Annotated in this window: 315 protein-coding genes, 4 tRNA genes and 1 pseudogene (1 of these 320 cut by a window edge); 174 read left to right on the top strand and 146 right to left on the bottom strand. The window is 67.9% G+C overall.

The window, feature by feature from the left end:
• Both LC039_RS04065 and der read left to right on the top strand, forming a co-directional pair.
• Positions 1-234: pseudogene (locus LC039_RS04065) on the top strand (aldehyde dehydrogenase (NADP(+))); the annotation flags it as partial.
• A 245-nt stretch (positions 235-479) separates the two neighbouring features.
• Complete coding sequence (gene der / locus LC039_RS04060) at positions 480-1,961, top strand: ribosome biogenesis GTPase Der (RefSeq protein ID WP_226621767.1); 1,482 nt, start codon at positions 480-482, stop codon at positions 1,959-1,961.
• Between the two features lie 78 nt (positions 1,962-2,039).
• Here der and LC039_RS04055 read toward each other — a convergent pair whose 3' ends face one another.
• A complete protein-coding gene (locus LC039_RS04055) occupies positions 2,040-2,462 on the bottom strand; it encodes a DoxX family protein (protein ID WP_226621766.1) in 423 nt (140 codons plus the stop codon).
• A 372-nt stretch (positions 2,463-2,834) separates the two neighbouring features.
• Between LC039_RS04055 and LC039_RS04050 the strand changes: the two genes are divergently transcribed.
• Complete coding sequence (locus tag LC039_RS04050; RefSeq protein WP_226621765.1) at positions 2,835-3,119, top strand: hypothetical protein; 285 nt, start codon at positions 2,835-2,837, stop codon at positions 3,117-3,119.
• Positions 3,120-3,321: 202 nt separating this feature from the next.
• On the opposite strand, the gene LC039_RS04045 is transcribed toward LC039_RS04050, so the two are convergent.
• Genes LC039_RS04045 through LC039_RS04035 form a run of 3 tightly spaced genes read right to left on the bottom strand, consistent with a single transcriptional unit; the run spans position 3,322 to position 6,119 of the window.
• Positions 3,322-4,023 carry a hypothetical protein gene (locus LC039_RS04045; protein ID WP_226621764.1) on the bottom strand — a complete coding sequence of 234 codons (702 nt, stop codon included), beginning with the start codon at positions 4,021-4,023 and terminating at the stop codon, positions 3,322-3,324.
• Between the two features lies 1 nt (position 4,024).
• Positions 4,025-5,317, bottom strand: coding sequence for a serine--tRNA ligase (gene serS, locus LC039_RS04040; RefSeq protein WP_226621763.1), 1,293 nt, complete (start codon positions 5,315-5,317; stop codon positions 4,025-4,027).
• 49 nt (positions 5,318-5,366) lie between these two features.
• Positions 5,367-6,119, bottom strand: a complete 753-nt coding sequence (locus LC039_RS04035) for a trypsin-like serine peptidase (protein ID WP_226621762.1) — start codon at positions 6,117-6,119, stop codon at positions 5,367-5,369.
• A gap of 212 nt (positions 6,120-6,331) precedes the next feature.
• Between LC039_RS04035 and yajC the strand changes: the two genes are divergently transcribed.
• The 11 genes from yajC (at position 6,332) to LC039_RS03980 (ending at position 14,266) form a co-directional block, all read left to right on the top strand.
• On the top strand, positions 6,332-6,619 hold the full coding sequence (yajC, locus tag LC039_RS04030; protein WP_226621761.1) for a preprotein translocase subunit YajC: 288 nt from the start codon (positions 6,332-6,334) through the stop codon (positions 6,617-6,619).
• A gap of 25 nt (positions 6,620-6,644) precedes the next feature.
• Positions 6,645-8,306 (top strand): protein translocase subunit SecD, encoded by a 1,662-nt coding sequence (gene secD / locus LC039_RS04025; RefSeq protein WP_226621760.1) that lies wholly within the window; start codon positions 6,645-6,647, stop codon positions 8,304-8,306.
• A 3-nt stretch (positions 8,307-8,309) separates the two neighbouring features.
• Positions 8,310-9,278 carry a protein translocase subunit SecF gene (gene secF, locus LC039_RS04020; RefSeq protein WP_226621759.1) on the top strand — a complete coding sequence of 323 codons (969 nt, stop codon included), beginning with the start codon at positions 8,310-8,312 and terminating at the stop codon, positions 9,276-9,278.
• A gap of 363 nt (positions 9,279-9,641) precedes the next feature.
• Positions 9,642-9,995 (top strand): Mth938-like domain-containing protein, encoded by a 354-nt coding sequence (locus tag LC039_RS04015; protein ID WP_226621758.1) that lies wholly within the window; start codon positions 9,642-9,644, stop codon positions 9,993-9,995.
• A 137-nt stretch (positions 9,996-10,132) separates the two neighbouring features.
• Positions 10,133-10,747, top strand: coding sequence for a heme ABC exporter ATP-binding protein CcmA (ccmA, locus tag LC039_RS04010; protein ID WP_226621757.1), 615 nt, complete (start codon positions 10,133-10,135; stop codon positions 10,745-10,747).
• Positions 10,744-11,400, top strand: coding sequence for a heme exporter protein CcmB (gene ccmB / locus LC039_RS04005; RefSeq protein WP_226621756.1), 657 nt, complete (start codon positions 10,744-10,746; stop codon positions 11,398-11,400). The genes ccmA and ccmB overlap by 4 nt, the downstream gene beginning before the upstream one ends.
• A 79-nt stretch (positions 11,401-11,479) precedes the next feature.
• Positions 11,480-12,208: a heme ABC transporter permease gene (locus LC039_RS04000; RefSeq protein ID WP_226621755.1), complete on the top strand. Its 729-nt coding sequence runs from the start codon at positions 11,480-11,482 to the stop codon at positions 12,206-12,208.
• Positions 12,205-12,363, top strand: coding sequence for a heme exporter protein CcmD (gene ccmD, locus LC039_RS03995; RefSeq protein ID WP_226621754.1), 159 nt, complete (start codon positions 12,205-12,207; stop codon positions 12,361-12,363). Before LC039_RS04000 ends, ccmD begins: the two co-directional genes overlap by 4 nt.
• Positions 12,356-12,907 carry a DsbE family thiol:disulfide interchange protein gene (locus tag LC039_RS03990; protein ID WP_226621753.1) on the top strand — a complete coding sequence of 184 codons (552 nt, stop codon included), beginning with the start codon at positions 12,356-12,358 and terminating at the stop codon, positions 12,905-12,907. The genes ccmD and LC039_RS03990 overlap by 8 nt, the downstream gene beginning before the upstream one ends.
• Before the next feature lie 82 nt (positions 12,908-12,989).
• The gene (locus tag LC039_RS03985; protein ID WP_226621752.1) at positions 12,990-13,529 is read left to right on the top strand and encodes an NUDIX hydrolase; all 540 of its coding nucleotides are present in this window, start codon (positions 12,990-12,992) and stop codon (positions 13,527-13,529) included.
• Between the two features lie 5 nt (positions 13,530-13,534).
• Positions 13,535-14,266: a heme-dependent oxidative N-demethylase family protein gene (locus tag LC039_RS03980; protein WP_226621787.1), complete on the top strand. Its 732-nt coding sequence runs from the start codon at positions 13,535-13,537 to the stop codon at positions 14,264-14,266.
• On the opposite strand, the gene LC039_RS03975 is transcribed toward LC039_RS03980, so the two are convergent.
• From LC039_RS03975 to LC039_RS03955, 5 genes are all read right to left on the bottom strand, one after another.
• On the bottom strand, positions 14,263-15,018 hold the full coding sequence (locus LC039_RS03975) for a hypothetical protein (protein WP_226621751.1): 756 nt from the start codon (positions 15,016-15,018) through the stop codon (positions 14,263-14,265). The two genes, LC039_RS03980 and LC039_RS03975, sit on opposite strands and share 4 nt — an antisense overlap.
• A gap of 130 nt (positions 15,019-15,148) precedes the next feature.
• On the bottom strand, positions 15,149-15,955 hold the full coding sequence (locus LC039_RS03970; RefSeq protein WP_226621750.1) for a lytic transglycosylase domain-containing protein: 807 nt from the start codon (positions 15,953-15,955) through the stop codon (positions 15,149-15,151).
• A 143-nt stretch (positions 15,956-16,098) separates the two neighbouring features.
• Positions 16,099-16,323: a hypothetical protein gene (locus LC039_RS03965; protein ID WP_226621749.1), complete on the bottom strand. Its 225-nt coding sequence runs from the start codon at positions 16,321-16,323 to the stop codon at positions 16,099-16,101.
• Between the two features lie 142 nt (positions 16,324-16,465).
• Positions 16,466-17,872 (bottom strand): type I glutamate--ammonia ligase, encoded by a 1,407-nt coding sequence (gene glnA / locus LC039_RS03960; RefSeq protein ID WP_226621748.1) that lies wholly within the window; start codon positions 17,870-17,872, stop codon positions 16,466-16,468.
• A gap of 100 nt (positions 17,873-17,972) precedes the next feature.
• Entirely contained in the window at positions 17,973-18,311 is a 339-nt protein-coding gene (locus tag LC039_RS03955; RefSeq protein WP_092431348.1) for a P-II family nitrogen regulator, read from the bottom strand.
• A gap of 171 nt (positions 18,312-18,482) precedes the next feature.
• Here LC039_RS03955 and LC039_RS03950 point away from each other — a divergent pair, with 171 nt between their 5' ends.
• The gene (locus tag LC039_RS03950; protein WP_226621747.1) at positions 18,483-20,027 is read left to right on the top strand and encodes an NAD(P)H-hydrate dehydratase; all 1,545 of its coding nucleotides are present in this window, start codon (positions 18,483-18,485) and stop codon (positions 20,025-20,027) included.
• Between the two features lie 173 nt (positions 20,028-20,200).
• A tRNA-Leu gene (locus LC039_RS03945) sits at positions 20,201-20,284 on the top strand.
• Positions 20,285-20,712: 428 nt separating this feature from the next.
• Here the strand turns inward: LC039_RS03945 and LC039_RS03940 are convergent.
• Positions 20,713-21,600, bottom strand: coding sequence for a serine hydrolase domain-containing protein (locus LC039_RS03940; RefSeq protein ID WP_226621746.1), 888 nt, complete (start codon positions 21,598-21,600; stop codon positions 20,713-20,715).
• Positions 21,601-21,730: 130 nt separating this feature from the next.
• Here LC039_RS03940 and fabG point away from each other — a divergent pair, with 130 nt between their 5' ends.
• Complete coding sequence (gene fabG, locus LC039_RS03935) at positions 21,731-22,468, top strand: 3-oxoacyl-[acyl-carrier-protein] reductase (protein WP_226621745.1); 738 nt, start codon at positions 21,731-21,733, stop codon at positions 22,466-22,468.
• A 220-nt stretch (positions 22,469-22,688) separates the two neighbouring features.
• Complete coding sequence (locus tag LC039_RS03930) at positions 22,689-22,922, top strand: acyl carrier protein (protein WP_007800270.1); 234 nt, start codon at positions 22,689-22,691, stop codon at positions 22,920-22,922.
• Positions 22,923-23,270: 348 nt separating this feature from the next.
• On the opposite strand, the gene LC039_RS03925 is transcribed toward LC039_RS03930, so the two are convergent.
• The 10 genes from LC039_RS03925 to LC039_RS03880 all read right to left on the bottom strand — a co-directional run bounded on the left by LC039_RS03925 (position 23,271) and on the right by LC039_RS03880 (position 33,970).
• Positions 23,271-24,974 (bottom strand): thiamine pyrophosphate-requiring protein, encoded by a 1,704-nt coding sequence (locus LC039_RS03925; protein WP_226621744.1) that lies wholly within the window; start codon positions 24,972-24,974, stop codon positions 23,271-23,273.
• 2 nt (positions 24,975-24,976) lie between these two features.
• Positions 24,977-26,335: a TRAP transporter large permease gene (locus LC039_RS03920; RefSeq protein WP_226621743.1), complete on the bottom strand. Its 1,359-nt coding sequence runs from the start codon at positions 26,333-26,335 to the stop codon at positions 24,977-24,979.
• Positions 26,332-26,838, bottom strand: coding sequence for a TRAP transporter small permease (locus LC039_RS03915; protein WP_226621742.1), 507 nt, complete (start codon positions 26,836-26,838; stop codon positions 26,332-26,334). The genes LC039_RS03920 and LC039_RS03915 overlap by 4 nt, the downstream gene beginning before the upstream one ends.
• Entirely contained in the window at positions 26,838-27,887 is a 1,050-nt protein-coding gene (locus LC039_RS03910; RefSeq protein WP_226621741.1) for a TRAP transporter substrate-binding protein, read from the bottom strand. Before LC039_RS03910 ends, LC039_RS03915 begins: the two co-directional genes overlap by 1 nt.
• Before the next feature lie 43 nt (positions 27,888-27,930).
• On the bottom strand, positions 27,931-29,379 hold the full coding sequence (locus tag LC039_RS03905; RefSeq protein WP_226621740.1) for an aldehyde dehydrogenase: 1,449 nt from the start codon (positions 29,377-29,379) through the stop codon (positions 27,931-27,933).
• A gap of 19 nt (positions 29,380-29,398) precedes the next feature.
• Complete coding sequence (locus LC039_RS03900; RefSeq protein WP_226621739.1) at positions 29,399-30,133, bottom strand: ABC transporter ATP-binding protein; 735 nt, start codon at positions 30,131-30,133, stop codon at positions 29,399-29,401.
• A complete protein-coding gene (locus LC039_RS03895; protein WP_226621738.1) occupies positions 30,126-30,854 on the bottom strand; it encodes an ABC transporter ATP-binding protein in 729 nt (242 codons plus the stop codon). The genes LC039_RS03900 and LC039_RS03895 overlap by 8 nt, the downstream gene beginning before the upstream one ends.
• Complete coding sequence (locus LC039_RS03890) at positions 30,851-31,798, bottom strand: branched-chain amino acid ABC transporter permease (protein ID WP_226621737.1); 948 nt, start codon at positions 31,796-31,798, stop codon at positions 30,851-30,853. Before LC039_RS03890 ends, LC039_RS03895 begins: the two co-directional genes overlap by 4 nt.
• 4 nt (positions 31,799-31,802) lie before the next feature.
• Entirely contained in the window at positions 31,803-32,675 is an 873-nt protein-coding gene (locus LC039_RS03885) for a branched-chain amino acid ABC transporter permease (protein WP_226621736.1), read from the bottom strand.
• Between the two features lie 80 nt (positions 32,676-32,755).
• Positions 32,756-33,970, bottom strand: coding sequence for an amino acid ABC transporter substrate-binding protein (locus LC039_RS03880; RefSeq protein ID WP_226621735.1), 1,215 nt, complete (start codon positions 33,968-33,970; stop codon positions 32,756-32,758).
• Positions 33,971-34,146: 176 nt separating this feature from the next.
• On the opposite strand from LC039_RS03880, the gene LC039_RS03875 reads away from it, so the two are divergent.
• Complete coding sequence (locus tag LC039_RS03875; protein ID WP_226621734.1) at positions 34,147-35,013, top strand: helix-turn-helix transcriptional regulator; 867 nt, start codon at positions 34,147-34,149, stop codon at positions 35,011-35,013.
• 194 nt (positions 35,014-35,207) lie between these two features.
• Here LC039_RS03875 and LC039_RS03870 read toward each other — a convergent pair whose 3' ends face one another.
• The 5 genes from LC039_RS03870 to LC039_RS03850 all read right to left on the bottom strand — a co-directional run bounded on the left by LC039_RS03870 (position 35,208) and on the right by LC039_RS03850 (position 39,251).
• Positions 35,208-36,257 carry a dihydropteroate synthase gene (locus LC039_RS03870; RefSeq protein WP_226621733.1) on the bottom strand — a complete coding sequence of 350 codons (1,050 nt, stop codon included), beginning with the start codon at positions 36,255-36,257 and terminating at the stop codon, positions 35,208-35,210.
• Between the two features lie 37 nt (positions 36,258-36,294).
• The gene (locus tag LC039_RS03865; protein ID WP_226621732.1) at positions 36,295-36,945 is read right to left on the bottom strand and encodes an HAD family hydrolase; all 651 of its coding nucleotides are present in this window, start codon (positions 36,943-36,945) and stop codon (positions 36,295-36,297) included.
• A 39-nt stretch (positions 36,946-36,984) separates the two neighbouring features.
• A complete protein-coding gene (locus tag LC039_RS03860; RefSeq protein WP_226621731.1) occupies positions 36,985-37,905 on the bottom strand; it encodes a methylenetetrahydrofolate reductase in 921 nt (306 codons plus the stop codon).
• Complete coding sequence (locus LC039_RS03855) at positions 37,902-38,243, bottom strand: virulence factor (RefSeq protein ID WP_226621730.1); 342 nt, start codon at positions 38,241-38,243, stop codon at positions 37,902-37,904. The genes LC039_RS03860 and LC039_RS03855 overlap by 4 nt, the downstream gene beginning before the upstream one ends.
• 117 nt (positions 38,244-38,360) lie before the next feature.
• The gene (locus tag LC039_RS03850) at positions 38,361-39,251 is read right to left on the bottom strand and encodes a hypothetical protein (RefSeq protein WP_226621729.1); all 891 of its coding nucleotides are present in this window, start codon (positions 39,249-39,251) and stop codon (positions 38,361-38,363) included.
• Between the two features lie 184 nt (positions 39,252-39,435).
• On the opposite strand from LC039_RS03850, the gene LC039_RS03845 reads away from it, so the two are divergent.
• The 6 genes from LC039_RS03845 to LC039_RS03820 all read left to right on the top strand — a co-directional run bounded on the left by LC039_RS03845 (position 39,436) and on the right by LC039_RS03820 (position 46,454).
• Positions 39,436-40,548 carry a Ppx/GppA phosphatase family protein gene (locus tag LC039_RS03845; protein ID WP_226621728.1) on the top strand — a complete coding sequence of 371 codons (1,113 nt, stop codon included), beginning with the start codon at positions 39,436-39,438 and terminating at the stop codon, positions 40,546-40,548.
• 92 nt (positions 40,549-40,640) lie between these two features.
• Positions 40,641-41,357, top strand: a complete 717-nt coding sequence (locus LC039_RS03840) for an RlmE family RNA methyltransferase (RefSeq protein WP_226621727.1) — start codon at positions 40,641-40,643, stop codon at positions 41,355-41,357.
• 83 nt (positions 41,358-41,440) lie between these two features.
• Complete coding sequence (locus tag LC039_RS03835) at positions 41,441-41,914, top strand: lipocalin (protein WP_226621726.1); 474 nt, start codon at positions 41,441-41,443, stop codon at positions 41,912-41,914.
• Between the two features lie 120 nt (positions 41,915-42,034).
• A complete protein-coding gene (locus LC039_RS03830) occupies positions 42,035-43,741 on the top strand; it encodes a hypothetical protein (protein ID WP_226621725.1) in 1,707 nt (568 codons plus the stop codon).
• On the top strand, positions 43,738-45,006 hold the full coding sequence (locus LC039_RS03825; protein ID WP_226621724.1) for a glycerate kinase: 1,269 nt from the start codon (positions 43,738-43,740) through the stop codon (positions 45,004-45,006). The genes LC039_RS03830 and LC039_RS03825 overlap by 4 nt, the downstream gene beginning before the upstream one ends.
• Before the next feature lie 470 nt (positions 45,007-45,476).
• Complete coding sequence (locus LC039_RS03820; RefSeq protein ID WP_226621723.1) at positions 45,477-46,454, top strand: isopenicillin N synthase family dioxygenase; 978 nt, start codon at positions 45,477-45,479, stop codon at positions 46,452-46,454.
• Between the two features lie 27 nt (positions 46,455-46,481).
• Here the strand turns inward: LC039_RS03820 and LC039_RS03815 are convergent, their stop codons facing one another.
• Positions 46,482-48,017 (bottom strand): MDR family MFS transporter, encoded by a 1,536-nt coding sequence (locus LC039_RS03815; RefSeq protein WP_226621722.1) that lies wholly within the window; start codon positions 48,015-48,017, stop codon positions 46,482-46,484.
• Between the two features lie 171 nt (positions 48,018-48,188).
• Here LC039_RS03815 and LC039_RS03810 point away from each other — a divergent pair, with 171 nt between their 5' ends.
• Together LC039_RS03810 and LC039_RS03805 are read left to right on the top strand one after the other, a co-directional pair.
• Positions 48,189-48,809, top strand: a complete 621-nt coding sequence (locus LC039_RS03810) for a MarR family winged helix-turn-helix transcriptional regulator (RefSeq protein WP_226621721.1) — start codon at positions 48,189-48,191, stop codon at positions 48,807-48,809.
• 255 nt (positions 48,810-49,064) lie between these two features.
• Complete coding sequence (locus LC039_RS03805; protein WP_226621720.1) at positions 49,065-49,676, top strand: 2-hydroxychromene-2-carboxylate isomerase; 612 nt, start codon at positions 49,065-49,067, stop codon at positions 49,674-49,676.
• A 21-nt stretch (positions 49,677-49,697) separates the two neighbouring features.
• Here the strand turns inward: LC039_RS03805 and LC039_RS03800 are convergent, their stop codons facing one another.
• Together LC039_RS03800 and LC039_RS03795 are read right to left on the bottom strand one after the other, a co-directional pair.
• Complete coding sequence (locus tag LC039_RS03800; protein ID WP_226621719.1) at positions 49,698-52,310, bottom strand: AAA family ATPase; 2,613 nt, start codon at positions 52,308-52,310, stop codon at positions 49,698-49,700.
• Positions 52,307-53,443, bottom strand: coding sequence for a metallophosphoesterase family protein (locus tag LC039_RS03795; protein ID WP_226621718.1), 1,137 nt, complete (start codon positions 53,441-53,443; stop codon positions 52,307-52,309). The genes LC039_RS03800 and LC039_RS03795 overlap by 4 nt, the downstream gene beginning before the upstream one ends.
• Positions 53,444-53,833: 390 nt before the next feature.
• Between LC039_RS03795 and hemP the strand changes: the two genes are divergently transcribed.
• From hemP to LC039_RS03760, 7 genes are read left to right on the top strand one after another with little or no spacing between them, the layout of a single operon-like run.
• Entirely contained in the window at positions 53,834-53,992 is a 159-nt protein-coding gene (gene hemP / locus LC039_RS03790; RefSeq protein WP_413463808.1) for a hemin uptake protein HemP, read from the top strand.
• 54 nt (positions 53,993-54,046) lie between these two features.
• Positions 54,047-55,309, top strand: coding sequence for an imelysin family protein (locus LC039_RS03785; RefSeq protein ID WP_226621716.1), 1,263 nt, complete (start codon positions 54,047-54,049; stop codon positions 55,307-55,309).
• 14 nt (positions 55,310-55,323) lie between these two features.
• On the top strand, positions 55,324-55,602 hold the full coding sequence (locus LC039_RS03780) for a bacterioferritin-associated ferredoxin (RefSeq protein ID WP_226621715.1): 279 nt from the start codon (positions 55,324-55,326) through the stop codon (positions 55,600-55,602).
• The gene (bfr, locus tag LC039_RS03775) at positions 55,568-56,053 is read left to right on the top strand and encodes a bacterioferritin (RefSeq protein WP_226621714.1); all 486 of its coding nucleotides are present in this window, start codon (positions 55,568-55,570) and stop codon (positions 56,051-56,053) included. The genes LC039_RS03780 and bfr overlap by 35 nt, the downstream gene beginning before the upstream one ends.
• On the top strand, positions 56,040-57,587 hold the full coding sequence (locus LC039_RS03770; RefSeq protein WP_226621713.1) for a di-heme oxidoredictase family protein: 1,548 nt from the start codon (positions 56,040-56,042) through the stop codon (positions 57,585-57,587). The genes bfr and LC039_RS03770 overlap by 14 nt, the downstream gene beginning before the upstream one ends.
• On the top strand, positions 57,588-58,595 hold the full coding sequence (locus LC039_RS03765; protein WP_226621712.1) for an imelysin family protein: 1,008 nt from the start codon (positions 57,588-57,590) through the stop codon (positions 58,593-58,595).
• 14 nt (positions 58,596-58,609) lie between these two features.
• Positions 58,610-59,686 carry a DUF1513 domain-containing protein gene (locus LC039_RS03760; RefSeq protein ID WP_226621711.1) on the top strand — a complete coding sequence of 359 codons (1,077 nt, stop codon included), beginning with the start codon at positions 58,610-58,612 and terminating at the stop codon, positions 59,684-59,686.
• A gap of 122 nt (positions 59,687-59,808) precedes the next feature.
• Here the strand turns inward: LC039_RS03760 and LC039_RS03755 are convergent, their stop codons facing one another.
• A complete protein-coding gene (locus LC039_RS03755) occupies positions 59,809-60,357 on the bottom strand; it encodes a peroxiredoxin (RefSeq protein ID WP_226621710.1) in 549 nt (182 codons plus the stop codon).
• A gap of 291 nt (positions 60,358-60,648) precedes the next feature.
• Here LC039_RS03755 and lipA point away from each other — a divergent pair, with 291 nt between their 5' ends.
• The 6 genes from lipA to mltG all read left to right on the top strand — a co-directional run bounded on the left by lipA (position 60,649) and on the right by mltG (position 67,322).
• The gene (lipA, locus tag LC039_RS03750) at positions 60,649-61,599 is read left to right on the top strand and encodes a lipoyl synthase (protein ID WP_226621709.1); all 951 of its coding nucleotides are present in this window, start codon (positions 60,649-60,651) and stop codon (positions 61,597-61,599) included.
• A 158-nt stretch (positions 61,600-61,757) separates the two neighbouring features.
• Complete coding sequence (locus tag LC039_RS03745) at positions 61,758-62,450, top strand: YoaK family protein (RefSeq protein WP_226621708.1); 693 nt, start codon at positions 61,758-61,760, stop codon at positions 62,448-62,450.
• Positions 62,451-62,625: 175 nt separating this feature from the next.
• On the top strand, positions 62,626-63,909 hold the full coding sequence (locus tag LC039_RS03740; protein WP_226621707.1) for a DUF3422 family protein: 1,284 nt from the start codon (positions 62,626-62,628) through the stop codon (positions 63,907-63,909).
• A gap of 83 nt (positions 63,910-63,992) precedes the next feature.
• On the top strand, positions 63,993-64,787 hold the full coding sequence (locus LC039_RS03735; RefSeq protein ID WP_226621706.1) for a glycosyl transferase: 795 nt from the start codon (positions 63,993-63,995) through the stop codon (positions 64,785-64,787).
• 113 nt (positions 64,788-64,900) lie between these two features.
• Positions 64,901-66,160 (top strand): beta-ketoacyl-ACP synthase II, encoded by a 1,260-nt coding sequence (gene fabF, locus LC039_RS03730; RefSeq protein WP_226621705.1) that lies wholly within the window; start codon positions 64,901-64,903, stop codon positions 66,158-66,160.
• Between the two features lies 1 nt (position 66,161).
• Positions 66,162-67,322 (top strand): endolytic transglycosylase MltG, encoded by a 1,161-nt coding sequence (gene mltG, locus LC039_RS03725; protein WP_226621704.1) that lies wholly within the window; start codon positions 66,162-66,164, stop codon positions 67,320-67,322.
• Between the two features lie 284 nt (positions 67,323-67,606).
• Here the strand turns inward: mltG and rsmA are convergent, their stop codons facing one another.
• The 6 genes from rsmA to lptF form a co-directional block, all read right to left on the bottom strand.
• Positions 67,607-68,446 carry a 16S rRNA (adenine(1518)-N(6)/adenine(1519)-N(6))-dimethyltransferase RsmA gene (gene rsmA / locus LC039_RS03720; protein WP_226621703.1) on the bottom strand — a complete coding sequence of 280 codons (840 nt, stop codon included), beginning with the start codon at positions 68,444-68,446 and terminating at the stop codon, positions 67,607-67,609.
• 106 nt (positions 68,447-68,552) lie between these two features.
• Positions 68,553-69,530 carry a 4-hydroxythreonine-4-phosphate dehydrogenase PdxA gene (gene pdxA / locus LC039_RS03715; RefSeq protein WP_226621702.1) on the bottom strand — a complete coding sequence of 326 codons (978 nt, stop codon included), beginning with the start codon at positions 69,528-69,530 and terminating at the stop codon, positions 68,553-68,555.
• Entirely contained in the window at positions 69,527-70,753 is a 1,227-nt protein-coding gene (locus LC039_RS03710; protein ID WP_226621701.1) for a peptidylprolyl isomerase, read from the bottom strand. Before LC039_RS03710 ends, pdxA begins: the two co-directional genes overlap by 4 nt.
• Complete coding sequence (locus tag LC039_RS03705) at positions 70,744-72,909, bottom strand: LPS-assembly protein LptD (protein WP_226621700.1); 2,166 nt, start codon at positions 72,907-72,909, stop codon at positions 70,744-70,746. Before LC039_RS03705 ends, LC039_RS03710 begins: the two co-directional genes overlap by 10 nt.
• Entirely contained in the window at positions 72,906-74,000 is a 1,095-nt protein-coding gene (gene lptG, locus LC039_RS03700; RefSeq protein ID WP_226621699.1) for an LPS export ABC transporter permease LptG, read from the bottom strand. The genes LC039_RS03705 and lptG overlap by 4 nt, the downstream gene beginning before the upstream one ends.
• Positions 73,997-75,121 carry an LPS export ABC transporter permease LptF gene (lptF, locus tag LC039_RS03695; RefSeq protein WP_226621698.1) on the bottom strand — a complete coding sequence of 375 codons (1,125 nt, stop codon included), beginning with the start codon at positions 75,119-75,121 and terminating at the stop codon, positions 73,997-73,999. The genes lptG and lptF overlap by 4 nt, the downstream gene beginning before the upstream one ends.
• Positions 75,122-75,284: 163 nt before the next feature.
• Here lptF and LC039_RS03690 point away from each other — a divergent pair, with 163 nt between their 5' ends.
• The 3 genes from LC039_RS03690 (at position 75,285) to LC039_RS03680 (ending at position 78,679) form a co-directional block, all read left to right on the top strand.
• Positions 75,285-76,757 (top strand): leucyl aminopeptidase, encoded by a 1,473-nt coding sequence (locus tag LC039_RS03690; RefSeq protein WP_226621697.1) that lies wholly within the window; start codon positions 75,285-75,287, stop codon positions 76,755-76,757.
• A 182-nt stretch (positions 76,758-76,939) separates the two neighbouring features.
• On the top strand, positions 76,940-77,398 hold the full coding sequence (locus tag LC039_RS03685; protein WP_226621696.1) for a DNA polymerase III subunit chi: 459 nt from the start codon (positions 76,940-76,942) through the stop codon (positions 77,396-77,398).
• A 621-nt stretch (positions 77,399-78,019) separates the two neighbouring features.
• A complete protein-coding gene (locus LC039_RS03680; RefSeq protein WP_226621695.1) occupies positions 78,020-78,679 on the top strand; it encodes a Crp/Fnr family transcriptional regulator in 660 nt (219 codons plus the stop codon).
• A gap of 3 nt (positions 78,680-78,682) precedes the next feature.
• Here LC039_RS03680 and LC039_RS03675 read toward each other — a convergent pair whose 3' ends face one another.
• The 3 genes from LC039_RS03675 to LC039_RS03665 form a co-directional block, all read right to left on the bottom strand.
• Entirely contained in the window at positions 78,683-79,267 is a 585-nt protein-coding gene (locus LC039_RS03675) for a TIGR02281 family clan AA aspartic protease (protein WP_226621694.1), read from the bottom strand.
• A gap of 98 nt (positions 79,268-79,365) precedes the next feature.
• Complete coding sequence (locus LC039_RS03670) at positions 79,366-79,992, bottom strand: MarC family protein (protein WP_226621693.1); 627 nt, start codon at positions 79,990-79,992, stop codon at positions 79,366-79,368.
• A 50-nt stretch (positions 79,993-80,042) separates the two neighbouring features.
• Complete coding sequence (locus tag LC039_RS03665; RefSeq protein ID WP_226621692.1) at positions 80,043-81,911, bottom strand: ABC-F family ATP-binding cassette domain-containing protein; 1,869 nt, start codon at positions 81,909-81,911, stop codon at positions 80,043-80,045.
• Between the two features lie 326 nt (positions 81,912-82,237).
• Between LC039_RS03665 and ndk the strand changes: the two genes are divergently transcribed.
• Entirely contained in the window at positions 82,238-82,660 is a 423-nt protein-coding gene (gene ndk / locus LC039_RS03660) for a nucleoside-diphosphate kinase (protein WP_066106256.1), read from the top strand.
• A gap of 72 nt (positions 82,661-82,732) precedes the next feature.
• On the opposite strand, the gene LC039_RS03655 is transcribed toward ndk, so the two are convergent.
• The 4 genes from LC039_RS03655 to LC039_RS03640 form a co-directional block, all read right to left on the bottom strand.
• Positions 82,733-83,143 carry a DUF4112 domain-containing protein gene (locus tag LC039_RS03655; RefSeq protein WP_226621786.1) on the bottom strand — a complete coding sequence of 137 codons (411 nt, stop codon included), beginning with the start codon at positions 83,141-83,143 and terminating at the stop codon, positions 82,733-82,735.
• A gap of 5 nt (positions 83,144-83,148) precedes the next feature.
• Positions 83,149-83,328, bottom strand: coding sequence for a YqaE/Pmp3 family membrane protein (locus LC039_RS03650; protein WP_226621691.1), 180 nt, complete (start codon positions 83,326-83,328; stop codon positions 83,149-83,151).
• Between the two features lie 120 nt (positions 83,329-83,448).
• A complete protein-coding gene (locus LC039_RS03645; RefSeq protein WP_226621690.1) occupies positions 83,449-83,799 on the bottom strand; it encodes a TfoX/Sxy family DNA transformation protein in 351 nt (116 codons plus the stop codon).
• A gap of 4 nt (positions 83,800-83,803) precedes the next feature.
• Positions 83,804-84,991, bottom strand: a complete 1,188-nt coding sequence (locus LC039_RS03640; RefSeq protein WP_226621689.1) for a pyridoxal phosphate-dependent aminotransferase — start codon at positions 84,989-84,991, stop codon at positions 83,804-83,806.
• A gap of 407 nt (positions 84,992-85,398) precedes the next feature.
• On the opposite strand from LC039_RS03640, the gene LC039_RS03635 reads away from it, so the two are divergent.
• The 18 genes from LC039_RS03635 (at position 85,399) to cysE (ending at position 100,346) form a co-directional block, all read left to right on the top strand.
• A complete protein-coding gene (locus tag LC039_RS03635) occupies positions 85,399-85,740 on the top strand; it encodes a hypothetical protein (protein WP_226621688.1) in 342 nt (113 codons plus the stop codon).
• Positions 85,718-87,022 (top strand): DNA-packaging protein, encoded by a 1,305-nt coding sequence (locus tag LC039_RS03630; protein WP_226621687.1) that lies wholly within the window; start codon positions 85,718-85,720, stop codon positions 87,020-87,022. The genes LC039_RS03635 and LC039_RS03630 overlap by 23 nt, the downstream gene beginning before the upstream one ends.
• A gap of 280 nt (positions 87,023-87,302) precedes the next feature.
• Entirely contained in the window at positions 87,303-88,496 is a 1,194-nt protein-coding gene (locus tag LC039_RS03625) for a phage portal protein (RefSeq protein WP_226621785.1), read from the top strand.
• Complete coding sequence (locus tag LC039_RS03620) at positions 88,489-88,716, top strand: GTA head formation protein, RCAP_rcc01685 family (RefSeq protein ID WP_226621686.1); 228 nt, start codon at positions 88,489-88,491, stop codon at positions 88,714-88,716. The genes LC039_RS03625 and LC039_RS03620 overlap by 8 nt, the downstream gene beginning before the upstream one ends.
• Positions 88,717-88,743: 27 nt before the next feature.
• Positions 88,744-89,298, top strand: a complete 555-nt coding sequence (locus tag LC039_RS03615; RefSeq protein WP_226621685.1) for an HK97 family phage prohead protease — start codon at positions 88,744-88,746, stop codon at positions 89,296-89,298.
• A gap of 27 nt (positions 89,299-89,325) precedes the next feature.
• Positions 89,326-90,510 (top strand): phage major capsid protein, encoded by a 1,185-nt coding sequence (locus tag LC039_RS03610; protein ID WP_226621684.1) that lies wholly within the window; start codon positions 89,326-89,328, stop codon positions 90,508-90,510.
• A 78-nt stretch (positions 90,511-90,588) separates the two neighbouring features.
• On the top strand, positions 90,589-91,182 hold the full coding sequence (locus LC039_RS03605) for a head-tail connector protein (RefSeq protein WP_226621683.1): 594 nt from the start codon (positions 90,589-90,591) through the stop codon (positions 91,180-91,182).
• The gene (locus LC039_RS03600; protein ID WP_226621682.1) at positions 91,179-91,517 is read left to right on the top strand and encodes a head-tail adaptor protein; all 339 of its coding nucleotides are present in this window, start codon (positions 91,179-91,181) and stop codon (positions 91,515-91,517) included. The genes LC039_RS03605 and LC039_RS03600 overlap by 4 nt, the downstream gene beginning before the upstream one ends.
• The gene (locus LC039_RS03595) at positions 91,514-91,921 is read left to right on the top strand and encodes a DUF3168 domain-containing protein (protein ID WP_226621681.1); all 408 of its coding nucleotides are present in this window, start codon (positions 91,514-91,516) and stop codon (positions 91,919-91,921) included. The genes LC039_RS03600 and LC039_RS03595 overlap by 4 nt, the downstream gene beginning before the upstream one ends.
• Positions 91,922-91,946: 25 nt before the next feature.
• Positions 91,947-92,369, top strand: coding sequence for a phage major tail protein, TP901-1 family (locus LC039_RS03590; protein WP_226621680.1), 423 nt, complete (start codon positions 91,947-91,949; stop codon positions 92,367-92,369).
• Complete coding sequence (locus LC039_RS03585; RefSeq protein WP_226621679.1) at positions 92,370-92,693, top strand: gene transfer agent family protein; 324 nt, start codon at positions 92,370-92,372, stop codon at positions 92,691-92,693.
• Positions 92,690-92,890, top strand: coding sequence for a rcc01693 family protein (locus LC039_RS03580; protein ID WP_226621678.1), 201 nt, complete (start codon positions 92,690-92,692; stop codon positions 92,888-92,890). The genes LC039_RS03585 and LC039_RS03580 overlap by 4 nt, the downstream gene beginning before the upstream one ends.
• Positions 92,887-93,549 (top strand): phage tail tape measure protein, encoded by a 663-nt coding sequence (locus LC039_RS03575; RefSeq protein ID WP_226621677.1) that lies wholly within the window; start codon positions 92,887-92,889, stop codon positions 93,547-93,549. Before LC039_RS03580 ends, LC039_RS03575 begins: the two co-directional genes overlap by 4 nt.
• Positions 93,550-93,558: 9 nt before the next feature.
• Complete coding sequence (locus LC039_RS03570; RefSeq protein WP_226621676.1) at positions 93,559-94,191, top strand: DUF2460 domain-containing protein; 633 nt, start codon at positions 93,559-93,561, stop codon at positions 94,189-94,191.
• Complete coding sequence (locus LC039_RS03565) at positions 94,191-95,072, top strand: DUF2163 domain-containing protein (RefSeq protein WP_226621675.1); 882 nt, start codon at positions 94,191-94,193, stop codon at positions 95,070-95,072. The genes LC039_RS03570 and LC039_RS03565 overlap by 1 nt, the downstream gene beginning before the upstream one ends.
• Positions 95,069-95,509, top strand: a complete 441-nt coding sequence (locus LC039_RS03560; protein WP_226621674.1) for an NlpC/P60 family protein — start codon at positions 95,069-95,071, stop codon at positions 95,507-95,509. The genes LC039_RS03565 and LC039_RS03560 overlap by 4 nt, the downstream gene beginning before the upstream one ends.
• Entirely contained in the window at positions 95,509-99,414 is a 3,906-nt protein-coding gene (locus LC039_RS03555; RefSeq protein WP_226621673.1) for a glycoside hydrolase/phage tail family protein, read from the top strand. The genes LC039_RS03560 and LC039_RS03555 overlap by 1 nt, the downstream gene beginning before the upstream one ends.
• A 113-nt stretch (positions 99,415-99,527) precedes the next feature.
• Positions 99,528-100,346 carry a serine O-acetyltransferase gene (gene cysE, locus LC039_RS03550; protein ID WP_226621672.1) on the top strand — a complete coding sequence of 273 codons (819 nt, stop codon included), beginning with the start codon at positions 99,528-99,530 and terminating at the stop codon, positions 100,344-100,346.
• Between the two features lie 293 nt (positions 100,347-100,639).
• Here cysE and LC039_RS03545 read toward each other — a convergent pair whose 3' ends face one another.
• The gene (locus LC039_RS03545; protein ID WP_226621671.1) at positions 100,640-101,839 is read right to left on the bottom strand and encodes an MFS transporter; all 1,200 of its coding nucleotides are present in this window, start codon (positions 101,837-101,839) and stop codon (positions 100,640-100,642) included.
• Positions 101,840-102,187: 348 nt separating this feature from the next.
• On the opposite strand from LC039_RS03545, the gene LC039_RS03540 reads away from it, so the two are divergent.
• Entirely contained in the window at positions 102,188-103,774 is a 1,587-nt protein-coding gene (locus tag LC039_RS03540) for an arylsulfatase (protein ID WP_226621670.1), read from the top strand.
• Between the two features lie 159 nt (positions 103,775-103,933).
• Here the strand turns inward: LC039_RS03540 and LC039_RS03535 are convergent, their stop codons facing one another.
• The 5 genes from LC039_RS03535 to LC039_RS03515 all read right to left on the bottom strand — a co-directional run bounded on the left by LC039_RS03535 (position 103,934) and on the right by LC039_RS03515 (position 109,900).
• A complete protein-coding gene (locus LC039_RS03535) occupies positions 103,934-105,277 on the bottom strand; it encodes a pyruvate dehydrogenase complex dihydrolipoamide acetyltransferase (RefSeq protein WP_226621669.1) in 1,344 nt (447 codons plus the stop codon).
• Between the two features lie 10 nt (positions 105,278-105,287).
• The gene (locus LC039_RS03530) at positions 105,288-106,670 is read right to left on the bottom strand and encodes a pyruvate dehydrogenase complex E1 component subunit beta (protein ID WP_226621668.1); all 1,383 of its coding nucleotides are present in this window, start codon (positions 106,668-106,670) and stop codon (positions 105,288-105,290) included.
• A 20-nt stretch (positions 106,671-106,690) separates the two neighbouring features.
• A complete protein-coding gene (gene pdhA, locus LC039_RS03525) occupies positions 106,691-107,713 on the bottom strand; it encodes a pyruvate dehydrogenase (acetyl-transferring) E1 component subunit alpha (RefSeq protein ID WP_226621667.1) in 1,023 nt (340 codons plus the stop codon).
• A gap of 481 nt (positions 107,714-108,194) precedes the next feature.
• Entirely contained in the window at positions 108,195-108,494 is a 300-nt protein-coding gene (locus LC039_RS03520) for an FtsB family cell division protein (protein ID WP_226621666.1), read from the bottom strand.
• A gap of 227 nt (positions 108,495-108,721) precedes the next feature.
• The gene (locus LC039_RS03515) at positions 108,722-109,900 is read right to left on the bottom strand and encodes a phosphoglycerate kinase (protein WP_226621665.1); all 1,179 of its coding nucleotides are present in this window, start codon (positions 109,898-109,900) and stop codon (positions 108,722-108,724) included.
• Positions 109,901-110,071: 171 nt separating this feature from the next.
• Between LC039_RS03515 and LC039_RS03510 the strand changes: the two genes are divergently transcribed.
• Entirely contained in the window at positions 110,072-110,578 is a 507-nt protein-coding gene (locus LC039_RS03510) for a peptidylprolyl isomerase (RefSeq protein ID WP_226621664.1), read from the top strand.
• Positions 110,571-111,119, top strand: a complete 549-nt coding sequence (locus LC039_RS03505) for a peptidylprolyl isomerase (protein WP_226621663.1) — start codon at positions 110,571-110,573, stop codon at positions 111,117-111,119. Before LC039_RS03510 ends, LC039_RS03505 begins: the two co-directional genes overlap by 8 nt.
• A gap of 98 nt (positions 111,120-111,217) precedes the next feature.
• On the opposite strand, the gene LC039_RS03500 is transcribed toward LC039_RS03505, so the two are convergent.
• Entirely contained in the window at positions 111,218-112,123 is a 906-nt protein-coding gene (locus tag LC039_RS03500; RefSeq protein ID WP_226621662.1) for a GNAT family N-acetyltransferase, read from the bottom strand.
• 451 nt (positions 112,124-112,574) lie between these two features.
• Between LC039_RS03500 and guaB the strand changes: the two genes are divergently transcribed.
• The 4 genes from guaB (at position 112,575) to LC039_RS03480 (ending at position 118,442) form a co-directional block, all read left to right on the top strand.
• Positions 112,575-114,023, top strand: a complete 1,449-nt coding sequence (guaB, locus tag LC039_RS03495) for an IMP dehydrogenase (protein ID WP_226621661.1) — start codon at positions 112,575-112,577, stop codon at positions 114,021-114,023.
• A complete protein-coding gene (locus LC039_RS03490; protein WP_226621660.1) occupies positions 114,020-114,823 on the top strand; it encodes an MBL fold metallo-hydrolase in 804 nt (267 codons plus the stop codon). Before guaB ends, LC039_RS03490 begins: the two co-directional genes overlap by 4 nt.
• Positions 114,820-115,986 carry an RsmB/NOP family class I SAM-dependent RNA methyltransferase gene (locus tag LC039_RS03485; protein WP_226621659.1) on the top strand — a complete coding sequence of 389 codons (1,167 nt, stop codon included), beginning with the start codon at positions 114,820-114,822 and terminating at the stop codon, positions 115,984-115,986. The genes LC039_RS03490 and LC039_RS03485 overlap by 4 nt, the downstream gene beginning before the upstream one ends.
• A gap of 125 nt (positions 115,987-116,111) precedes the next feature.
• The gene (locus tag LC039_RS03480; RefSeq protein WP_226621658.1) at positions 116,112-118,442 is read left to right on the top strand and encodes an ATP-binding protein; all 2,331 of its coding nucleotides are present in this window, start codon (positions 116,112-116,114) and stop codon (positions 118,440-118,442) included.
• Between the two features lie 42 nt (positions 118,443-118,484).
• Here the strand turns inward: LC039_RS03480 and LC039_RS03475 are convergent, their stop codons facing one another.
• The gene (locus LC039_RS03475; protein ID WP_226621657.1) at positions 118,485-119,078 is read right to left on the bottom strand and encodes a gamma-glutamyl kinase; all 594 of its coding nucleotides are present in this window, start codon (positions 119,076-119,078) and stop codon (positions 118,485-118,487) included.
• A 183-nt stretch (positions 119,079-119,261) separates the two neighbouring features.
• Here LC039_RS03475 and recA point away from each other — a divergent pair, with 183 nt between their 5' ends.
• Positions 119,262-120,329: a recombinase RecA gene (gene recA, locus LC039_RS03470; RefSeq protein WP_226621656.1), complete on the top strand. Its 1,068-nt coding sequence runs from the start codon at positions 119,262-119,264 to the stop codon at positions 120,327-120,329.
• Positions 120,330-120,633: 304 nt separating this feature from the next.
• Here the strand turns inward: recA and LC039_RS03465 are convergent, their stop codons facing one another.
• Positions 120,634-120,957: a HesB/IscA family protein gene (locus LC039_RS03465; RefSeq protein ID WP_226621655.1), complete on the bottom strand. Its 324-nt coding sequence runs from the start codon at positions 120,955-120,957 to the stop codon at positions 120,634-120,636.
• Between the two features lie 122 nt (positions 120,958-121,079).
• On the opposite strand from LC039_RS03465, the gene LC039_RS03460 reads away from it, so the two are divergent.
• The 7 genes from LC039_RS03460 (at position 121,080) to scpB (ending at position 129,587) form a co-directional block, all read left to right on the top strand.
• Complete coding sequence (locus LC039_RS03460; protein ID WP_226621654.1) at positions 121,080-122,246, top strand: deoxyguanosinetriphosphate triphosphohydrolase; 1,167 nt, start codon at positions 121,080-121,082, stop codon at positions 122,244-122,246.
• Between the two features lie 100 nt (positions 122,247-122,346).
• Positions 122,347-124,212 (top strand): cation:proton antiporter, encoded by a 1,866-nt coding sequence (locus LC039_RS03455; RefSeq protein ID WP_226621653.1) that lies wholly within the window; start codon positions 122,347-122,349, stop codon positions 124,210-124,212.
• Positions 124,213-124,341: 129 nt separating this feature from the next.
• Entirely contained in the window at positions 124,342-126,084 is a 1,743-nt protein-coding gene (gene argS / locus LC039_RS03450) for an arginine--tRNA ligase (protein ID WP_226621652.1), read from the top strand.
• An 86-nt stretch (positions 126,085-126,170) separates the two neighbouring features.
• A complete protein-coding gene (locus LC039_RS03445) occupies positions 126,171-127,106 on the top strand; it encodes an SPOR domain-containing protein (RefSeq protein WP_226621651.1) in 936 nt (311 codons plus the stop codon).
• A complete protein-coding gene (gene nagZ, locus LC039_RS03440) occupies positions 127,103-128,104 on the top strand; it encodes a beta-N-acetylhexosaminidase (RefSeq protein WP_226621650.1) in 1,002 nt (333 codons plus the stop codon). Before LC039_RS03445 ends, nagZ begins: the two co-directional genes overlap by 4 nt.
• A 6-nt stretch (positions 128,105-128,110) precedes the next feature.
• Positions 128,111-128,908, top strand: coding sequence for a segregation and condensation protein A (locus LC039_RS03435; protein WP_226621649.1), 798 nt, complete (start codon positions 128,111-128,113; stop codon positions 128,906-128,908).
• Between the two features lie 73 nt (positions 128,909-128,981).
• Positions 128,982-129,587 carry an SMC-Scp complex subunit ScpB gene (gene scpB, locus LC039_RS03430; protein ID WP_226621784.1) on the top strand — a complete coding sequence of 202 codons (606 nt, stop codon included), beginning with the start codon at positions 128,982-128,984 and terminating at the stop codon, positions 129,585-129,587.
• Positions 129,588-129,648: 61 nt separating this feature from the next.
• On the opposite strand, the gene LC039_RS03425 is transcribed toward scpB, so the two are convergent.
• Positions 129,649-130,314 (bottom strand): DUF1236 domain-containing protein, encoded by a 666-nt coding sequence (locus LC039_RS03425; protein ID WP_226621648.1) that lies wholly within the window; start codon positions 130,312-130,314, stop codon positions 129,649-129,651.
• 390 nt (positions 130,315-130,704) lie between these two features.
• Here LC039_RS03425 and LC039_RS03420 point away from each other — a divergent pair, with 390 nt between their 5' ends.
• Complete coding sequence (locus tag LC039_RS03420; protein ID WP_226621647.1) at positions 130,705-132,036, top strand: diguanylate cyclase domain-containing protein; 1,332 nt, start codon at positions 130,705-130,707, stop codon at positions 132,034-132,036.
• A gap of 17 nt (positions 132,037-132,053) precedes the next feature.
• Here LC039_RS03420 and LC039_RS03415 read toward each other — a convergent pair whose 3' ends face one another.
• From LC039_RS03415 to LC039_RS03380, 8 genes are all read right to left on the bottom strand, one after another.
• Positions 132,054-133,130, bottom strand: a complete 1,077-nt coding sequence (locus LC039_RS03415) for a 2'-deoxycytidine 5'-triphosphate deaminase (protein WP_226621783.1) — start codon at positions 133,128-133,130, stop codon at positions 132,054-132,056.
• Positions 133,131-133,393: 263 nt separating this feature from the next.
• A tRNA-Pro gene (locus LC039_RS03410) sits at positions 133,394-133,470 on the bottom strand.
• A gap of 68 nt (positions 133,471-133,538) precedes the next feature.
• Complete coding sequence (locus LC039_RS03405; protein ID WP_226621646.1) at positions 133,539-134,429, bottom strand: MerR family transcriptional regulator; 891 nt, start codon at positions 134,427-134,429, stop codon at positions 133,539-133,541.
• A 121-nt stretch (positions 134,430-134,550) separates the two neighbouring features.
• Positions 134,551-134,853 carry an integration host factor subunit alpha gene (gene ihfA, locus LC039_RS03400; RefSeq protein WP_066106404.1) on the bottom strand — a complete coding sequence of 101 codons (303 nt, stop codon included), beginning with the start codon at positions 134,851-134,853 and terminating at the stop codon, positions 134,551-134,553.
• Positions 134,854-134,964: 111 nt separating this feature from the next.
• Positions 134,965-135,936 carry a beta-ketoacyl-ACP synthase III gene (locus LC039_RS03395; RefSeq protein WP_226621645.1) on the bottom strand — a complete coding sequence of 324 codons (972 nt, stop codon included), beginning with the start codon at positions 135,934-135,936 and terminating at the stop codon, positions 134,965-134,967.
• Entirely contained in the window at positions 135,933-137,057 is a 1,125-nt protein-coding gene (plsX, locus tag LC039_RS03390) for a phosphate acyltransferase PlsX (protein WP_226621644.1), read from the bottom strand. Before plsX ends, LC039_RS03395 begins: the two co-directional genes overlap by 4 nt.
• A 24-nt stretch (positions 137,058-137,081) precedes the next feature.
• Entirely contained in the window at positions 137,082-137,288 is a 207-nt protein-coding gene (gene rpmF, locus LC039_RS03385; protein WP_066106415.1) for a 50S ribosomal protein L32, read from the bottom strand.
• 171 nt (positions 137,289-137,459) lie between these two features.
• Positions 137,460-138,023 carry a YceD family protein gene (locus LC039_RS03380; RefSeq protein ID WP_226621643.1) on the bottom strand — a complete coding sequence of 188 codons (564 nt, stop codon included), beginning with the start codon at positions 138,021-138,023 and terminating at the stop codon, positions 137,460-137,462.
• Between the two features lie 94 nt (positions 138,024-138,117).
• On the opposite strand from LC039_RS03380, the gene LC039_RS03375 reads away from it, so the two are divergent.
• From LC039_RS03375 to LC039_RS03365, 3 genes are all read left to right on the top strand, one after another.
• Positions 138,118-138,570 carry an outer membrane protein assembly factor BamE gene (locus tag LC039_RS03375; RefSeq protein WP_226621642.1) on the top strand — a complete coding sequence of 151 codons (453 nt, stop codon included), beginning with the start codon at positions 138,118-138,120 and terminating at the stop codon, positions 138,568-138,570.
• Positions 138,571-138,580: 10 nt separating this feature from the next.
• Positions 138,581-139,342 carry a GNAT family N-acetyltransferase gene (locus LC039_RS03370; RefSeq protein WP_226621641.1) on the top strand — a complete coding sequence of 254 codons (762 nt, stop codon included), beginning with the start codon at positions 138,581-138,583 and terminating at the stop codon, positions 139,340-139,342.
• A gap of 95 nt (positions 139,343-139,437) precedes the next feature.
• Entirely contained in the window at positions 139,438-140,547 is a 1,110-nt protein-coding gene (locus LC039_RS03365; protein WP_226621640.1) for an acetoin utilization protein AcuC, read from the top strand.
• A 56-nt stretch (positions 140,548-140,603) separates the two neighbouring features.
• Here the strand turns inward: LC039_RS03365 and LC039_RS03360 are convergent.
• A tRNA-Gly gene (locus LC039_RS03360) sits at positions 140,604-140,677 on the bottom strand.
• A 127-nt stretch (positions 140,678-140,804) separates the two neighbouring features.
• On the opposite strand from LC039_RS03360, the gene LC039_RS03355 reads away from it, so the two are divergent.
• Positions 140,805-141,803 (top strand): serine hydrolase domain-containing protein, encoded by a 999-nt coding sequence (locus tag LC039_RS03355; protein ID WP_226621782.1) that lies wholly within the window; start codon positions 140,805-140,807, stop codon positions 141,801-141,803.
• On the opposite strand, the gene LC039_RS03350 is transcribed toward LC039_RS03355, so the two are convergent.
• Entirely contained in the window at positions 141,800-143,827 is a 2,028-nt protein-coding gene (locus LC039_RS03350; RefSeq protein WP_226621639.1) for an ASKHA domain-containing protein, read from the bottom strand. The two genes, LC039_RS03355 and LC039_RS03350, sit on opposite strands and share 4 nt — an antisense overlap.
• 336 nt (positions 143,828-144,163) lie before the next feature.
• Positions 144,164-145,414 (bottom strand): tyrosine--tRNA ligase, encoded by a 1,251-nt coding sequence (gene tyrS, locus LC039_RS03345; protein ID WP_226621638.1) that lies wholly within the window; start codon positions 145,412-145,414, stop codon positions 144,164-144,166.
• Positions 145,415-145,511: 97 nt separating this feature from the next.
• On the opposite strand from tyrS, the gene LC039_RS03340 reads away from it, so the two are divergent.
• The gene (locus tag LC039_RS03340; RefSeq protein ID WP_264179423.1) at positions 145,512-146,594 is read left to right on the top strand and encodes an anhydro-N-acetylmuramic acid kinase; all 1,083 of its coding nucleotides are present in this window, start codon (positions 145,512-145,514) and stop codon (positions 146,592-146,594) included.
• 220 nt (positions 146,595-146,814) lie between these two features.
• Here the strand turns inward: LC039_RS03340 and LC039_RS03335 are convergent, their stop codons facing one another.
• The 5 genes from LC039_RS03335 to LC039_RS03315 all read right to left on the bottom strand — a co-directional run bounded on the left by LC039_RS03335 (position 146,815) and on the right by LC039_RS03315 (position 153,070).
• On the bottom strand, positions 146,815-147,792 hold the full coding sequence (locus tag LC039_RS03335; RefSeq protein ID WP_226621636.1) for a phosphoadenosine phosphosulfate reductase: 978 nt from the start codon (positions 147,790-147,792) through the stop codon (positions 146,815-146,817).
• A gap of 195 nt (positions 147,793-147,987) precedes the next feature.
• Positions 147,988-149,076 (bottom strand): glycosyltransferase family 2 protein, encoded by a 1,089-nt coding sequence (locus LC039_RS03330; RefSeq protein ID WP_226621635.1) that lies wholly within the window; start codon positions 149,074-149,076, stop codon positions 147,988-147,990.
• Between the two features lie 3 nt (positions 149,077-149,079).
• Entirely contained in the window at positions 149,080-151,407 is a 2,328-nt protein-coding gene (locus LC039_RS03325; RefSeq protein ID WP_226621634.1) for a glycosyltransferase family 2 protein, read from the bottom strand.
• Positions 151,404-152,036: a sulfotransferase family protein gene (locus LC039_RS03320; protein WP_226621633.1), complete on the bottom strand. Its 633-nt coding sequence runs from the start codon at positions 152,034-152,036 to the stop codon at positions 151,404-151,406. Before LC039_RS03320 ends, LC039_RS03325 begins: the two co-directional genes overlap by 4 nt.
• The gene (locus tag LC039_RS03315; protein WP_226621781.1) at positions 152,033-153,070 is read right to left on the bottom strand and encodes a glycosyltransferase family 2 protein; all 1,038 of its coding nucleotides are present in this window, start codon (positions 153,068-153,070) and stop codon (positions 152,033-152,035) included. Before LC039_RS03315 ends, LC039_RS03320 begins: the two co-directional genes overlap by 4 nt.
• A 181-nt stretch (positions 153,071-153,251) precedes the next feature.
• Here LC039_RS03315 and LC039_RS03310 point away from each other — a divergent pair, with 181 nt between their 5' ends.
• The 3 genes from LC039_RS03310 (at position 153,252) to LC039_RS03300 (ending at position 157,905) form a co-directional block, all read left to right on the top strand.
• A complete protein-coding gene (locus tag LC039_RS03310; RefSeq protein ID WP_226621632.1) occupies positions 153,252-154,160 on the top strand; it encodes an AAA family ATPase in 909 nt (302 codons plus the stop codon).
• A gap of 172 nt (positions 154,161-154,332) precedes the next feature.
• Complete coding sequence (locus LC039_RS03305) at positions 154,333-155,592, top strand: vWA domain-containing protein (RefSeq protein WP_226621631.1); 1,260 nt, start codon at positions 154,333-154,335, stop codon at positions 155,590-155,592.
• Between the two features lie 114 nt (positions 155,593-155,706).
• The gene (locus LC039_RS03300; protein ID WP_226621630.1) at positions 155,707-157,905 is read left to right on the top strand and encodes an OmpA family protein; all 2,199 of its coding nucleotides are present in this window, start codon (positions 155,707-155,709) and stop codon (positions 157,903-157,905) included.
• Between the two features lie 165 nt (positions 157,906-158,070).
• On the opposite strand, the gene moaA is transcribed toward LC039_RS03300, so the two are convergent.
• Positions 158,071-159,087 carry a GTP 3',8-cyclase MoaA gene (gene moaA, locus LC039_RS03295; RefSeq protein ID WP_226621629.1) on the bottom strand — a complete coding sequence of 339 codons (1,017 nt, stop codon included), beginning with the start codon at positions 159,085-159,087 and terminating at the stop codon, positions 158,071-158,073.
• Between the two features lie 83 nt (positions 159,088-159,170).
• Between moaA and LC039_RS03290 the strand changes: the two genes are divergently transcribed.
• The 3 genes from LC039_RS03290 to LC039_RS03280 all read left to right on the top strand — a co-directional run bounded on the left by LC039_RS03290 (position 159,171) and on the right by LC039_RS03280 (position 161,895).
• Positions 159,171-159,647: a hypothetical protein gene (locus LC039_RS03290; RefSeq protein WP_226621628.1), complete on the top strand. Its 477-nt coding sequence runs from the start codon at positions 159,171-159,173 to the stop codon at positions 159,645-159,647.
• Between the two features lie 173 nt (positions 159,648-159,820).
• Positions 159,821-160,942 carry a peptide chain release factor 2 gene (prfB, locus tag LC039_RS03285; RefSeq protein ID WP_226621627.1) on the top strand — a complete coding sequence of 374 codons (1,122 nt, stop codon included), beginning with the start codon at positions 159,821-159,823 and terminating at the stop codon, positions 160,940-160,942.
• A 158-nt stretch (positions 160,943-161,100) separates the two neighbouring features.
• The gene (locus tag LC039_RS03280) at positions 161,101-161,895 is read left to right on the top strand and encodes a DUF2189 domain-containing protein (RefSeq protein ID WP_226621626.1); all 795 of its coding nucleotides are present in this window, start codon (positions 161,101-161,103) and stop codon (positions 161,893-161,895) included.
• A gap of 40 nt (positions 161,896-161,935) precedes the next feature.
• On the opposite strand, the gene LC039_RS03275 is transcribed toward LC039_RS03280, so the two are convergent.
• Complete coding sequence (locus tag LC039_RS03275; protein WP_226621625.1) at positions 161,936-162,754, bottom strand: helix-turn-helix domain-containing protein; 819 nt, start codon at positions 162,752-162,754, stop codon at positions 161,936-161,938.
• Positions 162,755-162,979: 225 nt separating this feature from the next.
• Between LC039_RS03275 and LC039_RS03270 the strand changes: the two genes are divergently transcribed.
• Positions 162,980-163,342, top strand: coding sequence for a hypothetical protein (locus LC039_RS03270; RefSeq protein ID WP_226621624.1), 363 nt, complete (start codon positions 162,980-162,982; stop codon positions 163,340-163,342).
• An 85-nt stretch (positions 163,343-163,427) separates the two neighbouring features.
• Here LC039_RS03270 and ilvN read toward each other — a convergent pair whose 3' ends face one another.
• Both ilvN and LC039_RS03260 read right to left on the bottom strand, forming a co-directional pair.
• Positions 163,428-163,991, bottom strand: coding sequence for an acetolactate synthase small subunit (gene ilvN, locus LC039_RS03265; RefSeq protein WP_226621623.1), 564 nt, complete (start codon positions 163,989-163,991; stop codon positions 163,428-163,430).
• Between the two features lie 76 nt (positions 163,992-164,067).
• Positions 164,068-165,822 (bottom strand): acetolactate synthase 3 large subunit, encoded by a 1,755-nt coding sequence (locus LC039_RS03260; protein ID WP_226621622.1) that lies wholly within the window; start codon positions 165,820-165,822, stop codon positions 164,068-164,070.
• 431 nt (positions 165,823-166,253) lie between these two features.
• Between LC039_RS03260 and LC039_RS03255 the strand changes: the two genes are divergently transcribed.
• A complete protein-coding gene (locus LC039_RS03255) occupies positions 166,254-166,475 on the top strand; it encodes a hypothetical protein (RefSeq protein ID WP_226621621.1) in 222 nt (73 codons plus the stop codon).
• A 189-nt stretch (positions 166,476-166,664) separates the two neighbouring features.
• Here LC039_RS03255 and LC039_RS03250 read toward each other — a convergent pair whose 3' ends face one another.
• Both LC039_RS03250 and LC039_RS03245 read right to left on the bottom strand, forming a co-directional pair.
• Positions 166,665-167,309: a response regulator transcription factor gene (locus LC039_RS03250; RefSeq protein ID WP_226621620.1), complete on the bottom strand. Its 645-nt coding sequence runs from the start codon at positions 167,307-167,309 to the stop codon at positions 166,665-166,667.
• Complete coding sequence (locus LC039_RS03245) at positions 167,306-168,742, bottom strand: cache domain-containing protein (protein WP_226621619.1); 1,437 nt, start codon at positions 168,740-168,742, stop codon at positions 167,306-167,308. The genes LC039_RS03250 and LC039_RS03245 overlap by 4 nt, the downstream gene beginning before the upstream one ends.
• A gap of 247 nt (positions 168,743-168,989) precedes the next feature.
• Between LC039_RS03245 and LC039_RS03240 the strand changes: the two genes are divergently transcribed.
• The 4 genes from LC039_RS03240 (at position 168,990) to metH (ending at position 177,519) form a co-directional block, all read left to right on the top strand.
• Entirely contained in the window at positions 168,990-170,075 is a 1,086-nt protein-coding gene (locus tag LC039_RS03240; protein WP_226621618.1) for a TRAP transporter substrate-binding protein, read from the top strand.
• A 152-nt stretch (positions 170,076-170,227) separates the two neighbouring features.
• Positions 170,228-171,157, top strand: a complete 930-nt coding sequence (locus LC039_RS03235; protein WP_226621617.1) for a TRAP transporter small permease subunit — start codon at positions 170,228-170,230, stop codon at positions 171,155-171,157.
• Positions 171,158-171,172: 15 nt separating this feature from the next.
• Complete coding sequence (locus LC039_RS03230) at positions 171,173-173,527, top strand: TRAP transporter large permease (protein ID WP_226621616.1); 2,355 nt, start codon at positions 171,173-171,175, stop codon at positions 173,525-173,527.
• A 221-nt stretch (positions 173,528-173,748) separates the two neighbouring features.
• Entirely contained in the window at positions 173,749-177,519 is a 3,771-nt protein-coding gene (gene metH / locus LC039_RS03225; protein WP_226621615.1) for a methionine synthase, read from the top strand.
• Between the two features lie 345 nt (positions 177,520-177,864).
• Here metH and LC039_RS03220 read toward each other — a convergent pair whose 3' ends face one another.
• The 3 genes from LC039_RS03220 to LC039_RS03210 form a co-directional block, all read right to left on the bottom strand.
• On the bottom strand, positions 177,865-178,944 hold the full coding sequence (locus LC039_RS03220) for a hybrid-cluster NAD(P)-dependent oxidoreductase (RefSeq protein WP_226621614.1): 1,080 nt from the start codon (positions 178,942-178,944) through the stop codon (positions 177,865-177,867).
• On the bottom strand, positions 178,944-180,179 hold the full coding sequence (locus LC039_RS03215) for an aromatic ring-hydroxylating oxygenase subunit alpha (protein WP_226621613.1): 1,236 nt from the start codon (positions 180,177-180,179) through the stop codon (positions 178,944-178,946). The genes LC039_RS03220 and LC039_RS03215 overlap by 1 nt, the downstream gene beginning before the upstream one ends.
• A gap of 511 nt (positions 180,180-180,690) precedes the next feature.
• A complete protein-coding gene (locus LC039_RS03210) occupies positions 180,691-182,322 on the bottom strand; it encodes a thiamine pyrophosphate-binding protein (protein WP_226621612.1) in 1,632 nt (543 codons plus the stop codon).
• Between the two features lie 150 nt (positions 182,323-182,472).
• Here LC039_RS03210 and LC039_RS03205 point away from each other — a divergent pair, with 150 nt between their 5' ends.
• Positions 182,473-182,961, top strand: coding sequence for an Lrp/AsnC family transcriptional regulator (locus tag LC039_RS03205; protein WP_226621611.1), 489 nt, complete (start codon positions 182,473-182,475; stop codon positions 182,959-182,961).
• Between the two features lie 130 nt (positions 182,962-183,091).
• Positions 183,092-184,099 carry a tRNA dihydrouridine(20/20a) synthase DusA gene (dusA, locus tag LC039_RS03200; RefSeq protein ID WP_226621610.1) on the top strand — a complete coding sequence of 336 codons (1,008 nt, stop codon included), beginning with the start codon at positions 183,092-183,094 and terminating at the stop codon, positions 184,097-184,099.
• A gap of 6 nt (positions 184,100-184,105) precedes the next feature.
• Here dusA and LC039_RS03195 read toward each other — a convergent pair whose 3' ends face one another.
• The 3 genes from LC039_RS03195 to ccmI form a co-directional block, all read right to left on the bottom strand.
• Entirely contained in the window at positions 184,106-184,348 is a 243-nt protein-coding gene (locus LC039_RS03195) for a DUF1289 domain-containing protein (protein WP_226621609.1), read from the bottom strand.
• On the bottom strand, positions 184,348-184,821 hold the full coding sequence (gene ruvX, locus LC039_RS03190; RefSeq protein ID WP_226621608.1) for a Holliday junction resolvase RuvX: 474 nt from the start codon (positions 184,819-184,821) through the stop codon (positions 184,348-184,350). The genes LC039_RS03195 and ruvX overlap by 1 nt, the downstream gene beginning before the upstream one ends.
• 176 nt (positions 184,822-184,997) lie before the next feature.
• Positions 184,998-186,263 carry a c-type cytochrome biogenesis protein CcmI gene (ccmI, locus tag LC039_RS03185; protein WP_226621607.1) on the bottom strand — a complete coding sequence of 422 codons (1,266 nt, stop codon included), beginning with the start codon at positions 186,261-186,263 and terminating at the stop codon, positions 184,998-185,000.
• A 273-nt stretch (positions 186,264-186,536) separates the two neighbouring features.
• Here ccmI and LC039_RS03180 point away from each other — a divergent pair, with 273 nt between their 5' ends.
• Entirely contained in the window at positions 186,537-187,781 is a 1,245-nt protein-coding gene (locus tag LC039_RS03180; protein ID WP_226621606.1) for a sarcosine oxidase subunit beta family protein, read from the top strand.
• A 44-nt stretch (positions 187,782-187,825) separates the two neighbouring features.
• On the opposite strand, the gene LC039_RS03175 is transcribed toward LC039_RS03180, so the two are convergent.
• On the bottom strand, positions 187,826-188,248 hold the full coding sequence (locus LC039_RS03175; RefSeq protein ID WP_226621605.1) for a hypothetical protein: 423 nt from the start codon (positions 188,246-188,248) through the stop codon (positions 187,826-187,828).
• Between the two features lie 281 nt (positions 188,249-188,529).
• Between LC039_RS03175 and LC039_RS03170 the strand changes: the two genes are divergently transcribed.
• The 9 genes from LC039_RS03170 (at position 188,530) to LC039_RS03130 (ending at position 197,203) form a co-directional block, all read left to right on the top strand.
• A complete protein-coding gene (locus LC039_RS03170; RefSeq protein ID WP_226621604.1) occupies positions 188,530-188,907 on the top strand; it encodes a hypothetical protein in 378 nt (125 codons plus the stop codon).
• A gap of 117 nt (positions 188,908-189,024) precedes the next feature.
• Positions 189,025-189,348 (top strand): sarcosine oxidase subunit delta, encoded by a 324-nt coding sequence (locus LC039_RS03165; RefSeq protein ID WP_226621603.1) that lies wholly within the window; start codon positions 189,025-189,027, stop codon positions 189,346-189,348.
• 82 nt (positions 189,349-189,430) lie between these two features.
• Positions 189,431-192,469 carry a sarcosine oxidase subunit alpha family protein gene (locus tag LC039_RS03160; protein WP_226621602.1) on the top strand — a complete coding sequence of 1,013 codons (3,039 nt, stop codon included), beginning with the start codon at positions 189,431-189,433 and terminating at the stop codon, positions 192,467-192,469.
• A complete protein-coding gene (locus tag LC039_RS03155; RefSeq protein WP_226621601.1) occupies positions 192,462-193,046 on the top strand; it encodes a sarcosine oxidase subunit gamma in 585 nt (194 codons plus the stop codon). The genes LC039_RS03160 and LC039_RS03155 overlap by 8 nt, the downstream gene beginning before the upstream one ends.
• Before the next feature lie 74 nt (positions 193,047-193,120).
• A complete protein-coding gene (locus LC039_RS03150) occupies positions 193,121-193,597 on the top strand; it encodes a hypothetical protein (RefSeq protein WP_226621600.1) in 477 nt (158 codons plus the stop codon).
• An 89-nt stretch (positions 193,598-193,686) separates the two neighbouring features.
• The gene (locus tag LC039_RS03145) at positions 193,687-194,286 is read left to right on the top strand and encodes a superoxide dismutase (protein WP_226621599.1); all 600 of its coding nucleotides are present in this window, start codon (positions 193,687-193,689) and stop codon (positions 194,284-194,286) included.
• Between the two features lie 169 nt (positions 194,287-194,455).
• Positions 194,456-195,208, top strand: coding sequence for a uroporphyrinogen-III C-methyltransferase (gene cobA, locus LC039_RS03140; protein ID WP_226621598.1), 753 nt, complete (start codon positions 194,456-194,458; stop codon positions 195,206-195,208).
• Between the two features lie 96 nt (positions 195,209-195,304).
• The gene (locus LC039_RS03135) at positions 195,305-196,072 is read left to right on the top strand and encodes an SDR family NAD(P)-dependent oxidoreductase (RefSeq protein ID WP_226621597.1); all 768 of its coding nucleotides are present in this window, start codon (positions 195,305-195,307) and stop codon (positions 196,070-196,072) included.
• 111 nt (positions 196,073-196,183) lie between these two features.
• Positions 196,184-197,203, top strand: coding sequence for an LLM class flavin-dependent oxidoreductase (locus tag LC039_RS03130; RefSeq protein WP_226621596.1), 1,020 nt, complete (start codon positions 196,184-196,186; stop codon positions 197,201-197,203).
• A gap of 26 nt (positions 197,204-197,229) precedes the next feature.
• Here the strand turns inward: LC039_RS03130 and LC039_RS03125 are convergent, their stop codons facing one another.
• On the bottom strand, positions 197,230-198,285 hold the full coding sequence (locus LC039_RS03125) for a sensor histidine kinase (RefSeq protein WP_226621595.1): 1,056 nt from the start codon (positions 198,283-198,285) through the stop codon (positions 197,230-197,232).
• Between the two features lie 472 nt (positions 198,286-198,757).
• A tRNA-Ile gene (locus LC039_RS03120) sits at positions 198,758-198,834 on the bottom strand.
• 521 nt (positions 198,835-199,355) lie between these two features.
• Here LC039_RS03120 and LC039_RS03115 point away from each other — a divergent pair.
• Both LC039_RS03115 and LC039_RS03110 read left to right on the top strand, forming a co-directional pair.
• Positions 199,356-199,769, top strand: a complete 414-nt coding sequence (locus LC039_RS03115; RefSeq protein WP_226621594.1) for a universal stress protein — start codon at positions 199,356-199,358, stop codon at positions 199,767-199,769.
• A 62-nt stretch (positions 199,770-199,831) separates the two neighbouring features.
• Entirely contained in the window at positions 199,832-201,502 is a 1,671-nt protein-coding gene (locus LC039_RS03110) for a BCCT family transporter (RefSeq protein ID WP_226621593.1), read from the top strand.
• Between the two features lie 63 nt (positions 201,503-201,565).
• Here LC039_RS03110 and LC039_RS03105 read toward each other — a convergent pair whose 3' ends face one another.
• The gene (locus tag LC039_RS03105; RefSeq protein WP_226621592.1) at positions 201,566-202,105 is read right to left on the bottom strand and encodes a GNAT family N-acetyltransferase; all 540 of its coding nucleotides are present in this window, start codon (positions 202,103-202,105) and stop codon (positions 201,566-201,568) included.
• A 222-nt stretch (positions 202,106-202,327) separates the two neighbouring features.
• Here LC039_RS03105 and LC039_RS03100 point away from each other — a divergent pair, with 222 nt between their 5' ends.
• The 6 genes from LC039_RS03100 (at position 202,328) to LC039_RS03075 (ending at position 209,716) form a co-directional block, all read left to right on the top strand.
• Positions 202,328-203,749 carry a cryptochrome/photolyase family protein gene (locus tag LC039_RS03100; RefSeq protein ID WP_226621591.1) on the top strand — a complete coding sequence of 474 codons (1,422 nt, stop codon included), beginning with the start codon at positions 202,328-202,330 and terminating at the stop codon, positions 203,747-203,749.
• 163 nt (positions 203,750-203,912) lie between these two features.
• Complete coding sequence (locus tag LC039_RS03095; RefSeq protein ID WP_226621590.1) at positions 203,913-204,356, top strand: TrgA family protein; 444 nt, start codon at positions 203,913-203,915, stop codon at positions 204,354-204,356.
• Positions 204,357-204,360: 4 nt separating this feature from the next.
• Positions 204,361-205,467, top strand: a complete 1,107-nt coding sequence (locus LC039_RS03090) for an NUDIX domain-containing protein (protein WP_226621589.1) — start codon at positions 204,361-204,363, stop codon at positions 205,465-205,467.
• Between the two features lie 59 nt (positions 205,468-205,526).
• The gene (locus LC039_RS03085) at positions 205,527-206,561 is read left to right on the top strand and encodes a cysteine synthase A (RefSeq protein WP_226621588.1); all 1,035 of its coding nucleotides are present in this window, start codon (positions 205,527-205,529) and stop codon (positions 206,559-206,561) included.
• Positions 206,558-208,990 carry a DUF3772 domain-containing protein gene (locus tag LC039_RS03080; RefSeq protein ID WP_226621587.1) on the top strand — a complete coding sequence of 811 codons (2,433 nt, stop codon included), beginning with the start codon at positions 206,558-206,560 and terminating at the stop codon, positions 208,988-208,990. The genes LC039_RS03085 and LC039_RS03080 overlap by 4 nt, the downstream gene beginning before the upstream one ends.
• 9 nt (positions 208,991-208,999) lie before the next feature.
• Positions 209,000-209,716: an alanyl-tRNA editing protein gene (locus LC039_RS03075; protein ID WP_226621586.1), complete on the top strand. Its 717-nt coding sequence runs from the start codon at positions 209,000-209,002 to the stop codon at positions 209,714-209,716.
• Positions 209,717-209,764: 48 nt separating this feature from the next.
• On the opposite strand, the gene LC039_RS03070 is transcribed toward LC039_RS03075, so the two are convergent.
• From LC039_RS03070 to LC039_RS03055, 4 genes are all read right to left on the bottom strand, one after another.
• A complete protein-coding gene (locus LC039_RS03070; RefSeq protein ID WP_226621585.1) occupies positions 209,765-210,712 on the bottom strand; it encodes a DMT family transporter in 948 nt (315 codons plus the stop codon).
• Between the two features lie 40 nt (positions 210,713-210,752).
• Positions 210,753-211,475: a DUF533 domain-containing protein gene (locus LC039_RS03065; RefSeq protein ID WP_226621584.1), complete on the bottom strand. Its 723-nt coding sequence runs from the start codon at positions 211,473-211,475 to the stop codon at positions 210,753-210,755.
• A 148-nt stretch (positions 211,476-211,623) separates the two neighbouring features.
• Positions 211,624-213,042, bottom strand: coding sequence for a protein adenylyltransferase SelO (locus tag LC039_RS03060; protein ID WP_226621583.1), 1,419 nt, complete (start codon positions 213,040-213,042; stop codon positions 211,624-211,626).
• 27 nt (positions 213,043-213,069) lie between these two features.
• A complete protein-coding gene (locus tag LC039_RS03055) occupies positions 213,070-213,552 on the bottom strand; it encodes a GNAT family N-acetyltransferase (protein ID WP_226621582.1) in 483 nt (160 codons plus the stop codon).
• Between the two features lie 146 nt (positions 213,553-213,698).
• Here LC039_RS03055 and LC039_RS03050 point away from each other — a divergent pair, with 146 nt between their 5' ends.
• Positions 213,699-214,637, top strand: a complete 939-nt coding sequence (locus LC039_RS03050; protein ID WP_226621581.1) for a pirin family protein — start codon at positions 213,699-213,701, stop codon at positions 214,635-214,637.
• 270 nt (positions 214,638-214,907) lie between these two features.
• Here the strand turns inward: LC039_RS03050 and LC039_RS03045 are convergent, their stop codons facing one another.
• Both LC039_RS03045 and LC039_RS03040 read right to left on the bottom strand, forming a co-directional pair.
• Positions 214,908-215,351 carry a GNAT family N-acetyltransferase gene (locus LC039_RS03045; RefSeq protein ID WP_226621580.1) on the bottom strand — a complete coding sequence of 148 codons (444 nt, stop codon included), beginning with the start codon at positions 215,349-215,351 and terminating at the stop codon, positions 214,908-214,910.
• Positions 215,348-216,283 carry a nucleoside hydrolase gene (locus LC039_RS03040; RefSeq protein ID WP_226621579.1) on the bottom strand — a complete coding sequence of 312 codons (936 nt, stop codon included), beginning with the start codon at positions 216,281-216,283 and terminating at the stop codon, positions 215,348-215,350. Before LC039_RS03040 ends, LC039_RS03045 begins: the two co-directional genes overlap by 4 nt.
• 273 nt (positions 216,284-216,556) lie before the next feature.
• Here LC039_RS03040 and zwf point away from each other — a divergent pair, with 273 nt between their 5' ends.
• From zwf to LC039_RS03020, 4 genes are all read left to right on the top strand, one after another.
• Positions 216,557-218,014 (top strand): glucose-6-phosphate dehydrogenase, encoded by a 1,458-nt coding sequence (gene zwf, locus LC039_RS03035; RefSeq protein WP_226621578.1) that lies wholly within the window; start codon positions 216,557-216,559, stop codon positions 218,012-218,014.
• Positions 218,011-218,688 (top strand): 6-phosphogluconolactonase, encoded by a 678-nt coding sequence (gene pgl, locus LC039_RS03030; RefSeq protein WP_226621577.1) that lies wholly within the window; start codon positions 218,011-218,013, stop codon positions 218,686-218,688. The genes zwf and pgl overlap by 4 nt, the downstream gene beginning before the upstream one ends.
• Before the next feature lie 18 nt (positions 218,689-218,706).
• Positions 218,707-220,308, top strand: a complete 1,602-nt coding sequence (gene pgi / locus LC039_RS03025) for a glucose-6-phosphate isomerase (RefSeq protein ID WP_319003704.1) — start codon at positions 218,707-218,709, stop codon at positions 220,306-220,308.
• A 110-nt stretch (positions 220,309-220,418) separates the two neighbouring features.
• Positions 220,419-221,114, top strand: a complete 696-nt coding sequence (locus tag LC039_RS03020) for a PRC-barrel domain-containing protein (protein ID WP_226621575.1) — start codon at positions 220,419-220,421, stop codon at positions 221,112-221,114.
• Positions 221,115-221,195: 81 nt separating this feature from the next.
• Here LC039_RS03020 and LC039_RS03015 read toward each other — a convergent pair whose 3' ends face one another.
• The gene (locus LC039_RS03015) at positions 221,196-221,618 is read right to left on the bottom strand and encodes a cupin domain-containing protein (RefSeq protein ID WP_226621574.1); all 423 of its coding nucleotides are present in this window, start codon (positions 221,616-221,618) and stop codon (positions 221,196-221,198) included.
• Between the two features lie 98 nt (positions 221,619-221,716).
• Here LC039_RS03015 and LC039_RS03010 point away from each other — a divergent pair, with 98 nt between their 5' ends.
• Positions 221,717-222,337: a holin-associated N-acetylmuramidase gene (locus tag LC039_RS03010; RefSeq protein ID WP_226621573.1), complete on the top strand. Its 621-nt coding sequence runs from the start codon at positions 221,717-221,719 to the stop codon at positions 222,335-222,337.
• Positions 222,328-222,840, top strand: coding sequence for a holin family protein (locus LC039_RS03005; RefSeq protein ID WP_226621572.1), 513 nt, complete (start codon positions 222,328-222,330; stop codon positions 222,838-222,840). The genes LC039_RS03010 and LC039_RS03005 overlap by 10 nt, the downstream gene beginning before the upstream one ends.
• Positions 222,841-223,020: 180 nt before the next feature.
• Here the strand turns inward: LC039_RS03005 and LC039_RS03000 are convergent, their stop codons facing one another.
• The gene (locus LC039_RS03000; RefSeq protein WP_226621571.1) at positions 223,021-223,590 is read right to left on the bottom strand and encodes a YcbK family protein; all 570 of its coding nucleotides are present in this window, start codon (positions 223,588-223,590) and stop codon (positions 223,021-223,023) included.
• A 345-nt stretch (positions 223,591-223,935) separates the two neighbouring features.
• Here LC039_RS03000 and LC039_RS02995 point away from each other — a divergent pair, with 345 nt between their 5' ends.
• Genes LC039_RS02995 through LC039_RS02980 form a run of 4 tightly spaced genes read left to right on the top strand, consistent with a single transcriptional unit; the run spans position 223,936 to position 228,208 of the window.
• The gene (locus LC039_RS02995; RefSeq protein ID WP_226621570.1) at positions 223,936-225,552 is read left to right on the top strand and encodes a L,D-transpeptidase family protein; all 1,617 of its coding nucleotides are present in this window, start codon (positions 223,936-223,938) and stop codon (positions 225,550-225,552) included.
• A gap of 30 nt (positions 225,553-225,582) precedes the next feature.
• Positions 225,583-226,695, top strand: a complete 1,113-nt coding sequence (gene lpxD / locus LC039_RS02990; RefSeq protein ID WP_226621569.1) for a UDP-3-O-(3-hydroxymyristoyl)glucosamine N-acyltransferase — start codon at positions 225,583-225,585, stop codon at positions 226,693-226,695.
• A gap of 47 nt (positions 226,696-226,742) precedes the next feature.
• Positions 226,743-227,003, top strand: a complete 261-nt coding sequence (locus tag LC039_RS02985) for an acyl carrier protein (protein WP_226621568.1) — start codon at positions 226,743-226,745, stop codon at positions 227,001-227,003.
• Positions 227,000-228,208 (top strand): beta-ketoacyl-[acyl-carrier-protein] synthase family protein, encoded by a 1,209-nt coding sequence (locus tag LC039_RS02980; RefSeq protein WP_226621567.1) that lies wholly within the window; start codon positions 227,000-227,002, stop codon positions 228,206-228,208. The genes LC039_RS02985 and LC039_RS02980 overlap by 4 nt, the downstream gene beginning before the upstream one ends.
• Positions 228,209-228,334: 126 nt before the next feature.
• Here the strand turns inward: LC039_RS02980 and gap are convergent, their stop codons facing one another.
• Positions 228,335-229,336 (bottom strand): type I glyceraldehyde-3-phosphate dehydrogenase, encoded by a 1,002-nt coding sequence (gap, locus tag LC039_RS02975; protein WP_226621566.1) that lies wholly within the window; start codon positions 229,334-229,336, stop codon positions 228,335-228,337.
• Positions 229,337-229,580: 244 nt separating this feature from the next.
• Between gap and LC039_RS02970 the strand changes: the two genes are divergently transcribed.
• Entirely contained in the window at positions 229,581-230,549 is a 969-nt protein-coding gene (locus LC039_RS02970; protein ID WP_226621565.1) for a DUF808 domain-containing protein, read from the top strand.
• Positions 230,550-230,681: 132 nt separating this feature from the next.
• Here the strand turns inward: LC039_RS02970 and tkt are convergent, their stop codons facing one another.
• A complete protein-coding gene (tkt, locus tag LC039_RS02965) occupies positions 230,682-232,700 on the bottom strand; it encodes a transketolase (protein ID WP_226621564.1) in 2,019 nt (672 codons plus the stop codon).
• Positions 232,701-233,044: 344 nt separating this feature from the next.
• On the opposite strand from tkt, the gene LC039_RS02960 reads away from it, so the two are divergent.
• Together LC039_RS02960 and LC039_RS02955 are read left to right on the top strand one after the other, a co-directional pair.
• Positions 233,045-233,551, top strand: a complete 507-nt coding sequence (locus tag LC039_RS02960; RefSeq protein WP_226621563.1) for a hypothetical protein — start codon at positions 233,045-233,047, stop codon at positions 233,549-233,551.
• Positions 233,551-233,973, top strand: coding sequence for a cell division protein ZapA (locus tag LC039_RS02955; protein WP_226621562.1), 423 nt, complete (start codon positions 233,551-233,553; stop codon positions 233,971-233,973). Before LC039_RS02960 ends, LC039_RS02955 begins: the two co-directional genes overlap by 1 nt.
• 230 nt (positions 233,974-234,203) lie before the next feature.
• On the opposite strand, the gene eno is transcribed toward LC039_RS02955, so the two are convergent.
• Complete coding sequence (gene eno, locus LC039_RS02950) at positions 234,204-235,481, bottom strand: phosphopyruvate hydratase (RefSeq protein ID WP_226621561.1); 1,278 nt, start codon at positions 235,479-235,481, stop codon at positions 234,204-234,206.
• A gap of 249 nt (positions 235,482-235,730) precedes the next feature.
• Here eno and LC039_RS02945 point away from each other — a divergent pair, with 249 nt between their 5' ends.
• Entirely contained in the window at positions 235,731-236,918 is a 1,188-nt protein-coding gene (locus tag LC039_RS02945; RefSeq protein WP_226621560.1) for a mechanosensitive ion channel family protein, read from the top strand.
• Between the two features lie 19 nt (positions 236,919-236,937).
• On the opposite strand, the gene LC039_RS02940 is transcribed toward LC039_RS02945, so the two are convergent.
• From LC039_RS02940 to LC039_RS02890, 11 genes are all read right to left on the bottom strand, one after another.
• On the bottom strand, positions 236,938-237,828 hold the full coding sequence (locus LC039_RS02940; protein WP_226621559.1) for a DMT family transporter: 891 nt from the start codon (positions 237,826-237,828) through the stop codon (positions 236,938-236,940).
• 15 nt (positions 237,829-237,843) lie between these two features.
• A complete protein-coding gene (locus LC039_RS02935; RefSeq protein WP_226621558.1) occupies positions 237,844-239,478 on the bottom strand; it encodes an alpha-D-glucose phosphate-specific phosphoglucomutase in 1,635 nt (544 codons plus the stop codon).
• Complete coding sequence (malQ, locus tag LC039_RS02930; protein WP_226621557.1) at positions 239,475-241,343, bottom strand: 4-alpha-glucanotransferase; 1,869 nt, start codon at positions 241,341-241,343, stop codon at positions 239,475-239,477. The genes LC039_RS02935 and malQ overlap by 4 nt, the downstream gene beginning before the upstream one ends.
• A complete protein-coding gene (gene glgX, locus LC039_RS02925) occupies positions 241,343-243,397 on the bottom strand; it encodes a glycogen debranching protein GlgX (protein ID WP_226621556.1) in 2,055 nt (684 codons plus the stop codon). The genes malQ and glgX overlap by 1 nt, the downstream gene beginning before the upstream one ends.
• Before the next feature lie 7 nt (positions 243,398-243,404).
• A complete protein-coding gene (gene glgA, locus LC039_RS02920; protein WP_226621555.1) occupies positions 243,405-244,847 on the bottom strand; it encodes a glycogen synthase GlgA in 1,443 nt (480 codons plus the stop codon).
• Positions 244,844-246,106: a glucose-1-phosphate adenylyltransferase gene (glgC, locus tag LC039_RS02915; RefSeq protein ID WP_226621554.1), complete on the bottom strand. Its 1,263-nt coding sequence runs from the start codon at positions 246,104-246,106 to the stop codon at positions 244,844-244,846. The genes glgA and glgC overlap by 4 nt, the downstream gene beginning before the upstream one ends.
• Positions 246,107-246,168: 62 nt before the next feature.
• Positions 246,169-248,367, bottom strand: coding sequence for a 1,4-alpha-glucan branching protein GlgB (gene glgB, locus LC039_RS02910; protein WP_226621553.1), 2,199 nt, complete (start codon positions 248,365-248,367; stop codon positions 246,169-246,171).
• 72 nt (positions 248,368-248,439) lie between these two features.
• Positions 248,440-250,815: a glycogen/starch/alpha-glucan phosphorylase gene (locus tag LC039_RS02905; protein ID WP_226621552.1), complete on the bottom strand. Its 2,376-nt coding sequence runs from the start codon at positions 250,813-250,815 to the stop codon at positions 248,440-248,442.
• Between the two features lie 120 nt (positions 250,816-250,935).
• On the bottom strand, positions 250,936-251,895 hold the full coding sequence (locus tag LC039_RS02900) for an ROK family protein (protein ID WP_226621551.1): 960 nt from the start codon (positions 251,893-251,895) through the stop codon (positions 250,936-250,938).
• Between the two features lie 6 nt (positions 251,896-251,901).
• Positions 251,902-253,224, bottom strand: a complete 1,323-nt coding sequence (locus LC039_RS02895; protein ID WP_226621550.1) for a GH1 family beta-glucosidase — start codon at positions 253,222-253,224, stop codon at positions 251,902-251,904.
• A 52-nt stretch (positions 253,225-253,276) separates the two neighbouring features.
• Positions 253,277-254,311, bottom strand: coding sequence for a LacI family DNA-binding transcriptional regulator (locus LC039_RS02890; protein WP_226621549.1), 1,035 nt, complete (start codon positions 254,309-254,311; stop codon positions 253,277-253,279).
• A 270-nt stretch (positions 254,312-254,581) separates the two neighbouring features.
• Between LC039_RS02890 and LC039_RS02885 the strand changes: the two genes are divergently transcribed.
• The 6 genes from LC039_RS02885 (at position 254,582) to uvrA (ending at position 264,098) form a co-directional block, all read left to right on the top strand.
• A complete protein-coding gene (locus tag LC039_RS02885) occupies positions 254,582-255,976 on the top strand; it encodes an ABC transporter substrate-binding protein (protein WP_226621548.1) in 1,395 nt (464 codons plus the stop codon).
• A gap of 114 nt (positions 255,977-256,090) precedes the next feature.
• Positions 256,091-257,089: a carbohydrate ABC transporter permease gene (locus LC039_RS02880; RefSeq protein ID WP_226621547.1), complete on the top strand. Its 999-nt coding sequence runs from the start codon at positions 256,091-256,093 to the stop codon at positions 257,087-257,089.
• 13 nt (positions 257,090-257,102) lie between these two features.
• Complete coding sequence (locus tag LC039_RS02875; RefSeq protein ID WP_226621546.1) at positions 257,103-258,242, top strand: carbohydrate ABC transporter permease; 1,140 nt, start codon at positions 257,103-257,105, stop codon at positions 258,240-258,242.
• Positions 258,243-258,258: 16 nt separating this feature from the next.
• Positions 258,259-259,902 carry an alpha-amylase family glycosyl hydrolase gene (locus LC039_RS02870; protein WP_226621545.1) on the top strand — a complete coding sequence of 548 codons (1,644 nt, stop codon included), beginning with the start codon at positions 258,259-258,261 and terminating at the stop codon, positions 259,900-259,902.
• Positions 259,903-259,937: 35 nt separating this feature from the next.
• Complete coding sequence (locus tag LC039_RS02865) at positions 259,938-261,029, top strand: ABC transporter ATP-binding protein (protein ID WP_226621544.1); 1,092 nt, start codon at positions 259,938-259,940, stop codon at positions 261,027-261,029.
• A gap of 186 nt (positions 261,030-261,215) precedes the next feature.
• Entirely contained in the window at positions 261,216-264,098 is a 2,883-nt protein-coding gene (uvrA, locus tag LC039_RS02860; protein WP_226621543.1) for an excinuclease ABC subunit UvrA, read from the top strand.
• Positions 264,099-264,241: 143 nt separating this feature from the next.
• On the opposite strand, the gene LC039_RS02855 is transcribed toward uvrA, so the two are convergent.
• Together LC039_RS02855 and LC039_RS02850 are read right to left on the bottom strand one after the other, a co-directional pair.
• Complete coding sequence (locus tag LC039_RS02855) at positions 264,242-264,619, bottom strand: excinuclease ABC subunit A (protein ID WP_226621542.1); 378 nt, start codon at positions 264,617-264,619, stop codon at positions 264,242-264,244.
• A 103-nt stretch (positions 264,620-264,722) separates the two neighbouring features.
• Positions 264,723-265,523, bottom strand: a complete 801-nt coding sequence (locus tag LC039_RS02850; RefSeq protein WP_264179421.1) for an enoyl-CoA hydratase — start codon at positions 265,521-265,523, stop codon at positions 264,723-264,725.
• 54 nt (positions 265,524-265,577) lie between these two features.
• Between LC039_RS02850 and LC039_RS02845 the strand changes: the two genes are divergently transcribed.
• A complete protein-coding gene (locus tag LC039_RS02845) occupies positions 265,578-266,000 on the top strand; it encodes a PaaI family thioesterase (RefSeq protein WP_226621540.1) in 423 nt (140 codons plus the stop codon).
• A 7-nt stretch (positions 266,001-266,007) separates the two neighbouring features.
• Here LC039_RS02845 and LC039_RS02840 read toward each other — a convergent pair whose 3' ends face one another.
• Positions 266,008-267,060, bottom strand: a complete 1,053-nt coding sequence (locus tag LC039_RS02840) for an Ldh family oxidoreductase (RefSeq protein ID WP_226621539.1) — start codon at positions 267,058-267,060, stop codon at positions 266,008-266,010.
• Between the two features lie 255 nt (positions 267,061-267,315).
• Between LC039_RS02840 and LC039_RS02835 the strand changes: the two genes are divergently transcribed.
• The 4 genes from LC039_RS02835 (at position 267,316) to LC039_RS02820 (ending at position 271,834) form a co-directional block, all read left to right on the top strand.
• Positions 267,316-267,846, top strand: a complete 531-nt coding sequence (locus LC039_RS02835; protein WP_226621538.1) for a CoxG family protein — start codon at positions 267,316-267,318, stop codon at positions 267,844-267,846.
• A 58-nt stretch (positions 267,847-267,904) separates the two neighbouring features.
• Positions 267,905-268,390, top strand: a complete 486-nt coding sequence (locus tag LC039_RS02830) for a (2Fe-2S)-binding protein (RefSeq protein WP_226621537.1) — start codon at positions 267,905-267,907, stop codon at positions 268,388-268,390.
• A 181-nt stretch (positions 268,391-268,571) separates the two neighbouring features.
• A complete protein-coding gene (locus LC039_RS02825; RefSeq protein ID WP_226621536.1) occupies positions 268,572-270,932 on the top strand; it encodes a xanthine dehydrogenase family protein molybdopterin-binding subunit in 2,361 nt (786 codons plus the stop codon).
• A gap of 116 nt (positions 270,933-271,048) precedes the next feature.
• Entirely contained in the window at positions 271,049-271,834 is a 786-nt protein-coding gene (locus LC039_RS02820; protein ID WP_226621535.1) for an FAD binding domain-containing protein, read from the top strand.
• Positions 271,835-271,952: 118 nt separating this feature from the next.
• On the opposite strand, the gene LC039_RS02815 is transcribed toward LC039_RS02820, so the two are convergent.
• From LC039_RS02815 to LC039_RS02805, 3 genes are all read right to left on the bottom strand, one after another.
• A complete protein-coding gene (locus LC039_RS02815) occupies positions 271,953-273,398 on the bottom strand; it encodes a cobyric acid synthase (protein WP_226621534.1) in 1,446 nt (481 codons plus the stop codon).
• Between the two features lie 111 nt (positions 273,399-273,509).
• Positions 273,510-274,127 (bottom strand): YitT family protein, encoded by a 618-nt coding sequence (locus LC039_RS02810; RefSeq protein ID WP_226621533.1) that lies wholly within the window; start codon positions 274,125-274,127, stop codon positions 273,510-273,512.
• A gap of 150 nt (positions 274,128-274,277) precedes the next feature.
• Positions 274,278-275,495 carry an NADP-dependent isocitrate dehydrogenase gene (locus tag LC039_RS02805; protein WP_226621532.1) on the bottom strand — a complete coding sequence of 406 codons (1,218 nt, stop codon included), beginning with the start codon at positions 275,493-275,495 and terminating at the stop codon, positions 274,278-274,280.
• Positions 275,496-275,657: 162 nt separating this feature from the next.
• Here LC039_RS02805 and LC039_RS02800 point away from each other — a divergent pair, with 162 nt between their 5' ends.
• Together LC039_RS02800 and LC039_RS02795 are read left to right on the top strand one after the other, a co-directional pair.
• Complete coding sequence (locus LC039_RS02800; protein WP_226621531.1) at positions 275,658-275,942, top strand: hypothetical protein; 285 nt, start codon at positions 275,658-275,660, stop codon at positions 275,940-275,942.
• Between the two features lie 47 nt (positions 275,943-275,989).
• Positions 275,990-277,567, top strand: coding sequence for a methyl-accepting chemotaxis protein (locus LC039_RS02795; RefSeq protein WP_226621530.1), 1,578 nt, complete (start codon positions 275,990-275,992; stop codon positions 277,565-277,567).
• A gap of 197 nt (positions 277,568-277,764) precedes the next feature.
• Here the strand turns inward: LC039_RS02795 and LC039_RS02790 are convergent, their stop codons facing one another.
• From LC039_RS02790 to LC039_RS02750, 9 genes are all read right to left on the bottom strand, one after another.
• The gene (locus LC039_RS02790; protein ID WP_226621529.1) at positions 277,765-279,006 is read right to left on the bottom strand and encodes a multidrug effflux MFS transporter; all 1,242 of its coding nucleotides are present in this window, start codon (positions 279,004-279,006) and stop codon (positions 277,765-277,767) included.
• A 195-nt stretch (positions 279,007-279,201) separates the two neighbouring features.
• Positions 279,202-279,834 (bottom strand): DsbA family protein, encoded by a 633-nt coding sequence (locus LC039_RS02785; protein ID WP_226621528.1) that lies wholly within the window; start codon positions 279,832-279,834, stop codon positions 279,202-279,204.
• A gap of 237 nt (positions 279,835-280,071) precedes the next feature.
• The gene (locus LC039_RS02780) at positions 280,072-280,953 is read right to left on the bottom strand and encodes an LnmK family bifunctional acyltransferase/decarboxylase (protein WP_226621527.1); all 882 of its coding nucleotides are present in this window, start codon (positions 280,951-280,953) and stop codon (positions 280,072-280,074) included.
• Positions 280,954-281,122: 169 nt separating this feature from the next.
• Positions 281,123-282,784, bottom strand: a complete 1,662-nt coding sequence (locus LC039_RS02775; RefSeq protein WP_226621526.1) for a BCCT family transporter — start codon at positions 282,782-282,784, stop codon at positions 281,123-281,125.
• Positions 282,785-283,004: 220 nt separating this feature from the next.
• The gene (locus LC039_RS02770) at positions 283,005-284,129 is read right to left on the bottom strand and encodes a helix-turn-helix transcriptional regulator (protein ID WP_226621525.1); all 1,125 of its coding nucleotides are present in this window, start codon (positions 284,127-284,129) and stop codon (positions 283,005-283,007) included.
• Positions 284,130-284,393: 264 nt separating this feature from the next.
• The gene (locus LC039_RS02765) at positions 284,394-285,554 is read right to left on the bottom strand and encodes a glycosyltransferase (RefSeq protein WP_226621524.1); all 1,161 of its coding nucleotides are present in this window, start codon (positions 285,552-285,554) and stop codon (positions 284,394-284,396) included.
• A gap of 89 nt (positions 285,555-285,643) precedes the next feature.
• The gene (locus tag LC039_RS02760; RefSeq protein ID WP_226621523.1) at positions 285,644-287,086 is read right to left on the bottom strand and encodes a TRAP transporter large permease; all 1,443 of its coding nucleotides are present in this window, start codon (positions 287,084-287,086) and stop codon (positions 285,644-285,646) included.
• Between the two features lies 1 nt (position 287,087).
• A complete protein-coding gene (locus tag LC039_RS02755) occupies positions 287,088-287,876 on the bottom strand; it encodes a TRAP transporter small permease subunit (protein WP_226621522.1) in 789 nt (262 codons plus the stop codon).
• Between the two features lie 164 nt (positions 287,877-288,040).
• Positions 288,041-289,090 carry a TRAP transporter substrate-binding protein gene (locus LC039_RS02750; protein WP_226621521.1) on the bottom strand — a complete coding sequence of 350 codons (1,050 nt, stop codon included), beginning with the start codon at positions 289,088-289,090 and terminating at the stop codon, positions 288,041-288,043.
• 312 nt (positions 289,091-289,402) lie between these two features.
• On the opposite strand from LC039_RS02750, the gene purM reads away from it, so the two are divergent.
• Entirely contained in the window at positions 289,403-290,449 is a 1,047-nt protein-coding gene (gene purM, locus LC039_RS02745; RefSeq protein WP_226621520.1) for a phosphoribosylformylglycinamidine cyclo-ligase, read from the top strand.
• Positions 290,446-291,036 (top strand): phosphoribosylglycinamide formyltransferase, encoded by a 591-nt coding sequence (purN, locus tag LC039_RS02740; RefSeq protein WP_226621519.1) that lies wholly within the window; start codon positions 290,446-290,448, stop codon positions 291,034-291,036. The genes purM and purN overlap by 4 nt, the downstream gene beginning before the upstream one ends.
• On the opposite strand, the gene LC039_RS02735 is transcribed toward purN, so the two are convergent.
• Positions 291,033-291,218, bottom strand: coding sequence for a hypothetical protein (locus LC039_RS02735; RefSeq protein ID WP_226621518.1), 186 nt, complete (start codon positions 291,216-291,218; stop codon positions 291,033-291,035). The genes purN and LC039_RS02735 overlap by 4 nt on opposite strands.
• 271 nt (positions 291,219-291,489) lie before the next feature.
• Between LC039_RS02735 and rnd the strand changes: the two genes are divergently transcribed.
• A complete protein-coding gene (rnd, locus tag LC039_RS02730) occupies positions 291,490-292,647 on the top strand; it encodes a ribonuclease D (RefSeq protein ID WP_226621517.1) in 1,158 nt (385 codons plus the stop codon).
• Positions 292,648-292,755: 108 nt separating this feature from the next.
• Here rnd and LC039_RS02725 read toward each other — a convergent pair whose 3' ends face one another.
• Positions 292,756-293,229: a hypothetical protein gene (locus LC039_RS02725; protein WP_226621516.1), complete on the bottom strand. Its 474-nt coding sequence runs from the start codon at positions 293,227-293,229 to the stop codon at positions 292,756-292,758.
• 175 nt (positions 293,230-293,404) lie between these two features.
• Here LC039_RS02725 and LC039_RS02720 point away from each other — a divergent pair, with 175 nt between their 5' ends.
• The 13 genes from LC039_RS02720 (at position 293,405) to lpxB (ending at position 305,271) form a co-directional block, all read left to right on the top strand.
• Entirely contained in the window at positions 293,405-293,815 is a 411-nt protein-coding gene (locus LC039_RS02720) for a SufE family protein (protein ID WP_226621515.1), read from the top strand.
• 101 nt (positions 293,816-293,916) lie between these two features.
• Complete coding sequence (gene frr, locus LC039_RS02715; RefSeq protein ID WP_226621514.1) at positions 293,917-294,480, top strand: ribosome recycling factor; 564 nt, start codon at positions 293,917-293,919, stop codon at positions 294,478-294,480.
• A 28-nt stretch (positions 294,481-294,508) separates the two neighbouring features.
• The gene (locus LC039_RS02710) at positions 294,509-295,234 is read left to right on the top strand and encodes an isoprenyl transferase (protein ID WP_226621513.1); all 726 of its coding nucleotides are present in this window, start codon (positions 294,509-294,511) and stop codon (positions 295,232-295,234) included.
• A complete protein-coding gene (locus LC039_RS02705) occupies positions 295,231-296,022 on the top strand; it encodes a phosphatidate cytidylyltransferase (protein WP_226621512.1) in 792 nt (263 codons plus the stop codon). Before LC039_RS02710 ends, LC039_RS02705 begins: the two co-directional genes overlap by 4 nt.
• A gap of 9 nt (positions 296,023-296,031) precedes the next feature.
• The gene (dxr, locus tag LC039_RS02700; protein WP_226621511.1) at positions 296,032-297,201 is read left to right on the top strand and encodes a 1-deoxy-D-xylulose-5-phosphate reductoisomerase; all 1,170 of its coding nucleotides are present in this window, start codon (positions 296,032-296,034) and stop codon (positions 297,199-297,201) included.
• A 71-nt stretch (positions 297,202-297,272) separates the two neighbouring features.
• Positions 297,273-298,619: an RIP metalloprotease RseP gene (gene rseP, locus LC039_RS02695; RefSeq protein WP_226621510.1), complete on the top strand. Its 1,347-nt coding sequence runs from the start codon at positions 297,273-297,275 to the stop codon at positions 298,617-298,619.
• Positions 298,620-298,743: 124 nt separating this feature from the next.
• Positions 298,744-298,869: a hypothetical protein gene (locus LC039_RS26810; RefSeq protein WP_264179420.1), complete on the top strand. Its 126-nt coding sequence runs from the start codon at positions 298,744-298,746 to the stop codon at positions 298,867-298,869.
• 85 nt (positions 298,870-298,954) lie between these two features.
• On the top strand, positions 298,955-301,321 hold the full coding sequence (gene bamA, locus LC039_RS02690) for an outer membrane protein assembly factor BamA (protein WP_226621509.1): 2,367 nt from the start codon (positions 298,955-298,957) through the stop codon (positions 301,319-301,321).
• A 4-nt stretch (positions 301,322-301,325) separates the two neighbouring features.
• Positions 301,326-301,964 (top strand): OmpH family outer membrane protein, encoded by a 639-nt coding sequence (locus LC039_RS02685; protein ID WP_226621508.1) that lies wholly within the window; start codon positions 301,326-301,328, stop codon positions 301,962-301,964.
• A 116-nt stretch (positions 301,965-302,080) separates the two neighbouring features.
• On the top strand, positions 302,081-302,542 hold the full coding sequence (gene fabZ / locus LC039_RS02680) for a 3-hydroxyacyl-ACP dehydratase FabZ (RefSeq protein ID WP_066099889.1): 462 nt from the start codon (positions 302,081-302,083) through the stop codon (positions 302,540-302,542).
• Positions 302,539-303,327: an acyl-ACP--UDP-N-acetylglucosamine O-acyltransferase gene (gene lpxA / locus LC039_RS02675; RefSeq protein WP_226621507.1), complete on the top strand. Its 789-nt coding sequence runs from the start codon at positions 302,539-302,541 to the stop codon at positions 303,325-303,327. The genes fabZ and lpxA overlap by 4 nt, the downstream gene beginning before the upstream one ends.
• Before the next feature lie 4 nt (positions 303,328-303,331).
• Entirely contained in the window at positions 303,332-304,117 is a 786-nt protein-coding gene (locus LC039_RS02670; protein ID WP_226621506.1) for an LpxI family protein, read from the top strand.
• The gene (lpxB, locus tag LC039_RS02665) at positions 304,114-305,271 is read left to right on the top strand and encodes a lipid-A-disaccharide synthase (RefSeq protein WP_226621505.1); all 1,158 of its coding nucleotides are present in this window, start codon (positions 304,114-304,116) and stop codon (positions 305,269-305,271) included. Before LC039_RS02670 ends, lpxB begins: the two co-directional genes overlap by 4 nt.
• Positions 305,272-305,386: 115 nt before the next feature.
• On the opposite strand, the gene LC039_RS02660 is transcribed toward lpxB, so the two are convergent.
• A complete protein-coding gene (locus LC039_RS02660) occupies positions 305,387-306,040 on the bottom strand; it encodes an invasion associated locus B family protein (protein ID WP_226621504.1) in 654 nt (217 codons plus the stop codon).
• A 407-nt stretch (positions 306,041-306,447) separates the two neighbouring features.
• Between LC039_RS02660 and LC039_RS02655 the strand changes: the two genes are divergently transcribed.
• Together LC039_RS02655 and LC039_RS02650 are read left to right on the top strand one after the other, a co-directional pair.
• A complete protein-coding gene (locus LC039_RS02655; protein WP_226621503.1) occupies positions 306,448-308,022 on the top strand; it encodes a helicase HerA-like domain-containing protein in 1,575 nt (524 codons plus the stop codon).
• Positions 308,023-308,036: 14 nt separating this feature from the next.
• Positions 308,037-308,468 carry a potassium channel family protein gene (locus LC039_RS02650; RefSeq protein ID WP_226621502.1) on the top strand — a complete coding sequence of 144 codons (432 nt, stop codon included), beginning with the start codon at positions 308,037-308,039 and terminating at the stop codon, positions 308,466-308,468.
• Positions 308,469-308,590: 122 nt separating this feature from the next.
• Here the strand turns inward: LC039_RS02650 and LC039_RS02645 are convergent, their stop codons facing one another.
• The gene (locus LC039_RS02645) at positions 308,591-308,707 is read right to left on the bottom strand and encodes an entericidin EcnA/B family protein (RefSeq protein ID WP_095882411.1); all 117 of its coding nucleotides are present in this window, start codon (positions 308,705-308,707) and stop codon (positions 308,591-308,593) included.
• A 56-nt stretch (positions 308,708-308,763) separates the two neighbouring features.
• Entirely contained in the window at positions 308,764-310,587 is a 1,824-nt protein-coding gene (locus tag LC039_RS02640) for an extracellular solute-binding protein (RefSeq protein WP_413463807.1), read from the bottom strand.
• Between the two features lie 560 nt (positions 310,588-311,147).
• Here LC039_RS02640 and LC039_RS02635 point away from each other — a divergent pair.
• A complete protein-coding gene (locus LC039_RS02635; protein WP_226621501.1) occupies positions 311,148-311,921 on the top strand; it encodes a 3-hydroxybutyrate dehydrogenase in 774 nt (257 codons plus the stop codon).
• A 67-nt stretch (positions 311,922-311,988) separates the two neighbouring features.
• On the opposite strand, the gene LC039_RS02630 is transcribed toward LC039_RS02635, so the two are convergent.
• The 3 genes from LC039_RS02630 to LC039_RS02620 all read right to left on the bottom strand — a co-directional run bounded on the left by LC039_RS02630 (position 311,989) and on the right by LC039_RS02620 (position 314,584).
• Complete coding sequence (locus LC039_RS02630) at positions 311,989-312,684, bottom strand: DUF502 domain-containing protein (RefSeq protein WP_226621500.1); 696 nt, start codon at positions 312,682-312,684, stop codon at positions 311,989-311,991.
• 92 nt (positions 312,685-312,776) lie between these two features.
• Positions 312,777-313,694, bottom strand: a complete 918-nt coding sequence (locus tag LC039_RS02625; RefSeq protein WP_226621499.1) for a pseudouridine-5'-phosphate glycosidase — start codon at positions 313,692-313,694, stop codon at positions 312,777-312,779.
• Positions 313,691-314,584, bottom strand: a complete 894-nt coding sequence (locus LC039_RS02620) for a PfkB family carbohydrate kinase (RefSeq protein ID WP_226621498.1) — start codon at positions 314,582-314,584, stop codon at positions 313,691-313,693. Before LC039_RS02620 ends, LC039_RS02625 begins: the two co-directional genes overlap by 4 nt.
• 399 nt (positions 314,585-314,983) lie before the next feature.
• Between LC039_RS02620 and LC039_RS02615 the strand changes: the two genes are divergently transcribed.
• From LC039_RS02615 to LC039_RS02600, 4 genes are all read left to right on the top strand, one after another.
• The gene (locus LC039_RS02615; protein WP_226621497.1) at positions 314,984-315,310 is read left to right on the top strand and encodes a hypothetical protein; all 327 of its coding nucleotides are present in this window, start codon (positions 314,984-314,986) and stop codon (positions 315,308-315,310) included.
• Positions 315,307-315,909, top strand: coding sequence for a DedA family protein (locus LC039_RS02610; RefSeq protein WP_226621496.1), 603 nt, complete (start codon positions 315,307-315,309; stop codon positions 315,907-315,909). The genes LC039_RS02615 and LC039_RS02610 overlap by 4 nt, the downstream gene beginning before the upstream one ends.
• A gap of 65 nt (positions 315,910-315,974) precedes the next feature.
• Complete coding sequence (gene aroQ / locus LC039_RS02605) at positions 315,975-316,412, top strand: type II 3-dehydroquinate dehydratase (RefSeq protein WP_226621495.1); 438 nt, start codon at positions 315,975-315,977, stop codon at positions 316,410-316,412.
• A gap of 3 nt (positions 316,413-316,415) precedes the next feature.
• Positions 316,416-317,177 carry a helix-turn-helix transcriptional regulator gene (locus tag LC039_RS02600; protein ID WP_226621494.1) on the top strand — a complete coding sequence of 254 codons (762 nt, stop codon included), beginning with the start codon at positions 316,416-316,418 and terminating at the stop codon, positions 317,175-317,177.
• 676 nt (positions 317,178-317,853) lie between these two features.
• Here the strand turns inward: LC039_RS02600 and tsf are convergent.
• Positions 317,854-318,729 carry a translation elongation factor Ts gene (gene tsf, locus LC039_RS02595; protein ID WP_226621493.1) on the bottom strand — a complete coding sequence of 292 codons (876 nt, stop codon included), beginning with the start codon at positions 318,727-318,729 and terminating at the stop codon, positions 317,854-317,856.
• Positions 318,730-318,904: 175 nt separating this feature from the next.
• The gene (gene rpsB / locus LC039_RS02590; protein ID WP_226621492.1) at positions 318,905-319,675 is read right to left on the bottom strand and encodes a 30S ribosomal protein S2; all 771 of its coding nucleotides are present in this window, start codon (positions 319,673-319,675) and stop codon (positions 318,905-318,907) included.
• A 443-nt stretch (positions 319,676-320,118) separates the two neighbouring features.
• Here rpsB and LC039_RS02585 point away from each other — a divergent pair, with 443 nt between their 5' ends.
• Positions 320,119-320,556, top strand: coding sequence for a MarR family winged helix-turn-helix transcriptional regulator (locus tag LC039_RS02585; RefSeq protein WP_226621491.1), 438 nt, complete (start codon positions 320,119-320,121; stop codon positions 320,554-320,556).
• Positions 320,553-322,220, top strand: a complete 1,668-nt coding sequence (locus tag LC039_RS02580) for an MFS transporter (RefSeq protein WP_226621490.1) — start codon at positions 320,553-320,555, stop codon at positions 322,218-322,220. The genes LC039_RS02585 and LC039_RS02580 overlap by 4 nt, the downstream gene beginning before the upstream one ends.
• Before the next feature lie 186 nt (positions 322,221-322,406).
• Here LC039_RS02580 and LC039_RS02575 read toward each other — a convergent pair whose 3' ends face one another.
• Positions 322,407-323,330, bottom strand: a complete 924-nt coding sequence (locus LC039_RS02575; protein ID WP_226621489.1) for an NAD-dependent epimerase/dehydratase family protein — start codon at positions 323,328-323,330, stop codon at positions 322,407-322,409.
• A 186-nt stretch (positions 323,331-323,516) separates the two neighbouring features.
• Positions 323,517-324,542: an IS1595 family transposase gene (locus LC039_RS02570; RefSeq protein WP_226621488.1), complete on the bottom strand. Its 1,026-nt coding sequence runs from the start codon at positions 324,540-324,542 to the stop codon at positions 323,517-323,519.
• Positions 324,543-324,757: 215 nt separating this feature from the next.
• Here LC039_RS02570 and LC039_RS02565 point away from each other — a divergent pair, with 215 nt between their 5' ends.
• The gene (locus LC039_RS02565) at positions 324,758-325,738 is read left to right on the top strand and encodes an HlyD family secretion protein (RefSeq protein ID WP_226621487.1); all 981 of its coding nucleotides are present in this window, start codon (positions 324,758-324,760) and stop codon (positions 325,736-325,738) included.
• 143 nt (positions 325,739-325,881) lie between these two features.
• Here the strand turns inward: LC039_RS02565 and phoB are convergent, their stop codons facing one another.
• The 8 genes from phoB to LC039_RS02525 all read right to left on the bottom strand — a co-directional run bounded on the left by phoB (position 325,882) and on the right by LC039_RS02525 (position 334,701).
• Positions 325,882-326,571 (bottom strand): phosphate regulon transcriptional regulator PhoB, encoded by a 690-nt coding sequence (phoB, locus tag LC039_RS02560; protein ID WP_226621486.1) that lies wholly within the window; start codon positions 326,569-326,571, stop codon positions 325,882-325,884.
• Positions 326,572-326,574: 3 nt separating this feature from the next.
• A complete protein-coding gene (gene phoU / locus LC039_RS02555) occupies positions 326,575-327,312 on the bottom strand; it encodes a phosphate signaling complex protein PhoU (protein ID WP_226621485.1) in 738 nt (245 codons plus the stop codon).
• A gap of 3 nt (positions 327,313-327,315) precedes the next feature.
• Entirely contained in the window at positions 327,316-328,113 is a 798-nt protein-coding gene (gene pstB, locus LC039_RS02550; RefSeq protein ID WP_226621484.1) for a phosphate ABC transporter ATP-binding protein PstB, read from the bottom strand.
• Between the two features lie 18 nt (positions 328,114-328,131).
• Positions 328,132-329,484, bottom strand: coding sequence for a phosphate ABC transporter permease PstA (gene pstA, locus LC039_RS02545; protein WP_226621483.1), 1,353 nt, complete (start codon positions 329,482-329,484; stop codon positions 328,132-328,134).
• Positions 329,484-330,947 (bottom strand): phosphate ABC transporter permease subunit PstC, encoded by a 1,464-nt coding sequence (gene pstC / locus LC039_RS02540; RefSeq protein WP_226621482.1) that lies wholly within the window; start codon positions 330,945-330,947, stop codon positions 329,484-329,486. The genes pstA and pstC overlap by 1 nt, the downstream gene beginning before the upstream one ends.
• Positions 330,948-331,038: 91 nt before the next feature.
• Positions 331,039-332,079, bottom strand: a complete 1,041-nt coding sequence (locus tag LC039_RS02535) for a substrate-binding domain-containing protein (RefSeq protein ID WP_226621481.1) — start codon at positions 332,077-332,079, stop codon at positions 331,039-331,041.
• A gap of 376 nt (positions 332,080-332,455) precedes the next feature.
• On the bottom strand, positions 332,456-333,520 hold the full coding sequence (locus tag LC039_RS02530; RefSeq protein WP_226621480.1) for an ATP-binding protein: 1,065 nt from the start codon (positions 333,518-333,520) through the stop codon (positions 332,456-332,458).
• Complete coding sequence (locus tag LC039_RS02525; RefSeq protein ID WP_226621479.1) at positions 333,520-334,701, bottom strand: trans-sulfuration enzyme family protein; 1,182 nt, start codon at positions 334,699-334,701, stop codon at positions 333,520-333,522. Before LC039_RS02525 ends, LC039_RS02530 begins: the two co-directional genes overlap by 1 nt.
• 313 nt (positions 334,702-335,014) lie before the next feature.
• On the opposite strand from LC039_RS02525, the gene LC039_RS02520 reads away from it, so the two are divergent.
• The gene (locus LC039_RS02520; protein ID WP_226621478.1) at positions 335,015-335,524 is read left to right on the top strand and encodes a hypothetical protein; all 510 of its coding nucleotides are present in this window, start codon (positions 335,015-335,017) and stop codon (positions 335,522-335,524) included.
• A gap of 18 nt (positions 335,525-335,542) precedes the next feature.
• Here LC039_RS02520 and LC039_RS02515 read toward each other — a convergent pair whose 3' ends face one another.
• From LC039_RS02515 to LC039_RS02505, 3 genes are read right to left on the bottom strand one after another with little or no spacing between them, the layout of a single operon-like run.
• On the bottom strand, positions 335,543-336,064 hold the full coding sequence (locus LC039_RS02515) for a gamma carbonic anhydrase family protein (RefSeq protein WP_226621477.1): 522 nt from the start codon (positions 336,062-336,064) through the stop codon (positions 335,543-335,545).
• Complete coding sequence (gene gmk / locus LC039_RS02510; protein ID WP_226621476.1) at positions 336,061-336,705, bottom strand: guanylate kinase; 645 nt, start codon at positions 336,703-336,705, stop codon at positions 336,061-336,063. Before gmk ends, LC039_RS02515 begins: the two co-directional genes overlap by 4 nt.
• Before the next feature lie 7 nt (positions 336,706-336,712).
• The gene (locus LC039_RS02505; RefSeq protein ID WP_226621475.1) at positions 336,713-337,603 is read right to left on the bottom strand and encodes a YicC/YloC family endoribonuclease; all 891 of its coding nucleotides are present in this window, start codon (positions 337,601-337,603) and stop codon (positions 336,713-336,715) included.
• 229 nt (positions 337,604-337,832) lie between these two features.
• Between LC039_RS02505 and LC039_RS02500 the strand changes: the two genes are divergently transcribed.
• Positions 337,833-338,549, top strand: a complete 717-nt coding sequence (locus LC039_RS02500; protein WP_226621474.1) for a PAS domain-containing protein — start codon at positions 337,833-337,835, stop codon at positions 338,547-338,549.
• A gap of 132 nt (positions 338,550-338,681) precedes the next feature.
• Here the strand turns inward: LC039_RS02500 and LC039_RS02495 are convergent, their stop codons facing one another.
• Positions 338,682-339,596, bottom strand: coding sequence for a UTP--glucose-1-phosphate uridylyltransferase (locus LC039_RS02495; RefSeq protein ID WP_226621473.1), 915 nt, complete (start codon positions 339,594-339,596; stop codon positions 338,682-338,684).
• Positions 339,597-340,050: 454 nt separating this feature from the next.
• Between LC039_RS02495 and LC039_RS02490 the strand changes: the two genes are divergently transcribed.
• From LC039_RS02490 to ggpS, 3 genes are read left to right on the top strand one after another with little or no spacing between them, the layout of a single operon-like run.
• Positions 340,051-341,172, top strand: coding sequence for an NAD(P)H-dependent glycerol-3-phosphate dehydrogenase (locus LC039_RS02490; protein ID WP_226621472.1), 1,122 nt, complete (start codon positions 340,051-340,053; stop codon positions 341,170-341,172).
• Positions 341,169-341,945: an HAD family hydrolase gene (locus LC039_RS02485; protein WP_226621471.1), complete on the top strand. Its 777-nt coding sequence runs from the start codon at positions 341,169-341,171 to the stop codon at positions 341,943-341,945. Before LC039_RS02490 ends, LC039_RS02485 begins: the two co-directional genes overlap by 4 nt.
• Before the next feature lie 3 nt (positions 341,946-341,948).
• A complete protein-coding gene (gene ggpS / locus LC039_RS02480) occupies positions 341,949-343,466 on the top strand; it encodes a glucosylglycerol-phosphate synthase (RefSeq protein ID WP_226621470.1) in 1,518 nt (505 codons plus the stop codon).
• A gap of 81 nt (positions 343,467-343,547) precedes the next feature.
• On the opposite strand, the gene LC039_RS02475 is transcribed toward ggpS, so the two are convergent.
• Positions 343,548-343,679 carry the end of a DUF4174 domain-containing protein gene (locus tag LC039_RS02475; RefSeq protein ID WP_226621469.1) on the bottom strand. Its footprint extends 309 nt past the window's final position, so 132 of the gene's 441 nt are visible here — the last part of the coding sequence; its start codon lies beyond the right edge, outside the window; its stop codon occupies positions 343,548-343,550.

The following is a 343,679-nucleotide window of genomic DNA, read 5'->3' as shown; positions in this document are numbered from 1 at the left end:
ACGCCCCTCGCGCAGCGGCTGATGCCGGTGCTCGAGCGCAAGGCGGGCCGGGTGCTGGTCAACGGCTTCCCGACCGGCGTCGAGGTCTGCGACGCGATGGTGCACGGCGGACCTTACCCGGCTTCGACCAACTTCGGCGCCACCTCGGTCGGCACGCTCTCGATCCGCCGCTTCCTGCGCCCGGTCAGCTACCAGAACCTGCCCGATGCGCTGCTGCCCGGCGATCTGAAATAAGCCGGCGCCATTCCGATCCGCGCCCGCGCTCTCCGACAAGAGCGCGGGCGTTTTCTTTGGACGGTGCCTATTTGGAAAGAGAAGAAAGGTCGGGCAGGCTCTAGGCTTCTTCTAGGGCAAAATATCCCGGGGGGCCCGAAGGGCGGGGGCAGCGCCCCCATCTTCGGCGGTGCTGTCCGAGATCCCTTTCTCCCGCCGACGCTTTGCGGTAAAGGCGGGGTTTGAATCCGCAAGAGGTGCGTGCCATGACATTCTCCCTCGCCATCGTCGGCCGCCCCAACGTTGGCAAGTCCACCCTGTTCAACCGCCTGGTCGGCAAGCGGCTGGCGCTGGTCGATGACCAGCCCGGCGTCACGCGCGACCTGCGCGAGGGCGAGGGCAAGCTCGGCGACCTGCGATTCACCGTCATCGACACGGCGGGCCTGGAAGAGGCCACCGACGAGTCGCTGCAGGGCCGCATGCGCAAGCTCACCGAGCGCGCCGTCGACATGGCCGACGTCTGCCTGTTCATGATCGACGCCCGTGTCGGCGTGACTCCGACCGACGAGATCTTCGCGGAGATCCTGCGCAAGCGCTCGGCGCATGTGATCCTTGCCGCCAACAAGGGTGAAGGCTCTGCCGCCGATGCCGGTGTGATCGAGGCCTACAGCCTCGGCCTCGGCGAGCCGATCCGGCTTTCGGCGGAGCACGGCGAGGGTCTGCCCGAACTCTACAGCGCGCTCATGCCGCTGGCCGATGCCTTTGCCGAGCGCGCCGCCGAGGAGGCGCCCGAGACCGAGCTGGAGCTGGATGAGGACGAGTTGGGGGATGACGAGGACGGCGAGGCCAAGCTGGTCATGCCGACCGCGAACAAGCCGCTGCAGATCGCCGTGGTGGGTCGCCCCAACGCCGGCAAGTCGACGCTGATCAACAAGATCCTCGGCGAGGACCGGCTGCTGACCGGCCCCGAGGCCGGGATCACCCGCGACGCGATCTCGGTCCGCATGGACTGGGACGGCGTGCCGATGCGCATCTTCGACACCGCCGGCATGCGCAAGCGTGCCAAGGTGCAGGAAAAGCTCGAGAAACTCTCGGTTTCCGACGGTCTGCGCGCGGTCAAGTTCGCCGAGGTCGTGGTGGTGCTGCTCGATGCCGCCATCCCCTTCGAGCAGCAGGATCTGCGCATCGCCGACCTCGCCGAGCGCGAGGGCCGGGCGGTGGTCGTGGCGGTGAACAAGTGGGACGTCGAGGAGCACAAGCAGGAGAAGCTGCGCGACCTCAAGGAGGCTTTCGATCGGCTGCTGCCGCAGCTGCGCGGCGCGCCGCTGGTCACCGTCTCGGCCAAGACCGGGCGCGGGCTCGACCGGCTCAATGCGGCGATCATGAAGGCCTGGACCACCTGGAACCGCCGCGTCTCGACCGGCCAGCTCAACCGCTGGCTCGAGGGCATGGTGTCGAGCCACCCGCCGCCCGCGCCGCAGGGCCGCCGCATCAAGCTGCGCTACATGACCCAGGCCAAGACCCGGCCGCCGGGATTCGTCGTGATGTGTTCGCGGCCGCAGGACATGCCCGACAGCTACACGCGCTACCTGGTGAACGGTCTGCGCGAGGCCTTCGACATGCCCGGCACGCCGATCCGCCTGACGTTGCGCGGGCAGGGCGACAAGAACCCCTGGAAGGGCAAGCGCGAGAAGAACGCCGGTGCCCTGAAGAAGCACCTCGGCAAGCTGCCCAAGCAGAAGGGCTGAGGGGGCAGCGCCAGGGCGGGACCAAGGACACGAAAAGCGCCGGAGCCAAAGCTCCGGCGCTTTTTGTTGGAAAGGAGCTCAGCCCTTGGTGATGGCCAGCAGCCCGCCACCGAGCAGCGATTGCACCAGCAGGGCCAGCGCCCAGAAGGCGGGGTATTCCCAGCCGCCGCCCTCGTTGGTGAACCAGAAGCCGTTCGGACCGTGGGCGAGGATGGCTGCGCCGAGCAGCACCGGGATCAGCAGCAGCGACACGAGGCTGGTCTGGACCCCGAGGATCAGCGCCAGACCGCCGAGCACTTCGGCGGCGATGGTGAGGTAGGCCATGAAGCCCGGCACGCCGAGCGAGCTGAAGTATTGTGCCGCGCCGGCGGGGGTGAAGACGTAGACCTTCAGCCAGGCGTGGGCGAGGAACAGGGCGCCGAGGCTCACGCGCAGCAGGAGGGCGGCAAGGGCGATCGAGGTGGCGGAGCCGAAGCCCACCGATTGCAGGATATTGGTCATTGTATCTCTCCGGTTTCGGGCGCCGCGCCGTGCGGCGTCTTGTCTGATGCGGCAGAGATAGCGGATGTGGACTGTCGCGATAATGTGGGAAGTTATTGGAATATTGCCCACGCGATGTTCGTAATACTGTCGCGCTGCCGCAGGCGGCACGCGGGGTGGGGGCCACATGTGACAGGTGCGCTTGCGGGCGTTAGGCGTCGCTCCGCCGAGGCTGCGCGTCGCAGAAAAAGCGTGTTCGGGTGTCGGGGATCGCCGCATGCGGGATTGTGCACTCGCAGAATAGGTGAGTGCGAAACATGCATGCGCAACAAATGGTTGCATGGGTGGGTGGCGCTGAGTAATGTTTGGGCACTTTGATCTGGAGCATTTGAAATGAAGTTGACTCATCTTTCCGCCATTGCCGCCGTGCTCGCCCTGTCGTCGAGCGCCGCCTTTGCCAACGTCAAGCAAGTGAAGTGTGACGGGTTCATCATCGCTGTGGCCGATGAAATCGCCATGGCTGCCGAAGAGCAGGCCGGATCCGCCACCGAGGCAGAGGCCAATATCTGCGAAGCGGCCACCCAAATCAGCATCTCGGGGGATGATCCCGAAGTGCATGACATCGTCATCCTGCCCTATGAGATCAGGACGACGGTGGTGATGATCCCGATCGACTGACGGGGCGCCTGCCCAAGGGGCGGCCGGGTCTGTCCGGGGGAGGAAATTTTGCTCCTAGTCCGGCTGGTCTCACGACACCGCGTGAGTTCCCCCTGACGCCACCTCTGCAAGAAACGAAGAACCTCCGCGGGGCGCCCCGCGGAGGTTCTCTTCTGAAGTTGTCGAATTTGTAGTTGTCGAATTTGTAGTTGTCGAAAACCGTCTACTCGGTGTCCGTGCCGCGCAGCGCGAGGATGGCGAAGATGCCCGCTGCGGCGAGCCCGGCGACCGCGAAGTTCAGGGGGCTGGCGTTGGCGACGATCACTCCGACCAGTGCCCAGATCACCGTGATGCCGTAGAGCGGTGCGCGGTGCAGCCGGTACTGCGCGACAACCGAGATGACCAGCGCCAGGGCCAGGGCGACCAGCGCCGCGGGTGTCTCGGGCAGCAGCCCGTAGCCGCCGAGCAGAAGGCCGATCGAGACGCAGGCGGCTGCCGTCAGCCAGCCGGTATAGACCGCGATCGGGGCGATCTGCCACCAGCGGTCCATGTCGCCGGCCCGGAACAGCGCGACGAGCGCCGTCGCCAGCATCACCCAGATCATCGCCGTCGCGGCTATGGGCGAGACCTGCGCCACTGGCAGCCAGAAGATGCCCACCGCGAGGCTGATCAGCAGCGGGTCGCGGTGGTCCATCCAGTCATAGTCGTCGGCGCGGCGCAGCAGGCCGAAGCCGGTGCCGGCGATGAGCCAGAGGTAGATCAGCCCCCAGATCGCGAAGGCATAGCCCGCCGGTTGTACCGGCGGATCGGCCTGCGGGACCGGAAAGGCGTCCGGCGCGAACCCGTTGAACCCAGGAAACACCAGCGGCGAGGCCGCGAAGGCGACCGCCGCGAGAAACAGCAGGAGCGGCCGAACCCAGATCATATCAGACCAGCGCGCCGTCGGCGGCGATCTTGGTCTTGCCGCGCAGCCAGGGGTGCAGCGCCTCGGGCAGTTCGACCGAACCGTCCTCCTGCTGGCCGTTCTCCAGCACCGCGATCAGGCAGCGCCCGACCGCGAGGCCCGAGCCGTTGAGGGTGTGCAGGAACTCCGGCTTGCCACCCTCGGCGGGCTTGAAGCGGGCGTTCATCCGGCGCGCCTGGAAGTCGCCGCAGACGGAGACCGAGCTGATCTCGCGGTACTGGTTCTGACCGGGCAGCCAGACCTCGATGTCATGCGTGCGGCGTGCGCCGAAGCCCATGTCGCCGGTGCAGAGCGCCACGGTGCGATAGGGCAGGCCGAGCTTCTCGAGGATACCCTCGGCGCAACGTGTCATCCGGTCCAGTTCCTCGCGGCTCTTCTCCGGATGCGTCACAGAGACCATCTCGACCTTCTCGAACTGGTGCTGGCGCAGCATGCCCGCGGTGTCGCGGCCGGCCGAGCCCGCCTCGGAGCGGAAGCACTGGGTGTGCGCGACGTAGCGGCGCGGCAGGTAGTTTTCGTCGACGGTCAGCCCATTGACGATATTGGTCAGCGTCACTTCGGCGGTGGGCACCAGCCACCAGCCCTCGCGGGTCTGGTAGCTGTCCTCGCCGAACTTCGGCAACTGGCCGGTGCCATACATCATCTCTTCGCGCACCAGCACCGGGGTCCAGGTCTCGGTGAGGCCGTTCTCCTCGGTGTGGGTGTCGAGCATGAACTGCGCCAGCGCGCGGTGGACGCGGGCGATGGCGCCCGAGAGCACCACGAAGCGCGCGCCTGAGAGCTTGGCCGCGGTCTCGAAGTCCATGCCGGGGATGACCGAGGGCAGTTCGTAGTGCTCCTTGGCCGCGAAGCCGAGCGCCTTGGGTTCGCCCCAGCGGCGGATCTCGACGTTGTCGTCCTCGTCCTCGCCATCGGGCGTGTCCTCGAACGGCAGGTTGGGGATGCCCATCAGCATGTCGGCGAGCTGCGCGTCGAGTTCCTTGGCCTTGGCCTGCATCTCGGCGACCTCGGCCTTCTTCTCGGCGACCAGCGCGCGCAGGCGCTCGAATTCCGCCTCGTCGCCGCTGGCCTTGGCCTTGCCGACGTCCTTGGAGGCGGCCTTCTGCGCGGCCTGCGCGGTCTCGGCGGCGTGGATCGCGGCGCGGCGCTCCTCGTCCAGCGCCAGCACGGGGGCCGAGGCATTCTCCACACCCCGGCGCGAGAGCGCCGCGTCGAAGGCGGCGGGGTTTTCGCGAATGGCGCGGATGTCGTGCATCGGTCTGTCCTCTTTGTGTGCGACTCGCGCGGGTTATGCCCTGAATCGCTCAGGGAGTGTAGGGGGCGCCGCGCGTAAGACGCTCCCGAAGCCACTCATCCACCGGCACCGCGAGGCTGCTGCGCGCATTGGTGGCGCTGACGACGCCGATGACGCGCCATGTGGTGACCGGATCGGCGGTCGCAGCGTCATCCGGGGCGGCGTCGGCCCTGCCGCCTTCCCGCACCAGCACCGGCCCGCCGGAATTGCCGGGCCGCACCGGGCACGACAGGCGCAACAGCGCATGGTCCCGCAGGCCGTCACAGTCGAAGCGCGCCGAGAGCCGGTTCGGTCGCAGGTCGTGATAGCCGACAAGCGCGAAGGGCGGGGCGGGTGCGCTGCCCAGCGTCAGGGGGGGCAGCTCGAGCGGGCGGACGAGGGTGAGCAGCGCGAGGTCATGCTCGATGTCGAGTTGGTGTGCGGCGTAGGCTTCGGGGTGGACCTCGTAGGAGGCGACCTGCGCGTGGTCGGCATAGTCCCCGCCGAACCAGCCGGCGACGAAATGCAGCCGTTCGGGGCGCACGGGATCCCCCTCCGGCCCGGCCACGCAATGCGCGGCGGTGAGCACCAGATCGGGCGCGACGAGCGTGCCGGAACACATGCCGCGCCGGTTGTAGCCGCGGGTGTTGACCCGGCCGATCGCCTGCCACGCGGCATGGTCCTCGGGAGGCAGCGGCGGCAGGTCCGCGGCAGAGGCGGGCAGGGCCGGAAGCCACGTCAGCAGGGCGACGCCGAGCGCGCGGTACACTCGCGATATCTGCATTCCGGCCAAGCTCCCGTGTGCTGTCCCAATGCAATCTAGGCAGGCGGCGCGGGGGCGTCCATCACGCACACGTGTGCGCCCGCCCTCTGCATCGCCCGTGCATCGCCTGTGACCGCTGCCATCGCGCCTTGCATCGGCGGAGGATCGCACATAGGTTCCGGCCAAATTTTGCGGGGGGCGTGCCCCCACAGTCACTCAAGAGGAGCCCGCCCATGGATGGCAACGCCATTGCCCAGTTCGTCCCGCTGATCCTGATCTTCGGCATCATGTACTTCCTGCTGATCCGTCCCCAGCAGAAGAAGGTGAAAGAGCACCAGAAGATGGTCAGCGCCCTGCGCCGCGGCGACCAGATCGTCACCCAGGGCGGCCTGATCGGCAAGGTCGTGAAGGTCAAGGAAGGCGGCGAGGTCGAGGTCGAGATCGCCGAGGGCGTTAAGGTCCGCGTGATCCAGAGCACCGTTGCCCAGGTCCTGTCGAAGACCGAGCCCGCCGAGTCCTGATCCCAACGCGAAAGCGCCCACGAATATGCTTCAGATCGATCTTTGGAAACGCCTGACTATCTGGGCGCTCGTGATCGTAGGGCTGGCCTTGGCCAGCCCTAACCTGTTCTACAACAGGGTAGAATCCCACAATGACGCGGTTGCGGCCATCGAGAAGTCGGGCGCCACGCCCGAGCGCGAGGCGGCCGCCGCGAGCTGGCCGAACTGGCTGCCCTCGGGGCTGGTCAATCTCGGCCTCGACCTGCGCGGCGGTGCGCATCTGCTCGCAGAGGTTAAGGTCGCCGACGTCTACGCCTCGCGGCTCGAGGCGCTCTGGCCCGACGTCCGTGACATCCTGCGTCCCGAGCGCGACACGGTCGGCACCATCCGCCTGCAGCCCTCGCCCGCCGGCGAGCTGCGCGTGCGCATCTCCAAGCCCGACGGCATGACCCGCGCGCTGGAGCTGGTGCGCGGCCTCGCGCGTCCGGTCACCACGCTCACCGGCGCCGGCGCCAACGACCTCGAGGTCAGCGGCCAGGGCGACGAGGTCGTCGTGACCCTCTCGGATGCCGAGAAACAGGCCACCGACGAGCGCACCATGCAGCAGTCGCTGGAGATCATCCGCCGCCGCATTGACGAGGTCGGCACCCGCGAGCCTACGATCCAGCGCCAGGGCAACGACCGCATCCTGATCCAGGTGCCCGGCATCGGCTCGGCGGCCGAGCTCAAGGACATCATCGGCACCACCGCCCAGCTGACCTTCCAGCCGGTGGTCAGCCGCACCACCAACCCCGACACCACCCCCGGCGTCGGCAACGAGCTGCTGCCCGCCATGGACGAGGAGGGGGTCTACTACGTGCTCGAACAGGCGCCCGTGGTGACCGGCGAGGAGCTGACCGACAGCCAGCCGAGCTTCGACCAGAACGGCCGCCCGGCGGTGACCTTCCGCTTCAACCCCAGCGGCGCGCGCAAGTTCGGCGATTACACCGCGGCCAACATCGGCTCGCCCTTCGCCATCGTGCTCGATGACGAGGTGATCTCGGCGCCGGTGATCCAGAGCCACATCCCCGGCGGCTCGGGCATCATCACCGGCCAGTTCTCGGTCGAGGAATCCACCAACCTCGCCGTTCTGCTGCGCGCCGGCGCGCTGCCCGCCGGGCTCGACTTCCTCGAAGAACGGACCATCGGTCCGGAACTGGGGCAGGACAGCATCGACGCGGGCAAGCTGGCGACCGGCGTGGCCTTCGTCGCGGTGCTCGGCTTCATGTGGGCGAGCTACGGGCTCTTCGGCCTCTTCGCCAATGTCGCGCTGATCGTGAACATCGGGCTGATCTTCGGCCTGCTGTCGATGATCGGCGCCACGCTGACGCTGCCCGGCATCGCCGGCATCGTGCTGACCGTCGGCATGGCGGTGGACGCCAACGTGCTGATCTTCGAGCGTATCCGCGAGGAACTGAAGACCGCGCGCGGCCCGGCCCGTGCCATCGAGCTCGGCTACGAAAAGGCGCTCTCGGCCATCGTCGACGCCAACATCACCACCATTATCACGGCGATCATCCTCTATGTCATGGGCTCGGGTCCGGTGCGCGGCTTCGCCATCACCCTCGGCCTCGGCATCGTCACCTCGGTCTTCACCGCGATCTACGTCACCCGGCTGCTGATCGCGATGTGGTTCGAACGCCGCCGTCCCAAAACCATCGAGGTCTGAGCCATGCGTCTTCGCGTCATTCCCGACAATACGAGCTTCGACTTCTTCAAGCACTGGAAGCTGTGGTTCGGCATCTCTGCCCTGATGATCGTGCTGGCGCTGGTCAGCTTCGGCGCCCGCGGCCTGAACTACGGCATCGACTTCCGCGGCGGCACCACCATCCGGACGCAGAGCGCCGAGGCGGTGGACGTCGGCGCCTACCGCGACGCGCTCGGCGCGCTGGGGCTGGGCGACGTGGTCATCTCCGAGGTGTTCGACCCGTCCTTCGGGCCGGATCAGAACGTTGCCATGGTGCGCATCCAGGCGCAGGACGAGGTGGAATCGGTCACCCCCGAAACCATCGCGCAGGTCGAGGTGGCGCTGCAGGGAGTCTCTCCCGACATCCAGTTCGTCTCGGTGGAATCCGTCGGTCCCAAGGTCTCTGGGGAACTGATCTGGACCGCGGTCGAGGCGGTGGTGCTCGCCATCGGCGCGGTGCTGATCTACATCTGGCTGCGGTTCGAATGGCAGTTCGCGCTCGGTGCCGTTCTGGCGCTGGTGCACGACGTGGTGCTGACCATCGGGGTTTTCTCTGAGCTGCAGATCAAGTTCGACCTGACTACCATCGCGGCGCTGCTGACCATCGTCGGCTACTCGCTCAACGACACCGTGGTTGTCTTCGACCGGGTGCGCGAGAACCTGATCAAGTACAAGAAGACCGACATCAAGGAGGTGCTGAACCTCTCGATCAACGAGACGCTCAGCCGGACCTTCATGACCTCCTTCACCACGCTGCTGGCGCTCTTCGCGCTCTTCGCGCTGGGGGGAGACGTGATCCGCGGTTTCGTCTTCGCGATGATCTGGGGCGTCTTCGTCGGCACCTACTCCTCGGTCTTTGTCGCCTCGGCGCTGCTGCTCTGGCTCGGCGTCAAGCGCGACTGGTCGAAGCCCGAAGCCGAGGGCGAGGCCAAGAAATCCGGCACCAGCGTCTGACGCTGGCGGCAGGGCCGGGCGACCGGCCCGCGCCACGGCGCTCGGCTATCGCCGGGCCATCTGCCGAAGTTTTAAGCCCCTGTTACGTCAAGGCCCTAGACTTTTGTCTAGGGCTTTGTCGCTTTGGTATATCGGCGCTAAGGTGGCGCTCCTATCATGATGGCCGTCACCCGCTTCGGGTGGCGGGCAATTGGTCGTGGCGGGTAAATTGTTTTGATTTTTTCTGTTTCCCCCCTATGCTGCCGCGCAGCGTGGCATGGGCCCTGCGTACATCTTTTGGGAGGGGGTGTCCGGAGGTCTTGCGGCGCATTCCAGGGAGCGCGGTCCGTTCCGGGCCGGCTGTATGGGACTAGGGGAAGAACCATGCGGATGAATGAAATCAACTTCAGCGACGCGATGCCCGTGGAAGGCTACGGCCCGGGCTTCTTTCGCATCGGCGGTCGTCCCGTCGACGGCGGCGTCTGCATCTCTCCCGAGGGCATGCAGCCCTGGGCGGGACTGTCCGACGAGGACACGCTGATCTCGCTCGCGGGCAAGATCGACGTGCTGTTCGTCGGCACCGGCGGCGACATCGCATTGCTGCCCAAGAGCCTCTCGGCCCGGCTCGAGCAAGCCGGTGTCGGTGTCGAGGTGATGAACTCTCCGTCGGCCTGCCGCACCTACAACGTGCTGCTGGGCGAGGGACGCCGGGTTGCCCTGGCGGCCATGCCGGTCTGATCCGGCGGTCGAGGCAGCCCCCAGCCAGTCCGGCCCGCCCGAGCGGCCCGTGCCGGACCAGCCATAAACCTGCAACAGCTTGTCGCGGCGCGGCTTTCGCGCTTCCCCGGGCCTTCCGGCTGGGGTAAGCCCAAGGCATGACTATGTCTGTTCGCGATCTGGCCGTGGCCCGGGGCGGCGTGCCCGTGCTGGAGGGGCTGAGCTTCACGCTCGCCGCCGGCCGCGCGCTCGTGTTGCGCGGGCCGAACGGCTCGGGCAAGACCACGCTGCTGCGCACCATCGCCGGGCTGCAACCGGCCTTCGAGGGCGAGATCGAGGGGGCGGGCGAGCGCATCGCTTATGCCGCCCATTCCGACGGGCTGAAATCTATGCTCTCGGTCACCGAGAACCTGCGCTTCTGGGCGCAGGTCTTTGCGCAGTCCGACATCGAGCCAGCGCTCGACGGCTTCGACCTGCGCGGGCTCGAAGACCGCATGGCGGGCACGCTCTCGGCCGGGCAGAAGCGCCGTCTGGGCCTCGCGCGGCTGATGGTCACCGGGCGCCCGGTCTGGGTGCTGGACGAGCCGACGGTCTCGCTCGACAAGGCTTCGGTGGCGCGCTTCGCCGAAGCGGTGCGCGGCCATCTCGCGGGCGGTGGCTCGGCGCTGCTGGCCACACATATCGACCTCGGGCTGGACGAGGCGGAGGTGCTCGACGTGACCCCGTTCAAGGCCGCGCCGCGGGTCTCTGCACTGGACGAGGCGTTCCTGTGATTGCGCTTCTTGTCAGGGACTTGCGGCTTGCTGTTCGCGCGGGCGGGGGCTTCGGCCTTGGCCTGGCCTTCTTCCTGATCGTCACCGTGCTGATCCCCTTCGGCGTCGGGCCGGAGACCGGGCTGCTGAGCCGCATCGCGCCCGGCGTGCTGTGGATTGGCGCGCTGCTCGCCTGCCTGCTGTCGCTCGACCGGATCTTCGCGCTCGACTGGGAGGACGGCTCGCTCGATCTGCTGGCCACGGCGCCGCTGCCGATGGAGGGCATCGTCACCATCAAGGCGCTGGCCCATTGGATCACCACCGGGCTGCCGTTGGTTCTGGCGGCTCCGGCGCTCGGCGTGCTGCTGAGCCTGCCGCCCTCGGGTTACCTGTGGGTGCTGGTCTCGCTGGCGCTCGGCACGCCGGCGCTTTCGGTGATCGGCACCTTCGGCGCGGCGCTGACCGTGGGGCTGAAACGCGGCGGGCTGCTGCTGTCGATCCTGGTGCTGCCGCTCTACGTGCCGACGCTGATCTTCGGCGCCGAGGTGGCGCGCCGCGGCGCCGAGGGGCTGGCGGTGCAGACGCCGCTGCTGATGCTGGCCGGGATCAGCTTCGGCACGCTGGCGCTGCTGCCGTTTGCCAGCGCGGCGGTGCTGAGGATCAACCTGCGCTGAGGCGCAAGCGGGGCCGCACGTATTGGCTCTGCCGAATATTTGAAGTGTACTACGGCGCGAGCTGGGCTAGGGGAGCCGCATGTCGATCTGGGAATACGCCAATCCGGTGAAATTCATTCGCACCACCGATCGCCTCTTGCCGGGCGTGTCGATGGCGGCGGTCCTGTGCCTCGTGACCGGGCTGGTCTGGGGTTATTTCTTCACCCCCGACGACTACCGTCAGGGTGCGACGGTGAAGATCATCTACCTGCACGTGCCCGCGGCGCTGATGGCGATCAATGCCTGGATCATGATGCTGGTCACCTCGCTGATCTGGATCATCCGGCGGCACCACGTCTCGGCGCTGGCCGCCCGCGCCGCCGCGCCGGTGGGCGCGACCTTCACGGTGATCGCGCTGGCCACCGGCGCGCTCTGGGGGCAGCCGATGTGGGGCACCTGGTGGGCCTGGGATCCGCGGCTGACCTCCTTCCTGATCCTGTTCCTCTTCTACCTCGGGTACATGGCGCTCTGGTCGGCGATCGAGAATGACGACACGGCCGCGGATCTGACCTCGATCCTCTGCCTCGTCGGCTCGGTCTTCGCGCTGCTGTCGCGCTACGCGGTGCTGTTCTGGAATCAGGGGCTGCACCAGGGAGCCTCGCTGTCGATGGACAAGGAAGAGAACGTCGCCGACGTCTTCTGGTATCCGCTGCTGGTCTGCATCGCCGGCTTCGTGCTGCTCTTCGTGGCGCTGGTCTTCCTGCGCACGCAGACCGAAATCCGCGCCCGCCGGTCGCGCGCGCTTCTGGCACGGGAGGGCCGGACATGATGCCCGATCTGGGAAAATACGCCTTTGCCGTGCTCGCCTCCTACGGGGTGAGCCTCGCGCTGATCGTCGTGCTGGTGGCGCTGAGCATCCGCCGCGCCCGCCGCGTCCGCGCCGAGCTGGAGAAGATCGAGGAAAGGGTGAAACGCCATGGCTAAGATCTCGCCGCTGATGGTGATCCCGCCGCTGATCTTCGCCGGGTTCGCGGTGATGGCCTATTTCGGCATGCAGCGCGGCGATCCCAACACGCTGCCCTCCACCTTCCTCGGTAAGGAGGCTCCGGCGCTGCCCGCCGCGACGCTCGCGGGCTTTCCTTCGGTGGCGGATGCGGACCTGCGCACCGGCGAGGTGACGGTGGTGAACTTCTGGGCCAGCTGGTGCCCGCCGTGCCGCGCCGAGCACCCGGTGCTGCTGCACTTGCAGGAGCAGGGCGTGCGCATCGTCGGGGTGAACTACAAGGACAAGGTGGGCGCGGCCTCGGGCTATCTGACCGAGGACGGCTCGCCCTTCATCGGCGTGTCCTACGATCCGCAGGGGCGCGCGGCGATCGAATGGGGCGTGACCGGCCCGCCCGAGACCTTCATCCTGAGCGGCGACGGCACGGTGCTGCACAAGCACGTCGGCCCGCTGGCCGGGACGCTTTACACCGAGGATTTCCTGCCCGCGCTGGAAGAGGCGATGGGGCGGGACCTCGAGCCGTGACGCCCCTGATCTGGCGGGCATTGGGTGGAGCGATGACAGGGCCGGGGGCAGAGCTTCCGGCCTTGTCGTGAGAGGAGAGAGCATGGCCGATCTGCCCTGGACGATGGCGCTGCACGATGCGCGGGACCGTGAGAACTGGGAGGCGCTCGGCGCGCTGCTTGCCCGCGTTGCCGATCCCTACGGGCGTGACCCGCGCGAGGACCATGTGACCGGCTCGGGCTTCGTGGTCTCGCCCTGCCGCGGCTTCACGCTGTTGATGCACCACGCCAAGCTCGACCGCTGGTTGCAGCCGGGCGGCCATTGCGACGGCAATCCCGACGTGGCGGGCGTTGCGGCGCGGGAGGTCTTCGAGGAGACCGGCCTGCGGGCGCGGCTGCTCTCGCCCGAGCTTTTCGACATCGACATCCACGCGATTCCCGCCCGCGCGGAGGCGCCTGCACATTTTCACTACGATCTGCGCTTTCTCTTCGAGGCTGACCCGGCGAACGCCTTGCTTGGAAACGAGGAATCACATGACCTTCGCTGGGTGGCGCTGGCGGACCTGCCGCGCTACGCGCCGCACCGCTCCGTCTGCGTGCTGCGCGAGAAGCTGCCCCGCTGGAGGGCTTTGACCGGAGTGTGACGACGATGATCCTGCAGGCGCGGATTCCCTACGATCTGACCGAGATGAAACCGCTGCCGGGGATCGCGCCGCTCGATCCGGCGACCTGGCTCAAGGTCGACGATGCCTATGCCGCGCAGATGGCCGAGCGCGCGCGCCTGCTCGGCAGCCAGCGCGAGGCGGTGCTGGCAATCGAGCCCGAAGCCATGCCCGCGGCGCAGGAGCTGCTCGAGATGGTGCTGGCGAGCCTGCCCGATGGCTTCACCCGCGACGGCGAGGTGGTGACCCGGCCTGACGGGGTGGCAGTGACGCTCGACCGCAGCGACCCGATGGGCACGCTCGGCGTTCTGGTGCAGGAAGACCTGTGCCTGTTGCAGAAACGCGGCGAGGAGCACGTGCTGACCGGCGCCGTTCTCTGCTTCCCGGCGGGCTGGCGGCTCGCCGACAAGGTCTCGCGCCCGCTCAGCATCATCCACGTGCCGATCCCCGAGTACGACGACAACATCGGCCGCCGGGTGCAGCGGCTTTTCGACGGGGTACGGCCGGGCAAGCCGCTGGTGCGGGTCAACCGGCTGTTCCACGACGATCCGACGCTGTTCCAGCCGGCGCCCCGGCGCAGCAACAACGACCGCGCCGATCCGCTGACCGCGGCCTACCTGCGCTCGGAGCGGCAATGCCTGGTGCGGTTGCCCGAGACGCAGGCCGTGGTGTTCTCCATCCACACCTACGTCATCGAACGCGGGCCGGACACGCCCTAGATCGGAAGGTCGAGCAGCCCGGCGTTGTTCAGCGAGACGGCGAGCGTGGTGAAACTGAGGAATTGCGTGGCGAGGCGGAAATCCATGCCGCGCTTCAGCCCGATCGCGGCGAGCAGCAGCGCGACGGGAAAGTTGAGCATCGCCAGAAGCCCGGTCATGGCCCAGCCGGCCAGCGACAGCCGCGTGGTCGCGGCGTCTGGCCTCGCGGGGAGGACCATCGGAAGCCCGGGCCGCTTGCGGGGCTCCGGCGTGGCGAAGCCGTTTTCGGCCGGATCGGTGAGGCTCGCCGCCATGGCGTCTCGGATACCCTCGACCAGCAGCTTCTCGGCCGTGGGATCGATCGGCGCCAGCCGCTTGCGGGGTGGGCGGGTGAGCTGGTCGGGCAGGGTCTCCGGCGCCAGCCGGGTACGCGGCGAGAGCCATTCGATCTCGGTCGCCGCGCAGAGCGGCGACAGGCGGCGGACCGCTTCGAGCAGCAGCGCGATGGCCTTGGGCCCGCTGGCAAGACCGCCCTCGCGGCTCAGTACCCGCAGGACGATTCGCGGCGTGCCGCGTGCGCCGTCGAAATGGGTAAGGCAGATCCCCATGCAATCGCCCATGAGGGCAAGCCGGCGGCGCGAGATCAACAGCGGACGGCCAGAGGTATTGTCGTGCGCGATCAAAGTCTTGCCGGCTGTCTTCAGCAGCTCCACAAGATCGGGTGTCGCCGCATCGGGCAGATAAAGGGCCGCATAGGGGGCTTTGCCCGTCATCCACGTGTTCCTTCTGAAACGTCCTTGACCCGTGTTGTGCGCGCCAAATGAGGAGGAACTTTGTCTCAAACGGGTTCCGGGGAGGGCGATTTCCAAAAAATCGGACCACCCCGGGTTGCAGAAATGTAAATTAGCCGACTCTCTGCGCGACCAGCGAAATCGCCTGCTGGTAGACCGTCGCCGCGTTCCATTCGTTCAGCACGCGGAAGTTCGCGGTGCCCTCGCCGAAGGGCTGGCCGGGCTGCCAGCCCTTCTGGCGCAGGAAGTTCGCGGTCGAGGCCAGCGCGTCGAACTGGTTGTAGAAATCGACCCGGCCGTCGCCATTGCCGTCGACGCCGTAGCGCAGCGCATTGCCCGGCAGGAACTGGGTGTGACCGAGCTCGCCGTGGGCCGCGCCCTTCTGCCCGGGCGACAGCATGCCCCGGTCGACCATCTGCAGCGCGGCGATGGCATGCGGTGTGAAGAAGGAGGAGCGGCGGCAGTCATAGGCGACGGTGGTGATCGAGGAGACCACCGGCACGTTGCCCATTGTACGGCCGAAACCGGTCTCCATGCCATGGATCGCCAGCAGGATGCCCGCGGGCACGCCGTAGCGCTGTTCGAGCGCGCGGTAGAACTGCGGGTTCTGGTCGCGGCGCTTGCGCACCTGCGCGGCGAAGCCGTCGAGCGAGCCAAGGCGGATGCGGATGAACTCGTCGAGCGGGTACTTCACGCCTTTCTGGCTGCGGTCGACCTTGATCGTGTAGCTCGAGTAGGGGGCGCTCATCAGCGCCTGGATGCCGCGCTGGCCGACGCCCGCGCGCTGCGCCTCCGCGGCGAATTCGCGCTTCCACGCATCGAAGCCCGAGGCCGTGTTGCCGCAGGTCGCCGCGATAGCGGTTCCGGCGGAAAAAGACAGCGTGGCTGCCGCAAGGATTTTCAGAAGGGTGCGACGCATTTTGGGGACTCCGAACAAACGCATGTGCCGCAGCAACCTAGTGCGCGACCCGCGGTGCGGAAAGGGCCCGGCTGCCGACGTCGGGTCACGAGGCGGGAGTTTGCCGGGGCCGCGGCGCGAGCCCGGGACTGCCGACCGTCGTCTCAGAGCGATGCAATCTCCATGGCACGGGTGATGATCATGCCCGCCAGCGCGAAGACCGCGACGATGCTGATCCCCAACAGCACAAGCTTCTGCGTCCCGCGCCGGTCGGCGCGGTCCCCGTCGCCGGGATGGCTCGCAAGCGCGTCTTGGGGTTCGTCGGTGGCATCCGCGTAGGGGGCCACCCGCGAAGCTCCGTCGAGCCGGCCGGCCAAATTCTTTTGCATGCTGAAATTCCCTCTGTCTCGTGCGAGGTCATAATTCCCTCCGGCTCACGTTCATCGGCCAATCTGGAAATTGCAGGGCGGAATTCCGGCATGAAAAAGGCGCCCCGTAGGGCGCCTTTCATTTTCATCCGCAGGGGCGGGATCAGCAGCTGTAGTACAGCGCGAATTCCACGGGATGCGGGGTCATTTCGTAGGCTTCCAGCTCTTCCATCTTCAGAGCGATGTAGCCTTCGATCTGCGACTTGGTGAACACGTCGCCGGCCAGCAGGAAGTCCATGTCGGCTTCCAGCTCGGTGAGCGCTTCACGCAGCGAGCCGCACACGGTCGGGATCTCTGCGAGCTCTTCCGGCGGAAGGTCGTAGAGGTTCTTGTCCATGGCTTCGCCCGGATCGATCTTGTTCTTGATGCCGTCGAGGCCGGCCATCAGGAGCGCCGAGAAGCACAGGTAGGGGTTTGCCGCGGGATCGGGGAAGCGCGCTTCCACGCGCTTTGCCTTCGGCGATTCGGTCCACGGAATACGCACGCAGCCCGAGCGGTTGCGGGCCGAGTAGGCGCGCAGAACGGGGGCTTCGAAGCCCGGAACCAGACGCTTGTAGGAGTTGGTCGCCGGGTTGGTGAAGGCGTTGAGGGCCTTCGCGTGCTTCAGGATGCCGCCGATGAAGTACAGCGCTTCCTGCGACAGGTCCGCGTATTTGTCGCCTGCGAAGAGCGGCTTGCCGTCCTTCCAGATCGACATGTTCACGTGCATGCCCGAACCGTTGTCACCCTTGATCGGCTTCGGCATGAAGGTTGCCGAACGGCCGTAGGCCTGTGCCACGTTGTGGATGATGTACTTGTACTTCTGCAGCTCGTCGGCCTGCTTGGTCAGCGTGCCGAAGATCAGGCCCAGCTCGTGCTGCGAGGTCGCAACTTCGTGGTGGTGCTTGTCGACCTTCATGCCGAGGCGCTTCATGGTCGACAGCATCTCGGAGCGGATGTCCTGGCCGTCGTCCATCGGGTTCACCGGGAAGTAGCCGCCCTTGTAGGTCGGACGGTGGCCCAGGTTGCCCATTTCGAAGTCGGCGTCGGTGTTCCACGCGGCGTGGTCCGCGTCGACTTCAGCCGAAATCTTGTTCGGCGCGACCGAGTATTTCACGTCGTCGAACAGGAAGAATTCAGCTTCCGGGCCGAAGAAGGCCGAGTCGCCGATGCCCGAGGAGATCAGGTAGGCTTCTGCTTTGGCCGCGGTGCCGCGCGGGTCGCGGTCGTAGGCTTCGCCGGTGTCGGGTTCGACGACCGAGCAGTGCAGGCAGAGGGTCTTCTCGGCGTAGAACGGGTCGATGTAGCCGCTCTCGAGGTCGGGCATGAGCTTCATGTCGGAAGCTTCGATCGATTTCCAGCCGGCGATGGACGAGCCGTCGAACATGAAGCCTTCTTCGAGGAAGTCCTCGTCGACCTGATCGGCCATGACGGTCACGTGCTGGAGCTTGCCGCGCGGGTCGGTGAATCGGATGTCGACGTATGCGACGTCCTCATCCTTCATCAGCTTGAGAACTGCGTCCTTGCTCATTCCCTTCTTCCCTTTCTGTACTTGGGTCCGGTGTGTTCTGGTGTGTGTTCTTCCGCCGCGTCCCGGCGGCGGGCGGAAGACAGCGCAGGGCGGCCGCGGCTCAGAGCGCGTCGGAGCCGGATTCGCCGGTGCGGATACGGATGGCCTGCTCGATGGGGCTCACGAAGATCTTGCCGTCGCCGATCTTGTCGGTCTTGGCAGCAGAGATGATGGCCTCGACCGCGGCGTCGACCTGATCGTCGTCAAGAACGACCTCGATCTTCACCTTCGGAAGAAAATCAACCACGTACTCCGCGCCCCGGTAGAGCTCGGTGTGGCCTTTCTGGCGACCGAAGCCTTTCACCTCGAGCACAGAGAGGCCCTGGATGCCCGCATCCTGCAGAGCTTCTTTCACCTCGTCGAGCTTGAACGGCTTGATGATCGCCTCGACTTTCTTCATGGCCCTGACTCCTCGTGTTCCGTGTCGGACCCTGCCAGACCACTTCTCATGGGCGGCGACAATCGGATAGGCTGCCGCGGCAGGGAAATATGAGGCGATTTTTGGCATGTGGTTATTCTTTGCGCAAGTAGCTCATCAACTAGGCGGAATTGAATCGCGCATGAGGGCCGCATGAACCGGGTGCTGACCGCCGCGCAGATGCGCCATGCCGAGCAGATCGGAATGGAGACCGGCGCGGGCAGCGGCGCCGATCTGATGGAGCGGGCGGGGCAGGGTGTCGTTGCGGCACTTCTGCGGCGCTGGAGCGATCTTCTCGCCGCGCCGTCGCGGGCCATCGTGCTCTGCGGGCCCGGCAACAACGGCGGCGACGGATTCGTCATCGCGCGGCTGCTGGCCGCGCGGGGGTGGCAGGTCGAGGTCTTCCTGTTCGGCGATCCCGCGCGCCTGCCGCCTGACGCGCGGCTCAACCACGATCGCTGGGCCGCGCTGGGACCGGTTGGCCGGCTGCCCTTCGCTGCGCCGCTTGAGGCTCCGGGCGACAGCGGCGTGCTGGTCGATGCGCTCTTCGGCACCGGGCTGACCCGCGGCCTCGGTCCGGAGATCGCCGGGGGACTCGCCGCGTTCGACGCGCCGGGATTCGCGGGCTGGCACCGGGTGGCGGTGGATCTGCCCTCCGGGCTCTGCTCGGATTCGGGGCGCCTCATCGGTGGCGGGGAGGGGGCCCCTGCGGTGTTCAGCGCCGATCTCACGGTCAGCTTTCACGCCGCAAAGCAGGGGCACTACCTTGCCGAGGGTCCGGATCTGTGCGGCGCGCTCGAGGTGGTGGACATCGGCCTGCCGGAGGGGCTGGTTCCAGAAGCGGTGGCGCTGGTGGAGGCTCCGGCGGTCCCGCTCGCCAAGCGCGGCGGCCACAAGTTCGGCCACGGGCACGCGCTGGTTATCAGCGGCGGCTTCGGGCGCACCGGCGCGGCGCGGCTCGCCGCCCGCGCCGCGCTGCGGATCGGGGCCGGGCTGGTGACGCTCGGCGTGCCCGGCGCGGCGCAGATGGAAGTCGCGGCGCAGATCACCGGGCTCATGATGCGCCGCGCCGACACCGGAGACGACCTGGCCGGACTGCTCGAGGATACCCGGCTGAACGCGCTCTGCCTCGGCCCGGGGCTCGGGCTCGAGCGCGCGCGCGCGCTGGTGCCCGTGGCGCTGGCGTCGGCGCGCGCGGTGGTGCTCGATGCCGACGCGCTGAGTGCCTTTGCCGATGCGCCCGCCGAACTCTTCGCGGCGCTGCACCCGGAGTGCGTGCTCACCCCGCATGGCGGCGAGTTCGCCCGTCTGTTCCCGGACCTCGCCGATCGCCTCGCGGCCCCGGCGGAGCGCGGTCCGGCGTTTTCGCGGCTCGACGCCGTGCGCGCGGCGGCAGAACGGTCGGGCTGCCCGGTGCTGCTCAAGGGCCCTGACACGGTGATCGCCGCGCCGGATGGCACGGCCGCAATTCACGCAGCGGTCTACGGACGTGCCGCGCCCTGGCTGGCCACGGCGGGGGCGGGCGACGTGCTGGCGGGGCTGATCTGCGGGCTCATGGCGCGCGGCGCGGGGCCGATGCAGGCGGCGCAGACGGCGGCCTTCCTGCATTTCGAGGCGGCGCGGCACGTGGGCGCGGGGCTGATCGCCGAGGACCTGCCCGAGGCGCTCCCGGCGGTTATGCGCGATCTGGGCGCGTAGCGGCAGCGCCGATGCCGCCCCGTGGCGGGGAAGACCAGTGGCGCGGTTCGGGACTGCGCCGGCGCCTGCGCGACGGCAATCGCCGTCGCGAGCGGTTGGAGTGATTTTTCCTCTCGCCTCGCACGTGGCACTTTGCTAGAGATTCGCCCGATCCGGGTGCCGCGCACCCGTGTGCGGGTGTGGCGGAATTGGTAGACGCACCAGATTTAGGTTCTGGCGCCTTTGGCGTGGGGGTTCGAGTCCCTTCACCCGCACCACTTTGATCGATCGCCATCGGAAAGCAGCGACAGGTTTGATTGGCCCGGCACCGGACCGGGCATGGCCTGCGCGGATCATCACTCATTTGGAAGTGTTCAGGGGGCCTGTCAGGAGAGGCGCGCTTCGCCGCAGGGGGCGGGACGTACCTCATCCGGCTCCGGGACGCTGGCTGCATGTGCGTGGCTGCCGGGCGATACTGGATTACGATCCAGAAGCTGGGGCGCTGCGTCATATGGCTGGCGGGAGGTGGATAGCTGGCTGGCGTCAGGGCTGGCTCGCTGTCTTGGAAATTAGATACGCGTGCCGGCGGCTGCGCGCAAGGGGTATGGGCAAAAAATCATGCAAACTCAAATGGTTGAGTAAATTTGTCGGGTAGTTATTGCCGACTGTTTCCATCAGGTTGAGGTGCGAAAGCGGCCCGCCACCGTCAGAGGGCGGCGCGCACGGCGGCGTGCTCGGCGATGCCCTCGGACGGTCCCGGCGCGAAGCTCGCCACGGTCACCGGCGGGGCGGCGTCGGGAAAATGGTAGACCGCGTTGACGCAGAAGGGGCCGCCGCCCGAATGGCCGATGGCGCGTCCCGCGGCGCCGGTCCGGCCGTTCATCAGCCCTAGCGAATAGCCGCAGTCGGTCCAGGGGCGGCCCTCGAGCGCGCCGCCCAGCAGGCGGCGCTGCAGCATCTGCGCCTGCGAGGCCGGGGCCAGCAGGGCGCCCGAGAAAACCGCCTGCAGCAAGCGCGCGGCATCCGGGGCGCTGCCAGTGAGGCAACCGTGGTAGACCCAGCCCGGGTGGTAGCCGCGCGCCGCGGGCCAATGCACCCGCGCGAAATCGGCGCGGGTGGTGGCAAGGGCGATGCTGCGCAGCCCGAGCGGGCCGGTGATCGCCTGAACGACATGCGCGCCAAACGGCTGTCCGGCGGCCTCCTCGATGCGGTCACGCACCAGCATGTAGCCGAGGTTGGAATAGGCCCAGCCGGCGCCGGGGGTGAAGCGCGGTCCCTGCGCCATGGTCTCGGCGTAGAGGCGGTCGCGCGGCCAGGGCGCCTCATTCGCCGCCACCGCGTCACGATACGTCTGCAGGGGGAAATAGTCCGGCAGGCCCGCCGTGTGGTCCAGCAACTGGCGCAGGGTGAAACTCTCGCCGGGGCGGGGCACATCGAGCTGCAGCCTGCCGGCCTCGGCCAGCTTCAGCGCGCAGATGGCCAGCACGGTCTTGGTGAAGCTCCAGTAGGGCAGGATCTCGGTGCCGGTGCCGCCGAGCATCTCGGCGGTGTCGCCACGCAGGCGGCAGGTGATGATGGGCAGGGGCGGCGCCATGCGCCCGGCATAGCACGGGCGCGGGCCAGCGCCCAGCGGCGGCGCGGCGGGCCCCGGGCCTTGCCCGATGGCGGCAGGGATGTCATATCGCGCGGAACGACTTACGGAAAAGCAGAGGGGCACGGGCCTTATGTTCGATCTGACGGGAAAAAACGCGCTGATCACCGGCGCTTCGGGCGGCATCGGCGGCGCCATCGCCAAGGCGCTGCACGGCGCGGGCGCGACGGTGGGGCTCTCGGGCACCCGCGAGGCGCCGCTGCAGGAGCTGGCGGCGGAGCTGGGCGAGCGCGCCTTCGTGCTGCCCTGCAACCTCTCCGACCCCGAGGCCGTGGCGGCGCTGCCGAAGCAGGCGGCGGACGCGATGGGCTCGGTCGACATCCTGGTGAACAACGCCGGCATCACCCGCGACAATCTCTTCATGCGCATGTCGGATGACGAGTGGCAGTCGGTGATCGACGTCAACCTCACCGCCAACTTCAAGCTCTGCAAGGGCGTGCTGCGCGGCATGATGAAGGCGCGCTGGGGCCGCATCGTCAACGTCTCGTCGATCGTCGGCGCCACCGGCAACCCGGGCCAGGGCAACTACGCTGCGGCCAAGGCGGGCCTCGTCGGCATGACCAAGTCGCTGGCCTACGAGGTCGCCTCGCGCGGGGTCACCGCCAACGCCGTGGCGCCGGGCTTCATCGAGACCGCGATGACCGACAAGCTGAACGACGAGCAGAAGTCCGGCATCATGGGGCAGATTCCCGCGGGCCGCATGGGCACGGCGGATGAAATTGCCGCAGCGGTGCTCTATCTTTCCAGCCCGGAAGCTGCTTATGTCACCGGCGCGACGCTGCATGTGAACGGCGGTATGGCGATGCTCTGACCGCGTGCCCGAACGGCACGGCGGAAAGCGTTTGCCATCCTGCGTGCTTATGCTATAGGCGCGCAGGAACTTTGATCGGTCTGGTGCATTCGCGCCGGTCTGGTCTTTCCCGGGTCTTCCGGGGTTACGTTGCCCGGTTCCGGGCGGATTGAGCAGCCACCCCGCTGGGGCAAGGGCAAAGACGGGCCGGTCGGCCCAGACACATTGTGAGGACAGAAGAATGAGCGATATCCCTGATCGCGTGCGCAAGATCGTGGTTGAGCACCTGGGCGTTGAAGAAGACAAGGTGACCGAGAGCGCCTCCTTCATCGACGATCTGGGCGCAGACAGCCTCGACACCGTGGAACTGGTCATGGCCTTCGAAGAAGAGTTCGGCATCGAGATTCCCGATGACGCAGCCGAGACCATCCAGACCTTCGGCGACGCGGTGAAGTTCATCAAGGAAGCCTCCTGAGCTTTTCCGACTCCCCGAGCGGAGTTGCGAACGGCGCCCCTCGCGGGCGCCGTTTTGCGTTTCCGGACCGCCACAACGGGACTGTCACAACGCTTGTGGTGGGGCGGAACGGGGGCGCTGTCCGACCGATGCATGCTGCGCCGACCGCGACCATCGCGGTCGCTCGGCAACCTTCGGGGGCAAATATCGAGGTGGCAGGGGGCGCTGCCCCCTCGCCGCTGCGCGGCTCACCCCCGGCGTATTTTGAAAGAGAAGAAGGGCCCGAGGTGCGACCCGGGCCCTTCTTCTCTTGTCAAATACGCACTCCCGGCGGCGGGGCCGGGCGCGCCGCCGGCCAGGGGCGCGGGCTCAGCCGGCGATGCGCACGTTGAGCAGGGCGCAGCGCCGCTCCTCGCGGATCACCTCGAGCGCGGCGTCGAGAGCCGGGCGGAGCTGCTCGGGGATTTCCACGGCGCGGGCCCAGGCGTTGCTGGCCTCGGCCACCTTGCAGAAGTCGGGGCTGGGCGCGAGGCCGGTGAGCGGCATGACGTTGGCCTTGCCGGCCGCGCCGTCGGGATAGAGCCCGGTGACCGAGTGGCGCACGGCGCCCCATTCGGCGTTGTTCAGGATCACGATGAGGATCGGCAGCGCCAGCGCCTCGGCGATCTGGTGGCAGGCCACGGGATTGGCGAACATGTAGCTGCCGTCGCCCAGCGTGGCGACGCAGATCCGCTCGGGGGCGGCGAGCTGCGCGCCGAGCGCGGCCGGGAAGGACCAGCCGAGCCCGCCGGAATGCGGCTCCTGGAACCATGCGCGATGCGTGCGGCGCGGCAGCGGGCCGAGCATCGTGCCAAGCTCGGAAAAGACCGAGGCGGGGGCCTCCTGCGCGTCGAGCGCCTCGCCGAGGATACGGCTGACGGCGGGCTTGGTCAGCAGGTCTCCCTGCGGCTGTGCGGCCGCCTCCTGCGCGTGGCGTGCGCGCGCCGTGGCCTCGGCGAGGCGGACGCGGCGGGGGGCGACGTGATCGCCCTTGGGCAGTTCGGCCATGGCGGAGATCAGCGCCGGGATGGTCCGGGCGTTCTCCCCGGTGATGCTCAGATCCGAGCGGAAGTTGCGCACCGGAAAGCGCGAGAAGATCGGGTCGGGTCCCATGTTGGCCACCTTCGACCCGGGGCGCGGCGCATGGGCGTCGGGCATCCAGGGGGCGAGGCAATCGAGGATCAGCACCACGTCGGCCTCGGCCAGCCAGGGGCCGGGATCGGCGCCGACGTGGCAGGGGTGGTCAGTGGGAATCGCGAGATGCGTGGCCCACCACGAGCAGACCGCGATGCCCCAGTCCTCGGCCCATTGCGCGAAGGCCGCGAAGCTGTCGGCGTCGCCCGAGCCGCGCTGCGCGATGATCAGCGGGCTGTCCGCCCCGGCCAGCCAGCCGGCCAGCGTGGCGATGGCCTCGGGGTTCGGTGCGGCCTCGGAGGCGGCAATGGAGGGGGCGGCGTCCAGCCCCTCGGTCGGCACAGGCTCGCAGAGCACCTCGCGCGGGATCGACAGGTAGACCGGCCCCTTGGGGGTGGAGTTGGCGATGGCATGGGCGCGGTCCAGCAGGCCGGGGACCTGCTCGGGGAACTTCAGCTCGTACTCCCACTTGGCGGCCTCGCGCACCAGCGCCGCCTGGTCGCGCATCTCCTGGCCCCAGCCGATCGGCACGGTGCGGGCGCCGAAGCGGCCTGCCTCGGTGACCGGGGTGCGGCCCGACATCAGGATCATCGGCACGTGCTCGCAGGCGGCGTTGATCGCGCCGATGGCGCCATTGGCCAGCCCGACATTGGTGTGCAGCATCACCGCCTGCGCCTTGCCGGTCATCAGGTAGTAGCCATGCGCCATGCCCATCGCCGCGTGCTCGTGCGGCATGGTCAGCGCCTGCGGCAGCTCGATGCCCTCGGCGGCGGCCTGCGCCAGCCCCTCGATGATCGGCGGGAAGTCGGTGCCGGAGTTGGCGAAGACATAGTCCACGCCGAGCGCCTTAAGCCGGGGGAAGATCGCCCCCCCGGCGGTGACGGTGGATTGGTCTTTCATGGTCAGCCTCCCAGCAGGGTTGGCAGCCAGAGCGTGAGCACGGGGAAGGCCAGGACCAGAGCGACCCGCACCAGCTCGGCGCAGAAGAAGGGGACGACGCCCTTGAAGGTCTCGATCATCGGCGTGTCCCTGGCAAGCGCCGAGATGATGAAGACGTTCATGCCGACGGGCGGGGTGATCAGCCCCAGCTCGGCGACGATGAGGGCAAGGATGCCGAACCAGACCTTGAGGTCCTCGGTGCCCATGCCGAAACCTGCGGTGTCGGCGGTGGCGTAGAGCCCGCCGTTCAGCTCCACCAGCATCGGCCAGAAGAAGGGGATCACCAGCAGGATCATCGACATGCTGTCCATCAGGCAGCCGAGCAGGATCAGCGCGATCAGGATCAGTACCATGACCATCATCGGCGCCATGCCGCTCTCGGCAATCCACAGCGCCGCCTGCTGCGGCAGGCCGATGCGGGACATGAAGATCTTCATCAGCTCCGCACCCAGCAGGATGACGTAGATCATCCCCGAGGTGCGGGCGGTGGACTTCAGCGCGGTGACCATCTCGGCGATGCCGACGCGGCGCTTGGCGAGGCCGTAGACCCAGACGAGAAAGACGCCGACGGCGGCGGCGGGCGTGGGGTTGAAGAAGCCGCCGTAGATGCCGCCCAGAACCAGCCCGAAGATCACCATGACCGGCAGCAGGCCGAGCGTTGCCGAGACGAACTCGGTGCGCCCCGCCGCGCCGCCCGCGGGGCCCGCCGCGGGGCGGACGCGCACGTAGATGGCGATGGTCAGGATGAAGAACAGCACCGCGAGGATGCCCGGCAGCATGGCCGCGGCGAACATGGTGACGATATTGGCCTCGACGATCACCGCGTAGACGATGAGCACCACCGAGGGCGGAATGAGGATGCCCAGCACGCCGCCCGCGGCGAGCGAGCCGGTCGCCAGCGCGCCGGAGTAGTTGTAGCGCTTGAGCTCGGGCAGGGCGACCTTGCCCATGGTCGAGGCGGTGGCCAGAGACGAGCCGCAGACCGCGCCGAAGCCGGCGCAGCCGGCGATGGCGGCCATGGCGGTGCCGCCGCGCATCCAGCCGAGCCAGGCGTTGGCACCGCGGAACAGCGCGTGGCTCAGCCCCGCGACCGTGGCCAGCTCGCCCATCAGCACGAACATCGGCACGACCGAGAGGTCGTAGATCGAGAACTGCCCGTAGGCGAGGGTCTTCAGCTGGCTCAGCAGCAGCATCGGCCCGTTGATCAGCATGATGCCGACGCCGCCGACCAGGATCATCGCGTAGGCGATGGGAATGCGGATGGCGATGAGGATGATGAGGACGACAAGCGCGATGATGCCGAGGGTGATGGGATCGCTCATGTCCGGACCTCCGACAGGCTTTCGCGGAAGGTGACGGCGGCGGCGGCGATCAGCAGCACCAGCGAGACGAGGATTGGCACGAAGGCCCACCAGATGGGCACCTGCAGGATCGTCGTCGTGTAATTGTAGGCCTTTTGGTCGAGCATGCCGAGATACATCCGCCACACGAGGATGCCGGCAAAGCCGAAGGCGATCAGCGAGGCGAGCGCGCGCAGTACCGCCAGCACGGGGCGGGGGGCGTTCGCGGTGAAGATGTCGGCGGTGACATTTGCATCGGTGAACTGGCAGAACGGCAGGAAGGCGAAGACCGCCACCGCGACGCCCATCTCGGTCAGTTCGAAGTCGCCGGGCAGGGGTTTGGCCACCACGGCCCCGACGACCGAGGCGACATTGACCAGGACGATGCCCAGAAGAAGCACCCCGCCGAGCAGCGCCCAGAGGGTGACAAGACGTGCGACCGCAGCGGAAAATCCGCTGCGGCCCTCAACTTCTGCGGCGAACATCAGTTGCTCATGCTCGCGTCGGCATTGGCCTCGATCAGCTCGCTGGCCTTGGCGACCATGGCGGCGCCGTCGATGCCCTTGGACGAGACGTCCTCGACCCAGCGGTCCACCACCGGCTCGAGCGCGGCCTGGAAGGCGGCGGTCTCTTCCTCGGTGAGGGTGATGTGGGTGTTGCCGGCATCGGTCGCGACCTTGATGCCGCGCTCGTCGATGTTGCGCCAGATGCGGCCGACCTCGGCCACCCAGTCACGATCCGACGCATCGCGGAACGCCTTCTGGATGTCCTCGGGCAGGCTGTCCCAGCGCGCCTTGTTCATCGAGACCTGGAAGGTCGTGGTGCCGAAGCGCGCCTTGTCGTAGCCCTCGATCTGGTACTTGGTCTGGTCCTGCAGCTTCAGCGCCGGGATGATCTCCCAGGGGATGAAGGCGCCGTCGACGACCTTCTTCGACAGGGCCTGCGGCAGGTCCGGCACCGGCATCGAGACCGGCGAGGCGCCGAGCGCCTCGATCACCCAGGCGCCGGTGCGGGTCGGCACGCGCAGCTTCAGCCCCTCGAGATCGGAGGGGGTGTGCACCTCGCGGTCGACGGTCTGCATGCCCTGTCCGGCGTGCACGTGCAGGAACATCGGCTCCATGCCCTTGTAGTCGTCCTTGAGGTACTCGTCGTACATGTCATAGAGCGCCAGGTTCGCCGCCACCGGGTCGTTGACGAAGACGAAGGGCAGCTCCATCACCTCGGTGCGCGGGAACAGGCCCGGCGTGTAGCCGTTGACCGTCCAGATCAGGTCGACAACGCCGTCGCGCACCTGGTTCACCAGCTCGGGCGGACGCCCGCCGAGGGTCATCGAGGGGTAGATCTCGATCTTCACCTTGCCGCCGGAGTTCTCCTCGACCGCCTTGGCCCAGGGCTCGATCATGTCCGTCTGCGCCGGCGACTTGGCGCCGAGCAGGTGGTGCAGCTTGAAGACGTGTCCCTGGGCCCAGGCGCCGCCGGCGGCGACGCTCAGGGCCAGGGCCGCAACCGCGGTCTTCGCGAGTCTCAGTTTCATGTAGTTTCCTCCCGTTTTTCAACCGATCAGACCGCTCCTCCGGTCAGATCGGGTAGTGCAGATCCCCGTCCTGCGTGGTCATCCAGCGCAGTTCGGTGAACTCGGCGACTCCCCACGTGCCGCCAAAGCGACCGTAGCCTGAATCCTTCACGCCGCCGAAGGGCATTTGCGCCTCGTCATGCACGGTTGGTCCGTTGACGTGGCAAATACCACTCTCGATGCGCCGGGCGACCGCCATGGCGCGGGCCTGGTCGCGGCCGAAGACCGCGGCGGACAGGCCAAACTCGCTCTCGTTGGCCACACGCACCGCCTCGTCGACGCTGCCGACGCGGATGATCGAGGCCACCGGGCCGAAGCTCTCCTCGGCGTAGAGGCGCATCTGCGGGGTCACGCCATCCAGCGCCGCGGCGTTGAGGATGGTGCCCGAGCCGCCGCCGCCGATCAGCCGCGCGCCCTTCTGCACGGCGTCCTCGATGAGGTCGCGGATGCGGTCGGCGGCGCCCATGTTCACGAGGCTGCCGAGCGGCGCCTTGCCCTCGCGCGGATCGCCCGCGGTGAGGCTTTCGACCTTCTCGGCAAAGGCCGCGACGAAGGCGTCGGCGATCTCGTCCATGACGATGATGCGCTCCGTCGACATGCAGATCTGGCCCTGGTTCATGTAGGCGCCAAAGCCCGCGGCCGCGACGGCGGCGGGGATATCGGCGTCATCCAGCACGATGAACGGTGCCTTGCCGCCCAGCTCCAGCAGCGAGGGCTTGAGGTGGCGGGCCGAGAGCTCGGCGACTATGCGGCCGACGCGGGTCGAACCGGTGAAGTTTACCCGGCGCACGGCGGGGTGGGCGATCAGCGTCTCGACCAGCTCGGGCGCATCCTCGGGCGCGTTGGAGATGGCATTGACCACGCCCTTCGGCAGGCCCGCCTCCGAGACCGCTTCGAGGATCAGCGCATGGGTGCGCGGGCACAGCTCCGAGGTCTTCATCACCACGGTGTTGCCGCAGGCCAGCGGCGTGGCGATCGAGCGCACGCCGAGGATCACCGGCGCGTTCCACGGCGCCATGGCCAGCACCACGCCCGCCGGCTGGCGCACGGCATAGGCCGTGGAGCCGGGGCGGTTCGAGGGCACGATCTCGCCCTTGATCTGCGTCGTCAGGCTGGCGGCTTCCAGCAGCATGTCGGCGGCGAGCATGACGTTGAACCGGGCCCAGGCCTCGGTTGCGCCGATTTCGGCCTTCATGGCGGCGACGATGTCGTCCCCGCGTGCGGCGAGCGCCTCGGAGGCCTTGATCAGCAGCTTGCGGCGCTGGCCGGGGGCCACCGCGGCCCACTCGGGGAAGGCCGCGGCGGCGGCATCCACCGCGCGGATCGCATCGGCCTTGCTGGCGGCGGCGGCGCGGGTGGCGAGCTCGCCGCTCACCGGGTTGGCGCGTTCGAATTCGCGGCTGTCCTCGGCGGGGACGTGTTCGCCGTCGATAAAGAGGTTGAGGCTGTCCATGCCTGTCCGTCTCCTTGGGTCAGTTCAATTCGTTTTCAAGCGGCTCGGTCGTGCCGCCCAGGAAGGCGCGTTGCACCGCCGTGTCGGTCTGCAGCTCCGCGGCGCTGCCGCCGCCCACCACGCGCCCGGCTTCCAGCAGGTAGCCGCGGGTGGCGAGCGCGAGGCTGGCGCGCACGTTCTGTTCCACGATGAGCAGGGTGAGCCCGGTCTCGCGGATGCGACCAAGCGCGGCAAACACCTCCTTGGTCACGATCGGCGCAAGGCCGAGGCTCGGCTCGTCGAGCAGCAGCAGGTCTGGGTTCGACATCAGCGCGCGGGCGATGGCGACCATCTGCTGCTCGCCGCCCGACATGGTGCCCACGAGCTGCTTCTGCCGCTCGGCGAGGCGCGGGAAGAGCTCCAGAACCTCGCGGCGGCGCGCGTCGGCCCCGCCGCGGGCGCGGGCGGGGTGGCAGCCGAGCGCGAGGTTGTCGGCCACGCTCATGCGGGCAAAGATGCCGCGCCCTTCGGGGACCAGCGCGATGCCGCGCTCGACGATCTCATGCGCGGGCACCTGCGCCAGATCCTGGCCCTCGTGGCTGATCACGCCGGAGGCCGGGCGAACCACGCCGCCCACCGCCTTCAGCAGCGAGGATTTCCCCGCGCCGTTGGCGCCGAGGATCACCACGCATTCGCCCTTGTCCACCGCCATGCTCACCCCGCCAAGCGCCGTGTGCTTGCCGTAGGTGATGCGCAGGTTGTCGATCTCAAGCATCCTCTTCTCCCAGGTAGGCGGCGACCACATGCGGGTCCGACAGGACCTCGTTCGTGGCGCCGTCGGCGATCAGCGTGCCGGAGTTCATCACAGCGCAGCGCGGGCAGAGCGCGCGCACCGCGTCCATGATGTGCTCGACCATGATGATGGTGATGCCGGTCTGCTCCAGCTCTCGGATGAGCCTTATGCCCTCGTGCAGCTCGGTCGGGTTGAGCCCGGCCAGCCACTCGTCGAGCAGCAGCAGCTTCGGGGCCGAGGCCAGCGCGCGCGCCAGCTCGAGCCGCTTCTGGTCGATGTAGGTCAGCTCCGAGGCCTGCTGCCCGGCGCGGGCGTGGAGCCCCACCATGTCGAGGCACTCGGCCACCTGCGTCTTCAGCGCGCGGCCCCAGAGTCGGTCCGGGCCGAAGGCGGCCGGGACCATGACGTTCTCTTCCAGCGTCAGCGACGGCAGGATCTTCACCAGCTGGAAGGTCCGCGCCACGCCCGACTTCGCGATGCGATGGGGCGGGGCGCCGGTCATGTCCTTGCCGGCTATGAGCAGCGCGCCCTCCGAGGATTTCAGCGCCCCGGAGATCAGATTCATCAGGGTGGTCTTGCCCGAGCCGTTCGGGCCGAGCAGCCCCAGGACCTCGCCGCGCTTGACGGTGAGCGAGACGCCGTTCACCGCCGTCAGCCCGCCGAACCGCTTGGTCAGCCCTTGGGTTTCCAGAAGCACGCTCATGCGTTCGCCTCCTTTGCCGGTTTGGGGGCCGAGGTGCCGTTGCCTTCCTTGCCGCGGTGGCGGAAGCGCTCCAGCGCGGCCAGCACACCGTCGGGCAGGGCGTAGACCACCGCCATGAACATCAGCCCCAGCAGGATCGAGAAGTGATCCGGGAAGCGCGCCGAAAGCCATTCGAAGAGCAGGAACAGCGGCACCGCGCCACAGAGCGGACCCCAGAGCCGCGTGGCCCCGCCAAGCAGCGCCATGATCACCGTCAGGAAACTGACCGTCGGGTTGAAGACGATCGAGGGTTCCACATAGACCCAGCGCGGGGCCTGGATCGCGCCGACCAGCGTGATGATCGTCGAGGAGGCGACGAAGAGCACCAGCTTGGTGCGGGCAAGGTTGATCCCCGAGTGTGCCGCCACGGTCTCGTCGTCGCCGATCACCCGCAGCGCGAGGCCGAGGCGCGAGCGCCGGATCCAGGCCGAGAGCGCCAGCGTCGCCGCGCCGAGCGCGAGCAGCTGCCAGTAGATGTGCTTGGCTTCCAGGTCGAGGAAGATGTAGCGGCCCAGCGTGCCGGTCACGTTGACCTCGAACCAGGTGATGAGCTGGCGCACCAGCTCGGCGAGGCCGAAGGTGAAGATCACGAAGTAGATGCCCGCGAGGCGCAGCGTCGAGAGGCCGACCAGCAGCGCCATCGTGGCGCCGATCCCGGCGGCGGCAAGCAGCACCAGCGGGTAGGGCAGCACCTCGTTCAGCACCGCGACCGTGTAGGCGCCGACGCCGAAGAAGGCGACCGTGGCCAGCGAGATGTAGCGCGTCGGTCCCGAGAACATCGCCCAGGAGGTGGCCAGCGTCACGTAGCCCGCGAGGCCCACCAGCATGCCGGTGCCATAGTCGCCGAAGACCATCGGCAGGACCGCGAGCGCCGCGAGACCGAGGGCGGAAAGGATGTACATCATGGTCTCAGCCTCCCGCCTTGCCGAAGAGCCCGGTCGGCCGCCAGAGCAGCACGGCAAGGAACATCGTGTAGGTCGCGGCCATGGTCAGCCCGGGGTCGATGAAGGCGGCGACGAATGTCTCGGCAAGCCCGAGCAGCAGGCCCGCGATCAGCGCGCCGAGGATATTGCCGACGCCGCCCATGATCACGACGATCAGCGCCTTCATGGTGAAGACCACGCCGTCGGTCGCCGAGAAGGTCTGGAACATCGAGACCAGCGCCCCCCCGGCGGCGGCCAGCGCCCCGCCGAGCGCAAAGCCCTGGCGGCCCAGCTTGTTGACGTCGATGCCCACCAGGTAGGCCGAGCCCGGTGCCAGCGCCACGGCGCGCAGCGCGCGGCCCCAGCGGGTGCGGATCAGCACGGCGTAGAGCCCGAAGCCGAGCGCCAGCGACACCACGAAGGCGATCAGCCGGTTGGCGGCGATGGTGGTGCCGAGGATGCCGATGCCGCGGTCGAGATAGCTGTAGGAGGTGAAATCGCTGCCGAAGGTGACCAGCATCAGCCCCTGCACGACGAAGAGCAGGCCGAAGGTGGCGAGGATCGTGTCGACCTCGAGCCGGCCTCCGCCGCCCGAGCGCTTGATCAGCGGGCGCATCATGACGGAGTGGATGATCCAGCCGAGCGCGTAGCCCAGCGGCACGACGACCAGCAGCCCCCAGAGCGGGCCGAGGCCCCAGCTGGTGAACATCATGGTCACCGCGAAACAGGCGAGCAGCATGAACTCGCCATAGGCGAGGTTCATGATCCGGGCGATGCCGTACTGGAGCGACAGACCCAGCGCGAGAAGCGCGTAGGTGCCGCCGAGCACGAGCCCGAGAAAGAGAGTTGAAAGAAACATCTAGCGTCCCAGTTCGGATACCGTTGCGGGTATCTGGGCGGGGCGGGCGCAAGGCCCGCCACCGCGATTTACCAAGTGGTTTACCATTCGGGCTTCGGGATGACCGGGGCGGCCGCGCCGTCGCGGTCCGCCGGGCTGACGGCAACGAAGTGCTCGCCTTGCCACTGGCCGACCCACCACAGCTTGCGCAGCTGGTTGTCCTCGAGCGTCACCTCGCCGATCACCGTGTCGAAGGTGCCGGTGGAGATTTCCGCTGCCAGCGCCTCGTGGTCGAGGCCGACGCGTTTCACCGCCTCCTCCAGCATTTCCAGCGAGGCGTAGGTGATGGCGCTCGCCCAGCTGTCCGGCGGGTTGCCGATGACCTCGGTGTGCTTGGCGAAATACTCCTCGACCGCCGGGCTCATCGCGTCGACGCCGCCGATCGACATGACGCCTTCCTGCTTGCCTTCGGTGATCTTGCCGTAGATCGGGAAGGCGCCGCCGACGCCGATGTAGAAGACCTTGGGGTTGTAGCCCGTGGTCATAGTCTGCTTGGTCACGCCGAAGCTGCCCGGCGGGTAGGAGAAGGCGACAAAGCTGTCGGCGCCCGAGCCCTGCACCTCGTTGAGGATGGCGGCGAAGTCCGACGTGCCGAGCGGGTAGCTCTCGTCGTAGACCAACTCGAAGCCGGCCTCCTCGAAGGCCGGGCGGGCGGCCTTGACCAGGTCGATGCCGAAGCCGTCGGCGACCGAGATCATCGCGACCTTGTCGTTGATCGTGCCGGCCTCCTTGGCGGCGGCCAGCGTCTCGACCAGCGCGGTGGCGTAGTCGTGCCCGCCGCCGAGCATCCAGAACGAGCGGTCCCAGCGCTTGGCGAACTCGGGGGCCATGTCGGTCACCGAGGTCACCGCGAGCTGCGGGTAGCCGAAGCGGTCCATCAGCGGCGCGATGGCGAGGTTGCCGCCGGTGCCCCAGGGCGGCAGGATCAGGTCGACCTTGTCCTGCGTGGCGAGCCGCTCGATGGCCCGCACGAGGTCTTCTGCGCTGGAGCGGTCGTCGTATTCCACCACCTCGATCGGGCGGCGGGTTCCATCGGGCATCTCGAGGCCGCCGGCCTCGTTCACCTCTTTCACCCAGAGCTCGTAGTTGGGGATGGTGGTGATGCCCGCGCCGGTGGCGTTGGGGCCGGATTTGGAGACGGCGTAGCCGATGGTGACCGGCTCTTCCTGCGCGGCGAGCGGCGTGCTCAGCGCCAGCGCCGAGACCATAGCAAGCGGCAGGGCGCGCAGCACGGCGCGCCTCGTGTTCTGTGACATGTTGTCCTCCCGTTTGATGCGTTTGCAGCATCGCGTTGCGCCACACGCGTCCCTCTCCCCGAGGCGTCCTGTGGCGGGTGACGAAAAAGGTATCTGAAAAACTCGTTGATAAAATGCACGTATGCGGGGATGAATTGTACTTATAAGCCACAAAGCGCGCACAATTCATGAGCACGATGAAAACTTTCCCCCTGCGGCCCGCGGCCCACCACGGCATCACCGCCCATGAGATCCGCAGCCCGCTGGCGGAGACCAGCTATAGCCTGCGTGCCGAAAGCGCCTGCCTGCTGGTGCTGCAGTCGGGTCGCGGCCGGGTGCCCGGCGACGACCGCGACCTGTCCATCGAGGCGCCGCGATTCGTCTGGCTGGCGCCGGGGCGGAACGGGATCCTGCGGCTCTCGCCGGGGTGCCGCGGCGAGCTGGTGCAGCTCACCAAGGGCGCGCTGTCGCGGGTGCTGCCGGGCTCGGCCTTCGGCGACGAGCTGAGCCAGGTGCTGAGTGCCGATCTCTCGGTGCCCCTGGGAGACGAGCGCGAGCGGGTGGTGCGGCGGCTGGCCGAACTGCGCGAGGAACTGGCCGAGAGCGCGCCGGGGGTGGAGATCATGGCCGGGCACATGCTGTCGATGCTGCTGGTGCAGCTCTGGCGCGGCGTGAAGGAAGGCCGGGCGCGGCCCGACGTGGCGACGGGCGGGCTGGTGCAGGGCTTCGTGCAGCTCGCGGGCCTGCACCTGCGCGAGCATTGGGAGGTGGGGGACTATGCCCGCGCGCTCGGCGTGTCGCGGGACCGGCTCTCGGGCGCGGTGCGCCGGGCCACCGGACGCTCGCCGCAGGCCTGGCTGCATGAGGCGCTGCACCGCGAGGCGGCGGAGCTGCTGACCAACTCGGGTCTGCAGGTGGCGCAGGTTGGGTTCCGGCTGGGATTCTCGGACCCGGCCTATTTCAACAGGTTTTTCAAACGGATGGAGGGCGTTCCTCCAAGCCGGTTCCGGCGCCGCATGGCCAAGCGCAGCGCGCCGGCGACGTCTTATGCGGCCTGGCCCTAGGGCGCCGCGTTTGTTCCGGCAGGGCGCGGGGCGACCAGCCGCGGGTCGCGCCAGACCCTCTCCTGGGAGGGCGCATCTGCGAGCTCTGTCTCAGCGCGCCCCTTGTCCGGGCTTGAGGGATGAAGCGCCTCAAACATGCGGTGCAACGCGCCCACCCGGGGTCGGGCGCGCCGCGCATCTCTGAGGCGAAGAGGTCAAGCCCGCCGCCGCCGACCGCCGCGGCGCCCGCCACGGGCCTCGCTGCCAGCGTCCTCGCCCTTGTTCATCGCGATCCAGGCGGTGCCGTGCGGATCCTGGTTCACCAGGAAGTTCGCGGCGCGGATCGCCATCATCTCGGCGCCGGGACCGGCGGTCATCGACCCGAGTCCGAAAAGCCGCACGAAGTCGGCATCCTCCAGCGGCGGCAGCATCACCCCGGCGGCCTCCAACTCGGCCTTCTTCGCGGCGATCTTGCTCTGCGTCACCGGCATGGCCACGGGATTCATGATCGCCGAGGTCATCCCCGCGCCGATCGCCATGGGCAGGAAGGCGGTGTTGATCCCGTGCCGGTTGGGCAGGCCGAAGGAGATGTTCGACGCGCCGCAGGTGGTGTTCACCCCCAGCTCCTCGCGCAGCCGCCGCACCAGCGCAAAGACCTGCTGGCCGGCGCTGGCCATGGCTCCGACCGGCATTACCAGCGGATCGACCACGATGTCATGCGCGGGGATGCCGAAATCCGCCGCGCGCTCAACGATCTTGCGGGCCACGGCGAAGCGCACGTCGGGATCCTCGGAAATGCCGGTGTCGTCGTTGGAGATCGCCACCACCGGGACGTTGTACTTCTTCACCAGCGGCAGCACCCGTTCCAGACGCTCCTCCTCGCCGGTGACCGAGTTCAGCAGGGGGCGACCCTCGGCGGCTTCGAGCCCGGCCTCGAGCGCGCCGGGCACCGAGCTGTCGATGCAGAGCGGCACGTCCACGTTGGCCTGCACCAGCTCGATCATCTGCCGCATCAGCGGCGGCTCGGTGACGTTCGGATCGGGGTTTGAGTTGTAGACCACGCCCGCGTTCACATCGAGCACCGCCGCCCCCGCCGCCACCTGCGCCAGCGCATCCGTGACCACGGTGGAGAAATCGCCCGCCTCCAGCTCGGCCGCCAGCTTCTTGCGGCCGGTGGGGTTGATCCGCTCGCCGATGACGCAGAAGGGCGCGTCGAAGCCCATGATCACGGTGCGGGTCTTCGACTCGAGAACGGTGCGGGTCATGGGCTCTCCTCCCTTGGGTGTGGTCGTATGGGGCTGTCTATTCCAGTCTGCTCAGCAGCTCTGCGAGCGCGGGGTCGGTGTAATCGGTGATCACGGTCTGCGCCCCGGCGGCGCGCAGCTGGTCGGCGCTCAGGCCGGACGACAGGATGCCGACCGCATGGGCGCCGGAGCCGGCGGCGGCGCGCATCCCCGAGGGGCTGTCCTCGAAGGCGATGCATTCCTGCGGCGCGACATCGAAGGCGCGCATGGCGGCGAGATAGGGTTCGGGGTCGGGCTTGGCGCGGGCGCATTCGTCGCCGATCACCAGCAGCTCGAAGCTGTCACGCAGGCCGATGGCGCCCAGCATCGCCTCGGCATTGACGCGCGGCGCGTTGGTCACCACCGCGATGCGCCAGCCCTTGGACCGCGCCGCGGCGATGAGCGCGAGCGCGCCCGGCATCGGCGCGTGGCCGTCCTCGAGCTTGTCGCGGAAACGCGCTTCCTTGAGGTCGGACAGGCTCTGGGCGTCCTCGCCCGGAAACAGCTCGGGGAAGGCGTCGAGATTGTGCCGCCCGTGGATGTCCGAGAGGTACCCTGCCTCGGTCAGCTCGCGGCCGCGCTCGGCGTAGAGCCCTTGGAAGACCTCGAAATGCAGCGGGTCCGAGTGGAGAAGTGTGCCGTCGAGATCGAAGAGGAGTGCCTTGATCATGCCTGTCCCTTGCGCGTTGCTGGTCGGCGGCGCGGCCCCTCAGACGGCGCGGGCGGCCGGCTGCGCGGCATCGCCGCCGTGGCGGGCGGCCCATGCCGCGGCGGCAGGGATGCCCCCCAGCGGGAAGAGATGCAACTGCGCAATGGGCAGATCGGGCTCGGCGGCGCAGGCGCGGGCGATCTCGGCGACGAACTCGGTGGGCTCGTAGGGCAGCATCAGCTTGCTGACGTCGCGGGCCCGCTTCTGCAGCACCTTGAGCGAAGGGCCGACACCGCAGGTGACGGCAAAGCGGATCAGCGTCTGCAACTTGGCCGGGCCGGCGATCCCGAGGTGGACGGGCAGGGCGATGCCCTCGGCGCGCAGGCGGCGGGCCCAGGCCAGCACCGGCGCGGCATCAAAGGCAAACTGCGTGACCAGCGCCATCTGCGCATCGCTGCGGTCGGAGAAATCCTGCTTCCAGCGCAGCGCCTGCAGCACCGCGCGGTCCGAGCCGTCGGGGTCGATGTCGCGGTTGCCCTCGGGATGGCCGGCGACGTGCAGCCGGGTGAAGCCGGCGCGGTCGAACAGCCCGGTCTCGAGCAGCTGCATCGAGCTGTGGAAGTCGCCGCGCGGCCGGGGAATGCCACCGGCGAGGATCAGCCCCTGGGTCACCCCGGCCTCGCCCTGGTAGCGAGCGATCCAGTCGGCGAGCGCGGCGGCAGAGGGGATCGAGCGGGCGGGGAAATGCGGCATGACGCAAAAGCCCTCGTCCGACAGGCGCGCGGCGGTGGCCACCATGTCCTCGATCGGCGTGCCGTCGATATGGGCGATGTAGACGCGGGTGCCGGCGGGCAGCAGGGCGCGGAAGTCGGCGACCTGCGCCGCGGTGCGCGGCGTCACCTCGATCGAGTAGCCCTCGAGCGCGGTCGGCGGCAGGTGCGGTGCGGCGGGGCGCGGGCGTCGGAAGTTGAGCAGCGTCATCTGGGTCCTTTCCCCTCGGCGGGGCGCTCGGCCCAGCCGTCCTGATTCACCAGCGCCGCAAGGCGCTCGGGTCCGTACTCCTCGTCGAGCCGCGCGGCCAGCGCCTCGGCGATCTGCTGCGCGGCGCCCTGTGCAGCCTCGCCCTGCCGATCCGGGGCGGGGGCCCGGCGCCAGGCGGCGAGATAGGCGTCGCTCTCGCGGGCGCCGCTGCGCATGGCGGCGCGGTCGATGGCGGCCTCGAACCGTGCGGGGAGCACCGCCTTGGCCGCGCGCCGCCCGGAGCCGGCGATCACCTGCGCGGGGATGTCGCGCCAGTAGAGGATGGTGATCTGAGACATGCTGCCGGGGTCCGCAAGGCCTGTTTCTTACAGTCTAGTCGCCACGCGGCGTCCGGCGGGGTCGGTTTTCGACGGCATGGCGCCCGTGAGCGACGCCGGCACGAGGCAGGGGCGGGCTCAGCGCAGGGTGACGCCCTGCATGGCGCGCAGCCGCTCCAGGTCGGCACGGTAGCGGGCGCGCTGCGCTTCGAGCGTTTCCTCGGGCAGGTCAATGAGCGGGCGCGGCGGAATGGCCCGCGCGTGGTGACGGATGATCGCCGCAACTTCGTCGCGGCTCAGCTTCTGCCCGTCGCGATGCGCCGCGAGCAGGGCGAAGCAGGCGGCATCCCCGGCGCTGAAGTTGACCGGCGCGTCCGGCTCGCGCCATCCGGTCTCGGGCATCTCGGGACAGAGCGCGCGCAGCAGGGCGGTTCGGCTGGGGCGGTCCTCGTGGCGCAGCAGGAGGATTTCCTCGGGCTCCAGCGCCGCGCGGATGTCGGCGACCAGCTCGGGCCAGCCGCGAGGCGCGGGCCAGATGTCGCGGGCATAGTCCTCGAAGGGCTGCAACGCGCGGAACTCCAGCCGCTTGCGGTAGACCGAGATCGCCTGCGCCTCGTAGCTGCGCAGCACCAGCACCACCCGCCGCACCGGCGCGTCGAGATGCGCGCGCAGGAAGGCGAGCCGCGGCCCGGCGGCGGGATAGGGACGCTTCGAGATCACCGCGTTGAGCCCGCCGATCAGGTTCTCTTCGGAGATCAGCACGGCGGGGTGGCGGTTCAGTCCCGCACGGCGCAGCCTGCGCGCCAGCTGGCGGCCATGGCGCCGCATCTCTTCGGTGCCGAAGTGCCGCGGCGGCGGCAGGCGCAGGCGCAGGGTCTCGCCGCCGGCGCCGTCGCGGTTGGAAAAGGCGGCGTGCAGGCCGCAGTCCCCGAGGCGCGGCAGATTCGCCGCGAGGAACTGCTGGAACGCCCCGGTGCCGGTGCGATGCAGGCCGAGGTGCAGGTAGATGCCGGGGGGCAGATCACACATCACGCGGGAACTCGGCAGGGGCAAAAAGACGGGCAGGCGCGGGCAGTCCGGGCGCCGCTCCGACCCTACTCACGGGTCGCTCAAATTATCAAGCGAAGCGCCCGCCACGGGCGGGAGAGTCCTTGCCTCCGGATGATGCGCCGCGTATCGTGAGCGCAACTAGATATACGGAAAGGCGCAGAACATGGCGCCAAGGCGTCCCAGAGGTGCGGGCGCTTTCCCGAAACCGGTCGAGAGCCCCGCGCCGAACAAACCCGATCCAAATGCGCTCTACGCGGCGCTGGATCTGGGGACCAACAGTTGTCGCATGCTGATTGCCCAGCCCAAGGGCAGCCAGTTCCATGTGGTCGACTCGTTTTCCAAGTCCGTCCAGCTCGGCCACGGGCTCGAGCGAAGCGGGCGGCTTTCGCGTGCCTCGATGGCACGTACCGTCGCCGCGCTGCGCGTCTGTCAGCAGAAGATCCGCCGCCACGAGGTGACCCGGATGCGGCTGGTGGCGACCGAGGCCTGCCGCAGGGCGAAGAATTCCCGCGACTTCATCCGCCAGATCAAGCGCGAGACCGGCCTCGAGATGGAGATCATCCAGCCCGAGGAGGAGGCCCGCCTGGCGGTGATCTCCTGTGCGCCGCTGGTTTCGACGCGCACCGAGCAACTGCTGGTGGTAGATATCGGCGGCGGCTCGACCGAGCTGGTGTGGATCGACCTCTCGTCGGTGCCGCACCGCGACCGGCCGCGGGCGATCATGCGGCTGCATTCGGGCTTCCACCCGCCCGAGAGCCCGTTTCCGGCGGCCAAGGTGGTCGACTGGATCTCGGTGCCTCTGGGCGTGGCAACGCTGCGCGACCAGTTCAACGACGTGCAGGACGATGCCGCGCGCTACGCGCTGATGAGCTGGTTCTTCGAGGAGAACCTGTCGGAATTCGCGCCCTACAAGGACGCGCAGAGCCGCGAGGGCTTCCAGATCATCGGCACCTCGGGCACGGTGACCACCGTGGCGGCCTCGCACCTGGGGCTGCGGCGCTACGACCGCACGAAGGTCGACGGGCTGCGCATGTCCTCGGACCAGATCGAGGCGGTGATCGGCAAGTACCTGGAAATGGGCCCGGCCGGGCGCCGCCGCGATCCGCGCATCGGCCAGGACAGGCAGGCGCTGATCATGTCCGGCGCGGCGATCCTGCAGGCGCTGCTGCGGGTCTGGCCGACCGACCGGCTGTCGGTGGCCGACCGCGGCCTGCGCGAGGGGCTGCTCTACGCGCAGATGTCGGTGGATGGCGTTCTCGAAGACGGGCCGTTATAGGGGCGGCGAAACCCAAGGAAGCGGGGGCGCTGCCCCCGTCCGCCGCTGGCGGACTCCCCCGGGATATTTGCATCTAGACGAAGAGCGGGACGATGGCGAAGAAACCTGACGGCAAGAACACATCGGGACGTGGCCAGCGCGACCTCAAGGTCAAGGTGAAGTCGGCGCGCGGGCGCAAGCTCAGCTCGACCCGCTGGCTGCAGCGGCAGCTCAACGATCCCTACGTGAAGCGCGCGCAGGCCGAGGGCTACCGCGGCCGCGCCGCCTTCAAGATCCTCGAGCTGGACGAGAAGTACCGGTTCCTCGTGCCCGGCGCGCGGGTGGTCGACCTCGGCTGCGCCCCCGGCGGCTGGTGCCAGGTGGCGGTGCCGCGGGTCAATGCACTCGGCGAGAAGAAGGGGAAGGCGATCGGCACCGTGCTCGGGGTCGACCTGCAGGAGGTGACGCCGATCGCCGGCGCCGAGATCCACCAGCTCGACTTCATGGAGGACGGCGCCGACGACAAGGTCAAGGAATGGCTCGGCGGCAAGGCTGACGTGGTCATGTCCGACATGGCGGCGGCCTCCTCGGGGCACAAGCAGACCGACCACCTGCGGATCATCGCGCTCTGCGAGGCGGCGGCCTATCTCGCCTTCGACGTGCTCGAGGAGGGCGGCACCTTCGTCGCCAAGGTCCTCGCGGGCGGCGCCGAGGGCTCGCTGCAGCAGATCCTCAAGCAGCGCTTCGACAAGGTGGCGAACGTGAAGCCGCCGGCAAGCCGCTCGGATTCGTCGGAAAAATTCGTCGTCGCGACGGGTTTCCGGGGCTGATCTCCGCCGGTCCCGGCGTGTCCCGCTTGCGCCGGGCGCAGGGGTCCGACAGGCTCTGCCGCAGGTTTCGGGAGAGTCTTTCTATGCCCCTGTGGTCGTTTCGTGTGTCCTTTGCCGCGCGGCTCGCGCCGCTGCTTCTGGCCGCCTGTGCCGCCAAGGCGCCGCCCGCGCCGGTGGATATCCCGCTGCGCAACCCGACCGCCCCGGTCGGCTCCCAGGCCGATGCGCATCTGGCGCGGCTGCAGGGCAATTGGACGGTGACCGAAGGCGCGGGCATGCCGCCCGGTGCACGCATCGAGATCGGGCCTTCGGACTTGCGCGTGAACGGGGTGGCGCTGCCGCTGCGGGAAGAGGCGCAGGGACGGCTGCGGGTCGGAGACGAGCTGCTCTGGGTGCATTGGATCGACGCCGACGACCGCACCGCAGCCATCGGCGAGCCGGGCGGCGGCCGGGTCTGGATCATGGACCGGAATGGCACCCCCGGCGAACGGCGCACCGCGGCGCGGGAGATCCTCTCGTGGTACGGCTACGATCTGTCGCGCATGAGCGGCGGCTGACGCGACCGCAGCGGCTTTTCTTGCGGCAAACGCCGGGCTTGCAGGGGTAAAAGCCGATTTTTGCTAGTAATTTGCGGGCGCTTGCGGTCTGCTTTCGCTGCAGAATTCGGTGTTTGTCCCATGTCCCAGGCGCTTTCGCGCAGCCTCGCCCCGCGCTCCATCGCGTTGATCGGTCCCGTCGTCGAGATCTCGGCAACGATCGAGGCCCTGCGCGCCCTGGGCTACGCCTGGCAGATCTGGCCAGTGGCCGAGGGCGGCGCTGCGGTGGCCGGGGTCGCCTCGGTCTGCAGCATCGCCGAATTGCCGGGCGCTCCGGACCTCGCCCATGTCGCGCTGCGCGGGGAGCCGCTGCAGGCGGCGCTGAGCGCGCTGGCCGAGCGCGGCGCAGGTGGGGCGGTCTGCCCCTATCTGGACGCCGATGCGCTTGCCGCGATGGACGCTCCCCTGCCGGTCTTCGCCGGCGGGCTCTTGTCCCCGGTGGCGCGGCTGCCGTTCTGGCCGGGGGGCGCGGCGGTGGCCCCCGCTCGGCGCGGCCCGGCGTTGCTGCTGACGGACCCCGAACGGCTCGGGCGGCTGTTGGACCTGCGCCGGGGGGTGCCGCTGTCCTATGCCGTGCCTCTGGGCCGGGACGCGACGGCGGCCACCGGACTGCTGCCGCTGTCTGCCGAGCTGCTGTCGGACGAGCGGGTGACGGCGCTGGCGGTGCAGGCCGACACTTTGGCCGCACCCGCCGACATCCTGGACCTGGGCCGCGTCGCGCAGAAGCACGGCAAGCCGGTGGTCTTCCTGAGCGGACAACTCGGCGCCGGGTCTGCCGCCCTGCTGCGCCGGGCAGGGATATCTTACGTGACGCGCTCCGCGGCGCTGATCGAGGCGCTGTGGATCCTGCACCTCGTCGGCCCGCTCCCCGCCAACGCCCTGGCGGCCATCGTTAGCGGGCCGGGGCTTGCGGAGCGCGCCGAAACGCTTGCGACCGCGCAGGGCCTGCGGCTCGCGCCGCTTGGGAAGCTGCAGCAGGAGGCCTTGGCGCGCGAGCTGCCCTCGGCGCGCTCGCCGGACAACCCGCTCGACGTCTCGGGGCTGGCCGAGGCCAGCGCGGGCTGGCTGGCGCGCATTTTCGCCGAGATGATGATCGGCGAGGCGGTGCTGACGCTGGCGGTGATCCGCAATGCCGGGGAAGCCGGCTGGGCGCGCGCCGCCGAGGCCGCGGCGCGGGCGCGGGAACGGGTCGGCATGCCGCTGGCGCTGCTCGCGCCGAACCGCGCCGAGATGACCGAGGCGCGCTCGCTGGCACTGCTGGAGGCCGGAGTGATTCCGCTCGCCGGGCTGAAACCGGCGCTCGAGGCGCTGCGCGCCGCCATGGACATCGGTGCGCTGGTGCCCGGCGGCGGGCCGCTGCTGATGCCGCGGCCGGGGCAGGGCGACATGGCCCTGACGCGAGGCGCGGCGGCGGCGGCCTTGCTCGGGCTCGCGGTGGGCGGCGAGGGATCGCAGGCGCCTCTGCAACTCCGCCTGTCCGCCGATCCGGCCTTTGGATATCTCGTGGAGCTGTCGTCCGCCGCGGGTGGCCTCGGCTCGGGGCTCCTGCCGCTGTCGCCGCGCGCCTGCCGCGAGTTGGCCATGCATCTCGGCCTCGGTGCGGAGCAGGCGGGAGCGCTGGCCGGGGTGCTGCGCGCGGTGCAGGATCATGTCGCCGCCGCGGGCGGGGCGGTCGCGGGGCTGGAGATCGCGCTCGACTTGGGCGACAACGGGGCGGCATGCGCCCGGAGCATTGAGCTGCGGGCCTGGACCGATGCCGCGCAGACACGCAGGAGGAGCCCCGAATGAGCGACGAAAAGACCTTCCTGACCGGGCTCTTCGAGGCCGCCGTGGCCGCCGCCGATCCCGAGCTGGCGCTGCGCGCGGCGCTGCCGGAAAAGCCCGAGGGGCGCACCGTGGTGATCGGCCTCGGCAAGGGGGCGGCGCAGCTCGCCCGCGCCTTCGAGACGCTCTGGGATGGCCCGCTCGAGGGCGTTGTGGTCACTCGCTACGGCTATGCCGCGCCCTGCGCGCAGCTCAGGGTGATGGAGGCCGCCCACCCGGTGCCCGACGCTGCGGGGCTCGAGGCGAGCGCGGCGCTCTTCGAGGCGGTCTCGGGGCTGACCGAGAAGGACCTCGTGGTCGCGCTGGTCTGCGGCGGCGGTTCTGCGCTGCTGCCCGCACCGCCCGAGGGGCTGACGCTGGAGGACGAGCAGGCGCTGAACGAGGCGCTCTTGGCCTCGGGCGCGCCGATCGGGGTGATGAACGCCATCCGCAAGCACGCCAGCCGGATCAAGGGCGGGCGGCTGGCGGCGGCCTGCGCCCCGGCGAAGGTGGTGAGCCTCATTGTCTCGGACGTGCCGGGGGACGACCCGGCGCAGGTGGCCTCCGGCCCGACGGTGCCCGACTCGGTGGACGCGAAAGCCGCGCTGGCGATGATCGAGGCCTGGAACATCGCGCTGCCCGAGCCTGTCCTCGCGCATATCCGCAGCGATGCCTCCGCCGCGCCGCAGCCGGATGATCCCGTCTTCGCGCGCAACGAGGTGCATGTGGTGGCCTCGGCGCGGCTGTCGCTCGAAGCGGCGGCGTCGAAGGCCGAGGCGGCGGGTGTGCCGGCGGTGATCCTGTCGGACGCGATGGAGGGCGAGGCCCGTGACGTCGGCCGGGTGCATGCCGCCATGGCGCGCGAGGTGGGGACGCGGAACCGGCCGTTCACCGCGCCCGTAGTGATGCTCTCGGGCGGCGAGACCACGGTGACCCTGCGCGGCAAGGGCGGGCGCGGCGGGCGCAACACCGAGTTCCTGCTCGCCTTCGCCCATGCCATCGACGGTGCGGAGGGCATCCATGCGCTGGCCGCCGACACCGACGGCATCGACGGCACCGAGGGCAACGCCGGGGCCTTTGCCGACGGCACCAGCGCCGGGCGGCTGCGGGCGGCGGGGGGCGATGCCATGGCGGCGCTCTCGCGCAACGACGCCTGGGGCGCCTTCGATCTGATCGGCGATCTGTTTGCGCCGGGGCCGACCGGGACCAACGTCAACGACTTCCGCGCGGTGCTCATCAAGGGGCGCTGACAAGGTCCTTCGAAGGACCTTGCAAAAGCCTTCGAAGGCTTTTGTTCCAGCGGCTTGCAGCGTCATCGCAATGTCACGGCGGCGTCACGAATCCGTGACCCGCGCGGGCCATCCTGCGGGGGCCGGAGCCGCCCAGGCCCCGGTGTGCTGCAACCCGGGGACATCTGCCATGATGGTCATCGATCCGTTCCGTTTCGTGCTCTCCTGCTGCTTCCTGCCCGCGCCGAACGGCGTGCTGGCGCAATTGGTCCGCCGCGGTCGCCGCTGAGGCGCTCCGAGCGTCCTGCCCTGCGGGGGAGAGCCCCGTGGCCGCCTGTGCGGGGCCGATAGCGACGAATTGGCACAAATCCGCGCACTCCCGAAAACCAAACCGCTTGCGAAGCCCTTCGGAAGGTGGAGAATTGCCGGAACCCGTCCGAACCGTGCCCTGAGGCCGCCCGGGCGGCCCGGTCCACGGAAGGAGAGCGGCGATGATTCCCGTGCTCGATTTCGAAGATCTCGGCGACGACCCCGAAGGGTTCGCCTTTGCGCTCGGGCAGGCCTGCCGCGAGGATGGCTTCTTCCTGCTGGCCAATCCGCCGGTGCCGGAGGAGCTGCTGGCGCGGGTGTTTGCCGCCTCCGCCGCCTTCTTCGTCCAGCCCGAAGCGGTCAAGCTGCCGCTCTCGATCGAGGGCAACCCGCGCAACCGGGGCTGGGCGCGGCTCGGCTCCGAGCAGCAGGACGGGGCGGATCACCCCGACCGGAAAGAGGCGTTCAACATCGGGCTCGAGCTTGTCGCCAACGATCCGCGCGTGGTGGCGGGCGAGCCGTTCCGGGGGGCGAACCTCTGGCCCGACGTGCCCGACTTCCGCGACTCGATGCTGGCCTATTATGCCGCGATGTGGGCGCTGGGGGTGAAGCTGCACGAGGCCGTGGCGATGGACCTCGGGGTGCCGCCGGATTTCTTCGCCCGGCATTTCACCGAGCCGATGGCGACGCTGCGCCTGCTGCGCTACCCGCCGGGCACCGGGGTGGCGGACGAGCGGGGCGCGTCGGCGCACACCGATTACGGCGCGTTGACCCTGCTGGCGACCGACGGCGAGCCGGGTCTGCAGGTGCGCCCGCGCGGCGGGCACTGGATGGACGTGCCGCAGCTTCCGGGGGCGCTGATCGTCAATATCGGCGATTGCCTGATGCGCTGGACCAACGACATCTACGTCTCGACCACCCACCGCGTGCTGCCGCCGGCGCGCACCCGGCATTCGGTGGCCTTCTTCCTCGATCCCAACCCAGAGAGCCTGATCGCCGCGCTGCCGGGCACCGGCACACCGGTCTACCCGCCGGTGCGGGCGGTGGACTACCTGCGCTCGCGGCTCGAAAGCACCGCGCCCGGGGAGGCACCGGCACAGGACAGCCCGTCAGAGGAAGGTCAGGCGCCGGAAGGCCAGGCCGCGGGCATCGCCTCCTGAGCGCATCGCCTCGGGACGCCGCGCGCTTCAGCCCTCGAGCGGGCGTTCGTGCAGCAGGAAGCCGATGCCGCAGGCCAGCGCCGCGCCGAGCGACGCGATCAGGAACACCGGGTGCAGCGCGGCGCTGAACCCCTCGATGATCGCCTGCTGTTGCTCGAGCGGCAGCGCGTGCACCATCTCGGCGCTCATGCAGCGGATGCCGCCGCCCATGCCCTCGGGCAGGTGCCCCTCGAGGTTGCGTGCCAGGCCGAGCCCGAAGATCGCGCCGAAGCCCGCGGTGCCGACCGAGCCGCCGATCAGCCGGAACATGTTGGCGCTGGCGGTGCCGACGCCGATCATGCTGCGCGGCACCGAGTTTTGGATCGCCGTCACGCCGACGCTGAACACCGGCCCGAGGCCGAGCCCCACGCCCACCATGTTGAGCGCCAGCAGCCACAGCGGCGTGTCGCCGGACAGCCGGCTCAGCGCCAGCATCGACGCGCAGAGCAGCGCGGTCGAGAGGATCGGCATCACCTTGTAGGTGCCGCGCTTCGACATAATCCGGCCGGCGCCGATGGAGCCGCCCAGCAGCCCGCCCATCATCGGCACCAGGAACAGGCCCGACTGCGTCGGAGAGACGCCCTTGGCGACCTGCAGGAACAGCGGCAGGAAGGTGATCGTGCCGAACATCGCCATGCCGATCAGGAAGCCCATGGAGTTGACCGTCAGGAAGGCGTTGTTGCGGAACAGCGAGAGCGGCAGGATCGGTTCGGGCGCCCGGCGCTCGACCAGCACGAAGCCGAAGAGCGCGGCCAGCCCGAGCGCCGCCAGGGCGAGCACGCCGGGGTGGCTCCAGGGCAGCACCGAGCCGCCCATGTTGGAGATCAGCACCGCCGAGGCGAGGAGCGTCGCCAGCAGCACTGCGCCGGCGTAGTCCACGCTCTTGCGGCTGCGGTCGGTGCGCGAGGGCAGGGCCATGCCCAGCACCACGAAAGCCAGCGCGCCGACGGGGAAGTTGACGAAGAAGATCCAGTGCCACGACCAGTGCTGCACGATGAAGCCGCCGAGCAGCGGCCCGACCACGGTGGACACGCCGAAGGCCGCGCCCATCAGCCCCTGCGCCTGGCCGCGCTGGCGGGCGGGCAGCAGATCGCCGACGACGGCCATCGAGGTGACGATGAGCGCCCCGGCCCCGGCACCCTGGATCAGGCGCCCGGCAATGATCATGCCCATGGTCCAGGCAAAGCCGCAGAGCACGGCCCCGGCGAGAAAGACGCCGATGGCGCTCTGCAGCACCGCCTTGCGGCCGTAGAGGTCCGAGAGCTTGCCGGCGATCGGCGCGCCGATGGTCGAGGCCATCAGGTAGGCGGTAATCACCCAGGTGATATGCTCCATGCCGCCCAGGTCGGCGACCATGATCGGCATGGCGGTCGACACGATGGTCTGCCCCAGCGAGGCGAAGAGCAGCGTTGCCGAGACCGCGACCAGCGCGAGGCGCACCACCGCCGGGTCATGCTCGCCCGGTGCCGCCGCTGCGGCGGGGACGGGCTCGGACAGATCGACGGGATCGGCGCGGTCACTCATGCGCGGGGCTCCTTGAATGCTGGCTGGCGCGGGAATGCCGCGGCGCAGGCGCGGCGCGCACGCCGTTCAGGAGGGCGAGTCGCGGGGCACCTTGCGGAAATGAATTGCTAGGGGCATATATGTGCTGAGCGCATATACATGTCAACGGCACGTAATTTGGAGCGCGGCACAATGCCGGACAAGGACGCGAGAATCCGGGACCACCTGCGGCAGGCGGGGATCGACGACGCCTCGGCGCAGGCGGCGATCGAGATCGACGCGGCGCTGCAGAAGTGGCGGCGGCGGGTGATGAAACGCGAACTGGGCCAGCGGGCGCTGGCCGATCTCGGGCTCTCCATCGATCTTGCGCATCTCGACGTGCTGCTGGCCGTGCGCGCGCCGGAGGGCGAATTCGACGAGGCCGGGGCCTGCGGCGCGGACGCCGAGACCATGGTCTCCACCGTCGCCGCGCGGCTGCGGATCGACCCCTCGCGCGCCAGCCGCATCGCCTCGGAGCTGATCCGAATGGGGCTGATCCGCCGCGCCGTGAGCCAGCAGGACGCCCGCCGCACCGTGCTTGAGCTGACGCCCTCGGGGTCTGAGATCGTCTCGGCGGTGCGCGCCTACAAGTTTCTCGTGCTGGGCAGCTTCCTCAAGGACTGGAACGCCGAGGAGATCGCGCTCTTCCTGCCGCTGCTCGACCGCTTCAGCGCCTGGTCGGACCGCGCCGGGCAGCACAGCCCGGCAGTGGCCGAGCGCATCGCTCAGCTGCGCGGCGCGCTGGCGGATTTGCCGACCGGCGAGGACGACTAGCGCCGCCGGTACGATCTCGAAGCATTTCAAAACTGCGGAGAATGCGGGCTTTTACGGCGGCCTGCGGCAGGATCTTGCCGTTCCGCCACGCTGGCAGCGCTGTCATGAGGGCGTCAACTTCCGGGCATGTGGCGTGATTGTTGACCCTTCGGGCGGCGTTTGGCCTCATGATAGCAGAGCGTCCGGCCCCGCGCGGCTCTCCCAAGTCGCCGATCCCTGCCGGGTGCAGTGCCTGCCCGCAGCCCGGAGACCCGAATGCGCCTGCCTCCCGTGATCGACTACTATTTTGCGCCGATGTCGGGCTATGCCTACCTCGGTCACCAGGAACTGATGGTCCTGGCGCGGCGCGCGGGGGCGAAGGTGCGGTTCCTGCCGATGGAGGTGGCGCGGGTCTACGAGGCCGCCGGGGTCACGCCGCCCTACGATCATACCGATGCACGCCAGAGCTACCGGATCGAGGACCAGGCCCGCTGGGCGGCGCTGCGCGGGCTGCGGATGGCCGCCATGCCGCCGAGCTGGCCGACCGACCCGCGGCTGGCCTGCCGCTGCATCCTTGCCGCCGGGCAGCTGGGGCTGGATCAGGACACGGTGAGTTTCGCCTGCTTGCGCGGGGTCTGGGCCGAGCATCGCAACCTCGCCGATCCGGGCGATCTGCAGGAGGCCTTCGAATCCGTCGAGCTGCCGGCGGCGCGCATCCTCGCGGTGGCGCAGCGCGAGGAGGTGCGGGACGAGGCCGACGCGGTCACCGAGGAGGCGATCTCGCGGCAGATCTTCGGCTCGCCCACCTACGTGCTGCACGGCAAGCGCTACTACGGGCAGGACCAGTTCGATTTCCTGCGCGAGGCGCTGCAGCGCGCGGCGGCCTGACCTCGCGGGGCGGGCCCCGGCCTAGCGCGCCTCTTCCGGAATGTCCCCGCTCTCGTAGCTCAGCATCTGTCCGCCAAGGTCGCGGAAGGCGCGTTGGCGGCAGGTGAGCACGAGGATCTGCAGATCCCCCGCCTGCCGGTGCAGCGCGTCGAACATGCGCTCGATGCGCGCGTCGTCGGTATAGACCAGCGCGTCGTCGAGGATCACCGGCGCGTGCCGCCCGCCGCGCGCTAGCAGCCGGGCAAAGGCCAGCCGGACCAGCAGCGCGATCTGCTCGCGGGTGCCGCCCGAGAGCACCTCCATCGTCTCCTCCTGGCCGCCGCGCGACAGGGCGCGCGGCAGGGCGCTGTCCTCGTCGAAGACCAGCTCGGCCTCGGGCCAGAGCAGCCGCAGCAGCGGCGCCAACTCGCGGGTGACCGGCTCGAAGTAATGCTCGCGGGCCTCGGAGCGGGCGGCGTCCAGCGTGTCCTTCAGCAGCACCAAAGTGTCGCGCTCGAAGCCATAGCGGTCGGCGCGTTCGCGGGCCTTTGTCAGGGCTTCATCGGTGGCGGCGAGCTCCTCCTCCACGCCTTCCCCGGCGCGCAGGCTGATCTCCGTGTCGAGCGCGGCCTTGCGTTCCGACAGCTCGCGCTGGCGCTTCGCGGCCTGATCCAGAACGGCCTGCGCGCGGGTCAGCGTGGCCTCGGCGCTGGTCAGATCGGGGGCCTCGCCCTGCAGCTCCGCCAATGCATCGCGGGCGGCGGCGAGCGCTATCTCGGCCTCGCTCCGCGCCTCGGCGAGCGTGGTGGCGGCGGCGTCAGGGTCGTCCGGCAGGCTATCGCGCAATTCGTCGAGGCGGGTCTGGGCGGACTCGCGGGCGGTGAGGGCGCGAACCTCGGCGAGCCGCGCCTGCTCGTCGCGGCTGCGGTCGGCCTCAAAGGTGGCCTCGGCGGCAGCGAGCGTCTCTTCGGCCTTGCGCAGCGCGTCGGTGGCGGTGGCAGGATCGGGGGCCTCGGCGATTTCGCGCGGGGCGGGCAGGGCAGCGAGGGCGTTTTCGAGCGCGCGCAGCCCCTTCGGCGCCACGCCGCGCAGGGCAGCGCGGGCTTCCTGCAGCGCGGCGAGGGCCTTGCGGCGGGCGCGGGTGGCCTCGCGGGCGGCCTCGGGGGTCTCGCAGCCGGTGGCAGTGAGCGCCGCGGAGAAGGCCGCGCGGGCGGCGTCCAGCGCGCCGGTCTGCGCGGCGGCGCCGGGATCGAGGCTCAGGCGGCCGATGCCGGGCAGGTCCAGCGTCGCCGGGCCATTGAGCGGGCGCTCGCTGGCATCGGGCAGGGGCGTGCCGTCGAGCAGCACCTCGGCGGCGCCGGGTGCGTAGTCGAGCCGCAGCTTGGGGGCGGTGCGGGCGTGCAGTTCCTCCTGCACGCGCAGCTCGCCGGCGGCGCGGTCGAGGGCCTCCATCGTGGCCTCGTCCGGGCCGCGCTGCGCGGCGGTATTGGCCGCCAGCTCGGCCTTGGCCAACGCTTGCGCCTCGGTCAGCCGCTTTTCCAGCGCGGCGCGGTCGGCCTTCACCCGTGCCTGCTGCGCCGCCTCCTGCGCGGCGGCCTGATCCTTCTGCGCGGCGCGCTGCGCCGCGCGGGCGGCATCGCGGGAGGTGCTGGCCTCGGCCAGTTTCGTCTTCGCGTCGGCAGCGGTTTCGCTGGCCTGCGCCTCGGCGTCCACCAAACCCGCAAGCCGGGCCTCGGCCTCTGTCACGGCTGCCCGGGCGCGGCGCAGCGCCTCGGCCTTCTCGGCGGCGGCATCGCGGCGCGCCTCCAGCGCCGCGACCTGCTCGGCGGCGCGGCGCTGCCGCTCGGCGAAGGCGCGGGCGGTCTCGGCGGCGGCGCGGGCCTCGGTCAGCCGCGCCTCGCGGGCGGCCTGCGCCTCGGGGTCCTGCAGCTCGGAAAGCTCGCTGCGCAGCCGGCGGCGGTCGGCAATCGCCTGCTCCAGCGTCTGCGCGGTGGCGCTCAGCGTCTCGCGGCGAGCGCTCAGTTCGGCGACCTCGTCCTCGGCGGCCTTCAGCGGCCCGCCCGCCTTGGGCTTGCCGGAGGCGGTGACCAGCTCGGCCAGCGCCGCCTCGGTCTGCGCCAGCGCGCGGTCCATGCGGCGGCCGCCGGTCAGCGCCTCGACCTCACCGGCAACCGAGGACAGCAGGTCGCGGCGGGCGCGGTGGGCGTGGTCCTGCTCACGCTTCTCGCCCTGATCGAGCGCCACGAGGCCCTGCCGTACCCAGAGCAGCCCGGCCGGGCCGCCTTCCTCGGGCGACTGGGTGAGGGCGGCGATCCACTCTTCCGCGGCCTCGCCCTTGGCGACAAGCCGGGTGCCCTCGTGCACCTCGGCCATGGGCCGCGAGAGCCAGCGCTTGGTGAGCCGGTAGCGGCGGCCCTCGTCCTCGATCTCGGCGGAGACCATGGGGGCGCCGCCCGCGTGGGGGCGCAGCGCGGTGATTTCCTTCGCCCGACTGCGGTGGGGCAGGAAGAAGAGGGCCTGCAAGGCGTCGAAGAGCGTCGACTTGCCGTCCTCGTTGGGCGCGGCGAGCACGTTGAGGCCCGGGCCGAAGCCCTGCACCGTCACCGGGCGGGCGAAGCGGCGGACGTCGGAGAGGGTGACCGAGAGCAGCTTCATGCCTCGCCCTCCTGCAGCAGCCCGTAGAGGCGGTTGAGCGCGGCGGAGGCCACGGCGCGTTCGCGCGCGGCGGCGTCGGTATCGTCTGCCGCCTCGGCCAGCCGTTCGGCGGCGATGCGCAGCGCCCCGGCGCGGTCGATGGCGTCGAGGTCCGACAGCTCGTGCTCGGTGCCGAGCGCCGAGGTGTCGAGCTCGAAATAGCCGAAATCGGGGGCGACCTCGCGGGCCGCTTCGTCCAGCGCAGCGCGTCCGGCCAGCGTGGTGCGGCCCTCGGCGCGCAGGCGCAGCAGGTGGTCGCGGCGCGCGGCGCGGCCCTCGGGCAGAGCGTCGTGGAGCGCCTGCGCCGCGTCCTGACCGGGCAGCAGCGGCAGGGCGGCGTCCTGCCAGTGGTAGAGGCCGGTCTCGAGGGGCTCGATGCGAGGCGCCTCGCCTGGGCCGCTCAGCGTCACCGCGAGGCAGGCGCCGCGGCCGGCGTGGCGGAAGCCGTCGCGCTCGGGCGTGCCGGAGTAGCGGGTGCGGGGCCCGAGCGCCATCTGCCCGTGCCAGTCACCGAGCGCGAGGTAGTCGAGTCGGGCGCTCTCGGCGCGGTCGGGCGGAATCACCTCGGAGGCGCGCGCGTCCTCCTCTTCGAAACTGCGCACGGCGCCATGCGCGAGGCCGATGCGCAGCGCGCCCTCGGGGGTCTCGGCGCCGGGCATCCAGGCGGTCAGGTCGTAGCCGGGGAACTTGCGCGGCAGCGGTGCGGGCAGCAGCCAGGCGCCGGGGGCCATCTCGACTGGCGCGGCCCTGTCCAGCAGGCGCAGGTTGCCGGGCGCACGGGAGGCGACCTCGGCCCAGAGCGCCTCGGCCCCGAGGCTGTCGTGGTTGCCGGGCAGCACCCACCAGGTCAGGTCCTCCTCGGCACCGAAGGCATGCATCGCCTGCACCAGCACGCGCGGGCTGGGGGTGGGCGTGTCGAAGAGATCCCCGGCGATCAGCACATGCGCCGCGCCGGCCTGGCGGGCGGCACCGGCGAGTCGGGTGATCGCGCCGTGGCGTGCCTCGGCAAGATGCGGGCGGATCTCCTCGGGCATGGCGGCGAAGCGCCGGCCCAGGTGAAGGTCGGAGGCGTGGATGAAGCGGAAGTCTGCCATGATGTCCCCTTTGCGCAAGTGATTGCGCATCTGCGGGGCGACCGCAACGAGAAGAGGGCGGATTTTCGCGGTTCCTACGGGAGTTGTGAAGTCTGACGGAATTTGTCGGATTGACAAATCCGATTCATTTGCTCAGTTTTGATGGCAAGAGAGCCACCTCGTGCCAGGCGGGGGAGCCGACAGACGAGGGCGCTTGAAGCGAGGGGCCGTTGTGAAGCACGAAATCGGGTATTCCACCGCGGCATCTGCGCGCGGGGCGCGGACAGAGCTTCTGGCCATGGTCCTCGGAGCCTTCTGGCCGGCGGAGGGCGCGCTCGAGGCGCTGCTCGACCGCGTAGAAATGTCGCGCGATGTGCCACAGGCGCGTTCCGCACGAGGAGTAAGATAATGATGATCGACCGGTTCAAATCCGACGCAGCGCAACCTGCCATCCCGCGCCATGACGCGCGCCTGCTCACCCAGAGCGGCAACCTTGCCGAGATCGAGCTCGACGGGCAGGTCTACACGCTGCGCATCACCAAGGCAGGCAAGCTGATCCTGACCAAGTAAGCCGTCTTCACCAGCCGAAACACCAAGAATAACGCCACGAGGGGACAGACCTAGATGAAATTCCTGACTACATCCGCGCTCGCGCTGACCATTGCCGCTCCGGCGCTGGCCGACACCGACAAGGCCGCGGTGATCGAGACCTACGCAGATATCGCGCAGGCCGGTTACGAGGACAGCCTGAGCACCGCCAAGGCGCTGCAGGATGCGGTCGCGGCCCTGGTCGCGGCGCCCTCCGAGGACACGCTGGTCGCCGCGCGCGAAGCCTGGCTGGCGGCGCGCAACCCCTACCAGCAAACCGAGGTCTTCCGCTTCGGCAACCCGATCGTCGATGACTGGGAAGGCAAGGTGAACGCCTGGCCGCTGGACGAGGGTCTGATCGACTACGTGGACGACAGCTACGGCGGCGCCACCGACGAGAACCCCTTCGCCGCCTCCAACGTGATCGCCAACCCGACGCTGGAGCTGGCCGGGCAGGAGGTCGACGCCTCGCTGATCACCCCGGAACTGATCGCCGACACGCTGAACGAGGCCGACGGCATCGAGACCAACGTGGCCCGCGGCTACCATGCCATCGAGTTCCTGCTGTGGGGTCAGGACCTCAACGGCACCGAGCCGGGCGCGGGCGACCGCCCCTATACCGACTATGTCGTGGGCGCGGACTGCACCGGCGGCAATTGCGACCGCCGCGCGGCCTATCTGACCTCGGCGACGCAGCTGCTGGTCTCGGACCTCGAGGAAATGGCCGCGAACTGGGCCGAGGGCGGCGCGGCGCGAGAAGAGGTCAGCGCCAATGCCGACGCCGGCATCGTGGCGATGCTGACCGGCATGGGCTCGCTGTCCTACGGCGAGCAGGCCGGCGAGCGCATGCGCCTCGGCCTGATGCTGAACGACCCCGAGGAAGAGCACGACTGCTTCTCCGACAACACCCACAACTCGCACTTCTACGACGGCAAGGGCATCCAGAACGTCTACCTCGGCAGCTACACCCGCGTCGACGGCAGCACCGTCGAGGGTCCGTCGCTGAGCGATCTGGTGGCCGAGACCTCGCCGGAGCTGGACGAGGAGATGAAGGGCAAGCTCGACGCCACGATGGCGGCGCTCGGCGCGATCAAGACCGCCGCCGAGGAAGAGGGTTTCGCCTACGACCAGATGCTCGAGGCCGGCAACGAGAAGGGCGAGGCGCTGATCATGGGCGGCGTCGACGGTCTCATCGACCAGACCCGCACCATCGAGCGCATCGTCACCGCGCTGTCGCTCGAGGATATGGAATTCGAAGGCTCCGACAGCCTCGACAACCCGAACGCCGTCTTCCAGTAAGGGGAACCGGACCGATGATCGTCTGCCACTGCATGGGTATCTCGGATCGCGACATCCACGCCGCGATCGACTGGATGCGTCATTCCGACCCGCAGACGATCATCACGCCCGGAAAAATATACCACGCGCTCGGTAAAGCCGCCGATTGCGGGGGTTGCATGCCGCTCTTCTTGCAAACCATGCGACGTAACGACAATCTGGAAGTTCCCATGCACCTCCGCGACCTGCGTGGTCGCGGAAAAACACAGGAAGGCGGATATGAAGGGCGACGAGAAAGTCATCGAGTACCTTAACAAGGCGCTCCGTTCCGAACTCACCGCGGTCAGCCAGTACTGGCTGCACTATCGTCTGCAGGAAGACTGGGGCCTCGGCCACATGGCCAAGAAGAGCCGCGAGGAGAGCATCGAAGAGATGCACCACGCGGACAAGCTGATCACCCGGATCATCTTTCTCGGCGGCCACCCGAACCTACAGAAGCTCGACCCGCTGCGCATCGGCGAGGGCCCGAAGGAAACGCTCGAGGCCGACCTTGCCGCGGAGCACGAGGCCCGCGCGCTCTACAAAGAGGCCCGCGAGCATTGCGAATCCGTGGGCGACTATGTGAGCAAGAACCTGTTCGAGGAACTGATGGCGGACGAAGAGGGCCACATCGACTTCCTCGAGACGCAACTGGAACTCTACGACCGGGTCGGTGCCGAACGCTATGCGGTCATCAATGCCATGCCGATGGATGAGGCCGAGTAGCCTCGCGCTTTGCGCCGCCCTGCTGGGCGGCGCTTCGCTTGCCGCCGAGGGCACCCCTTCCGAGGAAGCCGTGCCCGGGCTGCAGGACCTGCATCTCAACATCATCCCCCGCACCGAGGACGAGGCCGCGCGCATTGCCGCGGTGACCGCGCTGACCGAGGATTTCTCGGCGCCCGAGCAGTTCGAGGAGCTGACCGCCGGCGCGGCCACCGTGCGCCCGCGCCGCAATGCCGACGCCTTCTCGCAGCCGTCGGGCAACATGGAGTTTGACCGCGAGCTCGACTTCAAGGTGGGCAACGGGCTGTTCCGCAAGCTCTGGGTCTCCTCGCCGTCCTCGACCCGCGCCTCGGACGGGCTGGGGCCGCTCTACAACGCCCGCGGCTGCCAGAACTGCCATCTCAAGGACGGGCGCGGCCATCCGCCCGAAGGGCCGAACGACGGCGCCGTGTCGATTTTCCTGCGGGTCTCCGTGCCCGCCGATCCCGGCGCCGAGATGCCGCGGATCGCCGAGTGGATCGCCACCCAGCCGCACCCGGTCTACGGCCAGCAGATCCAGGATTTCGCCACCGTCGGGCAGGGCGCGGAGGCGCGCTTCGAGGTGCGCTACGACGAGATCGACGTGCCGCTCTCGGGCGGCGAGCGGGCTTCGCTGCGCGTGCCGAGCTATGCCGCCGCCGACCTCGCCTATGGCCCGCTCGGCGAGGCGGCCATGCTTAGTCCGCGCGTCGCGCCGCAGATGATCGGGCTCGGCCTGCTCGAGGCGATCCCGGCGCGGGACATCCTCGCGCTGGCCGACCCCGAGGATGCGGACGGTGACGGCATCTCGGGCCGCGCCGCGGTGGTCTGGTCGCTGGAGCATGACGCGCCGATGCTGGGCCGCTTCGGCCACAAGGCCGGCATGGCGACGGTGCGCGAGCAATCCTCGGCGGCCTTCGCCAGCGACATCGGCATCTCGACCCCGCTGCATCCGGACGTCTGGGGCGACTGCACCCCGGCGCAGACCGCCTGCCGCGAAGCGCCCGGCGGCGACGATCCCGAGCGCGGCGGCTTCGAGGCGGACAGGGCGGCGCTCGAACTGGTGACCTTCTATAGCCGCAACCTCGGTGTGCCCGCGCGGCGCGACGTGGATGACCCGCAGGTGCTGCACGGCAAGCGCGTCTTCTACGAGACCGGCTGCCCCGCCTGCCACACCCCGAAATTCGTCACCCACCGGCTGGACGCCCAGCCGGAGCAGAGCTTCCAGCTCATCTGGCCCTATTCGGACATGCTGCTGCATGACATGGGCGAGGGGCTGGCGGACCACCGCCCCGAGGGCCGCGCCACCGGGCGCGAATGGCGCACCGCGCCGCTCTGGGGCATCGGCCTCACCCAGCGGGTGAGCGGCCACACCACCTTCCTGCACGACGGACGGGCCCGCAATCTGTTGGAGGCGATCCTCTGGCACGGCGGCGAGGCCGAAACGCAGCGCGACAAGGTGGTTTCCATGGTGCCGGCGGACCGCGCGGCGCTGATCCGGTATCTGGAGAGTTTGTAAATGACATATCGCCTGACCCTTTGCGCCGCGTTGCTCGCCGCGCCGCTCGTTGCGCCTTTGGCCGCGCCCGCGCAGGCCGGGGTGCCCGAGGCCCTGAGCGCGCATATCCTCCCCGGCTTCGCGGGCTTCGCCCAGGCCACCGAGACGCTGGCCGGTGCGGCACAGGCCGATTGCACCGCCGCCTCGCTGCGCGAGCCCTGGATGCACGCCTTCGACCGCTGGAACGCCGTGGCCGACATCCACATCGGCCCTTCCGAGACCGGCGCGCTGCCGGTGGCCTTCTGGCCCGACAGCCGCGGCTTCACCCCCAAGACGCTGACCCGGCTGATCACGGGCGAGGAGGAGGTCGGCCGCGACCCGGTGGCCTATGCCGATGTCTCGATCGCCGCGCGCGGGCTCTACCCGCTGGAGTTCATGCTCTACGATCCGGATTTCTGGGACTACGAGCCTGGCAGCTACGCCTGCACGCTGGTGCAGACCATGACCCGCGATCTCGCGCGGCAGGCCGCGGCGCTGGATGCCGGCTGGGAGGAGCAGTTCGCCGACGTGCTGCGCACCGCCGGGCAGGAGGGCAATGCCACCTACATGGGCGAGGACGAGGCGGTGCGGGCGCTCTACACGCAGATCCTCACGGGGCTCGAGTTCACCGCCGACACCCGCCTCGGCCGCCCCCTCGGCACCTTCGAGCGGCCGCGCCCGACCCGCGCCGAGGCCTGGCGCTCGGGCCGCAGCCTGCGCAACGTGCTGCAGGACTCCAAGGGCGCCTACGATATGGCCGCGGCGCTCGCCGACTGGGACCTGCCGCAGAGCAAGGCCGCGCTGGACCGGCTCTACGAGCTGGCCGAGCGGGTCGAGGAGCCGAGCTTCCAGGCCGTCGACGATCCGTCCGAGCGGCTGCACGTCGAGATCCTGCAACAGCAGGTGCGCGCCCTGAGCGATGCGCTGGAACTGGAAATCGGCTTACGCCTCGGCATCCAGCCGGGCTTCAACTCCGGCGACGGCGACTGAGAGGGAATGAGACCATGACCACGAGACGCACTTTCCTGGCCAGCCTTCTGGCTGCGTCCGCCGCCCCCGCGACCGGCTGGGCGGCGGTGGGCGATCCCACCTATCTGGCCGCGGCCAAGCAGGGCGACGGCAGCTTCGTTCTGGTCGGCCTGCGGGAGGGCGGCGAAGAGGCCTTCCGCGTGCCGCTCCCGGCGCGCGGCCACGCCGCCTGCGCCCATCCGACCCGCGCCGAGGCCGTGGGCTTTGCCCGCCGTCCCGGCACCTATGCGCTGGTCATCGACTGCATCTCCGGCGAGGTGCTGCACGAGCTGAGCGCGCCGCAGGGCCACAGCTTCAACGGCCACGGTGCCTTTTCCGCCGACGGCACGGTACTCTTCACCTCCGAGCAGGTCGCCGAGGGCAGCGCGGGGCGCGTGGGCATCTGGGACGTAGAGGCCGGCTACACGCGCGTTTCGGATTTCCCGACGCATGGTCTCGGCCCGCACGAGCTGCGGCTGATGCCGGACGGTCAGAGCCTGGTGATCGCCAACGGCGGCATCCAGACCGACGCCTTTGATCGCACAAAGCTCAACACCGACACCATGCAGCCGAACCTCTCCTACGTCGGCTTCGATGGCACGCTGCTGGAGAAAGTCGAGCTGGAGCCGGAGCTGCACGAGAACTCGATCCGCCACCTCGCGCTGCGGCCCGACGGGCTGGTGGGCTTCTGCATGCAGTGGCAGGGCGAGGAGGGCGCGGCGACGCCTCTGCTCGGTCTGCACCGCCGCGGCGAGGCGCCGGTGCTCTGCGAGGCGCCGCTCGGCGACGAGCTGGTGATGCAGGGCTACGCGGGCAGCGTCGCCTTTGCCGGGGAGGGGCGCGAGATCGCCATCACCTCGCCGCGCGGCGGGCGGATGCACCGCTTCTCGGAGACGGGGGCGTTTCTCGGGGCGGTGTCGCGCACGGATGTCTGCGGGCTGGCGACGCACGAGGGCGGCTACATGGCCAGCGACGGGCTGGGCGGGCTGATCCTGGTGAAGGGCGAGACGCCGACGCCGCTGCGCCGCGCCGATGTGGCCTGGGACAACCACCTGGTGCGCATCGCGGGGTGAGAGCTGCGCCCGGCGGCGCCGGCTTGTTTCGGGGCGCTTGTTTTCCGGCGATGGTGCGCACGGGACATGAAAAAAAAGCGGGCCACATGGGCCCGCTTTCCGCATCAGATTCAGCGAAGGGCTCAGGCCGCCGCTTCGGCCTTTGCGTTCGCCAGGTACTCCAGCAGGTTCTCCGGGCTCGACACGCCGTAGGGATCCTCGCCGTGGTTGTCGCACAGGCCGGGCTCCTCGAACCACGCCTCGACCACGCCGTCGTTGATGATCGCCGCATAGCGCCAGGAGCGCATGCCGAAGCCGAGGTTGTCCTTGTTCACCAGCATGCCGATGCGGCGGGTGAACTCGCCCGAGCCGTCGGGGATGACCGAGACATTCTCGAGGTTCTGCGACTTGGCCCACTGGTTCATCACGAAGCTGTCGTTGACCGACATGCAGTAGATCGCGTCGATGCCGTGTGCGCGGAAGGTCTCGGCGTTCTTCTCGAAGCCCGGCAGCTGGTAGGTCGAGCAGGTCGGGGTGAAGGCGCCGGGCAGCGAGAAGAGGATCACGCGCTTGCCCTTGAAGTAATCCGCCGTGGTCATGTCCTGCCAGCGGAAGGGGTTCGGGCCCTCGATCGACTCGTCGCGGACGCGGGTACGGAAGGTGACATTGGGAAGCGCGACGCCGGTTCTCATTCTGGTGTCCTTTCGGGAACTTGCAAATTCGGGTCTCCTCCCTGACGTGGGGATAGGAGCGCGGCGCGGCGGGCGCAAGCAGAAGAGCGCCGTCGCGGAAGGCGCGCGGACAAAAGCGGCGCGGGATGCTCGGGAATTGCGCTTCGGGCGCGATGGGCGTAGGGGAGAGTCCGACATGTTCAGTCCCGGTGTCGGTCCCGGTGGGGGACCGATCCGGAGCCTGGGGTGGAACCTCGTCCCGAAGAGGTCTATCTTCCGGGGCAACCTGACCCACATCGCGGGGGAAACGCTTTGCGAGACCTGAAGATCCCGGCGCAGCGCCATCCGGAGAAGGCGCATCGGCCCGACAATGCCCAGCCCAAGAAACCGGACTGGATTCGCGTCAAGGCGCCCGGCGGCGCGGGCTACAACGAGACCCGCCGCATCATGCGCGAGCACGGCCTGGTGACCGTCTGCGAAGAGGCCGGCTGCCCCAATGTGGGCGAGTGCTGGAGCCAGGGTCACGCCACCATGATGATCATGGGCGACATCTGTACCCGCGGCTGTACCTTCTGCAACATCGCCACCGGCCGCCCCGACACGCTCGACGTCTTCGAGCCCGGGCGCGTGGCCGACTCGGTGCAGAAGCTGGGGCTGAAGCACGTGGTGGTGACCTCGGTGGACCGCGACGACCTCGACGATGGCGGCGCCGAGCATTTCGCCCAGACCATCCGTGCGATCCGTCACCGCTCGCCCGAGACCACCATCGAGATCCTGACGCCGGACTTCCTGAAGTCCAAGCCCGGCGCGCTCGAGACCGTGGTCGAGGCGCGCCCCGACGTGTTCAACCACAACCTCGAGACGGTGCCCGGCCTCTACCCCGAAGTGCGCCCCGGTGCGCGTTACTTCCACTCGCTGCGCCTGCTGCAGCGGGTCAAGGAAATGGACCCGCATATCTTCACCAAGTCCGGCATCATGGTCGGCCTCGGCGAGGAGCGTCAGCAGGTCGTGCAGGTGATGGACGACATGCGCGCCGCCGACATCGACTTCCTGACCATCGGCCAGTACCTGCAGCCGACGCCGAAGCACCACCGCGTCGCCCGTTTCGTCACGCCCGACGAGTTCGCCTCCTACGAGAAGGCCGCGTTCGGCAAGGGCTTCCTGATGGTCTCGGCGACGCCGCTGACCCGCTCGAGCTACCACGCCGGTGACGATTTCGCCCGCCTGCGTGACGCGCGCGAAGCCAAGCTGGCAAACGGCTGAGTTGACGACGGCGCAAAGCCGGGCAACTTGGCAAGGATGAATTGGGGGCGGGGCCGCGCGGCTGCGCCCCTTTTTCTTTGGCGCGCGCGAAACGGGGCTTTGCCGCGCCGCGCGAAGCGTCCTAAGCTCCTTGTCGTGCAAGGTAAAAAGGGTGCGCCATGCTGATCCGGGTGGGCGACGATCGAACCGGGGCCATCGATCTGTCGCTGGCCGGGCTGCTGTCTTCGATCTCGGGGGCGCTGAACGCCGTGGGCTTCCTCATCGCCGGCTCGTTCACCGCCAATATGACCGGCAATATCTCGGCCCTTGCCGACCATCTGGCGAACGGCGCGCTGCGGCTGGCGCTGTCCTTTGCCGGGCTGGTCGTCGCCTTCATCTGCGGCGCCGCCCTGGCGGCGCTGGTCATCCGCATCGGCGAGGCGCGGCGGGTCCGGGCAATCTACGCGCTGGCCATCGCGGCGGAGGGGGTCTTCGTGCTGCTCCTGGGGATTGCGCTGGCGCTCTGGCCGGGGATGGAGCAGGCGTTTCTGGTTATCGTGCTGAGCTTCGTGATGGGGTTGCAGAACGCGGTGACCACGATGATCTCGCGCGCCCGGGTGCGCACCACCCATGTCTCTGGCATGGCCACGGATATCGGCATCGGGCTGTCGGCGCTGGCCGCGGACGCCGAGACGCGGCGCGCGGCGCTTCCGAAGCTGCGGCTCCACGCGCTGACGCTGGCCAGTTTCACCGCCGGTGGTGTGCTCGGTGCGGTGCTCTTCGGCGCGGCGGGCTATTGGCTTTTCCCGCTCTGTGCCGGCGCGTTGCTGGCGATCTCGCTGCCCGAGGTGATCCGGGCCGGGCGCGGCTGACATTGCGGGGCGGCCGGCGCACACTGCGCGTCGCAGCAATGCGCGATAGCGGTAACCTGTGGCACTTCACCCAGTATACGAATGTATTCCGTTAATTAATTGATAAGACACAATCATTTCCTTTACATCGAAGGGCGGGGCGCTAGTGTCGCGACAACCTTCCGGAGCCTGAGCCATGCCGCCCATCAAAGATCACCCGCTGCGCTACGAGCTCGCCAACGAGTTGCACGCCCGTCCGTTTCCCACGCTCGAAGTGCCCTGCCGCGGGGTCTTCCTCGCGGTCAAGCGCGCGGCGGATGCCGCCTCCCGCGATCGCGGCGAGGACCTGGCGCATCTGGTCGACTTGCTCGACCGCCATGGCGCACCGCATCCGCAGCCCGAGGCACGGCACTACGCCGGGCGCATCGGCAAGGCCGAGATCAAGTGGGAACTGCACACCGAGTTCGTCACCTATACCGCCTTCCTGCCGGGGCTGGGCGATGGCGCCTTCGATCCGCGCGATTTCGGGATCTTTCCGGCCGACTGGCTCGAGGCGACGCCCGGCGTTCGGATGACCTCGGCGATGATCCGCGTTCTGGACCGCCCGTCGGACCCGGCGACGATCAATGCCGCCTGCGCGGACTGGTTCGTCAACGACAGCATCGCGGTGAGCAGCATGCTTGACGATGCTCTGGTCGCGGCCTCCGACTTCCGCATCGACCCGGCGGGGCACCAACGCTTCGCGGTCTTCGTCGACGCGGGCACGGGTGCGCAGCGCGTGGGCCGCGTGGTGCAGCGCCTGTGCGAGATCGAGGTCTACAAGACCATGGCCATGCTCGGCTTCACCCGAGTCAGCGCGATCCGCGCCGACCTCACGCGGATCGACGAGAACCTGACGCGGCTGTCGACCGAGATGACCGGCGGCGACAGCCCCGAGGAGGACGTGCTGAAGGCGCTGCTCGGGGTCTCGGCTGAGCTCGAGACGGTGCAGGCCCAGAGCGCCTTCCGGCTCTCGGCCACCGCCGCCTACGAGGCTTTGGTGAACCAGCGCATCTCGGTGCTGCGCGAGGAGCGCTTCGAGGGGCGGCAGACCTTCCGCGAATTCATGGCGCGGCGCTTCGAGCCGGCCATGCGCACCGTGAAGAGCAGCGAGAAGCGGCTGGCCGAGATGTCGGCCCGGGCGATGCGGGCGGGCGAGCTGCTGCGCACCAGCGTCGAGGTGAAGCGCTCGGCGCAGAACCAGGAGATCCTCGCCAGCCTCGACAAGCGCGCCGACCAGCAACTGCAACTGCAGACCACGGTCGAGGGGCTCTCGGTGGTGGCGATCTCCTACTATGCCGTCTCGCTGGTGGGCTACCTGCTCTACCCGGTGGCCGCGGCGGTGGGCGTCTCGAAGGGCACGCTGACCGCGCTGGCGGTGATCCCGGTGGCGCTGCTGGTCTGGTTCGGCATCCGCCGCATCCGCCATGCGGTGCATTGACGCGTTTGCGGGCGCGCGCCGAGAGGTTGGCACTTGCCGGCGCTTTGGGCTAAAGCGCAGGCAAGAACCACCCGGAGAGCATCATGCGCGCCAATACCTTCTGCATCAAATGGGGCACCGCCTTCGGCCCGGAATACGTCAACCGGCTGTATTCAGGCGTGCGCCGGCACATGGACCGCCCGGTGCGCTTCTTCTGCATGACCGAGCACGCCGAGGGGCTGCACCCGGACATCGAGATCATCGACCTGCCGGTGGAACCCTTCGCCGAGCCCATGGCCGCGGCGCTCGCCGTCGCCAACCGCCAGGGCGCCATGCGCAAGGTCTCGCTGTTCCGCCCCGGTCTGGTGCCCGACCTCGAGGGGCCGGTGCTGGGCTTCGATCTCGACGTCGTGATCACCGGCCCGCTGGGCGAGATCCACGACCTTGCACCCGGCACCATCGCCATGCGCCACGACTGGACCGAGAAGCGCAAGGGCCGGCCCACGGGGCACGGCTCGGTGTTTCGCTTCGATCCCGCGCAGCATGGTTTCCTCTACGAGGATCTGTCCAAGGACGCCTATGCAGAGGTCGAAAAGGCCCGCGGGTCGGAGCAACGCTACACCTCTCACAAGGCAATGGATCGCGGCGTTTTTAAATATATTCCGGACCCTTGGGTCGTGTCTTTCAAGTATGACTGCAACCCGTTCCCGGGCAACTGGCTGCACGCGCCGCGGCTGCCCGAGGAGGCCCGCGTGGTCTGCTTCCACGGCCATCCCAAGATGTCCGAGGCGCTGGAGGGCTACAACGGCAGCTTCGTCCGCCACTCCAAGCCCTGCGACTGGTTGCGCGAGCATTGGATCGACCGGGCGCAGGCGGATCTCGGCTCAGACTGGGCCTGAGCGCCTGTTCGGCGCCTGAAGGGACACACAAATTAACCGTTATGCTTGCCGAGCAGACCGCCCGCGCGGTATGAGCGGCGTCAACATTGGGAACTTGAAAGAGAGGCAGAGCAATGCGTCGCGTTGTGGTTACCGGGCTGGGGCTTGTCACGCCGCTGGCGGATGGGGTCGAGAAAAGCTGGGAACGTATTCTGGACGGGCAATCGGGCGCCGGGCCGATCAAGGGCTTCGACACCGAGGGTCTGACCACCACCTACGCCTGCGAAGTGCCGCTCGGCGACGGGTCTGACGGCACCTTCAATGCCGACGCCTACATGGAGCCGAAAGAGCAGCGCAAGGTCGACACCTTCATCCTCTTCGGCATGGCCGCAGCGCAGCAGGCCGTCGAGGACTCCGGCTGGACCCCGACCGAGAAGGAAGATCTCGAGCGCACCGGCGTTCTGATCGGCTCCGGCATCGGCGGTCTCAACTCGATCGCCAACACCGCCGTGATGATGGAAGCCAAAGGCCCGCGCCGCGTGTCGCCGTTCTTCGTGCCCGGCGCGCTGATCAACCTGATCTCCGGCCAGGTCTCGATCAAATACGGCTTCCGCGGCCCGAACCACTCGGTGGTCACCGCCTGCTCGACGGGCGCCCATGCCATCGGCGACGCGATGCGCCTGATCAAGTACGGCGACGCCGACGTGATGGTCGCGGGGGGCGCCGAGGCGGCCATCTGCAAGATCGGCATCGCCGGCTTCAACGCCTGCAAGGCGCTGTCGACCAAGCGCGCCGACGATCCGACCAAGGCCAGCCGCCCCTATGACGCCGACCGTGACGGCTTCGTCATGGGCGAGGGCGCGGGCATCGTGGTGCTGGAAGAGTACGAGCACGCCAAGGCGCGCGGCGCGAAGATCTACGCCGAGGTCATCGGCTACGGCCTGTCGGGCGACGCCTACCACATCACCGCCCCGTCGGAAGACGGCGACGGCGCCCTGCGCTCGATGGGCGCGGCGCTGAAGTCGGCGGGTCTCGAGGCGAGCCAGATCGACTACATCAACGCCCACGGCACCTCGACCATGGCCGACACCATCGAGCTTGGCGCGGTGGAGAAGCTGCTCGGCGAACACGCGGGCAATGTCACCATGTCCTCGACCAAGTCGGCGACCGGCCACCTGCTCGGCGCGGCCGGCGCGATCGAGGCGATCTTCTCGATCCTCGCGATCCGCGACCAGGTCGCGCCGCCGACGATCAACCTCGACAACCCGGCGGTGGAAACGCCGATCGACCTCGCGCCCAATGCCAAGCGCGACCGCAAGATCGACTACGCGCTCTCCAACAGCTTCGGCTTCGGCGGCACCAACGCGAGCGTGATCTTCGGGAAGGTCAGCTGATATGTGGCGCAACATCGCCTCCAACGCGATGACCTTCCTGGTCGTGCTCGTCTTCCTCGCCGGGGGCTTCCTGCTCTGGGCTCAGAACGAGTACAGCGCGGAAGGGCCTCTGGCGCAGCCCATCTGCCTGCAGGTGCAGCGCGGCTCGAACTTCGGCCGCGTCTCGCGTGACCTCGCCGAGCAGGGGGCGGTCAGCTCGGACATGCTGTTCCGCCTCGGCGCGGATTACACCGACAAGACCACCGAGCTGAAGGCGGGCTCCTACCTCGTGCCGGAGCATGCCTCGATGTCGGACATCACCGAGATCGTCACCAAGGGCGGCGCCTCGACCTGCGGGACCGAGGTGGTCTACCGCATCGGCGTCAACAGCGCCGAGGTGCAGGTACGCGAGCTCGATCCCGAAACCGGGCGCTACGTCGAGCGCATCGAGTTCGATCCGGCCAGCGACGAGCCGCGCCCCGAGGGCTACGAGGCGATCAAGTCCGAGGTCGGCACGCGTTTCCGCGTGGCGCTGGCCGAGGGGGTGACGAGCTGGAAGGTGATCGAGGAACTGGGCCAGATCGACGTGCTCGAGGGCGAGGTCGCCGAGCGGCCCGCCGAGGGCTCGCTGGCGCCCGACAGCTACGAGATCAGCCCCGGCGACAGCCGCGAGGATCTGGTCGCGCGGATGACCGAGGCGCAGGAGGCGATCCTCGCGCAGGCCTGGTCCAACCGCGCCGAGGGCGTGCCCTATGACAGCCCCGAGGAGGCGCTGATCATGGCCTCCATCGTCGAGAAGGAAACCGGTGTCTCGGACGAGCGCCCGATGGTGGCCTCGGTCTTCGTCAACCGTCTCGAGCGCGGCATGCGCCTGCAGACGGACCCGACGGTGATCTACGGGCTGACCAACGGCGAGGGTGTGCTGGGCCGCGGTCTGCGCCAGTCCGAGCTGCGCCGCGAGACGCCGTACAACACCTACGTCATCGACGGGCTGCCGCCGACCCCGATCGCCAACCCGGGCCGCGCCAGCATCGAGGCGGCGCTGAACCCGGCGCAGTCGGAGTATCTCTACTTCGTGGCGGACGGCTCGGGCGGTCACGCCTTCGCGGAAACGCTGAACGAGCACAACCGCAACGTCGCCGAATGGCGCAAGATCGAGGCGGAGCGGGCGCAGGGCAACTGAGCCTTTCTGCCAGAAACAGGAAAGGCTGGGCGTGAAGCCCGGCCTTTTTCGTTTTGGGTCATTGCGACGGCAAGCCGGGCGCGCGCCAGCCCGTGGAATGGCGCTGCGAAAGTTGAGGTTTGCACTTTATGCGGGCCAAATCAGGGTGCCCTGCGAGCTTTGCGCTACAATGACAAAGCGTCAGCCCGCGAGGATGGCTTCGTCCATCGGGCCTGGCCCGATGGCGCCACGCTGGACGACCGATTGCCCGGCGGCTTCGCCTTGATGCCGGGCGGCTTGATGCCTCAGCCCTTCAGCACCCGTGCCAGGGCGCAGAATTGCTCGAGCGAGACCTGCTCGGCGCGTTCGGTGGGCGCGATGCCCGCCGCCAGAAGCTTGTCCTCGATGTCCGGCGCCAGCCCCTTGAGCGCGGCGCGCAGCATCTTGCGGCGCTGGTTGAAGGCCATGGCGACCACCCGCTCCAGCGTCTTCGCGTCTGCCGGGTAGCGCGGCTCGGGAAGGGCTTTCAGATGCACCACCGCCGAGGAGACTTTCGGCGGCGGGGTGAAGGCGGAGGGCGGCAGGCTGATCACGATGCGCGCCTCGCAGCGCCATTGCGCCAGCAGGGCGAGCCGCCCGTAGGCCTTGGACCCCGGCTGCGCGACGATGCGCTCGGCGACCTCGCGCTGGAACATCAGCGTCAGCGTCGACCAGAAGGGCGGCCAGTCGGTCGGCGTCAGCCAGCGCACCAGCAGCTCGGTGCCGACGTTGTAGGGCAGGTTGGCGCAGATCGCGATCGGCGGGGTCAGCTTCTCGAGCGGGTCGACCTGCAGCGCGTCGCCGTTGATCACCTCGAGCCGGCCCTCGTAATGCCGCGCGATCTCGTCGAGCGCGGGCAGGCAGCGTTCGTCCTTCTCCACCGCCAGCACCTTCCGCGCGCCCTCGGCGAGCAGCCCGCGGGTCAGGCCGCCGGGGCCGGGGCCGACCTCGAGCACGTCCATGTTCGACAGGTCTCCGGCCGCCCGCGCGATCTTGGCGGTCAGGTTGAGATCCAGCAGGAAGTTCTGGCCCAGCGACTTCTTGGCGCTGAGCTGATGCGTCGCGATCACCTCGCGCAGCGGAGGAAGGCCGTCGATCCCGCTCATTTCTTCATGGTTCTCCAGTTTCGCCGCGGTATTGGGGCAATGGGGCGTTGGGGTGTTGCAGTGCGCCCGCAGGGCACGGGCGCGGGGCAGAGCCCCCTCTATACCCTTACGCCGTCGCCGCGCCAGCCGAAAGCTCGGCGGCCATGCGCAGCGCCGCCAGCGTCGAGGAGGGATTCGCCAGCCCCTTGCCCGCGATGTCGAAGGCGGTGCCGTGATCGGGCGAGCTGCGCACGAAGGGCAGGCCGAGGGTGACGTTGACGCCCTCGTCGAAGCCCAGCGTCTTCACCGGGATCAGCGCCTGGTCGTGATACATGCAGACCGCGACGTCGTAGCGGGCGCGGGCGGCGGCGTGGAACATCGTGTCGGCGGGCAGCGGGCCGAGCAGATCCATGCCCTCGCCGCGCAGCCGTTCGAGCAGGGGCGAGATCATCTCGATCTCCTGCCGCCCCATGCGACCGCCTTCGCCGGCGTGCGGGTTGAGGCCCGCGACCGCGATGCGCGGCCGGGGGATGCCGAAGCCCGCCATGGCGTCATGGGTGATGCGCAGCCGGGCCTCGAGCAGCTCGGCGGTCAGCGTCTGCGGCACGTCTTCGAGGGCGATGTGGATGGTGGCGGGCACCACCTTCAGCTCGGGGCAGGCGAGCATCATCACGACCTCGGGCACGCCGCCGAGATGGGCGAGGAACTCGGTGTGACCGGGGAAGGCGAAACCGCAGCCCTCGGCCAGCGCCTTCTTGGAGATCGGCAGGGTGCAGAGCGCTGCCGCCTCGCCGGACTGGCAAAGCTGCACGCCGCGCTCGATCGAGGCCACCACGCCCGCCGCCTGTGCCGGTTGCGGCACGCCCGGCACGCGCGGGCCGGGGATTTCCAGCGGCAGCACCGGCAGGCCGCGGGTGGCGGCTGCGGCGGCCTCGGCGGGGCGTTCGATCAGCACGTGCGGCACGGTGCCGGGCAGGTGCTGCGGCGCGCCGATCCAGAAGAACGGCAGCGCCGCGCCAAGCACGGTCCAGCAGGCCTCGGCCAGCTCCGGGCCGATGCCCGAGGGCTCGCCGCAGGAGAGCGCGACGGGCAGCGCCGGGCTCATTTCTCGACGATGTAGGCGTTGGCGCGGAGCTGCGACAGGTAGGCCTCGGCCATCTGGTTGAGCCGCTGGTTGCGCAGCCCGATGGACACCTGCTGGCGGTCGGCGTCGGCGGTGACTTCCGGGGTGCGGCTGCACAGCATGAGGAACATCAGGGTCTGGCCGTTCGAGCGGGTGAGCGCGGTCGAGACCTCGCCCGGGTCGAGCTTCGACAGCTCGTAGGCCACGTCGGTCGGAAGGTCTGCGGGCGGCATCGACTGGCGCTGCAGCACCTCGGCGGGCTGACCCTTGGCAAAGGCGTAGAGATCGTCGCAGCGGTCGACCTTGCTGGCCAGCACGCGGGCCTTGGCGAGGGTCTCGGCGCTGCGGCCCCCGGCCATGTAGTAGGTGGCGTAGTCGACCGAGGCGATCTCGGGAGCGGAATAGCCCGACTCCTCGACCTGGCGCATCTGGAACAGCGCCACGGCGCCCTGGATCGGGATCGGCGCGGTGACCTCGCCCGGCGAGAGGCCGATCACCAGCGGGCGCAGCACCGGTGGCAGGTCGGAGATATCCTGCCAGGGAAGGCGGCCGCCCTCGCCACGGGTGGCGGTGGCGGAATACTCGCGCGCGGCAGAGGAGAACTCGGCGGTGGAGCGGTATTTCGAGATGCGCTCGGCGAGGCTCTGCACCTGCGCCTCGGTGCCGGGACGGATCGGGATGATGATCTCCGACAGCAGCACCCGCACGTTCGAGCCGGTGCCGGTGCCCGAGAGGGCGCGGTCGACCTCTTCGTCGCTGACGTTGATCCGGGACTGGAAGCGCGCCTGCACCAGTTGCCGCCAGGCGAAACCGGCGCGGACGAAGTCGCGGAAGGTCTGCTCCTCGACGCCGTTCTGCGCCAGCACGCCGAGGAACTGCTCGAGGCTGAGGTTGCCGCGCTGCGCGAACTCGGCCATGCCGTCGCGGATTTCCTCCTCGGTGGGCTCGATGCCGGCGTCCTGCGCCGCCTGCAGCCGCAGCCGGTCGTCGACCAGCTGCTCGCGGGCGAGGTTGGCGGGGTCGCCGCCGGAATTCAGCACCTCGATCATCCGCGCACGCTGCTGGATCTCGTAGTTGGTGATCACCATCTCGTCGACGAGGATCGCGGGCGAGAACAGCCCCTGCGCGGAGAGCGCGAGGGGGGCGAACGCCAGGCCGGCCGCGCAGATGACGGAGCGGAGGAAACGGGCGGGGATCACTTGCATTGGCGTCGGTACTCCTTGGCGCTTTCCGCGGTGCCGAAGCCAGTCAGCGCCACGGAGAGGCCGAAATCGGTGGACGGTTCCAGGTTGGTCGAGGACGCGTATTTGCGCGTCACCGAGAAGTCGACCTGGACGCATTCATTGCGGTATTGCAGGCCCATGCCCGCGCGGTCAAGGCGTTGATCGGCAAGGTCGTAGCGCCATTCCGCCGAGGTGGTCCAATTGGTGGCGAAACGGTAGCTGCCCTCGAGCGACCACTCGGACTGGGTTTCGTCGCGCTCCTCGACCGCGTCCTGCACCAGCAGCAGGTAGGAGGCGCCGAGATCGATGCGGTCGTTGGACCAGTCGACGCGCGCCTCGGCCTTGCTGAGGTCGCTGATGCCGTCCATCAGCCCGCGCGCCGAGATGGTCAGCCCGGTGTCGTTGCTGAAGCCGGCGGCGACCAGCCAGTCCGACATCGTGCTGTCGAGGCCGGAGGACTTGCTGAAGTCCTCGTCGACCTCGTCCTGCCAGACCCGGCCCAGGGTCATGCCCGCGCGCCAGCCGTCGGGCGCCTCGTGCAGCCAGCGCACGCCGGTGGCGAAGGTCTGGCCGTGCTCGCGGCGGTCGGCGGCGGGGAAGCGCGAGAGCGACAGCAGGTTGGCCTCGTCGAACTCGACGCGGGTGCTCTCGTCGGCGACGATATTGACCCGCGTGCCGCCGACGATGCCGTACTGCATGACCGGCTCGAGCAGCGTGTGCCCGCCGTCGGCGGCGTGCCGGACCAGCGGCCAGCGCAGCTCGAGCGCGGTGCCGCCCATGGCGCGTGACACATCGCTTTCCGAGGTGCTGTCCTGGCGGTAGGCGTAGCGGTCGAACCAGAGCTGCGTGGTCAGCCCGAAGCGCAGCCCGCCGTCCAGCGTCCAGCGCCGGCGCCAGCTCGCCTCGGCGGTGAGCCGGGCGACGTCGCGGCCCTCGATGTCATCCGAGGAGGTGCGGTAGTGCCCGTGCAGCTCGGTGCCGAGCCGCAGCTCGCCGCCGACGCGGGTCGGGAAGAAGCGCTTCTCGTAGGAGGCATCGACGATCCAGGACGGCAGCAGCGCGTCCTTTTCCGACGCGCGCAGCGACTGGTAGTGCGCCAGGCCGAGCCGCAGCAGGTCGTCCGCGCGCGCCCGCGACAGCTCGATCGTGCTGTCGAGACGGTCGAGGTCGTCGTAGTCGTAATCGTTGAGATAGGCCTCGTCGCTGACCATCTTGAGGTCGAAGTCGAGCTGGAACTCGTTGCGCAACCCGAAGTTGCCCTCGGCGAAGAGGTAGCCGCGGGTCTCGTCGCTGGTCAGCGTGTCGCGGGTCAGCGCGCCGTTGACCTCGACGTCGCCATTGGCGAAGGCGCGGCGATAGCGCGCCTCGAGCGTCTTGGTCACCGGCGAGGAGTAGGGCGTGAGCGTGACGTCCTGGTGGTCGCCGATGGGAATGAAATAGGGCAGCTTGATCCCGAAGCCGAGCAGCGTCGAGCTGCGGAAGGTCGGGATCAGGAAACCGCGGGTGCGCTCCAGCGTGGGGTCCGGCAGGCGCAGGCTCGGCACCCAGAGGATCGGCACGTCGAGCACGCGAAACTGCGCGCCCTCGAAATAGATCTGCTGCGCCTCCTGGTCGTGCACCACGCGGTCGGCGCGGATCGACCAGAGCGGAACCTCGTCGGGGCCGCAGACCTGGCAGGAGCTGACCGCGACGCGGCTGAGCTGGGTAAAGCGCCCCTCGGCCCGGCGTGCCTCGACGGCGGCGAGCTGCAGCTGCTCTTCCATGACGATGCGCGCGCCCGACAGGATGCCGTCGCGCAGCCCCTCCTGCAGCTCGGCGCTGTCGGCGAGCAGCAGGGTGCCCGAGGGATCGGTGATCCGCACCGGTCCCTCGATCTGCAGGGTGCCGGCTTGCTGGTCGTAGACGATCCGGCTGGCAGCGAGCCGTGTGCCATCCTGCAGAGCCTCGACATTGCCTTGTGCGATCAGGCGGTTGCCGTCTTCGACATAGACCTCGTCGGCGACGAGAATGGCCGGGGCATCTTCCTCTTCGGGGGTGGTGCGCGGGCTCGTCTGGGCGTGCAGCGGCTGCGGCAGCCCGGCGGCGAGCGGCAGGCTCAGGGCCAGCGCCGCCGCGAGCAGGCGGGTCTTGGGAGTCATCCTTCCTCCATCTGGAGCACCAGCCCGAGGGCCAGCAGCAGCGCGGCGAGCGGCGGAACCCATGCGGCGAGCATCGGGTTGAGTTGCCCGTTTTCGCCGAGGATCTGCGCGAAGTTCCGCACGTAGTAAAGTCCGAAGCCGAGCATCACCGCCGCCAGCACCGAAAGCCCGGTGTTGGCCAGCCGTGCCGGGCGCATGGTGAAGCCCGCCGCGACCAGGACCATCGCCACCAGGAAGATCGGCTGCGCCAGTTCGGACTGCAGCCAGACGATGTGGCGCCGGGCCGAGAAGCCGGCCTCTTCCAGCCCGCGGATGAAGGCGGGCAGCTCCCAGATGGCGATCGCCGAGGGCTCGCCGAAGCGGTCGCGGATGCCGTCCTGCGTGAGGTTCGAAGGCAGGCGCATCTCTTCGAAGCTCTCCGCCGCCTGTTCGGGGTTGGGCGTGTCGTCGAGCGGCCAGACCTTGGCGTTGCTCAGCACCCAGTCGCCGGCCTCGAGCTCGGCGCGTTCGGCGACGATGCGGCGCTCGGGGCCGCCGCCGGCGGCGTAGGCGACGAAGCTGACGTCGTAGAGCACGCTGGCGTCGGGGTTGGTGCGGCTGGCGCGGATCACCGTCTGTGCGCCGTCGGTGCCCTGCCGCAGCCACAGGCCCTCGGCGCCGATCGACAGCACCGACCCGCCGTCGCTGTCCCATTCCTGTTCGAGGTCCGCCGCCCGCTTCGAGGTGGCGGCGACGATCGGGTTCAGCATGCCCACGGCCAGCCCGGCGATGATCACCGCCACGCCCACCGGCCCCATCAGCGCCGCCAGCCCCGAGCGGCCCGCGGCGCGGCTGACCACCAGCTCGGAGCTGCGCGCCAGCGAGACGCACATGGAGATGGCCGCGAGGATCGTCACCAGCGGCAGGATCGAATAGGTGCCGCCGGGCAGGTTCAGCAGCGTCATGTGCAGCACCTGCCCGAAGCTGACGTCCTCACCGAACTTGCGCAGCTGTTCGACGAGATCCACCAGGAAGAAGAACAGCGCGAAGATCGTGGCGATGGCGAAGAAGAACTTCAGGAAGCGCCGGGCGAAGTAGAAATGCAGGATCATGCCGCGGCTCCGGAAGCGGGGGATTTGCGGGCGGCGCGGCCCGGGCGGCGCATCCGCGACGCCTGCCATAGCATGACGCCGGTGATCGCGAAGCCGGTGAGGCTGGGCAGGTAGATCAGCGGCCAGAGCGCGCCATTGCTCCGCACCGGCGTCGAGACCGAGCTTTCGATGATCTTGATCAGCACCAGCAGGAAGATCGCCCCGATGATCTGCCGGGTCACCCCGAAGCGCGAGAAACTGCCGGTCATCAGCGCCGCGTAGCCGATCAGCGCGGCGACGACGCAGAGCAGCGGTTGCTCGAAGCGCATGTGCGCCTCTTCCAGAACCTCGCCGACCGAGTCGTTGACCTCCTCGGCGACGGCCTCGGTGTCGGTCAGCAGCTCGAAGGTGCCGATCTGCCGGGCGCGGCGGCCGGGGCGCCGGTCGGGGGTGATCAGGCTCGAGATGTCGTAGGTCAGGTCTTCGAAGGTGGTGGTCGAGAGCGCGCGGTCCGAGCGGCGCAGGGTCTGGGCGGTGCCCTCGACCATGGTCAGCATCGTCGCGCCGGACTCGCCGCGCACGATATAGGCGGTGCGGGCGGTGTAGATCACCTCGCGGTCATTGAGCCGCCGGTCCGACAGGAAGACGTCGCGCAGCTCGCCCTGCGGCGAGATCTCGCGGATGTAGAAGGTCACGCCGCGGGCCGGGTGCAGGAAGGTGCCCTCGTGCAGCAGCCGGGCCGAGACCGAGCCGGAGATCTCCGCCTCCCGCTCGCGCAGCTGGCCGTGCGAGAGCGGCACCAGCACATGCGCCAGCACCGCCATCATCGCGCCGATGATCAGCCCGAAGACCAGCACCGGGCGGGCCAGCCGCCAGGGCGAGTAGCCCGTGGCCTGCACCACGGTCAGCTCCGAATCGTTGCTCGAACGGTTGATCACGTAGACCGAGGCGGCAAAGGCGGCGATGGGCAGCACGATGGCGATCACCGCCGGCAGGCTGAGCAGGGTGAACTCGATGAAGATGCCGCCCGAATGGCCGTCGGCGATCAGTTCGCCGAACAGGTTCACCGCGCGGTTCACCCAGTAGACCATCACCAGTACCAGCGAGAAGAACCCGAACAGGACCATGAGCTGCGACAGCATGTATCTGTCGAATCTCTGCACTTCACTTCCCCCGGCTTTCCGTTGGCGACGACCCTAGACGATCGCTCATCGCGGGAAAAGGTGCCTCTGGTCAAGCCGATTGCGGGGAACTAGGACTCGTGGACCGAACACAAGAACGACAGACAACAGGGAAGGCTGGCGGATGACCAAGCTGCGCACATTCGAATTTTTGGCGGTGGACCTCGACGGGCTGGCGGAGCGGCCGGGCAGGATCGCCCTGCTGGTCAACGCCGAGGGCCGGATGAGCCCCGCGGCGCGGCGCCTGAACCGCTTGACCAAGGGCGCGGTGGCCCGCCTGCTCGAGGCGGAGCGCTGGGAAAAGGCCAAGCAGGGCGAGGTGATCTCGCTGGCCTATCCCGCCGGGCTCGCCGCCGAGGCGCTGGACGTGGTGAAGCTCGAGCGCCGTCCGGCCGTGGCGGAGGCGCGCAAGGCGGGCGCGGCGCTGGCCTCGGCGGTTGGCGGCAAGGCGCTGACCCTGATCGGCGAGGGCACCGCGCGGCTGCCGCAGATGGCGCTGGCGCTGGCGCTGCGCGGCTATGCGGTGGTCAATCACAAGTCGGAGAGCGCCGAGGCGCCCGAGGCGGCCTTGGTCATGTGCGCCAAGCCCGAGGAGACCGGCAAGGCCGCGGCCTCGCTGCTGGCGGTGGCCGAGGGCGTCGCCTTCACCCGCGACCTGGTGAGCGAGCCGGCCAACGTGCTGACCACCGAGGAGTTCGCCGCGCGTCTGCAGGCGCTGACCGAGCTGGGTGTCGAGGTCGAGGTGCTCGAAGAGGACCGCATGGCCGAGCTTGGCATGAACGCGCTGCTGGCCGTGGGGCAGGGATCCGCTGCGCCGTCGAAAATGGTGGTCATGCGCTGGAAGGGCGCCGAGGGCGATCCGCTGGCGCTGGTCGGCAAGGGCGTGGTCTTCGACACCGGTGGCATCTCGCTGAAGCCGGGGCCGGGCATGGAAGACATGACCATGGACATGGGCGGCGCGGGCACCGTCGCCGGCGTGATGAAGGCGCTGGCGCTGCGCAAGGCGCCGGCGCATGTGGTCGGGCTGGTGGGCCTCGTCGAGAACATGCCCTCGGGCACCGCGATGCGCCCCGGCGACATCGTAAAATCGATGAAGGGCGACACGATCGAGATCCTCAACACCGACGCCGAGGGGCGGCTCGTGCTGTGCGACGTGCTGTGGTACGCGCAGGAGCACGTGAAGCCCGCCGCGATGGTCGATCTGGCCACGCTCACCGGCGCCTGCATCGTCGCGCTCGGCCACGAGAACGCGGCGGTCTACGCCAACGAGGAGGGCTTTGCCGAGGACTTCCTCAAGGCCGCGAAGACCGAGGGCGAGGGCGCCTGGCGCATGCCGCTGGCGCAGGCCTACGACGACATGCTGAAATCGCCGCTGGCGGACATGAAGAACATCGGCGGGCGGCCTGCGGGGTCGATCACCGCGGCGCAGTTCCTCAAGCGCTTCGTGCGCGATGATGTGCCGTGGATCCACCTCGACATCGCGGGTGTCGCCAAGGTGAAGTCCGCGACCGCACTGGCGCCCGCCGGGGCCACGGGTTGGGGCGTGCTGTCGCTCGACCGGATGATCCGCGACCGCTTCGAGACCAAGGACGACTGAGCCGTGATCGCTGCCGCCCTGCGCCATCGTGACCCCGAGGGGATGCCCGCCGTTCTGACCGGTCTTGCCGGTTTCGAGGTGCATTTGCCCGGCCGCGATGCGCGGGCCCCGGTGGCCCGCGGCCCGCGGGGCGCACGGGGCAGCGGCGCTTCTTTGCAAGAGCAGACCGGAGGCTGACGCGCATGGGTGTCGCGATGTTCTATCATCTCACGCAGCGGCCGGTCGAAGAGACCCTGTCGATGCTGCTGGAGAAATCGCTGGCCGCGGGCTGGCGCGTCGCGGTGCGCGGCGGTGATCCCCGGCGGCTGGACTGGCTCGACGAGCGGCTCTGGCTCGGCCGGGACGACGGTTTCCTGCCGCATGGCCGTGCCGGCGGGCCGCATGACGCGCAGCAGCCGGTGCTGCTGACCGAGCATGCAGAGGCGCCCAACGGCGCCTCCTGCCTGATGTCGGTCGACGGCGCGCAGGTCGCGCCCGAGGAGGTCGGCGCGATGGAGCGGGTCTGCATCCTTTTCGACGGCATGGACCCGCAGGCGTTGGAGGTGGCGCGCGGGCAGTGGCGGGCGCTGACCGGCGCCGGGGTGACCGCGCAATACTGGTCCGAAGAAAGCGGTCGCTGGGAGAAGAAGGCGGAGTCCTGAGGCTGCCTGCGCCCGGATGTGTCGCGATTTCGTCACTCTACGCGCGCACCAAGCACATCGTAACTCGCGTTATGGGTGATCGCGTTTGACAGCTGCGCGGATTTCCGCCCATTCTGCTTCTGGCGAGGCAGGTTTTTGATCCTCATGAATCTGACAAAAAGAACCAGAAAAAATATTAAAAATAATGAAATCAGTGTCGTTTGACTTACACACATCGGCGGAAAATCTCCTACACGGTACCTGCACGTCTGACCGACTCGACGTTTTTCACGAGATTTGGCCGTGTCTCGCGCGGGACCTCCCGCGAGAGGGTGAGGGTATACGAGTAACGGCCATTTCGGCGCCGTCCGGCACCCGCGCTGCGAAACGGAGTTCGCTCCGAATCTGGCGCGGCAGGACGTGCGCGGGAATGGTCATTTCTCGCTCCGGCGCATCGCCCGGCGCATCGAGCAGACGCTCCGGCCTGACACCGCGAAAACGCTCCGGGCCGGCACCGCGCAAACGCTACCCTTCAGCACCGTGGGGGATCCCCGCCTGCGGGGTCGATTCCCCTTGTACTGTCAAAGGGTTTACAGCTAATTCCCCTGCGTCACCCGACGAAGCGTTTAGCGGACTATTTTCATGACCACTCCCATCGAATACGGGCCATTGCTCGATTGCCCGCTGCTCAACGGCCTCAGCCTCGAGCAGAAGCAAGATTTCCTCGCAGATTGCACCCTGCAGCGCATCGAGGCGCCCACCGACATCCTGCGGCAGGGCGAAACGACGGCGGTCATGTACTTGATTCTCAGGGGCCGGGTGGAGGTGATCTACCTCGACAAGCAAGGCAATGCCGCGGTGCTTCACGTCGCCGGACCGGGCGAGGTCCTCGGGGAGGTCGAGGGGCTGTCTGGCACCACGTGCTCCTCGAGTTGCCGGACGCTGCCCGACGCGGTGGTTCTGGCGGCCTCGTCCGAGCTGCTGCTCAAGCATATTCCGCCGGCATTGCTGCTGCGCAACTCCGCGGCGATCATGCAGACCCGGCTGACCCGCGACAACGAGCTGCGGGCCATCGCACAGTTCTTCTCGGTCGAAGAGCGCCTGCGGATGTATCTCTACCAGTTCACCACCGAGAAGCATCGCGAGGCACGGCTGAGCCAGTCCTACCTCGCCTCGATGGTGGGCTGTTCGCGGCAGACCATCAACAAGCTGCTGGGCGATCTGCGCCGTGACGGGGTGATCGAGCTGCGGCGCGGGGTCATCGCGGTGGTCGACCGCGAGCGGCTGAAGATCGAGGTCTGAGGCTCAGCCTCGTTCCAGCACCATCCGGCCGCCCGAGATCTCGAGCCGGTCGAACCGCTGCAGGTAGGTCATGCCGAGCAGCGACTTGTCCATCTCGCCGCCGTTCACGTATGCGGGGAGGTTGCGGTCTTCGAAGCGTCCCAGTGTGACGGTGTCGAGCCGCACCGGCGCCGTTTGCACCGCGCCATTGGCGGTGCGGGCGCTGGAGTGGAACGCCAGTTCGGCGGGATCGATGCCGATGCGCCGGGCGTCCTCGCGGGTCAGCACCATGCCGCTGGCGCCGGTGTCGACAACGAAATCCACCGGCGTGCCGTTGATCTGCAGGGTCAGGTAGTAATGCCCGTCCGGCGCGCGCGGCAGCTCGACGCGGCCTTGATCGGCAAAGACCGACTGCTGCGGCGTGACGGTGTGGCGGATGTCGTCCCAGAGCCCGATGGCGGCAAGCACCGCGAGGAAGATCAGCCCCCAGGCCGCAAGCTGCTGCAGCTTCTGCACCAGCCGTCCGCGGTGCTGCACGAACATCCACAGCACCAGCGCCGTCAGCAGCAGGCCCAGGTAGCCCAACCGGCCGATCTCGATTTCAGACAAATGCGCGCTCCCCTTGCTTCAAATGCAATGTAGGGGCTCGGGCGCGATCCCGCCACTGTCTGGCGCGGTATCCGAACTGCCGCGGTATCCCGGAACGTTCAGCCGAAGACGCCGGACCACTCGATGCCGCGGATGCCGTCGATGACGAATTGCACCGCCAGCGCTGCCAGCAGCATGCCGAAGAGCCGGGTGACCACGACGATCCCGACGTGCCCCAGAGCGTGCTCGATGGGGCCGGCGACGAAGAAACAGGCAAGGGTCATCAGCAGCACGACCACCAGCACGCCGAGGATCATCGCGGTTTCCAGCGCGCCGCCGGAGTGGCCGACCAGCAGGATGATCGTGGCGATCGCGCCGGGGCCGGCGATCAGCGGAATGGCGATGGGGAAGATCGACGGGTCCGGCATGACCTCGTCCTCGACCTTGTCCTCGCGCCGCTTGGTGCGGCGCTCGAAGAGCATGTCGAGCGCGGTGATGAACAGCAGCAGCCCGCCGGAGATACGGAAGGCCGACATGGAAATCCCGATGAAGCCCAGCACCGCCTCGCCGAAGAAGGCGAAGAGCATGAGGATGGCCAGCGCGGTGAGGCAGGCGCGGATTCCCACCGCCCGCCGGTGCGCCGCATCGGCGCCCTGGGTCAGCGCGATGAACACCGGGGTCAGCCCGATCGGGTCGATCACCACGAAAAGCGTGGCGAAGGCGCTGATGAGAAGGGCCATGTCCATGCGGTATGGCTAGGCGCTCCGGCGGATTCTGTCCAGAAAAGCCTTGCGGCTCAGCCGGCTTCCGCTGTCTCCAGCTTCTCCATCGCCGCTTCCCACAGCGCCTCGGCGCGGTGCAGCCCGTCCATGACCTCGGCGTATTTGCGGTTCCAGGTCTCCAGCTCGCCGGCGCGTCCGTCCTCGTAGAGCTCGGGGTTGGCCAGCTTGGTGGCGAGCTTGTCGCGCATCTCCTCGATCTTGGCGACGCGGGCCTCGCACTTGCGGGCCTCGGATCGCAGCGCGAGGATCTCGTCGCGGCTGGCGCGCTTGGGCTTCGGCGCGGCATTCTCGGCCTTTTCCGCCTTGCCGGGCTTTTCCGGCTTGTCCTGCGTCAGCAGCATCTTGCGGTAGGCCTCGAGGTCTTCCTCGTAGGGGGTCACCGTGCCGTCCTTGACCAGCCACAGCCGGTCGGCGACCAGCCCGAGCAGGTGCATGTCGTGCGACACGAGGATCACCGCGCCGGAATAGGCGGTCAGCGCCTCGACCAGCGCCTCGCGGCTCTCGATGTCGAGGTGGTTGGTCGGCTCGTCGAGGATCAGCATGTGCGGCGCATCCAGCGTCGCCAGCAGCAGCGACAGCCGCGCCTTCTGTCCGCCGGACAGGCGGCCGACCTCGGTCTCTGCCTGGTTGGCGCCGAGCCCGAAGCCCGCAAGCTGCGCGCGCAGCTTCGAGGGCGCGCTGTCCGGGCGCTCGCGCTGCAGGTGCTGCAGCGGCGTCTCGTCGAGGTGCAGCTCGTCGACCTGGTGCTGGGCGAAATAGCCGATGCGCAGTTTCGAGCTGGAGGTCATCTTGCCGTCCATCAGCGCCAGCCGCCCGGCGAAGAGCTTCGACAGCGTCGACTTGCCCTGGCCGTTGCGGCCAAGCAGCGCGATGCGGTCGTCCTGGTCGATGCGCAGCGAGAGCTTGCGCAGCACCACCTTGTCGCCGTAGCCGGTCGAGGCGTTCTCCAGCGCGAGGATCGGCGGCGACAGCTCGTCGGGCTGCGGGAAGCTGAAGACCCTCTTGGCGGCCTCTTCGGGCGCGGTGATCCGCTCCATCTTCTCCAGCATCTTGACGCGGGCCTGTGCCTGACGGGCCTTGGAGGCCTTGGCGCGGAAGCGGTCGACGAAGCTCTGCAGGTGGGCGCGGCGCTCGTCCTGCTTCTTCGCCGCCGCCGCGAGCACGGCACGGCGCTCGGCGCGGGTGCGGGCGAAGGTGTCGTAATTGCCCTGGTAGAGCACCAGCTTGCGCTCTTCGAGGTGCAGGATCGCCCCGACCGCGCGGTTCAGCAGGCCGCGGTCGTGGGAGATCACGATCACCGTGTGCGGGTAGCTCTGCAGGTAGCTCTCCAGCCAGAGCGCGCCCTCGAGATCGAGGTAGTTGGTCGGCTCGTCGAGCAGCAGCAGGTCGGGCTCGGCAAAGAGTACCCCCGCCAGCGCGACGCGCATCCGCCAGCCGCCGGAGAAGTCCGAGCAGGGGCGCTGCTGCGCCGCCTCGTCGAAGCCGAGGCCCTTGAGGATCGTCGCGGCGCGCGCCTCGGCGGACCAGGCGTCGATATCGGCGAGCCTTGTCTGGATGTCGGCGATGCGGTGCGCGTCGGTGGCGGTCTCGGCCTCGGCCATCAGCGAGGCGCGTTCGAGGTCGCAGGCCAGCACGGTCTCGATCAGCGAGACATCCGAGGCCGGGGCTTCCTGCGCCACGCCGCCGATCTTGGCGCGGGCGGGCAGTTCGATCTCGCCGCCGTCGAGCGTCAGCTCGCCGCGGATGAGCCGGAAGAGCGTGGTCTTGCCGGCGCCGTTGGGACCGACGAGGCCAACCTTGTGGCCGGCGGGAATCACGGCGGAGGCCTCCTCGAGCAGAGGGCGGCCTTCGACGGAATAGGAGATGTCTCGAATACTCAGCATGAGGCTGCCCATAGCAGAGGCCGCGGGCGGGCAACATCCCCCTTTGCACGCATAGCGCCTTTGCCCGAACGAGTCTCGCGGCGGCCGTGTCGCGCCGGGCGTATTTGTCAAAGAGAAGAAGACCGAAGGGCGTCCGCTTCTTCTCTTTGACAAATACGCCGGGGTGAATTGGCCGCAGGCCAAGAGGGGCAGCGCCCCTTTTTTGCCTAGGGATGAGGCAGCGAGGGGCCGCAGGGTCTTCCCAATTCTTCAACCCCATGGTAACGCCCCTGCCAGAGAATACTGGCCGGGCCGTCGCCCGGTCTTGCGATATTGGAGAGACCAAAATGGCCGTCGAACGCACCCTGTCGATCATCAAGCCCGACGCAACCCGCCGCAACCTGACCGGCAAGATCAACGCTAAGTTCGAAGAAGCTGGCCTGCGCATCGTCGCGCAGAAGCGCATCCAGCTGACCCCGGCGCAGGCCGGCGAGTTCTACAAGGTGCACGCAGAGCGTCCGTTCTACGGCGAACTGTGCGAATTCATGGCGTCCGAGCCGGTCGTCGTGCAGGTGCTCGAAGGGGAAGGCGCGATCGCCAAGAACCGCGAAGTGATGGGCGCCACCAACCCGGCAGACGCCGCAGAGGGCACCATCCGCGCAGAGTTCGCCGAGTCGGTCGGCGAGAACTCGGTGCACGGTTCCGACGCGCCGGAAACCGCCGCGGAAGAGATCGCCTACTTCTTCTCGGGCCTCGAGCTCGTCGGCTGAGCTCAGCGCTCACCCGGACAGTATAAAGGGCGCCCCGAGGGGCGCCTTTTTTCTTTGCTGAGGTGTGATGTCCTACGCCGCCATGCCGTAGGGCCTCGCAGGGCCAACGCCCGGGGCGGCGTGGCGGCTTTCGACCCAGCGCCGCAGCAGCCCGGCGTTGCGGGTGTTGGCGCGGTAGCCGATGTCGAAGATGTCGCCGACCAGCGGGATCAGGCCCACCACCCAGTCGGTCGCGAGGTTGGCGCCCATCTGGCCGAGCAGGGTTTTCGGAGCGCCCATGTCATGGGCCTCCTTCATGATCCAGAGCGCCGGTGCCAGAGCCAGCGTGTCGCCGATGCCGGGGACCAGGCCGAACACCGCGTCCCAGCCAAAGCGGATCGGCGTCAGGGGGATGCGGTAGGCGCGGTCCATGCGGCGCGCCCAGCGGTCGATCCTGTCGAGCCGCTGGAAATCCGGATGAGCGTGTCGCTGCTGCGCGGCCATGGCGATCACACGTGCTGCTGCTTGGGGCCGGTGCGGGCGATGATCCAGACCGCGTGCACGATGCCCGGGATGTAGCCGAGGATGGTCAGCAGGATGTTGAGCCAGAAATGCTTGCCGAGGCCCACCTGCAGGAACACGCCGAGCGGCGGCAGGAGGATGGCGAAGATGATGCGGATCAGGTCCATGTCGGTCTCCCTTCGAGGGTGAATGATGTGTTGGCTGACCAACACGGAGACCGCGCTTAGGGTTCCGATGGTGCCGCAGGCGCGCGGCCCAGGGTCCTGTTTCAGCGGAGAAGTTTTGCGTTACCGGGACTGGCGCCGGGCCGGGTCGATCACGCCGATCTCGTCGAGGATCTTCTCGATGCCGTCGAGCGGCGCCGCGCTCTTCCGCTCGGCCACCAGCGCATCGAAGCGGGCGCGGAGCGCGTCCTTTTCCTTGCCGCGCACGTCGTTCCACGGGCGTCCCTGCAACGCCATGTGCAACACGTAGAAGCCGATGAAATGCGGCTTCGTGCCATGGGCGAGCAGGCGGCGGTAAGTCTCGTCGGCACCGAGCGCGCGCAGGGTCTCGGCATCGGCGATGCCCGCGCGGCTGCAGGCGCTCTCGAAGGCGGGCCCGAGGTTGCGGAGGCTGGAAACCCGGGTGCCGGCCATCGCCTCAGGCGGCCTTGGAGAGCGTCGCGGCGAAGCCGGTGAGCGTGGCCAGCGCCTCGGCGAACCGGGCGTCGGGGATGGTCAGCGCGACGCGCAGGAAGCCCGCGGCGGAGGGGCCGAAGCTCTCGCCCGGCATCACGGCGATGCGGTGGGTGTCGAGCAGCGCGTCGGCGAATTCGATGCCCGAGAGGCCGGTCGCGCGGATGTCGAGGAAGAGGTACATGGCGCCGCCCGACGGGACGAGGCCGACAATGCTCTGCCGGGCAAGGATCTCCTGCGCCAGTGCGCGGCGGCGGCGGAAGGGTTCGGCGACGCGCGGCTCGAGCGTGGCGTCGGCGGTGAGCGCGTGCAGCGCCGCGTCCTGGATGTAGCCCGGCACCCCGTAGGTGGTGTTGGTCGCAAGGTCGATCAGCGCGGCGATGGCGGGCTCGGGCGCGATCAGCCAGCCGATGCGGCTGCCGGTCATCGCATGGCTCTTCGACAGCGAGCCGATGACCATGGTGCGCTCGGCCATGCCCGGCAGCTCCCGTGGGCTGATGTGGTCACCCTCCCAGATCTGCGTGTCGTAGACCTCGTCGGAGATCACCCAGAAGTCCTCGTCGCGGGCAACCTCGGCGAGCCCTTCCAGCACGGCGCGAGGGTAGACCGCGCCGGTGGGGTTGTTGGGTGAATTGATCAGCAGCGCCGCGGCGCCGGTCTCGCGCGCCTTGCGACGGACCTCGGCGGCATCGGGGAAGAAGCTGTGCTCCGGGCGGGTCTCGATGCTGTGCGCGATCGCCCCGGCGGCGCGGATGGTGCCGGGGTAGGTGACGTAATGCGGCTCGACCATGAGCGCGGCATCGCCGGGGTTGCAGGCGGCCATATGCGCGGCGAAGAGCGCCGACTGCCCGCCGGGGGTGACCAGCACGTTGTCGCGCGTGGTGGCCACGCCGGTACGCGCGCTGACCCGGGCGGCGATGGCGTCGCGCAGCGCGGGGATGCCGGGCACGATGGCATAGCCGGTGTGGCCCGCCGTGGCGGCGCGGTGCATCTCGTCGAGGATTGCGGGATCGGTGAGCTCGTCGGGCTCGCCGATGGTCAGCTCGGTCACTGGCACGCCCGCGGCGCGCAGGGCGCGGGCCTTGTAGAAGATCTCCCAGCCGTCGCCGCCACCGGCGTTGAGGGACGTGATGCGACGGGACAGGGACGGCATGGCGGGCTCCGCGAAAGACTTGGACGCAGGAGTTGTGCCAGAGCGCCGGCGGGGCGGCAAGAGAGGCTCTGCGCGGCGCGGGGCGGACGGTGCGTCAATCTTGGATTATTGCTTATAAACAAACGTTTAGAATTGAGCGCGCGGTGCGGTAATCTTGACTTTGCGGACGCTCTTCGCTAGGGTTCTGGCATGCTGGACGAGATGGGCAGGCGGCCCCGGGGATACCCCCGGCGGCCGCTTTTTCGTTTGGCGGCTCGTCGATGGGCCGCCTTTCTCGTGCAGCGGCAGGGCGCGACGACCCCGGCGGAGACCGGCGCGGGCCCCTGCGAGGCACTCCCTACAGGCAAGAGTCCCACAGGCAAGGAGTCCAGAGGCAAGGATTCCACAGGCAAGAAAGGTATCGAGCGATGATCCTCATTCATCTCGAAGAAGAGCTGTCCCGTCTCGAAGAGGAACGGGAGCAGCTGGCCGACATGCTGCGGCATCTCGGCAATGACATGCGGCGCCTGCGCGACCGCTTCGACGAAGACGGCACCTTGGACAAACCGGAGACCAGCAAGGCCGCGGCGGATCTGCGCTACTGGCTGAAGGTCGCCCATGAAACGGAGGCACAGATCAGGAATGTCAGACGCAAGCAGAAGGGAATTGCCGGAGACTGGGCGCTCGATCTCGAGCGCGCAAGGGTTGAGGTCGGCTGCCGCATGGCTCGCCTCCGCCGGTGCTGCGGTGCAGGAGAGTTTCCTGAATGAGCTGTCGGAGGGGGAGCGCCTGGCGCTTCCCTTTCTCTTCGAGTTCTGGGCGCTGGAGCACCAGCTGCCACCCGCGGGCGCCTGGCGCTCCTGGGTGATCCTCGGCGGGCGCGGCGCGGGCAAGACCCGGGCCGGGGCGGAATGGGTGCGTGCCTCGGTGGAGGGCGCGCTGCCGCTCTCGCCGGGGCGCTGCAAGCGGGTGGCGCTGGTCGGCGAGACGCTGGACCAGGCGCGGGAGGTGATGGTGTTCGGGGACTCAGGGCTGCTCGCCTGCTCTCCGCCCGATCGGCGGCCGGACTGGAGCGCGACGCGGCGGTGTCTGACGTGGCCCAATGGGGCCGAAGCGATGGTCTTCTCCGCGCATGACCCAGAGGCGCTGCGCGGGCCGCAGTTCGATGGCGCCTGGGCGGACGAGCTGGGCAAATGGCGCAAGGCGCGGGACACCTGGGACATGTTGCAGTTCGCGCTGCGGTTGGGGGCGCATCCTCAGGTCTGCGTGACCACCACGCCGCGCAATATCGGCGTTCTGAAAGACTTGCTGGAGATGGAGAGCACCGTGGTGAGCCGGGCGCCGACCGAGGCGAACCGGGCCAACCTCGCGGCCAGTTTCCTCGACGAGGTGCGGGCGCGCTACGGGGCGACGCGGCTGGCCCGGCAGGAGCTTGACGGCGAGATGGTCTGCGACGTCGACGGCACGCTCTGGACGCAACAAGTGCTGGAGCGCGCGCGGCTGCGGGCGGCGCCGGAGCGGATGGATCGCATCGTCGTCGCGGTGGACCCGCCCGCCGGGGATGGCGCCGGGTCCGACGCCTGTGGCATCGTCGTCTGCGGCGTGAGCTGCGAGGGGCCGCCGCAGGGCTGGCAGGCGGTGGTGCTCGAGGATGCCTCGGTGCAGGGGCTCGGGCCGACCGGCTGGGCCCGCGCCGCCGTGGCGGCCTTTGAGCGCTGGCAGGCGGATCGCATCGTCGCCGAGGTCAACCAGGGCGGCGCCATGGTCGAGGCGGTGCTGCGGCAGGTGGCGCCCGCGGTGCCGCTGCGCAAGGTCAGCGCCACGCGCGGCAAGGCGCTGCGCGCCGAGCCCGTGGCGGCGCTCTACGAGCAGGGGCGTATCGCCCATGCGCGGCGGTTCGAGCTGCTGGAGGAGCAGATGGGGCTGATGACCGCATCGGGGTTCCGGGGACAGGGCTCGCCCGACCGGGTGGATGCGCTGGTCTGGGCGCTGACCGAGTTGGTCACCGGACCGGCAGAGGGCTGGCGGCGACCCCGGGTGCGCGGGCTGTGAACAGGGAAAGGGGGGCGCTGCCCCCCTCGGCCTGCGGCCTCACGCCCCGGCGTATTTCGCAAGATAAGAAGGGGCGCAGCCTTCCCCGCTTCTGCTCTTTCGAAATACGCATGGTGCTTGACCAGGGACAGCGCGGCGGCGGGTCGGTGTTCCCGGTGGGGCCGTTGCCCGGGCAGCGCGCGGCGCGGGAGGGCTTGGTTAACGGATGCTGCGTAGCTTGGTCTTCAACGCGAACCGGGGCCATGCGGGCCTTGGGGTGGAGACCAGCAAGGAGCGCGAGATGGGGTTCGACTTTCTGCGGCGGCGACGCGGGGCGGAAGCGCAGCCGGAGACCAAGGCCTCGGCGGCGGGGCGGTTGATCGCGGTGCAGGCCTCGGGGCGCGTGGCCTGGTCGCCGCGCGACACCGGCTCGCTCACCCGGCAGGGGTTCACCGGCAACCCGGTGGGCTTCCGCGCGGTGAAGCTGATCGCCGAGGCCGCGGCTGCCCTGCCACTGGTGCTGCAGGATGCCGAGATGCGCTACAGCGCGCATCCGATCCTGCGCCGCATCGCCGCGCCGAACCCGGTGCAGGGCAAGGCGGAGCTGCTGGAGGCGCTCTATGGTCAGCTGCTGCTCTCGGGGGATGGCTATCTCGAGGCGGTGGGGCGCGGCGCAGGTCTGCCCGCCGAGCTCCATGTGCTGCGCTCGGAGCGCATGCGGCCGGTGCCGGGGCCGGATGGCTGGCCCATCGCCTATGAGTATCAGGTGGACGGGCGGGCGTATCGTTTCGATCTGCGCGAGGGGCCGGCGTCGATCTGCCATATCAAAAGCTTCCATCCGCAGGACGACCACTACGGGCTCTCGCCGCTGCAGCCCGCCGCGCAGGCGGTGGATGTGCACAACAGCGCGTCGCGCTGGTCCAAGGGGCTCTTGGACAATGCCGCGCGGCCCTCGGGGGCGATTGTCTGGACGGGCGGCGACGGTCAGGGGTCCATGGCGCAGGACCAGTACGAGCGGCTGGTCTCGGAGATTGAGAGCCAGCACCAGGGGGCGCGCAACGCCGGGCGACCGATGCTGCTGGAAGGCGGGCTCGACTGGAAGCCCATGGGGTTCTCGCCCTCGGACATGGAATTTCGGCAGACCAAGGAGGCCGCGGCGCGCGAGATCGCCGTCGCCTTCGGGGTGCCGCCGATGCTGCTGGGGATCCCCGGGGATGCCACTTACGCCAACTACCAGGAGGCCAACCGCGCCTTCTACCGGCTGACCGTGCTGCCGCTGGCGCAGCGGGTGAGCGCGGCGCTGGGCAGATGGCTGGCCGGCTTCACCGGCGAGGAGGTGGAGCTGAAGCCCGACCTCGACCAGGTGCCGGCGCTGTCTGCCGAGCGCGAGACGCACTGGCGGCGAGTCTCCGAGGCGGCCTTTCTCACCGTGCCGGAAAAGCGGCGCATGCTGGGGCTGCCGCCGCTGGCCGAGGAGGAGGACGGGGGTGAATGAGCGTGGCCTCCCCTACGAGCCCTTCGCCTGCGCCCCGGCGCTGCGGCTGGAGGCGCACGAGCGGCTGAGCGCCCTGCAGATCGCCGCGCTCGAGGACCGGCTGGCGCGGCTGGAGGCGGTGCTGGAGCGGCTGGAGAAACGTCTCTGGCTGGCGGTCTACGGGGTTGCCGCGGGTCTGCTGGCGCAGGCGCTGCAGGGTCTGATCACCATGACGCCCTGAGAGGGGCTCTACGCAAGGGAGCTTGCCATGGAACTGGAACACAAGTTCTGCCAGCCCGGCGCAGAGAGCGCCATGGGGCTCACCCTCACGGAGGGGATGCGGATCGAGGGCTATGCCTCGGTCTTCGGAAGGGCCGATCAGGGCGGCGATGTCGTGGCGCCCGGCGCCTATGCTGCCTCGTTGCAGCGGCTCGCCGCCGAGGGACGGGCGGTGCGCTTGCTCTGGCAGCACGACCCGGCCCGGCCCATCGGCTTCTGGGAGGAGGTGCGCGAGGACGGGCGCGGGCTCTACGTGAAGGGCCGTCTTCTGGAGGCCGTCGAGAAAGGCCGGGAGGCGGCGGCGCTGATTGCTGCCGGGGCCATCGATGGTCTGTCGATCGGATATCGCACCGTCACGGCGGTGAAGGATCGCGAGGGGCGCAGGCTCCTCCGGGAACTGGAGCTCTGGGAGGTGTCGCTTGTCACCTTCCCGATGCTGCCCAGTGCGCGGGTGGCGGCCAAGGGCGAGAGCCCCGACGGCGACACGCTGCGCGAGCTGGCGCTGGCCCTTGATGCCGCGCGCCGTGACCTGGCGGGCGACTGACGCGCGCCACAACAGGGGACCGAGCTGATGAACAGACCCGAGAGGACGTCTCGGACCGGGGAGGATCTGTCCCCGGCCGGCCAGGTGGGCGCCGCCATGGCGGGGCTGACCGCGGACATCAAGGCCATGCGGGCCGACCTTCACGCGAAACTCGACAACCACGAAGAGCGACTGACCATGCTGGACACAAAGACTTCGCTTGCCGCGGCGCGCCCGGCGCTGGGCACCACGGCGGACGCCGGGCCGCCGCACCGCAAGGCCTTTGGGGCCTACCTGCGCAGCGGCGATGACGACGGGCTGCGCGGGCTGGTGCTGGAGGGCAAGGCGCTCTCCACCGCCGTGGCCGCCGATGGTGGCTACCTCGTCGATCCGGTAACCTCGGAGACGGTGAAATCCGTGCTCGAGAGCGCCGCCTCGATCCGCGCCATTGCCGCCGTGGTGACGGTGGAGGCCTCGTCCTTCGACGTGCTGGTGGACCAGGGCGACACCGGCGCGGGCTGGTCCGACGAGGTCAACGATCCCGGCGAGAGCGAGACGCCGACAATCGACCGCATCCAGATCAAGCTGCACGAGCTCTCGGCCATGCCCAAGGCCTCGCAGCGGCTGCTGGACGATGTGGCCTTCGATCTCGAGGCCTGGCTGGCGGGACGTATCGCTGACCGCTTCGCCCGCGCCGAGGCGGCGGCCTTCCTCACCGGCGACGGGATCGACAAGCCGATGGGCATTCTGTCCCACGACATGGTCGACAACGAGATCTGGGAGTGGGGCAACATCGGATACGTCCCGTCGGGCATTGCGGGGGCCGTCGGTGACGGCGATGCGATCATCGACCTCGTGTACGCGCTGGGCGCCGAGTACCGGGCCAAGGGCGCCTTCGTGATGAACTCCAAGACCGCCGGGGCGCTGCGCAAGCTCAAGGACGCCGACGGGCGGCACCTGTGGTCGGACGGGCTGGCGGCGGGCCAGCCGGCGCGACTGATGGGCTACCCGGTGCTGATCGCCGAGGACATGCCCGACATCGCCGCCGACAGCACGCCCATCGCCTTCGGCGACTTCGGCGCCGGCTACACCATCGCCGAACGCCCCGACCTGCGGGTGCTGCGCGATCCCTACAGCGCCAAGCCGCACGTGCTGTTCTACGCCACCAAGCGCGTCGGCGGCGACGTCAGCGATTTCGCGGCGATCAAGCTGCTGCGCTGCGCCATGAGCTGAACGGGGTGCGGGCGGCGGCGGGCCTGTCGCCCTCATTCCCCCGGCGGCAGCTACAGCAGGGACAAGCGGAGAGACCTGATGATGGTGATCGAAGAAACCCAGGTGCCGGATGCGGCACTGCCTGTCGCGGCGCTGAAACGGCAGCTGCGGATGGGCAGCGGCTTCGAGGAGGACGGGCTGCAGGACGATGTTCTTCATTCGTTCTTGCGTGCGGCGCTGGCGGCCATCGAGGCGCGCACCGGCAAGGCGCTGCTGGTCAGGAGCTTCCTATGGACGCATCACGGCTGGCGCGACGCCGAGGGTGCGGTGTTTCCGCTGGCGCCCGTGGTGGCGGTCTCGCAGTTGACGCTGGTCGACCGCTATGGCGTGGCGCAGGACGTGTCGCCCGAGCGCTACCGGCTGGAGGTCGACGCCTTCGCCCCGGTGCTGCGCCCGCAGCGCGGCGCCTTGCCCGACGTGCCGACCGGGGGCTCTGCCGAGGTGCGCTTCACCGCCGGCTACGGCGCGGGGTTCGACGACCTGCCGCCCGATCTTGGGCAGGCGGTGCTGCTGCTCGCCGCGCATTACTACGAGTACCGCGACGAGACCGCGCTGAGCCAGGGCTGCATGCCCTTCGGCGTGACCGCGCTGATCGCGCGCTACCGCCCGCTGCGGTTGGGGTTCTCGGCATGAGGGGCGTGCGGCTGACGCAGAACCTCGTGCTCGAGGCGCCGCTGCAGGTGCCCGACGGCACCGGCGGTTTCACCGCGGGCTGGCAGGTGCTGGGCACGCTCTGGGCCGAGCTGACCCCGCGCTCGGGGCGCGAGGTGATGGGCGAGGCGGGGCCGGTGGCCCGCGGGCGCTACCGCATCACCGTGCGCGGCGCACCGGAGGGGGCCACCAGCCGCCCGCTGCCGGGGCAGCGCTTCCGGCTCGGCGGGCGGGTGTTCGACATACTCTCGGTCAGCGAGCGCGATCCCGCGGCACGCTATCTCGCCTGCGAGGCGCAGGAAGAGGTGGCATCATGAGCTATGCGGTCTCCGGCGCGCTTCAGGCGGCCATCTACGGCGCGCTGCGGGGCGATGCCACGCTCACCGGGCTGGTGGGCAGCGCGATCTACGACGCGCCGCCCTCGGGCACGCTGCCGGGGCTCTACGTGACGCTCGGGGCCGAGCGGGTGCGTGATGCCTCAGACGGCTCGGTCGCGGGCGCCTGGCACGATCTGACCGTTGCCGTGGTGACCGAGGCGGCGGGGTTCTCGGCGGCAAAGGCGGTGGCGGGCGCGGTCTCGGACCTACTGCATGAGGGTGACCTTTCTCTGGACCGCGGAAGGCTGGTGAGCCTGCGCTTTCGCCGCGCCGAGGCCAAGCGCGAGCGCGGCGGGCTGCGCCGCATCGACATGACATTCCGCGCCCGCGTCGAAGACGTGTGACGCCCGAAAACAAGGAGGTGCAGACATGGCTGCGCAGAACGGCAAGGATCTTCTGATCAAGCTCGACCTCACCGGCGACGGGCAGTTCGAGACCATGGCGGGGCTGCGCGCGACGCGGGTCAGCTTCAACGCCGAGAGCGTCGATGTCACCTCGCTGGAAAGCGCCGGTGGCTGGCGCGAGCTGCTGGCGGGGGCCGGGGTGAAATCGGCGAACCTCTCGGGCTCGGGCGTGTTCCGCGATGCGGGCACGGATGAGCGGGCGCGGCAGATCTTCTTCGACGGCGAGACGCCGGATTTCCAGGTGATCATCCCCGATTTCGGCACGGTCGAGGGGCCGTTTCAGCTGACCTCGATCGACTACGCGGGCAGCCACGATGGCGAGGCGACCTACGAGATCGCGCTGGCCTCGGCCGGGGCGCTGAGCTTCGTGCCGGCGGCGGGGGCGTAAATGGCCAACCCGTGGCGCGGCGAGGTGGACCTGGTGCTGGACGGCGAGCGGCGGGTGATGCGGCTGACGCTGGGGGCCCTGGCCGAGCTTGAGGCGGCGCTGGACGAGGGGTCGCTGGTCGACCTGGTGCGCCGCTTCGAGGGCGGCGCCTGCTCGAGCCGCGACGTGCTGGCGCTGATCGTGGCGGGGCTGCGCGACGGCGGCTGGCAGGGCTCGGCGGCGGACCTCGTGAGCGCCGAGATCGGCGGTGGCCCGATGGCGGCGGCACGGGCGGCGGCGGAATTGCTGGCGCGGGCCTTCGAGCTGCCGGGGGATGCCGGGTGAGCGGGTTCGACTGGCCGGCCTTGCTGCACGCGGGGCTGCGCGGGCTCGGGCTGCGCCCGGCGGAGTTCTGGGCGCTCACCCCTGCCGAGCTGCGGGTGATGCTGGGTGAGGCGCGCGGCGCGCGCCCGATGGGGCGGGCGCGGCTCGAGGAGCTGATCGCGGCCTTTCCGGACGGGGAACAGGGGGATGGGACATGACGGATTTCGACAGGGTCGAAGAGCTCGATCGCGCCATGGGCGCACTTGAAACGGGGCTGGGCGGCGCCGCGACCATGGCGGCGGGCTTCGAGGCCGAGCTGAAGCGCATCAACCAGACATTTGCCACCACCGGCAAGGGCGCGGCGAAGCTCGAAGGCGCGCTGAGCCGCGGGCTGGCAAGGGCCTTTGACGGGCTGGTGAGCGGCGAGATGCGCGCCTCGGAGGCGCTGCAGCGTGTGGCGCAGGGCGTGGCGGACAGCGCCTATCGCGCCGCGGTGCGCCCGGTAAGCGATCAGCTCGGCGGCACGCTGGCGGCGGGAATGTCGGAGCTCTTCGGGGCGTTTTCGCCCTTTGCGCAGGGTGGGGCCTTCACCCAGGGGCGGGTCATGCCCTTTGCCAGCGGCGGCGTGGTCAGCGGGCCGGTGCGCTTTCCCATGCGCGGCGGCACCGGGCTGATGGGCGAGGCGGGGCCAGAGGCGATCCTGCCGCTCTCGCGCGGGGCGGATGGCCGGCTCGGCGTGCGCGCCGAGGGGCGCAGCGCGCCGGTTTCCGTGGTGATGAACATCCAGACGCCCGACGTGCAGGGCTTCCAGCGCAGCCGTTCGCAGATCGCCGCGCAGATGAGCCGGGCGCTGAGCCAGGGCGCGCGCAACCGCTGAGGAGGCACCATGAGCTTTCACGAGACACGCTTTCCCGCCGACCTGAGCTTCGGCGCCATGGGCGGGCCGGAGCGGCGCACCGACGTGGTCGAGCTGCGCTCGGGCCATGAGGAGCGCAACACCCCCTGGGCGCAGTCGCGGCGGCGCTTCGACGCCGGGCTCGGGCTGCGCTCTCTGGACGATATCGCGGAGTTGCTGGCCTTCTTCGAGGCGCGGCGCGGACAGCTCTACGGATTTCGCTGGAAGGACTGGTCGGACTACAAGTCCTGCCTGCCTTCGGGCACCGTCTCGGCTGGCGACCAGGTGATCGCCCATGGCGACGGGGTGACGCGCGCCTTCCAGCTGACCAAGACCTACCGCTCGGGCGGCGCCAGCACTGCGCGGCCCATTGCCAAGCCGGTGGCGGGCACGGTGCTCGCGGCGGTGCAGGACGTGGAGATGCGCGAAGGGGTGCATTTCGAGGTCGCGCTTGCGACCGGGCTCATCACCTTTGCCGAGCCGCCGCTCGCCGGGGTCGAGGTCAGCGCGGGCTTCGAGTTCGACGTGCCGGTGCGCTTCGACACCGAGCGGATCAACGTCTCGGTGGCCAGTTTCCAGGCCGGGCAGGTGCCCGATGTGCCGGTGGTCGAGGTGCGGGTCTGATGGGCGCGGCGGAGCTTCATGACCACCTTGCGGGCGGGCTGACCACCGTGGCGCGCTGCTGGGCGCTGACCCGGGCGGATGGCACGCGCTACGGCTTCACCGACCACGATCGGGATCTGTCCTTCGACGGGCTGGTGTTCCGCGCGGGCTCGGGGCTGAGCGCGCTGGCGCTGCAGCAGGGCACGGGGCTGTCGGTCGACAACAGCGAGGCGATGGGCGCGCTCTCGGATGCGGCGCTGTCGGAGGCGGAGCTCGACGCCGGGCGTTTCGACGGGGCCGACCTTGTGGCCTGGCTGGTGAACTGGTCCGATGTCGCGCAGCGCCGGGTGACGTTCCGTGGCACGCTCGGCGAGATCCGCCGCGGCGACGGGGCGTTCCACGCCGAGCTGCGCGGGCTTACCGAGGCGCTGAACGTGCCGCTGGGGCGGGTCTACCAGGCGCCGTGTTCCGCGGTGCTGGGGGATGCGGCGTGCCGGTTTGATCTCGCCAGACCGGGGTTTGTCTTCGAGGGGCCGGTGCTGGCGGCCTTCGACGGTCGGCGCGTCCAGCTTGGCCCGCTGGCGGAGCTCGCGCCGGGCTGGTTCGCGCGCGGAAGGCTGGAGATGCTGGACGGTGCGGGCAAGGGGCTCGGCGCGGCGGTCAAGCGCGACCGGATGGACGGCGGACAGCGGGTGATCGAGCTTTGGGAGCCCCTGCGGGCGGCGCTGGCGCCGGGTGATCTCTGCCGGGTCACCGCGGGCTGCGACAAGCGCATGGAGAGCTGCCGGCTGAAGTTCGGCAATCTGCTCAACTTCCAGGGTTTCCCGGACATCCCCGAGGATGACTGGATGCTGGTGCACGCCAGCCGAGCGGCGGGCGCGGGCGGGGGCTCGCGGCGATGAGCAGGACCCGGATCGTCGACGCGGCGCGCGGCTGGATCGGCACGCCCTACCTGCACCAGGCCTCGGTGAAGGGGGCGGGCTGCGATTGCCTGGGGCTCCTACGCGGGGTCTGGCGCGAGGTGATCGGTGCGGAGCCCGAGCCGGTGCCGCCCTACAGCCGCGATTGGTCCGAGCCGCAGGGCGACGAAGCCCTGCTGCGCGCGGCGCTGCGGCATCTGCGTGCAAAGCCGATGCAGGACGAGGCCCCCGGTGACGTGCTGCTGTTCCGCATGCGCGAGGGCGCGGTGGCCAAGCACCTCGGGCTGCAGGCACGAGCCGGCGCGGGCGCGCGGTTCATCCATGCCTACAGCGGTCACGGGGTGATCGAGAGCGCGCTCAGCGCGCCGTGGTGCCGCCGTCTGGCGGCGCGCTTTGCCTTTCCGACGGAGAGAACCTGATGGCGACGATCCTCCTTTCCGCCGCCGGGGCGGCGTTTGGCAGCAGCATGGGCGGCTCGGCGCTCGGCCTGTCGATGACCGCCGTGGGCCGCTTTCTCGGCGCGGGGCTTGGCCGGGCGGTCGACCAGCGCCTTATGGGCGCGGGGTCCGAGACCGTCGAGACCGGGCGGATCGAACGCTTTCGGCTGGCGGGCGCGGGCGAGGGCGCGGCGGTCCCGCAGGTCTGGGGCCGCATGCGCGTCGGCGGCCAGGTGATCTGGGCCTCGGAATTCACCGAACATGTGCGCAAGGAGCGCGTCGGCGGCGGCAAGGGCAGCCCGCGCAGCGAGACCACGGTGAAGCAACACAGCTATTCGGTGAGCCTCGCGCTGGCGCTCTGCGAGGGCGAGATCACCGGCGTGGGCCGGGTCTGGGCCGACGGGGCCGAGATCGCGCCGCGCGATCTCAACATGCGGGTCTACACCGGCAGCCGCGACCAACTGCCCGATCCGAAGATGGAGGCGGTGGAGGGTGCGGGGCTGGTCCCGGCCTATCGCGGCACCGCCTACGTGGTGATCGAGGACCTGATGCTCGAGCGTTTCGGCAACCGCGTGCCGCAGTTCAGCTTCGAGGTGACGCGGCCCGAGCTAGGCGATGCGCAGGACGTGCCGCTGGCGATCCGCGGCGTGGCGATGATCCCCGGCACCGGGGAATATGCGCTGGCGACGCGGCCGGTATACCTCGATCGCGGCAATGGCGCGCAGGCGGCGGTGAACCTGAACACGCCCGCCGAACTGCCGGATTTCATCGTCTCGCTGGACCAGCTGCGCGACGAGCTGCCCGAGTGCCGCGCCGCCTCGCTGGTGGTGAGCTGGTTCGGCGACGATCTGCGCTGCGGGGCCTGCTCCATTCGTCCGAAGGTCGAGCAGGGGGAATGGGACTCGGAGCAGATGCCGTGGCGGGTCGCCGGGCTGGAGCGCGGCGCGGCGCAGCTTGTGCCGCAGCTCGAGGGGCGCCCGGTGTATGGCGGCACGCCCGCCGATGCCGCGGTGATCGAGGCGCTGCAGGAAATGGCGACGCGGGGGCTGGAGGTGGTCTATTACCCCTTCGTGCTGATGGACCAGTTGGCGGGCAATGCGCTGCCCGACCCGTGGACCGGGACCGGGGGCCAGCCTGCGCTCCCGTGGCGGGGGCGGATCACCTCGAGCCTCGCGCCCGGGATGAGCGGATCGCCGGACGGCACGGCGGCGGCGGAGACCGAGGTGGCGGCCTTCTTCGGCAGCGCCGCGGCGGCGGATTTTGCCGTGTCGGACGGCGCGGTCAGCTACTCCGGCCCGGAGGAATGGTCCTTCCGCCGTTTCATCCTGCATCAGGCGGCGCTCTGCACCGCGGCGGGCGGAGTCTCGGCCTTCTGCATCGGCTCGGAGATGCGCGGGCTGACGCAGATCCGCGGCGCCTCCGGTTTCCCGGCGGTGCAGGCGCTGCGGGCGCTGGCGGCGGAGTGCCGGGTGCTGCTGGGGCCGGAGGTGAAGATCGGTTACGCCGCCGACTGGAGCGAGTATTTCGGCTACCACCCGCAGGACGGCTCGGGCGATGTCTACTTCCACCTCGACCCGCTGTGGAGCGACCCGCAGATCGATTTCATCGGCATCGACAACTACATGCCGCTGGCCGACTGGCGCGACGGCGAGGATCACGCGGATGCGGGGTGGGGCGCGGTCTACAGCCCTGCGTACCTCATGGCCAATGTCGCGGGCGGCGAGGGCTACGACTGGTACTATCCCACCGCCGAGGCCCGCGACGCGCAGCGCCGGGTGCCGATCACCGATGGCGCGCATGGCGAGCCCTGGGTCTACCGCTACAAGGACCTGCGCGGCTGGTGGTCGAACCTGCACCACGAGCGGATCGGCGGGGTGCGGCAGGCGCAGCCCACCGGCTGGGTGCCGCAGAGCAAGCCGATCTGGTTCACCGAGCTTGGCTGCGCCGCCGTCGACAAGGGCGCGAACCAGCCCAACAAGTACCTTGATCCGAAAAGCTCTGAGAGCCTTCTTCCGCATTACTCCAATGGGTTGCGTGATGAACTTATGCAGCGGCAGTATCTGCGCGCGGTGCATGCCCATTGGGACGATCCCGCCAACAACCCGGACTCGGAGGTCTACGACGCGCCGATGCTCGACATGTCGCGGGCGCTGGTCTGGGCCTGGGACGCGCGGCCCTACCCGTGGTTTCCGGGGCTCTCGGAGCAGTGGAGCGACGGTGGCAACTACCGGCGCGGGCACTGGCTGAACGGGCGTGCCTCGGGGCGGACGCTGGCCTCGGTGGTGGCGGAGGTCTGCGCGCGCTCGGGGGGGGCGGAGGTCGACGTGAGCCGGCTCTGGGGCTGGGTGCGGGGGTATCAGCTCGGCCGGGTGAGCGACGCGCGGGGCGCGCTGCAGCCGCTCCTGCTGGCGCATGGGGTGGATGCGATCGAGCGCGACGGCGCGCTGGTCTTCCTGCCACGGCGCGGGCGCGCGCCTGTGACGCTCGATCCGGCGGCGCTGGTGCATGATCCGTCGGAGGAGGGCGACCTTCTGCGCATCCGCGCCGCCGAGGCCGAGATGGCCGGACGGCTGCGGCTGCGCTTCGTCGAGGCGGATGGCGACCACGTGGTCTCGGGCGAGGAGGTGGTGCTGCCGGATGCGCAGACGCACGGGGTGGCCGAGACCGAATGGCCGATGGCGCTGACCCGGGCCGAGGGCCGGATGGTGCTGGAGCGCTGGCTGGCCGAGGCTCGCATCGCCCGCGAGACGCTGCGCTTCGCGCTGCCGCCCTCGCTGATGCCGCTGGGCGCCGGGGATATCATCGAGCTGCCTGCCGCCTCGGGGTCTGTGCGCGCGCGCATCGACCGTGTGGAGAGCGGCGCGCATCAGAGGATCGAAGCGGTGCGCATCGAGCCGGAGACCTACCTGCCCGCCGATCTGGGCGAGAGCGACCCGGTGCTGCGGCCTTTTGCGGCGCCGGTGCCGGTGCTGCCGCTCTTCCTCGACCTGCCGCTGCTGAGCGGCGAGGAGGTGCCGCATGCGCCGCATCTGGCGGTGACGGCGACGCCCTGGCCGGGCAGCGTGGCGGTCTATGACAGCGCTTCGGACGCGGACTACGGGCTGAGCGAGATCCTCGCGGCGCGGGCGACGGTCGGGCTCACCGAGACGCCGCTGGCCGCCGCGCCCGCCGGGCGGATCGACCGCGGCGTGGGGGTGCAGATCGCGCTGCGCTCGGGGGCGCTGGAGACGGTCTCCGGCGCCGCGCTGCTGGGCGGGGCGAATGCCATGGCGATCGGCGACGGCACGCCGGGGGGCTGGGAGGTGTTCCAGTTCCGCGATGCCGAACTTCTGGAGAACGGGCGCTGGCTGCTCTCGCACCGGTTGCGCGGGCAGGCGGGCAGCGACGGTGTGATGCCCGGGGTCTGGCCCGCGGGGTCCTGGGTGGTGCTGCTCGACGGGGCGCCGCAGCAGATTGCGCTGAGCCCGGCGCAGCGGCGGCAAACGCGGCACTACCGGATCGGCCCGGCCAAGCGTGGCTACGACGATCCGAGCTACGTGCACCGGGAGCTGGCCTTCGACGGCAACGGGCTGCGGCCCTACCGCCCGGTGCATCTGCGCGCCGCATCGGCGGGGGGCACGGCACGGGCGCTGAGCTGGATCCGGCGCACCCGCCTCGAAGGCGACGACTGGGCGCTTCCCGAGGTGCCGCTCGGGGAGGAGAGCGAGCGTTACCTCCTGCGCGTAACGCAGGGAGAGACTGTGATCCGAGAGGCGTTTAGCGCCGAGCCGTCATGGCTCTACGACCCGGCGCAGGACGGGCTGACGGGGCTCTACGAAGTGCAGGTGGCGCAGGTCTCGGCGCGCTATGGGGCGGGGCCTTTCGCGCGGCTGTCGCTCTCGGCCTGACGGGTGTCGCCCTGGGGCTTTCATCTCGGCCCGCGATCCCCTAGATCACGGTTTTGCATTTCGACCCTCAAAGCCTATCTGCTAGACTGGGCGGCAACTGACGGAGGAATCCCATGGCCAAGACACGTGCCAAGATCGCCGAACTGGACCCTGTCTGGGCCCGCATCGTCCACGAGGCCGAAGAGGTTGTCGCCGCCGAGCCGCTGCTGGGCGGGTCGGTGCACTACTCGATCCTGCACCATCCGACGATCGAACGGGCGCTGGCCTACCGGATTTCCCTGAAGCTGGCGAATGGCGAGATGTCCGAGCAGATCCTGCGCGAGATCTGCGACGAGGCCTACGGCTCCGACCCCTCGCTGGCGCTGAAGGCGCGGGCCGACATCCAGGCCACCTACGAGCGTGACCCGGCCTGCCACCGCTATCTGCAGCCGCTGCTCTACTTCAAGGGGTTCCAGGCGGTGCAGAGCCAGCGCGTGGCGAACTGGCTGTGGCGCCAGGGCCGGCGCGACCTGTCCTACTTCTTCCAGATGCGCTCGTCGGAGGTCTTCGGCGTCGACATTCACCCGGCGGCGAAGATCGGCAAGGGAATCATGATCGACCACGCCCACTCGATCGTCATCGGCGAGACGGCGGTGGTCGGCGACGACGTATCGATCCTGCACTCAGTGACGCTCGGCGGCACCGGCAAGGAGGACGAGGACCGTCACCCGAAGATCGGCAACGGCGTTCTCATCGGCGCCGGGGCCAAGGTGCTGGGCAATATCAAGGTGGGCGACCGCTCGCGCATCGCGGCGGGCTCGGTGGTGCTGGCCGAAGTGCCGCCCTGCAAGACCGTCGCCGGGGTGCCGGCGAAGATCGTCGGCGAGGCGGGCTGCGACCAGCCCTCGCGCTCGATGGATCAGAAGCTCACCGGCTGCAACTGCAGCGACTGAGGCGGGGCCTTGGGAAAATGAAGAAGGCGCGGTCCGGCGGGACCGCGCCTTTTGCTTTGTATGGGGTGCCGAGTACGGGGGGCTGATCCGCCAAAGACGCGTTCACCCGGAGCGATACGGAGGCCAGGGGCCGACCGCGGGCTGCCGCTTGAGACGAGGGTGGCCCGGCAGTTTATCGGGCCGCTCCGCCGAACGGTCGATCGTGCGGTGCCCTGACCAAAGCGGCCGCCCGGGGGGCGGTCGGCCGCTGCCCGGCGGCGCTGCGCGCCTCGTTCCGACCGGGCCTGACCTCCTCAGGCCCCCGCCGCCACCGCGGGCATCACCCGGCGTGCGCGGCTGCGGCTTTCCATCCACGCGAGGCCGAGCATGACGATCCCGCCCGCGGCCAGCGCCGCGCCGACCTGGCCGGTGGCGGCCCAGCCCTGGCCCGCGGCCAGCGCGCGCCCGGCGAGGAACGGCCCCAGGGCGTTGGCGGCGTTGAAGGCGGCGTGGTTGAGCGCCGCGGCGAGGGTCTGCGCCTCGCCCGCCACGTCCATCAGCCGCATCTGCAGCGGGATGGCGAGGCTGGCGGTGGTGCCGAGCAGGAAGAGCGCCAGGCCCATCATCATCCAGTCGCCGATCACCGCGGCGTAGAGCAGCGACATCAGCACCATGCCCGCGAGCAGCAGCAGCGCGCCGCCGAGCCGCGACCAGTCCGAGAGCCGTCCGGCGATCAGGTTGCCGAGGATGCCGCCGACGCCGAAGGCCGAGAGCGCCACGGGAACCGCCCAGGAGGGGGCATCGGTGGCGTCGAGCATGGCGGCCGAAAAGTAGGCGTAGACGGCGAAGACGCCGCCGAAGCCGATCGCGCCCACCAGCAGCGTCATCCACACCGCGCGGTTGGCCAGCGCCGAGAGCTCGCGCAGGGGGCTGGGCATCGGGCCGGTCTGCACGTTGGGGGCCAGCCGGGCGATCATCAGCGCCGAGAGCGCGGCGATGCCGGTGGTGACCACGAAACACAGCCGCCAGCCGAAGACCTGGCCCGCGGCACCTGCCAGCGGCACGCCGATCACATTGGCCAGTGTCAGCCCCATCAGCACCTGCGCCACGCCGCGCGCCTTGCGGCCCTCGGGGGAGAACTCGGCGGCAAACAGCATCGAGATGCCGAGGAAGGCGCCGTGCGGCAGCCCGGCGAGGAAGCGCCCGGCGATCAGCATGGTCAGGTTCGGCGCCATGGCCGAGAGCAGGTTGCCGAGCCCGAAGAAGCAGATCAGCAGGATCAGCAGCAGCTTGCGCGGGATCATCGAGCCCAGCACTGCCAGCACCGGCGCGCCGACGACCACGCCGAGCGCATAGGCGCTCACCGCGTGGCCGGCATCGGGCTCGCTCACGCCGAGATCGGCGGCGTAATAGGGCAGCAGCCCCATGGCGGCGAACTCGGAGACGCCGATTGCAAAGGCGCCGAGCGCCAGAGAGAGGATCGTCAGAAAACCCTGACGGTCTTGGATAGCCATGTCGCAGCTCCGCGGATCGGATGTTGCATCGTGTGTCGAATGTCGGGAGTGCCGGACTGCGGGGACGGGACTCGCCCGCCGCAATGCAGCACGGAGCAATGGTATGCCCTGGGTGCATCTTCGCAAGCGACGGTTGCGCAATCTCGCCATGCAGGCAGCGCATGACGCACGGGCAGCTGTCTGCGCGCCGCGCGCCCGCGTCGCGCGAAACCGCGCTGACACGCGATTGTGACGTTACGTCATAAAGGGCTCCGGGGCGCGGTATTTTCATGCGTGTACCCGCGAAGCGTGTGTAAGCTTCCCTAGGGAAAGATTTTTCCCAAGCGTATGGAAATTTGGAGAAAAGTAATGTCGAGGACACATATTCTGGCGGTTCCGCTTGCCGTCCTTGCGCTCGCGGGTCCCGCCGCGGCGCAGGAGCAGGCCGAGAAACCGAACATCCTTGTGATCTGGGGCGACGACATCGGCTGGTCCAATCTTTCATCCTACGGGATGGGCACCATGGGCTACACCACGCCCAACATCGACCGCATCGCCATGGAAGGCATCCGCTTCACCGACCACTACGCGCAGCCGAGCTGTACTGCGGGCCGCGCCGCCTTCATCACCGGCCAGTACCCGATCCGCTCGGGCATGACGACGGTGGGCCAGCCGGGCTCGGCGCTCGGCCTGCAGGCCGCCTCGCCGACGCTGGCCGAAGAGCTGAAGCAGATCGGCTACCGCACCGGCCATTTCGGCAAGAACCACCTTGGTGACCGCAACGAGCACCTGCCGACGGTGCACGGGTTCGATGAGTTCTTTGGCAACCTCTACCACCTCAACACCCAGGAAGAGGCCGAACAGCGCGACTACCAGCGCTTCGGCGAAGCCTTCTCGGGCTCGCTCGAGGCCTATGAGGAGCAGTTCGGCACGCGCGGGGTGATCCACTCCTTCGCCTCCGAGACCGACGACCCCACCGAGCAGCCGCGCTTCGGCAAGATCGGCATGCAGACCATCGAGGACACCGGCCCGCTGACGCAGGAGCGGATGAAGGACTTCGACATGGCCGAGGTGATCCCGCTGGCGCAGGACTTCATGCTGGCGGCCAAGGAGGCGGGCGATCCCTTCTTCGTCTGGCTCAACACCAGCCGCATGCACCTCTACACCCGTCTCAACGACGAATGGCGCTACGCCGCCGAGGAGTACACTTCGGAGGCCGACTTCTACGGCTCCGGCATGCTGCAGCACGACCATGACATCGGCGTGGTGCTCGACTGGCTCGAAGAGCAGGGCCTCGCCGACAATACCATCGTCTGGTACTCGACCGACAACGGCCCCGAGCACAACTCCTGGCCGCATGGCGGCACCTCGCCGTTCCGCGGCGAGAAGATGACCACCTACGAGGGCGGCGTGCGCGTGCCGTCGATGATCCGCTGGCCGGGACATCTGCCCGAGGGCGAGATCCTCAACGGCATCCAGGGCCACCAGGACATGTTCACCTCGCTGGCCGCCGCCGCCGGGATCGAGGACGTGGCCGCCGAGGTCATGGAAGAGAAGCAGCAGTACATCGACGGGGTGAACAACCTGCCGTACTGGATGGGCGAGCAGGACAACTCGGCCCGCAACAACATCTTCTACTACTACGAAAGCAAGCTGACCGCCGTGCGCATGGGGCCGTGGAAGTTCCACTTCTCCACCAAGGAGGATTACTACGACAGCCTCGAGGCGCGCACCGCGCCGCTGGTGTTCAACATCCGCATGGACCCCTTCGAGAGCTACAGCAGCACCGACGCCTACGGGCACCTGATGCAGAAGGTCTCGTGGCTGATGCAGCCGATGAGCGTGCTCATGGGCCAGCACCTGCAGACGCTGGCGGAATACCCGCCGGTGCAGGGCGGGGCGTCCTTCGACATGTCGAACGTCGTGGCGGATTTCCTCGACAGCGCGATGCAGTAGACGCGTCGAGCTGACTGAAAAGGGGCGCGGGCCGGCGGGTCCGCGCCTCTGACGTTTTCGGTCTGCACGTATGGGGCCTCTCGAGGCCATGGGGCCGGGCAAAGAAAAACGGCCCCACTTTGCAGTGGGGCCGTTTCTTATTCCTGCGATGCGCCCGGATCAGGCGAGCATCACCATCGGGTTCTCGAGGTTGTCGGCGATCGCCTGCAGCAGCTCGGCCCCCAGCGCGCCGTCGATGACCCGGTGGTCGACCGAGAGCGTCACCGACATCACCGTCGCCACGGCCAGCTCGCCGTCCGCGCCGACGATGGGCTTCTTGACGCCCGCGCCCACGGCGAGGATCGCGCCATGCGGCGGGTTGATCACCGCGTCGAAGTTGTCGATGCCATACATGCCGAGGTTGGAGATCGCGAAGCTGCCGCCGATGTATTCATGCGGTGCCAGCTTCTTGTTCCGGGCCCGGCCCGCGAGGTCCTTCATCTCGGCAGAGAGAGCCGAGAGCGACTTCATCTCGGCATCCTTCAGCACCGGGGTGAAGAGACCGCCTTCGATCGCCACGGCCACCGCCACGTCCGACGGCTTGAGCTTGAAGATGCGGTCACCTGCCCAGACGGCGTTTGCGTCGGGCACGGACTGCAGCGCCAGGGCACAGGCCTTGATGATGAAATCGTTGACCGAGAGCTTCACGCCGCGCGCTTCGAGCTGCTTGTTGAGCTGGCTGCGGAACTTGAGCAGCGCGTCGAGCTTGATGTCCTTGCGCAGGTAGAAGTGCGGGATGGTCTGCTTGGCCTCGGTGAGGCGGCTGGCCACCGTCTTGCGCATGCCGTCGAGCTTGACCTCTTCGAACTCGCGCCCGTCGTACATCTTGCGCACCGCGTCCGACGAAGGTCCGGCGGGCATGACGGTCGCATCGGCGGCCTTCTTCTCGGCCGGGGCTGCGGCCTCGGACTTGGCGGCTGCTGCGCCGGGCTTGGCGGCCTCGACGTCGGCCTTCACGATCCGGCCATGCGGGCCGGTGCCCTTGACCTGCGCCAGGTCGAGCCCCTTGTCCGCCGCGATGCGGCGGGCCAGCGGCGAGGCGAAGATGCGCTTGCCGTCCTCGCCCTTGGGCGCGGCGGGGGCAGGGGTTGCGGAGCCGGCAGCCGGGGTGGCCGCCGCGGCCTTGGCGCCCTCGTCCTTCGGCGCGGGCGCCTCGGACTTGGCCTCGGCGGGCGTCTCCTCGGCCTTGGAGGCCGAGGTGTCGATGTCGTCGGCGCTTTCACCCTCTTCGAGCAGCACGGCGATGGGGGTGTTCACCTTCACCCCTTCGCTGCCTTCCTCGATGAGGATCTTGCCGATGGTGCCTTCGTCGACGGCTTCGAATTCCATCGTCGCCTTGTCGGTCTCGATCTCGGCGATGATGTCGCCCGAGGACACGGTGTCGCCCTCTTTCACCAGCCACTTGGCCAGCGTGCCTTCCTCCATGGTGGGGGACAGCGCGGGCATCAGGATTTCCGTGGGCATGACGCTCTCCTTACCGGTAGGTGACTTGCTTCACGGCGTCGATCACCTCTGCGGTGGTGATCAGCGCGTGCTTCTCGAGGTTCGCCGCGTAGGGCATGGGCACGTCCTTGCCGGTGCAGTTGATCACCGGGGCGTCCAGCCAGTCGAAGGCGTTCTGCATGATGTAGGCCGAGAGGTGGTTGCCGATGGAGCCCACCGGCCAGCCCTCTTCCACGGTCACGCAGCGGTTCGTCTTCTTCACCGACTCGATGACGGTGCCGTAGTCGATCGGGCGCAGGGTGCGCAGGTCGATGACCTCGGCCGAGATGCCCTCTTCCGCCAACTTGTCCGCCGCCTCGAGGGCGTAGGTCATGCCGATGCCGAACGACACGAGGGTCACGTCGGTGCCTTCGCGCCAGATGCGGGCCTTGCCGAAGGGCACGGTGAAGTCATCCATCACCGGCACGTCGAAGGAGCGGCCGTAGAGGATCTCGTTCTCGAGGAAGATCACCGGGTTCGGGTCGCGGATGGCGCTCTTCAGCAGGCCCTTGGCGTCGGAGGCCGAGTAGGGCATCGCCACCTTGAGGCCGGGCACCATGGCGTACCATGCGGCGTAGTCCTGGCTGTGCTGCGCGCCGACGCGGGCCGCCGCGCCGTTCGGGCCGCGGAACACCATGGGCGCACCCATCTGGCCGCCGGACATGTAAAGCGTTTTGGCCGCCGAGTTGATGATCTGGTCGATCGCCTGCATGGCGAAGTTGAAGGTCATGAACTCGACGATGGGCTTGAGCCCGCCGAAGGCCGCGCCGACGCCGATGCCGGCAAAGCCGTGCTCGGTGATCGGCGTGTCGATCACGCGCTTCGAGCCGAACTCGTCGAGCAGGCCCTGGGTGACCTTGTAGGCGCCCTGGTACTCGGCCACTTCCTCGCCCATGACGAAGACATTGGCGTCCGAGCGCATTTCCTCGGCCATGGCATCGCGCAGCGCCTCGCGCACGGTCTGCTGCTTGAGCTCGGTGCCCTCGGGCCAGTCGGGTTCGACCGCCTTGGCCTTGGGGGTGGCCGGAGCGGAGGCGGGGGCCGCTTCGACCGGCGCCTCGAGCGCTTCCTCGGCCTGCGCGGGCTCGGCGTCGCCGCCACCCGAGGAGACCTCGATGTCATCGGCGCTTTCGCCTTCCTCGATCAGCACGGCGATCGGGGTGTTGACCTTCACACCCTCGGTGCCTTCCTCGATGAGGATCTTGCCGACGATGCCTTCATCGACGGCTTCGAATTCCATCGTGGCCTTGTCGGTCTCGATCTCGGCGAGGATGTCGCCCGAGCTCACGGTGTCGCCCTCTTTGACCAGCCATTTGGCCAGCGTGCCCTCTTCCATGGTCGGCGAGAGCGCGGGCATGAGAATTTCGGTTGCCATATCCGTCTAGTCCTTCTGCCTCAGGCCTCTACCGCGTCGCCTTGCGGCACTTCGTCGGCGTAGATGTCGGTCCAGAGTTCCTCGAGCGCCGGCTCCGGGCTCTCCTTCGAGAACTCCGCCGAGGCGTTCACGATGTCCTTGATGTTCTTGTCGATCGCCTTGAGGTCGTCCTCGGTGGCGTGCTTGCCCTGCAGCAGCAGGTCGCGCACGCTCTGGATCGGGTCACGCTCGTCGCGCATCTTCTGCACTTCCTCGCGGGTCCGGTATTTCGCCGGGTCCGACATGGAGTGGCCGCGGTAGCGGTAGGTCTTCACCTCGAGGATGTAGGGGCCGTTGCCGGCGCGGCAGTGCGCCACGGCCTTCTCGCCGGCTTCCTTGACCTTCAGCACGTCCATGCCGTCGACCAGCTCGCCGGGGATCCCGAAGGGCGCGCCGCGGGTGTAGATTTCCTCGGTCGAGGTCGAGCGCTTCTGCGAGGTGCCCATGGCGTACTGGTTGTTCTCGATGACGAAGACAACCGGCAGCTTCCAGATCGAGGCCATGTTGAAGGTCTCGTAGACCTGGCCCTGGTTGGCCGCGCCGTCGCCGAAGTAGGCGAAGGTCACGCGGTCGTTTTCCAGGTAGCGGTCGGCGAAGGCGAGGCCGGCGCCGAGCGGCACCTGCGCGCCGACGATGCCGTGGCCGCCGTAGAAGTGCTTCTCGCGGCTGAACATGTGCATCGAGCCGCCCTTGCCCTTGGAGTAGCCGCCCTCACGCCCGGTGAGTTCGGCCATCACGCCGTTGGGGTCCATGCCGCAGGCAAGCATGTGGCCGTGGTCGCGGTAGGAGGTGACGCGCTTGTCGCCCTCGCTGGCCGCGGCCTCGAGGCCGACGACAACGGCTTCCTGGCCGATGTAGAGGTGGCAGAACCCGCCGATGAGCCCCATGCCATACAGCTGACCCGCCTTCTCTTCGAAGCGGCGGATGAGCAGCATGTCATGATAGTATTGCTTGAGCTCCTCGGGCGAGACGTTCGGCTTGGCGGATGGTTTCCGGGCGGCCATGGGGACTCCTCCCAACTAGTTTAGTGTTAAACTTTCTCCCACAGTAAATCGCCGGCGCCAGAGTGTCAAAGGGCGCAGCGGACTGTTTCTACAAAAAGTGGGGCTGACGGACCTTGCGGCAAGCAGGTGGCAAAACCCCGCCGTCCGCTGCGTCCCGCCGAAGGCGCGCCTGCAGGCTGCCGCGCCATGCGTATTTGGAAAGAGAAGACGCACCGAAGCGTCCCTGCCTTCTTCTCTTTGAAAATACGCGGGGGAGCGCGGCGCGTAGCGGCGTGCGGGGGCGGAGCCCCGAAAGCGCCCGGCACGGGCGCTCCATCGCCGAGGCGTTGATGTCTGGCGAGGGTGGCGCCCGCCGGCGGCCGGGGCGACGGCCTGTGGTCGATGGAAGGTAGGTTTGGCTGCGCTTGGCGCGGGCTTTGCCTGCGTGCGCTCAGCGCCGGCTAGCATGCGTGCGCTTAGCGCCAACTTAGTACGCGTGCGCTCAGCGCACGACGATCTCGTCCGAGCGGATCATTCCCAGCACGTCGCGGGCCTGCTGGTCGAGAAGGTCGAGGTCGAGATAGTCGTCCGACAGGCGCAGGGTGACGTTTTCCATATGCGCGACCTCGGAGTTGATCGCGTCGAGCTCGGCACTGAGCCGGTCGGCCTCGACCTCGATCTCGGCACGGCGGAAGAGCCCGTAGTCGCCCTGCACGGCGGCAAAGGTGAAATAGCCCGACAGGCTCAGGGTGATCACCGCGAAGACAAGGCCGCCGAAGGCCGGTTTGCGTCTGCCCGTCATATGCCTGGGATCCTGTTGCCTGTGGTCATCTGCTGCTCTGCCGCGGCCTCTCGTTCTCCGGAGGCCCGTCCGACGTCGGGGAAACCATGCCACAGGCGTGGGGGCATGGAAATCCCCCAAGGGCCAGGGGCTTGGAAAATCGGCGCGATTGCGCGCCGATTGTGTCCGTTGCGCCCCGGTGTGCCACTGGTGTGCTCCCGGTGCGCTCAGGTGCGCGGGCCGCGCTGTCAGCCGAGCGCGGCGACGCCGGGCAGGGTCTTGCCTTCCATCCATTCGAGGAAGGCGCCGCCGGCGGTGGAGATATAGGTGAAATCCTCGGAGGCGCCGGCCTTGTTGAGCGCCGCCACCGTGTCGCCGCCGCCGGCGACCGAGACCAGATCGCCCTGCGCGGTGCGCTTGGCGGCGTACTTCGCCGCGGCATTGGTGGCGGCATCGAAGGGGGCGATCTCGAAGGCGCCGAGCGGGCCGTTCCAGATCAGCGTCTCGGCACGGCCGATGGCCTGCTCCACATGCGCCACGCTGTCCGGGCCGGCGTCGAGGATCATCGCGTCGGCGGGGCAGGCCTCGGCGGGCACGACCTCCGACGGCGCGTTCTCGCGGAACTCGCGGGCCACGACCACGTCGCGCGGCAGCAGGATCCCGCAGCCCGCCGCGGCGGCCTTCTCGGCGATCTCGCGGGCGGTGCCGGTCATCTCGTGCTCACAGAGCGACTTGCCCACGTCGACGCCCTGCGCCGCAAGGAAGGTGTTGGCCATGCCGCCACCGATCACCAGCATGTCGACCTTTTCGACGAGGTTGCCGAGCAGGTCGAGCTTGGTCGAGACCTTCGCGCCGCCGACCACCGCCAGCACCGGGCGTTTCGGCGCGCCGAGCGCGGCCTCGAGCGCTTCCAGCTCGGCCTGCATCAGCCGGCCGGCGCAGGCCGGCAGCAGATGCGCCAGCGCCGCGGTCGAGGCATGGGCGCGGTGCGCCGCCGAGAAGGCGTCGTTGCAGTAGACGTCGCCGAGCGCGGCATAGCGCTTGGCGAGCTCGGCGTCGTTCTTCTCCTCGCCGGGCTCGAAGCGGGTGTTCTCGAGCAGCACGACCTGGCCCTCGGCGCAGGCGCCAATCACCGCGGCGGCCTCGTCCAGCGTGGCGAAGTTGACCGTTGTGCCGAAGGCGGCCTCGAGCGCGGGCACCAGCATCTTCAGCGACATCTCGGGCACGACCTTGCCCTTGGGGCGACCGAAGTGGGCCAGCAGGATCGGCGTGCCGCCGCGCGACAGGATGTCCTGCACCGTGGGGGCCACGCGTTCGATCCGGGTCGCGTCGGTGACCACGCCGCCGTCCACCGGCACGTTGATGTCCACGCGGGTCAGCACGCGCTTGCCGGTGAGCTCCATGTCGTCGAGGGTCTTCCAGGCCATGTCGGTCCTCCTGATCTCTTGGTTGGTCAAAGGTCTGCCCCGAGCCGGGCGCAAGGTCAATGCGCCAGCACCCGGCGACGGGCAGAGCGTGCGCCCGAGGGGACGCGCATCTTGGCATTCGCGTCCGGGCGGACTAAATCTCGCGCAACGAACGCCATAGGGAGTATCGACATGGCCGAGATCAAGGACCCCGAAAACACCATCCTCATCGAGCTGAAGGGCGGCACCGTCACCATCGAGCTGCTGCCCGACGTGGCGCCGAAACACGCCGAGCGCATGAAGGAACTGGCGCGCGCGGGCGAATATGACAACGTCTGCTTCCACCGCGTGATCGACGGTTTCATGGCGCAGACCGGCGACGTCGAGCATGGCGACATGGAAGACGGCTTCAACCTGCGCCGCGCCGGCACCGGCGGCTCGCAGCTGCCCGACCTGCCCGCGGAATTCTCGCGCCTGCCGCACGACCGCGGCACCCTCGGCGCGGCGCGTTCGATGAACCCGAACTCGGCGAATTCGCAGTTCTTCATCAACTTCAAGGACAACCATTTCCTCAACGGCCAGTACACCGTCTACGGCCGGGTCATCGAGGGCATGGATCATGTCGATGCGATCACCCGCGGCGAGCCGCCTGCGGAGCCCGACCGGATGATCTCGGTGAAGGTGGCGGCAGATGCGTAAGCTCGCGCTGCTGCTCTCCGTCGTGGCCTCGCCCGCGTTGGCGGCGGGGCTCGACGTCGAGGTCGCGGGCGAGGGCGCCAACGGCACCTTCCACATCGAGCTCTACGACGATGTCGCACCGCAGCACGCCGCGCGGCTGACCGAGCTGGCCAGCTCCGGCGAGTACGACGGGGTGGTCTTCCACCGCGTGATCGACGGCTTCATGGCGCAGACCGGCGACGTGCAGTTCGGCCGCGAGGGCAATGACATGCGCATGGCGGGCACCGGCGGGTCGGACCTGCCGGACCTGCAGGCGGAGTTCTCCGACAAGGCCTTCGAACGTGGCGTGGTCGGTATGGCGCGCTCGCAGAACCCGAACTCGGCGAACTCGCAGTTCTTCATCATGTTCGCCCCGGCGCCGCATCTGAACGGCGCCTACACGGCGGTGGGCGAGGTGACCTCGGGCATGGAGGTCGTCGATGCGATCAAGCGCGGCGACGGACCGAACGGCGCGGTGATCGGCGCGCCCGACAAGATGGTCAAGGTCACCCCGACCGAGTGACCGCCGTGCGGGTGGGGCGTGGCATCAGGGGCGCTGCCCCTCGGCGCTGCGCGCCTCACCCCGGGATATTTCGACCTAGAAGAATGGGCTGGGCACCGTCAGGTGACCAGCCCTTTTGGCAGGCGGCGGGCGAGCGGCGCGAGCGCGCGGCTGCGCAGCCAGGTGCCGCCGAGCCGGTGCGGGCGCGCGCCGGTGCCGAGCTTGAAACGGGTGACCCCCGGCGCGTCGTCGCTGTTCAGGATGCCGAGATCGAGCAGGTCGTGGCCCCGGGCCGCGAGGCAGCGCATCGCCGCCCAGAGCAGCAGGGTCATCGCGTTGGCGGCGCGGCCTTGCGGCGTCGAGACGCCGGTGGTCCAGCTTGCCATGCGCCCGTGCCGCAGCACCGCGATGGCGGCGATCGGACGGCCGTCCTGCCGCGCCTCCCAGATTAACGCCTCGCCGGGATTGGCCCGGGCGTAGGCCGCGAGGAAGGCCGGCGGCAGGTTGCGGTAGCGCCGGGCGCGGGCTTGATCCGCCTCGGCGGCGAGCAGCCAGTGCGCACCGTGGAGAGGCAGCCGGCGCAGGGAGAGCCCGGAGTCCTCGGCGCGGACCAGCCGGTTGCGCCACTTCTGCCGCAGCGCCGCGCGCATCTGCGTCTCGCCGCCCAGGGGCAGCAGGGCGAGCGTTGCCGGGGTCAGCAGCGGCCAGAACCCGGCGCTGCGCAGCGCCGCATCCAAGAGGCCATCGGCATTCAGCAGCAGCGGCCCCGCTGCGCGGCGGCCCTGCAGCCAAGCCTCGGCGTCTGCGGCGTCCGGCGTCACCGGCCCGCGCGAGAGCAGCGCCACCTCTCCCAGCAGTGGAAGGCGCCGGCTCTGGAGTTGCCAGCGCAGCGGCGCGCCGTTTGATGATCGCTCGTCGCCCGCCACGCAGGCGACTCCCAGTGCGGCGCAGGCGCGGGCGTATTGCGGCGACTGCGGCAGCGGCAGGGGAATGGGCAGGGGACTCGCGGCTGTCATCTCCGCCATTAACCCGCCGGCAAGTGAGGGTATGGTTAATCGCAGGCATGACACCGCCGCGCCGCCCCCCGTTCGTGCCTCTTTTCGCCCGCCTTTCGCGCCGCGCTCCGGGGCAGGCCGCGAGAAAGGCCCCGCAGCGCCTTTCAGACCGACTTTCAAACCGCCCTCCGAGCGTGGCCCCTCGGCCCCGCCCGACCCGCGCCGCGGCGCTGCTACTTGCGCTTGTCCTCTCCGCGCCCCTCGCGCTTGTCGCCCTCGTACAGGCCTGCCTGCAGGCGCTGCGCTAGGCCCTTTCACCTAGGGGAAAATATCCCGGGGTGCCCGCAGGGCGGGGGCGGAGCCCCCGGTGCTGCGCTGCCCGCACCGCAGCCCGGCGGCGAATTTCCGTGGGGTCTTTCCCCCGCCGAACATCCGTGCAATAGGGACGTGCCAACCGATACCCTCCCAAGGAGCCGCCCCCATGGAGATTCGCGAGGCCTTCACCTTCGACGATGTTCTGCTGCTTCCCGCAGCATCCAGCGTTCTGCCGTCCACGGCCGACACGCGCACCAAGGTCACCAAGAGCATCGCGCTCAACATCCCGCTGCTCTCTTCCGCCATGGACACGGTGACCGAGGCGCGCATGGCGATCACCATGGCGCAGGCCGGCGGCATCGGGGTGATCCACAAGAACCTCGACGTCGAGCGCCAGGCGCAGGAAGTGCGCCGGGTCAAGCGCTTCGAGAGCGGCATCGTCTACAACCCGGTGACGCTGACGCCGGACCAGACGCTGGCCGACGCGCAGGCGCTGACCGAGCGCTACGGCTTCACCGGTTTCCCGGTGGTCGATGAGCAGCACCGCGTCGTGGGCATCGTCACCAACCGCGACATGCGCTTCGCGCAGAAGCCGGACACGCCGGTGCGGGTGATGATGACCTCCGAAAACCTCGCCATCCTGCGCGAGCCCGCCGACCGCGACGAGGCGATCAGCCTGATGAAGGGCCGCCGGATCGAAAAGCTGCTGGTCACCGACGCACAGGGCAAGCTCACCGGGCTGCTGACGCTGAAGGACACCGAGAAGGCCGTGCTCAACCCCACCGCCTGCAAGGACGAGCTGGGGCGGCTGCGCGTCGCCGCCGCCACCGGTGTCGGCGAGAGCGGCTTCGAGCGCACCGAGGCGCTGATCGACGCCGGCGTCGACATCGTGGTGATCGACACTGCCCATGGCCACAGCGCCGGGGTGATCGACGCCGTGGCCCGGGCCAAGGCGCTGTCGAACCAGGTGCAGGTGATTGCCGGCAACGTCGCGACGGCGGATGCCACGAAGGCGCTGATCGACGCGGGCGCCGATGCGGTCAAGGTCGGTATCGGCCCGGGCTCGATCTGCACCACCCGCATGGTCGCCGGCGTCGGTGTGCCGCAGCTCACCGCCATCATGGACTGCTCGCGGGCCGCCGGTGACGTGCCGGTGATCGCCGACGGCGGCATCAAGTTCTCGGGCGATTTCGCCAAGGCGATCGCCGCCGGCGCCTCCTGCGCCATGGTCGGCAGCATGATCGCCGGCACCGACGAGAGCCCGGGCGAGGTGATCCTCTACCAGGGCCGCTCGTTCAAAGCCTACCGCGGCATGGGCAGCCTCGGCGCCATGGCGCGCGGCTCGGCGGACCGCTACTTCCAGAAGGACGCGGCGAGCGACAAGCTGGTGCCCGAGGGCATCGAGGGGCAGGTCCCCTACAAGGGCTCGGCCGGCGCGGTGATCCACCAGCTCGTCGGGGGGCTGCGCGCCGCCATGGGCTACACCGGCAACGCCACGGTCGCGGAGATGCGCAAGAACTGCAATTTCGTGCGCATCACCAACGCCGGCCTGTCGGAGAGCCATGTGCACGACGTGCAGATCACCCGCGAGTCGCCGAACTACCGGATCGGATGACCCAGGGCCCGGAACAGACCCCGCGCTGGCAGGGGGGCGGTACCACGCTCCTATGCCTGCGCGACGGAACGCTGGGCCTCGGGGCGGATGTCTTCCCCGGGGTCCCGGCCGAGCGCGTCGCCGCCGCCCATCGCGGCGGCGACGCCGTTGACGTGAACGTGTTCCTGCTGCGCCATGCCGATGGCAGCCTTGATCTCGTCGATACCGGCTGCGGGGCGCTCTACGGCGAGGCGGGCGGCCAGCTTGTGGCACTGCTCGCTGCGCAGGGCGTGGCGCCGGGCGACATCGACCGGGTCATCTTCACCCACCTGCACGGCGATCACGTCGGCGGCGCGCTGACCGAGGCGGGCGAGCCGGCCTTTCCGAAGGCCGCCTATCTCGCGCATGAGGTCGACATCGCCCATTGGCGCGGCAAGGACAGCCATGGCGGGCGCCTGCTGGCGGCCTGCGGCGACCGCTTCCGCGCGGTGCAAAGCGGCGCGGACCTCGGCCACGGGCTGCGCACATGGCTCCTGCCGGGCCACACGCCCGGTCACATGGGGCTGCATTTCGCCGGCGGCTTCGCGTTGGTCGGCGACCTGCTGCACTCGCTGCCGCTGCAATTGCCCGACCCTTCGGTGCACACGAAGTTCGACATCGACAGCACGCAGGCCAGCCGGGTCCGGGCGCAGGCGCTGGCGTGGTTGGCGGAGAGCGGGGTGCCGTTCAGTGGCAGTCACATCACCACGACCCCGGTCAGCCCGAGCCCGATCCTGCGCATCGCGCGGCAGGGCAGCGGCTACCTGCGGAGCCCGCTATGACCCCGGGCGCACGGCTGCAGGCCGCCGCCGAGGTGCTCGACCGCATCGCCGCCGGGACCCCGGCCGAGCAGGCGCTGCTCGGCTGGTCGCGCGGCGCGCGCTATGCCGGCTCCAAGGACCGCGCCGCGGTGCGCGACCATGTTTTCGACGTGCTGCGCCGCTGGCGCTCCACCGCCGCGCAGGGCGGCGGCGAGAGCGGCCGGGCGCGCCTGATCGGCCTGCTGCGCCAGCAGGGGGTTGTGCCCGAGAGCCTGTTCACCGGCGAGGGCCACGCACCCGCGGCGCTGTCGGACGACGAGCAGGCGGCGGGCCGCGCGCCCGAGGGCGCCGAGGCGCGCGATCTTCCCGACTGGATCGACACGCTGCTGGCCGAAAGCCTCGGCGACGCGGCGGGTGCCGCCGCCGAGGCGCTGCGCGAGCGCGCGCCGGTCTTCCTGCGGGTGAACACGCTGCGCGGCGATCTCGCCACGGCGCAGGCGGCGCTGGCGGGCGAGGGGATCGAGACCCGTCCGCATCCGCTCGCCGCCGGAGCGCTGGAAGTCACCGCGGGCGCACGCCGGATCGCCCAGAGCCAGGCCTTCGCCGAGGGGCTGGTCGAGCTGCAGGACGTCGCCAGCCAGGCGGTGGTCGCGGCGCTGCCGCTGGTGCCCGGAATGCGGGTGCTGGACTATTGCGCCGGGGGCGGCGGCAAGGCGCTGGCCATGGCCGCGCGGCTGCAGGGCAGCAAGGGGGGCGAGGTTGCGGCGCATGACGCAGACCCGCGCCGCATGTCCGATCTGCCCGCCCGTGCCAAGCGCGCCGGGGCCCGGGTCCAGGCCGTTGCCAAGCCCAAGGGCCCCTATGACCTCGTGCTCTGCGACGTGCCCTGTTCCGGCAGCGGCGCCTGGCGCCGGTCCCCCGAGGGCAAATGGCGGCTGACCCCGGAACGGCTCGATGAGCTGACCGGGGTGCAGGCCGGGATCCTCGATATCGCCACGCGGTTGGTGACGCCGGGCGGGCTGCTGGCCTATGCCACCTGCTCGATGCTGGCGGTGGAGAACGCCGCGCAGATCGAGGCCTTTCTCGCGCGTCATCCGGGCTGGACGCTGGAGCAGCAGCGCCAGTTCGTGCCCGGCGATGGCGGCGACGGATTCTTCTCCGCGCAGCTGAGGCGCCCCGCCTGACCTCGGGTTCCGTGACGTGAAGGAATGCCTGCGTTAACCTTTGGTTAGGATCGCCCATGCGACATCATGCGACATGATGCAGGGGGATACGGAACGAGGGGGACCGCGGGGTGACGCAATCCGCGTTGTATGAGCAGGACCGCCTGCATGGGCCGCTGCGGCGGGCCCTGCCGGGGCTTTTGCTGGCCGGGGCCGGGCTGCTGTGCCTGGTGATCGGCGCAGTCCTGCGTGGGGACGAGGCCACCGTGGCGCTCTTCGCCGCCGCGGGGGCGCTGCTTGCGATCAGCGGCCTTCTGGCGCTCTACAGGGGCATCCGCCGCAGCCGCGCGCAAGCCGCGCTGGTGGTGCTGCGGCAACTGGCCGAGGGCGATCCGGCGCCCACCCTGATCGAGGATGCGTCCGGGCGGCTGCTCTTTGCCAACCACACCGCGGCGCGGTGGTTCACGCTGGTGTCCGGCGATCATGTCGCCGACCTGCTGGCCGAGATGACCCCGGAGCCCGAGGAATTGCGGCACAGGGTGCTGCTTCGGGCCGAGGGCGGCGGCGTGAGCGAGGAGGTGGTCTCGCCGTCCGGGCGCTACCGGCTCACCCTCGCACTGGTCGAGACGCTGAGCTGCTGGCGGATCGACCGCCTGCCGCAGACGGCGGCGCCGGAGATCCCCGGCGAGGCTATAGGCGCGCCGGACGGCGAGACGGCGGCGCCCGGTCCCGAGGCAGCAGGGGCCGCGCCGGTGCCGGTGCTGACCGTCGGGCGCAGCGGCACGGTGCTCTACATGAATGACGTGGCGCGGCGCATGATCGGGCGGCGCATCCGGCGCGTCGACGAGGTGCTGGAGCTGCCGCTGCGCAGCGGCAAGCTCTACCAGATCGTCACGCCCGAGGGGACGCGTAGCGTAAGGCTGCGCTGCGCCGATGCCGGCGTCGGGCGGCAGGAGGTGCTGCTGCACCCGGTGGACCAGCCCTCGCCTGGGCGCGCGCGCAGCGGGCTGGACGATCTGCCGGTGCCGCTGCTGCGCCTCGCGCCCGACGGCCACATCCTGCACGCCAATGCCGCGGCCTGCCGCATGCTCGAGGTGAGCAGCGCCGACGGCACCCTGCTCGGAAGCCATATGGAAGGGCTGGGGCGGTCGATTGCCGACTGGCTCGCCGATGCCGCGGCAGGGCGCGGGCTGCATCGCTCGGAGTTCCTGCGCCTGTCTCGGCCGGAACGCGAGGTCTTCGTCCAGGTGACCTTGAACCGGGTGATGGATGGCGGGCGGACCGAGCTGGTGGCGCTGCTCAACGACGCGACCGAGCTGAAAACGCTCGAGGCGCAATTCGTCCAGAGCCAGAAGATGCAGGCCATCGGCCAGCTCGCCGGCGGCGTGGCGCATGACTTCAACAACCTGCTGACGGCGATCTCCGGCCATTGCGACCTGCTGCTGCTGCGCCACGATCAGGGCGACGCGGATTACGCCGACCTGCAGCAGATCAACCAGAACGCCAACCGCGCCGCGGGGCTGGTCGGCCAGCTTCTGGCCTTCTCGCGCAAGCAGACGCTGAGCGTCGAGCGGCTCGACCTGCGCGACACCCTGTCGGACCTCACCCACCTGCTCAACCGGCTGGTGGGTGAGCGGGTGCAACTCATCCTGCGCCACGACCCGGTGCTGCCGCAGATCCGCGGCGACCGGCGCCAGCTCGAGCAGGTGCTGATGAACCTGGTGGTGAACGCGCGCGATGCCATGGCCGCGGGCGGAGAGATCGTCATCGAAACCCAGCGCGTCGTGGTGCAGGAGGCGCTGAGCCGCGACCGGGCGCGCGTCGAGCCCGGGGTCTATGCCTGCGTCAAGGTCGTCGACCAGGGCGAGGGCATCCCGCAGGACAAGCTGCAGAAGGTCTTCGAGCCCTTTTTCACCACCAAGCGCACCGGCGAGGGAACCGGGCTCGGCCTGTCCACCGTCTACGGCATCGTCAAGCAGACCGGCGGCTTCATCTTCGTCGACAGCGTGGTGGGCGAGGGCAGCTGCTTCACCCTGCTCTTTCCGGCCTACGAGGAGGTAGCAGCGGCCGAGCTGCCGCCCGCCGAGCCAGAGCGCGCCGCCGCCGCGCCGGAGGGCGGGGCGGTGCTGCTGGTCGAGGACGAGGCGCCGGTGCGCGCTTTCGCCGCCCGCGCCCTTCGCCTGCGCGGCTTCTCGGTGATCGAGGCGGAAACCGCCGAGCAGGCGCTGGAGGTGCTCGAGGATGCGTCGCTGAAGGTCGACGTCTTCGTCACCGACGTGGTGATGCCGGGGATGGACGGGCCAAGCTGGGTGCGCCGCGCGCTCGAGCTGCGGCCGGGCACGCGGGTGGTCTTCGTCTCGGGCTACGCCGAGGAATCGCTCGACAAGAGCCGGGTGGCGGTCCCGAACTCGGTGTTCCTGCCCAAGCCCTTCTCGCTGTCGGAGCTGACCGAGACGGTGGAGCAGCAGCTCGCCTGAGCCTGGCCTGAACGTGGCCCGAACCCGACCCTGGCCGGAGGCTCAGCGCGCCCGTGTCCAGAGCTCGAAATCCGCCGCGCATTTGCGCCGCAGCTTCGCCTCGGTCTCGGGCGAGAGCGCAAGATCGGCGCGCGGCGAGACGTTCTGGCGCGGCAGGTCGAGCGTCAGGCCGAGCCGCGCTTCGAGAAAGCCGGTGATCTCTGCCTGGGTCTCGTATTTGAACAGGTGGGTGACCTCGGTGCCGTTGGGGCGCGGCTCGACGAATTTCGCCTGGCTGCCGACATTGGCGAAGGGCGGCCGCTCGCCGCGGGTGTAGGCCTCGACGAAATCGTCGAAGCTGATGCCGCGGGTCGAGGTGGGTTTGCCGTTGAGAAAATCGCGTTGGCGATAGCGGTACCACGAGCCGAGCCAGGAAATCGGCTCACGCACCACAGCCATCAGTTCCATCTGCTCCGCGCCGATCTTCTCGAACATCGGGCGGAAGAAGCGGTTGTAGCGGTAGACCGGGGCATGCTTTAGCTCGGGCGGGTCGAGCACGCTCATCGAGGCATGCGGGCCCAATGCGGCCTCATAGGCCGAGGTCCCCGTCTTGGGGACCGCAAGCAGCACCAGCCGCGCCTTCCAGAAAACCAGCATACCCCTGCCTCACACCGTGGTCTTTTTGTCGATAAACCACTCTTTAACGCTGTTTCGCAACAGTGAGAACAGATGGTGCTTGAAATGTTCTCCTTTTGGTCTCATAACCGCCGATAAGAACAAGAGGCGAACGAAAGCAGCGATTGCCGCCCCGGACGCGGTATGAAATAAGGATCGGAAATCATGGCAACGGCAGATCTTCTGACTATGGACAGCAAGCGAAACGCGGACCGGCAAAAGGCACTCGACTCGGCGCTGGCCCAGATCGAGCGGCAGTTCGGCAAAGGCTCGATCATGAAACTGGGCGGCGACAACGCCCTGCGCGACATCGAGGCGACCTCGACCGGCTCGCTGGGGCTCGATATCGCCCTTGGCATCGGCGGCCTGCCCAAGGGCCGGATCATCGAGATCTATGGCCCGGAAAGCTCGGGCAAGACCACGCTGACCCTGCATGCCGTGGCCGAGGAACAGAAGAAGGGCGGCGTCTGCGCCTTCGTCGACGCGGAACACGCGCTCGACCCGCAATACGCCAAGAAGCTGGGCGTCGATCTCGACGAGCTGCTGATTTCGCAGCCCGACACGGGCGAACAGGCGCTGGAAATCACCGACACGCTGGTGCGCTCCGGCGCGGTCAGCATGGTGGTGGTCGACTCCGTCGCCGCGCTGACCCCGAAGAGCGAGCTCGAGGGCGACATGGGCGACAGCTCGGTCGGCGTGCACGCGCGCCTGATGAGCCAGGCGATGCGCAAGCTCACCGCCTCGATCAGCCGCTCGAACTGCATGGTGATCTTCATCAACCAGATCCGCATGAAGATTGGCGTGATGTTCGGCTCGCCCGAAACCACCACCGGCGGCAACGCGCTGAAATTCTACAGCTCCGTGCGTCTCGACATCCGCCGCATCGGCGCGATCAAGGACCGCGACGAGGTCGTCGGCAACCAGACCCGCGTCAAGGTGGTGAAGAACAAGGTGGCGCCGCCGTTCAAGCAGGTCGAGTTCGACATCATGTACGGCGAGGGCATCTCGAAGACCGGCGAGCTGCTGGATCTCGGGGTGAAGGCCGGCGTGGTCGACAAGTCCGGCGCCTGGTACTCCTATGGCGACGAGCGCATCGGCCAGGGCCGCGAGAACGCCAAGACCTTCCTCAAGGAAAACAGCCAGATCGCCAATGACATCGAGGACAAGATCCGCGCGGCGCACGGGCTTGATTTCCACATGTCCGAGGAAGACGGGGACGTGACCGAGGATTGATCGCTCGGGGCGGGAGGGGCGCTGCCCCTCTTGCCGCTGCGCAGCAATTCACCCCGGCGTATTTGGAAAGAGAAGAAGGGCGCGTCCGGTTGTGACGCGCTTTTTTGTTTTTTCGCAGAGGCTTGCTGGAAGCTATTGAGGCTCGGGGTGAGCTTGCGATTGACCGTGCGGGGGAAAGGCCCTCGTGTCGCGGTGTCGCGGTGGACTTCAGGTATGTCGCGGGCGGTCTTGATAGGCCAACGAAAAGGGCCGCGGCGGGTGCCGCGGCCCTTTGGCGCATTCGACTGAGCCGCCGTGCGGCGGGTTACATCGAGAAGCTGGTGCCGCAGCCGCAGGAGCTCGTGGCGTTCGGGTTCTCGATGGTGAAACGCGCGCCGATCAGCTCCTCGGAGAAGTCGATCACCGCGTCGGCGAGGAAGGGCAGCGAGACGCTGTCGACCACCACGCGCTCGCCGGCGCGCTCCAGAACGAGATCGTCCTCGGCGGCCTCGTCGAGCTTGATGTCATATTGGAAGCCCGAGCAGCCGCCACCCTCGACGGCCACGCGCAGCGCCTTGCCCTGGGCGCCGGCGCCGATCTCGGCGAGGCGCTCATAGGCGCGTTCAGTCACTTTCGGGGGCAGGTTCATGGGGTGCCTCAAAGGTTTATCTCCCGGTCAAGCCATAATATAGGGAACCGCGAGAGCAGCGGCAACCATCCGGCATGCATCGGCGGGGCCGAAACACGAGGCACGTGAAAGGCGGAAGACTGATGGCGATCTATTCCTGCGATCCCGAGGGGGCACGGCCCCGGCGCGTGGCGGAAGAGGAGAGCGCGTTCCGCTCGTGCTTCCAGCGCGACCGCGACCGCATCATCCACAGCTCGGCCTTCCGTCGCCTCAAGCACAAGACCCAGGTCTTCGTCGAGCATGAGGGCGATTTCTACCGCACCCGGCTCACCCACAGCATCGAGGTGGCGCAGGTGGCGCGCACCATGGCGAATGCGCTGGGGCTGAACACCGACCTCACCGAGGCGGTGGCGCTGGCGCATGACCTCGGCCACACGCCCTTTGGCCATACCGGCGAGGACGCGATGCACGCGCTGATGGCGCCCTACGGCGGGTTCGACCACAACGCCCAGACCCTGCGCATCGTCACCCGGCTCGAATGCCATTACGCCGAGTTCGACGGGCTGAACCTGACCTGGGACACGCTCGAGGGCATCGCCAAGCACAACGGGCCGCTGCTGCCGCTGAAGGAGGGCGAGACGCTGCCCTTGGCGCTGGCCGAGTACAATGCCGAGCATGATCTCGAGCTCGACACCCATGCCAGCGGCGAGGCGCAGGTGGCGGCGATCGCCGACGACGTGGCCTACAACAACCACGACCTGCAGGACGGGCTGCGCGCCGGACTCTTCACCGAAGAAGAGATCGCCGAGCTGCCGCTGATCAAGCCCGCCTACGCCGAGGTCGACCGGCTGTATCCGAACCTCGATGCCTACCGCCGCCGCCACGAGGCGCTGCGCCGGGTCTTCGGTTTCATGGTCAGCGACGTGATCGACACCAGCCGCGCCCGCATCGAGGCGGCGGACCCGCAGAGCTGCGACGACATCCGCCGGCTCGGGCATCCGGTGGTGGCCTTCTCGGACGAGATGTACCAGGAGCTGAAGCAGGTGCGGAGTTTCCTCTTCACCCGCATGTACCGCGCGCCCTCGGTGGTGGTGATCCGCGAGAAGGTGACCCAGGCGCTGATGGAGCTCTTCCCGATCTACATGGACAACCCGCTGCTGCTGCCGGCGCGCTGGCGCGCCACCGACCCCAAGAGCGAGACCGAGCTGGCGCGGATGGTGGCCGATTACGTGGCGGGGATGACCGACCGTTTCGCGCTGCTGCAGCACGCCAAGCTGACCGGCACCGACATCCTGCACGACGCGCGCTGAGGCGCGCCCCCGGCGACCCGCGATCATCGCACTGGACAGATCGCCCCCGCGGCCCAGATCATGGCGGCGGGTGGATATCGGCTGGCGAAAGGGCCCTGACATGACCGGACCGGAAACAGGCGGGATCGACCCGCTGCTGGGGTTTGCCCTCGTGGGGGCGCTCGGCGTCGGCTCGCAATGGCTGGCCTGGCGGATGAAGCTGCCGGCGATCGTGGTGATGCTGCTCGCGGGGCTCGCCATCGGGCCGGGGCTGGGGGTGCTCGATCCGCACCAGGACTTCGGCGCGCTGATGGAGCCGATGCTGGCCATCGCCGTGGCGATCATCCTCTTCGAGGGCGGGCTGACGCTGAACTTCCAGGGCCTGCGCGACGCGCGGCTCGGGGTGCGGCGGCTGATCTTCGTCGGCGCGCCGCTCGGCTGGATCGCCTCGGCGGCGGCGCTGCACTGGGTGGCGGGCCTGAGCTGGGAAAGCGCGGCGGTCTTCGGCGGCATCATGATCGTCACCGGCCCCACGGTGATCGCGCCGCTCTTGCGGCAGGCGCGGCTCAAGCACCGCCCGGCGGCGCTGCTGCAATGGGAGGCGATCGTCAACGATCCGGTCGGCGCGCTGGCGGCGGTTCTGGCCTTCGAGCTGGTCTCGGTGCTGGTCGACGCGGCTTCGCTCGGCGAGGCGCTGGCCGACATGGCGGTGGGCATCCTCGCGGCGGCGGCGCTCGGCGTGCTCGGCGGCTGGGGGCTGTCGCAGGCCTTCAAGCGCGGCAAGGTGCCGGAATACATGAAGGTGCCGGTGCTCTTCGTGGCGATGCTGGTGGTCTTCGCGCTGGCCGACTCGGTGCTGCACGAGAGCGGGCTGCTGGCGGTGACCCTGATGGGCGTGTGGATCGCCAACGCCGGCCTGCCGAGCTACGAGGAGATGCGCCGCTTCAAGGAACACGCGACGATCCTACTGGTCTCGGGGGTGTTCATCCTGCTGGCTGCCAACATGAGCCGCGAGATGCTGCTCTCGCTGGACTGGCAGGCGCTGGCCTTCGTGCTCTCGGTGATCCTGCTGGCGCGGCCGGTGCCGGTACTGATCTCGCTGATCGGCACCAACGTGCCGTGGAAGGAGCGGCTGATGGTTGCCTTCACCGGGCCGCGCGGCGTTGTGCTGGTGGCTGTGGCGGGGCTGTTTGCCCAGCGGCTGGTGGCGCTCGGCGTCGACGATGCGGCGCGGATCCCGGCGCTCGCCTTCGCGCTGGTGGCCGCAACCGTGGTGCTGCACGGCTTCACGCTCGCGCCGATGGCGCGGGCGCTGGGGCAGACCGCCACCGAGACCCCCGGCGTGCTGATCACCGGCGGCTCGCGCTGGTCGGTGGCGCTTGGCGTGGCGCTGAAGAAGCTGGAGCTGCCGGTGCTGATTGCCGATCCCAACCACGCCCACCTCCGCGACGCGCGCGAGGCGGGGCTCGACACCTTCTTCGGCGACATCCTGTCCGAGGCGGCCGAGCATCGGCTCGACCTGGTGAGCTACGAGAGCCTGATCGCCGCCACCGACAATGACGCCTACAACACGCTGGTGGCCACCGACCTCGCACCGGATTTCGGCCGCGAGCACATCTTCCAGCTCAAGCGCGCGCGCGGCGCCTCGAGCCGCCACGCGCTGCCGGCGACGCTCGGCGGCCAGCGCTTCGGCCCGGACGAGAGCTACGACGAGGCCAATGCGCGCATCGCCCAGGGCTGGGAGTTCCGCGTCTCGCGGCTGACCGAAGAGTTCACCATGGCGGATTGGCGCGCGAAGAACCCGCAGGCGAAGATCGTCGCCGACCTCGGGCCGAACGGCACCTTCCGCCTGCTGGGGCCCGACGACACGCCGAAGGAGGCCGACGGCGTGCGGCTGGTGGTGCTGGCGCCGAAACGCGAGGAACGCTCCGAGGGGCGGCGCGACGAGAACGGCAACGACACGCTGAAGGGGGCGCGGGCGGACTAAGACGCTGCGGCCCGTTTTCCGCGGCGTTCCGGCGCAGGGGGATGCAATCCCTGCGCCTTGGCGCGTCTCGGCATTTGACCCTGCGGGCCAAGATGGTAGAGGAGCATCCGACCGTATGGAGACAGACAGATGAACCTCTTCACCGACATTCGCGCGCTTGTGATTCAGGCGATCGAAGCGCTGCAGGCCGAAGGCGCGCTGCCCGAGGGCCTCGCCACCGCCGCCGTGACGGTGGAGCCGCCGCGAGACGCCTCGCATGGCGACATGGCGACCAACGCCGCGATGGTGCTGGCCAAGCCCGCCAAGCAGAAGCCGCGCGACATCGCCGAGGCGCTCGCCGCCAAGCTCGGCGCCGACAGCCGCATCGCCGTGGCCGAAGTGGCGGGCCCGGGCTTCCTCAACCTGCGCCTCGACCCGACGGTCTGGCAGGCGCTGCCGGCGGCCGTGCTCAAGTCGGGCACCGACTACGGCCGCTCGGAGATGGGGCAGGGGCTCAAGGTCAACGTCGAGTATGTCTCGGCCAACCCCACCGGGCCGATGCACGTCGGCCACACCCGCGGCGCCGTCTTCGGCGATGCGCTGGCCTCGCTGCTGGACTACGCCGGCTATGACGTCACCCGCGAGTATTACATCAACGACGGCGGCGCGCAGGTCGACGTGTTGGCGCGGTCGGTGTACCTGCGCTACCTCGAAGCCCACGGCCAGACCGTCGAGTTCGAGGCCGGCACCTACCCGGGCGAGTACCTGATCGGCGTTGGCGAGAAGCTAAAGGCGCAGGTCGGCGACAAATACGTCGACCAGCCCGAGTCCGAATGGCTCGAAGAGGTGCGCGAGTTCGCCACCGACGAGATGATGGGCATGATCCGCGAGGATCTGGCGCTGCTCGGCGTGAAGATGGACCACTTCTTCTCGGAAAAGTCGCTCTACGGCACCGGCAAGATCGAGGCCGCCATCGACTCGCTGAAGGAGAAGGGCCTCATCTACCGCGGCGTGCTGGAGCCGCCGAAGGGCAAGAAGCCCGAGGACTGGGAGCCGCGCGAGCAGACCCTGTTCAAGTCGACCGAGCACGGTGACGACGTCGACCGGCCGATCATGAAGTCGGACGGCAGCTGGACCTATTTCGCCCCGGACATCGCCTATCACTACGACAAGGTGAGCCGCGGCTTCGACATGCTGATCGACGTCTTCGGCGCCGACCATGGCGGCTACGTCAAGCGGATGAAGGCGGCGGTCTCGGCGCTGTCGGGTGGCACCGTGCCGCTGGACATCAAGCTGATCCAGCTCGTCAAGCTGTTCAAGAACGGCGAGGAATTCAAGATGTCCAAGCGGGCAGGGACCTTCGTGACCCTGCGCGACGTGGTCGAGGAGGTCGGCCCCGACGTCACCCGCTTCGTCATGCTGACCCGCAAGAACGACGCCTCGCTCGACTTCGACTTCGCCAAGGCAGTGGAGCAGAGCCGCGAGAACCCGGTGTTTTACGTGCAATATGCCCACGCCCGTGTCTGCTCGGTGCTGCGCAAGGCGGTCGAGGCGGGAATTGACGTGTCGGATGAAGCGCTTGCCGGTGTCGATCTCTCGGGCATGGCGCACGAGGCCGAGCTGTCGCTGGCCAAGAAGGTCGCCGAATGGCCGCGCATCGTAGAGATCGCTGCCAAGGGCCACGAGCCGCATAAGGTCGCGATCTGGCTCAACGAGCTGGCCTCCGACCTGCACGGCCTGTGGAACCGCGGCCACGACGAGCCCGAACTGCGCTTCCTGCAGGACGATCCTGCTGTCAGCCAAGGCAAAATCGCGCTGGCACGGGCCGTCGCGGTTGTCATTTCGGCCGGTCTTGGTATCTTGGGCGTGACCCCGGCAGAAGAGATGCGCTGATCCCAAGGCGCCTCGGGGCGACTGAGCAGAGCAAGATGGCCGGCGGGGATCTCCCGTGCCGGTCCGACAGGCAGACCGAGGCAAACATGGCGGATTACCCCTACGACGGGCCGGAAGCACCGGCCCCGACCGGGCGGAGAGCAGCATCCCTGGCGAATTGGGCCGGCGCAGCGGTGTCGCTTGCGCTGGTCGTCGGCGTCGGGATGTGGGGCTACGAGCTTCTCATGCGCGACGTGAACGGCATCCCCGTGGTGCAGGCGATGGACGGCCCGATGCGGGTCGCCCCCGAGGACCCGGGCGGCTCGACCGCCGATCACATCGGCCTCTCGGTGAACGCCGTCGCGGGCACCGGCCTTGCCGAGCCCGGCGCCGACCGGTTGCTGCTGGCACCGCAGGGCATTGGCCTCTCCGACGAGGACATGCCGCAGGACCGCCTCGCCTCGCTGCGTGAGCGCCAGGCCGAGGTGGCCCAGGCTGCGCTCTCCGGCGACGATGCCGGGGCCGCGTTCGACCCCGACGCCGAGGACGATCCGATCCAAGCCCTGGCCGACCAGATCGCCGCCAATGCCCGCCCGCTGAGCGATCTCGGCCCCGAGGATGGCGAGGGCGAGCTTGTCGCCAGCGTCACCGGCGCCGCCCCCGCGGGCGCGCTGATCCGTTCGCGCCGCCCCGAGACCCGCCCCGGCGATCTGCTGAATCAGCCGGTCTCGCTGGCGCCCGCGGCACCCGAACCGACCGGCCCCGAAGAGATCAACGCCGAGACGCTGCCCGCCGGCACCCGCCTCGCGCAGCTCGGTGCCTATGCCAGTGAAGATGTTGCACGGCAGGAGTGGGAGCGCTTCAGCGCCCGCTTCGGCGAGTTCATGGACGGCAAGGACCGGGTGATCGAGCGCGCCAGCTCCGGCGGGCGCACCTTCTACCGGCTGCGCGCCGCGGGCTTCACCGACCTTGCCGACGCGCGCCGCTTCTGCGCCGCCTTCGTCGCCGAGAATGCCGACTGCATCCCGGTGACCACGCGATGAGCCGCTTCGGAGCCACCATCCTCGCGCCGCTCGGTCTGACCCTGAGCGCCGCCGAGAAACGCTTCTTTGCCGAGGCCAACCCCTTCGGCTTCATCCTGTTTGCCCGCAACGTCGAGAGCGCCGAGCAACTGCGGGCGCTGACCTCGGAGCTGCGCGCCGCCGTTGGCTGGCACGCCCCGGTCTTCACCGACCAGGAGGGCGGCCGGGTGCAGCGCCTGCGCGCCCCGCTGGCCACCGAGTTCCTGCCGCCGCTCGACGAGGTGGCGCAGGCCGGGGCGCACGCCGCCCGCGCCATGGAGCTGCGGTTCCGGATCATCGCCGCCGAGCTGCTGGCGGTGGGCATCGACGGCAACTGCGCCCCGATGCTCGACGTCGCGCGCCCGGGCACACATGCCTTCCTGCGGAACCGCTGCTATGCCGAGAGCGTTGATCAGGTGATCGAGATGGGCCAGGCGGTGGTCAAGGGGCTCAGCGACGGCGGCGTGCTGCCGGTGATGAAACACCTGCCGGGCCATGGGCTCGCGCAGCTCGACAGCCACAAGGACCTGCCGCGGGTCTCTGCGCCGCGCGAGGAACTCGAGGACATCGACTTCGCCGCCTTCCGGCCCTTTGCCGAGCTGCCCCTCGCGATGACCGCGCATCTGGTCTACGAGGGGCTGAACACCCGTCCCGCCACCGTCGATCCCGAGATGATCGCGCTGATCCGCGAGAACATCGGCTTCCAAGGCCTGCTGATGAGCGATGACCTGTCGATGGAGGCGCTTTCGGGCAGCATCGGCGAGCGCAGCGCGGCCACGGTGGCCGCGGGCTGCGACGTGGTGCTGCACTGCAACGGCAAGATGGAAGACATGGTGCCGGTGGTCGCGGCCGCGGGCCGGATGACCGAGGCGGCGCAGGCGCGCGCCGAGGCGGCGCTCAGCGCCCGCACCGTCCCCGCCGAGATTGACATGGCGGCGCTCAGGGCGGAGCATGAGGCCTTGCTGGCCGGACCCCGCTGATCACCGATGCAGGACGATGCGCAACTGGAGTTCGAGACGCTCAGCGTCGCCGACCGCCTTGCGGCCGAGGCGCTTATCGTCGACGTCGAGGGCTACGAGGGGCCGCTCGATCTTTTGCTGTCGCTGTCGCGCACCCAGAAGGTCGACCTGCGCAAGGTCTCGATCCTCGAGCTGGCGCGGCAGTATCTCGGCTTCGTCGAGAAGGCCAAGGAGCTGCGCATCGAGCTCGCCGCCGATTACCTCGTCATGGCCGCCTGGCTTGCCTTCCTGAAATCGCGCCTGCTGCTGCCGCCCGATCCCACCGAAGAGGGGCCCTCGGGCGAGGAGCTGGCGGCGCACCTGGCGTTCCAGCTGCACCGGCTGCAGGCGATGCGCGACGTGGCGGCGCGGCTGATGGCGCGCGACCGGCTGGGCCGCGACTTCTTTGCCCGCGGTGTCCCCGAGGACATGCAGCGCGTGCGGAAGGTGAAATACACCGCCTCGCTGCTCGACCTGATGCAGGGCTACGCCCGCACCCGCACCCGCGACGACTTCCGCCCCTTCGTGATGGACCGCCACGACGTCTTCACCATGGAGCAGGCACTCGACCGGATGCGCGGGATGATCGGCTTCGCCGGGGATTGGACCGACATTTCCCGCTGGATGCCCGACGGCTGGTCCGGCGATCCGCAGCGCTGGCGCTCGGCCACCGCCGCGACCTTTGCCGCCTCGCTCGAGCTGGTAAAGGAAGGCCACGCCGAGATCCGCCAGACTGACACCTTCGCGCCCATCGAGCTGCGCAAGAGAGAGACACCGCGTGAGTGACGAGACAGAGCTGAGCCGCGCCGAACGGCGCGCGGCGCAGGACGACACCGAGAGCCTGTTCGAAGCGCCGCCCATGGGCGACCAGGAGCGCATGGTCGAGGCCATCCTCTTCGCCTCCGCCGAGCCGGTGACCGTGCGCGAGCTGGAAGACCGCATGCCGCATGGCTGCGATCCTGCCGAGGCGCTGGCCTACCTGCGCAAGCGCTACGAGGGCCGCGGCGTTCACGTGGTGCGGGTCGGCGATGCCTGGGCGATCCGCACCGCGCCCGACCTCGGCTTCCTGATGCAGAAGGAGACGGTGGAGACGCGCAAGCTCTCGCGCGCCGCGATCGAGACGCTGGCGATCATCGCCTACCACCAGCCGGTGACCCGCGCCGAGATCGAGGAAATCCGCGGCGTCAGCGTGTCGCGCGGCACCGTCGACCAGTTGCTCGAGATGGAATGGATCCGCTTCGGCCGCCGCAAGATGACCCCGGGCCGCCCGGTGACCTTCGTGGTGACCGAGGAATTCCTCGACCACTTCGGCCTCGAGAGCGCCCGCGACCTGCCGGGCCTCAAGGAACTGCGCGCCGCGGGTCTGCTGGACAACCGCCCGCCGCCGGGCGTCGTGCCGCTGCCTGAGCGTGAGCCGGAGGAAGAGGAGGAAGCCCCCGGCCAGTCCGAGCTTTTCGAGGATTGAACCCCTCTGAACGCAAAAAGGCCCCGCATTAGCGGGGCCTTTTCGTTAACATGAAAGACAATTAGCGCACGATCTTCACGATGCGGCGGGTCTCGGGGTCGATCACCACCGGCTGCTGGTTCACGTTCAGGTAGGCGTAGTCGCTTTCCGGAACCTCGTAGACCTCGATTTCCTGCGGGATGCCTGCACCCACGGCGATTTCACCGTCGAGATAGACCGGCTCGACCGGATTCGACTCGACGTAGGTCACGGTCTTTTCCTCGACGTTGTTGGCGGCACCGGCGACGGCACCGATCACCGCGCCTGCGGCCACGGCGGCCGGGCCACCGACGATCAGCGAGCCCACGGCTGCGCCCCAGGCACCGCCCACGCCGGCACCGGCGGCGGCATTGCTGGTGTCGTCATAGGTCACGGTGTTCACCTCGAGACGCTCGCGGTTCTCGTAGAGCACGACGGGCTCTTCCTCGACCGGGGTGGTCAGATAGGCGGAATAGGCCCAGCCCGACACGCCCTCGTAGCTCACTTCGCACCATTCAGCGTCGGCCAGGCAGCCTTCGACGTCGACCTTGGCGGTCGAGGGGATGACGTTCTGGATTTCGTACTGCGGGCCCGGGCCCGAACGCAGGTTCAGTTCGGTGGTCGCCGAGGCGCTCATGGCGGCGGAGACGGGGGCCGCGGCAAGACCGACAAGGGGAAGCGAGAGCAGGAGCGTTTTCTTGGTGTTCATGTTCGTGTCCTTTCAGGTTCTTGGCAGGGCACGCTGCGGTGCCGCCTTGTGGACCTCCAACCCGCCCTGCTGCGAAGACGTTCCCAGGGTGACTGAAAAAACATGCAGAAGTTATTGATTTTAAGGTATTTGCGCGAATATCCGCTACCTGGTGTTGGGGCGCGGAACCTAGTCGGCAGGCCCGGCGTTAATTCGCCCACGCCGTTTCCGAATGCGTAAGTCAGGCTTCCATATTTGCCGCCCGATGGCGCTGCGCTTCGCGTGGATGCTCTGAAAATTTTCCGCATCTCGGAGCCAAGGCCGCGGGAGATCGCTCCGGTACTTGTCCTGGGATTAACCCGCCTGTGTCAGCCTCGACCTTCGGAACCCGATTTGCCGGAGGTGAGCACCTTGGACCACAGCCCAAGCTTTCATGCGCTCGAGGCCCGTGACGGGGTCTTCCTGAGCCCGGCGCATCCCAGTCTCCGGCCGCTCGCCTGGACGCGAAAGGTCTGCCTGGTCCTGGCCGGGGCCGTGCTGTTGATCGCGGCAGAGGGGCATATCTACGGCATCTCGCGGCTCTATGCGCCGAGCGGGCAAAGCGCGCTGTCGCTTCCGACGCTGCTCGCCGGGGCCTGCGCGCTTGCCGCCACGCTGCTGCAGAGGCCGCTGCAGCGCTCCGATCCGCGCGAGACGCTCGTCTGGCTGCTGGTGATCGCGGTCTGCGGCTTGACCGGGCTGGGCTATTGGGCCGGGCTGGACGTCGGCGCCGGGCGCATGGGCGGCAATACGGCGGCCTCCTTCGTGCTGCTCGCCGGTGGCCAGCTGTGCTACCGGCGGCTCCCCAAGTCCTCCTTCGGCCAGTCGCTCATGGCGCTCGGGCTGCCCTTTGTCGCGGCCATCGGCTATCTCAACGACGCGCGGCTGCTGTTTGGCGAGATGTCGCTGTCGACCTCGGCCATGCTGCTCGCGCTCGGCATCGCAAATGTCGCGCGCCACGCCCGCCGAAGCCTGCTGCGCCCGCTGGTTAGCGACTCGGGGTCGGGCCGGGTGGTGCGTGGGATCCTGTTGGCATGGCTGGCACTGGTGGCGCTGCAGGCCGTCGCGGCGCGCTTCATCCCCGAGCCCTGGCTTGCGACCTCCAGCGTGGCGGTCATGGCGTTGGATGCTCTGACCATGCTGGCGGTGATCCTCTTTCTCGGGATGAAATACGATGCCAGCGCGACCCGGCTGCGGCTGACGGAATGGCGGCTCTACAACGCGGCGCTGCGCGATCCCTCGACCGGCATGCGCTGGCGCGCCTCCGCAGAACTCTACAGCGCCACCTTCGGGCCGATCATGAGCCACGGGCTGATCCTGATCGAGATCGAGGGGATTGCCGAGGTCGCGCGGCACAGCGGTTCCGAGGCGGCGGAACGGATGCTGCGGCGCGTCTCCGCCGCCCTGCAGCGCGCGCTGTCACCCGAGGAGCTGCTCTGCCGAGAGGAAGACCTGAGCCTGCTCCTGATGGCGCGGGGCTGCTCGCTGGAATCGTTGGGGGAGCGCGCGGCGCAGCTGTGCGCCACGGTGGGCGAGCTGCGCGATCCGGAGCAGGACATGCGGCGCATCCGCCTGTTGGCCGCGGCGGTCATGGCCCGGCGTGGCGATGCGGATCCGGCGCCGTCGATTGTCCGCGCGCGCAAGGCGTTGCGCACTGCGCAGGCAGAGGGTGACCGCGGCGTGGTGCTCTGCGCGGCGGCGTGAATCGTCACAGATGACGCTCAGCCGCGGAAGTGCTTGGAGAGTTTCAGCCCCTGGCCCTGGTAGTTCGAGGCAATGCCCGCGCCGTAAAGCTGCGCCGGGGTTTCGTCCATGCGTTCGTAGACCAGCCGCCCGACGATCTGCCCGTGCTCCAGCACAAACGGCGCCTCGTGGCAGCGCACCTCGAGCACCCCGCGCGAGCCGGTGCCACCGGCGGCGGAATGGCCGAAGCCTGGATCGAAAAAGCCGGCGTAATGCACGCGGAACTCGCCCACCATGGCGAGATAGGGGGCCATCTCGGCGGCGAAGCGCGGCGGGATATGCACCGCCTCGCGGCTCACCAGGATGTAGAAGGCGTCGGGATCGAGGATCAGCTGCCCGCGCGAGGCATGCAGAGGATCCCAGAACTCGGCGGGATCGTAATGGCCGATGCGGTCGAGGTCGATCACCCCGGTGTGCGGCTTGGCGCGCCAGCCCACCAGGTCGGTACCCTCGGGGCGCAGGTCGACCGAGAAGCCGAGCCCCTCGCTGATCACCGCCGGCCCGCCGGTGACGAGGGTTTCGGAGGCGTGCAGCTCGGTCAGCTCGGCGTCGGTCAGCACCGACTGGCCGCGGCGGAAGCGAATCTGGTTGAGCCGCATGCCCGTGCGCGCCAGCACTGAGAAGGAGCGGGGGCAAATTTCTGCGTAGAGCGGGCCGCTGTAGCCCGCGGCGATCCGGTCGAACTCGGTGCCGCCGTCGGTGATGGTGCGGGTCAGCAGGTCGAGCCGGCCGGTCGAGCTCTTGGCATTGGCGACAGCGGTCAGGTCATCGGGCAGGTCGAGGCTTTCGAGCAGTGGCACCACGTAGACGCAGCCCTTCTCGAGCACGGCGCCCTCGGTCAGATCGACGCGGTGCATCTCGAATTCCTCGAGCCGCGAGGCCAAGGTCCGGCCCTCGCCGGCGAGGAAGGAGGCGCGCACCCGGATCGCCTCGGTGCCGAGCCGCAGATCGAGGCTCGCGGGCTGGATTTGCCCGTCGACGAGGGGCGCCTGAATGTGGATCGCTCCGCGCTCCACGAGCGCCGAAATCTGCTGGCTGGCGAGCACCCCTGTCATCGTCACGATCCCCTGTATTGCGTTGATCGTGCTTAGCAAGCGGCGGGGGCGAAGGGAACGAGGAATGCGGCGTGCCGCATGCCTTGCGCGCGGGCTGTGCGCTGCAGGTGACGCTGGAGCGGCGCGGCAGGTGACGCCTGGCGCTCGGAGCCGGGAGGTCGCTGAATGTTCGGGAATTCCGCTTTACCGCCAGCGGGTTGGCGGGGCCGTTTCCTCGCCCCCGGGCGGAGGCGGACAAGTCAGAAACGGCGGTGGGGAGAATTTGGTCGGGCTAGCAGGACTCGAACCTGCGACCTTCCGTCCCCCAGACGGACGCGCTACCAGGCTGCGCTATAGCCCGACTTGTGAGGCCGTTTCATACTGGTTTTCGCAGCACGCACAACCCCAAAGATGAAAGTTTTTTCACCGCTACCCTCGGGTCAACCGTGCGCCCTGCCGCGCGGCGAGAAAGTCGCGCAGCGCGGCGACATGCGGGGCCAGTTCCGCGGCCCGCGCGGCGTCGATCGACCCGAGGGTCGCCAGCCGTGCGAGCGCGCCCGGTGCGGGCCGGGGCAGGGTCGACAGATCGGGGAGCTCGGGCAGGTCCGCGGGGGCGGCATGGTTGTCTGTCGCGCGCTCCTCGAGCGACTCGGTGATGAACTCCGGCAGTTCCGAGGGGGCAGGCGGTTCGGACGCGGCCTCCTCTGCCGGTGCAGCGGTGCTCTGGGGATCCTCGTCCCACAGGGCGCCCTGTTCTGGGGCGTGCGGCGCGGGATCCTCGATTTCGGGGAAGAGGGCCGTGGCGGCGGTCAGGACCGGGGTCTCGTCCTCGCCATCCGTGGGCACAGGCGCGCTCTCGGCGGCCACAGGCCGCGCCTCGGGCTGGGGCGTGGTCGCGGCTTGGGTGAAGGGCAGCACCGTCGCGCTCTCCTGCGGCTCCGGCTCGGTGTCTTCGACCATGGCGGTACTGGCCATGTAGTCATCGGCAGGGATCGCTGCGGCGTCGACCGGGCGCTGGTCGGAGACGTTGCCGTCCTCCAGAAGCTCGGCGGGCGGCGCGATGCCGGCGACATGCTTCACGCCCTGCTCGCGCAGCACCTTCTGCACGCCCTTGATGGTCAGCCCATCGTCATGCAGGAGCTGGCGGATGCCGGCAAGCAGGGCGACGTCATTGGGGCGATAGTAGCGCCGGCCACCGGCGCGTTTCACCGGCTTCACCTGGCTGAACTTGGTTTCCCAGAAGCGCAGCACATGCGCCGGCGTGTCCAGAAGCTCCGCCACCTCGGAGATGGTGCGGAATGCGTCGCGCGACTTGCTCATGCGGTCTTACCCCCTGCTGCGCGGGGCCGCGGACGGGCGCGCAGGCTTCAGATATGTCTTGGACCGGTCAGGGGCGCAGGTCCGGCCGTCAGGCCCGGGACCCGGTGGGCACCGTGCCGGATCAGGATTTGTTGCCCTCGGCCACGCGCTCCTTCATCAGGTGCGACGGGCGGAAGGTCAGGACGCGGCGGGGCTGGATCGGAACCTCTTCGCCGGTCTTGGGATTGCGGCCGATGCGCGCCGCCTTGTCGCGCACCGAGAAGGTGCCGAAGGACGAGATCTTCACCTGCTCGCCACGGACCAGGGCGTCGGACATGTGCTGCAGCACCGACTCGACGAGTTCGGCGCTTTCGTTGCGCGACAGCCCGACCTCGCGAAACACCGCTTCGCTGAGATCCATGCGCGTCAATGTCTTGTCACTCATTTGGCAGCCTCCCAAGGTTGCGCTACAGCATAGGGGGCAGGCGGATTCCGAGTCAAGCAGCCCTTGCCGGCTTGTCGCCTGCAAGGGCCGGATTTTGCCGGATTTTTGCGCTCACCAACGGATGACGACAGCGCCCCAGGCCAAACCGCCGCCGATGGCCTCGGTGACCACCACGTCGCCGGACTTGATCTTGCCCTCGGCCTTGCCGACCGAAAGCGCCAGCGGGATCGAGGCGGCGGAGGTGTTGCCGTGGTCCTGCACGGTGACCACGACGCGTTCCATCGGCAGGCCCAGCTTCTTGGCGGTGCCGTTGATGATGCGGATGTTGGCCTGGTGCGGCACGACCCAATCGACCTCTTCCGAGGTGACGCCGGCCTTCTCCATGGCCGCGGTCGCGGTCTTGGCGAGCTTCTCCACCGCGTGGCGGAAGACTTCCTTGCCCTCCATGCGCAGGTGGCCGGTGGACTGGGTCGAGACGCCGCCGTCGACGTAGAGCAGGTCGCGGAACTGGCCGTCGGAATGCAGATCGACCGAAAGGATGCCGCGGTCGGCGGCGCTGCCCGCGCCCTCGGAGGCCTCGAGGATCAGCGCGCCTGCGCCATCCCCGAAGAGCACGCAGGTGGCGCGGTCGGTCCAGTCCATGATGCGCGAGAAGGTCTCGGCGCCGATCACCATGACGCGCTTGGCTTGGCCCGAGACGATCATCGCGTTGGCGGTCGACAGGGCGTAGACGAAGCCGGCGCAGACCGCCTGCACGTCGAAGGCAAAGCCGCCGGTCATGCCGATGCGGGCCTGCACCATGGTGGCGGCGGAGGGGAAGGTCAGGTCGGGGGTCGAGGTGGCGACGATCAGCGCGTCGAGATCAGGGGCCTCGAGCCCGGCATCCTTCAGCGCGGCCTCGGCCGCATGGGCGGCGAGCATCGAGGTGGTTTCCCCCTCGGCGGCGAAGTGGCGGCGTTCGATGCCGGAGCGCGAGCGGATCCATTCGTCGGAGGTGTCGAGGGTTTTCTCGAATTCCGCGTTGGGGACCACACGCTGGGGCAGGTAGTGCCCGATGCCCGCGACCTTCGCCCTGATGCTCATGTGCCTGTTCCGTTTTTCTTCGTATCTGTGGCGTCCGCCGGGTCGGCGGTGGCTTCGGTCTCGGCGACGGCCGCCGCGTTGGCAACGCGGGCCGCCAGGCGATCTCCGAAGCCGGACTGCGCGAGGTCATAGGCCAGTTCCACCGCTGCGGCCACCCCGGTGGCATCCGCCGCGCCGTGAGATTTCACCACGGTGCCGTTGAGGCCGAGGAAGACGCCGCCGTTCTTGCGGCGCGGATCCACGCGTGCCTGCAGGCGCTTGAGCGAACTCAGGGCGAGCAGGGCGGCGAGCCGCGACAGCGGCGAGTAGGTGAAAGCCTCGCGCAGAAGTGAATTGATCAGCGAGGCTGTGCCTTCGCCGGTCTTCAGCGCGATATTGCCGGTGAAGCCGTCGGTGACGATGACGTCGCAGCGCTTGCCGGGGATGTCGCCACCCTCGACGAAACCGACGTAATCGAAGGCGCCGGCCTCGGCGTTGGCGGTGATGAGCTCATGCGCGGCCTTCAGCTCGGCGCGGCCCTTGTGCTCTTCGGTGCCGACGTTCAGCAGGCCGATGCGCGGGCGCTCGAGGTTCAGACCGTTGCGGGCATAGGAGGCGCCCATCATCGCGTATTTCAGAAGGTCATCCGCGTCGGCGCGGATATCGGCACCAACGTCGAGCATGACGTTGTAGCCCTGCGGGTTGCGCGAGGGCCAGAGCACCGCGATGGCGGGGCGGTTGACCCCGGGCAGCTTGCGCAGCCGCACCATCGACAGCAGCATCAGCGCGCCGGTGTTGCCGCAGGAAACCGCAACCGTGGCCTCGCGGTTGCGCACCGCGTCGAGCGTGGACCACATCGAGGTGTCCTGCCCGTTGCGCATCACGTGGCTGGGTTTGTCTTCCATCGATACGACGCCGGAAGCGTCGCGAATCTCGACCTGGGCGGGCAAGCCTTTGTGCTTGTCCACCAGCTGGCGCAACTCGGCCTCGGGTCCGTGCAGCAGGAAGCGGACATCGCGATGCTTCCGCGCAAAGGCGGAAAGACCGGCAACGATGGTTGCCGGCCCGCGATCGCCACCCATGGCGTCGATGGAGAGGACCAGAGGCCCGTGCGCCTGACGGTTATCCATTGCGGATGTCATGCGACGACCGGGCCTTTCCGCAGATTATGCTGCGTCTTCGTCCAGGTCGATCTCGTCAGCCATCGCGACGACCTCACGGTCGGCGTAGTGGCCGCAGGACGGGCAGACGTGGTGCGGACGCTTGAGTTCGCCGCAGTTGCTGCACTCGTTGGGGTTGGCCGCGACCAGCGCGTCATGGGCGCGACGGTTGTTGCGGCGCGATTTCGATACTTTGTTCTGTTGGACGGCCATGTCTCAACCTCGATTGTTCGCGTGTGGGGGCTATACGGGTGCCCGATAACGTTCGGGCGTGCCCGGCCTCATAGTCTTAACCCATGGAGGCTTGCAACCCGGAATTCCGATGAAGGCGCGAAAATAGGTATTTCTTGCAAAGACGCAAGAGAGATTTCGCGCCGCACGGGCTCAGTCTTCGTCTTTTTCGTCCTTCGAGAGCCGATCGCGCAGTTCTGCGAGCCCGGCAAACGGGTTCGGACGAGATTCGGAAGGGTCCTCTTCGGGCTCTTCCGGCGCTGCGTCGGCCATCTCCTGCGCCGCCGCGCTGCGCGGGTAGGGCGGCAGCGCCAGCGAGAGCGCCTCGGCGAGAATCCGGCGCAGCTCGATCACGTCGGGCAGCGGCTCTTCTTCTTCCTCGGGCACCTCGACCTCCGACCCCGGGTCGGGCTCGGCGATCTGCTGCGCCGGGCGGAACAGCAGCGAGACCTCCTCGTCGATGCGCGTGGTCACCGGATCGAGCGTGACGACACAGGGCTGCACCACCGTGGCGCCGAGATCGGCGGTCAGCCGGTAGGCGCCGCCGGCCTCGGGGCTCAGCCGGCCCGCCAGCCGGGCCTTGCGCAGCCCCAGCAGCCCCAGTTCCTCGGCCAGCGCGGCGCGCTCCTCGGCCTCGGGGCGAAAATCAAACTCTGTGGCCACGTCGCGGCGCAGTGTCGAGACGCGCAGCCGCGCGGGGTTTCCGCCTCTGTCCATGGGCTCGCCTTTCCTTTGCTTGAAGCGCTTGGCTCGGTTGTGTAATGCGGGATAGAAGGCCCTCAGGGGCATGGCAAGGGGCAGGACTGCGTCCATGGTATCACGGTTGAGATTTGCGCTTCTGGCTGGAACCGCGGCCCTGGGTCTGTCTGCCTGCACGGCGCAGTACCAGACCCACGGCTACGTGCCGCGCGAAGATGATCTGCTGCAGATCGTGCCCGGCATCGACACGCGCGCGACGGTCGAGGACATGATCGGCGTGCCCTCCGCCGCCGGCGTGCGCGACCAGGGCGGCTACTACTACATCGAGTCGCAGGTCCGCAGCTTCGCCTGGCAGGAGCCCGAGGTGGTCGACCGCGAGGTCCTCGCGATCACCTTCGACGGCCAGGGCGTGGTCGACAATATCTCGCGCTACGGGCTGGAAGACGGTCACGTCGTGCCGATCACCCGCCGCATCACCCGCACCAACGATGGCGAAATGGGCTTCATCCGCAAGCTCTTCGGCAATATCGGTGGCCTGACCCTCGGCGATCTGGACCAGATGTGAGGCGCTGACCATGGCCTCCCGCGTGCATGAGGATGCTTCGGGGGAGGGTGGTCTGCTCCTGTCCCGCGGCCGGTTCCGCGCGCGGCGCGCGGCGGGACCGGAGGACCTCTCGAAGGCACAGGCGCTGCGCGCGCTCGCCTTCTTCGGGCCCGGTGCCGCCCCCGACGCCGATCCGCTCGACGTGCGCTGCCGCCACGTGCTGATCGAGGATGAGAGCGGGCTGCCGCTCGCCTGCTTCCGCTACCTCTGGCTCGAGACCAGCGCCGAGATCGGCGGCAGCTACTCGGCGCAGTTCTACGACCTTTCGAAGCTCGAGGGTTTCGGCGGCCCGCTGATCGAACTGGGGCGATTCTGCACCCGACCGGGGATGGTCGATCCGGACGTGCTGCGGCTGGCCTGGGGCGCGATCGCCGCGCTGGTGGACCGCGGCGGCGCGCGGCTGCTCTTCGGCTGTGCAAGCTTCGCCGGCACCGACCCGGCGCGCTACGCGCCCGCCTTCGGTTTCCTGCGCGCCCGCCATGCCGCGCCCGCGCGCTGGCAGATCGGCGTCAAGGCCGGCGAGGTCGTGCGCTTCGCTTCGGGATCCGTTGACGCGCGCGGCGGTCTCAAGCTGATCCCGCCGCTGTTGCGCACCTACCTCGGGATGGGCGGCTGGGTCAGCGATCACGCGGTGGTGGACCGGCAGATGAACACGCTGCACGTCTTCACCGGGGTCGAGACCGCGGCGATCCCCCCGGCGCGCACCCGGGCGCTCCGGGCGATTGCGGGGTAGCGCCGGAGGGGGGCGAGCGGGGGGCGCAGCCCCCTCTTTGCCTGCGGCAAATTCACCCCCGGCGTATTTGGAAAGAGAAGAAGCGGAGGGCCCGCGTGGCGACATTCATCGGCTCGGAGATCTACCGCGGCTCGCGCTACGGCAAGTTGCATCCGCTGTCGATCGAGCGGGTGCCGGCGGTGATCGACCTGTGCCGCGCGCTCGGCTGGCTGCCGGCCGGGGCGTGGCGGGTCTCGCCGCGGGCGAAACCGGTGGCGCTCACCGAATTCCACTCGCCGCGCTACGTGGCGGCGCTGCAGGCGGCGGAGGCGGCGGGGGCCGTGGCCGAGGAGGTGCGGCAGCGCCACGGGCTCGGCACGCTGTCGAACCCGGTCTTTCCCGAGATGTACCGGCGCCCGGCGACCGCCGTGGGCGGCGGGCTGCTGGCCGCCGAGATGGTCGCGGCGCAGGGCGGCGTGGTGTTCAACCCCGGCGGCGGCACCCATCACGCGCTTGCCGACAGGGCCAGCGGCTTCTGCTTTCTCAACGAGCCGGTACTGACCATCCGCCACCTCTTGCGGCTTGGGATGCGGCGCGTCGCCTATGTGGACATCGACGCACATCACGGCGACGGGGTGGAGATCGCCTTCGACGGCTCCGAGCGGGTGCGGGTGATCTCGGTGCACGAGGCGAAACGCTGGCCGTTCACCGGGGCGCTGACGGATCGGGCCGGGGGCGCGGCCTTCAACCTGCCGGTGCCGCGGGACTTCAACGACAGCGAGTTCACCCATGTGCTCGAGGAGATGATCCTGCCCGCGGTCGCGGCCTTCCGGCCCGATGCGATCTTTCTGCAATGCGGGGCGGATGCGGTGCTCGAGGATCCGCTGGCGCGGCTGGCGCTGTCGAACAACGCCCATGCGCGGGCGGCGGCGGCGCTGCGCGAACTGGCCCCGGCGATGATCGTCTCGGGCGGCGGCGGCTACAATCCGTGGAGCGCGCCGCGCTGCTGGTCGCTGGTCTGGGCGACGGTCTCGGGGCGCGAGGTGCCGGAACGGCTGCCCGCGGCGGCGCAGGCGGTGCTGCGGCGGCAGGTCTGGGCGCGCAAGGGGCGACCGGAGGAGGCGCTGCTGACCACGCTGCGCGATGCGCCGCGCGAGGGGGCGGTGCGGGGCGAGGTGCGGGAAGGCGTCCGGCTGCTGCGCCAGCGGCTGCGGGCGGCGCACTGAACGGCTGACCGGGCAAAGCACCGGGCAGGCGGAGATTTCGGAGAACTTGGAAGAGGTGGAGCGGGTAGCGGGAATCGAACCCGCGCGTTCAGCTTGGGAAGCTGACAGGCTACCATTACATCATACCCGCGCTCTGTCAGACGATCTACGCGGGCGCCGCGGGCGCGTCAAGCGGCTGCGATGGAGATTTGCGCCACACGCGGGTGTGATGACACGTTGGCTTGCCGGAGCGGGGACGAGGACCGAGGGTCTTGCGTATGACACCCAACCCGCCCCTCTCCCGCCGCCGCTTTCTCAGCGGCACCGCCGCGCTCCTCGCGACGCCCGCTCTCGCCAGCCCTGCGCTGGCCCAGGCCCGGCCCTGGGAGGCGCGGGCCGAAGCGCTGGACCAGTTGCATGCGCTGCTGGTGTGGAAGCGGGGCGCGCCGGTCTTCGAAGAGTCTTTTCGCGGCGGCGGTCTCGACCGCGTGGCCAATGTGAAATCCGTGTCGAAGACGCTGCTGGCGCTGCTCACCGGCATTGCCATCGACGCGGGGGACATCGCCGGGGTCGAGGCCCCGGTGCTGCCGCTGCTCGGGCGCGGGCCGAGCGGGGACAGCCGCGACGATCTCACCGTGGGCGACCTGCTGTCCATGCGCGCCGGGCTGGTGCGGACCTCGGGCGGCTCCTACGGCGCCTGGGTGGCCAGCGACAATTGGCTTGACAGCGCGCTGCAGCCCGAGCCGCAGGCGCGGCCGGGCGGGCGGTTCATCTATTCCACCGGCGGCTGGCACGTGCTCGGCGCGGCGCTTTCGGAGGCGACGGGCGCGAGCCTGCTGCGCCTTGCACGGCAGGGTCTCGGCGATCCGCTGGGCATCGAGTTCGCGCCCTGGGTGCGCGATCCGCAGGGGCGCTTTCTTGGCGGCAACGACATGGCGGTCACCCCGCGAGGTCTGCTGCGGATCGGCGAGATGGTGCGCCGCGGCGGGCAATGGGAGGGGCGGCAGGTGGTGCCGCAGCGCTGGCTCGAGACCTCCTGGCAGCCGCGGGCGCGCTCGCCGTTTTCCGGCGATGCGTACGGTTATGGCTGGTTCCTGACCCGCTTCGACGGCGCGCAGGCGGCCTACGCCCGCGGCTACGGCGGGCAGATGCTGGTGGTGGTGCCCGAGCGCGAGATGGTCGTCGCGATCACCTCCGACCCGATGCGGCCCGCGCGGTCCGGGGGCTATTTCGGGGATCTGCGAAACCTGGTCGATCAGATCGTGGCCGCGGCCTAGCGCCGCCTGCGGCGCGGGCCCTCGGCGTTGAACGACGGCTCGGGCAGGGGCGCGGCGCGGCGGGTCTCGGCGAAGGGCGCGCTGGCATGGGGGATGGCGGTCGCGGCGACGAAATGCTCCTGGAAACGCGGCTCGATGGCGGTTTCGACCTTGGTGATCTGCCGCACCAGCGCCTCGACCCGGCGCCGGGCGGCGAGGCTGCAGAGCGCGATGCGCGCGCCGGCGCCCGCGGCATTGCCCGCCGAGGTGACCTGCGCCACAGCCACGTCGGGGATCATCCCCAAGACCAGCGCGTGCCGCGGCGAGATATGCGCGCCGAAGGCCCCGGCCAGCACCACGCGATCGACCTTGTCCACCCCCATCTCGTCCATCAGCAGCCGCGCCCCGGCGTAGAGCGCGGCTTTCGCCAGTTGGATGGCGCGGATGTCGGCCTGCGTCACGGTGATCACCGGCCCGCCCGCGGCGCTGCCGTCGTGGATCAGGTAGGCATGCGTTCGGCCCTCGGGGATCATCCGCCGGCTGCCGGTCTGCGCGGCCGAGCCGATCAGCCCGCCCGCGTCCACCAGCCCGGCCATGCGCATCTCGGCCACCGCCTCGATGATCCCCGAGCCGCAAAGACCGGTGATGCCGGTTCTCGCGGTCCCCGCGGCAAAGCCGGGATCGTCCGACCACAGCTCGCAGCCGATGACGCGGAAACGCGGTTCCTTGGTCTCGGGGTCGATGCGGATTGCCTCGATGGCGCCGGGGGCGGCACGCTGGCCGGAGCTGATCTGCGCGCCCTCGAAGGCCGGGCCGGTGGGCGAGGAACAGGCCAGCACGCGGCGGCGGTTGCCGAGCAGGAGCTCGGCATTGGTGCCCACATCGACGGTCAGCATCAGCTCGTCGGAGCGGTCGGGGGCTTCCGAGAGCGCGACGGCGGCGGCATCGGCGCCCACGTGCCCGGCGATGAGCGGCAGCAGGTAGACCTGCGCGCCGGCGGGCAGGGCGGTGAGGCCGAGCGCGCGCGCGGGCAGATCATGGGCCGAGGAAGTGGCGAGCGCGAAGGGCGCCTGTCCCAGCTCCACCGGGTCGAGGCCGAGCAGCAGGTGGTGCATCACCGGGTTGCCGACGAGGGTCACGTCGAGGATGCGGTCCGTTTCGATGCGGGCGCTGGCGGCGATCTCCTGCACGAGGCGATCCAGCGCAGCCCGCAAGGCCGCGGTCATCTCCGCCGCGCCGCCGGGGTTCATCATCGCGTAGGAGACGCGCGACATGAGGTCTTCGCCGAAGCGGATCTGCGGGTTCATCACGCCGGCGGAGGCCACGACCTCGCCGCTCCGCAGCGAGACGAGATGCGCGGCGATGGTGGTCGAACCGAGGTCGATGGCGAGGCCATGCAGATCGCCCTCGAGCAGCCCCGGCCAGAGGGCGGTGATACACGGCGGGGCCTCCGCAGAGGTCCGGTGCAGCGCGGCGGTGACGGTCCAGTTGCCCTCTCGGAGAGTGGTTTGGAGTGTTGCCAGAACGGGCCGGGCGATTGTGGCGCCCTCGATGCCCCATTGTTCGCGCAGCGCCTCGGTGAGGCGTTCGAGATCGCCGGTCGGCGCGTCCATATCCGGCGGGGCGACCTCGACGAGGCAGAGGCGCAGCGCCGGGTCCATCTCGACCGGGCGGGCATCGGCATCCTTGCGGATCACCTGCCGGTGCAGCTGGCTCTCGGGCGGCACGTCGATCACCACGTCGGCGAGGATCCGCGCCTGGCAGCCGAGGCGGCGCCCGGGGACAAGGCCACGTTTCTCGGCGTAGCGGGCCTCGACCTTGTTCCAGTCGGAGAGGGCGGTCTCGGTGGAGGTGATGCCATGCTTGGCGAACTGCCCGAAAGCGGGGGCGACCTGGCAGCGCGAGCATATGCCGCGCCCGCCGCAGACCGAGTCGAGATCCACCCCGAGCTGCCGAGCGGCCTCGAGCACCGGCGTTCCGGCGGGCACGCGGCCGCGCTTGCCGGAGGGGGTGAAGACGACGAGGGGGGCGTTGCGCTCGGTCATGGGATCAGGATGCGCGCAGGGGGCGGATGCGACATGTCCGAAAGCGGCAAGCTGTGGGGTGGAGGCGTCGTGCCGGGGCAAACGGGAGCCGGGCGAGCGCCGGCCCGTGGGGTGGCGCCGCGACTTTTGTGCTCTGCGATTTATCCCCAGCACGTCCGGCCGATCCTCGAACGTCTTGCACCGATGAAAAGCGCCGGCCCGCCGGGAGGGGCGGGTGCTCGCCCGGCGCCTTCGGCTTGATTCCGGGCGGCTAGATTCGGGGCGGGTTGGCGTTGCGACAAAGCAAAGGGGCGGCACCTCGCGGCACCGCCCCTCCGAAACCCAGCTCTGAAAGCCTCAGCCCAGCTTCACCAGCGCGTGGCGCTTCTTGCCTGCCGAGAGCTTCACCGGCGCAGCCAGTGCGGCAGCATCCAGCATCAGCCCGGCGTCGGTCAGCGGCTGGTCATCCATCCGCGCGCCGTTCTCGGTGATCAGGCGCTTGGCCTCCTTGCCGGACTTGGCGAGCCCGGCGCGGACGATCACCTGCACGATCGAGATGCCCTCGCCGATCTCCTCGGCGGAAAGCTCCAGAGTCGGCAGGTCGTCCCCGACGCCGCCCTTCTCGAAGACCTCGCGCGCGGTTGCCTCGGCGGCTGCGGCCGCCTCGGCGCCGTGGCAAAGCGTCGTGACCTCGTTGGCGAGGATGATCTTCGCGGCGTTGATCTCCGAGCCCTGCAGCGATCCCAGCCGCTCGCATTCCTCGACCGGCAGCTCGGTGTAGAGCTTGAGGAAGCGCCCGGTGTCGGCGTCGGTGGTGTTGCGCCAGAACTGCCAGAACTCGTAGGGGCTCAGCATGTCGGCGTTGAGCCACATGGCGCCGCCCTGGCTCTTGCCCATCTTGCGCCCGTCCGAGGTGGTCAGCAGCGGCGAGGTGAGGCCGTAGATCTCGTTGTCGAGCACCCGGCGCGTCAGGTCGATGCCGTTGATGATGTTGCCCCACTGGTCCGAGCCGCCCATCTGCAGTACGCAGCCATAGCGGCGGTTCAGCTCGAGGAAGTCGTAGGCCTGCAAGATCATGTAGTTAAACTCGAGGAACGACAGCGACTGCTCGCGGTCGAGGCGCGATTTCACGCTCTCGAAGCTCAGCATGCGGTTCACCGAGAAATGCCGCCCGATGTCGCGCAGGAACTCGAGGTAGTTGAGCCCGTCGAGCCACTCGGCGTTGTTCAGCATCAGCGCGTCGGTCTCGCCGCCGCCGTAGCTCAGGTACTTGGCGAAGACCTGCTTCATGCCCTCGATGTTGGCGTCGATCTGCTCCGGCCCGAGCAGCGGGCGCTCGTCCGAGCGGAACGAGGGATCGCCCACCTTGGTGGTGCCGCCGCCCATCAGGGTGATCGGCTTGTGGCCGGTCTTCTGTAGCCAGCGCAGCATCATGATGTTGAGGAGGTGACCCACGTGCAGCGACTGCGCCGTCGCGTCATAGCCGATATAGGCGGTGACCACGCCCTTGCTCAGCGCCTCGTCGAGGCCCTGGTAATCGGTGCAATCGGCAAGATAGCCACGCTCGATCATGACGCGCATGAAGTCCGATTTGGGATGGTAGGTCATCGCGGATCCCTCTTATAGTTCGACCGTTCCTATAAGCGCGGGGAAGGCGAAGGTGAAGGGCAAGTTGGGTGCACGCTCCGTTTGGGCTCTGGGGTGTATGTCGGGAACCTCTCTCGACGGGGTGGACGCGGCGCTGATCCGCACCGATGGGGCGCAGATCCACGAATTCGGGCGTTCCGGATACCGGCCCTATACCGAGGCCGAGCGCCGGGTTCTGAAGGCCGCGCTGGGGCGCTGGCCCGATGACGGCAAATCGCCCGGTCTGGAAGAGGCGCTCGAGGTCGTGCAGCGCGCCCATGCCGAGCTGCTGGCCGAGTTCCCCGAGGCCGAACTGGTCGGCTTTCACGGCCAGACGCTGGCGCATGAGCCGCACGGCCGCGGCACGCATCAGTTCGGGGACGGCGCGGTGCTGGCCGAGGCGCTGAACCGCGACGTGGTCTGGGATTTCCGCTCTGCCGACGTGGCGCTGGGGGGCGAGGGCGCGCCGCTGGCGCCCTTCTACCATTTCGCCTGCGCGCGGAAGATGGGGGCCGAGGCGCCCGTGGCCTTCCTCAACCTCGGCGGGGTGGGCAATCTCACCTGGGTCGACCCGCGCAAACCCGCGCCCGAGGCACCCGGCGCGCTGCTGGCCTTCGACACCGGCCCGGCGAATGCGCCGATCAACGATCTGGTGGGCGAGCGGCTCGGCCTCGACTGCGACCGCGACGGCGCGCTGGCGGCGCAGGGCGCGGTGGTCGATGGTGCGTTGGAGTTGTTCCTCGAAGAGGGCTTCTTCCGCCGCATGCCGCCGAAATCCCTCGATCGGGATGATTTCTCGCTGATGCTCGACCTCGTGCGCGAGCTTTCGGATGCTGATGCCGCCGCGACGATGACCGCCATGGCCGCCGCCGCGGTGATGCAGGGCATGGAGCATTGCCCGATCCCGCCCGAGAAGCTGCTGGTCACCGGCGGCGGGCGGCACAACCCGGTGATGATGGCGATGCTGCAGGCCGGGCTCGACTGTCCGGTGGTGCCGGTCGAGGACGCGGGCCTCGACGGGGACATGCTGGAAGCGCAGGCCTTCGGTTTCCTTGCCGTGCGCGTGGCGCAGGGCTGGCCGACCTCGGGGCCCTCGACCACGGGTGTGGCCGCGCCAGTCGGCGGAGGGCAGGTGTCGCGAGTCGGCTCGCTGGTCGTGTGACGCGGAAGGGCCGCACGGTCACACCCGGCCTGTGAAATGTGAGACGGTAGCCGGAGAGGGCCTGCCCGTGGGGTGGCGCTGCAAAGGTTGAAGTTCGTACTCTATTCCAGAGAAGTCCGGACGCTATCCGAACATTGCTTAAGTTCAAAACAGCGCCAGCCCGCCGGGACGGGCAGGCGCGCGCCCGGCGGCTTCGCCTTTAGTCCGGGCGGGGTCTGGCTCAGATTTCTCGCCCCTCAGCCTCGGCGCGCAGCGCCTCGAGGCGGCGGCGGAAGCGGGGCGCGTTCATCCGGGCGGTGACATTGGCGCAGAGCCATTCCGCCAGCAACGGCCGGTTCTCGGCATCGAGCCGCGACAGCAGCCGCCGCAGGTAGGGCGGATGGGTGCGACGGGCGCGCAGGAGGCGGGCCATCTCGGCGGTGTCGAGCCGGTCGTCGGCGGCGGCGTCGAGGATCGGGTGGATCAGGTCCATCTCCAGCAGGTCACCCTGCAGCGCGTCGCCCATGTAGGGCAGGCGGAAGCGGGTCACATTGCGCCGCTCGAAAAGCGCGGCGTGCATCGCGTCCATCCGCTCCTGCGGGTCGTAGAGCACATAGGCCGCCTGCGCGGCGTCGATCATGTCGGGGGCATAGCCGAAGCGCGAGGTGAAATCGACGCGGCGCATCTCGGGGAAGCGGTCGTCCCATTCCGCCACGCGCGGATCGAGCGTCGCCTGCGGCTGCAGCAGCACCACCCGCGCACCGGGCGCGGCGACCGAATAGGCGGCGGCAGCGTAGCCGCAGGGGCCGGCGCCGTAGAAGATCACCTTCTCGAACTCGTCGAAGAAGCCATCGTCGAGCAACTGGTCGAAGAAGTGGATGACCTCTTCGTCGCGGAACCAGGTGTCGGCGCTGCAGATCACCGAGAGATTCGACCAGCCCTCGATCGCCTGCATCTCCCAGCCGAGCGGCGTGGCGGTCTGGCTGTAGGCGGAGATCCCGGGCATCGACTCGAAGGTTACCAGCAGCGTGTCGCCATCCTCGACGAAGATCGCGTGGTGGCGCTTGCCGAGCGGCTCGGCGAAGCCATGCGCCTCTCCGACTTCCGAGATGGCGTCGATCCAGGCGGGACCGGCGTGGTGGCTGAGGTCAACATCGGTGAGGTCGAGCTCGTCGTCGAACACGGTCTCGCGCCCGATCTGATCCGTGTTGTCCTTCATGATACCTGCCATTGTCCTGTCGAATCCGGTCGGGGTCTGAGCAAGCCTGCTTGCGTCCGCACGCGGTCTCTGCCCGTCTCGGGATGGGAGCAGCCTGCGCGGGGATTGAGGCGGAAATATGTGGGTTTATGGGTAATACGGCGGTGGTGCGGCGGCAAGAAAAAACGCTGCGCGATAGGCGGTTGAGCGGTGCGGTCAGGCCTCGCCCGCCTGCCGGGCGCGGGTGGCGGCGGCGATCAAGGGCCGGGCCAGTTCGGGCGGCAGCGGGCGCGACGGCGGGGTCATCAGCAGCCGCCCCATGAGCGCGCGGTAGGGCTCCTGCGCCATCAGCTCGGCAAAGTGTGCCTTGCGCCAGCGCACCGCGGCGGCGTGCAGCTCGGCGAGCCTCGGATCCGCGGCGAAGTCGTCACGCAAGGCGCGGGTCGGCGCTGACAGCGCGGCGATGCTGTGGTCCTCGTCGGTGTTGAAATTCCGCTCGACCCAATAGTCGAGCCCGAGCATGTGAGCGCCGTGCACGGCGCGGCCGCGGTCGGCCTTCAGCACGTAGCTCTCCATCGCGCCGAGCGGGTAGTGGTTGAGCTGCGCCAGCGCGTAGTTCGAGCGCCCGTAATTGGAGAAGATGCGGCGCGTGTGGAACTGCGCGTCAAGTTCGCGGCCCTCGCCGTCGAACCAGCGCGCCCCGGCGAGCCTGGCCGTGTCGGGGCTGCGCGGGCGATGCACGCCCAGGGCCCCGTAACGGCCGTCGTTGCGGTAGAGCGTCTTGAACATCGCCGAGCGCCAGGGCCAGTACATCGTCACCGGCGCGGCGCGGGTGAACTGCTGCGGCACGGGCAGGTCGGCGAAGTTGATCACCCCGGCATTTCCGAAGAGCCGCCAGGTGAGGGTGATCGCCGTCGCGTCCGGCAGCGCGCCGATCAGCGCTTGAAGCGTGCGATCGCCGGTATGGACGTTGACGAATTCATCCACGTCGAGCGCCAGCAGCCAATCGGCGCCGCGCACTGCCTCGGCCTTGTCCGCCAGCTTCAGCCCGGTGAACTGGACGCCCCGCTTGTCGTAGGGGCCATCGTTGCGGATGTGGGTCAGCGGGGCGATCTCGGCGAGCCGGTCGAGCAGCGCATCGGTGCCGTCCTGGCAGTCGTTGCTGAGCGCCACCACGTGGCTCACCCCGGCGGCAAGGTGATGTGCCAGCCAGTCGAGTAGGAAGGCGCCCTCGTTGCGCACGCAGACAACCGCGGTGATGCTGGGGGTGGTAGTGCTGGGGGCGGTGATGCTGGGGTCGGTCATGCGTCAGCTCTCCATGTCCAGCGACAGCGCCCAGGCGACGCGCTCCTCGGGGGTGAGGGAGAGGGTGGTCGCCTCGCGGAACAATTTCCCGAATTCGGGATCCGCGCGCAATTCGGCTGCTTTTTCTCGGTGCCAGGCCACACCCTCGGCGTGCAGACGGGCCAGCTCGGGGTCGGCCAGCAGCCGCCCCATCTCGGCCCGCAGCCGCGGCAGGTTGCGCTGGATGGTCAGGTCGCGGGCACCGGACCAGTCCATGCGGATCCAGTAGTTCAGCCCGATCTGCCGGTCGACGTGCAGCGCGCGCCCGCGCTGGCGCTTGATCAGGTAGCTCTCGGCCGAGCGCAGCGCGTAGTGGTTGAGCTGCACGAGGTCGTAGCCGATCGATTTGCGCGAGTTGCGCCAGCCGTTGCGCAGCGCCTCCGAGGTCATGTCGCGGCTCGAGCCATTGACCCATTTCACTTCTGTTTCAGCGTCTTGTCGCAGCTTGTTCGGGCGATGGCAGGAGAGTTTCTCATAGGCCCCCACGCCGCGCATCAGCGTCTTGAATCCCCAGGTGGTGTGCGGCTTGGGACAGTAGCGCGGCGCACAGGCGGAGAACTGGCCGATCACCGGCGCATCTGCCAGCGACTGCACCCCATCGTGGCCGAAGAGCCGCCAGGTGAGGGCAAAATGCGTCGCCTCGGGCGCGGCGGCGAAGAGGTCGTCCAGCGTGCCGTTGCCGCATCGGATATTGACGAATTCATCCACGTCCGAATGCAGCATCCATCGGGCGGTCCGGATCAGCTCTTCGTCCAGCGCCGCGTCGAGCGCGTGCTGTTGCGGCGAGTTGCCGGACCAGCTGTTGTTGTCGCGGTGCTGCAATAGGCCCATCTGCTCAAGGCGCTCGAGAATGCGGTCGGTCCCGTCCTCGCAGCCGTTGGAATAGATGAGGAAATCATCGAAACCGATGGCGCGGTGATAGGCGATCCATTCGACGATATAGGGCGCCTCGTTCTTCATGCAGCCGAGGATGACCCGCGGGCCAGATTCGCTGCGCGGGCGCGGCGGAACGGTGGCAAAGGGCGGCATCGCGGCGGTCTCGTCGAGCGCGCCGAGACGGTTGTGCGGCAGCCAGGGCGACCCCTGCAGCGCCTGCAGCTTGCGGAGCGCGGCGTCGGGCAGGACCGGGGCGACCTCCGACACGAGCGCAGCGGGCGTGGGGCTGCTTGCCCCGGCCTCCTTCGCGGCTTCTTTCGCGGCCTGCTCGATGCGCCAGCGGAAGGCCATGAGGTACTGGGTCGCGCGGAAGCCGAAGCCCGGATCGGCCTCTTGCCAGTCTGCCGTCGCGGGGTCGGGGCGCAGGTGCGCGGGGTCCAGCCCCGGGTGCTGCGCGATGAGGCCCGCGAGGTCAGGCGCGAAGCGGCGGTTCACGGCCTCCAGCGCGCCGGGATCGAGCGGCGCGCCCGGCAGTTTGATCTCGCCCAGCAGGCGGCGCCAGAGCGGGCGGGGGATCTGCAATTCGGGCTCGGCGGCGAGATAGCGCAGCAGCACGTCGTTCATCCGTCGGCAGCGGCTGAGCCAGGCGGCGGAGTGCTGGACAGGCGGCTGCACCGCCTCGACCTTGCCGATGCTCTGGCCGATCTCGAAGGCTGCGCGGATTTCCTCGGTCACCTCGGCCCCGCAGAGCTGTGCCGGATCGAGGCTGCGCAACCGCACCGCGCCGGGGCCGAAAGCCGCCTCCCAGCCGCGCTGCAGCCGGGCAAAATCGAGCCAGTGCACGGCGCCCTGCGCTTCGGGGAAGACGCCGCCGCGCGGGTCGCGGGCGGGCCGGGTCCCGAGCGCCGCCTGCCACCAGTCGGGCGCGGTGCAGAGGCCCAGTTCCAGGTCCAGTCCGTGCCTTCGCCCCTCCAGAAGTTGCGCCGCATAGTGCCGCGCCAGCATCCGCGCCGGGGCATCGAGGTGCGCGACCACGGTGATGTCCTCGGAGAGCGGCGCCAACAGGGCGCGGAGCCGGGCAAGCTCGGCCTGCGTGGTCAACCCGCTGCCGAGCTGATGCGCCGAGAGGAGCAGCATATCGGGTTGCGCGCTCTCGACCTCGGCGGCGAGCTGCGCGGCCACCTCGGCGCGCAGTGCCTCCTGCCGCGCGGGGGTGTCGACACCGCGCCCCCAGCGCAGCGCATCCACCGCGCCGGGATCGCTCACCGCCATGAACAGCCGCGTGTGGTTGCGCGCCCCCGGGCTGCGGGCGTAGAGCACGCCGCGCTTGGCCATCTGCCGCCGCTTGGCGTCCATCACCTGCTGCAGCCGCGCGCTGCTCTGCGCGTCGGGACCGATATGAAGAAGAATTCTCACCCCCGGGCCCTCTTGGTCCTGCCCGGGAGGTTCTCGTTGGCCTTGCCCCACCAGGGCAGCGTGATCCCGAGGTGGCGCGAGATCTGCGCCGGAGCCTCGGGGTCGGCGATGTCATAGGCTAGGAAGCGCGGATCGCCCTCGAAGATGCGGCGCAGGAACTGCTGGTGCGCGGAGATCCATTGCGCGCGCTCGAGCCGCGTCTCGCCGTAGCCCGCGGGCAGGCCGGGCACCGCGCCGCGCGGCAGCCGATCCGTGCCGAGGTCGGACCAGCGCAGCATCGACTGCGCCATGGCCTGCGGGTCGCGCATCGAGGCGACGAACTTCAGCTCCGGGTGGCGGGTCCGCAGCGCCTCGATGAGCCCGAAATCGGTCTGCGGCCAGAGGTTCAGCTTGGCGTTGAGCACGCTGACCTCGGCCAGCGCGTCGAGCCCGCCGAGCCGCTCCAGCGGGTCGCCCGAGCGGAAGTAGCCGTCGTAGAGTTGCCGCGCGACAAAGCTCCCGGCGAGCGCCGGATCGGGGCATTTGCCCCGCCGCAGCTTGTGGTCGGCGACCGTGAGGCCCGCCCGCTCCAGCGCGAGGCCCAGCGTCGTGGTGCCGCTCTTCGGCAGGCCGAGGTTGATGACGATCACGCCGCGCCCTCCGCCAGTCCCAGGCGGGCCATCAGCTCCGCCTCGCCGGGCGGCAGCGCGGGCAGGGCCGCCAGATGCGCGGCGCGGGCGGCGACCTTCGGCTGCGCGCGCAGCATGCCGATCTTGGCGCGATGCGCCTGCACCGACAAATCGTGCAGCCGGGCGACGCCGGGCAGGGCGCGCAACTCGGCGATGTCTTCGGCCAACGCCGGCAGCATCCGCAGGATGGAGCGGTCTTCCCAGGCGGTATCGTTGCGCTCCTGCCAGTAGCTCTCGTCGAAGATGCGCCCCTCGCGGTTCACGTCGCCGCGCTCGGTCTTCACCAGATAGCTGTCGAGCGCGCGCAGCGCGTAGTGGTTGAGCGTGGCAAAGCGTCGGGCGCCGGCGGCGGGGAACTTGCGCATGCGGCGCGGGCGGTCGGCGGTGAGGAACGGCGCGGGCACCGTGCGGCCACTGCCGTCGGTCCAGCGCGGGTGTTTCGCCGCGGGCAGGGACTTGCGGAAGAACGGCCGGTGCGCGCCGAAATACTGCAAGGGGAAGTCGCGCCGGACGAGGGTCTTTACCTCGATGGCGCTCTGGTCGCACCAGAGGTCGGGATTGTGAGAGCGGCAAAACTGCGCGATCACCGGCGCATCTTCGAAGGTCGTCACCCCGCCATTGGCGAAGAACTGGAAGCTGACCGAGATCGCCTGCGGATCGCCGCAGGCGTCGATCAGCGCCGGGATCGTGTGATCGCCCGCCCGCACGTTCAGGAACTCGTCGACATCGGCCACCCAGACCCAGTCGGCGCCGGTCACCACCTGCTGCCGGGCGGCGTCCTTCAGCGCCTCCATCTGGTAGTTGCGCCCCTGCGCCGGGTTCGGCAGGTGCAGGACGCCCACGGGCGCCAGCGCGTCCAGCAGCGCATCGGTGCCGTCGTCGCAATCGTTGGAATAGAAAAGGAAATCCGTGACGCCGAGCAGTCGGTTGTAGGCCACCCATTCGAGCAGGAATGGGCCCTCGTTCTTCACGCAGGTGACCGCGCAGATGCGCAGCCCGCTTGCCGTCGTCGTTACCATACCGCTGCCCGTACCCGCCCGGGCTCTGTCCCGGTTGTCTTGCCGCAAAACCATCGCACCTCGCCCCGGGCGCGTCAACGCGGGCAGGCGGATAGGGCGCATCTCCCTTGACCGGCGGCCTCCCTGCGGGCAGCAATCAGGGCAGGAGGAGACCCATATGCAAGACCCCAGCTCGATCGACGCGGTGCAGGAGCTTCTGGCCGGCACCGGCTACGTCTGCCCGCGGCCCCTCGCCACGGTGCTCTTCCTGGCGCTGCGGCTCGGCAGGCCGCTGTTCCTCGAGGGCGAGGCGGGGGTCGGCAAGACCGAGATCGCCAAGGCGCTGAGCCTTGCCACCGGGCGCCGCCTGATCCGCCTGCAATGCTACGAGGGGCTCGATGCGGGCTCGGCGGTCTACGAGTGGAACTTCCCGGCGCAGATGATCGCCATCCGCGCCGCCGAGGCGGCGGGAGAAGCCGACCGCGGCCAGCTCCAGCACGACCTCTTCGGCCCCGATTTCCTGATCGAACGCCCGCTGCTGCAGGCCATGCGCCCCGATGAGACCGGCGCGCCGATCCTGCTGATCGACGAGCTCGACCGTACCGACGAGCCTTTCGAGGCGTTCCTGCTCGAGGCGCTGAGCGATTTCCAGGTGACCATCCCCGAGCTTGGCACGATCACCGCGCCCGAGCCGCCGACCGTCATCCTGACCTCCAACCGCACGCGCGAGGTGCATGACGCGCTGAAGCGCCGCTGTCTCTACCACTGGGTCGACTACCCCGACTTCGCCCGCGAGCTGGATATCCTGCACGCCCGCGCGCCGGAGGTGGCCGAGGCGCTCTCGCGCCAGATTGTCGCCTTCGTGCAGCGCTTGCGCACCGAGGATCTGTTCAAGAAGCCAGGCGTCGCCGAGACCATAGACTGGGCCAAGTGCCTGCTGGCGCTCGACGTAATCGATCTCTCGCCCGAGGTGATCTCGGACACGCTCGGCGCTATCCTCAAATACCAGGACGACATCGCCAAGATCCAGGGCAGCGAGGCCAAGCGCCTGCTCGACGAGGCCCGGGCCGGGCTCGAGACGGCCTGATGCGTCGTCTAGACAGAAATATCCCGCGGGCCCGGGGGCAGAGCCCCCGGTTAACTGTCATCTGGGGGCAGAGCCCTCGGTTAATTGGCATCTGCGGGCAGCGCCCCCGGCTGTGTGTTTCCGGCGGCAAGCGCCCCCGAAAGTCTCGCCCGCCAGAGGCATCGCGCCGCTGATGGCTGAGCAGCTCCCCCTCACGCTCCCAGAGCAGCCGCGCCTCGCGCAGAATATCCTGCATTTCGCCCGCGCCCTGCGCCGCGCCGGGCTGCCGGTGGGGCCGGGCCGGGTGGTCGACGCGGTGCGCGCGGTCGAGGCGGCGGGCTTCACCGACCGCATGGACTTCTACTGGACCCTGCACGCCTGTTTCGTCTCGCGCCCCGAGCAGCGGGTGGTTTTCGCGCAGGTCTTCCGGCTCTACTGGCGCGACCCGCGTTACCTCGAACACATGATGTCGATGATGCTCCCGGCGATCCGCGGCGTGCAGGAGGAAAAGCTGGCGCAATCGGCCGAGAAGCGCGCCGCGCAGGCGCTGCTCGGCGCGCAGATGCCCGAGATCCCCGCCGACGAGCAGGAAGAGGAGGCGACGAAGGTCGAGGTCGACGCCTCCTTCACCGTCTCGCGCGAGGAGCGTCTGAAGACCCTCGACTTCGAGCAGATGTCGCTCGAGGAGATCGCCGAGGCCAAGCGCATGCTGGCCCGGCTCGAGCTTCCGGTGAAACCCCTGCCGTCGCGGCGCGGCAAACCGTCGTCGCAGGGCCATAGGCTCGACTGGCGGCGCACGCTGCGCGGTGCGATGCGGCAGGGCGGCGAGATCCGGAGCCTCGCGCAGCTCAAGCCGCGCGAGAAATGGCCCAATCTCGTGGTGCTCTGCGACATCTCCGGCTCGATGAGCCAGTACTCGCGGATGGTGCTGCATTTCCTGCACGCGGTGGCCAATCGGCGCGGTGCGGGATGGGCCAGGGTCCATGCCTTCACCTTCGGCACGCGGTTGACCAATATCACCCGCCATCTCGCCACCCGCGACGTCGACGCCGCGCTGAGGGCGGCCGGGGCCGAGGCGCAGGACTGGGAGGGCGGCACGCGCATCGGGGCCAGCCTGCACGCCTTCAATCGGGACTGGTCGCGCCGGGTCATGGGGCAGGGCGCGGTGGTGCTGCTGATCACCGACGGGCTCGACCGCGACGACGCGGGGCTGCTCGCGCGCGAGATGACACGGCTGCAGCTTTCGTCGCGCCGGCTGATCTGGCTCAACCCGCTGCTGCGCTGGGACGGGTTTGCGCCCAGGGCGGCGGGGGTCCGCGCGATGCTGCCGCATGTGGACAGCTTTCGCGCCGGGCACAGCATCGCCTCGCTCGAGGAGCTCGCGGCGGTGATCTCCAGCGCCCGCGACAGCGGCGAGAAAACGCGGCTCATTGCGCTGCTGCAGGACGCCTAGCGCGACGGCGGCATTTTTCCGCCCATTTATTATGCACTCAGAATGAACCTTTCCGGGCCCCGCCACGTTGCCCTCCCACGCCGCGACTTGCGGAACAGGAGAAGGACGTAACGAATGACCAGAGGTCTTCTGAAATCGACGACCATGCTTGCTCTGGCCGCCAGCCTTGCCATGCCGGTGCATGCGCAGGGCCAGCAGGCCGGGCCCGATTGTGCTCAGACCCCGGATGCCGGGCCCTGCCAGGACAAGGACGCGAAGGGCAGCGACACGGCGTCGGACGAGGCGAAGGAGACGGGCGAGGCGCCGGTGACCGCCGAGACCGAAGCTGACGTGGAAAAGCCCGTCGCCGAAGGAGAGGTCGCCGCGGACGTGGACGCTGATGGTGCACTCGACGCGGCAGAAGCACCCGCCGAGAGCGCCGAGAGCGCCCCGGCCGAGAAAGCGCCTGCCGCGGCTGCAGAGGCCGCGCCCGCACCGCAGGCCGAGGCCGACGCCGCGCCCGAGCAGCCTGCCGCCGAGCAGCAGGCCGAAGAGGTTGCCCCAGCGGCACCCGAGGCGCAGGCGGACTCCACCGCAGACGCGGCGGCACCGGCGCAAACGGACGCGCAGGACGGCAACCAGCGCACCGCTGAGGCCCCGGACGACGCCCCGGCGGTTGCCGAGGAAGCGGAAACGGTCACCGCCGAGCCGGCACCGACCTCCGACGCCCCCGCCACAGAAGGGGACGCCGCGCAGGTTGACGAGCTGAAGAAGGAGCTCGGTGCCGAACAGGCGGCCGAGGGCGAGGCCACTGTCGACGAGGTGACGCCGACCGCGGAGGCCGAGACGCAGTCTGCCCAGACTCCGTCTGCGGAGACCGCTGCCGAGGGCGCCGAGACCGAGATGGACGCGCAAGCCCAGGCTGAACAGCCGCAGCCGGAAGCGCAGGCCGAGGCAGAAGGCAGCGCGGAGACTGACGAGCTGCGCGATGCGCTCAAGGCGCAGGAGCAGGATGCGGCTCCGAAAGCCGACGCTCCGGCCACCGCGGAGGCAACCGCGACCGACCCCGCACCGAGCGCAGAAGCTGATGCGGAGGCAGAGGCGACGGCAGGGGCCGAAGCCGAGGCGGAGCCCACCGCCGAGGCGACCGACGCCCCCATCGCCGAACCCAAGGAAGACAAGGCTGCGGCGGACGCGGAACCCGAGGCCCCCTCGGACGAGCAGCAGGCCGAGGCCGTTGCCCGCGAGGAGGAGCAGGCGCGGCCCGCCGCGGCCGCTGCGTCCTCGGAAGAGCGCGCCGGTGACGCCGAGCTGGTCGAGGAAACCCTGACCGACGAAGACGTGCGCAGCTCCGACGAGGATTTCGCCACCGACCTGCGCGACCGGGAAAATGCCGAGCAACAGGCCGCCGAAACGGCCCGCGCAGAGCGTGACGACGATGACGACGACGATGGCCTCAGCAACTTCGAGAAGGCCGCGCTGGTCGGTCTCGGCACCTTCGCGCTGAGCCAGATTCTCGACGATGGCGCGCAGGTGGTGCAGAACACCGGTGACCGCGTGGTGGTCGAGCAGGACGGCCAGTACCGCGTGCTGCGCAACGATGACGTGTTGCTGCGCCAGCCCGGCTCGGACGTGAAGACCTACCGCTACGACGACGGCTCGACCCGCACGGTGGTCGCCTATGACGACGGCACCTCGGTCGAGACCATCAAGACCGCCGAGGGCCGGGTGCTGCGCCGTGCGCGCATCCTGCCGGACGGTCAGCAGGTCGTGCTCTTCGACGACACGCAGAGCGCGCAGCAGGTGGTGGTGAGTGAGCTGCCGCAGGCCCGCACGCAGCGTCTGAACTTCCGTGACCTGCAGGGTGAAGACCTCGCCGCGGCGCTTGCCGCACAGGAGGCCGAAGGCGTCGACCGGGCGTTCTCGCTCAACCAGATCCGCAACATCGACCGGGTGCGCCACCTGGTGCCTGAGATCTCCGTCGACACGGTGACCTTCCAGACCAACTCCGCGGCGATCCGCCCGGGTGAGGCCGAGGAACTGGCGGCGCTCGGCAATGCGATGAAGCGGATGATCGAGGAGAACCCCTCCGAGGTCTTCCTGATCGAAGGCCACACAGACGCCACCGGCCCGGCGAGCTACAACCTCGCTCTTTCGGACCGCCGCGCGGAATCCGTGGCGCTGGCGCTGACCGAGTACTTCGACGTGCCGGCGGCCAATATGGTGCTGCAGGGCTACGGCGAGAGCGATCTCGCGGTCGAAACCCAGGCCGATGAGCGCGAGAACCGCCGCGCCGCCGTGCGCCGCATCACGCCGCTGCTTCAGGGTAGCTGATCCGCACACATCCGTCGGACGGCAAGAACGCCCGCCCGGTCATCCCGGGCGGGCGTTCGCGTTGAGATGCGCTCGTTCGAAAGGCGCTTCTTCTCTTCGCAAATACGCCGGGGTGAATTGCCGCGCAGCGGCAAGAGGGGCAGCGCCCCTCCGGCGCGGCGAAGATCAGCCGCCGGTATGGCTCATGTGGCGCGACACGCGTCCGTCCACCGACTGGCGCGAATAGTCGAAGTCATGCCCCTTGGGCTTGCGCAGGATCGCCGCCCGGATGGCATTTTCCAGCGGGATGTCGCTGTCCGGGTGGTTGCGCAGCGGCGCGCGCAGGTCGGCATTGTCTTCCTGGCCGAGGCACATGAAGAGCTCGCCGGTGCAGGTCAGCCGCACGCGGTTGCAGCTCTCGCAGAAATTGTGGGTCAGCGGGGTGATGAAGCCGATCTTCTGGCCACTCTCTTCCAGCCGAACGTAGCGGGCGGGGCCGCCGGTGCTCTCGGGAAGGTCGGTGAGCGTGTACTGCTCGGCGAGCTTGGCGCGCACGTCCGAGAGCTTCCAGTATTGCCCCAGTCGGTCCTCGTTGCCGATGTCGCCCATCGGCATGACCTCGATCCACGTCAGATCAATGCCGCGCTCGGCGCACCATTCGGTCATCGAGAACAGCTCGTCCTCGTTGAACCCCTTCAGCGCCACGGCGTTGAGCTTCACCCGCATGCCCACGGCCTGCGCCGCGTCGATGCCGCGCAACACCTGCGGCAGGCGGCCCCAGCGCGTGATGTCGGCGAATTTCTGTTCGTCCAGCGTGTCGAGCGAGATGTTGACCCGGCGCACGCCCGCGTCCCAGAGCGGCTGCGCGAAACGTTCAAGCTGCGAGCCGTTGGTCGTCAGCGTCAGCTCCTTCAGCGCGCCCGAGTCGAGATGCCGGGTCATGGCGCCAAAGAAGGTCATGATATCCCGCCGCACCAGCGGCTCGCCGCCGGTGATGCGCAGCTTCTCGACGCCGAGACCGACGAAGGTCGAACACAGCCGGTCAAGCTCCTCGAGCGTCAGAAGTTCCTTCTTGGGAAGGAAGCTCATGTTCTCGGACATGCAGTAGACGCAGCGGAAATCGCAGCGGTCGGTTACCGAGACGCGCAGGTAGGAGATCGGGCGCTGGAACGGATCGACGAGGGGGACGGTGGGATGTGTCATGGGTGGAATGTATGCGCGAAACCCTGCCGGGACAAGCATCTGCGCGATTGTCAGAGGGGTGGGCGCGGCCTAGCTTTGCACACATGAGAGTGATCGCATCCCTTCCCGCCCTCGTCCTGCCGGCTCTGCTGGCCGCCTGCGCGCAGCAGGCTCCCGAAGCTGCGGCGCCGCAACCGGCGCCCGCGTCCTCGACCGGTGGCGGGGCGCTGCGCCCGCCCGCCACTGCGCGGACCGAGGAACAGTTCGACACCACCAGCGCCGAAGAGCGTGCCGCGGCGGCGGCGCCGTCCAGCTCCGGGCGGGAGCTCGGCAGCACGGTGGCTTCGCTCGGCGATCCGGCGGAGCCCGGGTTCTGGCTCGAGACGCCGATGGTCAGCAGCGTGACGCAGGGCAGGGTGGTCTACCCCGCGACCGGCAAGTCGGCGCAGGTCGAGCTGCGGCCGATCGAGGGGCCGGCCTCGGGCGGCAGCCGCATCTCGCTGGCGGCGATGCGGCTGATCGGCGCTGCGCTCACCGATCTTCCGACCCTTACCGTTTACGCGGGTGGCGCCTCGGGCTGAGACAGCTCCGGGCGGGACGCTGCGGGCCGAGCGCCCGCGCCCGGCGCCACCGGCCTGTTTCCGGCTGGGGTACCCTACCGTGCCGCCTCGGAGCTTGAAGGCCCCCCTGCGCTGGTTTATGTCCCCCGGAACACACGACAGTCCACATCCGTCCCATTCCCAGGAATATCCGCATGCGCGCCGAGACCCAGAACACCGTCGAGAAAATCCGCAAGTCCCTCGGCCTGCTGGAGCAGCGGCTCGACTGGGAGACGGCGGAGTTCCGGCTCGAGGAATTCAATGCCCGCGTCGAGGATCCGAACCTCTGGGACGATCCCGCCGCCGCGCAGAAGCTGATGCGCGAGCGCCAGCAGCTGGTCGACGCGATGGAGACCTACAAGTCGATCAAGCAGGAGCTGGCGGACCAGATCGAGCTGATCGAGCTGGGCGAGATGGAAGAGGACGAAGAGGTCGTTTCCGAAGCCGAGGCGGCGCTGAAGGCGCTGGCCGAGACCGCAGGACAGAAAGAGCTGGAAGCGCTGCTCGACGGCGAGGCCGACGGCAATGACACCTTCCTCGAGATCAACGCCGGCGCCGGCGGCACCGAGGCCTGCGACTGGGCCGCGATGCTGCAGCGCATGTACGTCCGCTGGGCGGAAAAGCGCGGCTACGAGGTCGAGCTGCAGTCGGAAGAAGCGGGCGCCGAGGCAGGCATCAAGTCTTGCGCCTACAAGATCTCCGGCCCCAACGCCTATGGCTGGCTGAAGTCCGAGAGCGGCGTGCACCGCCTTGTGCGCATCTCGCCCTTCGGCAAGGGCACGCGCGAGACCTCCTTTGCCTCGGTCTGGGTCTACCCGGTGGTCGACGACAATATCGAGATCGAGGTGAACCCCGCCGACATCCGCGTCGACACCTACCGCTCGTCCGGTGCCGGTGGTCAGCACGTGAACACCACCGACTCCGCGGTGCGGATCACCCACCACCCGACGGGCATCGTGGTGACCTCGTCGGAAAAGTCGCAGCACCAGAACCGCGATATCGCGATGAAGGCCCTGAAGTCGCGGCTTTACCAGATGGAGCTCGACAAGCGGAACGCGGCGATCAACGAGGCGCATGAGAACAAGGGGTCGGCGGGCTGGGGCAACCAGATCCGGTCGTACGTCCTGCAGCCCTACCAGATGGTCAAGGACCTGCGCACCAACCACGAGACCTCGGACACCCAGGGCGTGCTCGACGGCGATCTCGACCCGTTCATGGGCGCGACGCTGGCGCAGCAGGTCTCGGGCAAGTCCCGCGCCGACGCGCGCGAGGACTGACCGGGCGGGCCGGTTGGTCCACCCCGCCACAGATTTGGCAGTCCGGGACCGGCTGGCGGGGCCTCCCGCTCCGGGCCCGATCCGCTCTAACCCTTGCCTTGATGCGTGCATCCCGGCTTAAATCCCTTCCGAGAGGGGATTTGAGGGGGGGAGGCGCCATGGAAAGCGTCATCGACGACGACACGCCGCGGCAGGGCGTGCCGGAATTTTCCGAGGTCAGTTTTGCCACGTTGAAAAAGGCGCTGCGCCTCGGCATCGGCGATCTGGTCTTCGCGCCGGGCTTTGCCCTGGTCTTCGGCGGGGTCTACGTGCTCGCCGGGCTGTTCCTGACATGGCTGACCATGGCCACCGGCACGAGCTACTGGCTGGTTCTGGCGGCGATCGGCTTTCCGCTGTTCAGCCCCTTCGCGGCGGTGGGGTTCTACGAGGTGTCGCGCCGGCTCGAACGCGGCCAGCCGCTGGACTGGATGCAGATCTTCAGCGTCATCCTGCGTCAGTCGAAGAGGCAGCTGCCCTCGCTCTGCGCGGTGATCGTGATCGTCTTCCTGTTCTGGTTCTTCCTCGGGCACATGATCTTTGCCCTGTTCCTCGGGCTTTCGCCGATGACCAATGTCAGCTCGAGCCTCGAGGTCTTCCTGACGCCGAACGGGCTGACGATGCTGGCGGTGGGCACGCTGGTTGGGGCGGGCTTCGCGCTGCTGCTCTACATGATCACCGTGCTGGCGCTGCCGCTGCTGCTCGACCGCGACGTGGATTTCGTCACCGCGATGATCACCTCGTTCGGCTACGTGCAGCGGCATCCGCTGCCGATGCTGGCCTGGGGGGCGTTTCTGGCTCTGGCGACCTTCGTGGCAATGCTGCCGCTTTTCCTCGGGCTTTTCATCGCGCTGCCGGTGCTCGGCCATGCGACCTGGCACCTCTACGATCAGCTTCGGGTGCCGGAGGACGCGTGAGAACGAACCGGCACCGCCTGGGCGATGCCGGAAGATGGGGTCAGCGGAAGTCTTCGTCGACGCGCAGCTGCTGTCGGTGGAAGGGGACGAGCTCCTTCGCGGTGCGATAGCCGGAGCCGCGGGCCGCGGCGAGCACCTTGTGGGTGTCGGTGCCGAGGTATTCGTAGACCAGCCGCGCGGCGCGCCGGCCCGAGTGGTTCTCGGGCGTGGTGCGCACGGCGTAGCCGACCCAGAAGTGGTTGGCGAGGCCGCCGGCCTTCGACAGGTAGTTGAACGAGGTGGTCACGGCGCCCTTGCGGCTGACCAGCGCGCCGATGCCCTCGGCCTGCTGCAGCACGAGGCCGCGGTACTCGCGCGAGGCGGCGTCGGTCGGCAGATCGTACATGGCCAGCGCTTCCTTAGGCTCGAAGCCGCGCAGGAAGGTCATACCGTCCTTGCGGAAGATGCGGACCACGCCGACGACGAAGCGCGACTCCTCGGAAAAGGCCGCGCGCGAGAAGCGGTAGAAGCCCGAGGGGAAATCCTCTTCGCCGAGGCCAAGCATTCCCGCACCGACATAATCGGCGAGGAAAGGGTGGCTCATCAGGCTCTGCGGCGCTTCGGCAATGTCGTCCACCGGTTCGAGCAGGATACGCGCATCCACGTCAAAGAAGGTGCAGATCCGGTGCAGCACGTCCGGCCGCGGGAAGGATTCCCCCGCCAGATACCTGTTGAACTGGGTGCGATTGATGCCGAGATCGCGGCACAGGGCCGAGATCGACGCGGCGCTGCTGCCGAGTTTTCGCAGGTTGGCGCCGAAGACGCTGCGCAGCTCTGCCGGACTGAGCTCCGGTTCCTTGTCCCTGGGCGCGGTGGCCATTCCGTTTTCTTTCTGCTTTGCGACAGTTCTTTGCAAGGCCACGCTGTCCATGCGCTTTCCTCCCTGTGAACCTTTTGTTGTTGCTATATAGCGTCACGCCTGATGCCATATGGAGACAAGTGTTATTCACCCTGTCACAAAATGCAAGCACACGTCACGTTTCGTCGCATGTGAGCCGCTGCGCATCTGGGTCAGTCTGATTTGTGACGAGGTGCGGGGGCATGCATGTCACAGATGATGGTCGGGATTGTGCTCTGGGCTCACCAGAGTGATCAAAAAGCGGTGTTCTGGTGCGAGGATCACGGCGAGCTGGCGTACTGGCGCGGGCCGGAGAGCAGCCTTCACGACGGCGGTGATCTGGAGGTCGGCGATCTCGTCCAGTTCGATATCCACGAGGGCGGAAACCTCCGCCACGCCAGCAATCCGCAAAGGCTTGAGGAAAAACCGTTCTTCGGTTTGGTGCAAAGCCTGCGCGACGGTGCCGGGAGCGCTGCGTCGGGCGATGCCGATCGGCAGGCCGCTGTCTCGGCGTCGGGGAAGATTGTTGCGTTCCCCGATCTTCCGCGGCGCGAGAAAAACGTCGCCTGACCGAATCGCCTATGTCCTGTGACATAAGAAAACGGGCCCGAATCTCGGGCCCGTTTATGCATTTCGGCGATGGGGTGCGGCGATCTCAGGCGGCGCCGCGGGCGAGGGCGGCGACGCCGGTGCGCGCCACCTGTACCAGACCAAGAGGACGCATCAGCTCGGCAAAGGCGTCGATCTTGTCCGGGGTACCGGTGAGCTGGAACACGAAGCTCTCGAGCGTGCTGTCGACCACCTGCGCGCGAAAGATGTCCGCCAGGCGCAGCGCCTCGACCCGCTTCTCGCCGGCGCCGGCGACCTTGAGCAGCGCAAGCTCGCGCTCGACCGAGCTGCCCTCGGCGGTGAGGTCATGCACGTCCCGTACCGAGACGATGCGGCCGAGCTGGGCCTTGATCTGCTCGATCACCTGCGGCGTGCCGGTGGTGACGATGGTGATGCGCGACAGGTGCCCCTCGTGGTCCACCTCGGCCACGGTGAGGCTGTCGATGTTGTAGCCCCGGCCCGAGAACAGGCCGATGACCCGGGCCAGAACGCCCGGCTCGTTCTCGACCAGCACGGTGATGGTGTGGGTTTCCTGAACGTCCGAGAAGGTGGGCCGTAGGTTGTAGGCCGAATGCTTGGACGAGCCCTTCTTGATCTGTAGCGGCGACATGGCTTGCAGCTCCTGTAAAGTCCTTTGGGGGTGAGGGTCCTGGGGGAGCGGAGGGGGAGCCCCCTCCGCGCGGTCCTCAGACCAGCACCGCGCCCTTGCCGGCGATGGCGTTGGTGGCCTGCGCGTCGCCGAGCAGCATCTTGTTGTGCGGCTCGCCCGACGGGATCATCGGGAAGCAGTTCTCGTGCTTCTCGACGAGGCAGTCGAAGATCACCGGCCCGTCATGGTCGAGCATCTCCATGATCGCGTCGTCGAGATCGGCGGGATCCTTGCAGATGATGCCCTTGGCGCCGAAGGCCTCGGCGAGCTTGACGAAATCGGGCAGCGCCTCGGACCAGCTCTGCGAGTAGCGCTCGCCGTGCAGCAGCTGCTGCCACTGGCGCACCATGCCGAGCCGCTCGTTGTTGAGGATGAACTGCTTGACCGGCAGGTTGAACTGCACCGCGGTGCCCATCTCCTGCATGTTCATCAGCCAGGACGCCTCTCCGGCGACGTTGATCACCAGCGCCTCGGGGTGGGCGACCTGCACGCCGACCGAGGCCGGGAAGCCGTAGCCCATGGTGCCGAGCCCGCCGGAGGTCATCCAGCGGTTCGGATCCTCGAAGCCGAGGTATTGCGCGGCCCACATCTGGTGCTGGCCGACCTCGGTGGTGATGTAGCGGTCACGGCCCTTGGTCAGCGCCTCGAGGCGCTGCAGCGCGTACTGCGGCTTGATGACGGTCTCGGAGCCCTTGTAGGTCAGGCAGTCAACCTTCTTCCACTCCTCGATCTGCTGCCACCACTTGGCGATCGCCTCGCGGTTCACCTTGCGGCCGCGGGCCTTCCAGATCTTCAGAACGTCCTCGAGCACGTGGCCGACGTCGCCGACGATGGGCATGTCCGCCTTGATCACCTTGTTGATCGACGAGGGGTCGATGTCGATATGCGCCTTCTTCGACTTCGGCGAGAAGGCATCGAGCCGGCCGGTGATGCGGTCGTCGAAGCGCGCGCCGATGTTGATCATCAGGTCGCAGCCGTGCATCGCCAGGTTGGCCTCGTAGAGACCGTGCATGCCGAGCATCCCCAGCCAGGACTTGCCCGAGGCGGGGTAGGCGCCGAGGCCCATCAGGGTCGAGGTGATCGGGAAGCCGGTGGCCTCGACAATCTCGCGCAGCAGCTGGCTCGCGGCGGGGCCGGAGTTGATCACGCCGCCGCCGGTGTAGAACACCGGGCGCTCGGCCTTCTCGATGGCCTCGACGAGCTGGGTGATCGTCTCGATGTCGCCCTTCACCTGCGGCTGGTAGTGACCGACCGGCGCCTGCGGCTTGGCGGTGTAGTCGCCGGTGGCGAACTGCACGTCCTTGGGAATGTCGATCAGCACCGGGCCGGGGCGGCCCGAGGTCGCCACGTGGAAGGCCTGGTGGATGACGCTCGACAGCTTGTCGGTCTCCTTCACCAGCCAGTTGTGCTTGGTGCAGGGACGGGTGATGCCGACGGTGTCCGCCTCCTGAAAGGCGTCCGAGCCGATCATGAAGGTCGGCACCTGGCCCGAGAGCACGACGATCGGGATCGAGTCGAGCAGCGCGTCGGTGAGGCCGGTCACCGCGTTGGTGGCACCGGGCCCCGAGGTCACCAGCGCAACCCCCGGCTTACCGGTCGAGCGGGCATAGCCCTCGGCGGCATGGATCGCCGCCTGCTCGTGCCGGACAAGGATGTGCCGGATGTCGTTCTGCTGGAAAATCTCGTCGTAGATCGGTAGCATCGCGCCACCGGGGTAGCCGAATACCGTGTCCACACCCTGATCCTTCAGGGCTTGAACCACCATCTTCGCTCCGGTCATCTGACGTGTCATCGCGGTCTCCGTTCCAGACGTCATTTCGGTTTTTACTTCTCGTTTGCGCACAAAAAAGCCCCCGAGGATTTCGGGGGCGCATGGGGGTCCATTATGGTTCCGATTACCGGCCCATGCGCCATGTCTCTACAATGATTACAAGTAGGCCCATCTGGCGGACTCCCTTCGTGCGTGGGGCGGACCATAGGCGGAGGGGCGGGGAGGGTCAACACCTATCGGCTCAGAAAAAGTACCCTGCAAGCGAGAAATTTTTCCATTTATTGCGCCCGGCGACGCTCTGCGCGCAGTTTCGCGAAATTTGGCCGAGGCCGGGCCAGGTTCCGCGCAATGTTTCAGACGGCGGGTCTGCATGCGCGATGTCGTGATTTGCCCCGGAGCTGCGGGGCTGCGATACTGAACTCGAGGGTTCACTTTTTGCGCAGGAGGGTATCATGGCGCAATATCACCGCTTCTATCGCCAGGCGCGCGATTTCGGTGTCATCAAGGCGCTGACGCTGATTGGTCTTCTGGTTCTGACGCAGGCACTCGCGACGCTCGAGAGCGATCCCGACGAAGAGGCCCGTCTGAACGCCCCCGAGGCGGTTCAGGTGCTGCCCGCGACGCTCGGCACGGCGGAGCATGACGTGATCGCCTGGGTCGGCACGCTGATCTGATCCAGAGACAGACCGCCTTCTGAGGCATTGCGCGTAAAGTCCGTGCCGGCCGCGGTCGGGACCATTTCCCAAGCATGACCGCAAGCAACGCAAGTCAGCTAGAAGACGCGGCTCTGCCCCAGTCTGCGCACGCGAATTTCCCCGGGATATTTTAGCCAAATTTAAGCAGGGGCCGTGCTGAGCCAAAGCTTAGCTGTTGACGCCGGTGCCCTGCAGCACGCCGTGTTCCAGCGCATAGCGGGTGAGCCCGGCGGTGGAACTGATGCCGAGCTTGCGCTTGATGTTCTTGCGGTGGGTCTCGACCGTGCGCACAGAGATATCCAGCGCCTGCGCCACTTCCTTGTTCGATTTGCCCTGCGCCAATTGCAGCAGGATGGTCTGCTCGCGGTTGGTGAGCTGCTCGCGGCCGCCGGTCATCACCGGTGCCAGCGCGCCCTCGGCGCCGGTGCAGAGGTAGCGTTCGCCCTGCATCACCGTGTCGATCGCGGTCTTGATCTCCTCGGTGGGCACGTCCTTGAGCAGGTAGCCCGAGGCGCCGTGGCCGAGCGCGGTGGTGATATACTGCGGCGTGTCGTGCATCGAGAGCACCAGCACCCGCGTCTCGGGGCGGCGTTCCAGGATCATCTCGGTGGCCGAGAGCCCGCCGAGCCCGGGCATGTTGAGATCCATCAGGATCACGTCGGGGACCAGCTCGTCGAGCCGGTCGATCATCTGCTGCCCGTCCGAGACCGTGGCCAGCACGGTGATGTCCTCATAGCTTTCCAGCAGCGCCTCGATGCCCTCGGCGACCAGCGGATGATCATCGACGATGACGACTTTCGTGGGTTCGGTCATGCGCTTGCCTTGCTCTTGGGAGTGGGGGCCCCGTCTTCGGGCGGCAGGAGGTGCGACAGGGGGATCTGTGCCTCGATAACCGTGCCGGATTTCGAGGACAAGATCCGCAGGCTGCCGCCGAGCTGGTCCATGCGCTCCTGCATGTTGCGCAGGCCGATGCCGCGCTGGCCGCGGATGCGTTCGGGATCGATGCCACGGCCGTTGTCCTCGATCCGCAGCGTGGCGCCGCGGCGATGGCCGCGCAGGTCGAGCGTGACCTCGCTGGCGCCGGAGTGGCGCTCGATATTGGTCAGCGCCTCCTGCGCGATCCGGTAGAGCGCGATCCGCCCCTCCTGGTCGACGCGGTTGCGGAAGACCACGGTCTCGAGGGTGGTTTCGATGCCGGTGCGCGCCTCGAAGTCGTCGATCAGCGCCTTCAGTGCCGGGCCGAGGCCGAGGTCGTCGAGCACGCCGGGGCGCAGGTCGCGGCTGATCCGCCGCACCTCCTGAATGGCGCCCGAAAGCGCCTCGTGGCCGCGGTCGAGCGTGTCCATGGCGCGCGGATCGTGCTGCGATAGCCGGCGCTTGGTGATGTCGAGCGCGTATTTCACTCCGACGAGGATCTGGCTGATGCCGTCGTGCAGCTCGCGCGCGACGCGGCGGCGCTCGTCTTCCTGCGCGTCGAACACCCGCTGCGTCAGCTCCTTGAGCTTGGCATCGGCCAGCCGCCGCTCGCGCAGGTTCATCGCGAGGCCGGAGAAGAACACCACCAGCAATGCGCCGAGGGTGATGCCGCCGATGTAGAGGAAGGTGCGCCGGATGCGGGCCTGCACCTCGGCGCGGCTGGCGCTGACCGTGGCCAGCACGTCATCGATCCACACGCCGGTGCCCACCGCCCATTGCCAGTCCTGGAACCCGAGCACGAAGGCGATCATCTCGGCCTCCTCGCCGGTGGAGGGTTTCGGCCAGAGGAAGGAATGGTAGCCCGAGCCCTGCCGGGCGATCTCGATCAGCGGATCGACGATCGGGGTGCCCTCGCTGTCGGCGAGGCCGGACCAATTGCGCCCGATCATCTCGGTGCGCCGCGGCGAGACGAGGTTGGTGCCGTCGTAGTCGTAGACGAAGAACGAGCCATCCTCGCCGTAGATCATCGCCGCGAGGATCTGCGCGACCTGGGTCTTGGCCTGCGCGTCGTCGGGGGCGGCGGCGCCGTAGATGAAGTAGAAGCCGTTGCGCGCCTGGGTGACGTAGTTGCGCAGCTCTTGCTTCTTGGCTTCCAGCAACTCGTTCTCGAGCTGGCGGATCTCGCGCTCGGCGAGCATCCGCGACTGGTAGGCGACGAGCAGCGCGATGGCGGCGCAGGCGAGGATGAGCGGCACCGAGGCCAGAAGAAAGAGCTTCTGTCCGTAGCTGAGCCGAAGCGATTGCCTGAGGTTCTGGAAAATCCCGCGCATCTCCTTCGGATTACGCCACGATTCGGCGTTTTGGGAAGGCGCGAGGGAATATTTCGTTAGAATTTCCGTAACGGAACACAAGGGGGAGGCGCGTTTTCGTGACGTCATGGGCAAGATTATGACCAATTCTACGCAGTGCTGGGTATTCCGCTCGCACAATGTTGTGTCTTAGGGTGCCCGAACCGTAACGATCCGCGCCGGGACGGAGGAGACGACCCGGCGCAGAATAATCTATGGGAGGATTTAAATGGATCGTCGTTCCTTTCTGAGGGCTTCCACCGCTGGTGGCGCAGCCGCCGCTGCAACCGCGCTTGCCGCTCCGGCCGTCGCGCAGGGCCGCCGCACCCTCACCCTCGTGACCACCTGGGGCCGCGGCCTCGCCGGTGTGCATGACAGCGCGCAATACTGCGCCGACCAGATCACCGCAGCCACCGATGGCGAGCTGACCGTCGAGCTGAAGGCCGCGGGCGAGCTTGTCGGCGCCTTCGAGGTGTTCGACGCGGTCTCCGCCGGCCAGGCGGACATGTATCACGGGGTGGACTACTACTTCCTCGGCCAGCACCCGGCGCTGTCGTTCTTCAGCCAGGTGCCCTTCGGCATGAACTTCATGGAATATGCCAACTGGTTCTACCATGACGGCGGCCGCGAACTCTGCGACGAGCTGTACTCGATCTTCGGCCTGAAGGCCTTCCCGTCGGGCAACACCGGCCCGCAGTCGGGTGGCTGGTTCTCCAAGGAAATCAATTCTCCGGAAGACTTCCAGGGCCTGAAGTTCCGCATGCCCGGCCAGGGTGGCCAGGTGCTCGGCAAGCTCGGCGCATCGGTGCAGAACCTGCCCGGCGCGGAAGTGTACCAGGCGCTGTCCTCGGGGGCGATCGACGGCACCGAGTGGATCGGTCCGTGGGCCGACGAGAAGGCCGGTTTCCAGGAAATCACCAAGACCTACTACACCGCGGGCTTCCACGAGCCGGGTCCGAACCTGAACCTGACCATGAACCTCGAGGTCTTCGAGAGCCTGACTCCGGGCCAGCAGAAGATCGTCGAGCAGGTCTCGCGCGCGTCCAACCTGTGGACCATGTCGCTGTTTATGGCCAACAACTCGGCAGCGCTGCAGCGCCTGCAGTCCGGCGGCGTGAAGCTGGTGCAATTCCCCGACTCCGTCTGGGACGCCTTCGGCGCCGCGGCCAAGGAAGTCATGGAAGAGCCCATGGGCGACGAGCTTTACTCGAAGTGCTACGAGAGCTTCAACGCCTCGCTGCGCTCCTCGGCCCAGTGGATCTCCCGTTCGGAAGGCGCCTTCTCGGCCCAGCGTAACCGCGTCATGGGTCTCTGATCCGGCGCAACGCGCAAGTGTCGCCCCCGCCTCGCGCGGGGGCGAAACTGCTTTGAAGCAGTAGACAACATGGCCCTGCACGCGTCGCCAGCATCGGCGCGGTCCGCGGGGCTCCCAAGAAGATCAACAAGAGACAAAAGGGGGCACAGGTCATGGAAGAGACAGCCTCGGGTGGGGCGTTCGGTGCGATACTGGACGGTCTGACCTGGTTCTTCGGCAATATCGCCATGTCCTTCTGGAACCTCGGCTACGCTGTGACGCATCCGTCGAGCTGGCTGAACTGGACGGACAACGAGGCGGTGATGCGCTTCGTCTATTACGGCGCGTCGCAGGAACTGTTCTTCGTGGTGCTGACCACCTTCCTGGTGCTCACCATCATCGGCATGTGGAAGCACAGCGTCATGTGGGGCATGGTGCGCGGCCTCGAGGCGTTCCACAACAGCGTCGGCCGCATCGCGGCCTGGGCGGGCCTCATCATGGTCCTGCAGCAGGTGATCATCATCCTCGTGCAGCGCGTCTTCGCCCGGCCCGACCTCGCCTTCGGTTTCGGCGTGCCGGTGAGCTTCGACGTGAGCTGGTGGTCGGAGGAGCTCAAGCTCTACAACGCCATCGTCGTGGCGCTCTGCCTGGCCTACACCTTCGTGCAGGGCGGGCATGTGCGGGTCGACCTGGTCTACGCTCCGGTGAGCTACCGCACGAAGAAGGTCATCGACATGTTCGGCAGCCTGTTCTTCATGATGCCGATGGCCGTGCTCATGTGGCTCTATTCGTGGTTCTTCCTGTGGCGCCACCTGATCGTGCCCAAGCCCTCGGCCTCAGAAGGCCTCGAGCGGCTGGTCATGAAGGCCCGCGCGCTGCGCTGGAACGTCGAGACCATCGCCTTCAGCCCCAACGGCTTTTCCGCCTACTTCCTGTTCAAGATCCTGATCGTACTGATGTGCGGCTTCATCTTCCTGCAGGGGGTCGTGTTCTTCTGGCGCTCCTACCTCGAATGGAAGGAAGGCCCGGAGAGCGAGGGCAAGTATCACGATCACGACAAGGTCGAAGCAGGCGAAGAAGCCTACGACCACGCGGAATTCTGAGAGGGACATAGGTAAATGCTATTCGGACTCGATGGCGTCGAGATCGGCCTGATCATCGTCTTTCTCACGCTCTTCTCGGCGATCCTTTCCGGCTTCCCGGTGGCCTTTGCCATCGGTGGCGCGGGGGTGATCTCCTTCTTCATCATCGCGGCGCTCGACAGCGCCGGCCTGCTGATACACCAGGCCATCGACACCGGCTCCGAGGCCTATCGGGCGCTGGTCGCAACCGGCGTGCGCGAAGATACCATATCCATCTTCCGCTACCCGGACCTGCCGCGCTACGCGATGCCGGTCTTCGAACGCGGCTGGGAAATGGCGCTGGACCGCAACGTGTCGTTCATCGTCAACCGCATCAACGAGCGGGTGATCGCGGGGGCCAGCATCGAGACGCTGCTCGCGGTGCTGATGTTCGTGATGATGGGCATCGTGCTGGAACGCTCGAAGATCGCCAACGACCTGCTGACCACCATGGCGCGCGTCTTCGGACCGCTGCCGGGCGGGCTTGCCGTGTCGATCGTGGTCGTGGGCGCCTTCCTCGCGGCCTCCACCGGCATCGTCGGCGCGACCGTGGTGACCATGGGCCTGCTGGCCCTGCCGACCATGCTGCGCAACAACTACTCGCCCGAGCTCGCGACCGGCGTCATCGCCGCCTCGGGTACGCTGGGCCAGATCATCCCGCCGTCGATCGTGATCGTTCTGCTGGGCACTCTGGCGGGGGATCTCTATGCGACCGCACAGGAAGACCGCGCCCAGCTCGCGGGCTGCACCGACGCGCTGACCCTGCTGGGCGAGCCCGCGGTGGTGTCCGTCGGCACGCTGTTCCAGGCGGCGCTGCTGCCGGGCATCCTGCTGGCCGGTCTCTACGCGCTCTATGCCTTCGGCTTTGCCATGTTCCGTCCGCAATCGGCGCCGCCGGTGCAGCTGGAAGGTGGCGGTGGCGAGCCGGTGACCCGCGGTGAGGCCTTCACCTGGTACCTCGGCGTTCCGGCGCTGCTGATCGTCGGCACCATCGTGCTGGGGCAGGTGGGTCTGGTGGGCTCGCAGTCGACGCAGATCGACAGCTACTCCGACAGTGGCCAGATGGCCTCGCTGCGCACCAACGTCAGCCCCGAGTGCCAGGCGTCGATGATCGACCTGCATGGCCAGGAGGCCTGGGACACGGCGGTTGCCGAGCAACAGGCCATCGACGAGGCCGGCGGCGTCGAGCAGTCGCACCGTCTCAGCCCCGAGGAGATCGAGGAGGCGCGCGCCGCCAAGATCGCGAATGCGGCGCCCATCGGCACCGGCCTCGCGGTGATCGCGGTGATCCTCGGCATCGTGCTGGCCTGGGCACGGGCGGTCTCGCCGTCCTCCGACCCCAAGCCGCTGCTGATCGGCGCGGGCGGCATCGTGCTCGGCCTGCTGGTGGATGTGCTGTTCATCCAGCCCAACACCTCGCCGATGGCCACCGTGCTGATGATGCTGATCCCCTGGGCGATCTCGTTCTGGGCGGCCGGCAAGGCGGCGGGGCGCCTGTCGCAGAACGATCTCATCCGGGTCGTCTTCCCGCCGCTGGTGCTGATCGTCGCGGTGCTGGGCTCGATCCTCGGCGGCATCACCAACCCGACGCCCGCCGCGGCGCTCGGCGCGGCCGGTGCCATCATGCTCGCGGCCTACCGCAAGCTGAACGAGGAAGGCCGCTCGCCGAAGATCATCCTGATGTCGACCTTCGCGGTCGCGATCATGATCCTCATCGGGATGAACTTCGACCTGCGCGTCGGCACCGAGGGCGCCGGAGCGGACACCTGGATCGCCTTCATGGTGGCACAGGCGGCCTATCTCTACGCGCTCTTCGGGCTGCTCTTTGCCTGCTACGTGCTCTACAAGGCAGGGGTGCTGACCCCGGCGGTGCGCGAGACGGCGAAGGTGACCTCGATGGTCTTCACCATTCTGGTGGCCTCGCAGCTGCTGAACCTGGTGGTGATCTCCTTCGGGGGCGAGCACTACATCCAGAGCTTCCTCCAGAGCTTCGATGACGAGCACAAGGTCTTCCTGATCGTCATGCTGGTGCTGTTCATCCTCGGCTTCGTGCTCGACTTCCTCGAGATCATCTACATCGTGGTGCCGATCGTGGGCCCGGTGATCTACGGCGGCAGCTTCGATCCGAAGTGGGTGACCATCATGATCGCGGTCAATCTGCAGACCTCGTTCCTCACGCCGCCGTTCGGCTTCGCGCTGTTCTATCTGCGCGGCGTGGCGCCGAGCTCGGTGACCACGGGCCACATCTACCGCGGGGTGATCCCCTTCGTACTGATCCAGGTGGCAGGGCTTGCGCTGCTTTGGTTCGCACCGGGCATCGTGACCATCGTGCCGGACCTGATCCCCAACTGATCGGGCAGGTGAAGGACAGCAGGGGGCGGGCCGAAAGGTCCGCCCCTTTGCGTTTGGCAAGGGCAAATCGCTTCGAAGAGATTTGCAGGCGCCTCCCAAGGCTTTTGCCGCCGCTTGAGCCGCCTTCATGATAACGATGATTATTATGAGATGGCCTTCAGCGGTCCGGATCGGTAGAGACGGCGCAACCAATGCTTGCCACCTCTGGCCCGGAGTCCGTCATGTCCGCCGCTATCCCGACCCGCTCTCCCGTCTTCGCCCGTCTCGAGGCCGCCGCGCGCGAGCGCATCCTGATCCTGGACGGCGCCATGGGCACGCAGATCCAGAAGCTGGGTCTGTCCGAGGGCGACTTCCAGGGCTGCGGCGGCGGCGCCTGCACCTGCCACCTGCCGCATTCCAGCGACAAGCCGCAGCAGGGCAACAACGATATCCTCAACCTGACGCGCCCCGAAGCGATCGAGGAGATCCACTACCAATACGCCATGGCGGGCGCCGATATCGCCGAGACGAACACCTTCTCGTCGACCACCATCGCGCAGGCCGATTACGACATGCAGGCGGCGGTCTATGACCTCAATTTCGAGGGCGCGCGTCTGGCGCGCAAGGCGATGGACCGGGCCGAGGCCGAGGACGGGCGCGCGCGCTTCGTCGCCGGCGCGCTCGGGCCGACCAACCGCACCGCCTCGATCAGCCCCGACGTGAACAATCCCGGCTACCGCGCGGTGACCTTCGACCAACTGCGCGAGGCCTATGCCCAGCAGGCGCGCGCGCTGATCGACGGCGGCGTCGACATCCTGCTGATCGAGACGATCTTCGACACGCTCAACGCCAAGGCCGCGATCTTCGCCTGCGAAGAGGTCTTCGCCGAGCGCGGCGAGCGCCTGCCTGTGATGATTTCGGGCACGATCACCGACCTCTCGGGCCGCACGCTCTCGGGCCAGACGCCCACCGCCTTCTGGCACTCGGTGCGCCATGCCGCGCCGCTGACCATCGGCCTGAACTGCGCGCTTGGGGCCAATGCCATGCGTCCGCACCTCGCCGAGCTTTCGTCGGTGGCCGACACGCTGATCTGCGCCTATCCCAATGCCGGCCTGCCCAACGAGATGGGTGAATACGACGAGACCCCCGAGCAGATGGCCGATCAGGTCGCCGGCTTTGCTCGTGACGGGCTCGTCAACATCGTCGGCGGCTGCTGCGGCTCGACCTATGACCACATCCGCGCCATCGCCAAGGCCGTGGCCGAGTACAAGCCGCGCGAGATCCCCGAGCACATCCCGCAGATGCGGCTGTCGGGCCTCGAGCCCTTCACGCTCACCGAGGCGATCCCCTTCGTCAACGTCGGCGAGCGGACCAACGTCACCGGCTCCGCGAAGTTCCGCAAACTCATCACCAATGGCGACTATGCCACCGCGCTCGAGGTTGCGCTGAACCAAGTCGAGAACGGCGCGCAGGTGATCGACATCAACATGGACGAGGGGCTGATCGACTCCAAGCAGGCGATGATCGAGTTCCTCAACCTCATCGCCGCCGAGCCCGATATCGCCCGCGTGCCGATCATGATTGACAGCTCCAAATGGGAGGTGATCGAGGCCGGCCTGCAATGCGTGCAGGGCAAGTCCATCGTCAACTCGATCTCGCTGAAGGAAGGCGAAGAGAGCTTCCTGCACCAGGCGCGCCTCTGCCGCGCCTATGGTGCTGCCGTCGTGGTCATGGCCTTCGACGAAACTGGCCAAGCCGACACCGAGGATCGCAAGGTCGAGATCTGCCAGCGCGCCTATAAGATCCTGACCGAGCAGGTGGGCTTCCCGCCCGAGGACATCATCTTCGACCCCAACGTCTTTGCCGTCGCCACCGGCATCGAGGAGCATGACAACTACGGCGTCGATTTCATCGAGGCCACCCGCCGCATCACCGAGACCTGCCCGCACGTCCACATCTCGGGCGGCGTGTCGAACCTGTCGTTCTCGTTCCGGGGCAACGAGCCGGTGCGCGAGGCGATGCACGCGGTGTTCCTCTATCATGCCATCCAGAACGGCATGGATATGGGCATCGTCAACGCCGGTCAGTTGGCGGTCTATGACCAGATCGACGCCAAGCTGCGCGAGGCCTGCGAGGATGTGGTGCTGAACCGCACACCCGCCAACGGCGGCACGGCGACCGAGAACATGCTGGAGCTGGCCGAGGAATACCGTGGGCAGGGCGGCGCCAAGGGCCGCGAGAAGGACATGAGCTGGCGCGAGCTGCCGGTCGAGAAGCGGCTGGAGCACGCGCTGGTCAACGGCATCACCGAGTTCATCGACGCCGACACCGAAGAAGCCCGGCAGGCCGCCGAGCGCCCGCTGCATGTCATCGAGGGGCCGCTGATGGCCGGGATGAACGTGGTCGGCGATCTCTTCGGCGCGGGCAAGATGTTCCTGCCGCAGGTGGTCAAATCCGCCCGCGTGATGAAACAGGCCGTGGCGGTGCTGCTGCCCTACATGGAAGAGGAAAAGCGCCTGAACGGTGGCGACGGCCGCGAAAGCGCCGGCAAGGTGCTCATGGCCACGGTGAAGGGCGACGTGCACGACATCGGCAAGAACATCGTCGGCGTGGTTCTGGCCTGCAACAACTACGAGATCATCGACCTTGGCGTCATGGTCCCGGCCGAGAAGATCCTCGCCACCGCCAAGGAGCAGAACGTCGACGTGATCGGCTTGTCGGGCCTGATCACCCCGTCGCTCGACGAGATGGTGCACGTGGCCTCGGAGATGGAGCGCGAGGGCTTCGACATCCCGCTGCTGATCGGCGGCGCGACCACCTCCCGCGTGCACACGGCGGTGAAGATCCACCCGCGCTACGGCGCCGGGCAGGCGGTGCATGTCAACGACGCCTCGCGCGCCGTGGGCGTGGTCTCGTCGCTGCTGTCGCCGGTGCACAAGCCCGAATATGTCGCCAATGTGCAGACCGAATACGCCGACGTCGCCGAGAAGCACGCCCGCGCGGAGCTCGCCAAGAAGCGCCTCCCGCTGGAGAACGCCCGCGCCAATGCGCTGAAGCTGGACTTCAAGCCGCAGCACGCGCCGAGCTTCCTCGGGACCAAGGCGTTCGACACCTGGGATCTGGCCGAACTGGCGCGCTACATCGACTGGACGCCGTTCTTCCAGACCTGGGAGATGAAGGGCGTCTACCCGAAGATCCTCGACGACGAGAAGCAGGGCGAGGCGGCGCGGGCGCTCTTTGACGACGCGCAGGCGATGCTCAAGAAGATCATCGACGAGAAGTGGTTCCACCCGCGCGCCGTGGTCGGCTTCTGGCCTGCAAACGCCGTGGGCGACGACATTCGCCTGTTCAAGGACGAGAGCCGTGCCGAGGATCTCGCGACCTTCTTCACCCTGCGCCAGCAGACTGCCAAGCGCGGCGACCGGCCCAACGTGGCGATGTCGGATTTCGTCGCGCCCGAGGGCACGCCCGACTACGTCGGCGGCTTCGTGGTGACGGCGGGCATCGAGGAAGAGCGCATCGCCAAGGAGTTCGAGGCGAAGAACGACGATTACTCGTCGATCCTCGTGAAGGCGCTGGCCGACCGTTTCGCCGAGGCCTTTGCCGAGCGCATGCACGAGATGGTTCGCAAGGAACTCTGGGGCTATGCGCCGGACGAGGCCTGCACGCCCGAGGAGCTGATCGCCGAGAAATACGCCGGCATCCGTCCCGCGCCGGGCTATCCCGCGCAGCCCGACCATACCGAGAAGACCACGCTGTTCGAGCTGCTCGACGCCACCAACGCCACCGGCGTCGAGCTGACCGAGAGCTATGCCATGTGGCCGGGCTCGTCGGTGTCGGGGCTCTACCTCGGCCACCCGGAGAGCTACTACTTCGGTGTTGCCAAGGTCGAGCGTGATCAGGTCGAGGATTATGCCGCGCGCAAGGGCATGGCGGTCGAGGAGGTCGAGCGCTGGCTCGCGCCGATCCTCAACTACGTGCCGGGCGGCGTGAAGGTCGTGGCGGCGGAGTAAGCCGGGACAACAGCCGGGCGAGCGCCTGCCCGAGGGGTGGCGCCGCACCGGCTGAGGCCCGCGTCTCGCCTCGGCCAGCCCCGTGCGAGGCCTGAGCGGTGCGCAACGATGTCAAAGCGCCAGTCCGGCCCGCACGCCTTAGGCGTGCAGAGCCCTGACTGCGCACCTCCGGTGCGGCCGCACGCCCAAGGCCTGCAGAGCCCCGACCGCGCACCTCTGGTGCGACGGGCAGGCGCTCGCCGGGCGGCTCCGCGTTGAGACCGGGCGGACAGCGCAACTGGTTCAAACACGAAAGGCCGCCGCGATCTCTCGCGGCGGCCTTTCCATTTCGCGCGGCGGAGCCTCTCAGACCTCGACTTCGACCTTGCCGATCGGGTGCGAGCAGCAGGCCAGCACGTAGCCCTCGGCGATGTCGTCCTCGGTGATGCCGCCGTTGTGGACCATGTGCACCTGGCCCGAGGTCTTCTTGATCTTGCAGGTGCCGCAGACCCCGAAGGTGCAGCCCGAGGGAATATTGAGCCCCGCGGCCTTGGCGGTGGCAAGGATCGTGTCGGTCTCCTTGCAGGTCTGGGTGATGCCGGACCCGACGAAGCTGACCTCGGCCTTGGCATCCTCGGGCACGACGTCGCCCTCGGTGGCGTCCTTGTCCTCTTCCGCCAGAGAGGGGTGGAAGCTCTCCTGGTGGTAGTGGTTCATGTCGTAGCCGAGGCCCTGCAGCGCCTCGCGCACCGCCTGCATGAAGGGCTCGGGACCGCAGCAGAACACCTCGCGCTCGAGGTAGTCGGGCGCGGTGAGGCCCAGCATCAGCTGGTTGAACATGCCCTTGTAGCCGGTCCACGGGTGGAACCGGTCGCCTTCCTCGACGACCCAGCGCAGCTCGATCCCGTCGATGCGGCTGGCGATATGCTCGAGCCGCTCGCGGAACACGATGTCCGACGGGCGCTTGGCGCAGTTGATGAACACTACGTCCGGGATGCGCCCCAGATCGTACATGTAGGTGACCATCGACATCATCGGGGTGATGCCGGAGCCCGCCGAGATGAACAGGTACTTCTCGGCCGGGTGGTGATGCGAGGTGAAGTGCCCGGCCGGGCCGAGCGCCTTGATCCGCATGCCGGGGCGCAGGTTGTCGAGCATCCAGCGGGTGCCGATGGAGCCCGGCTGCGCCTTGACCGTCACGGTGATCGACAGCGCCCGCGAGGGCGAGGACGAGATCGTGTAGGTCCGGTGTAGCGGCCCGCCCGGAACCGGCAGTTCGAGCGTCACGAACTGGCCGGGCAGGTAGTCGAAGAGTGCGCCCGAGGGGGCGGCGAAGCAGAAGGTCGACACGTTCGGCGCCTCGGGGATGACCGAGACGCATTCCAGCATCTCGTCATCCTTCCAGTAGCGCACGGCGGCGGAGGGGATGGAGCTTGCAGCCGCCATTATTCTGCTGCCATCCGGGCGGGGGCGAGACGCTTGGACATGGTGGCGCAGTACCAGTCGACGAACTGGTTCACGCCGTCCTCGTGGCTGGCAGAATACGGGCCGGGCTCATAGGCGGGCGAGTTGATGCCCTGCTGGTTGTCCTCGACGACCTGGCGGTCCTCGTCGTTGGTGTGCTCCCAGACAGTGGTGAGGTTCTCGAGGTCGTAGTCCACGCCCTCGACCGCATCCTTGTGCACCAGCCAGGTGGTCTGCACCTCGGTTTCGGTCGGGCTGATCGGGGTCACGCGGAAGGTGATCGAATGGTCCGACAGGAAGTGGTTCCAGGTGGTCGGGTAGTGGAACTTCAGCAGGGTGCCGGCATCGAGGAAGGGAATCCGGCCGAGGCGCTTCTGCACCGCGATCTTGCCGTTCATCGTGTAGCTCTCGGCGCCGTCGAGCAGCGGCATGCGCGCAAGGCGGTACTGGCCGTCATCGGCCATCTGGAAGCGCGACGGGGCGCCGCCGGCCTCGAGGCGGTTGAAATGCGCCTCGACCTGTGGCGGGAAGGTGCCGTCGGCGGACACGCCGGTGATCGTCGGATCCTCGGGGTAGGTGCGGCAGAGCGACGGGTGGTTGCCGGCGCAGTGGTAGCACTCGCGGTTGTTCTCCCACACGAGCTTCCAGTTGCCGTTCTCGATGATCGTCGACTGGTGCGCGATCTTCGCGTCGCGCAGGTCGTGCACGGCGAGATAGGGCTCGGCCATCCTGGCGAAGGCGTCGAAATCCGGCGCCTCGTTGGCGAGGCAGATGTAGACCAGGCCCGAGACCTCGCGGCAGTGCACCGGCTTCAGCCCATGCGCCGAGGCGTCGAAGTCGCTGCCCATGTCGCGCGCCCAGAGCAGGCGGCCGTCAAGCTCATAGGTCCACTGGTGGTAGGGGCAGACCAGCTTTGCGACGGTGCCCGAGGCGGCCTTGCAGATCACCGAGCCGCGGTGGCGGCAGGTGTTGTGGAAGGCCCGCACCGACCCGTCCGGACCGCGCACGATGACCACGCGGTAGGGGCCGACCTTCTGCGTCACGTAGCTGCCGGTCTTGGGCAGGGCGGCCAGCGGCGTGGCGAAGAGCCACTCGCGGTACCAGATCTGCTCCAGGTCCTGCGCGTAGATCCCGGGGTCGGTGTAGAAGGCCTGCTCCAGCGAATGGCCGGGCTTGCGGCGGCTCAGCAGGTCAAGGGTCGTGGCGTCAGCTGTCATGGCCGAACTCCGTAGGCCGGGCGCGGGGCCCGTGCGGGTCTCTTGCGGAAGAGAGGTCGGTTTCGACCTATCCTCCGGCGGTGTGTCTGATGCCGGAATCCCCCGGTCCACGAAGCACAAATGCGCCGCGCTGGCCGGAGCGGGGCCGACGATCTCGGCCTAGAAATAGCCTGCCCGCGACGATTCTGATGGCTGGATGCGACATGGTGCGTTTCGAAACAGACTTGCGGTTCAATTCCCTGCAAAGTTGTTTCCGCGCCGCAGCGGTTGCTGCCGAAAAATGCAGCAAAATTGAATCGTTTTGTTGCCGGAGCAGGGTGTTGCGGGCTGTGGCCCGCGGCGTCTTTTGTGGCGGCCCCTTCATGAAGGCGCCGTGCCGCTGGCGTGAAAGCGACCGCAAGCGAACGGGCCGGGCGCGAGGGAACGCCGCCCGGCCCGCTCTGCCGCGACACCGCGCGCGCTGCGGTGTCGCGGGGTGCAGGGGCCCGCCCGCGGGCGGGGCCGCGCGGGGTCAGATCCGCATGCGCGGCATGTCGTTGGGATCGAGCCGGAGCTCGATCAGCAGCGGGCGGTCGCGTGTCTCGATCGCCGAGATCGCCGCTTCCAGGTCTTCCTCGGATTGTACGAGGATGCCCTTGCCGCCCAGCGACGTCGCGACCTCCGCGAAGCAGGGCCAGTCGAACTGGGTGAGGCCCGGGTCCATCTTGCGGTCGATGAACTGGATGTGTTCGGCGCCATAGGCGGCGTCGTTGCACAGGATCACAACCATGTCCTGCTTGAGCCGCACCGCGGTGTTGAACTCGCCGAGCCCGCCCATCATGAAGCCGCCGTCGCCCGAGAAGAGCACGACGGGACGGTCGGGCGCAGCCACCGCGGCGCCGATCGCTTCCTGGACACCCAGCCCGATCGCGCCGAAGTTCACCGTCGCGACGAAGCTGCGCGGGTCCGGCACGGAAATGCGGCACCAGACCTCGGTCATGAAACGTCCGCCGTCGGTGACCAGGATCCGGTTCTCGGGCAGGGCCTGTTCGAGCCGCTCGAGCGCCGCCACGTAGTTGACGCAGCCCTCGCGGGTCTTCGTGGTGCGGGCCGAGGGATGGCGGCGCAGCTCCTCGCCGTCCAGCTCGGCGGTAAAGCGGCTGCCGGGAATCTCCGCCTCGTCCAGCCAGTGCACGACGTTGTCGGCGGTGAGCCCGGCGTCGGCGACCAGCGCGGCATCGGGATGCACGGTGCGGCCGATGGCGCTGCGGTCACTGTCGATCTGCACCAGCCGCTTGCCGTCAAGCAGCTTGCCGCGGTCGGTGGTGAACTCGTGCAGAGCCGCGCCGAAGCTGATCACGCAGTCGGACTTGCCGATGACGTCATAGGCGGCGGGGGTGCTGAGCGTGCCGAAGATGTCGATGTCATGCGGATGGCCGCGGAACAGCCCCTTGGCCTTGAGCGTGGTCGCCAGCGGCGCCTCGAGCCGGTCTGCGAGCCGGATGATCTGCGCACGCGCTTCGCAGGCCCCGGCACCGGCGAGGATCATCGGCCGCCGCGCGCTGGCGATCATGCCGATGGCCTCGTCGAGCGCCTCCCCCTCGGGCACGAAGCTGCGGGTCTCGAAGACGCTCAGCACGCAGGGCGCATAGGGCGCCTCCTGCCACATGAACTCGGCCGGCATATTGAGCACGATGGGGCGGCGCTCGACCTTGGCGCGGTAGAAGGCGCGGGCCACGTCCCGCACCGCCAGCTCGGGCGAGCGCATCTGCTCGAACCCAGCGCCGCTCGAGAGCACCACCGCGCGCTGGTCGATGCCCTGCAGGTGGCGCGGGTTGGCCACCGGCGTGTCGCCCGCAAGAAGCACCATCGGAACCTGCCCGCGCGCGCCCTCGGTCAGCGCGGTGACGCAGTTGGTCAGCGCCGGGCCGTGGGTGATGGTGGCGACGCCGATCTTCCCGGCCACATGGGCGTAGGCCAGTGCCATCAGCACCGCGCTGCCCTCATGCGCCGCGGGCACGAAGCGGGCATCGCAGCCGCGGGCGAAGTGGTCGGCGATGAAGAGGTTGGCATCGCCCATCAGACCGAACATCGTGTCAATCCCGTGGTCGCGCACCGCCTGCGCGATGGCCTGATGCACGGGGGTGGGGCCTGCGTCGAACATCTTCTTTCTCCCTTTGGTGTTTTAAGAATTCTAGCGCCGCTTGCCCGCACGGTGTGTGCGATTGCATGCAGTGAGACCTGTCGGTATGCACGGGAGGTGCGGAATTTTTAAATATTTGCACGAAACGTGTATGATGTACTTCAGACCTGCATGAGGTGTGCCGCGATGCCGCTCGACCGCTACGACCGCCAGATCCTTGACGCGCTGCAGAGGGACGGCGCGCTGACCAATGCGCAGCTCTCGGAGCGGGTGAACCTTTCAGCCTCGCAATGCTCGCGCCGCCGCGCCGCGCTGGAGGCCGCCGGGGTGATCGAGGGCTACCGGGCGAAGCTCGACGCTGGGAAGCTCGGGCTGGGCATCCGCGTCATCGTGCGGGTGAACCTGCGCACCCACGGCAACAGCGCCGACAGCGACTTCAGCGCCTGGATCGGACGCCAGCCCGAGGTGCTCTCGGCCTTCTCGGTCTCGGGCGATGCCGACTACGTGCTGCACGTGCGGGCGCGGGACCTCGAGAGCTTCTCCGACTTCCTGCACGAGCGCCTGCTGCTGCGCCCCGACATCTCGCAGGTGCGCTCGGATTTCGTGCTGCAGACGCTGAAGGACAGTGACGCGCTGGACCTGTCTGACCTGGGACGTTGAGCTGGTCCCGAACCCCGCTGTAGGGCCTTTGGGCTTCCATTTTTCTCTGTCACGATGTAGGAGCGCCGCTTGCGATGCCGGGACGGCCCGGCGCGATGGATGCAAGAGCACAGGCTGCCGGAGGCCCGACGTGACGACCCCTCAGGAGAAATCGACCCTTCACGCCGCTGCCCGCCTGAGCGTGGCCCCGATGATGGATTGGACCGACCGGCATTGCCGCTATCTGCACCGTATCCTGTCGACGCAGACGCTGCTTTATACCGAAATGGTCACCTCACCGGCGCTGGTGCGCGGCGGGGCGCTGCACCTGCTGAAGTTCGATCCGTCGGAACATCCGGTGGCGCTGCAGCTCGGCGGCTCGGACCCGGTGGAGCTGGCACAGGCCGCGACGCTCGGCGCCGAGGCGGGCTATGATGAAATCAACCTCAACTGCGGCTGCCCCTCGGACCGGGTGCAGTCGGGCACCTTCGGCGCCGTGCTGATGAAGCACCCCGATCTGGTTGCCGACTGCGTTGCCGCGATGCGCGCGGCGGTGGATGTCGAGGTCACGGTGAAATGCCGCATCGGCGTCGACGAGCAGGAGCCGCGCGAGGTGCTGCCGGAGTTCCTCGAGAAGATCGCCGCGGCGGGCTGCGACCGGGTGACCATCCACGCCCGCAAGGCCTGGCTGCAGGGGCTCAGCCCCAAGGAGAACCGCGATATCCCGCCGCTCGACTACGAATTGGTGCACGAGATGAAGGCGGCCTTCCCGCAGCTGCATGTGTCGATCAACGGCGGGGTGCAGAGCCTCGACGAGGCCGAGGCGCATCTGGCGCGCGGGCTCGACGGGGTGATGATCGGGCGGTCGGCCTATCACGCGCCTTGGGACGTACTGGCCGAGGCGGATGCGCGGATCTACGGCAGCGCGCGCGAGACCGTCTCGCCCGACGCCGCGGTCGCGGCGATGGTGCCCTATATCGAGCGCCACATCGCCGAGGGCGGCCGGCTGCACCAGGTCACCCGCCATATGCTCGGGCTCTTTGCCGGTCGCCCCGGCGCCCGGAAATGGCGGCAGGTGCTGTCGGAGAAGGCCTCGCGCGATGGCGCCGGCACCGAGGTGCTGGACGAGGCGCTGGGGCGGATGCGCGAGGCGGCCTGAGCCGCCTCAGCCGCCGCGGTTGATCCGGCCCGCACGCCCGCCGCGGCGCTGGCGCAGCAGCGCCTTGCGCTCGGGCAGGGCCTCCATGATGGCGCGGCGCGCCTCGGGCGTGTAGCCCGACCAGCCGGCGATCTCGTCAAGCGTGCGCAGGCAGCCGGTGCAGAGCCCGCTCTCGCGGTGCACCACACAGATGTTCACGCAGGGAGTCTCAACGGGGGATTTGGCACGGGATTTGTGGGGGCCGCTCATCAGTCTGCCCGCAGGTGCCGCAGCCGGTCGAGGGCGCCTTGCAGGATGAAGCTCGCCGCCACGTGGTCGATCAGCTCGGCCCGCTTCTTGCGCGAGGTGTCGGCCTCGAGCAGCGCGCGTTCGGCGGCGACGGTCGAGAGTCGCTCGTCCCAGTAGCCGATCGGCCCGTCCCAGAGGTTCGACAGGTTGCGCGCAAAGGCGCGGGTGGATTGCGCCCGCGGTCCCTCGGAGCCGTCCATGTTGCGCGGCAGGCCGAGGATGATGCCGCCCACTTCGCGGGCGCGGACGATCTTCAGCAGCGCCTCGGCGTCGAGGGTGAACTTCTTGCGCTTGATGGTCTCGATCGGCGTCGCCACCGAGAGCAGCCGGTCCGAGAGCGCCACGCCGATGGTCTTGGTGCCGAGGTCGAGCCCGGCGATGGCCTGCATCGGCGGCAGGGCGGCGGCGAAATCGGCGATGTCTTCGTGGATCATCAGCAGGGTCCTTTGGGATGCTGCGTCGTCCCTAGCGCAGGTGCGGGCGCGAGGGAAGGGAGCGGCGCTGCCCCTCGTCGCCATCGCGGGTTGGACCGGCGATGCCTCCGAGGCGACCCTGCCGCCAATTCACCCCGGCGTATTTTCATAGAGGAGGGCAGGGCCAGCGGGCAGGGTCAGTCGGTGGCGAGCCCGGCGCGGGCGGCGCCGGCGCGGATGGTCTCGAGCGCCGCGGGGCGCGTTGCGAAGACCGTCTGCGCCTCGGTCCAGATGGCGGCGGCGCGGTCGGTCTGGCCGAGCACGCCGAGCGCGGTCAGCAGGCGCGCCCATTCCTCGGGGCTGCCGCCCTCGCTGGCAAGCCGCTGCGAGAGGTTGTCGACCATGCCCTCGATCATCGCCTGGCGGTCTTCGTCGGACATGTCTGACGCTGCCTCGACATCGGCGCTGCTTGGGCCGGGGAGGGCCATCGGGCTGTCTCCGGCCAGCGCGGCGGAGGCGACCTCAGGTAGGGTGTAGTCATTGATCCCGGCGCGCCGGGCCAGCTCGGGCATCTGCTCGGCGATGACGGCCAGCCAGGGGGCGCCCGGCTCGCTCTGCCGCAGCAGGTTGTCCCAGATCCGGAAGGCGCTGTCCGGACGACCGGTCTGCGCCATCATCAGCCCGCCGTAGTAGCGCGCCACGCCGTTCTCGGGATCGAGGCGCATCACCGCGTCGAGCGCCTCCTCGGCCTCGGGCGAGACGTAGCCGCCGGCGGCGAGGACCATCATGTCGGCCAGATCCGCATAATCCGATGCGGTCGCTTCCTCGCCGCGCAGCTCGATGACCCGGCGCTGCGCCGCATAGGCGGCGCGGTAGTTGCCGAGCGCCGCCTCGGAGCGGGCGAGCAGGGCCTGGCCCTGCAGATCGTCGGGACGGGCGGCGACGGCCTCGCGCAGGCGCACCACGAGCTGGGCGTATTCCGCCGGCGCATCGGCATTGGGCGCATCGGGCACGGAGGCCTCGGCCTCCTGTTGGGAGGGGCGGCTGGCCCGCAGTTCCTCGGCGGCCTCGATGCGGGTGCCAAGCGACAGGTCGCCGTAGCCGGGCGCGCCGAGTTGCAGGTAAAGCGCGTAGGTGCCGGCAAGCAGCGCCAGCAGGACCAGCCCGGCGGCGGCGCGACCGGGGCCCTTGCCGGTGGCGGTGGTGCCGCCCTGCTGCGCGCGGCTGTCGGCGGCGAGGATGCGGCGCGAGACCTCGGTGCGCAGCCGCTCGGCCTCGGCCTCGCCGATGGTGCCGCGGGCGCGGTCCCGGTCGATCTCGGAGAGCTGGTCGCGGTAGACCTTGAGGTCGAAGGATCCGGCCCCGGCGATCTCGGCGCCGTCGCGGCTGCGCAGCAGCGAGATCAGCAGCGGTGCCGAGACGGCCAGCACCGCCAGCGCGGTCACGATCCAGAATGTGGTCATTTAAACTCTCCCGTTCTTGCCATTGTGTAGCCGGGCGGGGCGCGGGAAAAAAGGGGGGACCGGGCGCGGCAATTGGACCTCTCTCCGCGGCGTGATCGCCCGCGAGCGGCCGCGCGTGGGCGGAAGCAGGCGATGCGGTGCGAGCGAAGCGTGGATGCGGGCCCGGCTTTCTGCCGATCGTGAGGATTGCAGCTACGGGGGAGGTTGCAGCCGCGCGCGCGGCATGCAGGTATCGTGTTACCCTAGGTCACAGCAACGGCGGATTCGAGACCCATGAAACGCTATTCGGTTTTTGCCATCGCCCGCGAGGCCGCGCGCTACCACACCGGCTGGGCCCGCGCCTGGCGCAAGCCCGAGCCCAAGTCGCGCTACCAGGTTGTGATCGTCGGGGCGGGCGGCCACGGGCTCGCCACCGCCTATTACCTCGGCAAGAACTTCGGCATCACCGATGTTGCGATCATCGAGAAGGGCTGGCTTGGCGGCGGCAACACCGGGCGCAACACCACGATCATCCGTTCCAACTACCTGCAGGATCCCTCTGCCGCGATCTACGAGAAGGCGCGGTCGCTCTACGAGGGGCTGAGCCAGGATCTGAACTACAACGTCATGTTCTCGCCCCGCGGGGTGATGATGCTGGCGCAGACGGAGCACGAGCTGCGCGGATACCAGCGCACGGTGCACGCCAACCGCCTGCAGGGGATCGAGACCGAGATGATCGGCCCGCGCGAGGTCAAGCGGCTCTGCCCGATCATGAACATCGACGGGCCGCGCTACCCGGTGCTTGGGGCGCTGTGGCAGGCGCGCGGCGGCACCGCGCGGCACGACGCGGTGGCCTGGGGGTATGCGCGGGCCTGTTCCGACATGGGCATGGACATCTTGCAGAACTGCGAGGTCACCGGCATTCGTTCCGAGGGCGGCAAGGTGCGCGGCGTATCCACTAGCAAGGGCGAGATCGACTGCGACAAGCTCGGCATCGTGGTCGCCGGGCACTCCGGGGTCATGGCCGAGAAGGCCGGTTTCCGGCTGCCGATCGAGTCGGTGGCGCTGCAGGCGCTGGTCAGCGAGCCGATCAAGCCCTGCATGGACGTGGTGGTCATGGCCAATACGGTGCACGGCTACATGAGCCAGTCGGACAAGGGTGAGATGGTGATCGGCGGCGGCACCGACGGCTTCGTCAACTACACCCAGCGCGGCTCCTTCCAGCACATCGAGGAAACCGTGCGCGCCCTGACCGAGACCTTCCCGATGATCTCGCGCCTGAAGATGCTGCGGCAATGGGGCGGCATCGTCGACGTGACCGGGGATCGTTCGCCGATCCTGTCGAAGACGCCGCTGGAGAACTGCTTCGTCAACTGCGGCTGGGGCACCGGCGGCTTCAAGGCCATCCCGGGCTCGGGCTGGGGCTTTGCCGAGCTGATGGCCAAAGGCCACTCGCCGCTCACCGCCGAATTCGGGCTCGACCGCTTCCGCGAGGGACGGTTCATCGACGAGAGCGTCGCCGCCGGGGTGGCGCACTGATGGGCCGCCAGCGGCAGGGCGCGTCTAGGCGACGGGCCGGCGACCTAGTGCCGGGTGGCGCCGCGCGGCAGGGTCACCGGCAGCGGCCCGGCAAGCTCCATCAGCCCGGCGTGCCCGCTCCGGGCCTGGCCGGCGTTGCAGGGCGGGCGCCAGCTCTGGATGAACTCCTGCGCCACCGCCTCGCGGTCCTCGGCGCGCGACAGGGCGACGGCACCGATGGTGTCGAAGCCGAGTTCCTCGGCCCGCGCCCATGCCCCGCCCGGCAGCCTGTCCTGCGCCAGTTGCGAGCCGAGCGCGCAGGTGGCGCCGACATAGAGGATCTGCGCCTGCACCGCGCGGCCCTCGGGCAGGCGCAGCAGCAGGTAGACGGCGCCCTCCTCGGCGAGCTCGGTGTCGCGGGTGAACAGCTCCACCGGGTAGCGGCGGCCACGATGGCTGGTGAGGATCAGGGTCAGAAGTCTGCTCATGGGGCCTCCGGTCTTTGCGCGGGTTGGTCTGCTGGAATCGAACGGTCGCGTTCTGTCGTCCGTTGGACAAGGATAGGTCCGCTACGGTTCCATCCATTGATCTGCCCCCCTGCATCGATGAATTCGGCGTGTGATCGGCGCGCGCGCCGGGATTTGAGGCGGCTGCGCCGGGTGCCTGCCTCTTCGGTAGGCGGAAAATGGAGCATGGCGGCGACGCGCGGGAACGGCCGAGCGCAAGGGCGCGTTCATCTGCCAGTCACGAAGTGTACTGGAGGAGTTCCATGTCCGATTATACCACCGACACCCGCCCGCCGGCTGCGCCGCGGGCAGACGCCCGCCCCACGCAGGATCCGGTGCGCGAACCGGTGCGCGAGCATACCACAACCACCACGACCACCACGCGGACCGGCGCGAGCGCCGGGATGGCCTTCATCCTCGGCATCGTCGTCGTCGTGCTTGCAGTGCTCGCCTGGGCCGTCTTCGGCGGCGGCGACGGCTCGGAGGGCGCAGCCCCGGATGCCATCACCCCGGCCGAAGCGCCTGCCGCAGCCCCGGCCGAGACCGCTCCGGCAGAGCAGGCCGCACCCGCCGAAACCGCGCCCGAGGCAGCTCCCGAAGCCGCCCCGGCCGACGCTGGCGAGACCACCGGCAACAACTGATTCGCGCCGCGACGCCCATACACGTGCTGCAAGGCCCGGCCCCGCTCTGGCGGCCGGGCCTTTTGCGTGCCGTGCTGTCGCAATCCAGAGTTCACCCGCCCGACACGGAGGTGCCCGATGCTGACCCTGACCTGTCCCTGTTGCGGCCTGGAGGCCGCGGAAATCGAGCTCGCGCCCGGCGGCGAGGCGCATCTGGTCCGCTTCGGTCCCGGCAGCAGCGATGCCGAGTTTGAGGACTACCTGTTCAACCGCCAGGCAGCCAAGGGACCGGTGCTGGAGCGCTGGCGCCACGCCTATGGCTGCGGCAAGTGGTTCCTCGCCGCGCGCGACAGCGTGACCATGGAGGTTTACGGCACCTACAGCGCGCGGCTGCCACAGCCGCCCGAGGAGGTGCTGACCCGGATCCGCGCCCGTCACCCGGGCTGGCAGGTGCCCGCATGAGCCGTCTTTTCTTTTCGAATACGCCCGCGCGGCGCCTCGCCATGGGGTGCATCGCCGGGTCCAAGTGCACGAGGTTCCGCAGATGAGTACCCGTCTGGCCAAGGGCGGCCGCTTCGTCGACCGTTCGAGCAAGATCCGTTTCACCTTCGACGGCGTGTCGATGAATGCCCATCCCGGTGACACGCTCGCCTCGGCGCTGCTCGCCAACGACCGGCTGCTGGTGGGCCGCAGCTTCAAGTACCACCGCCCGCGCGGCGTGGTGGCCTCGGGCGCCGAGGAGCCGAACGCGCTGGTCGGGCTCGGCACCGGCCCGCGCTTCGAGCCGAACCAGCGCGCCACGACCACCGAGCTTTTCGACGGGCTCACCGCCGAGAGCCAGAACCGCTGGCCCAGCCTCGAGCAGGATGTCGGCGCGGTGAACGCGGCGCTGTCGCGCTTCCTCCCGGCGGGCTTCTACTACAAAACCTTCCTCTGGCCGCGGGCCTTCTGGAAGCACCTCTACGAGCCGGTCATCCGCCGCGCCGCCGGGCTCGGCAAGGCGCCGCACCCGGAAAGCCGCGACTCCGACAGCTATGAGCATTTCCACGCCCATGTGGACGTGCTGGTGGTCGGCGGCGGTGTCGCCGGCCTGCTGGCGGCGAAGGTGGCCGCCGAGGCCGGCGCGCAGGTGCTGCTGATCGAGCAGAGCGCACATTGGGGCGGGCGCGCCCCGGTCGACGGCGGCACGATCGACGGCATGACGCCCGAGGCATGGGTCGAACAGACCCTGGCGGAGCTCGACGCGCTGCCGAACCTGCGCCGCGTCGCGCGCTGCATGGGCGCGGCGGTGCAGGATCACGGCTACGTGCTGGGCTACGAGCGGCTGACCGACCACGCGCCAGGCACCATCGGGCCGCGCCACCGGCTCTGGCGCATCCGCGCAGGGCAGATCATCACCGCCACCGGCGCCATCGAGCGCCCGCTGAGCTTTGCCGGCAACGACGTGCCGGGGGTGATGCTGGCCTCGGCGATGCGCGACTACGTGGTCAACTACGGCGTGACGCCGGGCCAGAAGGTCGTGCTGGTGACCAACAACGACGATGGCTACCGCACCGCGCTGGCGCTGCACGAGGCGGGCGTCGATGTGGTGCGCGTGCTCGATGCGCGGCCCATGGGCGGCGGCAAGCTGATGGAGCAGCTGCGCGAGCAGGGCATCCGCGTCGATCCCGGCCGCGCCATCGCCAAGGTCAGCGGCGGCAAGCGCGTCGCCACGGTGCACAGCTGCCTTGCCGATGGCGAGGGCAACGTGCTCGAGGACATCGCCTGCGACGCGGTGGCCATGTCCGGTGGCTGGTCGCCGGTGGTGCATCTTTGGTCGCACTGCGGCGGCAAGCTGCGCTGGGACGAGGCGGGCGCCTTCTTCCGTCCCGATCCGGAGCGCCCGCCGACCGGCGCCGACGGGCTGCCAATGGTCATTCCCGCAGGCGCGGCCAATGGTGAATTGACGCTGAGAAATGCTCTTGAAGATGCCGTAATAGCAGGGAAAAACGCAGCTCTTAAAGTTGGCCGTGAAGTTGGCGAAATTGTGGCACCCTTTGGCGAGGAGGTCGCCGAGGCGGCGCTCATGCCGCTGTGGATCGTGCCGACCAAGGCGACGCCGGACCTGCGCATGAAAGCCTTCCTCGACTACCAGAACGACGTGAAGGTCGCGGATTTGCAGCTTGCCGCCCGCGAGGGTTACGAGAGCGTCGAACACGCCAAGCGCTACACCACGCTCGGCATGGCGACGGATCAGGGTAAGCTAAGCAATATCAATGGTCTTGCCGTTCTTTCTGACACTCTGGGTGAAGCGATCCCGCAGGTCGGCACCACCACCTTCCGCCCGCCTTACACGCCGATCTCCTTCGGGGCGATCACCGGCGAGGCACGGGGCGAGCTGTTCCAGCCGCTGCGCCGCACGCCGATGGACGCCTGGCACGATGCCAATGGGGCCGAGTGGGAGCCGGTCGGGCACTGGCGCAGACCCTATTGCTACCGCCGCCCCGGCGAGAGCACCGAGATGGCGGTGAACCGCGAGATCCTCGCCACCCGCCAGAGCCTCGGCCTGCTCGACGCCTCGACGCTGGGCAAGATCGTGGTGAAAGGGCCCGATGCCGGCAAGTTTCTCGACATGCTCTACACCAACATGATGAGCACGCTGCCGGTCGGAAAATGCCGCTACGGGCTGATGTGCTCCGAGAACGGCTTCCTGATGGACGACGGCGTCGTGGTGCGGCTGGCGGAGGACACATGGCTGTGCCACACCACCACCGGCGGCGCCGATCACATCCATGCCCACATGGAAGATTGGCTGCAATGTGAATGGTTTGACTGGCGTGTTTACACCGCAAACATCACCGAGCAATACGCGCAGGTCGCGGTGGTCGGCCCCGAGGCGCGCATACTGCTCGAAAAGCTCGGGGGCATGGACGTGTCGAAGGAGGCGCTGCCCTTCATGACCTGGGCCGAGGGCACGCTGGGCGGCTTCCCGGCGCGGGTCTTCCGCATCTCCTTCTCCGGCGAGTTGAGCTACGAGGTGGCCGTTCCGGCGCATCTGGGCCGTGAGTTCTGGGGCAGGCTGCTGGAACTGGGCGCGGAGTGGGATGTCACCCCTTATGGCACCGAGGCGCTGCACGTGATGCGCGCCGAGAAGGGCTTCATCATGATCGGCGACGAGACCGACGGCACGGTGATCCCGCAGGATCTCAACCTCGGCTGGGCGATCTCCAAGAAGAAAGAGGACTTCCTTGGCAAGCGCGCGCAGGCGCGGGTCAACATGGCCGATCCGAAGCGCTGGAAGCTGGTCGGGCTGGAAACCTCGGACGGCGGCGTGCTGCCCACCGGCGCGCTCGCCATCGCGCCCGGCAAGAACGCCAACGGTCAGCGCAACACGCAGGGGCGGGTCACCTCGTCGTATTTCTCGCCCACTCTGGGCCGCGGCATTGCCATGGCATTGGTGCTCGACGGGCCGCAGCGCATGGGCGAGGAGCTGACCTTCACCACCGACGACTACGATCCGGCCGATGAGTCGAAGACAACGCTCCGGGCAACCATCGTGAGCCCGGTGCTCTACGATCCCGAGGGAGCAAGAAACGATGTCTGAGACAAGTTATGAACCGGTGACCCCGCTGCTGGGAGCGATCTCCGAGGGCGCGCTTTCGGTGCGCGACGCGGGGCCGACGGGGATGATCGCAGTGCGCGGCGACCTGACCGATCCCGGGTTCACCGGGCCGGTCTCGGCCCTGGCAGGCTGCGCTCTGCCGGGCGTCTGGCGGGCGAGCGGCCATGGCGGGCGCGAGCTGCTGTGGATGGCGCCGGACGAGCTTTTGCTGCTCATGCCCTATGGCGAGCCGCGCCTGGCGGCCCCGACGCTGCAGGCCGAGTTCGACCGGCAGGGGGTGCATGCGCTGGTGCATGACGTGTCGGACATGCGTGTGCGGCTGATCGTCGAGGGCACGCACATGCGCGAGGCGCTGGCGCGGCTCACTCCCGCCGATGTCTCGCCCGCGGCCCTGCCGCCGGGCAGCCTGCGGCGCACGCGCATTGCGCAGGTCGCGGCGGCGCTCCGCATCGTTTCTGAGGAGCAGGCCGAGGTGCTGTGCTTCCGCTCGGTGGCGGATTACGCCTTCCGGCTGCTCGGCGGCGCGGCGAGAAATGCCCCGGATTTCGAATATTTCTGAGCTGCCTCGCATTGCACCCGGCGCCCGGCACCCGTAGCGTCGGCGGCGGTGTGTGTCGCGGAGGGGGCAACGGGATGAAGAAATTGGTATGTGCCGCTGCCCTGGTCCTTGCTACGGTCCAGGCGGGTCCTGTCGCGGCGCAGGACGCCGCCGTGCAGCTCGCCGAGGAGGTTCCGGCCACGTCGGTCGGCTACCTGTGCCAGCTTCGCGTCGCCTACAGCCAGCGCTGGGTGCCGCCGATCCTGTTCATCGCGCATGATCCGGAGACTGGCCGGGTGGTGATCTCGGACCCGGTTGCGCTCTATCACAACGGTGGGCTGCCGGTGCGGGGCAAGGTTGCCTCCGAGACCGAGCGGCGGATCAGCTTCACTTGGGACTACCCGGTGGGGGTGAACGCGCAGCAGACGCGCAGGATGCTCTACCGGGCGGGCATCGACAAGGCGAGCGGCAGGGTCACGGTGACCGCGATCCCCGCCGGATTTGATTCACTTTTTCAGGCAGATGGGCGCTGCGAGGTGCAACCTCTCGAGGAACTTTCCGCACAGCCCTGAGTGCAATGGTACACCAGACTTCGCTTGACCTCGCGTGTGGCAGGTCTAGGAATACTGGCGAACTCACTGACAGGCGAAAGGAAACGCACATGTCCTTTGAACTTCCCGATCTTCCCTATGCTCACGACGCACTGGCCTCCAAGGGTATGTCCAAGGAGACGCTCGAGTATCACCACGACATCCACCACAACACCTACGTCACTACGCTGAACAAGCTGATCGACGGCACCGAGTGGGCGGACAAGTCGCTGGAAGAGATCGTCAAGGGCACCTACGAGTCCGGCGCCGTGGCGCAGTCGGGCCTGTTCAACAACGCCTCGCAGCACTGGAACCACACCCAGTTCTGGGAAATGATGGGTGCCGGTGAGAACGCGCTTCCGGGCGAGCTGGAAAAGGCGATCGCAGAGTCCTTCGGCTCCTTCGACAAGTTCAAGGAAGAGTTCTCGGCGGCCGGCGCCGGCCAGTTCGGCTCGGGCTGGGCCTGGCTGGTGAAAGACACCGACGGCGGCCTGAAGGTCACCAAGACCGAGAACGGCGTGAACCCGCTGTGCTTCGGCCAGACCGCTCTGCTCGGCTGCGATGTGTGGGAGCACTCCTACTACATCGACTTCCGCAACAAGCGTCCGGCCTACCTGGCGAACTTCCTCGACAACCTGGTGAACTGGGAAAACGTGGCGTCGCGCCTGTGATCTCCTGACTTCAGGTCGAGACTTCGACGCCCCGTGCCAAAAGGCGCGGGGCGTTTGCTTTTGGGCGTGTTCTGCCGCAATTCCCGCAAGATGGGGCGGGCTGTCCTTGCGCTGATGCCGCGCCGGGCGTAGCACGGGGCGCACCGCTTACCCCGATCACGGAGGCCCCATGTCCGGTTTCGTCAGTTTCGTCTCTTCCGGCCCCGGAGATCCCGATCTGCTCACCGTACGGGCGCTGAAATGCCTGCAAAAAGCCCATGCGGTGCTCTACGACGACCTCGCCTCCGGTCCCATCCTCGAGCTTTGCGGGGAAGGCACCGAGATGGTCGCCGTGGGCAAGCGCGCGGGCTGCCCCTCGCCGAAACAGGAATTCGTCAGCGCGCTGCTGGTCGAGCATGCGCTGGCGGGCCAGCACGTGGTGCGGCTGAAGTCCGGCGATGCGGGCATTTTCGGACGGCTCGAGGAAGAGATCGCCGCGGTGACCGAGGCGGGGCTGCCCTTCGAGGTCGTGCCCGGCGTCACCTCCGCCTCGGCGGCCGCCGCCGCCGCTGCCATGCCGCTGACCCGGCGGCTCACCGCGCGGCGCCTGCAGTTCGTCACTGGCCATGACGTTACCGGCGCGCTGCCCGAAGAGATGAACATGGCCGCGCTGGCAGACCCCGAGGCGGTGACCTGCCTCTACATGGGGCGGCGGACCTTCTCGAAACTGGCCGAACGGCTGATTGCCGCGGGCATGCCGCCCGAGACCCCCGCGCTGATGGCCGAGAACGTCAGCAAGGAGGGCCAGCGCATGGTCGCCTCGACCGTGGCGGAGCTGGGCGAGGCGCTGAAGGAGGCGCCGAGCCGCGCGGTCGTGATGATCCTCTACGGCGCGCTCGGCAGGCCGGTGCTGGATGCGGCGGAGCGCATCCCTCCCGGCTGAGCAGGGGCCCTGACGCAACGTTCCGCTTCGCTGCGCTGGACGGGGCGCGGCGGCTGCGGTTCAACTCCGCCCCGAGGATAAATCGGGAGGAGTATCATGCAGATCGGTGCAACATGCGTGGCCGTGGTGTCGGGCGGAGCCTCGGGGCTGGGCGCGGCCACCGCAACGCGGCTGGCGGAGCTCGGCGCGAAGGTCACGCTGCTCGACAAGGATGCCGAGCGCGGTCCGGCCACGGCGCAGGAGATCGGCGGGCGGTTCATCGAAACCGATGTGACCGACCCGGGCAGCGTTGCCGCCGCGCTGGCGCAGGTGATCGAGGCCGAGGGGGCCCTGCATGTGGCGGTGAGCTGCGCCGGCATTGCACCGGGCGCCAAGACCGTTTCGCGCGGGGAGCCGCATGATCCGGCGCTTTTCGCCAAGGCCATCGCCATCAACCTGACCGGCACGTTCAATGTCGCCTCGCAGGCGGCGGCTCTGATGGCGCAGAACGACCCGCTGGACGCCGATGGCAATCGCGGGGTGATCGTCAACACCGCCTCTGTCGCGGCCTACGAAGGGCAGGTGGGGCAGGTGGCCTATGCCGCATCGAAGGGCGGCGTGGTGGGGATGACCCTGCCCATGGCGCGCGATCTGGCCTCGCTGGGCATCCGGGTCTGCGCCATCGCGCCGGGGCTGTTCCTGACGCCGATGATGCAGGGGCTGCCGCATGAGGTGCAGGACAGCCTCGGCCAGCAGGTGCCCTTCCCGGCGCGGCTCGGCAATCCGGCGGAATACGCCGCGCTGGTGCAGCACATCGTCGAGAACCCGATGCTGAACGGCGAGGTGATCCGCCTCGACGGTGCGATCCGCATGGCGGCGCGCTGATCGGATTTGTGCAGGCGCACAGGGACATTGATCCTTTGTGCGCCTGCGCAGGGTGACGGTGCGGGCGGGCGGCACCTATATCTGGCACCAACACGACTTAGAGGTGCCCGCATGACCCGCATTCCCTTCAGCCTGCTCGACCTTTCGCCGGTGCCCGAGGGCAGCACCCCGGCGCAGGCACTGGCCAACACGCTCGACCTCGCGCGACACGCCGAGGATTGGGGCTATCAGCGCTACTGGCTGGCCGAGCACCACAACATGCGCGGCATCGCCTCGGCGGCGACCTCGCTGGTGATCGGGCAGGTGGCGGCGGCGACCAAGACCATCCGCGTCGGCGCGGGCGGCATCATGCTGCCCAACCACGCGCCGCTGGTGATCGCCGAGCAGTTCGGCACGCTGGAAACGCTGTTCCCGGGGCGCATCGACCTCGGCCTCGGACGCGCGCCGGGCTCCGACCAAGTGACCGCCATGGCGCTGCGCCGCAACCTGAACAGTGCCGCCGACCGCTTCCCCGAGGACGTGATCGAACTGCTGGGGTACTTCCAGGAGGCCGACGAGAACCAGGCGGTGATCGCCGTGCCGGGCGAGGGCACCCATGTGCCGGTCTGGATGCTGGGCTCGTCGCTCTACGGCGCGCAGCTTGCGGCGCATCTCGGGCTTCCCTACGCCTTTGCCTCGCATTTCGCGCCCGACGCGCTGGAGCAGGCGATCGAGGTCTACCGCACGCGTTTCCAGCCCGGCATCACCCGCGCGCCGCGCTTCATGCTGGCGGCGAACGTCTGGGCGGCGGACAGCACCGAGGAGGCGCTGCGGTTGAAGACCTCGCAGCAGCAGGCCTTCATCAACCTGCGCACCGGGCGTCCGGGGCGGTTGCCGCGCCCGGTGGTCGACATCTCGGCACAGACCGACCCGCGCTACCTGGCGGCGGCAGACTCGGCGCTGCGCATCTCGGCGGCGGGCGATCGCGACAAAGTGGGCGAGGAGCTGGAGGCGCTGATCGCGCGCTACCAGCCGGACGAGCTGATCCTGACCGGCATGATCCACGATCACGCCGCGCGGCTGCGCAGCTTCGAGATCGCCGCCGACGTGCTCGGACAGGAAAAAGGCGCAGCGACCGAACGCTGCGCCTGATCTGAGGCCCTTGCTGTGCGCCGGGCTTAGGGCTTGGCGCGCAGCGACTGAATCTGGGTCTGCAGCTGGGCCAGCACGGCCGAGAGAAGCATGCTCTCGCGGGTGCTCTGCTCCTCGCGCGGGTAGACCATCTGGCCGTCCGCCAGCGCCGTCGCGGCGCGGATGAGACGCTGGAACGGGCGGGTGAGGTAGGTGAAGAGCAGCATCGTCAGCACCAGCACCGCCAGCCCGATGGAGGCGAGGATCAGGTTGATGTTCTTGACGAACTGCGGGAAGGCGGTGCCGAAGGCATCGGCGCGGACATCGACGATCAGCGTCCAGCCGAAGCCCGGCATCGAGTTCAGCGTGAAGTTCGGCAGCACGGCGTAGAGGTGACCGGCATCGCTGCGGTGCAGCCGCGTGCGGTCGGCGTCCGGGCGGCCGGCAAGGATCATCCCCTCGACGCGCGCCGGAAGGTCGGTGCCTGCCTCGGGGCGCGTGTCGACCAGCGTTTGGCCCTTGCGGTCGCGGATCATCGCGCTGAGGTCGAGCTCCTGCGCCGCCTCCGCCATGTACTCGGCGACCCAGGAGATGCGCACGCTGTAGACCGCGACCGCCTGGGTGTTGCCGAAGCTGTCCTTCACCGGCATCGACAGGTTGATCAGGCTGACTTCCTCGTCGGTTCCCTCGTTCTTGGTGAAGGCGGTGCCCACCGTCTCGCCGCTGAAGCCGGAGCGGAACCAGTTGCGCTGCGACACGTCCTGGCCGACGCGTTCGCCGCGCGAGCCCGCGATGATTTCGCCATCGGGCGAGGCGAACCCGGCCCAGGCGATCTGTCCGCCCGCCTGCACCACGGCGTTGGAGAATTCCTGCATCTCGGCGACCTCGGCATAGGCCGTGCGACCGGCGACGGCGCGCAGCGAGTCCCATTCCCGGCTGATCGCCTTGTTGAAGGTCTGCGCCAGGGCCTGGGCGCCGCGCAGACCCAGCTCGCGCTGGAGTTGCACCTGGTATTCCTGCGCCTGCCAGCGGACCCCGAATATTGCGGCGGCGGTTGCCGCGACGAGCACAAACCCCAGAACGCCGATGAAGGAGGTGTTCATCTTTGGGTGACGATCGAGACGATCCGGCATTGTGTAACCTTTCTCACTCAATAAGCCCGTCCCATATCGCGCTGTGCAGGGCATCGTGACCGGGGCGGCTGCCATTCTTGGTTAATGAAAGATTAGCTGTTTGGCGGGGAAAAACTGTGATTGAACTGTGGCGCAATTGGGTCAAATCCGCCTTTTCGACGGAGGATTGTTCAGTAAATCCGGTTGAATGTCGGGAGGGCGACAGTTCCGATGTCGTGGCGGGCTCTGGCGTCGGGGGAGCGCGACTCCTGAAGTTTCTCGGGGAATCGCGGCACGGAGGCAGGTGCCGAACGCGCATGGCCGCGGGGATCCCCCGATGACGGATCGTCGCGAGAAAAGAGACAATGAGGGCGGCTCTGGGCAATAGGCGGGGCACGCGCCCTTCGGCGTGGCGCCGAGCGTGGGCAACCTGAGCGTGTGCGAAGGGGAGGTCGGGAAGATCTGGTAGGCCCGGCAGGACTTGAACCCGCAACCAAGGCGTTATGAGCGCCCTGCTCTAACCAATTGAGCTACAGGCCCACCGTGTCGCCTGAGTAGCATTCCCGTCGGGGTGGTCAAGTCGGCAAATTCATCCCGCACCAGCAGTTGCGTCCGGAACATGTCATCCATGTCGGGCGGTGAGCCGCCAAGGCAGCGATGACGCGGGACGCCGGGAGACGGGACCGTCCATCCGGCCGGATGAGGAGGGCCGGAGCGCTGCGTTGTTCTTGGCCGCGTTGCGGCGGCAAAATTCGGCAAACCGGCGAACCGCCCTTGCAATGTGGGGGTGCACCCACGCCCAAGTCGCGCAAAGTTTTTGAGTTTTCCGCGATTTGAATCCTTTACCTCACGCAAACGTGCGCTAGCTCCAACCCTGTCAGCGGTGTGCCGCCGGTCTCGGGCTGCGCGGTGCTCGGCCCGTGCGTCCTCTTCGCGAGGGGATCGGGCCCGGCGCAGGCTGCGCTGAAATCCGGGGGAACAGGCGGCACTCGCCCAAGTTCGTCCGACCAAAACAAGCTTTCAGGCTCGGATGTTCCGGGCCGACAATGACGGAGGGACCCATGTTCAAACGCATCATGGTGCCGGTTGATCTGACACATGCGGATCGACTTGCGAAGGCGCTGAACGTGGCCGGCGATCTTGCCGCGCATTACGGTGCGCGGCTGATCTATGTGGGGGTCAGCGCATCGACACCTTCGGCCATCGCGCACACACCAAAGGAATACGGCGAAAAGCTCGAGGTCTTTGCCAAGGCGCAGGGGCTTGCCGCCGGGGTCGAGGCCGATGGGCATCCGGTCATCAGCCATGATCCGGCGGTGGATCTCGACCCGGCGCTGATCAAGGCGGTGGCGGAGACCGAGGCGGACCTCGTCGTCATGGCCAGCCACATCCCCGGCATCGCCGATCATTTCTGGCCCTCGAACGGCGGCACCATCGCCTCACGGGCCAAGGTCTCGGTGATGGTCGTCCGCTGAGGCCGACGGCTGCTCCGGCGCCACCAGACAAAAATCAAGGAAAGAAAAAGGAGGGTCCACGCGTGAGTGAAACACCACAGACTGAGCCCAATGAGACGGAGATCTCGGAAGGGATCCCGGCGCCGGAGGGCGCCTCTGAAATCATCGAGACCGATTACGAAATCGGCCAGGACAACTTCGAGGCACAGATCGGCCCGTTCGGCCTCGACGTGCACAACCCGGTCTTCGCGATCTCGGGGGCGGTGGTCATCGCCTTCGTGTTCTACACGCTGGCGCTGCCCGAACAGGCCGGATCGATCTTCAGCTGGCTGTTCTCCTTCGCCACGAAGACCTTCGACTGGTTCTTCCTCGGCGCGGCGAACATCTTCGTCATCTTCTGCCTGCTGCTGATCGTCACGCCGCTCGGCTCGGTGCGTCTCGGCGGCGCCGAGGCCACGCCCGACTACGGCTACCCGGGCTGGTTCGCCATGCTCTTTGCCGCGGGCATGGGCATCGGGCTGATGTTCTTCGGCGTGCTCGAGCCGGTCTACCACATGGCGGTCAGCTCGCCGCTCGGAGTGCCGTCGCCCTTTGACGCCGATGGCAACCTGATCCCCGAGAACGTGGATGCGGCCAAGGCCATGGGGCTTGCGGCGACGATCTTCCACTGGGGCCTGCACCCCTGGGCGATCTACGCGGTGATGGCGCTGGCCCTGGCGCTGTTCTCCTACAACAAGGGCCTGCCGCTGACCGTGCGCTCGGCCTTCTACCCGCTGCTCGGTGAGCGCGTCTGGGGCTGGTGGGGTCACATCATCGACATCCTGGCGGTGTTCGCGACGCTGTTTGGTCTCGCGACCTCACTCGGCTTCGGCGCGCAGCAGGTGAATGCCGGTCTCAACCATGTCTTCGGCCTGCCGATCGGGGCGACCATGCAGGTGCTGATCATCACCTTCATCACCGCGATCGCGCTGGTCTCGGTGGTGCGCGGCCTCGACGGCGGCGTGAAGGTGCTCTCCGAGATCAACATGGTGCTCGCCGCAGCGCTGCTGATCTTCGTGCTGCTGGTCGGTCCGACGCTGATGATCTTCAGCGACTTCGGAAGCGGGCTCTGGAACTACCTCGTCGACCTCGTGCCGCTGTCGAACCCGGTGGGCCGCGAGGACACCGACTTCGTGCAGGGCTGGACCTCCTTCTACTGGGCGTGGTGGATCAGCTGGTCGCCGTTTGTCGGCATGTTCATCGCCCGCGTCAGCCGCGGCCGCACGGTGCGCGAGTTCGTGATCTGCGTGCTGATCATCCCGAGCCTCGTCTGCGTGCTGTGGATGGCGGTCTTCGGCGGCGTGGCGATCGACCAGGTGCTCAGCGATCCTGCGACGAGCCAGGTGAAGGCCAACGTCATCGACAGCTACAACCCGCCGCTGTCGCTCTTCGCGATGCTCGAGGGGCTGCCGCTGTCGTCGATCACCTCGGTGCTCGCGGTGGTGCTGGTGATCGTCTTCTTCGTGACCTCCTCCGACTCCGGCTCGCTGGTCATCGACACGATCACCGCTGGCGGCAAGGTCGACGCCCCGGTGCCGCAGCGTGTGTTCTGGGCCTGTTTCGAGGGGGCGGTGGCCATCGTGCTGCTGCTCTCGGCGGGCGGCCTGTCGTCGCTGCAGTCGATGGTGATCTCCACCGGCCTGCCGTTCACGCTGGTGCTGCTGGTGATGTGCATCGCCATCTGGCGCGGGCTGCAGGCGGAACGCCGGGTCTGACCCGAGACACCATACGAGACAGCGCGCGGGCCCCTCGGGGCCCGCGTTTGCGTTTGGTGCTGGCTACTCCAGTCCGAAGGCCGGGTGATAGCGCAGCACGCCCTCCGGCAGCTCGGTGCCGAAGGGCAGGGCGAGCAGCGCCTCGGGCCGGATGCCCGTCAGCTTCAGCGCAGGCGCCCGGCGGAAGCCGAAACGCCGGTAGAAGGCCGGATTGCCGGCCAGCACCACGCCCTGCGCATGCGCCGCGCGCAGCTCGGCGAGGGCCGCGCGCATCAGCGCGGTGCCGATGCCGCTGCGCTGGCGCTCGGGCGCGACCGAGATCGGCCCCAGCCCCTGCCAGCCGTGATGCCCGTCCACCTCCACCGGCGAGACCGCCACATGGCCGATCAGCGTTCCCTTCTCTTCGGCCACGAGCGAGACGGTCAGCGCCCCGGCCGTGCGGAGGCGCTCGATGATCTGCGCCTCGGTGCCGTCGGCATGTTCGGTAGCTGCGAAAGCGCGGGTGGTGAGTTCCGAGATCGCCGCGGCCTCGTCCGGGCCTTCGGTCCTGATGTGTAGGGTGCCGGTCTGGTGAATGCCGGTCTGATGGCTGCCGGTCTGCATGACGCTTCTCCTCCTGGGCGGTTCGATCCGGTCGGCCCTGCCTGCGGCGAGGCAGGCCCCTTTGCCGGGCGCGCACGCTCCTCCGGTCCGGGCGCTGATCCAGTCTGGCGGATTTTGCGTATTTGCAAAGAGAAGAAGACGAAATCTGCCCGCCCGTGTTGGTGATCACGCCTTGACGGGGGCGGCGGGCGCGCCAGATTGCCCGCGAATACGGAGGTCCCCATGAGTGATGTTTTCCCGACGCTTGTCTGGTTCCGGCGCGACCTGCGCCTGTCGGATCATGCCGCGCTGGCCGCCGCGGTGGCGCGCGGCGGCCCAGTGATCCCGGTGTTCCTGCGCGATCACACGGTCGATGCGCTGGGGGCGGCGCCGAAATGGCGGTTGGAGCGGGGGCTCGAGGCGTTCATGGCGGCGCTGGAGGAGAAGGGCAGCCGGCTGATCCTCCGGGCCGGCCCGGCGCGCGAGGTGATCCCCGAACTGGTGCGCGAGACCGGGGCGGGGGCGGTCTACTGGCAGCGCGCCTATGATCCCGCCTCGGTCGAGCGCGACACCGACGTGAAGGCGGACCTCAAGGAGGCCGGGATCGAATCCAAGAGCTTCGCCGGCCACCTGCTGTTCGAGCCCTGGACGGTGGAGACCAAGCAGGGCGGCTTCTACAAGGTCTACAGCCCCTACTGGCGGGCGGTGAAGGACCGCGAGGTGCCCGAGCCGGTCGCGGCGCCTTCGGATATAGTCGCGCCGGAGCAATGGCCCGAGAGCGCGACGCTGGCGGAGTGGGAACTCGGCGCTGCGATGAACCGCGGCGCGGCGGTGCTGGCGAAACACGTGACGGCCGGCGAGGCGGCGGCACAGGCGCGGCTCGGCACCTTCATGCGCGACGGCATCGCGGCGTATGGCGAGAGCCGGGACCGGCTGGACGTGGACGGCACCTCGCGCCTGTCCGAGTATCTCAGCCTCGGCGAGATCAGCCCGGCGCGCTGCTGGCACGCGGGGCTGCGGGCGCAGGCCGAGGGCAAGGCGGGGGCGGGCAAGTTCCTGGCCGAGCTGGCGTGGCGCGACTTTGCCTACCACCTGATGTGGCACACGCCGCATATCCTCGAGGAGAACTGGCGCGAGGAATGGCGCGCCTTCCCGTGGAAGGAGGACCGCCGGTTGCGCGAGGTCCGGCTCTGGCAGCAGGCGCGCACCGGCATGGCGGTGGTCGATGCGGCGCTGCGCGAGATGTTTGTCACCGGCTACATGCACAACCGCGCGCGGATGATCGTGGCGAGCTACCTGACCAAGCACCTGATGGTGCACTGGCGCATCGGCCAGGCCTGGTTCGACGACTGCCTCGTCGACTGGGATCCGGCCTCCAATGCCATGGGCTGGCAATGGGTGGCGGGCTGCGGGCCGGATGCGGCGCCCTACTTCCGTGTGTTCAACCCCGAGAGCCAGGCCGAGAAGTTCGACCCCAAGGGTGCCTATCGCCGCAAGTGGATCGCGGAGGGGCAGATGCAGCCGCCGCAAAGCGCGCTGGACTATTTCGCGGCGGTGCCGCGCAGCTGGGAGCTCGATGCCTCGGAGCGCTACCCCGAGCCGGTGGTTTCGGCCCGCGAGGGGCGCGAGGCGGCGCTCGCGGCCTATGAGAACAGGGACTTCTGAGGCCGCGGGCAGGGGCTCTCCACAAAAAGGACGAATTTGGTGTCAGAATGATACGGCTGCGTGACCTTGCAGCCGCGCCGCCGCGTGGGATCTTGCATCTGCGCGGGGTGAAGCGTTAGCTGACACAAATTAGTTTAATTAGTGCTTTTCTGGGGGGAACCGTATGACCACCGCCGCGCACCTCGTAGCCGCCCTGTCCCTGGCGGCCCTGGCCTTCCTGGGCTCGGAATACATCATGTCGTCGATCATGCCGGACTCGACGGTTTTCGGGTATTTCCTCTGGATCAACGTGCTGCTGGGACTCGCGATCGGCTGGCGGGTGCTGGGCGGACGGGTCGGCCGCGGCATGGCCAACGGCATCTCGGCGGGGATCACCGCGACCGCGACCCTGGTATTCTGGGGAGTCATGTCGCAGGCGATCTACGAGATGTTCCGCCTGGCGATGCGGCACCGCTACGACGGCCCGATGGAGGCGTTCGTGGGAATTTTCGAACTCTTCCTTGAGTTCGGCGAGCATCTGTTGGACGGAGGGTTCATCGCCTTGATGGTCGCCGGGGCGGTGCTCTGCGGCGCGCTTGCAGAGGTGGTCTCGCGCACCTGGAGATAATCGCATGAAGCTCTTCCTGGCCGGAACGCTGGCGGACACCGCCCTGCTCGAGATCGTGCTCGGGCATGCGGCCCCCACCGCGGCGGCGCGGCTTCCGGGGCACGCGGTGCGCGATCCGGAGGGCGGGGCCGACCGGCTCAGCCTGCTGTGCCCGGCCCCCGGAGAGACGGCCGAAGGCGTGCTGCTCGAGGCGAGCGAGGACGACCTCGCGCGGCTGTGCTATTTCGCCGGCTGGCAGCACGCGGAATTTTCCGAGCAGGCGCTCCCGGAGGAGCCTGCACCGGTGCTCGCCCGCGTCGATGCGCCCGTGGATGGCCGGCCCTGGAACGCCGAGGCATGGCGCGGGGAGAACCGCGGACTGGGCCATGAGATCGCCCGCGAGATCATGCGCGGTCATGGCCAGCGGCCTGCGGCGGTGGTGCGCAAGATCCGGCCCTACCTCGCGGCGCGGGCCTGGTCGCGGCGGCTGGCGCAGCGCGGGACGCCCTGCACCCTGCGCTCGGACCGGACCAGTGAAGGCGCCGTGCGCATCGTCTCGGACCGCCGGTCTCATGACGGCTTTTTCGGTCTGCGGGATTTCTCCTTGCAGCACGAGCGGTTCGACGGCGGCATGTCCGAGGTGATCCACCGCGAGGGTTTCATGGCCTATGACGCGGCGCTGGTGCTGCCCTACGATCCCGCGCGCGATCTTGTGCTGCTGATCGAACAGATGCGCTACGGGCCGATCCTGCGCGAGGATCGCCACCCCTGGGTGCTCGAGCCGGTGGCCGGGCTGGTCGATGCGGGTGAAAGCCCCGAGGATTGCGCCCGCCGCGAGGCCGTCGAGGAGGCGCATCTGCAGCTCAGCACGCTCGAGCCGATGATGCGGGTCTATGCCTCGCCGGGCTACACCAGCGAGTTCTTCCACTGCTTCCTCGGCCTGTGCGATCTGGGCGATCACGGCGGCGGGCTGGCCGGGCTCGACAGCGAGAACGAGGACATCCGCAGCCATGTCCTGCCCTTCGACGCGGCGATGGATCTGGTCGAGAGCGGCGAGGTCAATGCGGGGCCCCTGGCGATGATGCTCCTCTGGCTGGCACGGGCGCGTGAGAGGCTCCGTTCGGCGGCTTGAGTTCGCCCCGCGTCCGCCCTACACCTGTGCTCCAGCGAAGTGATGAAGTGGAGATACCCATGCGCGTGGCACAGGATCTGGCGCAGGCCGTCGGAAACACCCCGATGATCCGTCTCAGGAAGGCGAGCGAGCTGACGGGATGTGAGATCCTCGCCAAGGCGGAGTTCATGAACCCCGGCCAGTCGGTGAAGGATCGCGCGGCGCTCTACATCATCAAGGACGCGATGGAGAAGGGCCTGCTGGAACCCGGCGGCACCATCGTCGAGGGCACCGCGGGCAACACCGGCATCGGCCTCGCGCTGGTCGGCGCCTCGATGGGCTTCCGCACGGTGATCGTGATTCCCGAGACCCAGTCACAGGAAAAGAAGGACATGATCCGTCTGGCCGGTGCCGAGCTGGTGCAGGTCCCGGCCGCCCCCTACCGCAATCCGAACAACTACGTGCGCTACTCGGGCCGCCTGGCCGAGCAGCTCGCGAAGACCGAGAAGCATGGCGCGATCTGGGCCAACCAGTTCGACAATGTCGCCAACCGGCTTGCCCACGTGGAAACCACCGGCCCCGAGATCTGGGAACAGACCGGCGGCAAGGTCGACGGCTTCGTCTGCGCCGTGGGCTCGGGCGGTACGCTGGCCGGCGTCGCGGGCGCGCTGCAGCCCAAGGGCGTGAAGATCGGCCTCGCCGACCCGATGGGCGCGGCACTCTACAGCTACTACACCACCGGCGAGCTGAAATCCGAGGGCGACTCGATCACCGAGGGCATCGGGCAGGGCCGGATCACCGCCAACCTCGAGGGGTTCACCCCCGATTTCGCCTACCAGGTGCCCGATGCCGAGGCGCTGCCGGTGGTCTTCGACCTGCTGGCCGAGGAAGGGCTCTGCGTCGGCGGCTCCTCGGGCATCAACGTCGCGGGGGCGATCCGCATGGCCAAGGAGATGGGCCCGGGCCACACCATCGTCACCGTGCTCTGCGACTACGGCACGCGCTATCAGTCCAAGCTGTTCAACCCGAGCTTCCTGCGCTCGCGTGAGCTGCCGGTGCCGGGTTGGCTCGACCGCTCGCCCGCCTCGATCCCCGGCGTCTTCGAGGACGTATGAGTGCCCTGATCCGGCGTCTTCTTGCCGCTGTCGCGGTGACGCTGCTCTGCGCGACCCTCGCGGTCGCGCAGTCCGAGGACATCGACTACGCAAGCTGGAACCAGCTGGCAGAGCAGGCCAACGGTCTGCTCGACGGCGAAGATGTCACGGTCAAGCAATACGAGGATCTGCGCCGCGACGTGGCGGGTTGGCGCGACAGCTTCCTGCGCGCCGAAAGCACCAATGCGGGCCGGATCGAGACGCTGCAGCAGCAGCTCGACACGCTCGGCCCGCCGCCCGCGGAGGGCGAGACAGAGGCCGAGGACATCGCGCAGCGCCGCGCCGACCTCAACGATCAGCTGTCGAATGCCCAGGCTCCGGTGCGCCGCGCGCAGGAAGCCTTTACCCAGGCCAACGGGCTGATCGGCGAGATCGACGGCAAGATCCGCGCGATGCAGACCAACCGCCTGCTGACGCTCGGCCCGACCCCGTTGAACTACCAGCTCTGGGCGCCCGCGGCGAATGATGTCGTGGCCGCCGGAAACGCGCTGGTCGAGGAGGTGCGCGAGAACATTTCCTCGGAGACCCAGCGTAACACCACGCGCGAGAACCTGCCGGTGATCATCCTGCTGGTCGGGCTTTCGGCGCTGTTGGTGATCCGCGGTCCGAACTGGGTGCACCGCATCGAGGGCTGGCTGCGCCGCCGCACCCGGCGCGGCACCGGCGTCTGGCGGTTTCTTGCCTCGCTCGGCTCGATCTTCGTGCCGCTCGGCGGGCTGATCCTGCTGGTCGTCGCGGCGCAGATCTCGGGCGTGGCCGGAGAAAACGCCACCGTGGTGATGTACTCGATCCCGATCTGGGGGCTGGTGCTGCTCTACATCCGCTGGCTGGCCGGCGAGAGCTTCAACAACGACGACGCCATCGCCACCATGCCGCTGCCGAGCTGGCAGCGCACCGAGGCCTGGCTCTATTCGTCGGTTCTGGCGCTGCTCTTCGTCCTGCGTGGCATGGGCGAAACCCTGGCGCAGATCTTCGAATTCTCCGATGAGACCGAGGCGGTGCTCGACTTCCCGCTGATCGTGCTCTCGGCGCTGATGCTGTTCAGGCTGGGTCACATTCTCTCGGGGCTCGGGGATTCGGAGACAGAGGATAGCGAGCCCGAAGGCGAGGGCACGCTGCTCGAGGGCTCAACCTTCCGCATGCAACTCGCGCGGATGATCGGACGGCTGGCGATGCTGCTCGCGGTGGCCGGTCCGATCATGGCGGCGATCGGCTATCACCGCGTCGGGCAGGGCATGGTCTTTCCGGCGGTGCAGTCGCTGTCGCTGCTGGCGCTGGTGCTGGTGCTGCAACGCTTCGTCAAGGATCTCTACGCGCTCGTCACCCGCAAGAATCCCGACGACAGCCTGATCACCGTGCTGGCCGGGGTGGTGCTGATCGTGCTGGCGCTGCCCATGCTGGCGCTGATCTGGGGCGCGCGGGTCGCCGATCTGACCGAGCTCTGGGCGCGTTTCCAGGAGGGCTTCCTGCTCGGCGATGCGCGGATCTCGCCGACCAGCTTCCTGACCATGCTGGTGGTCTTTGCCATCGGCTACGGCATCACCCGCCTGCTGCAGAGCGGGCTGCGCAGCTCGATCCTGCCGAAGACCAAGCTCGACATCGGCGGGCAGAACGCGGTGATCTCGGGGCTCGGCTATGCCGGTGTCATGCTGGCGGCGGTGATCGCGATCACCGCGGCGGGGATCAACCTCACCGCGCTCGGCTACGTGGTCTCGGCGCTGTCGGTCGGCATCGGTTTCGGCCTGCAGAACATCGTGCAGAACTTCGTGTCGGGGATTATCCTGCTGATCGAGCGACCGATCAGCCAGGGCGACTGGATCGAGGTCGGCCCGAACATGGGCATCGTCAAGGACATCTCGGTGCGCGCGACGCGGATCGAGACCTTCGACCGCACCGACGTGATCGTGCCGAACTCGGATTTCATCTCGGGGACGGTGACCAACTTCACCCGCGGCAATGTCATCGGACGGGTCTTCACCACGGTCGGCGTCGCCTATGGCAGCGACACCCGCAAGGTCGAGAGCATCCTGCTGCGCATCGTGCGTGAGCATGACATGGTGCTGCTGAACCCCGAGCCCTCGGTGGTCTTCGCGCGCTTCGGGGCGGATTCTCTGGAGTTCGAGATCCGCGCCATCGTGCGCGACGTGAACCAGAAGATCACGATCCTGTCGGACTTCAACCACGAGATCAACGCGCGCTTCGTGGCGGAGGGGATCGAGGTGCCCTTTGCGCAGCGTGACATCTGGCTGCGCAACCCCGAGACGCTGTATCCGTCGCGGGAGACGCCGAAACCGCCGGAGGCCGAAGAGCCTGCAGCGGAGGAGCGGCCGCAAAAGACCACCGGCGGCAGGAGCGAGAGCTTTCCCACCGTCGGACCGGAAGACGAGTAGGAGAGCGAGTTGACGGAACGACTGTTCCTTGAGGATGCCTATCGCCGCGAGGCGCCGGGCGAAGTGATCGGGCTGACCGAGGAGGGGGGCATCATCCTTGATGCCGCGCTGTACTATGCCACCAGCGGCGGCCAGCCCGGCGACAGCGGCCACCTGGCCTGGCCCGGCGGCGAGATCGAGATCGCCACGGCGGTGAAGGGCGAGGGCGAGACCATCGTGCTGGTCCCTGCCGAGCCCAAGCCGCTGCCCTATGTCGGGGCGAGGGTCACGCAGCGCATCGACTGGGAGCGCCGCCACAGGCACATGCGCGTGCACACGGCGCTGCACCTGCTGTCGGTCGCCCTGCCGCTGCCAGTGACCGGCGGGCAGATCAGCGCCGCCAAGGGCCGTCTCGATTTCCTCATGCCCGAGCCGCCCGAGGACCGCGAGGCGCTGGAGGCGATGCTGAACGACTTCGTGGCGCAGGACCTGCCGGTGTCCGAGAGCTGGATCACCGAGGCGGAGCTCGACGCCAACCCAGAGCTGGTCAAGACGATGAGCGTGCAGCCGCCGCGCGGCGCCGGGCGGATCCGGCTGGTGCGCATCGGCGAGGGCGCGGGCCAGATCGACCTGCAGCCCTGCGGTGGCACCCATGTGGCGCGCACCGGCGAGATCGGCGAGCTGCGGCTTGGCAAGATCGAGAACAAGGGCAAGCAGAACCGGCGGGTGAACCTGCTGGTCGGCTGACCTTGCCCACGGCACGCGCTGCCTTGGGCGGCGCGTGTCGCGGTTGGATCAGGACAGCGGGGGCTCCGCCCCCTCGGCGCTGCGCGCCTCCCCCCGGGCGTATTTGGAAAGAGAAGAAGCGGCGGGCGCGCGCGCGGCGCGGCGGCGCGTGGTCAGGATGTAGAGCGCGAGGCTGGTGACCACCAGCGCGCCGCCGAGCAGCATGCGCGGGGTGGGCGCCTCGCCGAGGATGGCCCAGACCCAGACCGGCCCGAGCACCGTTTCCAGCAGCATCAGCAGGCTGACGTTGGCCGCCGCCGTATGGCGCGAGGCGGAGCTGAGGCAGAAGAACGAGACCGGCAGGATCACCAACCCGGTGGCGAGGATCGGCAGCACCTGGCCATCGGTCAGCGCGCCTGCCGGGACCAGCGCGAGGCCGCAGAGGCCGGAGATCAGCGCGCCAGAGCCCATGGCGGGCAGCAGCGGCAGCGCCGGCGCGTGGCGCAGGGTGACGAAGCTCAGCCCGAGGGTGAGCGCCACGCCGAAGCCGCAGAGCGCGCCCATGAAGGTGCCGGGGCTGGCCGCGAGATCACCCTTGCCACTGACCGCGAGCCCGATGCCGAGCAGCACCGCTCCCATGGTGATCCAGGTGGCGCGGCTGGTCGGCTCGCCGTAGAGCAGCCGCGAGAGCAGCGCGGCGCAGACCGGCATGGCGGCCACCGCCAGCAGCACCACGGCGACGGGCGCCACCGCGATGCCGAGCGAGAAGAGCGCGGCATTGGCGCTCTGGCAGGCGATCACCGTCAGGCCGGGGCGGGTCAGCAGCAGGTGCAGGTTGCGCGGCCCGCGCGCGGTGGCGAGGAAGATCGCCCAGAAGGTCGCCCCCAGCGCGATGCCGCGCCAGACCAGCATCGACAGCCCCTCCATCCCCGACAGGCGCATGAGCAGCGTGTCGGGCGTCAACACGAGCGCGCCGAGGGCGGCGAGCCCCAGGCCGTAGAAGGGGTGTCTTTGCATGCGGGCCTTCGGATTTCAGGCCGGAGGACCGGCGCGTGTGTCAGGCGTAGAGCGGCTGCAGGCCCATCTGCATGTGAAGCGCGTTCACCGCGGTTTCCGGCAGCCCCATCGCCTTGGCGAGACGGTCAAGGTATTCGGCCTCGTTCGGCGTGTCCACCGTGATCGCCATCAGCGAGGCGGCATAGACCTGGGTCTTCTGCGCGTCGGGCGTGTCCTTGGCCAGCGCCTCGGGATCGACCTTCGCGGCGAGCTGCGCCTTGAGGAAGGCGATGTCCTCGGCGGATGCATCGGTGCCCAGCGTGTCGGTCAGCTTGGCCTTCTCGGCGGCGTCGATGTCGCCATCCGCCTTGGCGGCCTGGATCATCGCGCGCAGCATCAGCCCGGCGGCGCTTTCGGCCTCGGGGGCGGCCTGGGTGGCGCTCATCTTGTCGAGCATGTCGCCGAGGTTCTTGCCGCCCATGTTCGCCGCCTTGGCGGCTGCCGCGAGCATCCCGGCAAGCCCGGTGCTGGCGGCCTGTCCGGCCTGTTCCATGCCCGGCAGCGAGCCGAAGCCGCTTTTCTGCAATTGCTCCATGATGGCGCTCAGAGGGTTGCCGCTGCCGCCGAACATCTTGCCCATCTGCGCCTGCAGCGAGGTGCCGGGTTCTGACCCGGGGATCTGCGCCTTGCCGCCGATCAGCGTGCCGAGACCCTGCTCTCCCGAGAGACGGTCGACGCCGCGTGCGGCGGCATATCCGATGGCGACCTTTGCCAGAGTGCCCATGAGACTCATCTTCCCGCTCCCTTCTGCGTACATGCCGAGGTTGAGTTCGCCGTCAGCTTGCCGGATGCGATGACGTTGGGGAAGGAAAAACCTGCGATGCGCGGATTTGCGCGGCTTTCGCAGGGTTTCCCGGTCTGTGGCAGCCCCGTCAGGTGCCGCAGAAGGTCGCCTGGACGACCTCCGAAGGCAGTGGCGGGCGGCGCAGTTCTTCTGCTTCAGGCTGGTCGTCGTAGGGGCGGGAGAGCACGGCATTGAGGTGATGGAAGAGGCTCTCGTCACCCTGCATCGCCGCGGCGATCATCTGCTCGACGCGGTGGTTGCGCGGGATGAAGGCGGGGTTGGCCGCACGCATCCGCGCCTCCGGCGCGTCCTCGGAGGCGATGCGTTCCTGCCAACGGGCATGCCAGGGCTCGTAGGCCGCGCGGTCGGTGATCTCGTCTCGGGCCGAGCCGGTGGCGAGGGCACGGAAGGTGTTGGTGAAATCCGAGCCGCCCGTCTGCATCAGGTGCAGCAGGTCGGCGATCAGCCGCGCGTCCTCGGGCTGCGGTGCGGCAAGGCCGAGCTTGGCGCCGAAGCGGGTGAGCCAGGCGCCCCGGATGAGGTTGGGCATGGCGTTGATGATCTCGGTGAATTCCGTCACCGCCGCCTCCTGGTCCTGCACCAGCGGCACCATGGCGGTGGCGAGCTGCGCCATGTTCCACACGATGATGTCGGCCTGCGCCTGGTAGGCATAGCGCCCGTGCTGGTCGATCGAGGAATAGACCGTGTCGGGGTGGTACTGGTCCATGAAGGCGCAGGGGCCGTAGTCGATGGTCTCGCCCGAGAGCGTGCAATTGTCGGTGTTCATCACGCCGTGGATGAAGCCCAGGGACATCCATTGCGCCACCAGCTCGGCCTGCCGCTGGCAGACGGCGGCGAGGAGGTCACCGGGCGTCTTGGCCTCGGGGTAGTGGCGCTCGCGGGTGTATTCGAAGAGCTGCTGCAACTCGGCGTATTGCTGGCGCGAGGCGAAAAGCTGGAAGGTGCCGACGCGGATGTGGCTCGAGGCGACGCGGGTGAAGATCGCGCCGGGCAGGATGGTCTCGCGGTAGACGTCCTCGCCTGTGCGCACGGCGGCGAGCGCGCGGGTGGTCGGCACACCGAGCGCGTGCATCGCCTCGGACAGTACGTATTCGCGCAGCACCGGCCCGAGCGCCGCCCGGCCGTCGCCGCGGCGCGAGAAGGGGGTGGGGCCGGAGCCCTTGAGCTGGATGTCGCGGCGGAGGCCGTTGCGGTCCACCACTTCGCCCAAGAGCAGCGCCCGGCCGTCGCCGAGCTGCGGGGAGAAGCCGCCGAACTGGTGGCCGGCGTAGATCTGCGCCAGCGGCTCGGCGCCCTCGGCCGGCATGTTGCCGGCGAAGATCGCGGCAAGCAGTGGATCGTCCGTGCCGCTGACACCAAGTTCCTCGGCAAGCACGGTATTGAAGGCGATGAGCTCCGGAGCCGCGACGCGGGCCGGATCGAGCCGCGCGTGGAAGGTCTCGGGCAGGCGGGCGTAGCTGTTGTCGAAGGGGATCGAGAGGGTCATGCTATACCAGATAGGCAGTCCGAGCGCTCAGGGAAAGAGCGGCTTTTCCATCGTGATGGAGGTGGGGCGGTCGAACCCCGCATGGGCCTTTTCTGCCGTCCGGACGAAACCGAAGCGGGCAAAGGCGGTGTGGTTCCCGGTCAGCTCGATACGTGTCTCAAGCCGCAGGCGGCGCAGGCCGAGGTTGCGCGCGAGGGTTTCCGCTTCCGTCAGGAAGGCCCGGCCCAGCCCCTTGCCCTGCGCCTCGGGGGCGATGGCGAGCTTGCCGATGTAGAGCGCATCGGGCTGCTCGGCGAAGAAGGCGCAGCCGGACAGCGGCGATCCCGCGATGTAGAGATGCTCAGTCTGCCCCCGCGCACGCAGGCTCTCCGGCGTCAGGCGGTGCGCCGAGGAGGGCGGGTCGATGCGCCCGTCCATGTAGGCGAAGCTGCCGAGGATCAGCGATAGCAGCCCCTGCCAGTCGGCGAAATCGGCGGGCGCGCGCTGCGGCGTGGTGAGAAGATCGTGCATGGCCATGGTCCCTCGCTGGCGCGAGCATAGGCGCGCCGGCGGGAAAGGGAAGCGGGGCTGCGCTGGCGCACAGGATCGGCGCGCGCGAAGGTGTAGGGCACGGGGCCGTTCCGCACTACCTTCGGGCAAAGCAAAGGAGACATGCCATGAGCTGGAACCCTGCACTGGAGCCGCATTGCCCGACCGGCAACGAGGTGGATGCCATCGACACGCTGATCGTGCCCCGCGCCCGCGACCTCGGCGGCTTCGAGGTCCGCCGCGCGCTGCCTGCGCCGCGGCGGCAGATGGTCGGCCCGTTCATCTTCTTCGACCAGATGGGGCCGGTGGAATTCCTGCCGAGCCGCGGCATGGACGTGCGGCCGCATCCGCATATCGGGCTGGCGACGATCTCCTATCTCTTCCGCGGGCGGATGCATCACCGCGACTCTCTGGGCACCGATGCCTGGATCGAGCCCGGCGCGGTGAACCTCATGGTGGCGGGCCACGGGATCACCCATTCCGAGCGCACCGACGATGCCAGCCAGACCGACCCCATGCCCTTTCTCGGCATCCAGACCTGGGTCGCCTTGCCGGAGAAGGCCGAGGATGGCGCCGCCGATTTCGTCCACGCCGGGGCGGAGGACCTGCCGGTGATGCAGGGCGAGGGCAAGACCGTTCGGCTGGTGCTCGGCCGCGCCTGGGGCGAGGTCGCGCCGGTGAAGACCTTCTCCGACATGTTCTACGCCGATGCGCTGCTAGAGCCGGGCGCGGTGCTGCCGCTGCCCGACGATCACGAGGACCGCGGCGTCTACGTGGTCGAGGGCGCGGTGGAGCAGGCGGGCGCGGTCTTCGAGGCTGGACGGATGATGGTCTTTCGCCCCGGCGACCGGGTGTCGCTGAAGGCCGGGCGGCAGGGCGCGCGGGTGATGGTGCTGGGCGGCGAGACGCTGAACGGGCCGCGCTACATCTGGTGGAACTTCGTCGCTTCCTCGAAGGAGCGCATCGCGGAGGCCAAGGAGGCCTGGCGGCGCGGCGACTGGCAGAATGGGCGCTTCCACCTGCCGCCTGGCGATGACGCCGAGTTCATCCCGCTGCCGGAGCGCTGAAGCCCGCCGCATCGCAAGCCGGTTTCTTCGCTTTCCAGGTGCGCCGGGGTGAAATGGCCGAAGGCCAAGAGGGGCAGCGCCCCTGCCACTTAGATAAGAGCCCCGAGGGGCCGCGATGGTCACGGGCGGTGCGTCAGACATCGGTTGTGCAGCGCTCGCTCATCCTTGGACTTGTTGGGACCAGCCACGGCCTGACGCGACCGGTCCTCGCGTGGGAGCGTTGCCCGTTGGGGCGCCATTTGTCGCGAGAAACGACTCCTGCGCCGCCTCTCAGAGCGCGCAGCGCATCAGCGTGGCGCCGCGCTCCTGCAGCCGGGCACGGCGGCAGAAGCGTTGCAGATGCTCGTCGTCGCGGTCCACCTCCATCTGCAGCGCCGTGATGCCGCCCTGGCGCAGCGCCTGGGTGAGCTGGAACAGCGCTTCGCTGCCCATGCCGCGGCTGCGCACCGCGGGGCGGATGTAGATCTGGTCGATCATCCCGGTCATGCCGCCGCTTTCCAGCGACCAGCCGAAGCTGACCACCACGTAGCCCACCGGCGCCTTGCGGGGGCCGATCAGCCAGGCCGCGCCCTGCGGCGCGCCCTCGAGCAGAGGCGTCAGCGCCGCGGTCAGCAGCGCCTCGTCGGGCACGCGCTGGCGCTCGGCCTCGAAGCTGGCGACCATGGGGAGCAACCGTTCGAGATCGTCGGAGCCGGCGAGGTGAAGGGATTTCATAGCTTGGCCAGCCTTTCGGTGAGCAGGGTGAAGAAGGCGTCGGAATCGAGATCGCCGATGAAGGTGGCGTTGGGGGCCCGGCCCGAAACGCCCCACCAGTCGGCGACGGTCATGCCGAGCGTCAGCTCGGAGGCGGTCTCGATCTCGACGTTGATGTGCCGGCCCGAGAAGATCTCGGGGGCGAGCAGATAGGCGGTGACGCAGGGATCGTGCAGCGGGGCGCCCTCGGAGCCGTATTTCTCCAGGTCGAAGCGCTCGAAGAAATCGGTCATCTCGGCCACGGCGTGGCCCACTGGCGTGCCGAGCGCGCGGATCGCCTCGTTGCGCGGCTTGGTCACCAGCGCCTTGTGCGTTACGTCGAGCGGCATGACCACCAGCGGGACGCCGGAGCCGAAGACCTCGGAGGCGGCCTCGGGGTCGACGTAGATGTTGAACTCAGCGGCGGGGGTATAATTGCCGACCTCGAAGTAGGCGCCGCCCATCAGCACGATTTCCTGCACGCGCTCCACGATGTCCGGGGCGCGGCGGAAGGCGGTGGCGATATTGGTCAGCGGGCCGAGCGGGCAGAGGGTGACGGTGCCCGCGGGTTCGGCTCGGAGCGTGTCGATGATGAAGTCGACCGCATGCGCCTCCTGCAGCGCCATGGTCGGTTCGGGCAGCTCGGGTCCGTCGAGGCCGGTCTTGCCGTGCACGTGCTCGGCGGTGACCAGCTTGCGCTGCAGCGGGCCGTCGCAGCCGGCAAAGACCGGGATATCGGTGCGGCCCGCCAGCTCGCAGACCATGCGGGCGTTGCGCGCGGTGAGCTGCAGCGGCACGTTCCCGGCGACGGCGGTGAGCCCCAGCACCTCGATTTCGGGCGAGGCGAGGGCGAGAAGAATGGCCACCGCGTCGTCCTGCCCGGGGTCTGTGTCGATGATGATGCGTCGTGCCATGGCCCGCCCCGTCTGTCCCGCGCTGAAGTCGCGGTCTTGTTGCCGTGATTTTGTCCTGTCCTTGCGTCGCACGGGCGGTCGGGCGGTTCAAGCAGCGTCTCGGGCTTCGGCGAATGGTTACCTGCTGGTGACCTGCGGCCTTTATCTTGCGCCCGATCTTGCGCCCGGCATTGCCGCGCTGCCGCAGGATGTTAGACTCGCGCGCAGCAATGCGGTACGCAGGCCGCGGTTAGCGCTAACCGCCACAGTACAAGAATCGGAGACAGGCCCGAGATGGTTTCCCGCGTCATTCCCGTCGATCCTTTCGACCTGGTCATTTTTGGGGGCACCGGCGATCTTGCCCGCCGCAAGATCCTGCCCGGCCTGTTCCGCCGCTATTGCTCGGGGCAGATGCCTGCGGGCTCGCGCGTCATTGGGGCGGCCCGCTCCGAGATCTCGGTGGACGAGTACCGAGACATGGTGCGCGAGGCGATCCACGAATTCAGCAAGGCCAAATGCGACGAGGCGGCGCTCGAGGAGTTCCTCGGTCTGCTCGGCTACGTCGCGGTGGATGCCCGCGGCGAGAGTGGCTGGGGCGAGCTGCAGGAGGCGCTGCGCGACGATGAAGACGTGGTGCGCGCCTTCTACTTCTCGGTGGGGCCGAGCCTCTTCGGCGACCTCGCCGAGCAGCTGCGCAGCCACGGGCTGACCAATCCCGACGTGCGGATCGTGGTCGAGAAACCCTTCGGCCACAACCTCGAGTCGGCCCGCGCGCTCAACGCCGAGCTGGCGCGGCACTTCGAGGAAACGCAGATCTACCGCATCGACCACTACCTCGGGAAGGAGACGGTGCAGAACCTCATGGCTGTGCGCTTTGGCAACATGCTGTTCGAGCCGCTGTGGAACGCGCAATACGTCGATCATATCCAGATCACCGTGGCCGAAACCGTCGGCGTCGGCGGGCGCGGCAGCTACTACGACAAGTCCGGCGCGATGCGTGACATGGTGCAGAACCACCTGATGCAGCTCTTGTGTCTGATCGCCATGGAGCCGCCCGCGCGCTTCGAGCCCGACGCGGTGCGCGACGAGAAGCTCAAGGTAATCCGCGCGCTCGATCCGGTCGATCCCGACAGCATCGTGCGCGGCCAGTACACCTCGGATGGCGAAGTCAATTCCTACCGCGAGGATGTGGAGAACCCGGCCTCGCGGACCGAGAGCTTCATCGCGATGAAATGCTACATCTCGAACTGGCGGTGGGCGAATACCCCGTTTTATCTGCGGACGGGTAAAAGGCTCTCGGCGCAGGCCTCCGAGATCGCCGTGGTGTTCAAGGATGCGCCGCATTCGATCTTCGGGATGGACGCCGGGCGGCATCGCAACATGCTGTCCATCCGCCTGCAGCCGAACGAGGGCATGACGCTGGGCGTGACCATCAAGGAGCCGGGGCCGGGCGGCATGCGCCTTGTCGACGTGCCGCTCGACATGTCCTTCGCCGAAGCGCTGGGGCCGGACGCCGAGGATGCGCCCGACGCCTACGAGCGGCTCATCATGGACGTGATCCGCGGCAACCAGACGCTGTTCATGCGCGGCGACGAGGTCGAGGCCGCCTGGGCCTGGACCGACCCGCTGATCGAGGGCTGGGAGCGCCGCGGCGATCACCCCAAGCCCTATGACGCGGGCAGCACCGGGCCGGATGACGCCGCCTTCCTGATCAACAAGGACGGCCGCCGCTGGCGGGGGATCAAGACATGAGCTACGAATTCCGCGACTATCCCGACCGCGAGATGCTGGCGATCGACCTCGCCAACATGATCGCCGGCGAGCTGCGCGCGCAGCTCGGCCATTCCGACCGCGTGTCGCTGGCGGTGCCCGGCGGCACGTCGCCGGGCCCGATCTTCGACGCGCTCAGCGCCACCTCGCTCGACTGGGACCGGGTCGACGTGCTGCTCGGCGATGAGCGCTGGGTGCCCGAGACCTCGGAACGCTCCAACACCCGTCTGCTGCGCGAACGCCTGCTGACCGGCAAGGCCGCGGCGGCGCGGCTGCTGCCGCTCTATTCCGAGGCGGGCACCCCCGAGGAGAAGCTCGAGGAACTGGCCGAGGCGATCCGCCCGTCGCTGCCGCTCGGCGTGGTGCTGCTGGGCATGGGGGCCGACCTGCACACCGCCTCGATCTTCCCCGGTGCCGACCGGCTGGAGGAAGCGCTCTCCGCCGATGCGCCGATCCTGCTGCCGATGCGCGCGCCCGGCGCGCCCGAGCCGCGCGTCACGCTGACCGCGCCGGTGCTCGACGGGGCGCTGAGCAAGCACGTGCTGATCTTCGGCACGGAGAAGCGCGAGGCGCTGGAAAAGGCCAAGGGGCTGTCGCCGCAGGAGGCGCCGATCAACGCGGTGCTCGATCAGGCGGTGGTGCACTGGGCCGAGTGACGCTATCGCTTGCAACGGATCAACAGGGGACGAAGCTCCATGTGGGATGACCTGAAACGCCTCGCCGCCGCGCGCGAGGGCCGCCGTATCGACGCGCTCTTCGCCGCGGATGCCGCGCGGGCGGACAGCTTCTCGGTCGAGGCCGAGGGGATGCTCTTCGACTATTCGAAAACGCAGATCGACGCCGAGGTGCTGGAGGCGCTGCTGACCGTGGCGCGCGGCGCAGACGTCGAGGCGCGGCGCGAGGCGATGTTCGGCGGCGACAAGATCAACGAGACCGAGGGCAGGGCGGTGCTGCACACCGCGCTGCGCAACCTCGCCGGCACGCCGGTCGAGGTGGACGGCAGCGACGTGATGCCCGAGGTGCTCGACACCCTGAGCCGCATGGAGGCGCTGGCCGCCGAAGTGCGCGGCTCGCAGATCACCGACGTGGTCAACATCGGCATCGGCGGCTCGGATCTGGGCCCGAAGATGGGCACCATCGCGCTGACGCCCTACCACGACGGGCCGCGCTGCCACTTCGTGTCGAACGTCGACGGCGCGGATATCGCCGATGCGCTGAAGCAATGCGACCCCGAGACGACGCTCTTCATCATCGCCTCGAAGACCTTCACCACCATCGAGACCATGACCAACGCGCGCACCGCCTGGGACTGGCTCGAAGAGAAGGGTGTTTCGAGCGATGGCAAGTTCGTCGCGCTCTCGTCCAACGCCGAGAAGGCGGGCGAATGGGGCATTCCGGCGTCCCGCGTCTTCGGCTTCGAGGATTGGGTCGGCGGGCGCTATTCCATGTGGGGGCCGATCGGCCTGTCGATGATGATCGCCGTGGGGCCGGAGAACTTCCGCGCCTTCCTGAGCGGCGGTCAGGCGATGGACAGCCATTTCCGCACCGCCCCGCTCGAGTCCAACATGCCGGTGCTGCTGGCGCTGGTGGGCATGTGGCACAACCAGGTGCTGGGCCATGCCACCCGCGCCGTGCTGCCCTACGAGAACCGCCTCGCCCGGCTGCCCGCCTACCTCCAGCAGCTTGAAATGGAGAGCAACGGCAAGTCGGTGGCGATGGACGGCGAGACGCTGGGTTTCGACAGCGGCCCGGTGGTCTGGGGCGAGCCCGGCACCAATGGACAGCATGCCTTCTACCAGCTGATCCACCAGGGCACGCGGGTCATCCCCTGCGAGTTCATGGTCGGCGCGCGCAGCCACGAGCCGAGCCTGCGCCATCACCACGAGCTGCTGCTGGCCAATTGCTTCGCCCAGTCCGAGGCGCTGATGCGCGGCCGCGATCTCGATGAGGCGCGCGGCAAGGTGGCGGGCAAGTTCGAGGGCGCGGAACTGGAGCGTCAGGCCAGGCACCGCGTGTTCCCGGGCAACCGGCCGTCGACCACGCTGGTCTACCCGCTGCTCGATCCGCGCACGCTTGGGATGATCGTCGCGCTCTACGAGCACCGGGTCTTCGTCGAGGGGGTGATCCTCGATATCAACTCCTACGACCAGTGGGGTGTGGAACTCGGCAAGGAGCTGGCGACGGCGCTGGGGCCGATCGTATCGGGCCAGCAAAGCGCCGAGGACAAGGATGGCTCGACGCGCCGTCTGATCGCATTCGCGCAGCGGAATGTCTGAGAAAGTTCCAAGTTTTCAAAGAGATTAATTTTGGGGCGCGGCCGGAACAGGGCCGCGCCCCGCGTGTTGTGAGGGCAGACAAGACGACGACTTCCCAAGGAGGAGACATCATGAAACGTCTGACCACCACCGCCGCCATCATCGCCCTGACCGCTGGCACCGCCGCCTATGCGGACAACCACAACATGGACGCCGCGCAGCAGAACGCCGACGCCGCCATGGAGAACGCCGAGCAGGCAATGGAAAACACCGGCGACGCGATCGCCAATGAGACCAACGAAGCCGTGGCCGAAGGCGAGCAGGCGCTCGACGAGGCGGGTGACGCGATGGCCGAAGCCGGCGACGAGATGAAGCAAGAAGCCGACGAAATGGGCGACGAGATGGCCCAGGCCGGCGACGAGATGCAGCAGGAAGCCGGCGAGATGGCCGCTTCGGTTGACGGCATGTTCAACAACTCGCCCGACGGCCTGATCCGCACCCGCGACATCACCGGCGGCGCAGTCTACGCCCTCGACGCCGACGGTGAAGCCGGCGACTGGGACGAAGGCATGACCTACGACACCGTCTCGGAAGACTGGGACAACGTCGGCGAGATCGAAGACATCGTGCTCAACGCCGACGGCTCGTTCCGCGGCATCGTGGCCGAGGTTGGCGGCTTCCTCGACATCGGCGACAAGCACGTGCTGCTCGAGATCGACAACGCCAAGTTCGTGCCGATCGACGATGGCTCCTACTCCGTGGTCACCAACATGACCGCCGAAGAGCTGGAGAGCCTTGAAGACATCGACGAAGGCCCGATGAACTAAGTCTCTTCCAGAGACACAGGTAGAGATACCGGGGAAGGCCGGGGCAGCACGCCCCGGCCTTTCTGCATTCGAGGGAAGCGCCTAGGGAATGTCGAAGCCCGGCGCGGCCAGTTCGAACCCCTCGAAGCGGAAGGCCGGAGAGACGGTGCAGCCCACCAGCGTCCAGTCGCCGAGGCTGCGGGCCGCCTGCCAATGCCCTTCGGGAACGATCAGCTGCGGACGCGCGCCCGACGCAAGGTCAGGCCCCAGCAAGTGATCCCGCCTCGGGCCAGCGTCGCTTTCGGCGGTCGAGAGCTGCAGCGGCGCCCCGGCGTAGTGGTGCCAGATCTCTGCCGCGTCGACCTTGTGCCAATGGCTGCACTCGCCCCGCTTGAGCAGGAAGTAGATGCAGGTGCCCGCGGGCCGCCCATCGCCCTCGGCCTCCGCGATCCAGCTCTGCCGGTAGTGCCCGCCTTCGGGATGAGGCGCGAGGCCGAGCAGGTCGATGATCTCTTCCGCCGTCATGTCCGCTTGCACATCACCCTCCGAACGCCGCGATAAAACTCCGCTTACCCCTTGTGGCAGAGCATGGGGGCTCGGGAAACCCGGCGAAGGGGGAGCAGATGACGGAAGAGGCACGGGTGCGCCGCATGGCGCAGGAGATCGTCGCCCGCGAGGGCGGCTACGTCGATGACCCGGACGATCCGGGCGGGGCAACCAACCACGGCGTCACCCTCGGCACGCTGCAGCGGGTCGGGAGCGATCTCGACGGCGATGGCGATGTCGACAGGGCCGACCTGAGCCGCCTGACCGAAAGCGATGCGGCGGCGATCTTCCTGCGAGATTATTTCCACGCGCCGCGCATCGGCGCGCTGCCCGAGGTGCTGCAGCCCTCGGTCTTCGACATGTACGTCAACGCCGGGGCCGGGGCGGTGCGGCTGCTGCAGCGGCTGCTTTGCGACATGGGCGAAGCGGTTGCGGTGGACGGGGTGATCGGTCCGCAGACCCTCGCCGCGGCGCGCCGGGCCGCGGATGCCGCCCCGGACCATATCGCTGACGCCTACGGCATCGCGCGCCGGAACTACTATTTCGCATTGGCCGACCGCCGCCCCGCCAGCCGCAAGTTCGCGCGCAGCCGCGCCGGCGGCAAGGGCGGCTGGATCCGCCGGGCCGAGAGCTTCGTCTCGCCGCGATTCCACCTGACCGAGGCGCAGTTCCGGGCGAGGGTGGCGGCATGGGGCTGATCGACCGGCTGTTTTCGGTGCTCTTTGGGCAGGGCGGCAATGTGATCCGCGAAACCGCCGAAGTGTTCCGCGAGAACGCCGAAGCGTCGTCGGGGCGCGATGCGGCGCTCCGCGCGGCGGCCCTGGAACAATTTGCGCGTGAATTTGGCACGGCGCGCCGCGGCGGCTTCGACCGGCTGATCGACGGGCTCAATCGCCTGCCGCGCCCGGCCTTGGCCTTCGGCACGCTGGGCCTGCTGGGCAGCGCAATGGTCGACCCGGCGTGGTTCTCGGCGCGCATGGAGGGACTGGCGCTGGTGCCCGAGCCGCTGTGGTGGCTGCTCGGCGCCATCGTCAGCTTCTATTTCGGCGCGCGCCACCAGGCCAAGGGGCAGGATTTCCAGCGCGAGATCGTCGCCGGTCTCGCCGCCGGCACGTCCTCCGCGGCGCCGGGCACATCGTCGTCACCCGACGACAACGCCGCCCTTGCCGAATGGCGGGCCCTGCGGGAAATTACGACCTAAGCCATTTCTCTTAGGCAGAAATATCCCGGGGGAGACGCCGCAGGCGTCGGGGGCGGCGCCCCCGAATATGGCGCGGTCGAAAAGACCGGCCCTGAAAGGACCGGTCGCAAAGGCACCCGCATAAAAGACAAAGGGCGCCCGGTGGGCGCCCCTGTCACACAAAAAACCGAAAAGCCCGGCTCAGCTGCCCCAGCTGCGGACCGGGCCGCAATCCATGTGCACGAAGTTGGAGCTGGAGTAGCGTCCGACGCCGCCTGCGTTGCAGGAGGCCGCGGCGCGGGCCATCTGGTTCACCGAGCGGGAGTTGAGCCGCAGGTCGGCCGCTTCGCCCTTGAGGTGACGCGAGTTCTTGGCAACCCCCGAGGACCGGGCCCGGAGCATCGCGTTGGTTTTCGGGCAGCGGTAGCCCGAGATCAGCATGTAGGGCTCGCTCACGTCCATGAGGTTGTGGGCGGCCGTCATGATGTCGATGGTGCGCGCGTCGATGTTCTTGACATCATTGGTGCGCCAGTCGCGCATGAAGTAGGAAATCTCCTTCAGCGCATCGGGGATGTATTCCCCTTCGATCCAGTAGATCATGTTGAGCGTTTCGCCGGTGCGGGCGGAGTAGGCCCGGAGTCTCCGGACGTCGCCTGCACCTTTAAGAAAACCCGCCGCGCTCGCGTAAGTCGGTGCTGCCGTGACGACGGTTGCCGCGAACGCGCCAAGGAGGCCACGCCGCGAAATGCAGCTTGCAGTTTTGTTTGTCATGTGAAGCGCCTGTCCCGTTTAGTCGCTGTGCCTGTTTGTTCCGCCTCGTTGGACGGACCTACCATCTTTCCCCCAGATGTGCGGCTTTTATGGCACAGGAACATTTAACGATGAAGAATATTCTCCAACCCCTAGTGGGTTCCCCTGCGAAATCGGCGAAATTTTGCGCAGACACCGAGAAGCAGTGTTGCAGCAGGCGGGAACCTCGGTGGGGCCTGTGCATTGGCGTATCAGGTGCGGAAAACTCGGAGATCGCGCGCGATTGTGTGTAGACAAGCCCCATCGCTGCACCAGAAAATCGCTTACAGGCACGAATGCGGAAAGTAACAGGTCGACATGGGTAAAATGCGAAATCTCCGGCGTGGAAGTGGTCTCGCGGCACTCGTTCTGGCAGGGGCGCTGTGTGCCCTTCCATTGGGCGCTGCAAAGGCCCAGGACCTGTCTTTGACCGCCTACAAGCAGGCTGTCGCCGAGAATCTGCTCGATACGAAAGGGCTCGCGGAGTTCTACCGGATGCGGGGATTCGCCCCGATCTGGACCGGCTCGGACGAGACCTCCGGCCTGCGCCGCGCCGCGCTGATCGAGGCGCTCGGCACGGCCCAGGTGCACGGGCTGCCGGCGCAGCGCTACGATGTCGACGGGCTGATCCGCAAGATGCGCCATGTCGAGGGCGAGCGCGCCCGTGGCGAACTCGAGGTCGAGATCAGCCGCACCTTCCTGCAATTCGCCCGCGACCTGCAGAGCGGCGTGCTGACCCCGCATGACGTCGACGACGGCATCAAGCGCGAGGCGCCGCGGCGCGATCCGAAGATCCTGCTCGAGGTGCTGGCCGCCAGCGATCCCTACCAGGTGCTGCAGCACCTCGCGCCCGCTTCGGATGAATACGCACGGCTGCTGCGTGCCAAGCTCAAGCTCGAGAAGATCGTCGCCCGTGGCGGCTGGGGGCCGACCGTGCGCACCGCCAAGCTCGAGCAGGGGCAGAGCGGCGGCGACGTGGTAGTGCTGCGCGACCGGCTGATCGCCATGGGCTACCTAAAGCCGACGCTCTCGGCGAGCTATGACGACACCCTACGCAGCGCCGTGATGCGCTTCCAAGAGAGCCACGGCCTCGCGGTCGACGGGGTGGCGGGCTCCAGCACGCTCAGCCAGCTCAACATCTCTGCCGAGGACCGGCTGAAATCGGTGCTCGTGGCGATGGAGCGGGAGCGCTGGCTCAACCTGCCCGGCGGGCTCGGGGCGCGGCACATCACCGTCAACCTCACCGACTTCCACGCCAAGATCATCGACGACGGCAAGGTCACCTTCGAGACCCGCTCGGTGGTCGGCTCGCAGGAGAGCGATCGCCGCACGCCCGAATTCTCGGATGAGATGAACCACATGGTCATCAACCCGACCTGGTACGTGCCGCGCTCTATCGTGGTGAAGGAATACCTGCCGCTGCTGCGCCAGAACCCGGGCGCCGCGGGGCACCTGGAGATCACCGACCGTCAGGGACGCGTGGTGAGCCGGTCGAACGGCTTCTCGCAGTACAGCGCCTCGAGCTTCCCCTTTGCCATGCGCCAGCCGCCGGGGCCGCGCAACGCGCTAGGGACGGTGAAATTCATGTTCCCGAACAAGTACAACATCTACCTGCATGACACGCCGTCGAAATCGCTCTTCGACCGCACGCAGCGCACCTTCTCGCACGGCTGCGTCCGGCTCAGCGACCCGCATGATTTCGCCTATACGCTGTTGGCGCGTCAGACCTCCGATCCGGTGAGCTTCTTCCAGTCCAAGCTGAACACCGGGCGCGAGACGCGGGTGAACCTCGATCAGCCGGTGCCGGTGCACCTGATCTACCGCACCGCCTTCACCACGCCGAAGGGCGAGATGGAGTACCGCGCCGACGTCTACGGCCGCGACGCGCGGATCTGGGACGCGCTGAATGCCGCAGGGGTGGTACTGGCGGGCGGGCCGAGTTAAATCCTCCGGGAGAGCATCCCGGAGGACCCCATGTCCCTAGACAGCACCGTACACAGCCATTCCATCGCTCAGATCGCCGCCGCGCTCGGCCTGAGGGCCGAAGGCGACGTCGGGATCGAGATTTCCTCGGTCGCCGAACCGGCCCATGCCGGAGCAGACCAGCTTGCGCTCGCCATGAAGCCCGAATTCGCCGCGCAGATCGGCGAGGGCAAGGCGCGCGCCGCCATGCTCTGGAACGGCGCCGACTGGCAGGAAATGGGGCTTCAGGCCGCCATTCTCGCGCCGCGCCCCCGCCACGCGCTCTCGGGCCTCTCGGCCATGCTCGACCGCGGCAACGGCTACGGCACCGGCATCCACCCGACCGCCAGCATCGACCCGACCGCCGACCTGGGCGAGGGCGTGAGCGTTGCCGCCTTCACCGTGATCGGCGCGCGCGCCAAAATCGGCGCCCGCTCGGTGATCGGTCCGCAGGTCTTCATCGGCGAGGATGCGACCATCGGCGAGGACGCCCTGATCAATTCCGGCGTGCGCATCGGCGCGCGTTGCACCATCGGGCAGCGGTTCTTCGCGCAGTTCAATTGCTCGATCGGCGGTGACGGCTTCAGCTATGTCACCCCCGAGGTCTCGGGCGTCGAGAAGGCCCGCGCCAGCCTCGGCGAGGAGGGCACGCAGCAAGCGCAGCAATGGGCACGGATCCACTCGCTCGGTGCGGTAACCATCGGGGATGACTGCGAGGTCGGCGCCAATGCGAGCATCGACCGCGGCTCGGTGCGCGACACGCGCATCGGCAATGGCACCAAGATCGACAGCCTCGTGATGATCGGCCACAACGTAGTGGTCGGCGACAACACACTGATCTGCGGCTGCTGCGGGATCGCCGGCTCGACCCGGATCGGCAACAACGTGGTTCTGGCCGGTCAGACGGGCGTGTCGGACAATATCTTCATCGGCGACAACGTGATCACCGGCGGCGGCACGAAGGTGCTGTCGAACGTCCCCGCCGGGCGCGTGATGCTGGGCTATCCGGCGATGAAAATGGAAAGCCACGTCGAGACTTACAAGGGTTTGCGCAGATTGCCACGGCTCTTCAAAGAAGTCGCGGAACTCAAGAAATCTGTTTCCAAGCTCACGGGGAATGAGTAAGCCGACCCTGACGCCGAAGCTGCGACGATAATGGGGAGCGCCGCACCATGAGTGTAAAGGACAAGGTCATCGAGATCATCGCCGAACAGGCCGTGCTCGAGCCCTCGGACGTGACGATGGAAAGCACGCTCGAGGACCTGGGGATCGACAGCCTTGGTCTCGTCGAGAGCATCTTTGCCATCGAGGAAGCCTTCGACATCTCGGTTCCGTTCAACGCCAACGAACCCGAACAGAGCGATTTCGACATCTCCTCGGTGGCGAGCATCGTCGCCGGGATCGAGAAGCTGGTGGCCGAGCAGGCCGCGTGAAACGGGTCGTCATTACGGGCGCAGGCACGATCAACGCGCTGGGGCGCGGCGTGCCTGCGACATTCGAGGCCATGCGCGAAGGGCGCTGTGGCATCGGGGAGCTGGAGTTTCGCGACGTCGAGCGCCTGGCCATCCGCATCGGCGGGCAGGTCAAGGGCTACGAGCCGGAAGAGACCTTCAACCGCCAACAGCTCGCGCTTTACGACCGCTTCACCCAGTTCGCGCTGATCGCGGCGCGCGAGGCCATCGCGCAAGCCGGGCTGGAGTTCCACGGCGATCTGGCCGACCGCTCCGGCGTGGTGCTGGGCACCTCGGGCGGCGGTCTCACCACGCAGGACGAGAATTACCGCTCGGTCTACGAGGAGGGCAAGAACCGTGTTCACCCCTTCGTCGTGCCGAAGCTGATGAACAACGCCGCCGCCAGCCATGTCAGCATGGAATTCAACCTGCGCGGCCCGACCTTCACCGTCGCCACCGCCTGCGCCAGCTCGAACCACGCCATGGGGCTGGCCTTCCAGATGGTCCGCTCCGGCGCCTGCCCGGCGATGATCACCGGCGGTTCGGAGTCGATGCTCTGCTTCGGCGGGGTGAAGGCCTGGGAAGGTCTGCGGGTGATGTCCAAGGATGCCTGCCGCCCGTTCTCGGCCAACCGCAACGGCATGGTGCAGGGCGAAGGCGCGGGCGTCTACGTCTTCGAGGACTACGACCACGCCAAGGGGCGCGGCGCCGAAATTCTCGCAGAGGTGGTGGGTTTTGCCATGACCTCGGATGCGGCGGACATCGTCATGCCGTCCAAGCAGGGGGCTGCGCGGGCGATCTCGGGTGCGCTGCGCGACGGGCGGATCGACCGCGACGAGGTGGGCTACATCAACGCGCATGGCACCGGCACCGCCGCCAACGACAAGACCGAATGCGCCGCCGTGGCAGACGCCATGGGGCCGCAGGCCGACCGGCTGATGATCTCCGCGACCAAGTCCATGCACGGCCATTGCATCGGCGGCACCGGCGCGGTCGAGCTGCTAGCCTGCATCATGGCGCTGCGCGACGGGGTGATCGCACCCACCATCAACCACGAGGAGTTCGACGCAGAATGCGCGCTCGACGTGGTGCCCAACGAGGCACGCGAGGCGGATGTCTCGGTGGTGCTGTCGAACGCCTTCGCCTTCGGTGGGCTGAACGCGGTGCTGGCGCTGCGCAAGGTCTGACGTGTGTGCGCTACTTGAAGCGCGACTCCCATTACCTGCGACGGTAGGGGCGCATAAATCGAGCACTGAAATGCAGAAGGGCGGCCCCGTGAGGCCGCCCTTCGCATATCAGGTGGTCCGCTGCGCTCAGTGCAGGGTGCGTCCCAGTTCGGCGGCGACATCGGCCATGCGGGCGGAGAAGCCCCATTCGTTGTCGTACCAGGCCAGCACGCGCACGGTGCGGCCGATGACCTTGGTCTGGTCCGGCGCGAAGATCGAGCTGTGCGTGGTGTGGTTGAAGTCGACCGAAACCTTGGGCTCCGGGTCGTAGGCCAGCACCGAGCCCATACGGCCGGCGGCGGCTTCGCGGATGATCTCGTTCACGTCGGCGACGGTCACGTCCTTGCCGGCCTGGAAGGTCAGGTCCACCGCCGAGACGTTCGGCGTCGGCACGCGGATCGACGAGCCGTCGAGCTTGCCGCGCAGGTTCGGCAGCACCTCGCCGAGCGCCTTCGCGGCGCCGGTGGAGGTGGGGATCATCGCCATGGCGGCGGCGCGGGCGCGGTAGAGATCCTTGTGGCGGCGGTCCAGCGTCGGCTGGTCGCCGGTGTAGGAGTGGATCGTCGTCATGATGCCGCTCTCGATGCCGATCGCCTCGTCGAGCACCTTGGCCAGCGGCGCCAGCGCGTTGGTGGTGCACGAGCCGTTGGAGATCATCGTGTGACCCTTCTCCAGCTCGCGGTGGTTGACGCCGTAGACGATGGTCTTTTGCACGTTCTTCGCGGGGGCCGAGATCAGCACCGACTTCGCACCCTGGTGGATGTGCTGCACCGCCTTGTCGCCGTCGTTGAAGTTGCCGGTGCATTCCAGCACGACGTCGCAGCCGGTCCAGTCCAGTTCCGTCATGTCGTAGGTCGACATCATCTCCATCGGGCCGCGGCCGATGTCCATGGTCGAGCCGTTGACCCGCACCTCGCCACCGAAGCGGCCGTGCACGCTGTCGTAGCGCAGCAAGTGGGCGGCGGTCTCGAGCGGGCCGGTGGCGTTGATCTTCACCACCTGCACGTCGTTGCGCGCGCTCTCGGCGATATGGGCGAGGGTGCAGCGGCCAATGCGGCCGAATCCATTGATGCCGACGGTCACGGTCATGGAGCGGTCTCCTGGTCAGGATGATGTCTCTGGGACGGAAGTTTCCTCTTCGTATACAGAGGTGTGCCATCGCGGCAACGCGAAAAGTGCAAGAATTGCAATATGTTAGCGATAAACTATGCTGCGTGCGCTAACATGACTCAGTGATAGCGCATAAGGTTGGGCAGTGCCGCGACGGCAGGCTGGTGTCTTGCTCATCGCGCGCCGCGCATTACCTTGGGCCCAGAACAAGACGGAGCAGAACATGAGCGGACTTCTCGCGCTTCTCGACGACGTGGCGGGAATCGCCAAGGTGGCGGCCGCCTCGGTCGATGACATCTCGGCCAGCGCCGCCAAGGCCGGCTCCAAGGCCGCGGGCGTGGTGATCGACGACGCGGCGGTGACGCCGAAATACCTGCATGGCTTCGAGGCCAGGCGCGAACTGCCGATCATCTGGCGGATCGCCCGGAGCTCGGTGTTCAACAAGGTGGTGATCCTGTTGCCGCTGGCGCTGCTGCTCTCGTCGTTTGCCCCCTGGCTGCTGCCGCCGCTGCTGATCGCCGGCGGCTCCTTCCTGTGCTTCGAGGGCGCCGAGAAGGTGCTGCACGTGCTGAAACCCGGCCACGAGAAGAGCGGCCCGGAGCAGCAGGTGGAGAAGGGCGATCCGATGCACCTCGAGGAGCAGAAGGTGAAGGGCGCGATCAAGACCGACTTCATCCTGTCGGCCGAGATCATGACCATCTCGCTTTCGGCCATCGAGGTCTCCGAGGTGTGGATCAAGGCGATCGCGCTGGGGCTCGTCGGCGTCGGCATCACCGCGCTGGTCTACGGCGCCGTGGCGCTGATCGTGAAGATGGATGACATCGGTCTCTGGCTCACGCGCGTCGGCCGCCTGGGGGTGACCCGGGCGCTCGGGCGGAGCATCGTCAAGGCGATGCCGGTGGTGATGTGGCTGCTCTCGACCGTGGGCACCGTGGCGATGCTCTGGGTCGGCGGCTCGATCCTCGTGCACTCGCTGGCGCAGATGGGCTGGCACATGCCCGAAGAGACCATCCACCACGTCGCCGAGGCCGCGGCGCATATGGTCTCGGAAGAGCTGCAGCCCGCCGCGCTGTGGATCGTCACCGCGGTCTGCGACGGAATCCTCGGCGTGATCTGGGGCATGATCCTCGTGCCGATCGTGACGAAGCTGGTGCTGCCGCTCTTCGGCGGCAGCAAGACGGCGGCGCACTGAGCGCCGCCGGCCGCCCCTGCAACAACGAGAAAGGGCGCCCCGCGAGAGGCGCCCTTTGTCATTCTTCTCTTTGGAAACACGCCGGGGGTGAGCCCGCGGAGCGAGGGGGCAGCGCCCCCTCCCGGCCTCCGATCAGAGCAGGCCCTTGGCCTTCTCGACCACGTTTGCCGCGGTGATGCCGAACTTCTCGTAGAGCACATCTGCCGGGGCCGAGGCGCCGAAGCTGTCCATGCCCACAAACGCCTGCTTGGCCTCGCGGCCGCGCTCGCCGAGCAGCCAGCGGTCCCAGCCGCCGAGACGGGTCGCCGCCTCGATGCCGACGCGCACGGGGCCGGCAGGCAGCACGCGCTTGCGGTAGCTTTCCTCCTGCTGCGCGAAGAGCTCCATGCAGGGCATGGAGACGACGCGGGTGCCGATGCCCTCGGCCTGCAGCGCGTCGCGCGCGGCCAGCGCGATCTCGACCTCGGAGCCGGTGGCGATCAGGATCACCTGGCGCTTGCCCTCGGCCTCTGCGAGCACGTAGGCGCCCTTCGAGGTGAGGTTGGAGGTCTTGTGCTCGCGGCGCACGGTCGGCAGGTTCTGGCGGGTCAGCGACAGCACCGAGGGCGTACCCTTCTGCGTCAGCGCCACTTCCCAGGCTTCCGCGGTCTCGACGGTGTCGGCCGGGCGGAACACCAGGGTGTTCGGCGTCGCGCGGCTGATCGCCAGGTGCTCGACCGGCTGGTGCGTCGGGCCGTCTTCGCCGAGGCCGATGGAGTCGTGGGTCATCACGAAGACCGTCGGGATCTGCATCAGCGCGGCAAGGCGCATCGAGGGGCGCGCGTAGTCGGTGAAGGCCATGAAGGTGCCGCCGTAGGGGCGCAGGCCGCCGTGCAGCGCCATGCCGTTCATCGCCGCGGCCATGCCGTGCTCGCGAATGCCCCAGTAGACGTAGCGGCCCTTGCGGCTGTCCACGTCGAAGACGCCCAGGTCACCGGTCTTGGTGTTGTTCGAGCCGGTGAGGTCGGCCGAGCCGCCGACGGTCTCGGGCATGATCGGGTTGACCACCTCGAGCACCATTTCCGAGCTCTTGCGGGTGGCGACCTTGGGGCCTTCCTCCGAGATCTGCTTCTTCAGCGCGCGGATCACCGCCGAGAGCTTCTTCGGCGCATCGCCGTCCTGCTGGCGGGTGAATTCCTTCTGGCGGCTGTCCGAAAGGGCGGCAAAACACTCTTCCCACTCGGCGCGATCGGCGGCGCCGCGGCTGCCGACCTCTTCCCACCAGCTCTTCACCTCGGCGGGAACCTCGAACGGGCCGTAGACCCAGCCCCAGTTCTCCTTGGCGGCGGTGTTCTGCTCGGCATTGGTCAGCGCGCCGTGACCCTTGGAGGTGTCCTGCGCGGCGTGGCCGAGGGCGATGTGCGTCTTGCAGGCGATCATCGTCGGCTGCGCGCTCTTCTTCGCCGCCGTGATGGCCGCGTCGATCTCTTCGGGGTCATGGCCGTCGATCTCGATGACCTCCCAGCCCGCGGACCGGAAGCGGCTCACCTGGTCGGTCTTGTCCGACAGTTCGACCTTGCCGTCGATGGTGATGCCGTTGTTGTCCCAGAACACGACGAGTTTGCCGAGGCCGTAGCGGCCGGCGAGGGTGATCGCCTCCTGGCTCACGCCCTCCATCAGGCAGCCGTCGCCGGCGATGACGTAGGTGTGGTGGTCCACGACCTTCTTGCCGAAGCGGGCACGCAGGATCTCTTCCCCCATGGCGAAGCCGACGGCGGTGGCGATGCCTTGGCCGAGCGGACCGGTGGTGGTCTCGATGGCGTCGGCGTGGAAGTTCTCCGGGTGGCCGGCGGTGCGGGCGCCCCACTGGCGGAAGTTCTTCACCTCGTCGAGGGTGATCTGCTCGTCGCCGGCAAGATAGAGCAGCGAGTAGAGCAGCATCGAGCCGTGGCCGGCGGAGAGGATGAACCGGTCGCGGTCCGCCCACTTCGGGTTCTTGGCGTCGAATTTCAGGTGCTTGGAGTAAAGCACGGTGGCCACGTCGGCCATGCCGATGGGCATGCCGGAGTGGCCGGAGTTTGCAGCCGTGACCGCGTCCAGCGTCAGCGCACGGATGGCGCAGGCGCGGGTCCAGTGGTCGGGGTTCTTGGCTTTGAGTGCAGAAATGTCCACGGGGCTTTGTCCTCTTGCCGGAAGCCTGTCATCGGGCTCAATAGCAGCGCTGCCGATAAGTTCAAGCGCAGTGGGATAAACCAGTCATGCGCAGGATGAAGCTCGCGCCATAAGGCCTTGGAACATATGGCGAGCAATTTCCCGGCACGCTTGTTATCCTTTTCGCTGACCCGGGTGCATTGATTCGCCTTTCCGGACTCTTTGGTATAGGTCTCCGGCAAACGGATGCGGGCCGTGACGCGCCTTGGCGCGGGGCCGCGGCGGGAACCGACCGGACCGAAGACGCCGGAGAGAAACGCCGGAACAAGAGCACTCGGAACGAGGCAAGGAACAAGGGACGCAGGATGAGCCAGATCGACGAGCTGCACTCACGCATCACGCGCGCATTCGACCGCATCTCCACGGGGGTCGAGGCGCTGGGACAGGCGCCCATGGGCACCGAGGCGGAGGCCGAGAGCGAGATCGCCACGGCGCTGGAAGAGGAACGCATGGCCAATGCCCAGCTCGAGGAGCGGGTCCGGCAACTGCATGCACAGCTCGAGTCCGCGCCGACCGCCGCCCCGGACGGCGAGGCGCTCGCGGCGCAGTTGGCGGAGCAGCAGGGCGCCCTGGCCGCGCTCGATGGCGAGCTGCAGCGCCTGCGGCAGGCCAACGACATGCTGATGCGCTCGCAGGCCGAGATGCGCGCCGCGCTCGAGGCCGGGCTCGGAGAGCCGCATCTGGTCAACCAGGCCATGCTGGCCGAGCTTGAATCGCTGCGCGCCGCGCGCGGCGTCGAAGAGGCCGAGGCCCGCGCGCTGCTCGCCGGGCTGGCCCCGGCGCTGGCCGCCACCACATCGGAGGACCTGTGATGTCGCAGATCGAAGTCGAGATCCTGATCGGCGGCCGCAGCTTCGAGGTCGCCTGCCAGCAGGGTGAGGAACAATATCTCCAGGCCGCGGCGCGGATGCTGGATGGCGAGGCGCAGGTGCTGGTCGGCCAGATCGGCCGCATGCCCGAGGCGCGCATGCTGCTGATGGCGGGGCTGATGCTGGCCGACAAGACCGCCGGGCTCGAGGATCGCCTGCGCGAGACCGAGGACCGGCTGCGCGAGTCCGAGGAGCGAATGGCCGCCATGGCCTCCGAGGTGCGGGCGCTGCGCGACGCGCCGCCGCCCGAGGCGGAGCGCGTCGAGGTGCCGGTGATCCCGCGCAGCCTCACCGAGGCCATGGCCGAACTGGCCGCCCGCGCCGAGGCATTGGCCGAGGCGGTCGAGGACAAGGCGGGCTCCTGAATTTCGTCTAGGCCCAATGATCCCGGAGGAGCGGCGCGCAGCGCCTTGGGGGCAGAGCCCCTGAATCCTTCCTGCGGGCATTCTTCCAGTGGGCCGCGCGGAACTCGGGCGCAGGGGTGCCGGAGACGCGGGTGTCATGCGTGTTCGGAAAGACAAGACGCACCGCAGGGCAGCTCAAATTAAAAGGGCGGGGAAATTCCCCGCCCTTCGTCGTCTCAAAGGCGCGCAGATCAGCGCTTGAGGATCGAGCGGCCGGCGTATTCCGCCGCCTCGTCCAGCATCTCCTCAATGCGGATCAGCTGGTTGTATTTCGCGAGCCGGTCCGAGCGCGCCAGCGAGCCGGTCTTGATCTGGCCGCAGTTGGTGGCGACGGCGAGGTCGGCGATGGTGGCGTCCTCGGTCTCACCCGAGCGGTGCGACATCACGTTGGTGTAGCGCGCGCGGTGCGCCATATCGACGGCCTTCAGAGTCTCCGACAGCGAGCCGATCTGGTTGACCTTCACCAGCATGGAGTTGGCGACGCCCTGCTCGATGCCCATGGCGAGACGCTCGGGGTTGGTCACGAAGAGGTCGTCGCCGACCAGCTGGACCGTGTCGCCGAGCTTCTCGGTGAGCAGCTTCCAGCCGTCCCAGTCATCCTCGGCACAGCCGTCCTCGATCGAGATGATCGGGTAGTCGGCGCAGAGCTTGGCGAGGTAGTCGACGTTCTCGGCGGAGGTGAGCGAGAGGCCCTCGCCCTTCATCTCGTACTTGCCGTCCTTGAAGTATTCGGTCGAGGCGCAGTCGAGCGCGAGGTAGATGTCCTCGCCGGGCTTGTAGCCGGCCTTCTCGATCGACTTGAGGATGAAGTCCAGCGCCTCGCGGGTGCCGCCGAGCTCGGGCGCGAAACCGCCCTCGTCGCCGAGGCCGGTGGACATGCCCGCCGCCGAAAGCTCCTTCTTCAGCGTGTGGAACACCTCGGAGCCCATGCGTACGGCCTCGCGGATGTTCGCCGCCGAGACCGGCATGATCATGAATTCCTGGATGTCGATCGGGTTGTCCGCATGCTCGCCGCCGTTGATGATGTTCATCATCGGCACCGGCAGGACGCGGGCCGAGGTGCCGCCAACGTAGCGATAGAGCGGCTGGCCGGTGAAGTCCGCCGCGGCCTTGGCCACCGCGAGCGACACGCCGAGGATGGCGTTGGCGCCAAGGCGGCCCTTGTTGTCGGTGCCGTCGAGCTCGATCATCGCCATGTCGATGGCCAGCTGCTCGGTGGCGTCGAAGCCGACGATGGTCTCGGCGATCTCGCCGTTCACCGCGGCCACGGCCTCGAGCACGCCCTTGCCCATGTAGCGCGCCTTGTCGCCGTCGCGCTTCTCGACGGCCTCGTGCACGCCGGTGGAGGCACCCGAGGGCACCGCGGCGCGGCCCATGGTGCCGTCTTCCAGCGTGACGTCGACCTCGACGGTGGGGTTGCCGCGGCTGTCGAGGATTTCGCGGGCGTGAATGTCGATGATGATGCTCATGGGTCCCTCGCAAAGGAATGGGTTCGCGACGAGCTATAGCAGGGGCACCGCAGATGTAAATAATGGCGCTAACGCTAACACTCCCTGTTCCCATGGGGTTGCGCTAACAACTTCATGGCCTTGCAGGATAGTTTTTTGCCATGGCGAAAATCGCGTCTAGGTTTTTGCTGCAGACGCACAGGCAATGATCAGCAGGAAAGGCCGCGCAACAGGTGCCGAGGGGAGGACGGCGCCGCGCGGAGATTGTGCATGGAAGAAGAAATCAGCGAGATCGGGCAGCAGGTGGCCGATATCTCCGAGCTCGACCAGCTCGAACAACAGGTGGCGGATTTTTCGGAAACGGTGGAGTCGATCATCCCGGTCCTGCCGGGCTGGGTGATGCCGACGGCGGTTCTCGGCGTGGCATTCCTGGTCGGCGTTCTGGCCTTCAGGCTGGTGTTCGGCATCCTCACCAGGCTGGTCGCCAAGCGCGAGCTGTTCTGGCGCAGCCTCGTGTCGCGCACCCGGCGGCCGCTTCGGATGGGGCTGGTGGTGTTCTTTCTGGCGATCGGCGTAGCCGTGGCACCGCTCGACGCCACCTGGCGCGATCTTGCGCAGCACGCGCTTCTGATCGCCTTCATCATCCTCGTGGCCTGGGTGGTGCACACGGCGCTGAACATCTGGACCACGGTGCGGTTGCGGAAATTCTCGCTCGATGCCGAGGACAATTTCCTGGCCCGCAAACACGTCACACAAAGCCGCATCCTCGTGCGGTTGACCGGCTGGCTGATCCTCATCGTCACCGTCTCCGCGATCCTGATGACCTTCCCGGGGGTGCGGCAATGGGGGGTTTCGCTGCTGGCCTCGGCGGGGGCGGCGGGCATCGTCGTCGGTTTCGCCTTCCAGCCGGTGCTGAAGAACCTGATCGCCGGGATCCAACTGGCGATCACCCAGCCGATCCGCATCGACGACGCGGTGATCGTCGAGGGCGAATGGGGCTGGATCGAGGAGATCACCGGCACCTACGTGGTGATCAAGATCTGGGACTGGCGCCGGCTGATCGTGCCCTTGAGCTACTTCATCGAGCAGCCGTTCCAGAACTGGACGCGCGACGGCTCGTCGCTGATCGGCGGGGTGCTGCTCTATCTCGATCACTGCGCCGACATCGGCCGCATCCGCGAGAAGATGAACGAGATCTGCCGCGAGAGCGAGCTCTGGGACGGCAACGTGTGTCACCTGCAGGTGAACGACTTCCGCGAGCGGGTGATGGAGATCCGCATCCTCGCCTCGGCCCGCAACGCACCGCGCACCTACGACCTGCGCTGCGAGATCCGCGAGAAGCTGATCACCTGGATCCAGCGCGACATGCCCGAGGCGCTGCCGCGCACCCGCGAGACGGTCTCGGTGGATGCGGCGAACAGCGTGACGGCGCCGGGGATCGAGGTCGTGGGCGGATGATGTGCCGAGCCGGGCGGCCTCAGAGCCCCCGGTTCACATCCCTGTCCTTGGCCCGTGCCAGCCGGTGCTCGCGGACGAAGGTGTAGAGGCCGGCGCAGAGGATCAGCGCCGCACCCGCGTAGGTCCAGCCGTCCGGGCGTTCGCCGAAGATCATCATCCCGAGGCTCGCGGTGAAGATCAGCCGAGTGTAGCGGAAGGGCGAGACCGCCGCGACCTCGGCCATGCGCATGGCATTGGTCACCGCGAGATAGCCGCCCGCCGTCACCATCACGGCGCCCGCCATGGGCAGCAGCGCGGGCAGGGTGAAGACCGGGGCGCGCCCGGAGACCAGCAGCAGCACCAGCCCCACGGGTGCGATTGAGAGCATGCCCCAGGCCGAGACCGCGACCGAGGGGATCGCGGCGGGCAGGGTGCGGGTGACGAGATCGCGCGCCGCCAGCCCGATCACCCCGACGACCGCAAAGATTTCCCAGCCGGTGAATTCGGCGCCAAAGGGGCGGATCACCATCAGCATGCCGACGAGGCCGACGCCGATCGCCGACCAGCGGCGCCAGCCGACGCTTTCCCCGAGGAAGAGCGCCGCGCCCAGCGTCACCGCCAGCGGCGCGGTCTGCATGATCGCCGCCATCACCGACAGCGGGATGTAGGTCAGGCCGATGATCATGCCGAGCCCGCCCACCATCTCGAAGAGGTTGCGTAGCAGCACGCGCGGGTGCAGCGCGTCAGCGCGGCGCAGCGGCAGTGTCTTCAGCCGGGCGAGGATCAGGAAGACGCAGCAGCCGCCGAGACCGATGGCCATCATGACCTGGCCGGAGGGCGCCTGTAGCGTCGACAGCTTGATGAAGGCGTCGCTGAGAGCCAGCAAAGCCATGCCAAGCACCATCAGGGCGATGGCGCGGAGGGTGTCCATTGTCGTGTCTTCCGATCAGGTGATGACGTCGGGCGCGTCGCGGCCAGTGCGGGTCTTGATCCCCGCGATCGCCTCGGCGGCGGCGATCACCGGCGCCAGGGCAACCTGCGGATCGAGCGCGAACTTGGCGGGATCGGTCTCGACCTTCTCGAGGTAGACGCGCAGCGTGGCGCCCTCGGTGCCGGTGCCCGAAAGGCGCAGCACCAGGCGCGAGCCGTCCTCGAAGCCGATCTGCAGCCCCTGGTTCTCGGCGCGCGAACCATCGACCGGATCGTCGTAGGCGAACTCTTCGGCCGAGGCGACCTTCATCCCGGCGACCTCGTTGCCCGGCAGCACGCCGAGCTGCTCGCGCACGTGATCCATCAGCCCGTTCGCCGCATCGCTGTCGACGCCCTCGTAATCGTGGCGCGAGTAGTAGTTGCGGCCGTATTCCTTCCAGTGGTCCTCCATCAGCGCGGCGACGGAGCATTGCTTTTTGGCCAGCACGTTGAGCCAGAAGAGCACGGCCCAGAGGCCGTCCTTCTCGCGCACGTGGTCCGAGCCAGTGCCGGCGCTTTCCTCGCCGCAGAGCGTGGCGCGGCCCGCGTCGAGCAGGTTGCCGAAGAACTTCCAGCCGGTGGGCGTGGCGTAGCAGTCGATGCCGAGGCCCTCGGCGACGCGGTCCACCGCGCCCGAGGTCGGCATGGAGCGCGCGACACCCTTGAGACCGCCTGCATAGGCCGGAACCAGCGTGGCGTTGGCGGCCAGCACGGCGAGGCTGTCCGAGGGGGTCACGTAGCAATGCTTGCCGACGATCATGTTGCGGTCGCCGTCGCCATCCGAGGCAGCGCCGAAGTCGGGCGCGTGGTCGCCCATCATCTCGTCCATCAGCGGCTTGGCCCAGATCGGGTTGGGGTCGGGGTGGCCCTTGCCGAAGTCGGGCAGCGGGATCGAGTTGATCACCGTGCCGGGGCCGGCGCCGAGTTCCTCTTCGATCAGCGTGCGCGCGTAGGGGCCGGTCACCGCATGCATCGCGTCGAAGCGCATGGTGAAGCCCGCTCGGAACAGCGCGTGGATGGCGTCGAAGTCGAAGATTTCCTTCATCAGCTCGGCGTAGTCGGCAACGGGATCGACGATCTCGATCTCCATGTCGCCGAGCATCACGGTGCCGGTGCCCGCGAGCCCCACGTCCTGGCTGTCGAGAATGTGGAATTCGGTGATCGTCTTGGTCGCCTCGAAGATCTTGTCGGTGATGCCTTCCGGGGCCGGGCCGCCGTTGGCGGCGTTGTACTTCACGCCGAAGTCGCCCTCGGGGCCGCCGGGGTTGTGGCTGGCCGACAGGATGATGCCGCCGTCGGCGCCGCGCTTGCGGATCAGGTTCGAGGCCGCGGGGGTCGAGAGCAGCGCGCGCTCGCCGACGATCACCTTCTTGGCGCCGCTGGCGGCGGCCATGCGCAGCACGACCTGAGCGGCCTGGCTGTTGAAATGCCGCCCGTCACCGCCGAGCACGAGGGTCTTGCCCTCGACCCCGCCGATGCCGTTCCAGATGCTTTGAATGAAATTTTCGAGGTAATGGTGGCTCTGGAAGACGGGTGTCTTCTTGCGCAGGCCGGACGTGCCCGGCTTCTGCCCCTCGATCGGCTCGGTGGGAACGGTACGGATATGCGTCATGAATGTCTCCTTCGCCCGGATGCTTCCATGATCCGGGCGGCATTGGCAAGAACAGGTGTGTTTGCAATCTCTTGCGGACCGAGCGGCAGGCGCTGGCGCCAGTTGGGATATTCCCAGACCGTGCCGGGCAGATTGGGCTGCACGTCGCTGTCCAGAAGATCCTCGACCTGGACCGCAACCAGCCGCGCGCGGGTGGCGGCGAGCACGTGGAACATGGCTTCCGGCGCCTCGGGTGCCAGATCGCCGCGGAACTGCCCGCTGAGCCAGTCGAAGCCCGCGATCTCGCGCCCGCGCCATCCGCGCATGCCCTGCGCATGTTCGGGCGGGGTGAGGCCGATCTGCTCGCGGATGTCGATCTCGCGCCCGGCGCGCCAGCCCTTCCACGTGGGCAGGTCGTGGGTGGTGAAACTGGCGATGACCGCCTCGTCGTAGTGCTCGGGGCGCTTGAACTCGGGCGGGTCGTTTTGGTGCTCGAAACAGGCGAGACGGCAGCCCAGCAGGCCGCTTTCGTCCATGGCGTGGTGCAGCCCGTCGGGGATCACGCCAAGGTCCTCGCCGATGATCACGCCGCCGCAGCGCGCGGCCTCGATGCGGGCGATGGCGAACATCGCCTCGCGCGGCATCTGCACATAGGCGCCGGGCAGGCCGCCGCCGTCGGGCACCCAGTAGGCGCGCTCGAAGCCGATGATATGGTCGATGCGCAGCATGCCGCAGAAGCGCAGCTGCTGGCGCAGGGTGAGGGCGAGCGCCTCGAAGCCGGTTTCTTCCAGCACCACCGGGTTGAACGGCGCGAGCTGCCAGTTCTGCCCCTGCGGCGCGAAGGCGTCGGGCGGCGCACCGAGGCTGGCGCCGGTGGCAAAGGCGGCGCGGTCGGTCCATGTCTCGGCGCCATGCGGATGGGTGCCGACGGCGAGGTCGAGATAGAGCCCGTGGGCCATGCCCGACGCCTGCGCCCGGCGCTGCGCGTCGCTGACCGCCCCCTCGGCGGCATATTGCAGCCAGGCGTGGAAGCGGACGCGCTCGGCCAGCTCGCGGGCGGCCTGAGCGACCTCGGGGCTGGTCGGATCCTGGTAGGGGGTCTCCCAGCTGTCCCAATAGGCGCCGAGCTTTTCCGACAGCGCCTGGTGCAGGGCGAAGCGGTGAAGCTCCTCGCCCTCGTGCCGCAGCCAGGTGTCGAAGCCGGGGCCGGGCGGGGCATTGTGGAACTGCGCCTCGAGCGCGGCAAGGCGGGCCGGAGTCTCGGTGGCGAAATCGACCAGCGGGCCGGGCGTGGCGGCGGTGGCGGTCGGCAGATAGAGCGGCGAGAGGCGACGGCGGTGCGAGGGCGTGTAGGGGCTGAAGCCGCCCGGATCGGCGACGTGAAAGCCCGCGTGAATAGGGTTGATGCCAAGAAAGCCCGCCCCCTGCGCGCCGGCGCCCTCGGCCACCACCGCGAGGTCGTCGAAGCTGCCGATGCCGCCCTGCGCCGCGGGGCGCAGGCAGGCCAGCGGCACCATCAGTCCCCAGTCACGCTCGGGCAGCGGCAGGCGCGGCGGCGCGCTGAGCAGCCAGCATGTCTCGCCGCCGGTCTCGAGCCGGTGCCGCCCCAGCGGCAGGGCGGGCAGGCGGCCTTCGCCCTCGATGCCGCGGCCGTCCTCGAGGGTGATCTGCCAGGCGCCCGGCACCCCCAGCGAAGGCGGCTCGCCGTGGCTGCAGACGTGCCACTTGGGCAGGTCGCGCACGGTCAGCGGCGCATCGCCATCCAGCCCCATGGCCGCGAGCAGCGCTGCCTTGGTCTCGGGCGGTGTGCTGTGCCATTCGCCGTAGAGATCGCGGTATTCGCCGAGAATCCCGGCCTGTTCAGCGCGGGCGTCGAGCTCGCTCATCATGCCTCCTCTGCCAACAGGAGCACCGAGTTCGCCGCCAGCGTCACGGTGCCGCCGAGGCGCTGCGGGTCCGCCTCGGGATCGGTGGTGTCGATATGGCGCACCCAGGAAAAGCCCTCGCCGGGGTCCGGCAGGGTCAGCTCCACCGCCTCACCGGCGTTGAGCGCAATGTAGATGGCCTCCTCGCGCTGCTTGTAGAGCGGCGTGCCCGAGGCCATGCGGAATTCGGCGCAGAGCACCTTGAGGTGGCCGTTGGTCCAGTCGGCGCGGGTCATCTCCTGCCCGTCGGGGCGCCACCAGAACAGATCCGGCACGCCGTCGACCCGGCGCGGCCGCGAATGCAGGTAGCGGCGCTGACGCAGGATCGGGTGCGCCTTGCGGAAGGCGATGAGCTTGCGGGTGAAGGCGAGGAAGGCGTCGTCGCGGTTGTCCCAGTCGATCCAGCCGGTCTCGTTGTCCTGGGCGTAGGCGTTGTTGTTCCCGCTCTGCGAGTTGCCGATCTCGTCTCCTGCGAGGATCATCGGCGTGCCCTGGCTCAGCAGCAGCGTCGCCATCATGTTGCGGCGGCGTTGGGCGCGGGCCTCGAGGATCGCCTCGTCCTCGGTCGGGCCCTCGACGCCCATGTTGTCCGAGTAGTTCTCGCCGTGGCCGTCGCGGTTCTCTTCGCCGTTGGCCTCGTTGTGGCGCTGGGTGTAGGACACCACGTCCGTCAGGGTGAAGCCGTCGTGGGCGGTGAGCAGGTTGACCGAGGCGGTGGCATTGCGGCCCGAGTGATCGAAGAGTCCCGCCGAGCCGGTGATGCGGTCGGCCATCACCGGCACATGGCCGAGGTCGCCGCGCCAGAAGCGGCGCACGCCGTCGCGATACTGGTCGTTCCATTCGCTGAAGGGCGGCGGGTAGGCCCCGAGCTGGTAGCCGCCCGGGCCAATGTCCCAGGGTTCGGCGATCAGCTTCTTGGCGGCCAGTACCGGGTCCTGCCGCAGCGCCTTGAAGAAGGCCGAGTTGCGGTCGAAGCCCTGCGGCGTGCGGCCCAGCGTCGAGCACAGGTCGAAGCGGAAGCCGTCGACGCCCATGGTGGTCGCCCAGTAGCGCAGGGAGTCCATCACCATGCGCAGCACCATCGGGTGGTCGATGTTCAGCGTGTTGCCGGTGCCGGTGTCGTTGATGTAGCCGCGCTTGTTCTCGGGCAGGCGGTAGTAGCTGAGGTTGTCGAGCCCGCGGAAACTGAGCGTCGGCCCGTGCTCGTCGCCCTCGCAGCTGTGGTTGTAGACCACGTCGAGGATCACCTCGATCCCGGCGGCGTGCAGCCGCGCGACCATGTGCTGGAACTCCCAGATCGCGCCGTGGTCGAGGTAGCGCGGATCGGGCGCGAAAAAGCCGAGGGTCTGGTAGCCCCAGTAGTTGCGCAGCCCCTTGTCGACGAGGAACTTGTCGTTGAGGAAGGCATGCACCGGCAGCAGTTCGATCGCGGTGATGCCGAGGCCGGTCAGATACTCGAGCACCGGGTCCGAGGCGATGGCGAGGAACTTTCCGGCGGGCTCGGCGCCGGGAAAGCGCTGGGTGAGGCCCTTGACGTGGGCCTCGTAGATCACGCTCTTGGCAAGCCGGGTCTCGGGCGGGCTGTTGCCGCCCCAGTCGAAGCTGGTGTCGACCACCACGCCCTTGGGCATGTAGGGCGCGCTGTCGGCGGTGTTGCGCGCGTCGGTGCCGCCGAACAGCGCGTCGTTCCACACCGGATGGCCGGTGATGCGCCGGGCGTAGGGGTCGAGCAGCAGCTTGTGGGGATTGAAACGGTGGCCCTGCCGCGGCTGGAACGGCCCGTCGACGCGGTAGCCGTAGTGCTGGCCGGGAGTGAGACCGGGTACCCGCCCGTGCCAGACATCGCCGTCGCGCTCGGGCAGGGGGAGGCGATGGGTCTCGGTGCCATCCTCGTCGAAGAGACAGAGCGTGACGGACTCGGCATGGGCGGAGAAGAGCGCGAAGTTCACGCCGTCGCCGTCGAATGTCGCGCCGAGCGGGGTGGCGGACCCCGCGAGGATGACCGGCTCGCTCATCTATGCCTCATGCAGTCTTCGCCTTCTTTGCCGTCACCATGTCTGCGTAGAGCGCCGCGTATTTCGCCGCCGAATGGGTCCAGCTCACCGGCGAGGCCATCGCGTTGGTCATCATGCGCGTCCAGGTTTCCTTGTCCTGGTACAGAGTTATAAGCCGCATGAGCGATTGGGCCAGTGCCTGGGCGGTCACCGGATGGAATTGCAGCCCGGTTGCGCAGCCCGCTGCCAATCCGGCAGGCGATGCGTTGATCACCGTGTCCGCCAGGCCGCCGGTGAGCGCCACCAGCGGCAGGGTGCCGTAGCGCAGGCCGTAGAGCTGGGTCAGCCCGCAGGGCTCGAAGCGGGAGGGCACCAGGATCGCGTCACCCCCGGCCATCAGCCGATGCGCGAACGCCTCGTCGTAGCCGATCCGCACGGCCACCCCCGGATGCTTCTGCGCCTTGCGCTGGAAGGCTTCCTCGAGCCCGGGGTTGCCCGAACCCAGCAGCGCCAACTGGCCGCCGCGGTCGAGCAGCGCGGGCAGCGCCTGCATCAGGATGTCGAGGCCCTTCTGCTCGGTCATCCGCGAGATCACCACGCAGAGCGGGCCGGGCCAGTCGTCGGGCAGGTCCAGCTCCTTGCGCAGCGCCGCCTTGTGCTTGGCCTTCTCGGCGATGGTCTTGTAGGGCGGGGTCCAGATGTCCTCGTCGATGCCGTTGAGGATGCCGACCATGTCCTCCTGACGCTCGCGCAGCACGCCGTCGAGCCCCATGCCGAACTCCTTGGTCATCAGCTCGGAGGCATAGGTCGGCGAGACGGTGGAGAGCTTGTCGGCATAGACCAGCCCCGCCTTCAGCGCCGAGACGCTGTCCCAGAACTCGTAGCCGCGCTGGTGAAAGCCGGTGCGCGGCAGGCCGAGCGTGCCGATGCGCGCCGCGGGGGCCATGCCCTGGAAGGCGATGTTGTGGATGGTCATCAGCGAAGAGACCCGCCCCGCCGCACCCAGCTCGCGCAGGTAGAGCGGCGCGAAACCGGCCTGCCAGTCGTGGCAATGCAGGATCTGCGGGCTCCAGCCCTCGATCCCGTCGGCGCCGATCATCGCGGCGACCGACGACAGCGCCGCGAAGCGCTCGGGGTTGTCGCGCCAGTCGTTGCCGCTTTTGTCCATGTAGGGCCCGCCGTCGCGGTCGAAGAGATGCGGCGCCTCGAGCACGTAGAGCACCTGCGCGCTGGTCTCGGAGCCGAGCGGCGCTTTCAGCACCCGGGCCGGGCCGCCGAAGAGATCGCCGTATTCCGCCGCCACCGACTGCGTCGGTAGATTGGCGATGACCTGCCGGTAGCCCGGCAGCAGCACCCGCATGTCGACCCCGTGAACCGCCAGCGCGCCGGGCAGGGCGCCGACCACGTCGGCCAGCCCTCCGGTCTTGATCAGCGGCACACATTCCGAGGCGACAGACAGGACACGAGTCATTTGGCGGCTTCCCTCCGGTCGAGCATTCCTTGCGTGATCAGCGTCACGCCGCCGGGCGTGACACGGAACCACTTAGCGTCTTCCTCCGGATCCTCGCCGACCACAAGCCCCTCGGGGATATGCACCCCGCGATTGACCACGGTGTTTGTCAGGCGGACATGGCGCGAGACGTAAACGTTGGGCAAAAGTACCACACGTTCGAGCGAAGCATATGAATTCGTGTGCACCTTGGTGAACAGCAGCGACTCGCGAATCTCCGTGCCCGAGACGATGCAGCCGCCGGCGATCAGCGAGCTGACGGCGGAGCCCCGACGGTCTTCCTCGTCGTGGATGAACTTGGCGGGGGGCACCACTTCGCCATAGGTCCAGATCGGCCAGTCGGTGTCCCAGAGGTCGAGCTCGGGGTCGAAGTTGGTCAGGTCGATATTGGCCCGCCAGAAGGCATCCACCGTGCCGACGTCGCGCCAGTAGGCGGGTTTGCCGGCCTCGCGCACGCAGCTGTCCTCGAAGCGGTGCGCCTGCGCGCCGCCGGCCTCGACGATCTCGGGAATCATGTCGTTACCGAAATCATGGGTCGAGCTCTCCGAGCCGAGATCCTCCATCAGCTTGCCGCGGAGGTAGGACCAGTCGAAGACGTAGATGCCCATGCTGACCAGTGTCTTCTCGGGATCGTCCGGCAGGCCCGGCGGGTCCTTGGGCTTTTCCAGGAAGGAGGTGATCCGGTCGCTCTCGTTCACCGCCATGCAGCCGAAGGCGCTGGCCTCGTGGCGGTCCACGGTGAGGCAGCCGACGGTGACCTGCGCGCCGCTGTCGACGTGCTGCTGCAGCATCTCCTCGTAGTCCATTTTATAGATATGGTCGCCCGCGAGGATGACGATGTAGTCGATGTCGTAGCTGTCGATGATGTCGATGTTCTGGGCCACCGCATCGACGGTGCCGCGGTACCAGGTCTGCTCGTTGTAGCGCTGCGAGGCCGGCAGGATGTCGAGGAACTCGTTGCGCTCGGCGCGGAAGAAATTCCAGCCGCGCTGGCAATGGCGGATCAGGCTGTGCGCCTTGTACTGCGTGGCGAGGGCGATCTTGCGGATGCCGGAGTTGAGCGCATTCGACAGGGCGAAGTCGATGATCCGGGCCTTGCCGCCGAAATAGACGGCGGGCTTGACGCGAAAATTCGTCAACTCGTGCAGGCGCGAGCCACGCCCCCCCGCAAGCACGAAGGCCATGCTGCGGCTGGCGAGCCTCTGGGAACGTCGGGGCATTCGTCTCCTCCTTTACTTAAATGCGATGTGTCGGGCAAAGCCGTGACACGGGTATGAATGGATCAGCTTTCCTCGCGGACGAGGAAGATCGCCGAAAGCGGCGGCAGGAAGAGCTCGGCCGAGGCGGGGTAGCCGTGGCTGGGCTCGTCGTCGGCGATGACGCGGCCGAAATTCCCGCGATTGCCACCACCGTAGAGGCCTGCATCGGTGTTCAGCGCCTCGCGCCAGACGCCGGTGTCGGGCAAGCCGATGCGGTAGCTCGGCTGCTCGGCAGGCGTGAAATTGCAGATCACCGCGACCTCGGGCTCGTCGGCGCGACCGCGGCGGATCCACGAGAAGACCGAGTTGCCGGTGTCGCCGCCTGCGATCCAGGCGAAGCCCTCCTCCTCGCAGTCCTTGGCGTGGAGCGCCGGGGTCTCGCGGTAGAGCGTGTTGAGATCGCGGACCAGCCGCTGCATCCCGGCATGCTGCGGGTCGTCGAGGCTGGCCCAGTCGATCTCGGCGTCATGGTTCCACTCGTGCGCCTGCGCGAACTCCTGTCCCATGAACAGCAGCTTCTTGCCGGGGTGTCCCCACATGAAGCCGTAGTAGGCGCGCAGGTTGGCGAATTTCTCCCACTGGTTTCCCGGCATCTTGCCGAGCATCGAGCCCTTGCCGTGCACCACCTCGTCGTGGCTGATCGGCAGGATGAAATTCTCGGAAAAGGCGTAGACCAGCCCGAAGGTCATCTGGTGGTGGTGATAGCTGCGGTAGATGGGCTCCTTGCGGATGTATTCGAGCGTGTCGTTCATCCAGCCCATGTTCCACTTGAAACCGAAGCCGAGCCCGCCCTGATCCACCGGCGAGGAGACGCCCGGATAGGCGGTGCTCTCCTCGGCGACGTTCATGATCCCGGGGTGCTGGCCGTAGCACTCGATGTTCATCCGGCGCAGCATCGAGATCGCCTCGTAATTCTCGCGGCCGCCGTCCTTGTTGGGCACCCATTCGCCCTCGGGGCGGGAGTAGTCGCGGTAGAGCATCGAGGCCACCGCATCCACCCGCAGCCCGTCGGCGTGGTATTCCTCGAGCCAGTAGAGCGCGTTGGCGGTCAGGTAGTTGGCGACCTCGGCGCGGCCGTAGTTGTAGATCAGCGTGTTCCAGTCGTGGTGGAAGCCTTCCTTGGGGTCGGCGTGCTCGTAGAGCGCGGTGCCGTCGAAACGCCCGAGGCCATGCGCGTCGGTGGGGAAGTGGCCGGGCACCCAGTCAAGGATCACCCCGATCCCGGCGCGGTGCGCGGCATTCACCAGATCGCGGAACTCGTGCGGCAGACCGTGGCGGATGGTCGGGGCGAACATGCCGATCGGTTGGTAGCCCCAGGAGCCGTCGAACGGGTACTCGCTGATCGGCAGCAACTCGATATGGGTGAAGCCCATCTCGGCGACGTAGTCGATCAGCTCCTCGGCGGCCTCGATGTAGGAGATCGGTCGCCCCCAGTCCTTGCGCCGCCAGGAGGGCAGGTGGACCTCGTAGATGGAGATCGGCGCGGCCCGGCTCTGCGCTTCGGCGCGGGTCTCGAGCCATGCCTCGTCCGACCAGCCGTAGCCGGAGATGTCGCGAACGATCGAGGCATTGGCGGGCGGATGCTCCGAGCCGAAGCCGATGGGGTCGGCCTTGCGCGGCTGCACCGTGCCGTCGGGGCCGACGATCTCGTAGCGGTAGAAGGCGCCGTCGCCGACATGCGGCACGAAGATCTCCCACACGCCGGTGTTGCCGCGGCGGCGCATGGGGTTGCGCAGCCCGTCCCACCAGTTGAAGTCACCGACCACCGAGACGCGTTTGGCGTTGGGTGCCCAGACCGCGAAATGCGTGCCGGGCGTGCCCTCGTGGGTCATCACATGCGCACCAAGCGCTTCCCAGAGACGCTGGTGGTTGCCTTCGCCGAGCAGGTACTCGTCGATCTCGCCGAGCACGGTGCCGAAGCGGTAGGGATCCTCGCGCTCGAAGAGATGCGGCTCGCCGTCCTCGCCATGATCCTCGCCGCAGAGGGTGTAGGCCATGTCGCCGGGCACCGGGCCGTGGAAGAAGCCCGGCACGTTGGTCGGCTCCAGGGGGTGGCGCACCCCCTTGACCACGGCCCACATGCGGTCGGCGCCGGGATCATAGGTGGTGACATATCTTTCGCCGTCCTGCTCGTGCGGGCCCAGCACCGCGAAGGGATCGTCGTGCTGGCCCCGCAGCAGTCGCAGCAGTGCAGACTCGGGGGGTGTGGACGCGTGGCTCATGGCTTGACTGTAGCCGCTTCCGCGCCTCTGGCAATGATCTGAGACATTCAGGTCCCTGAAGATCTTGGCAGATCAGAGCATGCTGTCGGCGCCCCAGATGTCATGCATGTAGCCGCGGATGGTCCGGTCCGAGGAGAACCAGCCGGAGCGCGCGGTGTTCAGCGCCGCCATCTTCGCCCAGGACCGCGTGTCCTTGAAGGCCGCGTCCACCTCGCGCTGCGCGCGCCAGTAGTCGGTGAAGTCCGAGCAGACGAGGAAGTAGTCGGCGCCCTCGAGGTTGCTGGTGATGCCGTGGTAGCGGTCCGGCTCGCCGGGCGAGAAGCGGCCGTCGCGGATCAGGTCGAGGGCGCGCTTGAGACGCGAGTCGGCCTGCACCGCCTTCCAGGCGTGGCCTTCGATCTTGCGGCGCTCCATCACCTCGTCGGCGGTCATGCCGAAGAGGAAGAAGTTCTCGGCGCCGACGTGCTCGCGGATCTCGACGTTGGCGCCGTCGAGCGTGCCGACGGTCGGCGCGCCGTTCAGCGCGAACTTCATGTTGCCGGTGCCCGAGGCTTCCTTGCCGGCGGTGGAGATCTGCTCCGACAGGTCGGCGGCGGGGATCATCCGCTCGGCGAGGCTGACGTTATAGTTCGGCAGGAAGGCGATCTTGAGATAGGGCGCGGTCACCGGATCGGCGTTGATCACCGCGGCGGCGTCGTTGATCAGCCGGATGATGTCCTTGGCAAAGAAATAGCCGGGCGCGGCCTTGCCGCCGAAGAGCTTCAGGCGCGGGGTCCAGTCGGCGTTGGGATTGTCGCGGATCTCGGCCCAATGGGCGATGGTCTCGAGGATATTGAGGTGCTGGCGCTTGTACTCGTGCAGGCGCTTGATCTGCACGTCGAAGAGCATCTCGGGATCGACGTGCAGCCCGTAGCTCTCGGCCATCCAACTCGACAGCTCGGCCTTGTTGTCGCGCTTGACCTGCGCGTAGCGGTCGAGCCAGCCGCTGTCCTCGATAAAGGGTTCGAGCTTCTTGAGCTGCTCGAGATCGTCCACCCAGTCTTCGCCGATGGACTCGGTGATCAGCCCGGCAAGCCGCGGGTTGCAGCCGAGCAGCCAGCGCCGCGGGGTGACGCCGTTGGTCTCGTTGACGATGCGGTCCGGGTGCAGATTGTGCAGCTCCTCGAAGACGGTGGTCTTCATCAGCTCGGTGTGCAGCGCCGAGACGCCGTTGACCTTATGCGCCATGACGAAGCTGAGCTGGCCCATCTTCACCTGGTGATCGGCCCGCATCGAGTTCATCCGCGAGGGGTTCTGCTTGGCATGGGTGCTGTCGATCTGGTCGATCAACTCGATGTGGCGCGGCAGCAGGCGGCCGAAGAGCGTCTCGTCCCAGGTTTCCAGCGCCTCGGGCAGAAGCGTGTGGTTGGTGTAGCTCAGGCAGCCCTGGGCGATCTCCATCGACTCCTCGAAGGAAAGGCCGCGCTCGTCGTGCAGCACGCGCACCAGCTCGGGGCCCGCGATCGCCGGGTGGGTGTCGTTGAGCTGGATCGCCACCTTCGACGGCAGCTTGCGCAGGTCGCCGAACTGGTTGTTGAAGCGGCGCAGGATGTCGCGCAGGGCGGCGGCGGTGAGGAAGTATTCCTGCTTGAGCCGGAGCTCCTTGCCCTGTTCGGTGGTGTCATCGGGGTAGAGCACGCGGGAGATGGTCCGCGCCAGCGCCTCGGGCTGGGCGGCCCCGGCGAAGTCGCCGTGGTTGAACCGGTCGAGGTCGAAGGGATGGATGGCGCGCCCCGACCAGAGCCGCAGCGTGTTGGCCCAGCGACCCTTCCAGCCGACGACGGGCGTGTCGAACGCCTCGGCGTCGACGACCTCGCCGGGATACCAGCGCACGGTCTCGCCGCGCTTGTCGACATGGCCGCCGAAGCCGATGCGGTAACGCACCTCGGGGCGCTCGAACTCCCAGGCGTGGCGCTGTTCGAGCCAGAGCTCCGGCTGCTCCACCTGCCGGCCATCGACGAAGCTCTGCCGGAACAACCCGTGCTCGTAGCGGATGCCGTAGCCATGCGCCGGGCAGCCGATGGTCGAGAGGCTCTCGAGGAAGCAGGCGGCGAGGCGCCCGAGTCCGCCGTTGCCGAGCGCTGCATCGGGCTCGTCGGCGAGCACCATCCCGTAGTCCTTGCCGAACTCCTCGAGCACGGCCTTGGCCTCCTCGACCAGCTCGAGGTTCACGATCCCATCCTCGAGCAGCCGTCCGATGAGGAACTCCATCGACAGGTAGTAGACCCGCTTTGCCCCGGAATCGTAGGTCTTGCCGGTCGCCGCGATCCAGGCGTCGGTGATCCGGTCGCGCACCGCGTAGCTCAGCGCCATGCGCCAGTCCTCGAGGATCGCGTGCTCGGGATCCTTGCCGAAGGAATAGCGAAGATGCTGGATGATGGAGTCGCGCAGGGAGGCAGTCGTGGTCATGGGGAGGCTCACTCGCTTTGGTAAAGACGAAAGGTTGCGCCGGTCGACCTAGGGCGTTTGCACGATTGATGAACAGTTTTTGTTACGCAAACGCAACTGCGTTGCACATTGCGCCGCGATTTACGGCAATTCGCTCAAGTGGCAGGCACATCCCGTGAGCGCCGCATAATCGTCGGTCACAAGGCTCACCGGGAACTGCGTCATGAACTCGGCGAAGCGGCCGCGGTCGCAAAACGCCTGCTCGAAGGTGCCGCTGGTGAGGTAGGGGCCGAAGTGCCGCGCCACGCCGCCGATCAGGTAGATGCCGCCGAAGGGCAGGGTGGTGAGCGCGAGGTTGCTGCACACCCGTCCCGTCATCCGCACGAAGACCTCGATGGCCCGCAGCGCGCGCTCGTCGGTGCCCGCCTGCACGGCCTCCATGATCTGCTGTGCTTCCAGCGCCTCGCCCGCGCCGTCCTCGTCGCAGAGCCAGGCATAGACCCGCTCGAAACCGCGGCCCGAGAGGATGTGCTCCACGCTCGGCCCCTGGTGCTTGCGCTCGATGTAGCGCAGTAGGCGCATCTCTTCCTCGGTCTGCACCGGGATCGCCACGTGGCCCGCTTCCGACGGCGGCACCAGCGTGCGGTCGCCAAGCCGGAACACCGGCGCCGCGTTCATGCCGGTACCGATGCCGACCACCAGTCGCGCTGCCTGCGGGCTCGCGGGCTGGCCCGGCAGGATCGTCGTCAGGCAATCGTCGGCGATGTGGCCGAGCGCATGGCCCTGCGCCTGCAGGTCGTTGAGCACAGAGATGGTCTCGGCCCCGGTGGCCTCGGCCAGGGTCGGGCGATCGATTTCCCAGTCGATATTGGTCAGCCGGCCCGCGCCGTCGCGGACCGGGCCGGCGACCGCGACACAGGCCGCGTCGACCTTTGCGCCCTTCTCGGCGAGGTAGTGCTTCAGGACAGCGCCGATGCCGTCGTTCTCGGCATTGCGGTAGCGCGTCACCGATCCTTCGAGCAGCGTGCCGCCTTCGCTGAGCGCCACCCGGGTGTTGGTGCCACCGATATCCGCCAGAACTGCCGTGCCGCCGCTGCTCATGATGCCTTACTCCGTTAGCGCTCTCGCAAGCGCGTGGTAAGAGGCTTTGGGCGTGCGTTCAAGGGTGTCGAAGTCCACATGCACCAGCCCGAAGCGTTTTTCGTAGCCGAGGCTCCATTCGTAGTTGTCGAGCAGCGACCAGGCGAAATAGCCCTTCACCGGCGCGCCGCCGGCGATCGCCTTGCGGACCTCGGCGAGATGATCGTCGAGATAGGCGATGCGGTCCTGGTCGTCCACGCCGCCGGCGACCAGCGGATCGGGCGCGGCCATGCCGTTCTCGGTCACGTAGAGCGGAAGATCGCCGGTGTACTCCGTTGCCAGCCGGGTCAGGAACTGCGACAGGCCCTGCGGGTAGATCTCCCAGTCCATGAAGGTCTTGGGCAGCGGGCCCTCGACTTCCTGCAGCGACGGCCAGGGGCCCTTGCTGGGCGCGATCACCTTGCGCGTGTAGTAGTTCAGCCCGCACCAGTCGAGCTTCTGGGTGATCAGCCCGAAGTCGTCCTGCCAGTTCGCGGGCATGTGCGGCTCGAGCCCGTCGAGCACGATCTGCGGGTATTCCCCCTTGAACACGCCGCCAGTGAACCAGCGGTTGTAGATGCCGTCGTAGAGTTCGGTGGCATGGCGCGCGTCCTCGGTGTCATCGGCGGGGGTGGCCCATTCCATGTTGAACACGCCGCCGAGGTTGGTCATGCCGAACCCGCGCATCACCTCGATGGCGCGGCCGTGGGCAAGCAGCACGTGGTGCATGGCGCGGGCGGTGGCGCGGATGTCGCGGATGCCCGGCGCCTGGAGCCCCATGAAATGCGACAGCCAGGCAACGCACCACGGCTCGTTGATCGGCGCGACCGAGTGCATCCGGTCACCGATGCGCTTCATCAGCACCTCGGTGAACTCGCCGAACCAATGCGCCACGTCGCGGTTGCGCCAGCCGCCGAGGTCGGCGAGCGCCGAGGGCAGCTCCCAGTGGTAGAGCGTGGCGCAGGGCTTGATGCCGCGTTCGAGCATGGCGTCGGTCAGCCGGTCGTAGAAGTCGAGCCCCGCCTGGTTGACCGCGCCGCGACCCTCGGGGAGCACCCGCGCCCAGCTTGTCGAGAAGCGGTAGGCGTCGAGGCCCGCGGCCTTCACCAGATCGAGATCCGCCTCGTAGCGGTGGTAGTGGTCGCAGGCACGGTCGCCGTTCTCGGCGCGCACGACATTGCCGGGCGTGGCGGCGAAATCATCCCAATGGGTGCGTCCTGCGCCGCCGAAGGCATGGCCCTCGATCTGGTAGCTGGAGGTGGCGACGCCGAAGAGGAAATCCTCGGGAAAATCCTTGCGGGTGAACTGCATGGCGTGTCCTTGTCGGTGAAAGAGGTGGGCGAGGGCGTGGCGTGGCCGAGCTTTATCGGGCGTCCTGCGGGACGGGTCCGGTGGAGCCGCCGATGATCAACTGCGCCTCGAGTAGGCGAGGCTGCGCGGGCAGCGCGGGGTCGGCGATATGTGCCAGCAGCATCGCGGCGGCGATGCGACCGGCCTCGTAGACCGACGAGCGGGTGGCGGTGAAGATCGGCACGTCCGGCCCGTTGCGCAGGAAGCTCAGATCGTCGTCATGGGTGATCACCGACACGTCGCGGCCCATCTCCAGCCCGGCGGCGTGGATGGCGCGGCGGATTCCGATGGCGGCGATCACCGACGAGGTGATCATCGCGGTGGGCCGGTCGGGCAGGGCGAGCATACGCGCGGCGCTCTCGAAGCCGTAGCTCTCGGTCATCTCGCCCGCGGTCATGTAGCGCGGGTCGACGGCGGCGCCGCGCCCGGCCATGGCCTGCTCAAACCCGACCCGGCGACGGTAGGCGAAATCCATGAACTCGAGCCCGTTGATCAGCGCGATGCGGCGGTGGCCCAGGTCGAGCAGGAAGTCGGTGGCGCGCTGGAAGGCATGGGTGTTGTTCATGTCGACCCAGCTGTAGGGCAGGTCGAGCTCGGTGGCGCGGCCATGCACCACGAAGGGCAGGCCGAGCTGGCGCAGAAAGGGAATCCGCGCGTCCGTCATCGAGGGGCCATGCACGATGATCCCGTCGACATTGCCCTTGGCCTTGAGCCGGCGGTAGTTTTCCTTCTCGTCGCGATCACCGGTGACCGACAGGGTCATGTCGTATCCGGCCTTGACGTATTCCTCCGATGCGCCAGCTATGAAATCACCGAACACCGGGTTCATCATCTGGTGCTGGGTCGACATCGGGATCACGTGGCCGATGGCCATGGCGCGCCCCGTCGCCAGCCCCTTGGCTCGCGCGTTCGGGGCATAGTTGAGCGCCTGCGCCGCCTCCATCACACGCTTGCGGGTCTGCTCGTTGACCTCCGGGTAGCCATTGAGCGCCCGACTCACGGTGGTCTGCGAGAGATTGAGGTGCGCGGCCAGTTGCTTGAGGTTCATCGGGGCATTTCCAAAGCGCTTCGGTACCTGACGACAGTAGCGGCAAAAAGGGGTATTCGGGAAGACCCTTTCAGATGGTCCGGCCTAGCTGCAGCGCAGCATGATTTTTCCAATGGTCGCAGAGATGCGTGATTGACAAACGGGGTCCAAACGCGTGAGGCTGCGACTATCTCAAAGCGCTTTGGGGTGAGGAGTGCCCCCTGCGCGCATAAAATGACTTGATTTCCTGCGGCCGGCAGAGCCGCGACATATCGGGAGGACATTGACGACATGACCAAGCGAACAACACCCGTCCGCGGCGCGCGCGCCATTTTGGGATCGGTGGCGGCCCTGGCGCTCTGCGCCGGCGCGGCCCAGGCGCAGGCGCAGGCGCAGGCGCAGATGGTGTTCACCCCCGGAGAGGGCGGCTTCAACTGGGACAGCCTCGAGGCCTTCGGCGCCGAGCATGACCTTTCGGGCCAGACGCTGAGCATCTTCGGCCCCTGGCGCGGCGACGACCAGGCGCTGGTCGAGACCGTGCTGGCCTATTTCGAAGAAGCCACCGGCGCCACAGTCAGCTACGCCTCGTCTGAAACCTACGAGCAGCAGATCGTCATCGACACCGAGGCAGGCAGCCCGCCGAACATCGCCATCCTGCCGCAGCCGGGCCTGATCCAGGATCTCGTCTCCAAGGGCTTCGTCGAGCCGCTGGGGGACGAAACCGCCGATTGGCTGCGCGAAAATTACGCCGCGGGCGAGAGCTGGGTGAGCCTCGGCTCCTACGAGGGGCCCGACGGCGCCGAGGCGCTCTATGCCTTCCCCTACAAGATCGACGTGAAATCCCTGGTCTTCTACGTGCCCGAGAACTTCGAGGACGCGGGCTACGAAGTGCCCGAGACCATGGAGGATCTGAAGGCGCTGACCGAGCAGATCTCCGAGGAGGGCGAGACGCCCTGGTGCATCGGTCTCGGCTCCGGCGGCGCCACCGGCTGGCCGGCGACCGACTGGGTCGAGGACATGATGCTGCGAGTGCAGCCGCCCGAGGTCTACGACCAGTGGGTGACCAACGAGATTTCCTTCGACGACCCCAAGGTGATCGAGGCGATCGAGGAGTTCGGCTGGTTCGCCAAGAACGACGACTTCGTCAATGGCGGCACCGGTGCGGTGGCCACCACCGACTTCCGCGAGAGCCCCGACGGTCTCTTCGCCTCGCCGCCGCAGTGCTACATGCACCACCAGGCCAGCTTCATCCCGACCTTCTTCCCGGAAGGCACCGAGATGGGCATCGACGCGGACTTCTTCTACATGCCCGCCTACGAGGGCAAGGATCTCGGCCAGCCAGTGCTGGGTGCGGGCACGCTCGCCTTCATCACCAAGGACAGCGACTCCGCGCGCGCCTTCATCGAGTTCCTGAAGACGCCGATCGCGCATGAGATCTGGATGGCCCAGTCGGGCTTCCTGACACCCTACAAGGACGCCGATGCCGAGCTTTACGGCTCGCCGACCCTGAAGAAGATGGGCGAGATCCTGCTTGATGCCACCACCTTCCGCTTCGACGCCTCGGACCTGATGCCCGGCGCGGTGGGCGCGGGCAGCTTCTGGACCGGCATGGTCGACTACGTCGGCGGCAAGTCGGCCGAAGACGTTGCGACGGCGATTCAGAAAAGCTGGGACGCCAACAAGTAACTCGGCTTAGAGTGAACGCGGGGCGCCGCGACCACCTTCCTTCGAAGGAAGGTGCAAGTCTCTTCCAAGGGACTTGCGGCGCCCCGGACGACCGCAAGGCAAGGGGAGGACGTCATGCATCCGGCATTTCAGGCCGTACTGACCATCGTGATCGGGCTCGGCGGCTGCATCGGCTATTTCTGGTTCTCGAACCAGCTGCTCGACAAGGTTCTCTTCCCGGCCCGCGGCCCCAACATCGGCCGCAACATCCGCAGGGCGGAAATGATCCGTCCCTGGCTCTTCCTCTTTCCCGCGATCTTCGCACTCGGCCTCTATCTAGCCTATCCGGTGGTGGCGACCTTCTGGCTCTCGCTCACAGACCGCGACCAGGGCGGCGCCTTCGTCGGGCTGGCCAACTACCAGCAGATGCTGCGCGAGGCGAAGTTCTGGGAGGCGATCCGCAACAACATGCTGTGGCTCATCGTCGTTCCCGCCGCCTCCACCGCCTTCGGGCTGCTGGCGGCGCAGCTCACCGACCGCATCAGCTGGGGCAATATCGCGAAGTCATTGATCTTCATGCCGATGGCGATCTCCTTCGTCGGCGCCTCGGTGATCTGGAAGCTGGTCTATGATTTCCGTCCCATCGGGCAGGAGCAGATCGGCATCCTCAACGCCTTCTGGGTCTGGCTCGGCGGCGAGCCGCAGACCTGGCTGACGATCACGCCGTGGAACAACTTCCTGCTGATGGTGGTGCTGATCTGGATCCAGACCGGCTTTGCCATGGTGATCCTCGGCGCCGCCCTGCGTGGCATCCCCGAAGAGACGGTCGAGGCGGCCATCGTCGACGGTGCCAACCCGTTCCAGATCTTCTTCAAGATCAAGGTGCCGCAGATCCGTTCGACCATCGTCGTGGTCTGGACGACGATCACCCTGGTGGTGCTGAAGATCTTCGACATCGTGCTCGCCATGACCAACGGCCAGTGGCAGACGCAGGTGCTGGCCAACTACATGTACGACAAGCTTTTCCGCGCCTTCGACTGGGGCGTCGGCTCGGCCGCGGCCATGGTGATCATGCTGCTGGTCTCGCCGATCCTGGTGTGGAACGTGATCAACGCGCGCCGCGAGATGCGCTGAGGGAGGCCCGGACATGGAAGGCATGGCAGGACAGAAATCGCATCTCACCTGGGCGGTGCACATCTCGGTGGCGCTGCTGGTGGCGCTCTGGCTCTTCCCGACGGTCGGCCTGCTGGTGTCGTCCTTCCGGACCGCCGAGCAGATCTCCAACTCCGGCTGGTGGTCGGCCTTCTCGGCGCAGAAGGGACAGCTTCCGGCGATCCGCATCTCCGGCGACGAGGCGCGGGAGGACGGCCTCTACGTGATCGACGGCAACCTCTTCGGCACCGCCGAGACGACGCTGTCGGCCTGGGGCACCTCGTCGCGCGCGCCGGAGGCCTACGAGCCGGACACGCAGGTCGATCTCGATGACGGCTGGCAGCTCACGGTGGAACGTTCGGGCGATTTCCGGCTGACCGGCCCGCAGAGCTTCGAGGGGGAGCGCCTGCCACGGGTCTTCGCCACCGCCACCACGCCGCCGGAATTCACGCTTGAGAACTACGTCAACGTGCTCTTCGGCACCACCGCCGGGGCAGGGGTCGGACAGGCGTTTCTCAACACGCTGACGGTGTCGATCCCGGCGACGGTGATCCCCATTCTCGTCGCCGCCTTTGCCGCCTACGCGCTGGCCTGGATGGAATTCCCCGGCCGCGCCCTGCTGGTCGCGGCCGTGGTGGCGCTGCTGGTGGTGCCCTTGCAGCTCGCACTGATCCCGCTGCTGCAGCTTCACAACAACATCGGCATCGGCAAGGGCTACCTCGGGGTCTGGCTGGCGCACACCGGCTTTGGCCTGCCGCTGGCTATCTACCTGCTGCGCAACTACATGGTCGGCCTACCCAAGGACATCATCGAGAACGCCCGCGTCGACGGCGCCTCGGACTTCCAGATCTTCACCAAGATCGTGCTGCCGCTGTCCTTCCCGGCGCTGGCGAGCTTCGCCATCTTCCAGTTCCTCTGGACCTGGAACGACCTGCTGGTGGCGCTGGTCTTCCTTGGCACCGACGACGACCGGCTGGTGCTGACCGCGCGGCTGGTGAACCTGATGGGCTCGCGCGGGGGGCAATGGGAGATCCTTGCAACCTCGGCTTTCGTGTCGATCGTCGTGCCGCTGATTGTTTTCTTCGCAATGCAGAAATACCTCGTGCGCGGCCTGCTTGCAGGCTCCGTGAAGTGATCGAAAGAACAGGTCCATGAGCAACAACACCCTCCCAGTCCCCTCGACCCAAGACCGTGACTGGTGGCGCGGCGCGGTGATCTACCAAGTCTACCCGCGCAGCTTCCAGGACAGCAACGGCGACGGTATCGGCGATCTGCTCGGCATCTCCCGCCGCCTGCCGCACATTGCCTCGCTCGGCGTCGACGCGGTCTGGATCTCGCCCTTCTTCCGCTCGCCGATGAAGGACTTCGGCTACGACGTGAGCGACTATTGCGACGTCGACCCGATGTTCGGCAGCCTCGCCGATTTCGACGTGCTGATCGAAACCGCGCATCAGCTCGGCCTCAAGGTGCTGATCGACCTCGTCATGTCGCACAGCTCTGACCAGCACCCGTGGTTCGAGGAGAGCCGCAGCTCCAAGGACAACCCGCGCGCCAACTGGTACGTCTGGGCCGACGCCAAGCCCGACGGCACGCCGCCGAACAACTGGCTGTCGATCTTCGGCGGCTCGGCCTGGCAATGGGACACCACGCGCTGCCAGTACTATCTGCACAACTTCCTGACCTCGCAGCCCGACCTCAACTTCCACGAGCCGCAGGTGCAGAAGACCCTGCTCGACGTGGCGGAGTTCTGGCTCGACCGCGGGGTGAACGGCTTCCGCCTCGACACGGTGAACTTCTACACCCATGACGCCGAACTGCGCGACAACCCGGCGCTGCCGCCCGAGCGGCGCAACCCGATCACCGCCCCGGCGGTGAACCCCTACACCTGGCAGGAACACCTCTACGACAAGACCCAGCCCGAGAACCTCGCGTTCCTCGCCAAGCTGCGCAAGCTGATGGACCGCTACAACGCCGCCGCCGTAGGCGAGATCGGCGAGGACCTGCGCGGGCTCGAAGTGCTGGGCGAATACACCTCGGGCAACGAGCACCTGCAGATGTCCTACGCCTTCGAGTTGCTTTCGGACAAGGCGCCCTCGGCGCCCTACGTCAAGGAAGTGATGGACAAGGTGCACGAGGTGGCCAGCGACGGCTGGGCCTGCTGGGCCTTCTCGAACCACGACGTGGTCCGCCACGTCTCGCGCTGGAACATCGGCGACGGCGGCGCGCGCGCCTACACCACGCTGATGATGTGCCTGCGCGGCTCGGCCTGCATCTACCAGGGCGAGGAACTGGCGCTGCCCGAGGCGGTGCTGGCCTTCGAGGACCTGCAGGATCCCTACGGCATCCGCTTCTGGCCCGCCTTCAAGGGCCGCGACGGCTGCCGCACGCCGATGGTCTGGGAGCCGAACGCCCATCACGGCGGCTTCACCGAGGGCCAGCCCTGGCTGCCGGTAAGCCACGAGCACCTGCGGATGACCGTCGAGGACCAGGAAAAGGATCCCGCGGCTATCCTGCATCACTACCGCCGCGCGATCGCCTTCCGCCACGCCCATTCGGCGCTGCGCAAGGGCGAGATCACCGATGTGACCGCGACGGGCAATGTGCTCAGCTTCCGCCGCGTGGACGAGCGCGAAGAGCTGTTCTGCGCCTTCAACATCGGCCCGGAACCGGCGGTGATCGACGCGCCCGCGGGCAAGTGGCAGCAGGTGGGTGTCGAGCTCGGCTCGACCGGGACCGCGCCGGACGGCAAGTTCCACCTCGGGCCCTGGCAGCCCGCGCTGGCGCTGCGGATGTGATCGGCGGATACGAAAGATAAGGGGAGGCGGAGACGATGGCAGACCTGAAACTCACCGATGTCGGAAAGACCTATGGCGGGACGGTCGAGGTGCTCAAGCACATCGACCTCGACATCAAGGCGGGCGAGCTCATCGTCTTCGTCGGCCCCTCCGGCTGCGGCAAGTCGACCTTGCTGCGGATGATCGCCGGGCTCGAGCGGATCACCGCGGGCACGCTGGAGATCGACGGCCAGCAGGTCAACGACGTGCCCCCGGCGCAGCGCGGCATCGCCATGGTGTTCCAGAGCTACGCGCTCTACCCGCATATGACCGTGCGCGACAACATGTCCTTCGCCCTGCAGATCGCCAAGAAGAGCAAGGAGGAGATCGCCGCCGCGGTCGAACGCGCCGCCAAGATGCTGCAGCTAGAGCCCTATCTCGACCGTCTGCCGAAGGCGCTTTCGGGCGGCCAGCGGCAGCGTGTCGCCATCGGCCGCGCCATCGTGCGCGACCCCAAGGTTTTCCTCTTTGACGAGCCGCTCTCGAACCTCGATGCGGCGTTGCGCGTCGCCACGAGGATCGAGATCGCCCAGCTCAAGGAGGCATTGCCCGACCGCACGATGGTCTACGTCACCCATGACCAGGTCGAGGCGATGACCCTCGCCGACCGCATCGTGGTGCTGGCCAACAAGGGGGTCGCGCAGGTGGGCTCGCCGCTGGAGCTCTACGAGACCCCCAACAGCGAGTTCGTCGCGCAGTTCATCGGCTCCCCGGCGATGAACATGCTGGCGGGCGAGGTGATCGGCACGGGCGCGCAGACCACCGTCCAGCTGGAGACCGGCGGCACCGCGGTCTCGGACGTGCCGACCAGCGAGTCGGACATGGGGCTGCAGGTCAACGCCGGCATCCGCCCCGAGGATTTCACCGTCGCGACAGTCGAACCGGTGTTCACCGGCAAGGTTGCGCTGACCGAGGCACTCGGCGAGGTCACCCTGCTGCACTTCGAGCCGCAGCCCGGCTGCAAGGAGGCGGTGATTGCCAAACTTCCCGGCATCCACAAGGGCCTGCGCGGCACCGATGTCGGGCTGAGCGCCGATCCCTCGAAGGTGCATCTCTTCACCGGCGGCATCTCGCTGCGCTACCGCTGAGCACCGCAAAGGCCGTGATCGGCTTTTGCCCCTCTCCTCGCAGAGAGGTGCTCCCGCCCTGCGCGCGGATGCGTTACCATGCAAAGGCGCATTCCCGTCCCGCATGTTCTCATTAAGTTCTCATTTACCCATTGCGATCCGGGGCGTTTCCCCTATGTGTAGGGGCGTTCCTGTCCCGAGGGTCTCATGCCAGAGCTGAAGCAGATCGAAGTGCGCGGCGCGCGCGAGCACAATCTCAAGAACATCGACGTGGACATCCCGCGCGACGAGCTGGTGGTGATCACCGGCCTGTCGGGCTCGGGCAAGTCCTCGCTCGCCTTCGACACGATTTACGCCGAGGGCCAGAGGCGCTACGTCGAGAGCCTCTCGGCCTACGCGCGGCAGTTCCTCGACATGATGGAAAAGCCCGATGTTGATCACATCGCCGGCCTGTCGCCGGCGATTTCCATCGAGCAGAAGACCACCTCGAAGAACCCGCGCTCGACGGTCGGCACGGTCACAGAGATCTACGACTACCTGCGCCTGCTGTTTGCCCGCGTCGGCACACCCTACAGCCCGGCCACCGGCCTGCCCATCGAGGCGCAGCAGGTTCAGGACATGGTCGACCGCGTTATGGCGCTGGAGGAGGGCACCCGCGGCTACCTGCTGGCGCCGATCATCCGCGACCGCAAGGGCGAGTACCGCAAGGAATTCCTCGAGCTGCGCAAGCAGGGCTTCCAGCGGGTCAAGGTGGATGGCGAGTTCTACGAGCTTGATGAGCCGCCGACCCTCGACAAGAAATTCCGCCACGACATCGACGTGGTGGTCGACCGCATCGTCGTGCGCGAGGGGCTGGAGACGCGGCTGGCCGACAGTTTCCGCACCGCGCTCGATCTGGCGTCGGGCATTGCCGTGCTGGAAACCGCCCCGCGCGAAGGCGAGGGCGAGGCCGAGCGGATCACCTTCTCCGAGAACTTCTCCTGCCCAGTCAGCGGCTTCACCATCTCCGAGATCGAACCGCGCCTGTTCTCCTTCAACGCCCCCGTCGGCGCCTGCCCGGAGTGCGACGGTCTCGGCGTCGAGCTGTTCTTCGACGAGAATCTCGTGGTGCCCGACATCACGCTGAAGGTCGCCGACGGCGCCATCGCGCCCTGGCGCAAGGGCAAGTCGCCGTATTTCCTGCAGACCATCGAGTCGATCGCCAAGCACTACGAGTTCAACAAGAACGCGCGCTGGAAGGATCTGCCGAAGAAGGTGCAGGACGTCTTCCTGCACGGCTCCGGCAAGGAGGAAATCCCCTTCCGCTACGACGAGGGCGGCCGCGTCTACCAGGTGACCCGCGCCTTCGAGGGGGTGATCCCCAACATGCAGCGCCGCTACCGCGAGACCGACAGCGCCTGGGTGCGCGAGGAATTCGAGCGCTACCAGAACAACCGCCCCTGCGGCGCCTGCGGCGGCTATCGCCTGCGTCCCGAAGCGCTCGCGGTAAAGATCGGCTCGGCCAAGAAGGACACGCTGCTGCACGTCGGCCAGGTGGTGCAGATGTCGATCCGGGAGGCGCACGACTGGATCGAGACCGTCCCCGAGGCGCTCTCGGGCCAGAAAAACGAGATCGCCCGCGCCATCCTGAAGGAGATCCGCGAGCGTCTCGGCTTCCTCAATAACGTCGGCCTCGAGTATCTGACCATGTCGCGCTCGGCCGGCACGCTCTCGGGTGGCGAGAGCCAACGCATCCGTCTTGCCTCGCAGATCGGCTCCGGCCTGACCGGCGTGCTCTACGTGCTCGACGAGCCCTCGATCGGGTTGCACCAGCGCGACAACGACCGGCTCATCGGCACGCTGAAATCGCTGCGCGACCAGGGCAACACGGTGATCGTCGTCGAGCATGACGAGGACATGATCCGCCAGGCCGACTACGTCTTCGACATCGGCCCCGGCGCCGGGGTGCATGGCGGGCAGGTGGTCAGCCACGGCACGCCGCAGATGATCTCGGACGATGCCGCCAGCCTCACCGGCCAGTATCTCGCCGGCACGCGCGAGATCGCCGTGCCCGCCGAGCGCCGCAAGGGCAACGGCAAGATGCTCAAGGTGGTCAAGGCGACGGGCAACAACCTCAAGGAGGTGACCGCCGAGTTCCCGCTGGGCAAGTTCGTCTGCGTCACCGGCGTCTCGGGCGGCGGCAAGTCGACGCTGACCATCGAGACGCTCTACAAGAACGCCGCCATGCGGCTCAACGGCGCCCGCGAGACCCCGGCGCCCTGCGAGACGATCAAGGGCTTCGAGTATCTCGACAAGGTCATCGACATCGACCAGCGCCCGATCGGTCGCACGCCGCGCTCCAACCCGGCGACCTACACCGGCGCCTTCACCCCGATCCGCGACTGGTTCGCCGGGCTCCCCGAGGCCAAGGCGCGCGGCTACAAGCCCGGGCGCTTCAGCTTCAACGTCAAGGGCGGCCGCTGCGAGGCCTGCCAGGGCGACGGCGTCATCAAGATCGAGATGCACTTCCTGCCCGACGTCTACGTCGAATGCGAAACCTGCAAGGGCCAGCGCTACAACCGCGAGACGCTGGAGATCAAGTTCAAGGGCAAGAGCATCGCCGATGTGCTTGATATGACGGTAGAAGAAGCGCAGGACTTCTTCCAGTCCGTGCCCTCGATCCGCGAGAAGATGGACGCGCTGATGCGCGTCGGCCTGAGCTACGTGAAGGTCGGCCAGCAGGCGACCACCCTCTCGGGCGGCGAAGCGCAGCGGGTGAAACTGTCGAAGGAACTGGCGAAACGCTCCACGGGCCGCACGCTTTACATCCTCGACGAGCCGACCACGGGCCTGCACTTCGAGGACGTGCGCAAGCTCCTCGAGGTGCTGCACGAGCTGGTCGAGCAGGGCAACACGGTGGTGGTGATCGAGCACAATCTCGACGTCATCAAGACCGCCGACCACATCATCGATATCGGCCCCGAGGGCGGCGACGGCGGCGGCGAGATCGTCGCCACCGGCACGCCCGAGGACGTGGCCGAGGTCGGGCGCTCGCACACCGGCCACTACCTCAAGCCGATGCTGCGCACGGGCAAGGTTGCCGCGGAATAGCAGGCATGGCGCGTCCGCAAGGGCGCGCCACTGCGTATTTGAAAAGAGAAGAAGGACCGGTCGCTCCAAGAGGCGCCGGTCCTTGTTTCTTCTAGGCGGAAATATCCCGGGGGGTCAGGGGGGCAGCGCCCCCCTGCGCCAGCTCACTTCGCCAGCTGCGCGATGCCGCCGATGATGTCCAGCACGGCCCCGGTGTCCGGGTCGACCCGGTAGACGTAGTCGTCGACGTTGTAATAGGTCCGGCGCGGGTCGAGCTGGTAGCGGCCCGGATCGCGGATGACGATATAGTTGTCACGGATCCGGTCACCGCGGTCGAAGCGGTGAATGCGGATCTCGTCGCGGTCATGGTCGCGATCCCGGTCATGGTGACCTTGCTGGACCTTCTTGTACTGGCCCGGTGGCATGCAGGCCGCGTTCTTCTTGGCAAGGCCCGGCGGGCAGCCCTTGGGGGCCGCGGATGCAGCCATGGGCGTGGCGAGGGCGGCGGCGGTCAGAGCCGTGAGGGCGAGGGTACGCAACATGATGGTCTCCTGTACGTGGTGCGGAGTTATACGCAGAGAACGCTCCCCTCCGCCGCATTGGTTCCGAAAAACACCGCGCAATCAGCGGCTTTCCGCCAAGCGTTCACGGCCTCCAATCGGGTTTGCGCTTGTCCAGGAAGGCCGCGATGCCCTCGTCGGTGTCGCGCTCCAGCATGTTCTGCACCATCACCTCGGCGGTCAGCGCATAGGCCTCCTCGAGCGGCAGTTCCGCCTGCGCGTAGAACGCCTGCTTGCCGATGGTCACCGCCTGCGGCAGCTTTGACGCCACGCTTTCGGCCAGCGCCTGCGCCGCGGCGGGCAGCTCTGCGGCGGGCACCACGCGGTTGACCAGCCCCATGGCCTGCGCTTCGTCTGCGTGGATGAACCGCCCGGTGGTGAGCATCTCGAAGGCCTGCTTGCGCGGCAGGTTGCGGGTCAGCGCCACCATGGGGGTCGAACAGAAAAGGCCGAGGTTCACGCCGTTCACCGCGAAGCGCGCGTCCTCGGCCGCCACCGCCATGTCGCAGCTCGCCACAAGCTGGCAGCCGGCGGCGGCGGCGATGCCGTGCACCTGGGCGATCACCGGCTGGGGCAGGCGGGTCAGCCCCACCATCACCCGCGCGCAGCGGGCGAAGAGATCGGCGAAATAGGCCGCCCCCTTGTCCTCGGCCTGCCGCCCGGCCTGCATCTCGCGCAGGTCGTGCCCGGCGCAGAACACCTTGCCCGCGCCCGAGATCACCACCGCGCGGATCGTCCGGTCCTGCGACAGCGCGTCGATCTGCGCCTGCAGCGCCGCCAGCATGGCATCCGACAGCGGGTTGAGCCGCTCGGGCGCGTTCAGCCGCAGGTGGGCGACGGGTCCGGTGTCGTGACGTTCCAGAATTGCCATCTTGTCCTCCTCCATCCTCGCGGGCAGCCTAGCCAGCGAGGATCAGGGGCGAAAGGGGCGGGAGGTCGCATGGCGCTGCAGTTCACCATTCCGGAGATGACCGGCTTCCTGTCGGAGGTGTTTCCGCAGATCGAGGGCATGTTCGCCATCGACCGGATGGACGAGGAACTGCTGGTGATGCGGTTGATCGTGGAGGAGCAGCACCTACGGCCCGGCGGCACCGTCTCGGGCCCGTCGATGTTCGCGCTGGCCGACGTGGCGGCCTATGTGGCGACCATGGCGCGGATCGGACGCGAGGCACTCACCGTGACCACCCATTGCTCGATCGACTTCATGCGCAAGCCCGAGGCCGGGCGGGACCTTCTGGCCGCGGCGCGGGTGCTGAAGATGGGCCGCAGCCTGAGCGTGATCGACGTGCTGCTCTACTCCGAGCACTCGGATGACCCGGTCGCCCATGCGTCGCTGACCTACGCCATTCCGCCGCGGCGCTGAGCGGCCCTCAGCGCGGCTCCGGGAAAGGGAGCCCGGCCTCGGCGGCGCAGGCGCGGATACGGGTGAGCACTTCGTCGGGCAGGGCAATGCCCTCGGTCTTCGCCCGCGCGGCGGCGACGGCGGCGCGGTCACCGGGGATGCGCACCGGGCGGGCGGCGTCGATCGGGCGGCTGTTGCGGCAGGCCTCGTTCAGGTGCTCGACCTGCGCCACGAAGGCCTCGCGGCCGCCAAAGGCCTCGGGTTCCATCACCTGCAGGAAGACATTGGCGCCCCAGCGGGTCGGTGCCTCGACCCGCCCATGCCCGGCCAGCGCCTGCGACAGCATCTCGACCATCAGCCCCATGGCAAAGCCCTTGTGACCATGGTCCGCGCCACCCACCGGAAGGATCGAGCCCTTCGGGGTCTGGTTGATGACGGTGGGGTCGGTGGTTGACTGTCCCGCGCCGTCCAGCATCCAGGGAAACGCGAACTCGGTGCCGGAGTTGATGTGCTCGCGCACCTTCGACAGCGTGGTGATCGAGGCGCAGGTGTCGATCAGCACCGGATGGTCGCGGCCCGGGTAGCCGACGGCCCAGGGGTTGGGGGTCAGCAGCGGCTCGCAGCCGCCGTAGGGGGCAACCCACTGCCCCGAGGGATCGGAGGTGGCGATGTAGCACACGAAACCCTTCTCGGCGGCGATGCGGGTCAGCGCCGAGAGGCAGCCGATGTGATGGCTGCGGCGGATCGCCATTGCGGCCATGCCATAGTCGGCGGCGCGCTCCATGCAGGTGTCGAGCGCCCGGGTCATCACCCAGTGGCCGGGCAGGTAGTTGCCATCCCAGAGCAGCGTGACCTTGTTGTCGGCCAGCACCTCGTGCGCGCCGTGCTTGGTCATCAGGTCCTTCGCCAATTCCGGCAGGTAGTAGGAGACCATCGAGATGCCATGCGTGGTGACGCCGATCTCGTCGGTCTGGATCAGCAGCTCGGCAACGGTCTCGGCCTTCTCGGGCGGCAGGCCGCCGCCGGCCAGCAGGTCTCTGGCAAGGGTGAAGAGGGCGGTGCGGTCGAAACTCTGGGTCATGCGGGATTTGTCGGCCGGAGCTCACTTTGGGTCAATCGGCAATTCGCGACCGTCGCGTTTTTCCCCGCGAGCCCGGAGGCATGCCATTGGCGCCGCCGCGCATAGAGGGGTTGCGAAGCGGCACGATCGGCGCAATCCTCCGCGGTGAAACGGCATGCCGCGTCCTGACAGGGAGGAGGACCGGCTGCGCCTTTGGTCTAATAGGCGCGGCGCATCTTCCTGATAGTCTGGGCGTCGAAAGAGAGGACAAGAGCCATGCAGATGAGCGATACCCGCGTGATCAAGGCCCCGCGCGAGGTGGTCTGGGCCGCGATCCTGAACCCCGAGGTGCTGAAGGCCTGCGTGCCGGGCTGCACCGAGCTGACCGGCACCCCCGAGGAGGGCTTCGAGGCGACGGTGGTGCAGAAGGTCGGCCCGGTGAAGGCGACCTTCAAGGGCACGGTGACCCTGTCGAACATGGCCGAGCCGGAGGCGGTGACGCTCACCGGCGAGGGCAAGGGCGGCGCCGCGGGCTTTGCCAAGGGCGGCGCCGACGTGCGTTTCGCCGAGGTCGAGGACGGCACCGAGCTCAGCTACGAGGTCGATGCCAAGGTCGGCGGCAAGCTGGCGCAGCTCGGTAGCCGGATCATCGACGGCTTTGCAAAGAAGATGGCCGACCAGTTCTTCACCAACCTGCAGGACGCGGTCGAGGGGCCGTCGGACCCGGACGAGGCGCCTGAGGCCGAGGGGGAAGCCGCCGAAGAGGGCAAGAAAAAAGGCTGGTTCAAGCGGATGGTCTCGGGCTGACGCCCGTGCCAGAGTACAACCGAGCCAAAACCGAACAGTCATCCCAGGGAGGGTACGTATGACCAAGGTAACGATGACGGTGAACGGCAAATCCGTCAGCAAGGAGGTCAGGGGCAATATGCTGATGACCGAGTTCCTGCGCGACGAGCTGCACCTGACGGGCACGCACGTCGGCTGCGACACCTCGCAATGCGGCGCCTGCAACATTCACGTCAACGGCGAGACCGTGAAGGGCTGCACCATATTCGCTGCGGAATGCGACGGCGCCGAGGTCGGCACCATCGAGGGCCAGGCCAATGCCGACGGCACGCTGAACGTGATCCAGCAGGCCTTTCAGGACCACCACGGGCTGCAATGCGGCTTCTGCACGCCGGGCATGGTGATGTCGGCGGCGACGCTGCTGAAAGAAAACCCCAAGCCCACCGAGGCCGAGATCCGGCACTACCTCGAGGGCAATATCTGCCGCTGCACCGGCTACCACAATATCGTCAAGGCGATCATGGCCGCCAGCGGCCAGGACGTGAGCACCATCGCCGCCGAGTGAGCGCGGCGCCGCGGGCCCGGTGGGGCCGCGCGCATAGACGAAGATCTACGAACGATCCGGTGGCGGTTGGGAGGCCGCCCGCGGAACAGGGAGGACCGGCGGAAACGGAGGCCGCCGGGTGGAGAGTTCGAGGCGGGCCGGGCAGGACCCACACCCGCCGGCATATCAGGGAGGAGACCCCATGCCGAAGGATCATGGCATCGGAGCGGCCCAGAAGCGGCGCGAGGACGTGCGCTTCCTGACCGGGGCCGGTCAATATACCGACGACATCAACGTGTACGGGCAGACCTACTGCCACTTCCTGCGCTCGGACGTGGCGCATGGCAAGATCACCAGCCTCGATACCAGCGCCGCCGAGGCGATGCCCGGTGTGCTGCGCATCTTCACCGGCAAGGACTTCGAGGGCATCGGCGGGCTGCCCTGCGGCTGGCAGGTGACCGACAAGAACGGCGATCCGATGAAGGAGCCGCCGCATCCCGTGCTCGCGCAGGGCAAGGTGCGCCACGTCGGCGATCCGATCTGCGCGGTGATCGCCGAAACCCTCGATCAGGCCCGCGATGCCGCCGAGGCGATCGAGCTGGAGATCGAGGATCTGCCGGCTGTCGTCGACATGAGGGCGGCGCTGGAGACCGGCTCGGCCAAGGTGCATGACGATCTGGAAGACAACCTCTGCTACGACTGGCAGTTCGGCTCCGACCAGGCCGTGGTGGACAAGGCCTTTGCCGAGGCCGCGCATGTGACGACGCTGGAGCTGGTCAACAACCGCCTCGTCGCCAACCCGATGGAGCCGCGCGTCGCGGTGGCCGAATACGCCCGCGCCAAAGACGAGAGCACGCTCTACACCACCTCGCAGAACCCGCATGTGATCCGCCTGCTGATGGGCGCCTTCGTGCTGGGCATCCCCGAGCACAAGCTGCGCGTGGTGGCCCCGGACGTCGGCGGCGGCTTCGGCACCAAGATCTTCCACTACGCCGAGGAGGCCTTCGTCACCTTCGCCGCGCGGCAGATCAACCGGCCCGTCAAGTGGACCTCGACCCGCTCCGAGGCCTTCATGTCCGACGCCCATGGCCGCGACCACGTGACCAAGATCGAACTGGCGCTGGACGCCGAGAACAACTTCATCGGGCTGCGCACCGACACGCTGGCCAACATGGGGGCGTACCTCTCGACCTTCTCGTCGTCGGTGCCCACCTGGCTGCACGGCACGCTGATGGCGGGGAACTACAAGACCCCGGCGATCCAGGTGAACGTGAAGGCGGTGTTCACCAACACCGTGCCGGTCGACGCCTACCGCGGCGCGGGCCGCCCCGAGGCGACCTTCCAGCTCGAGCGGCTGGTGGACAAGGCGGCGCGGGAGCTGGGCGTGGACCCGATCAAGCTGCGGCGTCAGAACTTCATCGAGAGCTTCCCCTACGCGACCCCGGTGGCGGTGGAATATGACACCGGCGACTACGTGGCGACGATGGACAAGCTCGAAGAGATGATCGGCATCCCCGGCTTTGCCGCGCGCCGCGCCGAGAGCGAGGCGAAGGGCAAGCTGCGCGGGCTCGGGGTCAACTGCTACATCGAGGCCTGCGGCATCGCGCCGTCGAACCTCGTGGGGCAGCTCGGCGCACGGGCAGGGCTCTATGACGCCGCAACCGTGCGGGTGAACGCCACCGGCTCGATCTCGGTCATGGTCGGCGCGCACAGCCACGGGCAGGGGCATGAGACCGCTTTCCCGCAGGTGGTCGCCGACATGCTGGGCATCGACGAGAGCATGATCGACATCGTCCACGGCGACACCTCGAAGATCCCCTTCGGTATGGGCACCTACGGCTCGCGTAGCCTCGCGGTCTGCGGCTCGGCCATGGTCCGCGCCACCGAGAAGATCATCAACAAGGCGAAGAAGATCGCGGCGCACCTGATGGAAGCCTCGGAGGGCGACATCGAGCTGAAGGACGGCATGTTCACCGTCGCGGGCACCGACAAGTCGGTGGCCTGGGGCGATGTCACGCTGGCCGCCTACGTGCCGCACAACTACCCGCTCACCGAGATCGAGCCGGGGCTGGAGGAGACTGCCTTCTACGACCCGGCCAACTTCACCTATCCCGCCGGTGCCTACGCCTGCGAGGTGGAGGTCGACCCCGAGACCGGCAAGGTGACCATCGAACGCTTCGCCGCCGCCGATGATTTCGGCAACGTGGTGAACCCGATGATCGTCGAGGGGCAGGTGCACGGCGGGCTGGCGCAGGGCATCGGCCAGGCGCTGCTGGAGAACTGCGTCTACGACGCCGACGGACAGCTTCTCTCGGCCAGCTACATGGACTACGCCATGCCGCGCGCCGGGGACGTGCCGTTCTACATGGTCGACCACAGCTGCGCGACGCCCTGCACCCACAACCCGCTCGGGGTGAAGGGCTGCGGCGAGGCCGGGGCCATCGGCTCGCCGCCCGCCGTTGTGAACGCGGTGCTCGACGCGCTGAACCACGCCGGGCACGACGTGGCGCATATCGACATGCCCGTCTCGCCGCACCGGGTGTGGCAGGCGATGCAGGGATGATCCCTTTCCCCGGCACAGGCGCTTGCATCTTGCGCCGGGGAAGATGAGTATTCGACGAAATATGAAAGGGATGAGGGGCGCCGGACCGCCCCGGCCCCTTCCGCAGGAGGACGACGATGTACAGCTTTGACGTTGTGAGACCCAAGAGCGTGGCCGATGCCGTGGCCGCGCTCGGAGAGGAAGAGGCGCAGGCGCTCGGGGGCGGGCAGACGCTGATCCCCTCTCTCAAACAGCGCCTCGCCATGCCCTCGGTTCTGGTGAGCCTTGCCGCCATCGACGAGATCAAGGGCGTGTCGAGCGAGGGCGGCGGTCTGACGATCGGCGGCGGCACGACCCATGCCACCGTGGCGAAGGACTGTGCCGCGAGCTATCCGGCGCTGGCGGCGATGGCCGGCAATATCGGTGATCCGGCGGTGCGCAATCGCGGCACCATCGGCGGCAGCCTCGCCAACAACGACCCGGCGGCCTGCTACCCGGCGGCGGCGCTGGCCTCTGGCGCGACCATCGTGACCAACACGCGCGAGATCGCGGCGGACGACTACTTCCAGGGCATGTTCACCACGGCGCTGGAAGAGGGCGAGATCATCACCGCGGTGAAGCTGCCGATCCCGGAAAAGGCCGCCTACATCAAGTTCGAACAGCCCGCCTCGCGCTTTGCGCTGGTCGGGGTCTTCGTCGCCAAGTTCACAGACGGGGTACGCGTGGCGGTCACCGGTGCGTCGGAAGAGGGCGTGTTCCGCTGGACCGAGGCCGAGGCGGCGCTTTCGGGCGATTTCTCCGCCGCGGCGCTGGAGGGGCTTTCGGTGTCAGCGGACGGGCTGATGACCGATCTGCACGGCTCGGCCGCCTACCGCGCGCATCTGATCGGTGTGCTGACCAAGCGGGCCGTGGCGCAGGCGTAATCGCGGGTCGGGTTCGGGATTGGCGTCCTCCGGGAAACCGGGGGACGCTTTCTATTCTGTCGGATAGTCAGATGCGCTGCGTGTCCTCAGGCTTGCCGCCTGACACGCGGGCGCAGCGCTAGCGTGCCAGCGCCAGGAGCCCTTCGACGTCGAGATGCGCCTCCATGTGCTCCGCCAGCGCGTCGAGCACCGTATCCACCTTCGCGCCGTAGCGGGTGTCGCTGCGGGCGACGCCGAGTCCCTCGAGCCAGGCGCCGCGGAAGGCGTCGTCCGAAAACAGCCCGTGCAGGTAGCTGCCGGTGACCCGTCCATCCGTCGAGATCGCGCCATCCGGCCTGCCATCCACCATCGCGAAGGGACGGGCACAGTCTGGCCCTTCGGTGCGCCCGATGTGGATCTCGTAGCCGTCCAGCGGCAGGCCGCTGGCGACGTGCTCTGCACGGACCCGGGTGAGGCGCTTGTCGGGGATCATCACCGTGTCGACCTCGAGCAGGCCGAGGCCCGGATCCGTGCCCGCCGGCCCCTCTATGCCCTCGGGGTCCGAGATGGACCGGCCCAGCATCTGGTAGCCGCCGCAGATCCCCAGCACGTCCCCGCCACGCCGAACATGCGCCGCGATGTCCACGTCCCAGCCCTGCGCGCGCAGGAAGGCGAGATCGCCGCGCGTCGACTTGCTGCCCGGCAGGATGACGAGGTCCGTATCGCCCGGCAGCGGCTCGCCCGGACCGAGCATGCTGAGCGACACGCCCGGTTCCTGCGCGAGCGGGTCGAGGTCGTCGAAATTGGCGATGCGCGAGAGCGCGAGGCAGACGACCTTGAGCCCGCTCTCCCGGGACCGCCGCGGCAGGTCGAGCGCATCCTCGGCGGGCAGCAGGTGCGCATCGAGGAACCACGGCAGCACGCCGAAGCCGCGCCAGCCGGTGGTCGCCTCGATCAGCGCATAGCCATCATAGAACAGGCGAGGGTCGCCACGGAACTTGTTGATAAGAAAGCCTTTCACCAGCGCGGCGTCCGCCGGGTCTATGACCGACTGCGTCCCCACCACCTGCGCGATCACCCCGCCGCGGTCGATGTCCCCGGCCAGCACCACGGGCACCTCGGCGGCGCGCGCGAAGCCCATGTTGGCGATGTCGCGGGGGCGCAGGTTGACCTCGGCGGGGCTTCCCGCGCCCTCGACCAGCACGAGGTCATGCGACGCCTTGAGCCGCTGGAAGCTTTCGAGCACGCCCGCCATGAGCCGCTCCCGCAGCCCGCCATAGTCCCGCGCCTGCGTGGTGGCGATGCGCTTGCCCTGCAGCACGACCTGCGCGCCCATGTCGGTCTCGGGCTTTAGCAGCACCGGGTTCATGTCGGTCACCGCCTCGAGCCCGCAGGCCCGCGCCTGCAGCGCCTGCGCCCGGCCGATCTCGCCGCCATCGGCTGTTACCGCAGCGTTGTTCGACATGTTCTGCGGCTTGAAAGGGGCGACCCGGATCCCCCTGCGCAGCGCGGCGCGACAAAGCCCCGCGACCAGCATCGATTTGCCGACATTCGAGCCGGTGCCCTGCAGCATCAGCGCGGGCATGCAGCGCCTCCGGCGAAACGGGGAAAGTCAAAGAAACTCATGGGGCCAGCCGTCCTGTGTCGGCCCCTGTCATGCCACCGCACCGCCCCGAGGACCAGCGCCAAAGCGCGCTCAGGAGCGCGCGATGTAGCGGTCGCGGCGGTGGTTGATGGCAATCAGCGCGTTCAGGATGATCGCCCCCATCAGCGACCAGAGCACCTGCATCGGCGCGAAGAACAGGAAGGAGGAGGCAAAGACCAGCAGGTCGAAGGCAAGCTGGGTCCAGCCCGCCTTGATCCCGCGGGTGTCCTGCAGCCAGAGCGCCACGATGCCGACCCCGCCCAGCGTTGCGCCGTGCCGGAACAGCGACAGCAGGCCGATCCCGGCGCAGACCCCGAAGAGCGCGGCGGCCAGCGGCGGCGAGACCTCGACGTTCAGGCCCAGCGGCAGAAGGTCCACCATGCTCGACATCAACGCCACCGAGATGAAGCTCTTGATGGTGAATCGCCATCCGAGCTGCTTGACCGCGAGAATGTAGAAGGGCGCGTTGAGCAGGAAGAAGAGCAGGCCGAAGCGCAGCCCCGTCGGCTCGCCCAGCACCAGCGCAAGACCGGCGATCTGGCCGGTGAACAGGCCCGAGGCGCGCAGGAACTGGATTCCCAGCGCAACCAGCGTTGTGCCGACGAGGATGCCGTGGACGTCTTCCCACAGCGTATGACGATCGGGAGGAGGGTTCTCGAGGAGGAGCATGGGGCAGAAATGCTGACCTTTATATCTAACGTCAAGGGGGCATTCGCTGCAGCGCGGCGTGACGGGCGGTCACTGCCTGCAAAACAGGCAGAAACGAGACGGGCCGGTCCCGTGGGACCGGCCCTCTTTTCAGAGACTTGCCGAGCAGACTTACGCCGCGCCAAGCGCCTTGTTGAGGTTCTCGTCGATCTTCTCGAGGAAGCCCATGGTGGTCAGCCACTTCTGGTCGGGCCCGACGAGAAGCGCGAGGTCCTTGGTCATGCCGCCCGATTCCACCGTCTGCACCACCACCTTCTCCAGCGTTTCGGCGAAGTTCAGCAGCTGCGCATTGCCGTCGAGCTTGGCGCGGTGCTTAAGGCCACCGGTCCAGGCGAAGATCGAGGCGATCGAGTTGGTCGAGGTCGCCTGACCCGCCTGGTGCTGGCGGTAGTGGCGAGTGACCGTTCCGTGGGCCGCTTCGGCCTCGACGATCTTGCCATCGGGGGTCATCAACTGCGAGGTCATCAGGCCGAGCGAGCCGAAGCCCTGCGCCACGGTGTCCGACTGCACGTCGCCATCGTAGTTCTTGCAGGCCCAGACGAAGCCACCGTTCCACTTCATGGCGCAGGCCACCATGTCGTCGATCAGCCGGTGCTCGTACCAGATCTTCTTCTTCTTGAACTCCGCTTCGAACTCCTCCTCGAAGACCTTCTGGAAGAGGTCCTTGAAGCGGCCGTCATAGGCCTTGAGGATGGTGTTCTTGGTCGACAGGTAGACCGGCCAGCCCATCATCAGCCCATAGTTGAACGACGCGCGGGCGAAGTCGATGATCGAGCTGTCGAGGTTGTACATCGCCTGGTAGACGCCGGCGGAGGGGGCCTGGTAGACCTCCTTCTCGATCACCGTGCCATCCTCGCCGACGAATTTCATCGTCAGCGTGCCGGCACCGGGGAAGGTGAAGTCGGTGGCCTTGTACTGGTCGCCGAAGGCGTGACGGCCGATGACGATGGGACGGGTCCAGCCGGGCACCAGACGCGGCACGTTGCGACAGATGATCGGCTGACGGAACACCACGCCGCCGAGGATGTTGCGGATCGTGCCATTGGGCGAGCGCCACATCTTCTTGAGGCCGAATTCCTCGACCCGCGCCTCGTCGGGGGTGATCGTGGCGCATTTGACCGCGACACCGATCTCCTTGGTCTTCTCGGCCGCGTCGATGGTGATCTGGTCCTCGGTGCGGTCGCGCTCCTCGATCCCGAGATCGTAGTAGAGCAGATCGACATCGAGGTACGGCAGGATCAGTTTCTTCTTGATGAAGTCCCAGATGATCCGGGTCATCTCGTCCCCGTCCATTTCGACGATGGGGTTCTCGACCTTGATCTTCGACATGGGTGTCCCTTTCGATGGCTGAGTCGGCTGAGCCGCATGTAGCGCGTTTCCCGCGGCGAGGGAAGGTTTGTATGCAACCGTATACCGCATCGTCATGCAATTCGCCGTATTTTTTCCGGCGGGTTAGCGAAATCGAAAACACCCGCCGCATATGCAGGCGTCATGAAACAAAAAGCTGAGGATTTCATGACCGCGTTATTGCTGGCTTCTGTCGTCTGCGTGCTTTTCGGCACCGGGCTGCTTGCGGTTTTCGGTGCCGCACCACCGGACCGATCCGGCGGCTCCGGCGTCTTCCTCGTGATCGCGCCGCCCTGGGGGAAGGGGGCCCCGGCGCTGGTGCGCCTTGCCGGGGGCAGGCTGGTCGGCCCGGTCTCCGCACCTTTCGGCACGCTGGCCGCTTTCGACGATCCCGCACCGGGCGCCCGGCTGCGTCGGCTCGGGGCCTGAGCCACCCGCGATGCCGGGGTGCTGGCCGCGCTCTGCGGAACTCGGTCATGACGGTCGCGGCGCTGAAATCGCTGCCCGGCGCGCTGCAGACCCGGGTGCGTGGTCTATCCGAGCGCACCATGTTGCTGTTGCTCGGTGCGATGCTGGTTCCGGCCTTCGTGGTCACCGATCTCTATCTGGGAAGGCCAATGATGCCGAGCACCGGCGCCGCGGCGGTGCTGCTGTCCATCGCGTGCATCGCGCTTCGGCTGCGCAGCAGGCTCACCGATCACGTGCTGGCGGCGGTTGTCATCGCGGAGGCGGCGCTGCTCACCGCCGCCTACCGGCTACACCCCTGGCAGCTCGACACCCACATGGTGTATTTCGTCATGCTCGCGGGCATCTCGATCCTTGGCCGGGTCAGCGTGCTGGTCTTCGGATGCCTTTTGGTCGCCGCCCAGCATCTCGCGCTGGTGCTGCTGCTACCCGCGCTGGTCTTCCCGTCGAGCGACCTGATGGAAAACCTCATGCGGGTGGTGTTCCACGGCGGCATCGTCATCATGGAAGGGGTGATCCTGACCCTCGCCATCCTGCAACGCAACGCCGGGCGGCAGAACCTCGCGGAAAGCGCGGAACGTCTCGCCGACGAAAGCCATCGCGCCGCCGAGGCGCAGAAGCGCGCGGAGACGACGGCCGAACTGACTCAGGATCTCGTGGCGCGGTTTTCGAAGCACTTCCATGCGCTCGCCGAACGCGACCTCGACTGCGCGCTGAGCCAACCGATGGAGGGGGTTTTCGAGGCGCTGAGACAGGACTTCAACCGCGCGCTGTCGCAGCTTCAGGATGCCCTCGGCAGTGCCCGGCGCACCGCCGAAGGCGTCGACGAGGAAGCCGGTGCGCTGGAGCAGGTCACGGGCGATCTCTCCACCCGCAGCGAGCGCCAGGCGCAGGAGCTCAGCCAGGCCGCCAGCGGCATGGTGGATGTCACCGGTGCGCTGCGCGGCACCGCCACCCGCGCCGGCGAGTTGTCGGAACAGGCGCTGCTCGCCCGCGACAGCGCCGAGGAGGGCGGCACGGTCACCGATCGCGCCATCGCCGCCATGCAGCTCATCGAGCAAAGCTCCTCGGAAGTGGGCAAGATCATCGACCTGATCGACGACATTTCTTTCCAGACCAACCTCCTTGCGCTCAATGCCGGGGTCGAGGCCGCCCGCGCCGGGGAGTCCGGCAAGGGCTTCGCCGTGGTCGCCTCCGAGGTCCGGCAGCTGGCGCAGCGGACCTCGGAGGCGGCGGCCGGGGTGAAGAAGCTGATCCTCGACAGCGAGGAGCAGGTATCCGAGGGCGCCAAGCTGGTGAACGAGGCGGGCGGGCGGCTCTCGGCCATCGTTACCGCGGTCAGCACGGTCAGCAATATGATCGCCGCGATCCGCGACGACGCCAAGGGCCAGTCCGAACGGCTTTCCACGCTTTCCGAGGCGGTCTCGCGGCTCGACAGCCAGACCCAGGAAAGCGCCGCGCTGAGCGAGGAAATGGCCGCAATGGGGCTGCGCCTGCGCGGTCACGCGCGCGACCTGGCGCAGGACATGGCGGTGTTCCGGCTGTCTGGGGATGACGCCTCCGAAGCCCGCCACGCGCGCCACGCCTGAGGGCTGCGCGCCAGGGGGGCGGGGCGGCGGCCGAGCGCGGCGCAACAGGGCGGCGGCGCGCCTAGGGCCGCCGCGCCACAGAGACTCTCCACCAGTACCCTGCAAAGCGCGGCAGCAGCCCGTAGACAAGCGCCCGGCCATGACGGACCGGGCGCTGATTTTCGGAATTCCGGACGCGCCGGCGTCGCGGTTTCGGCTCAGGCCCCGCCGCGCGCCTCGAGCTTCTTCAGGCGCAGCATCAGCAGAAGCGCCAGGCTCACCTCGACGAACACGCCGCAGGCCAGCGGCAGCGGCGTGCCGTTGAACATCAGCCCCACCGGCACCGCCAGCACCACCGCGATCACCGTCGACAGCGCCCCGAGAACCGAGGAGGCAATGCCCGCGATATGGCCGACCGGCTCCATGGCGATGGCATTCACGTTGCCCATGGTGAGCCCCATCATGAAGAACACCGAGACCTGCCAGACGAGGAAGGCCGCGAAGGCCAGGTTGCCGGTCAGACCGCTGGCAAAGATCAGGATTGCCAGCCCCGACAGGACCATCTGCATGACAAGCACCGCGGTCACGATCCGCCGCATGCCCAGCCGGCCGACCAGCTTGGCGTTCACGAAGCTCGCCGACGCGGCAAAGACCGCCGCGCCCCCGAACCAGATCGGGAAATAGGTGCCCTGATCGAAGGTCACGTCGTAGATCTGCTGCACGGAGGAGATCATCGAGAACATGGTCGCCGCCACAAGCGCCTGCACGCCGATCGAGACCTGCACCACCGGATGCGCCAGAAGCTCCTTGATCGCGGCCCAGATGGTTCCGGCGCGGAACGGGCGGCGGCGTTCACGCGGCAGCGTTTCCGGCAGGCGCAAGGTCATCCAGATCGCGATCACCGAGGCGAAGGCGACAAAGGCGAGAAACACCCCGCGCCAGCCGGCCACGCCGATGATCAGCGTGCCGATGCTCGGCGCCAGTGCCGGGAAGAGGGTGAAGACCATCATCACGAAGGACATGATCTGCGCCATGCCGCGACCGGCGTAGACGTCGCGCACGATGGCCAGCGCCACGACCCGCGGCCCCGCGGCGCCGAGCCCCTGCAGCATCCGCGCCGCCAGCACCAGTTCCAGCGAGTCCTCGGTGGCCGCGAGCAGCGCCGCCACTATGTAGACGGCAATGCCGCCGAGGATCACCGGCTTGCGCCCGAAGGTATCCGACAGCGGGCCGGTGAACAGCGTGCCGATCCCCATGCCGAAGACGAAGCTGGTCACCACCAGCTGTGCCCGGTTGATGTCATCGGGCGTCAGCTCCTGACCGATCTGGGGCAGGGCGGGCAGCATGGCGTCGATGGAAAAGGCGATGGTCGCGAACATCGCCGCCAGAAGCGCGATGAATTCGAAGCGGCCGGGGCCCTTCGATGCGGTGACCGCGGCGTCGGGGTCGGAGGAGGTCATGGACATATGGGTCTCGAAAGCAAAACCCCCGCAGGCACGACGGCCGCGAGGGAGACGGGGAGGAGAGGGATCTTTTCCTAGGAGCTACAGTCTTTCGCGACGTAGCGGAACCCGGCTCCCGGTCAATTCCCGCACAGAGAAGCCGCGCCTCGCGCACAGCGAGGGCAGAGGCGGACGCCCGGGTCGCGGCCGGGTTCAGGCCTGCGCGCGGATCTCCTCGATCACCTGCAGCCAGAGCTCGGTCGGCTGCGCGCCGGGGACCGCGTGCTGCCCGGCCACCACGAAGGTCGGCACCGCCTGCACACCCATGCCCCGCGCCGCGGTGTCCATCTCGGCGATCTCGCGGCGGTCCGCCTCGGAGGCCAGCAGCCGCAGCACCACCGAGCCGTCCATGCCCGAACTGTCGGCGATATCCGCCAGAACTTCGGCATCGCCGATGTCTCGGCCGTCGACGAAATAGGCCCGGAACAGCGCGGAGACGATGGCGGTCTGCACCCCCTCGATCTCGGCCCAATGGATCAGACGGTGCGCATCCAGGGTCGAGGGCGTGGTCTTGATCTTGTCGAGGTGAATCTCCAGCCCGGCCTCGGCCGCCTTTTCGGCGATCGGCATGTAGGCCTGGACCGCGCCTTCCTTGCCGCCGAATTTCGCCTCGAGATAGGTGCGCCGGTCCATGCCGCCGGCGGGCATCTCCGGGTTCAGCATGAAGGGCCGCCACCGGATGGTGAACGGGTGGTCCGGCTGCTGCAGGAGCGCGCGGTCCAGAAGGCCCTTGCCAATGTAGCACCAGGGGCAGATCGGGTCAGAGAAGATATCGAGCGTGGTCATGTTTGGTCCGTCCTTTGCCGCCTCATAGCAGGCGCCACGTCGCTTGGCGACAGGCCGAACCCCAAAGCGTTCATGTTTCGGGCAAACCCGAAACATGAATTCGCGCGTTGTTGGCTTCGATATCGTCTCAACACCGCCGCAGGTGAACGCGCCCGACGCACATGCTCTGGCCGAACCGATTTCGCCAGGTCCGGAAAGCCACTTCGTCAGCTCTAGATCGTCTCGGGCTCCGCCGGATCAAAGCGCGCGGCGCTCGCTCAGGCAAATCGCGATCACGCAATTGTCCGACCGGCGCCGGGCTGCAGAGAGCACCTCGATGAGAGGTTTGGGGGCGATGCCTTTCGCGGTCGCCCTGCTGGAGATGTCGAGAACGTCGCCCTCGTCGATATTGCCGAAGTAGTGGATTTCGCGCGCCACAACCGGCAGCCGCGGCTTCAGCGGCGGAATGCTGGCGTGCTCGGCCCGTTCGAACATGTCGGAGAAATTGGCGAAATAGGTGAGCCCAACGCCGTTGAAATGCGTGGGACCGAAGATCTCGACACTCGCATGGCAGGGATCCTCGGTCGACCAGGGGGCCACGCGAAGGCTGCGCCCGTTGCGACGAAGCACATTTGCACGGGAGGCGCCGGATCCACTGCGGGCGGCCCTGAGTTCAGACGGCAGGGCCGCCGCCGCGAGCGCGGTGTTCGATGGTCCCTCGCGCCGTGCGAAAGAGGTGATGAGTTCGACGACCATTCGGGCGCCGGAGGCGGACTTCAGTGAAAACACGCCACGCCAGCCCGAGGCCGGTCGCGGGGCGATTTCGGTGTCGATCCTGGCAAGGTCGTCTTCGGAAAACCCCTCGCCATTGCCCTGAACCGTCGCGGCGACCACGGAGGCCATGATGCGGGCCCCCGTCAGGTCTCGGAGATCGCCGGGCCGTTGCCCGAGCCAGCCGCTCAGCGACCACCAGTGCCGATGGGCGCATTCCTTGAGCAGCCAGGTGAGGCTGACGCCGGTGCCGTTGAGATGCGGCATTCCAAGACGGAACACTGCCTGCACATCGGGTGCCTCCTCGCAGGTGTCGAATCCGGCGGGATGATCGGGCAGAGCCAATCTTCGGGACAGGGTGGGGGACATAGTCAGCTCCTTGGTTTTGGGGTGAAATGCACGGGTGCGAAAACCGATCTGCGTATCGTTGGTTGTCTTGCGTGCCCCCAGCGCTGGTTGGCCTGCGTGTGCTGCGCGTCAAAAACTAGGGGAGCGGTACGACGGGGGAGGCCCGAACGGCCTTGCCGGGGAGACGCGGTCACTGCGCGCGGAGGCCGGGCGGCACTGGTTCGGGCCCCGCCAAAGGCCTTCGGTCGATCCCGGCGCGGCAGAGGGCAAGCGCGATCGCCGGGATCAACAGGGCCATGATCGCGGAAAACGGCGCCGCCCCCAGGATCATCACGTCGCGGATCGAACCGGCCCCGCCGACGGACAGGATGACGCCCGTGAGCATGGCAATGAGCAACGCCCAGACCATTGAATGCAGGGGGCTTTCGGCATCTTCTCCCCCGCCAGCGCCGATTGCCCGGATGGCGATGATTGCCGCGGTCGCGGAGGCCACGATGAGGGCGAGAAACAGCACGAGGACCAGAAGTTTCGCCGCGAAGGCGAGGCCTGGCGTGAGCATGAGGCCGAGGGCGACGTAGATCCGCTGCGCGTGGTCTGCGGCGATCAGACGTCCCTGTGCGGTGCCATCAAGCTCGAGAAGGAGGGCCGAGCCGCCTATGGCCGCGAACCATGCAAAGCACATCAAGCTCGGAGCGAGCACGGCGCCGAGAATGAATTCACGGACGGTGCGCCCCCGGGAGACCCTTGCAAGAAAAAGACCGACGAAGGGCGCGATGGCGATGCACCAGGCCCAGTAGAAGATCGTCCACTGCTCCTGCCAGATCCGCGCTGCCTCCCCGGTTGGCCCGGGGGCCAAGGCCTGCACGGTCAGGATGCGCGACGGCAGGTTTCGCAGGTAGCTCAAACCGCTCTCGGCAAAGAGACCGATCACCCGGACTCCCGCGCCGTGAAGGACGAAGATCAGCATCAGGCAGAAGCTCAGGAGGATTCCTATCTGCGAGGTCCATTTCACGCCGCGCTCGACGCCCGACAGGATGGAGGCGAGCGCCGCGGCGAGCGCCACGACCAGCGCGGACAGCAGGGCGGTGATCGGAGGGGAGCCGGCAAATTCGGCGAAGAAGGCACGTCCGGTCAGCAGGGCCAGCCCCGAAACAATCTGCTCCAGTCCGAGCGCGAGCGCCGTGGTTATTCCGGCAACGATCGCGATGATGGAAATGACGTCTACGGCGTGGCCGGTGACGCCCTCGAGACGCCGTCCGAAGAGCGCCGCCAGCGCCGATCGCATGGTGAGCGGATGTCCGTCGCGGTGGCAGGCCAGCCCCAGAGCCAACCCGACCAGCGCGAAACAGCACCATACCGAAAACCCCCAGTGCAGGAACACGTACCCCATGGCGGACACCGCAGCCCGGGCGGATCGCGCCGTTTCCGTGCCGGTGATGATATCGGGGTTGCTGATGAAGTGGGAAATCGGCTCGTTCACCGAGAAGACAAGAATGCCGATCCCGATCCCGGCGCAGAACATCATGGAAAGCCATCCGGCGGTGCCGAACTCCGGTCGCGCATCGTCCGGCCCAAGCCGCACTTGGCCGGAGACAGGGAGAATGGCCAGCGTGAAAAGGAACAGCACGCCGCCCGCCATCAGGTAGATATACCATCCGCCAAACGCCGAAAATGCCATCCCGGTTGCAGCATCCAGCACCCGCTGCGCAATGACCGGGGTCACCGCAAAACTCAGCGCAAGAAAAAGAACCATGCCTTTCGCGCTGATAGCCACCACGGGATTGAACCCCTTGTAGAAACCAAGTCGGGCAACAGAGATTTCCAAAGAGGCGGTCGATTTCGGTTCCGACATGCTTCTGTCCCCATCGTGGCCAAGACCAAGCGAAACCCAGGCATCCTCCCGAGAGCCGTTGGCATCGCGGCTTGCTTTGAAACCACCGGCCGTTTCCGGGGGTTTCTGGCACTTGAGGAAAGATAGCTCCGGGTCGGAGGGGGCGGTTATTCCCATCTGGCAATGGCGGTCGCCGCAAGACGCCTTGCATCGCCGCGTGCCGCTGCCGGGGCAGGCGGACCTAGGACATCCAAACCGGAGATTTCATGACAAGGAGAAGCAGTTCGCTTTGACTGTGCGTCCCGGTCTTCGAGAGGACATTCTTCAGGTACTGCCGCGAACTGCCCGCGGTGAGGCCGAGTTTGGCACCCGCATCGACGACCGAAGCTCCAGAGACCATCTCCGCGACCAGCTTGGCTTCCGACGGGAACAGGCCGAACATGTGCTGAAGACGTTCCCACGGAGCCTCGCGCGCGCGCGTCGGGTCATTCACATAGATCGCTGCAAGGTCTCCCTTCTGCCGGACAAGGGTTTGCCCCAGCGGCACCCCGCCGATCGGCGAGACCAGCACCCGCAATGGCAGTTGCGCGGGGCGTTCCAGAACGAGCGCCTGCGGCTCTGTCTCCGGCTCGGACATCACGTTCATCAGGGCTGCCCGGATCACGCGGGTCGTCTCGGGCGTCGCGGCGCCCAGCTTGCCGTCGAGCAGCCGCAAGTCCGCGCCTGCCGCCAAAAGCTCGCCAGCCATCCTGTTGCCAAAGACGAACTCGCCATCGGGCCGCACGATAAAGACACCGAGCGGGATCTGATCCAGGGCATCGCGTGCTGCCGTATGCTGGAGGTCCATGGCCGCAAAGACATGGTAAAGCCTCAGGGCGCGGCGCAAATGCGGGACAAGCTCACCGAGCAATTGGCATTCTTCGGTCCCGAAAACCGGCTGGTGGAGCCCGCGATGCGCGGTGAAGAAAGTCGTCGATTTTGTCTCTTCGACCAGGTTCACCCCGAGCGTGTATTCTATCCCGTCCGGCGCCAGAACCTCGCGGTACAAGCGCGAGCTGTGCAATTCTTCGTCGGTCAGCACCATTCTGCAGTGCGCCGGAAGAAAAGGCCGCTCGGTCATGTAAGCAAGCCTGGGATCTTCGGGCATCAGTGCCTGGTATTGCCTGATGCGCTCTTCGGTGAAGGTCGTGCCATAGGTAATAAGAAAGGAAAAGGAGCGGTCTTGCAGATCAATATGGCCGATCTGGGCGCTTTCGGAGTCCAGCAGCCGCGCCGCACCCGACAGGAAATGGGGCCACCGCTCCGCATCCCCGGCTGCATCGTATATGGCATCCACAAGGGATTCGATATTCTGGAATTCCTGCACCTCGCGGCGTCCTTTCCAATCCTGCCGCAATATAGCACGTCGGCCGTATAAACGGGCGCTGTGAGTTAGTGAGAATTCTATGCAAGGATGGAAATTGCTCAGCGCGGCGAAAATGTGCGCATCGAGACCGGCAAATTGTCGAAGAGAGGTTTACACGGTCCTGTATTGAACGAACCTCGTGGCTCGGCCTCAAAAAGCGCCATAGAAATGGACTGCGCCTCCAGGCTCAGCCCAGCCGCCGCTTTCTGCGGAGAGGGGGCAGGCTCACACCCCGCTTGAGCGCAGCGCAACGATCCGGCGGATCTCGTCCTCCACCTTCTGCAGCAGCACCGCGTTGTCGAATTTCGCCTCGGCGGTGGCGCGGGCAGCGCGGGACATGGCGGCGCGGTCGGGCAAGTCGAGAACCTTTGCGATGGCGCCGGCAAAGCCGTCCTCGTCCCACTCGGGCACCAGGAAACCGGTCTCACCCTCGGTCACCGCCTCGGGGATCCCCGCGTGCAGGGTCGAAACGGTGATGCAGCCCGCGGCCAGCGCCTCCTGGATGGCGGTGGGCAGCCCCTCGGTATTGCCGTTCTTGTCGGTGATCGAATGCTGCAGGAAGGTCTCGGTGGTCAGGAGCTGCGCCCGCACCGCGTCATGCGGCAGCGCCCCGGCGAAGGTGACCTGCTCGGCAACTCCCAGTTCGGCGGCAAGCGCCTTGCAGCTGTCCAGCAGCGGGCCGTCGCCGATGAAGGTGAGATGCGCCTCGCGCCCCTTGGCGGCGGTGGCGAAGGCGCGCAGGGTGATCTGCGGCGCTTTCTTGTCGACCATCCGCCCCACGGCGAGGCAACTGCCCGGCACCTTCTCGCCCGGCACGAACCGGCGCACGTCGACGCCCGAGGGCACGACATGGGAATTGGGATGGGTGACACCGTGCTTGGCGAGGTTGTCGAGCAGGAACTGCGAGACCGAGAACACGCCGTCGAGCCGCGGCATCATCTTGCGGTAGCTCTTGACCCTTTGCGGCGAAGTGAGCGCGCGCGACGCATCAGTGCCGCGGAAATAGGTGAAGACCGGCAGGTTCATCTCGTTGGCCAGCTTAGCCACCACCAGCGCCTGCGTGCCGAACTCGGCGAGGATCACCTCGACCTTCTGCTCGTGCAGCCATTGCATCAGCCGGGTACGATTGGCGCCGAAGGGCAGGCGGCCCGTGCCCTCGGTCAGCGAGTTCCACCCCATGGCGACCGGCGCCAGCACCTTGTCCGACAGCGAGAGCTTGGAGCGCCGCTCGAACAACGGCTTGTCGTAGGGGTTCTGGCCGTTGAAGCGGCCGCAGAGCACCACCGTGTCGCCGCCGAAAATGTGCTCGATATGGCGGTTGATGAAGGTCTCGCCCGGCACATGGTAGTCGGAGGTGACGATGCAGGTCTTGAATTGGCGGCTCATGCGGGATCTCCCGGGGTCTTCACGCCGCGCCTACATGCCCTCGAAGACCCCGCCGCGCAAGGGCGGCGGGGTCCGGTCTCAGATCAGCTTCATTCCCCGTAGGCCATCGCCGGCAGCCAGGTTGTCAGGGCCGGGAACTCGAATACGATGAACAGGCCCAGGAGCTGCAGCAGCACGAAGGGGATGATGCCCTTGTAGATATGCGCCAGCGTGACCCCCGGCGGGCAGACACCCTTCAGATAGAAGAGCGCGAAGCCCACTGGTGGCGTCAGGAAGGACGTCTGCAAGGTCACCGCCACGAGGATGGCGAACCAAACCACCTGCGGGTCGCGCACCTGGTCGAAGCCCGGCACCGCCAGGTCCAGCCCCTGGATGATCGGCAGCATCAGCGGCATGATGATAATGGTGATCTCGATCCAGTCCAGCAGGAACCCCAGGCAGAAGACGATAAACAGGATGAAGGCGATCGTCAGGTAGGGGTTATCGAAGGCCGAGAGCACCAGGTGCTGCACGATCTCGTCCCCGCCGTAGCGGCGCAGCACGAAGGCGAAGAAGTTCGCCGCCAGGAAGATGCCGGTGATGTAGCCCGCGGTGTTGAGCGTCGAACGCGCGACCTCACGGAACACCTTCCAGTCGAGCTTGCGATTGAGAAGCGCAAGGACAGTCGCGCCGAGCGCGCCGAGGCCAGAGGCTTCGGTCGGCGTGGCGACCCCGACGAAGATCGAGCCCAGCACCAGCAGGATCAGCAGCATCGGCGGCACCACCGCAAGCAGCACCTCCTTCACCTCGTGCCAGCCCACGTGCTCGGATTTCTCCGGCGCGGGCATCGAGTCGGGCGAGAGGAATCCGTAGACCACGATGAAGACGATATAGAGCGCCCCGAGGATGAGCCCCGGGAACAAGGCCCCCATGAACAGGTCACCGAGCGAGATCGCCAGCTGGTCCGACATGATCACCAGCATGATCGACGGCGGGATCAGGATCCCCAGCGTGCCGGCGCTCGCAATGGTGCCGGTCGCGATCGGTTTGGAGTAGTTCTGCGCCATCATTGCGGGCAGCGCCATCACGCCGAGCAGCGTTACCGAGGCCCCGATCACGCCGGTCGAGGCGGCGAGGATGATGCCGATCAGCAGTACGGTCAGCGAGAGGCCCCCGCGCAGCGAGCCGAAGAGCTTTTGCATCGCGTGCATCATCCGCTGCGCCACGCCCGACTGGTCGAGCATCAGGCCCATGTAGATGAACATCGGTAGCGCCACGAGCACCGGGTTGTTGACGATATTGCCGAAGAGCCGCCCCGAGAGCGCCAGCAGGCGGTTGTACTCCAGCCCGATGCGGTCGAACTCGATCACGTCCTTGAAGTCGGCGCGGAACGGGTCGAGCAGGATCTGCGACAGGATGACGAAGACCAGGCTCACGCCGACCAGCGCCATGGCCACGGGAATGCCGCGGAACAGCATCCAGATGAAGGTCAGGAACATCGCCGCGACGGCGATCTCGTTCAGCGTCAGGTATTGGCCGAGGAAGTGCAGCATCTCAGCGCTCCTTACGCGCGAAGAGACGCGCCACAACAATCACGATCACCGTGGCCACAAGCGCCAGGGCGATGGTCTTCTTCATTTCCCAGGGGCCGAATTCGAGGTCGTCGAAGATCGCGGCGCGGGTGGCCTTGCGCATGCTGTCGACCTCGGGGTCGGTGGCCATCAACCAGCCGACGCAGGCGTACCAGATGATCAACTGGATGCCGAAGATGGTGGAGGGCAGGGCGAAAAGCAGCTGCTTCCACAGCGCCGGGCGGGTGAGCTGTGACAGGTGCCGTACGTAGGCCGACCAGATCGCCACCATGATGACGATGAAGCTCAGGTTCATCAGCGTCTTGAGGATCCAAAGGTTGTGCAGCCCGTTGGGACTGGACGAGCCCTCGTCGGCAGCGATCGAGGTCAGCGCGTAGTCGAGCGTCACGTCCCAGCACAGCAGCACGAAGGGGAAGAACAGCCAGACCAGCGCGATGATGTCGACGATCAGCCGCTTCCGCTTCTCGAAGTTGTCGTAGAAGATGTCGACCCGCACGTGGCTGCCGGTGGTCACCGCATAGGCGATGCCGACCAGCACGGCGACGCCGTAGAGCCACCATTGCAGGTCATCGAGCCAGGCCTGGTTGTGGCCCGCGCCGCGCAGCAGCACCTGCGCGCAGATGGCGATCATCAGGATCGGGAACAGCCAGGCGACGAGGTTGGACAGATGCACGATGAACCTGTCGCCCCGGTTCTGGTCCTTGCGTCCGATCTCTCCGGGGTCGGAGATGGCGACCTTGAAATCCTCCACGGGCCTTGTCCTTTGTATTGCCTGCCATGCGGAATCTTGTGGGAAGCGCGCCGCGGCCTGCCGGCTCGTGCGACGCGAAAACGGCGCGCCCCCGAAGGTTCTGGCGCGCCGGAGGGGCCGGGCCCGAAAGCCCGGCGATCAGCCGTTTTGCCTCAGGTCCCGGATCAGTTCCAAGGGCGCGGCAGGTAGATGTTGTTGAACCAGGTCTTGTAGCCCTCGCGGAACTCGCTGAGGTCGGCCCAGGCCTTGGCGAACATCTCGTCCTCGGCCTTCAGCTCTTCCACCACCTCGAGCCAGGCAGCCTCGAATTCCTTGAGCTGCTCGGGGGTCCAGTTCTTGATCGTCACGCCATGCTCTTCGACGTTCTCGACCATGGCCGGGAAGTTCTTGGCTTCGCCTTCGGCGAAGTTGTCGGTGAGGTTGGCCATGCAGGCGATCTCGATCTGCTTCTGGCTGCGCTCGTCCAGCTCTTCCCAGCGATCCTTGTTGATCAGCAGCTCGAACATGGTGGCGGGCTGGTGCCAGCCGGGGAAGTAGTTGTACTTGGCGATGTTGTAGAAGCCGAGGTTGGCATCGACGATCGGCATCGAGAATTCGGTGGCGTCGATCGCGCCGCGCTCGAGCGCCGGGAAGATGTCGCCCGCGCCGAGCAGCGAGGTCGAGACACCGAGCTTCTGCATCACCTCGGCGCCGAGGCCGAAGAAGCGCATGTTGAGGCCCTTGAGGTCGTCGAGCGAGGTGATCTCCTGCTTGAACCAGCCCGAGGTCTCGGGGGCGTAGGAGCCGCAGAGCACCACGTGCACGTTGTAGCCGTTGGTGTCGTACATCTCCTGGAACAGCGTCATGCCGTCATCGTAGAGCATCCAGGCCAGCATCTCGCCCGGCTCGGGGCCGAAGGGCACCGCGGCGAAAAGACCGGCGGCCGGCATCTTGCCCTGCCAGTAGCCCGAGGTCGAATAGGCCGCATCCACCGAGCCGTTCGACACCGCGTCGAGCATCTCCAGCGACGGCACCAGCTCGCCCGGATCGAAGTGCTCGAATTCCACATCCTCGGAGATGGCGTTGATCTTGTCGACGAAGTTGACGGCGGCGGTGCCGAGGATCGGCAGGTTCTTGGAATAGCCCGAGGTCATCTCGAGCAGTTCCTGCGCCGAGGCGGCCCCCGCAAATGCGAAAGCGGCGGCCGAAACGGCCGTGAAGGTCTTGTTAATCATGGTACTCCTCCCTGTGTCGGCACCCCCTCCCAAGGGCACCGCCGGCAATTCTTGCCTGCCCGCGACGCTAGCGGAGCCTCACGGCGCTGTGAATACCCAGTTCTGCGTAGTGCGTCGCAACAAAGTTACTGACGCAGCGGCACTTACGGAAGAAATGACCCCGTCGCCCCGTACCACGCCAAGACCGCGGACCGCCGGTTTTCCACAAATATGCGGCCCGGACGCGCTCCTTGGGCCGCCCGTCCGGCAAGGGCGCTTTTCATCGTCGCCCGGCTGCGCTATGCCCGCGCGAAATGGGTCTCGGAGGCTGGCATGACCGAAGGTAAGAACGGCATCACCTATGCGGATGCAGGCGTGGATATCGATGCGGGCAACGCACTGGTGGAGCGGATCAAACCGGCTGCCAAGCGCACCAACCGCAGCGGCACGATGTCGGGTCTGGGCGGCTTCGGCGCGCTCTTCGACCTGAAGGGCGCGGGCTACGAGGATCCGATCCTCGTTGCGGCGACCGACGGCGTGGGCACCAAGCTGCGCATCGCCATCGACACCGGGCACGTTGACGGCGTCGGCATCGACCTCGTCGCCATGTGCGTCAACGATCTGGTGTGCCAAGGCGCCGAGCCGCTGTTCTTCCTCGACTATTTTGCCACCGGCAAGCTCGACACCGACAGCGCCGCGCGGGTCATCGAAGGCATCGCCGAGGGTTGCGTGCGCTCGGGCTGCGCGCTGATCGGCGGCGAGACCGCCGAGATGCCGGGCATGTACCCGGCGGGCGATTTCGACCTCGCGGGCTTTGCCGTGGGCGCCATGGAGCGCGGCACCGACCTGCCGAAGGACGTGGTTGCGGGCGACGTGCTGCTGGGTCTGGCTTCGGATGGCGTGCATTCGAACGGCTACAGCCTCGTGCGCAAGCTGGTCGAGGTCTCGGGGCTTGGCTGGGACGCCGACTGCCCCTGGGCCGAGGGCTCGCTTGGCGAGGTGCTGCTGACCCCGACGCGGCTCTACGTAAAGCAGGCGCTGGCGGCGGTGCGCGCCGGCGGCGTGCATGCGCTGGCGCATATCACCGGCGGCGGCCTCACCGAGAACCTGCCGCGCGTTCTACCCGAGGGCTGCGGCGCGAGCATCGACCTAGGCTCCTGGGAGCTTCCGGCGATCTTCGGCTGGATGTCCGAGGTCGGCGGCATGTCCGAGGCCGAGATGCTGAAGACCTTCAACTGCGGCGTCGGCATGATCCTGTCGGTCTCGGCGGATCGCGCCGAGGCGCTGAAGGCGCTGCTCGAAGCAGAAGGCGAAACCGTCTACACGCTCGGCACCGTGACCGAAGGGCAGGGCGTCTCCTACGAGGGCAGCCTGAAGTGAAACGCGTCGCGATCTTCATCTCGGGCGGCGGCTCCAACATGGTGACGCTGGCCGAGAGCATGACCGGAGATCACCCGGCCCGCCCGGTTCTGGTACTTTCGAACAATGCCGATGCCGGCGGGCTGAAGAAGGCCGAGGCGATGGGCATCCCCACCGCCGTCGTCGACCACCGTCCGTTCAAGGGCGACCGGCCCGGCTTCGAGGCGGCGCTGCAGGCGGAACTGGACAAGGCGCAGCCCGACATCCTCTGCCTCGCGGGGTTCATGCGGGTGCTCACCGCGGGCTTCGTCGAGCCGTGGAAGGGGCGGATGCTGAACATCCACCCCTCGCTGCTGCCGAAGTATCGCGGGCTGCACACCCATGCGCGGGCGCTGGAAGCCGGTGACGCCGAGCACGGCTGCACCGTGCACGAGGTCACGCCCGAACTGGACGACGGCCCGCTGCTGGGACAGGCACGCGTGCCGGTGCGCGAAGGCGATACGCCCGACACGCTGGCCGCGCGCGTGCTGGAGATGGAGCACAAGCTCTACCCGGCGGTGCTGCGCCGCTTCGCCGCGGGCGACAAGACGCCCGTATTGCTGCCTTAACGCAGGCTCTGGTGGCTGGCGGCATTGCCGTGCCACTCGAGCGGCGCCCCGTCCGTTTCGGGTGCGGTCAGCGCGGGAAGTCCCAGCAGCGCCAGCAGCGCAATGGCGGCCCAGAGGGACACGGTGCCGCCGTGCGCGCTGGGGCGATGTGTGTAGCTGTAAGCAAGATCGAGGGTGGCCATGGGAGGGGCTCCTGGAAGGTGTATCTGGAGAGTTGAACGTGCTCCCAAGATAGCCCCTGCAGACCCTTCGCGAAAACGAATGCTTGTAGGGCACCCCATCACGGCTTGTGATGACTCATCTCAAGCTCTGCTGCAAAGGTGACATGCACGCAACCTCGGGCCTGCGAAATGGCCGGTCGGGCACGCTTTCCGCTGCTGCCGCTTTGAACTTCACGCGCCGAAGGTGTAGGAGGCGCGATAACCAAGAGAAACAAGAACACCCGGTGCACGAATGAAGACATTGACCAAGACCGAAGAGCTTGCGGAGTTCTGCGCCGAAGCCGCGAGCGCGCCTTATGTGACCGTGGACACCGAGTTCCTGCGCGAGCGGACCTACTACTCCAAGCTCTGCCTGATCCAGCTGGCAATCCCCGGCAAGGGCGAAGAAAACGCCGTGCTGGTCGATCCGCTGGTCGACGGGCTGTCGCTCGAGCCGCTGATGGAGCTGTTCCGCAACACCGCGGTGGTCAAGGTCTTCCACGCCGCGCGCCAAGATCTGGAGATCTTCTTCGTCGACCACGGGGTGATCCCCGAGCCGCTCTTCGACACGCAGGTCGCCGCGATGGTCTGCGGCTTCGGCGAGCAGGTGGGCTACGAGACGCTGGTCAAGCGCATCGCCAAGCAGCAGCTCGACAAGAGCTCGCGCTTCACCGACTGGTCGCGCCGTCCACTGACCGAGGCGCAGAAGAAATACGCGCTGGCCGACGTGACGCACCTGCGGGTGATCTACGAATTCCTTTCCGCCAAGCTCGAGGAAACCGGGCGCGCGCATTGGGTCGGCGAGGAGCTCGCCACGCTGACCGACCCCGAGACCTACATCACCCGCCCCGACGAGGCCTGGCTGCGGGTGCGCACCCGCTCGTCGAGCCCGCGCTTCCTGGCGATCGTGCGCGCTCTGGCGGCCTTCCGCGAGGATTACGCGCAGTCGCGCAACATCCCCCGCAACCGGGTTTTCAAGGATGACGCGCTGGCCGAGCTGGCCTCGACCAAGCCGGTCACCATGGAAGACCTCGGCCGCTCGCGCCTGCTGCTGCGCGAGGCCCGCAAGGGCCCCATTGCCGAGGGCATCCTCGAGGCGGTGAAGACCGGGCAGGAAACCCCCAAGGAAGACCTGCCGAAGGTCGACGACAGCCGCGACCAACTGCAGGTGAACCCGGCGCTCGCGGACCTGCTGCGGGTGCTGCTCAAGGCCAAGACGGAAAGCTCGGGTGTTGCCTCGAAGCTGATCGCCCCCGCCGCCGAGCTGGATGCCATTGCCGCGGGCCAGCGCGACGTGAAGGCGCTGAGCGGCTGGCGCCGCGAGGTCTTCGGTGCCGACGCGCTGCGGCTCTGCGCCGGCGAGATCGCCCTCGCGGCAAAGGGCAAGTCGGTCGAAGTCATCGAGATCTGAGGCCCACAGCGGGAACAAGAACAAAGGGCGTCGCTGCGAAGCGACGCCCTTTCTCTTTGAGTCACCTCTCTTCGAAGAGAGGTGCAACGTCCTTCGAAGAACCTTGCCTCAGCGGCTGACGCTCTGCGAATTGCGCAGCCCTTCGACGCGCAGCGCGCGGTAGGGAGCGAGGTCCTTGTCGCTCATCCACTTGGCGACGGTGACCGTGCGCGCCGCCTGGGTCCCGGCGCCGGGCCCTTCTACCTGCAGCGCCATCAGGCGGAAGGCAAGGGTGCCGGTGTCCTCGGATCCCGCGATCGGCACGAGGCGCACGTCAAACGGACCGGGGAAATCGGCCACACCGGTCACGCGGACGATGAAGCCGCCCGGCCGGCGCTCGAGCAGCAGCTCGGTGATCATGCCGATCGGCTTGCCCTGGTATTCGTCTTCCTTGCTGGAGAAGAAGCTCGCCGTCGCCGAGCGCTGCGGGATCAGCGGATTGCCGGCACCTGTCTCGGTGCTCACCGACGCGCCTTCGTCCTGGCCGACGCAGCCGGCGAGCGCGAGAGCCGAAATCATGACGACCGAAACGGGTTTGTACATTGGGTGACGTGCCTCTGCCTGTGTTGCTCATCGGGTTAGCGTATCGGGCCCGCATTGAAAAGCATGCATTGCCGGGTCTGGACCTTTGCCGCGCGCGCCCCTACGAGTGAAGACCGATCAGACCCGCGCCCGGCCCCCGGGGCCGCGCGGCGCGGTGGAACAAGCAGGAGCACAGATGGCACAGGCAGGGTTCGAGGAACTGGTCGAGGATTTCGAGTTCCTCGAGGATTGGGAAGACCGCTACCGCACGGTGATCGAACTGGGCAAGGCCATGGACCCGCTGCCCGAGGCGCTGAAGGTGCCCGCCACCAAGGTCGAGGGCTGCGCCAGCCAGGTCTGGCTGCACCTCACCTGGGAGGGCGGCAAGCTACATTTCGAGGGCGAGAGCGACGCGATGATCGTGCGCGGGCTGATCGCCGTGCTGCACCGGCTCTACGACGGGCTGACCGCAAGCGAGGTCGCGGCGATCGACGCCCGCGCCGAGCTGGGCCGGCTCGGGCTCAACGAACATCTTTCCGCACAGCGCTCCAATGGCTTGCGCGCCATGGTCGAGCGGATCCAGCAGCAGGCGGCGGCCGCCGCCTAGGCCGTTTCGGCACGTCGCGGCAGGCGCAAAGCGCTATACATCTGCCTGCCTCTGGCTTAGAACCCCTTTTAACCGGAATGACTTGAACGGGCAGAACCAACATGTCTGAAGAATTCGAACTCGACACCGACGACCTGCAGCGCCGCATGGATGGCGCCATGGCCAACCTGCGCACGGAATTCGCCTCGCTGCGGACCGGGCGCGCCTCGGCCTCGATGCTCGAGCCGGTGCAGGTCGACGCCTACGGCTCGATGACACCAATCAACCAGGTCGGCACCGTCAACGTGCCCGAGCCGCGCATGGTCACCATCAACGTGTGGGACAAGGGCCTCGTCGGCAAGGTCGAGAAGGCGATCCGCGAGAGCGGTCTCGGCATCAACCCGCAGCTCAACGGCACCATCATCATGCTGCCGATCCCCGAGCTGAACGAGGAACGCCGCCGCGATCTCACCAAGGTCGCGGGCCAATACGCCGAGCACGCCCGCGTTTCGATCCGCAACGTGCGCCGGGACGGCATGGACCAGATCAAGAAGGCCAAGGCCGACGGCATGTCCGAGGACGACCAGAAGCTCTGGGAATCCGAGGTCCAGGAGATGACCGACAGCTACATCAAGAAGGTCGACGCCGCGCTGGAGACCAAGCAGGAAGAGATCATGCAGGTCTGAGGCGGAAACGCCCAAGCGAGGAGGGCCTATGCCCAAACCGATCCGAGACGGCAAAGGCCCGCGCCACGTGGCCATCATCATGGACGGCAATGGCCGTTGGGCGACCCAGAGGGGACGCCCGCGGCTCTTCGGCCACCATGCCGGTGCCAAGCGGGTGCGCGAGATCGTCGAAGCCTGCCCCGACGTCGGGGTGAAGTACCTGACGATCTTCGCCTTCTCGACCGAGAACTGGAAGCGCACACAGACCGAGGTGGCGGGGCTGATGAGCTTGTTCCGCCGCTACATCCAGAAAGAGGCGCGTGCGCTCTTTGCCGAGAACGTGCGGGTGCGCTTCATCGGTGACCGGGTGAAGCTCGACAAGAAGCTGATCACGCTGATGGACGAGCTCGAGGTGATGACCGCGGGCTGCACCGGGGTGAACCTGACCATCGCCATCAACTATGGCGGCCGCGACGAGGTCGCCCGCGCGACGCAACGGCTGGCGCAGGACGTGGCCGCGGGCCGGCTCTGCCCCGATGACGTGAACGAAGAGACCTTGCCGAAATACCTTGATACCTGCGTGCTGCCCGATCCGGACCTGGTGATCCGCACCTCGGGCGAGGCGCGCATCTCGAACTTCCTGCTCTGGCAATCCGCCTATGCCGAGTACGAGTTCGTCGACACCCTCTGGCCGGATTTCTCGGCCGCGGAATTCTCGTCCCTGATCGGAAGCTACGGGCTGCGAGAGCGGCGCTACGGCGGTGTGAAGGCATGACCTCGGCACGCTGGAGCGACCTCGGGCCGCGCATGGCGTCGGCGGCGGTGCTGATCGTCGTCGCGCTGGTCTGCGTCTGGCTGGGCGGCATCTGGTGGCGGCTCGCCATCTCGCTGGCCTGCGGCGGCATGGTCTGGGAACTGGTGAACATGGTCGACACCAACCGCGGCAAGTCGGCCCGCATCCTCGCGGTGCTCGCCGGGGTGTGCGCGCTGGCATCGGTCTACCTGCCGCCGGCCTTCGCCCTGCCGCTGCTGCTGCTGCCCTCGATGGCCGGCTTCGGCCAGATGGAGCGGGGCGGGGTGACCTACGCGGTCTTCACCGCGATGATCATGCTCGCGGGCTACGGCATCATGTCGCTGCGCGCCGACTTCGGCCTGACCTGGATGCTGTGGATGGTGACCGTGGTCGTTGTGACCGATGTTGCGGGCTATTTCGCCGGCCGCGCCATCGGCGGGCCGAAGCTCTGGCCGCGTGTCAGCCCCAAGAAGACATGGTCCGGCGCCTCGGCGGGCTGGATCGGGGCGGGAATCGTTGGCGCGCTCTTCGCCTTGCTGTCGCGCGAGGCGGGCTTTGGGCTGATCGGTGTCTCGGTCGCGATCTCCATGGCGAGCCAGATCGGCGATATCGCCGAAAGCTCGATCAAGCGCCGCGCCGGGGTAAAGGACAGCTCGAACCTGCTGCCGGGCCACGGTGGCCTGCTCGACCGCTTCGACGGCATGCTCGGCGCCGCGCTCTTCCTGCTGATCGCCGGGCAGATCGTCGACTTCCCGCCCGGGGTGGAATGAGACGAGAAAATGAGACGCATTTCCATTTTCGGTGCGACCGGCTCCATCGGTCAGAACACGCTCGACCTCATCGCCCGCGACCCCGAGACCTATCATGTCGTCGCTCTGACAGGCGGCAAGAACGTGGCGCAACTGGCTAAGGACGCATGGAAATTCGGCGCCGAGCTGGCGGTGACCGCCGATCCCGCGCTGCTGCCGGAACTGCGCGCGCGGCTGGCCGGATCGTCGGTGGAGGCCGCCGCGGGTCCCGAGGCGATTGTCGAGGCCGCGAGCCGTCAGGCGGATTGGGTCATGTCGGCCATCGTTGGCGCGGCCGGGCTGGCCCCGGGGCTTCGGGCGCTCGAGAAAGGCGCGACGCTGGCGCTGGCGAACAAGGAAAGCATGGTCTGCGCCGGGCCATTGGTTCTGCACACCGCGCAGGCCCATGGCGGGCGGGTGCTGCCGGTGGACAGCGAGCATTCCGCGGTCTTCCAGGCGCTGATCGGCGAGGAGATGAGCCGCGTCGAGCGGGTGATCATCACCGCCTCGGGCGGCGCTTTCCGCGACTGGCCGATCGAGCAACTGGCCCAGGCCACGCCTGAACAGGCCGCCACCCATCCCAACTGGGACATGGGCCAGCGGATCACCATCGACTCCGCGTCGATGTTCAACAAGGCGCTGGAAGTCATTGAGACCAAGGAATTCTTCGACCTCGAGCCCCAGAAGATCGAGGTCGTCGTCCATCCCGAGAGCATGATCCACGCGCTGGTCGGCTTCTGCGACGGCGCGCTCATGGCGCATCTCGGACCGCCGGACATGCGCCATGCCATCGGCTTTGCGCTGAACCACCCGCAGCGCGGCGCGCTGCCGGTGGAGCGGCTCGATCTGGTGAAGCTCTCGCAGCTCACCTTCCGCGCCGCCTGCGAGACCCGCTGGCCGGCGCTGCGGTTGGCGCGCGAGGTGATGGCGGCGGGCGGGCTCTCCGGTGCCGTGTTCAACGCCGCCAAGGAGCAGGCGCTCGACGACTTTATCGCGAAACGCATCGGCTTCCAGGACATGGCGGTGATCGTCGAACAGACGCTGGAGCGGCTTTCGGCGGAGAATGCCGTCACAACCGCCGAGATCACCCTTGATAACGTCCTTGCCGCTGACCATCTCGCACGGAGGACCGCGCGCGAGCTGATGCTGCAGCATCACTGAGGCTGACCCTCGCGCGCCGGTGACTCGGCCCGCCACGGGACAAGAAGAAACGAGATGAAAGGGCAGGGCCTTTGGAGATCACCCAGCTGATTCCGCAGTTTGGAAGCGTTATCTGGACGCTCCTTGCATTTGTCATCGCGCTGTCGGTGATCGTCGCGATCCACGAATACGGGCATTACATCGTCGGCCGCTGGTCCGGCATTCACGCCGATGTCTTTTCGCTGGGCTTCGGCCCGGTGCTCTTCAGCCGGACCGACAAGCGCGGCACCCGCTGGCAGATCGCCGCGCTGCCCTTCGGCGGGTACGTGAAGTTCAAGGGCGACGACAACGCCGCCAGCGGCACCTCGGACAGCGAAGTCCTCAAGGGCATGTCCGAAGAGGAACGCCGCCAGACGATGACCGGCGCGCCGCTTTGGGCCCGCGCCGCAACCGTGGCCGCGGGACCCGTGTTCAACTTCGTGCTGACGATCGTGCTGTTCACCGGCATTTTCATGGTGCAGGGGCAGGTGTCCGAGCCGCTCACCGTCGGCGAACTGCGCCCCATGCCAAGCGTGCAGGAGTTGCAGGACGGCGACGTGCTTCTGGAGATCGAGGGCACGCCGACCCCGTCCTTCGATGACGCCGAAGGCTTCGAAAGTTTTCTTACCAACCTGCCGCTGCAGAACGCGCTGACCTACACGGTCGAGCGAGACGGCGCGCGTCAGGATGTCAGCGGCCCCTATGTCTACCCGCCGCTGGTCTCGCAGGTCGTGCCGCGCTCGGCGGCGATCGATGCGGGCATGGAGCCCGGTGACGTGATCACCTCGATCGACGGGGTGCCGATCTTCGCTTTCGACCAGCTCAAGCAGCGGGTCGAAAGCTCTGACGGGGCAACGCTCGGCCTGGAGGTCTGGCGTGACGGCGAGATCCTCGATCTCGCGCTCACGCCCAAGCGCATCGACGAGCCGCTGCCCGATGGAGGCTACCACACGGTGTTCCGCATCGGCATCGTCGGCGGCATGTTCTTCGAGCCGGCCACCGAGACGGTTGGCCCCGTCGATGCGCTGACCGGCGCCGTGAGCCGCACCTACAGCATCGCTTCCGGCTCGCTCTCTGGCCTGTGGCACATGATCGCGGGCAATATCTCGTCGTGCAACCTCTCGGGCCCCATCGGCATCGCCGAGACCTCGGGCGCCATGGCCTCGCAGGGCGGGCAGAGCTTCCTGACCTTCATCGCGGTGCTATCGACCGCGGTGGGCCTGCTGAACCTCTTCCCCGTGCCCGTGCTCGATGGCGGTCATCTGGTGTTCTTCGGCTACGAAGCTGTGACCGGCAAGCCGCCCTCGGAGCGGGCGCTCCGCGCGCTGATGTCTGCCGGGCTGGTGCTGATCCTCGGCATGATGGTCTTTGCGCTGACCAACGACATCTTCTGCCCCTGACGACGGAGTGCGGGACAAACACTTGCACCGGGCGGAAAAAATTGCCGCCCGGTCGGGTTTGCCAAAGATCCGCCATGATATCCGCCTATCCCGTTCCCCGATCTCTTAAATATCGGGGGACCGGATGCAGAGCTTTCAACATGGATATCGCAGCCTCGGGCTGCTGCTGGCGATCAACGCGGACCGGCTGTTCTTTGGCGCCGTGATCTTTGCCGCGTTGTATTTTGGCGCTTTCCTGGGAACTCTTTGAGCCGTCGCAGTTTCGTCTTTTGACAAGAAGACCTCCACCCGCTACTCACTTTAAAAAAAAGTATTTGGCGGAGTGGACAGCGAGCATGAGCATCGAGCAGAAGTCGGGCAGGGCCCGCGGCAAAACTTACGCACATCGCGCAGGTGTTTCGGCGCTTGCGCTGTCGCTTGCGGCAGCAGTGGCCTTTACCACGCTGCCCGAGATGGTGCAGGCACAATCCTACGCATTCAACCAGGTGCGGATCGAGGGCAACGAGCGCATCGAATCCGGCACGATCCTGAGCTACGCGGGTATCGCCCGCGGTGAAACCGTAAGCGCCGGCGAGCTGAACGCGGCCTACCAGCGGATCGTTGAGTCCGGTCTGTTCGAGACCGTCGAGATCACGCCGCAGGGCAACACGCTGGTGATCGAGGTCACCGAATTCCCGACCGTCAACCAGATCGCCTTCGAGGGCAACCGCCGGCTGAAGGACGAGGATCTGACCTCCATCGTCCGGTCCCAGTCGCGCCGCGTCTACAGCCCGCGCCAGGCCGAGCAGGACGCGCAGTCCATCGCCGACGCCTACCTGCAGCAGGGCCGCATCGCGGCGCAGGTGACGCCGAAGCTGATCCGCCGCTCCAACAACCGCGTCGACCTCGTCTTCGAAATCTTCGAAGGCGGCGTGACCGAGATCGAGCGCATCGGCTTCGTCGGCAACCAGGCGTTCTCCGACGGCCGCCTGCGCCGCGTCATCCAGACCAAGCAGGCGGGCCTGCTGCGCGCGGTGATCCGCAGCGACACCTATATCGCCGACCGCGTCGCCTTCGACCGCCAGCTGTTGCAGGACTTCTACGCCTCGCGCGGCTACGTCGACTTCCGCGTCACCGGCGTGAACTCCGAGCTCTCCGACGCCCGCGACAGCTACGTGCTGACCTTCAACGTCGAGGAAGGGCAGAAGTTCAACTTCGGCCGCATCGGCGTGGCCAGCGAACTGCCCGAGGTCGACGTGGCGAGCTTCCGCAACGCCATCAGCCTGAAGTCCGGCAAGGCCTATTCGCCCGCCGAAGTCGACCGCGAGATCGTCCGGCTCGAGCGCCTGGCGACCAAGCAGGGGCTCAACTTCGTCCGCATCGACCCACAGGTCACCCGCAACGACCGCACGCAGACGCTGGACGTCACCTTCAACCTGACCCGCGGCCCGCGCATCTTCGTCGAGCGCATCGACATCGAGGGCAACACCACCACGCTCGACCAGGTGGTGCGTCGCGAGTTCGACACCGCCGAGGGCGACCCGTTCAACCCGCGCGCCATCCGCGAGGCCGCCGAACGCATCCGCGCGCTCGGCTACTTCTCCGATGCGCAGGTGGACGCCCGCGAAGGCTCGACCCCGCAGCAGGTCATCGTCGACGTGAACGTCACCGAGAAGCCCACCGGATCCATCGGCTTCGGCGGCTCTTACTCGACGACCGACGGGCTCGGCGCCTCGATCTCCTTCGCCGAGCAGAACTTCCTCGGCCGCGGCCAGCGCCTGTCCTTCGGCATCAACACCGCCTCGACGAACCAGAGCTACACGTTCAACTTCGTCGAGCCGGCCTTCCTTGGTCGCGACGTGGCCTTCGGCCTGGCGCTGAGCTACCGCGAGACCTCCTACGACAGCGCCGATTACGATACCGCGACTGGCATCTTCCGGCCCAGCCTGACCTTCCCGATCTCGGACTACGGCCGCCTCGGGGTCCGCTACACCTACCGCTACACCGACATCATCGACTACGATGAAGACGAGGTCGGCAACGTGGTGATCTCGGAAGCCGAGGAAGACGCGCGCAACGATCACATGCTGGGCTACACGCTCAGCTACGACACCCGCCGCGACGGTCTCGACCCCGACCGGGGCTACCTGCTGGAATTCGGTCAGGACTTCGGCGGTCTCGGCAGCGACACCAACTTCGTGCAGACCGATCTGCGCGCCGTGGCGCAGACCCTCGTCTGGAACGAGGAAGTCACCCTGCGCGCGACCTTCCAGGCCGGCGCGATCAACTACCTCGACGGCGACAGCCGCGTGACCGACCGCTACATGATGACCGAGAGCATCATGCGCGGCTTCGAATACGCCGGCATCGGCCCGCGCGAGATCAACGACGACGAGGACATCGACTCCCCGCTGGGCGGCAACTACTACGCCGCGCTGCGCCTCGATGCCGAATTCCCGCTCGGCCTGCCCGAGGAATACGGCCTCAGCGGCGGCGTCTTCTACGACATCGGCTCGATCTGGGGCCTGTCCGACGACACGCTTGCGAGCGCCGGTGACAACGAGGTTCTCTACAGCGACTTCACCGCCCGCCAGTCGATCGGTGTCTCGGTCTTCTGGGACTCTGTGCTGGGGCCGCTTCGCCTGAACTTCTCGACCCCGGTGTCGAAGGAAAAATATGACAACGAGCAGAACTTCAGCCTCTCGGTGTCGAGCACTTTCTGAGCCCGTGGCGCGCAGCCTGCTGCGCGCCACCGCCCTTGCGCTCGCGCTCTGCGCCAGCCCGGTTCTGGCGCAGGACGGCATGCGGCCGGGCATCGTGCAGAGCGAGATCCTCACCGTGGAGATCGACCGGCTCTACGCCGAAAGCGATTTCGGCAAGCAGGTGTCCGAGCAGCTCGAAGAGACCGGCGCGAAGATCGCGGCGGAGAACCGCCGCATCGAGGCCCAGCTCACCGCCGAGGAAAAGTCGCTCACCGAGAAGCGCCGCACCCTCGATCCGGTGGCCTTTCGCAAGCTGGCCGACGATTTCGACACCCGGGTGCAGGACCTGCGCGAAGCCCAGGACAGCAAGGCGCGCGCACTCGGCAACCTCTCCGAGGAACGCCGGCGCGAATTCATCTCGCGCGCCGAGCCGATCCTTGCCGAGCTGATGCGCGAGGCGGGGGCGAGCGTGATCCTCGACCAGCGCACGGTGTTCCTTTCGACCAATGCCATCGACATCACCGATCCCGCGATCACGCGGATGAACGAGGTGCTTCCCAACCCCGAGCCGCTGCCTGATCTGACCGGCCCAACGGCCGAGCCCGAGACCGCGCCGGAAGGCAGCCCCGACAGCGCGACGGACGGCACACCGGACAGCCCTTGAGCCCGTCCGCTATTTCAGCCTGTTGCATCGCGTGACGTCGCAAGGCGCGCGCCGCTTGCCCCGAGCCGCGCGGATTGCTAGGGGAAGGGCGACTTTTTCCTTTTGAAAGGCCCACGATGACCGAGACGCTTCTCAGCGCTGACATCCAGCTGATCCAGCGCATCCTGCCGCATCGCTACCCGTTCCTGCTCGTTGACAAGGTCGAGGAGATCGACGGCACCAGCTCGGCCGTGGGCATCAAGAACGTCACGATGAACGAGCCGCATTTCCAGGGCCACTTCCCGGGCCTGCCGATCATGCCGGGCGTGACCATCGTCGAGGCCATGGCGCAGACAACCGCGGTCATGGTGGGCGTGGCCCTCGACCTCGCCGACAAGGACCTGAAGGTCTATTTCATGGGCATCGACAAGTGCAAGTTCCGCCGCAAGGTGGTGCCGGGCGACGTGCTCAAGATGAAGGTCCGCACCCTGCGCGGCAAGCCGGGCGGCAAGGTCTGGAAGTTCGAGGGCGTGGCCGAGGTCGACGGCGAGCTGGCCTGCGAGGCCGAATTCACCGCGATGATGGACCTGCCGGCGTGACCGAGGCCAGCATCCACCCAAGCGCCTATGTCGAAGACGGCGCGCAGATCGGCGCGGGCTGCATCATCGGCCCGTTCTGCCACGTCGGCCCCGAGGTGGTGCTGGCGGAGAACGTCGAGCTAAAGAGCCACGTGGTGGTCACCGGCCGCACCGAGATCGGCGAGGAGACGGTGATCTTCCCCTTCGCGGTGATCGGCGAGATCCCCCAGGATCTGAAGTTCCAGGGCGAGAAGACCTCGCTGGTGATCGGCAAGCGCAACCGCATCCGCGAGCATGTCACGATGAACGCCGGCACCGAGGGCGGCGGCGGCGTCACCCGCGTCGGCGACGACGGTTTGTTCATGGCCGGCTGCCACGTGGCGCATGACGTGCAGGTCGGGGACCGGGTGATCCTGGTCAACCACGCCTCCGTTGCCGGCCACTGCGTGATCGAGGACGACGTGATCGTCGGCGGCCTGTCGGGCGTGCACCAATGGGTGCGCATCGGTCACGGCGCGATCATCGGCGCGGTCACCATGGTGACCAATGACGTCATTCCCTACGGCCTCGTGCAGGCACCGCGCGGCAAGCTCGACGGGCTCAACCTCGTCGGCCTCAAGCGCCGCGGTGTCAGCCGCGCCGACATCACCGCGCTGCGGGCCGCGTTCCAGATGCTGGCGCAGGGCGAAGGTGCCTTTGCCGACCGCGCCAAGCGGCTCGGCGACGAGACCCAGAGCGAGTATGTGCGCGAGATCGTCGCCTTCATCCTCGGCGACAGCGACCGCCATTTCCTGACGCCGGGCTGATCCCGTGCTTGCGCTGATCGCAGGGCAGGGCGATCTGCCCCGGGCGGTGCTCGAGGCGCTGCCCGAACCGGCGCTGGTCTGCGCCATGGAAAGCTCTCCGCCCGACCGGGTGGCGGCAGATCACTTGTTCCGCATCGAGAAGCTCGGCTCTTTCTTGCGCTGGCTCAAGGCGCAGGGCGTCACCCGCGTGTGCATGTGCGGCGCGGTGGGACGGCCCGAGGTCAAGCTCTCGCGGCTCGATCTGCCGACGCTGCTGCTGATGCCGAAGATCCTGCGCGCCCTCAAGCGCGGCGACGATGGCGCCCTGCGCATCGTCATCGGGCTGCTCGAGGATGCAGGGCTGGACGTGATCGGCGCGCATGAGGCCGCTCCGGCGCTGCTGCCCGAGACCGGGGTTCTGACGCAGGCGCGGCCCGGTGACGCGGCGACCCGCATGGCCACGCTCGCCGACGCGGTGAGCCATCGCCAGGGGCTCGAGGATTTGGGCCAATGCTGCGTCATCTCCAGCGATCAGGTTGTGGCGCAGGAAGACGCCCGCGGCACCGATGCCATGCTCGGAGAGCTGCCGCCGGTGCCCGGCGGCATCTTCTACAAGGCGCCGAAACCGGGACAGGAGCGCCGCGCCGACCTGCCGGTGATCGGCCCCAACACCGCCGTCGGCGCGATCCGCGCCGGGCTTGCGGGCATCGTCGTCGAGGCACAGGGCGTCATGGTGCTCGACCGCGCGGCGGTCATCGAAATGCTGGATGCCGCGGGGCTCTTCCTGTGGGTACGGGAGCGGGACGCATGAAGGTTTTCATCATCGCGGGCGAGCCGTCGGGCGACAAGCTGGGCGGCGCGCTCATGCAGGGGCTCAAGGCACAGGTGCCCGAGGTCTCCTTTGAGGGGATCGGCGGCGAGCGCATGCTGGAAGAGGGGCTGCAGAGCCTCTTTCCCATGGACGAGATCTCGATCATGGGCATCACCGAGATCCTGCGCAACTACGGCGCCCTGAAGGCCCGTATCCGGCAGACCGCCGAGGCGGTGGTGGCTGCAAAGCCCGATGTTCTGATCACCGTCGACCTGCCGGAATTCTCGCTGCGCGTCGCCAAGCTGGTGAAGGAGACATCCGACATCCGCACCGTGCATTACGTCGCCCCGACGGTCTGGGCCTGGCGTCCGGGCCGGGCGGCGAAAATGGCGAAGCATATCGACCAGGTGCTTGCGCTGCTGCCCTTCGAGCCGCCCTACATGGAAGCCGCGGGCATGCGCTGCGACTTCGTCGGCCACCCGGTCGTCACCGACCCGCAGGCCGACGCCGAGGAGGTCTCAAATTTCCGCCGGCACCACGGCATCGGCGACGCCCCCCTCTGCCTGATCCTGCCGGGGTCGCGCCGCTCCGAGGTCTCGCGCCTCGGGCCGGTGTTCGGCGAGGCGCTTGCGCAACTCAAGACGCAGCGACCCGATCTGCGCTACGTGCTGCCCATGGCCGGGCCGGTCGCCGATCTGGTCAAGGAGACCGTCAGCGACTGGCCGGTCGATCCGATTCTGCTCGACCCGCGCGAGCAGGGCGAGGCGGGCAAGGCCGAGAAGCGTGCCGCCTTTGCCGCCGCCGACGTGGCGCTGGCCGCCTCGGGCACCGTGGCGCTGGAACTCGCCGCCGCCGATACGCCCATGGTCATCGCATATGACATGGGCTGGCTGTCGCGGCAGATCATCGGGCGGCTGATGCTGGTGGACTCGGTCAACCTGGTGAACCTCGTCACCGACAGCCGCAGCGTGCCCGAGTACATCGGCGACAACTGCCGCCCCGGGCCGATCGCCGAATCCGTGCTGCGCGTGCTCGACGCACCGCAGGAGCAAAGGCAGGCCATGCGACGCACCATGGAGCTTCTCGGGAAGGGCGGCCCGGCACCGGGCCAGCGCGCCGCCGAGGCGGTGCTCGCCGGATTGCGCGAGGGCTGACCGTCTTTCGGGATGTTCCGAAGCGCCTCGGGACACAGAGAGCCAAAGACAAAAGAGCCCCGGTGCCATCTGGCCCGGGGCTCTTGCGATTGATCGGCCCTGCGGCCGCGCGCGCTTACTGGCGCAGCGCGCTGCTCTCTTCGTAGCCGGCGGTGAAGCCCGAGAGCGACATGTCCAGCTCGACCTTCTGGTCCGGCGCCAGGGCCGGCACGATGGTGATGGTCGCGCTCGCGCCTGCCTTGAAGCGGTTCACGTCTTCCTCGGTGAAGCCGACGCGGGCGTAGCAGCCCACCGGCGTGCAGAAGGAGAAATCGTAGCGCTTGGCCTGGCCGTCATCGACGGCGATGGTCAGCTTCTGGGTCAGCAGCGTCTCGAGCGGCACGACGAAGGTGCCCCCGGCCGCGACCTGGCCGCCGTTGGCGACGCGGAACAGGCTGACTTCGGCGACATTGTTGCCCTCGCCATCCTGCAGCAGCTGGTACATCTGGCAGGGGTCCTCGGCATCGCTGCCCTCGGGCGCGCGCAGACACTGCAGTTCCCAGGCGCCATGCGTGGCCTTCACGTAGGTCTCGGGCTGCTGGCCGGGCCCTGCGGGCGCATCGGCGCCGGCATCTTCGCCGAGCGAAAGCCCGCCGGCGGCAACGGTGCCTTCGGTCTGGTCTTCTGCGGGCGCGTCGCTCGATTGCGCGGCATCCTGCGCATAGGCCGGCATTGCGGCCAGAGCCGCCGCAAGCGGCAGCAGTCGCAGGATTTGGAGAGGTCTGGTCATGGGTCCCCCTGAACGTTCATTCTTGTCTCACTGCCCGCTTAGCATGCGGGCCAACCTGTGTCAGGCCGGAAATGGTCACGCTCTCGGGAGCGGCAAGAAAGCGCGGAAGCCATTCATCAAAAAGAGAAAAGGGACCGTGCGGTCCCCTTTCCCTTGCTCCCTGTCGGACCGGCCGACTTTGTCATTGACGGGACGCTACGAAACTCTTCCGCACCGGTCAACAGGCTTTGCAACGGCAGGGCTACACTTTTGTGCAAAAGGCCGCGCCCGAGCAACGGGCGCGGCAAGTCTGACAGGGAGGAAGTTCGCCCGAGGCAGGAGAGGACATGATGCCCCGGACGAATTTCATACTGGCAGCAAAGAGTTAAGATAGTATGCTCGGGCCCGGACGGCAGCGGAGGCAGGCCATGACGGATGATGTTTTTGTAGGCGGTGTCGGCGAAGCCTATTCGGAAAAACAGTATCTTGCGCTCAAGTACGGCAACCGGCACGGGCTGGTCGCCGGGGCGACGGGCACCGGCAAGACCGTCACGCTGCAGATCCTCGCCGAGGGTTTCTCGGCGGCGGGCGTGCCGGTCTTCCTTTCGGACGTGAAGGGCGATCTCTCGGGGCTTGCCCGCGCCGGCGCCGAAACCGGCGATCTGCATGTGCCGTTCATGGAGCGCAACGCCAAGATCGGCTTCGACGACTTCACCTACGCGGGCTTTCCGGCGGTGTTCTGGGATCTCTTCGGCGCCAAGGGCCATCCCGTGCGCACCACCGTGGCCGAGATGGGCCCGCTGCTGCTGGCGCGGCTGCTGGAGCTGACCGAGGCGCAGGAAGGCATTCTCAACATCGCCTTCCGCCTGTCGGACGAGCAGGGGCTGCCGCTGCTCGATCTCAAGGACCTGCAGGCGCTTCTGGTCTGGGTCGGCCAGAACGCCAAGGAGCTGAGCCTGCGCTACGGCAATGTCTCCACCGCCTCGGTCGGGGCGATCCAGCGGCGGCTGCTGGTGCTCGAGAACCAGGGCGGCGCGCGCTTCTTCGGTGAGCCGGCGCTGGCGCTTTCCGACTTGATGGCCTGTGCACCGGACGGGCGCGGCCATGTCAACATCCTCGCCGCCGACGCGCTGATGGGCGCGCCGCGGCTCTACGCGACCTTCCTGCTCTGGCTGCTGTCGGAGCTTTTCGAAGAGCTGCCCGAGGTCGGCGATCCCGACAAGCCCAAGCTGGTGTTCTTCTTCGACGAGGCGCACCTGCTGTTCGACGATGCCCCCAAGGCGCTGGTCGACAAGGTCGAACAGGTGGCGCGGCTGATCCGCTCCAAGGGGGTGGGCGTCTATTTCGTCACCCAGAACCCCGACGACATCCCCGAGGACATCCTCGGCCAGCTTGGCAACCGGGTCCAGCACGCGCTGCGCGCCTTCACCGCACGCGACCGCAAGGCGCTGAAACAGGCCGCAGAGACCTACCGGGAGAACCCGGCCTTCGACACCGAGACGGCCATCCGTGAGGTCGGCACCGGCGAGGCGGTCACCTCGTTCCTGCAGAAGAAGGGCGTGCCCGGGATTGTGCAGCGCACGCTGGTGCGCCCGCCAAGCTCGCAGCTCGGTCCGATCACGGATGCCGAGCGCACCGAGGTGATGGACGCCTCGCCGCTGAAGGGCAAATACGACACGCCGGTGGATCGCGAGTCTGCCCACGAGATGCTGCAGGCCCGCGCCGCGGCGGCGGCAAGGGCGGCAGAGGCGGCGGAAGAGCCCGATGCCGCCGAGGATGCCGTCGACGCCGAGATACGCGACTACAACCGCGCCCGCCGCTACGATCCGACGCCGCGCGCGGAGCCGCGCAAGAGCAGCACCGCCAAGTCCCGCAGCACGCGCTACAGCGCGCCGGACAGCATCGGCGAAGCGCTGGGTCAGGCGGTGCTGAAGGAGCTTTCCGGCACAACCGGCAAGCGGTTGGTGCGCGGCATCCTCGGCAGCCTGTTCAAGGCGCGCTAGGACAGCGCATGGGGATGGGTGTGCAAATCCTGCTGGGAACCGGGCTTCTGTTTGTCTGCGCCGGGGTGCAGCTCTGGATCGTCGCCCGTGTCTCGCCAAGGCTTCTGTCCGCGGTCGCGCGGATCGGCGAACACACGCGGCCGCTGCGGCTGTTCGGGCTGATCTGCATGGCCTTCGGCGCCATGGTGTTCGCGCATACCCTGCAGATCTGGCTCTGGGCCGCGAGCTTCCGGCACCTCGGGGCCTTCGAGACGCTGCCGGAAGCCTTCTATTTCGCCGTGGTCAGCTACACGACGCTGGGCTACGGCGACGTCACGTTGGGCGAGGGGCTGCGGATCTACGGCACCTTCGCCGCGATCACCGGCCTGCTCACCTTCGGGGTCAGCACCGCCTTCCTGCTGGCGGTGCTGTCACGGCTGCACCCGGGGCTGCGGGACGAGCGCTGAGACCGGCGCCGTCTGCGGGAGCGCAGCCGGGCGCCGTTCGGGGGCGCTGCCCCCGGACCCCCTGGATATATCCGTCTATACGAAGGCGCCCGCCGCAACGACCCGCGCGCGAGGGCGGCGGATCAGAACCAGCTGTCCACCGTGCGCGAGGCGCGCGAGACGTCCTGGCCGAAGCCATCGACGGTGCCGCAGGCGGCGAGGGGGGCGGCCAGGAGGGCGAGAAGGAAGAGGCGTTTCATACTGTCTGCTCGTCGTTTGTTGGTCTTGTCGGTCGTCTTGGTCTGCGGTGGCGAACTCAGTTCTGCTCTTCCCACCACCAGGCGTTGGGCTGCCAGTCGATCCAGTCGCCGTAGACCGGCGTGGGTTCGGCATAGGTCAGCTCCTTGGCGTGGGCGATCCAGCTCTGATTCCACTCGTAGGTGGGGATGACATATCGGCCAGCGGTGAGCACCCGGTCAAGCGCATGGGTGGCGGCGAGGAACTCCTCGCGGCTGGTGGCGGTTAGAAGACCCTCGATCAGCGCGTCGACCGCCGGGCTCTTGACCCCCATGAGGTTGCGCGAGCCTTCCTGGTCGGCGGCGGCGCTGCCCCAGTAGAGCCGCTGCTCGTTGCCCGGCGAAAGCGAGATACCGCGGCGGAACCAGGTCATGTCAAAATCGAAGGATGCGCTGCGGGCGTTGAACTGCGCGGAATCGACCGTGTCGACGCGCACCTTGATGCCGAGCCGCTCCAGCGCCTGCACGTAGATGTCGATCATCGAGCCGGCCTCGGTCTCGCCCTGGGGCAGAACGATGTCGAACTGGAAGGGCTGGCCCTCGGGGGTCATCATCACCCCGTCCTGCACGGTGTAGCCGGCCTCTTCCATAAGCCCCATGGCCTTGCGCAGGCCGGAGCGGTTGCGCGCCGAGCCGTCGCCCTCGGGCAAGGCGTAGCCTTCGAGCGTGCCGGGCACCAGGCTGTCCGCGAAGGGCGCGAGCAGCTCCTTGACCCGTCCACTCGCCGGACCGGGCTGCATGGCCAGCTCGGAGTTGGAGAAATAGGAGGTGATGCGTGACTGTCGGCCGCCGGTCAGCGTCTCGTTGATGTACTCGAAGTTGAAAAGCTGGATCATCGCCTCGCGCACGCGCCAGTCGTCGAAGCCGGGGCGACGGGTGTTCATCACGAAGCCGGTCATGCCCGAGGGGCGGCCATGCGGAACCACCGATTTCACCACCTCGCCGCTCTCGATGGCGGGGAAGTCGTACTGGCTTTCCCATTTCTCGGAGTTGAACTCGCGGTTGGAGTTCAGCAGCCCCGCCTTGAACGCCTCGAACATGGCGGTGCCATCGCCGAAGAACTCCATGCGCACCTCGTCGAGGTTGGCCTGGCCCTTCATGAAGGGCACATCCTTGCCCCAGTAATCGGGGTTGCGCTTGAGCGAGACGTAGCGGCCTGCCTCGAAGCTGTCGACGACATAGGGCGCGGTGGTGATCGGGATCACATCGAGGCCGGACTCGGCGAAGTCCTTGCCCTCCCATTGCGCCTTTTTGAGGATCGGGCGCATGCCGACGATCAGCGCCAGTTCGCGATCCGCGACGTTGAAGGTAAAGCGCAGGCTGTGCTCGCCGGTCTTCTCGATGCTCTCGATACGGCTGTAGGTGCCCTGGTAGCGCGGGTGCCCCTCGGTGCCGAGGGTCTCGAAGCTCCAGATCACGTCTTCGACGGTCACCGGGGTGCCATCGGAGAATTTCGCCTCGGGGCGCAGGGTGTATTCCACCCAGTCGCGCTCGGGCGAGGTCTCGACGGTTTCGCAGATCAGGCAATAGAGGGTGAAGGGCTCGTCCCAACTGCGGCCCATCAGCGATTCATAGGCCAGAAAGCGCAGCTGCCACGGCACGGTGCCCTTCAGGATGTGCGGATTGAGGCTGTCGAAACTGCCCACTTCGCCGGTGACAATGCGGCCGCCCTTGGGCGCGTCGGGATTGACGTAGGGCAGGTGATCGAAGTTCGCGGGCAGCGCCGGCTCGCCGTACATGGCAATCCCGTGCATCGGCTCGGCGCTTGCGGCGAATCCGGAAATCAGCGCCAAGGCGGTGACTGCGGGCCCGAAGGTGGAAGATCTGAAATATTTCGCGGTCATTAGAGAAACCGTCCTGCTCTGCCCTTGTTTTCTTGCTTTTCGAGCCTACCGGGGCTTTTACGTCTTTTCAAACTTTTAGGTTGGACTCCGGCGGCAAAGCGCGTATAAAGACATCACTGCTCGATAGGTTTCTTGCCTGTATGAAACCTGCCTCAATGACTGAACGCCGGCCTTGTGCCGGCGTTTTTTTTGGTTTTCCGCTGCCTTCCGGGACAGGGCAGTCATCGGACCGGTCATTGGACGCGGCCAAATTCATCGAATCCGGACTGCCAACTATGACCTTCGCGCGGCCGGTTTGCGTCCGCGCCTCTCGAAGGATTTGTGCAAGCTCCGCCGCGCTGCAGCGGTGCGAGGAGCCATACAGGGCAGGGCACAGATTGCCTAGGGGGCGAAAGGTGGTTCGGGCCTACGAATCCGTGATGACGTTGCGAACACGGGCTTGCAGCTTCGCGCGGGATGGCCGAGCAATGGCGCAGGGCGGGAACCGGGAGGCATGGTGACCCCGTTCCCCATGGAGGCGGCAGGCCATGTCGGTGCCGCAGAAATCGAGGAGTTTTCGCATGTCACTCAAAGGCAAGACGGCTGTCGTCACCGGATCGAACTCGGGCATCGGGCTCGGCGTCGCGCGCGAGCTGGCGCGGGCCGGGGCGTCGGTGGTGCTCAACTCGTTCACCGACCGTGACGAGGACCACCAGCTGGCCGCGGAGATGGCCAAGGAATTCGGCGTCGACGTGCGCTACATCAAGGCCGACATGTCCAAGGGCGAGGAGTGCCGCGCGCTGATCGAGCAGGCGGGCGCCTGCGATATCCTGGTGAACAACGCCGGCATCCAGCACGTCGCGCCGATCGACGAGTTCCCGGTGGAGAAATGGGATGCGATCATCGCGATCAACCTCAACTCGGCCTTCCACACCACCGCCGCGGCGCTGCCGATGATGCGCAAGGCGGGCTGGGGCCGGGTGGTCAACGTCGCCTCGGCGCACGGGCTCACCGCCTCGCCGTTCAAGTCGGCCTATGTGGCGGCCAAGCACGGCATCGTCGGCATGACCAAGACCGTCGCGCTGGAGACCGCCAAGGAGGCGATCACCTGCAACGCGATCTGCCCCGGCTACGTGAAGACCCCGCTGGTCGAGGCGCAGATCCCCGACACCGCCGCCAAGTACAACATGTCCGAGGAAGAGGTGATCGAGAAGGTCATCCTCGAGCGCCAGCCCTCGAAGGAGTTTGCCACCACCGAGCAGATCGGCGGCACGGCGGTCTTCCTGTGCTCGGACGCGGCGGCGCAGATCACCGGCACGACGATTTCGGTCGACGGCGGCTGGACCGCACTCTGACCGGCGCATGAAAAAGGGGCAGGGCAGCCGCGCTGCCATGCCCCGATCCCGCGCCGTGCACCCGGGCTCACCCGGCGCGGCGCACCGCTTCGACCTTGGGCGCTTCGCCCGGCTTTTCCGGCGGGTAGACGAGACCGGCCGAGATCACCAGTTTCGCCGCGTCCTCGATGCTCATGTCGAGTTCGACCACGTCCTCGGCGGGAAAATAAAGCAGGAAGCCCGAGGTGGGGTTCGGCGTCGTCGGCACGAAAACCGAGATCAAATCTCCCATCACGTCCGAGCGGGCGAGGATCTCGCCCTTGGCCTGGGTCGAGATGAAGCCGATCGCCCAGATGCCCTTGCGCGGGTATTGCACCATGCAGGCTTTCTCGAAGCTGCGCTCCGACTGGGCAAAGACCGTCTCGGCGATCTGCTTGATGCCCGAGTAGATCGAGCGCACCACCGGGGTACGGTCCACCAGCGTTTCGGCGAAGCGGATCAGCGAGCGGCCGATCAGCCCCTTGGCGACCCAGCCGACGAGAATGGTGAAGACGAGGAAGAAGATCACGCCCACGCCACGCAGGTTGATCCCGATGTATTCCTCGGGATTGAAGCGCTGCGGCACCAGCGGCAGCACGAAGCCGTCGACCCAGCCGAAGAGGGTCCAGATCAGCCATATCGTCAGGCCGACCGGGGCGATGACCACCAGCCCGGTCAGGAAGCTCGCCCTCAGGCTCGCGAAGATGCCGGGGCGGCGGGGCTTGTCGTCGAAGGGCGTGTTCATTCTTGTTCCGGAGAAAGAGGTATTCCGGATCAACCTAGGCACTCGCGCGCCGCTTCACAATGGGCGCGCGAGACTGTGATGCCAGCCGTGGCCTACGCGGCGGGCAGGGCGCTCATCTCCGCCGCGATGGCGGCGCCGAGCCGGGCGTTGTTGAGCACCAGGTCGATGTTGCTCTCCAGCGAGCGGCCCTCGGTCAGCTCGAAGATGCGCTGCAGCAAGTAGGGCGTCACCGCCTTGCCGTGGATGCCATGGGCGGTCGCGTCTTCCATGGCGCGGGCGATGATCGGCATCATCGTCTCGCGCGGGATCTCGGCGGCCTCGGGGATCGGGTTGGCAACGAGCTGGCCGCCGGGCAGGCCGAGCGCGCCGCGCATCCGGTGCGCCTCGGCGATCTGCTTGGCCGTGTCGAGCCGCAGAGGCGCGGCGATCCCGGCCTCGCGCGACCAGAAGGCGGGCAGTTGGTCCTGACCGAAGGCGATCACAGGAACGCCAAGGGTTTCAAGAACTTCCATGGTCTTCGACAGGTCAAGGATGGCCTTGGCGCCGGCGGCGATCACGGTCACCGGGGTTTGCGCCAGCTCCTGCAGGTCGGCGGAGATGTCGAAGCTCTGCTCGGCGCCGCGGTGCACGCCGCCGATGCCGCCGGTGGCAAAGACCTCGATGCCCGCGAGCCGCGCCGCGATCATCGTCGCCGCCACGGTGGTGGCGCCGGTGCCGCCGCGCGCCATGCAGACCGCCATGTCGGCGCGCGAGAGCTTCGCCGCGTGCTTGGTCTGCGCCAGCGCCTCGAGCTGGTCGTCGTCGAGACCGACGCAGAGCTTGCCGTCGATCACCGCAATGGTCGCTGGGGTGGCGCCGCCGTCGCGAATGGTCTGCTCGACCTTGCGCGCCATCTCGAGGTTCTGCGGCCAGGGCATGCCGTGGGTGATGATGGTCGATTCCAGCGCCACGACGGGCGCGCCCTTGGCGAGGGCGTCGGCAACGGGGGCAGACAGGTGCACGAGGGTCATGAAGTCACTTCTCCGGATACGTAGGTTGCGGCGGCGGCCAGCGCTTCGTCCAGCGCGGTGGCACGGTCCGCGCCGCGCAGTTCGGCGGCAATATGCGCCGCCATGAAAGTGTCACCCGCGCCGGTCACCCGGGTGACCAGCACCTCGGGCGGGCACTCCGAGATCACGCCCTCGGCGCTGGCATCCGAGGCGGGCTTGCCGCCATCGGTGACCAGCGCCCGCGAGGCGCCGCGCGCCACGAGCGCGGCAGCGGCGGTGGCGGAGTCGTCGAAACTCTGCATGCAGAGCAGCCCGGCTTCCTCGAGGTTCACGTAGAGCACGCCGCGGCCGGCGCGCAGGAAGGGCGTCAGGCGTTCCGCCTTGCCGGGGCTCGCCGGGGCGATGCGCAGGTCGGCGGCGGCAAAGGCGGGCAGGCGGACGATCTCTTCCAGAAGTCCCAGCGTCAGGTTGCCATCCAGCGCCACCGGGCCGGACCACGGGGTTTCCGCGGTTCCGAGCGGGCCGTGGATCAATGGCGCCAGGATGCGCGCGCCGGATTGCTCCAGAGAATGCGCGTCGGCAATCGCCGCGATGAGCCCGTTCGCACCTTCAACCGCCATGTATATGTCGGTCGGTAAGTCCTCGGAACGATAGAGATATTCCGTGACGCAGCCGAGCCGCTCGCAGGCATCCACCAGCTCGTGGCCATTGGGGTCGCGGCCCACGGCGCTCAGGAGGCCGGGCGTCAGCCCGAAGCGCGTCAGGGTCATCGCGATGTTCATTGCCACGCCGCCGGGAAGGCGCGTGATCCGCCCGGGAACGTCGGAACCCTGGCGCATGTGGCTGGCGGATCGGCCGATCACGTCCCAGAGGACGGAGCCGATGCAGAGGATATCGGGGGTGCTGCTCATCCTGTTCTTGTGACCGAGAGGCTCAGCCGGGGCAAGAGGATTGATGCCGCCGGATCGGGGTGTTGGCAGCAAGCGCGGCTTTGGGACATAAAGCCGAAGCTCGTGTCTGATCGGAACGGCCCCGGGAAGATAGTGCCCGGACTTGGGTGCGCGGGCGCAATCCCGAGGGCCATCGCGCGGCGCGGATTGCTGAAGGACGCACGTATTCTGCATGCCAAACGACTTGAAACGGGCTCATGATGCCGGCAATCCTGCGCAAACGCTCCAACATAAGGGGCGCCCCGTATCTCGGCCGGAGTTCTCATAATTAGCATTATGTAATTAAAAGGCCTTTGGAAACGTCCGAGGGTTGCGCCTTATCCTTTTGACTGTGCGCTGAAATCCTCGCATCCTCGAAGAATGCGTCATCGTACCACTCGCCGTGCCCTGATCCTCGTCCTCGCCCTCGCGCTGATCGCCGCGACGGTCATTGGCGTGCGCACCGTGCGGCATGCGCTCTACTGGGCAGATCCCGCGCATCGCAACGTGGCGCCCGAAGCCTGGATGACGCTCGGCTACCTCGAGCGCTCGCATCATCTGCCGCACCACAGCCTCGGCCCGGCTCTCGGCCTCACGCCGCAGCCCGGTGAGCCGCTCAGCCTCGAGGAAATCGCCGAGCTGCGTGGCGAGCCTCTCGCGCAGCTGCTGACCGAGGTCGATGCGGTGATCGAGGCGCAGAAGCCATGAGCGAGGTCACCGGCAGCTTCAGCGACACCGTGCTGGCCTTGCTGCCGGAACTGGGCCTGCCGATCCTCGGCGGCACGGTCTTGCTGGCCTCGCTCGGCGTGCCGATGCTGCCGGGCTCGCTGATGGTGCTGGTCGCCGGAACGCTTGCGGCCGCCGGAGAGCTGCCGCTGGTGGCAACGATCCTCACCGTGCTCTGCGCCGCGATGCTCGGAGACCAGATCGGCTTTCTGATCGGTCGGCTGTTCGGACCAAAACTGGCCGGCCGCAAGGATCCGACCACGGCGCGTGCCTTGTCGCTGCTGGCGGCGCGCGGCCCGATGGCCGTTTTCCTGACGCGTTGGCTGATCGCACCGCTCGGGCCCGCGATGAACATTGTGGCCGGCGCCGGCGGGCTGGCCTGGCCGCGCTTCCTGCTTGCCGATCTCGCCGGGGAAATCGTCTGGTCGACCGGCTACATGGCACTCGGCGCCAGCTTCGCGCCGTTCATTCCGCAGATCGCCGAGCTGTCGACCGACATCACCACCTTGCTTGCGGCGCTGGCCGTCGCCCTGGCGGCGGGTGTACTGCTGCGCCGACACCGGCCGCATCGGCCGCGCTGATCGGGCTTTCTGGACAAGGCGTTCACGCGTAAGCTAACTGGGCGCGAACGATCCGGAGACTTCTCATGCATTCGCTGCTCATCCTCAACGGCCCCAACCTCAACCTGCTCGGCCTGCGCCAGCCCGAGGTCTATGGCCGCACCACCATCGCCGATGTCGAGGCCATGTGCCGCGCCCATGCCGAGAAGATCGGCGTCACGCTCGATTTCGCGCAGAGCAACCACGAAGGCGCGCTGATCGACGCGATCCATGCCGCGCGCGGCACCAAGGACGGCATCATCCTCAACGCCGGCGCCTATACCCACACCTCGGTCGCACTGATGGATGCGATCAGCTCCGCAGAGGTGCCGACCATCGAGCTGCACCTGTCGAATGTCCATGCGCGCGAAGAGTTTCGCCATGTCAGCTACATCGCCAAGGTCGCGCTTGGCGTGATCTGCGGCTTCGGCCCGCGCGGCTACACGCTGGCGATGGACGCGCTGGTCTCGCACCTGGACCGCTAGGCGATGGACCCGGACGATCGGACCCATCTGCTGGCCCTGTCCAATGCCGACAGCATCGAGACCGCCTGGTCGATGCATGTGGCGCGGATGGCCGGATACGGGTTCGATCGTCTGCTCTACGGCTTCACGCGCTACCGCACGCCGACGTCTCTGGGCGATCCCAACGACTTCCTCGTGCTGACCAATCACCGGCCATCATACACGCGCGAGTTCATCGGCAATGGCCTCTATCGCAACTCGCCGATGGTCCGATGGGCGCTGGAGAACCACGGGCCGCGTTCCTGGGGCGAGACCGCCGCGGCCATGTCCAGAGGCGAGCTGAATGAGGACGCCCGGCGAGTCGTGGCCTTCAATGCCTCGCAGCAGGTCACCGCAGGCTACACCATCGGCTTCAAGTCGCTCTCCCGCCGCGCCAAGGGCGCCATCGCGCTCACCGCGCGGCCCGAGATGAGCCAGCAAGAGGTCGAGGACATCTGGGCCGAGCACGGCGAGACCATCGTGCTTTGCAACAACGTGCTGCACCTGCGCGTGCTCACCCTGCCCTACATTCCGCCCGACCAGTCGCTCACGCCGCGCCAGCGCGAGGCGCTCGAATGGGTCGGCGACGGGAAAACGATGCAGGACATTGCGCAGATCATGGGGCTCACCCAGGCCACCGTGGAGAAGCACCTGCGTCGCGCCAGAGACACACTCAACGTGGAAACCACGGCGCAAGCTGTCGCGAAGGCGACATTTCTCAATCAAATGTTCATTTTGGATATATAGGGCCGAAAGAGTTAACTTTGCGGCTTTCTCGAATCGAATGGTGAAACAATGGCGCGTCTTTCCGGTGAAAATCGCGCCAAATGTGTCTTTTCTTATGGGTGGATTTCAGAAACCTGAATTTGTGACGAAAATTCTTCCGTAATTCGCTCTAAATCGTACCGCTACGTCAACGACCCCTTCCCCTTCTTTCCCCTACGTTGCACACTCGTCTCGTTCCGTGAGTGGTGGCTTTGGCCATGGAACTCGAGACTGTCATTCCTCGCGATTACGGGGCTCTGCCAGTTTCCCGGTGTTTACCGGAGCTGGGCTGTTTCCGGGCAATTTTCGTCCGGGGGTGGTTCGGCGTGCCTGTCTCGGCACTCCTGCCTCATCCCCAAATGTATTGGGGTGCCGGGGAAACAGGTTGCGGAGTCGTCCCACGGGGCGGCTCCGCTTTCGTATGCGCCCTCCCCCGCAGCGAAAGCGTTGGCCGGCGAGAGCCATGAAGATCCTGCCCAAAAAGCGGCAACGCCGTCCGGCCCGGCACAAGCCTGCCACAAAGACGCGGTCAGGGCGAAAAATGGTCTGCTCAACACCGGCATGGCGACTACCGTGCCCGGACACCAGGCGGGGCGCCAAGGCGCAACGAAAAAGGGGCGCCCGAAGGCGCCCCTTTCGAAACGGGTTCCGAGAGCGATCAGCCCTGGGCGGCCTTGGCCACCTCTGCAGCGAAATCCTCTTCGACCTTCTCGATGCCTTCGCCGACCTGCAGGCGGACGAAACCGGTGATGGTCGCGCCGGCTTCTTTTGCAGCCTGCTCGACGGTCAGGTCGGGGTTCACCACGAAGGGCTGGCCCAGCAGGGTCACTTCGGCGAGGAACTTCTTCATGCGGCCGACGATCATCTTCTCGATCACGGCGTCCGGCTTGCCGGATTCCTTGGCGATGTCGATCTGCACCTGGCGCTCTTTCTCGACGATTGCCGGGTCAAGCTCGGATTCGTTCAACGCGGCCGGGTTCGAGGCGGCGATGTGCATCGCGACCTGCTTGCCGAACTCTTCGCTGCCGCCGGTCATGGCAACCAGCACGCCGATCTGGCCGAGGCCGGCTGCGGCTGCGTTGTGCACGTAGCTCGAGACGACTTCACCTTCGACCTTCGCCATGCGGCGCAGGGTCATGTTCTCGCCGATCTTGGCGATCTTGTCGGTGACCAGTTCGGAGACCTTCTTGCCGTCGACATCCGCGTCGGCCAGAGCCTCGACGCTGTCCACTTTCAGAGCTGCGGCAGCGATGTCGCTGACCATGCCCTGGAACTCGGCGTTCTTGGCGACGAAGTCAGTCTCGGCGTTCACCTCGACGGCAACACCCACGCCACCTTCGACCTGAACGGCCACGAGGCCTTCTGCGGCGGTGCGGCCGGACTTCTTCGCGGCTTTCGCGAGGCCCTTGGTGCGCAGCCAGTCGATGGCGGCTTCCATGTCGCCGTCGGTCTCGGTCAGCGCCTTCTTGGCATCCATCATGCCTGCGCCGGTCATCTCGCGCAGTTCTTTCACCTGTGCAGCAGTGATCGCCATCTCGGCTCTCCTCATCTCAAATCCGGTGGGGCGGCCCAGCCCCGGGCCACCCGCTCCTGTCATGAATTCGTGACGCTTTCGCGACAGTGCCACTCTCGGCGGCGATGCGCCGGTGCACTCGTGACGCGTGGGCGTCGCAGCGCCCGCCCCGCAGAACGCGGCGGGCGCCTCCGGCTTACTTGCCGGCGTTGGCGTCGGCGAGCAGCTCTTCTGCCGGCGCGTCTTCCAGGGCGCCGAGGTCGACGCCAGCGGCTTCCATCTGGCCGGTCATGCCGTCCAGGGCTGCGCGGGCGACGAGGTCGCAGTAGAGCGAGATGGCGCGGGCCGCGTCATCGTTGCCGGGGATGATGTAGTCGACGCCGTCGGGCGAGCAGTTGGTGTCGACGATGGCGACAACCGGGATGCCCAGCTTGTTGGCTTCGGCCACGGCCAGCGCTTCTTTCTTCACGTCGATGACGAAGAGCATGTCGGGCAGGCCGCCCATTTCGCGGATGCCGCCGAGCGAAGCCTGGAGCTTCGTCTGGTCGCGTTCCATGCCGAGGCGCTCTTTCTTGGTGAGGCCTTCTGCACCGGCATCCATGCGCTCGTCGATGGTCTTCAGGCGCTGGATCGACTGCGAAACGGTCTGCCAGTTGGTGAGCGTGCCGCCCAGCCAGCGGTGGTTCATGTAGAACTGTGCGCATTTCTCGGCAGCTTCGGCGATCGGCTGCTGTGCCTGGCGCTTGGTGCCGACGAAGAGCACCGAGCCGCCCTTGGCGACGGTCTCACGGATCGCGTTCAGAGCAGCGTCCAGCATCGGGACGGTCTGGGTGAGGTCCATGATGTGGATGCCGTTGCGCGCACCGTAGATGAACTCGCCCATGCGGGGGTTCCAGCGCTGCGTCTGGTGGCCGAAGTGCACGCCTGCTTCAAGCAGCTGGCGCATGGTGAACTCGGGAAGAGCCATGTCCGTATATCCTTTCCGGTTTCATAAATCCTCAGCGGGGGCTCATCCTGTTGGACAACCGGTGGACGCTTGGGGATGTCTCCCCCAAAGGCCCGACCCCGCCTGCGGCGTTCTCGTGGGCGCGCCTATAGGCCGTTTTGCGCGGGGGCGCAAGCCTGATCCTGCGCTTTTCGGCGGTGCGGCGGAGAGAGGCGCCTGCGCCATGGGCCCGGGAGCACCCTGCCCGGCTGCCCGGGCGCAGCCCGTCACCCTCGCGAGGGACGCAAAGTGCGCGCGAGCCTGCCGCCTCCATAGCATCGCTTCCAACCCGCCGCACGCGCATAGCCAAAGACGCCCGGCCCCGCTGCCGCAAGGTCACAAGCCGGTGATGCTGCCTTGCAGAAATTACTTACCCTGTTAACTACCGTCCTTGTTAAGCATCCCGAACCAGCCCGGTACAGCTCATGTCCGACCCTCACAGCCAAACCCGCGTACTCGAAGCGCTCATCGAAGCCAGCCGGGAGATCCGCACCCATTACGATTCCAACGCACGCGAGGTCGGGCTGACCTTCTCGCGTGCCCGGGTCGTCTCGGAACTGGCGCGGCACGAAGGGGCGACGCAGGCCGAGCTGGCCAGCATCCTGTGCATCGAGGCCCCGGCGCTGAAACGGCAGATCGACGCGCTCGAGGCGCAGGGGTTCATCGAACGCCGCGCCCTCGACGGGGACGCGCGCAAGCGTGCGCTGCACCTGACCAACAAGGCCAGATCTAGCCGCATCACCTGTTTTCTCGAGCGCGTGCGCGCCGATCTTCTCGAAGGGATTTCCCCCGAGGATCAGCAGCGCGCCTGCGAGGTGCTGGAACGCATCGCGCTCAACGCAACCAAGCTGACTTACCAATGACCGACCAGACCACGGATACCCAGAAGCCGAAGCGCCCGGAGGAGACCTCCTCCGAGGCGCCGAAACCGGCCGCCCCGACGCCAGCGCCGGGCATGCCGCTGCGCCGGGCGCTGCCCTATGTGGGCGCCTCGCTCACCATCGGCGTGACGCAGGGGCTGGGACAGGGGTTCATCTCGACCAACCTGCCGCAGATCGCCGGAGACCTCGGGATCACCACCGCCCAGGCAAGCTGGCTGATGGCCGCCTATATGATCCCGCGCGCCTCGCTGACCATCATGCTGATCAAGCTGCGCACCCAGTACGGGCTCCGGCGCTTTGCCGAGATCGGCATTGCGGTCTACGTGGTGGTCGCCTTCATCTCGCTGTGGATCAACGACCTGCGCTCTGCGGTGGTGATCGAGTTCCTGTCCGGCATCGCCGCCGCGCCGCTCTCGACGCTGGCGTTCCTCTATATCCTCGAGCCGCTGGCGCAGCAGTGGAAGCTGCGCCTGGGGCTGCCGATCGCGCTGATGCTGCTGACCTCCGGCCCGACGCTGGCGCGGGTGGTCTCGCCGTGGCTGATCGGCGACGGCGGGCTGGCGGGCATCCACCTGACCACGCTCGGCCTGTCGATGATCTGCCTGATGCTGGTCTACCTGTTGCCCATGGGACCGATGCCGCGCAGCAAGGTGATCCAGCGCGCAGACTTCCTGAGCTTCGGGCTGATCGCGATCGGGCTCGGCGGGCTGGTCACCGGCTTCATCATGGGGCCGATCCACTGGTGGACCGCCCTGCCCTGGCTGGGCTGGCTGCTGGCGGCCTCGGTGCTGTCGCTGACCTTGGCGGTGGTGCTCGAGCTGCACCGCGAGGCGCCGCTGATCGACATCCGCTGGCTGATGACGCCCGCGATGCTGCACCTTGCCTTCACCCTGTTCCTGTTCCGCCTGCTGCTGTCGGAGCAGAGCACCGGCGCGCCGGCGCTGTTTCAGGCGCTGGGTCTGGGCAGTTCGCAGATGATCGGACTGTTCTGCATGATCCTCGCGGGCACCGCCATGGGCGCGCTCGCCTGCGTGGGCTGGATGAAGCCCGGGCGCGAGCCCGCCTATCACTTCGCCTCTCTCGCGCTGATCGCGCTCGGCGCCTGGTTGGACAGCAGCTCGACGCTGCAGACCCGCCCCGAGCAGATGTACGTGAGCCAGGCGCTGATCGCCTTTGCCTCGATGCTGTTCATGGCACCCGCCATGATGAAGGGGCTGATCGCCGCGCTGAGCAAGGGTCCGATGTATCTGCTCTCCTTCGTCATCGTCTTCCTGGTCACCCAGAGCGTCGGCGGCATCCTCGGCTCGGGCATCTTTCGCTCGCTGATCAACGAACGGCAGGCCTTCCACCTGCAGGTGCTGCGCGAGGAGCTGATCAGCGCCGACCCGGTGACTTCCGGCAGCCTCGCCGCAACCATGCAGCAGCTCGCGCCGCAAATCGCCGACAGCGCACAGCGGCAGGCCCAGGCGGTCTCGCAGCTGGCCACCACCGCGTCGCAACAGGCCACCGTGATGGCCTACAACGACGGCTATCTCGTCATCTCTCTCGTTGCGCTGGCGGCGCTCGCCGCGCTGGTGCTCCACCTCTTCCGCGACTGGCTTGCGGCGCGTCTGGCGCGCCCCGAAGCCGAACCGCAGACCTCCTGATCCATCCGAGCAAGAACAATGAAAAAGTACCCGCTTATCCACCAAAGAAAGCAACACTGCCAGCACCCAGCCCTTTGGTCCTGAAAGTCGGCCAAGCGGACAAAGTCAGCTTTCGCGGCAGTCGCCCGGATGGCTGCTACTTGGAATCCATGTGAGGGCGAAAACGGTGGTGCAAGAAGAGCGTGTTCAATAATACTTCTCGTATTGCTTCCCCAACCTGCTGTAGGCGTGGAAAGCGATGGTGTCTGCAAGCCCTTCGTCTGGATCATACTTCTCGAAAAAGCCCAGATCACGGCGGACTGCATGGGTATCCACCTCGAACTGCTGGCGCGGTTTTTCGACGTCTGTCGCCCACGATGAAAGCCTGATTTCCCCGTTCCAGCCACAGAGCGCGCCGATCTTCTTCGCCCAAGCCAATTCAGTGTATGCCGTAGGTTCAGCAACGTTGTAGATCGTCGCGCCACCTTTTCGCCGACGAGCCGCAAGAGAAATGGCAAACGCGGCGTTCTTGTGGAGACACCTGGAAAACCGAAACGCAGCCCAATCCTCGGACATCGTGATTTCTTTCGCTCCACCCAGCATCTCATCCAAGTAGAACTCGACGCGGGTCGTGTCAGGCCAACCGTATATCGCCGGTAACCTCAGGATGACCAAATCGTCGAATCCCTCCTGATACACACGTTCGATGCCAATCTTGTCGTAAGAGGGGCCTTCAGGCCCATACCTCTTTCGAAGCGCCATGTCTTCGCTGATCGGCACAGGTTGGTAGGGAGCTTCTTCAGTTCGGTTCAAGCGCCCGAAAGCACTGTAGACATCAATGCTCGATACCGCGACGATCCGTGGATGAATTCCAGTGGTTTCACATGCGGCGACAAGTTTCTCTGCATTGAGTACAGTGAAAGGGATCATGTCGATGATGAGATCAGGACGCGCTTCTTTGATCGCATTAGCCAGCGCTTCGTCATCCCTATCACCAGCCAGAGCGCGCTCACAATAGTATGCCTTGCCAGAACGCGTGAGCGTCCAGACCTTCGCAAATCCCTCTTTCGTCAGCTCTCGAATTACGTGTGGTCCAACCAGCGCAGTACCTCCAATCATCAGAACTCTCACGCCATCCCCTTTCAAATTCTCTGATCTACTTGTTCATGGACCATGTTGCGCACTTGAGCTTGCCGAAAGCCAGTCGTAAACTGACACTGCTGCACATCGCAGCACATGGCAAAAAGGGATCGAGGCCGACTTTACGCTTCGAGTCCCTGAATAGCGCATCTGCACCACCAGTGCATAGGATAGCCATCAAGGCCAGCATAGCCCGTATTCCTTCGAGCGGCGGAGCTGCTTTCCGACCGCCCCCTGAAGCAAGAGGCGCATCTGGTCGACCACCGGAATCGGCTTCCAGATCGTCGTCGATTTCTCCCGCTCCACACCTGCTTTCGTTGTCCATTGCTTGACCACTTCCCGGACGGGATCGCGGTGGTTCCACCGCCAAACGATCTCGTCGAGGTATCGCTGGAGGTGTTGTCGACCGAGGTTGTGGTAGACGCCGACCAAAGCGCGTTGCACTTGTGAGATCACTGCCTCGGCCGTGTTCACGTGGGCGCCGGTCTCCGGGTTGGCGTATTCTTTCTGGCTGTGGATCACATACTGGTGGTCGGCCATCGTCTGCCCCAGACCCCGGTAGCTCTTGCTTCCATCAGTCATCAGGTGCGTCGTCTCAGGGTCAATCCATTCCAGAAGAACCGGCTCAAGCGTCGCCCTCTTGTCATCGGCGACGACTCTGGCGCGCGCCTGTCCGTCGCGAGAGGCCGCCACGAAAATCATCGGCTTTCCGGTGCCCTTGCCACGTGGATTGTAGGCCCCTGAAAGGGATTTCGGGGCTCCCCCAACATATGCCTCGTCGACCTCGACGATGTCTGCTAACGGCAGCAGCTCGCCGTTCCGGTCGTCCATCATTTCCCTGATGGCGTGGCCCATCTTCCACGCGGTCTTCTGGTTCACGCCGAGCAGCCGCGCCATCACGACCGAGGAGATGCCCTTGCTCGATGTAAGCACCAGGAACATCGCACAGATCCAGATACGCAGGTCGAGCTTCGTGCCGTGCATCGGGGTGAGCGTGGTGACCGTGAACTGTAGGCGACAATCTCGGCACTGGTAGAGCCCTGGGCGGCAGGTCGGGCCACGCAGCGCAGAGGAGGCCACCGACCCACAATGGGGACAGTGTCTGCCGGTCGACCATATTATACCCTCCAGGAAGCGTCGCGCGTGCATCTCGCTCGGCATCCGCTTCCAGATGTCTGGGATCGACTTCAGTTCGGTAATCATCAGGGCTCTCCGCTCGTTCCGCCAACCGAGCAATGTTGGCCCGGCGGGTGTTCGGCGAAGAAGAAACCTGGAAAATCGCGCAAAATGCGGCGAGATGGCGGAATAACCAAGCCAAGTCAGAGTCTTGGGCTTTTGGCTGCTTTTTCTCGTGGATAAGCGGGAAAAAGTATCTCTCCCTCTCGACCCTCATCGCCTCCGCCATCGGCATTGCCGGCGTGCTGCTGCTGCTCTTCGCCTGGCACCTGCCGCCATTCGCCGCCGCCAATCCCGCGACCGAGAACGCCTACCTGCGCGGCAAGGTCACGCAGCTTGCGCCGCAGCTGTCCGGCTACCTGTCCGAGGTCGCGGTGAGCGACTTCCAAAGCGTGAAGCAGGGCGACCTGATCGCCAGGATCGACCCCTCGACCTACCGCCAGAAGCTCGCGCAGGCGCAGGCCAGTCTCGAGGCGGCACGCGCCGCGGTGGACGTGGCCGAACAGAGCGTGCGCTCCGCCGTGGCCACCGAACACGCCTCCGAGGCGGCGCTGACCTCGGCGCAGTCGGCGCTGGAGACCGCGCAGACCGACGCCACGCGGATGACCACGCTGCGCGAGCGCGGCGTCACCTCGCAGTCGAGCGCCGACCAGACCGATCTGGCGCTGCGCCAGGCGCAGGCCTCGGTGCGGCAGGCCGAGGCACAGCTGCAGGTCAGCCGCGAGGCCACCGCCAGCGCGCGCCTGCAGATCGCCGCGCGCAAGGCCGATGTGACCAGCGCCGAGGCCGCGGTGGAGCTGGCGAAGATCGACCTCGACCACACCGAGATCCACGCTCCGGCAGACGGCACGCTCGGACAGGTCTCGGCGCATGTCGGGCAATATGTGACCGCGGGCACCACGCTGGTCAGCCACGTCGGCACCGACCTGTGGGTGATCGCCAACCTCAAGGAGACCGCGCTTGCCGGCATCCGCTCCGACCAGCCGGTGCGCTTCACCGTCGACGCGCTCGGCGGCCGGGCCTTCCGCGGTCACGTGCAGGGTTTCTCGCCCGCCGCCGCCTCGGAGTTCAGCCTGCTCGCGGGGTCGAACGCCACCGGCAACTTCACCAAGATCGCACAGCGCCTGCCGGTGCGGATCTCGATCGACCCAGGCCAGGATGCCGCCGCGCTGAGGCCCGGTTTCTCGGTGGAGGTCGAGGTTCAGACCGGCAGCGCGGGCTGACGGGCCCCGGCCGAGGGGGCTCTGCCCCCGACCGCCTGCGGCGGTCTCCCCCGGCGTATTTGGAAAGAGAGGACGCACGGACCGAAGAAGGGCGGCCCCGAGGGCCGCCCTTTCGTATGTCTAGCACCCTTGCGGCGGAACGGTCAGCCGAGCGCGTAGCCGGCGCCGCGCACGGTGCGCAGCGGATCCTCGCCGCCGTGGGCGCCGAGCGCCTTGCGCAACCGGCCGATGTGCACGTCCACGGTGCGCGTGTCGACGTAGATGTCGCGGCCCCAGACCCGGTCGAGCAGCTGCTCGCGCGACCAGACCCGGCCCGGCTTTTCCATGAAGGTCGAAAGCAGGCGGAACTCGGTCGGGCCGAGCTTCAGCTCCTGACCGTCGCGGGTGACGCGGTGGGTCTCGGAATCGAGCACGATATCCTCGAACTCGAGCCGGAGCCCCGCCGCCGCCGGCCGCGCCCGGCGCAGCTGCGCCTTCACCCGCGCCATCAGCTCGCGCAGGCTGTAGGGCTTCACCACGTAGTCGTCGGCGCCGGTGTCGAGGCCGCGGATGCGGTCCACCTCCTCGGAGCGGGCCGAGAGCATGATGACCGGCAGGCCACGGGTCTCGGAGCGGGTCTTGATCTGCCGGCACACCTCGATGCCCGAAAGGTTCGGCAGCATCCAGTCGAGCACCACCACGTCGGGGGCTTCCTCGTCCAGAAGCACCAGCGCCTCCTCGCCGTTGCCGGCGGCGGCGACGCGGAAGCCCTCGGCCTCGAGGTTGTAGCGCAGCACTTCACGCTGCGCCGGCTCGTCCTCGACGACCAGGACCGTCGGTTGATCTGCGGCCATGGCTTACCCCAGGTCCGCGCCGGAGCTGAGCGCCGGGTCGGAGGAGGTGCGGTCTTCCTTGATCCGGTCTTCCTTCGGCATCTCGCCGGTGGCGAGGAAGATCACCTGCTCGGCGATCGCCGTCACGTGGTCGCCCATCCGTTCGACGTTCTTGGCGATGAAATGCAGGTGCATGCAGGAGGTGATGTTGCGCGGGTCCTCGAGCATGAAGGTGAGGAACTCGCGGAACAGCGTGTTGTACATCTGGTCGACGTCGCGGTCGCGGTCGATGACGTCATGCGCCAGCGCCTCGTCGCGGCGGATGTAGGCGTCCAGCGCGTCCTTCAGCATCAGCTCCACGTCGCGCGACATGCGGCGCAGCGCGGTGGCCGAGCCCTCGATCTGCGCCAGCTGCGACAGCACCGAGGTGCGCTTGGCCATGTTCTTCGACAGATCGCCGATGCGCTCGAGGTTGGAGGCCATGCGCATCACCGAGAGCACCACCCGCAGGTCGCGCGCGGTCGGGCCGCGCAGGGCGATGACCTTGGCGGCCTCGTCGTTGAGCAGCTCTTCGAGAGCATCGATGGCCTTGTCGCCGGCCACGACCTTGTCGGCCAGCTCCTCGTCGCGGCTCTCGAGCGAGAGCGCCGCGTCGTGGATCGCCGCCTCGACGAGGCCGCCCATCTTCAGGATCTGCGCCTGGATCGCCTCGAGGTCGCGGTCGAAGGCCGAGGCGATGTGTTTCTTCAGCTCGTCGGTCATGACTTATCCGATCCGTCCGGTGATGTAGGATTCCGTGCGCGGGTCCACGGGGTTGGTGAAGATCTGGCTGGTGTCGCCGTATTCAACGAGGTTGCCGAGGTGGAAGAAGGCGGTCTTCTGGCTGACGCGCGCCGCCTGCTGCATCGAGTGCGTGACGATAACCACCGAGTAGTTCTCGCGCAGCTCGTCGATCAGCTCTTCGACCTGCGACGTGGCGATCGGGTCGAGCGCCGAGCAGGGCTCGTCCATCAGCAGCACCTCGGGCTCGGTGGCCACGGCGCGGGCGATGCACAGGCGCTGCTGCTGACCACCCGAAAGGCCGGTGCCCGGCGCGTCGAGACGGTCCTTCACCTCGTTCCAGATCGCGCCGCGGCGCAGCGCCTTCTCGACGATCTCGTCGAGCTCGGCCTTGTTCTTCGCAAGCCCGTGGATACGCGGCCCGTAGGCGACGTTGTCGTAGATCGACTTAGGGAACGGGTTCGGCTTCTGGAACACCATGCCCACCTTGGCGCGCAGCTGCACCGGGTCGACGCGCTTGTCGTAGATGTCCTCGCCGTCGAGCTCGATGAGCCCCTCGACGCGGCAGATGTCGATCGTGTCGTTCATCCGGTTCAGGGTGCGCAGGAAGGTGGACTTGCCGCAGCCCGACGGCCCGATGAAGGCGGTCACGGTCTTGTCGAGGATCTCGACGTTCACGTCCTTGATGGCGTGGGTGTCGCCGTAATAGACCTGCACGTCACGGGCGGAGATCTTGCTTGCGTTGGTGTCCACTTCGGTCTTCCTCAATGGCGAGTCGTACATCGTAAGTATCCTTATACCTTACCAGCGGCGCTCGAACTTGCGGCGCAAGACGATGGCGAGGAGGTTCATGGCCAGCAGGAACACGAGCAGGACGATGATCCCGCCCCAGGCGCGTTCGTAATAGGCGGGGTCCGCCCTCTTGGCCCATTCGTAGATCTGCGCGGGCATCGCCGAGTTCGGCGACAGGAAGCCCGAGAAGACCCCTTCGGGATAGTTGGTCGCGATATAGCCGACCATGCCGATCAGCAACAGCGGCGCGGTCTCTCCGAGCGCCTGCGCCAGGCCGATGATCGTGCCGGTCAGGATGCCGGGCATGGCCAGCGGCAGCACGTGGTGGAAGGTGGCCTGCATTTTCGAGGCGCCGACGCCAAGCGCGGCATCGCGGATCGACGGCGGCACGGCCTTCAGCGCGGCGCGGGTCGAGATCACGATGGTCGGCAGGGTCATCAGCGTCAGCGTCAGGCCACCCACAAGCGGTGCCGATTGCGGCAGATGCGCGAACTGGATGAAGGCCGCGAGGCCGAGGATGCCGAAGACGATCGACGGCACCGCCGCGAGGTTGGAGATGTTCACCTCGATGAAGTCGGTGAAGCGGTTCGTGGGCGCGAATTCCTCGAGGTAGATCGAGGCCGCGACGCCGATCGGCAGCGCCAGCAGCAGCACGGTGATCATCATGAAGAGCGAGCCCAGCATCGACACACCGAGGCCGGCCTGCTCGGCGCGGCTCTCGGAGGCGTCGGCGCCGGTGATGAACTCCCAGTTGAAGCTCTTGTGCACCACGCCCTGCGCGCGCAGCGCATCCACCAGGTCGAGGTGCTCGGCGTCGATGTTCTTGTCCTGCGCAATGCTCTCGCGGCTGACGCGGCCCTTGAGGTAGCCGTCGACGCGGCTCGAGGCGAGGATCTGGAAATCCACCGTCTCGCCGACGCGGTCGGGGTTGGCCAGCACCCAGTCGCGCACCTTGGCGGCGGCCGAGGCGGAGATCATCTGCTTCACGTCGCCGCCGTCCTCGAGCGGAGTCTCGGCGCCGCTGTCGACGATGACCTTCCACAGCGAGTTCTGGATCAGCGGGCTGTAACCGAAGGTCGAGACCTTGGCCATTTCCTCGGGATCGCGGTTGCCGGTTTTGTCGAGCTTGGCTTCTTCGAGATAGACCGGCACCTCGATGAAGGTCTGCTGGAAGGCGCCGATGCCATTGGCGATGATCGCCCCCAGCAGCACCACGAGGAAGAACACCCCCGCGCCGATGGCCGCGAGGCCGTACATGCGAAAGCGCTTCTCGGAGGCATTGCGCTTCTTGGTGCGCGCGTCGACGGTCAGCAGGCCGTGCTTGGCGGGCTCTTTCCCGCCGGTGTAGGTCGCGTCGGTCATCAGTCGTACTGCTCCCGGTATTTGCGCACGATGTAGAGTGCGAAGACGTTGAGGCCGAGGGTCATGACGAAAAGCGTCATGCCGAGGGCGAAGGCCACCAGCGCCTCGGGCGAGGCGAAGTCCGCGTCGCCGGTGAGCTGGCTGACGATCTTGGCGGTCACGGTGGTCATGGCGTCGAAGGGGTTGAGCGAGAGCCGTGCCGCGGCCCCTGCCCCCATCACCACGATCATCGTCTCGCCGATGGCGCGCGAGGCGGCAAGCAGCACGGCGCCGACGATGCCGGGCAGCGCGGCGGGCAGGATCACCTGCTTGATGGTCTCGGACTTGGTGGCGCCGAGCCCGTAGGAGCCGTCGCGCAGCGACTGCGGCACGGCGTTGATGATGTCATCCGACAGCGAGCTGACGAAGGGGATGAGCATGATGCCCATCACCAGCCCCGCGGTCATCACCGCGGTGCCCGCCTGCATCCAGCCCAGCCCGTCGCGCCCGAAGACCGAGAGCAGCAGCGGGCCGACCGTCAGCAGCGCGAAAAGACCGTAGACGATGGTCGGGATGCCGGCCAGCAGCTCCAGCGCCGGCTTGGCCACCGAGCGGAACTTCGGCCCGGCGTATTCCGACAGGTAGACGGCGGCAAACAGGCCGATCGGCACCGACACCAGCAGCGCGATGAACGAGATGTAGAGCGTGCCCCAGAGCAGCGGCCAGATGCCGAGCTCGGATCCGCCGCCGAAGCTCGGCGCCCAGGTGAAGGAGCCGAAGAACTCCGAGGCCGGGTAGATGCGGAAGAACTCGATGGTGTTGAAGACCAGCGACAGCACGATGCCGATGGTGGTCAGGATGGCGATCGATGCGGCGCCGACGAGGATGCCGCGGATGCCGCGCTCGACGGAATTTCGGGCGCGGAAGTCGGGCTTGGTTTGCGCCAGCGCCAACGCGCCGCCAAGCAGCGCAAGGCCGATCACCACGATCGCGCGCAGCAGGTTTCCGGTCGCATTCGTCGCGCGGTAGCTCTGCGCCGCGGCCAGGACCTCGGGGGTGATCTCGGTGCCCACGGCGACCCCGGCGGATCCCAGCGTGCCGCGGACGTCGGAGCCGGTCACCGAAAGCTCGGAGGCCTCGCCCGCGCTCAGCAGCCCCTGCTCGACCGCGAGGTCGAGACCGTCGGCCACGCGCCGCACGTCGGACATCACGAGCCCGATGGTCGATCCTTCGGGGATCGCGGTCTCTGGCAGCAGGCTGGTGGCCTTGGTGTTCACCATGAAGGGTTGCGCGATCAGCCAGAGGATCAGCGCGAGAAAGGCCGGCACCATCACCTTCATGGCGACGTTCCAGCCGTAGTAGCTTGGCAGCGAGTGAAGTGCGCGACGATCGTCTCCGGCGCCGGAGATGGCGCGCGTGCGCCCCGCGACATAGCCCGCGACGGCCAGCGCGAGGACGATCAGGATCAGCCAAAGAACAGGCATCGGGCCCCCAGGTTAGTCCGGTGATCACTCACCAAAAAGGAAAACGGAGGGCAGCACGCGGCCGCCCTCCGGACATCGGACATCTGTCCGATTACATGCTTTCGCCCATGGTCACTTCGTCTGCAACCTTGGCTTGGGTGTCGGCCAGCTCGGGGTCGGACACGAGGCCATAGTTGGCGAGCGGGCCATCGGGGCCGGCGATCTCGTCGGCGACGAAGAACTCTGCGTATTCCTTCAGGCCGGGGATGACACCGATGTGGGCCTTCTTGATGTAGAAGAACAGCGGGCGCGACACCGGGTACTCGCCCGAGGCGATGGTCTCGGTCGAGGGCTCGATGCCGGACATGGTCGCGACCTTGAGCTTGTCGGTGTTGTTTTCGTAGAACGCCAGGCCGAAGACGCCGACGCCGTTGGCGTTGCTGTCGATGCGGGCCAGGGTCTCGGTGTAGTCGCCGTCGATGTCGACCGATTTGCCGTCGGTGCGGACCGAGATGCAGGCGTCTTCCGCGTCATCTTCGGACATGCCCGAAGCAACCATGGCTTCCAGCGCGCCGGTGGTCTCGCAGCCAGCCGCGAGTACCTTCTCTTCGAAGACTTCGCGGGTGCCGTGCTTGGTGCCCGGGATGAAGGCCGCGATCTCGACGTCCGGAAGATCGGCGTTGAACTCGGACCACTTGGTGTAGGGGTTGTCGACCAGCTCGCCGTCTTTCACGACTTTCGGCGCCAGGGCGTTATACCAGTCGGCCGGTTCGAACGCGGTGAAGGCCGGGCCGTCTTTCTGCGAGGCGAAGACGATGCCGTCATAGCCGATGCGGACTTCGATGATGTCGGTCACGCCGGCGTCGGCGCAGGCCTTGATCTCTTTTTCGCGGATGGCGCGCGAGGCGTTCGCGATGTCGATGGTGTTCTCGCCAACGCCTTCGCAGAAGCGCTTCAGGCCAGCGGAGGAGCCACCCGATTCCACGACGGGGGTCGGGAAGTCGAAGTTCTCGCCGAAGGCTTCGGCGACGATCGAGGCGTAGGGCAGCACGGTCGACGAGCCGGCAACCTGCACGTTGTCACGTGCGGCAGCAGCGGTGGCCGAAGCAGCGGCGAGCGCGAGTGCCGAAACGGCGAGTTTCACGGATTGCATAGGAATGCTCCTGTTGGGTCAGATACAGCCCCCCGGTCGGGGACCTCGAAGCGGTGCCTAGGGGTCGTGCGCAATGCTTTTGTGACACTAGTGTAACGCTTTTATGACAGCCGTCGGAGCATCTGGATCAAGATCCGGAAAAGCAGCAAATTCATGCTTATTTCCAAGGGATTTACAAAGGTAACTCCCCACGGAGATTTCGAAAAATTTACGTCACGGAACACCAAGAGAACGATCCTTTGGCGGTCGCCAGAGCTACGCATACACGTAAAAGATGAGGATTTATGACAGCCCGTCCGGAAACCTGCCGCCCTGCCGCTGGCATCGTGGCCAGGGCGCGGATTCAAGCGAAACTGCAGAATCGCCTGGAATGCCGTCAGGCGTCCTCGCCGCGCGGCGGCGCGGCCCGCAGCGGCAGGATCACCCGGAAGGTGCTGCCCTTACCGGGGGTGCTTTCGATCCTCAGCCGCCCGCGGTGGCGGTTGACGATGTGCTTGACGATCGCCAGCCCGAGACCCGTGCCGCCCATCTCGCGCGACCGATGGCTGTCGACCCGGTAGAAGCGCTCGGTCAGCCGCGGGATGTGCAGCGGATCGAAGCCCGGGCCGGTATCGATCACCTCGATCTCCACGCCCTCGGCGCGCAGCCGGGGATGATAGGCGGGCTCCGACAGGCGCAGCGTGACCTGCGCGCCCTTGCCCGAGTATTTGATCGCGTTTTCGATAAGATTCACCATGACCTGCCGGAGCTGGTCCGGATCGCCCGCGATCTCCAGCGGAGTGTCGGGCAGCTCGGGGACCAGCGTCACCCCGGTCTCCTCGGCCACAGGCGCGAGGCCGCTCATGACCGAGGTCAGAAGGTCCGGCAGATCGACGGGCTCGGTCGGGCGCACCCGTTCCTCGGCCTCGAGCCGGCTGAGCGACAGCAGATCGCCCACCAGACGTTCCATGCGGCCGGCCTCGTTGCCCATGATCTCGAGGAAGCGGTCGCGGGCGGCGGCATCCTCGCGGGCGGGGCCGCGCAGGGTCTCGATGAAACCGAGCAGCGCGGTCAGCGGCGTGCGCAGCTCGTGGCTGACGTTGGCCACGAAGTCGCGGCGCATCTGCCCCGCCTGTTCCATCTGCGTGACGTCGGCAAAGGTCAGCAGCACGCCCTGCCCCTTGGACAGCGGCACGGCGCGGCAGGTGACGTCATAGGCCGCGTCCTGCCGTCCGTCGCTGGTCAGGTAGCGGGTCCGGCGCGCGGCGCCGTCGCGCAGCGTGCCCTCGATCGCGTCGAGCAGCACCGGCTGGCGCAGAACAGTGATGAAGTGGCGCTCCTCGAGGCCTTCGCCCAAGAGGGCCACGGCCTCGGCATTGGCGGCGTCGATCCGCTCGTCCCGGCGGATCAGCACCGCCGGGAGAGGCATGGCAGCGATCAGATCGCGCGCCTCGGCCTTCATCAGAGCGCGCTCGCGGCCTTGAGGCCGCTCTCGAAGACCTCGAGCAGCGCCTCCGGCTCTTCAAGGCCGACCGAGACGCGGAAGAAGCCCTCGGAGATGCCGAGCGCCGCCCGGCCCTCGGGCGTCAGCGCGCGGTGCGAGGACGAGGCCGGGTGCGAGAGCGTGGTGCCCACGTCGCCGAGCGTCGGGGCAAAGGCGATGCCCTGCGCCGCTTCGGTGAAGGCATTGGCCGCCGCGCGCCCGCCCTCCAGCTCGAAGCTCAGCATGTTGCCGGGGTTGCCGCGCAGCACCGATTGCGCGCGGGCGGCATCGGGATGATCGGCGCGGCTCGGATAGAGCACGCGCTTCACGCCGGGCTTGCCGGTGAGGAAGTCCGACAGGCGCTGCGCCGTCTCCTGGCTCTGCCGGAAGCGCAGCGGGAAGGTCATCAACCCACGCTCGGCCAGCCAGCAATCGAAGGGGCTGGCGGTCAGCCCCGCGGTCACCGCGAAGACGCGGATGCGCTGGTTCACCTCGGGATCCTTGGCGGCGACCCAGCCCAGCGTCACGTCGGCATGACCGGCAAGCAGCTTGGTCACCGAGTGGATCACGATGTCCGCGCCGCGCTCGACCGGCTTGATCGCTGCGGGCGTGGTGAAGGTGTTGTCCACCGCCAGCAGCACGCCCTTCTCCTTGCAGAGCGCGGCGATGCCGTCGAGATCGGCGATGCGCAGCGTCGGGTTCGACACAAGCTCGATCAGCACCAGCTTGGTCTCGGGGCGGAGCGCAGCGGCAAAGGCGTCGATGTCGGTCGGATCGGCCAGCGAGGTCTGAATACCCATGCGCGGCAGGTCCTCGGCCATCATCCGCAGCGAGCGGCCATAGAGCTGATCCGCCCCCAGCACGTGATCGCCAGCGCTGAGCAGCCCCAGCAGCACCGCCGAGACGGCGGCCATGCCCGAGCCCATGACGATACCGCCGGTCATCCCCTCGAGCGCATCGATGCGCTGCGCCAGCATGTCGGCGTTGGGGTGCCCCTCTCGCGCATAGGTATAGCCGGAGGTGACGCCGTTGTACTGGTCGTCGAGCGAGTCCGGGCTGTCGGAGGCGTAGACCACCGCGGGCATGATCGGCGTGACAACCGCCGAAGAGACCGAGCCGGGAACGGGGATTGGGCGGATGAGCGTCTTGCGGGTGTCCATGTGGCCTCCATATTTCGGCCACAGGCTTTGCACAGCGCCCCGGTCAGGACAAGAGCGAGAATATCGGCGAATTTCCGCCCACATCCAGCTGTAAACAAATTGTCGAAAACTCGCGATTTTTGATGACAATTCAGCGAGCAACCTCAGTAAAACATGCACAATCCGGTCATTCGCACGCGACTGTTTACTGTCGCATGTTTTACACTCGTGTAAGGAGAAGTTTGCAAAAATTTGGGTTGCCTTTGGCCCAAATCTTAACACATCCTGAGAGTGTAGGTGGGGGCACCTACAACCCACAGGAGCGTCGATAGAGATGCAGAATGATCCTCTCGATGTACGCTGTAGTGAGTGCGGCAAGGCTGCTCAGTTCTTCGAGCCTTTCCGGTTTACCTGTGTCGTACGGCTGCCTGAAGTGCCCGAGAATTCCCATGTCTGGGGCCGTGTTGTCGTAGAAGAACTCTTTCCCGAGCAGTTCAGCTGGGAACAGCCCGCCTGTGACAAGCCGAAGTTCCTGCAGCCCGGTGAAACCGGCGAGGGCTACCGGCTGAACACGCGCGGGATGGTCTGGTGCAAGGCCTGCAAGACCTTCGAGGCCGCCACAATTTCCTGGCCGGAAGATGCCTTCTGGAAGCTGAACGTGAAGGGTCACGAACTGGTCGCGCGCAATCGCGATCACGCCGAGCAGATCCTCGGGTTCCTGCAGGAAACGCAGCGCGCGCCGAACCGGAAACCCGCCCTGCGCGGCATTCCGACGGCGCTGCTCACGCGGCGGCTTCAGCAGGAAGTCAGCAGCAAGCTGGAACACGCGCTGGCCACCGCCTGAGGGCCAGCGCTCCCGGTCTCAGACCACGGCAAGCCCGGCGCGAAAGCGTCGGGCGTTTTGCTGGTAGTTCAGCGCCGATTTGCGCAGCCCCTCAATGGCGGCCTCGTCGAGCTGGCGCACCACCTTGCCGGGCATGCCCATCACCAGCGAGCCATCGGGGATTTCCTTGCCCTCGGGGATCAGCGCGCCCGCGCCGATCAGGCAGTTGCGGCCGATCTTGGCGCCGTTGAGGATCGTCGCCCCCATGCCGATCAGGGAGTTCTCGCCGATGGTGCAGCCGTGCAGCATCGCCTTGTGGCCGATGGTGCAGCCCGCGCCGATGGTCAGCGGGTAGCCCATGTCGGTGTGGCACACGACGTTTTCCTGCACGTTGGACCCCGCGCCGACGCGGATTTCCTCGTTGTCGCCGCGCAGGGTGCAGCCGAACCAGACCGAGCTGCCCTCCTCCATGACGATCTTGCCGATCAGGTTGGCGTCGGGCGCGACCCACGCGCTCTGGTGCAGTTCGGGCGCGATGCCGTCCAGTGCGTAGATCGTCATGCGTCGCCCTCCTCGAATTCCGCCTGCAATGCCCGCACGTGGTTCAGCAGCCCGGGCTGCTGGGTGCGGCGCAGGCGGGTGGCGGTGATGATGCTCTTGAGCTGCGCTTCGGTCTGGTCGAGGTCCTCGTTCACCAGCACGAAGTCGTAGGAGCCCCAGTGCGAGATCTCGTCCCAGCTCTTCTGCATGCGGCGGTCGATGACATCGGCGCCGTCCTGGCCGCGCGCCTCGAGCCGGCGCTTCAGCTCGGCGATCGAGGGCGGCAGCAGGAAGATCGACAGCGTGTGCAGCCCCAGCTCTGAGTTGGTGATCTGCTGCGCGCCCTGCCAGTCGATGTCGAAGAGCACGTCCTGCCCGTCGATGATCGCATCGCGCACCGGACCCTTGGGGGAGCCGTAGAAGTTGCCGAAGACATGCGCGTGCTCGAGCATGTCGCCGCTCGACACCGCCTTCTTGAACTCGCTTTCGGCCATGAAATGATAGTCCTCGCCGTCCACCTCCCCGGGGCGCGCGCCGCGGGTGGTCGCCGAAACCGAGAAGATGATCGACGGATCCCAGGCGCGCAGCCGCTTTGCCAGGGTCGATTTGCCCGCGCCCGAGGGCGAGGATAGGATGATCAGGAGGCCGCGCCGTCCGTTCATGTTGGTCTTACTCCACGTTCTGCACTTGCTCGCGCATCTGGTCGATGACCGTCTTGAGGGTCAGGCCGATCTGCGTCAAGGCGGCGGAGCCGGATTTCGAACACAGCGTGTTCGCCTCGCGGTTGAATTCCTGCATCAGAAAGTCCAGCCGGCGGCCCACCGCCCCCTCGGACGCCAGCAGCTCGCGCGCGGCCCCGATGTGGGCGGTCAGCCGGTCCAGTTCCTCAGTGACATCGGACTTCACCGCGATAAGCGCCAGCTCCTGCGTGAGCCTGGCCTCGTCGAGGCCATGGGCCGGGTCCAGAACCCGCGCGACCTGGGTGCGCAGTTTCTCGGCCTGCTCGTCACGCCGGGCCTCGACCGCCTCGGCGGCCTGCGCCACCAGCGTCTCGATCTCGGCCAACTGCGCGGACAGGATCTCGGCGAGGGCCGCGCCCTCATGGCGGCGCATCTCGCCGAATTCGGCCAGCGCCTCGCCGAAGGCCGCCATCAGCTCGGCGCGCAGCGGCGCAATGTCCTTGGGCGTGGCATTGCTGCTCAGCACGCCGCGCAGCGCGACGATCTGCGCCGCGCTCGAGGGCGACAGCACCAGGCCCTGCCCCGCCGCAGCGCCCTCGATCCGCGCCATGGCCGACAGGATGCGGGTCAGCGCGGCCTCGTCGAGCTCGGCGGCGCTGTCTTCTCCGGCGCCCTGCAAGCGCAGGGAAATCTGCACGTTGCCTCGTGTCAGCGCCTTCTGCACGGCGCTGCGGACCTGCGGCTCCAGCCCCTCGATCCAGTCCGGCAGGCGCAGCCGCAGTTCCAGCCCCTTGCCATTGACACCGCGCAGCTCCCAGCCCCAGCGGAGACCCGCCGTCTCGCCGCTGCGCGAGGCGAAGCCGGTCATTGATTGCCGCATGTCTGCCCCCTCTCGAAGTTCTCTCCGGGCCCCGCACCCGCGCGCCCTGCCCTTCGGCCTAACCTTCCGTCACGCGGCTGTCCACCCGGCGGGATAAAGCCAGCGTTAACCTTTCAGACACAATTATGGCGAAATCCGGTCGCATTTGAGGTAACTTCACATTCAATGCGTGGAAGACTGTCTCGGGGCTTCAGACGTGCCGCGCAGATGTTAAGATCGGAGAACGCGAATGTTTGAATTGGGTGGCGACGGCAAGGGTGTGGTATCGATGACCGAGCGTGAGAAGGAGCAGCGCCTCGCGGCTCTGAAACAGATCGAGAGCTATTGGCGCGAGCTTCTGGGCGAAGACGGCCAGGTGCCGCTGCGCAGCCAGATCGACCCCCGCGGCATCGAGAGCGCCCTGGAATACGCCTTCCTCGGCGAGCGCATCGCGCCGATGCTGGCCAAGCTGCGGGTCGCGGGCACGCATCTCAACGACATCATGGGGCTCGACATGGCCGGGATGCCGCTCTCGACGCTGATCGCCCCCGAGGACCGCGAGCAACTGGGCGCCGCGGTCAGCAAACTGTTCTCCGACGGGCTGGTCATCCGCCTGCATCTGGTCGCCGAAGAGGGCTTCGGCAAGGGCCGGCTGACCGGCGACATGCTGCTGCTGCCGCTGCGCTCCGATCTCGGCGACATGAGCCGGATGATCGGCGCGCTGGTGACCCACGGCCGGCTTGGTCGCACGCCGCGCCGATTCCGCATCGAGAGCATCTCCATGCGCCCGCCGGTTGCCGGTGAACACCCCCAGTTCACGGACCCATCGGACGCCCCCAAGGCCACCCTGAAGCCACCGCTGCAGGGCTTGTCGGAAGACGCCGCCGTCTACCGCCCCGCTCCAGCACAGTCGCGCGACGGCAAGCGGCCGCCCTACCTCCGGCTGGTCATCTCGAACGACGACTGAGGGCCCACCGCGGCGCAGGCGATTGACACGCTGGCGCAGACGATTGACACGCGGACCAAATACGGAAAAGGCGCGGCCTCCTGCGAGGCCGCGCCTTTCTTCATGCGCCTTGAAAGCCAGTACCGGGCGCGATCATTCCGCCGCGATCGGCAGCGGCTGAAGCTCCTGCAGCACCGGGTGGTATTCCTTCTGGGTTCCGGCATAGGCCAGCGTCGCGCGCAGCATGCCGGCCTTGGAGCCGCAGTCGAACCGGTCACCGGAGAAGCGGAAGCCGCAGAGGCCGACCTTGTCGGCGCCGAGCGCGATGGCGTCGGTGAGCTGGATCTCGCCGCCGAGGCCCGCCGGAAGCCCGTCGAGTTCGGCAAAGATCGACTCGTCGAGTACGTAGCGGCCGACGACGGCCTGAAGCGAGGGGGCCTTCTCGGCCTCGGGCTTCTCGACCATGCCCGACGCGCGCAGCATCTGGCCCTCGGCCTCGCCCTCGGGGACGAGCACGCCGTAGGCCGACACCTCGTCGCGCTTCACTTCCATCGTGGCGACCATGTGGCCCGGCTCGCTGGTCTCATAGGCCGCGATCATCTCCGACAGGCAGCCCTCTTCGCTGACGATGAGATCATCGGGCAGGATCACCGCCACCGGTCCGGGCAGCGCGTGCTCGGCGGCGCAGAGCACCGCGTGGCCAAGGCCCAGAGGCTCGGGCTGCATGACGAAGAACACCTGTTCCTCTTCGGGGTTGATCGCCGCCTCGTCGAGCGTGTCGGCGATCTTGTGCTTGCCGCGCTCGCGCAGGGTCGCGCAGAGATCGTGGTCCTGGTGGACGTAGCGCTCGATGGCGCTCTTGCTGGGGTGCGATACGAAGATCATCCGCTCGATCCCGGCGGCGCGCGCCTCGTCGATGGCGAACTGCAGCAGCGGCTTGTCGAGCACCGGCAGAAGCTCTTTCGGCGTCGCCTTGGTGGCGGGCAGGAAACGCGTGCCGAGGCCGGCAACGGGGAAGATCGCAGTACGGACTTTGGTCTTGCTGGTCTTCTTGTCGGGCGTGCTCACGTCGTGGTCTCCTTTCGGCGGCCTGTTAAAAGGCCGAAGTGTAAATTGAACCCTGTCGCCTGGCGCGGTCTGCTGGGCGCATCCGCTGCGGTGCGGCGAATAGGTAAAAGCCTATGGCCATTTTGGCGCAGGTCAAATCCGGGGCAGTCGGCCGTGAGCGGCGGACCGCCCAAGGCTTTGTTTTTACGTACCTCATGGGAACGTCTAACCCGGCACAAGGGTTCCATGCTTAAAATTTAGGCACAACCTGAAGGGGAAAACATCCCTGTTCTGTCAGGGACTTGAAGGAAATCAACCTCGCAACTGCAGAAAAATTTCGCGAGCAGCGGTGGCCTTCGGGGAACAATCCCCTATTGTCAGCGTTATCACGAAAACAAAGACGGAGAGAGCCCCACGGGCCGTCAACGGTGCCTGTTCAGGCAGCGGCCCCACATGTGTCATGGACGGACAGAGCATGCAAACCCCGCCCGCGCAGCCCCGCAGCCTTACCGGCCCCCGCCGCGCCACGCCCTACTCCCGCCTCACGGTGATCGGCATGGGGAGCTGGGGAACCGCCCTCGCCGCCACGGCCGCCCGCGCCGGATGCGAAACCCGGATCTGGGGGCGGCGCCCCGATCTTGCCCGCGCCATGGCCGAGACCGGCGAGAACCCCGACCACCTGCCCGGCATCGAATTGCCCGCCACGCTCCGGCCCACCTCGGATCTGCGCGAGGCGCTGGAGAACACCGAGGCGGTTCTGCTGGTCACCCCCTCCCACACGCTGCGCGACGTCGCCCGCTCGATGCGCGAGCATCTGCCCCCAGGCATCCCGCTGGCGCTCTGCTGCAAGGGCATCGAGCGCGGCACCGGCTACCTGCTGAGCCATGTGGTCGAGGAAGAGCTGCCCGGCCATCCCGTCGGCGCGCTCTCCGGCCCGACCTTCGCCACCGAGACCGCGCTGGGACACCCCACCGCCGCCACCGTGGCCTTCAATTTCAGCCATCACGACCGCATCGAACCGGAGAAGGCTCCCGCCGCCCGGCTCGCGCTGACCATGCAAACCGATGCCTTCCGTCCCTACGTGTCGGATGACCTCGTCGGCGTCGAGGTCGGCGGCGCGGTGAAGAACGTGATCGCCATCGCCTGCGGCATGATGACCGGCGCGGGCTTCGCCGAGAACACCCGCGCGGCGCTGATCACCCGCGGCATGGACGAGATGAAGTTCCTCGCCGAGGCGCTCGGCGGCCGCCGCGAGACGGTCACCGGCCTCGCCGGGGCCGGCGATCTCACGCTCACCTGCTCGTCGACCACCTCGCGCAACATGGCGCTCGGCACCCAGCTCGGGCGCGGTCTGGCGCGCGAGGAATGCTTCGACGGCAAGCCGGTGGTGGTCGAGGGCGAGGTCAACGCCGTCTCGGTGGTCGACCTCGCGCGGCGCCTCAGCGTCAGCATGCCGATCTGCGAGGCGGTGCACGCCGTCCTGCACGAGGGCGCGCCGCTCACCGCCACTTTCCAGCAGCTCTGGGCCGCCCCGATCGAGGGCGAGCCCCGGGCGCTCGACCTATTCCTGCATCCCCACGAAGGAGACCCCGCATGAGCCTCGACACCACGAAGGCCCGAGACATCGCCACATGCCGCTTCGTGCTGGCCACCGATCTCGACGGAACCTTCCTCGGGGGCTCCGACGCGGACCGGGGAACGCTTTACAACTGGATCGAGGCCAACCGCGACACCGTGGGTCTGATCTTCGTCACCGGCCGCGACCCGCGCTTTATCCGCGAGCTCTGCGAAGGCGGCGTGCCCTGGCCGGAGTTCGTCGTCGGGGATGTCGGCACCACCATCGCCGAGGTCGTCGACAGCGAGATCCATCCCATCGAGCCGCTCGAGGAAGAGATCGCCGAGACCTGGGGCAATGCCGGGGACACCGTGCGCGCCGCGCTCGAGGGCCACCCCGGCCTTTCCCTGCAGCCCACCGACTTCCGCTACCGGGTGAGCTACGACCTCGACGCCGAGGCCTATGACGGCGGCGCCCACGACAAGGTGCGCGAGATGGGCCATGACCCGCTGGTCTCGGACAACCGCTATTTCGACGTGCTGCCGCGCGGCGTCTCCAAGGGGCCATCGCTGCGCCGACTGGTGTCGCACCTCGGGATCGAGGAACGCCGGGTGCTGGCCGCGGGCGACACGCTGAACGATCTATCGATGCTGCAATGCGGCCTGCCCGCCGTTGCCGTCGGCGGCGCCGAAACGGCGCTTCTCAAGGAGGTGAACGACCTGCCCCATGTCCACAAGGCGGAGCGCATCGGCGCCGCGGGCATCCTCGAGGCAATCCGCACCTTCGACATGCACGACCTTCCGAAAGGAGCCTGACCCATGCCCAGTGATCTGGTCATCGTCTACCACCGCCAGCCCTACGAAGAGGTCGAGGTGGATGGAAAGATCGAATACCGCGAGAACAAGAGCCCGAACGGCATCGTTCCCACGCTGAAGAGCTTCTTCGGCTCGGTCGACAAGGCGGCCTGGGTCGCGTGGAAAGAGGCCGAGGATCCCTCGAACCCCGGCTTCGACCGCGTTGTCGAGATCGAGGACAGCTTCGGCAAGTACACCGTCTCGCGCCTGCCGCTCACCGCCGAACAGGTGCGCAGCTTCTACCATATCACCTCGAAAGAGGCGTTCTGGCCGATCCTCCACGGCTTCAAGGAAAAGTACAACTACGACCCCGTCGACTGGCCGACGTTCCGCGAAGTGAACTGGGCCTTCGCCGAGGCCGCCGCAGCCGAAGCCGCCCATGGCGCCTCGGTCTGGGTGCACGACTACAACCTGTGGCTGGTGCCCGGCTACCTGCGGCAGATGCGCCCCGACCTGCGCATCTCCTTCTACCACCACACGCCCTTCCCGGCCGCCGACATGTTCAACGTGCTGCCCTGGCGCGGCGAGATCATCGACTCGCTGCTTGCCGCGGACGTGGTGGGCTTCCACATCCCGCGCTACGCCTCGAACTTCCTGAGCTGCGTGCGAAGCCTGCGCGACGTCGGCCAGGTGCCGCGCACCAAGGTCGCCGAGGACATGATGTCCGAGGGCTCGGCGCTGTCGGACCGCACAGTGCCCACCGAGATCCACATGGATGACGGCCATATCGTGCACCTCGGCGTGACGCCGGTGGGCGTGGACGTCGACTACATCAAGGGGCTTGCCGGCACCGAGGACACCGACAAGCTCGCCGCCCGCTTCCGGTCGGAAATCGGCGATGGCAAGCTGCTGCTCTCGGTCGGGCGCACGGACTACACCAAGGGCGGCGCCGACCAGCTTCTCGCCTTCGAGCGCCTGCTGGAACGCCGCCCCGAGCTGCGCGGACAGGTCCGCCTGCTGCATGTCTCGGTGCCCGCCAACCGCAACATGACGGTCTACGAGCCGATCCAGAAAGAGCTGGAGGAGATCGCCGGCCGGATCAATGGTCGCTTTGGCAGCTTCACCTTCCAGCCCTGCGCCCTTATCTCGCGCGCCATCCCCTTCGTCGAGCTGGTGGCCTGGTACCAGGTGGCTGACGTGGCCTGGATCACGCCGCTTGCGGACGGGATGAACCTCGTGTGCAAGGAATACGTCGCCTCGCGCAAGGATGGCGACGGTGTTCTGGTGCTCTCGGAGTTCGCCGGCGCCGCGGTGGAGCTGGGCGCTGCCGTGCTCACCAACCCCTGGTCGACCCGCGCCATGGACTTCGCCATCGACCTCGCGCTCGACATGCCCGAGGAGGAGCGCCGCGCCCGCATGACCCTGTTGCGCGCCGCCGTCGAGAAGCGCGACACGCGGCACTGGGCCTCGGACCAGCTCTCGCTGCTCTCGCCGAAAGACTTCGGCAAGAAGTCCGAAAAGGGCGAAACCGAAGCCGCCTGAGCGTGTCTGCCAACCAGATAGGAAGGCCCCGCCAGAACCTCTCTGGCGGGGCCTTCTCCGTTGACGCGAAAGGTCGGACCCTCAGTCCGCCATTTCCCGCTTGCGCATCGGCATCCGGTCGATCACCGCGAAGAGCTGATCCGGCGCGAGCACCGCGTCCTCCTCCAGCTTCACGCCGCCGTCCTTGCCGACCAGCACCAGCTTGAACCCGCC

Source organism: Alloyangia pacifica (assembly GCF_020524285.1).
Lineage (GTDB): Bacteria > Pseudomonadota > Alphaproteobacteria > Rhodobacterales > Rhodobacteraceae > Salipiger > Salipiger pacificus_B.
The sequence above is the reverse complement of the archived record's forward strand: the minus strand, read 5'-3'. Positions and strand labels throughout refer to the sequence as shown.

Coding starts and splice junctions, on each gene's coding strand:
- der (WP_226621767.1), top strand. CDS start 480: ATGACATTCTCCCTCGCCATCGTCGGCCGCCCCAACGTTGGCAAGTCC.
- LC039_RS04055 (WP_226621766.1), bottom strand. CDS start 2,462: ATGACCAATATCCTGCAATCGGTGGGCTTCGGCTCCGCCACCTCGATC.
- LC039_RS04050 (WP_226621765.1), top strand. CDS start 2,835: ATGAAGTTGACTCATCTTTCCGCCATTGCCGCCGTGCTCGCCCTGTCG.
- LC039_RS04045 (WP_226621764.1), bottom strand. CDS start 4,023: ATGATCTGGGTTCGGCCGCTCCTGCTGTTTCTCGCGGCGGTCGCCTTC.
- serS (WP_226621763.1), bottom strand. CDS start 5,317: ATGCACGACATCCGCGCCATTCGCGAAAACCCCGCCGCCTTCGACGCG.
- LC039_RS04035 (WP_226621762.1), bottom strand. CDS start 6,119: ATGCAGATATCGCGAGTGTACCGCGCGCTCGGCGTCGCCCTGCTGACG.
- yajC (WP_226621761.1), top strand. CDS start 6,332: ATGGATGGCAACGCCATTGCCCAGTTCGTCCCGCTGATCCTGATCTTC.
- secD (WP_226621760.1), top strand. CDS start 6,645: ATGCTTCAGATCGATCTTTGGAAACGCCTGACTATCTGGGCGCTCGTG.
- secF (WP_226621759.1), top strand. CDS start 8,310: ATGCGTCTTCGCGTCATTCCCGACAATACGAGCTTCGACTTCTTCAAG.
- LC039_RS04015 (WP_226621758.1), top strand. CDS start 9,642: ATGCGGATGAATGAAATCAACTTCAGCGACGCGATGCCCGTGGAAGGC.
- ccmA (WP_226621757.1), top strand. CDS start 10,133: ATGACTATGTCTGTTCGCGATCTGGCCGTGGCCCGGGGCGGCGTGCCC.
- LC039_RS04000 (WP_226621755.1), top strand. CDS start 11,480: ATGTCGATCTGGGAATACGCCAATCCGGTGAAATTCATTCGCACCACC.
- ccmD (WP_226621754.1), top strand. CDS start 12,205: ATGATGCCCGATCTGGGAAAATACGCCTTTGCCGTGCTCGCCTCCTAC.
- LC039_RS03990 (WP_226621753.1), top strand. CDS start 12,356: ATGGCTAAGATCTCGCCGCTGATGGTGATCCCGCCGCTGATCTTCGCC.
- LC039_RS03985 (WP_226621752.1), top strand. CDS start 12,990: ATGGCCGATCTGCCCTGGACGATGGCGCTGCACGATGCGCGGGACCGT.
- LC039_RS03980 (WP_226621787.1), top strand. CDS start 13,535: ATGATCCTGCAGGCGCGGATTCCCTACGATCTGACCGAGATGAAACCG.
- LC039_RS03975 (WP_226621751.1), bottom strand. CDS start 15,018: ATGACGGGCAAAGCCCCCTATGCGGCCCTTTATCTGCCCGATGCGGCG.
- LC039_RS03970 (WP_226621750.1), bottom strand. CDS start 15,955: ATGCGTCGCACCCTTCTGAAAATCCTTGCGGCAGCCACGCTGTCTTTT.
- LC039_RS03965 (WP_226621749.1), bottom strand. CDS start 16,323: ATGCAAAAGAATTTGGCCGGCCGGCTCGACGGAGCTTCGCGGGTGGCC.
- glnA (WP_226621748.1), bottom strand. CDS start 17,872: ATGAGCAAGGACGCAGTTCTCAAGCTGATGAAGGATGAGGACGTCGCA.
- LC039_RS03955 (WP_092431348.1), bottom strand. CDS start 18,311: ATGAAGAAAGTCGAGGCGATCATCAAGCCGTTCAAGCTCGACGAGGTG.
- LC039_RS03950 (WP_226621747.1), top strand. CDS start 18,483: ATGAACCGGGTGCTGACCGCCGCGCAGATGCGCCATGCCGAGCAGATC.
- LC039_RS03940 (WP_226621746.1), bottom strand. CDS start 21,600: ATGGCGCCGCCCCTGCCCATCATCACCTGCCGCCTGCGTGGCGACACC.
- fabG (WP_226621745.1), top strand. CDS start 21,731: ATGTTCGATCTGACGGGAAAAAACGCGCTGATCACCGGCGCTTCGGGC.
- LC039_RS03930 (WP_007800270.1), top strand. CDS start 22,689: ATGAGCGATATCCCTGATCGCGTGCGCAAGATCGTGGTTGAGCACCTG.
- LC039_RS03925 (WP_226621744.1), bottom strand. CDS start 24,974: ATGAAAGACCAATCCACCGTCACCGCCGGGGGGGCGATCTTCCCCCGG.
- LC039_RS03920 (WP_226621743.1), bottom strand. CDS start 26,335: ATGAGCGATCCCATCACCCTCGGCATCATCGCGCTTGTCGTCCTCATC.
- LC039_RS03915 (WP_226621742.1), bottom strand. CDS start 26,838: ATGTTCGCCGCAGAAGTTGAGGGCCGCAGCGGATTTTCCGCTGCGGTC.
- LC039_RS03910 (WP_226621741.1), bottom strand. CDS start 27,887: ATGAAACTGAGACTCGCGAAGACCGCGGTTGCGGCCCTGGCCCTGAGC.
- LC039_RS03905 (WP_226621740.1), bottom strand. CDS start 29,379: ATGGACAGCCTCAACCTCTTTATCGACGGCGAACACGTCCCCGCCGAG.
- LC039_RS03900 (WP_226621739.1), bottom strand. CDS start 30,133: ATGCTTGAGATCGACAACCTGCGCATCACCTACGGCAAGCACACGGCG.
- LC039_RS03895 (WP_226621738.1), bottom strand. CDS start 30,854: ATGAGCGTGCTTCTGGAAACCCAAGGGCTGACCAAGCGGTTCGGCGGG.
- LC039_RS03890 (WP_226621737.1), bottom strand. CDS start 31,798: ATGATGTACATCCTTTCCGCCCTCGGTCTCGCGGCGCTCGCGGTCCTG.
- LC039_RS03885 (WP_226621736.1), bottom strand. CDS start 32,675: ATGTTTCTTTCAACTCTCTTTCTCGGGCTCGTGCTCGGCGGCACCTAC.
- LC039_RS03880 (WP_226621735.1), bottom strand. CDS start 33,970: ATGTCACAGAACACGAGGCGCGCCGTGCTGCGCGCCCTGCCGCTTGCT.
- LC039_RS03875 (WP_226621734.1), top strand. CDS start 34,147: ATGAAAACTTTCCCCCTGCGGCCCGCGGCCCACCACGGCATCACCGCC.
- LC039_RS03870 (WP_226621733.1), bottom strand. CDS start 36,257: ATGACCCGCACCGTTCTCGAGTCGAAGACCCGCACCGTGATCATGGGC.
- LC039_RS03865 (WP_226621732.1), bottom strand. CDS start 36,945: ATGATCAAGGCACTCCTCTTCGATCTCGACGGCACACTTCTCCACTCG.
- LC039_RS03860 (WP_226621731.1), bottom strand. CDS start 37,905: ATGACGCTGCTCAACTTCCGACGCCCGCGCCCCGCCGCACCGCACCTG.
- LC039_RS03855 (WP_226621730.1), bottom strand. CDS start 38,243: ATGTCTCAGATCACCATCCTCTACTGGCGCGACATCCCCGCGCAGGTG.
- LC039_RS03850 (WP_226621729.1), bottom strand. CDS start 39,251: ATGTGTGATCTGCCCCCCGGCATCTACCTGCACCTCGGCCTGCATCGC.
- LC039_RS03845 (WP_226621728.1), top strand. CDS start 39,436: ATGGCGCCAAGGCGTCCCAGAGGTGCGGGCGCTTTCCCGAAACCGGTC.
- LC039_RS03840 (WP_226621727.1), top strand. CDS start 40,641: ATGGCGAAGAAACCTGACGGCAAGAACACATCGGGACGTGGCCAGCGC.
- LC039_RS03835 (WP_226621726.1), top strand. CDS start 41,441: ATGCCCCTGTGGTCGTTTCGTGTGTCCTTTGCCGCGCGGCTCGCGCCG.
- LC039_RS03830 (WP_226621725.1), top strand. CDS start 42,035: ATGTCCCAGGCGCTTTCGCGCAGCCTCGCCCCGCGCTCCATCGCGTTG.
- LC039_RS03825 (WP_226621724.1), top strand. CDS start 43,738: ATGAGCGACGAAAAGACCTTCCTGACCGGGCTCTTCGAGGCCGCCGTG.
- LC039_RS03820 (WP_226621723.1), top strand. CDS start 45,477: ATGATTCCCGTGCTCGATTTCGAAGATCTCGGCGACGACCCCGAAGGG.
- LC039_RS03815 (WP_226621722.1), bottom strand. CDS start 48,017: ATGAGTGACCGCGCCGATCCCGTCGATCTGTCCGAGCCCGTCCCCGCC.
- LC039_RS03810 (WP_226621721.1), top strand. CDS start 48,189: ATGCCGGACAAGGACGCGAGAATCCGGGACCACCTGCGGCAGGCGGGG.
- LC039_RS03805 (WP_226621720.1), top strand. CDS start 49,065: ATGCGCCTGCCTCCCGTGATCGACTACTATTTTGCGCCGATGTCGGGC.
- LC039_RS03800 (WP_226621719.1), bottom strand. CDS start 52,310: ATGAAGCTGCTCTCGGTCACCCTCTCCGACGTCCGCCGCTTCGCCCGC.
- LC039_RS03795 (WP_226621718.1), bottom strand. CDS start 53,443: ATGGCAGACTTCCGCTTCATCCACGCCTCCGACCTTCACCTGGGCCGG.
- hemP (WP_413463808.1), top strand. CDS start 53,834: ATGATCGACCGGTTCAAATCCGACGCAGCGCAACCTGCCATCCCGCGC.
- LC039_RS03785 (WP_226621716.1), top strand. CDS start 54,047: ATGAAATTCCTGACTACATCCGCGCTCGCGCTGACCATTGCCGCTCCG.
- LC039_RS03780 (WP_226621715.1), top strand. CDS start 55,324: ATGATCGTCTGCCACTGCATGGGTATCTCGGATCGCGACATCCACGCC.
- bfr (WP_226621714.1), top strand. CDS start 55,568: ATGAAGGGCGACGAGAAAGTCATCGAGTACCTTAACAAGGCGCTCCGT.
- LC039_RS03770 (WP_226621713.1), top strand. CDS start 56,040: ATGAGGCCGAGTAGCCTCGCGCTTTGCGCCGCCCTGCTGGGCGGCGCT.
- LC039_RS03765 (WP_226621712.1), top strand. CDS start 57,588: ATGACATATCGCCTGACCCTTTGCGCCGCGTTGCTCGCCGCGCCGCTC.
- LC039_RS03760 (WP_226621711.1), top strand. CDS start 58,610: ATGACCACGAGACGCACTTTCCTGGCCAGCCTTCTGGCTGCGTCCGCC.
- LC039_RS03755 (WP_226621710.1), bottom strand. CDS start 60,357: ATGAGAACCGGCGTCGCGCTTCCCAATGTCACCTTCCGTACCCGCGTC.
- LC039_RS03745 (WP_226621708.1), top strand. CDS start 61,758: ATGCTGATCCGGGTGGGCGACGATCGAACCGGGGCCATCGATCTGTCG.
- LC039_RS03740 (WP_226621707.1), top strand. CDS start 62,626: ATGCCGCCCATCAAAGATCACCCGCTGCGCTACGAGCTCGCCAACGAG.
- LC039_RS03735 (WP_226621706.1), top strand. CDS start 63,993: ATGCGCGCCAATACCTTCTGCATCAAATGGGGCACCGCCTTCGGCCCG.
- fabF (WP_226621705.1), top strand. CDS start 64,901: ATGCGTCGCGTTGTGGTTACCGGGCTGGGGCTTGTCACGCCGCTGGCG.
- mltG (WP_226621704.1), top strand. CDS start 66,162: ATGTGGCGCAACATCGCCTCCAACGCGATGACCTTCCTGGTCGTGCTC.
- rsmA (WP_226621703.1), bottom strand. CDS start 68,446: ATGAGCGGGATCGACGGCCTTCCTCCGCTGCGCGAGGTGATCGCGACG.
- pdxA (WP_226621702.1), bottom strand. CDS start 69,530: ATGAGCCCGGCGCTGCCCGTCGCGCTCTCCTGCGGCGAGCCCTCGGGC.
- LC039_RS03710 (WP_226621701.1), bottom strand. CDS start 70,753: ATGCAAGTGATCCCCGCCCGTTTCCTCCGCTCCGTCATCTGCGCGGCC.
- LC039_RS03705 (WP_226621700.1), bottom strand. CDS start 72,909: ATGACTCCCAAGACCCGCCTGCTCGCGGCGGCGCTGGCCCTGAGCCTG.
- lptG (WP_226621699.1), bottom strand. CDS start 74,000: ATGATCCTGCATTTCTACTTCGCCCGGCGCTTCCTGAAGTTCTTCTTC.
- lptF (WP_226621698.1), bottom strand. CDS start 75,121: ATGCTGTCGCAGCTCATGGTCCTGTTCGGGTTCTTCTCGCTGGTACTG.
- LC039_RS03690 (WP_226621697.1), top strand. CDS start 75,285: ATGACCAAGCTGCGCACATTCGAATTTTTGGCGGTGGACCTCGACGGG.
- LC039_RS03685 (WP_226621696.1), top strand. CDS start 76,940: ATGGGTGTCGCGATGTTCTATCATCTCACGCAGCGGCCGGTCGAAGAG.
- LC039_RS03680 (WP_226621695.1), top strand. CDS start 78,020: ATGACCACTCCCATCGAATACGGGCCATTGCTCGATTGCCCGCTGCTC.
- LC039_RS03670 (WP_226621693.1), bottom strand. CDS start 79,992: ATGGACATGGCCCTTCTCATCAGCGCCTTCGCCACGCTTTTCGTGGTG.
- LC039_RS03665 (WP_226621692.1), bottom strand. CDS start 81,911: ATGCTGAGTATTCGAGACATCTCCTATTCCGTCGAAGGCCGCCCTCTG.
- ndk (WP_066106256.1), top strand. CDS start 82,238: ATGGCCGTCGAACGCACCCTGTCGATCATCAAGCCCGACGCAACCCGC.
- LC039_RS03655 (WP_226621786.1), bottom strand. CDS start 83,143: ATGGCCGCGCAGCAGCGACACGCTCATCCGGATTTCCAGCGGCTCGAC.
- LC039_RS03650 (WP_226621691.1), bottom strand. CDS start 83,328: ATGGACCTGATCCGCATCATCTTCGCCATCCTCCTGCCGCCGCTCGGC.
- LC039_RS03645 (WP_226621690.1), bottom strand. CDS start 83,799: ATGGCCGGCACCCGGGTTTCCAGCCTCCGCAACCTCGGGCCCGCCTTC.
- LC039_RS03640 (WP_226621689.1), bottom strand. CDS start 84,991: ATGCCGTCCCTGTCCCGTCGCATCACGTCCCTCAACGCCGGTGGCGGC.
- LC039_RS03635 (WP_226621688.1), top strand. CDS start 85,399: ATGATCCTCATTCATCTCGAAGAAGAGCTGTCCCGTCTCGAAGAGGAA.
- LC039_RS03625 (WP_226621785.1), top strand. CDS start 87,303: ATGGGGTTCGACTTTCTGCGGCGGCGACGCGGGGCGGAAGCGCAGCCG.
- LC039_RS03615 (WP_226621685.1), top strand. CDS start 88,744: ATGGAACTGGAACACAAGTTCTGCCAGCCCGGCGCAGAGAGCGCCATG.
- LC039_RS03610 (WP_226621684.1), top strand. CDS start 89,326: ATGAACAGACCCGAGAGGACGTCTCGGACCGGGGAGGATCTGTCCCCG.
- LC039_RS03605 (WP_226621683.1), top strand. CDS start 90,589: ATGATGGTGATCGAAGAAACCCAGGTGCCGGATGCGGCACTGCCTGTC.
- LC039_RS03600 (WP_226621682.1), top strand. CDS start 91,179: ATGAGGGGCGTGCGGCTGACGCAGAACCTCGTGCTCGAGGCGCCGCTG.
- LC039_RS03595 (WP_226621681.1), top strand. CDS start 91,514: ATGAGCTATGCGGTCTCCGGCGCGCTTCAGGCGGCCATCTACGGCGCG.
- LC039_RS03590 (WP_226621680.1), top strand. CDS start 91,947: ATGGCTGCGCAGAACGGCAAGGATCTTCTGATCAAGCTCGACCTCACC.
- LC039_RS03585 (WP_226621679.1), top strand. CDS start 92,370: ATGGCCAACCCGTGGCGCGGCGAGGTGGACCTGGTGCTGGACGGCGAG.
- LC039_RS03575 (WP_226621677.1), top strand. CDS start 92,887: ATGACGGATTTCGACAGGGTCGAAGAGCTCGATCGCGCCATGGGCGCA.
- LC039_RS03570 (WP_226621676.1), top strand. CDS start 93,559: ATGAGCTTTCACGAGACACGCTTTCCCGCCGACCTGAGCTTCGGCGCC.
- LC039_RS03565 (WP_226621675.1), top strand. CDS start 94,191: ATGGGCGCGGCGGAGCTTCATGACCACCTTGCGGGCGGGCTGACCACC.
- LC039_RS03560 (WP_226621674.1), top strand. CDS start 95,069: ATGAGCAGGACCCGGATCGTCGACGCGGCGCGCGGCTGGATCGGCACG.
- LC039_RS03555 (WP_226621673.1), top strand. CDS start 95,509: ATGGCGACGATCCTCCTTTCCGCCGCCGGGGCGGCGTTTGGCAGCAGC.
- cysE (WP_226621672.1), top strand. CDS start 99,528: ATGGCCAAGACACGTGCCAAGATCGCCGAACTGGACCCTGTCTGGGCC.
- LC039_RS03545 (WP_226621671.1), bottom strand. CDS start 101,839: ATGGCTATCCAAGACCGTCAGGGTTTTCTGACGATCCTCTCTCTGGCG.
- LC039_RS03540 (WP_226621670.1), top strand. CDS start 102,188: ATGTCGAGGACACATATTCTGGCGGTTCCGCTTGCCGTCCTTGCGCTC.
- LC039_RS03535 (WP_226621669.1), bottom strand. CDS start 105,277: ATGCCCACGGAAATCCTGATGCCCGCGCTGTCCCCCACCATGGAGGAA.
- LC039_RS03530 (WP_226621668.1), bottom strand. CDS start 106,670: ATGGCAACCGAAATTCTCATGCCCGCGCTCTCGCCGACCATGGAAGAG.
- pdhA (WP_226621667.1), bottom strand. CDS start 107,713: ATGGCCGCCCGGAAACCATCCGCCAAGCCGAACGTCTCGCCCGAGGAG.
- LC039_RS03520 (WP_226621666.1), bottom strand. CDS start 108,494: ATGACGGGCAGACGCAAACCGGCCTTCGGCGGCCTTGTCTTCGCGGTG.
- LC039_RS03515 (WP_226621665.1), bottom strand. CDS start 109,900: ATGGCCTGGAAGACCCTCGACGACATGGAGCTCACCGGCAAGCGCGTG.
- LC039_RS03510 (WP_226621664.1), top strand. CDS start 110,072: ATGGCCGAGATCAAGGACCCCGAAAACACCATCCTCATCGAGCTGAAG.
- LC039_RS03505 (WP_226621663.1), top strand. CDS start 110,571: ATGCGTAAGCTCGCGCTGCTGCTCTCCGTCGTGGCCTCGCCCGCGTTG.
- LC039_RS03500 (WP_226621662.1), bottom strand. CDS start 112,123: ATGGCGGAGATGACAGCCGCGAGTCCCCTGCCCATTCCCCTGCCGCTG.
- guaB (WP_226621661.1), top strand. CDS start 112,575: ATGGAGATTCGCGAGGCCTTCACCTTCGACGATGTTCTGCTGCTTCCC.
- LC039_RS03490 (WP_226621660.1), top strand. CDS start 114,020: ATGACCCAGGGCCCGGAACAGACCCCGCGCTGGCAGGGGGGCGGTACC.
- LC039_RS03485 (WP_226621659.1), top strand. CDS start 114,820: ATGACCCCGGGCGCACGGCTGCAGGCCGCCGCCGAGGTGCTCGACCGC.
- LC039_RS03475 (WP_226621657.1), bottom strand. CDS start 119,078: ATGCTGGTTTTCTGGAAGGCGCGGCTGGTGCTGCTTGCGGTCCCCAAG.
- recA (WP_226621656.1), top strand. CDS start 119,262: ATGGCAACGGCAGATCTTCTGACTATGGACAGCAAGCGAAACGCGGAC.
- LC039_RS03465 (WP_226621655.1), bottom strand. CDS start 120,957: ATGAACCTGCCCCCGAAAGTGACTGAACGCGCCTATGAGCGCCTCGCC.
- LC039_RS03460 (WP_226621654.1), top strand. CDS start 121,080: ATGGCGATCTATTCCTGCGATCCCGAGGGGGCACGGCCCCGGCGCGTG.
- LC039_RS03455 (WP_226621653.1), top strand. CDS start 122,347: ATGACCGGACCGGAAACAGGCGGGATCGACCCGCTGCTGGGGTTTGCC.
- argS (WP_226621652.1), top strand. CDS start 124,342: ATGAACCTCTTCACCGACATTCGCGCGCTTGTGATTCAGGCGATCGAA.
- LC039_RS03445 (WP_226621651.1), top strand. CDS start 126,171: ATGGCGGATTACCCCTACGACGGGCCGGAAGCACCGGCCCCGACCGGG.
- nagZ (WP_226621650.1), top strand. CDS start 127,103: ATGAGCCGCTTCGGAGCCACCATCCTCGCGCCGCTCGGTCTGACCCTG.
- LC039_RS03435 (WP_226621649.1), top strand. CDS start 128,111: ATGCAGGACGATGCGCAACTGGAGTTCGAGACGCTCAGCGTCGCCGAC.
- scpB (WP_226621784.1), top strand. CDS start 128,982: ATGGGCGACCAGGAGCGCATGGTCGAGGCCATCCTCTTCGCCTCCGCC.
- LC039_RS03425 (WP_226621648.1), bottom strand. CDS start 130,314: ATGAACACCAAGAAAACGCTCCTGCTCTCGCTTCCCCTTGTCGGTCTT.
- LC039_RS03415 (WP_226621783.1), bottom strand. CDS start 133,130: ATGACAGGGGTGCTCGCCAGCCAGCAGATTTCGGCGCTCGTGGAGCGC.
- LC039_RS03405 (WP_226621646.1), bottom strand. CDS start 134,429: ATGAGCAAGTCGCGCGACGCATTCCGCACCATCTCCGAGGTGGCGGAG.
- ihfA (WP_066106404.1), bottom strand. CDS start 134,853: ATGAGTGACAAGACATTGACGCGCATGGATCTCAGCGAAGCGGTGTTT.
- LC039_RS03395 (WP_226621645.1), bottom strand. CDS start 135,936: ATGAGCATCAGGGCGAAGGTCGCGGGCATCGGGCACTACCTGCCCCAG.
- plsX (WP_226621644.1), bottom strand. CDS start 137,057: ATGACATCCGCAATGGATAACCGTCAGGCGCACGGGCCTCTGGTCCTC.
- rpmF (WP_066106415.1), bottom strand. CDS start 137,288: ATGGCCGTCCAACAGAACAAAGTATCGAAATCGCGCCGCAACAACCGT.
- LC039_RS03380 (WP_226621643.1), bottom strand. CDS start 138,023: ATGGACAGAGGCGGAAACCCCGCGCGGCTGCGCGTCTCGACACTGCGC.
- LC039_RS03375 (WP_226621642.1), top strand. CDS start 138,118: ATGGTATCACGGTTGAGATTTGCGCTTCTGGCTGGAACCGCGGCCCTG.
- LC039_RS03370 (WP_226621641.1), top strand. CDS start 138,581: ATGGCCTCCCGCGTGCATGAGGATGCTTCGGGGGAGGGTGGTCTGCTC.
- LC039_RS03355 (WP_226621782.1), top strand. CDS start 140,805: ATGACACCCAACCCGCCCCTCTCCCGCCGCCGCTTTCTCAGCGGCACC.
- LC039_RS03350 (WP_226621639.1), bottom strand. CDS start 143,827: ATGACCGAGCGCAACGCCCCCCTCGTCGTCTTCACCCCCTCCGGCAAG.
- tyrS (WP_226621638.1), bottom strand. CDS start 145,414: ATGACCTACCATCCCAAATCGGACTTCATGCGCGTCATGATCGAGCGT.
- LC039_RS03340 (WP_264179423.1), top strand. CDS start 145,512: ATGTCGGGAACCTCTCTCGACGGGGTGGACGCGGCGCTGATCCGCACC.
- LC039_RS03335 (WP_226621636.1), bottom strand. CDS start 147,792: ATGAAGGACAACACGGATCAGATCGGGCGCGAGACCGTGTTCGACGAC.
- LC039_RS03330 (WP_226621635.1), bottom strand. CDS start 149,076: ATGACCGACCCCAGCATCACCGCCCCCAGCACTACCACCCCCAGCATC.
- LC039_RS03310 (WP_226621632.1), top strand. CDS start 153,252: ATGCAAGACCCCAGCTCGATCGACGCGGTGCAGGAGCTTCTGGCCGGC.
- LC039_RS03305 (WP_226621631.1), top strand. CDS start 154,333: ATGGCTGAGCAGCTCCCCCTCACGCTCCCAGAGCAGCCGCGCCTCGCG.
- LC039_RS03300 (WP_226621630.1), top strand. CDS start 155,707: ATGACCAGAGGTCTTCTGAAATCGACGACCATGCTTGCTCTGGCCGCC.
- moaA (WP_226621629.1), bottom strand. CDS start 159,087: ATGACACATCCCACCGTCCCCCTCGTCGATCCGTTCCAGCGCCCGATC.
- LC039_RS03290 (WP_226621628.1), top strand. CDS start 159,171: ATGAGAGTGATCGCATCCCTTCCCGCCCTCGTCCTGCCGGCTCTGCTG.
- prfB (WP_226621627.1), top strand. CDS start 159,821: ATGCGCGCCGAGACCCAGAACACCGTCGAGAAAATCCGCAAGTCCCTC.
- LC039_RS03280 (WP_226621626.1), top strand. CDS start 161,101: ATGGAAAGCGTCATCGACGACGACACGCCGCGGCAGGGCGTGCCGGAA.
- LC039_RS03275 (WP_226621625.1), bottom strand. CDS start 162,754: ATGGCCACCGCGCCCAGGGACAAGGAACCGGAGCTCAGTCCGGCAGAG.
- LC039_RS03270 (WP_226621624.1), top strand. CDS start 162,980: ATGTCACAGATGATGGTCGGGATTGTGCTCTGGGCTCACCAGAGTGAT.
- ilvN (WP_226621623.1), bottom strand. CDS start 163,991: ATGTCGCCGCTACAGATCAAGAAGGGCTCGTCCAAGCATTCGGCCTAC.
- LC039_RS03260 (WP_226621622.1), bottom strand. CDS start 165,822: ATGACACGTCAGATGACCGGAGCGAAGATGGTGGTTCAAGCCCTGAAG.
- LC039_RS03255 (WP_226621621.1), top strand. CDS start 166,254: ATGGCGCAATATCACCGCTTCTATCGCCAGGCGCGCGATTTCGGTGTC.
- LC039_RS03250 (WP_226621620.1), bottom strand. CDS start 167,309: ATGACCGAACCCACGAAAGTCGTCATCGTCGATGATCATCCGCTGGTC.
- LC039_RS03245 (WP_226621619.1), bottom strand. CDS start 168,742: ATGCGCGGGATTTTCCAGAACCTCAGGCAATCGCTTCGGCTCAGCTAC.
- LC039_RS03240 (WP_226621618.1), top strand. CDS start 168,990: ATGGATCGTCGTTCCTTTCTGAGGGCTTCCACCGCTGGTGGCGCAGCC.
- LC039_RS03235 (WP_226621617.1), top strand. CDS start 170,228: ATGGAAGAGACAGCCTCGGGTGGGGCGTTCGGTGCGATACTGGACGGT.
- LC039_RS03230 (WP_226621616.1), top strand. CDS start 171,173: ATGCTATTCGGACTCGATGGCGTCGAGATCGGCCTGATCATCGTCTTT.
- metH (WP_226621615.1), top strand. CDS start 173,749: ATGTCCGCCGCTATCCCGACCCGCTCTCCCGTCTTCGCCCGTCTCGAG.
- LC039_RS03220 (WP_226621614.1), bottom strand. CDS start 178,944: ATGGCGGCTGCAAGCTCCATCCCCTCCGCCGCCGTGCGCTACTGGAAG.
- LC039_RS03215 (WP_226621613.1), bottom strand. CDS start 180,179: ATGACAGCTGACGCCACGACCCTTGACCTGCTGAGCCGCCGCAAGCCC.
- LC039_RS03210 (WP_226621612.1), bottom strand. CDS start 182,322: ATGTTCGACGCAGGCCCCACCCCCGTGCATCAGGCCATCGCGCAGGCG.
- LC039_RS03205 (WP_226621611.1), top strand. CDS start 182,473: ATGAGGTGTGCCGCGATGCCGCTCGACCGCTACGACCGCCAGATCCTT.
- LC039_RS03195 (WP_226621609.1), bottom strand. CDS start 184,348: ATGAGCGGCCCCCACAAATCCCGTGCCAAATCCCCCGTTGAGACTCCC.
- ruvX (WP_226621608.1), bottom strand. CDS start 184,821: ATGATCCACGAAGACATCGCCGATTTCGCCGCCGCCCTGCCGCCGATG.
- ccmI (WP_226621607.1), bottom strand. CDS start 186,263: ATGACCACATTCTGGATCGTGACCGCGCTGGCGGTGCTGGCCGTCTCG.
- LC039_RS03180 (WP_226621606.1), top strand. CDS start 186,537: ATGAAACGCTATTCGGTTTTTGCCATCGCCCGCGAGGCCGCGCGCTAC.
- LC039_RS03175 (WP_226621605.1), bottom strand. CDS start 188,248: ATGAGCAGACTTCTGACCCTGATCCTCACCAGCCATCGTGGCCGCCGC.
- LC039_RS03170 (WP_226621604.1), top strand. CDS start 188,530: ATGTCCGATTATACCACCGACACCCGCCCGCCGGCTGCGCCGCGGGCA.
- LC039_RS03165 (WP_226621603.1), top strand. CDS start 189,025: ATGCTGACCCTGACCTGTCCCTGTTGCGGCCTGGAGGCCGCGGAAATC.
- LC039_RS03160 (WP_226621602.1), top strand. CDS start 189,431: ATGAGTACCCGTCTGGCCAAGGGCGGCCGCTTCGTCGACCGTTCGAGC.
- LC039_RS03155 (WP_226621601.1), top strand. CDS start 192,462: ATGTCTGAGACAAGTTATGAACCGGTGACCCCGCTGCTGGGAGCGATC.
- LC039_RS03150 (WP_226621600.1), top strand. CDS start 193,121: ATGAAGAAATTGGTATGTGCCGCTGCCCTGGTCCTTGCTACGGTCCAG.
- LC039_RS03145 (WP_226621599.1), top strand. CDS start 193,687: ATGTCCTTTGAACTTCCCGATCTTCCCTATGCTCACGACGCACTGGCC.
- cobA (WP_226621598.1), top strand. CDS start 194,456: ATGTCCGGTTTCGTCAGTTTCGTCTCTTCCGGCCCCGGAGATCCCGAT.
- LC039_RS03135 (WP_226621597.1), top strand. CDS start 195,305: ATGCAGATCGGTGCAACATGCGTGGCCGTGGTGTCGGGCGGAGCCTCG.
- LC039_RS03130 (WP_226621596.1), top strand. CDS start 196,184: ATGACCCGCATTCCCTTCAGCCTGCTCGACCTTTCGCCGGTGCCCGAG.
- LC039_RS03125 (WP_226621595.1), bottom strand. CDS start 198,285: ATGAACACCTCCTTCATCGGCGTTCTGGGGTTTGTGCTCGTCGCGGCA.
- LC039_RS03115 (WP_226621594.1), top strand. CDS start 199,356: ATGTTCAAACGCATCATGGTGCCGGTTGATCTGACACATGCGGATCGA.
- LC039_RS03105 (WP_226621592.1), bottom strand. CDS start 202,105: ATGCAGACCGGCAGCCATCAGACCGGCATTCACCAGACCGGCACCCTA.
- LC039_RS03100 (WP_226621591.1), top strand. CDS start 202,328: ATGAGTGATGTTTTCCCGACGCTTGTCTGGTTCCGGCGCGACCTGCGC.
- LC039_RS03095 (WP_226621590.1), top strand. CDS start 203,913: ATGACCACCGCCGCGCACCTCGTAGCCGCCCTGTCCCTGGCGGCCCTG.
- LC039_RS03090 (WP_226621589.1), top strand. CDS start 204,361: ATGAAGCTCTTCCTGGCCGGAACGCTGGCGGACACCGCCCTGCTCGAG.
- LC039_RS03085 (WP_226621588.1), top strand. CDS start 205,527: ATGCGCGTGGCACAGGATCTGGCGCAGGCCGTCGGAAACACCCCGATG.
- LC039_RS03080 (WP_226621587.1), top strand. CDS start 206,558: ATGAGTGCCCTGATCCGGCGTCTTCTTGCCGCTGTCGCGGTGACGCTG.
- LC039_RS03070 (WP_226621585.1), bottom strand. CDS start 210,712: ATGCAAAGACACCCCTTCTACGGCCTGGGGCTCGCCGCCCTCGGCGCG.
- LC039_RS03065 (WP_226621584.1), bottom strand. CDS start 211,475: ATGGGCACTCTGGCAAAGGTCGCCATCGGATATGCCGCCGCACGCGGC.
- LC039_RS03060 (WP_226621583.1), bottom strand. CDS start 213,042: ATGACCCTCTCGATCCCCTTCGACAACAGCTACGCCCGCCTGCCCGAG.
- LC039_RS03055 (WP_226621582.1), bottom strand. CDS start 213,552: ATGCACGATCTTCTCACCACGCCGCAGCGCGCGCCCGCCGATTTCGCC.
- LC039_RS03050 (WP_226621581.1), top strand. CDS start 213,699: ATGAGCTGGAACCCTGCACTGGAGCCGCATTGCCCGACCGGCAACGAG.
- LC039_RS03045 (WP_226621580.1), bottom strand. CDS start 215,351: ATGAAATCCCTTCACCTCGCCGGCTCCGACGATCTCGAACGGTTGCTC.
- LC039_RS03040 (WP_226621579.1), bottom strand. CDS start 216,283: ATGGCACGACGCATCATCATCGACACAGACCCCGGGCAGGACGACGCG.
- zwf (WP_226621578.1), top strand. CDS start 216,557: ATGGTTTCCCGCGTCATTCCCGTCGATCCTTTCGACCTGGTCATTTTT.
- pgl (WP_226621577.1), top strand. CDS start 218,011: ATGAGCTACGAATTCCGCGACTATCCCGACCGCGAGATGCTGGCGATC.
- LC039_RS03020 (WP_226621575.1), top strand. CDS start 220,419: ATGAAACGTCTGACCACCACCGCCGCCATCATCGCCCTGACCGCTGGC.
- LC039_RS03015 (WP_226621574.1), bottom strand. CDS start 221,618: ATGACGGCGGAAGAGATCATCGACCTGCTCGGCCTCGCGCCTCATCCC.
- LC039_RS03010 (WP_226621573.1), top strand. CDS start 221,717: ATGACGGAAGAGGCACGGGTGCGCCGCATGGCGCAGGAGATCGTCGCC.
- LC039_RS03005 (WP_226621572.1), top strand. CDS start 222,328: ATGGGGCTGATCGACCGGCTGTTTTCGGTGCTCTTTGGGCAGGGCGGC.
- LC039_RS03000 (WP_226621571.1), bottom strand. CDS start 223,590: ATGACAAACAAAACTGCAAGCTGCATTTCGCGGCGTGGCCTCCTTGGC.
- LC039_RS02995 (WP_226621570.1), top strand. CDS start 223,936: ATGCGAAATCTCCGGCGTGGAAGTGGTCTCGCGGCACTCGTTCTGGCA.
- lpxD (WP_226621569.1), top strand. CDS start 225,583: ATGTCCCTAGACAGCACCGTACACAGCCATTCCATCGCTCAGATCGCC.
- LC039_RS02985 (WP_226621568.1), top strand. CDS start 226,743: ATGAGTGTAAAGGACAAGGTCATCGAGATCATCGCCGAACAGGCCGTG.
- gap (WP_226621566.1), bottom strand. CDS start 229,336: ATGACCGTGACCGTCGGCATCAATGGATTCGGCCGCATTGGCCGCTGC.
- LC039_RS02970 (WP_226621565.1), top strand. CDS start 229,581: ATGAGCGGACTTCTCGCGCTTCTCGACGACGTGGCGGGAATCGCCAAG.
- LC039_RS02960 (WP_226621563.1), top strand. CDS start 233,045: ATGAGCCAGATCGACGAGCTGCACTCACGCATCACGCGCGCATTCGAC.
- LC039_RS02955 (WP_226621562.1), top strand. CDS start 233,551: ATGTCGCAGATCGAAGTCGAGATCCTGATCGGCGGCCGCAGCTTCGAG.
- eno (WP_226621561.1), bottom strand. CDS start 235,481: ATGAGCATCATCATCGACATTCACGCCCGCGAAATCCTCGACAGCCGC.
- LC039_RS02945 (WP_226621560.1), top strand. CDS start 235,731: ATGGAAGAAGAAATCAGCGAGATCGGGCAGCAGGTGGCCGATATCTCC.
- LC039_RS02940 (WP_226621559.1), bottom strand. CDS start 237,828: ATGGACACCCTCCGCGCCATCGCCCTGATGGTGCTTGGCATGGCTTTG.
- LC039_RS02935 (WP_226621558.1), bottom strand. CDS start 239,478: ATGACGCATATCCGTACCGTTCCCACCGAGCCGATCGAGGGGCAGAAG.
- malQ (WP_226621557.1), bottom strand. CDS start 241,343: ATGAGCGAGCTCGACGCCCGCGCTGAACAGGCCGGGATTCTCGGCGAA.
- glgX (WP_226621556.1), bottom strand. CDS start 243,397: ATGAGCGAGCCGGTCATCCTCGCGGGGTCCGCCACCCCGCTCGGCGCG.
- glgA (WP_226621555.1), bottom strand. CDS start 244,847: ATGACTCGTGTCCTGTCTGTCGCCTCGGAATGTGTGCCGCTGATCAAG.
- glgC (WP_226621554.1), bottom strand. CDS start 246,106: ATGCCCCGACGTTCCCAGAGGCTCGCCAGCCGCAGCATGGCCTTCGTG.
- glgB (WP_226621553.1), bottom strand. CDS start 248,367: ATGAGCCACGCGTCCACACCCCCCGAGTCTGCACTGCTGCGACTGCTG.
- LC039_RS02905 (WP_226621552.1), bottom strand. CDS start 250,815: ATGACCACGACTGCCTCCCTGCGCGACTCCATCATCCAGCATCTTCGC.
- LC039_RS02900 (WP_226621551.1), bottom strand. CDS start 251,895: ATGAGCAGCGGCGGCACGGCAGTTCTGGCGGATATCGGTGGCACCAAC.
- LC039_RS02895 (WP_226621550.1), bottom strand. CDS start 253,224: ATGCAGTTCACCCGCAAGGATTTTCCCGAGGATTTCCTCTTCGGCGTC.
- LC039_RS02890 (WP_226621549.1), bottom strand. CDS start 254,311: ATGAACCTCAAGCAACTGGCCGCGCACCTCAATCTCTCGCAGACCACC.
- LC039_RS02885 (WP_226621548.1), top strand. CDS start 254,582: ATGACCAAGCGAACAACACCCGTCCGCGGCGCGCGCGCCATTTTGGGA.
- LC039_RS02880 (WP_226621547.1), top strand. CDS start 256,091: ATGCATCCGGCATTTCAGGCCGTACTGACCATCGTGATCGGGCTCGGC.
- LC039_RS02875 (WP_226621546.1), top strand. CDS start 257,103: ATGGAAGGCATGGCAGGACAGAAATCGCATCTCACCTGGGCGGTGCAC.
- LC039_RS02870 (WP_226621545.1), top strand. CDS start 258,259: ATGAGCAACAACACCCTCCCAGTCCCCTCGACCCAAGACCGTGACTGG.
- LC039_RS02865 (WP_226621544.1), top strand. CDS start 259,938: ATGGCAGACCTGAAACTCACCGATGTCGGAAAGACCTATGGCGGGACG.
- uvrA (WP_226621543.1), top strand. CDS start 261,216: ATGCCAGAGCTGAAGCAGATCGAAGTGCGCGGCGCGCGCGAGCACAAT.
- LC039_RS02855 (WP_226621542.1), bottom strand. CDS start 264,619: ATGTTGCGTACCCTCGCCCTCACGGCTCTGACCGCCGCCGCCCTCGCC.
- LC039_RS02850 (WP_264179421.1), bottom strand. CDS start 265,523: ATGGAGGAGGACAAGATGGCAATTCTGGAACGTCACGACACCGGACCC.
- LC039_RS02845 (WP_226621540.1), top strand. CDS start 265,578: ATGGCGCTGCAGTTCACCATTCCGGAGATGACCGGCTTCCTGTCGGAG.
- LC039_RS02840 (WP_226621539.1), bottom strand. CDS start 267,060: ATGACCCAGAGTTTCGACCGCACCGCCCTCTTCACCCTTGCCAGAGAC.
- LC039_RS02835 (WP_226621538.1), top strand. CDS start 267,316: ATGCAGATGAGCGATACCCGCGTGATCAAGGCCCCGCGCGAGGTGGTC.
- LC039_RS02830 (WP_226621537.1), top strand. CDS start 267,905: ATGACCAAGGTAACGATGACGGTGAACGGCAAATCCGTCAGCAAGGAG.
- LC039_RS02825 (WP_226621536.1), top strand. CDS start 268,572: ATGCCGAAGGATCATGGCATCGGAGCGGCCCAGAAGCGGCGCGAGGAC.
- LC039_RS02820 (WP_226621535.1), top strand. CDS start 271,049: ATGTACAGCTTTGACGTTGTGAGACCCAAGAGCGTGGCCGATGCCGTG.
- LC039_RS02815 (WP_226621534.1), bottom strand. CDS start 273,398: ATGCCCGCGCTGATGCTGCAGGGCACCGGCTCGAATGTCGGCAAATCG.
- LC039_RS02810 (WP_226621533.1), bottom strand. CDS start 274,127: ATGCTCCTCCTCGAGAACCCTCCTCCCGATCGTCATACGCTGTGGGAA.
- LC039_RS02805 (WP_226621532.1), bottom strand. CDS start 275,495: ATGTCGAAGATCAAGGTCGAGAACCCCATCGTCGAAATGGACGGGGAC.
- LC039_RS02800 (WP_226621531.1), top strand. CDS start 275,658: ATGAAACAAAAAGCTGAGGATTTCATGACCGCGTTATTGCTGGCTTCT.
- LC039_RS02795 (WP_226621530.1), top strand. CDS start 275,990: ATGACGGTCGCGGCGCTGAAATCGCTGCCCGGCGCGCTGCAGACCCGG.
- LC039_RS02790 (WP_226621529.1), bottom strand. CDS start 279,006: ATGACCTCCTCCGACCCCGACGCCGCGGTCACCGCATCGAAGGGCCCC.
- LC039_RS02785 (WP_226621528.1), bottom strand. CDS start 279,834: ATGACCACGCTCGATATCTTCTCTGACCCGATCTGCCCCTGGTGCTAC.
- LC039_RS02780 (WP_226621527.1), bottom strand. CDS start 280,953: ATGTCCCCCACCCTGTCCCGAAGATTGGCTCTGCCCGATCATCCCGCC.
- LC039_RS02775 (WP_226621526.1), bottom strand. CDS start 282,784: ATGTCGGAACCGAAATCGACCGCCTCTTTGGAAATCTCTGTTGCCCGA.
- LC039_RS02765 (WP_226621524.1), bottom strand. CDS start 285,554: ATGAGCCGCCAATTCAAGACCTGCATCGTCACCTCCGACTACCATGTG.
- LC039_RS02760 (WP_226621523.1), bottom strand. CDS start 287,086: ATGCTGCACTTCCTCGGCCAATACCTGACGCTGAACGAGATCGCCGTC.
- LC039_RS02750 (WP_226621521.1), bottom strand. CDS start 289,090: ATGATTAACAAGACCTTCACGGCCGTTTCGGCCGCCGCTTTCGCATTT.
- purM (WP_226621520.1), top strand. CDS start 289,403: ATGACCGAAGGTAAGAACGGCATCACCTATGCGGATGCAGGCGTGGAT.
- LC039_RS02735 (WP_226621518.1), bottom strand. CDS start 291,218: ATGGCCACCCTCGATCTTGCTTACAGCTACACACATCGCCCCAGCGCG.
- rnd (WP_226621517.1), top strand. CDS start 291,490: ATGAAGACATTGACCAAGACCGAAGAGCTTGCGGAGTTCTGCGCCGAA.
- LC039_RS02725 (WP_226621516.1), bottom strand. CDS start 293,229: ATGTACAAACCCGTTTCGGTCGTCATGATTTCGGCTCTCGCGCTCGCC.
- LC039_RS02720 (WP_226621515.1), top strand. CDS start 293,405: ATGGCACAGGCAGGGTTCGAGGAACTGGTCGAGGATTTCGAGTTCCTC.
- frr (WP_226621514.1), top strand. CDS start 293,917: ATGTCTGAAGAATTCGAACTCGACACCGACGACCTGCAGCGCCGCATG.
- LC039_RS02710 (WP_226621513.1), top strand. CDS start 294,509: ATGCCCAAACCGATCCGAGACGGCAAAGGCCCGCGCCACGTGGCCATC.
- LC039_RS02705 (WP_226621512.1), top strand. CDS start 295,231: ATGACCTCGGCACGCTGGAGCGACCTCGGGCCGCGCATGGCGTCGGCG.
- dxr (WP_226621511.1), top strand. CDS start 296,032: ATGAGACGCATTTCCATTTTCGGTGCGACCGGCTCCATCGGTCAGAAC.
- LC039_RS26810 (WP_264179420.1), top strand. CDS start 298,744: ATGCAGAGCTTTCAACATGGATATCGCAGCCTCGGGCTGCTGCTGGCG.
- bamA (WP_226621509.1), top strand. CDS start 298,955: ATGAGCATCGAGCAGAAGTCGGGCAGGGCCCGCGGCAAAACTTACGCA.
- fabZ (WP_066099889.1), top strand. CDS start 302,081: ATGACCGAGACGCTTCTCAGCGCTGACATCCAGCTGATCCAGCGCATC.
- lpxB (WP_226621505.1), top strand. CDS start 304,114: ATGAAGGTTTTCATCATCGCGGGCGAGCCGTCGGGCGACAAGCTGGGC.
- LC039_RS02660 (WP_226621504.1), bottom strand. CDS start 306,040: ATGACCAGACCTCTCCAAATCCTGCGACTGCTGCCGCTTGCGGCGGCT.
- LC039_RS02655 (WP_226621503.1), top strand. CDS start 306,448: ATGACGGATGATGTTTTTGTAGGCGGTGTCGGCGAAGCCTATTCGGAA.
- LC039_RS02650 (WP_226621502.1), top strand. CDS start 308,037: ATGGGTGTGCAAATCCTGCTGGGAACCGGGCTTCTGTTTGTCTGCGCC.
- LC039_RS02645 (WP_095882411.1), bottom strand. CDS start 308,707: ATGAAACGCCTCTTCCTTCTCGCCCTCCTGGCCGCCCCCCTCGCCGCC.
- LC039_RS02640 (WP_413463807.1), bottom strand. CDS start 310,587: ATGACCGCGAAATATTTCAGATCTTCCACCTTCGGGCCCGCAGTCACC.
- LC039_RS02635 (WP_226621501.1), top strand. CDS start 311,148: ATGTCACTCAAAGGCAAGACGGCTGTCGTCACCGGATCGAACTCGGGC.
- LC039_RS02630 (WP_226621500.1), bottom strand. CDS start 312,684: ATGAACACGCCCTTCGACGACAAGCCCCGCCGCCCCGGCATCTTCGCG.
- LC039_RS02625 (WP_226621499.1), bottom strand. CDS start 313,694: ATGACCCTCGTGCACCTGTCTGCCCCCGTTGCCGACGCCCTCGCCAAG.
- LC039_RS02620 (WP_226621498.1), bottom strand. CDS start 314,584: ATGAGCAGCACCCCCGATATCCTCTGCATCGGCTCCGTCCTCTGGGAC.
- LC039_RS02615 (WP_226621497.1), top strand. CDS start 314,984: ATGCGTCATCGTACCACTCGCCGTGCCCTGATCCTCGTCCTCGCCCTC.
- LC039_RS02610 (WP_226621496.1), top strand. CDS start 315,307: ATGAGCGAGGTCACCGGCAGCTTCAGCGACACCGTGCTGGCCTTGCTG.
- aroQ (WP_226621495.1), top strand. CDS start 315,975: ATGCATTCGCTGCTCATCCTCAACGGCCCCAACCTCAACCTGCTCGGC.
- LC039_RS02600 (WP_226621494.1), top strand. CDS start 316,416: ATGGACCCGGACGATCGGACCCATCTGCTGGCCCTGTCCAATGCCGAC.
- tsf (WP_226621493.1), bottom strand. CDS start 318,729: ATGGCGATCACTGCTGCACAGGTGAAAGAACTGCGCGAGATGACCGGC.
- rpsB (WP_226621492.1), bottom strand. CDS start 319,675: ATGGCTCTTCCCGAGTTCACCATGCGCCAGCTGCTTGAAGCAGGCGTG.
- LC039_RS02585 (WP_226621491.1), top strand. CDS start 320,119: ATGTCCGACCCTCACAGCCAAACCCGCGTACTCGAAGCGCTCATCGAA.
- LC039_RS02580 (WP_226621490.1), top strand. CDS start 320,553: ATGACCGACCAGACCACGGATACCCAGAAGCCGAAGCGCCCGGAGGAG.
- LC039_RS02570 (WP_226621488.1), bottom strand. CDS start 324,542: ATGATTACCGAACTGAAGTCGATCCCAGACATCTGGAAGCGGATGCCG.
- phoB (WP_226621486.1), bottom strand. CDS start 326,571: ATGGCCGCAGATCAACCGACGGTCCTGGTCGTCGAGGACGAGCCGGCG.
- phoU (WP_226621485.1), bottom strand. CDS start 327,312: ATGACCGACGAGCTGAAGAAACACATCGCCTCGGCCTTCGACCGCGAC.
- pstB (WP_226621484.1), bottom strand. CDS start 328,113: ATGTACGACTCGCCATTGAGGAAGACCGAAGTGGACACCAACGCAAGC.
- pstA (WP_226621483.1), bottom strand. CDS start 329,484: ATGACCGACGCGACCTACACCGGCGGGAAAGAGCCCGCCAAGCACGGC.
- pstC (WP_226621482.1), bottom strand. CDS start 330,947: ATGCCTGTTCTTTGGCTGATCCTGATCGTCCTCGCGCTGGCCGTCGCG.
- LC039_RS02535 (WP_226621481.1), bottom strand. CDS start 332,079: ATGCAATCCGTGAAACTCGCCGTTTCGGCACTCGCGCTCGCCGCTGCT.
- LC039_RS02530 (WP_226621480.1), bottom strand. CDS start 333,520: ATGAAGGCCGAGGCGCGCGATCTGATCGCTGCCATGCCTCTCCCGGCG.
- LC039_RS02525 (WP_226621479.1), bottom strand. CDS start 334,701: ATGGACACCCGCAAGACGCTCATCCGCCCAATCCCCGTTCCCGGCTCG.
- LC039_RS02520 (WP_226621478.1), top strand. CDS start 335,015: ATGCAGAATGATCCTCTCGATGTACGCTGTAGTGAGTGCGGCAAGGCT.
- LC039_RS02515 (WP_226621477.1), bottom strand. CDS start 336,064: ATGACGATCTACGCACTGGACGGCATCGCGCCCGAACTGCACCAGAGC.
- gmk (WP_226621476.1), bottom strand. CDS start 336,705: ATGAACGGACGGCGCGGCCTCCTGATCATCCTATCCTCGCCCTCGGGC.
- LC039_RS02505 (WP_226621475.1), bottom strand. CDS start 337,603: ATGCGGCAATCAATGACCGGCTTCGCCTCGCGCAGCGGCGAGACGGCG.
- LC039_RS02500 (WP_226621474.1), top strand. CDS start 337,833: ATGTTTGAATTGGGTGGCGACGGCAAGGGTGTGGTATCGATGACCGAG.
- LC039_RS02490 (WP_226621472.1), top strand. CDS start 340,051: ATGCAAACCCCGCCCGCGCAGCCCCGCAGCCTTACCGGCCCCCGCCGC.
- LC039_RS02485 (WP_226621471.1), top strand. CDS start 341,169: ATGAGCCTCGACACCACGAAGGCCCGAGACATCGCCACATGCCGCTTC.
- ggpS (WP_226621470.1), top strand. CDS start 341,949: ATGCCCAGTGATCTGGTCATCGTCTACCACCGCCAGCCCTACGAAGAG.